Below are 451,391 nucleotides of genomic sequence, written 5' to 3' on the forward strand. Positions count from 1 at the left end.
AGGGGGTCATGGCACTGTCGGGCCAAGCGTTCATGTGCGGCCCGTTGTCCGTCGTGTAGAGCACGATGGTGTTGTCGGTGATTCCGAGGTCGTCGAGTTTCTTGAGCAGCAACCCGATGTGACCGTCGTGCTCGACCATGCCGTCCGCGTATTCGGTCCGGGCGGTCAAGCCGGGTGGGCTGCGGTGCTCCTCACGCACATGCGTTCGGAAATGCATGCGGGTGCTGTTGAACCAGCAGAAGAAGGGCTTGTTTGCCTTGACCTGCCGGTCGATGAAATCCATCGCCGCGGCCGAGGTCTCGTCGTCGATCGTCTCCATCCGCTTCTTTGTGAGCGGGCCGGTGTCCTCGATCTTGCCGTCGGCGGATGCCTTGAGCACGCCGCGCGGACCAAACCGCTTGCGGAATTCGGGGTCCCGCGGGTAGGTGCGCTGTTCCGGTTCCTCTTCCGCGTTCAGGTGGTAGAGATTGCCGAAGAACTCATCGAAGCCGTGGTTGGTCGGCAGAAATTCGTCGCGGTCCCCCAGATGGTTCTTCCCGAATTGGCCGGTCGCGTAGCCGAGGGGCTTGAGCAGTTCGGCGAGGGTGGCGTCCTCCTTCTGCAGGCCCACCGTGGCTCCTGGCACGCCGACCTTGGACAGGCCGGTGCGCAGCGTCGATTGCCCGGTGATGAAGGACGACCGCCCCGCGGTGCAGCTCTGCTCCGCATAGTAGTCGGTGAACATCATGCCTTCGCGGGCGATGCGGTCGATGTTCGGAGTCCGGTAGCCCATCAGGCCGAAGGTGTAGGCGCTGATGTTTGATTGCCCGACATCGTCGCCGAAGATCACCAGAATGTTGGGATGGGCGCCGGACGGCTGGGCTTGCGGCTGCCCCGGCTGTGGTTGGGGCTGGGCTTGCTGAGCTTTGGCGGAACCGATCAGGGCCGCGGGGTCGAGGGCGGATGCCGCGGCGAGGGTCGTCCCCGTCAGCAGCATGTTGCGGCGGCTGAGGACCCTTGGTTTGGGCTGCTCATCATCGTGGTTTGCGGAACCGCTCACATTTCCCTCCCTTTTCGGATGATGCACCGGAACCCGATGTGGGACATGGCGCTGTCGATCATCTGCGGCTGACGGGCCGCGGGCCGGTACCGCTCGCAATAGCTAGGGGCGCACAGGAACGAGCCCCCTTTCACCACCTTGCGCGGAATGCGGATGTTGGGCTGGGCCGGGTCGAGGCTGCTCTCCCGCGGGGCGCCGCGTGGGTTGCTCGGAATGCAGCAGGGCTTGCCCGCGTCGGCCGGATGCCGGGCGCTGTACCAGTCGCAAGTCCATTCCCACACATTGCCCGCCATGTCGAACAGGCCGTAGCCGTTGGCGGGATAGGAACCGACCGGAGCGGTGCGCTCGAACCCGTCGGACACCTGATTTTGCCAAGGAAACTGCCCTTGCCACGTGTTGGCCATGTAACGGCCGCCCGGAGTGAACTCGTCGCCCCAGCAATAGATCGTGCCGTCCAGGCCGCCACGCGCCGCGAACTCCCATTCGGCCTCCGTGGGCAGCGTCTTCCCGGCCCAGCGGGCATAGGCCTCGGCATCATCGTACGCGACGTGGACGACCGGATGGTCCAAGCGGTCGTCGATGCCGCTGCCCGGCCCTTCCGGATTGCGCCAGTTCGCCCCTGGCACATACGACCACCAGTTGGCGAGGTTCCGGAGGTCGACGGGGCGGCTCGCCTTGTGGAACACCAGGGCTCCGGGTTGCAGCATGCCGGGCAAGGCGCCCGGATAATCCGCCGGGTCGAGCGGGCGCTCGGCGACCGTGACATAACACGTGGCCGCGACGAAGCGCCGGAACTGTTCGTTGGTCACGGCAACGGCGTCCATCCAGAAGCCATCGACGGCGACGCGGTGGGTGGGGCTTTCTTCCCGGTAATGCCGATCGGACCCCATCCGAAAGGTGCCTCCGGGAATCCAGACCATTCCCTGGTCCTGAAGGTGATCCTGGCCCTGGTCCAGGGGAGCGGCTGGCTTCGGGCAGCACGCTGGCGCATCGGTGCTCATGGCTGACGTGTCATCCTCGTTCAAGGAATGGCGTTCGCAGGTCGACGCAACGGAAGCTGCAAAGCACCGGTCTCGCTGGCCCCCGACAACCGCGCCGATCGAGGCGTGGGCGGCTTCGCCAGAAGCGTGGTGCGGTGGTTGTGTTGCGGCAATCCTCGGCGGGGTAACTTACACGTAACGTTGAAGGGCATTGCGAGCCCCGCTCACCCCCGCAACCTGGTCGGCTCTCGCGTGTGCGGCTGCGGCTTGCTGCATTCCAGCATCGGTGGAGCGTCATCGAGGAGTGACCGGCATCCATCCATCGGATGGATCGTAGGCCCAGATGGACTGCGCAACCGCCACCGTGTCATTCCCCAGATCCTTTTGCAGAACATGGCCGTCCGGGCCGACCTGGAAACTCATGATGCCGTTTTCTCCGTAGTCGGATGGCCAAGCCAGGATGGCGAACCCCTTCTCAAGACGGTCGTCGACCAGATAGCTCATCGCCCCGCCCGGAGCGCCCGGCCCCTGCGCCGTCAGAATGCGGAACCAGTACCCACGGTACGGATCGCCGGGCCGCCGGCCCTCCAGAAAGGCACGCTGCCTTTCGACAAAGGCCGACAACGGGCTCGCGTGCGTGGCCTCGGTTCCGTTTCCAGCGGCTTTGCTATGGCCGGCTTGCGCGGGCCACCACAGCCCATCGGTGCTGCCCGGCGTGCTCTGGATGTAGCGCGCATAGGCGGCTGGGCGGCCTCCCGCTTTCGACCGCTCCATGTAATCCCGCTGAGCCTGGACGAAGGCGTGCAAAGCCGCGATGGCGTCCAGTTCGTCGGCGCCGATCCGGCGCACGAATATCTCTTCTTCGCCGGCGGGCGTGTCGAAGAACCACCGCTGGCCGATGCGCACGAGCGGTATCGGGAAGGGCCAGTTCTGATGCCCAAGAAGAATGCCGGCGACATCGCCTTCTTCCTGCAGGCGCATCCCCTCCTTCGCGGCGCGCGCCGCGCGTTGCCGATCCACGCGGGCACTTGCCGGGTCGGGGCCTTCCACAAGGTCGGCATTGCCTGGGCCGAACATCGCCAACAGGCTTCGTGTGTCGTCCGCGGCAAGGGCGGCCACAAAGGCGTCCGCGGCTTCCCGAGCCGTTGCGAAGCTGCGCTGATCGGCGGACGGTGCAGGTGCTCCCATGGCGGGCGGCGTGGTCTGCGACTGGGCGAAGGCCGCCGCAATGGTGAACATAGCCACGATTGGCGCCAGGATGCCGGCCAGAATTGTTCGTCTCAGGCGGTGCGCTCCAGTCATCGTGATCCTCCGGATGCCGTCGTCGCGAACCGTTCAGCGTCTGTGGAAGCCGCCGTGAAAGCCTCCACCATGGAAACCGCCGCCATGGAATCCCCCAAATCCTCCCGCCCCCTGGAACCCACCCGCTCCCCCAAGGCTCTGGAGACCGCGCAGACTCTGATGCTCCGCAAGCGATCCATGTTCGATGGTGGAGAAGGCGTTGTGTCCGCCGGGATTGAAATGCTCCCCAGCCCCGGCAATGCCGCGGTTGGCCAGCGAGGCGGGCGCCCGGTCCAGACCCGCCGCCCCCTGTGGGCGCTGAGAGAATGCCCGGCGTTCCGGCGTTGCGTTGGCCAGCCCGCGGCGAACCTGCTCGGCGTTCAACGGCGCAACCGCGCGTCCTGCACCGCCCATCCGGTTCACATGGGCCTGCCGTCCCAGCTCGGTGTTGGCCGAATGCCAGCGATTTTCGCGATTTTGCGAAATGCCGTCGATCCGTGCGCGGACATTCTGCGTGTTGATGTTGACGTTGCGGTTGATGTTCACATCGCCATGGTAGATGTCGTGATTGTCCCATGACAGGGCGAAGCCCAAGGCCGTACCGAACACCGCCCCGGTGAAGAAAGCCGCCGCAGGGTCGTAGTAATACGGATAAGGCGGTGACCAATAGTAAGGAGGCGGGGCGGCGGGCGGCGTTACATAAACGACCGTCGCGGGGTTGTAGGTCGGCACGTAAATCACCGTGGGGTCAGCCGAGTGCACCACGATGCTTTCCTTCTGCTTGGTCACCGTCTGCTTGTCGTTGGACACCAGATTGCCAGCCGCGTAGGCCTTCTGACGAAAGCTTTGGATCGCATCCATGACTTCGCTCTGCTGTCGCACCACGGCTTCGCCCAACTGCTGGGTCCAATCGAGGTCGTCGTTCATCACCTTGAGAGCATCCGGGTAATTGAGAAGCGCGACGACGCTCGGGTCCCAGCTCTTGGGAGGGCTGACCTTCGGATTGCCGCGGCGCTGCTCAAAGAGCCGTTGTGCTTCGACGACTTGAAGGGGTTGGGTGGAGGCGGGAAGCACGATCGCCAGAAGGTCGTCTGGGTATAGGGCCACCCGGCTCACCAGCGTCTGAAGCTGTGCGCTGCTCAGTTTGGCCGGCTCACTCGGCGGCGATTGTGCCTTGGCGGAAAAAGTGAAGAGAAGCATAAGCATCAGCGATGCGGTGACAACAATCAACTGGCCGCCGCTGGTCAGCCGGTGCAGCCAGGTCCAGGCATTCAATGATGCTCCTCCGTACGCATCGGATGAGCGCACGACGGATAAAGGTACGGGAACCATGGCGCTCTCCTTTTCCGGTCCCAGCCCGCTACAGCGGGCACATGGCGACGCGACGCGCGAGCGCTCACCTGGGAGAGCGGACCTGCGTGGCAGCGGAGCGAAGTAGGCAACCTTTGATGGGTAAGCCGTAACAGAGATGGACCGGACCGTCTTCTCCGAAACAGGTTAGTTACCGTTTCAATCGGGTGGGTGCTGTTTCAGCGTACGGCAAACACGTACAGCAACGGCAATGGAACTTTGCTCGTCATCAGGGCTGCCCCCAGACCACGCATCGCAATGCGCAAACCTACCGAGCCTGCCGGCTCCCACAAACGTTCGCCCCCTCCTGTGCCGACGGGGCCTCTCATAGGTAATAAACGCTCGGCGTTACGGTAAAATGCTTTCTCGTTCAGAAAATTATGCCAGACACCAACCTGAGATGGCGATGCATCAAATTCTCAGTCGGATAGCTATTCCAGAAATCAAAAAATTGTCAGAGAAAATGTAGATTGTTCTAGCGGTGCACATTGACCAAGCTGTGTCTCCGTTAATGGGCTATGTTTACATTAATGGTATGAATTATTGCCCTGAGTTAGCCAAGCTTTTTAGTGAGGTGTGGGCAAAAGGTGAACGGGCCTTAAAGGGCCGTTGCGTGATGCCAATCGGTCAATGCAAGGGGTGGCTCCCTTGTCAGGAGAAGTCAATGGATGACACGTCTCGCGGTTCGCTCGGAAGAGTGAGCAGCGTCTTTGTGGTCTTTGCTGCGTATGCCGCTCTCGCATCGACCTCGACGGCACAGGAGGCTGCAAAGCAGCCCAATGCGCCGAACAGCGGACAGAATGAGGCCAACAACCCATTGACTCCCAAGATCACTTTCAATCTTCAGGATTATTACATTCCCTCTTTCATCAGGGGGCCGGATCAGGACGCCAACCAGCTTCTGTTGCGTGGGTTGGTACCGTCCGACCTGTTCGGCGCTCCACAACTTTTCCGGTTCACGTTGCCCATCGCGACCGCTCCGACGCTTCCCGATGGCTCGGAAACGGGCTTGGGTGACTTGACGCTGATGGATCTTTTCATGTTTCCGGGAAAGGACGTTTCATTCGGCCTCGGTCCGATGCTGGTCGCGCCGACCGCCAGCAGCCGGGTGCTTGGCGCTGGAAAATGGCAAGCGGGGGCGGCAGGCGTTGCGGTCGCACCACAGTCGTGGGGGCTGGTCGGCGGTCTGTTGACCTATCAACAATCCTTCGCAGGCGACGACGATCGGGAAGCGGTCAAGTTGCTGACCGTCCAGCCCATACTCTTCTACAATTTGCCGGACGGGTATTATTTGCGGTCCTCCGCCATCTGGAACTTCGATATCGAGAACGACACACGCTATGCCCCCTTGGGGTTCGGCGTGGGCAAGGTCTGGCAAGTCAGCCGGACCGCATCGGTGAACGCCTATATCGAGCCCCAATACACAGTCCTGCACCATGGGGCGGGCATTCCCCGCTGGCAGGTCTTCGCAGGCCTCAATCTTCAGTTCAGCCTGGGGCAATGAAGGAACAACGGGGTAGGCCACCACCGGATAGGCCATCGGAACAGCCTGACAAAAGGGGCCGCCGGATAAGATCTCGAACCAGAACAGGATGGTGCCATGCCTTTCGACGTTGGCGCAGTCGGACCCGATCCGTGTGGCGATGTGCGGATGGTCCGCCAGCAGATCTCGCTCGGGCTTTCCTTGGGAACGTGGCTGTGCGGAGTCTGGGCCGCTGCGATCGGATGCGGCCTTCCGGTGCAGGAGGCACGCGCGGCCGAGAATGGGACCGGATTCTATCTGCTTGGATCACGCGGGCCGTTGGCCGCGGCCGTTCCGCCGCAAGGCGTCTTCTTCCAGAACGACCTCTACGTCTTCCACGCGGACCGAAGCAGTTCGCGGACGCTTCCGGTGCACGGCAATCTCGCCACGGATTTCCGCTCAAGCGCGTACATTGACCTGCCTACATTCCTGTGGTCGACGCCCTTGACAGTGGGCGGTGCCCGGCTCGCCTTTTCCGCGACCATCCCGTTCGGAGGGCCGGACGTATCGGCGAGCGCGGTGGTCGGTCCCTACAGCAGTTCCACCAGCGACAGCGCCTTCACCATCGGCGACCCGGTGTTTTCCGGCATGCTCGGCTGGGAGTCCGGGCGGTTTCGCGCCACGGGCATCGTGTCGGTCAACACGCCCGTCGGCGACTACCGCAAGGGCGCGCTCGCCAACATCTCCTTCAATCGCTGGGCGACCGACGTCAGCGGCGCGGTCACCTGGCTCGACACGGAGCGGGGGCTCGACCTGTCCGGGGTTATCGGCGTGACGTTCAACGGCGAGAACCCGGCGACCGACTACCGGAGCGGCACGGAGCTGCATCTGGAATGGGCGGCGTCCCAGTATCTGTCGAAGGACTTCTCGATCGGGATCGTCGGCTACCATTACCAGCAGATCAGCGGCGACAGCGGCTCCGGCGCCGTGCTGGGCGACTTCAAAGGGCGCGTGACCGCGCTTGGCGGCACCGCGGGGTACAATTTCCAGATCGGTAAGGCGCCGGTCTCCACCCGCATCAAGGTCTACCGCGAGTTCGCCGTGGAAAACCGCGTCCCCGGCGGGACGACCGGGTTTCTCACCGTCTCCTTGCCGCTGTGGGTGCCTCAACCATCCTCGACACCGCACTGAGCGGCCATGCCGTTTCGGTTGAACAACAGGGGTGCGACCATGCCGTTGTCGTGTTGCCGGATGCCCTGGGTCCGATTGGCCGCTGCCCGATGGGTTGCCATGGCCTGCATCCTGGCGTTGGCCTCCGGCATCCTCGCCGGATCGGGCGGATCGGGCGGAGCGGCGGAGCGCGATCCGCTGCCTTCGTGGAACGACGGCGCGGCCAAGGCCGCGATCATGGCGTTCGTCGCGCGGGTGACGACCGAGGGCGGTGCGGACTTCGTTCCAACCGAGCAGCGCATCGCCACCTTCGACAACGACGGCACGCTGTGGGCGGAACAACCCGGCTACGTCCAGGCCGCCTTCCTGATGGACCGCCTGAAGGACATGGCGCCGCAGCATCCGGAATGGCGCACCGAACAGCCCTACAAGGCAGCACTGGAAGGCGACCAGAAAGCCGTCGCCGCGGGTGGCATGCGGGCCATCGATAGTCTGGTCATGGCCACGCACGCGGGCATGACCTCGGAGGAGTTCACGGAGGCCGTCCGGTCCTGGATCACGACGGCCCGGCACCCGCGCTTCGACCGTCCCTACACCGACTTGGCCTACCAGCCGATGATCGAGCTGGTGACCTACCTGAAGGACCAGCGTTTCAAGGTCTACATCGTGTCCGGCGGCGGGGTCGAATTCATGCGCCCGTGGACGGAGGCCATCTACGGCATTCCGCCGGAGCAGGTCGTCGGCTCCAGCATCAAGCTCCGCTACGAGCTGACCGGGGACAGCCCGGCGCTGCGCCGGCTGCCGGAGATCGACTTCATCGACGACGGCCCCGGCAAGCCGGTCGGAATCGCCAAGGCCATCGGGCGCCGGCCGATCTTCGCGGCGGGCAACTCGGACGGCGACCTGCAGATGCTGCAATGGACCACCCTGGCGCCGGGACCGCGCTTCGCCCTGCTCGTCCATCACACGGACGCCGAGCGGGAATGGGCCTACGACCGCAATTCGGCGGTCGGAAAGCTGGACAAGGCGCTGGACGAGGCGCCGAGGCGCGGCTGGCTCGTCGTTAACATGAAGGCGGATTGGAAGGCCGTCTTTCCCTTTCAGCGGTGAACGTACACCGTGAACAATGGGCGGGGAGCGCCGACATGACGGCACGCGAGTCCATCCAGGAGCTTCAGCGACGAGTTCAACCGGTCCATCATCGGACAGGCACGCGTCGTCGAGCGGCTTGTCATTGCGCTTCTCGCGGACGGCAACGTGCTGATGGAGGGCCTGCCCGGCCTTGCCAAGACCCGCGCGATCAAGAGCCTGTCGAAAAGCCTGGAATCCGACTTCAGCCGCATCCAGTTCACCCCGGACCTGCTCCCCTCCGACATCACGGGTGGCGAGATCTACCGCAGCGACGGTGTGGGCGATGCGGCCTTCAGCTTTCGCCAGGGCCCGATCTTCGGGAACCTGATCCTCGCCGACGAGATCAACCGGGCGCCGGCCAAGGTGCAGTCCGCCCTGCTGGAGGCGATGGAGGAGCGGCAGGTGACCGTTGCCGGCAAGCGGTACCCGCTGCCCGGCCTGTTCATGGTGCTGGCGACGCAGAATCCCATCGAACAGGAAGGCACTTACCCGCTCCCCGAGGCGCAGATGGACCGCTTTCTCATGCATGTCCGGATCGATTATCCGAGCGATGCCGACGAGGTGGAGGTGCTGCGGCTGGTGCGCCGGGAGCAGGCGGTAGCCCCCGAAGCGGACCGTGCGCCGCAAGAGGAGCGCATCGCCCAACGCTGTGTTTTCGACGCGCGGGCGGAGATCGCCGAGGTGACGACCGCCGAGGCGATCGAGAGCTATATCGTGGCCCTGATCGCGGCGACCCGGCGGCCCGAGGAGTATGGCGACACGCTCAAGGCCTGGATCGCGGTGGGCGCCAGTCCGCGCGGCTCGCTGGCGCTCGACCGTTGTTCGCGCACCCATGCGTGGCTGCAGGGGCGGACCTACGTGGTGCCCGAGGACGTGCAGGCCGTCGCCCATGACTGTCTGCGCCACCGCGTGTCCCTGACCTACGACGCCATCGCCGACGGCGTGACCAGCAATGGGGTGATCCGACGAGATCCTGCGGCAGGTTGCCGTCGCGGCCTGAACCGGCGTGCGGAGGACGACGAATGGCGATGGATGAACCGAAGCGTTGGCAACGCAAGGCGCCGTCCGACGGCGCGGCGCGGGCCTATGTCACGCTCGACGCCCTGCAGCGCCTCCGGCATCGGGCGCGCGGCTTCAGCTTCCTGCCGCGGCAGCCGGTCCACAGCATCCTGACCGGACGCCACGCCTCACGGCTGCGCGGGCGCGGGCTGAACTTCGAGGAACTGCGCCGCTACGTCGAAGGCGACGACATCCGGACCATCGACTGGCCCGCCACCGCCCGGCTCGGCAGCCCCTACGTGCGCGTCTACACGGAGGAGCGGGACCGGAGCGTGCTGCTGCTGGTGGACCAGCGCCTGTCCATGTTCTTCGGCAGCCGGCGGGCCATGAAGTCGGTCGCCGCCGCGGAGGTCGCGGCACTGTCGGCCTGGCGCGTCACATCGCTCGGCGACCGCGTCGGAGCCATCGTCTTTTCCGAGAGTGAGGTGACTGAAATCAGGCCGCAGGCCCGGAACGGGGCGGTCCCCCGCATCCTGGAAACTGTGGTCCGTCAGAACCGGGCATTGCGCGCCGGCGGCGAAACCCTGGCCGATCCGGTCCTCTTCAACGATGCCCTGCGGCGGACCATCCGCCTGCTCCCGCATGACGGCCTGCTGTGCCTCATCACCGACTCCTTCGGCGCCGACGACGAGACTGTCCGGCTCGTCACGCGGATCGCCGCGCACAACGACGTGCTGACGGTGTTCATTCACGACCCGATGGAAGCGGCCTTGCCGGATATGGGCCGGGTGGTGGTCGCGGAGGGACCGGGTCAGATCGAGGTCGACACGGCGGCGCGCGGCCTGCGCGACCGCTTCGCCGCCGGCTTTGCCGAGCGTCGGGCGCGCATCGCCGGCTTCGCACGCGAGCACGCCATTCCGGTCCTGCCCATCGCCACCGACCACGATGTGGTCGATCAGCTCCGCGACTTGCTTGGGCACCGCGTGGCACTTTCGGCGGCGGAGCGGAGAGGAGCGCGCGTATGAGCGACGATCCGGCGAGCTTGTCCAACCTTCGCGACCTTGCGCTCCCCAACCCGGTTCCCTGGTGGCCCCCAGCGCCGGGCTGGTGGATTCTGGCCGCGGGACTTCTGTTGGCCGGTCTCCTGTTGGCCGTCCGTGCCATCGCCCGTTACCGCGCCAACGCTTACCGCCGGGAGGCCCTGCGAGTCCTCGACGCGCTGGAAGGTGACATCGGCAAAGCCGATGCGGCCTTGCTCGCCCAACGCATGGCCTCGCTGTTGAAGCGGGCGGCGCTCGCCGCCTATCCCCGGTCGGAGGTCGCCGGCCTCGACGGAGCCTCGTGGCTCGCCTTTCTCGACCGAACCGCGGGAACCGACCGTTTCACAACGGGGCCGGCGCGGCGTCTTCCCGACCTCGTCTACGGGGCCGCCGAGGGCGGCACGGACGCCCTGCGGGAGATCGCTGCCACGGCCCGCCTGTGGCTCCGGACCCACCGCGCTCCGGCATCAAGACGGAGCGGCTGGCCATGCTGACGTTGGCCTATCCGTGGCTGCTGCTCCTGTTGCCCCTGCCGTGGATCGTCCACCGGATGGTGCCGCCGCGCATCGAACGGCGACCGGCTGTGCGCGTGCCCTTCTTCGCCACCCTGGTCGCGCTCACCGGAGCGGTACCCCAGGGGGGAACCGCCGTTGCCCGGCGGGGCATCTGGCGGACCGCCGTGCTGATCCTGTGCTGGTGCCTGTCGGTCGGCGCCCTGGCGCGTCCACAATGGATCGAGCCGCCGCTGCACCGGGACCAGCCGGCGCGGGACCTCCTGCTGCTGGTCGATCTGTCCGGTTCCATGGAGACGCGCGATTTCACCGACGCCAGCGGAGCGACGGTGGACCGGCTGACGGCGGTGAAGCAGGTGCTCGACGATTTCCTGTCGCGCCGCGACGGCGACCGGGTCGGCGTGGTGGTCTTCGGCAACGCGCCCTTCACGCTGGTGCCCTTCACCGCCGATCTTGGGCTCTGCCGCCGTCTCGTCCAGGAGATGCAGGTCGGCATGGCCGGTCCACGCACCGTGTTCGGCGACGCCATCGGATTGGGCATCACGCTGTTCGAGCGCTCGACGGTGCCGGCCAAGACGATCATCGCCCTGACCGACGGCAACGACACGGCGAGCCGCGTCCCGCCGGCGGAGGCCGCCCGCGTCGCCAAGGACAAGGCGATCACCATCCACACCATCGCTATCGGCGATCCGACCGCGGTCGGCGAGGACGCGCTCGACGAGAAGGCCCTGCGGGACGTGGCGGACGCAACCGGCGGCGGCTTCTTCCGCGCGCTTGATCGGACCCAGCTCGCTGAGGTTTACCAACGGCTCGACGCCATCGAAACCCGGAAGGTGGACACCATGTCCGTCCGGCCGAGGACCGACCTGTTCTGGGTGCCGCTGGCGGCGCTCACCATCCTGAGCATGGCGGCCCAGACACTCGGCCTGCTGCCGAGGCTGCGCCGCGGCTCCCCGTCCGGGCGCGCCGATGGCCATTCAGCCGCGACGCCGGGAGTGCGCCCATGACCGATCCGTTGTCCGAGCTGCATGTGCTGCGTCCCTGGTGGTTGCTGCTGCTGATCCCCGCGGTGGCCTTGTGGTGGCTCGACCGCCGGACGGGCGATCCGCTGCAGCCCTGGCGGGCCGCCATGGCTCCGGAGCTGCTGGCCCATCTGACCGTTGGCGGCGGAGCCAACCGGCGTTTCGCGCCCGGCACGCTGCTGCTGCTCGGGTGGTTCGTGGGGATCGTGGCAATGGCCGGACCGACGTGGCGGCGGGAGCCCTCCCTGTTCGCCGACGCTGCCCCGCCCGCCATGATCGTCCTGCGCGTGACCCCGACCATGACGGCGCCCGACCTGCCGCCGACCCGGCTGGAACGGGCCCGGCAGAAAATCTCCGACCTCCTGGACCAGCGGGAGGGGGCGGCCACCGGCCTCGTCGCCTACAGCGGCTCGGCGCATCTGGTCCTGCCGCCGACGACGGACAAGGAGGTGGTGCTGACCATGGCCCGCGCCCTCTCTCCGGAGATCATGCCGCGCGAAGGCGATCAGCTTGCCCAGGCGGTGACCCTGGCGGCGCGGGTGCTGGCGGAGGGCAAGCGCGGCGGTTCGCTGGTCGTGCTGGCCGATGCGGTGGCGCCCGATCAGGCCAACGCGTTGCGGGGCACGGGCCAGAGCGCCGAACGGCCGCCAACCGTCCTATGGGTCATGCTGCCCCCGGACCACGTCGCCCAGGACACGGCTTTGCAGAACGCTGCCACCGTCTTGGACGCCCGCGTGGTGGAAGTGACCCCCGATCCCACCGACGCCGCATCCGTCGCCCGTCGCCTGGACTCCGCGACCGCCCCGGCGGCCACCGCCCAAGGGGATGAGGCTCGTTGGCAGGATGCGGGCTACTGGCTGACCCCCTTGATCGCCGCGCTGGTGCTCGGGTGGTTCCGGCGCGGCTGGAGGCTGGCGGCATGAGGAACGCCATGGTTGGCATTCTCGCCATCGTTCTCCTATCGCTGGCCGGCGCCACGCTGCTCCTCGGCTGGAAAGACCTGTGGACGACGCCCGACCAGCGTGGTCGCTGGCTTATGGAACGGGGGCGGTACGCCGAAGCCGCCGACGCCTTCATCGATCCGATGTGGCGCGGCGTGGCGCTGATGAAGGCCGGTAACTTCAAGGACGCGGCGTCGCAGTTCGCCGGCATCGACACCGCGGACGCCGCCTACGATCAGGGCAACGCCTTGGTGATGCGGGGAAAATACGACGATGCGGTCGCCCGCTACGACCGGGCGCTCGCCCTCAGGCCCGGCTGGGCGGATGCCGAGGCCAACCGGACGCTCGCCCGTCTGCGCGCCGACCGCGTCCGGGCAAAAGGCGGCGACGACGGCGACACCGAGGATGACCCGGACGACGTCGTCTATGACCGGACCAAGAAGGATGGCGGCAAGGACACGGAGACCGCCGGCGGTGCCCCGATGAGCGACGAGGCGATCCGCGCCCTGTGGCTCAAGCGGGTGCAGACACAACCGGCCGACTTCCTGCGGGCGCGCTTCGCCTACCAGCTTCAGGCAGCGCCCGAACCCGGCACTGCTCCGGGAGGTGTGCCATGAGCCTGGCTCGCAAGCCGCAGCGGTGCGGTTGGATGGCGGTCTGGCTGGCAATGGTGCTGTCCATCGGCGGCATGGCCACCGGTTCGGCGCGCGCGGAGGAGGGAACGGACACGCCCCCGGTCGTGGTTCGCATGTCGAGCCGCCCGGACCAGACCGCCATCATCGGGCAGCATGTGCGCGTGTTCGTTGACGTCCTGTTTCTGGACGGGATGATCTACCCGCCGCGTGTCACGTTGCCGGCCATGGACGCCGCGCAGATCTTCCGCTTCGAGACCCAGGCGACCTCGCTGAGCGACGGCATCCGGGGGCAGGCCTATGTCGGCCAACGCTTCGAATTCGCCCTGTACGCACGGCGCGGTGGCACTCTGACCATCCCGGCAGCCAATGTCGTGCTTCTCGACCGCAACGAACATGAAACCGGCGTGGTGTCCGGCACCGCGCTGACGCTGTCCGTCACCGTGCCCCCGGGGGTCGACCCGTCGCAGGCGGTGACCGCGTCCACACGGCTGAGCGCGCACGAGAGCTGGGCGCCGGAACCGGACACGGTGTTCAAGGCCGGTGACGCCCTGGTCCGCACCATCACGCGGGAGGTTGCCGATGTTCCGGGCAGCGCGCTTCCGGACATCCGCTTTTCGGCGCCGGACGGGGTGCGCGTCTATGGGGAGCCAGCCCGGATCGACGACCGGATCGAGCGCGGCGATCTGACCGGGGAGCGCACGGACCGGACAACCTACGTCTTCGAGACGGCAGGGCGCTTCGACCTGCCGGCCGTGTCGCAGACATGGTGGGACCTGGAGTCCGACCGTCTGCGCACCGTCACTTTCCCGGCGGTTCGCGTAACCGTTGCCGCTCCACCGCCATTGGTCATGCCGCCGGGCGGCTCGCCGGATGCTGGTCCAGGACGGATCTGGATGCTGGCGGTGGTTTTCGGTGGGATTATCCTGCTGACCGTCCTCGCCGTTTTGGCAAGGGACCGTCTTGCTCAAGCATGGAAAGCGTGGCGCCTTCGGCGGCAGCAATCGGAACGCAGCATGTTCAATACACTGCTGCAAGCTTGCCGGGGGAACGACCCACGCGCCATCTACACGACCTTCACCCGATGGCGTGATCGGTTGGCCGGACGGTGCCGGCTGGAGGATCACCCGGAAGGGGCAGCCCTCATGCTTGCCACAAAGGACTTGGAGCGTGTCCTGTTTTGTGGTGGGGGTTCGCCGCAGATGTGGTCGGTGGAACAAAGCCGGAGTTTGGCGAAAGCCTTGCGGACCCTCCGCCCGGATGTCCTGCAAAGGCTAACCTCGGCAAACACCCGCAACCTTCCACCACTCAATCCTGCCCGCCTCTCGTCCATCCGGCCTCGGCTGCTGACAGCCCGTTTCAAAAGCTTGGTGAAGGAAGCCGCTTGCGGTTCGGGTGAGCGGGACGGTGCAGCATGATCCTGATGGCGGTGACGGTGATCATGGCCTCGGCGACGCCGGTGCGCTCCTCGTAATCCTTGGACAAGCGCCTCCACCGTCCGAGCCATCCGAAGGATCGTTCGACGACCCAACGACGCGGAACGAGGATGAAGCCGCCACCGGCGATGCGGCGGACGATGATCAGCGTCAGCCCGAGCAGGAAGCAGGCAAGGATGACCGGCATCCGGTTGTAGATGCTGTCGGCGAAGACGGCCCGCAGCCAGCAGTAGAGCTGCTTGATCCGGGTTAGCAACGCTCCGGCGCTGTCGGCGTCCTGGATGTCGGTGGCGTGGACGAGGACACCGAGCAGGAAGCCCGAGGTGCCGACGGCGATGTGACGCTTGCGGCCCTTGACCTTCCTGGCCGCGTCGAAGCCACGCGCGCCCCCTTTCCCGTGGTTTTAACGCTCTGGGTGTCGAGAATGGCGGCCGAGGGGGTCGGATCGCGGCCCTCCTGCTCGCGCAGCATCACCACCAGATGGTGGCGCAAGGTCTCCCACACGCCGGCTTCCAGGAAGGCGCGGAAGTAGCGGTAGACCGTGGACCAGGGCGGGAAGGCTGGCGGGGGCGGCAGGGGGCGCCATTGGCAGCCGGTCCGCACCACGTAGAACAAAGGCAGCCGGCGCATGTCCGTGCTGCGGGGGGCGTCCGCCGGGCTTGGGCGACGGGATCAGGGGTTCGATCAACCGGTACTGGTCATCGCTCAGCGCTTGGCTGGTGCCGTAATCGCCAACCAACCGGCGTTCCTCGGGCGTCCACATCGGCGGCCTCCGGCAGTGGGGTTCAGCGCGCCATTATCAAAGCCAAAGCCGCCGCTCAACTTGCGATGTGCATCGCCAAGGATGAGCCATCGTTCGGAAGGGTTGGGGTGGATTATTTTGAGAATGAAGAAGCAACAGTAAAGTTACGTTTATGTATTTTAACCAAACAAGCATATCTTCATAGTTAACAAATATTCACCGCCTCCATAGCTAATCGTCGATTGAATGCAGCGCATTGTTGACTCTCGGTATTTATAGGTTATGTTTGCGCGGAGTTTGGGTTTTCAACTCATAATCCGTCACCCGCAAAGATTGTTGTTCGAGCCCATCAGAATGATTCGGAAAGCGCCATTTGCCTCAATGTCCTTGCAGCGGCAGTTCATGGCCCTGATCGGGATCGGCCTGTCGTTGCTGTCGGCTGTCTGCCTGTTTGGCGTCGCCTGGCTCCAGACGGACCAGATGGAGCACAACATGGAAGAGTTTAGCCGCAATGAGTTGGACTCGCTGCACGCGCTCATCGTGAGCGTGATGGCCAAACGCCCGACCGACGCCGAGGATGTCGGGATCGGGGTGTTCAACGACTGGTTCCGCCAGCGCAACACCGACTATCCCGGTCAGATCTGGAGCGCCTGGTCGCCGTCGGTCGCCAGCCACATGGCCGAGGGCTCCCCGAGCACCCCGCCCAAGGAACCGCGCGACGACATCGACCGGGAAGCGCTCCGTTCGGGCAAACCGGTCGGCCGGTATGTGCGCGACGCCTACCGGATGACGCTGCCCATTGTTCTGGGTGAGACGCCGGGTGCCGACCAGGAGGTCTGCTTCACGTGCCACAGTGCGATGGGACTGCGGAAGGGCGACGTCATCGCCGTGCTGTCCAGCCAGCTCGACGTCGGTGCGGAGCAAAGCCGCCTGCGCGACATTCTGCTGAAATTGCTCGGCTGCGGCGTGCTGCTGACCGTGACCAGCATGCTGGTGGTCCGCTGGACCTTGGTGAAGCGCGTCACCGGCCCGGTCGCCACCATCACCCGCTCGATGGAGCGCATGGCCGCCGGGGATTGGGTGGTCGATATCGCGGGCGCGGAACGCCGCGACGAGGTCGGCGCCATGGCCCGCGCCCTAGCGGTGTTCCGCGGCAATGCGGAGAAGCGGGCCGAACTCGAAGCCGGTCAAGCGGCCCAGACAGCGGAACGGGAGCGGCGCATGCGTCACATCGAAGAGTTGGTCCACCATTTCGAAGGCACGATCGCCCAGGTCCTGGGCAACCTCTCCTCGTCCACCGAACAATTGGTCGGTACGGCGCGCAGCATGACCGAAACGGCCGATGCCGCCACGCACACGTCCGAGCGGACCGCGGAGGCGGCCGGGACGGCGTGCGGCAGCGTGCAATCGGTCTTCGCGGCCGCGGATCAGTTGGCAAGCTCCATCCACGCCATCGGCGACGAGGTGTCGCGCTCCACCCGGGTGTCGAAGGACGCCGTCGCTTCAGTGGTGCGTTCGACAGAACGGGTCCGCGCGTTGGAGGAAACGGCGCGGCAGGTCGCCGGCATCGTCGATCTCATCTCCAGCATCGCCGGGCAGACCAACCTTCTCGCCCTCAATGCGACCATCGAGGCGTCGCGGGCCGGTGCCGCCGGGCGCGGGTTCGCGGTGGTGGCCTCCGAGGTCAAGGCGCTCGCCGCGCAGACCATGGGGGCGACGCGCGAGATCATGGAGCGCGTCGGCGCCATCACCGAAAGCACCGCCGAAGCCGTTCAGGCGGTGCGGACGGTTGCGGCCACCATCGATTCCATCGACGGCGCTCTGGTGACGATCGCGGAGTCCGTGGAGCAGCAGGACGCCGCCACGCGCGAGATTGCAGCCAACAGCCGGCAAGCTGCGGAAGGCACCGAGACCGTGACGGACAACATCCGCATCGTCGGCTCAAGCATCCATAAGGTCGAAGAGGTCGGCCATACCCTTCAGGCCGTTGTCGATGATCTCGACCGGCAGGCAAAAGTCCTCCGCGAGGAGGTCGATCTCTTCCTTTCCGGTATTCGCACCGCATAAGGCCCTTCTTCTCGTTTCGGGACCCAACCCATGCTGAACGTCATTCGAAAAACCCGCCTCGCCAGCCGGATCACGGCAACCACCATATTTGGTCTTCTGCTCATGTCGGGGACGCTCATTCTGCTGGTGGGCAACGATCTGAACGCCCACCTGTCCAAGCAGGCGAACCAGCGCCTGGACGAAAACGTCTCTGCGATGCGGGAACTGGTGCTGTCGCATGGAGGCGCGTTTCGATCCGAGGAAGGGACCCTCTGGGTCGGTGCCCGCAAGCTCGACGGGCAGAACGCGCTGCTGGACCGATTTGCCGGCGCTGTCGGTGGCGTCGCGACGATCTTTCATGGGGATGTCCGGGTGGCGACGACCATCGTGACGGACGGCAAGCGTGCGACCGGCACCCGACTGGCGCCGGGACCGGCCTACGAGGCGGTGCTCACGCACGGTCGGTCGTATCGTGGCGAGAACACGATTCTCGGCAGGCACTACATGACGGCCTATGATCCGATCCGCGACGATTCCGGCCGCGTCATCGGCATCCTGTTCGTCGGCGTGGAGAAGAGCCAGTTCTACGCAGCCATCGACGCGCTGATCCGGCGGGTGACGCTGGCCGCCTTGCTGGTGACGGCCATCGTCGCGGTCGCCGTGTTCGTTGCGATGCGGGTCACCTTCCGCCCCTTCGACGCGCTCCGCCGGGTCATGCTCGACCTTTCGGAAGGCCGCAAGGTGGCGTCCATCCCCGGACTCGGCCGTGGGGACGAGCTTGGCGACATGGCGCGCACCTTGGAGGGCTTCCGCGAGAACCTTCTTCGGGTGGAGCGGCTGCGGGCCGAGCAGGAGGAGCATGAGCAGCAGGTCGTCATCGAGCGGAAGCGCTCGATGCTCGCGATGGCCGACACCATGGAGCAGCGGGTCAAGGGCATGATCGCCGCCATCGGCCGGCAGATCGAAAGCCTGCACACGGCGTCCGGCGCCATGTCCGCCGAGGCGCAGCAGACCAGCGCCCAGAGCGCGGCCGTTTCCAGCGCCTCGCAGCAGGCCTCGGCCAATGTGCAGACCGTCGCCTCGGCCACCGAAGAAGCTGAATGCGGCCAGCCAGGAAATCAGCCAACAGATCGAGCGGTCGACCGATGTCGCCCGTCTGGCGGCGGACCGCTCCCGCCGCACCGATCAGATCGTCCAGGGGCTGGCGCACGCCGCCGGGCGGATCGGCGAGGTGGTGGACATCATCCGTCAGATCGCCAGCCAGACGAACCTGCTGGCGTTGAACGCCACCATCGAGGCCGCCCGCGCCGGCGAGGCCGGCAAGGGCTTCGCCGTGGTGGCGCACGAGGTGAAGAACCTGTCCAGCCAGACCGCCCGTTCCACCGACGAGATCGCCCAGCAGATTGCGGTGGTGCAGGACGCGACCGAAAAGGCCGTAGCGGCCATCGAGAACATCGTCGGCACCATCCAGGAGGTCCACGAGACCTCCTCGTCCATCGCCGCGGCCATCCATGAGCAGCACGCCGCCATTGCGGAGATCAGCCGCAACGTCCAGCAGACCGCGGCCGGAACCGCGGACATCAACAGGCACATCGCCGACGTCTCCGCGGGCGCACAGGGAACGTTGCAAGCCGCCCACATCGTCACCCTGGCGGCGGACGAGCTGGTCCGGCAGTCCGAAGCCCTGGAACAGCAGGTCGAGGACTTCCTGAGCGAGGTTCGCCAGTCGAACCGCCTGAGCGAGGCAGCGTGAGCAAGGGCACAGCAAGCAAGGATATGGCCCGATGGCAAACAGGCATCACCCGCTGACCGGGTTTGAACGCACCTTCGATCCCGGAGAGCTGATCGTCACGAAAACCGATCTGAAGGGCCGGATCACTTACGCAAACCGGGTTTTCCTGCGCATCTCCGGGTATGACGAACATGAAGTGATCGGAGCGCCGCACAACATCCTGCGCCACCCGGACATGCCGGCCTGCGTGTTCAAGCTTTTGTGGGACACCATCGGTGCCGGCCGGGAAATCTTCGCCTATGTCGACAACCGTGCGAAGACCGGCGACCATTACTGGGTGTTCGCCCACGTGACGCCGAGCTTCGACGAAAACGGCACAGCCATCGGCTATCACTCGAACCGGCGCGTTCCTCGCCGTGACGCCGTCGAAACGATCCAGCCACTGTACGCGCAACTCCTGGCCGAGGAGCGACGCCACGCAAACCCCAAGGCCGCCATGGTCGCCTCCACCGCTCTGTTGAGCGACCTCCTCAAGCGGAATGGCACAACCTATGATAAATTTATCTTCGCTTTATAGGTCGGGTATCCTCACCGCCGGCTCGACCGCCCTGCTGTTGGGGTCGGCCCTGTGGGAAACCGCGACGGGCGGAGCGGCGCTGCCGATGGCCGTGGTCACGCTGCCGGCGGGGGCGGCCACGCTCGCGGCCTTCTTCTTCCAATGGCGGGTGGGCGAGGCGATCAAGAGGGCGACCGAGGTGTGCCGCCAGGGGGCCTCCGGACGGTTCGAGGCCCGCCTCGTCCGCATGCGCGAGAGCGGAGAGGTCGGGGCCTTGTTCGATGCCATCAACGACCTCCTCGACCCGGTAGACGCGTTCGTCCGTGAGGCGACCGCGTCCCTGGACGCCATCGCCAGGGGCGAGTTCAGCCGTTGTCTGGTCGAAACCGGCCTGCACGGCGCCTTCGCGCGGGCGGCCGGGGCGATCAACCGCTCCTCCGCGCACATGGCCGCCCGGATGGCCGATCTGGAGCGCAGGACCGCCGATTTCGAGAACCGCACGCTCGCCATCGCCACGACGATGGCCGACGCGGCGGCGTCGCTGCGCGCGGACGCAGCCATTCTGGCGGAAAGCTCCGAAGGGACCGTAGCGATCGTGTCGGACGTCGGCGCTGCCGGCCGGGCCACGTCCGATGTGGTTCGCCGGGCGCTGGAAACCCTGTCCGCCTTCGCCGAACGGGTGACGGAGGTCGAGCGCCATTCCGCCGTGTCCGCGGCGCAGATCGTGCGGACGGTCGCGCAGGCTCGCGAAACGGATGAGCGCATGAACACGCTGGCGACGGCGGCCCACCGCATCGACGACGTCATCGTCGTCATCGAGACGGTGGCCAAGCAGACCAACCTGCTGGCGCTGAACGCCACCATCGAGGCGGCCCGCGCCGGCGAGGCCGGAAAAGGCTTCGCGGTCGTTGCCGGCGAGGTCAAGCACCTCGCCAACCGGACGGCCGAGGCGACCGGTGAGATCACCAGGGAAGTCGCGCACATGCAGCAAGCCACGGCCGCCGCCGTCACAGCCATCCAGGGCATCATCGCGATGGTCGGGAGCCTGGACGGGCTGGCCAAGTCCACGGCGACCGAGATGCGGACCCAGAAGGAAGGCCTGAGCCATGTGTCCACAATGCTGGCGGACGCGGTCTCCACCGCGGACACGGCCGTGTCGCAGGTGTCCGGGATCGCGATGGCCGCCAGCGACACGGAACGCAAAGCCGGCGCGGTGCTCGACGCGGCGGATCGCATGCGCACCGAAGCCTGCGCCTTGCGCAGGGAAGTCGACGCTTTCCTGACCGCGGTGCGCTCCACATGATTCCGAGGACGGCGACGACAACCGGTGGCGCCCGCGGCGCCGCCTGCGATCCCGCGGCGGGTGTCCGCTTCAGCGGTTGAAGGGCATGACCATGGCAGACCAAACTCAGAAACCATCCGACGCCCAGACCGTGCTCGGCCGCGACCGCTTCGTGGCCTTTGCCTTCGCGTCGGCCCATCTCCTGTTGGAGACCGATAATGACGGCCGCATCGTCTTTGCGGCGGGCGCGCGATGCGGACTGACGGACCGGCGCGCCGAGGACTTGGTCGGCTGTTCCCTGTTCGACCTTTTGCCGCCTGGGGAGCACACCTTCTTCCGCATGCTGCTGACGCGGCTGATCGACTCCGGAAAGCTCGACCCCACCCATGTCTTCCTAAAGACCGTCGCCGGGCAACCCTTTGCGATGCTGATGGGCGGATGCCGCCTGCCGAATTATGCGGACCGCTGCTTTCTGGGATTCTCCATTGCCGCACGGGTGTCGGGGCGGACCGTCGGCCGCTGCCTGTCCGACCTGAAATCCTTCGCCGAGAGCTTGGAAAGCCGCCTGTGCGCGGCGGGCGCGACCGAGCGGGGCCAGCGGTTGTCCCTGCTGGACATCGTCGGGCTTGCCGATCGGGACAACGCTCCTGAAATGCGCAACTCCCTGGAGGCTTATCTGCTTTCCGTTTCGACGGACGGGGACGCGGCGGTCCGCCTCAACGACGAGCGCTACGCCGTTCTCCACCGCGACGACGTGACGCGCGAGGAGATCATTCTCGACATCGGCCGCCTGCTGGCCCGGCACGGTGCGGACGAGCTGCGCGACGCCCTGCATGTCTGGCAAATCCCGGTGCAGGGCGGCGAAATGCCGATGTCTGATGTCGCGCGGGCGCTGTCCTACACCCTGCATAAGTTCGCCGCCGAGGAACCCGGGGCTTTCGGCATCGCCGACATCAACGGGGCGGTGGTGGACATGCTCCACAACACGGTCGGCCGGGTTGCCCAGGTCCGGCGCATCCTGGAACAGCGTGACTTCCATCTGGCGTTCCAGCCCATCGTGAGCCTGGCGACAGGGAAGCTGCACCATGTCGAAGCCCTGATCCGGGTCGGCGATTGCGGCTCTCCCGCCGAGTTCATCGCCTTCGCCGAACGGATCGGGCTGATCTGCGATCTGGACCTTCTGGTCTGCCAAGCCGCCCTCGACGTGCTGAAGCAGGCGGAAGACCAGGGGCGTGCCGTACCGGACATCGCCATCAACCTTTCGGCCGTGTCCCTGGCCAGCCCGCTGATCATCGAGCAACTTCAGGCGCTGCTCCGGCCACACCAGGGGCTCACCCGCAAGCTGCTGGTCGAGGTGACCGAGACGGCCACGGTCAACGACTTCCAAGGTTTGAACCGGGTTCTGGGGCACCTGCGCAAGCTCGGCCTGCGGATCTGCCTGGACGATGTCGGCAGCGGCACGACATCGTTCATGTCGCTCAACGAGCTGCGCGTGGATTACGTCAAGCTGGACGGCCGGATCGTGCAAGGGGCGCTGACCAACGGCCGTGATCTGACCATTCTGCGGTCCATCGTCGAGATTGCCCGCCATCTCGGTACCGACCTCGTTGCGGAGCAGATCGAAACCGAGGAGCAGCTTCGATACCTGCGCAAGCTCGGGGTCCGCTACGGACAGGGCTACTTGTTCGGGAAGCCGTCGCCCGTCCTGCCCGGCTTTGTCCTCGCAACCCCCAGTCGGCCGTCGCGGAGAACCGGAGAGCGCGTGTCCTGGGAGTGAGGGAATGAGCGCCTGTCGTTCGGATGCGGCATGTCCTTCAGCGTACGTGGGAGGGGAGCCCATGGTCAGGATCGAGCTTCATATCGGGTCGTTTTCGGAGGATTGTTTTTACGCCATGGGGGAAATGCCGTTTTTGGACATGAAGGAACCGCTGGGACACCAAGGCGGCCTCTCCCATGCCGTCGCTCGGTTCAGCTTTGAAACATGGGAACATTTTTTTGGCGAACTGAAGAAGGTGGCCCCAACGTTTGCTGCGGAACTCCGGTCCATGCGGGAGGCGGAGCGTAGGGCTTTCTTTGACAATCCCTCAGGGAAGGCTGTCTTGCGCATTCTCTGGAGGCACACGGATTTCGGCATGAGTTGCCGCGGCTGATGGGTCAATCATGTATTATGGTGAATATTGAATATTTCTTCTATTCATGGACTGTTTTGCCATACATGGAAAGTCTATATTGATAGTATCAAATATTATTTTATTTGTTCTGTCTAAATGTGGGGTGGGCAATGGAATTGCGGCAATTGCGTTATTTAAATATTCTGGCTGAAGCTGGCAGCTTTCATCGTGCTGCGCATTGGCTCGGCCTACGCCAACCAGCGCTCAGCCAGTCGATCCGAGCATTGGAAATGGATATTGGTGTGCAACTGGTGACACGTACCAGTTCAGGCAGCCGCTTGACGGCCGCCGGCAGTGCCTTCTTGAGCGAAGCACAACGCATTCTTGCTGCTTTGGATGCGGCGGCCGTCATTGCTCGGACCACAGTAAGCAGAGGAAGCGCACCGATGTGTCTTGGTATAGCCGCTGACGCTGCAACAGGATGGATGGCAAAGACACTTCAAGCATTCCTACATGGAAATCCGGAATATGGTGTGGTTGTCTATGGTGGCTCCCTCCAAAATCTTCTGGCGATGCTCGATAACGGGCATTTAGATTTATGTCTACTTCCGTTTATAGATCCTATTGGCAATGCAACGACTGAGCCGTTATGGCGAGAAGATGTTCATCTTGCATTGCCGGCTACTCATCCATTGGCGGCGGAGCCTTCCGTCGATGTTCGTCGCCTGGCTGACGAACTTCTACTCGTCGGATCCGTGGAGTACGATAGTATGGCAGCCAGATTGCTGCTTGATGCTTGCTATTCAGTAGGTGTCAAGCCGCGCATCACCACAGCTCTTCCCCACCAGGAAGTTCGGCTGGCGTTGGTGGCGGCTGGCTTTGGCATCGCTGTGCTGCCTGCTTCCAACCAATCCCTTGTAACTGCGATCGGAATCACCAGTCGTCCGTTGACGCCACCGCTGGTTATGACTATCGCCGCTGTTTGGCCGGCAACTGGTCTGGTTCCATCTGCTCAACATTTTATCAAGGTCGCACGTTCGTTCGAAACAGGTCCTAGGATTGATGGGGGTGCAGGGTTGTGAATGAGGGCGCTTTATTCTCATGATGGTGCTCAGGATTGACTGATTCAATCAGCTTTGATGTGTGGCCTTTCTGAGAGGGTGGGCGAGGGCGCTTGCGATAGCATCCGCTACTTTGTCGGCTGCAGCTTTGATCGGATCGGTCTTCAGGTGAGCATACCGGGCGGTCGTCTGAACCTGGGTATGTCCCAGCAGGCGGCCGATCATCGGCAGGTCCTCGCCGAGTTGTAGCGCGTCGGAGGCGAAGGAATGCCGCAGGTCGTGGATGCGCACATCCTCCAGCTTGGCGCGCTTGCGCAGCCGGCGCCAGGGACGCTGCATATCGGTCAGATACTGGCCTTCTATTCGGCCGGTGATGACATAGGGGTTGTCTGTCACCTTGGGGATGTCCTTGAGCACCTCGACGGCGGCTTTCCCGATCGTCACCAGTTTTGCCCCGGTCTTGGAGTCAGGCAATCGGAGCACACCGGCGTTGAGATCGACGTAGTCCCATTTGAGCGTCTGGATCTCGCTGAGGCGGCAGCCTGTCAGAAGGAGAAGGTGGATGCAGTTGACCGCTTCCGGTTCGGAAGTGGATTCGCGCAGCACCTTGCCAAGGCGGGCGAGTTCATCCGGTGTGAGGTAGCGTTCGCGCTTGACCTCCTTGTAGCGCTTCACCTTCCAGCACGGATTGACGCCATCGGTCCGGACGCTCCAGGTGTGGGCAACGGTGAACATGACGGAGAGAACGCCCAGGGTGCGGTTGGCCTGATAAGGGGTAGCTTTCAGGGATTGGTGAAGCTCGACCACCTCGGCGCGGCTCACATCGATGATGCGGTGGCTGCCGAGCTTGGGGTTGATGAACAGTTCGATGGAGCGTTTGTATTCGGCCCGGGTCGTCGGCTTGCAGTGGGAGGCGACGTGGTCCTCCAGGAAGCGCTTGCCGAATTCCTTCATGGTGGGGGAATACCTTGCGTCGGTCGCGCTCGGACGCTGGGTCGCTGCCGCGCCGCACATCGGACAGGTGCTTCATGGCCTCGGTCCGGGCGACGTCGGGCGTCAGGACGCCGTGGGGGCCGATGTTGACGCGGCGCAGGCGGCCGCCGGCCCGAAACTGGGCCAGATACATCTTCCGGCCGGAGGGATAGATGCGCAGTCCGAAGCCCTTCAGCTCTTCGTCCCAAAGGAAGAATTCCTGCTCGCCGGGGACGGCGGCATCGACGGACCGTTTCGTGATCTTGGTCATGGAGCACCCCACAAGCGCCGGAATTTCCGGAATCAAATCGGAATCACTTGGGAGGAAAAGAGAGCGCTTCCGACGAAGCTGTAGCGTAGTTTGCCTTCCAAAAAAAACGTCAATAGTAACAGAGTATTATAGCGCAATCGGATGTTCTGGCGTGGTGCCGGAAATGTGTGAGGAGGGGCTTGAAAACGAACTCATAACCTGAAGGTCGCAGGTTCAAATCCTGCCCCCGCAACCACCGACAGTCGACAGCCCGCCTCCAACGAGGCGGGCTGTCGGCGTTTTGGGTCCGTTTCGGCGCACGCCTGTGAATCGGCATGGAATAAGGACCCCGTAGAGAGGGTGATCGGCATCGAAACGGGACCCTCGCCGCTTTGGGTCCACACTGGCCGCCATGGAGGACATGGAGGCCTATCGAGGGATGCTGATTGTGGAAACGATCGCGAAGATCCGTCGTGCCTACTTCGTGCAGCAGAAGCCGATCAAGGTGATCTGCCGGGAGTTCGGGCTGTCCCGGAAGGTCGTGCGAAAGGTGATCCGGTCGGAGGCCACGGAGTTCCGCTACACGCGCACGAATCAGCCCTTGCCGAAGATCGGCCCCTGGCGTGAAGAACTCGACGCTCTGCTGCTGGCCAACGAGGGCAAGGCTCTGCGCGAGCGCCTGACGCTGGTCTGCCTGTTCGAGATGCTACGATCCCGCGGCTATGAGGGCGGCTACGACGCGGTCCGCCGCTACGCCCGGGTTTGGCGGCGGGAGCAGGGGCCCTCCATCGCCCAAGCCTACGTGCCGTTGAGCTTCGCCCCGGGCGAGGGAGGCCTACCAGTTCGACTGGAGCCATGAGGTCGTCCTGATCAACGGAACGACCGTCACGGTGAAGGTGGCCCATGTCCGGCTGTGCCACAGCCGGATGCTGTTCGTGCGGGCCTACCCGCGCGAAAGCCAGGAGATGGTGTTCGACGCCCACGACCGGGCTTTCGCCTTCTTCAAGGGAGCCTGCACGTGGGGCATCTACGACAACATGAAGACGGCGGTCGATACGATCTTCGCCGGCAAGGAGCGCGTCTACAACCGGCGCTTCCTGCAGATGTGCAGCCACTATCTGGTCGATCCGGTCGCCTGCACCCCGGCTTCGGGTTGGAAAAAGGGGCAGGTCGAGAATCAGGTCGGGTTGGTCCGCGAGCGCTTCTTCACACCCCGGCTGCGGGTGAAGAGCTACGACGAACTCAACGGCTTGCTCCTGGACCGCTGCGTCGCCTACACCAAGGCGCATCGCCATCCCGAATTACGGGAGCGGACGGTCTGGGAGATGTTCGAGGCGGAGCGGCCGAGCCTGGTTCCCTATGCCGGGCGGTTCGACGGCTTCCATGCGGTGCCGGCCTCGGTGTCCAAGACCTGCCTGGTGCGCTTCGACAACAACAAATACTCGGTCGCGGCCGGCGCGGTGGGCCGTCCGGTGGAAATCCGCGCCTATGCCGAGCGGATCGAACTGCGCCAGGATGGGCGGGTCGTCGGCGAGCACGCCCGCTGCTTCGGCCGCGACCGGACGGTGTTCGATCCCTGGCACTATGTCCCGGTCCTGGCGCGCAAGCCGGGGGCTTTGCGCAACGGCGCACCGTTCAAGGACTGGGTCCTGCCGGCCGGTCTGGAGCGCGTCCGGCGCAAGCTCGCCGCCGTCGAGGACGGCGACCGGCAGATGGTGGGCATTCTCGGCGCCGTGCTGAGCGACGGGCTGCCGGCCGTCGAGGCGGCCTGTACCGAGGCCTTGCGCGAGGGCGTCCATTCCGCCGCCGTCATTCTCAACATCCTGGCCCGGCGCCGGGAACCGGCGGCGGCGATCACGATCATGACCTGCGACGCCCTGCGGCTTCGGCACGAGCCGGCCGCCGATTGCGCCCGTTACGGCAGCCTGAGGAGACCCCTGTGATGGAGCGTGCCGAGATCCTGGCCACCATGAGCGAACTCAAGCTCTACGGCATGAAGGCCGCCTACGACGAACTCATCGCCACCGCCGTCAAGCGCCAGCACGAGCCGCAGCGGGTCGTCGGCGACCTGCTCGCCGCCGAGATCTCCGAGAAGCAGGCGCGCTCGATCAAGTACCAGATCACCATCGCCAAGCTGCCGCTCGCCAGGGACGTCGACGATTTCGTCTTCGACGACACGCCGGTCAACGAGACCCTGGTGCGCGATCTCGCCGGCGGCGCCTTCTTGGCCCAGCAGCGCAACGCCGTCCTGGTCGGCGGTACCGGGACCGGCAAGACCCATCTCGCCGTCGCGATCGCCCGGGCCTGCATCCGGGCCGGCTCCCGGGGGCGCTTCTTCAACGTCGTCGACCTCGTCAACCGGCTGGAAGCCGAAACCCGGGCCGGCCGGCAGGGCCGCTTGGCCGACCACCTCGCACGCATGGATTTCATCGTCCTCGACGAACTCGGCTACCTGCCGTTCGCCCAATCCGGCGGCCAGCTGCTGTTCCACCTGATCAGCCGGCTGTACGAGCGCAGCTCCGTGATCGTCACCACCAACTTGGCGTTCGGGGAATGGCCGTCGGTCTTCGGCGACGCCAAGATGACCACCGCCTTGCTCGACCGGCTCACCCATCACTGCGAGATCCTCGAGACCGGCAACGAAAGCTGGCGCTTCAAAAACCGCGCCTGACCTCGGCCGCCGGGTCGTCCAGGTCGCCCACAGCGCCTCCCCACGCGTGCCGCTCCGTCGCAGATGAGGGCACTGCGCGGCACGCGCGGGTCCCCTCCATGGACGACCTGGACGACAAGTCCTCACCAGCTCAACGGGGTCCCTTTTCCGCGCCGATCCAGGGTCCCAATCTCAAGCCGATTGACACTGTGGACGTGACCAAGCTGGCCCGCTCACAAAAAGCGCACTTATCTTCCCCGTAGCCCTTCTTCGAGCAAGGCCTCCAGTCTGGCGGGATCGATTGGCTTGTGCAGCATGCGAATGCCGGTCCGCCCGGCCTCGGCCAGCCGTTCAGCCGAGGTGTCGCCGGTCACCAGAACCGTGACCGGCGTGCCGCGTCGGCGGGCTTCGCTGATGATGACCACGCCGGTCTCTCCCGCACCCAGGGAGTGATCGGCGATCAGGATGTCCGGTGGAGTCTCAAACTCATTCAGCATGGTCCGGGCCTGCGCCAGCGTGCGGGCGGTGTGCACGGACACGCCCCAGCTCCCCAGTGTGACCTCCAACGCTTTCAGCACCATTGGTTCATCGTCCACCACCAGGGCCGTCCGGCCCCGCAACGTCCCGCAGAGCGCCTCCCCTCCAGCAGCGGGCATCTGCGCTTCGTCCTTTGCCAACGGAAGCGTCAGGCTGAAGGTGGACCCTTTACCGGGTTGGGAGCGGACCGACACCCGGGCCGCCAGCAGATCGGCGACCCGCTGCACGGTGGCGAGGCCGATGCCGAAGCCGCGCGCATGCTCACGGGTCGCGTTTCCGATCTGGTAGTAGGGATCGAAGATACGCTCCATCTCTTCCGGGGCGATGCCCCGCCCGGTATCGGTCACGTCGATCGCCAGCCGGTCCTTCTCGACCCGCGTCTCCACCGTGACGCCGCCCTGTTCGGTGTATTTGACGGCGTTGGAAATCAGGTTGCGCAGCACCAGTTCCACCAGCAGGGGGTCGGACCGGACCGATCCGGCCGCCGGTGGGATGTGCAACCACAGTTTCGCCTCGCGCGCCGGTCCCTGGAACTCGCCGTAAAGACGCTTCAGCAACTCGTCGAGGTCGAAGACCCGCTCCTGCGCCGTGAGCAGGCCGGCGTCGAGCCGCGCCACCTCCAGCAGCCCGCTCAGCATGCCCGTCAGGCTGGTCATGCTGTCCGACAGCGGCTTCAGGAGTTCGCGCGCCTTCGCGTCGAGTGGTTGCCGCCGCAGAAGCTCGAGAAACAGGTTGGCAGCCTGCACCGGCTGGCGCAGATCATGGCTGACCGAAGCGAGAAAGTTCGACTTCTCCCGGCTCGCCGCCTCAGCCGTGTCGCGTGCCTGCTGCAGCAGGGCTTCAGCGTGCTTGTGGTCGTGGATGTCGGTCGAGGTGCCGAACCAGCGGGTGATCGCGCCGCTGTGTGGGTCGCGGTAAGGCAGACCCCGGACCAGGAACCAACGGTACTCCCCCGTCTTCGAACGGAGACGATGCTCGACGAGGAAGAGGCTGCCCGCCCGCTGCGCCTCTTGAAAGCGGTCCGCTGTCAGCGCCGCATCGTCCGGATGGGTGAAGTTGGCGATGACGTCCGATACCGTGGTTGGTGCCGTCCGGGGTTCGTAAGCGACACCCGTATAGTCGGTCCACTGGCGGTTGAAGAATTCCACCTGTCCCTCAGCGTCGGTGATCCAGACGATCTGCGGCACGGCGTCCGCCATCAGCCGAAACCGCGCCTCGCTCTCGCGCAGGGCCTCGTCGGTTCTCCGGCGGGAGGTGATGTTGCTGGCGGTGCCAAACCACTCGCAGACCTCACCATCCGCATCCAGGATCGGCACCGCTCGCGAATGCGTCCATCCCAGTGATCCGTCGGCCTGCCGGACCCGGTGCTCCAGATCAAAGGCGCTCTTGGTCCGGATGGCTTCCCGTACGGCGTCAAGAAGCTGGGGTTGATCGTCCGGATGGATGTACTCCTCGAGCCACGCCTTGTTGCCGTCCGTCGTGTCGGTGAGGAAGCCATGCCCGTCGAGCTGCCGCAGTTCCGTCCAGTCGACGTTCATGCGGTAGATGGCGTAGGAGGAGGCCTCCACCAGGGCGCGGAAGCGGCTCTCGCTGTCGCGCAAGGCGAGTTCGGTCCGCTTGCGGCTGGTCACCTCATGCACCGTCACCAGGACGCCCGCGATGGTTCCGGCATCGTTGCGGACCGGACTGTAGGTGAGGTCGAACCAGGTTTCCTCCGGGGCTCCGTTGCGCTCGAGGATCAGTTTCTGGTCGTCGAACCCACGGGATTCACCGCGGAGCACGGCCTCGTAGATCGGCCCGTTGAAGTCCCAAACCTCGGGCCAACACTCGCGGGTGGGTTGGCCGAGGGCGCGGGGATGCTTGCCGGCGGTGATTTCGGCGTAGCAATCGTTGTAGATCTGGATGAGGTCGGGTCCCCAGAGAACAATCATGCCAAGTGGGGAGGCGAGAATCAGGTCGACGACAACCCGCAAGGACAGCGGCCAGTTCGCCTTTGGTCCGAGGGGCGTCGCGGCCCAGTCATGGGCACGGATCAGCGCTCCCATGGCCCCGCCTCCACTGGGCCAATCCAGCTCCGAACCGGTGGCGTCAGGGATCATGGCCGCTGCTTGGGGCAGGAGGCTGGGCAAGCGACGACGGCGGCAGCGCAACACGCTCCTGAAGCAGGCGCAACCCGTCCCGCACCACCTCGCTGGCCGTCTGGTAACGGCCGGACGCCACCAGAGTCTGGACGAAGCGGTCGAGTTCCGGGGTGAGGGAGATGCTCTGGCTGATGCGCCTGGACATGGGACCATCGCAACGGAAGGGAAGCGGTGCCACAGAGTACGACACCGGGTCAGAGCCTGGAAGTCGACCGAAAGGCATGATTGCCTCCGGTCATAAATTCCGAACGGCAGGTGGTGCGGTGGCAATGCAGAACACAATGCAGCGGCCGCATCCGGGCGGTGGGCCGGGCCGGATTGTCTTGGATCGACGGCATTGATTTGCGAGTGCTGAGCGGCATGAAACAACCATAAAGCGCTTAATGAAAACTTTCGATTGCCGACTTGGCCGCTCCGCCTGCGAAGGGGGCATGAATGGCACCGCCACCTTGCCGGTTATTTGACGGTCGTGAAACGGTCAGCCCATCAGGCCGCCATGGGCGCGGCAACGCTGGACATGCGGGTTTTTGCTAAAGGCACTTCACGGGGCCGGGTGGGCCTACGGCGGCGCAAAATATCGTGCCGTTGGGGTTACGGGACGTGCCCCGCCTGCTGGTGACGCCGGAAAAGCGGTTGTGGGTTTGGACGTGGGGGCCGTCGCTCGTGAAAAAATGGGACAGCTTCCGCCCGATGTCGTGATGAGCAAGTTCCGGTTCGCCATTTGGAGGACTGGGCTGCACGCTTCGAGTTCGCACAGGGCTTCGGCAACGCGGTCCTGTCATCGAAAACCACGAGCGGTCATTGGCCTTCCGCCTTGCCGTCACCGTGCGCCGAACTGATGACAAGCAGCAGGTCTCCGGGCTGGATGATATGGCGGTGACGCTCCGTGAAGGGAATGGCGCGGCCATTGCTGTGGATCTGCACAACCACGCCGGCGGTCGCCATTGCCATGGTCTTGCCGATTTCGTCCTGGGCCGCCGGGCGCTCCGTCAGCACCATTTGGCCACCCACCGACATGAGGTCGCACAGGAATGGCGTGTCATGGCTGGTTTCCACGGCATCGGCCATGAGATAGCCACCGATCCTGGGCGGCGACACCACCAAGTCGGCGCCGCTCAGCTTGGCCAGTTTGATGTTCTCCTCCTGCTTGATGTTGCCCACGATTTTGGTGCCGGCGGACAGATGGCGGACGGTCAGGATCACCAGAATGGTGGTGTCGTCCCGGCCCGAGCTGACGATCACCGCCTTGGCGCTTCCCACGCAGGCCCGGGTCAGTATCTCTTCGCTGGTGGCGTCGCCGAGCAACCCGATGAACCCCGCCTCGGCCGCCAGCCGGATGCGTTCCTCCGATTGGTCGATTGTGGGGAGGTAACCGGAATGGCACGCTTCAGGGGGTATCAAAAATTGGCCCAGAGCGTTGATTTATTTGATGGTTTTGTGGTCTGGGCCGCGGTTGCCGATTTGGCACAAAATGGGTAGAAGCGAGCGAAATCGCCGGGGATTTTGGCACACTTTTACCGCTTTATGCTCACTTCCCGTGTCTGCCTGAGAACGCCCAGGCCAAAGCAATTACCCACCCGATGAACGTCCATCCTAAGAACAGATTTATGACCACAATGCCGCCTTTGCTCACATGTGAGCGATTGAAGGCGACAATGGATGGAGCAAAATAAACAAACAAGCTTAGCAACCAGAACACAAAAACCGGACCGGAAGCGTCCATCTTATATCTCCTAACAGATCATGAAGTTTTTTGTTGTATCATCATTTTACTCAACGGCGTCGCTGAGATTTTCCGAGATTATCCTGCCAATCTGTGAGAAATGCCTCGGCCTTGGCGAACATTTCTTTGGGGATGAGACGATAGCTCGGAACAAGGCGATGCCCGCCGCCAAGGTGCCTGAACAGCTCACCATAGACGCTGCCAAATGAGCGCCGTCCGCGACCAGCGATGATTCCTACCAGCTCCTGAATACGGCCAGCTTGGGCATCGGTGATGTGGTCATTGCCTGGACGAACCACCACTTCCATCCGCTCGACGATCTTTTTGCCCTGAATAATCGTCACATTGCTGTGGCTACCCGTTCTTACATTGACGGACCGATCAACCGAAGTTGCCCCGTTGGCCTGCGGCGCGGCGGGAGCATTCTTGAGCATGTTGAACACCCGTTCCACGCGATCATCCTTGCCACTGCCCACCGACATCATGAAACCTCGTTATCCCGTCATAAGGCGGAGGATGCGTCCAACTTTCTTTGGATCAGACGTTGCTTCCCCCTCGTTACAATCTTCCATTGCCATTTCATAAAGTTCTGTAAATACAGCGGACTTTTGGTGCGGAGGAAGCACGCGGCCGTTGTTCTCCAGCCATTCCTCCACCTGAGCTATCACCTGCTCCAACAGGTTGCGGTTCAACGCCGAGGCGGTTTCCTTCCATGGGGTAATTGGAAAAGGCACAACGCCACTGCCGGGCTCGTCAGCGCGTACTGCCCCCTCGCCCGTTAAGAGCCATTCCAATCGAACACCAGCTACACGGGCTATTTTAACGGCATCAGATGCACGAGGCTCTGATTTGCCGTCCGTATAGTTAGCCATTGTCCGTTGGGGCATATCGCAAGCCCTGGCTAAAGCAGCGGTGCCGCCCGCGGATTGAGCCAAAATTTTCAGCCTGTCGGCTAGGGCTGCGTGGTCAGAGTTCATTGCCGGAACTCTGACCACGGGCCGCGATGAACAGTGACCGGTCAAACTTCGCCCAACTCATTGAAAAGCTAGGCAAATCAGAAAATTTTGGCAAATAGCGGCGCCTGCCGAACTTTGACGGCAGATTTTGGCTTGATGACAAAGCCGAAATAGGCTTAACTCGGTTCATGGAACTTTACCCGTCAAGCTCAGACATCCCGAAAAAAGCCCGCGTACGCGGGCCATGGATCGTGTTCCGGCTGCGTGTAGCCGGTTCCAGTCTGACGGCCATCGCCGCCGAACTGGAGGTGACGAAAGCCGCAGTCAGCGACGCCATCGTAAGCGGATCGTCCGAGCGTCTGGAGAGGGCGGTTGCCGAGAAGCTCCACCTGCCCGTCCAGAACCTCTTTCCCGAGCGCTATGACGCCGCCGGCTGCCGCCAGCGTCCCAAGCGCAAACGTACCACGCCCCCCTCAGCCCGCAATGGCAAAGGTCAGGAGGCCGTGCAGACATGAGCCGCCGCCGTCCCACTCCCACCAGCCCACACCCAGCGCAGTTCAGCATGCTCCCGGACGCCTACTCCCCGCTTCCCCGAACGCCCGCCGCTCTGCCGGGTAGCCTGGGCTGCGCGACCCGCGTGGCCGGTTTGGTTGCCTACGGCCTGGATCAGGCGCGGTTGGAACGGGGGCGCAGCCGGGATGACGTTGCAACCCGTATGTCGGAGCTGACCGGGGAACGGATCAGCAAGGACATGCTGAACGCTATGACGGCCGAGAGCCACCAAGGCCACCGCTTTCCCCTTCAATGGCTGCCGGCCTTCACGGAAGCCACTGGTTGCTATGACCTCTACACGCAGATGGCCGAGTTGATTGGTGCCATGGTGCTGATCGGTCAGGACGTGATCGCCGCGAAGATGGCCGAACAGGACCGGATCGCGGCCCAAGCTCAAGCCACAAAGCGCCGCCTCGCGCGGATGGTGGGTCGCTATGCGTGATGCTCTCACCGCCGCCGAAATAGCCGGCCTCGGCGGAGTGTTGCCTGTTCCTGCTGAAAGTGTGTCCGGCACGATCCGGCGCCTCAAGCGCGAAGGCTGGCCGTCCCGGCCCCGCGAAGGGCGGGGTGGAGGCCGGGAGTATCCCATTGCGTCATGGCCCGAACCGCTACGGAAGGCGCTGTTGGATGCGATCAAACGGCGCGTCCCACAGATTTGCGAGGTGCTCGAAATTGCTGATGAGCCCACCGCATCCTTGCCCATTCCTGCGGAAACGGTTCCCCTCCCTTCCCTTATCTCCACCCCCGATCCGACCCAGATTGCCGATTGGCAGCGTCGCACCCGCGACGCCCGCGCCGCCCTCCTTCAGGAGGTGGACCGGCTCCAGGCGCTTGCCGGGCATCGGGCACCGGGTCGAGCCATCGACCTGATCGTGGAAGGCGCCCGCACCGGCGACCTTGCCCCGACGCTCCGGTCCCTGGTGCCGGTTGCGAACGGCAAGGCCGGTAAGAACGGCGCCCGCACCCTGTCGCGCCGGACCCTCTACCGCTGGTATGGGGACCGGGCTGAAAGCGGCATTGCCGGGCTTGTCCCCAGAGACCCTAACAGGCCGGCGCCCGTGCCCGCATGGCTGGCGCCGCTGCTCAAGCTGACCCAGACGCCGACGAAGCGCTCCCTTCAGGCTGTCCTGGAGGATCTGCCGAAACACCTCCCTCCCGGCGTCTCGGCACCCAACGCCTCCACGGCACGCCGCTGGCTGGACAAGGTGGCGCCCCAGGTGCGGCACAAAGGACGGCTCGGCCCGCGTGCACTGTTGGCACTGAAGGCGTTCCGCCGCCGTGACACCTCGTGCCTGGAACCGCTCGATGTGGCGGTGGCTGACGGCCACACCTTCCGAGCCAAGGTCGCTCACCCCATCACGGGCAAGCCGATGCAGCCCGAGGTGATGGCGGTGATCGACGCCGCCACCCGCTACGCCTTCGGCTGGTCAGCCGGCCGGGCGGAAAGCACGGACGTGGTGATGGATGCCCTCCGCCACGGCGTCAGCGCCCTCGGCCTGTTCGCCATCCTCTACACCGACAACGGCAGCGGCTTCGTCAACGACGTCGTGTCGGACGAACTGACCGGCTACTACGCCCGCCTGGGCTGCCTGCACGAAAAGGCGGAACCGGGGCGCGCCCAGGCGCGTGGCTTGATCGAGCGCTCCAACCAATCACTGTGGCGGCGGTCGGCGAAGAAGCTGCCGACCTACACCGGTCGCGACATGGACCGCGAGGCGGCCAAGCGCATCGAAAAGCTGATCGAGCGCGACATCAAGGAGGCTGGCGCGTCCCGCTACCTGATGTCCTGGCAGGACTTTCATACCTTCCTGACGGAAGAGGTCGCGGCGTACAACAACCGCCCCCACCGCGCCCTGCCGAAGATCCGGGATCCGCAAAAGGGCACCCTCCGCCACATGAGCCCGGCGGAATGCCTCCAGTCCTGGCGAGACAAGGGTTGGCAGCCGATGACGGTATCGGCTGCCGAGGCGGACGATCTGTTCCGGCCGTACGAGCGCCACCGGACGTGGCGTGCCGAAGTGCAGCTTCCTTGGGGGCGCTACTTCCACAAGGATCTGGAGCCCTTCCACGGCGACAGCGTGCTGGTCGGCTACGACATCCACGACGGTTCGAAGGTCTGGGTGCGGACACTGGAAGGCCGCCTGATCTGCGTCGCACAGCGCGACGGCAACCTCACGCCCTACATGCCCGCCTCCAAGGTGGAGCATGCCCGCCAAAAGCGGGCGGACGGCCAGATCAAGCGCAAACAGCGGCAGATCGACGACATCCGCGTTGAAGCCGCCGGCTCCGGCTCCGTTCTCGACCTCACCGCCGAAACGGTCCTCACTCCCGACGAGATCGCGGCGGCCGAAACGTTCTACGCCGCCATCGAGCCGCCGCCCCCAACGGTTCCGGCCCCGCCTTCGGACGAACGCCCCCGCTTCGCCGATGACCAGTCCTGGGCACGTTGGCTCGTCGCCCACCCGGAGGCGGCCACCGCCGACGACCGCAAGCATCTGGCGGACCAACTCCGCCGGAACTCCTTCCGCATGCTGATGGAGGCCGAAGGCGTGGACATCGCCGCGCTGGCCGCCATCGCCGCCACCCCGAAACGGATCACGACCGATGCGTAACCTCTACGTCAAGACCTCCAACACCACCCGCTTCCTGGCGAAGTTCGCCGCCTTGCAGGACCGCGGCGCCGAGGAAGCCTGCCTGATGGTGGTGGACGGCTCGCCCGGCCTGGGCAAGACGGAAACCGTTCAGTGGTGGGCCACCCAGCAAGGCATGGCCTTCCTGCGGGCCAAACAGGGCTGGACCCCGTCCTGGATGCTGCGCGAATTGCTGGGCGAACTCTCGGTCGCACCGCTGCGCACCTTCGAACAGATGTACCGGCAATCCCTGGAGGCGCTGGCTGCCCGGTCCCGGCTGGCGACGCAGGAGGGCGCCCTGTTCGCCGTGGTGGTGGACGAGATCGACCACATCGCCCGCCGCACCGACGCGCTGGAGACGCTGCGCGACCTCTCCGACATGCTGGAAATCCCCTTCGTTCTGGTCGGCATGGACCGGGTGCGCTCCAGCCTGACGCGCTACCGTCAGATCGGCTCCCGCGTCGGCCAGTTCTGCGAATTCCGCCCGCTCTCCCCCGATGACACCGCCGCCCTGGTGAGCGGCTTGGCCGAGGTCCCCGTGGCCGACTGCATGCTGGACTTCCTCCACCGCTCCTGCGGCGGGTACGTCCGCGAACTCAAGGAGGGCATCAAGGCCATTGAGCGCTGCGGGCGGCGCAACGCCGGACCGGTGATCTGACCCGGTCCGTGCGCGTCCATTGGTACCTCAACCCCATGGGCGCGCTGACCTTTGCCCGCGGTGGCCGCCCGACGGACGAACCGCCATCGGCCATGCTGCGGGCTGGTGTCGATTTCATCACGACGGTGACGGAAGACCGCGTGTCTGGCATTCCGCCGCGCACCGTGCGCGTCCGCTACGCCCGCAACGACAAGGTGCTGTCCGCAAACGACATGGTGACGGAGGTGTCACCGGAGGATCGCGCGGCCCTGATGGCCGAGTGGCTGGAAGAGGTGTCGCCGGACGATCCGGACCTCGTGGCGGCGTGCCCGATCCCGCGGGAAGAGCCGGTTGACACCCGGCTGTCAACCAGCGCGGCGGCGGCGGCCGAAGCCGTCGAGCGCAGGAACGATGGGTGGGACCCGCCCGCCCGGCACAAGTTGCCGCTGAAGCGGCTGCCGACCGAACACATCGGCCAAATCGTCACCGTGATCGACGCGGAGCATCCCGACGTTGGGGCGGCTGGGCGGCTGGGCCGCATCGCCGAGGTGAAGGTGGATCTGAGCGGCGAGGACAACGCGGTGTGGGTGATCCTGGGGGGGGCCGCCTGATGGCGCACGAGGCGATGATCGCTGGGAAGAACGCCGCGCTGAAGGCCACGCTCGACCCAGCCGGATGGATGCCTGCCGCCTCGGTGGACCTGATCCGCGAGCCAGATGGGGTGAGGGCACGGTCGGCTGCGCCGGGGGTGGAGGGGGCACCAGTGCCGCTGCGTGGGACCTGGAACGATCCGGAGTTAGTCAGCTTCGCGGCGCTGTATGACACGAACCTCGATCAGGTGGACACGCACGAGCTGCGCTTCTACGCCGATACGGCGCGCAGCGAGCTGCTGTGGACCTCTGGACGGGTGCCGGTGATCCAGCCGCCGCTCGATCCCGCGGATCTGGAGTTCGAGGATGAGCGCAAGTTCGCGGGCGGCCTGTATCCCGACGACTGGCTGGCATGGCCGGCCAATGTCTACCTGTTTCCGCCGGGCATCTACGCGCAGTCCCGCTACAACAATGGACGCTATCACCCGGAGACAAACCCTTACGGGCATACCGGCAAGGGCGGGACGTTGGCAAACTGGGTGCGGTCCGGAAAGGATGGCGTGACGATCTGGAACGCCATGGCCGCGCTCTTCAACAGCATCAACTTCGTGACCGAGCGGTCCGCCGTCGCCGAGATCTACCGGCGCTGCCAGGACTTGGTGGCGCAGATCACCGCTGGCAGCACGTCTGCGCTCGCCTTCCCGGCGGTTGACAAGTCGCTCGTGACCGGGCCGGACATCGTGGATCTCATTGTCTACGATACCCGCCTGGACGACCGCTTGCCGGACGGTAGCCGGTGGAACGAGCCCGGCCGCTGCTCCGCGCTGTCCTACTGGGGCGAGGCGCAGGGGTCTTACCGCGGCGTGAAGCGAGACTTCCCGATGGTCGCAGGCATCATCGCGCTCCAGACCCGCATCCTCATTTTCGATCTGCTGGATCTGGACCCGGTGACCGGCGCGCCTCGCCTGTGGGCAAGCACGAATGCAGCCGGAAATGGGCTGATCTCCTGCGGCTCCACCCTTCCAATCACCTCCATCACAGCCCGCAACGGCTATATTTACGTCGGCACCGGCATGGGACTGCACATCATTAGCCTGACCGGCGACTGGTGCGAGCGGTACGACAATGGTGGTCGCAGGCGGAGGCTCGGCACCATCGCCCAGCGCAACGCCGTGCTGAGCGAGGGTCCGGTCAATGCCGCTGCCGCGCTGCCCGCAACGGGCATTAACTGCGTGCGCGCTCACGTCTATCCCGGCGCTCCTTTGGATACCGCCGGAATGCCGATCCCCACCGTCGCGGTGACGACCTCGGGCAGCGTGTCGGTGATCCACCCAACCGGGATGGTGGTGAGCATTACTGGCGGGGCTTACACGGGGGCCGCCTTTTTTGGCGCGGGCCGTCTCTGCGCGTTTCTTGCGGGCTCCGACCAGCGTTTCGAGGTTGGGCCTTTGCCGTACGCCAGCGTGGACCGCGCTGCGTGGCGGCAGGGCTACTACAACAACGGTGCCGGCCCGCGGCTGCTAGCGCACATTGGCGGCACGGCGACAGCGGTCGCGCCCGGCGCTCTGGGTACGAGTACGGGCGTTTCCCTGCTTGCGGAAGACGAAGCCAATCCGGCCAACGGGATGGTCGCCAACATCTCAACCGTCTCAAACACCGGCTGGATGCAGGGCGACGTGCGGTTGGCTGCGCTCTGCGACTTCATGACGGGAAGCGTCACCGGCCTGGATATGATCATTAACGGCGGCTTCGACCTCGGCATCGCAAATTGGGCGCAAGGGACCGCTGCCTCCATATCGGTTGTCGCGGGCAAAATGCGCGTCGCCTCCGCGAGCGACGCCTGGGTGATCGCCGAGCAAAACCTCCCTGCGGTGGTGGGACAGACCTACGCGGTGGCCGCTAACGCTAACAAGGGGACGGCGGGGTCCGGAGTGGTCCGGTGCTGGGGCGTTGAGGGGGCGCCGGTAGACCGCACGGCAACCTCTACCATCGATTTTGCCCAGAGCTGGCAGGTCACGGCGGCGGCGGCGGTGACCACCGTACAGCTTCAAGTCCGGCCGGTTGCCGGCAGCGCGGGCCAGTATGCCGAGTTTGACAACATCTCGGTTCGACCCTGCTCCGCCGACCGCTCTTACAACGCGGTGCCGCTTACGGTGATGGGCACCACGCCGCTGATGCGCACAGCCGTAGCGGCGGGCGGCATGGTGGAGTGGAGCGGCTGGTCAACGACGGCTTGGCTGGAGCAGCCGTTCAGCGCACGCCTTAATGTGGGCTCTGGGCCGCTGTCCATGCCTATCGTCTTTCGCGCGGGTGAGGGGGCCGGTGCCGAAACGCTGGTCTCCCGCGATAGCACGCCCTCGGGCGCCCGCTGGCGGCTGTTGCTGACGGCCGGCGGCTCACTCCAACTGGTCGCATCCGATGGCACCAACACCGCCACAGCCATCACGTCTGCGACCTATCGTGACGGCACCCGCCGCGAAGTTGTCCCGGTGATCAGCCGGTCACTGGCCCGGCTGGAAATCTGGGTGGACGGCGAACTGGCCGCCACGGCGGCGCTCGGCTCTCTGGGCTCCCTGGACAACGCGGCTGCCACCCTCCGCGTCGGCCTGGACCAACAGGGCGCCAACCCGGCGACGAGCTGCGCTATCTCCATGCTGCGGGTCAGCGCATCGGAAATGTCTCCCGCGCAAATCCGGCGCTCCGCCGCCGACATGCGCCCGGTGCTGGCCGGCATGCCGATCTTCCTGGCCGGCGCCGCCGGCATCACGGCGTTGTCCCGCTGCCCCCTCTCCGACCGACTGTTGGCCTGCACGGCGGCGGGGAGCAACGTCTTCCGTGGATTTGCGCGGACCGCCTTCCATTCGTCGGCGAACATCACCAGCACCACCAGCAACTCCCACAAGGCGGGCTCACTCGGTGGCGGCATGCTGCTGCTCGGGACAGCGGCGCAGTCGGCCGCGCTGATCGACGCGCTGGGCGGCAAGGAGGCGCTTCTGGCCGGCGGCCCGCGGCCGGTTGCGCGGCCATGGACGGTCGTTGGGCGGACGATTGATGCCACTCCAACTATGATCGGCCCGCGCATTTTCGTTGGCGAACGGGAGACTGGCACCGCCATCATTCTGATGAAGGGGCGCAGTTCTGGCGCCTCCGCATCGGACGACCTGACATATCATCGGCGTGTGGACTGGTACCGCGACGCCGGAGGTGACGTCACCTTCCGTGGTTCAGTCTTGCCAGTTTCCCCCGACAGCGAGACCACCTCTTCGTGCGATTGCACCTTTGTCTCTGACAGCGCCAGCCAGACCATTGGGGTTCGCGTCATTGGCAAGGCTGCGGCCACCATTGCTTGGGAAGGTGCCGTTACCGTTTATCGTGGACCGGCGGAGGCCACCTATGCGCAGTGACGATATGATCGATACCTACGGAGCCGGCCGGTATCTGCTCCGTTGGCAGCTCGTGGACGGACAGCCCCGGTGCCTGGATGATGCCTTTCCGGTGGCGTCCACGCCGGCCGCCATGCTGGACCAGCAGCGGGACCGCAACGCCCACCTTCGGGCACGCCTCGCCGCCGTGGAGGCATTCGAGGCGTCTACGGCTCTTCTTGCCCGCACCGGGAATGCCGACGACTTCGACCCTGAGCGGGAAGCGGCCATTGTCACTGTGCGGGATGCCTCTGACTTGACCCGCGCCTACGCGCTCGTCCGGCTGGGCTGCCCGCAGGAACCCACGCTGGGCGATGAGCCGTCCGCCGAGTGGCTGGCCTATCAGCAGGCGGTGGGAATCATCACAGAGGAAGGGTAAGCGGAACTACTTCCGTGTCAAATCAGGTGCCGTTTTGTGCCAAATCGCACGGCGCGCTACACGATCACGACGATCCGTTCGCACGGATGTCCCTTGGCGACCGTCTCCTGCGCGGCGATGAAGCCACTGTGCCCGAAGCCGCACAGCACGATATGCCCCTGCAGATGCTTCTGAATTCGGCTCATTCGGAAATCCTCGATGATCCGCTGCACGACGAATTCGTAGGCGGTGCCCAGGAAGATGAACCAGATGAAGATGCGGATGGGCGTGACCGCGAAGGCATCGATCAGCCGCGCGGTGTGGCTGACCGGAACGATGTCGCCGTAACCGACGGTGGTGACGGTGATCATCGCGAAGTAGAGGATGTCAGGAAAGCTGACATGGCCGTCGATCTGGTCCTTCAGTCCATCGCGGTCGAACCAGAACACCGCAATGACCAGGGCGATCAGGACGATGACAAGCCCGACACGAAGGGCGAGCGTCTGTTCCGCCGACATTCCGGAGCGGACATGAAGAACCCGGCCTTGCCGGGGCTTAGATTTGATCCGCCACATCTCGTTGTCATTCCGCTCGCCAAGCTTCGGCATGGGCCATCCATCGAATGACACTCCCGGCCATCATAACGGGGATCGCCGCGTGTCGCTCCACAATGTGGCCATGTGGAGCGACTGTCCGGTCAGGCCGTGCCGACAGGCGGAAGCTGATCGAGCACGGTGCGCGCGTTGTTCAGGATATCCAACGGTCCTTCGGCGCTCAGCGCAAAGACGAGGCGGTCGTCTGTCCGACGCACCTGTCCGGTCCACAGACGCTCCAGCGCCGCTTCGCGCACGGCCCGGCAGCGTGTGTCGTTCAGGGTCAGCGAAACGCCAGAGGGTCCGGCGGCCAAGGCGGCGACGCCCAGCCGTCGGCAGCGCGCGCGGAGCGCGGCGGTTGCCAGCAACAGCTCGACCTCCTCCGGCAATGGCCCGAAGCGGTCCTCGATCTCTTCGCGCAACGGCTCGGCCGCCGTTTCGTCGCGCAGACGCGAGAGGCGGCGGTGCAGGCCGATGCGCAAGTCCTCCTCCGGAAGGTAAGTGGCGGGAATGGTCTGCGGCACGCCCAGGCGCAGTTCGGGGGCATCGTCCATCTCGGAGCCGGCCAGCGCGCGGGCCAGCAGATGCTGGTACAGCTCGGTTCCGACCAAGCGCAGATGGCCGCTCTGATCGGTTCCCAGCAGGTCGCCCGCCCCGCGCTGGTCGAGATCGAGCAAACTGAGGGCGAAGCCACCGCCCAGGCTTTCGATCGCCTCAAGCGAGCCCAGCCGCCGCTCGGTTCGCTCGCCGAGCGGAGTGTCCGGATCGGTCAGCAGATAGGCGTAGGCCTGCGCTCCCCCGCGCCCGACCCGGCCGCGGAGCTGATGGAGCTGCCCGAGCCCGAACAGGTCGGGGCGGCGGATCACGATGGTGTTGGCACGGGGAATGTCGATGCCGGTCTCGATGATGGGGGTTGAAACCAGCACGTCGATCGTTCCTTCCGCCACATCGACCATGACCTGATTGAGTTCGGCAACGGGGAGGCGGCCGTGAGCGACGGCGATCGACAGACCGGGGACGAGCGCGCGCACCTCGGCCTCCAGCGCCGGCAGGTCGGCGATCCGCGGGGCGACGCAGAAGCTCTGTCCGCCCCGCGCCTTTTCGCGCATCAAGGCGGACCGGAGAACCGAAGGGTCATAGGGGGCGACCCGCGTGCGCACCGGGCGCCGCCGCACCGGAGGGGTATCGATGACGCTGACTCCGCGCAGTCCCGCCAGCGCCCCCTGCAGCGTCCGCGGAACCGGCGTGGCGCTGAGCGCCAGACAGTGGACGCCGGCCGAAAGCCGGGCCAATGCCCGCTTCTGCACGGTGCCGAAGCGCTGCTCCTCGTCGACCACGACCAACGCCAAGTCGGCGAAGCGCACCGTCTTCGACAAGAGGGCATGGGTGCCGACCGCGATCGCCACCGATCCGTCGGCGAGGCCTTCGCGCACGGTTTTTGCGGCCGACGCCGCCATGCCGCCGGTCAACGGCTCGATGCGCAGGCCCAAGCCGGCCAGCCGCCGTCGGAACACCTCCAGGTGCTGGCGGGCGAGCACGCTGGTCGGAGCAAGAACGGCAACCTGCCGGCCGGTGAAGGCGACCGCCGCCGCGGCGCGCAACGCCACTTCGGTCTTGCCGTAGCCGACGTCGGCGCAGACCAGATGGTCCATGGGGCGCCCGCTGGCGAGTTCGTCCATCACGGCGCTGATGGCGCGCCGCTGGCCTGCGGTCTCCTCGTAGGGGAAGCGGGCGGCCATGCGCCGCATCGGTCCGGCCGGCGGTGCGATCACGGGGGCTTTCGTGCGAGCCCGGCGCTTGGCCTGGCGCACAAGGCTTTTCGCGGTTCGGCCGATCTCGCGCTCCAACTCCGCACGGCGGGCGATCCAATTTCCACCCTTGAGCCCATCGAGCGCCACCCTGGCGTCGCTGCTGCCGTAGCGCCACACGCGGTCGAGGTCGGCCGCCGGCACCAGGAGCCGATTCTCGCGGGCATACTCCATCACCAGAACGTCTTCCGGCTGGCCTCCGGCCTCAACCGTGTCGAGCCCGCGCACCGCTCCGATCCCATAGTCGAGATGGACCGCAAGATCGTCGCACGACAGGTCGGCGGGTGCCAGCGGGGCGGCCGGGCCGGTTCCGCCTTCCGGGCGGGGGCGTTGGGCGAGCACCGTCACGCCGTCGAACGTGAAGCCCGCCGCGACCCGAAGCACCAGGGCTGCCGGCGTCACGGGGGGGCCATCCACCGGCCACCGGTCGAGCACCGGCACCGGCCGGCCGGTCGTCGCCGCCACCCGCTCCGCCATCCTGACCGCGTCGGCGGGGTTCGCGGCGGCAATGATTACGGATTCACCCGCGGCAATCCGCTCTCCGGCGAGGCGGGGGAGGGTGCGTTCGGACACCGCCGGCGCCTCGCCGGACGAGGCTTGCCCGTCGGGCTCCAGGGTCAGAACCACGCGCTCCCGCAACTCTGTCTCCCACGCGTCACGGTCGAGGTGCATGGCGGATGCGTCGGCGTCCTCCAACTCGTCGAACCACGCCTCCAGCCGGTCGCCAACGCCCTCGTCCATGACGACCGGACTGTTGGCGAGAAGCTCAAGCACACTCGGCAAGCGATCGTAGGCCAGGGGGAGCAGGCGCTCGAAGGCGTAGGGGCGTCGTCCGGCGGCGAGTTCCTCCGCGAGCCCTGCGGCCATCGGGTCCCTGCGACCCTCCAGCCCTTGGATCAACCGTGCGACGATCTCCGGTGCCGCCGGGATTTCGGTCACCGGATGAACGGTGATCCGGTCGCAATCGCCCGTCGAGCGCTGGCTTGCCGGATCGAAGGTCCGTATCCGTGCGACCCGGCCATCGACGATGTCGCAGCGGACGGGGCGGTCGGCGTCCCCCGGAAAGATCTCCACGACGGAACCGCGGAACGCGGCCTCCCCGGTTCGTCGATCCGTTCGTCGAGGATGTAGCCGCCGGCAATCAGGCGCTTCCGCCAAGCTTCCTCGTCATAGAGGGTGTCCGTCGCGATGAACAGCGCGACGTCGGGCCAGGCATCGGGGGGCGGAATACGTTGCAGCGCCGCCTCGGCGGTCGCGAGAACCAGCCGCCCGGCGCCTTTGGCCGGTCGGGACAAGGCGGCGATGGCGGCGGCGCGTTGCCCGAGCACAGCCCGCGATGGCTGGTCCCACTCGCCAAGGGGGACGTCCCAACCTGGAATAAGCACGACGTCCAGGTCCGGCGCGGCGTCCCGGATCACCCTGGCGAGCCGGACAGCCCGGGTGTCGCTGCGGGTTACGACCAATGGCGCCGCCTGTGAACAGGCGGCGCATCTGGCAAGCTCAATTGCCAGGGCACCTTCGGCCGGCGCGACGCAGGTCATTGACCGGTCCAACCGAAAAGCGGCGCGGTCGAATTGCATCAAGGACGCGGAATCAGGCATGGCACATTGCGTCAGGGGAAACGGGAACGGTTGGCTCTTAACAGCCGGACGCCCATTCATTCCCAACGGAGCGGACAAATTCGTTGGACGCTCCGTACGCGCTGCGTCCCTGTGGTCGGTCCGTGTGCGGAACAAGGGGCGGCGACGGCCGCCCCTTGATCTTTGTGAGGTGCCTACTGTGAGCGTTACCGCTCGATGTCGTCCCGGCGCCCGGTGTTCTCCACCCCAGTGCGCGACGGTCCGGTTCGGCCGTCCTCAACCTCAACCTCGGTGCGGCGAACCGTATCCGACACGGTCTGGGCGCGTTCCTCGACATCCTTGCGGATGACCACCTCTTCCTTGACCACCGCGCGCTTCTGGACCACCGCCTCTTCGTCGGTTTCGCTCACTTCGATGGTGCGTTCACGGAACGCGTCGGCCGGAACGTCTCCAACCTCGCGCATGATGGGACGGCGTTCAACCGAGACCGTCTCGTCGCGCAGACGAACCTGCTCCTCGACCGGTGTTTCGATCACATAGGTGCGCACGCGCACGACCCCGCGCTCCACGGCGCGCTTGCCGATGGACAACTCCTCTTCGGTGACCGGAACCACCTCTTCGCGACCGCTGCCAACCCCGGTGTTCATCGTGGCATCCGCCGTGGTGTCGGTCGTGTTCACGTTGCGGAATGCTTCGGCCGCGTTGCCGAGCTGGGCATTGCTTCCCGCCCCGCCAACTGCATAGCGTGCCCGCTCCTCGGCGGCCGACGCTTCGTCATATGGCGCGGCCGTCTCGTCGTAACCCGTCCATCCGCTCGAGCGGTACGCCTCGCCCCGGTGTTCGATATCGACAACGGTACCGCGCTCCAGAACCGCGATGGCCCGATCCACGTCCTCATCGTCCAACCGCAGCTTCAGAAGCGTGCCGCCACGCCGCATCCCCTCGGCATAGACGTGAGCATCGGTGTCCGGGACGTTCCAATTGCTCAGGCGGGACAGGAAGCCACCGCCGCCACCGGCGTCGCTGTGCGAGACGATCTCACCGACGCTGCGGTCGAAGCCTTCGGCTTCGAGATCCTGCAGGGCGGCTTCGGCGTCGGCGCGCGTATCGTAAAGGGCAATGATGGTCTTGTTCATGAGCCTAGTCCTCGTTGGGTTGGTCGGTCCTGGCATCCCGCACCCCAGGTTCGTCAATGAATTCGACGATGGCTTCTTCCGAACGGAGAGTGATCGGCTGCTCGGCTTGGACGGTGCTCGTGGTCTTGCGCAGATGGATCTCTTCCCGCAAAACCAGCCGACGTTCGACCACCAGCATCTCCTCGACCACCGGGATGATGGTTGTGGTGCCATCCTGGCGGATGTCCGGACGGGCATCGATGGCACGGTTCACCGGGACCCGAACGATCTCGACATCCTCGCGCTTCAGCGCCTGCCGGACGAGTTCCTCATGCTCGGTGACTTTGGTGGTCACCCGCACACGACCGCGCTCGACCTGGCGTTTGCCAACCGAGGCGGTTTCCTCATGAAGCGGAACGACCTCTTCGCGGTCGCTGGCCATGACGCACCCTAGCGCAAGAAAAAGTACAGGAGGATCGCGATCACGATCAGCCCGACGATGATCCACGTCCAATTGAGACCACCTGCGCTTGCAGCTTCATAAACACCAAACTTTTTGGGACCTTGATCGTTCGCCATGACGTCATCTCCGGCTGGGCCACTGGGGTCTTAACAGCAGCTCCTCTTCACCGTTCCGGTAAGGAAAGGAGAGATGAAAACAGGGCATTGTCTTTTGGCCTGGATGGGCTGGGAGCCCAGCCGTTGTGGCGCTCCGGCCGGCGCAACGATGTGCAAAGACCAGATAAAAAAAGGCCCGACTGCACGTCCGACATCGTTGGTGGAAGAGGTCGGGATTTCCCCGTTTTCCGCCATTGCGAAAACGCTGCGACAGAGCCGACAGCACTGAAGCGGACGGCATCGGTCCCCTGGTGAACCAGCCCGACTTCACCTGCGGCCTGCTGGAACAGGATACCGCCTAACCAGGGATGAGGGAGGCCAAAGAATTTTCAGCCGTCGCGCAGCATTGCATTCACCTGGGCGAGGAACTGGTCAATGGCAATGGGCTTGCTCAAAAGTCGTGTGTGTGGCGCCAGCAGTTCCTTGTCCAGCACGGCATTGCAGGTGTAGCCAGTCAAAAACATGACTTTCAGGTCCGGCCGCAATGACCGGGCTGTTTCCGCAACCCGTTGTCCGGTGATTCCTGGCAAGCCGACATCCGTTACCAGAAGGTCGATCCCCACCGGGGAGTTGAGGATGGCCAAGGCTTCGTTTCCATCCTCGGCCTCCCAGACCGTCGCCCCCTGCTCCCGGAGCGCTTCCACAAGCAGCATGCGGACAATCGGTTCGTCCTCCACCACCAGCACGGTTCCCGGCGCCGGCTGCTGCGGCTGATCGGGGGCCTTCACAGGGGCGGATGCGAGAGTTTCCGCTTCGTGAGAGCGAGGCAGGTACAGTTTCACGGAGGTTCCATGTCCCACTTCGCTGTCGATCCGGACATACCCACTCGACTGACGGGCAAAGCCATAGATCTGGCTCAACCCCAGCCCTGTTCCCTGACCAAGCGGCTTCGTCGTGAAGAATGGTTCGAAGGCACGGTCGAGAACGTCCGGCGGCATACCGGTTCCCGTGTCGGCCACCTCAAGCAATGTGTAGTCGCCGGGCCGCACTCCGGTCTCCAAAGCCGCCGCGGTTGCATCCAGATGGATGTTGACGCCCTGGATGGTGAGTTGTCCGCCATGGGGCATTGCATCGCGGGCGTTGATGGCCAAGTTCAGCAGCGCAGCCTCGACCTGGTTGGCGTCCGCCCAGATTGGCCACAACTCGGGAGCCAGCCGCGTCTCGACCCGGATCGCCTCGCCGACCGAACGTTCGATCAGGTCCCGCAGGCCAGCCACGAGCGTCTTGAGGTCGGTGCGCTCGGGTTGAAGCGGTTGTCGGCGGGAAAAGGCGAGCAGCCTTTGTGTCAGAGTCTTCGCCCGATCAACCGAGGTTCTGGCGGCGGTCACATACGCCTCGATGTCGCCATGCCCCGTCATGAGCCGCCGTTCGATGACCTCCAGACTGCCGCCAATGGCCTGAAGCAAATTGTTGAAGTCGTGCGCGATGCCGCCGGTCAGCTGGCCCACGGCTTCCATCTTCTGCGCCTGGAAGAGTGCCGCGCGGGTTTCTTCCAACGCTTCCTGCGCCAGCTTGCGTTCGGTGATGTCGCGGGTGACTTTGGCAAAACCGACGAGGCGCCCGTTGTCATCCCGGATCGCGTCAATGACGACGCTGGCCCAGAAGCGGGTGCCATCCTTACGGAGCCGCCAGCCTTCGGTTTCGAATTTTCCGGTTTGCTCAGCGGTGCGCAACCCTTGCAGCGGGATACCGGCGGCACGATCCTCAGCGGTGTAGAAGCGGGAAAAATGCTCTCCGATGATCTCCTCGGCAGCGTAGCCCTTCATTCGTTGGGCACCGGAATTCCAGTTCGTGACATGCCCGGTCGCATCGAGCATGAAGATCGCGTAGTCGACCACTCCCTGGACGAGCAGGCGAAAGCGTGCCTCGCTCTGTTGCAGAGCCTCCTGCGCCTGCTTGCGCTCGGTGACGTCGCGCGTGATCTTGGCAAAGCCAATCAGCTTCCCGGCGTCGTCACGGATGGGATCAATGATGACATGGGCCCAAAAGCGCGTGCCGTCCTTGCGGACCCGCCAACCTTCCGCCTCGAATTTTCCTTCGATCGAGGCGATGGAGAGCGCCCGCTGCGGCACTCCGGCACGCTGATCGTCATCGGTGTAAAAGCGCGAGAAATGCTGGCCGATGATTTCCGCGGCTGTGTACCCCTTGAACCGCTGGACACCCGGATTCCAGCTGGTCACGATCCCTTGCGGGTCGAGCATGTAGATGGCGTAATCGTGCACGCTGTTGACGAGCAGTTCGAATCGCCGCTCGCCCGACAGCGGCTCCCCGCCAACGCCGGTCGGCAACTCACTCTCCACCAAGAACTTCTCCGCAGCACGTCGAACGATGATGGCTACATTATCGCTGTTGCCGACGTCACTCAACGACACCGCATTTTGGGAAACCCAGGGTTGCTCGCACCTCGTACCAAGCCGGCAAGAGCGCACACCGCCTGGGCATCGACCGACCTGCGGCGCCGGGTGCAATCAGCCCACCCGCTCCGGCTTGGCGATGCCGGCGATGCGGATGATGGCCAGATCGCCGCGCTGATCGAGGGCTGCACAGTGCGTACGAAACGGAACAGGACGACCGGAGGGAAGTGAACCGCCTGTACGGCGGCATGAGCAGGGGAACGGGGCGAGCGGCCGAGAAGCTTCTCGCGCCCTTGTCGCATCAGTAACGGCCCGTGCCGTTTCCCCTCAACCAAAAGGGGAAACGGCACGCCGGGAACGAGGACTGCGATGAGGAAGGGGAACGACGTGCTTCGGCTCCGATACGGTCTCGCCATGAGCCACAACCAGATCCGGCGCAGCTCTCGGCCACGGTGAGGGAACCTCCGCAGCCGGCCACCGCACCGGCAAGGATGGGCTCGCGGCGGCGGCCCGCCCGCTTCAGATCAGAAGGCCGCGCGGAACAGCTCCTGGAAATCCGCCTCGCTGGTGTGGCGCGGATTCCAGCGGTTGTAATCGGCCACATAGCTGCGCCGGGCCATTTCGTCCAGCCGATCCTCGGTCACGCCCACATCGCGCAGGCGCGGCGGGATGCCGAGATCGGCGCACAGCGTCCGCAGGCCGTCCACGGCGGCCGCCGCGGCCTGGTCCGGGGGCAGACCGGCGGTGTCCACCCCCAGGATCTCGGCGACCCGGGCCAGACGCTCCGGCTTGGCCGGCACGTTGAAGGCCGCGGCGTAGGGCAGGCAGACCGCGTTGGCCAGGCCGTGCGGGACGGGGAACAGGGCGCCGACCGACATCGCCATGCAATGCACGTTGCCGAGGCCGGTGACGCCGAAGGACATCGCCGCCAGCGCCGACCCGCACAGCATGTCCAGCGCCGCCGGAACGTTGGTCCGGTCGGCGACGAAGGGGTGGATGCTGCCGGCGATCAGCGTCATCGCGTGCAGGTTCACAGCGTCGGAAAAGACCGTCGCCCGCTTGGACAGGTAGGATTCGAAGGCGTGCACGAAGGCGTCGACCCCGGCGTGCGCGGCGACATGGGCCGGCATCGAGCCGACCGCGAGGGGATCGAGGATGGCGACCTGCGCCGGGCTGAAGGCCGCGTGGCGGATGGCCATCTTGGTCTTGCGGGCGGTGTCGGTGATGACGCAGGCCCCCGACACCTCCGACCCGGTGCCGGCGGTCGTGGGCACGGCGATCAATGGCAGCGGACGGATCGCGAACTTTTCGATCCCCTCATAATCGGCGATCCGGCCGCCGTTGGTCATCAGGATGCCCACCGCCTTCGCCACGTCGATGGTGCTCCCCCCGCCGATGGCCAGCAGCGCCTGGGCGTCCTGCTCGCGGCAGCGTTCGTAGGCGGCCTGCACCGTCCAGTCGCCCGGCTCCGGTTCGATGCCGGTGAAGACGGACAGGGCGACGCCGCTGCCGGTCAGAAGCGCCTCGATCCGACGGAAGATGACGCTGTCGGCCAGGGCCGGGTCCAGCAGGACGAACAGGCGCACGGCGTTCCATTCGCGCAGGACGTCGGGAAGCTGCTCGTGCGCCCCGACGCCGAAGAGGATCTTCGTCGGGCAGGAGAAGGAGGAAACGGGGAAGGCGGACATGGCGGGGGCCTCGTGGTGCGGAAGGGCTCAGGAGCGGCGGGGCAGGGCGATGCGGGTGCAGATGTTCTTGACCTGCGTGTAGGACAGCAGTGCGTCGAGACCCTTTTCACGCCCGAAGCCGGACTTGCGGTACCCGCCGAAGGGAAGCTCCACGCCGCCACCGGCGCCGTAGCAGTTGATGAAGATCTGCCCCGCCTTGACGGTGCGGGCCAGCCAGTTGGTCGCGCCGACGTCGCGGCCCCAGATGCCGGCGACCAGCCCGTAGTCGGTCGCGTTGGCGAGCGCCGCCGCCTCTTCGACCTCGTCGAAGGGGAGGATGGTCAGGACCGGGCCGAAGATTTCCTCCCGATGGACGCGCATCTCCGGGCGCGCGCCGTCCAGCAGCGTCGGCGACACGAAGTTTCCGTGGCTGAGGTCGGCGCCGGGCAGGGGCGTCCCGCCGGTGATGACCTCCGCTCCCTCGTCGCGGGCGATGCCGATGTAATCCAGCACCTTGCCTTGCTGGGCGCGGCTGACCAGCGGGCCGATGTCGGGGTTTTGCAGGCCGGGGCCGACCTTCAGGCTGCGGCAGAGCGCCGCCAGCCGGTCGACCAGTTCACGGTGCCGGGCGCGCTGCACCAGGACGCGCGACCCGGCCGAGCAGGTCTGGCCCGAGTTGGGAAAGGCCGCCTTCAGGAGCACCGGCAGCGCGTCGTCGAGGTCGGCGTCGGCCAGCACGATGTTCGGCGACTTGCCGCCCAGCTCCAGCAGCACCGGGACGATGTTGTCCGCCGCGGTGCGCATCACCTGGGCGCCGGTCGCGACCGACCCCGTGAAGACGACCAGATTGACGCCGGGGTGCGCGGCGAGGGCGTAACCCGCCTCCTGCCCCAGACCCGGAACGACGTTCAGCACGCCGGGCGGCAGCCCCTCCTCGTGGCAGATGCGGGTCAGCTCCAGCACGCTGAGGCAGGCCAGCTCGGCGGGCTTCAGGACCACCGTGTTGCCGGTCGCCAGCGCCGGCGCCAGCCCGCGGGAGGCGATCTGCAACGGGTAGTTCCAGGGGACGATCTGCGCCGTCACGCCCAGCGGCTCGCGCACCGTGAAGTCGGCATAGTCGGGGCCGAGCGGGATGGAGCTGCCCAGCACTTTGTCGGCGACGCCGGCGTAATACTCGAAGAAGCGCGCCGCGGCGACCGCGTCGGCCTGGGCCTGGGCCAGCGGCTTGCCGGTGTCCTGGCTTTCGATGCGGGCGAGGCGGTCCTGCTCCTCCAGGATGCGGCGGGCGATGGCGTGAAGGACGCGGCCGCGCTGCACCGGTACGCAATCGGCCCAGCCCGGCAGCGCCGCCTGCGCGGCCCGCACGGCCTCGTCGATGTCCGACGCGCCGCCGCGGGCGATGCGCGCGAGGACGGCGCCGTCGGCGGGATCGAGGATCTCCAGCGTCTGGCGCGAATGGGCCGGGCGCCATTGGCCGTCGATGAAGCAATCATAGGAAGGCAGGGGCATGGTGGGCATCCGAATTTTGAGTGTGGCAGGGCCGCCGATCGGCGGCCGATTGGGATAAGCGCCGCCGGTCAGGCCGCGTGATGGGCGAAGTCGCCGCCGAGATAGGCTTCGCGGATGCGGGGATCGCGGCGCAGCGCGGCGGCGGCGCCCTCCAGCACGATCGACCCGCCTTCCAGCACATAGGCGCGGTCGGCGATGGCCAGCGCCTGGTTGGCCATCTGCTCGACGAGCAGGATGGTCATGCCGTCCCGGCGCAGACCGACGAGCGTCCTGAAGATGTCGGCGGTGATGATGGGCGCGAGCCCAAGCGAGGGCTCGTCGAGAATCAACAGCTTGGGTTCCGTCATCAGGGCGCGGGCGATAGCGAGCATCTGCTGCTCGCCGCCGCTCAGCGTGCCGGCGATCTGGTCGCGCCGTTCCAACAGCCGGGGGAACAGCGCGTAGAAGCGGTCGATGTTGGCGGCGATGCGCTGCGGCCGGCCGCGCAGCAGATGCCCGCCGAGCAGCAGATTCTCGTGAACCGTCTGGTCGGTGAAGATCTGCCGCCCCTCCGGGGCCATGGCGACGCCCAGCGCGACGCGCTGCGGGGTGTTCAGCCCGTCGATCGGTCGGCCGTCGAAGGTCACCCGCCCCGCCGCCGGGATGAGGCCGGTGATGCCGCGCAGCAGGCTGCTCTTTCCGGCGCCGTTGGCGCCGATCAGGGCGACGATCTCGCCGGCCCCGACCCGGATGGACACCCCGCGCAAGGCGCGGATCGGCCCGTAGGAGACGCTCAGGTCGGTGACGGTCAGCATGGGCGCTCCTCCTTGTCCAGTTCCGGCCCGTCCGGAGCCGGGCTGTCCTCGCGGCCCAGATAGGCCTCGATGACGCGGGGGTTGGTCTGGATGTCGCGGGGCGCGCCTTCGGCGATCACCACGCCCCGATCGAGGACGACGATCTCGTCGGAGATCCTCATCACCAAGCCCATGTCGTGCTCCACCATCAGCACCGCGACGCCGAGCTGGCCGATGCGCTTGATGAGTTGCCCAAGCTCGGCGGTCTCCCGCGGGTTCAGGCCGGCGGCGGGCTCGTCCAGCAGCAGCAGGACCGGGTCTCCGGCCAGCGCGCGGGCCAGCTCGACGCGGCGTTGCAGGCCGTAGGGCAGGCTGCCGGCCAGCGCCCCGGCGTGCTCGCCCAGGCCCACGAAGTCCAGGACGGCCTTCGCCTTGGCGACGGCATCCTCCTCCCGCCCGGTCACGCCGATCCGCGCATGGGCGCCGATCAGCACGTTGTCCAGCACCGTCATGGAGCCGAACAGACGCAGGTTCTGGAAGGTGCGGGCGATGCCGCGGGCGGCGCGGGCGTGGGCCGTGCCGCGGGTGATGTCCTGACCGGCCAGCCGGATCGTCCCGGAATCCGCGGAGATGACGCCGGTCAGGATGTTGATGAGGGTGCTCTTGCCGGCGCCGTTGGGACCGATCAGGGCGTGAATCCGGTGGGCGTGCAGCCGCAGCCCGACCTTGTCGGCGGTCACCACGCCGCCGAACGCCTTGCTGACGTCGGTCACCTCCAGCAGGGGGCCGGCGGACGGCTCCGCCCGGCCGCGCTCCATCGCGGTCAGCGGGGGAGTCTCCACCCCATCCAGGACGGCCATCCGGCGGGGCAGGACGCGCGCGATTGCGCCGGCGACGCCCGTCGGCATCAGGTAGAGCGCGAACAGCAGCATCGCCCCGTAGATGAAGTGCTGCACCGACGGCCATTGCGCCAGGAACACTTCGGTCAACGTGAGGATCGCCGCACCCGCGATGGGTCCGTAGATGTTGCCCGCCCCGCCCAGCAGCACCAGCAGAAGGATGAAGACCGACAGGTGGAAGGTCACGAAGTCGGAATTGAAATACTGGTTCTGCTGCGCCACCAGCGCGCCGCCCAGCCCGCACAGCGCGGCGGCCAGCACGAAGGCGAGCGTCTTGTAGCGGTAGACCGAGATGCCCGCGCACTCCGCGGCGATCTCGTCGCTTTGCAGCGCCAGCAGCGCCCGGCCGAAACGCCCGTTCAGCAGATGCGAAAGGACGAGATGGACCGCCACGCCCAGCACGATCACCAGGACCACCCAGTGCTTGAGCGCGAAGGGCTCGTCGCCCAGCGCCAGCGGGGCGATGCCGTAGATCCCCTGGGCGCCGCCGAACAGGTCGGTCCATTCGGTCACCAGCTTCTCCACCACCAGCCCGAAGGCCAGCGTGACCAGGGCGAGGCTGGGTCCCTTCACCCGCAGCGACGGCAGGGCGATCAGCACGCCGACCGCGGCGGCCACCAGCGGGGCGGCGGCCAGCGCCAGCGCCGGCGGGACCTCCAGCCGGGTCGTCAGCAGGGCCACCGTGTAGGCCCCCGCCGCGAACAGCCCCGCCTGCCCGAGCGACTTCTGCCCGGCATAGCCGGCCAGCACGTTCATGCCGGAGGCGCAGATGTAGTAAACGCCGGCCATGAAGGCGACGTAGAGGTAGAAATCGTTGCTGAGCGTCAGGGCGAGCGCCACCAGCGCCGCGCCGATGCCCAGGGCCGGAGCCGCCCGCAGCAGGGCGAAGCGGCGGGCCGCCGGCCGGAGTACGGAGGCCTCCATCATACCTTTTCCACCAGCTTCCGGCCGAACAGGCCGTTGGGCGCCATGGCCAGCACCAGGATGACCAGGAGAAAGACCATGATTTCCCGCCATTGCGCGCTCCACAGGGCCGTGAGGGACTCCACCAGACCGATCAGCAGGCCGCCGGCCATGCAGCCGCGCGGGTTGGTCAGGCCGCCGATGATCGCCGCGGAGAAGCCCTTCAGGGCGATGATGACCCCCATGAAGAGGGAGGCCGACAGGATCGGCGCGACCAGCACGCCGCTCAGCCCGGCCAGCGCCGAACTGGCGAGGAAGGCCATCGCCATGACGCGGGGCACGTCGATGCCCATCAGCGCCGCGGCGTCGCGGTTCAGCGCCACCGCCCTCATGCAGCGGCCAATGGCCGTGCGGCGCATGGCGACGTCGAACGCCCCCAGGATCGCGAAGGCGAGGACCAGCACCACCAGTTCCTGCGAGCGGAAGCCGGCCTCGCCGACGCGGAACACCTCGTCGCCGAAGGGGGCGGGCAGCATCCGCGCTCCCAGCCCCCACACCGACAGGGCGGCGCTTTGCAGGACGATGCCGAAGCCGATCGTGCTGACCACCCAGGACATGCCCGGCTTGCCGGCGAAGGGCCGGATCGCCGCCAGATACAGCGGCAGCCCCAGCACCCCCATCGCCAGCGCCGCGGCGACCGCCGCCAGCGCGTAGAGCCAGACATAGCCGACCGCGTCGGCGCCGAGCGCCGCGGTGAGCACCCCCACCGTTCCCAGCCCGACGAAGGCGCCGACCGAAACGAAGTCGCCCTGCGCGAAGTTCAGCGTCCGCGTGGTGGTGTAGGTCAGGTTGAAGCCGAGGGCGATCAGGGCGTAGACGCTGCCCAGCGTCAGCCCGCCGATGATGGCTTGCAGCATGGGGTCACCCTCCGTGACGGTTGGCAGGCCGCGTCACTTCTTGAAGTCCGCCGGTTGCAGCCCGGCCAGCACCGGGTCGTTGAAATCGACGACCTTGCCGTCCTTCCAGCGCGACCAGTGATAATCCGCCGCCGTCAGCCCCTCGTGCTGGGTGGTGGAGAAGGGCTTGTCGTAGGTCTTGACCATGCCGGCGACCGGCTTGTTCAGGGACTCCAGTGCGGCGCGCACCGCCTCGCCCTTGGTGTCGCCGGCCTGCTCGGCCGCCGCGGCCCACAGCAGGACCGTGTCGTAGGCCTGCGACGCCGCCCAGAACATCGACGGATTGGCCAGCTTCGGGCCGATCCGCGCGAACAGCGAGTCCGCTTCCGCCGACTTGCGCTCGCTGGAGGTGGTCAGGAAGACCGGCCATTCCATCAGCTTCGGCCCGGCGACCTCGGGAAAGCCGCTGAAGGACGCCGCCCAGGTGGTGAAGACCTTCGGGAAATAGTCCAGCTTCTCCATGCTGCGCACGAGATGCCCGAGCGGCGCCGCCTGCGCCCAGACAACCAGCGTGTCCGCACCCGCCGCCTTGGCCTTGGACAGCTGCGAGGTCATGTCGGTGTCGCGGGCGTCGAATTTCTCGATGGAGACCGGCTTCATGCCGTGCAGCGCCGCGATCTGCTCCAGATCCTTCAGCCCCGCCTGTCCGTAGCCGGTCGTCTCGACGAAGAAGCCGACCGCCTTCGCCTCGGGGTTCTTCTTCACGTAGGCCAGCAGGGCGGCGGCCTGCTCGCGGTCCACCATGGACACGCGGAACAGGTAGTTGCCGCTGGACGGCCCCTCGGTGATGGCCGTGCTCGACGCGCTGGAGACCAGCACCGGCATGCGCTTCTGGTTGGCGATGTGTTTCCAGGCCAGGGCGTTGCCGGAATTGGTCGGGCCGAAGACGACCGAGACCTTCTCGCGGTCGATCAGGTCGGTCATGTTCTGGATCGCCTTGGGCGGCTGGCCCAGGTCGTCGCGGACCAGGAATTCGAGGGGGCGGCCCAAAACGCCGCCGCGCTTGTTGATGTCCTCGACCGCGGCGCCGATGCCGAGCACGCCGATCTGCCCCGATTCCGCCGACGGCGAGCCGGAAATGTCGCCGTTGTAGGCGATCTTGATCGGATCTGCGGCCTGGGCCTGGACCGCGGCGGACATGAGGACGGCGGCGGCGGCGCCCAGGAGTGCCGTCAGGCGCGGGCGCGCGGGCGCCGTATTCGTGGACGCTGTCTTCTTCTTGGTCATGGGCGTTCCCCTCCATATTGGTTGTTGTTCTGCCGGTTGCGGTTCGGCAGTTCGAGATCGAGCAGGGCGGAACTCAGCGCCTTGCCGTGGGCGTCCAGGGCGAGCGAGCGGGTGACCCCGCCGCCGAGCGCCCCGGTCAGCACGAAGTTGAGCGCCCCCAGGGTCGGCAGCTCGTAGCGGGTCACCGTTCCGGTCACGATTCCCTGGAAATGCGTGGCGACGCTCTGGGCCGTCAGATGCTCCGCCAGGAACGGGTAGTCGGTCTCGTCCAGCGCGATGACCGAGATGTTGGAGATGTTGCCCTTGTCGCCGGAGCGGGCGTGCGCGATGTCCCGGAGTTTCATGGCTTACGCCTCCAGCAGGGTGACCGAGGTGCGCACGGCGCTTTCCGGCAGCAGGGCGGAGGCGACGGCGACGATCTCGCGCGCCGATTTCCAGGCGCCGCCGCCGCCCGCCGGGCCGTTGGTGTAGAGGGTTTCGACCTCGTTCCCGATCCGGGCCGCCTCCTCCAGCGTGGCCGTCCGGCCGGCCACCCGCAGGCGGACCTCGTAGGGCGTGTGGCCGCGCGACAACCGGTCGCCGTGCAGCGCGTCGAGGCCGATCAGGTCGAACTGCAATTCCTGGGTCCGCACGCCGGTCAGGGCCAGCCGCTCGCGCACGATGTCCAGCGCGAGCCGCCCACGCTCGACCGCTCCCGGTCCGGCGTAGGAGATCTGCCCCTCGCCGATGCAACTGTCGATGTAGCCGATCGACAGCTTCAAAAGCCCGGTCCGCGCGGCGCCGCGCCCGCCATGGACGCGCACCCGGTCCGGCCCGTCGCCTTCGACGCGGGCGGCGGAGAAGTCGGCGACGACGTCCGGCTGGTAATAGCGGGCGGGATCATGGATTTCGTAGAGAAGCTGTTCCTTCACCGTCGCCGGCGTGACGCAGCCTCCGGTTCCCGGCAGCTTGGTCAGCGCGAGCGTGCCGTCCGCGTGGATCTCGCCGATGGGAAAGCCCAGTCGGGCCAGTTCCGGCACGTCCTTGACGCCAGGGTCCGCGAAATAGCCGCCGGTTACCTGCCCGGCGCACTCCAGCAGATGCCCGGCCATGGTTCCGCGCCCCAGCGCGTCCCAATCGTCCATCCGCCAGCCGAATTCATGGATCATCGGAGCGAGGAACAGCGCCGGGTCGGCGGCCCGTCCGGTGATGACCACGTCGGCCCCGGCGGCCAGCGCCTCGACGATGGGGGCGGCTCCGATGTAGGCGTTGGCCGAAATCACGCGGTCGCCGAGCCCGCGCAGGGTGCCGCCGTCCTCCAGGGCGACGTCAAACTCCCGCGCGACCGCCAGCACGTCGTCCCCGGTCACGGCGGCGATCCGCAGCCCATCCAGCCCCAGCGAGCGAGCGACGGCCCTTGTCGCCTCGGCGGCGCCGAGCGGGTTGGCCGCTCCCATGTTGGTGATCAGCCGCACCCCGTTGCGCCGGCAGGCGCCGAGCACGGCGGACATGCGGACCGTCAGCAGCGGGTCGTAGCCCCCGGCGGGGTCGCGCTGCCGCGCCTGCTGGGCCAGGGCGATGGTCCGCTCGGCAAGGCATTCGAAGACGAGGTAGTCGAGGCCGCCCCGTTCGGCGAGATCGATGGCCGGTTCGATGCGGTCGCCGGAATAGCCGGCGCCGGACCCGATCCTGATGCGGTGCATCGACGGTCCTCAGCGCGGCGAAGGGACGGCGCGGGACGCGGCGGCGCCCATGGCGGCTTGGGCGCCGCCGGTGATCGAGGCTGGCATGGTCTCCCCCCTGCATTCTTGTTCGTTCCGGTTCGGCCGCTCCGGCGCGCCGCACCGGCGGGCGGCTGAATTCCGCTGTATGCAAACCATCCTTGCCGAGATTGTTCGCACGAACAATTGAATTGATTCAATGTCAGTAATAGAGTTGAGCTATGGATCTCAGCCTCCGCCAGATACGCGCCTTTCTCGCCGCCGCGCAGACCCGCAGCTTCACGCGGGCGGCGGAGTCGCTGCACGTCGCCCAGCCGACCCTGACCGTGCAGATCCGGCGGCTGGAGGAGGCCCTGGCGGTCAAGCTGTTCGATCGCAACACCCGCTCCGTCGAGTTGACGCGCATCGGCAGCGAACTGCTTCCGGTGTTCCAGCGCATGGTCCACGACCTGGACGCCGTGGTGGTCGACACGCATGAGATCGCCGCCATGCGGCGCGGGGTGGTGCGCGTGGCGGCGCTGCCGACCATTGCGGCGGGGGTGCTGCCCGACGCCATCCAGTCCTTCCGTGAACGTCATCCCGGCGTGACCTTCGTTCTGAAGGACGTCATCGCCAGCCGCGTGCTCGGGCTCGTCCGGTCGGAGGAGGTTGATCTTGGAATCACGGGGGGCGAGGCGAAGGGGCAGGACATCGACACGGTGCTGGAGGTGCGCGACCGGATGCACATCGTCTTCCCGCAGGGCCACGCCGTCGGCGATCTTCCGCGGGTGACCATCGAGACGCTGGCCGAGGTGCCGCTGGTGCTGATGGACCCGGCGACCAGCGTCCGCGAAATCGTCGACGAGGCGTTCCTGTCCGCCGGACGGATCGCCAAGCCGGTTTGCGAGGCGACCTACATGATGACAGCCATAGCCATGGTGCGGGCGGGGTTGGGCTTGACGATCCTGCCGGGCTCCGCGCGCGAGATCGCCGCGGAGCCGGCGCTGCGCTCGCGTCCCATCGATATGTTCGGCTTTTCCCGTCCCGTCAGGGTCATCCGCAAGACGGGGCGGTCCCTCCCGCCGCTGGCCGAAGCGTTCCTCGATCACCTCTGCTGTGTGCTGAACGATTGCAGGACGTTTCATCGGGAGGGGTGAACGGCGCTTACCCCCGGAGCATGGCTTCCGTCGGTCCGGAACCGGCGCGGCGCCGCGAGCGGCGGATGAGTTGCGATCAGGAGGGCATTGTCAACTCGCTGGCAGGCGGACGGAGCGAGTGCCCAATTCGCTCCGGGGACGGCTGATGGTCCACCTCGTCCTCGCCGCCGCCGATCGGCATCTCCCCCCGCAATCGTCATGGAACGGCCCTGTCAGGGGGCGTGAACCGCAGCGCGGAGAGCCCCTGGGAGCCCTCCGCGCGTGGTCACGATGAGGAGCCGCCGCGGATGCGTCACGTCAGGACGGGGCGCGCCCTGGCTGCGTCCACGAGCTTCAAGACGCCCGCCAGCGCCCAGGAGCCGAGGGTCACCACCGCGAGGGCGATGGCGAGCGGGCGGTCGAAGAACACGGACACCTCTCCGCCGCTCTTCAGCATGGACGTCATGAAGGTCTGCTCGATCACCGGCCCGAGAATCAGGCCGAGCACCGCCGGAGCCATGGGGATGTCGTTGGCTTCCATGAAATAGCCGAGCAAACCGACAATGGCGATGATCCCGACCGCGAACAGCGTGTTCTCGACCGAGAAGGCCCCGACGATGCAGAAGAGCAGGATGATCGGGGTCAGATAGGCCGTCGGGACCTTCAGGATCAGGCCGAAGGTGCGGATGCACAGGATGCCCAGCGGAATCATCAGGATGTTCGCGACGAAGAAGATCGCGAAGATCGAGTAGATCGCCGTCGGGTTGTTGAGGAAGATGGTCGGGCCGGGGTTGAGGCCCTTCAGGAACATGACGCTGATCACGATGGCGGTGATCGCGTCGCCTGGGATTCCGAACACGGTCGCCGGGATGTAGGCTCCCCCCAGGGCGGCGTTGTTCGCCGCGCCGGCGGAGACGAGGCGTTCGACCTTCTGGTCGAGGGCGTTGGGGTCCTTGCCCTTTTGCGACCGGCGGGTGACCGCGTAGGAGATCCATGCGGCGATGTCCGCGCCGGCCCCCGGCAGAGCGCCGACGAGCGTTCCCAGCGTGCTTCCGCGCAGAACCTCGCGGCGGTGTCGCCACATCAGGCGGCCCATGCCGGCGCTGACCGAGCCGACCGCCGGCTGCGCCCGCCGTTCGCCGGTTGCCGGAAGCGTCACGGTGCGCAGCAGCTCGGAGACCGCGAACACGCCGATGAGCAGCGGAATCAGGCCGAGGCCGCCGAGCAGATTGGTGACGCCGAAGGTGAAGCGGGGAGTTCCGGAGACGGGGTCCATGCCGATGGTCGACAGCCCCAGCCCGAACAGCAGGGCCGCCACCCCCTTGAGAAGCGACGAGCCGCCGACGAACGTCGCGCAGCTGAGGCCCAGGACCGCGAGCCAGAAATATTCCACGCTGCTGAACTGAAGCGCCAGCTCGGCGAGGTTCGGAGCCGCCAGGGTCAGAACCACGGCGCTCAGCAGGCCCCCCAGGACCGAGGAGAACAGGCCGGCTCCGAGGGACAGCCCGGCCTTGCCTTCGTGCGTCAGGCTGTAGGCGTCGTCGGTGTAGGCCGCCGACGCCGGCGTGCCCGGCATGCGCATGAGCGCACCCGGAATGTCGCCGGCAAAGATGGCCATGGCGGAGGAGGTGATGATGGCCGCGATCGCCGGCACCGGTTCCATGAACATGACGACCGGCACCAGCAGGGCCGTGGCCATCAGCGCGGTAAGGCCGGGGATCGCGCCCAGCACCAGCCCGTAGATGGCCGAAGCGACGATCACCAGCAGCAGGTGGACGTCGAGCAGGACGCCGAGAACGTCCGTTAGGATCACCATAGCAGCCACCCCGAAATGTTCTGAAGCGGTCCCCATGGCAGGGGTACGTGGAGCACGGAGGCGAAGATCGCCGTCAGCACGACGGCGGTGACGGCTCCCGCCGGCACGCTGCGGCGCAGGGGCTCACCGGATACGGCCAGCACGAGGACCATCACCAGGACGGCGGTGAGCAGGAAGCCAGCCGCGTCGACGATCAGCACGTAGAGGGCGACCGCGGCGGGGATGGAGCAGAACCGCACCCAGCCCTGCCTGGTCCGCGACCATTCCGGCCGGTGCCAGAGGGGTTCGGTGCGCAAGGTGCGGAGGCCGAGCAGCGCGATGAGCCCTCCGACGAGGATCAGCCCCGAGCCGATGAGCAGCGGGAAGAATCCAGGGCCGAACTTGAGGTGGCGCGGCGGCTTCAGGTCGGCCGCGTACTCGATCATCAGGACGCCGATCACGATGAAGAACAGGCCGACGAGGATGTCTTGAACTTTCATGGCGGATAGCCTCCACCGTCAGAAGGAATGCATGGTTTGCCCGGCCTCCCGCCGATCACTTGCCGTAACCGAGGGCGTCCATGACGCGGGCGGTGTCCTTCTCGTGCCGCAGCATCAGTTCCTCAAGCTGCTTGCCGTTCAGGTACTTGACCCCGAAGTTCGCCTTCGCCATGGCTTCCTTGTACGCCGTGCTCTGCGTCGCCTTGGCGACCGCGGCGTCCAGCTTCGCGACCACATCGGCCGGCATTCCGGCCGGACCGCCGAGGGCCCGCCAGGTTCCGCCGTCGACGGCGGTGCCGATGGACTGCTTGGTGGTGGGCGCGTTGGGGAATCCAGGCATCGGCTCGGGGCTCAGAACGGCCAGGGGACGCACGCGGCCGGCCGACATCAGGGCGGACGCCTCGGGCAGGGAGGCGGTCTGGAAATCCACGCCGCCCGCCGCGAGTTCGATGAGGCCGGGGGCGGCGCCCTGGCCCGGCACCCATTTGATCGCGGCAACGTCGATCCCATAGTCGAGCATCATGCCGGCCACCGGGATGTCCCACACGCTGCCGCAACCGCCGCTGCAATGAACCTTGAAGGAGCCCGGGGCGGCCTTGACCGCCTCCAGAGCCGTCTTCAGGTCCTTGAAGCGGGAGCCGGAACCGACCAGAAGGGAGGAGGAATCGCCGTTGAAGTTGGCGATCGGCGTGAAGTCCCTGGCCGAGAAGTCGGCTTGTCCTGTCGCCTTGTACCCGGCGTACGGGAAGAGCAACCCGACGGTGTAGCCGTCGGGCGTGGCGTTCTTGATCGCGGTCAGGCCGACCACGCCGCCCCCCTGGCCCTGGTTGACGATGGTGATCGGCTGCCCAAGGATGTCCTTCAGTTCCCGCGCCAGGATGCGGGTCGTCGTGTCGCCGCCGCCGCCGGCCGCCGCCGGAACGATGATGGTGACCGGGCGCTCGGGGTATTCGGCCTGCGCCGTGCCGGCCAGTCCGGCGAAAGCCATCAGAACGGATGCAAGAACGCTGAAACGCATGGATTTTCCTCCCATTGCCGTCCGACGCGCGCACGCCATCGGATCGATGTCTACTTGTTGTACCCGACGGCGTTGATCGCGCGTGCGGTCTCCTGCTCGTGCTGCTCCATGAAGGCCTTCAGCTCGGTCCGCCCAAGCCAGGCCGCCCCGAACCGGCGCGCCTTCATCTCGTGCTGGAAGCGGTCGCTGTCGAACGCGTCCTTGACCGCGGATTCGATCCGCGCCACGAGCGCGGGGTCCATGCCAGGGGGGCCGGCCAGACCGCGCCAGGTGCCGCCGCTGTACGGCTTCCCGACCTGTTCGCCGACGGTGGCGACGTCCGGGTAGCCCTCGACGCGCGTCTCGCTCATCACCGCGATGCTGCGGACCCGGCCCGCGTCGCGCAGCGCGTCGACCTCGGGAAGCGAGCACAGGACGACATCGACGCCGCCGGAGGCCAGTTCCTGCAGTCCGGCCGCCGACCCGGCGGCGGGAATCAGATTGAGCCGTTTGGCATCGACACCCTGGTCGAGAAGCAGGGAGATGAAGGGAATGTCCCAACTGGCGTTGCACGTGCCGCCGCACGAGATGCGGAGCGAGCCGGGGTCCGCCTTCAGCTTGGCCACGATGTCCGCCACGCTCTTCAGCGGGGAATTCTGCGCAACGTGCACCGCCGCGGGATCGGCGTTGAACTGGGCGATCGGGGTGTAGCTCGCCGACGTGAAATCGGCCTGTCCCAGCAGCCTGTACTGGGCGAACGGGGCGATCTGGCCAAGCGTGTAGCCGTCGGGCTTGGCCGTCGTATAGGTCGTCATCCCGACGACGCCCGACGCCTGAGGCTGGTTCACGACGTTGAAGGGCCGGCCGAGCTTGGCTTCGAGCTCCCTGGCGAGCAGGCGCATCGTGTAGTCGCTGCCGCCTCCGGCCCCGGCAATGACGATCAGCGTCACCGGCCGCTCGGGCCATTCGGCAAGAGCCGGCGCGGCCCCCGCAAGACACGTCAGCATGGCAAGGGTGGCCGCCGTCCCGCGGCCGAGCCTGCCTGTGGCCAGTCCCATCATGAGCGTCTCCTCCAAGACATGCCGCAGGGCGGTTCGGTGCCCTGCCTTTTCTGCCGTATCCCACAATACGGGATGTTCGTCAAGCGAACATCTTGTGTCGTGGCAGATTAAACAAGCTTGTTCCGCGTTGACAGGCGATGGGTGCTGAAGGTAAATACCGCATTGTGGGATAAGCAAAGAGGAAACGTCCAAATGTCAACTTCGCTGAGCGGCATCATCCCCCCCCTGGTCACACCGTTCACGGCCGATGGGGAGATCGATGAGGCGGCGTTCCGCGCCCAGGTCCGGTTCATGCTGCAAAAGGGCGTCCACGGCGTCTGCGTCGGAGGAAGCACCGGCGAGGGGCACACCCTCTCGACGGAGGAGCTGACGCGTCTCGTCGCCATTTCCTGCGAGGAGGTCGACGGCGCCGTCCCCGTCGTGGCGGGCATCATCGTCAACAGCACCCGCGACGCCATCGCCAAGGCCAGGGCCATGGCGCACCTGCCGGTGGCGGCCTTGCAGGTGACGCCCGTCCACTACGTCTTCAAACCCGACGAGGACGCGACGCTGGCGCATTTCCGCACGCTCGCGGGCGAGACTCAGGTGCCGATCGTCATCTACAACGTGGTGCCGTGGAACTACCTGTCGCCGTCGCTCCTGGTCCGCATCATGAAGGAGATCGACAGCGTCATCGGCGTCAAGCAGAGCGCGGGCGACCTCAAGCTGATGGCCGATCTGCTGAACGAGCAGGTACCGGGCAAGCTCGTCTTCACGGCGGTCGACGCGCTTCTCTACCCGTCCTTCGCGCTGGGAGCCCATGGCACGATCGCGGCGAACCCGGCCGCGGTGCCCGGCGTGACCGTCGCGCTGTGGAACGCCGTGCAGGCCGGCGACCATCCGCGCGCGCTGGAAATCCACCGGAGCCTGCTGACCTTCTGGAACACGATCAACGGCGACAACCTGCCTGGGTGCGTCAAGCATTCGCTCAGCCGGCAGGGGTGCGAGGTCGGCGTCCCGCGCCAGCCGATGCCCGCCGCCACCGAGGCGCAGAAGGCGCGTATCGATGCCGCCCTGCGCGAGGTGCTTCGTTACGAGGCCTCGCCGACAACGGTCGCGGCGGAATAGCGGCGTCAGCCGAAGCCACGGGATGCCGGCCACCCTCGCAGGCGCGCTTGCGGGGGTGGCATCCCCAGGGAGGGACGATGAGCGCGTCGACACGACTTGACCCCGGAGGGCCGGTTGGCCGATCTTTGCTCCGCCCTGCGCCTGAAGCGGGCGGAACCGGGCTCCACGACCAAGCCCGATACGCCTGTCCGGCAGGGGAGCAGAAGGAACAGGCATTCTTGAAGACGAACAACATCAAGTCAGCTGGAAAGATGCTCAGCGTCCTTGAATGTTTTTCCACCGTCGACCGCAGGCTGTCGCTTGCCGATGTGGCGCGCCGGACCAAGCTTCCGCGCAGCACGGCACACCGCCTCATCCTTACGCTCAAAGAAATCGGGTTTCTGGAACAGGACCACAGCCGCGACGAGTACCGGCTCGGCATCAAGCTCTTCGAGTTGGGATCGATCGTTCTGGCCAACATGGACGTGCACCGCGTGGCGAAGCCGTACGTGGATGCGCTCAGCACCCTGTCGCGGGAGACCGTCCACCTGTGCGTCTTCGACGGCATGAAGATGGTCTTCATCGAGCGGGGCGCAGGGGGCCGATCCGGCCCGAACAACGCGACGACTACGATGGAGGCGTCGCCCTGCCATTGCACCGGTGTCGGCAAGGCGACCCTGGCCTTCCAATCGGATCTGGTCATCGACCGCGTCCTTGGGATGGGGCTCCCGGCCTACACACGCAACACCCTCACCGACCCCGACCGGCTGAGGGAGGACTTGGCATCGATCCGCCAGCGCGGATACGCCATCGACGACGGTGAGATCGACATCGGCGTGCGCTGCGTCGCCGCGCCGATCCGCAACACCAGCGGGCATGTCTTCGCCGCGGTGAGCGTGAGCGGCCCCGCCACGCGCATGACGCACGAACGGGTGCAGAGCCTCGCCCCGGTCGTCATGAGCCACGCGGAGTCGATTTCGCTCCAGCTGGGCTACAGCAACGGTGACGGCGCCGCGGCGCCCGCACCCAACGCACCCATCACGTAACGGGCGGGGCCGGCCCTCGGCGTCCGGCCCCAAGCCCCACAAGCCTGCATCCGACCATCGAACCCTTCCAGTGACCGACGCGCCGGAGCGCTGCGGGCGGAGGGCTGCCATGGCGCGCGGACGCGGCGCAACGGGAGGAATCCATCGTGAAGAAGCTGATCAACGATCCCGCGCACTATGTGGACGAGATGCTCGACGGGCTGTGCGCCGCCCACCCGTCGCTCATGCGCGATGGACCGGCGGGGCGGGTGATCCGCCGCGCCGAAGGCGCCCGGGTGGGCAAGGTCGGCATCGTGACCGGCGGCGGATCCGGACACCTGCCCCTGTTCACCGGCTATGTCGGTCCGGGCCTCGTCGACGCCTGCTCGATCGGCAACGTCTTCGAAGGCCCCACCGTGGATTCCTGCATGGCCGCGATCAAGGCGGCGGATGGGGGGCGCGGTGTCCTGCGCCTGTACGGGAACTACGGTGGTGACCGCATGAACTTCGACATGGCGGGGGAGTTCCTGGAGGACGAGGGGCTGGAACTGAGCACGGTGCTCGGCACCGACGACATCGCCAGCGCTGCCCCCGCGGAACGGAGCAAGAGGCGCGGCGTCGCCGGCATCGTCTACGCCTACAAGATCGCCGGCGCCCGTGCCGACGAGGGCGCCTCGCTGGCCGAGGTGACCGCGGCGGCGGCGAAGGCCGTGGAGCGGACGCGGACCATCGGCTGCGCCCTCTCGTCCTGCCAGATCCCCGGTGCGGCGGAACCGTCGTTCCGCATCGCCCCAAGCGAAATGGAAATGGGCATCGGCATCCACGGCGAGCCCGGCATCTGGCGCGACACGCTCAAGCCCGCGGACGCCGTCGCGGACGAGATGGTCGACCGTCTCCTGGCGGAACGGCCCGAGGGACGTGGAAACCGCGTGTCGGTCCTGGTCAACAGCCTCGGCGCCACCCCCCTGGAAGAGCTTTTCATCCTGTACCGGCGCGTCGCGGAACGGCTGGACAAGGCTGGGCTGGTGGTCGTCCAGCCGCTGGTCGGGCCATACGTGACCTCGATGGAAATGGCCGGCGTGTCGCTCAGCCTTTGCTTCCTCGACGACGAGCTGGAACGGCTTCTCGCCGCTCCGGCGTCCTGCCCCTTCTGGAAGGTTGGTTGACCATGGGCCTGACCGTCACGCACATTGCCGCCGGTGTCGCCCTCGCGCACGCGCGCATGGCAACCCTTGAACAGGAACTCAACGCGGCCGACTCCCGGCTCGGCGACGGCGACACTGGCGGCATGTTGCGCCGGGTGCTGGATCTCATGGCCGCGCAGCGGATGGATGGGATTGACGATGTCGGGGTGAGCCTCGGCATCCTTGCCAAGGCCGCGGCGGCCGCCACGGGATCGAGCCTCGGCACCTTGCTCGCGACCGGACTCCTGACGATGTCGAAGAAGACGAAGGGACGGGCCGAAATCCCCTGGAGCGAACTGGCTCCTCTTCTCGAACAGGCGCGCGATGCCGTTATGGCGCGAGGCGGCGCGAAGCTTGGGGACAAGACCGTGGTCGATGCGCTCGACGCGGTTTCCTCGGCCGTGGCCGGTGCCGGGGATCAGGCCGCGATCCGCGCAAGAGCGGTCGCAGCCTGTGACGAGGCGCTCGTCCGCTTCCGGAACGAACCCTGCCGCATGGGACGGGCCCGCATGTATGCCGACAAGAGCATCGGCATGGATGATCCCGGCATGCTCGCCTTCGCGCGCCTCATCGAGAGCATCTGTCGGCGTGGTGCGTGAGGCACGGTCGGCCTGCTGGACCCGACAGTAAGGCAGGGCATGTCTCGACCACGGATGCGTGCCGGTTCGCTCGGTCAGGCATCCAATGGCGCGCCAGGGACCTCGGCCCAGGCCGCCAGGGGCGCGGCGCGGGGCCTGGATGATTGATCGGCGGCAACGCCGGAATCAATCGCACACGACGACGTCGGCGGACGAGAGGCGATGCAGCAGGTGTTCGCGGCGGCGTTTGTCGGGCGGCAGCAGCTCGTAAAGAAAGGTCTCGATCGACCTCCAGACCGAGTCCCAACCAAGGATGACGAAGCTCTCCTGCAAAATCCGGGTCATCGGACGAGCCGGAAAATTGTTGGAGATCTGCCAGGCAAGGAAAAGGCAGATGGACAGCACGACAAAGCCGATCATGGCCGCTTGACGCCACGTTCGGATCGACTCGCGATTCCTTTTCGCCTCGCCGATGGCACGGGCGGCGAAATGGCCGGTCAGTGCGGCGGCGGCATCGAACGGCGGACACCGCGTCATCTCTTCGGCGGGAAGATGGATCACGATGCGAACCGGCTGATTGGCCGACCTTCTTGGTGGCCATGTCTTCACCGCCTTCCAGGGTGTTCAGGGGGACCGGTCGTTGGGCAGCGGGTGTCCGGACGCTTCGCCGGACGCTTCATGCGCCAGGGTTTCCTCGATCCGCCCCAGCAGGTAGGGGAAGAAGGGGTTGGACGACATGCGGAGCAGGGCATCCATGCTCACGACCAGCGCTCCGCGCTCTCCCCGGGCGGCCACCGCGCCCAGATGGATGCCGAAATCCTCGTTGGGATCGGGGTGCAGGCCGTAAAGGGAATCGCTCGTCGGAAACGGAAGGGCGACGTGCGAGAGCGAATAGACGTCGAAGGGATAGACCAGGCCCAATTCCTGCTCCTGTTCCGTCTCGGTGCCGGCCTCCATCGTGCGCGCGACCACGTCGGGGCGCTCCGCATCGGCGTTGGTGATGATCGCGGTCCTGAACCGGCGGGGCGGATCGGGCAGGATGCGCGCCAGCATGGTGTCGGACGACGAACTCAGGAGCGGGCCGAACTTGGTGTTGCGGTTCACGTCGAACAGCACGAGTTCGCTGCCGTTGGCGGGCAGGTGGGCGTACAACCCGGACAGGATCGCGCGCGTACTGACGGTAAAATCCATCACGGACTGGAAGGTGAGGATCGGCGGAAGGCCGTCCAGCCGGCCATGGCCCGCAAGGTTTGCGATTCTGCCTTGAAGAGCCGCGGTCAGCAGATACGACTGCCGCGCGCCATTGACCGGAAACGAGTTGTACTTGAAGGGGTTGAATTCCGGCACCACGCCGAGCCAAGCGGCTTTCGCGAACGCGGGGAAGATCGCGGGCAAGCCGGCCAGCCCGGCGAAGCGTGCGAATGCGGTGATCCCGATCATGGGCGAGATCAGGACGATGCGGTCGGGGCGCTTCAGCCGGGCATCGTCGAGGGCGTCGAGCGCATACATCATCGCAAGCGCGCCGCCGTTCGAAAACCCGACGACGTGAAACGGTTGGTCCGGGGCGATGCGCCGCTGCGCTTCCCGCGCCGCCAGCCGGGTGGCCGCCAACCAATCCTCCCATTCGATGTCCGTCAGACCGGCAGGAACCGTGCCGTGTCCGGGCAGGCGGATGGCGATGGCGACGAAGCCGTACGCTTGATAAAGGCGGGCGATGTGACGAAGGCTGTAAGGGGAGTCGGTCAAACCGTGAAGGAACAGAACCGCTCCTTTGACCGGACCGTCGGGCTCGAGCACATAGGAACGGTTCCAGTCCCGCGAGAACCGCCCAGGGTAGATCGGGCTTCCGTCGAAGTACCGGTTGACTGGGACGCGCTCCCCTGGGGGCAGTTTCTGGGTGACTTCCGCCCGCACGCTGTCGAAAATGGCAGCCTCCGCCTTCATGTATTCGGTCCAGCCGCTGCTCTCCAGATCTTTTCTGTGCAGTTCCTGCGGAACGAAGGTGTGCCAAATCTCCAGCGGCAGGCCACGTTGCGAGTCATAGGCGCGCACAAGAAGAAGAACGACAGCACTCACGGCGAGCAGCACGATCATTCTTTTTACGATTTTGCGTACCCACAGCCTCATGAAGATATGGCTTTCGATTTCAGAGGATTCGCTTAGCCACCGCAAACCAGGGCAACCAGTTCGAACGCGCCCGGATTCATGGAAACCGAGGCGAGGCCGAACACGCCCAAGGCGATGGCCGTCTCGAGAGGCTCCCGTACACCGCCAGGAGCATCGCTTATTGCAAGCGGTCGTATGGGAATGTTGGCGTAATAATCATGCCGGAACGCGACTGGATATACCCATATTATGCAAATGGCATTGTCGACAAAAGACTTCCATAATGACTAATCTGGTCATTCATTATGAGTTATGGCGCTACACTCAATTTATGGCGGGGATTGCGGCAAAAATGCTTGATAAGAACGGAAATGCTGCTTGGCTAATGATGTTCAATGTATGAATAATTGACCTCTGAACAGATCACGGGCGGCCGCCGGACTCGGGGCGGAGAATGCGGGCTCGGGCTCCGGCCTGTTCATCATAAGGCGCAACCCGCTTGTTCGCCGGTCAGGCGGTCAGGGCAAAGCTGGGCGCCTCGCACCAGCTTGTGAAGGCGCGAGCGCGGGCGGCGCGATATTCAGTTGCGGAGATGCGGCGAAACACCCGCCGGATGTCGCTACCGCGGATAGCCGGCGAACTTGTTGACGGAGACGGAGGTCGCCGCCACCTGCACATGCCGCGCGAGTTCCTGCTCGGCCGTCTCCGGCGTCCAGCGCGTGGTGGGAACGGAAATGTTCAGGCCGGCGACCGCGTGCCCATGCTCGTCGGTGATGGCGGCGGCGACCGAGATGTCGCCCATCACCGTCTCGTTGGTCACCACGGCATAGCCTTTTTCCGCCGCCTCCTGAACGCGGGCGCGCAGGCGGCCGGGGTCGTTCACGGTGAAGGGGGTGAGCGGGCGAAGATCGGTGCGGGCCAGGATCTCCTCCTGCTCCTCCTCCGACAGGCGCGACAGGATGGCGGTGCCCGACGCGGTGAAGTAGGCGGGCAGCCGGCTGCCGACCATGATGTCGATGTTCACCAGATGCCGGCCGGGGAAGCGGGCGACGAAGACAATCTCGTGGCCGTCCAGCTCCTGCAGATTGGCGGTCTCGCCGACGCTCCGGCTGATCTCCAGCAGGTAGGGCGACGCCTTCTCGATCAGCTCGTTCGCCCGCAGGTAATTGTAGGAGAACTGGAGCAGCTTCGGGCTGAGCGCGTAGTTGCGCGTGCCGTGGACGCGCCGCAGATAGCCCAGCGTCTCCAGGGTGTAGACCAGCCGCTGGGCGGCGCTGCGGTCCAGCCCGGCCGCCTTGGCGATCTCGGACAACGGCATCTGCCGGTGCGGACCGTCGAAGGCGTGCAGGATCTGGAAGGTCTTCTCGGTCGAGCCGACGAACAGCGAGGACTCGCGCGGGTCGGCCTTCGGCTTCACGGTCGGCGCGGCATCGGCCTGTCGGGCGTCGCCGCCCGCCACGCCGTCCGCCATGCCGCCCGTTTTGGTGGTCTTTCCGGCCTTCATCGGTGCTCGTCCTCGCGTCGTCGGCATGGTTCGCCTACGCATAGCATCCGGCGGGCCGGATGCCACGCGCAAGCGTTGCCACCGGTCAGGCCACCGCGGCCGCCGGCAGCCCTTCATAGGTGGTCAGAAGGCGCGACAGCTCGCTTTTCAGCGCCTCGCGCAGCTCCGGCCGCGGCTCGCGCAGCGGCGGCAGCATGGCCGGGGCGTTCACGCCGATCAGGCCCATCACCGACTTCATCGGACCGGGGTTGGTCTCGGCGAAGGCAAGGTTCATCATCGGGATGAGGGTGCGGTGGACCTCCAGCGCCTCGGCGGTCTTGCCGGACGAGGCGAGGTCGAAGACCAGGCGCCAAGCGCGCGGCAGGAGGTTGGCCGTGACCACGATGCCGCCCTTGGCCCCGGCGGCCACATGCAGCGGGAACAGCGTGTCCTCGCCGCTCAGCATGGCGAAGGACGGGTCCAGCCCGGCCATCGTGCGCAGGAAATGGTACATGTCGGTGTTGCAGGCCTTCATGCCGACGATCCGCTCGTGGCGCGACAGCTCGTGCAGCACCTCCGGATCGACGGCGATGCGGGTGCGGTAGGGGATCTCGTAGATCAGGATCGGCACCGGCGACTCGTCGGCGTAGCGCAGGAAGTAGTCGCGGATGCCGGCCTGGGTCGGGTTGGTGTAGTAGGGCGTCAGGACCAGCAGGCCGTCCACGCCGGCCGCCGCGAAATCGCGGCCCGCGGCCAGGGCGTCGTGATAGCCGGTGTCGAGAACGCCGGCGATGACCGGCTTCTTGCCCGCCATCGCCTCGACCGTCAGCGCGGCGAAGCGGTTGCGCTCGGCTCGCGCCAGCGCGCCGTACTCGCCGGTGCCGCCCAGCGGAACCACACCGTCGATCCCCTGGCGGTTCAGCCAGGAGAACAGCGCCTTCGACGCCGCGACGTCGATGGTGCCGTCGGCGGTCACCGGCGTCGGGGTGGCGGGCAGAATGCCGCGGAGTTTGGTGGCGTCGAGCATGATGTATCCTTGGAAGTGCGAAGAGGTGGAGCGTCGGTTCCGGTGCGGATCAGGAGGCCAGGCTGCGCCGGCGCAGCCGGTCCGCGGCGTAGATCAGCACCGCGACGAAGACGAGCAGTCCGGTCGACACCGCCGCGATGACGGGGGAGACCTGCAGCGTCACCTCGTCCCAGAACTGCTTGGGCAGGGTGGCGCTGAGACCGCCCGACGAGAACAGCGAGATGGTCAGCTCGTCGAAGGAGGTGGCGAAGGCGAACAGGAAGGACGACAGCATGCCGGCCCCCAGGATCGGGAAGGTGACGTGGCGCAGTGCGGCCAGCGGACGGGCGCCCAGGCTCTGCGCCGCGAGGTCGAGCCGGGTGTCGTAGTTGCGCAGAACCGCCGTCATCGTCATCACCACATAGGGGACGGCAACGACCGTGTGGCCGATCACCAGACCCAGGATGGTGCCGACCAGCCCCATCTGGGCGAACAGGTAGAACATGCCAACGGCGATGATCATGCGCGGCACGATCACCGGCGACAGGATGAAGGCCAGCATCGCGCCCTTGCCCCGCATCCGGCTGCGCACCATCAGGAAGGCCGCCGGCACGCCGATCGCCATCGACAAGAGGCCGGTGCCGAAGGCCACCACCAGCGAGCGGGTCAGCGCCTGCATCCACAGCGGCGACTGGAACAGCTGCTCGTACCATTGCAGCGAGAAGCCGGTGGGCGGCCAGGCCAGACCGGCCTCGCCGAAGGACAGCGGAACCATCAGGAAGGCCGGCAGGCTGATCAGCACCAGCATCGTCCAGACCAGCGTCCGCAGGCCGGCGGACGGCATCTCGCCGGTGCCGCGCGGGCGGCGGCGCGGGAACAGGCCGATGAGCGCGTCGCTCGCGGCGCCGAGAAGCCCGAGCACCCGGCCGCCCAGCCGCCGCATGGCGGTGTCGCGGTTGTGCGCGGCCCCCGCGGTCTCGCCGGTCAGCGTCGCGAAGCCGAAAACGCGGTCGTAGAGCACGAACACCGCCAGCACCACCGTCAGCAGCAGCACCGAGATGGCGCCGGCGAGGCCCCAGTTCAGCGTCTGCTGGATCTGGTCGATGATGAGCTGGGTGATCATCGTCTCGCGCCGCCCGCCGAGCAGGGCCGGCACGATGAAGAAGCCGATGGCCGTCACGAAGACCATGATCGCCGCGGCGGCGACGCCGGGCAGCGACAGCGGGAAATAGACGGTCCAGAAGGCGGTGCCGGGGCGTGCGCCGAGCGTGCTGGCGGCGCGGGGCAGGGTGCGGTCGATGTTCTCCATCACCGCCAGCATGGTCATCACCGCCAGCGGCAGCATGGCGTGCACCATGCCGACCAGCACGGAGCCGAAGCCGTAGAGCAGGTCGATGGGCTGGTCGATGATGCCCATCGACATCAGCGTGCCGTTGATGACGCCGTTGCGGCCGAGGATGATGACCCAGGCGAAGGCGCGCACCAGGAAGCTGGTCCAGAAGGCCAGCAGCACCCAGAAGATCAGACGGCTCTTCGCCGGCCCCTTGGTGACGGAGATCAGGTAGGCGATGGGGTAGGCCCCGGCCACCGCGACCAACGTCGTCGCCAGCGAGATCTTCAGCGTGATCCACAGCACGGTGACGTAGAGGCTGGACGAGAAGAGCTGCTGGTAGGGCGCCAGCGTGAAGCCCTGGCCGTTGTAGACGCTGAGCGCCAGGAGCTGGCCGACCGGGAAGACCAGGAAGACGGTGAGAAGCAGGACGATGGGGGCGCCCATCAGCACCGGTTTGCGCCAGGCCGGTGGGGCGCCGCGCCGTGGGGCGGCGTGGGACATGGTCATGATCTGGTCGCTCATGTCAGGCCGCCTTGGCCGTGGTTGCGGGCATGGCCGCCGGGCCGCGGTCCGCGATCACCACGGCGTCGCGGCTGTCCCAGGACAGCGCCAGCACGTCGTCGATGCGGATCGCCTCGGCCTCGTTGCGGGTGGCGAAGGCCGCGACCAGCGGCGGCAGGGCGTCGTCGAGCGGCTGCATATAGACCTTGGTCAGGCTGCCGGTGACCATCACGTCGGACACCCGGCCCATCACGGCCGGCTCGTCGCCGGAAGGACGGGCGATGGTCAGGTTCTGCGGCCGGACCATCACCCGGACCGGGGAGCCCGGCGGCAGGTCTTGGCCGTTGGCCAGCGCGCGGCCCGGAAGGCCGGTGCTGCCCAGCCGGATTTCCGCCTCGTCGCCCATCCGCGGCCCCAGCGAGGCCGGCAGCAGGTTGGATTCGCCAAGGAAGTCGGCGACGAACAGCGTGCGCGGACGGAAATAGAGGTCGGCCGGCGTGCCCAGCTGCTCGATGCGGCCGGAATTCATCAGGCAGATGCGATCGGACATCGTCATCGCCTCTTCCTGATCGTGGGTGACGTAGACGACCGTGGTGCCCAGCTCGCGGTGCAGATGCTTGATCTCGAGCTGCATGTGCTCGCGCAGCTTCTTGTCCAGGGCGCCCAGCGGCTCGTCCATCAAGATGATCGACGGCTTGTAGACCATGCAGCGGGCCAGGGCGACGCGCTGCTGCTGGCCGCCCGACAGCTCGCGCGGGTAGCGTCCGGCGATGTGCGGCAGGTGGACCATCTCCAGCGCCTCGCGCGCGCGCTTCTTCGCCTCGGCCTCCGGGATCTTCCGCATCTTCAGCGGGAAGGCGATGTTCTCGGCGATCGTCATGTGCGGGAACAGGGCGTAGTTCTGGAACACCACGCCGATGTCGCGCTCGTAGGGCGGGGCGTAGGTCACGTCCTGCGCGCCGATGCGCACGATTCCTTCGTCGGGCGGAACCAGCCCGGCGAGCAGACTGAGCAACGTCGTCTTGCCCGAGCCCGACGGGCCGAGCAGGGTCAGGAATTCACCGTCGGCGACCACGAGATCCGTGGGGGCGAGCGCCACGAAATCGCCATAGCGCTTGGCGAGGCCCTGGACGGTTAGGCTGGACGACGACATGGCAGGTCTCCTCGCGTCGAAAAGAAAGTGGGGAAAAATGCGGGAGTCCCGCAACCGGCCCCGTCCTGCGGGCGGGTCCAGTTGCGGGTCCTCAGTCGGGACGGAGCGTCCCGGCGCCTCAGCTCAGCAGCCAGGCGTTGTAGCGCTCGAGCGCCTTCTGCTGGTTGTCCAGCCAGAACTGCGCGTTGATCTTGACGCCCTTCTCGATGTTGGCCGGGAAGGTCGGGCAGTTGGGGGCGATCGCCGCGTCGATGTGCTTGAAGGCGTCGGGCAGGGTGACGCCGGCCGGGAAGTACTTCACCAGCTCGGCCTGGCGCTTGGCATCGCAGGTGAACTTGATGAACTGGCGGCAGGCGTCGGCGTTGGGCGTGCCGGCCAGGATGGCCCAGCTGTCGAGGCCCCAGATGTTCTGGTCCCAGACGATGCCGACCGGAGCGCCGGCGGCGATCGCCGCCTGCGGACGCGACACCCAGGTCGGGACGAGATCGACCTCGCCGGAGATCAGCATCTGCTCGACCTGCGCGCCGCTGGTCCAGAAGATCGGGATGTCCTTCTTGATGCGGTCCAGCGCCTTGAAGGCGCGGTCGAAGTCGCAGGGATAGACCTCGCCGGTGGGCACGCCGTCGGCCATCAGCGCCTGCTCGATGGTGTCGAAGGGATGCTTGCGCAGCGCGCGGCGGCCGGGGACGCCCGCGATGTCGTAGAAGTCCTTCCAGGAGGTCGGCGCCTTGCGGTCCTTGAAGGCGTTGGTGCGGTAGGCCAGCACGGTGGTGTAGACGTTGGTGCCGACGCCGTATTCCGACATGTACTGCTTGGGAATGGCGGCGACCGCCGGATCGTTCTCCAGCCCGTGCTTCTCCAGCATCGGCTTGTCGCCGGCGGTCAGCATCAGGATGGCCGGTTCGCTGATCTTGGCCATGTCCCAGGTGTAGGACTTCGCCTCGACCATCGAGCGGATCTGCGCGGTCGGCTCGGCGTTGGCCTGGACGCCGACGACCTCGATGCCGGTGGCCGCGGTGAAGGGCTTGTAGAAGACCTCGCCATAGGCCTTGGTGTAGATGCCGCCGTCGTCGCGCACGACGATGCGCTTGTTCTGCGCGCGGGCCGGGCTCCAGATCGCCGGCATGGCGAGCGCCGCGGTGCCGGCGGCGCCGGCTTTCAGCAGGGTGCGGCGGGACCAGCCGGATTGGCGTGTGCTCATGTCGGAACTCCTCGTGATGGGCCGGGGCGGCGGATGGGGGCGGAAACGCGGAGATGATCAGCCGGGCGGCAGAAGCCGTCCGGGATTGAAGATGTTCTGCGGGTCGAGCGCCTGCTTGACGGCGCGCATCAGCGCCAACTCCGCCGACGGCTTGTAGCGGGCCATCTCGGCGAGCTGGACGCGGCCGACCCCGTGTTCGGCGCTGAAGGTGCCCTTGAGCCGGGCGGCCTCGTCGTTGACGGCGTGGCGCAGCGCCGCGGCGAGCACGTCGCGGTCGCCCGATGCGGCGGCCTCCCAGGCGTCGAAACCGAAGAAGGGAATGAAGTGGACGTTGCCGTCGCCGAGATGGGCGACGACGATCACCGGCAGGTCGGGCACCAGCGCGCGCACCGCCGCGGTGGCCGCCGCGATGAAGGCCGGCACCGCCGACAGCGGCACCGCGCAGTCGGTGGTCAGGCCGACACCGGCCTTCTTGTTGGCCTCCGACACGCTGTGGCGGATCTCCCACATGGCGTGGCGCTGCGCTTCGCTGGACGCCAGCGCCGCGTCGCTCAGCAGGTTGTCGGCGAAGGCGTCCTCCAGGATCGCCTGCAATTCGTCGTCGAGCGCCTCGCCGGAGCCGTTGTCCGACAGCTCGATCAGCACATGCCAGTCGGCCTCGCTCTCGATCGGGCTGCGGCGGCCGGGGACATGGCCGACCACCAGATCGAGCTGCAGGCGGTTGATCATCTCGAAGGCGGACAGCCGGGCCGCGCTGCGCTCCTGCACGCGGGTCAGCAGGGTCAGCGCGTCCTCCGGCGACGCCATCCCGACCCAGGCCACCGCGTGGCGCGTCGGCAGCGGGTGCAGCTTCAGCGTCGCCGCCGTAATGATGCCGAGCGTGCCTTCCGAGCCGATGAACAGATGCTTCAGATCGTAGCCGGTGTTGTTCTTGCGCAGGCCGTACAGGCCAGACCAGATGGTGCCGTCGGCCAGCACGACCTCCAGCCCCAGCACGTTCTCGCGCGTGTTGCCGTAGCGCAGGACCGAGGTGCCGCCGGCGTTGGTGGCGATGGTGCCGCCGATCTGGCAGGAGCCCTCGGCGCCCAGGCTGACCGGATAGAGCCGCCCGGCGGCGGCCTCCTGCACGGTGGCGAGGACGCAGCCGGCCTCGACCTCCATCGTGTTGTTCACCGGGTCGATGGCGCGGACCGCGCGCATGCGCGTCAGGCTGAGGATGACCGGGGCGGGTCCCGTTTCCGACGGAACGGCGCCGCCGCACAGGCTGGTGTTCCCGCCCTGCGGCAGGACCGGCACGCCGTGTCTGGCGCAGCAGCGCACCACGTCTGCCACCTGTCCGGCGTTGGCGGGACGCGCGAGGCAGAGCGCCGGTCCGCGATAGCGCCCACGCCAGTCCTCGGTGACGGCATCCAGGTCGGACGGGGCGGTCAGGACGGCGTCGGCGCCGATCAGGCTCGTCAGTTCAGCGATCACGTCCACGCGCGATCTCCTTGATCAATCCGGTGTTTAATCGATATACGATTACATCAACTGAAATATGATAGCTTGAGATTTGTTCGCCAACAAACCTCTTTTTGCGGAGAAGGCGAATTTTCGGTGGGCGGAAGGGTCGGCAAGGCCACCCCGCGTGGCCCGCACCGAGCAACCGTCCACCGCGACGTCCCATGCGGTGGCATCGGGGCCGGAGCGCGCCATGCGGACGAGGACGCCATGGACACGGCGCAGCAACGCCGTCTTGTGCCACTCGTCCAGGCCGCATTGGGCGCCCAGCCTGCTTGGCGGGGCGCGTTACCTGAGCAGAGCTGATTCCCAATAACAGCTTGCCAGCTCGACTGTCGGCGCGTTAATGACTGACGGTCAGTCATATTTGGGGCGCATGTTATGCCACGCACCAGCAAACCGGCCGATGTCCGATCCGCCGAAATCCTGAACGCAGCCGCCGGACTGTTCCGCCAGCATGGCGTCGGCGCGGTGTCGATCGACCAGATCGCTCGTGAGGCCGGTATCGCAAAGGGCACCTTCTATCTTCACTTCCAGTCCATGCGAGACCTGTTGGCGCGCATGGCGGAGGCGACGGTGACCGCCATGGCTGAGAATGTGGAGCGGGTCATCGCAACGTCCGAAAGCTCGCCGTACGAAACGTTGGTCCTCGCCTTGGCCGCGCTGAAAGCGGTGGAAGCGGATCATGCACCGCTGGCGCAGGCGCTCGATCACCCGGACAATGTCGACCTGCAGGAGCGGGCCAACATCGCGCTGGTCCTCAAGGTCGGCCCTTTGCTCGCCAGTGTGATCGAACGCGGCTGCAAAACCGGGGACTTCGCCGTCGAGGACCCGCTGTCGACCATTCAGTTCATTCTCGCTGGACAGGCTTTTCTGCTCGGAAACCCGCGCTTTGGCTGGTCGCAGGATGAGCACGGCGTGCGGCTGATGGCGACGCTGCGCCTGACCGAACGCGCGCTCGGCGCCCGCCCGGGCAGTCTCGTCTCGGCATTTCTGGCCGTTCTGGCCGGTGCGGCACCGGGTTCCGCCGAAGCGGGAAGCCTGCAATCATGACCGAAGATCAGATCATTCAACGCTACGACCGCCCTTGGACTTTCTATACCCTTGCGACGCTGGGCTCATGGACGGCCTGGGGAGGCGCGGTGTGGCTGAGCCATCGGGACGGAATCGGGCCTGCCAGCCTGACGGTCGTGGCCGCGCTTTTGTTGCTGGGGCTGCTATTTCCGTTCCTCACCGCTTGGCGGTTGACGCGAGGCGACCCGGTTCTGCGCGACGACCTGCGCCGCCGTCTGACCCGGCCCGACCGGCGGCAGTTGCGCTTTGCGACGCTGGGCGCGGGCATCATGCTCGGCAGCATCCTTCTGGCCCAGGCCCTGTCCCTGCTGCTCGGCTACAGCACCGAACAATTCCGCTTTGCGGCCCATGCCTCTTTTTCCGCAGGCATCCTACCGGGCTGGTTCCCGTTGGTTCTGGCGCCGATCATCGAGGAATTGAGCTGGCATTCCTATGGGACCGACTGCCTTAGGCGCAAGATGGCGCTGTTCTGGACTTCGATCGTCTTCGCCCTCTATTGGGCGGTTTGGCATGCACCGCTCGGCATGGTCGCTCATTATTATCAGGCGCAAGTCGCTGAAAGCGGCTGGTTGCACACACTGAACTTCGTATTGAGCCTGTTCCCCTTCGTGCTGATCATGAACTGGCTCTATTACCGTTCCAACCGCAGCATTCTTGTCGCCATCATATTCCACCTCAGCGCAGGTCTGTTCAACGAGCTGTTCCAGACCCACCCGGACACCAAGGTAATCCAGACGGGACTTCTCTTCGCGTTGACTGTGGCTATCATCATAGCCGATCCAAGCTTCTTTTTTGGCAAGACGGTCCGTGGCTTGCCGTCTGGGAAGTGGCTCACCGCGAAGTAGACTTTGAGCTTTTCCGGAAAAGCCCAGGTCAAAACCAAGCGTCTTCTGGCGGGCGATGAGGGTGGGGCAGACCGCGATGGCGATGACTTCGCCTTCTGCCGCCAGCAGCATCTGCGCGGAGCGTGACCTGACCTCGCTGATCCTCCTGTGCTTGGCCAAGCGGGTGCCGCTGCGGCATGAAGCGCCGGAGCGGCTCGCCGATTGGCGGAACCACGACAGAGGGTCCTGACGATCAATTAAACAATTTTGATTTGTTATATAAAAAACCAAAACACTATCTTTACAGTAGGAAAGAAGGATGATTATGCTCCGCTCGTGAGGTGATTACGGATCACCGCGAACGATCCGAATGAGGAGACATCAGGCATGCCGTTCCGTCCGTTGCACGACCGCGTCGTCGTCCGCCGTGTGGCGCAGGAGGAGAAGTCGAAGGGCGGGATCATCATCCCCGACACGGCCAAGGAAAAACCGCAGGAGGCCGAGGTGATCGCCGTCGGTCCCGGCGCGCGCGACGACCAGGGCCGTGTCCATCCGCTCGGCGTGAAGGTCGGCGACCGCGTGATCTTCGGCAAATGGTCGGGCACCGAGATCAAGGTGCAGGGCGAGGATCTGCTGGTCATCAAGGAAGCCGACATCGTCGGCGTGATCGAGCCCGCCTGACGACGGGCCGTCCGACCGCTTCCGCTCGAATCCATCCGAAAAAGACTTCGACAATAGGGACATCACCATGGCCGCCAAGGACGTCAAGTTTTCCGCCGAGGCCCGCGACCGCATCCTGCGCGGCGTCGACACCCTCGCCAACGCCGTGAAGGTGACGCTGGGTCCCAAGGGCCGCAACGTCGTGATCGAGAAGTCGTTCGGCGCGCCCCGCATCACCAAGGACGGAGTCTCGGTCGCCAAGGAGATCGAACTGGCCGACCGGTTCGAGAATCTCGGCGCCCAGCTGGTGCGCGAGGTCGCGTCGAAGACCGCCGATCTGGCCGGCGACGGCACCACCACCGCCACCGTGCTCGCCCAGGCCATCGTCCGCGAAGGCGCCAAGGCCGTCGCCGCCGGGCTGAACCCGCTGGACCTCAAGCGCGGCATCGATCGCGCGGTCGCCGCGGTGATCGCCGACATCGGGGCGCGGGCCAAGACCATCTCCACCAACGACGAGGTGGCGCAGGTCGGCACCATCTCCGCCAACGGCGAACGCGCGATCGGCGCCATCATCGCCGAGGCGGTGGCCAAGGTCGGCAACGACGGCGTCATCACCGTGGAGGAGGCCAAGAGCCTCGAAACCGAACTGAACGTGGTCGAAGGGCTGCAGTTCGACCGCGGCTATCTCTCGCCCTACTTCGTCACCAACGCCGAAAAGCTGGTGGCCGATCTCGACAACCCCTTCATCCTGATTCACGACAAGAAGCTGTCCAGCCTGCAGCCCCTGCTGCCGGTTCTGGAGGCCGTCGTCCAGTCCTCCCGCCCGCTGCTGATCATCGCGGAGGATGTCGAGGGCGAGGCGCTGGCGACCCTGGTGGTCAACAAGCTGCGCGGCGGCCTGAAGATCGCGGCGGTCAAGGCGCCGGGCTTCGGCGACCGCCGCAAGGCGATCCTGGAGGACATCGCCATCCTCACCAACGGCCAGGTGATCAGCGAGGATCTCGGCATCAAGCTGGAGAGCGTTTCGCTGGCCGATCTCGGCACCGCCAAGCGGGTGGTGATCGCCAAGGACGAGACGACGGTCATCGACGGCGCCGGCGGCCGCGCGGCGATCGACGCCCGCATCGTGCAGATCCGTGCCCAGATCGACGAGACCACGTCCGACTACGACCGCGAGAAACTGCAGGAACGCCTCGCCAAGCTGTCGGGCGGCGTCGCGGTGATCCGTGTCGGCGGCTCGACCGAGGTCGAGGTGAAGGAGCGCAAGGACCGCGTTGACGATGCCGTCCACGCCACCCGCGCCGCCATCGCCGAGGGCATCGTTCCCGGCGGTGGCGTGACCCTGCTTTACGCCGGCCGGGCCATCGACGCGGTGGTGCCGGTCAACGACGACGAGCGTGTTGGCATCGACATCGTCCGCCGCGCCTTGCAGGCTCCGGTGCGCCAGATCGCCGAGAACGCCGGCGCCGACGGGTCGGTCATCGTCGGCAAGCTGCTGGAGGGCAACGACACCGCCTTCGGCTACGACGCGCAGACCGGCGTCTTCACCGACCTCCTGAAGGCGGGCATCATCGATCCGGCCAAGGTCGTGCGCATCGCCTTGCAGGACGCGGCATCGGTCGCCGGCCTGCTGATCACCACGGAGGCGCTGATCGTCGAGCGTCCGGAACCGAAGTCTCCGGCGGCACCCGCCGGGGCCGGCGGCGGTTACGATTTCTGATCGGAACCGTCAGGGGACCGGCGGGCGCGGCGCTCCGCCCGCCGGCGCCCGTCCTCCCATGCCTGAAACCACCGCCTGCCGCCGGGTCCACGCCCCGACGGCAGGCGGCGGTCCTTTTTACGACGCTCCCCGTCAGATCGTGTATTCGGGTTCGGGCAGGCTCATGTCCATTTCCACCGCCGGGGCCTGACCGGAGGTGGACCAGCCGACGACGCGGGCGGGAACGCCGGCCACCGTCGCGCCGGGCGGCACCGGCTTCAGAACGACGCTGCCGGCGCCGACCTTGGCGTGGCGGCCCACCTCGATGTTGCCCAGCACCTTGGCCCCGGCGGCCAGGAGCACGCCGTCGCGCACCTTGGGATGGCGGTCGCCATGCTCCTTGCCGGTGCCGCCCAGCGTGACGCCCTGGAGGATCGACACATCGTCGCCGACCACGGCGGTCTCGCCGATCACCACCCCCGTCCCGTGGTCGATCAGCACGCCGCGCCCGATGGAAACGGCCGGATGGATGTCCACCGCGAACACCTCCGACACCCGGCTTTGCAGGAAATGGGCGAGGTCGCGGCGCCCCTGCGCCCACAGCCAGTGGGCGACGCGGTGCCATTGCAGCGCGTGGAAACCCTTGAAGTAGAGGAAGGGCGTCAGAAGGCCGTCCGCGGCCGGATCGCGGGTCACGATGGCCGTCAGGTCGGCGACCGCCGCCGCGACGATGCCGGGATCGCCGGCATGGGCCTGCTCGGTGATGTCGGCCAGACGCTCGGCGGGGATGTACCAGTCGCCCAGCTTGCGCGCCAGATGCCCGCCGAGCGCGGAGGCGAAACCGTCGTGCGACAGCACGGCGATGTGGATGAAGCTGCGCAGCAGCGGATCGCCGTCCGCCGCGGCCTCCGCCTCGGTGCGCAGACGCGCCCACAGGGCCGCCCGCTCCCGGTCGGAGTCCGTCTCGAATCCAGCGTGGTTGGCGGGGGGCTGGGCGAAGCGGGCGGGGGTGACGATGCGGCCCATGGGGCGTTTCCTTCCGGTCAGTGGCCGCGCCGGGCGAGCGTGTGGCGGATGCGGTGCAGGGCGGCGGTCAGCGCGTCCAGATCCTCGCAGGTGTTGTAGAAGGCCAGCGACGGACGCACCGTGCTCTCCACCCCGAAGCGCCGCAGGATCGGCTGCGCGCAGTGATGGCCGGAGCGCACCGCGATGCCCTCCCGGTCCAGCGCCCGCCCCACCTCCTCCGTCCGGCAGCCGTCGAGAACGAAGGAGAGGACGCCGGCCTTCTCGCGCGCCGTGCCGATCAGCCGCAGGCCGGGAACGGTCGACAGGCCGGCTGTGGCGTACTCCAGCAGGGAATGCTCGTAGGCGGCGATGACCGGCATGCCGATGCGCTCGAGATAGTCGATGGCGGCCCCCAGCCCCACGGCGTCGGCGATGTTGCCAGTCCCGGCCTCGAACCGCATGGGGGCGGGCTGGTAGACGGTCTTCTCGAAGGTCACGTCGGCGATCATGTTGCCGCCGCCCTGCCAGGGCTGCATGCCCTCCAGCACCTCCCGCCGGCCGTAGAGCAGGCCGATGCCGGTCGGGCCAAACATCTTGTGGCCGGACAGCACGAAGAAGTCGCAGCCCAGGGCCTGCATGTTCACCGGCATGTGCGACACCGCCTGCGCGCCGTCCACCAGCGTGACCGCCCCGGCGGAGCGCGCCATCGCCACCATCTCCGCCGCCGGGGTCACCGTGCCGAGCGCGTTGGACACCAGCGTCAGCGACACCAGACGGGTGCGCGGGTTCAGCAGCCGGGCGTATTCGTCCAGCCGGATCTGACCGTCCTCGTCCACCGGAACCACCCGCAGCCGCGCCCCGGTCTCGGCGCAGAGCTGCTGCCAGGGCACGATGTTGGCGTGATGCTCCAGCCAAGTGACGACGATCTCGTCGCCCTCGCGGATGTGCTGGCGGCCCCACGCCTTGGCGACGAGGTTGATCGCCTCGGTCGCGCCGCGGACGAAGACGATCTCGCCCGTGTCGGCGGCCCCGACGAAGCGGCGGGCCTTCTCGCGGGCCTCCTCATAGGCGTCGGTGGCGCGGGCGGCCAGCGCGTGGGCGGCGCGGTGAATGTTGGAATTCTCCTCCGCGTAGAAGCGGGCGAGCCGGTCGATCACCGCCTGCGGCTTCTGCGTGGTGGCGGCGTTGTCCAGCCAGATCAGCGGCTTGCCGTGCACCGTCTGGTTCAGGATCGGGAAGTCGCGGCGCGTGGCGCGCGGGTCGAAGGCCGGGCTGGCGGGCAGTGGCAGATCCGGCACCTGCTCGGCGCGGAGCTGCACCGACAGGGCGCCGACCTCCACCAGAAGGCCGGGGGCGGAGGGTACGGTGGCAGAGGGCGCTGTGGCGCCGCGACCGGCCGCCGCGTCGCGCCCGCCGTCGAGGAAATAGGGCGCGCCGGAGGGCAGGGGCGGAGCGCCCGCGACCGGCGTGGAGGGAACCGTGGCAGCACCCGGCAGTGGCGGGACCAGCGACAAGGCACCGCCCAGCGAATGCAGGATCGACCCCAGCCCGCCGTCACCGGTCGCCGATGGCACGGCGGGCGCCGTGGGTCGGAGTGAGGGGGCGGGGGAGATGGACGGGTTGGCCACCGGACCCGGCTGCGGCGCCGCGGGCAGCGGTCCCGGCGCCTGCGCCGCCGACAGCCCGGACGGCGAGGCCACGGCGGGCGCCGGGCCGGAGGGAAGTGCCTGGAAGAACTGGTTCGCGAGACGCCCGATCAGAGCGATGTCCGGCAATCCCGCCTCCGGCCCGCCGAACCCCGCCGCCGGTGGCGGCGGGGTCAGGGCGGCGGCGTCAGGCGTAGTCATAGTAGTTGCCGACATGGACATCCTCCAGCACGCCGATGGCATCCTCGGTCAGGATCGCGGCCGAGCAGTAGAGCGAGATCAGGTACGAGGCGATGGCCTTGCGGTTGATCCCCATGAAGCGGACCGACAGGCTGGGCGCCACCTCGCCGGGGACGCCGGGTTGGAACAGGCCGATCACGCCCTGCTTCGCCTCGCCGGTGCGCAGCAGGAGGATGCTGGTGCGGCCTTCGGGCGTGACGTGCAGCTTGTCGCTGGGGATCAGCGGCAAACCGCGCCAAGTCAGGAAGGGCGAGCCGTGCAGAGTGACCGTGGGCGGCGGAACGCCGCGGCGGGTGCATTCGCGCCCGAAGGCGGCGATGGCGCGCGGGTGGGCCAGGAAGAAGGCCGGCTCCTTCCACACCTTGGCGATCAGCTCGTCCAGATCGTCGGGTGTGGGCTGGCCCTTGCGCGTCTTGATGCGCTGGCCGGGGGGGGCGTTGGTCAGCAGGCCGTATTCGGCGTTGTTGATCAGCTCGCTCTCCTGGCGCTCCTTCACCTTTTCAATCAGCAGGCGCAGCTGCTCCTGAATCTGGTCGATCGGGTGGCTGTAGAGGTCGGAGACGCGGGTCTGCACGTCGAGAACGGTGGTGACCGCGTTTAGCGAATATTCCCGCGGGTTCTCGTCGTAGGGGACGAAGGTTTCCGGTAGATCGGCGTCGTTGCGCGGGCTGCACTCCACCTCGGTCCGCACCTGCCCCTGGGGATCGACGACCCGGTTCAGGCGGTAGATGCCGGCCTCCACCGGGGTCCAGGGCAGGAAGGACACCAGCCAGCGCGGCGTTATGCCCGACCACTGCGCCCGTGTCTTCGTGGCGTTGGCGAGCTGGCGGGCCGCCTGCTCGTTCAATGTTCGGCGCAGCTCGGTGTCTTCGGACATAAAATCGGCTCCTTTGGAAAGGCGGCGGGAGGAAAACGGCAGCCGGCGCCATGCACCGACTCCGGGGAATTGGCGGTTTGCGGACGCGGGAATGAAAGGTCGATGGGCGGGAGCGGAAAACCCGGCTCGGCGAAACGGCCTATGGGATGGCGCCGGCCCGCCGAAGGTGGATATGACCATGCATGGCTTTCGCCGCAGCCTCAAGCATTGGTAGCGGCGCGGCTGTCGATTGGTCCGCTATAACAGACAAGCCTCCGTTCGATTGGGCGAAGACGCGACGAAAGGAGTTTCGACGGATCACAGGGCGGTCTGGATGTTAATTTCCTATTTTGTAAATAGATAATGCGGGCGACCGTCATCGTTTTCGCCTGCGGACCGCCCTGTTATCTCCGTGAGTTTTTTGGGCAATTGGCTGGAACCCTCATACGACCTGCAAGATTTCCACGAACCGCAATTCACAGATGGGGCATTCGCTCCGTGGTAAGCACGAATGGGTTCTGTTGTATATGAGGGCGGCGCGGTCAGATGTTGTTAAATCTATTTAATTAGTAGGTAATCCGCGTTATTCTCCCTTTTCCGCAGGGACTATCCTGCGCAATGAGGGAACGAGCCGTGAGCGCCGCGAACGACGACTGCGCGTCCAGCACACCGGAATCGGCGATCCCCGCCGCTCTCGGCCGCAATCTGAGACGGTTGCGCACGCGCCAGGGCCTGTCTCTGGAGCGGTTGGCCCGACTGTCCGGCGTCAGCCGGGCGATGCTCGGACAGATCGAACTGGGACGAAGCGCCCCCACCATCACCGTGCTGTGGAAGATCGCCCGTGCCCTGGACGTGACGCTGACGGCGCTGACCCGGCTGGACGGGCGGAGCGATGTGCTTCTGATGCGGGAGGATCAGGCGCGCAGCTTCATCTCGCCGGATGGGTTGGTGCGATCGCGGTCCCTCGCGCCGCCGGGGGAGGGGCGGGGGACCGACTTCCTTGAAATCCGCCTGCGGCCGGGGGGCTGCGAAACCGGCGGTGGCGTCTCCTCCGGCGCCAGCATCAATCTGGTGGTGGCGGAGGGGGCCGTGGAACTGTGCGTCGGCAAGGGATCGCACCGTCTCGCGGCCGGCGACGCCGTCCTGTTCGAGGCGGAACGGACCTACCAGTGCCGCAACGCCGACGATGTGGAGGCCCGGCTGTTTCTGGTCCTTTCGCACGGAGAAGGCTAAGGGCGGAGCCCAGGCCGTGGAACCCGCTCGCCCATATTTTACATATTCATGGGCGGGTTAATGGATTTTTCCCAAAAATCTTCTGGAAATGCATATGCGGGTGTGAATAAACTCAACTTACCTAGTATGGAAATAGATAATCAAGGCACGGACATCCCATGGCACTACCGAGTTCGCCCTCGGACGCCGCTGCACCCGATGCAGAGCGGCTCCTGGGGCTGTACGCCACGATGCAGCGGATTCGCGTCTTCGAAACGCTGGCCGACGAGGCCCACAAGGCCGGGCAGGTGGCGGGCTACATCCATCTGTCCATCGGGCAGGAGGCCATCGCCGCCGCCGTCGGGGCGAATCTGCGTGCCGACGACGTGCTGACCAGCACGCACCGCGGCCACGGCCACACCATCGCCAAGGGCGCCGACCCGCTGGCCATGTTCCGCGAGCTGTGCGGGCGCGCGGGAGGCACCTGCGGCGGCAAGGGCGGATCGATGCACATCGCCGACTTCGCGGTCGGCATGCTGGGCGCCAACGGCGTCGTGGCCGCCGGGCTGCCCATTGCGGTCGGCGCCGCCCACGCCATCGCGCTGAAGGGCGAGGATCGGATCGCCGTCTGCTTCTTCGGCGACGGCGCCACCAACCGCGGCCCCTTCCTGGAGGCGTTGAACTGGGCCGCCGCCTTCCGGCTGCCGGTGCTGTTCGTCTGCGAGGACAACGGCTATGGCGCCACCACCCGCACCGGCAGCGTGTCGGCGGGCGGCGGTCCCGGCGCGCGGGCGGAAAGCCTGGGCATCCCGGTCACCGTGGTGGACGGCAACGAACTGGCGGCGGTGGACGCGGCGGCGGCGGCCCTCGTCCGCGCCGTGCGCGAGGGCGGCGGGCCGCGGTTCCTGCACGCCCGCACCTACCGTTTCCGCGGCCACACCTCCAGCGACCCGGCCACCTACCGCGACGCGGCGGAGGTGCAGGCGCAGCTCGCCGGCAACGACCCGATCCGCCGCGCCGCCGCCACGCTGGCCGAACTCGGCGTGACGCCGGACGCGCTGGAGCGTGTCGAGCGTCATGAGCGCGAGGCGCTGGCCGCCGCCCTTGCCACGGCTCTGGACAGCCCCTGGCCGGATCTCCGCACCGCCTTCACCGACGTACAGGACATCGGAGCGCCGCAATGAGCCGCCTGACCTACCGCGAGGCGGCGCGCCTCGCCCTCGCCCACGAGCTGGCCGCCGATCCCGCCGTCTGGACGCTCGGCGAGGACATCGGCCGGGGCGGCGTGTTCGGCCAATATCAAGGACTCCAGGCCGAATTCGGGCCGAACCGCGTCGTCGACACACCGATCTCCGAGGCCGCCATCATGGGCGGTGCGGTCGGGGCCGCCCTGCTCGGCACCCGTCCGGTGGTGGAGATGCGCTTCTCCGACTTCGCGCTCTGCGCGGTGGACGAGCTGGTCAACCAGGCGGCCAAGGCGCGCTACATGTTCGGTGGGCAGGCCCGCGTGCCGCTGGTGGTGCGCCAGCCGGTCGGGCTGTGGAGCAACTCCGCCGCCCAGCATTCGCAGTCGCTGGAGTCCTGGTACATCCACATCCCAGGCCTCGTCGTGCTGGCCCCGGCGACGCCCGCCGACAATTACGGGCTGCTGCGCGCCGCCATCCGCTCCGACGACCCGGTGGTCCATCTGGAGCACAAGGATCTGTGGCCCGCGGAGGGCGAGGTGCCGCTGGATGGCGACTGGGAGGTGCCGGTCGGCGTCGCCCGTCGCGTGCGCGAGGGCCGCGACGTCACCATCGTCACTTGGTCCGGCGGCGTCCGCATCGCCGAGGAGGCCGCCGCGCTGGCCGAGGCGCAGGGCGTGTCGCTCGACATCCTCGACCTGCGCAGCCTGTGGCCTTGGGACCGCGGCGCGGTTCTGGATTCGGTCGCCCGCACTGGGCGGCTTCTGGTGGTGCACGAGGCGGTTGAGGTGGCCGGCTTCGGCGCGGAGATTGCCGCGACCGTCGCCGACGCGCTGTTCGGCGCGCTGAAGGCGCCAGTGCGCCGGCTGGGCGCCCCGCGCATCCCCGTCCCCTATTCCCCGGCGCTGGAGCCGGCGAGCCGGATCACCGCCCCGGCGGTCGCCGCCGCGGCCGCCGGTCTGGTCTCCTGGCGCTCCTGACCCCATTCCCCTCTTCGGAGTTCCTCTTCATGCTGACGAGAACGCGCCCCCTGCTGGCCGCCGCGCTGACCCTGTTCGGCGCGCTGGCCGTCCTCTCCGCGCCCGCTGACGCCGCCGAGTACAAGAGCGAATACAAGCTGTCGGTGGTCGGCAGCCGCCCCATCCCCATCGCGGAGGGGGCCTACCGCTGGGCCGATCTGGTCACCGAGAAGACCAAGGGCCGCATCACCGTGAAGGTCTATCCCGGCTCCAGCCTCGTCGGCGGCGACAACACGCGGGAGTTCACCGGGCTGCGCCAGGGCTCCATCGACCTGCTGGTGAACTCCACCATCAACCTGTCGCCGACGGTGAAGGAGGCCAACCTCTTCTCGCTGCCCTTCCTGTTCCCGGACAGCAGGGCGTTCGACGCGGTGGCCCAGGGCGAGCCGGGCAAGGCGCTGTTCGGCATCCTGGAATCCAAGCAGGTCGTGCCGCTGGCCGTGGGTGAGAATGGGTTCCGCGCCCTGTCCAATTCGAAAAAACCGGTGCGCACGCCGGACGACCTGAAGGGGCTGAAGGTCCGCGTTGTCGGGTCGCCCATCTTCAACGACATCTTCACCGCGCTGGGCGCCAACCCGACCCAGATGACCTTCGCCGACCTGCAACCCGCCCTGTCCACCGGCGCCGTGGACGGGCAGGAGAATCCGGTCAGCCTGTTCCTCGCCGCCAAGCTCTACGGCCTGAACCAGAAGCATCTGACGCTGTGGAACTACATCGCCGACGCCGGGCTGTTCATCGCCAACAAGGAGGTGTGGGAGAGCTGGACGCCGGAGGACCGCGCCCTCGTCCGCGAAGCGGCGGTGCAGGCCGCCGCCGAATTCACCGCTTTGTCGCGCCAGGGGCTGACCGCCGAGGACCGCTCCGCCCTGACCGCTCTGGCCGCCCACGGGGTGCAGGTGGTGACGACGGAGCAGACCGATGTGGAGGCCTTCCGCAAGGCGACCCGCCCGGTCTACGAGAAATGGACGCAGACGGTTGGCGCCGACCTCGTGCGCAAGGCCGAAGAGGCCGTGGCGAAGAGCCGCTGAGACCCGCCATGGCCGAACCCAACGCCGATTCTAGTCCGGATAAGCCCCGCGTCCCTCTTGCGATCGAAGAGGCGCTGGCCGCTGCCGCCATCGCGGTGATGGGGCTGATCACCTTCGCCAACGTGGTAACGCGCTACACCACCAACGTCTCGCTGGCCTTCACGGAGGAATACGCCATCGTCCTGATGGTGGTGATGACCCTGCTGGGTGCCTCGGTGGCGGTGGCGCGCGACCATCACATCCGCATCGGTTTCCTGATCGACCGGTTCGGGCCGCGCGGGCGGTTGCGGGCGGAACTGCTGGCGCTGGGCGTCACGGCCCTGGTGTTCGGGGCGCTGGTCGTGCTGGGCACGCTGATGACCATCGACGAGTACCGGTTCGAGATTTCCTCGCCCGGTCTCGGCGTGCCGCAATGGCTCTACACGCTGTGGCTTCCGCTGCTGTCGGCGGTGGTCGCGCTGCGGGCGCTCGGGCGGGCGGTGCGGGTGATCCGACGGCCGGACATCCTGCGGGCGGGGGCCGGCGAGCCATGATCCCACTGCTGCTGTTCGCCGGCTTCTTCCTGCTGCTGTTTCTCGGCGTGCCCATCGGGGCGGGGCTGGCGCTCGCCGGGGCGGTTGCGATCGCGCTGGAGGGGTCGGGCTTCCTGTCGCTGTCCACCACGGTCTACACCGGGGTGGCGAAGTACCCGCTTCTCGCCATTCCGATGTTCGTCCTGACCGGGCTGATCTTCGAACGGTCGGGGGTGGCGGCGCGGCTGGTCGCCTTCGCGCTGGCGGTGGTCGGCAAGCGACAGGGGGCACTGCCGGCGGTCGCCATCGTCGTCGCGATGTTCATGGGCGGCATCTCCGGCTCCGGCCCGGCGACCTCCGCCGCGGTCGGTGCGGTGATGACCGCGGCCATGCTGAAGGAGGGCTATCCCCGCGCCTTCACGGCCAGCGTCATCGGCGCCGCGGCGGCGACCGACATCCTGATCCCGCCGTCCATCGCCTTCATCGTCTACAGCATCCTGGTGCCGCAGGCGTCGGTTCCAGCCCTGTTCGCCGCCGGGATCGTCCCGGGCATCCTGGCCGGTCTGGCGCTGATCGTTCCGGCGGTCTGGCTGTCGCGCCGCCACGGCTTCGGCGAGGTCGCGCGGGACGGTGAGACGCGCCCACCGCTCTGGCCCGCCTTCCGCGAGGCGGTGTGGGGGCTGATGGCCCCGGTGGTCATCCTCGGCGGGCTGCGCGGCGGGCTGTTCACCCCGACCGAGGCGGCGGTGGTGGCCGCTGCCTACGGCCTGTTCGTCGGATTCTTCGTCTACCGCACCCTGACCCTGGGCGACCTCTACGGCCTGCTGGTCGAGGCGGCGGAGGTGTCTGGGGTGATCCTGACGGTGGTGGCGCTGGCCGGCGTCTTCGCCTGGGCGACCGCGACGCTCGGCATCATCGACCCGGTGGCGCGGGGCATCCTGGCGCTGGGGATCGGCGAGTACGGCGTGCTGGCGCTGCTGATTGCGGTGCTGGTGGTGATCGGGATGTTCCTGGACGGGGTGTCCACCTTCCTGATCCTGCTGCCGATCCTGGTGCCCATCGCCAACCACTTCCAGTGGGATCTGGTGTGGTTCGGCGTGATCCTGACGATGAAGCTGGCCATCGGTCAGTTCACGCCGCCGATGGCCGTAAACCTGATGGTCACCTGCAAGATCGCTGGCACCACCATGGAAGCGACGGTGCGCTGGGTCGGCTGGCTGATCCTGGCGATGTTCGTGGCGCTGGCCCTGGTCGCCGCCCTGCCGCAGCTCGCCCTGTGGATTCCCCACACGCTGGGCTACGAGTGAGACGCGCATCATGAGCGAAGCGAAGGCCGGGTGTCTGGCCGGCAAGGTGGCGCTGGTGTTTGGGGCCGGGGTGTTTGGGGCCGGGGTGTTCGGCGCGGGTTCCTCCGCCCCCGGCTGAGGCAACGGCAAGGCGACGGCGGTCACCTATGCCCGGGAGGGCGCCCGCGCGCTCCCGGGTTTGCCAAACCGTGACCGATAGCCACACAAGTTTTTCGTTCTTTCCAGGTCGGGCAAGCCGGGACTCCGCTCAGAACGCCGTGTCCTCGCCGAAGGTGACCCGGTGGAGCAGGCGGTACTCGGTGTAGTCGGTCACCGCGTAATGGACGGTGGCGCGGTTGTCCCAGATCGCCACGTCACCGTTCCGCCAGCGCCAGCGCGCCTGGGCTTCGGGCTTCTCGAACAGCCCGAACAGGAAGGTCAGCAGCGCGTCGCTCTGCTGGCGCGACAGACCGCGGATGCGCAGGGTGAAGTTCGGGCTGACATAGACCAGCTTGCGGCCCGTGACCGGATGGGTCTGGACGACCTTGTGCACCACCGGCAGATGCTCGGCGCGGGCCTGACGGTACAGCTCTTCGCCGTTGGGCTGGGTGCGGAACCACTCGGGCCAGCCGCTGTGCTCGATGCTGTGCACCGCCTCCAGCGTTTCCAGATAGGCGCGCAAGGCCGGATCGAGGCGATCGTAGACATAGGTTCCGCTGGCCCAGGCGGTGTCGCCGCCGACGGACGGCACGTCGCGCGCGTGCAGGACCGTGCCGGTGGGCGGGTTGGCGGAAAAGGTGATGTCGGAGTGCCATTGATCGGTGCCGTACCCCGGCTGCCCCGGCTTGAACTCGATCAGTTCGACGAGCCGGTTCGAGTCGTGGCGCTTGAAATAGGCTTTGGCCTTGTCGGGATCGCCGAAAATCCGGGCGACATCGACCTGCCGCTCCGGGCTCAGCGTCTGGCCGCGGAAGAACAGCACGCCATACTCGGCCAGTGCCCGGCGCAGGTCGGCACGAACCTCCTCACCGGTGGTCTCCCTGAGGTCGATTCCGTCAACCACGGCACCGATGAAGGGGTTGTAGGGCGTCAGCGTAAAGCGGCGGAAGCCATCGGCATGAGGGGATTTCGTCGTCATTGGATCGTCCTTCGGCCAAGGCAGCGGAGCGGAGTGCCCACCGTGAATAATCCATAATTCAAGTAGGCAAATAAGCTTTGCTCGTTGATATAGATCAATCAACAAGAAAATTTGATCCTAGTCGGAAAAAATTACACAAAAACTCCGCGTCGGTATCAGGGTGGCTTGACACCAATGTGTGTTAAATGAAATAGGAACAACCACAATATGAATAGGGAAAACAGGGGATCCTGGTAGCGGCGATGCGCGACCCGGCCAGCGAACCCCGATCCCAAACCCGAGCATGAAGCGAGGTATCGACCATGGCCGTTTCCAGATTTGTCGCCTTGGCCGTCGCGGCCGCCATCGGCCTCGGGCTGGCCGGAACCGCCACCACCTCCGCCGCTGCCGACGATCTGCGCATCGCCGCGCAGCCCTTTCCCCTCTATGCGCCCCTGTTCGTCGCCAAGCAGAAGAAGTGGCTGGACGAGGAGCTGGCCAAGGTGGCGCCGAACGCCGCCGTCAAATGGTCGCTCTTCCCCGCCGGTCCGCCGATCAACGAATCCTTCGCCGCCGGGCAGCAGGATGTGGGCTTCGTCGGCGACACCCCGGCGTTGGTCGGCAAGGCGGCGGGGCTGGACACCAGCGCCATCGCCCTGACCTCGGACGGTCCGAAGAGCTTGGCGGTCATCGTCGGCGGCGACTCCCCCATCGCCTCGCCCAAGGAGCTGAAGGGCAGGAAGGTGGCGGTGACCAAGGGGTCCTACGCCCACCATCTGCTGGCGCTGGTGCTGGAGCAGGGCGGCCTGACGCTCAGCGACGTCGAGCTGATCAACCTGCCGGTGGCGGAGATCCCGCCGGCCATCGTCGCCGGCACCATCGACGCCGGCGCGGTGTGGGAGCCGATCCTGACCCGCTTCGAATCGCAGAAGGCGGTCCGCGTGCTGGCAGACGGCACTGGCATCAAGAAGGGGCTGCTGCTGATCGTCGCCGACAACGGCTTCCTCAAGAACCGGCCCGAGCAGGCGAAGGCGCTGTTGACGGCTTACAAGCGCGCGTCGGAGTTCATCACCGCCAATCCCAAGGAGGCCGCCGAACTCATCAGCGGCGACGTCAATCTGGCCCCCGACCTGCTGGTCCAGGTCCTGCAACGGATGAACTACGACCCGGCCATCCACGACGACGACGTGGCCGAGGTCAAGAAGACCGAGCAGTTCATGCGCGCCCACGGCCTGATCAAGACGGCGGTGGACGTGGACGCCTTCTTCAACCGCAAGCCGGCGGACGAGGCGGGGCTGAAATGAGCGCCGGACTGGCTTCCGATGCGCCTTCCGCGCAACGGGCCGGGCTGACGGCGGGGGCCGCGCGCTCCCGCCTGGGTGCCCTGGCCGGCGTCCTGCCGGGGGTGCTGGGGCGGGCGGCGCTGTATGTGGCGCTTCCCGTGGCGCTGCTGGCGGCGTGGCAGGCCGCGTTCGAGCTGGGCTACATCCGCCCCATCCTGCTGCCGCCGCCGACCAGGGTGGGCAAGGCCTTCGTCGATCTGGCAGCCAGCGGCGACCTGTTCCGCCACCTGGGCGTCAGCCTGCTGCGCGTGCTGGAGGGGTTCGCTATCGCCGCTCTGGTCGGCCTGCCGCTGGGCATCGGGATCGGCCTGTCGCGGACGCTGGACCGGCTGACCGACCTGATCATCCAGTTGACCAAGCCGATCCCGCCGATCGCCTGGATTCCGCTGGCCATCCTGTGGTTCGGCATCGGCGAGGCGGGGAAGGTCTACATCATCTTCCTCGGCGCCATCTTTCCCATCCTCGTCAACACCATCGACGGCATCCGCCAGACCGACCACCGCCATGTCGAACTGGCGCGCGTGCTGGAGGTCTCACGCCGCCGCTTCATTCTCCAGGTCGTCCTGCCGGGGGCGCTGCCGAACATCATGACCGGCCTGCGCGTCGGGCTGATGGTGGCCTGGATCTGCGTGGTCGCCGCCGAGCTGATCGCCGCCTCGTCGGGCCTCGGCTACCTCATCATGGACGCCCGGCAGATGAGCCAGACCGATCAGGTTCTGGTCGGCATGATCACCATCGGCGCCATGGGCAAGCTGCTCGACGTCGTGCTGCGCGCCGCCGAACGCCGCCTGATCACCTGGAAATCCACCTTCTCGGGGAGCTGACCGCCATGGTTGCCACCGCTGCCCGCAAGGCGGGCGCCGATCGGGCCGCCGACCGGGCCGCCAGCCTGCGCATCGGCCCGCTGTCCAAGACCTTCACGCTGAAGACCGGCCCGCTCAGGACCGAAACGGTCCAGGCGCTCAGCGACATCCGGCTCGACGTTCCGGGCGGGAGCTTCGTCAGCATCGTCGGCAGTTCCGGCTGCGGCAAGAGCACGCTTCTGCGCATCATCGCCGGTCTGGAGACCAGCTATGACGGGTCCGTCACGCTCGACGGACGGCCCATCGGCGGTCCCGGCCTCGACCGCGGGGTGATCTTCCAGGAGCACCGCCTGCTGCCCTGGCTGACGGTCGAGCAGAACATCGCCTTCGGGCTGAAGAACCTGCCCAGGGCGGAGGTCGCCCGGCGGGTGCGGGAGCATCTGGAGCTGGTCGGGCTGGAGGGCTTCGCCAAGGCCCACCCGCACCAGCTCTCGGGCGGCATGGCCCAGCGCGTCGCCATCGCCCGCGCGCTCGTCAACCAGCCGCGGGTGCTGCTGCTGGACGAACCGTTCGGCGCGCTGGACGCCCTGACCCGGATCCAGATGCAGCAGGAGATCCTGCGCATCTGGGAGGCGCAGCGCACGACCATGATCCTGGTCACCCACGACATCGACGAGGCCGTCTTCCTGGGCGACGAGGTGGTGGTCATGTCGTCGCGTCCCGGCACCATCCGCAAGAGGCTGCCGGTCCGACTGCCGCGCCCGCGCGACCGGTCGAGCCCCGACTTCATCGCTCTGCGCAAGGAAATCCACCGCGAGTTCTTCACCGCGGCGGAGCTTCCGTTCGCCTATGAAATCTGAGAGGAGAATCATGAGCTTCTATCGCGACTTCCACGATAAGACCGCCATCGCCGACTGGAACCGCCGCGAACGGCCGAGCTACGACAGCATCGCGGTGCGCCCGCTGTCGCCCATCCTGGGCGCCGAGGTCGAGGGCGTGGACCTGTCCAAACCGCTGAGCGACGCGCAGTTGGCCGACATCCGCAAGGCCATCGCCGACCATCTGGTGCTGGTGTTCCGCGACCAGGAGATCACCGCGGAGGACCACAAGCGCTTCGCCCGCCACTTTGGCACGCTGCACCGCCATGTGCTGGGGGGCGCCCGGCAACTGTCGTCGAACGACCACGATCCGGAGATCCTGGCCTGGCGCACCGGCCCCGAAGCCCGCTACACCGCCGGCGACGCGTGGCATGCCGACGTGACCTGCGATCCCGAACCCATCTGGGGCTCCTTCCTGCGGGTCACCCGGCAGCCGGAGATCGGCGGCGACACCGCCTTCGCCAACATGTATCTCGCCTACGACTCGCTGTCGGAGAAGGTCAAGGCGCTGCTCGACGGCCTGACCGCCGTCCATGACGGCGGCAAGGCCTGGACGGCGGGCTATGGCGCCACGCCGCAGCCGGGCCAGACCTTTCCGTCCACCGAGCACCCGGTGGTGGCGCGCCATCATCTGACCGGGCGCAAGTACCTGTTCGTCAACGAGGCCTTCACCAGCCACATCGTCCAGCTGACGCGCACCGAGAGCGACGCCGTCCTGGGCCTGCTGTTCCGCCACATCGAAAAGAACCTGGCCTTCCAGACGCGCATCCACTGGCGCCCCAATTCCCTGGTCTTCTGGGACAACTGGGCCACCCAGCACCATGCCGTCTGGGACTACTACCCGCATGAGCGGTGGGGCGAGCGCGCCTCGGCCTTCATCGGCTCGGCACCGCAGCCCTGACTTCCCTGACTCCAGGGGCGCGCCCGTACCACCCGCCGGTCATTCCGCGAACACGCGCTCGCGGCTCCGGCGGACGGTGGGGAGGATGATGGCGGCCAGCAGCACGCCGGTGAGAACCAGCAGCGCGAGGCTGATCGGCTCGCGCAGGAAGACGGTCGGATCGCCGCGCGACAGGATCATGGCGCGCCGCAGATTCTCCTCCATCATCGGCCCCAGCACGAATCCCAGGAGCAGCGGCGCCGGCTCGAAGCGCAGGGCCTGCAGGACCCAGCCGAGAAGCCCGAAGACGGCCGTCGTCACGAGGTCGAAGGCGCTGTTCGACACGCCATAGACGCCGACGCAGCTGACCAGCACGATGGTCGGGTAGAGGAAGCGGTAGGGCACGCGCAGCAGCCGCACCCACAGCCCGACCAGCGGCAGGTTCAGCACGATCAGCATGGCGTTGCCGATCCACATGCTGGCGACCACGCCCCAGAACAGGTCCGGCTCGGCCTGCATGATGCGGGGGCCGGGGGTGATGCCGTGCAGCATCAGTGCGCCGATCATCAGCGCCATGACCGCGTTGGACGGCAGCCCGAGGGTGAGCAGCGGAATGAAGGAGGTCTGCGCCGCCGCGTTGTTGGCCGATTCCGGCCCCGCCACCCCCTCGATGGCGCCGCGCCCGAAGCGCGAGGGGTCGCGCGCCAGCTTCTTTTCCACGGTGTAGGAGGCGAAGGCGGCCAGCGCCGCGCCGCCGCCGGGCAGCAGCCCCAGCGCCGATCCGATCACCGATCCCCGCGCGATGGCGCCGGAGGAATCGCGCAGATCCTGCCGGCTCGGCATCAGCGAGCCGTGCGGGATGACCTGCCCGCCGTCGCGCTCCTGCCCGATCAGGATGCGGATGATCTCGCCGATGCCGAAGACGCCCAGCGCCACCGGGACGAAGCCGATGCCGTCGGCCAGGGCCTGGATGCCGAAGGTCAGGCGCTGCTCCCCGCTGTTGACGTCGGTTCCGACGAGGCCGAAGAGCAGCCCGAGGACGATCATCGCCAGCGCCTTGACGAAGGACCCCTGCGCCAGAACGATGGCCCCGACCAGCCCGAGGACCATCAGCGAGAAATAGTCGGCCGGACCGAAGCGGATGGCGACGCCGGCCAGGACCGGCGCGAAGAAGGCGACGATCCCGGTCGACAGCGTGCCCGCGATGAAGGAGCCGATGGCGGCGACCGCCAGGGCCGGACCGCCGCGCCCCTGGCGCGCCATGGCATGCCCGTCGATGCAGGTCACCACCGACGAGGTCTCTCCCGGCATGTTGAGCAGGATCGACGTGGTCGACCCGCCATACTGGGCGCCGTAATAGATGCCGGCCAGCATGATCAGCGCGCCGGTCGGCTCCAGCGAGAAGGTGAAGGGCAGCAGGAGCGCGATGGTCAGCAGCGGCCCCACCCCGGGCAGGACGCCCACGAAGGTGCCGAGCAGCGCCCCGGCGAAGCAATACAGCAGGTTGGCGGGAGAGGCCGCGATCGACAGCCCGTGCGCGATCCCCCCGAGCGAATCCATCATGACGCCGGTCGATCCTCTCTCATTGCAGCGTCGGCCAGATCTTCAGCGGCATGCCGAGAATCCCGACGAACAGGGCCGGCACCGCGACGGCGAGAACCGCCGCCAGCGCAGCGATCTCCCGCTTGCGCGTCCGTCGGCTGGCCAGCGCCGAGCCGACCACCGCGATGGCGCTGGCCGGCACGACGCCCAGCCAATCCACCAGCCCGCCGAACAGCAGGATGGCCCCCAGGATCAGCCCGGCGGGCCGCAGCGCGGCGCGCGGGTCGATCCCCCCGTCCTGGCCCTGTTCCCACAGGCCCCGGATGGCGATGACGCCGCCCAGCAGGACGAGGATCAGCGCCACCAGGGCGGGCATCGCCCCCGGCCCGAGCTGGCGCGCCGTGCCCAGAGGGTAGCTGGCGACGATGAAGGCGCCGGCCGCCGCGCCCAAGGCGGCCAGCGCGAGGCCGGACGCCAGTTCCTCAATTCTGCGGATGTTCGATGCCATGCGGCCGCTCCGTGAAAGGCCGGCGCCCGAGCGCCTCGTCGAAAAGCGTCACCGCGTCGGACAGGGATGCGGGCGGCACCCCGCCCAGGCGTTCCTTGAGACCGAGGCCGGCGAGCTGCGACAGGCGGGCCGCCACCGCGCGACTCATCGCCGGCTCCAGCCCGACCGCGGCGACGGTGTCCGCCGACTGCGCGGCCTCCAGCGCGCGGCGCCCGGAATGGACCGTGTCGGAGCGCACCAGGAATTCGACGAAGTCGAGCGCGGGGCACCGCTCGAACAACTCCAGGAAGCCGCCCAGAACCTCCGCTTCCACATCGTGGCGCCGCGCGGCGGTCAGCGCCTCGACCAGCAGGGTTTCCAGCCCTTTGGTGAGGATGCTGCGCAGGATCTTCACCGCCGCCGCCCGGCCCGGCTCCGGCCCGACGACGCGGATTGCGGTCCCGAAGGGGGCCAGCCTCGCGGCCAGTTCCTCCGCCCTCCCGCCTGCCGCCAGAAGCGGCACGCGGTGCAGGTCGGACGCCGGCGCGCCCATGATCGCCACGTCCACGAAGCGCCCTGGGGCGAAGCGTCCGGGAACGGCGTCCAGCCGCCTGCCGACCGCGGCCTTCACCTCCGGCGACAGTGAATTCACGTCGGCGTAGATCGCGTCCGCCGCGACGTGCGGAGCCACCGTGGAGGCGGCGTTGTCCGCCGCGTCCTGCGTCACGCTGGAGATGAGGATGTCCCGGTCGGCGAGCGCCGCCGGATCGAAGGCGAGGGCGAGTTCCAATTCGTCCGCCCGGCGCAGGGCGAGGCGGCGCTCGGTCGGGCCGGGCGGCGCGTCGTAGGCGACGATGTCGCCCGCCCCGGCGGCGATCAGGCCCCGCGCGAAGCTCGACCCCACCTCGCCGAAGCCGATGATCCCGATGCGGGGGATGCCGGTGTGGGAGATGGGAGTGGGATTGACCATGCCGCTCACCATTTGCTGGGGTGCAGGATCGCCGCGGCCTCGCGCGCCGATCCGCCGGAGGAGAGGGCGCCGAGAAGCGCGCTTTCCTGGCTGGCCGCCGCCTCCGCCCGTTCGATGACCTCCAGGATCAGCGCGGCGGGCACGAAGAGCAGCCCGTCGTCGTCGCCCAGCACCAGATCGCCGGGATGAACCTGGACGCCGGCGATGGTGACCGGCCCGTTGAACTCCGCCAGCTCCAGCCGGTGCTTGCCGGTGCGCGGCGTGACGCCCGCCGACCAGACGGCGAGGCCGCCCGCCTTGATGCTGGCGCTGTCGCGCACCGCGCCGTCGACGACGATGCCGGCCAGACCTGCGGCGATCGACGCCGTGGCCAGGATGCCGCCGAAGCTCGACGCCTCGGCCACCCCGCCGGCGTCGATGACGAAGACGTCGCCGCGCCGGGTCAGGGTGATCTGGTCGATGCCGCCGCCCTTCGGCCGGTGGCCGGAGGCGATGGAGAATCCTGGCGCGCGCGCCGCCGGAATCTGCCGCGCCGTGACGGCGGGACCCGCCACGCGCCGTCCCCCCTCCAGCGGCGGCAGGCGCCGCCGGGGAACCGCGCTGTCGTAGCCCAGCCCGTCGAGGATGTCGGCGACCTGGGAGGTCAGGTCGGGCAAGGCGAGATAGCGCTCGATGACCGCGGCGTCGGGCCGGTCGATGGCGACGCGGCGGACGATGGCGGGGTCGAGCAGGCCGAGCAGCCGGTCGGAATAGGCGGCCAGCTCCTCGGCGATTTTCGGATCGGTCATCGCTCCCCTCAACTCGGCTTGATGCCGGCGGTCTGGATCACCTGCTTCCACTGCGCGTAGCCGGCGGCGATCTCCGCGTCGAAGGCCGCGGGGCCTTCGTTGACCAGGGCCATCCCCGCCTTTTCGGTGATGGCGACATAGTCCTTGTCCTTGGAGAAGCCCACGATGTCGGCGTGCAGCCGGTCCACGACCGCCGTCGGCGTCGCCGCCGGTGCCAGCAGGCCGAGCCAGGAGCGGGCGGCGAAGTCCTTCAGCCCGGCTTCGCCGAAGGTCGGGATCTCCGGCGCGAAGGGGCTGCGCTCCGGCAGCGCCACGGCCAGGGGCCGGATCTGGCCAGAACGGAAGTAGGGCAGGGCGGTGGACAGCACCAGGAATCCGGCCTGGATGCGCTTGCCCAGCAGTTCCGAGATGATTTCCCCCTGGCCCTTCAGCGGCACATGGACGATGTCGATTCCGGTGAGCTGCTGGAGGAAGGCGGTGCTGAGATGCTGGCCCGACCCGATGCCCGCCGTGCCGTAATTGTATTTGCCGGGGTTGGCCTTGATGTGGGCGAGGACTTCGGCGGTGTCCTTGCCGGGCAGCTCCGGATCGACGGCGAGCACGCTGGCCTGATCGGCGACCAGCACCACCGATTTGAAGTCCTTGAAGATGTCGTAGCGCACCGCCGTGGACAGAGCCGGCACCGTCACATGGTTCGACGAGGCGAACAGGAAGGTGTGGCCGTCGGTGGACTTGGCGACGTAGTCGGTGCCGACCGCCGCCCCGGCGCCGGGCCGGTTCTCGACCACGAAGGGCTGCGGATAAAGCTTCGACAGCCGGTCGGCCAGCGCGCGGGCCAGCAGATCGGTGCCACCGCCGGGCGGGAAGGGAACGACCAGCCGCACCGGCTGCGTCGGCCAGGACGTGGGTGCCGCGGCCCGGGCCGCCGGGGCGGCGACCCCGGCCAGGGTGGTCGCGGCGGCGCCGGCCAGGGCAGCGGTCAGGAAGGAGCGCCGGTCAAGCGCGGGAAACCGATCTCGGGACATGGCCGTCCTTCGTCTTTCGTCAGCGGTTGGCGTCGAACGGTTCGGGATTGGGATGGACGCCCAGCGCGCTGTTCACCCGGTTGGAGAAGTTGAAGTAGGCGGCGATGGCCGCGGCCTCCAAAATCTCCCGCTCCGACAGGCCCGCCGCGCGCAGCCCGTCGAGGTCCGCCGGTTCGATGGTCCAGGGACGCTCGGTGATCAGCACCGCGTAGTCGACGATGGCCCGCTCGCGCGGCGTCAGGTCGGCGCGGCGGTAGTTCACCTCGACCAGCCCGACGAAGCGGGGATCGCCGGTGATCTCGCGCAGCTTGCCGGCGTGCCCCCAGACGCAAGGCTCGCAATGGTTCTGCACGCTGACGGCGAGCGCGATCAGCTCGCGCTCGCGGCCCGTCAGCCCGTCGGTGAAATCGACGGTCACCGACCGGCTGAGCGCTTCTTGCGCCAGGACCAGCGCCGGGATGTGCGCCAGCACCGACTGGGTGTTGCGGATGTAGCCGCGGACGGACACCGAGTGTTCGAACAGGGCGTCGGTGCGGTCGTCCTGGGGCGGCGCGGGCAGGCGCAGCCAGGACACGCTCTCGGCGGCGGGGGCGGCAGCCGTCGTCTTCTTCACAGGCATCGTTCTGCTCCTCCCGTTCAGGCTTGCAGGCTCTGGCCGGTCTGGGCCAGGAGCGCGTCATAATTGCCGATGTCCCAGGTGGTCTTGCCGGACTGGAGGTCGGCGCGCAGCCGCTCCTCCTTCTCCAGCCGGGCTCGGGACGCGGCCAGGACGGCCTCGACCTCGTCCAGCGGAACGACGACGAGGCCGTCGTCGTCGCCGACGATCAGGTCGCCCGGATGGACCGTGACGCCGCCCACGACGATGGGCTGGGCGATCGGCCCCAGCGTCGCCTTCACCGTGCCCTTGATGGAGATGGCGCGGGAGAAGATCGGGAAGCCGATGTCGCGGATCGCCGCGGCGTCGCGGACGCCGCCGTTGGTCACCAGACCGGCGAGGCCCAGCGACTGGGCGGAGGTCGCCATCACGTCGCCGAACGAGCCCTGCTCAGGGTAGTCGCCGGCGTCCACCACGAGGACGTCGCCCGGACGGGCCAGCTTCATCGCGGCGTGGAGGGTCAGGTTGTCCCCCGGCTGGGTCTTCAGCGGAAAGGCGGCCCCGACGATGCGCAGGCCCGGCCAGATCGGCTTGATCGCCGAATCGACGGCGCCGCGGCGGCCCAGCGCCTCATGGACGGTGGCGGCGCCGATCGTCGCGAAGGCCGCGACCTGTTCGGGGGTGGGGCGGGGGAAATCGGTGCGGATGCTGGTCATGTCGGAATGGCTCCCAAGCCCGCGTCACGCGGTCGCGGCGATTTTGAAGGTGGAGGGGGGACCGCGGCGGGGGAACTCGTCGCGGTGGTCGCGCAGCCCTTTGCCCGACAGCGGTTGATAGGGGTGCCGGCGCAGCACCTCGACGTCGAGATCGACGCCCAGGCCCGGCGTGTCGGGGATGTCGACGTAGCCGTCGGCGATGGTCAGCCCCTGAAGGGCCAGCTCCCGCGTCGGCTCGACGAGGTTCACGAACAGCTCGGCGATGGTGAAGTTGGTGACCAGCGCCGACAGGTGGACCGTCGCGGCCAGACCGACGATGGGGCTGTTGAAGTTGTGCGGGCTGACCGCGATGGAATGCGGCTGCGCCAATGCTGCGATGTCGAGCATGGCGAGGATGCCGCCGACGGCGCTGATGTCCGGGTTGATGATGTCGGCGGCGCGCTTCTCGAACAGCGGCAGATATTGCTCCTTGGTGTAGAGCGCTTCGCCCGACACGATGGGGACGTTGGTCGTGCGCCGCACCTCCGCCGTCAGGTCGAGGTTTTCCGGCGGGCAGGGCTCCTCGTACCAGGCGATGCCGAATTCGCGCAGGCGCTCGATCAGGCGGATCGCGTGGTTCGGCGACAGGCGGCGGTGGCCGTCGATGAGCAGTTCCACGTTCGGGCCGACCGCCTCGCGCACCGCGCGGACGTTCTCCACGGCGTGGTCGAGGTCCTTCGGATCGACGTAGTTGCGCCACGGGCCGGGGATCGGGTCCCATTTCAGCGCGTCGTAGCCCTGCGCCACCACCGCGGCGGCGCGGTTCGCGGTGTCGTCGATGGAGGACGCGCCGAACCACCAGCCGTTGGCGTAGACCCGGATCTTCTCGCGGACGGCGCCGCCCAGCAGCTTGTGCACCGGCAGGCCGGCGCGCTTGCCGACGATGTCCCAGGACGCGATCTCGACCGCGCTCAGCGCGCACAGGAAGTCGACGGAGGTCCGGCGGATCGAGAAATCGTCGAGCAGTGTCTGGGCGAGCTGGCGGATGTTCCAGATCTCGCGCCCGATCAGAAGCGGTGCGATAGCGTCCACATAGGCGGCGACGACTTTTTCCTTGCCCGCGGTGACGTAGCCCTCGCCCCAGCCGTAAATCCCGCTCTCCGTTTCGATGCGAACGAAAAGAAGATTCTTGGCGCGGCCAGGATTAAAGAAAAAGCTCTCAACCCTCGCGATCTTCATGAGAACTCCCAGGGTATAAAGCGCCGCCGTCGAAGTAACGGCCACGCGCAGTCAATGAGGTGACTTCGACCGCCAGCGGGCGCTGTCGGACTTTTTCTGAAAAGGCGGTGGGTTTTCTCTGGACGAGGAAACAACAAGCTCGCCCTGTACCGCGAACAGACTATTGCCTATAGACAGAGTAGGAATCAAGAGGTAAATTACAAATCAAGCGATGATCGCTTCGTCCGATTTTCCAATCGTTGAAATGTGCAAAAGCACCCCAGAGCTGCAACCATGACGTTATTCGCTTTCACAGCGCGGCGGACGCTCGCGGCCGCGCCGATGGTCGTCGTCATGATCGTCGTGAACTTCCTGCTGCTGAAGGCGGTCCCCGGCGATCTGGTCGATGTGATGGCCGGTGAAAGCGGGATCGCCACGGCGGAGCAGATGGCCGACCTGCGCGCGCGGTTCGGGCTCGACCGCTCGGCGCTCGACCAGTTCCAGGCCTATCTGTCCCAGCTCCTGCGGTTCGATCTGGGCTTCTCCTTCCGCTACAACCGGCCCATCGCCGACCTTGTGCTGGAGCGGTTGCCGGCGACGGCGCTGCTCGTCACCGTGGCGGTTCTGGCGGCGGTGGCCGTCGGCGTGGCGGCGGGGGTCCTGGCCGGGCGCCGTCAGGGGGGCCGCTTCGACCGGGCGGTGTCCGTCCTGTCCGCCCTGATCTTCGCCGTGCCGTCCTTCTGGATCGGGCTTGTCGGGATCGTGCTGTTCGCCGTCCAGCTGCGCTGGCTCCCCATTGGTGGCTACGCCACGGTGGGCGCGCCGGGCGCCGGCTGGCCGCACGCGGTGGACGTCGCCGCCCATCTCGTGCTTCCCGCCGCCACGCTGGGGCTGGGCTACGCCGCCCTCTACGCGCGGGTCACGCGGGCCGCGGTGATCGAGACGAGCCGGCTGGACTTCGTGCGCACCGCGCGGGCCAAGGGCATTTCCGAAACGCGGGTGACCCTGCGGCACATCCTGCGCAACGCGCTGCTTCCCGTGGTGACTCTGAGCGGCCTGAAGCTCGGCTCGATGCTGGGCGGGGCGGTGGTGGTGGAGACGGTGTTCTCCTGGCCCGGCCTGGGCCGCCTTGCCTTCGAGGCGGTGGCCGACCGCGACGTGAACCTGCTGCTCAGCCTCTTCCTCTGCAATTCGCTTCTGGTGATCGTCATGGGCATCCTCGTCGACGTCTCCTACGCCGCGCTCGACCCACGGATCGAGGTGACGGCGTGAGCGCACGGTTCTCCTTTTCCACGCCTCCCACGCTGCGGCTGGGGGTGCTCTGCGTGGGGTCGCTCGCCCTGCTGGCGGTTGCGGCCGGCCTGCTGCGGCCGGGCGATCCCATGGCGATGGTCGGGCCGCGCGGCCTGTGGCCGCTGACCGACGCCGCCTTCCCGCTCGGCACCGACCAGCTCGGGCGGGACGTGGCGGCGCAGCTCCTGTTCGGGGCGCGGGTGTCGCTGGCGGTCGGCGTCGGGGCCGCCGCGGTGGCGACGCTGATCGGCGTCGGGCTGGGCGCCGTGGCGGGCTATTTCGGCGGGCTGGCGGACCATTTGCTGTCGCGGCTGTGCGACTATGTCCAGACGCTGCCGTCCTTCCTGCTGTCAATGGTGCTGGTCGCCGTGCTGGCGCCGTCCATCGGCAGCGTGATGCTCGCCATCGGCCTGACCTCCTGGCCGGAGATCGCCCGGCTGACGCGGGCGGAGGTGCTGCGGATACGGAACGCCGACTGGGTGCTGGCGGCGCGGACGATGGGGCTGGGACACGGCCACATCCTGCTGAAACATGTGCTGCCCAACGGCATCGCCCCCGTGGTGGCGATGATCGCCGCGGTGGTCGCCCACGCCGTGCTGGTCGAGGCGGCGCTGGCCTTCCTCGGCCTCGGCGACCCGAACCTCGTGTCCTGGGGGGCGATGATCGGCAACGCGCGGCCTCTGCTGCGCACGCTGTGGTACCTGATGGCGCTGCCCGGCCTCGCCATCTTCGCCACGGTGATGGCCTTCACCCTGCTGGGCAACGGCCTGTCGGAGCGGCTCGACCCGCGGGAGGCCGCGCGATGACGGTTATCGAGCCGTTGGCGGCCGAACCGCTGATCGCGGTGCGCGACCTGTCGATCGCCTTTGCGGGCACCAGGGCGGTGGACGGCCTCTCCTTCACCGTGAAGGCGGGCGAGGTGACGGCGCTGGTTGGTGAAAGCGGCAGCGGCAAGACGGTCACCGGCCTGTCCATCGCCGGGCTGGCCCCGCCGGAGGCGCGGATCACCGGCCGCGTGACCCTGGCCGGCGCGGACATCCTCGGCCGGACGCCCCGTGAGAGGCGCCTGGCCGGGCATCCCGCGGTGTCGATGGTCTTCCAGGACCCGCAGGCGGCGCTCAACCCCGTCCTGACCATCGGCGACCAGATCGTCGAGGCCGTGCGCGCCGACGGGCGGACCGGCGCCCGCGCCGCCGCCGCCCGTGCGCTGGAGCTGCTCGATCTGGTGCGCATCCCCGAACCGGGGCGCCGCTTCTCCGAGTATCCGCACCGCCTGTCGGGCGGGATGCGCCAGCGGGTGGTGATCGCCCTGGCGCTCGCCGCGTCGCCGGTCGCGCTGGTCGCCGACGAGCCGACGACGGCGCTCGACGTCACCATCCAGGCGCAGATCCTCCAGCTTCTCATCCGCCTGAAGGACGAGCTTGGCATGGCGCTTCTGCTCATCACCCACGACCTGGGCGTGGTGGCCGAGGCGGCGGACCGCGTCCTGCTGATGCGCGACGGACGCCTGCTGGAAGACCGCGGCGTCCGCGATTTCTTCGACGGTCCCCGCCACCCCTATGGCCGTGCCCTGCTGGCCGCGCGGCCGGGACGCCGGACGCGCGGGGGACCCCGGCCGCGCCTCGCCGACACCTCGGTGCCTTTTGTGATTTCCGGGGAAGGGGGCGGCGCGTGCTGACCATCGAAAAGCTCCGCGTCACCCACCGGACGCGGAACGGCACCGTCCACGCGGTGGACGGGGTGGACCTCACCCTGCGGCGCGGCGAGACGCTGGGGCTGGTCGGGGAGTCCGGCTGCGGGAAATCCACGCTGGCGCGGGCGGTGATGCGCCTGACCGCCCCGGCGTCGGGCCGCATCCTCCTCGACGGGACCGACGTGACGCGGCTGACGGGGAGGGCGGCGGCGCCCTTCACCGCCAGGGTCCAGATGGTCTTCCAGGACCCCGCCGCCTCGCTCGATCCGCGCTACACGGTGGCGCGGGCCATCGCCGAACCGCTGCTGCCCACCGTCCGCGACGCGGCGGAGCGGGCGCGGCGGGTGGTGGCGCTGATGGACGACGTGGGGTTGGCCCGCGCGCTGGCCGACCGCTTCCCGCACCAGCTCTCCGGTGGGCAGAGGCAACGCGTGGCCATCGCCCGCGCCATCGCGCCCCGGCCCGATTTCGTCGTCCTCGACGAGCCGGTCTCGGCGCTCGACGTGTCCTTGCAGGCCCAGGTGCTCAACCTGCTGGTCGATCTCCAGGAGCGGCACGGGCTGGCCTACCTGTTCATCGGCCACGACATCGGCGTCGTCCGCCACATGGCCGACCGGGTGGCCGTGATGTATCTCGGCCGGGTGGTGGAGATCGGCGACTGGTCCGACGTGGTGGACGGGCCCGCCCACCCCTACACCCGCGCGCTGATGGCCGCGGCTCCCGCCGCCCACCCGGACGCGGGCCGCGCCGCGACCAGGACCGTCCTGGCGGGTGAGCTGCCCAGCCCCTTCGCCCCGCCGCCGGGCTGCGCCTTCCACACCCGCTGCCCACTCGCCGTCGAGCGCTGCCGGCGCGAGGCGCCCGCCCTGCGCGACGCCGCCGACGGCCGCCGCGTTGCCTGCCATCTGGCCCCGGCGCAATCGGCCGAACCGAATCCGACCGAAGCCAACACCCTTCGTCCCCTGAGGAGACTTCCGTGATCCCCATCGAACGCCGTTCCTTCCTCGCCCTGACCCTTGGGGCCTCCGTCCTCGTCGCCGGGGTGGGGCGTGCCTTAGCCGCGGCTGGGCCGGTGAAGGGTGGGACGCTGATCGCGGTCATCAACCCGGAACCCCCGATCCTCACCAACACCGTCAACAACCACTTCAGCGTCAACGTGGTGTCGCCCAATATCTACGACGGGCTGCTGAGCTACGATTCGCAGATGAACCCGATCCCCGCGCTGGCGGAGCGGTTCGAGGTGTCGTCCGACAAGCTCTCGATCACCTTCCACCTGCGCAAGGGTGTCACTTGGCACGACGGCACGCCCTTCACCTCCCGGGACGTGGCCTACAGCGTGCTGGAGCTGTGGAAGAAGCACCACCCGCGCGGCCGCACCACCTTCGGCGACGTGACGGCGGTGGAGACGCCGGACGCTTCGACGGCGGTCCTGCGCCTGTCCCGCCCCTCGGCGATCATCCTGAACGCGCTGTCCGCCGCGGAATCGCAGGTGCTTCCCGCCCACCTCTACGAGAACACCGACGCCCGGACCAACCCGCGCAACATCAACCCGGTCGGCACCGGCCCCTTCCGCTTCGTGGAGTGGAAGCGCGGCGAATACATCGCCTTCGAGCGCAATCCCACCTACTGGGACGTCGGCAAGCCTTATGTGGACCGTCTGATCTTCCGCATCATCCCCGACGCCGCGTCGCGCGCCGCCGCCTTCGAGACCGGGGAGGTGGTCTACGGTCCCTTCGACCCGATCCCGCTGGCCGACGCGGCCCGCCTGCGCGCCAACCCCGAGCTGGCGCTGACCACCGCCGGCTACCAGTGGCTGTCGCCCTTCTTCACCTTCGAATTCAACGTCAAATCCAAGATCACCGGCGATGTGCGGGTCCGCCGGGCCATCGCCCACGCCATCGACCGCAAGGGGCTGATCGAGGCCGCGTGGTACGGTTTCGGCACCCCGGCGACCGGCCCGATCCCGCATTACCAGAAAGCTTACACCAAGGATGTGGCCGGCTATCCCTTCGACCCCGCGGCGGCGGAACGGCTGCTCGACGAGGCGGGATACAGGCGCGGCGCCGACGGCGTCCGCTTCGCGCTGTGGCACGACTATTCCAACGACACCGAATCCCAGCAGAACACCGCGGAGTTCCTGCGCCAGAACCTGAAGGCGGTGGGCATCGACCTGAAGCTGCGCGCCGCCGACCTGCCGACCTATTACAAGCGGGTCTACACCAACTACGACTACGACACCCGCTCCGGCCAGTTCTCGGCGATGATCGACCCGTCGCTGGGGCTGTACCGGCTCTACGCCACCAGCTCCATCGCGCCGGGCGTGCCGAACACCAACGGCGCCCAGTATTCCAATCCCGAACTGGACGCGGTGATCGAGACGGCGCTGCGCGAATCCGATCCGGCCAAGCGGACGGAGGCGTTCCACGCCTGGCAGCGCATCGCCATGACCGACCTGCCGAACATCCCGCTGTTCGAGCTGGAGCGCGTCACGCTGCACAGCCGCCGGGTCAAGGGTCTGGAGGACCGGCCCGACGCCGCCTTCTCCTCGCTGAAGAACCTGTGGCTGGAGGGCGGGGCGTGACGGCGACCGTCCCGCCACGTCCCCGCATCGCCGTGCTGGGAGCCGGCGCGGTCGGCGGCTACATCGGCGCCCGCCTGTTCGCCGAGGGCGAGGACGCGACGCTGGTCGATGGCTGGGCGGAGCATGTCGCGGCGGTCGCCCGCTCCGGCCTCGCCATCACCGGCGCGCGGCCGGAGGAGGACGAGACCGTGCGCGTCCCGATCCTGTCGGAGGGTCGGCTGACCGACCTCGGCCCCATCGACGTCGCCGTCGTCGCCGTCAAGTCCTGGGACACCCGGCGGGTGGCGGAGCTGCTCCGCCCCCGGCTGGCCCCCGGCGGCTTCGTCGTCTCGGCCCAGAACGGCCTGAACGAGCCGGTGATCGCGGAGGCCGTCGGCGGGGACCGCGTCGTCGGGCTGATCGCCGCGCGCATCGGGGTCGAACTCGACGGCGCCGGGCGCATCCTGCGGCGGGTGTCCCGCGGCAGTCCGGGCATTCCGGTCTTCCGGATCGGCGAGCCCGACGGGCGGACGACGCCGCGCATCGAAGCGCTGCGCGCTCTCGTCGCCAAGGTGGATTCCGTGACGGTGACCGGCAACCTGACCGGCGAGCGCTGGTCGAAGCTGGCGGCCAACGCCATGCGCAACGGCCTGTCCGCGGCAACCGGCCTGTCGATCGACGCGATGGACCGCGACCCGCTGCTGCGCCGCTTCGGCATCCGGCTGGCCGGGGAGGCTATCCTGATCGGCGAGCGTCTCGGCCTGCGGCTGGAAGGGATCGGCGGCACGCCCGCCGCCCTGTTCGCCCGTGCGGCGGAAGGCGATCGCGCGGCGCTGGCCGAGGTGGAGAGCGCGCTGACGGCCTCCGCCGTCTCCGGCAAGGCCGCCGGGCAGCGCCCCTCCATGGGTCAGGACATCCTCAAGGGGCGGCGGACCGAGGTCGAGGAGATTTACGGACCGGTCCTAGCCCGCGCTGAGGACACCGGCGTCGACGCCTGGGCGAACCGGCGGGTGCGCGACGCCGTGCGCCGCATCGAGAGCGGGGCGGCGCGTCCGGACCCCGCCTTTTTCCAACTGGACCCCTTCGGCGCCACCACGACCGAAGGCGATGATTGAGAGGGACCGACAGAGCATGACCAGCCGACCCGACTTCGACTTTCCCCGCCCCACCCCGGTCCAGATCGCCGCCTTCCAAGGGGTGACCGCCGCCACCGCGCACGAGGCGCAAGGCCGGCGCGGCGCTCTCGATTCCGTCATCAAGCCGCTGCGGCCCGGCTTCCGCATCCTGGGGCCGGCCTTCCCCGCGCAGGGGCAGCCGGGCGACAACCTGACCGCCCATGCGGCCATCTCCTTTGCCCGCCCCGGCGACGTGATCGTCTATTCCGCGGGCGGCTTCGTCGACGGCGCCTCCTTCGGCGACACCATGGCCACGGCGGCGCTCGCCCGCGGCCTGGGCGGCGTGGTGATCGACGGTGCCGTCCGCGACGCCGCGGAGCTGCGCAAGCTGGACCTTCCGGTCTTCGCGCGCGGAGTCAGCCTGCGGTCGCGCGGCGACAAGGCGCGGCTCGGCCCGCTCGCCCAGGCGGTCGAGGTGGGGGAATCCGGGTCGAACCCGGTGACCTGATCATCGGCGACGACGACGGCGTGGTGGTGATCCCGCTGGCCGATCTCGACGAGGTCGCCCGCGTCTCGCGCGAAAAGGAGGCGAAGGAGGAGGAGTTCCGCAGCCGGTTCCGTGCCGGGGGCGCCACGACCTGGGACCTGTTCGGCGCCGGTATTCTGGCGAAGAGCGGCTACCGGCTGGCCTTCACAGAAAGCGGGGCCGACATCGTTCCGGTGTGAGGACGGGCAGGGAGCGAGATGGCGAAAGGACGTTGCGCGTCGGAACGGGGCCTGCCCGCCCTGTCCGGCGCGCCGCGATTCCTGCCCCCGACGCCTGCATGCGCATGTTCATCGGAGCACAAACGCTGTTCAATTTTGGACGATTGCGTGAACTCAACAAGCAAATAGGATGAATAAAAATGATTTAGCGAAATAATCTGGTGATTGGGCGCCACCGGTGGTCCCGTCACCCCTGCCGTGGAGAGACTCATGGATCGCCGTACCTTCCTGGGTGCGATGGCCGGGCTGGTGCCCGCCGCCGCCTTCACCCGCACCGCCGCCTTCGCCCAGAGCAACCCCGCGGCCTCCTCCGGCTCCCGCCCGCTCTCCATCGGGGCGATCTCGGCCCCGAACTCGCTGGACCCCCATTTCTACCAGTCGCCGACCAACAACCAGACGCTGCGGCAGATCTTCGACCCGCTGGTGACGGAGGACGCGACGGGAACGCTGCGCCCCCTTCTGGCCGAATCCTGGCGGGCGCTGGACGAGACCACCTGGGAATTCAAACTGCGCCCGGGAATCCGCTTCCACGACGGCACGCCGCTGACGCCGGACGACATCGCCTACACCATCGAGCGGGTGCCCAACGTCCCGAACAGCCCGGGCTCCTTCGTGCCCTACGTGCGCAACGTCGCGGCGGTGGAGGTGATCGACGACCGCAGCTTCCGCATCCGCAGCAAGACGCCGAACCCCTTCCTCGACCGCGACTTCACGAACCTCTACATCCTGTCGCGCAAGATCCACGCGGGCGCCGAGACGGCAGACTTCACGTCGGGCAAGCGGGCCGTCGGCACCGGGGCCTTCCGCTACGCCGGCTTCACCGTCGGCCAGCAGATCGAGCTGGAGCCCAACCCCGCCTATTGGGGCCGGACGCCGGGCTGGAGCCGCATCCGCACCCGCTTCATCCCCGACGCCGGAGCGCGCGTCGCCGGGCTGCTGTCGGGCGACCTCGACCTGATCGACGGCGTGCCGGTGCAGGACGTGGCTCACCTGACCGCCGACAAAAAGGTGGAGATCTTCAGCGTCGCCAGCGCCACCAGCGCCTATCTGTTCCCCGACGCCAGCCGCGACCAGGCGCCTTTCGTCACCGACCGCGCCGGCCGGCCGCTGGACCGCAACCCGCTGAAGGACGTGCGGGTGCGTCAGGCGCTGTCGCTGGCCATCGACCGCAAGGGCATCGTGGAACGGTTGCTGCTCGGCCAGGGCACGCCCGCCGACCAGTTCGCCCCGCCGCCCGCCCCGGACCGGCTGCCCAACCGCGCACCCATCGCCGTGGACGTCGCCCGCGCCAAACGGCTGCTGACGGAGGCCGGCTACCCCGAGGGCTTCGGGCTGACCATCCACGGGCCGAGCGGTTTCTTCACCGGCGACGTCGCGGTGCTCCAGGCCATCGCCCAGGGCTTCTCGCGCATCGGTGTGGAGACCAAGGTGGAGACGCTGCCCATCGCCACCTTCTTCTCCCGCGCCACCAACCGGGAATTCGCCCTGTTCCTGACCACCTACGCCACCACCAACAGCGCGGAGCTGCTGCGGCAGGTGGTGCTGACCAAGGACCAGGAGACCGGGGCCGGTCCCTTCAACCGCCAGCGCTATTCGAACCCCAAGCTGGACGCGCCGCTGCTGGCCGCGTTGGGCGACTTCGACGCCGACCGGCGGGTCGCCCGCATCCGCGACGCGCTGGCCGCGCTGGAGGAGGACGTGGGGGTCATCCCGGTCTTCTACCCGCGCTTCAACTGGGCGGGGCGCAAGGGCTACGTGCGCTTCGTTCCCGGCAACGCCTTCGGCCACACCAACGCCGTCTTCGCCGAGCCGGTCTGAGGAATCCCGCCATGTCCCTGTTTTCCGATTATCAGGCCCACGACGCGGTGGGCCTCGCCGCTCTCGTCCGGCGCCGCGAAGTGTCCCCCGTCGAGTTGCTGGAGTCCGCCCTGGCCCGGCTGGAGGCGGTCAACCCGCTGATCAACGCCGTCGTCGACCAGTTTGCCGAGGAAGCCTTCGCCCAGGCCCGGAGCCTCACGGGGGAGGAGCCGCTGGCCGGCGTGCCCTTCCTGCTGAAGGATCTGAACATCCAGGTGCTCGGGCAGCGCACCAGCAACGGCAGCCGCCTGTGGCGCGACCACCGGGCGGTCAAGGATTCCACCGTCACGGCGCGCTACCGCGCCGCCGGTCTGCTGCTGTTCGGCTTCACCAACACGGCGGAACTCGGGCTGGCCTGCGAGACGGCGCCGGCCCTGTTCGGCCCCACCCGCAACCCGTGGAATGTGGAGCGCAGCGTCGGCGGCTCCTCCGGCGGCGCGGCGGCGGCGGTGGCGGCGGGCATCGTTCCGGCGGCCCACGCCACCGATGGCGGCGGCTCCATCCGCATTCCGTCCTCCAACACCGGCACCTTCGGGCTGAAGCCGACGCGCGGGCGCAACCCCTTCGGCCCCGACCTGGGGGAGGGTTGGAACGGCCTGTCGGTGCACCACGCGATCACCCGGTCGGTGCGCGACAGCGCCGCCCTGCTCGACGCCACCCACGGGCCGGAGCCGGGCGACCCCTACGCCGCGCCGCGCTTCGACGGGCGCTACCTCGACCTCGTGGAGCGCGATCCCGCGCCGCTGCGCATCGCCTTCCAGACCGTGGACCATGAGGGGCGCGCCGTCGATCCCGCCGCCGCCAAGGCGGTCACCGACGCGGCGGCGCTCCTGGAATCGCTCGGCCACCGGGTGGAGGAGGCCAGCCCCGGCGTGGACGGCGCCGCGCTGAAGCGGGCGACGCGCATCATCGTCGCCTCCAACATCGCCAACGTTCTGCGCGCCCGCGAAGAGGCGCTGGGGCGGCCCATCGAGCCGGACGAGCTGGAGCCGATCACCCGCCTGTGGGCCGGGGAGTCCACCCGCTACAGCGGCGCCGACCTCGCCCGCTCCATCTGGACGATCCACGGCCTGTCGCGCCTGTTCGGGCGCTTCTTCCAGCGTTACGACGCGCTGCTGACCCCGACCTTCGCCGCCCCGCCGCTGCCCATCGGCACGGTGGACATGCAGAGCACGGATCTCGACGGCTATTACGAGACGCTGCGCCGCTACAGCGCCTTCACCTCCGTCTACAACAGCGCCGGCATCCCGGCGGCCAGCGTGCCCTTCGCGCTCGCGGACGGGCTTCCGGTCGGCGTGCAGATCGCCGCCCCGCTGGGCGAGGACGGGCGGGTGCTCCAGCTCGCCGCGCAGATCGAGCGCGCCCGGCCTTGGGCCGGCCTGTACCCGCCGCTTCCGGCGTAGGCGCCCGATGACCGGAACGATGGTGGGGTGGCTGGTGCGGCGGTCGGCGCAGGCCGCCCTGGTGGTGCTGGCGATGACGGTGCTCGTCTTCGTCGGCCTTCATGTCGCGGGCAACCCGGTGGACATCCTGGTCCCGCCCGAGGCCGACGCGGCCGAGCGGGCGCGCATCGCCGCGTCCTTCGGCTTGGACCAGCCGCTGTGGCGGCAGTATCTGCTGTTCGTTGGGCGCGCGCTCCAGGGTGATCTGGGGCGCAGCTTCATCTACAACCAGCCGGCCCTGGCGCTGGTCGCCGAGCGGCTGCCGGCGACTCTGGAGCTGTCGCTGGCCGCCCTGGTCCTGGCCGCCGGCTTGGGAATCGGTCTCGGCCTCTACGCCGGGCTGCGCCCGCGCGCGGCGGCGGCGCGGCTGATCATGGCGGGCAGCGTGGTCGGGCTGAGCCTGCCCGGCTTCTGGGTCGGGCTGATGCTGGTGATCGGCTTCTCGGTGCCGCTCGGCTGGCTGCCCAGTTCGGGGCGGGGGGAGACGGTGGCGGTGCTGGGGGTGGGCTGGTCCTTCCTGACCGCCGACGGGCTGGCCCATCTGATCCTGCCCGCCGCCAACCTCGCCTTGTTCAAGCTGGCGCTGATCCTGCGGCTGACCCGCGCCGGGGTGCGGGAGGTGGTGCATCTCGATTACGTCCGCTTCGCCCGCGCGCGGGGGCTGGCCCCGTCGCGGGTGGTCGGGGTGCACATCCTGCGCACCATCCTGATTCCCATCGTCACGGTGATCGGGCTGGAGTTCTGCTCCACCGTCGCCTTCTCCATGGTGACGGAGAGCATCTTCGCCTGGCCCGGCATGGGGCGGCTGATGGTGGAGAGCATCCATGTCCTCGACCGCCCGGTGATCGTCGCCTATCTGGTCGCGGTGGTCCTGCTGTTCGTCGCGGTGAACCTGCTAGCCGACATCCTCTACCGGCTGCTCGACCCGCGCGTCGGCACCGCCGGTGCGGGGAGCGGAGCATGAGCAGCCTCACCGAAGACGGTCCACCGTCCGCCCCGTCGCCGTCCTTATCACCCTTGCGTGTCCTGTGGCGGGACTTTGCCGCCTCGCGGGTGGCGCTGGGCAGCCTCGCCGTCTTCCTGCTGCTGGTGGCCGCCGCCGTGTTGGCGCCCTGGATCGCGCCGCAGAATCCCTTCGACCTGACCCAGCTCGACCTGCTCGACGGGCGGTTGCCGCCGGGGGCGGAAGGGGCGCTGGTCGGCACCTACTGGCTGGGCACCGACGACCAGGGGCGCGACATGTTGTCGGCCATCCTGTTCGGGCTGCGGCTGAGCCTGCTGGTCGGCATCGGTTCGGCGGTGGTCGCCGGCGCGCTCGGCACGCTGGTCGGGCTGGTCGCCGCCCAGTCCAGAGCCCAGGCGGGCGGGCACGCCGACGCGGCGCTGATGCGGCTGGCCGACCTGCAGCTGTCCTGCCCCTCCATTCTGATCGCGCTGATGGTGATCGCCTTCCTCGGGCGCGGCACCGGCAACGTGCTGCTGGCGCTGGTGCTGGTGGAGTGGGCCTATTACGCCCGCGCCGCCCGGTCGGCGGCGCTGGTGGAGCTGAAGGCGGAGTATGTGGAGGCGGCGCGCGGACTCGTCCTGCCCTCCTGGTGGATTCTGCTGCGCCACGTCCTGCCGAACTGCCTGCCGTCGCTGGTGGTGATCGCCACGACCCAGGTCGCCCGCGCCATCGCGCTGGAGGCGACGTTGAGCTTCCTCGGCCTCGGCGTGCCGGTGACCGAGCCGTCGCTCGGCCTGCTGATCGCCAACGGGCGGCAGTATGTGCTGTCCGGGGAGACCTGGATCAGCCTCTACCCCGGCGTGGCCCTGCTGCTGATGATGGCCGCGATCAATCTGGCCGGTGACCGTTTCCGCGACGCCCTCAATCCAAGGCTCGGCCAATGACCGCCACCCTTCCGTTGCTGGAGGTGCGCGGCCTGCGCACCGAGTTGCCCGCGCGCCAGGGCGCCCTGAACGTGCCCCTGAACGTTCTGGACGGGGTGAGTTTCTCCCTCGGCCGTGGGCGCATCCTGGGGCTGGTCGGCGAGTCCGGGTCGGGCAAGTCGGCCACCGCCTTCTCCATCATGGGGCTGCTCGACCCGCCGGCGCGGGTGGCCGGCGGCTCGATCCGCTTCGCCGGGCGGGAACTGGCCGGGTTGCCGGAGTGGGAGCTGCGCCGCCTGCGCGGCAACCGCATCGCCATGATCTTCCAGGACCCGATGATGACGCTGAATCCCGTGCTGACCATCGGCGCCCAGATCGTCGAGACCGTGCTGGCCCACGCCCGCGTCGGCCGTGCCGAGGCGCGGCAGCGGGCGCGCGACGCGCTGGGCAGGGTCGGCGTGCCGGGACCGGAGGAGCGGCTGGACGCCCACCCGCACGAGCTGTCCGGCGGCCTGCGCCAGCGGGTGGCGATCGCCATCGCGCTGCTGCACGAGCCGGACCTGATCATCGCCGACGAGCCGACCACCGCGCTCGACGCCACCATCCAGGCGCAGATTCTACGGGAGATCCGCGGCCTTGCCGGCGGAGCGTTCGGTGGGGGCGGGCGGACGGCGGTGCTGTGGATCACCCACGACCTCTCGGTGGCCGAACAGCTTTCCGACGAGATCGCCGTGATGTATGCGGGCCGCATCGTCGAGCAGGCTCCGGCGGCGGAGTTGCTGTCCCGCCCGGCGCACCCCTACACCGCCGGTCTGCTCGCCAGCCTGCCGCGGGGACCGCGGGGCAGCCGGCTGACGCCGATCCCTGGCCTTCCGCCGACGCTGGCCGGACGCCCGGCGGGCTGCGCCTTCCGCCCGCGCTGCGCTGCCGCCGTGCCGGCCTGCGCCGCCGACCCACCCTGGCAGGGGCGGGCGGACGGGCGGGGCGGTGTGCGCTGCCTGAATCCCGGTCCGGAGGGGTCGCGATGAACGCGCCTTTGGCCGAGCTGCGCGGCGTCTCGCGGCTGTTCCCCATTCCGGGGCGGCGGGGCGCCGTCCTGCGCGCCGTGGACGGGGTGGATCTGGCGGTGCGGCGCGGGGAACTCGTCGGGCTGGTCGGGGAATCGGGCTGCGGTAAATCGACCGTGGCGCGGATCGCCGCCGGGCTCCTGCCGCCCAGCGCCGGCCACGTGCTGATCGACGGGCAGGACCTTGCCGCACGGCCCGCCGCCGAGGCGCGGGCCGCCCGGCTGCGCGTGCAGATGATCTTCCAGAACCCCCACGCCAGCCTGAACCCGCGCTTCACCGTCGAGGAGATCGTCGGGGAGGCGGTGCGCTACCATCGGCTGGTGCCGCGCGATGCGCTGGCCGAGCATGTGGCGGCGCAGCTTCTGCGCGTCGGCCTCGACCCGGCGCTTTGCCGCCACCATCCCCACCGTTTCAGCGGCGGGCAGCGCCAGCGCATCGGCATCGCCCGCGCGCTGGCCGTGCGGCCCGACCTGCTGGTCTGCGACGAGCCGGTGACCGCACTCGACGTCTCGGTGCGCGCCGGCATCCTCAATCTGTTCCTTGACTTGCGCGACCGGAACGGTCTGGCGATCCTGTTCATCAGCCACGACCTGTCGGTGGTCGGCCACATCTGTGACCGGGTGGTGGTCATGTATCTCGGCCGCGTGGTCGAGGAGGGGCCGGTCGACGCCCTGTTCGAGCGCCCGCGCCATCCCTACACCCAGGCCCTGCTGGCCGACTCCCGAAGCGCCCTGCCGGAGGGAACCGTGCCGGTGCGCGGCGAGGCGCCGTCCCTGGCGGAGCGGCCCGCCGGCTGCCCCTTCCACCCGCGCTGCCCCATGGCGCGGCCCGATTGCCGGCGGGAGGTTCCGGCGTTGCGCGGGGTGGGGGAGGGGCATCGGGTGGCCTGTCTGCTGGCGGGGTGAGCGGTTCGAGCGGGTGGAGTGGTTGCCCCCACCCTTCCCACGGCTTCGCCGCGGGCCCCTTCCCTCCCCCGCTTCGCAGGAGAGGGAGCCTCAATTCCCTCCCCTGCGTCAGCGGGGGAGGGTTAGGGAGGGGGCAAGGACTTACCGCCCCCCGGCACCGACCGGAACCGGCGTCAGCGCGCCGCCGCCAACCGCCCGCTCCGCCCGGCGGAAGCGGAAGAGACCGCGGCTGTTCAGGTTGTTGACGATCAGCGCGCCGATGGTCAGGCCGGCGCCGGCCAGTTCGACGTCCCCGAACGCGCGGCCCTGGGCCAGCCCGATGGCGAAGGCGGTGATCGGCACGAGGTTGATGAACAGCACCCCGTTCACCGGCCCCAGCAGCTTGATCCCGATGTTCCAGCTGAACACCGCCAGAACCGCCGCGATCAGCACCAGATAGGCGATCTCCGCCCGCACCGACCATACCGTCTCCAGCGACGGCACGGCGACGATCCCCGCCGCGGTGGCCAGCGCCGTCACGGCGGCGATGGTGACGGTGCCCAGCGCCGCGCTGACCGTCGTGTAGCGCAGCGGCGACCAGCCCGGCACCGTGGCCGCGCCCAGCGTGTAGACGACCCAGCTCGCCGCCCCGCCCAGGATCAGCAGGTCGGGCAGCAGCGCGCCGCCGTCCAGCGCCGACAGGCTGCCGCGCGTCACCACCAGCGCCACCCCGGCCAGCGCCGCGGCGATGCATAGGAAGGTCACCCGATTCGGGCGCACCCCCTTGATGGCCCAGGTCAGCAGCGCCGTGATCAGCGGCATCAGCGCCATGATGATCGCGCCATGCTCCGCCTTGGAATGCGCCAGACCGACGAAGGCCAGGATGCTGAAACCGGCGAAGCCCATGGAGCCGTAGAAGAACAGCTTGCCGCCGTGGCCCTCCGTCGCCAGTGCCCGCCAGCCCTCCACCCGGACCAGGATGCCGATCAGGATCAGCGAGGCGAAGCCGTAGCGCAGCAGAGTCAGGTAGAAGCCGTCGATACTCCCCAGGGCCGCCTTGGCCACCGGAAACATGCCGCCCCAGGAGATGGCGGTCAGCGCCAGCAGCGCGATGCCCAGCAGCACGCCGTCCACCGTGCCGCCGGTCCGCGCCTTCGCCGCGGGCTTGCCGGCCACCGGCTTGGCGGCCTCCTCCCCGGCGCGGCCGATGGCCTCCTCCAGCGCCGCCGCGCGGACCTTGCCGGACGGGCTGTAGGGAATCTGGTCGAGCGGTTCGAAGCGCGCCATGGCGATCCGCTCGCGCCGCAGGATCTCGGCGGCGCGGGCCCGCACCTCCTCGGCGGCTCCGGGGCTGGCGGATGCCTTCAGCACCACCGCGCAATCCACGGCCACCGGCCCGGCCCCGGCCCGGCGCAGCAGCGCCACGTCCTCCACCCCGCGGATGTGGCGGATGGCGTTCTCCAGCGCGTAGAGGTTCACGCTGTCCGCCCCCTGCGACCGGTTGAGCAGGTAGAGCCGCCCGTCCTCGTCGAGATAGCCGGCCTCCGACGTGATCAGGTAGCGCTCCCCGTCGATCTGCACCCGGTTGGCCGGGGCGCCGAGATAGGTGTCCATGTTCATGTAGCTGGCGATGGCCACCGACCCGACGATTCCCGCCGGCACCGGCTTGCGCTCCGGGTCGAGGATCAGGATGCGGTTGCCGTCATAGACGCGCCCGACGCTGGCCGGGTGGGTCAGCAGGTCCGCCGGCTCGGCGATGGTGTTCACGCCGGTCTCGGTGGTGCCGTAATACTCGTAGACGACCGGCCCCAGCACCTGCAGCGCCTCCTGCTTGGCCGGGGCGGGGAAATGCTTGCCGCCGACCAGAACGAAGCGGAGCTGGTTGGGCGTGACGCGCGCCCGGCCGCGGGCGACCTCGCGCAGCACCCCCGACAGGATCGGCGGCGTCATGGTGCTGGAGGTGATCCACTCCCGGCGGATCAGCTCGGCGGTTTCCAGCGGATCGTCGGGCGGGGCCAGCACCAGCGTCGCGCCGAGCTGGAGGAACAGCCGCGCCCAGCCGCCGCCCGCCGCGTGGTAGAGCGGGATGGTGGCGAGGTGCCGGTCGGCGGAGGAGAAGCCGTAGCGCGCCGTGAAGTAGGCGAAGCGCCGCGCGTCGAAGGAGGCGGTGCGGATCACCGGCTTCGGCGTGCCGGACGTGCCGGAGGTGAAGGAGATGGCGCGGAAGGGCCGGGCCGGGGCGTTCGGCGCGCGCCGCTCGGCGGCCAGCCCGGTGAAGGCGGCGTAGGGTGTGGCGCCGGGCAGGCGGTTGTCGAGATCGACCACCGCGCGGCCAGCCGCCAGCGTGCGGACGTTGATGCCGCGGTCGGCCAGGAAGCCGGAGGAGACGATCAGCAGGTCGGCCTCGATGCGCTCCAGCAGGTCCGTCAGGGCGGCCGGCGACAGGGAGTAGTCGAGCCCGCACAGCGTCGTCTTCAGCGTGGCGGCGGCGGACGCGGCAACCACCAGCTCCGCGCGGTTGTGCGACAGGAAGGCGACGGTGCGCAGCTCGTCCAGCGCGACAGTGCCGGCCAGCCCTTCCGCCGCGTCGCGCACGGCCTCGGCGTACTGCTGCCAGCTCAGGGTCTCATGGCCGGCGACGATGGCCGCCAGATCGGCGCGCGAGGCGGCGATTTCCTCGATTCGGGACAGGGGAATCATGGTCGTCTCTCAGCGTGGGCGGTGTTCGATGGTGTAGATGCGGGCGCCGGCGGATCGGAACGCTTCGATCCGGCGCAGCGTGTCGCCGCCGATCTCCTCGCCGGGGACGATGATCGGCACGCCCGGCGGGTAGGGGATGATGAAGGAGGTGGACACCCGCCGTTCCCCGGCCTGTTCGTCGGGCCGCTCCACGGCGGGCGACAGCTCGCGCTGGATCGCGCGCAGGGCGTCGAGCAGGGCCGCCACCTCCTCGTCGCCGATGCCGATGTGCAGGTTCAGCAGCAGCGAGGTTCGGGTGCAGCGGTTCACGTAGAGGCCGTGCCGGCTGTACAGCCGCTCGCGCAGTTCCGGCGCCTCGATGGGCAGGCCGGAAACCCTCAGCGACAGCTTCGTCGGGTCGATGGCGGCGTGGCCGGCGAAGGCGTCCGGCACCGCCGGGGCGTTGACCGAGAAGGCGCTCAGCGCCGGATCGCCGGCCACCGTCTCGCTCACCCGCCGGGCGAGCCGCAGGGAACGTTCGACCAGGTCCCGCCCCTCCAGCTCCATCTGCGCGCGGGCGAGATCGAGCGAGGCGAGGATCGGGTAGCTGGGCGAGGTGGTGTGATGGCGGTAGCGGCCGAGCCGCAGCCGTTCCGCCAGCTCCGGATCGCCGCTGAAATGGATCAGCGACCCCTGGCGCAGCGCGCTCAGCGACTTGTGGGCGGAGTGGGTGGCGACGACGGTGAAGCGTTCCAGCGCCCGGTCGGCGGCGCGGGCGTGCAGGGCGGTGCGCCCGCGCGTCGCCTCGTGGAAATAGCTCCAGGCGCCCCAGGCTTCGTCCACGAAGACGGTGGTCAGCGACGGGCTGGCCTCCGCCAGCGCGGTGAGGATGGCCCGGATGTCGTAGACGACGCCGTCGTAGGACTGGCCGTTCAGCACCAGGAGTTCGTAGGGCGTGCCCGCGCGCTCCGCCGCCGCCGCCTGCTCCAGAAGGGCGGGCAGGGACAGGGCGGCGCGTTCCGAATGCTCGCAGAAGACCCGCGGCTCGATGTAGTCGACCGCCGCGTGTTTGTCGGACAGGGCGAAATGGATCGACTGGTGGGTGCCCTTGTCGGCCAGCACCCGGACGTCGGGGCGGGTGATCAGGGCTTCCAGCGCGATCAGGTTGGCGGTCGTCGTCCCGGCGGTGACGAACAGCGTGCCGGTCGCCCCGAAGGCGAGCGCCGCCAACTCCTCCGCGCGGGCCAGCGAGCGGTGTGGGAAGAAGAAGCTGTCCAGCGGCGGCGCGGTGATCGTCGCCTCGCTGAACAGGCCGCGCCCGAACAGCGCGTCATAGGCATCGGCGAAGGCCGATTCCCGGATGGAGCCGCGCCGGCTGACCGGCAGCGCGTGGAAGGACGCCCGGGTGCTCCCGGCCGCCGCCAGCAGGGCGTCGGCGAGCGGTGTTTCCGGAATGGCCGGAGGCCCGGAGGAATTCCGGGCGGAAGAATTCCGGGTTGACGGGCGTTGGTCGGCAGGGTCTGGCATTGGGAACTCGCTCGTGGTGGCGGCCTCCGCTGGGGAGGCGTCCGTTTGAAACACCGATCCTGCATGTTGTTTGAATTTATTTACGCAGTGATCTAATAGAGAAATCAGTCGAAGGCCCGATCCCTGTCCAATAAATAATTTCGAGCCCCAATATCGGCGAAATTGATGGGTGGGCCGATCCACACGAATGTATTTTCAAATAATTGTAAAAATGAATTAGCGTTCATGGACTGAACAAATACTTTGTATGTTTGATTGATTGACTGTTGGCGGCGAGCGTAAAATATTATTAACACGACGATGCGATTGAATTTTGTGCAATGGTACTTGCAGTGTCGTATGATGCGTGTCCCGGCGACCGTGCCGGGAGAGGGCAAGCCGGACGGCGGAGCGCTCATGGAACTGCATCATCTGAAGACCTTCGCGACCGTGGCGCGCGAGGGCAGCCTGACCCGAAGCGCGCAGATCCTGCTGCTCAGCCAGCCGGCGGTCAGCGGCCATATCAAGCTGCTGGAGGAGGAGCTTGGCACCGTGCTGTTCGAACGCACGGCCAAGGGCATGCAGTTGACCCGCGAGGGACTGATCCTGCTGGAGGAGGCGGAGCGCACGCTCGACGCCGCCAAGGCGCTGGTCAACCGCGCCCGCGGCCTGCAGGGTGACGCCGCCGGGCCGCTCGCTCTGGGCATCGCCAGCGATCCGGCAGCGTTGCGGCTGGGAACGCTGCTGTCCACGCTGCTGTCCACGCACCCCCGGCTGCGCTTGCGGGTGTCGCATCACCTGTCCGCCGACGTGGTGGATCAGGTGCAGGACGGGCGCCTGGACGCCGGCTTCGTTCTGGAGGAGCGGCCCGACCGGGCGCTGCGTCATCTGCCGGTGGCGCCGGTGCGGCTGCGCGTCGTCGGGCCGGCGGCTTGGCGGGACCGGCTGGCCGGGGCGGGTTGGAGCGATCTGGCCGCTCTGCCCTGGGTCGGCACACCGCCGCGCTGCAGTTTCCACCTGATCGCCGCGCGGGCCTTCGCCCGGAACGGCGTCGCCCCCGGCACGATCATCGAGGTCGACCAGGAAAGCGCCCTGAAGGGGCTGGTGACCGAAGGGCTGGGCCTCGCCCTGCTGCGCGAGGAGCAGGCGCTGGCGGCCGCGGCGGCGGGGGAGGTGGCGCTGTGGCCCGGCGAGGCCCTGCGCAGCCACCTCCATCTGATCCTGCCGCTGGACAAGGAGGGGGAGCCGGCGCTCCAGGCGCTGCGGGCGGCGGTGCGGGCCGTATGGCAGGACCCGCCATGACCCGCGCCCGCTGCCCGATGCTCTTATCCCCAGGCGCGGCTGTCCTTGACGACCACGGCGAAGCGGTCGGCCAGGGCGGCGAGGTTGGCGCGGTGCAGCGCCTCGGCCGGGATCACGCCGCCGGCCCCGTCGGGGAGGTCGCGGGTGGCGCTGGCCGCATCCACCACCGTGGTCCGCCAGCCGAGGTCGAGGGCGGCGCGGACCGTGCTGCTGACGCACATGTGGGTCTGGAAGCCGGCGACGATCAGCTCCTTGCGCCCGGTGGCGCGGATGAGGGCGTCCAGCTCCGTCCCGGCGAAGGCGTTGGGCAGGTGCTTCACCACCACCGTCTCGCCGTCCAGCGGGATCAACGGCGCGACGATGCCGGACAGCGGGCCTTCCGGGTTGAACAGGGCGCCGCCGGGCTTGCCGTGGTGGACGATGTGGAAGACCGGAGTGCCGGCCTTGCGCGCCCGTTCCAGCAGACGCGCGGCCTCGGCCACCGCGGCCTCCACCCCGACCAGGGGAAGGGCGCCCTCGGTGTATTCGCGCTGGGCGTCGATCAGCAGCAGCGCCGCGGTGTCGAGGGGACTCGGCGTGGCGGGGGCTCCGGCGAGGGCGAGCAGGGTCTTCGGTGTGGCGCTCATGGCGGTTGCGGCTCCGGAAAAGGGAAGGGTCGGGGCGCAGTGTGCCCTGTGTGCTTTTGGCCGGACATTCGATAGGTTTGCGCAATGACTGTTCATAAACAGACAGGCACCCCGAAACAGACGGGCACCCTGAACTGGGACGATCTGCGGATCTTCCTGGAACTGGCCCGCACCGGCAGCCTGTCGGCGGCGGCGCGCGCGCTGCGGATCAGCCACGCGACGGTCGGGCGCCGGGTCGCCGCGCTGGAGGAGGGGCTGGGCCGCAGTCTGGTGGATCGGCGGGCCGACGGTTACAGCCTCACCGCCGACGGCGAGGCGGTCTTGGCGCTGGCCGACGGGATGGACGAGCGGGCGCTGGCCATCCTGCGCCAGGTGTCGAGCCAGGGCGGGCGGGGGGCCGGATTGACCGGCACCGTCCGGCTGACCACCACCCAGGCTTTGGCCGACCGCTTCCTGATGCCGCGGCTGGGGCCGTTTCGCGCCCGCCATCCGGGAATCGACCTGGAGGTGACGGTGGACAACCGCTCGCTCAGCCTCGCGCGGCGGGAGGCCGACATCGCCATCCGGCTTGCCCGGCCGCAGCGCGGCGACCTGATCGCGCGGCGGCTCGCCACCATGGGCTATGGCCTGTTCGCCGCCGCCGGGGCGCCCGACACGGTGATCGGCTACGACGAGGCGCTGGCCGAGCTGCCGGAGGCGGTCTGGCTGGCCCGCCACATGGCCGGCCGCCGCGTCGCCTTCCGCTCCAACAGCCTTCAGACCCAACTCGCGGCGGCGAAAGCGGGATTCGGGGTGGCGCTGCTGCCCTTCTGGCTGGCGGCGGAGGAGCCGGACCTGCTGCCGGTGCTCTGCGATGCCCCGCCGCTGGAGCGCGAGGCGTGGCTGGTGCTGCACCCGGACCTGCGCGACGTGCCGCGGGTGCGGGCTGTGATCGAGCATCTTGTTGCGCTGTTCACGGCGGAATTTGCCGCGGAGTTCGCCACCGGACCCGCGGCGGCCGGTTGAAGGGACGGTTACTTCCGCGGCGCGAAGAAGTCGGACAGTTCGACGGGGAAGCTGTCGAGGATCTTCTTCAGCGACGCGACGGACGGGCTGGTCTTCTCCTTCTCGATCAACGAGATCAGGGCGTTGCTGATGCCGGCCCGGCGCGCCAGGGCGCGCTGCGACAGGCCGTGCGCTTCACGCAGATCCTGCAACTTTCTTCCGATGTCGAGCATGCTGGCTACACCCGGCTGGCGATGGGAACGGAAGGCTCTGCCGCAAGGATAGGCGATCCCACTCTCCTCTTCCACAAAAAGTGTGATTTTCAGATAATCAACGATATTATTTTGTTTAAACTGCCCGGCAATCAGGGCAATCAGGGAATGCAGCCGGAATCGGCGCCCACGATGCGGCGGACCGGGAAGCGTTCGGACACCAACCCGGTGGCGGCCACCCGCAGGGACACGACAACTCCGCACATCTGCCAAGGCGTCTCACCCTCCAGCCCCATTGCCTTCGTGCATCGACACCTCAACCGGTTGCGTCCCGCTTCTTGAACACATCCTTGTGCAGCGCGCTGAGTTCGTTCTTTAAAATCTTTCCCATGGCGTTCCGGGGCAGGGCATCCTGGACGATCACGGCCTTGGGCAGCTTGTATCCGGCGAGTTCGCGCGCCGCCCGTGCGAGAATGGCGGCCGGATCGAGCGGCTCGCCGCCCGGTTGGCGCTCGACGGCGGCCACCACGCCCTCGCCGAAATCGGGGTGGGGAACGCCGAAGACGGCGGTCTCGCTCACCCCCTCGATGCCATTGAGCACGATCTCGACCTCGCGCGGATAAACGTTGTAGCCGCCGGAAATGATGAGCTCCTTCGCGCGGCTGACCAGCGTGAGACGGCCGTCCGGGGCGGCGCGCGCCAGATCCCCCGTCATGAAGAAGCCGTCCGGCCGGAATTCCGCCGCCGTTTTCTCCGGCATCCGCCAATAGCCCTTGAACACACTCGGACCGCGCAGTTCGAGGCCGCCGACCGTGCCCGCAGGCTGCGGCTGTCCGGCGGCGTCCACAACCCGGACCTCCAGCCCCGGCAGCGGGTAGCCGACCGTGCCGGGCAGGCGCTCGCCGTCGAGGGGGTTGGAGGCGATGATCGTGGTTTCGGTCATGCCGTAGCGTTCGAGAATCCGATGCCCGGTGCGGGCCTCGAACGCCTCGAAGATTTCCCGTGACAGAGGAGCCGAGCCGCAGGTGAACAGGCGCATGGTTCCGCAGCGCTCCCTGGCGAGCCGCGGGTCGGCCAGGAGGCGCGTGTAGAGCGTCGGGACTCCCATGAACACGGTGCTGTGCGGCAAATGCTCGATCACGGCGTCAGCCGTGAATTTGGGAAGGAAGACGCAGGATCCGCCCGCATACAGCATCGAGTTCAAGGCGATGAACAGGCCGTGTGCGTGGAAGATGGGCAGTGCATGCAACAGCACATCGGCGTCGGAGATGCCCCAAAGCGCGTTCAGCGTGCGGGTGCCAAAGGCCAGATTGCCGTGGGAGATCATGGCGCCCTTGGGGCGCCCCGTCGTTCCGGAGGTGTAGAGGATCGCCGCCACATCGTCGGGGCCGACCTCGGCGACACGCTCCCAGGGCGGCCGTCCGCGGCACGCCGCCGTCACGGTTCCTTCGCCGTCCGGATCGAGCGTGAAGGTTCGGCACCCGGCCGGCGGCACCAGATCGCCGACGACCAGAGTCTGTCCGACGAACACCGTGGGTTCCGCATCGTCGAGAAAGTAGCGCAGTTCGGCCAGCGTGTAGGCCGTGTTGAGCGGCAGGTAGACCGCCCCGAGTTGCAGGACGGCGAGATAAAGGCACACCGCCTCCGGCGACTTCGCCACCTGCACGGCGACCCGGTTTCCCGGGCCGACGCCGGCCTCGTGAAGGACGTGCGCCATGCGTCCGGCGGTCCGCCACAGGTCCGCGTATGTCCAGGTTCGCCCGGTATCGGTTCGCCCGGTATCGATTTTCAGGGCCACCCGCGCATCGGACGGCGCTCCGGGTTTCAAAAGCAGGCTGTAAAGATTGTGCGTCATTCCGGTGTTCCTGTCGCCGCGATGCGGGCCATGTGATTCCGAGGCGGAGGACGATTCGCTTCAGGGAATGAGCACGATCGATCCCGTCGTGCGGCGGGCTTCCAGGTCGCGGTGCACCGATGCGGCGTCGGTGAGCGGCGCCCGGTGGGCGATGCCGACCTGGACCCGGCCCGAGGCCAGGGCCTCGAACAGCCCGCCGGCCAGGGTCTCGATGTCGTCGCGGCTGCGGGTGACCGTGGCCAGCGTCGGCTTGGCGAGGAAGATCGAGCCCTTTTGCGCCAGCATGCTGATATCCAAGGGCGGCACCGGGCCGCTCGCCTGCCCGAAGCTGACCATCAGGCCGAAGGGCTTCAGACAGTCCAGCGACGCCATGAAGGTGTCCTGCCCGACGGAATCATAGACCACGTCGACACCGCGACCGTCGGTGATGTCGCGGACGTGCGCGGCGAAATCCTCCTCGCGGTAGAGGATGACGTGATCGCAGCCGGCGCCCCGGGCGACGGCCGCCTTTTCCGGCGAGCCGACCGTGCCGATCACCGTCGCTCCCAAAGCGTGCGCCCACTGGCACAGCATCTGGCCGACGCCGCCCGCCGCGGCGTGCACGAGAAGGGTTTCCCCCGCCTTGACCGGGTGAACGCGATGCAGCAGATACTGCGCCGTCGTCCCCTTGACCATCGCGGCGGCGGCCACCTCGTCCGACACCGTGTCCGGCAGTTTCACCAGGCGGTGCGTGGGAACGATGCGCCGCTCGGCGTAGGCGCCGAGCAGCATCCAATAGGCGACGCGGTCGCCGGGCGCCACATCGGTGACGCCGGGGCCGACCGCCTCGACCACGCCGGCGCCCTCGACGCCCAGCACGGCCGGGCGTGGGATCGCGTACTGCCCGGAGAGGGCCGAGCGGTGATAGGTGTCGATGAGGTTGACGCCGATCGCCGTGTGGCGGACCAGGGCCTCCCCCGGACCGGGCGGCGGCACGGCCACCTCCTCCCAGACCAGGGCTTCGGGACCACCGGGCTGGTGGACGCGGATCGCATGACCCATGATCGGTTTTCCTTTCATTCAATCAAGCGCAAAGCCTGACACATCAGGCTCTGCGCTTGCCCTCGGACGGCGGGCGCGGCCGTCCGGCCGCTTGCCTTCGCAGGCACGAGCCTGCGGGGGCGCCGTCGCGGCCCTTACCGTCGAGGGTAAGTCAGGACTTGCTCTCGACGGCATCACGCCGATGTCAGCCGTCCGGTAATCAGGGCGAAGACGGCGCTGAAATCCTTGTTTCCGTGACCGTGCTCCACAAGCATCTGGTAGAGCGCGGCGGCGCTGCCGGCGAGCGGCGTGGCGGCGCCGCTGGTCGCGGCCGCGTTCTGGGACAGGCGCATGTCCTTCAGCATCATCGCCGCCGCGAAGCCCGGCTGGTAATCGCGGTTGGCCGGCGATGCCGGCACCGGCCCCGGAACCGGGCAATAGCTCTGCAAGGCCCAGCAATTGCCCGAGGACACGGTCATGACGTCGTAGACCGTCTGGTGGTCGAGCCCGAGCTTCTCGGCCAGGGCGAACACCTCGCTGATGGCGACCATGCTCATGCCCGCCATCATGTTGTTGCAGATCTTCAGGGCCACGCCGTTCCCGGATGCCCCGACATGGAAGATTTTGGGACCCATAGCGGCCAGCACCGGGCGGGCGCGCTCGAAGCCCTCGGCGGTGCCGCCGACCATGAAGGTCAGGGTCCCGGCCTGCGCCGCTGGGACCGCGCCGGAAACCGGGGCGTCCACCATGACGAAGCCGGCATCGGCCGCCGCTTTGCTGACCGCCCGCGCGCTCTCCACGTCGATGGTGGAGCAGTCGATCAGCATCGTGCCCGGACGGGCGTGCGTCAGCACGCCCCCCTCATCCTCGTAGGCGGCCCGCACATGCTTTCCCGTCGGGATCATGCTGATGACGGTGTCGGCATCGGCCAGCGTCTCGGCCAACGTGGCCGCCACGCGGCCACCGGCGGCGGCGTAGGCGTCGCGCGCCGCGGCCACCACGTCGTACCCAATGACGTCGTGCCCGGCCCTGGTGAGGTTGTCGCACATGGGACGGCCCATGTTGCCGAGTCCGATGAAAGCAATCCGCGCCATGATTTTCCTCCGGAAGGGTCTCTCAGTGGGTCACTTCTTGACCAGGGAGCACTTGCTTTCGCTCAAGGGGATCGCCGCTTGGTCGCCGGGGATGGTGCGCTGAACCTTGTAGTAATCCCAGGGGCCCTTGGACTCGGCCGGTGTCTTGACCTCGATCAGGTACATGTCACGAATGACCCGGCCGTCCTCGCGGACCTTGCCGCCCTTGGTGATGAGATCGTCGACGGGAAGTTCCCGCATCTTGGCGGCGACCACGGTGCCGTCGTCGGTGCCGGCCGCCTGCATCGCCTTCAGGTAATGCGTCACCGCCGAGTACACGCCGGCCTGGACCATGTTGGGTTTGCGCTTCATGCGCGCCTCGAAGCGCTCGCCCAGCTTGCGGCTGCCCTCGTCGCGATCCCAGTAGTAGGCCGTGGTCGCGATCAGCCCCTTGGCGTTTTCAAGGCCGAGCGCGTGCACGTCGCTGATCAGGACGGCCAACCCGACCAGCTTCTGGCCGCTGCTGGTGATGCCGAACTCCGCCGCCTGCTTGACCGCGTTGGTGGTGTCCGTCCCGCCGTTGGCGAGCCCGATGATCGCGGCCTTGGACGCCTGCGCCTGGAGAAGGAAGGATGAGAAATCGGCGTTGCCGAGCGGGTGCCTGACCTGCCCCAGCACCTTGCCGCCGTTCTCCTTGACCGTCTTGTCGATGTCGGCGGCCATCTGATGACCGAAGGCATAGTCGGCGGTCAGCATGAACCAATCCTTGCCGCCGTCCTGGACCACGGCACGGGCGGTTCCGACCGCCTGGGAATAGGTGTCCCACATCCAGTGGAAGCCGTTGGGCGAGCAGTCTTCGTTGGTGAGGCGCGTCGTCCCCGGACCGGTGGCCAGGGTGATCTTTCCGCGTTCGCGGGCGAGGTTCTGGACCCCGATGGCGATGGCCGAATTGGTCAGGTCGGCGATGGCATGGACGCCCTGGGTGTCGAACCATTCGCGGGCCTTCGCCAGCCCGATGTCGGGCTTGTTCTGGTGGTCCGCTGACAGGACCTCGATCTTCTTGCCCAGGATCTGGCCGCCGAAATCCTCGACGGCCAGTTTCGCCGCCTCGACCGAACCGGCGCCGCCGAATTCGCTGTACAGGCCCGACTGGTCGTTCAGAACGCCGATCCGGATGACGTCGGCGGCCTGGGCCGCTCCGGCCGCCAACGCCGTCGTGGCGAGAAGGGCGGCGATAAAGGACGTACGCATTCTTGTTTCCTCCCTTTTTTGGTGAACTCTTGATCAGTCCATGTTGATGATGACCGTCTTCTTGTGCGTGAAGTGATCGAGCATCGCTTCGAGGGATGCTTCCTTTCCAAGGCCGGACTGCTTGAAGCCGCCGTAGGACAGGCCCGGCTGCACCACGAGGTTCTGGTTGACCTGCACGAAGCCGGCCTGGAGCCGCCGGGTCGCGTCGAGGGCGGTGCGGAGGTCGCGCGTCCAGATGGTCGCGGCGAGGCCGAAATCGCTGTCGTTGGCCATGGCCAACGCGTCCTCGTAGTCGCGGAAGGCGATCACGCAGGTGACCGGTCCAAAGATTTCCTCGCGGGCCAGCCGGTGATCGTTGGCAAGGCCGGTGAAGAGGACGGGCTGCACGAACAGGCCGCGGGCCAACCGCTCGTCCGTCGGCAGGGCCGAGCACCGGTGCGCCACCGCGCCCGCCGTCGCCTCGCCGAGCGCGATGTAGGACTGCACCCGCTCGAATTGCTGCGGCGAGATGATGGTGCCGATGTCCGTCGCCTCGTCCAGCGGGTCGCCCATGGTCATGGCGTCGACCTTCGCCTTCAGCTTGTCGACGAAGGCGTCGTGCAGGCTCTCGTGGACGAAGATGCGCGATGAGGCGGTGCAGCTCTGGCCTTGCCGCGTGAAGCGCATGCCCGCCACGGCGCCGTCGATGGCCTTGTCGAGATCGGCGTCGCCCATTACGATCATCGGGCTTTTGCCGCCCAGTTCGAGGGTGACGGGGATCAGCTTGTCGGCCGCCAGATGCGAGATGATCTTCCCCGTCTCCACCGAACCGGTGAAGGTGACCTTGCCGACCCCCGGATGGGTGACCAGAGGCGCGCCGCATCCGGGGCCGTCACCCGACAGGATGTTGAGGACACCCGGCGGCAGCAGCTGGTTCATGACCTGGATGACGCGCAGGGCCGCCAGCGGCGCCTCCTCGGCGGATTTGACGATGACCGCGTTTCCGGCGACCAGCGCCGGCGCGATCTTGAGCGCCATCAGGTACAGCGGCACGTTCCACGGAATGATGGCGCCGACGACGCCGATCGGCTCGCGCTGGGTGAAGGTCAGCATCTTCGGGTGGAAGGGAACGGTTTCGCCCTTCAGCTCGGACGCGAGCCCGCCATAGAAGGTTAGGGTGTCCGCCACCAGCGACGCCTCGACCCGGCTTTCGGTGCGAATGGCCTTGCCCGTCTCCAGGGCGAGCAGGCGCCCGATCTCCTCGGCATGGCCGACCAGACGGCGCCCGCATTCGACCAGCAGCCGGCCCCGCTCGCGCGCCGAGAGGCGAGCCCAGGCGCCTTGCGCCGCGACCGCCGCGCGGACGGCGGCATCGACGTCCCGCTCGCCGCCGTCCGCCGCCGTGGCGATCACGTCACCCGTCGCGGGGTTCACGACATCGAAGGTCCTCCCCGTGGCCGCCGGCCGGAGTTCGCCGCCGATCAGCAGCAAACCCGACAACTCGCGCGCGAGGGCATGGGGGGTCGTGTTCAGAACCAGGTTCTGGTTGGTCATGGACGGTCTCTTTTTGAATAGGGCCGGTTTTGAATAGGACTGGCCGAATGCGGCTGGTGTGCCGATCCCGCGCGTGCCGGGGAACGGAGGCGGTCAGGACGCCCGGCGCTGCGACCAGACCTTCAGGGCGTTGGCGAACTCGTCCGACCGCAGGCTCGCGGCGAAGGCCGCTTCCGCCGCCCGATCGTCCAGTTCGCCGCGGGCGATCTCGTTGAGCGCGCGTTTCATGCCGGCGATGGCCTGCGGCGCGCAGGCGGTGATGCGTCCGGCCAGTTCGTCCACAGCAGCCGGAAGGTCGTCGGGAGCGACAATCCGGTCCAGAAAGCCGATGCTCAGCAGGTCGTCGCCGGCGATCGTTTCCGCCGTGAGGAACAAGCGCTTGGCCGCGTTGAGGCCAAGCCGCGACACATAGCGGCGAAGGCCGCCGGGGTAGAAGTGTATGCCAAGCTGCCCGGCCGGCATGCGCATGCGCATCCCGGTCACGCCGATGCGGAAGTCGCAGGCGAGCGCCAGATCGGTGGAACCGCCATAGACGCTGCCGTTGAGGGCGCAGATCGTCGGGACGCGGACCGCTTCGACGCGATCGCACAACCGTGCAAAGGCGTTCTCCCCGTCCTGGCCGTCCGACACGCCGCGCTGGGACGACTGGGCCGCGGTCAGGTCGTAGCCGGACGAGAAGCTCGGCCCCGTCGCGGTCAGCACCAGCACGCGAACGGACGGGTTCGCTTCGGCTGCCGCGATTTTGTCCTCCAGAATGGCGATGTCCGCCACGTCGATCCGATTGTGCTGGAGCGGGCGGTTGAGCCGGATGGTGCCCACCGCGTCGTTCACGGTCAGTTGGGGGGCTGTCGCCGGCCCGTCCGATTGACCCCGTGGCGTCCCGTTCATCGTTTCCTCCCAGGTGCCGTCATTGGCGACGGCGCGGCCCTATGGATACCGCCTTTGTTTTTCTAAAGAACCATGAGCGAGTTCATGCATACCAGAGAGTGATAATGGGATGCAACATGGAAAGTTTGGCACGCCTATGGTTGACGGCGCGCGCAATGAGTGGCGGCGGTTTCCTTGGGAGCCTTTACGCCTTGGGAAAAGCCAAAGCCCTCCGCTGGATGAGGGGGCGCTATGCTCCGCCACAGCCTGATTTCTCCGCTGGCTGCGGTTGTTCGGTCGACCAAAACCGAGTTTTGGCATACCATGACATTGACGCCGCCCAGCGGACGCGATACCGTTGACCAATCCCGATTTGCCAATGGATCATGCCATGCAGGCGGAAAAGCCAAGCCGCGTAACGGAAATGCGGCAGGTGCTCGAACAGGAAATTCTGGGCGGGATCATCGCGCCCGGCGAGCGCCTGGACGAACGAGCTTTGGCCGAACGGTTCGGCGTGTCACGGACGCCGGTGCGCGAGGTGCTGTCCCAGCTTGGCTCGAGCGGACTGGTCACGATAAAGCCGGGAGCCGGCGCCTCCGTATTGCGGATGTCCGCCAAGCAGCTCGTCGGCATGATGGAGGTTCTGGTCGAACTGGAATCCCTGGCCGCCAGCCTTGCCGCCCGCCGCATGGGAATCGCCGGGCGCAAGCGTCTTCTGGAAGTGCACGAGGCGAGCCGCGCCGCCGCCGAGGCCAGCGACATTGAGGCCTACGACAATCTCAACCGCGAACTGCATGAGTTGATCTACGCCGGAAGCCGGAACGAGCATCTGGAGCATCAGGCGAAACTCATTCGCAGCCGCTTGCGCATCTACCGCCAGTATCCGTTCCAGCACACCGCGCGCCCTTTGAAGTCCTACACGGAGCACGACCGTTTCGTGAAAGCGATCCTGGAAGGGGACGGCGAGGCCGCGCGCCGGCACATGCACGACCACATGACCACGGGCGGAAGCATTTGGGTCGATATGGTGGTCTCCATGCCGCCGGTCGGTGACCATGAGTAGCGGCGCTGTTTTCTGAACATATTTATCTGCGCGAATTGGCGAGGCGGCGGAATCCACTGCGGGGCGGCGGTGATCCGGCGAGCCTGGATGCCGGACGGGTGGGCCTGTTCCTGTGGGCTGGCGCTGGGCGATCCCGACGCCGCCATCCAAGGGGGGTTGAGGGAGCGCGTCCGCGGTTCGTTTTGCGCATCAGCGTCCGAACAGCGCCAGCAGGCCGTCACCCAGCGCGCCGCGCCAAGCGAACCGGTCGTGCCCGGCGGCATAGTCGCGGTAGGTGACCTCGTAGCCCTTGGCCTCCAGAACGTCCCGCAGGTGGCGGGAGCTTTCAAGGATGCCGATCTCACCGTCGCTTCCGCTCTCGAACAGGCCGGCGCTGAGGAAAAAACGCACCGGACGGCGATCACGAGACGCCACCAGGCCAGCCATATGCTCCGGACGGTCCGGCGGCGCATCGGCCGGATGCCACCAGAAGGAGCCGGACATGGAAAGCGCGTTCCCGAACCGGTCCGGGTGCGCGAGCGCCGCGGACACCGCCGCCAGCCCGCCGTAGCTGGACCCGGCCAGCACGGTGCGGTCGGGCCGGGACCGGATGCCCATCCGCTCGCTCAACCAGGGAAGAAGCTCGTCGGCGAGCATCGCGGCGAAAGCGGGATTGGCCGGCAATTCGCGCTCCCGCGCCTCGGTGCCGGGGTTGGCGATGAAGACGGCGACGGTCGGCGGCAGGCGGCCATTGCCGGTCAGCCGGTCAAGCATGGTCGGAACCGGCGCGTGCCGGTCGAGATAGTCCGGCCCGTCGAACAGCAGCAGGAGCACGGTGTCCTTGCCCGCCGGATCGACGCCGGGCGGTGCGTAGACCGTGACGTCGCGCGTGTTGCCCAGGATGCGGCTGGTGAAGCGTTCCGCGATGAGCCGTCCCGCCGGTTCGGCCCAGCCGCCTTCCAGGCCGGGCTGGAGCGGGGCGCCAGACAGCTCCACCAGGGAAACCTGATTGTAGCGATCGGGGGCGTCGGGCGGCCAGGGACGGTGATTCAGCGGATCGGCCTGAAGCTGCGCCAGGATCGCCATCCGGCATTCGCGGCAGGTACCGGGAAAATCTGGCACGTCGGGCGCGATCTGGTAGGACAGGCGGGTGGAGGCGGGGACGATGAAGCTCTTGAACCAGACGTCGCTCCGGCCCAGCCGTTCGAGATTTTCATGGTTGGAGGTCGGTCCCCCGAGCAGGCGCACGTTGTGGCGGGCGCCCCGCGCCAGGAAGGTCATTGCGACGCGGTCCGATCCGGGCGCGTCCTTCAGCGCGTCCTTCAATGGCTCCACCAAAGGCGTGCCGCGCCGGGCGATGTCCTGCCAGAAGTCCTCGGTCCCGCCGCCGCGCTTCACCGTTTCGGCCAAGGCGGCGATGGTCGGGCTCAGGTGCCCCTGAAGGACGGGACGCTGGTCGGCCACGGCGATGCGCCGGGTCAGCGCCAGTCGATAGCCGCCAACCCCGCGCAGCGTGACCCGCAGCGCCGCCATGCCGGGTTCGGCGACGAAACGGAAGACCTCCCGGCCCGCCGTGCCGTTCAACAGCAGCCGGACAGGGCGTCCTTCCCGGTCGATCAGCCGCAGCTCCGCCGCGTCGGTTCCCGAATCGAGCACGCCTTCCACATAATCGCCGTCGTCGAGGTCCAAGGGATGGACGGCGCTGCGCTCCGTGCCGGACACGGGAACGTCGAGAATCAACGGGGAGCCGTCCGGCACCCCCGCGCAGGCGTTCAGAACCATCATCACCATTCCCACGCGTGTCAAACGCTTCAATCGCCCTTCCTTTCTCATCCGCCGGCCGCGGCCCGGACCGGCTCTGCGTCGGCCGTCGCCGATCCCACTCCCACCGCCGAGATCACCCGGTCGAGCAGAGGGCCGACGATCCGCAGGGACGCCGGGGCGATGATGTCCTCGTGCGAGCAGTGGGACAGGCGGTGGACGGACAGGCGCCCCACGCGGCCCGTCCAGCTTCCTTCGGGGTCGATTTCCGGGGGGATCGACTTCTCCGCCACGAACAGCGTCAGTTCGCCGTCGTAAGCGGGGGTGCGGGCCTTCGAGAGAACCCGGACGGCGTCCTTGTAGTTGCCGAAGATGTGGCCGAACATCTCCACCTTCTCCCGCCGCAGATCCTCGTCCATCACGTCGGCCAGGGCGTCGCCCAGGAACTGTTCCTGCTCCCGTTCCGCCGCTTGGTCGGCGTCGGTGCGGCCGAGTCCGCTCCAGTCGTGCGCCTCCGCCGGATAGGTGTCGAGCAGGCCGAGGAAGTCCACCCGCTCCCCCATCCGCCGCAGCCGCACCGCCAAGCCGTAGGCGACCGTGCCGCCCAGCGAATAGCCCAGCAGATGGTAGGGGCCCTGCGGCTGCACCTCGCGCAGGATGGCGAGCTGGCGGTCGCACAGCTCGTCGAGGTCGGCGCTGAGCGCCAGCGGGCCGTTGGGGCGCGGCGATTGCAGCCCGACGATGGGCCGGTCGCCGCTCACGTAACGCGACAGGACGCTGTACTGCCAGGACAGGCCGGACCCCGGATAGAGGCAGATCAGAGGCGGCCCCGAGCCGTCGCGCAGGCGGATCACCGGCGCGAAACCGAGATTCTCCGGCTCGTCCCGCCCGCCCGCTTCGGCCAACAGGGCGGCCAGCCGGGCGACGGTGGGGGCGACCATGATCTGGCTGACCGCCACCGGCTGGCCCAAGTCGCGGCGGATGCGCGCCGCCAGCCGCATCGCCAGCAGCGAATGGCCGCCGATGGCGAAGAAATCGTCGTCCGCGCCGATCCGCTCCAGCTCCAGCAGTTCGGCGAAGATGGCGGCCAGACGGCTTTCCAGCCCCGGCGCCGGTGGTAGGCCCGACGAAGCCGCCTCAGCGCCCATTGTGGGCAGGGGCAGCGCCTTGCGGTCCAGCTTGCCGTTCGGCGACAGGGGCAGGGCGGCAAGCGTCACATAGGCGGCGGGCAGCATGTGCGGGGGCAGCGTGTCCCGCAGGGCGGCGCGGATGGCGGCCTCGTCCAGCGCATGGTCCACCGCCGGGACGAGATGGGCGACGAGTTGCCGCCGGTCCATGCCCGGCTCGGACCCGCCGTCGCCCAGCACCACGGCGGACACCACCGCCTGGGCCACGCCGGGCAGGTCGGCCAGCGCGCTCTCGATCTCGCCCAGCTCGATGCGCTGACCACGGATCTTCACCTGATGATCGGTGCGGCCCAGATACTCGACCGCGCCGTCCGGCAGCCAGCGGGCGAGGTCGCCCGTGCGGTACATGCGCCGTCCATGGTCGAAGGGATCGGCGACGAAGCGCGACGCGGTCAGTCCGGGGCGACCGAGATAGCCGATGGCGAGCTGGTCGCCGCACAGGTGCAGCTCCCCCACCGCGCCGGGCGGCACCGGGCGCAGGGCGTGGTCGAGGATGCGGAGCTGCGTGTTCCACACCGGCCGGCCGATGGGAACGCCGCCGTCCCCCGCGATCCAGCCGCCGGACGCCGGGCAATAGGTGACGTCCACCGCCGCCTCGGTCGGGCCGTAGAGGTTGTGCAGCGCCGCGCCGAAGCGGCCGGCGAAGGCGCGCGACAGGCCCCGCCCCAGCGCCTCGCCGCTGCAGAAGACGCGGGTCAGGCTGGTGCAGACCGCGGCATCGGTGCCGTAGCTTTCGATCACGCTGGCGGTGAAGAGGGCGAGCATCGACGGCACGAAGTGGATCGTGGTGACGCGGTGATCCTCGATCAGCCGGACCAGCGCCGCCGGGTCGCGGTGGGCCTCGGGCGGCGCCATGACCAGCCGTGCCCCGACCAGGAAGGACCAGAAGAACTCCCACACCGACACGTCGAAGCCGCAGGGTGTCTTCTGCAGAATCGCGTCGTCCGGCCCCAGGGGATACTCGTTCTGCATCCACAGGATGCGGTTGACGATGGCGCCGTGCGACACCGCCACGCCCTTGGGCCGTCCCGTGGTGCCGCTGGTGTAGATGACGTAGGCCGGGTGTTCCGGCGTCAGCTCGTCCGCAAGGACAGGCGCTTCATCCACCACGCGGGCCACCGCGACGGTGTCCTCATCGACGAACAGCACCGGCACCGCGTCGCCGAACAGCGGGCGCGAGGCAGCGTCGGTCATCAGCACCCGCGGGCGGGCGTCGGACAGCATGAAGGCCAGCCGCTCCGCCGGGTAGCCGAGGTCGAGCGGCAGATAGGCCGCCCCCGCCTCGATGACCGCCAGGATCGACAGGCTGAGGGACGCGGAGCGCGGCACGCCCACCGCCACCACGTCGCCAGGACGCACCCCCAGGGCGCGCAGTCGCCCGGCCAGGGCGGTCACCCGCCGCCGCATCGCGCGGAAGGTCAGGCTCTCCCGCTCATCGACCAGGGCGAGGGCGTCCGGCGTGCGCGCCGCCTGCGCGACGAGGAGGTCGCGCAGCGTGGTCCGGGGCACCGCTCGCGTGGTGGCGTTCACCGCGGCGAGGTGCCGCCGCTCCTCCTCCGTCAAGGTCGGCAGGGCGGCCACAGGCGTCTTGGGATGGCGGACCAGCGTGGTCAGCAAGCCGCGGACCCGCTCCGCCAGCGCCGCCGCGTCGGGCACCGCGCCGCGGTTCTCCACCAGCAGGGTCAGTTCCCGGCCCGGCAGCACCAGCAGGGCCAGCGGGTAGTGGCTGTAGCCGCGGTTGTGGACGCCGGAGACGCGGACGCCGCCAAGGTCGAGGGCCTCGTATCCGCTGTCCGGGTAGTTCTCCACGACCAGCAGCGTGTCGAACAGCGCGGCGCCGCCGGCCATCGACTGAAGCTCCGACAGGCCCAGTCCATCATGCTCCATCAGCGCGATGTGGCGCTCTTGGACGGCCGGAAGCTGCTCCCACAGCGACCGCGCCGGGTCCAGCGCCACCCGCACCGGCAGGGTGTTCAGGAACAGCCCCACCTGCTGCTCGACGCCCGGAACGGCGGCGGAGCGTCCGGAGACCGGCGTGCCGAACAGCACATCGTCGCGCCCCGCCAGATTGCTCAGCACAAGTCCCCACACCGCCTGCATCAGGGCGTTCAGGGTCAGCCCTTCCGCCCGCAGCCGGGAGAGGAGGGCGTCGGTCAGCTCCGCCGGCAGGGCCAGCTCCGCCTCCTCCATCGGCGCGTCGCCGCCGGACCGGGCCGGATCGAACAGGACGGTCGGGGTGGCCCCGGCCAGCGCCGCGCCCCAGGCGTCCCGGCTCGCGGACAAGTCGCGGGCCAGCAGGCCGTTGACCACCGCCGGATAGCCGATGGCCAGGGGCGTCAGCGTGTCGGGACCCTGTCCGTAGGCGGTCAGCAGGTCGCGCAGCAGCAGCGGCGTGGACCAGCCGTCGACCACCAGATGATGCACGGCGATCAGCAGACGATGACGGTCGGGCGCGGTGCGGACGAGGATGGCCTTCACCAGACCCAGGAAACGGTCGGTCGGGTTCGCGCGCTCCGCCGCCGCGGCCTCGATGCGGGCCAGTTCCGCGGCGCGGACCTCCGGCGCTTCGTCCGACAGGTCGTGGTGCTCGAAGGGCCACAGCCCGGCGCCGCCGTCCGGCAGTGCGGGGATGACCAGCAGCGGGTCGCCGCTGCCGTCATGGTCGAACAGCCCGGCAAGCTGCGGGTGACGGCGCAGCACCGCGTCGAAGGCCCGCTCCAGCCGCTCCGCGTCCAGCGGCCCGTCGAGGTCGAGCGCGGTGAAGGCGTTGTAGGCGCTGGCCTTTCCGCCGAGCTGGCTCTGGAACAGCATGCCCTTCTGCAAGGGCAGCAACGGCACCGCCGCCGCGACCGGGCTGTGACGGGCCTCCAGCGCCGTGGGATCGATGGCCGGCGCCGCCGCGAGGGTTCGGCTTTCCGGAACCAGCGCCTTCAGGGCGAGCGCCATGCGCCGCGGGTCGCGCCCGGCGAAGACGTCGCGCGGGCGCAGCTCGAACCCGTGGGCGCGCAGCGCGCTGCCCAGCGCGATGGCGCTGATGCTGTCGCCGCCGAGTGCGAAGAAATCGGCGTCGGCGCCCACCGAAGGCAACTGCAGAACCGTCGCCATGGCGCGGCAGAGCAGCGCCTCCACCGGGGTGGCGGGGGCCGCGCCACCGGTCTCCGCCGCCGGTGCGGGCAGACGGGCGCGGTCCACCTTTCCGTTGACGGTCAGCGGGAAGGCGTCCAGCACCACCAGCGCCGAGGGCACCATGTAGTCGGGCAGCCGCTCACGCAATCCATGCAGCAGGTCGCGGGACGTCCGATCCACCCCTTCGGCCAGGGTGCAGTAGGCGATCAGCCGGTGACTGCCGTTCACCGCCTCCGCTGCCACCAGCGCTCCCGACACCCCGGGCAGGCGGTGCAGGGCGGCCTCCACCTCCGGGATCTCGATGCGGTAGCCGCGGACCTTGATCTGGTGGTCGGCGCGTCCGATGAAGTCGATTTGCCCGTCACCGGTCCAGCGCACCAGATCGCCGGTTCGGTAAAGCCGTCCGCCCGATCCAAAGGGATCGGCGACGAAGCGCTGGGCGGTCAGTCCCGGACGGCCCACATAGCCCGCGGCCAGACCGGCGCCGCCGATGTACAGCTCGCCGACGGCACCGACCGGCACCGGGCGCAGCCGGGTGTCCAGAACGAGGACCTGCACATTGCCGACCGGGCGCCCGACCACCGGCCGCTCCGCCACCGTGACGGGCGCGCGCAGCGTGTCCACCGTGTTCTCGGTCGGGCCGTAGAGGTTCACCGCCATCAGATCGGCATGGCTGCGGAGGTCCGTCCACAGGGCGGGGGAGGCCGCCTCGCCGCCGATCAGGATCAGCGTCGGGTGGTGATGGCCCGGCTCCATCAGGCCGCAGGCCAGCATCTGCGCGCAGAAGGAGGGCGGCAGGTCCATGGCGTCGATGCGCCGGCCCCGCACCTCCTGCACCAGCGCGTGGGCGTCGCGCCGCATCTCCTCGTCGAAGACGTGAAGCTCCTGCCCCAGCAGCATCCAGAAGATTTGCAGCCAGGAGGAATCGAAGGCGAAGGAATGGGTGTGCGCGGCCCTGAGGACGCGCGACTCATGGCGGCGCCGGACGGCCTCCAGCGCCGGACCGTAGACCGTCGCCGTGTGCGACAGCAGCAGGTTCAGCAGCGCGCCGTGGGTGTTCATCACCCCCTTCGGGCGCCCGGTGGAGCCGGAGGTGAAGATGATGGTGGCGACGTGGGCCGGCGTCAGGGGCGCCTTGCGTTCCGCCGCGGCGACAGGGCCACCGGGCAGGGCGGCGCAGGCGGCCAACAGGTCGGCGTCGTCCAGGCACAGCGCCTCCAGCCCGGCGGGCAGCCGCCCGGCCACCGAGGCCCAGGTCAGCGCGCAGCGCGGCCCGGCGTCCTCGCACATCATCGCCAGCCGCTCGGTGGGGTAGTCGAGGTCCAGTGGCAGGTGGGTGGCGCCGCTCGCCAGAACCGCCAGCATGGCGACCACCGCGTCGGCGGAGCGCGGCACCGCCACCGCCACCACGTAGCCGGGACCGACGCCACGCGCGATCAGCAACCGGGCCAGCCGCGACACCGCCCCCGACAGCTCCGCGAAGGTGATGCGGGTGTCGCCGAACACCAGCGCCGTGGCCTCCGGCGTCTCGGCGGACTGGCGGTCCAGGACCTCCACCAGGGTCGCCGGGCGCTCCGGCGCGGCGAAGACGGGACCGCTGGACCAAGCGGCGATGGCCGCTTCCTCGTCGGCGTCCATCACCGGCAGGCTGTCCAGGGGAGCGCCGGTCACCGCAGCGTCGAGCACCCGGACCAGGCGCCGGGCGTGGCGGGCCAGTTCGGCGGCGTCGTAGCGGGTGCGGTCGGCGCGCAGTTCCAGCGCTATGCCGCCACCGCGGGTCATCAGCCCGAATTCGAAGTCGTCCACCGGTCCCGTCGCCAGATGGTGGGTGATCGCCTCCACACCGGCGAAGTCGAGGTCGTAATCGAACAGGCGGTAATTGACCACCGGGCCGTAGAGCGCCTTGCCCGACCCGACCTGCCCCAGGTCGCGGGGGATGCGCTCCGCGTCGTAGCGCTGGTGCCGGCGCGCCTCCCGCAGCGCGGCCCGCACCCGTCCGGCGGCCTCGGCCAGCGTGCCGGCCCCGGTCAGGTCGATGCGCACCGGCAGCACGTTGACCACCGGAGCCACCGCATGGACGGCGGCGGACCCCATGCGCCGCATGAAGGGCACGCCCACCACCGGGCGGGGATCGCCGGACAGCCGGTGCAGATAGACGGCGATGCCGGCCATCGCCAGATCGGCGACCGACACACCACATTTTTCCGCCAGCCCGGCGAGCGCGCGGGCTAGAGGGTCGGGGAGGGCGGCAGTGTGGGCCACCACTTCCGACGTCGCCTGCTGCTCGGTCGGCTTGGCGCCCTGGACGGAGAGGGTCAGCGGCGCCGGAAAATCCCGGCACAGCCCGCTCCAGTACGCGCGGTCACGGGGCAGAGCGTCGGATGCGAGATAGGCCGCTTCCTCCTCCGCCACCGTGGCGACGGAGACGAAGGGGCCGGGGGCCGGCGCCCGCCCTTGCACGGATGCGCCGTACAAATCCGCGATGCGGCGGGTCAGCGCGTTGAAGCTGTAACCGTCCAGCATGATGTGGTGATAGCGCTGGTACCAGATCCAGCGCGGCGCCCCATCCGCCACGGTGACGTCGAACAGGATCTGGCGGCACAGCAGGCGCTCGCCGTCGGCGGGCAGGTCGCCGGCCAGATCGTCGGCCATGACGGCGCGTGCCGCTGCTTCCGGGTCGGCGGCGGTGGTCAGGTCCAGACGCTCCGGCTCGGCCACCGCATCGCCGCCCAGAATCTGGACGACGCGGCCGTCCCGCTCGGCGAAGCGCGCGGTCACCGTGTCGGCCTCCGCCAGCCCATCGCGGATGGCATCCGACAGTCGCGCGGCGTCGATGGCGCCGTTCAGCTCGATGGCGTGGGCGATGACATAGGCGTTCTTCCGGGCCGCGACCTGATCCGCCAGCCAGATGCCCAGTTGCGTGCCCAGCAGGGGAATGATGCGCATGGCCCTGTCCTCATAAGTACTTTGAAAAGCCGTCAGGCGGCGGCGGGGGTGAGGTCGGTCCAGGCGGCCTCGATATGGTCGAGGCAGGCGGCGCGTCCGGCGGGGCCGGAGACCGCAGTCCAGCCTTCCGGCACCGCGGCGAAGCACGGCCACAGGCTGAACTGGCCGGCGTCGTTCGCCAGCGCCAGGAAGTCGTGACGCTCGTCGTCGAAGGGGTTCACATACTGGTCGTTGGTCATCGGGTACATCCCTGAAATGAAAAGGCTAGCGCCCGAGCGTCGCCCCGCCGTCCACCAGCAGGTCGGCGAGCGTGATGTGGCCGGCGGCGGGGGAGGCGAGGAAGACCACCGTCTCCGCCACGTCCCGCGGCGTGGCGAGCTTGCCGAGCGGGATGCCGAGCTTGTGCTGGCCGGGATTGCCCTGGATGGTCTTCGCCGCGCCGTCCGGTCCGCTCCACAGTGCGCGCTGCATCGGCGTGTCGGTGGAGCCGGGGGAAACGACGTTGCAGCGCACGCCGTAGGGCGCCAATTCCAGCCCCACCGTCATGGTCAGGCTGGTCAGCGCGGCCTTCGACGCTCCATAGGCGGCCATGCCGATCCGTGGCACATGGGCGGCGTTGGACGACACGCTGACGATGGCGCCGCCGCTCCCACCGCTTTTGAAGGCCGGGATCACCGCCCGCATCATGTGGAAGGGACCGGCCACGTTGACGGCGAAGGTGTCGCTCCAGTCGGCGTTGGTCATCGCCTCCACCGGTCCCATGCGCAGGATGCCCGCAACGTTGGCCAGGACATCGATCCGCGTGCCCTCGGCGAACAACGCCTCGCAGGTTCCGGCGACCGCGCCGGCGTCGGCGATGTCCAGCGTCACGGCGCGGTAGGGCCGCTCCCCGCTGTCGTGCCAGTGGCGGTCGAAGGCGACGACGATGGCGCCGCGGGCGTGGAAGAGGTCGGCCACGGCCCGCCCGATCCCTTGCCCGGCGCCGGTCACCCAGGCGGTCCGGCCCGCGAAGTCCGTCATGCCGCCACGCGCCCGGAAGCGGCCAGCCGGGGCTCGATCAGCGCCCACCAGCCGTTGATGCTCGGCTGTGCGGCCAGTTCGGCGAAGCCGACCTCGACTCCCGCGGCCTTCCAACGGTCCACCACCTGCATCACCGCGATGGAATCGAGGCCGAAATCCATCAGGTTGTCGTCGTCCCCCGGCACCTCGTCGAGCGAGGCGAGCAGGATGCGCCGCAGCCCGTCCTTGCTCAGCACCGCCGCGGGGGCGGCCAGCACACTGTCGGAATGGATCGTCCGCCCGGCGTTGCGCGCGACGTAGCGCAGCGCCATCATGTGATCCTCGCGCGAGAAGTCGGCGATGGCGTCGGCGATCAGGAAGGGCTTGATGCCGCGCATGAAGGCGTCCAGCGCCGTCTGCATCACGCCGATGTGCGCGTAGATCCCGCAGATCAGGAGCTGGTCGCGCCCCGCCTCCGCCATCATCTCGGCCAGCGGAGCGCGGAAGAAGGCGCTGTAGCGCCATTTCGTCAGCACCCGGTCGTCGGCGTCCGGGGCCAGCGGGGCGACGATGCCGGCGAGGTCCGGCTTGGCCGTCAGTCCCGGACCCCACAGGTCGTTCAGCAGGGCGCGGTCGGCGTCGGACTGCACCGCCGGCTGGGCCGTGTAGACGACGGGCACGCCCAGCGCGTTCAGATGGCGCTTCAGCCGGGCGATCCGGTCGATGCAGCTGACGATGGCCGGGTTCCCCGCGCCGTAGAAGCCGACGAAATAGTCCTGCATGTCGTGGATCAGCAGGACCGCGCGGGCGGGGTCGAGGTTCCAGGATACCTTGTCCTGCGGCAGGTCCGCCGCGGTGGGCAGGGCGTAGGGGGCGATGGATCGGATGGTCATGATGCGGTCGTTTCCATAAGAGCGTTGTCTTGGCGCGCCCGCTCGCGCAGGGTCTGCTTGTCGACCTTGCCGACGGCGGTCTTGGGCAGGTCCGGGACGAAGACGAAGCGGTCGGGCAGCTTGAAGTCGGCGAGCCCCTGGCCGCGCAGGAAGCGGCGCAGCTCCGACGCCTTGGTGCCGGGCGAGGCGATCACGAAGGCACAGGCCCGCTCGCCCATCAGCGCGTCGGGCATGGCGACGACGGCAGCGTGGCTCACCGCGGGGTGGGCGGCCAGCAGGTCTTCGACCTCCTGCGCGTCGATCTTCTCGCCGCCGCGGTTGATCTGGTCCTTGTTGCGCCCGCAGACGACGAGGTTGCCGCCCGGCGCCAGGCTGACCAGATCGCCGCTGCAATAGAAACCCTCGGCGTCGAAGACGCGGGCGTTGTGCGCGTCGGCTTTGTAATAGCCGCGGAAGGTGTAGGGGCCGCGGGTCCACAGCTCCCCCACCGCGCCGGGCGGGACCGGGTGGCCGGCGGCGTCGAGGATGCGGATCTCGTCGTCGGGGCTCATCGGGCGGCCCTGGGTGTTGACCACCGTCCAGGGATCGTCGTCGAGCCGCGTGTAGTTCACCAGCCCTTCCGCCATGCCGAAGACCTGCTGGAGACGGCAGCCCAACCGCTCCGGCACCCGCTCGGCGACGGCGGGGCTGAGCTTGGCGCCGCCCACCTGGACGACCTCCAGGCTCGACAGGTCCTCGCCGCCGCCGGCGGCCTCCAGCCAGACCGACAGCATCGGCGGGACCAGCGCCGCCCAGGTGACGCGGTGGCGGGCGATCAGCGGGAAGCAGGTGGCGGGGCTGGGGTCGCCGGCCATCACCACCGTGCCGCCGGCGTGGAACACGCCGAGCGCGCCGGGCGAGCTGAGCGTGAAGTTGTGCGGTGCCGGCAGGGCGCAGAGGAAGCGGCAGGTTTCGTCCAGCCCGCAGATCTCGACGCTGCGGCGGACGCTGTAGAGATAGTCGTCGTGGGTGCGCGGGATCAGCTTCGGCGTGCCGGTGCTGCCGCCGGACAGCTGGAAGAAGGCCACGCCGGACGGGTCGGCGGCCAAGTCGGCGGACGGGTCCGGCCCGGCGGCATCCTCCGCCAGGGCATCGCCGTCGGCCCAGACGAAGCCGCCGATCCCATCGCTGGACGGAGCGCCGAGCAGGAGCAGCCGCTCCGCCCCGACGGTCTGCGTCATCAGGGTGACCAAAGCCTGGTCCGCCGCCGGCAGGACGACCAGTGCCGGTTCGATCTGGCGCGCGTAGGCGGTCAGCTCGTAGACGCCGTGGCTGTTCAGCGCGTTGACCGGCACCACCCCGCAGCGCAGCAGGGCGAAGAAGACCAGATAGAATTCCGCGCGGTTGGGCAGCCGCACCAACGCCGTGTCGCCGGGCCGCAGGCCGCGGGCGCGGAAGGCCGCCGTCAGACGGAGCGACAGTACCTGCAGGTCGGCGTAGCGGAACCGGCGTTCCCCGCAGAGGATCGCGGTGGCCTCCGCCGCCGCACCCCGGTGACGGTCGATCACGTCGGTCAGCGGATCGCCGGTCCAGTAGCCCTTGGCGCGGTAGCGCTCCGCGAACGCGGCGGGACAGGGCGTGAAGGGAATGGTCACGACGCCAGCTCCACCGGAAGGTCGGTGTTGGAGGGTTGAGCGGACGCGACGCCGAACAGGTTCAGCATGGTGGTCAGCTTCGCCGCCGTCTCCTCCCACTCGGCCGCCGGGTCGGAATCCGCGACGACGCCGGCCCCGGCGTAGAGGCGCAGATGCCGGCCCTGGACCAGCCCGCAGCGGATGGACAGCGCCCATTCGCCGTTGCCCCGGCTGTCCATCCAGCCGACCATGCCGCCGTACCAGTTGCGGGCGTAGCCCTCCAGCCGGTCGATGGCGTCGCGGGCGAGGCCGGTCGGCGTGCCGCAGATCGCCGGCGTCGGGTGCAGCGCGTGGGCGAGCCGCAACGACGACACCGCGGGATCGGCCAATTCACCGGTCAGTTCGGTGGACAGGTGCAGCATGGTCGGGGTGCGGATCACGCTGGGGGCGTCCGGAACGGACAACGGGTTGCAATGGCCGGCAAGCGCCGCGCGCACGGCATCGACGACGTATCGGTGCTCCGTCCGGTCCTTCGTGGAGGCGAGCAGGGCGGCGGTGCGCTGGCGCTCCACCTCGGCGGACGGGCTGCGCGGGGCGGAGCCGGCCAGCGGATTGCTGACCACGGTCCGCCCGGTCTTACGGATCAGCAGTTCCGGGCTTGCCCCCACCAGGGTCTGTCCGTAGGCGACCGGGGCCGCGAAGACATGAGCGCCGGGATTCTGCCGCAGCAGGGCGCGCAGCAGGCGGCCCGGCGCGAAGGCCTCGCGTGCTTCCACGTCGAGCGGGCGCGACAGCACGACCTTTTTCAAAGCGGTGTCGCGGAACAGGTCGATGGCCTGGGCCACCGCCGCCTCGAAGGCGTTGCGCCCCACCGTCTCCTCGATGGCGTTCAGCGCGACGGGGTCGGGGTCGGCGGCCATCCGGCCGGCGTCCTCGTAATCGCAATGCTCGGGAATGAACAGGCGGGCGTGCTGGCGTCCGTCGAAGGGGACGGCGCCGACCAGAATTGGATTCTCGACACCCTGGGCCTTGCGGCGGCGGAAGGCGCGGTCCAGCGCCTCCTCCCACCGGCCATCGGCGAAGCTGCGGTCGTCGAGGGCCACGTCCAGCCGCTCATCCACGCCGTAGGCTTTCAGGACGCGGCCACGCGAGGCGAAGGCGAAATCCGGGTCGGAACGGCCGCCGAGCGGCCGCTCCCCGGCGGGCAGGGGTAGAACGTCCATGGAAACACGAGCCTCCACTGTCCATCCGCCAGGGCGGACGACGTTGACATGTTCGGAAAAAAGGCGCGCCGCTACCGGTCCGTGTGGGCGCGGGAATCACCACCGGCGTTCTGCCGGGGCCGTGAGCGGCGTCCGCATACATAGAAATGCGAATGATTCTCATTCGCAATATAGGGATATGTCCATTCCCACGCAAGTGCTTTCTGCAACCGACGCGGGATTTTTCGCTCTCGGAATTAATCGCCCGCTTCCGCCACCCTCCGGTCGTGCGTTCTGGCGCCCAAGCGGTCGGACAGGCGGAAGACCAGGGACAGCACGACGGGCAGGACCGTCACCGTCACCAGACTGGAGATCAGCAGGCCGCACAGCACGACCAGCCCCAGCCCGCGGTACAGCTCCGTTCCGGCGCTGGACACCGCGACCATCGGGATCAGGCCGGCGGCGGTCGTCACGGTGGTGATCAGGATGGGGCGCAGTCGACTCTGCAAGGCGTCGGCAATGGCCTCCGCCCCGGACATGCCGTGCGTCCGTCGGTTCACGGCGGCCTGTTCGACGATCAGGATGGGGTTATTCACCACCGTCCCGACCAGCACCAGGAAGCCCATCATGGTCAGCACGTCGAAGGGCTGCGGCGGGCCGAAGCCTCCGGGCAGGCCGGTGGCGAGGTTGTAGAGCCACAACCCGACCAGCCCGCCGCCGATCCCCGTGGGCACCACCGCCATGATGATCAGCGGATAGCCCCAGTGCGAGAAGACGGCGACCAGAACCAGATAGGTGATGGCGAGCGCCAGCAGGAACCCGCCGGTCAGGGCGGAGCGCAACTCGTCCAGCGATCCGCCGGCCCCGGTGATGCGGGTGCTCATCCCGTCGGGAATCACGCCCTCGGCGCGCAGCCGGTCCACCAGATCGCTCCGCACCGCGGCGATGCCGGATTCCAGCGCCACCGACCGTGGCGGGATGATGGTCAGGGTGACCGTCCGGAACCCGTCGATCCGCGCGATGCTGGAGGAGCCCACGGTTTCCCGAAGCTCGGCGAGGCTGGACAGCGGCACCGGGGCGCCGCGGCCGGTGTGGAGCACCAGATCGGCGAAGCTCTGGCGGTCGCGGCCCAGGCCCCCGGCCACCCGCAGATAGATGTCCAGCGTCTCGTCGTTCAGCAGATACTCGTCGGCGAAGGCGCCGTCCGAATAGGCGCGCAGCGTGTAGCCCAGCTCGGCCAGCCCGATTCCCATCTCGCCCGCGCGCTCCCAGTTCGGGTGCAGCTCCAGGAAGGGCTGCGACATGGCCAGCGTGGGCGGGGAGGGGTCGCTGTTGACCTGCCCGTCGGGGAAAAGGTCGCCCGCGCGGTCGAGCACCGTCAGCGCCGTGGCGTAGAGCGCGGTCAGGTCGCCGCCGCTCAGTTCCAGCCGGATGGCGCGGGCGCCGCCGCTGTTGCCGGAAAAGATCGACCCGCGCGCGGCGAAGCCGCGCATTCCGGGAATCGCCCGCATCCGCTTGGTGACGTTGGCGATCAGCGCGTCGGTGTCGGCGGGGTTGATCGGCTCCGTCACGAAGCGGATGAAGCCGGGGCGGATGAAGCTCAGATTGACGCGCAGCGGCGGAATGCCGGTCTCGGCGTCGGTGTCCGCAGCACCCACCTGACGGCTCAGCAGCGGGTCGATCTGCCGCCAGACCTCCTGCATCGAGTCCATGCTGTAACCGGGTGGGGCGGCCATGAAGCTGAAGACGGTGGCCTCCTCGCCCTCCGGCAGATATTCGGCGGGCGGCACCATGGTGAGCATGACGGCGACCATGGCCGCGGCGGAGACGGCGAGGATCGCCAGCTCGCGCCGGGCGCTGCGCAGCATCCAGCGCACCGCCACACCCAGCGCACCCTCCTTATCCGGAGCGTTTCCTGCCGGGGACGCCACCGACCAACGCCCAGCGACCACCGGGACCAGGACGAGGGCGGCGAACATCGACATGATGACGGCGCCGGTGATGGCGATGGCGATGTCGGAATAGAGCTGTCCGGCCTCCGCCGTGATGAACAGCACGGGCAGGAAGACCAGGACGGTGGTGAGGGTGGAGGACAGGATCGCCGGCCAGACCTCGGCGATGCCGTCCTCGGTCGCGGCGGCCTTCGACTTGCCCATGCGCAGGTGCCGGGCGATGGCGTCCAGCGCGACCACACTGTTGTCCAGCGTCATGCCGATGGCGAAGGCGACGCCGGACAGCGAGATCACGTTGATGCTGCGCCCCGCCGCCGCCAGGACCAGCAGGGTCGCCAGCGTGCAGACCGGCATGCTCGCCGCCGCCGCGGCGGTCGCCGGGATGGAGCGCAGGAACAGCAGGAGCACCACCGCGGCCAGCACGCTGCCGGCGATCAGGTTGCTCAGCACGTTGTCGATGGACCGTTCCATGTAGCGCACGTCCTCCGACAGCAGCCGCATGGACAGCCCGCGCTCCTTCAGGGCGTGGCGGTTCAGCTCCTCCACCGCGTCGGTCACCGCCTCCTTGACGGCGATGACGTTGGCGCCGGCCCGCTTGCCGATGGTGACGAGCAGGGTGGGGCGCCCGTCGGCGAAGGCGACGCTGCGCGCCTCCTGGGTCGCCATGGTCACCGAGCCGACGTCGCGCAGGCGGATCGCCGTGCCGTTCTCGCGCGCGACGATCAGGTCGGCCAGATCCTCCAGATCGGCGAAGCGCCCGATGGTGCGCAGGAAATAGCGGCGCTTGCCGAAGTCGCGGTCGCCGCCGGAGACGTCGCGGTTGCGCGCCCGCACGGCGTCGCGCACCGTCCCCACATTCAGGTTGCGGGCGGACAGCTTCAGCGGGTCGAGCAGGATGTGGATTTCCTGCGCGGCCCCGCCGATCACCTCGGCCTTCGCCACGCCGGCCACACGCTCCAGCCGCGGGCGCAGGACGTTCTCGATCCAATTGGTCTCGCGCTGGATGGATTCTGCGTCGGTGGCACCGTCCAGCCGCTCGACGCCGAAGAACAGGAAGGGCTCGGCCGTCGCGGATTCGGCGACGATGCGCGGGCGGTCCACCGTTTCCGGATAGTCGGTGACCTGCGACAGCGCGTTGTCGATGTGGATCAGCGCCTCGTCGACGGATGTGCCGGAGGGGAATTCCAGCTCCACCTGACCGCCGCCAAACTCGGCGCTGGAGGACAGGCGGACGAGGCCGGGGATGGCGCGCAGGTATTTCTCCTGCTCGATCAGGATTTCCTGTTCGACGTCCTGCGGGGTGGCGCCGGGCCAGTTGGTTTCCACCATGATCCGGCGCGGGCTGATGTCGGGGATCATCTGCACCGGAATGCGGAAGACCGACACCGCGCCCAGCAGGCACAGGATCAGGACCGACACCAAGGCGGCCAGCGGGTTGCGCAGGATCAGGCGGGTCATCGTGACTCCGGATAGGAAACTTGCGGTTTTCCCTCTCCCCTCTGGGGAGAGGGTTAGGGTGAGGGGGTTGCGCTTTTGCCGGACGTACCGCCGAGCGCAACCCCCTCACCGCCCGCTTCGCGGGCACCCTCTCCCCAGAGGGGAGAGGGCTGAACTCTTCACCCCACCATGTCCGGGACGACCGGCTGGTCGGGGCGCAGGCCCTCGTTGCCCTGGACGACCACCAGATCGTCGGGGCGAAGCTCGGAACTGAGGACCTCCACATGGTCGCCGGAATGGCGGCCCGTGCGCACCGCCACCGGCCGGGCCACCGCCCCGTCGCCACCGCGCTGCACCACCCAAACGCGGGCGCTGCCGTCGGGATGGCGCTGCACCGCGTCCGCCGGGACCTGGAGCGCGACCTCCGCCATTCCCGGCGCCGGGCTGAGCGCGACGCCGACGCGCGCCGACATGCCGGGCATCAGCCGCCCCTCGGGGTTGGGAAGCGCGATGTGGACGCGGAAGCTGCGGCTGACCGGATCGGCGGCGGGCACCACCCGCTCGACCGCTGCGGCGATGCCGGCCCCCTCCGCCGCGTCGGCGACCAGAACGGTGACCGGCGTGCCGGCTTCGATGCGCCCGTGCTGGCGCTCCGGCACATCGACGACGACGCGCAACGGGTCGGTGACGGTGAGTTGAAGCACCGAGCCGCCGGCCCCCACCCATTGCCCGCGTTCGGTGCGCCGTTCGGTCACCACCCCGGCGAAGGGCGCGGTCAGCCCGTGGCGCGCCACCTGCTCGCGCTGGATGGCGACGGCGGCGCGGAGTTGGCGGACCTTGGCCTCCTCAATGGCGGCCTGGGCGAGCTGCGTGCGGAAGCGGGACTGCGATACGCTCTGCACGCCGGCCAGGGCCTCGGCCTCGCGGGCCAGCCGCAGGGCGTCGCGTTGCAGGTGTTCGGCCTCGGCCAGGGAATGCTCCAGCCGCTCCAGTTCCAACCGGGCGACGATGTCGTCCAGCCGCAGCAGGGGCTGCCCGGCCTCCACCCGGTCGCCGGCCTCGACCAGCAGGGAGTCCACCCGGCCCTCGACCTGGGCCGACAGGGCGCTGCTCTGCGGCGACACCAGCGTGCCGGGGAGGTGCAGCGTCTGGCGGACGGGGGCGGCGACCACCGCCGTTACCTTCACCCGCGTCTGGGCGGCGGCAGGAAGCGCCGCGGCGAGCAAAGCGGCGGTCAGCAGGATCGGCATGGCGCGGGTCATCATCCGGTTCCCTCCAGGGCAGGGTCGCTCATTGGCGCTTCGCGCATCGTGGTGGCGGTGGCGGTCACGGCGGCGGCGAGCGCCAAGGCGCCCAGGCCAAGCGCCAGGATTCCCACGGCGGGGCTCAGCATCGTCGCCAGCAGGCCCATGCCGATGGTGCCGGCGCTGTCGCCGAACACGTCCTGCGCGGTCCACAGGCTGTTGACACGACCGAGCAAGTGGTCGGGCGTGTGGCCCTGGACCATGCTGTATTCCAGAAGCGAGGCGATGGAGGTGGCGTAGCCGAACAGCACCAGCACGGGCAGCGCCACATAAAGGCTCCCGGCGGCCCCGATCGCGGCGACGCAGGCGAAGGCGCCCATGCAGACGCCGCCCATCGCCAGACCCGGTCGCTCCAGCCGCGCGGCCCAGCCGCTGAGCGCGGCGCCCAGCGTCGCCCCGATGGGAACGGCGCTGTACATCAGCCCGGTCTCGAAGGCGCCGCCGCCGAACACCTCCTCGACCAGAGCCGGGAAGAGGATTCGGATGGAGGTGGCGATCGTGGTCAGGCAACCGAGCGCGACCACGCTCACGATCACCTTGTGGCCGGCGAGGAAGGCGAAGGCCTGCGCCATGGCGCGCAGCGGATTCTCCCCGGCCTCGCCCTGCGGCATCATCCGGGGCAGGCCGAGCAGCGTCAGAACGGTCAGCCCGGTGCCCAGCGCCGTCAGCAGATAGACCCAGCCGACGCCCAGCCCGGCGATCAGCAGGCCGCCCAGCGCCGGCGACAGGATGGTGGCGACGCGCATCGACAACATGCCCAGCGCGCGGGCCTGTACCAGATTGGCGCGCCCGACGAGATGGGGCATCGCCGCCAGCAGGGCGTTGACGCCGATTGCTCCGAAGAAGCCGTCCCAGAAGGACAGGGCGTAGATCGCCGGAAGGGACGGGGAGGGCAGCGCCGCGTTGGCCGCCAGCCCGAGGAAGCCCAGGCCGCAGACGCTGCGGGCGACCAGGATCAGCCGGCGGCGGTCCATCCGGTCGGCCAGCACGCCGCCCAGCAGCAGCCCCAGGAACATGCCGACGCCGTCGCAGGCGGCGGCCATCCCGACCTGAAGGCTCGACCCGGTGAGGGCGTAGACCTGGAGCGGCACCGCCACCGCCAGCAGGCCGAGCGCCATCAGCGAAATCGTCCGGGCGATCAGCACGCGGCGGAAATCGGGGTTGGTCTTCAGGAGGCTGACATCGACGAAAAGGTTCGACAGGATCATGGGCGGGCCTTTCCGGCACCGGCGCCCGCGGCCACGGGACCGAAGGCGTCTTTGAAAAGCGGGCGCGCCCGCCCCCGGAGCAGGCCGGGAACGGGCGGCGGCGGATCAGAAGCGGTAGTTGGCGGAGACGTAGTAGTTGCGTCCCACCTCCACCGATGTGAAGTTGACGTTCTTCTCGCTGAGGATGACGTCGGTGATGTTCTTGACGCCGGCCCCGACGGTCAGCGCCTCGGTGACGTCGGCGCTGACGCCCCAGTTCAGCAGGGTGTAGCCGGGCATCTTGCTGGTGCCCTGCAATTGCGGGCCGGTGTAGCTGGTCGACACCGACGTGCTGATGTTGTCGAGCGCCTGCCACGTCAGGGAGGCGTTGACCTTGTGGCGCGGACGGTAGTCCAGTTCCGCACCGTTGCTCTGCTCGGTGTAGAGGTAGGTGTAGTTGCCTGACAGCAGCAGCTTCGGAGTCAGGCTGACGGAGCCGGTTACCTCGACGCCCGAGATGTCCACATTGTTGATGTTGCTCCAATTGCGGGCGACGGCCACCGGATCGTAGACTGCCTGGATCATGTCCTTGACCTTGTTGTGGAACAGCACGACGCTGCCGTCCCAGCGGTCATAGCGGGTTTCCAGGCCGATCTCGTAGTTGGTGCTGGTCTCCGGTTCGAGGTCCGGGTTGCCCGACAGGAAGCAGCGGCCGCCACAGCTCACGATCCGGTATTCGCGGCTGAGCTGGTAGGCGTCCGGCGCCTTGTAGCCCTGGCTGACGCCGGCCTTCAGCGACAGCGCGTCGGTCAGCGCGTAGACGACGTTGGCGCGGCTGGTGAACTCGCCGCCGAAGATCTCGTGGTGGTCGTAACGGGTGCCGACCGTCAGGGTCAGCCCGTCGATCAGCCCGATCTGGTCCTGGAGATAGACGGCCTTCTGCCCGATTTCCGATTTGCCGGACTGCAGGAAGGTGTTGGGGTCCTCCACCGTCTGCTTGCGGTATTCCGCACCCGCGGTCAGCCGATTGAAGCCGAGCCGGAAGTTGCTGCGGCCGTGCAGGAACAGGTTCTTCTCCTTCAGATGGCGCTGCTGCGGCGCGTTGAAGGACGAGTTGTAGTCGTCGATGCGGCCGTCTTCGTAGTTGGCCTCCACCAGCGTGTCGCCCCAGCCCCAGTTGCCGCGGTGGGCGGCACCGAAGGTGTTGCGGACGATCTCCTGCTTCTGGGAGGAGAGCCAGCGGTCGTAATAGCCGCGGGGCCGGTTGTCGCGGTTCAGGCCGTAGTTGGCCTCCAGCGTCTGGTTCTCCGTCACGTCGAAGGCCAGTGTGGTCAGCAGGTTCGCCAGATTCTTCTTTTCAAGCACCGGAACGACGCCGTTGTAGCGGGAGTTGTCGTACCAAGCCTGCCGGTTGAAATACTCGGCGGAGACCGAAGCCGACACCTTGTCCACGATCGGGCCGGCGGCGTAGAGGCCGGTGCGGTACTGGGTGCCGCCGCGGCCCGGCTCGACGACGCGGTAGTCGCCGTTGATCTCGCCCGACCATGTGTCGGTCGGCTTCTTGGTGATGATGTTGACCACACCGCCGATGGCGTCCGATCCGTAGAGCGACGACAAGGGGCCGCGCACCACCTCCACCCGCTCGATGGCCGACATCGGGATCGAGTGGTAGTCGAAGTCGCCGCCGCGCCACAGCGCGTCGGAGGTGGACACCCGGCGGCCGTTCACCAGCACCAGCGAGTAGTTGGCGCCCATGCCGCGGATCACCACCTCGTCACGGCCGGTGGCGTCGGTGCGGTCGTTCACGCCCACCGAACGGCCCAGGATCTCCGGCAGGCCGGAGGAGGCGACGCCCTCCTTCTTCAGGTCTTCCGACGTGATGACGGTGGTGAAGGCGGGAGCGGTCAGCGTGCTTTCCGGCGTGCCGGTCGCGGTGACCGTCACCGGACCCAAAGTCTGGGCCCCGGCGGTCGTCCCTTCCGTGGCGGCCTGCTGGGCCAGCGCCGGCGTTCCCCCCGCCAGCGCGACCGCCAGAACCGCACCCACCATGGTTGCGGATTTCCCCGCAGCCACCGGACGGCCCGCTGCCGTCCCTTCCTGTGCACACGCCCCCGCTGTGCGAATGGTCATGCTCATATCCCCTGATTAGGCAAATCCGTAATTGCTAATGCGACTCATTCTCAATTACGCCGTTCGATTGTTAGTGCATATCCCTTATCGCCGCAAGGGATATGACTCGGCTCGGTTGTTTTTCGGGTGCTTCCAATCACTCAGCCGGGTGGGCCAGCGGCTGCATGCCCATCTCAGATTTCGGGCGCTCGCCAGCGGCCGCCCAAACGCTGTCCCGCGGGCCGCCGAGGGCGCGCCGCTCCGCGCTGCGGGCCATCGCGGCGAAGGCCAGGGCGCCGGCCAACGCCACCAGATCGACACCGATCAGCCCATCCGACAGCCATAGGCCCGGCATGACGAGTCCGAGCAGCGAGGTCGCCGGGATGGCAACGGTGGCCGCCGCGCTGGCCCACAGAAGCTCCACACCGGCGCGGGACGCCCCGCGCAGGAAGGCCCAGGCGCAGGCGCCCAGGAAGGTTGCGTAGTAGACGCCCCAATGCCAGGCGTGCAGGTCGTCCACCAGCCCGCTCAGCCATTTCCCGGCGGCGATGGTCAGCGACAGGCCGGCCACACAGCCCAGGCAGACCCCGACCGTCCCGGCGGCCAGCAGGCGGGTGGCGCGGCTCTGCTCGACCGGGCCGACGACCGGCCGGCCTTTCGCCTGCCGCTCCGACCGCCGCCGCGATTCGATCCACAGCAGGTTGCCGGTGTAGAACAGCGCCGCCCCGGCCAGCCCGAGCAGGAAATAGGACCAGCGCACGATGCCGCCGCCGAAGCTGCCGAAATGCAGCGCGAAGAAGGCGGAGACGGTGGCCGACCAGCCATTCTGGTGCCCCGGCATGTATTCGGTGTCGATGATCCGGCCGTCCACCGCCCCCATCAGCACGAAGCCCTCCCGCCGCACCAGATAGCGCAGGTCATGGCCCCAGACGCGCACGGTGGCGGCCCCGGTGCCGGCGTCGTGATACTCCAGGCTGACCGGCTGGAAGCCGGGGGCGAGGCTGTGGACGCGCGCCAGGAACTCCTTGGGCGGCAGCATCCCCGCCGGACTCATGTCCTTCGAAACGGTGCGGAAGGGGCTGCTGGCCGCCGCCACGGCGCGCATCTGCCCGCCGTAGACCACGCGGTCCAGCGTGTCGTAGATGTGGTCGTGCAGCCCGAACACCACCGCCGACAGGGCGATGACGAGGTGGAAGGGCAGGCTGATCAGCCCCAGCACGTTGTGGGCGTCCAGCCACAGGCGCTTCACGTTCCGGGTGACGCGCAGGATCAGGAAATCCTTGACCAGCGATGGCAGCAGGATGATCGCCCCCGACACCAGCGCTACCACATAGAGCGCGCTGGCGATGCCGGTCACCGTCGTGCCGATGTCGAGATCGCCCGGAATGCCCACGGTGCGGTGCAGGAAGTCCACCAGCAGCCCGATGCCCGACGGGTTGAGCTGCTCCACCGCCACGCTGCCGTCCGGCGCCAGGGTGGCGGCCCAGGGGGCGGGGTCGAAGCGTTCCTCCGTCCAGGTCAGGCGCAGCGGCGCCTCTCCGGCCAGGGCCGGCTCGACCGCCAGGGTGAAGTCCCGCACCTCCGGCCGCAGGGCGCGCGTGGCGGCGACCAGTTCCTCCGCCCGGTCGAGCGTCGCCGGGGTCACCGCCGCCGGCGGCGTGATCCAGCGTTCCAGCGGTTCCTTGAACATGGTGAGGGCGCCGGCATAGAAGCAGACGAACAGGATCAGTCCGGTCAGGATGCCGGTCCAGGTGTGGACCTGACGGTAGAGGCGCACGACGTCGGTGCGGATGGCCATGGCTCGGCTCGCGGCTGTGAGGGCGGGACAGGTGGCAAAGGGTCAGTGCAGCAGCGGGCTGCGCGCGGCGAGCAGCGCCGTGTGGGCCAGGATGTTGGCGCAGCCCAGCCACATCCAGGCCTGTCGCCCGCTGCGGAACAGGAAGCAGACGCTGGCCACCCCCAGCCAGATTGGAACGACGAGCCACATGATGAATTGCAGCTTGTTCACCGCCGCCGGCCCGCCGGGGCCGATCCAGGCGAACAGCCCCGCCATTGCGATGGCCAGCGAGAATCCCAGGACCACGCCGGCCACACCCTTGCTCCACCAGTCAGGACGGATCGGAGCCTGCGTGTTGCGGGCGGAGGATGCGTCGGCCATCGCTCAGCCCTCCCGGCGCGCGAGCATGGCTCCGCGGGCGGCGGCGGCGAAGGGCAGGATGGTGAGGAGCAGCATCGCGACGGTGAGGCTGGTGAACAGCGCGGTCACCGGATGCATCACCACCGACCACAGCAGCCACCCTTCCAGCAGGGCAAGCGTCCCAATGATGCGGCTGCGCCGGCCGGCCAGCGGGCGGGTCAGCCATTGCTGGCGCGGTGCCGAAAGGTAGAATGCGGCGATTCCGACCGAGGTCGCGGCCAAGGCCAGCCCGTGAAAGGCGGCTTCTGCCATCGGTGCGTTTCCAATCATGGCGCGCCAATCCGATTTGGTGGAGAGAGGCCATGTTTTGCCAATCAGGAATTGAAATTGCAAGTGATTCCTATTTGCAACAAAAGTTGCCACCGCGATCGGCGGGCGGGCGCACGCTCCATCGTTTCCAAAGGGTCCCAAAGGCGGCCTGAAGGTCGGACGGCTGGCCGATTACGGCCCCAGCGAGGACGCCGTATGCCGACCAATTTTGCAACGGCGTCCGATGGCATGCCCTCTTGATCGGTTCGTCAGCGCGCCTATTTACCATCTCACTGGATGGTGAGAGGATGGTATAGGGATGTCAACAGACGCACGCGAACCGAAGCCGAAGGCTGGGGACAGCGAGAAGATCACGATCAACCTCGGCTATGTCGACCTCGGTCACATCGATCTCCTGGTGCAGGAGGGATTCTACGCGAACCGCACGGACCTCATCCGCACCGCCATCCGCAACCAGATCGACCGCCATAGCGACGCCCTGCGACAGGCCGTGACGCGCAAAAGCGTCGACCTCGGCCTGCGCCACTACAGCCGCGAGGATCTCGAAGCGGCGCGGGATGCCGGACAGATGCTCCACATCCGTGTCCTTGGGCTGGCCACCATCGCCCAGGACGTCACCCCCGAACTCGCCCGCGCCACCATCGCCTCGGTCGCCGTGCTCGGGGCGCTGCACGCCAGCAGCGCCGTCAAGGCGGCTCTTGCGGACCGCATGCGTTAGAAGCGCCGGCCGCATCTCTGAAAGACGACGGACCGGGACTTCTCAACCGGGCTTTCCCACCGGCCCCCTGTCCGAACACAGAAAGTTCCTGACATGACCAACCGCGTCCCCACCGGAATGGGTGAGGTGTTGCGCCTCACCAAAGCCGGCGATCTCGCCGGGGCGACCGCCCTCATCCATCGCCTGATGAGGAATCAGGCTCCGGTGCCACCCGGCGCCCCTCCAACCATCATCCCAACCATCATCGATGCCGAACCGCTCACGGTGAACGCTCCGCCGGACATGCCGGAGACAGCGCCGCCGCGCCGCGGAACGGCGTTCAGGCCCACCGGCGCGTTTGCCGGCCGGCTCCATCCCGGACCGCGGGCCGGTCTGGGCGAGACCCTGCGCGGCCTTGCAGCCCGCGCCATGCCGGCTGGTGTCGGCTTCGGGGTGGACGGCACCGTCCGTCCCACCGCCGAGCCGCTGCCGGACGGCGCCTCATTCACGACGGAGTCCTACGGAAACGCGGCCGGCACGCGCTCCTACAAGCTCTATGTTCCCGCCAATCGCCGTGACGGGCAGCCACGACCCCTCGTGGTGATGCTGCACGGCTGCACCCAGTCGCCGGACGACTTCGCCGCCGGCACCCGCATGAATCGGCTGGCGGAGGAGTATGGCTGCCTGATCGTCTACCCGGCACAACCCTCCTCGGCCAATGCCCAGAAGTGCTGGAACTGGTTCAACCCGGCCGACCAGCGGCGCGGCGACGGAGAGCCGTCGCTGATCGCGGGAATCACCAGGCAGGTGATGCGCGACCACGCCGTCGACGCGGACCGCGTCTTTGTCGCAGGCCTCTCGGCCGGCGGGGCGGCGGCGGTCATCATGGGAGCCGCGTATCCCGATCTCTACGCCGCCGTCGGGGTGCATTCCGGTCTTCCCCAAGGCGCCGCCTGGGATATTCCCTCCGCCTTCGCCGCCATGCGCCAGGGAGGGAAACTGGCGGAACCGCGATCCGGCACCCCTGTGCCGACGATCGTCTTTCACGGCGACCGTGACACCACGGTTCATCCGCGCAACGGTGATGACGTCGCTGCGCAATCCATGGCGGGAGCGGCGGGAGCGCGGGCCGCGGTGGAACACGGCCAAGTGCCGGGCGGGCATGGTTACAGCCGCCAACTTCACACGGATGCCTCCGGCCATGTGCTGTGCGAACGGTGGACGATCCAAGGCGCCGGGCACGCCTGGGCGGGAGGCAGTCCGGCCGGCTCCTACACCGACCCGCGCGGACCGGACGCCTCACGGGAAATGCTGCGCTTCTTCCTCGCGAATCCGCGGCGACGGCCATCCGTGCCGTAAGACGCTGGTGCGTAAATCGGAGGCGCGCCACCGTGTCGAGAACGCAGCGGCCTGCGATGCGGTGCGGTGTGGAACCGCTCTCAGCGCTTGCGCTTGCGCCAGGACCAGACCGCGGTGAGCACGGGGACCGACAATGCAACCCAGGACACGGCGTCCACGACGCCGTCATCCAGCAGAGCAGCGATCAGCCCGACGGTGGTGACGAGCCCGATCACCATGGGAATGCCGAAGATCGCCAGCGGTCGGAGGGGAGCACGCGGCGTCATTCCGCAGCCTCTCCGGCGACGGCGCGCAGACCGGAGCCTGCGGCGGCATGATCCTGGACACGGCCCTGGGCATGGCGGCGGCGGGCGATCCACAAATACAGGCCGCTGCCGAGGATGACGATGGTCAGCAGGTCCAGCACCGCCCACAGGATCTTCATCGGCAGCCCGCCATAGTCGCCGAAATGCAGCGGCTGCGACAACCGCAGCGCCAGCATGTACCAGGGCATGGAGCGCATGTCGGTGAAGGCCCCCGTCTCGGCGTCGATCAGGGCGGGGGTCAGGATCCGGTTGGTGGCCGGCGTGGCTCCCTTCAGCCACACCGCGTAATGGTGGTTGCTGGAAAAGCGCACGCCGGGGAAGGCGACGAATTGCGGCCGCATGCCGGGAGCGGCCTCCATGGCGGTGCGGACGGCCGCGTCGACCGAGGCGAAGCGCTCCGGAACCGGCTTGCCCTCATAGGGGGCGATCATCGCCGCAAGCTCGTTGGCGCGCCAATAGGCGACCAGCGGCACGGACAGGGTGTTGATGACGCCGGTCAATCCGACCACCACCACCCACATCAGCGTGACGATGCCCAGCATGTTGTGCAGGTCGAGCCATTTCAGCCGCCGGCCGCGCCCGGCCCGCACCGTGCCGAAGGACAGCTTGCGCATGAAGGGGGCGTAGATCACGACCCCCGACAGGGTGGCCAGGAACAGCAGGAAGCCCATGAACCCAAGGAACAGCTCGCCGGGCAGCCCGGCGAACAGGTCCACATGCAGGCGCAGCATCACATGCATGAAACCGTCGTCGTCGTTCAGGTCGGCCAGGATCCGCGTGGTGCGCAGGTCGATGGCGGAGATGTGCATCTGCGACACCGGAGGGCGGGCCCCCGGACCGGTGGTGACGTTCACCACCGGTCGGTCCACGTCGAAGCTGAGGAACAGCGGACGCTCGCCGGGATAGGTCGCCAGCGCCGAGGCCACCGCCTCGTCCAGCGACTTCAAGGGCGTGTCGGCCGGCATGGGCGGAAGCGTGTCCTCCGCCGTCAGCGCCTCGATCTCGTCATGGAAGATCAGCGGCAGGCCGGTCAGGCACAGCAGCAGCATGAAGATCGTGCAGATCAGGCTGGTCCATTTGTGGATCACAGTCCAAATCCGGATGGTTCGGTTGGTCATCGCGCGCCCCTCATGCCCCCCTGATGCCGGCGTCATGCCTTCGCCGGGTCGGACATCCACCTTCAGAAATCCACCGACACCGAAAGCTTGGCCGTCAGCGGGTTGCCCTGGCTGAGGTAGCCGCCGGAGGCCGATGCCCAGTAGGCCTTGTCGGTCACGTTCTCGACCGCCGCCCGGATGGTGACCGGACGGTTCTGCACGTCGGCGATCATCCGCGCGCCGACGTCGAAGCGGGTCCAGCTGGGAATCTTCAGCGTGTTGGCGGTGTTGAGATATTGCGATCCGGTGTGGATCATGCGCCCGGTCACCGTCACTGTGGGGAAGGACGCGGGGAGGAAGGGCAGGTCCCATTCGACGTTGGCGTTGAACTGGTGGCGCGGCACGCCGACGGCGTCCTTGCCCTCGGTCGCGGCGCTGCCGGTGTCGCTCAGCTCCGGATCGATGAAGGTGGCGCCGCCGAGCAGCCGGACGCCCTGCACCGGTTCGCCGTACAGCATCAGTTCGATGCCGCGGTTGCGCTGTTCGCCGGACACGCTGTAGACGCGGGTGAACGGGTCGGTGACGCCGCTGGGCTGCGTGGTCTGGAACAGCGACAGCGAGCCGCCGAAGCTGCCGAAGTCCAGCTTGCCGCCGACCTCGTACTGGACCGACCGGTAGGGCTCGAAGATCTCGCCGGAATTGACCGCCGTGGACGGGGCGGTCGGCCCCTGCGCCAGCCCCTCGATCCGGTTGGCGTAGAGCGACAGCGTCTCGACCGGCTTCACCACCAGCCCGACCACCGGCGTCAGCGCCGACTGGTCGTAGTCGGAGGTGCGGGCGCCGTTGGCCCGGTTGTAGCCGCGAACCTGGATGTTCTGCTGGCGCAGGCCGGCGGTGACCATAACCCGGTCGTTCAGGATCGACACCGTGTCCGACGCGTAGACGCTGCGCAGCACCGACTCGCTGACCTTCGGCAGATCGCCGACCATGCCGCTGGCCGAGGTCGTTGCCGGGCGCGGAAAGCCGACCATGTTGTAGAGGTTGATGGTGGAGGTCGTGCCGAATTCGAAGCCGTTGTTGTTGGTCGTCCGCAGCGCGGAGGCTCCGGCGTTCAGCTGGTGCCTGAGCGGGCCGGTCTGGAGATCGGCCCGGACGCCGCCCTGGCCGGTGACGGTGTCGTCCTCGCGCGGGACGGTCAGACGCCGGACCGTCCCGGTGCCGTCGGGTTGCGTGATGGTGGGGGAGGCATAGTCGCCGTCCTCGCGCATGCTGCGCAGGCCGAAGGCCCCGTAGGCGGTCAGGTTGGGCAGGATATCGTATTCGGCGCGGATTTGGCCGAAGGTGTCGCGCATCCGCGAATAGCTCCAGGGCTGCGCGTAATTCTGCGAGGCCGACGGCACCGCCGGGACGAAGCTGCCGACATAAACCACGGGGCGGCCCTGCTCCACCCGCTGGGTCTGGGTGCCGACGTCGAGCGTCACGCGGGCGCGCTCGCCGCGGTAGTCCAGCGCCAGGGAGCCGAGCTTCAGCGTCCGCTCCTCGTCGTTGATGGCGGTGTCGCCGCCGCGGACCGCGGCGTTGGCGCGCACGCCGAACTGGTTGGCGTCGCCGAACCGGCGGCCGACATCCGCGGACAGGCCGAGCCGGCTGTCCATGGCGTAGCTGGCGGTCAGCCGGGTCAGCGGGTCGTCCTCCGCCCGCTTGGGCACGAGATTCACGCCGCCGCCGATGCCGGACCCGCTGGGGGCCGCGCCGTTGAGGAAGGCGTTGGCGCCCTTCAGCACCTCCACCCGTTCGAACATGTTGGTGGCGACGATCTGGCGCGGAGCGGTGCCGTAGAGGCCGTCGACCGACAGGTCCTCCCCCGCCAGCTGGAAGCCGCGGATGACGAAGCTCTCGGCGAAATTGCCGTAGCCGAGGCTGCTGCGCACCGCCGGGTCGTTGGCCAGCACGTCGGCGATGGTGTCCGCCTGCTGGTTGCGGATGGTTTCGGCGGTGTAGCTGGTGATGGAGAAGGGAACGTCCATCGCGTCCTGGTTGCCCAGCGCGCCGATGCGCCCGCCGCGCGCCACCTGACCGCCGGCGTAGGCCGGGGGCAGGGCGCCGGGGCCGGTGGCGCCCCGGCTTCCTTCGACCTGCACCGGATCGAGCAGGACGGCGTCGCCGGCGGCCACGTGCTCGACCGTCACGGTCTCGGCGTTGAGGAAGCGGGCGGCCAGCCCGGTGCCGGACAGCAGACGGTTCAGCCCCTCGCGCGCGGTCATCGATCCGTTGACGCCGGGAGACGTGACGCCCTGGGTCACCGCACCGGGGGTCAGCACCTGGATGCGCGTGGCGGTGGAGAAGGCGGCAAGCGCCCCGTCCACCGACTGTGGCGCAATGGCGAAGGTTACCGGGCCAGCCTGGATCGACTCCTGGACCGACTGCGCCGTGGCCGCGGGGGCGCCGGACAGCAGAAGGCTCGGCACGATCAGCATCGTCGTCGCCAGGAGCCGCCCCGTAAGCGCGCGCCCCAACCGGCCACCCTGGACGCGGTCCCGGCGTCCGTTCGTCACACCCGTCGCTTCACACTTCACCGATGTCATCGCTCGCCTCTGTCGTCCGGTGAGAGAGCGCGCCGCTTTCTGCGATTGCGTCTCATTCTCTCCTTTCCCGAACATGACGACGGGCGCGCGGAGAACCCTGGGAAGTTTTTTTCAGGTCCCGCCGATTTTTTTCAGCGGAGCAGGGTCAGGTAGGGGGTGACGCGGGTGGCGCGCACGCCGAGGCCGCGCTCCAGCGCATCGATCACGGCGTCCGGCCGGTCGAGCGCGAAGACGCCGGATACGACTCGCTCCGCCGCCTCGTCGTTCAGCAGGACCACCCGGCCCGGCCATTGCCGGTTCAGAGCCGTGATGACGGAGGCGAGCGACTGCTGGCGGAAGACGATCTGGCCCTGGCGCCATGCGAAGGCGACGGCGGGGTCCGCCGCCCGTGGCCCGGTCAGACCGCTGGCGTCGGCCTCCGCGCTCTCGCCGGGGCGCAGGCGGACGCTGTCAGGCCAGGGGGCGTTGCCATCGGCGTTCCGGTGGGCGGCGACCTCCACCAGCCCTTCGCCCACGGTGACCGTCGTGCGGTCGCTCTCGCGCCGGACGCTGAACTGGGTTCCCAGCACACGGGCCGCTCCCGCCCCGCCATCGACAACGAAGGGATGGTCGGGGTCGCGCGTGACCTGGAACCATGCCTCGCCCCGCAGAATCCGGACGCGCCGTTCGCCATCTCGGTAATCGAGCGCCAGCGCGGTGTCGCCGTTCATGTCGACCATGGAGCCATCCGGCAGCGTCAGGGTCCGGCGCTGTCCGGTCGAAGTCACCTGATCCGCGACGGCGTTCTGGTACAGCGTCGGTCCGTGCCAGCGGCCGAGGCCGCCGACCACCAGCAGGACCGTCATCGCCGCGGCAAGGCGCCGGATGCCGGCCGACGCGGGGCGGCGGGGAAGGGCGCTGCGGGACTCGGCATAGGCGGCGCGGGCGGGTTCCTTCAGGTCGTGAAGGAGGGTCTGGAGGCCGGCCCAGGCGTGGGAGTGAGCCGGACTGCGGGCCAGCCATTCGGCAAAGGCGGCGCGTTCCGCCGGCCGGACGTCGTCGGATTGCAAGCGGAAGTGCCACGCGTTGGCTTCCGAGAACAGCCGGTCCTCGTCCGGTCTGCCGTCCACCGGTCCGCCGTCCTCCGGCCTGCCTTCCACCGGTCCGCCTTCCGCCGGCTCGCTGCGCTGTCCGTCCTGATGATCCATCGCGTCCCGCTGAGCGCTCCTGTTGTCTCGTGTTTGGATAGACGGTCGAGGACGGCCGATCCCTCAAAGAAAATGACCCGCCGGGACCTCGGCCCGGCCCATCATCGCAGCGGACGCCGCTTCATGTGCGCGCGGCATTGCTCCAGCGCCGTGCGCAGATGGTACTCGACCGTGCGGGGGGAGATGCCAAGCCGCTCGCCGATGGCGCGGTAAGACAAGCCCTCGACATGGTAGAGAAGGAAGACGTCGCGGGTTTTGGGCGGCAGGGAGTCGATGGCGCCGCGCAGCCGGGCCATGGTCTGGTTCCGCTCCACCACCGCATCGGCCGCGGGGCCGGAGGAGGGCAACGCCTCGTCGGGCGGACCGGCCTCACGCAGGCGCTGGCGCTTCGCGGCCCGGCAATGGTCGAGCGCCACGCGGTCGGCCACCACATACAGCAGGCCGGCCGGATTCTGGATCGCCTCGCCATCGGGCAGACGGGCCAGCCGCAGGAAGGCGTCCTGCGCCAGATCGCCCGCCGTCTGCGGGTCCCCGGTCCGCCGCGCGATCGCACGCTCCACGCGCAGTCGATGCGCATCGAACAACTCCGCGATCTTGCGCGCCCAGGTGCCCACGGGGCCCGTCATTGGGCGTTCCAGGACTGAGGGGCGTCGGGCAGAGGAGGGCGGAGGGAGTCGGTCACAGATGCGCGGAATGGCGGATGCAATGAAACCGGCACCCGCGGGGCCATCGCCTGGGATGCCGGTCACACCGGTATAGCCGCATCGAACCTGCAATGCGAACTATTCTTATTATCAAAAAACAGCGTCGGTTTCTGAACCCGTGCCGCCGCTATCCAGCGGCCGCGGCGGAAGGATCGGGCCGGGGAACGACCAGCACCTTGTCGATCCGGCGGCCGTCCATGTCCACGACCTCCACCCGGACGCCGTTCCATTCGAACGCTTCGCCGGCCACCGGAACGTGGCCCAGGTGATGAAGCACCAACCCGGCCACCGTGTGGAAGTCACCGGTGCCGCGCACCCCGCGCAGCCCGAGGGTGTCCTCGAACTCGTCCACCGGCATCCAGCCTTCCACCAGCCAGGACCCGTCCTCCCGACGCACCGCCGCGGTTTCCATGGCCTCGCCGACGTCCGGGAGATCGCCGGCGATGGTTTCCAGGATGTCGGTCAGCGTGACGATGCCCTCGATGCTGCCATACTCGTCGACGACCACCGCCAAGTGATGGCCGGAGGTCTTCATCAACTCCAGCAGTTTCAGGATCGGCGTGCCGTCATGCACGACCAGGGGCCGGGCAACCTGGGCCTCCAGCTCGAACGGCCGGCCCTCGACGAGGGCGTCGACCAGATCGCGGGTGTGGATGACGCCGACCAGTTCGTCGAGTTCACCGCGGCACACCGGATAGCGGGAATGGCTCCCGGCGCGGATCGCCGCCAGCTGTTCGGCCTGCGTCTTGCCCAGATCAAGCCACGCGACGTCTGGGCGCGGGATCATGATGGTGCGCACCGTCCGGTCGGCCAGCCGCAACACGCCGTCGATCATCTCCTTCTCGGCCGGAGCGAACACACCGGCCTGCGTGCCTTCGGAGATCATCGAGCGGACCTCCTCCTCGGTGACCGATTCCTCCCGAGCCCCCTGCAGGCCGAGCAGGCGCAGCAGCAGGTCGGTCGACGCCCCGAGCAGCCAGACGAAGGGAGCGGCGATGCGGGACAGCAGGCGCATCGGCGGGGCGATGAGCGAGGCCACGCGCTCCGGGCTCTTCAGCGCGATCCGCTTGGGAATCAGCTCGCCCAGGACGATCGACAAATAGGTGATGACCACCAGCACGCCGCCGACGCCGAGGAGTTCGCCTCGTCCGGCCAGGGCGGGAAAGCTGTCGAGCCATCGGCCGAGCCGGTCGCCCAGCGTCGCGCCGCCGTACGCGCCGGCGACGACGCCGACCAGCGTGATGCCGATCTGCACCGTGCTGAGGAAGCGGCTCGGGTCATCGATCAGCCGCAGCGCCATCTGGGCGCCGCCGTTGCCCTGATCGGCCATGCTTTGCAGCCGGGCCTTCCGCGACGAGACGACGGCCAGCTCGGACATGGCGAACACCCCGTTCAACAGGGTCAGCGCGACGATGATAGCGATTTCAAAAGACAGCATGACGGGCGATTCCAGGCGTGAGGGCAGACGGCGGGCTCCAACGGCTCAGGGGCGGTTGGGCTGCTGACCACGGGCGTGAGCCGGGCGGGGCGAGGGGCGCCCTGGCCTGGTCCCAGCACCGGCTCGACGTCCGGCTTGGCTGCCAGGGCGTGTCGGGCCGCGGGTCTGCGTCTTGGGAATCGCCCGAATCGGGCTGCGGGGGAACGCCGCAGGACATCCGGTCGGGCCGGGTACCCTGCGGCCCACAAGGGCCGCTTGAAACGTTCATGGTGTCCCCGGCCGGTCGCCGGGGGCGCTCCGTCTTTGTTGCACCTGCCCCGATCATGTGGTTTCGGCACGCCTTCGCGCAACCGTGAAGTCGGGGTGGTAGCCCGAAACCGTTTGTGGCACCCATGAACGGCCGGGGCGCGCGCGCCCCGTTCCGCTTGGGGAAGCCGTCAGATCCGGATCTGTCCCTCCACGGGCTTTTCCGCCGGCTTCTCTGCCGGCGCCGGCTGGGCGACGCCGTCCAGAGCCCGCTTCAGCGCCTCCAGGCCGGCCGCCGTCGATCCCTTCGCCGATTCGACCGCCCCGGTGATCGCCATGCACAAATCCAGACGCTGCTGCGGATCATGCCGGCTGGATTCGAGCAGGCGGCCGATGGCGCCGGTTCCGTCCTCGGTGCCGGACTGCAACTCCGTCGGATCGATGCCGAGCAACGGCAGGATGTACTCCCGTCCCTTCTCCCTCGCCAGGGCGACGGCGCGGTCGCCGAACTTGCCGGCGGCCTGCAGCCCCATGTCCCAGCTGGTGAGGGCGGCGGACACCGTAGGCGAGCAGAGCGGCCCGGTGCCGGCCGCCGGGTCGGCCGCGGCGGCGGGAGTGGCAACGCACAGACCGGCGGCGATGACGAAGGCTGCGGAGCGCGCGATGATCGGCATGGATTCAGGGTTCCCCAAGTGACGCCCGCCTATTTGGGGGCACGACCATCGCGCGTCCAGTCAGGTCTTGTGCGTCTTGTGGTGAGGCCGGGCCGTGGACGCGACCGGTGTCCATGACGGGAATTTTGTGCGTTGCAGCGGACCATCTTGGAAACCGGAAGCGCGGGGCCACATGCGGGGCATGCGCAATCACGATCCCCCGCCGGCCGCCGTTTCCCTGCCCGAACGCCGCACGAGCGTTCACCGATCCGCTCCCTGCTTCCAACGACCGCCGTCGACGCGAACCGCGCAAGGGGCGATCCGGCGCGTGGGGGTGGAGATCGAGTTTCTGGGCATCAGCGCCCGGACCGCCGCCCAGGCGCTGGCGCGCGCGTTCGGCGGGACCTGCGTCGAGGAGGACCCCCACGCCTTTCATGTTCCGGACACCGCGATCGGGCGCCTGAGCGTCGAACTCGACGTGCGCCATGCCCACCCGCGGCGGGCGGCGGCGGTTCAGCGCGTGCGCCTGAACCCGGCGGTGGCCGCCTGGCTCGGCACGGCTTTGGAGGGCGTCGTGCCGCGTGAACTGATCACCGCGCCGCTCCCGTTCGACGAGCTGCACCGTGTGGACGACGCCGTGCGCGCGCTGCGCGACGCGGGCGCCCGGGGCGCCGGGACGACGTGGCTCGGGTCGCTGGGGCTGCATTTCAACATCGACCCGCCCAGCCTCGACGCCGACACGATCACCGCCGTGCTGAAGGCGTTCCTTATGCGGAACGCCCAGCTGCGCTACGGGACGACCGGGCAAGGCCTGGCCCCGGCCTTCCTGCCAGCACCCTATCCCGACGACTATGTCCGCCGCGTCGTTACCCCGGATTACTGGCCGGACCTGCCGACCTTGGCGGAGGACTATCTTGCCGCCAACCCGACGCGGAACCGCGACCTCGATCTGCTGCCCTTGTTCCTCCACCTCTTCCCGGCTCGGGTGAGGGCGGCGCTCCCCCATGAGAAGATCGGAAGCCGGGCCGTCTTCCATTACCGTCTGCCGCAGGCCCATGTCAGCGATCCGGCCTGGAGCATCGCGGGCGCCTGGAACGGCTGGGCCGGCGTGGAAGCGCTGGCCGCCGATCGCGACGAACTCGTGCGGCTTTGGCGGTCCCTGCATGAACGGGCGGCGTGATGTCAGCGAGGACGACGTGAGGCTGCTGCTGGTGGAGGATCATCAGGCCCTGTCGGAGATGGTCGCCGGCCATCTGGCGAGGGTCGGCTTCGTGGTGGATTCCGTCGGTTCCGCCGAGGATGCGATCACGGCGCTCGGGATCATGCGATACGACGGCATCGTGCTCGACCTCGGCCTGCCGGGAGCGAGCGGCATGGCCGTTCTGGAGCATGTCCGGCAGCGGGCATCGCAGGCGGTGCCGGTGCTGATCCTCACGGCCCGCGACTCTCTGGAAAGCCGTCTCGCGGGGTTGAACGCCGGGGCCGACGATTATCTGGTCAAGCCCTTCGATCTCAGGGAACTCGAGGCGCGGCTGCGGGCCATCCTTCGCCGACCGGGGCCGCGCCAGACGGAGTCCTTCGCACTCGGCAACCTCACCTTCGACATCTCATCCTGGGACGCGCGGGTGGATGCGCGGTCGCTCGACCTCGGGCGCAAGGAGTTCGCGCTGCTGGAGGAACTGATGCGGTCGGCGCCGCGCATCGTCATCAAGGACCAGTTGGAGGACAGGCTGTACGCCATCCACGAGGCCGTCACGCCGAACGCGATCGAGGCGATCGTCTCCCGTCTGCGCAAGAAGCTTCAGGCGGCTGGCGCCCGCGTCCAGATCGCGACGGTCCGCGGCGTCGGCTACAAGATGACGGTGGAGGCGCAGGCGCTTGCGGATGAATAGCCTGCGCTCCCGCCTGCTCCTGGTCATGGCGCTCGTCTTCGCGCTGGGGGCGGGCAACGTCGTGATCTATCTGCTCGATCTGGACGAGGACATCCGCGCGCACGTCCTGAACGAGCAGGTCGACACCCTCCTCGCCACGGTGACGCCCGCCCCGGACGGCTCGAACCTCGGCGCGCTTCCCGTGCAGTTCTCCGCCTCGGACTGGCGCTACGCGCTCTACACGCGCTCCGCCGAACTCATCGCGAGCGCGCCGGAGGGGGCCGCACCGCTGCCGTTCCGCAGTCCGGAGGCCCTTCCGGAGACCACGCGCGCCGCCATCACGGCGCGCCTGATCGGTGACGACCGCGTCCTCGTCGCGAGCCGCAACGATTGGGAGGATTGCGAGGAGCTGTGCCAGCTGTTCCGCGAGCGCATGGCCGGGTCGTCCGTCGTCATCGCGATCCTGGCCGCTATCTCGCTGGTGTCGATCATCTTCCTGGCGCGCTGGATGCTGGGCTCGGTCCGCCGCGCGGCCGACCTCGCCTCGACCATCGGCGTCGCCCACCCCGACCGTCGCATTCCGCTCCGTGAACTGCCGGAAGAAATCGTCCCGCTGGCGATCTCCGCCAACCAAGCGCTGGATCGCCTGTCGTCGGCGTACGAAATCGAACGGCGATTCACCGCCGATGCCGCCCATGAGCTGAGGACGCCGCTCGCGGTGCTCGATCTGCGGCTGCAAAAGGCGCGTGCGGAGCACAGCCCCGATTGGAGCGCCATTGCGCGGGACATGGAGCAGATGCGCCACCTCATCGAGCAGCTTCTGGCCCTGGCCCGCGCCGATCAGGGTGGCGAGCGGCGCTCCCACGGGCCGGAGGCCCGCGTCGGGCTCGCGAGGATCGTCCGGGAGGCCGTTGTCGACATGCTTCCGGCCTATGAGGCGGACTCACGCACGATCGACGTCGCCGTCGCCGAGGGTCTGGTCGTCGAGGACGCGCACCGGCAGCTTCGCCAAGCCCTGAGGAACCTTCTCGACAACGCCTTTCGCCACGGGCAGGGGCGGGTCTCGGTGTCCCTCACGAGCCGGGACGAGCGCACGGCGATCCTGCGCGTGTCCGACGAAGGGCCGGCGGTCCCGCGGGATGTCGGCGACGTGCTGTTCGAGCGCTTTCACAAGGGCGTGCAGAACTCTCCGGGGTCCGGGCTCGGTCTGGCCATCGTCCGTCGCATCCTGCGCAATCTGGGTGGAGACGCCCGCATCGGAGTCGGCCCCACCTTCGCCATCGAGCTGATCGTGCCACTCGCCGTGACTGAGGCCGACGCCGTCAGGGCGTGATCACGCCGAGTTGCAACAGTGCCAGCAGCGCGATCCCCAACACCGTCCGGTAGATCACGAACGGCATGAAGGAGGCCCGCGACACGATTTTCAGGAACGCGACGATCACGATGTACCCGACCAGGAAGGCGACGGCGGTTGCCACGATCGTCGGGGCGAGGGCGACGTGCTGCGGCTCCCCCCAGGATTTGGCGAGTTGGTAGAAGCCCGAGCCGAACACCGCCGGAACGGCGAGGAGGAAGGAGTAGCGCGCCGCCGCCTCCCGCGTGAAGCCCAGCATCAAGGCCGCTGTGATGGTGCCTCCCGACCGGGACACCCCGGGGATGAGCGCCATCGCCTGGGCGAAGCCGAGCAGAAGGCCGTCGCGCCACGACAGCTCGGCGAGCGGCTTGCGCCGGCGGCCGTACCGGTCTGCGAGGCCGAGAATGATGCCGAACACCACGAGCGTGGTGGCGACGATGTAGAGGCTTCGCAAGCTCGTTTCGATGGCTCCGCTGAACAGCAGGCCGAGGACGACGATGGGCACGCTGCCGACCACGATGAGCCATCCCATGCGTGCGTCCTCCGGGACGTGCCCGCCGATACCCGATGTCTGGCGGATCATCGCCGTCGCGATCCGCATCAGGTCCTCCCGGAAATAGATGAGGACGGCCAGTTCCGTGCCGATCTGCGTGATGGCCGTGAAGGCCGCGCCGGGATCGGCGCCGGATGGCAGGAACTCACCCGCGATCCTGAGGTGCGCGCTCGACGAGATTGGCAGGAACTCGGTCAGGCCCTGCAAAAGCCCCAGCACCGCCGCTTCCCATATCTGCATCGTCCCGTCTCCGGTTCTTCTTGGTGTGGTGTATGGCGGCAGCCTGCCGTACTGAGCTGACACGCACCTGATGCGGACAGGCGATTCCGCCGCGGGGGCCGGAAGCCGTCAGGATCATGTCAGCCGCCACGGCTATGCCGTCTCTCCGCTCCCCTGAAACGGTCAAAGGTGGATCACATCATGGACGCAGCCGTCGAGATGGCCATGCATTTCCTGGAACGCCATCATGACTGGGCCGGCCCGGTCGTGGCGGTCCTGGCGTTTTGCGAATCGGTGGTCCTGGTCGGCCTCGCCGTGCCGGCGACGGCCCTCATGATCATGTTCGGCACGCTTCTGGGGCTGGGCATCATCGACCCGGTCCCGGTGGTCGCCGGGGCGGTCCTGGGAGCCATCGCGGGCGACGCCGTGTCCTACAGCCTGGGGCGCTGGCTGGGACCGGCGGTGGTGTACCGGCGGCCCTTGTCCCGGTACCGGGGGGAGGTGGCCAAATCGCGCCTGTTCTTCCGCCGGTACGGCTTCGCCGCTGTGTTCATCGGGCGGTTTCTTGGTCCCCTGCGGTCGATCGTCCCGCTCGTCGCCGGGATGATGAAGATGAACGGCCGCCGGTTCCAGTTCGCCAATGTCGCATCGGCCGCCGTGTGGGCGCCCGCCATGCTCGCGCCGGGATGGTTGGCATCGGCGGGCGTCGGCAGCATCGCCTCCGACGCGACCGGCTTCGGCGGGGTGATGATGGCCGCCTTCATCGGCAGCGTCGCGCTGACGGTCCTGATCGCCGGGGTCCTCGGATCGCGGCGGCGACCGGGCCGAGGCCGTCAACGGTCGTCCTGAGGAGTGACGGCAGCCGATGACGCGCCCGCGGGCTTTTTCTTTACCTGCCATGTAATAATAAGCAATTGATCTGTAAGCGAAAAACTTTCTGTTTGTCATCATTTGGCTTTTCGCCAATTTTCCAACTTTGTTATCGCTGCCGTTGCCCTGCGGAGCTGGTCGCTCTCCTTAGTGTAGTGCTCAATCATAGAAAGAGCAGAGTGGCCGGTGATGGCTGCTATTTCATGGATGCTGCATCCAGCCTCAGCTAGCCGGGAGGCAGCGACCTTGCGAAGCCCGTGGAAGACGTACCCTGTGAACTCAGGGCGAAGCGGGCGCCCATGTTTGTCGGCATGGAGGATGAACCCCCGGAAGCTCGATGAGAAATGATCCCCGTTGGGCCACGGCAATCCGTTACGGCGAACCAGAATGGTGGTGGCGGTCGACTCTCCTCGCGTAGCCTTCCACGCGTCCATCTCGTCTCGCAGGGCGCTGTGGCATGGAACTAACAGCTTCTTCCCTGTCTTCTGCTGGGCCACGGAGATCGTAGATCCATCGTAATCAGACCACTGCATGCGAATGCAATCGCCAAGCCTTTGTCCAGTGTAGACGGCCAGTGCCACAGCTCTGCGAAAGTGCTCCGGGAGGACGCCGGGAGTCAACGCGTGCTCAACCAGAGCGTCCGGCCAGCGTGAATGTTCGCCACCTTTCAGTTTTCTGATACGCAGGGCCGGATGAAACTGGATGTACTCGCGATCAAGCGCGAAAGTTAGCAAGACTGTCCAAACCTTGTGAACCTCGTTCGCGATGCCTGGAGTGCCAGCTAAAGCATCGCGTTGGGCCAAGACATGCCGGCGCTTGATCTTGGCTATCTCAACCTCACCATACTCGGTGACGATCTCGTTCAGGCATCTGTCGTAAAGGGTTTGCGAAGACCGCTTCATTCCCCTGTATTGATGACTTGCGGTGTATTCCCTGACGATAGCCGCGACGGTTCTCGCGCGCGGCTCCTTGCTGGCGCGTTCGTAGCTGTATGTCTTAATTGTTCCGTCTGCGAGAGTGCGCTTTACGGTTTTGCGGGCCATCGCGGAGAAGCCTCGAAGAAATTTCGTCGGGATCGGTGGTGCGGGGCGCGGTTCCGACCGCTTGCTCCATTCCAGTTCGGACGGCTATGCGCAGGCTGTCAACATGCCATCTCTTGGCGCCTCCGATCATAAGCGGCTTTGGGAGGACGCCTTTTTCCACCCACCGGCGGACGGTGGACGCGCTCGTGTCGAAGAACTCGGCAACGGACGTCTCTGACAGGTACTCAGTTGCCATGCCTACACCTCTCCCTGCGCTGCGCCGGCCGCGGGCGCGTTGGCAAACTCCAGCAAGACATCGCCATGGCAGGGCATGCCCTCCTTGCAGAAGCACGCGAGGTGCTTCCCGCGCAGATCCGGAAGCCGTCTCAGGATCTCGGCGCGGCGCCTGTCGCTCTCCGGCCCTTGCCACCAGTCGCGGCCATGGCGACCGCCGGCCAGCCAATCGCCGAAGCACTCCACCACGAAGGCGACGGCCTCTTCCTCGGTCTGGACATATCCGCTCTCCAGGGCCAGGGCGATGGTGAACGGGTTTCCGAATGGTCCGGGCCGGCAGACGCTCACGGTGTTCTCCGGCATGCGCCACCCCTTCGTGCGCTTGCGCTGGATGCGCTTCGGCTCACTCATTCCCGCCTCCCTGCGCTTCCCGGTGATGGGAGAGGGCGGCAGACAGCCAGTCTCGGACAGCCTTCTTGGCATCGGCCTTGCGCTGGAACGTCCTCTCGTCCAGCAATTCCCAGAGAGCGCTATCGGCCTCCTCGCTCAGCGGCGGAACATGTTCGCCCTTGTCGATCAGACCAAGGTCGCCCTGCGTGTCGCTCTTGCCCGACACCCGATATCCCCAATCGGTCAGGTAAATCGTGAAGGTGTAGGGCGCACGGCGCAGCGTTTCGTCACCCATTGCTCCCCTCCTCGGTCAGGAGGCCGGCGCATAGAGCTGGCTCCCCAGCGTATTGAGCGCGATCCCACTCAGCCCGGCGCCGGTCAACGCCCTCCTGCATCTCGTCCACCACGGCGCGCCCGGCTGGCGTCAGGTCGTGACGATAGCCCCCGGCGTTGATGTGGTCGTCCTGGTGGCTGGTGATGAGCCCGCGGTTCCGACAGGTCTTCAGGCCACGGTGACTGTTGCCGGCCCCGCGGGTCCAGACCGAGTTGACTTCGAACGCCTTGCCGTTCTGGCTGCCAGCCAGATATCCGCGCATCCATGAGCGCATGGCGTCACTGATCTTCATGGCGAACCTCCGTCTCGGTGGTCAGGAGGCCGACGCTGCGGACGAGATGCGACGTGTAGCTCCCCGGCACATACATCGTGATCGAGAAGACGGCACCGCAGCCGCATTCCAGTTCGCCACGCGTCAGCCCGTCCTTGTCGCTGAGGCAATGGTGCCAGTCGTCGTGCTCGTCCCAACCGCATGACGGGCAGATCGGGTGCGAGCCGTGCCGGTCGTCAACGGTCTGGGGCACCATCTCCCGCGCGATGTCCGCGCTCTGCGCCGGCTGGGCGGGAGACAGGGCGGCGTTGACCTTGTGTTCGGTCGCGTCCCATTCCTCGTCGTAGATGAAGTTCGGCGCCCAATTGCCGATCCACGTCATGACATCGGTCAGCGCCTCCCGCAGTCCGGCCTCTCGCGCCTGGGATGCGGCGGCCATCTCGACGGCCACCAGGATTTCGTCGCTGCCACAGGGCACGCCCAGCGTCTCAGCGACGGCGGCCAGCACCTTGTCCAGGTCGGAATTTGCTGCTTTCAACTCCGCATAAGCCCGCACCACTCCACCGTATGCCTGGGCATCGGCGCCATGGAGCATCGTGGCGACGACGGAGACGGCGGCGGCGTGGCTCTCGGCTCCGGTCAGGCGGCACAGGTCGAATAGCAGGGCCTCCGCCTGGGTGGCGCGGGCCTGCCAATCGCTCACGCTCTCGGGGTCGAAGTCGTCTTCCGCGCTCAGCGGGGCGGTGGTGCCGGTCATGGTCATTCCCCCGGCGTCTCGGTGATGGCGAGCGCGAGGACGAGCGCGGCGGACTCCAGCATCTCGGTGGCGTAGTCCTCGAAGCGCTTCTCCTCCAGGGCGGCGTCGGCGGCGCTCAATGCCTCATCGAGACGCCCGCAGAGGTCGGGAGGCGGGTCCATATGGGTAAGGCGATCCACGCGCGCGGCCACGCTGTTGGTGATGTCGAGCAGGCGCGGATCAAGGCGGCTGGTGTCGGTGGTCATGGGGTCAGTCCTCCGGGGAGGTGGCGGCGAGCGACGGCAGGCCGTGCCGCGCCATGGCGATCAGCGGCAGGCTCAGCAGGATCATTTCGGCCTTGCCGATGATCTGGCCGGCGAGGTGGTCCAGCGACCCGTAGGCCAGCCAGAGGAACAGGGTGCTGTCCACCAGAAGACCCACGGCGCCGGAGGCGGCCACGGCCAACACCAGCCCGCGGCGCTGTAGCGGCGTGTAAACCGCGGTGTCGGCCAACTCAGAGAAGAGGAAGGCGGCGGCCGACGCCGTGACCAGAGCCGGAGGGGCGATCAGCGCGGCCAGAAGTGTCCCGACCAGGACGGCAGCCAGCGACCAGCGCAAGCCAAGGGCGCGCTGCACCACATCCCGCAGGACGAGCGCGGCGCCGACGAGAAGGACGCCGCTGGGCGTGAGGATGCCGGGGGCGACCGGGATCAGGCACGGCCCCTGCGGGACGCAGACGGTGCCGACGATCTGAATGAGCCAGTTGGAGGCGGGGATGGTGGCAGTGTAGGCGGCAAGCGCCGAGAAACCGGTCAGGCTACGCATGTGGTCTTAACTCCCGAATGAAAGCCGACAGTCTTCACCTCAGCGCCAATGGCGCGGGCCAGTTCGACAGTGAATTGCTCTTGGTATTGCTCGACAGGCTCCAGCCTTGCCAAAGCGGCGATGATGTCTTCGACCGGGATCACGCGGCGCGTTGTGATCGTCACATCGTACAAATCTGGCTTATGGTCTTTCGGACAACTGCACTTGGCTACGAGTTCGTGCGTGATGATCATGCGGCAAATTCCAATCCGGATTGAATGGGGCGCGGCGTCCAGCTGATAGGGCACTGCCGCGCGTCGATTTCCTGCGCCATGGCCGCTGGACACTTGGCCGGGGCCTTGGCGCTGCCCGCGTGGTTGCGGGCGATGTTCGTGCTGTCTGCGGAGCTGAGCGGCCAGCGGTTGCCGCCCTGGCCGAGCATGCGCAAGCCGTGGGTCCACGGCAGGGTGACGCGGTGACGGGCGAGGTGATTGAACGCCTCGTCCATGCGCCGTTCCCACTTCGGCGTGCCGATCTGCCAATAGGCGCCGGCAGAGCCAAAGCACAGGCCGGGCCATGCGTCTGCCAACTCCAGCAGGTAGTCGAGAGGCTTGTCCAGATGCCACACCGGCCAGGACAGCTCGCGCGGGAACGGCCACCGGGCGGCCATCGCGCGCTGCTCGTCAACATCGCCGCCGATGCGGTCCAGCACCACGGCGCGGTGCGGATGCCCAAGGCGCGGCTCCAGCCACGCATACAGGGCCGCCTCTTCCACCGGCTTCCCCTTGGTGTGCAGGCTGAACGCGCCGTTGTCCCACAGCACCATCTGCCCGATCTTCATGCAGATGTCCGCGTCGCGCGGCTCCGCGAAGGACACGCAGAAGCTACGACCGGCCAGGAGGTGCAGCTTTTCGCGCGGGGTGATTGGAGTGCCGTGAAGGTGGAGCATCCGTCACGCCTCCCCTGCGGAGGTGGAGGCGGGAGCGGAGGGCTTGCCGCCCGAGACCATCGCCCGGTACAGCGCGTCGATTGCCTCATCCCCGCCGAACGTCTCGAAGTCCAGACCGAAGTCGATGGCGCGGCTTTCGGCGCGGGCACGGATCGCGGTGTTCGCCTCGGCGGGGACGATCACCCCCTCCGGCACCGGAGCGCGGGCGGCGGAGAGACAGACTTCCCGATCCACCGGGTTGAGGGACCGCCACAAGCTTTCCTGGTCATCGTGGCACCCGTATTGAAAGCGGCGACGCAGTTCCCACGCGATCCGCTTCGCCGTCTCGGTCAGGTCGGCTTCAGCCGGGGCGGCCTCCTGAGCAGCGGCTTCGTTGATGGCCGCAACCGTCAGCGCGACGATCCTGGTAACGGTCGCCTCGCCACCTTCGGCGTTGACCTTTTCCTCGACGCAAGAAGCCAGGGCGAGAAGCTTTCCCATCGGCGGGACAGCCGGGGCGGCCTCCTGCACGGAGGTGGTGAGCACTAGCACTGTGCCCCGCTCAGGGCAGAGGGCGACGGCTTTCAGGATCGCATAGTCAAGGCCGGCGGCATTGTTGATCCGCACACCCTCGGCCATCTCGCGGCCATTGACGAAGCGGCGGAACTCATAAGGCGGCCCAGCAGGCGCAGAGCGCGAGTTCGGGTTGGTCTTGTCGGTCATGGGTTTCTCCTCAGGCCGCGGGCGTGGCGGTGGACGCGAGGTGCTTTTCCCAGCGCAGGCGCCCCACGTTGGTCAGGCGGTACGCGCGGTAATGGCCGTCGTCGCGCGTCTGGTCGGCGTAGTTGTCGCGCTCGAACAGCACCTTCGGGTGCCGTTCGGCCTCCGCATTCTCCCGGCTGAAGAACTGGAAGTGAGCGAGCCCCTTCGCGTCGAAGAGGCTCATTATCCGGACCTCTTCGGCGGTCAGCGGTTCGGCATCCTCGAAATACCGGCAAGCCTTCTGCCGGGCGGTGGCGTCGTAGAACCGGCAGAAATCGTTCATGAAGTCCTGTGCAGCATCACCGCTCCGCGTCCTGCCGTCGCGGCGGCGCTCCTCCTTCTTGCCGCAGAAGTGGTCCTGCCGGTCGATGTCGCCCCAATAGTGCCCGCCGATGTGGCGGCAGAAAGCGCACGTCTTCGCGTTCATGGTGTCGGTCTCCTGTGCGCGCGCTCAGCGCGGCGCGGGGGTGGGGATGTGGGGGTCAGATCTTCATGGCGCGGAAGTTCGCCTGCTGCGTCCGCCATGCTTCGATCTTGAGTTCAGCGGCGACACGGAGAGCCCTGTTGCGCTCGTCGTCGTAGACGGCGGTCTTCAGCTTCTCCAAGTGCACGAGGTACCGTTCGTCGGCGTAGGCTTCGCGCTCCTGCGCCCCCAATGGGATGTTCGGGTGCTGCTTCATCAGCACGGCCTTGAGCGTCTTCCGGTACTCCTCGCAGAACACCCGTTCCGACTTGGCGCGGGCCGCGTCGTCCGCGTTGTCCCGCAGCCAGTCCAGGGCCTTTTCAAGGTCTCGGTCGGAGACGCCGCCGCTGTTGTGGCCTACGGCGCTCATGCCACGTCTCGCCCGCGTAGCCGGGCGTCCTGCTGCGCCCTGAGAACCGCCCGCTGCATCGCTCCGGCGTCAGGGCTGACGCTCCACAGGGCATCGGCAAGGGCGCGGGCATCGACTCCATAGCGCTCCATGAGGACGGCTTCGGGGTCCCCGTGCGGGGTGATTTCCGTGTGGTGGGTGCGGCACAGCGGGATCGTGTAGCGCCCCGCTGCGGTCATGCTGGTGCCGCGCTCAACACCACGCATCAGGTGGTGCGGATCGTTCGGCGCGGGCTTGCCGCAGGCGCAGCACGGGAGCGTCTTGACCAGCTTGACGTGCCACAGGGCTTCGCGCTGCTTCTTGGCATCAGCCTTCGCGGCGGAGCGCTGCGGGGCGGCGCGGGGGATGCGGGGCGGTAGCGGCATCACGCGGCCTTCCTGTCGGCGCCGACCATGCGCTTGATCTCGGCCAGAAGTCCGGCGATGCCCGGCACCTTCTCGGCGAGCTTGGCGGCCAGTTCCTCGGCGGTCGGGCCGTTCTGCTTCCAGAAGAAGCGATCCCGGCGCACCAGTTCGTCCAGGGCGACGAAGTAGGCTTCCGCCCCCTTCACAGTTCGTGGGAACTCCTGCACCTCGCCTTCGGCCAGGAAGAGGGTGATCGGCTCGGCGGGAGGCTTGGCCGGGTCGCTTCTGGTCTGCGCCCGGTTGTCGGCGGCCTTGGCCTCCTGCCGCTTCTCGGCGAACTCCCGGCCCACCTCTTCCCGGTACTTGCTGTCGTCGAACTGCTTCAGGAAGACGTCGGCGGAGACGCCGATGGCCTTCATGGCGTTGCCCAGCGCGTCCGTGTAGGCCTTCTTCTGGGCCTCGTCGTCCACGAAGGCTTGCCCGTTGGCGCGCTTGCCGGACACGACGTCGCCGCCTACGCCCCAGATCGTTTCGGACTTCTGGTCGCCGTCGCGGTACCAGATGCCGACGCGGCAGTAGACGACGCGCCCGGCATCCTCCTGCACCATGTCGAAGTGCGGCTCGGTCATGCCCCAGCCGATCCCGACCGGCCCGAAGCGCTCCGTCATCCGCTTGATACGCCATGTCGGATTGATGTCGGTGCCGCGGAAGCCGCCGACGCGCGTGAACGCCTTGGTGAATGCCGGGTCGGTCTTGGAAAGCTCGTCCCAATGGCGAAGGTTGTCGGTCATTTCAGGGCTCTCGGGTCTTGTGCGTTTCGGATGGCCTTAGCAGCGGCTTCCAGACGACGCAGGCCGGCGGACAGAGCTTCCATGGTCTCCAGGGACAGGTGCTTGTCGGCGAGCGTGAGGAAGTCCCAGATGGACCCCTCAATCTCCAGGACCACGTCGGAGGAAAGCTCCACGGGGTGCGGGCCTTTGTCGTAGGCCATGGTCAGACGGCCCGCTTCTCTTCGTGAATGACCACGCCGGGAAGCGCATCGCCGCGCGCTCCGCCGTCCACCAGCCGCTTTGCCTGGGCAGACAGGAACTCGTTCATGACGTCCCGGTGAGCGGTCCAGAGGAAGCGGGCGAACGCCGTGGCGTTGGTGATCTCGGGCCGGTAGCTGGTGCGCAGCGCAATGGCGCGACCGAACACGCTGCTGCCGGCCTTGGCCCCGTCGTTCTCCGCCTTGGTGGCGGCGCGCTCCGCCTTCTTGGCGTCCTTCAGGAGGGCTTCGGCGGCAGCGGCCTGTTCGAGGTTGGCGGCGTCACGGGCGCGGATGGCCTCTTCCGCGGCCTTCATCTTCGCTTCCGCCTCCAGACGGGCGGCCTTCGCGGCGGCTTCCTTCTCGGCTTCCAGCTTTTCCAGCCACGGTTGGAGAGCCTTCTTGCACGCCTCGGATGCCAGAACGGTCTTGCCCTTCACGGACTTGGTGTTGCCGATCAGGGCATTGTACCGGGCCTGGATTTCGGCCTTCGCATCGTCGTGCGGGCGGGCCTCGTCCTTGCGCGCCTCGTCTGCTTCCTTCTCGGCGGCCCTGATCAGGTTCAGCAAGTTGCCGATGTCATCGGCCATGCCCTGCGAGTTGACCGGCTCGCCGTCCAGATACAGGGCGGCTTCGTCGTAGAGCTTGCCGATCTTGTCGCGGACGACTTCGAACGGCGTCGGATCGGTCGGCGCTCCGTTGCTGCCGATCACGGCGCGCGGGTTCTCGGCGGCTTCGTCGGTGATGATGCGGGTGATGGCGTTCATTGGGGGCCTCTGGTGGAGGGTGATGCGGAGGATGCGGCATGCGCAAAGCCTCCAAAATAGCGAAGAGATGCGGCTTGGTAGGCATCGGCTGCATCGTCAATATTGGCAAAAAGCCCCAAGTGCTTGGTACTACCGTTTACACCGATTTGCGCCTGCCACTTCCCGGCCTTCTTGTGCCATGTCACGCCTTTGATGCCAGACGTGTTGTTGCTGCTTATTGAACTATTGCCGTTGTTCTGGCTCTGTGTCGCTTCGCGTAGGTTGGTCCAGCGATTGTCATATCGGATGCGGTTGGTGTGATCCACGTCCCCGTCTGGGAATTTTCCAGTCATCCAGAGGAACGCCAGCCTATGGGCCTTGTATGGCTTCCCATCGATATTGAATTTCACGTATCCCCAGCCGTTTATCGAGCCGGCAAACGTTCCAGCTTTGGAGCCTCCCAGCGAAACGCGCCTAGTGAACAGGCCGGTCAGTGGGTCGTAATCGAACAGCTCGCGCAAACGGCTTTGCGTCAGCGGGATCATGACCTGAAACTCATCGGCTCGGAGGCGTTGAAGATGCCGGCGACGTCGCGCCCTGCGTCGAGAAGGCTGTTGTCCACCCACTCCAGGCCGTCGACCTTGGAGGACATGAGATCCTTGGTGATGGCGTGAGCGCGGACGATCAGGCGGTGGAGTTCGGCGAGCTGTTCGCGGCACTCCGGGTCGGTCGTGCGGGTGACGAGCATGGGCCTTACTCCGCGGCGATGGAGGAGGTGGCGGCGCGCTCGGCGGCGAACCAGTCAGCAGCAGCCAGGGCGCCGGAGAGGTTGCCCATGTACAGCGTCTCGTTCTTGTCGAAGGCGTTCGGATCGGGCCGGTACCAGCGCGTGACGTGGCACGGGAACTCCTCGAACAGGCCGCCGATGTAGATCACGATCCGGCCAGTCTGCCCGCTGCGCCGCAGCGCGCGATCCCATGCGGATTTCAGTTCGTGGACCGTGATCGATGCCTCTGTGGAAACTGGCGTGGCGAGATGTGTCATGGCGATCACCTCACAGGGCGAAGAAGAAGGAGACGATGAGGAGCAGCGCGGCCAGCTCGGTCAGGAATTGCCGGGCGGTCATGGCGTGTCCCTCACGACGGTAGGAGGAAGGCGAGAACACCCGCCCAAATCGCGATGGTGAAAGCGGAGAAGGCGACGGCGCCTGCGATCTTGATGTCCGTGGCAAGCTCGGATCGGGAGCGTTCAGCATCGGCCAAGGGACCGCTCACAGCGGGGTCTTCGAGGGCGGAGCGCATCACGCGGCCTCCTGAGACGGGATGGCGTCGATGTTCGAGCGGATGACGCGGAAGGTCAGGGCGACCACCCAGGGGTTGGCGGCCCATGCGTCGGCGCCGTTGATGGAGTTCCAGAGGCATTCGAACGAGGTTCGATGGCTCGGGTTTCCGCCGCTATCCGGGTCGGTGGCGCTTGGCCGCCAGAACGGGTCTTCGTCGGCGGTCACGCCTTCGGCCTTGGCGTCTTTCTCGCTGATGTCTTGGAGCCGCTCGACCCGCACCTGCTCGACCACCAGCGTGAGCCGGCTGGCCCAGCGGGGCATGTGGATGGAGGGGCGCGACCGTTCGTCATCGTGGCCGACCGCATCGCCCAGGTAGGTGACGGCCCCGTCGGCGGAGTAGCGGAAGCCGCAGCTGATCCACTCGTCCCGAGGCTCCCGAGGATGAGGATTGGACGCGGCGCGCAACTCGCGTCCACTCTCCCGCACCCACAGCCGATCTCTGGGTTGGAAACGCGGCGTGATGTCGAAGCTGCCGCACAGGTGACCAGTAGGCCGGTTCTGGAAGAGGGGTCCGGTCCAGGCCTCGAAGGCTCGGCGCACCGGGGTCCGCTTCTCAATCGGCAGCCACGACTCTTCGCCGAGCATGTAGTTGATCCCGCACTCGGCCGGCGGCTGCGGAACAAGGCGGCGCGTCTGCGTCTTCCGGCCGTCCAGCAGAGCGCGGACCATCGGCGCGCTGAAGATGATGGGGATGTCACGCATCACGCGGCCTCCTGCGACTTGGCCATGCCCTGAGCGCGGCGGCCCGCAGCGGCAGTGAGCAGGATGTTCCACGGGTTCTTGTCGCCGTCGTACGGGCAGAGGCGCCCATCGTCGGTTATGCCGTGCTGCAAGGGTTCGTCGTAGCAGACGTGGATGCGCCGATCACAGCACCGGCACCGCATCAAGTCGCCGTCCTGCTCGTAGACGATGGTCAGGGCGCACAGAGCGTTGCTGAAATCGCCGTTCTCCAACAGATCGGCGGCCATGTTCTTGTGGTCGGGAGCCTGCTTAATCAGGCGACGGACTTCGGCTTTCATAGGGTCTATCTCCCTGTGTTCGGCTATCGCCAGAGCCCCCGAGTGGATGGAGGCGCTTGCGGTAGCCGGCGGCGTGGGTGGCCGCCGGTCCGTTGATGAGGTTCCGGGATGACGCTCCCGGAGGGCGGGTGGTGTAGCTGCCAGCTTGCCACCGTCTTTCTCGGTGTCTGGCTTCCGACTTCATGGCCTTTTGAAAGGCTCCATCGGTAAGCGGTCCTGAGTGGCTTGGCGGGGTAGCCAACGGTTGGGCGATTGCGAGCCCGGTCGAATGGTTTGGTGCCGGCGTTATGGGATCAGGCGGTGCGCTTCATGATGGCCTCCATCGTTCGTTGATCTCCGCTAAAGTCGCGGCCCCGTCCGAATGGCAGCGGGGTTCTTGCACCTCGAAAGCCCCACCCGCTTGTCATGGCGGGTAAGGGGCTGGGACGGTGTGGCGGCGTGCCTGCCGCCGGGGTGGGGGTCAGGCGGCGCGCTTGCGGATGCTGTCGGCGTTGCGGCGCAGCTCGCGCGACAGGGTGATGAGTTTGACATCGGCCATCGCACAAGCCGGCCTGCTCAGCGGCGCGCCTCATGTCATCGCGGTAATTGCTGCTCATGGTTCCCCCCTAGGTCCCCTCCCCGCGCTTGAAGCGCTGAGGAATGGGGAGGCGTGTGTGGTTCAGGCGGCAGCCTGTTCGTCGGCCTTCGGCGTCTCGGCCCCGCGCCCGTCAGCAGCGGCCATCGCCATCAGCGGGGCCTTCCACGTCGCCCAGAAGCGCAGGGCGGATTTCCCGCCCATCTCGGCGATGCTCCGGTCATCAAAGCCGCGCCATTCGGCGATGCTGTGCAGTTGGCAGCCAATCGCCATGTGCTCGTCCCAGATCGTGACGCGGTACGGCAGGCCGGAAATTTGGATCGGCGCGCGGTTGACCGTGATGTCTTCGGCGATCTTGGCGTCCGACAGGTTGGCGTCCGACAGGTTGGCGCCCGACAGGTTGGCGCCCGACAGGTTGGCGCGCGACAGGTTGGCGCGCGACAGGTTGGCGTCCGACAGGTTGGCGCCCGACAGGTTGGCGCGCGACAGGTTGGCGTCCGACAGGTAGGCGTCCGACAGGTAGGCGTCCGACAGGTAGGCGCCCGACAGGTTGGCGCCCGACAGGTTGGCGCGCGACAGGTTGGCGTCCGACAGGTTGGCGTCCGACAGGTAGGCGTCCGACAGGTAGGCGCCCGACAGGTTGGCGCGCGACAGGTAGGCGCCCGACAGGTTGGCGTCCGACAGGTAGGCGTCCGACAGGTTGGCGCGCGACAGGTTGGCGTCCGACAGGTAGGCGCCCGACAGGTTGGCGCGCGACAGGTAGGCGCCCGACAGGTTGGCGTCCGACAGGTTGGCGTCCGACAGGTTGGCGTCCGACAGGTAGGCGCCCGACAGGTTGGCGCGCGATCCGCCATCTTCGTCCCGGCGCCACTTGCCGTGCAGGTCGATGACGATGCGCAGGGCGGCGTTGAGCTTGGTGCGCTCGTCGGCGCTGTCGTACTCGGCAGAAAGCTCGACCTCGACCAGAGCGGCGCCGGTCCAGCGGTTTTTGATGGCGAATTTCATCGGTTCCCCCTCGTTGAAATCCCCTCCCCAACTTTCCGGATCTGCGAGGACCGCGCTCCGGATGGGAGGGTGTTGGTGTGGTTCAGGCGTTGCAGACGGCGCCGAGGCCGAAGCGGAGAGCGGCAGCGGCGGAGTGATAGGTGTCTTCCAGAGGCCCGCGCTCGTCGGAGGTCAGCGTCCAGGCCATGGCCGTCACGCCGTCGCGAACCTCTTGCTCCGACCGACACAGCGTCCACCACTGGCCGCGACCGTTGATCCGGAAGGCCGAGGTGCATCCCTCTGCTTCGTGCGGGAAGGCTGCGAGCCGGTTGCCACGACCATCCTTGAAGTTCTGCACGCCCTTGGAGCGAGAGTTGATCGTCAGGGCTTCGTTGGTGCGGCTCATGGTGACCCCTCCGGTAAATCCCGCCTCCCAGAAGGCCCCGGCGGCAGCGAGTGCCGCGCCGCCGGGAAGTCTGATGGGAGGACAACCCGCCACCCCAACCGCGGTATCGGTGATCCCTAAGAGGGGGTGGCGTGAGAGGAATGATCGCGGAATTCCGTGAGAGCGTCAATAGGAAAATTCGCGGAAATCCGCGAAAGCCGAACATGGCGCACAGTCGGTATACTCGTGACGGTGGCGCTCGACCGCGGGCGCTCATGCGGGGGTGTGTAACCGATGGCGCTCGTTGCGCAGATGGCTGGCGGCCTCATGCCAACCTTCATCATCAGGGCTTTGATGCTGTGGCTCCTGAAGAGATGGGATGGCGGCGCCAGGAAGCTGGTGCTGGCGAACGCGGTGTCGCTGCTGATCGCCGCCCTGGTCGGCGGGATGGGGTTCGCTGATGAAGGGGCGTTCGCCCCGCTCAAGGCGGTGAGCGTCTACGCCATCCCGCAGGCCCTATGGCTGGCCTTTGATCTGCTGCGGCTCAGGGGAAAGCGCCACGAGTTGGCGCCGGGCCGCTAAGCCCGCGTGGTTGAGGTGAGGGAGGGGGTAGAGTGGACAATAATGATCACCAGGGGCGCCCGAAGATTGTGACCTCTGGAAAGGTGATAGAGTATATGACATTGGCTGGCGTTAGCTTTCCGCCATGCCCAATGTGTAAATGCGAAGAATTTTCTTGGACTACTGTTTATGTGGATGACAATGTCCTGACATTTAGGAAGATTTATCAATACGACAGATCCGGGAATATCAGAGAGGCCACCAGCCCAACAGTTATGGCGGCATGCAATAACTGTGGGTATGTCATAGAGTTTGACGCTTCTCGAATGATTATGTGGTTAAACGAGGACGGGAGGGGGAGGAATGACTAACGTCCAACGCTTCCCTAATCGGACCCGGCGTGCCGGGGGTGATCTGGGGGGAGGTATTGACGGCAGCAACGGCGGCCCCCATGATCCTGATATGGAAGAGCTGCGCCGTCGTATGGACAGGATGGAGTCGGTCTTGGAGCGCCTTGAGCCCAAGATCACGGAGATCCATTCGGTTATGACCTCGACCATTCCGCACCTCGCGACCAAGGCTGAGATGACGTCAATCGAGGTGAAGTTGGCCGATACCGACAGGCGCCTGTCGGAACAGGTCAGCCGTGACTTTAGCGCCCTTTCCGACAAGCTGCACGCTCGCCCTACGACAGCCACCATTCTTGCTATAGCTGGAGTGGCAGTGGCATTGGCGGCGCTGCCGCAATGGGTGTCGTGGCTCCAATCTCTGGGATTGGCAAGCCGATAGTCACCTCCCAACCGTCACCAGGGCGCCTTCGGGCGCCCTTCACGTTTCCGGGGGCGGTGCTTCAGCAGCGTGCCTGACGCCTGCCCTGGGGTGGAGGTGCCGTCCGGAAATAGGACAGCACATAGACCCGCACAGCGCTGGAAAGGCTGCCAGATGAGAGGGGGTCCAATTCGTCGGCGAGGCGGGTGCAGAGCGCGCTCACCGTTACCTCTTCCCGCCGGGCGATCTCAGTAAGCCCGTCCCAGAAAGCAGCCTCCAGCCGCATGCTGGTGCGCCGGCCGGCGACAACCACGCCCCTGGACTTCTGATGCATTTTCGGCCCCGTGGACGTTTGCGCACCTATGTTTGCATCGCCATGGGGGCAAGGCATGTGATGGACTTCACATGGAAACGCTATGTCATTTTTGGCCTAACGCATGCGTCAGACTGACGCACTCCTATCGCATACATACGCAACCCGCTGATTATTGGAGGCTTTCGTGAGGCCCGGCCCCGCAAAGCATACTTAAGTATGCACGTTACAATGGCGAAATATTGTGCAGACTTGCCCGAGGGTTACTCATTATCATAGGATGTACCCGCTGCCCCCTTAGGGGGATGTCAGCCTCCCCCCGGCAGTGCTGGTAACACGCCAGGGGGATGCGCCGGGAGCCCATCCCCATTGCAGGCACGCCTCACGCGCCGACCGCCAGTCCCCCTGGGCTAGGGTGACATACAATGATATGCGCGTGAGGTGTGCCTATGGGAAGAGTAAACATCCAATCCGCCACGAGTCTTGTTCGCCTTTGTGGCGAAGGCTCAACTATTCCTTTCCCAAAGATTAATGCAGTGCAAAATGCATCGCTCTTCGCAATGTATCCGGCTTTTCTTTTGTGGTCTTTAGCGCCGGTTCTGGATGCACTTTCGTTGCATTATCAACCTAAGCTCATCGCCGGTCGCTGAGTCACAGCGGTTTGGGTGAGCCTTGACAGTGTTCCTGTTTTGTTCCAGCTTTGGGTGAGTGGAGGAGGCGGCAACGATGGCGTGCACTGAGGATTGGCGGATGATAGATGAGGGCCGCGCGGAATTCGAGACGGTCGTTCGCGCGTTATCCCCAGAACGGCGCCTCAGTCTCCTTTTGGCTGCTCGGACGCTCGCTGGCCAGCCAGGAGGTCGAGAGCATTCGCCTTCAGTCGAGAGCGCCTCTCGGGGTCCAGGTCATCAAAGATCTTCATGAGTTCGGCAACGTCCCCTTCAGCCTCAGTGGTTTGAGGTTCGGGTTCGCCCTTCAAGCGAGCAACTGACCAGCCGACCGGAGTGGCCAGCTTGGCGTAAGTCCGGTCGGACATCAGTTGCGTCTCGCCGATCAGGAAGTCGTTCACCGTGCTCCAGCCGACGCGCGCCTTCTTGCACCAATCGTTCAGGCTGTCGATGACGCCATTAGCGATGAGATGCTGAAGCGCTGCCTCGAAGGCCGCCAAACGGTGAGTTCTGAGGTCGTCTGCCATATCGGCATTTTGACGTGCCCACGGAATTCCGCCATCGCGGGGTTCCGCGAAAATGCCATCTTGACGGTTCGCGGAATTCCGTGAATAGTAGCCGGCATGCAAACCGACGTTGATACGCTCTTGGAGCGCGTGCGCAGCTACCGCCGTCATCGGGGGTGGTCCATCAACAAGTTGGCGGAGGAAGCCAAGGTCCCATGGTCCGTGCTGCAAAACATCGACACGGACGAGTGGAGCCCTTCGCTGAAAACGCTGAGGGCTCTCCTCAAGGTCATCCCTGAGGAGTTTGGTGGATCTCCGTCTCGGCGCCGCAAGGTCGCGCCGTCGCACGAAGTCCGAGCATAAGAGGCCCCGCCATGGCTGACCACGCCTGCCTCCTGGCCGCGCAAATCGCCGCTTCTGCGCCGCGGACAGACTCCCAGCCTTCGAAGCACTGTCAATCCTACGAAATCGCTGGAAGTGCCGTCACGCGCGCATGGGGACGGGTGGCGTCCTCCTGCCGGGGGATGGCCTACCGCTTTGTCGCTCGGATGCGTGGGTGGGTTCTGGACGGCCTGCTGATGCTGGCGATCTGGGCGGCGCTGATGCTGGTTGTCGCCGCTCCGGTCTATCTGGTGGTGGCCGTTGGTCGTCTGGCTCACGCGATTAGCGGGGTGCCGTGACATGGCTGCCGCGGAACGCCCTTTGCTCCAGCGCAGCGGCACCGGCCAGGAGTTCGGCGCGGACCTGGGGCGCGTCTTCTTCGGCTGCGGCGAGGCGCAGGGCTGCGGCATCGGCCAGGAGGTCGATGGGGCTCTTGAAGCTCATGACGGGTTCTTCTCCGTTCTCGGCGCGCAACTCAATCTGGATGGCCGTCGCCATGAGGCGCACCCACCAGTAGCCGCCAACGCTGTGGAACCCGGCCTGACTGCGGAACCAAGCCGCTCGCTCAAGGCCGGACGGCACGCGGTCGGCGCGCACCTATTCGCTTTCCTTCGGGGCGGATCGCTCCGGGAAGAACTCTTCGTCCAGTTGCATCCGAATGTGTTCGCAGAACGCCGCCCGATGCGGCGAGCGGTCCGCGATCACGTTCAGAAGCTGCTGAACTGTCTCGCAAATTCGGCGGTCTGTGGGGTCGGGGGCTCTGTGTTCCATGACCGCCATTTTCCTATCGGGGGTTGAAAATGGAAACCATTCAAACCGGAAAGACCTTTCCTGAAACCGGAAACATCTTTCATGAGAAGAAGCGCAAGCCGCTGAGGGACGTCCTCGGCGACGCGCTGGACAAGGCTCTTCACTGCCGGTTCGCGCCGTGGCGCGGTGGCAGCAAGGCGCTAGCGGCCACGACGGAACGGGCTGAGAAGACGGCCTACAACTACCTGTCCCGCCGCACGATCATGAGCGCGGTTGACCTCCTGATGATCGTGGTCCGGCACCCGCCGTTCTTGGACGCTCTGATGGCCGAGGTGCGCCGCCGTCTCGCTCACAACGGGCAGGAAGGCAAGGCGAAGAAGCTCGTCTCTCGCTTGACCAAGGCCGTTGGAGACCGCCGCCGCGCCATGGGTTCTGCTCTCGGCGCCGCCATCCGCCCGCGCTTCCGCCGTCACAAGGAGGCCGTGTAATGGCCGCTCACAGCTACGCCACCCGCACCGATGACCTGAACCAACAGGTCGCCGCCCTCTATCACAAGGGCCTGAACAGCCAGGAGATCGGCCTTCAAATCGGCCTCTCGGTCGGATCGGTCGCCAACCGCATCAACAACATGGGCCTGCCGCCGCGCCCGGCGAAGCGGATACGGACGGAGAAGAAGCCGGAGTTCATGCCGAAGGAAATCGCGGCGCCCGTTCTCTTGAAGCCGTCGCGCCCGGTGACGATCCCGTCCTATCGCCAGATGACGGCGACGGAGCGGGTGAACATGCAGCGTCGCCGCAAGTCGCTCATCCTGGATATGGGCAGCAACCCGACCGACGAGCAGCGCTTTGAACTGGCCTCCATCGTCCATGCCCTGGACGTGGACGACTGCGCCCGCCAAGCCCAGCGGGCGGCTGCCTGACCATGACGACACTCGCGCTCGATCTTGCCACCAGCACCGGCTGGGCCTGCTCTGACGGGGCCTCTGGCGTCGTGTCGTGGCGCGAGTACGTCTACGACTACGGCCAGCTCGACCGGGCTTTCCGCGACTGGCTGGCCGACCTGATCATCACCCACAGCGTGACGGACGTGGTTGTCGAGCCGCCCATTCTCCGCGGCTCCGCCTCGATCCTTCTCGTGGGCCTGTATTGGTCCGCCCAATCCGTCGCCTGCCGGCGCGAGTGCCGCCGCCGGGACGGAGACAGCAACAAGGTGCGCAAGTGGCTTTTCGGCCCTGACCGGCTGAAGGAACTCAAGCGCGCCCCGAACAAATACGCCGCCCGCAAGCAACTGAAGGCCGCCGTGATCGAGGCCATGAAGGAGCGCGGGCATTCCCCAGCCAATGACGATGAAGCCGACGCCCTGGCGATGCTGGCGTGGGCTAAGGAGGCAGCGTGACCGAAACCGCATCCCTTATCCGCGCGCACGCTCAGCGCCGGTCAAACCTCATGGAAGCCAAGAAGGAAATCGAGGCGGACCTGAAGGAACTGGACCTTGAGTCCAAGGCCAAGGGCCTGAACCCCGCCGAGATCAACAAGTGGGTCGCGGCGCAGATGTCCGACAAGACGGAGAAGCGCCGCAGCCAGATCGCCGACGCCGTCCTCTACGGCGAAGTGCTTGGCGTCGAGTTCGGCTTTGATGAGCGGGAAATTGGAACCGTTCAAAAGAGCGAAGCGCAGACATCCAAGTTTGGAACCGTTCAAACGGAGGCCGTCCATGCTTGATCCGAAGTATCGCGCCATCCTGGAAGCCGCCCTTCGTGACGCGGGCATTGACCCGTCCCACCGGGCGCCGTTCATCCCCACGAAGAAATACGCTGAGCCCGTGATCGTCACGCCCGAGCCCGAGCCGGAGCGCTCAGTGGTCGCCGATGGGCGTCGGCGCGGCGGCAGGGCGAACCCGGTCTCCGAAGACGATCTGCGCCGGACTGCCGATCTGTACCGCGAGCATGGCTCTTCCGTAGCCGTGGCGAAGATCCTCGACATGCACCCGACCGGCGTGCTGGCCCGCCTGCGCAAGGCTGGCGTCAAGGTCGGGAAGCCGGGCCGTCGCAAGGTGGCGAAACCCGGAACGGTGATGCGCTGCGGCGCCTACGAGCGACCCGTCTGGTCCCCGTCCGACATCATGGCTGCGGCGGAGTGAACGACCATGACCCGTGACGAACGCCTGCTCATCACCGCCGTCCGCCGGAACACGGCCATCATGCCGACCATCCGCGCCATGGTCCCGGCCTTCCTGTTGGTGCGCCCGCTGCGGCTGATCGCCGACCACCCGGAGAGCACCGAGAACGAGAAGTCCTGGGGGCTGCCGGCGCTGGACAAGCTCCGGGAGGCTTGCAACGCGCCGTTGGAGCCTTTCAACACCAAGGGCCGGAAACTCATCCAAGGGCTTGTCGAGGACATCTGCCGGCACGCCATGCAGGAGGCGACGGAGCGCCGGGCGCGCAAGGCGATGTGGGCTTACCTCGCCGTCCTCTACTGGACCGAACAGGCCATCAGCAACAACCCCGAACTCCTTCCCGAGAACGGCCCGCTGCATCACGCCATGTACGCGCTGTGGGAGGCGCATCAGCGGCATCTGGACGTGGCCGCCGATGTGGACCGTAGCGCCCGCGGCGGAGCAAAGCGCCTCGCCGTAGCCTTTGACGCCATCGAGCTTTTCCCGCTCGGGAAGGCCGTGATCGTCGCGGAGGCCGCGTAATGGACCACCGCACCAACATCAGGCCGCACCTCTGGGGCATGGAGTGCCGAGAGAACCGGCGATCCACACGCAAAGGCGACGAGGAAACAACGGTCATCCGGGCTTGGTGGGCCACCGAGAAGCAGCCCTTGGGCGCCATGTCCAAGCACATGCCCGCCGAGTGGTGGACGGGTGACAAGCTGTTCGGGAGGGACGCCGCATGAGCCAGAACCGCAGCCATGCCGTCATGGCGCAGCGGGTGGAGCCCAGCGACTCCCTCGACTTCTTCCCGACGCCGCCCTGGGCTACTCGGGCGCTGTGCGAACACGTCATCGGCATGTTCGGCCATGTCGCTTGGGACCCTGCATGTGGGCGCGGCGACATGGTTCGTCCGCTCAAGGAATACGCCTTGGCCGTGGCTGGATCGGACGTCCACGACTACGGCGCCGGGTTCGTCCAGCACGACTTCCTGATGCCTTTTCTCCCGGATGGCATCGGGTGCACGGACTGGATCATCACCAATCCGCCCTTCCGTCTGGGGGAGCAGTTTGCGCGCCGAGCCATCCAGTTGATGGACGAGGCCGTGGAGAAGGGGGTGGCGCTCCTTGTCCGCACATCGTTCCTGGAGAGCATCGAGCGCTATCGGCTCTTCAAGGACCACCCGCCGTCCGTCGTGGCGCAGTTCTCCGAGCGCGTGCCGATGGTGAAGGGGCGTCTCGACCGCTCCGCCAGCACGGCCACCAGCTACGCATGGATTGTCTGGGGGCGCGGCTGCCACGACACCCGCATGCGCTGGATACCGCCGTGCCGGAAGGCGCTTGACCGGGATAGCGACTGGCCCGTCTCGCCGGCCATCCAGACAGCAGCGGAGTAGGGCGCATGACCTACCGCCGCGACGCCGCGCAAGACATCGCCCTTGAGCACTGCCTATGGGCCAAGTGCCAGGGCCTTTCGCCCCGCACCGTGATCCGCTCTGTCGGCGCCCCCGTGATGACCCGAGAGGTTCCACAGTGGGACGACGCGCTCAGTAGCGTCCGGGCGGCCTTATTCCTGATTACCCATGATCGGAGAGCCGCGACATGAAGGAAAAGAGCGGCGGAGAAATCGAGGCGCTGTTCGTGCAGAGAGCGACGTCATTCGTCAGGTCCATAGGCGTGGCCGCTGATGTCGATTTGGCAAGCGCACTTCCGAACCTCTGCCAGAGCGACATTGAGCGACGCATGCTTGTGGAACTGTCGTATTCGCCGCCATGGCATGACATGAAGCGCATGGGCGAAGTGACGATCCATGACCACACGATGGGCGGAAACCCTGATCGACAAGTGGTGATGGCGCCACAGTTCCCTGTCGGTCGGTATCGGGTGGACATCGCCATCATTGTCACCGGCTACGACGGAGATCGTCTTCTGATCGCCGTGGAGTGCGACGGACACGACTTCCACGAAAAGACCAAGGAGCAGGCTAGCAGAGACAAGCGCCGCGACCGGGCTTTTCAGAAGATCGGCTGGATGGTCTTTCGCTTCACGGGTTCTGACATCTTCCGCAAGGGCGAAGAGTGCGCCGAGGAGGTGGCGACCTTCGTTGCGGAATGGCTGGACGCTTCCCTCGAAGCACACCTCAAAAAGCTGGGGGTGTGATGAGCGGATATTACCTGATGCACAGAGGCTGGATGGAAAATCCAGTCTTTAACAACGAGCCGTTCAGCCGGCGCGATGCTTGGGTGTGGATAATCGAGCGTGCGCTTGTCGCGCCTGGGCCGGCGGGGATCGACGGGAAGACTGTCGATCTTGCGCGCGGTCAGTTCTTCATCTCAATACGAAAGCTAGCCGCCGCTTGGAAATGGGATGCTTCGCGGGTTCAGAGATTTTTGGACCGATTGCGTGATGATGGGATGATCGACACCGCTTCCGGTCGCGGCGGCTCAGTTATCACGATCCTTCATTACGACGATCACGTTCCCCCTGAGAAGCACGAAGCTCCAGTTGCATTGGTTGCCCATGAAATGGCTCCCGCTGTGAAAAGGAGGGCGGTGCGGACGCTGGATGATGATCTGTTCGCCGAGTGGTGGAATTTCGTTCCGCGGAAGGTCGGAAGAGGGCAGGCGGCTAAGGCGTATGCTGCGGCGCTGCGCATCGCAACTCCTCTGGAATTGATGGCCGGCATCAAGCGGTACTCAGCCGAGGTGTGCGGGAAGGACCCCAGGTACATCAAGCACCCGACTACATGGCTCAACGGCCAATGCTGGCTTGATGAGCCGCTAATGTTCTCGGCCGGGAGGCGCTGATGACCGGCTACTATCTGATGCACCGCGGTTGGCGACACAACCCGATCTTTAAGGACGAGCCGTACACCGAGCGCGAGGCTTGGGAGTATCTGATCGAAGAGGCCGCCTATCAGGATCGGCGGAAGCGCGTCGCTGGCGTCATCGTCAGTGTCAAGCGCGGGCAAGTTGCTGCATCCACCCGCTTTTTGGCGGAGGCTTGGGGATGGGCTCATTCCAAGGCCAGACGCTTTCTGGAGCGGTTGGAAAAAGAGGCCATGATCGGCACTGCTTCCGGCACGGGTATAACGGTCATAAGCATCTGTAACTACGAGAAATATCAGGCTCCCGACATTGATTGCGGCACACTTTCCGGCACAGTACCGGCACAGGACCGGCACAGGACCGGCACAAACGAGAAAGAAGGAAATAAAGAACTTACCCTAGAGGCTGACGCCTCTAGGGATGCCGCCAGCGATGAGACGATCAAGCTGCCCAAGCCGGATAGCATCTCCACCGACACCCTGAAGGCCATGGCCGTGATCTGGCGTGAGGTGTGCGGCGACGTTCTGCCGGTGCCGCGAGCTCTGGATAAGGCCCGGCAGCGGGCTCTCCGCCTGCGGTTCGTTGACACCTTTGGCCGCGACATCGACCAGTGGCGAAAGTTCTGCGAGCGGGTGCGCGGCTCCCCCTTCCTGACCGGAGAGAACTCCAGCGGTTGGCGCGCCGACCTCGATTTCATGCTCAAGCCCAAGAACGCGAACAAGCTCCTCGAAGGAGGGTACGATGACCGAAAGCCTCGACAATCTGCCTCCCAGCAACGTCGTCCCGCTGCCCGCTCGTTCGAATTCGACGCTGAGTCCGGTCTCGGTGGCATCCTCGACGCAGTGGCTCCAGAGCTGGACGCCTGCGGAGCCGGTTCCGGATGGAGAGCGCATTAAGCTCCCGGCTCTGATCGCCGCTGCCGAACAGCACGCCGCACCGGCCAGCCCGGAAGCCTTCGCCATCGCCATGAAGCCGCTTGTCGAGTGGGTGCAGCGGTTCGGCATCGTGCCGCTGGAGCCGACCGAACAGCAGGGCGGACAGCCGGGCGTGCGCCGTGCCCAGGTGGCGGAGATCGTGCGCGGCTACCGGGATGCTCTGTCTGGCATCCCCGGCGACATTCTGGCCGATGCCGTCAAGGCCACGGTCGACCGGCACGCCTACCGGAACCTCCCGACGCCCGGCGACATCCGCGTCCGCGCCGAAACCGAGATGCGCGAGCGCTGCGACCGCCTGCGCCGATTGCGCACGGCCAAGATGTTCGCCGACATGCAGGCCAAGACCCGCGCCGCCGAGCCCTCCGACGCTCCCCGCGAGCGCACACCGGAAGAACTGTCCGCCGTTGCCGCCGCGAAGGAAGCCGCCCTACAGGCCCTCTCCGAAGGGCCGGTGAAGGCCATTCCCGCCGAGCGTGACGACCTCCGCCCGGTGCGAGACGACAGCGTTGCCGCCGCCCGCCGCCGTGTCGCCGAAGGGCTGGCTGGCTTCAAGCGGATCGACCGCAACGCCCAGCCGTGGGGAGCCTGACTATGAGAGCACCTGAAAAGATCGCGGAAGAAATGGCTGCGCGCATGCGCGAAAGCTTCGGCTTCGACCTGCGCGAGACGGCTGCTCAGCTATGGCTGTCCAACTGCATCGTCGAGATCATCGAGGATGCTGAGAAGGAATTCTCCATCACCTCCCCGGATGGCCTCCATCCAGACACGGGAAAGCTGGTGCGCGACTTCGCCGGAGCATTGGCTGAAAAGCTGAGGGCGGCGGAGGTCAAGTACGGCTATCTCGACGCTTGGAAACTCGACCACTGGCGGGACGGGTGCGCGGAGGCGTTACTCGCCCACGTCCACAAGGGCGACCCACGCGACGTGGCGGCCTACTGCGCCTTCGCGTGGTTCCATGGATGGTCTGTTACCCCGCCGAGCCCAAGCGAGATTGACGAGCGTCCCAGCGACATCGAAAGCAGCATGATCGCCGCTTCCTTGGGGCATCGGTTGTCGAGAAAACAAGCGGCGGCGCTTCATGATGACATCGTGGCACTGAGCGAAGAAATCAGGCGCCGTGAAGATGACTTGCTGGTCGCCGTAACGGTCAACAACGAGCTTCGTTCATCTCTCGATCGCATCGTCAACATGGAGAAGCCGCCCGGCGGCTATTCTCAGATGGTCGGTCTCATGAAACAAATCGCCCGAGATACTTTGGAGGCGTGACCATGACTGGCAAAGTCCAATGTGCATACTGCAAGTGGTTTGTCATGGAAGGTGATGGCGCGGGCCGCTGCACGATCACGCTCCCGCGCTGGGTTCCCGCTAGTCTCGACAATCGCGTAACCAGCGACCAAGACGGCTGTGATCTTGGCGTCTGCGTCAGGACTTTCCCGCTGCGCTTTTATCCGGAGGCCGTCAATGGATAATCTCGACCTGATGGTCCGAACGGGCGTGGAATTTCAACACGCGGCTCCTGCGCCTGCTGTGGGGCATCTTCGCCCTTCTGGTCCTGACCGACGCCGGCTGGATTGGCCTGCTGTTCTACGTCGCCTCGCGGAATGGGGAGGGCTGACAGCATGACCGTCCGCACCGAGATCCTGTCCGCCGCCTCCTCTCTCATCACCGGGGACCGGCAGCAGCACTACGGGCCGCCCGATGAGAACTTCTCGCGCATCGCCACCGGCTGGTCGGTGATCCTCCGCACCGACGTCACTCCGGAGCAAGTCGCCCGGTGCATGGCGTGGCTGAAGCTGGCCCGCCTCTGCGAAGGTCCGCATCTGGACAGCTACGTCGACGCCGCCGGCTACATCGCACTGGCTGCCGAGCTGTCTGGCGTGGCGCGGCAGACCGAGGACGAGCGCATCGAAGCTCTCGCCATCGAGTGGGCCAGCACCCAAGGGGCAGCAATCGACGCTGCTCTTGAGCGGTCACAGGCCGCGTGTGAAGAGGGGGTGGCCCGTGCTGCTGTGTGACACCCAAATCTCCCTGTCAGAGATCATCGAGCCGTTCCACCCGGAACAGGTCAAACTCGCCGGAACCAGCTACGGGCTTTCCAGCTACGGCTACGACGTGCGGCTCGGGAACGAGTTCGTGACCTTCCTCCCGTCTGACAAGCCGCTGTCCCCGGAGACCATCAGCGAGCGTGACGTCGTGCGGGAGCGCGCCGACAAGTTCGTTCTGCAACCCGGCGCTTTCGTCCTGGCGGTCACCGTCGAGTACATGCGGATGCCGCCGGACGTGACGGGCTTGGTCTGCGACAAGTCCAGTTGGGCGCGCTGCGGCCTGTCCGTCCAGAACACGGTACTGGAACCGGGCTGGCACGGGGAAGTGACGCTGGAGCTGCACAACCAGTCTCCCCGCCCCCTGCAGCTCACCGCCGGTCAGGGTATCGCCCAAGTGCTGTTCGTCCGTGGGGAGCCGTGCCGCACGACCTACGCCGACCGCGGCGGCCGGTACCAGGGGCAGAGGGGCGTCACACTGCCGAGGAGGGCCGCGCCATGACCAGGGTTCTTGTGTGCGGTGGCCGGGACTACCAGGACCACAAACGCGTGTTCGCCGAACTGGACCGCATCCACGCTTCGCGAGAAATCAGCGTCGTCATCCACGGCGCCTGCATTCAGCGTGGGATGCTGTCCGGCGCCGACCGGTGGGCGGAAGCATGGGGCATTGCTCGGGAGGTCCCGTACTGGGGCTTCCCGGCCCGCTGGAACACCGGCAAGGAGGACCGCAAGGAGAAGGAAGGCCCGGCTCGCAACCGCCTGATGCTGGAGAAGGCCAAGCCGCACATCGTGGTCGGCTTCCCCGGCGGACGCGGCACGAACGGCATGCTGCGGATTGCTCGGGAGGCTGGCGTGATGGTGATCGACGCCGTTACGCCGACGAATGTCGCCGGATAGCGTTTCCCGCCGCTTCCGTGAGCGCTGGATAGCATCTGCGCAAAAGGATGCTTCACGATGGCCGAGGTAGCCAGAACGCACTCAGCGGCCTCCTAATCGAGATATTCAATCCGACATGGGATGCTTTCCGGTTGCTGATGCTTCCCGCTGCCGTTCTCGATACCTCCGCTGCCTCTCCGCTGCGGTTTTCTGCCCGCCGCTGGGGCCGGATGGGCCAGAGGGGCCGGAAGGTCCGCTCTCAGGAGGAAGGCCAGCCGCCTTGCGCGCCGCTCGCCTCTCCGCGGATGCCCGGCGCTGCTGCTCACGGCGCCGGGCGGCCTTGTTGTCGTCGGTCATTCGGCGATCCGTGCTTGGGCGGGGAAGCGCAGGGCGTAGACGGTGCCGTTGCCTTCGTGGCCGATCATGGCGACGCAATCGCGCTTGGCGATCTCAGCGAGGGTAACGACGAACTGGTCCAGGTCGTAGCCGCCAGCGGAGCGGAACAGGCTGACGATTTCGCTGACGGTCTCGACCGAAAGTACGTCATCGCCGACGCTGACGTACTCACCAGCGATGCGGACTTCTTCCTCGTCGTCCATCTCGCGATGAGCCCAAACAGTGACGGCAGACACAACGTCGCCGGACAGGGTGGACAGGTCGCCGAAATCGATCTCAAGGGCGCTGGTGAACTCGATGACGCAGCGGCGTGTCTCGCCGAAGTACGAGGCGTGCTCTTCGTCGGTGGTGAACCAGCAAGCGCCAGCGGTGCCGGCCTGGAACTCGGTGAACGCTTCGTTGGTGCCGTGGAAAACGTTGACCGTGTTCATTGCCGTCTCCGTCGTCTTGATGTCCTGATTATGTCCGTAACGCGCGCGCGCGTCAACATCAAAAGCGCGAGCTTCGCATTTTCTCGAAGCGCCCCGCGTCCATTCTCGCCTTGCCGCGGAAGTGGCAAAGGATATACTTTTGCGCGCGCGCGAGCGGGTGTATGGTGTGTTCACGTAGGTGGACCCACTAGATACGGGGGTGCGTGATGCAGGCAGCGAACCAGAGCCTTACCCCGGCGGAGTCGTCCGTGCTCCGCCACCTGTGCGGCGGGGGATCGCCGAGCAACAAGGTCATTGCCGGCCGGATCGGCTGTTCAGCGCGCACGGTGGAGGCCCACATCCGCGCCATCTCGCACAAGCTGGGGGTTGATGGCCGTGTCGGGCTGGCCGTGTGGGCTGTGCGCAACCTGCCTGCTGAGCAGGTGGCCGCATGACCAAGGCGCAGAAAGCGATTGTCGAGAGGCTGAGGGGCGGCGGAGTGCTCTGCGCTATGGACTTTGAGGGAAGCCCTTCATGCCCGTTTTGGGATGGAACGAGGGAGTTCCCTGCCACGCGCTCCGTCAAATCCCTGTACCACTCTGGTGCGGTGAAATGGGCCGGAGAGCCGCCGCAGTATCCGGTTTTCGGGCGCCTCGTCCTGAAGGTCGCCGCATGAGCCGCCGATCCAAGCGCCCCAAGGCGCAGCGCACCGGCTGCCCCATCGCCGACTTACGGTCGATGCGCCCGACCGACAAGGAGCGTCCTGCGCTTGCTGCCAAGGTAGTCGGGATGATGCGGTCAGGCGTCTACGGCCATGAGGACGGCGTGCCGGTCCTGCTCACCCAGGCGCAGCGGATCGCCGCTTCGGATGCCCTGACCCCGGCGGACTGGCGAGCCTACCAGCCGAGCGCCGAAGCTGCTGAGCGATGGACGGACGGTCGCCCCAACACGGTGACGGCCCGCCCTACGGTCTGCCGTGAGGTGCTGAACATCCGTCGCACTGCGACCCTCGACAACAAGGGGTGGGTGTGGAACGCGGATACCGTCCGTGTCCACCTTCGGGCCGCCATGGACACGCTACAGCGGATGCGTTTCCCTTCCGGCGAAGTCCCATCAACCCGCGTCGCCGCCAGCATCGAGTTCGCCCGCACATTCGCCGAACTGATGGAGCTTCTGCGGGATGGAGAGGGCGACATCAAGGCGATGATCGCAGCTCCGTCGCCCGCCGAGTTGCGCGCCCTGGACGACACCCTGCCGTGGTTGTTCGCCGTGCCTGATTGGCGTCATCGCATGGTCGCATCCCTCCGATCATCCGGAACATCATGGCGCAAGGTGGCAGAGTTGGTAAGCGAAGAGATCGACAGGCGCGAGGGCGGGCGCGGTATCAGCCACGTCACCGCAAAGGCGTGGGAAGAGAAGGCGGTCAGCCAGATCGTCAAGGCGCTGAACTCGAAACACGCCGATGCCGCATAGGTGAAATCACCTAAGGGATTTTTTCACTTAACAACTTAGGCCTGTTTACGGCATAAAGTTAGGTATGCTTTCGCGACACGCCCGCACGGAGAAATCCGGAGCGGGCGTGTCTGCATCCGGAAACATCTTTCCGAAACACCGAAACACCGAAACACCGAAACGCCGAGATACCGCAGGCGGCGCAGTCGGCCCCCCGCCGAGATGTCCCCCCATGGCGCTTGCCTGCGGTACCCTACAGGGCCACCGGCCCCACGCTGGAGGCCACCATGCACGATGACAGCGACTTACGCGGAGCTGCCGCGCCGTCTCCGGTGGCGTGACGTGCCCGGAGAAGTGAGCATGGTCCCCGCGCCGCCCCCCAAGCTGACGGAGACTACCGAGACCACGGATAACCGGTGGTTCGCGCCGGAAAAGCTGCACCCGGTAAACCAGGGCATTGGCATCGTCGCCATTACCGTGGTGCTGGTGGTCGCCATCCTGAATTCCGGCAAGCTCAAGCCGCTGGTCATGGCTTACTTGGGGCGAGCGCCACGGGACGGGACAGCAGATGTCCCCGAAAAGCCCTTCGTTCCGCCGACCGAGCCCACTGAAGCCGATAGGCGCATGGACCAGCTCCTAGCAGTTACGCAGGACATGGCCCGCAAACTCCAGCGCGTCGACCAGAACGTCCACAATGTGGTTGCTGAAGTCCGCCTCTTGGAGAGCGGCGTAGGCGACCTGAAACGGCGGATCGGCGACATCGAGGGCCGCTTAACCACGGCGGTGACCCGCGAAGAGATGCGGATAGCCTTGGATTTAGTCAGCGAGCTTGCCAAGGCCCGGTGATCGCAACCGATTTCCAACCGCCCACAGCCACGGGCACACCGCAGACCCCGACCTCCTCGTGCTGGTGACCGCTCAGCGGTTGCCCAGCGGTGGGTGCGTGGCTGCACCAGCATGAGGAGAGCCGCATGAACGTCTATGAAGGTCAGAACGCCGATGCCCGCCAGTCCGAAGCGCCGGCCGTGAAGTCGGAGCACAGCCTGTTCCGCAAGCGCTATCGTCAGCTTTCGGCGGATGAGGTCGCGCTTCACGACGCCATCAAGGACAAGGCGGACGAACTGGCGGCGCTGGTCGCCAGCATCAAAACCATCCCGGCCAAGTGCCCGCTCCCGCCGAACAGCGGGACTCCGGAAGCGGTACTGGCACAGGTTGGCAACAACCCCGGCGCCAACGTGACGCTGTCCCTGCGCCATCTGGAGGACGCCGTCTATCGGGCCGTGAAAGCGCTGACGGCTTAACGGAGGGCTGACGCCATGACCGGACGCTGTGCCGATCCCGCCGCATCCGCCAGCCTGTGGCTGCATCGGCTGTCGATGGTGATGATCATGCCGTGGATGCCGATCCTCGCTGTTCTGGCCGTCGCGACCTTCGCCATCGGCGGCGCGGTCGGCGCTGTTCTCGACGGCGTGCCGGGTGTGTGGAGGCACGGCGTGCAATCCTGGAAGCTTGGCTGGCGCGGAGAGTGACATGCCCTGCAATCGTGACTGCTCATTCGGCGGTGACTGCACCTGCCGCCCCTCTGCCCACGACGCCGAGCTTGCCCGTGTCGATGCGATGGGCCGGGCGCGCCGCGCTGCTGCGATCCTGACCGACACGGTGTCGGACGAGGAAGCGCACGACTTCCCGCTCCGCGACCCTCTGGACGAGGAGTATATCCGGCTCGCCGAGCGCACACGGGGGATGCTGTCATGAAGCCGCTTAGCCAATCCCTCGCCGACGCTGCGGAGATCATCGGCAACCTTCACCCGCCGGGGCGTGGTGCAACGGCCTTCTCGGACAGCCCTTGGTCAGTCTCCCGGCTCATCCCCGCCAACTGGACGGGCATGGTGCTGGACGATCCTGATCGGGACGACGAGCCCACTGTCCACCCCTCCCGCTGGCCCGGTGGGATAGGCGAAGAGCCAGTGTTCGGAGAGCCGGCGTGAGCGGCGCCCCAAGCGACAAAGCCTTCCTGTAAATTAGCAATAAGTAGCGATCACTACACAATTCGAGGCCGAGATGTCCGACCGTACGCTGTTCTTTCTTGAGAACGGGCGCGCTGTGGCGCGTGGGTTCACGCAGTCCGCAGACGGTCAGTGGGTCTCGACGCAGGAGGTCGATGCCGTCTACAGCTACATGCTGGATTGGGCTGGCTGGCTGGATGGAGACACGATCTCGGACGCCATCCCGACCGGGGACGGCGTGACGGTCCAAAACTTCGGCTTCGACGATACCGCGGCGACGTTCAACGTGGCGTCACCGTCAGCCGCCGCCACTCTGTGCGTGCAAATCGTCAGCAGCTCGGGTCGCGTCGATGTGAAGTCTCTCCGCTTCACTGGCGGCTCGTCTACGGTTAAGGGCACCGTGACTCTGCTGGATACGCCCGTCATCCCGGCGACGGAGTGGGCGCCGGCCACCAAGTACGACACGAGTGACGTGGTGTGGGTTGAGTCGACGCGCGTCTACCGGGCGCGGCGCAAGCACACCTCTGGCGCCGTGTTTGCGGACGATCTGGAGGCCGGGAAGTGGACGCTCGTCGCCGACTTCTCCCCGCTCACGGAGCAATTCTCCGACGATCTGGACGCGCTCGACGCGATCAAGCTGGACAAGACGGGCGACGGCTCGGCGGCAACGGTCACCGCTCTCGGCTCCACCACGCCGCGCACCTTGGCGCAGCGGGCTGGGGACACCGTCAACGCCCTCGATTTTGGCGCAAAGGGCGATGGCGCGACCGTTAACACCGCTGCACTGCAGGCAGCAATTGACGAGGCTGTCACCAAAAGAAAGGCTCTTCACATCCCTGCCGGAAGCTACCGCACCGAAAAGCTGACGGTGTCCGGCCCCTTGATGATCACTGGCGACGGCTTCGATCAGACGATCCTCTATCAACACGCTGTTGCGGAAACTGTTCTAGAAGTCGCTTCCGGGAACTTCCAGATCAAGCTGGTTGATCTGCAAGTTAATGGCAATACACGCGCAACGTGGACTGTCAAGTTCCTTGATTATGAGGGGATTGGCTTCCCCTATTACAAGTCTCTCCAGATGGTGCGCGTGAAGCTGTTCGGCGGCACGCAAAACCAGCTTTACCTTGGGTCGCAACGGTTTCTGGCCTACGTGCAGGACAGCGAGATCATCGGAGGCGCAGTCCCGCTCTATGCAAAGAACGGCGCCGATCACCGCTTCGTCAACACGGATATCGCGGCGGGAACCACCACGAACGTGTCGCTCGTCAGCCAGCGGGCCTGCACCTTCACCGCCTGCCACTTCTACGCCAGCGGCGGGGCGGGGGTCACGATGGACGCCGCCAGCTATCGAAACATCTTCCTTGGCGGATCGGTGGACAGCAATCAAGGCCACGGGATCGACATGCAGGGCGGCGCCCAGCACTCGATCACCGGGGTCAAATTCGCCGGGAACGCGCAGGGAGACGCCACGAAGGCGGACCTGAACATCAACGCCGCCAACGTGGCCTTGACCGGCGCCGCGTTCGCCAAGGGAAGCGGGGTTTCTGTCTTCCCAAACAACTGCGTCGTGTTCGGGGCGAGCGGATCGGCCATCGGATCAGCGCTCGCAGTTGGCGACGGCACGACGAGTCCGTTTGGCACTGCATTCGTCGACACACCGTCAAAGCTGGTCATCGACAGCGTGGCGACGAACTGGAGTGACAGGAATGGGGTGTTGGTCGGCCGCGTGTCGGGCACGGATGTCGTAGCCATTACCGGCACCGCATTTGGTGTTGGCGCCACGTCACCGGGGTATCTCGGTCACTTTGTGCGGTCGCAAAACGGCGCGACGGCGGTGGCGGTCGGGAACACAAACACAGGCGCGAGCGCTGCGGCCGGGTTCCGTGGCGATGTCGATGCGGGTGGTTTCCAGTTGCAGGCGTTCGGTTCCGGCGGTGGGACATACGTGCAGCTGCGATCTTTCGGGACATCCACTGGTGGTATGCGGGTCGGAACGGGCGGCGCGAACCCGTTGCAATTTCTGACGAATGACGTGGAGCGATTGCGCATTGACAGCGCGGGGAACGTCACCCACCGCAACAACGCGACCACTATCGTGGATGCCAACAGCCACCTCGGTTTGCGCTCCTACACCGTCGCCACGCTTCCCAGCGCGGCGGCGGCCGATCGTCTCATCTCCGTCTCCAACGGGTCCAGCAACAGGCGCCTCGCCACCAGCGACGGCACCAACTGGCGCTGGGCCGACGGCACAATCGTCTCTTGAGGAACCAACCATGCAGACCACCAAGACCCCCTACGAGCTGCTGGTTCGCTGGGACCAGTCCGGAGCCCTGCAAGGCGCTCACGTGCAGCACCGCTACGTCATCCGCGACGGCGAGGCCGTAATCGGCGAGACGCTCGGTCCGGCCGAGCCGCTGACGCTGGAGACCGCCGAGGACTTCCCGCTGGGCGACCTCCTGTCCCAAGTCCAGATCGACGCCATGGACGCTTTGGCCGCCGCTCACGCCCGCGTGGCAGAGATGGAAGCGATCCTGGCGGGTGGCGCCAATCAGCAGGCAAGCGCGTCCGGAGCGTAGAGGAAAGACATGCCCAGAGGATCTAAGCCCGGAGAGCGCCGCGGAGGGCGGCAAAAGGGCGTGCCGAACAAGAAGAGCGCCGAACGCATCGCCCTAGCAGAGGCTTCGGGGATGCTGCCGCACGAGTTCCTGCTGTCCGTGGCGCGTGGCGAGCCTATCGGGGATCACATCCCGACGTTTGACCAGCGCGTGGATGCGGCGAAGGCGGCGGCTCCTTACTACGCGCCGAGGTTGGCCGCCGTCGATGCCCAGCACAGCGGGCCGGATGGTGGGCCGATCCCGGTGAGCCTGGAGGTGTCCTTTGTCGAGCCAGAGGACGAAAGTTGAGTTCCCGGCCAAGCTCCGCTGCCTGTTCCGCCCGAAGCGCTACAAGGTGCTTTACGGCGGGCGCGGCGGGGCGAAGTCCTGGGGCATCGCTCGGGCGCTGCTGATCCAGGGGGCAAGCCGGACACTCCGCGTCCTGTGTGCCCGCGAGATCCAGAAGTCCATGAAGGACTCGGTGCACAAGCTGCTGAAGGATCAGATCGCGGCGCTTGGCCTGTCCGGCTTCTACGAGGTGCAAGAGACCGTCATCAAGGGCCGTAACGGCACGGAGATCACCTTCGCCGGCCTCGCCCACAACGTGGACAACATCAAGTCCAAAGAGGGCATCGACATCGTGTGGGTTGAAGAGGCCCAAGGCGTGTCGAAGAAGTCCTGGGACACGCTGATCCCGACCATCCGCAAGGAGGGGTCGGAAATCTGGATCAGCTTCAACCCTGACCTAGAGGACGACGAGACCTACAAGCGCTTCGTGAAGGACCCGCCCACTGATGCTGTAGTGGTAAAGGTCAATTGGTCTGATAACCCTTGGTTCCCAAAGACGTTGCTGCGCGAACTTCTGGACCTCAAGGCGAAAGACGAGGACGCTTATCTCACAGTCTGGGAAGGTAACTGCAAACAGGTTCTCGACGGCGCGATCTACGCCAAGGAAATCCGCAAGGCCACAGCGGATGGGCGGTTCACGAAGGTTCAGTACGAGCCGAAGTGCCCGGTTCACACGATTTGGGACCTTGGTCGCGCGGACATGACGTCGATCTGGTTCATCCAGGTCGTTGGCGGCGAATACCGCGTGATTGACTTCTACCAGAGCCGCGGAGAGGCGCTAGGGCACTATCTCGGCGTGTTGAAGGACAGGGCGAAGGAGCGCGGATATGTCTACGGAGACGACTGGCTTCCGCACGACGCCACGCATGAACTTCTCGCCTCGCAGCGGACAATTGAGCAGCAGGTGAGGGCGGCCGGGCGACGCCCGCGCATCGTTCCGAAGATCGGCGTGGCCGAGGGCATCAACGCCGCTCGCACGCTCTTTGACCGGTGCTGGTTCGATGCCGAACGGTGCGCAGACGGCATCCAATGCCTGCGCCGGTACCGCTACGACGTTGACCCAGACACCGGTCAGTACAGCCGGAACCCGCTGCACGACGATGCCTCGCACGCGGCCGATGCCTTCCGATACGCCGCCGTGGCGTTGGTGACGCCGGCCAAGCCGGATCGGAAAGAAACGCCACCGCGAGACCGCTGGGACCGCCGGTTCCGCGACGAAGACGACAACGAATGGAAGACGCTATGATGCAGCAGCCTGACCAGAGCGGAGCCGAGACGGAGCAGGCCCCGTCCGTGGACGTGGCTGTTCTCATTCGCTACTTCGACGAAGCGGAAGACGCGACCCAGGACGCCCGCAAACAGGCGGAGAGGGATCGCGACTATTACGACGGGAAGCAGTGGACCCCGGCGGAGGTGGCGGCGCTGAAGAGGCGCGGTCAGGCTCCTATCGTGGTCAACAGAACTCACCGTAAGATCGACTTCCTCCGCGGCGTCGAGACGCAGCAGCGCAGCGATCCCAAAGCCTTCCCGCGGAACCCGCAGGATGAAGACGCTGCCCGCGCTGCGACGGATGCCCTGCGCTACGTGGCGGACAAGTGCCGCTATCCCCAGACCAGATCGGCGGTGTGGGAGAACCTGCTGATTGAGGGCTTCGGCGGCTGTGAGGTCGTGGTGGAGGCCAAAGCCCCGCCGCGGTCGGCGCTGATGGGCAGCACGGCCATGGCGCCGCAGCAGCCCACGTACGAAATCGTGATCCGCCACCTGCCGTGGGACCGCATCGGCTACGACCCGCACAGCCGCCAGCCGGATTTCTCGGATGCCCGGTATCTGTTCCAGGTCGTGTGGATGGACTTCGACGCCGCCAAGGCGATGTACCCGAACGGGGCCGACGCGCTGACCACGACGATGAACGAAGGCGCGTCCAAGTCGCTGTCGGACACCTACGAAGACCGGCCTCGCTGGTCCTATTGGGTCGACGCACAGCGCCGCCGGGTTCGCATCGTCAAGATGTGGCACAAGGACGGGGCAGGGGCGTGGGCCTGCACGACGTTCACGATGTCAGGCGCCCTTGATCACGTCCCGTCGCCCTACCAGGATGAGGACGGCCAGTCCTGCCACGACATGGTACTGCAGTCCGCCTATGTGGACCGCGACAACAACCGATACGGCGCTGTCCGTGAGCTGATCAGCCTGCAGGACGAGATCAACCACCGCCGATCAAAGGCGCTCCATCTGCTGAGCGTGCGCCAGACGTTCGGAAACGACCGGGCTATTCAGGACGTCGACGCCGCCCGCCGGCAGCTTGCACGACCTGACGGTCATGTGAAGATCGTGGACGGCGAGTTCGGGCGCGACTTCGGCGTCCTCCCCACGGGGGACATGGCGAGCGGCCAGTTTGAGTTGCTTCGCCACGCGACGGAGGAGTTCGAGGTTGCTGGCCCGAATGCCGCGATGTCCGGGAAAAGCGGCTCCAGCCAATCGGGACGGGCGATCCTAGCGCAGCAGCAGGGCGGATACATCGAGCTTGGCCCGCTGACGGATCGGCTCCGGGACTTCGACCTTCGCGTCTACCGGGCCGTCTGGAACCGGGTGCGCCAGTTCTGGACGGAAGAGCGGTGGGTCCGCGTCACGGACGACGAGCGCAACGTCCGTTTCGTCGGGATGAACCGCCCTGTGACAGCCGGAGAGGCGTTCGCCAAACAGCTTGAGCAGCAGGGCATTCCGCCGGAGCAGATCAAGGCCGAGATGCAGGCCATGGCGAACGACCCACGGCTTTCCCAGCGACTGTCCCAGGTCGTCGGTTATGAGAACGTCCCGGCCGAAATGGACATGGACGTGATCATCGAGGCGGCCCCGGACACGGTGACGGCGCAGCAGGAGGCCTACGCCGACCTTCTCGACCTTGCCCGCTCCGGGACGGTCCAGATCCCGCCCGAAGTCATCATCGAGGCCAGCCCGTTCCGCAACAAGGGCAAGCTTCTGGAGATGCTTCGCAAGCCGCAGGAGGACCCGCAGGCACAGCAAATGCAGGCCATGGGGCAAGAGCTTCAGCTTCGAGGTGTGGCGGCGCAGGTTCGCGCTACGGAGGCCAAGGCCGCCAAGGACGAAGCGGACGCCGCGGCGAAGGTCGCGGAGATCCAGCGTGGTCCGGAAGCCCCGCAGGCTCCGTCCACGCTCGATCAAGCGCAGAAGGTGGCGGATATTCGCCACAAGGACGCGCAGACGGCGAAGATCGAAGCCGAGGCCGTGGCCCGCATGATCGAGGCAACTCAGCCGGTGCCGACCGTCTGGAAGGCCGGATAATCGAACACACACGAGACACGAGAAGGGCCGTCCTCTGGGGCGGCCTTTTTCTTTGGGTGCCGCCGACCCATGACGGGCGATCCCCTGACGCCGAGGGTTCCGGGCGATGGAGTACAGAGCAGTGAGCACACCGTTGGACGAGATTTTCGGACAAGCCTCCGCCCAAGCTGAAGCCGCGCCGCCCGTCGATACCGCCCCCGTGGTGGAGCAGACGGCCCCGGTTGCCGCTGAGCCTGTGACGGAGACCAAGGGCGAAACGGCCATCCCCGGCCAGCCGCGCGACGAGCACGGGCGCTTTGCCCCGAACGCCACCGCGCCGGCCGAACCGGTGAAGACCGACGCGGCGCCGCCTGCCGCAAAGCCGGAACCGTCACACATCCCGATCACTGCGCTGCTAGACGAACGGGAAAAGCGACAGGCCGCACAGAAGCAGTTGGACGAACTGCTCCGCTGGAAGGCGGAACAGGAAGCCAAGGCCGCTCAGCCTGCCGAACAGCCGAAGGCCCCGGACCTCTACCAAGACCCGGAAGCCTTCACGAAGCACTTCGAACAGCAGGTGGAGCAGAGGCTAACTCAACAGCGCCTCACGCTGTCCGAAAGCTGGGCCAAGCGAAACCACGCCGACTACGACGACACCATGAGGGTGTTCGAGGGTATGGCGCAGGCCAACCCGGCCATGGTGAAGCAGATGCTCGCCGAAGCCGATCCGGCAGAATGGGCCTACCAGCAAGCCGCGCAGCACAAGCGCATGCAGGAGATCGGGACAGACCCCGACGCATGGGCGAAGCGCCGCGCCTTGGAATTGCTGGAGCAGGACGAAGCGCTTCGGGCCGAGATCGTCGGCAAGTACGCGCCTCAGCCGGCACCAACCCACGCCACCCCTCCCGTTCAGCTTCCACCCTCCCTGGCAACGGTCACAAGCCCCGCAGCGCGCGCCGCTGCCGCTTGGCAAGGACCGACGCCGCTCGAAACTCTTTTCCCCAGGAGATAACAAATGGCGAACACTACCGCCGCGACCGGACTTACTCCCCAGCAGTGGGACGACAAGTTCTTCGTCGAGTACGTCAAGCAGTCCATCTTCAAGCCCTATATGGGCATGGACGAGTCCTCCGTTATCCAGGTCAAGGAAGACCTGGAGAAGAAGAACGGCGACAGCGTGACTTTCGCTCTTGTCCACAAGCTGCGGGGCGGTGGCGTCACCGGCTCCAACACGCTGGAGGGCAACGAAGAGCGCCTGGACACCCGTTCCCAGCGCGTGATCGTGGACCAGATCCGCAACGGCGTGATCGTCCCGATGCTCGAAGAGCAGTACAGCGCCATCAACCTGCGCAACGCCGGCCGCTCGGTGCTGAAGACCTGGATCATGGAGAGGACCCGCGACGACATCATCCAGGCGATGATGTCTATCAACGGCAAGCTCTATGCCGCCGCGACCGAGGCGCAGAAAGACGCGTGGCTGGCCGACAACGCCGACCGCGTGCTGTTCGGCTCCTCGGTCGGCAACAACAGCGGGAACGACCATTCCGCGTCGCTGGCGAACATCGACAACACGGCCGACAAGCTGACGGCATCGGCTGTGTCCCTTCTGAAGCGCCGGGCGAAGCTGTGCTCTCCGAAGATCCGGCCCATCCGAGTGGAGGACGACAAGGAGTACTTCGTCCTGTTCGCGAACTCGCTGGCCTTCCGCGACCTGAAGAACGACACGGCCATCACCCAGGCACAGCGTGAAGCTCTGGAGCGCGGCCCGAGCAACACGATCTTCACGGGCGGCGACCTCTATTGGGACGGCGTCGTCGTCAAGGAACTGGAGGACATCCCCTCCTTGGGAGGTGTCGGTGCCGGCGGCATCAACGTTGCCCCGGTGTTCCTGTGCGGCGCTCAGTCCGTGGGCGTGGCGTGGGCGCAGAAGACGAAGAGCGCCGAGGACACCCGCGACTATGGCGACAAGCGCGGTATCGCCATCGGCGAGGTTCGTGGCATCGAGAAGCTGCGCTTCGGAACCGGCTCCGGCGACACGGACACCCCGAAGGACTCTGGCATCGTGACCGGGTACTTCGCGGCCGTCGCCGACGCCTGATCCTGACCGACCAACACCACTGACCCAGCGATAAGGCGCCCTCTGCGGCGCCTTTCGCTATTCTGGGAGACAAGACATGGCTTCGACTTTCACCGCGGACGCCGCCAAGACGACCGCCCCCGCCTACTACGGGGGCGGCAAGATGGCCTGCGTGGCTTACGGAACCTACGAAATCAGTGCGGCCCTCGTGGTCAACGACGTGATCCAGATGGTTCGCCTTCCCAAGGGCGCGGTCATCACGGGCGTCACGCTGGGCACTGACGACCTCGATACCGGCGGCTCTCCGGCCATCGTTCTCGACGTCGGCGACGGCGGCGACGCCGACCGCTACATCGACGGCGCCACGGTCGGGCAGGCCGGCGGCGTCACCTCCTCCATGATGATGACCGGCTTCGGCTACGCCCTGACCGCCGAAGACACCATCGACGTGCTGGTGCAGGTCGCTCCGGCCACGGGCGCCACGACCGGGACGGTTTCCCTGGCCGTCACCTACTACACGCCGTGATGAGCGCCTTTCGCTTCATCGGTGACCCGCGGGGAGAGCCCCCGCGGGACATCACCGCTTTCGGCATCTCCTTCCCGGCTGGTGAAGCGGTGGAGGTGCTGGACGAGCACGTGGCGGCCAAGCTGCGCGGCAACAGCCACTTCGCGGAAGATGGGCCGGTGAAGCGTGTGGCCGGTCCGAACTTCGACGGCATGGACAAGGAGGCCCTGGAGGCTTTCGCCCGCGAGCGCTTCGGCGTCGACATCGACAAGCGCAAGGGCGTCGACCGTCTGCGCGCTGAACTGAAGGCCATGCACTATGGCGATCACGAAGGCTGACCTTCGGACGGCCGTGCTTCGCCGTCTCGGCATCATCGCGGCGGGGGAAACCCCGTCCGTTGAAGACGCCGAGACGGTCGAAGCGACCATCTCGCGCGTGCACGCGGAGCTGCAGGCGGATGGCATCGCCTACTGGTCGGTAAACGCGACCCCTGATGGCGTCGCTGAGCCGCTTATCTATCTGATCGCGGCCTATATCGCCCCGGAATTCGGCATCCCCGCTGGCGATCCCTCTCCCTTCATGCGCCGGCTGCGCTCGCTCACCAGCATGCAGTCCGACGCGACGCAGGTTATCAGCGCGGAGAACTTCTAATGGCACGCGTCCCCATCGGCCTCGGTCTCCAGAGCTACCAGAACAGCAGCCTTCCCGTATCGGCGCAGCGCTGCGTGAACTGGTTTGCAGAGCAGGCCCCGGCGGGGGCGTCAACCCAGGTCGCGCTAGTGCCAACGCCGGGTCTTTCCCTGTTCGCCACGTGCGGGGACGGCCCGGTGCGCGGCCTCCACGCGGCCAAGGGCGTGCTCTACGCTGTGAGCGGAAAGAAGCTCTACACCGTGGCGTCTGATGGGACCGTAACGGAGCGCGGGGCGATCCCGGAGTATGGCCGGGTCTCCATGGCGGACAACGGCACACAGGTGGTGATCGTCACAGACGACGGCGCCGGCTACGTCTACGACATCGCCGCGGCGACGGTGAACAAGATCACCGATCCGGATTGGCGGCCGGCGGGCGCCTGTGCGTTTTTGGACCAATACGTCATCTTCAGCGAGTTGAGCAGCGGACGGTTCTTCATCTCGGCCTTGGGCGATGCGACGAGCTACGACGCCTTGGACTTCGCCACCGCGGAGAGCGCGCCGGACGACACGGTGACGCTGACCGTAGACCACCGCGAGCTTTGGCTGTTTGGAACCAACACCATCGAGATTTGGACAGACACAGGTGCCGCGGCGTTCCCATTTGAGCGCATTTCGACCGGCATCATTGAGCGTGGGTGCGGCGCTGCCGGCAGCGTCGCGAAACTCGACAACAGCGTCTTTTGGCTCGGCGAGGATGGGGCAGTCTATCGGGCTGAGGGCTACACGCCGCTGCGGATCAGCACCCACGCCATCGAGGACGCGATTGTCCGGTACGGGACCTTCGCCGACGCGGAGGCATTTGCCCACAACGACCGCGGGCACCCCTTCTACGTGATCACCTTCCCAGGCGCCGGGGTGACGTGGGTCTACGACGTGGCGACGGGTTTCTGGCACGAGCGCCACAGCGGAACCGATCCGGACTGCCGGGGCCGGTGGCGGGCCTCCTGCTACGCCAGGGCCTACGGGAAGCACATCGTCGGCGACTTCGAGAACGGCAAGCTCTACCGCATGGACCCGGATGGCTACACAGAGGATGGCGAAGCGGTGCGGCGCGTCTCCGACACCCCATACGTCGAGGACGATGGCAAGCGCCTCATGGTGCACGGCTTCGAACTGATGATGGATGCCGGAACTGCCCTTCCCACCGGCCAGGGCAGCGACCCGCAGGTGATGTTGCAGTGGTCCGACGACGGCGGGCGGACGTGGGGCGCTGAGCTGTGGCGCCCCCTAGGCCGCATCGGTGCCTATGAGGCGCGCACCCGCTGGCACCGGCTCGGACAGACCCGCAAGCGCATTTTCCGCGTGGCCGTGGCCGATCCGGTCAAGGCGGTGGTCCTGAAGGCATTCGCCGAAATCTCGCAGGGGATGACCTGATGGCGATCCCTCTTCCAGGCCGCGCCGCGATTGTCGATCTGAAGTCCGGACGCCTGACGGCGGAAGGGCAGCGGTGGGTATCGGATCTGTCATCGGTAATCCAGCCAACTGCGCCGCTGGAAGCGGCCATAGTCTCCCTAACCGCGACGGTCAACAGCCAAGGGGCCACGCTGACGGCGCTCAGCGGGACGGTCTCGACGCTGAGCGGGACGGTTACTGCCCAAGGCGTCACGATTGCCACTCACACAGCCGATATCGCGACGCTTCAGCAGCGTGCCGCAGACCTTGAGACGATGGAGGCGTTGACCCGATGGCTGTGATCCCCAAGAGACTCCACCAGGGTCAACCCGGCTTGACGGCGGCTCTGCTCTACACGACCCCCAGCGGGCGGGCGGCGACCGTCCACCGCGCCATCGTCTGCAACCCTACGGCTGGGGCGGTGACGCTAACCCTTCACGCTCTGTCGGAAACGCAGGACGAAACCGATGCGGACGCCACCAACGAAATCGTGCACGAGCGGAGCATTGCCGCCGGAGCGACCGAGATCCTAGCCGAAGTGACCGGAGCGGTGTTCGAGGCGGGCCATTCCCTGTGCGGCCTAGCCGATACGGCCGGAAGCCTGACACTGACGGTATGGGGGAGCGAGATCGCATGACCGACGCTCCTCCCTTCGTCATTTTCGGCCTGCCTCGGTCCCGCACGGCGTGGCTGGCGCGCTTCCTGTCCTACGGCGGCTGGCACTGTGGTCACGAGGAACTGCGCCACGCCCGCAGCCTGGATGATGTGCGCTCCTGGCTCGCTCAGCCCTGCACGGGCACGGCTGAGACCGCGGCGGCGCCGTGGTGGAGACTGGCCCGGCATCTCCGGCCCGATCTGCGGGTGGTGGTTGTGCGGCGCGATGTTGGGGACGCGACTGACAGCCTCATGCGGCTTGGTCTGTTCGATGACCGTGCGGCGGTGGAACGGCTCATGGTCCGCTTGGACCGCAAGCTAGAGCAGATCAGCCGGCGGGTTCCGGGCGCGCTGTCGGTGCGTTTCGAGGATCTGGAGAGGGAAGAGACCTGCGCCGCGGTCTTTGAACACTGTCTCGGCCTTTCGCACGATCCGGCATGGTGGCGGCATTGGTCGCCGATCAATGTCCAGTGCGACATGCGGGCCATCGTCCGGTACTGTCACGCCTTCGCGCCGCAACTGGATAAGCTGTCCAAGGTCGCCAAGCACCAATCGCTGGCGCTGATGTCGAGCGGAGAACCCGTCGAAATGGACGGCGTGACAATCCAGGCGGAGCCTTTCGACATATGGCTCCGCGATGCGGAGAAGCTCTTTGACACGCATCTGGTTTCGGTCGGAGAGGCCCCTGGCGACTGGCGCGGGAAGAACATCCCTCTGCTGCGGGCGCTTGAAGGTCTTGGCTGCATGCAGATCATGACCGCCCGGTGCAATGGGCGGATGGCCGGCTACCTCATGGCGGTGATTTCGCCATCGCTGGAGGCCCCGGACACTACTTTGGCGCAACACCTCACCTTCTACGCCGACCCGGCCTTTCGTGGGGTCGGCATCCGCTTGCAGCGCGCGTCTATTGAGGCCCTGCGCCAGCGAGGTGTGGACGAAGTGTTCTTGCGGGCCGGAACGCGTGGCGACGGCCCTCGCATGGCCCCGCTGTACCGCCGGCTGGGTGGCGAAGATTTTGGACAGCTTTTCCGCATTGGCTTGACCGATCTGAAGGAGATGTAACATGGGCATGGCAGCAGCGATGGGCGTTGCGGCGGCGGCCACGGTCGGTAGCGCGGCGGTCTCAGCCTCCTCGGCAAGCCGGGCGGCCAAAGCCCAGAAGAATGCCGCTGGGGCGGCGATGGGGGCGGCCGAGGACATCGCACAGCAGGATTTGGATCTACAGAAAGAGCTCTACGATCAGATAACGCAAAACTACGAGCGTCAGCGTGTTGATACAGAGAAAAGTACGTCTCAGGCAGCGCAACACCTACTGACCGGTGACGCCGTTGCGTCTGAACACATCGCATCGGCTGGCGGGCAAGCGCTAGCGAACCTGACTGCCGGGTACGACCGTGCGAGGAGTGACCTCCAGCCGTACGCGGATACCGGCAAGAGCGCTCTGGAGCGGCTGTACTCCACCTACATCACCGGAGAGACGCCATATCAGGCCAGCGACCCCGGCTACGCATGGCGCCTGCAGCAGGGGCAGCAGGCTTTGGAGCGCAGCGCGGCAGCCCGCGGCGGGCTGTACTCCGGCGCCACGGGGAAGGCCCTGACCGACTATGCCCAGGGCGCGGCGAGCCAAGAGTTCCAGGCCGGGTACAGCCGGCTGGCGCCGCTGGCGCAGATGGGCGTGAACGTGGCCGGCACGCTCGCCGGCCTCAGCGCCGACCAAGGCAAGGGTCTGTCCGACGTCAATCTGAAGGTCGGCTCCGGCCTTGCTGACCTCGCAGCCAATGCCGGTCGCGGTCTGGCGGATATCACCACATGGGGCGGCGGTCAGATCAACAACGTGGCGCAGAACCAGAACGCGCAAATCGCCAACTACGGAGCGCGGACGTCGTCCATCCTGCAGAACCTATCGCAGTCCTTGCAGAGCGGGAACTACGCCCGCGGGCAGGCCAGCGGTGCCGGCATCCTCGGGACAGGCGGCTCCATCGCAAACGGCATCGGCACGTTGGGGAGCATCTTCTCCATGGGGATGGGCGGCGGCGGAACGAACCTGGGGCGCATCGGGTACAGCTCGGGCATTGTGAACAGCGGCACGGGCCGCATGATCGGAGGCGTGTGATGTCCCTGAATGACCTGATCGCGACCACGGGCGCTCGCGTCGAAGACCAGGGGCGATCCATCCTGCAGGGATTGGCCTATGCGCAGCAGCGGGATCGGCAGAACCAGTTGTCCGGCCTCGCCTCGAAGGCGGCCGGCGGCGACCGAGAGGCGCTGAACCAAGTAGCCGGTCTCGACCCGCAGTCATATAAGCAGATTTCCGCCGGTCTGGCGACGATGGATGAGCAGCAGCGCGCGAAGTTCAAGGACACCATCGACCAGTTCGGAAAGATCGCGCTGTGGGCGGACACGCCCGAGAAGTGGGACTATGCCGTTGGCATGCTGTCGAAGCAGTACCCTGACGTGGCGCAGTACAAGGGCCAGTTCGGAGCGCGTGAGCCGTTCATCGCGCAGGCCCGCACCATCAAGGAGACGTTGGACAGCGGGACGATCTTCTCCGGCGGCCGGGTGCAGAACATCCCCGGCGCCGTAGAGGCTGGCGCGGCGAAGGTCGGAGCGGAGACTGCGGCGAAGGAGGCGAACAGCTACCAGAGCTTCGCGCCGGGAAACATGGTGATCCCCCCGCAGGGCGGGCAGGGGAGCGCGCTCGCCGGGCTTGGTCGACTGGCCGGCAACCCCACCATCATGGCGGAGAGCGGCGGGCGCTTGGACGCCAAGAACCCGAACAGCAGCGCCACCGGCCCCGGCCAGTTCCTCAATGGGACGTGGCTGGAGGTTGTCAAGAAGTTCGCTCCGGAGGTGGCTCAGGGCCGCAGCGATGAAGAAATCCTGGCACTCCGCACAGACCCGAAGATCGGCCCTGCGCTGAACGAACGCATGGTCAACGCCTATGGGGACGCCAACACGCGCTTCCTGAATGAGAACGGTGTGGAAAACGTGGGCGCTGGGGAACGATACCTAGCCCACTTCGCAGGCCCGGCCGGAGCCCTCAGCGTGCTCCAGGCTGACCCTTCCACTCCGGTCTCATCCATCCTGTCCCCGGAAGCCGTCCAGGCCAACTCATTCCTCCGCGGCATGACGGCTGGTGGCTTGCGGAATTGGGCCGCCGCCAAGATGGCGAGAGAGGGTGGAGAGACCCAAGGCGCGCAGCCGCAGCGCGTTCAGGTCGCGGACGCCTCGGGCGGCATGCCGGCGGGCGCGTTCGTCGTTCCAAAGGCGCAGGAGGCGACAGCCGAGCAGCGGGACTACAACCTCGCCAAGGAACAGGGGTTCCAGGGGTCCTTCATGGACTACCAGACGCAGTTGAAGCGGGCCGGCAGGGCGGAAACCAACATCGACCTGAAGGGGGAGGGCGAGGAGTCGAAGACGGTTGGGAAGTTCTACGGCGAGCAGTTCGGCGAAATCCAGAAATCCGGGATCGTCGCTCAGAACAGCCTCAACAACCTCGACCGACTGTCCAACCTGCTGGAGCAGGTGAACACCGGCAAGGGGGCCGCCACGACGCTGGAGGTGAAGCGCTTGGCGAAGGGTGCCGGCGTTGACCTGGAGAAATACGGCATTCGGGATGACGTCGCCCCGGCGGAAGCGGCTCAGGCGCTCTCGGGCGAAATTGCGCTCCAGCTTCGAAACCCGGCTGGCGGCGCGGGCATGCCGGGGGCGATGTCGGACGCTGATCGCGAGTTCCTGCGCTCCATGACGCCGGGCATCGAAACGACGCCGGAAGGCCGCCGCCTGATGGTGGAGACGAGCCGGCGCGTTAACCAGCGCCATATCGAGGTGGCGCGGATGGCGCGGGAGTACCGTGCCAAAAGCGGGAAGCTGGATGAAGGCTTCTTCGACCAGCTCCAGCGGAACAGCGAAGAGAACCCCCTCTTCCGCGACCTCGTGCAGAGCATGCCGGACCCGTCGAAGTGGCAGGCCGTGCCGATCCCGAATGACCTCCGCCCCCCCAGCGCAGGGGGGCAGCCGGGGGCGGCGCAGCCGGGCAATCCGTACAGCGGCATGAACGAAGATCAGCTTCGAAATGAACTCAGAGCACGGGGGCTTCTGAAATGAGCGATGATCTGCTGATCCAAGAGGCGCGGCGGCGGGGCATTCTCCCCGCCGAGCCGGCCCCGGTCCAACCCGCCGCGACGGGCGACATGGGGGATGACGACATGCTGCTGGCCGAAGCCCGGCGGCGCGGGATCATCCCGGCGGAAGAGCCAAGCCCCGTCCGGCGGCTTCTGTCCGCCGCTGGCGACGTGGCGTCGAGCGCCTACCAAGGCGCCAAGGATTTCGTGACCGGCGACGACCGGCGCGAGTTCGATATCCCGGAAGTGCCCGGCCAACTTGTCCCCGGCTTTGGCGAGATCAAGTCGAAGATGGCGCTTGGCCAGTCCCCGGAAGCCCAGGCCGACATCTTCCGCGAGGCGTTCCCGAAAGCCCCCGTCCGGCAGGACAAGTTCGGGAACTACATGGCCAACCTGGACGGCAAGGACTACTACCTCAACCGCCCCGGCTTGTCGGGGCAGGACGTGGACGACTTCACCACGCAGGCCATCATGATGGCGCCGTTCGTCGGCGGCGGGGCCAGGATCGGCGCGGCAGTCGGCGGGGTCATAGGGCGTATTGCCGGCGCGGGCGCGGGCGGGGGCGCGGCGTCCATTGTGCAGGACCATGCGGCCCGCGAAGCGGGTTCAGAGCAGCCCGTCAGCCTGCCGCGGGCAGCAGGCAACGCCCTTACGGCGGGGATATTCGAAGGCGGCGCTCCGTTGGTGTCTGCTATCTTCCGCCGGATGTTTCCGAACCCGGCGCTCGTAGACCAGGCGACGGGCGTACTCACCGATGCGGGCAAGGCTGTCCTGGTGAAGGCCGGCATAGACCCGGCGGCGGTCACGGACGACTTCGCCCGCGAGTTCGCCAAGCTGGCCAAGGGCGCGGCGCGACCGAGCGACGCGGCGGTGGCGGCGTCGGGCCAGAGCCTTCCTGTGCCGGTGCCGATGACGCGGGGCGACGTTTCGCGCATGGCCAGTGACCAGATGTTCGAGAACCTTGCCGAGAAGGGCACCTACGGCAGGGTGCCGGAAACCGTCATGCGCAGCACCCGAGACGCTCAGCAGGACGCACTTCGGGCCAACATCCCGGCCATTCAATCCCGCCTCGCCGGTGGCCAGCCGAACATCACCGCGCCGGGTGAGGCTGGGGCAATCCTCCAAAGCTCCCTGGACGATATGGCCAGGGCAGGGAAGGCGGAGGTGAATGCGGCCTATGACGCTGCCCGTGCCGCGCCCGCGGGGCTGCCTCAGCAGGAGGTGCAGGGGCTTCGCTACTTCGTTGGGGCCGGCGACGTGGCGGAGCGCTTGCCCTTCGCGCCGAAGGCCCAGGCGCGGCTTGACGCGCTGGACAAGATCACCGAAGGGGCCGAAGGCTCCGTTCTCGTCCGCAACCTGTTCGACTGGCGCCGGACCACCACGACGTTGGCCAGGGAGTCCGCCGATCCGACCGAAGGCGCGGCGCTGCGGGAGATGGTGAAGCGTTTCGATGAAGCGGTTCCGGAGATGGTGAAGCGGGGCCTGATGGACGGCGATCAGCAGGCGGTGGACCTGTGGACGACCGCGATCAAGGCCCGAAAGGAATGGGCGTCGAAGTTCCAGGGGGACGACCTGATCGAGGGGCTTCTTGAGCGCGAACCACGCTCCGGACGGCTTCAACTGAAGGTGTCTCCGGAGCAGGCGTCCAACTTCGTTTTCGGCCTGTCTGACACCGGGTTCGTGAACAAGGGCAACCTGTTCCGGGATCTGCGGCGGGTGCGGGAGCTGGTGGGGGAGGGCAGCCCCGAATGGAACGCGCTCCGGGAGGAGGCATTCCTTCGCCTCGCCAAGGCGGCGGAAGGGCCGTATTCACGCAGCGTGGACACGCGCGAGTTCTCGGGGGCCAAGTTCGCATCGGCTCTGGACGTGGCCATGAAACGGAACCCGGAACTGATGCGGTCTCTGTTTAGCACCGAAGAGTTGGCTCTGCTCCAGCAGTTCAAGAACGTGGCGCTGCGCACCACCACCGTCACGCGTGGCGGCGACAACTTCTCGAACACGACGCCGGCGGCAGCCAACATCGTGCAGAAGATGGCCGGGGCCGGGTTCGTCGGGGACAAGGCAAAGGCAGCGCTGCTGGCCGTGATCCCTGGAGCCTCGAACCTGATCTACGGGGTCAAGGCGGTCGGCGCGGCGGGCGGCGGCGTGGCCAAGCGGCAGGTTCCGCCGGGGCTGGTCGGAGCGGTCGGGGCTGCCGGGTACGGAGCTATCACGAACTAGCGGTAGTCGAGCCAGTAGCCATAGGTTAGGCGGTGCCAAAGCAGGACGCAGAAAACCCCGCAGAGGAACCCGACTCCAAACTCCCATGGGAGCAGCTTGGCAGCTACACCGAGGCCAACCAGCAAGAGCAGAAAAACAATCACGGCCAGAACCTTGCGCCACACCGGCGTCGGCTTCACCGCCTTAAGCTCCAACTCCGGACCCATCGCATTCCTCCGCCAACGGCGTATGGAGGCTACCACGCCCTATCGGAGGATGGCGAGCCTGAGTCGCATCAAAAGGGCAGGCCGGTGATGCCCGCCACATGCGCCATGAGCTTCCCAATGAGAAACCACATGATGGCGTATGGGATGAGGAGGCCGGAAAGCAAAGCGAGGTTAATAGCCAACATAGCTGCCGCGCGCCACCCGCTAGCTTGGCGCACTTCTATGCAGCATTCGGCGGCAAAGTAGAACGGGTAGAACATAAACACAAATATCCCCCGCGCAATAGGTGCTGGGTTCTTCCAAATATACAGAAAAACACGCTTGAGCCATCCGATCAGCTCGGCGGTCGCCTGAAATACTTCCGCCGAAACCTTCGCAAGCACGTAGAAGATGAGCCATAAAATAGCCAAGCCAATGGCGATGCCAACCGCCCATTGAATTGCTCCGATGACCGCCGCCGCCCCGAACCAGAGCGTCATCAGGATAAGGAAAAGCAGGATATTCATAGGGCCCCCCTCAACCCCCGGCAGCGTACCTGAAGCGCTGCCGGGAGTCGATGGGATGGAAGGCCGCCCTTCATCCACGCAACTGAGGCCGCTCCATCCGGGGCGGCTTTCTTCTTTATGGGAGCACGGAATGCCCAGGTTCACGATGCCGTTCGCGACGGCGTTTGATGGCAACGGCCGACCGATGGCCGGGGCCAAGCTCTTCTTCTACGAGGCCGGCACGACCACGCCGCTGAGCACCTATGCCGACGCAGCTCTCACCGTGGCGAACACGAACCCGGTGGTGGCGGATGCCGCGGGCCGGTGGCCGGCGATCTGGCTGGGGAACGAGGCGTACAAGGCGGTGCTGAAGACGGCTGGCGACGCCACGGTGTGGACCGCCGATGACGTGCGCGTTGCCGATCCCGAGATAGCCGCGTCGGAGGAGGTGGCAGGCCTCGCGTCCATTGCCACGCAGTACGAGGTTGAGGCAGGTAGCGATGACGCCAAGATCGTCACCCCGAAGAAGCTGCGGTTCGGCTTCTCGATCAGCCTTGGCGCCAACGGGCACATAGCGTTCCCGAGTTGGCTCGGCGGCCTGATCCTGCAATGGGGGCAGGGGGAAAGCGCCGCGGGAGCCAACACGGTGGTGACCTTCCAACTCCCCTTCCCCAACGACTGCTACCAAGTCGTCGCATCCGGAGCACAGGGGGCGGCTGGCGTGCAGTCGTACGTAACAATCAACGCAACAAGCAAAACGGATTTTACCTGCAACTGCTTCCGCGCAGGTTCGGGATCGGCTCCTGTTCTGGACCCAACAGCAGGCGGGACGTTCGTGTCATACATTGCCGTGGGGAACTGAGCCAGAGACCGCGACAAAACTCCACCCCCCATCCCACAGGCCCGCCCCTCCGGCGGGCCTTTCGCATTTCTGGAGGACCCCATGACCAACGTGCCTTCCGGCGCGACGGTGACGCTTGCCCTGTTGCAGCGCCTGTTCCCTACTGGCCGGGATCTTCCGGTCTTTGCCGCGGCCATGGCCGAACGCCTGCCGCCTGCCGGGATCAACACACCGCAGCGGGTGGCGGCCTTCCTGTCCCAGGTGGGGCATGAGAGCGGCGGCCTGCGTGTGTGGAGAGAGAACCTAAACTACTCGGCGGACGGGCTGCGCAAGACGTGGCCCCAGCGCTTCCGAGATGCGGCGACGGCACAAGCCTATGCCCGCCAGCCGGAGCGCATCGCCAACCGGGTCTACGCTGACCGCATGGGTAACGGGCCGGAGGCGAGCGGCGACGGCTGGCGGTTCCGGGGCAGGGGGCTGATCCAGCTTACCGGGCGGGACAACTACCAGCGCTGCGCCACGTGGGCAGGGAAGCCTCTAGAGGCCATGCCGTCGTGGCTGGAGACGCCAGACGGTGCCGTGGCCTCCGCCGTGTGGTTCTGGACCGTGAACGGCCTCAACCGGCTGGCCGATGCTGGAGACCTGGAAGCGATCACCCGGCGCATCAACGGAGGCCTGAACGGGCAGGATGACCGCGCGTTCCGGTATGCCTTCGCGGCAGAAGAACTGGGGGTTTCTCTCACTTCTGTCGCATAGACAGTGACGCGACTTACTCATGGTGGTATAGTGGTGCCGGTCGGGTGTGCGACCACCCGGCCGCTAGACCAACCGAAGGAGACGCTTCGATGACCAGCACCAAGAGCAATCATACCACCAGCGATGAGCGTATCCAACCGTCCGACGCGGAAGTCCTGGAGATCATCAACACGCTGGTCAAAGACGCCATTGCCGTAGGATCGCTGTCGGCGCACGTTGCGGCAGCAGTTTTGCACCGCGTGGCGGTTTGGCATGGGGCGCCGCGTTCGGCGGAGGGCTGACCCATGACCGGCAAGCAAACACTGCCGGAACAGGCCGCCAGCGTGGAAGCTGGAACTAAGCCAGACGCTCGGGCGGCAGCTATCGAGATCGCCAAGTTCCTTCAACCCGGCAGGCTCTACACCGCCGAACAGATGGCCGAAGGCATCAACGCGGCCGGTCGCGCTCTCGCGGCAAAGGAGGGGTGAGAGATGGACGATTTGAGAGACGCCATTCTTAGGCTAGTGAGAGATACGAATGAGCAACCTCATGACCCAAAGGTTCTTATCTTAGGGAAAGAGGAATTCGACAACAAAGAACTTCTAAGCTTAGCGAGGCGTATGCATCCGGGAGTTACGATCATCCGAGAGAAGCCAATTCCGACACGCTGAACGAAATGTTCACCACCACCCCAGCCCGCCCGGCACCCCGCCCGGCGGGCTTTCTTTTTGCCGAAAGGACCCGCCATGACCTTCCGCATGTCATCCATCATCCCGGCTCGCAAGGTGTGGGCCGGTGGTCTTGCCGGCGTCGCCGCAGCGGTGATTGCCTCGCTCCTGCGCCAGTATGCCGACGTGGACATTCCCGCCGACGTGATCGGCTACATCATCGCTGGGATCGTGCCGAGCGTCGCCTACCTCGTGCCGCCCGCCGCCCGCGACGTGATCGTGAAAGCGGATGAGGTGGCGAGGCAGGTGGGGCAGGGCGCCCCGTGAGACGGGTGGGGCCGCCCCGGTCAGGAAGCGGCCCCGCCTGACGATGACTGCGCTTCTCACCCGGTGTGCCCATCACCTATCGGCAGCAGGCGGAGTCGAACCCTGTTATCTGCGCAGCCAACCTGAACCGACCCGGCATCACCACTCGCTTCCCATCCTGGCTTGGCTCTGGCTTCGGTGGTACTCGCGCTGTCCGGCGCTCCCACTCCCTGCCATCACCTCACAGGCCGTAGCCTTGTCCGTGTGCCGGGTCGATCTGTATGCGACGGCCGGGCGGGACTCGAACCCGCACTTCCGTAGCTTCGTCAGCCTGCCGGCGGTCGATCCAATCGAACCTGCCGGCCGTCGCAATTCATGCAGCGTGCCGGGCTTGATACCGGCTGGGGGCCGTCCCTCCGACCGTTGCTCCGAGAACCCCGCGATCCGACAAGCGTCGTAGCCAGAACTCGGCGGTCAACTCACCCAACGCCCCCGTGTGAGTCCTCTCCTGCGTGTCCTTCCACGCCGACGCCGCAACTCTGTGCCCCATGCGAGGCGAATAGGCGGCGGGATACGAGCCTCCCGCCAAGGCGTCTCTCGGGTCCCGCGGCAAGAGGTCCAGGACATTCCGCGTCGCCAAGATATTCGATGCCCCGAAGGGCGAAACTGGAGCGGTCCGCGGGGATCGAACCCGCCTCATGAGCTTGGAAGGCTCAGGCCCAGCCACTAGACCAGGACCGCGTTTGCCAGCTTCCCACGGCCTCAGCCGACCCGTGGACCACGCTCACCAGTCTGGTGAGGATGCTGGCGTGGCGCGGAACGGGGACCGAAGTCCCCGCCCGGAATGGCCCGGCATTCAGCCCCTTGTATGGGGGGCTTACTTCCCGGTTTCGTCTGCCTCTGCCGCGCTTCCCTCAGAAGCCTTTCGGTCCCGTCCACACCGGCAGTCCGCTTGGCTGTGTCTCGGACCACGGAACCCGCCAAGCGATCCCGTGGAACTCCCCCAGTATACAGCCTCTCAGACTCGGTGTCACGACCCAGACGCATCGGGGACGCAAACAAAGCGAATTGATGAGTTGATTTTCTTCGCTTCGGCTCCGGCATTTTCACAAGCAATTCGGTCACGGAAAGCCGCCGTAGTCATTGGCTGATGACCGTACATGCTGATGAGGATGAGTATCCAAGTCACTTCTCCCCCTCCTTCTGCGCCAGGGCGGCGCGGCCCGCTGGTGTCATGATATCAGGGCCCGGATGTCGCGTGCCGCATCAGCGCAGCCGTACCGGTCGGCGATCTGCGCGGCCTTCTCGAAGGCGTCGTTGCGCCACGGCTTCGCATCTTCGCGTTCCCGGCGCAGGCGGAGCGTGCGTTGGTAATTCGCCTCGTCGTCAGGGGTCCACTCGCGTCTCATCATCCTTCCTCCTCTTCCCCCGCTGCCCGGATGGCGGATGCGATAGCTTTCCAGTTCGGCAGTACGCTGCGCCCGATGGGCTCGAAGTGATCCGCGAGGGTGGAATACAGCGCCTTGTCCGCAGCGCTCACCTTAGCAGCCGGCATGTGAAGGAGCACTTCCAGTCGCTCGAACAAGCCGGCCAAGCGCCCCCTCTCTGCCAGCCTTCCGCGCTCCTCTGCGGCCAGTTCGGCGGAGCGGATGGCGGCGGTGATGGCTTCCCGCATCTCCACCGAGGGGGACTCATGGAACACGTCCGGCGGCAGGATTTCCTCTGCCCTCTGCTCAGGCGTAAGGTCAGCCATTGGCGGCCTCCAAAACAGTCTGCGGCGTGAACTTGCGATTTCCGAAACCCGTGCGGATGCCGCGGCGAAGGCAGCCTCGCGCCGCCGAACGCCATTCCCGCTTCACCTCTTCACGGATCATGGTCCAGCGCCAGCCGCCGCGCTCGCTGTACATCTGAGCCGCCGTCCCTTCGACCAGCAAGGCCCATGGCAGGTTCACCGGGGAGCAAGGGCGAGGTTCAGCCATTGGCGGCCTCCACCTCAGCGACAAGCGCGCGGAGCATGGCGCGGAAGTCGTCAGCAGACGGCGCATATTCCTCCCGCCACGCGACCGCCGCCAGCATCCCCGGTGTCGGGTCGGTGGTGAGTATGGCGGTCATCGGCTGGACTCCGTTGGTATGGCGGCATTGTAAGCCTCGCGAGCGGCCTTGAAATCCGAAGGGCCGAACCAATCGACGATCCGCTCCCGCATGACGCTGAAGACTTCTTCGGCCAGCAATTCAGCCGGCCCACCAACGGCGAACGGCTTCAGCGCCTCTTGCTGCTTCTCGACCAGGGACAGCAGGGCGGACACGTCGGCGTAGAACTGCGACTTGTCGAGGCGAGCTTCCGGATACGGCGTGCCATCGCCGAACAGCCCTTCGGCTCTCCAGCGGGTCAGGCGCTCCAGAGCTTCACGGTGGGTGGTCATCGTGTGGTGTCTCCTGTAAGCCGCTGGTGTCCGCTGGGGGCCAGCCGTGGAGGGGGAGGAGGTCAGGCGGCGGCTTCGCTCTTGCGCCGGGCGACGACTTCCGCATCGTAATCCCGCGGGGCATCGCCACCTTCGACGGGCGGTGCGCCGTTTCGCGCGCGCACCTCGTTCAGCGTCGGCGGCGTGTAGCCGGTGATCCGGGCCGAAACGACCATCTTGCGGATGCGCTCATCCCAATCGTAGCCGTCGGCGTGATCGTCCACGGTCAGCTCCTCGCCGTCCGGAGAGGTCAGGATGACGGAGCCGTTCATGGCGATTTCGTCGGCGATCTGGTTGATAGCGGTGTCGATCACCTCCCAGCCGATGCAGTTGCCGCCGACTTCCTTGTTGAAGACCTTCCGGTTGTCCCAGAGTTGAAGCACCACTTCGACGTGATGCTTGCCCCACGCCCTGTTGGGGCCGTTGATGTCGATGATTTCGGCCATGTGTCTGTCTCCGGGTTAGCCGCTGGGGGATCGGGGTTCCAGCCGCAACGTTGTCTTGAAGAGGGGCGGTCAGGCGGCTTCCCTGAGCTTTTCCAGATGGCTCGCCACCTCGCCCGGTTCGGCCATGCGCCACGCCTCCACGCCGAACCCGCGCGCCAGACGGCGGAACTTCTCGGCGGTTGCGACGCGAAGATTGCCTTTCCCGAACTGCCGACCATCCGGCGTGACCCACTGGCGGGTGAAGAACACGCGCGTCGGGAAGCGGCCCGGCTTGTGGACGCTGACGACGGTCAGGATCATTTCGCCCATCGCGTCGGCAACCTCGTCCACGTCGGGAACCTCGAAGGCCGGGACGTAGACGGCGCGTAGGCCCGGTTTCCACGTCAGCGACTTCCCGATGCCGTCCTCGTCCATGAAGCTGTGCAGGTCCCGGACGAACGGGTAGGCGACGCGGAAAGTCTGCCCTTCGGCCAGGGCGCTCGCTTCGGTGTGCGTGGTGTCGGTCATAGAGCGCAGTCCTTCAGGTCGAAGACAAGGCCGATGCAGTAGACCTCTCCATCCTCGCGGATGGTGAAAACCTCATGCGGGAGATCGGTCTTCATGATCCAAGAAGTCTGCGTCCAATCCGGACACCAAACCGCCTCGACCTTGCTGGCCTTGGCCTGGAGCTTGGCGAAGTAGGGGCAGGCGCCATCCTCGCATTCGTTCTCCAGCAAGCCGTCCTTGGTGAAGTAAGCCTCGCCACCGTCGTAGGCGCCAACCTCATCAAGAACCGCGCCGCGAAACTCCATCAGGTCATCGCTCGCGCCGAACACGGCGACCAGCCCGGCGGCCTTCATCCGGGCGAAAAGCTCCTTGCTGCCTTCCTTGCCGTACTCGTTTCCGTCCAGAGCGGCGGCGGCTTCCTGCATCGTGATCATGGGTGTGGTGTCCATTGGGGGGGCCTCGTGGGGGTTTAGGCGAACCGTCAATGATCGTTTGACGGTTCAGCAGCGGGCGGCGAGTGCAGCGACGCGCTTCCCGAAGGACGGCGTGGCGCGCTTCTTCACGACCACGGCGGCGCGCTCCTGGTAAGCCTGCTGAGAGGCCAGGGCGACGCGGACAGCGCGGTCGGCGTCCACGTAGCGCGCCTTCACCTTCCAAGCCTTCTCGTTCGCCTTCAGTCGCTCGGGGCTGTTGGGGAGCTTGTCCGCGATACCGGCCAGCCGGACGAACTCCGCAAGCAACTCATCAGCTTTGCTTTCAAGTTCGGCGATCTGCGCGGGCATCGCGTCCACGATCCGCTGCGCCACTTCCGGCTTCACCGTGCGGGCATTACGGCGGGCGGCTTCCAGGGCACTCGGGCAGGCGGTGCGGTCTTCGATCATGGTTTGCTCTGTCGTAACCGATATCGCATTGCCTTTGTAAGCGATATCGGTTACCTTGTCAATAAGCGATATCGCTTTGGAGGCGAGGTTGACGAGGTTTCCGATATCGGCAACAAAGGCGCCCATGGGGCGACCGAAGATGGATGTGAAGCCCACGGTGGTTCGGCTCCCGGACGGGATTGCCGAGCGCATTGATGAGGTGGCTGGAAAGAACCGACGCGCGGAGTTCATCCGCGAGGCGGTGGAAGAAAAGCTCGCGCGCGTCGAGCGAAGATCCAAAAGAACGGCCGCCTCCTCCCCGGACACACCGAAAGGAGGGGAGTGATGGAAACCAGATGCCTTCCGGGTTGGTGCAGCGGAAAGCCCGAAGAGCCGGGCCTGTACGTCGGCTTCTCCGACCTGTGCGAGCGCAGCGACGAAGCCAGCCTCTACGAGTGGGACGGGAAGCTCTGGCAGCACTGTTGGACCGGCCTCTACGATGGAGCCGTGACGCACTGGATGCCGACTAACTTTCCCTACAAGGAAACGGTCTCCACGGTCTCGGGAGGGGAGAATGGGAATGGCTAAGCTGGTGGTCGGGCAGAAGCTCTTGCTCGAATGGTACGGGCGAGACATCGACGTGACCGTGGAGAAGGTCGGCAGGAAGTACGCGACCATCGTGAACCCGGAAGCCCTCTACGAACCGCTGCGTCTCGATATGTCGGATATGTACGCGACGTGGACAAATGGGAGAGGGGGCTGGAGGTGCTACCTGAACTCCGATGATCGCGACGCCGTGAAGGAGGCGAACCGGCGGCGCATGATCGACTTTGATGCGTGGGATAAGTTCCGGAGAGCGTTTCCGCATAGCAAGCCAGAAGCCGCCACCGCTGATCGCATCTACGAGGCCGCTGCCCTTCTCGGCATCTCCATGCCTGAGCGGTCGGGCGCCCCGGACAAGGGAGGGGAGAATGCGCGCTGACGAGATCGTTGCGGGGCGTGTCTACAAGGACCGGGACGAGATCGGCGTCTACGTCGTGTCGGTCACTCCAGCCGAAGGCCGGAAGATGCCCCGCGTGACGTGGCGTCGACCCGGCGGGTTTGCCACCGATCTGGTCACGGACACGATGACGAAGTTCCTTGCTCGCGGCATCCGGGCGACGAAGGACCAGAGCGTGCGGAAAGCGCCGCACCTGCCCAACAGCGGCATGGCTGCGGGCGCCCCGGACAGCAAGGGAGACGGCAATGGCTGACAAGCCCCTACAGGTCGGCGACCGAGTGAAGCTGGACCCGGCCCATGCTGAAGGGTGGCTCCAGCCGCTCCGGAAGTTCGCGGAAGAGGGACGGATGGGGACGGTGACGACAACCACCGTTCTCGGATTGAGAGGCGGTGGATACCAGCCGTTCGTCGAGTTCGACGTGAAGCGAAAGGGAGCAATGCCGGTGCGTCAGCGCTTTGATGGCGACCGGCGGATCATCCTCGTAGAGCGTCCAGCGGGGCCCCTGAAGGAAGGGACGGAGTAGCCATGGTCGCATTTTCCGCCATCAAGCCCGGCGACGTCCTCTACGACGTGAAGCGCCAGAAGATGGGCAACACCACCATGAGCCGCGCGGTGGTCTATGAGGTCCGCGTGATTGCCGTCCTCCCGGACACGGCCACCATCTCGTGGAACGGCAACCCGCCTCGTTCCGCTGGCCCTCGCACCATCGCCCGCCTGCGCCGCTCGAAGCCCGACATGTCCTGACCCTACTTCCCTCCCTCTCTCAAGAGGGGGAGGCTAGACCGCCTTCCGCTCCGACCCCATGCTGGCTATCAGCGTGGCGCGCGCTTCCATTACCGACGCTTCGTCGCCCGGCCCAGCTCTCCGGCCATGCCGAATTTCCCATCCGAGTATCGCATTGACCGTCAGGCTGGTTTCCTCACCGCCAGCCCTGACGGCATCGATCACGGGCGGCGTGCATCCGCCCGGCTCTCGGCGCCCGGCGTTGATCGCCTGGATAAGCTCTGCGTAGGTCATTCGCTCAAAGGCCCCTTGAAGCTCCCGCCGTGCCCTGGAGCGGGCTTTCCAGCGAACACGGTGTAGCCTGACTCGCGCAAATGCTCCACCAACTTCATGGCGAGCATGGTGACAGCGACGTCATCCGGCTTCCGGCTCGTCAGCATGCCGCGGTTCTGCTTCAGCACGAACTCCAAGGTCCACTGCACGTCAGGCCACGGGATCGCTCCGCCGCCCATCAGGGCAGGGGCAGCCCGCTCGGCCCAGCCGATGTACTGGCGCTTTATCTCCGGCCCGAGTTCGTTCCAAAGCTCCGAGCCGCCGGCCATTGCGACAGCGGCGTCCCAGATCGCGCGAGGGGGGTGTTCGTGCTTCATGGGGGAGATGGTGGCATGAGAACGGACGCGGAACAAGAGTGATCGCCCGTCCGCCCGTTCATTTGGCACGCATCAGGAACGCCATGTCACGCCATGGCGGAAAACATGAAGCGATACCCATTTAAAATCAAAGCCATGACTTTACCTGCCATGTAATCGCGCACTGTTTGCGGAACGACGATGCTGCGGATGTCCGGTCGAACCGGACCATCACGACGGCGGGTGCGCGGCGCACCGGATGCCCCGCCCCGCAGCGTTCCGCACACAGGAGCACCGGCCATGAGCATGACTCCGGCATCCCCCGCCGCCCCGAACCAGCCCGGCTTCCTCCAGACGGATGACGGCGTGCGGCTCTTCTACCGGGATTGGGGGGAGGGGAGGCCTGTTGTCTTCCTGTCCAGCTGGTCGCTGAACTCCGACTCCTGGGCCTACCAGATGCTGGCGCTGGCGGAGCGTGAGTGCCGCTGCGTGGCTTACGACCGCCGCGGCCATGGACGGTCGAGCGATCCGGGACGCGGCTTCGACTTCGACCGGCTGGCCGACGACCTCGCCGCCCTGCTCGACCGGCTGGACCTACGCGGCGTCACCTTGGTCGGCCATTCCATGTCCTGCGGCGAAATCATCCGCTATCTGAGCCGGCACGGCAGCGATCGTGTGTCCCGCGCCGTCCTGGTCGGCACGGTGACTCCGACCCTTGGGCGCACCGACGACGATCCGGACGGAATCGATCCCGCGGTCTTCGAGGCTTTCCGCTCGGAATGCCTGATGCGGGACTTCCCGAAATGGCTGGAGGACAACATTCGTCCCTTCCTGGCGGCGGACAGTTCGGCGGGCATGATGGAGTGGGTGAAGGCGATGGCCTTGCAGGCGTCGATGAAGGCGCTGCTGGACTGCCATCGGGCGACGACGTCCACCGACTTCCGGCGGGAGCTTCCGGGCATCGCCGTGCCGACCCTGCTGGTCCATGGCGACCTGGACGTCTCCAGCCCGCTCGGCATCACCGGGAGGAAGACCGCCGCGTTGATGCCGAACGCGACGCTGGCCGTCTACGAGGGGGCCCCGCACGGCCTGTTCCTGACGCACATGGACCGCTTCAACCGCGATCTCCTGGCTTTCCTGGATGCCCGGTAGGCGGCGCTGATACCATGGGTCTGCACAACAACGCGAACGCCGAGAGGAGTTTGAACCCATGACGCAGGCGGCGACCCGGCACCGTGCGCCCTCCCGGACCGTGCCGCGCCAGCCGGTCGGCGAGTTGCTGCGCGCATGGCGCAAGCGGCGCGGTTTCAGCCAGCTCGATCTCGCCTGCGAGGCCGACGTCTCGACCCGGCATGTCAGCTTCCTGGAAACGGGGCGGTCGCAGCCCAGCCGGACCATGCTGCTCCATCTGGCGGAACGGATGGACATTCCGCTCCGCGACCGCAACGCGCTGCTCGCTGCCGCGGGCTTCGCGCCGGTTTTTTCCGAACACCGGCTGGACGACCCGGAGATGCAGGCCGCCCGCCGGGCCGTCGACCTCGTGCTGACCGGGCACGAGCCTCACCCGGCGCTGGCCGTGGACCGGCATTGGACGCTGGTCGCGGCCAACCGGGCAATCGCCCCGCTGCTTGCCGGCGCCGCGCCGGATCTTCTCCAGCCGCCGGTCAATGTGCTGCGCCTCAGCCTCCACCCGTCCGGGCTGGCCCCGCGGATCGAGAACCTCGCCCAGTGGCGGGCCCACATCCTGCACCGTTTGACCCGCCAGATCGACGTCAGCGCCGATCCCGTGCTGACCGCGCTGCTCGACGAGCTGAAGGGTTACCCGGCGTCCGACGGACCCGCCTTCAACGCGTCGAACGGCCGGAGCGAACCGCTGCCGTCGCACGACGGCGTGGTGGTTCCCCTGCGGCTGCGGACGGAGGCCGGGACGCTCAGTTTCTTCAGCACCACGACGGTGTTCGGAACGGCGGTGGACGTCACCTTGTCCGAACTGGCCATCGAGGCCTTCTTCCCGACCGACAGCGCCACGGCGGACGTCATGCGGCAGGCGCTTGCCCGGTCTCGACCGTCGCTTGACCACGCGAAACATCCGTGATCATGCGGACGGCATCGTCCAACTGCCCGCAGGGGATTGTGATCCGGAGCAGGACGCCGTCGGGCGTGAAGCCGTTGGTCTCGGCAAGCGCCGCGGGGAAGGCGCCAAGCCCGGCCCTGATCCTGGCCTCGTCGGCGAAGGCGCAGGCGACGAACAGGGTGGCGAAGGCGATGATCGGCTGGCGTTCGGCGGCCTGGAGACAGGCCGCCGCGGTGCCGCCATAGGCGCGCATCAACCCGCCCGCACCGAGAAGAATGCCGCCGAACCAGCGGCTGACCACCACCGCCACCCGATCCAGGCTCTGGCCGTCTATGGCCTGGAGGATCGGGCGCCCCGCCGTTCCCCCGGGCTCGCCGTCATCGTTGGACCGGTAGAGGTCGCCGATCCGGAAGGCCCAGCAATTGTGACCGGCATCCCGCTGGCTGAGCGCGGCGATGAACTCTCGCGCCTCCTCCTCGCTGTTGACCGGACCCGCCGCGGCCAGGAAGCGGCTTTTCTTGATGTCCTGCTCGAACCGCTCGTTCTTCTTAAGGGTGAACATTGCCTTTTGCCGCCATCATTCCCGCACGGTACGGAGGCCGACGCTTCCATGTGCCGATGGAACGTAGTCGTGCGATGGGGAAATTGCGACAACGTCACAGCGATACCGGCAACGACACGCGCAATGGAAAATGGCTCAGCCGTAGCGCCGCTCCAGCCAGCTGACCGCGAATGCGGTGATGGTGGTCGCCTCGACCATCGTGCTGGGCGCCTCCCCAACGGTTCCCCGCAGGCCGTGCCCGGTCGCGAGGAAGTCCGTGACGACGGTGGCAAAATAGGCCTCATCCGGGCCGGGAACGACCGGAAGCAATGTTTCAAACTCTTCAACCATCCGCCACCGGGTGCCCGATGCCGTGGCGAACGGCACCTCGCAGCGGCGGATGCGCTTTCGCGGAACATGGGCGAGATGCTCGGCGTGGTGGAGCAGGGTCATGGTGTCGAGCGGCGCCCCCACCATCAGGACCTTGCCCCCCGCGTCCACCAGCTTGGCCAGCGGCGAGCCGGGGCCGTAACCATAGTCCAGCGGATGGTCGGCCGTCAGCCAGTCCGCCCTCGCGCCGATCGCGGCCATGGACGCACCCGGATTGCCGCTCCGTCGGGCGCCTGGCCAAGTGCGGATGAATTCGGCCAGCACGCCGTTTTCCCGTGCCGCCCGTGACGCGGTTGGATGGAAGGGCGGCACATGGGCCCGCCATTCCTCGGCAACACGGCCGTTCCCATCCAGAAGCCCGTCGTAGCGGGCGTCCCAATCCGTGTAGGCGAGGATCGTGCCGTCCGGGCTCGAAGCATCGAGCAGGGCTCCGATCAAGGCATCCGGCCCGTTCAGAAGCGCTCCAACCCGGCTCATCGCCGCGTGGACCATGACGATGTCTCCCGGGCCGACGCCCAGACGTTCGACATCCTCGCGCAACGAGGCCCGCGTGTGAAAGGAGGGGTGGTTCGACATGTCGTACCCGCATTTGCACTGCCCGATCGGCTTGCGGCCACGCCGCCGTCTATGCGCGCTCCTGTGCCTCCATGGCCTTCAACGTGCGGTCGCGGGTGGCGATCAGGTGGTCGCGCATCGCCGCGGCGGCTCCCTCGGCGTCCCGGGCGCGCATCGCCTTGCAGATGGCGACATGCTCCTCCAGCGAGGGGTCGAAGGCGTTCGGCACCTTCTCGATCACCGCGTTCCGGCACCAGGCCACCGAATCCCGCAGCGTCGCCATGATGCGGGCCAGCCGCTGGTTGGGGCAGTGGGCGAGGACGAAGTCGTGGATGACCTCGTCCACTTCCTGAAGGCGGGCCTGCCGCTCCTCCTCCGGGGCGGGGCGGCCGGCGGCGATGTAGGCCTCGGTCATCGCCTCCACCTCCGCCGCCGGGGCGTGGGGGGTGGCCAGCTCCGTCACCAGCGGCTCCAGGGCGATGCGGAGCTGGAACACCTCCATCAGGGCGTTGCGGTCGATCTCCGCCACGAAGATGCCGCGCCGCGGGTAGATGTGGACCAGCCCATCCGCCTCCAGCCGCTTGGCGGCGTCGCGCAGCGGCGTGATGCTGATGTTCCACAACGCCTTGTACTGGTCCAGCATCAGCCGCGACCCCGGCGCCAGCCGGCCGGAGATGATCTCGCTCCGCAGCCGCTCGGTGACCTGCTCGCCGATGGAGGCCGTGTCGAGGGGACCGTTGCCGTCGAGCATGGAAGACCGTTCCTCAGTGAATCGCCGCAGACGGAGGCGCCGCGTCAGGTCCGACATTTTAACACCGCGCCTCCCCCGCCTTCAAATCCGCCTTCACGTCCGTGGAGCATCGGGGACCGTCACCGCGCCGTGAACCAGGCCAGCGGCGCCATCACCAGTTCCGGGAACAGCACCAGAAGGAACAGCACGGCGGTCTGCGCCAGCAGGAAGGGGCCGACGCCCTTCATCAGGTTCGACATCGACATGCGCCCGACGCCGCAGACCACGTTCAGCACCGTGCCGACCGGCGGGGTGATGAGGCCGATGGCGTTGTTCATGATGAAGAGGACACCGAAATAGACCGGGTCGATGCCGGCCTGCTTGATGATCGGCATCAGCACCGGGACCATCAGCAGGATGGTCGGCGCGAAGTCCAGCGCCGTGCCGACGATCAGAACGATGACCATCAGCGCGAGCATCAGCAGAAGCCGGTTGTCCATCACCGGGGCCAGCAGATCGGCGAGCTGGGCCGGGATGTTGGACGCGGTGATCAGCCAGGCGGAGATGCCCGCCGCCGCCACCAGGAACATCACCACCGCCGTCGTCTTCGCCGCCGACAGCATCAGCCCGTACAGGTCGGCGATCTTCAGCTCGCGGTAGATGACCAGCCCGACGAACATGGCGTAGACCGCGGCGACCACCGCCGCTTCGGTCGGCGTGAAGACGCCGGTCTTCAGCCCGCCGATGATAACCACCGGAAGCAGCATCGCCCAGAAGGCCTCGGCGGTGAGCCGGAGCCGCTCGCGCAGCGGCACCTTGGGCGGCGTGGTCAGGATCTCGCGGCGGGCCAGCCACCACCAGGTGATCAGAAGCGCCACGCCCATCATGATTCCCGGCACGATGCCGGCCAGGAACAGCTTGGTGATGGAGACCTGCCCGGCGACGCCGTACAGGATCATGCCGATCGACGGCGGGATGACCGGCGCGATGATGCCGCCCGCCGCGATCAGCCCGCCAGAGCGGTGGATGTCGTAGCCCGCCTGCCGCATCATCGGCAGCAGGATGGAGGCGAGCGCCGCCGTGTCCGCCACCGCCGAGCCGGAGAGCGAGGCCATCAGGATCGCCGCGAACACCGCGACGAACCCCAGCCCGCCGCGCAGGTGGCCAACCCAGGCCATCGCCATGGCGATGATACGCCGCGACATGCCGCCGGCGTTCATGAACTCGCCGGCCAGCATGAAGAAGGGCACGGCGAGCAGCGGGAAGCTGTTGGCGCCGTCCCACATGCTCTGCACGACGATCTGAGGGTCGAGCATCCCCATGAAGGCCATCAGGGCGAGGCCGGAGACGATCAGCGCGAAGGCGATGGGAAGCCCCAGCGCCATCGCGCCCAGCAGGCTGCCGACGAAGATGAAGATGGTCACGGCGCCGTTTCCTTCAGCGTGTGCGGGCCTTTCAGCCGGTTCGGGTCCACCTCGCCCATGCCCTCCTCCTCGACCTGGATCAGCTCGTCGTCGCCGACCTTGCCGAGCGCCAGCCGGACGAGGTTCAGGATGCACATCAGCCCGATCACCCCGCCGGTCAGGTAGGTGACGCCAAAGACCCAGATCATCGACAGGCCGGTCACCGGGGCGTGGTTCGTCGCGTTCAGATCGTGCTGGAGCAGCGTGCCCTGGACGATGACCACGCAGCAGACCAGCATGATGACCTGATTGATCGCCCAGCAGACCTTCTTGCCGGCGCGCGGCAGCAGGCGGACCAGGGCATCCACGCCGAAATGTGCCCCTTCACGGAAGCCGATCACGGCGCCGATGAAGGTCATCCACACGAACAGGAAGCGCGGAAGCTCCTCCGACACGTCGATGCCGCTGTTGAAGACGGCGCGCAGCACGACGTTGCCGAACACCATGACCAGCATCGCGGCGATGCACACCACCAGGATGCCGTCGAGGATTCTGAAGAAGAGGGTGCCGTTCCACATCACGGATCTCCGGCGGGACGTCTCCAACCCGGTCACGCGCTGCGCGACCGCACGGTGTAGCGGGCGAGCTGGTCGGGATCGACCTCCACACCCAGGCCCGGCCCGCCGGGCACGGCGAGGCACCCGTCCACCAGCGTGAAATTGTCGACCAGCAGGTCGTCGCGCAGCGGGTTGTGGGTGCGGTCGAATTCCACCATCGGCTCGTTCTGCAACGGCACGCCGAGCGCCGTGTAGGGAACCAGCGGCGCCGTCGCCAGCGCCTGGAGCGCCGCGGCGAGCGCGATGCCGGACCCCCAGATGTGCGGGACGGTCATCACGCCGTGGGCGGTGGTCAGCGCCAGGATCTTCTGCCATTCGGTGAAGCCGCCGGCGCAGCACAGGTCCGGCTGGGCGATGTCGATGCAGCCCCCGGCCAGCAGCTCGCGGAAGCCGAAGCGGGTGTATTCGCACTCGCCGCCCGCGATGGGCACGTCGATGGAATCGCGCACGCGGCGGTAGCCCTGGCGGTCCTCCGGCGGCACCGGCTCCTCGAACCAGCGGACGTCGAACCGCTCCAGCGCCCGCCCGATCCGGATGGCGCCCGCCGTGTTGTAGGCGTGGTTGGCGTCGACCATGATCAGGGTGTCCGGCCCCAGCACGTCGCGGACCAGCGCCACCCGCTCGATGTCCTGGGCGATCGGCAGCAGGCCGATCTTGATCTTGATCGCCGGCAGCCCGGCCTCGCGGTAGCGCTGCGCCTCCTCGGCCAGCGCCGCCATCATGCGCGGCGTGTCGCGGAAACAGTCCGGGTAGTAGCAGCCGGTGCCGTAGGCCGCGACCTTGTCGCGGAAGGCGCCGCCCATCAGCGCGTGCACCGGCCGGTTCAGCGACTTGCCCCACAAGTCCCACAGCGCGATGTCGATGGCGCTCAGCGCCTCGATGTAGGTGCCCTTCTGGCCGAAGTCGCGGCAGAAGGAATAGAGATCCTCGAAGACCCGCACCGGCTGGTCGGCGCGGCGGCCGATCAGCCGGGGGGCCAGCACGTCGATGATGCAGCTTTCCGGCGGTTCCGCCGGTCCGTACTGCCCGCCCTCTCCCCAGCCGACCAGACCGTCGTCGGTAGTGATGCGGACCAGCAGGCTGTTGCGCTCCGGGAAAGCCGCCTGGGAGGAATAGAAGGTCTTCGCGTTCAGCGGAGTCTTCAGGACGAAGGTGTCGATCTTTTTGATGAGCATCGGGGTTCCCACGGGGAGATCGGGCGTCGGGCGGGCGCACGGCCCCACGGGCGGACTCGCGGCCCGCCCGTGGGGGACGGGACGTGCGTTACGGGTTGGCCTTGCGCAGCTGGGCGAGTTCGGATTGCAGCAGGGTCATCGTCTCGGCACCGATGGCCGCGGCGTGCTTCTCATAGACCGGCGCCACCTTCTGGAGCATCCGCTTGCGCTCCTCGGCGGACAGCTCGTTCACCTGCATGCCGAGGTCCTTCAGGCGGGCCAGCGACTTCTCCGACTGCTCGCGGTTCACCCGGCGCTCCTCGGCGCGGGCCACCGCGGCGCAGGACTGGAGCACGTCCCGCTCGGCCGACGACAGGCCGTCCCAGATCTTCTTGGAGTAGAGGATCACCGCCGGCGTGTAGGCGTGATTGGTGACCGACAGGTACTTCTGCGCCTCGTAGAACTTGCCGGTCTCGATGTTGGCGTAGGGGTTCTCCTGCCCGTCGACCGCGCGGGTTTCCAGCGCCGTGAACAGCTCGCTGAAGGCCATCGGGACGGCGTTGGCGCCCAGCGTGGAGAAGGTGTCCATGAACACCGGATTCTGCATCACGCGGATCTTGGTGCCGCCCAAATCCTCCCATTTCTGGATGGGCCGGCGGGAGTTGGTGAGGTTGCGGAACCCGTTCTCCCAATAGGCGAGATTGACCAGCCCGACGCCCTGGAGCTTTTCGGACAGCTGTTGGCCGACGGCGCCGTCGAGGATGCGGTCGGCCTCCTTCTCGTTCTCGAACAGGAAGGGCAGGTCGAAGACGCCCATGGCCGGCACCAGCGAGGCGAGCGGCGAGGTGGAGGCCACCACCATGTCCAGCGAGCCGCCGCGCACGAGCTGCACGGCTTGCATGTCGCTGCCCAGCGCGGCGTTCCAGAAGCTCTGGATCTTCATCTTGCCGGCGGACTTGTCGGCCGCGCAGGCGGTCAGCGCCGAAACCCCGGCGGCGAAGGGATGGTCCTGCGCGACGGCGGCCGAAAGGCGCATGGTGCGCTCCGCGGTCTGCGCCGTGGCCGGGACGGCGGCGAACAGTGCCGCCACGGCGACCGTCAGGACGATGGGCAGCTTATCGACGTTCATAGGGGCGCTCCTCCGATCCGCATTGTTCAGGGAGCCGGTTCTGTGCCGGTCCCGAAAGGTTGGTGACGCGCACAATGCCTGATGCATCAGGCATTATCAAGATCATTCGCGTGCGAAACCAATCTGTCGCGTCGCGGACGGGTGAGCCGCCGGAGGCGGGCATCGAAGGAGGGGCGCCCTTGGGCTTTGCGGAGTCCGGGCCGTCCGACGCCGTTCAAAGCCGATGCGGCGCGTCGGCGTCGGAAGGCGGATTGGAATCACGACGGCGCGTCGGCCGTCGACAGACGCGCGGATCGCTCAACGTCCGACAAGGACGAACATGGCGCGTGTGGACGGTGCTCTTGACCCGGTTCCCAGTTTGGAAAAGATGTCGATGCGGAGGGTGCTGCCCGACCGATCGCAATCGCCAGCCGGGGGCCCGGCTGCAAAGCAGCCTGTGCCTGATCCCCGAATTCTTGCGGTTTGCACCCCGCTCCCGCGCCTGTCCGCAGTGGCCGCGCCGGACACGGGAGCGCCGCCCACCGAAATCCTAGAAGGTGGGCGGAGAGTTGAGCCACAGGACCGCGGCCGGAACGGTCCCCGGATTGGCGTAGCCGTGAGGGATCTCGGACGCGAAGAACGCGGCATCCCCCGCGCTCATCCGGGTGGTCTCGTCGCCCAGGATCAGGTCGATCTCACCCGACAGCACATAGACGAACTCTTCGCCCGGATGGGTGATGCAGCCGTCGGAACGTCCCCCGACGGCCACATGATGGATGTTCACCTGAAAGGAACTGCCCGGGGCGAGCACGGACAGCGCTTCGAGCTGCACACCGTCCCGCCCGCGCAGCAAGCCGTCGGACAGGATGGGGCGATCCCCGTTGCGAACGATGATTGCCGGCTGGGCCCGCTCGGTCGGCAGCAGGTTTCCGATGTTGGTGTCGAGCGCCGTGGCGATCCTGTGCAGCGTGTTGAGCGACGGACGGGCCTTGCCCTTCTCGATCTTCGACAGCAGCGCCACCGAGCAGTCGCAGCTTTTCGCCAGGCTCGACAGGGTCATCTTGCGCGCCACGCGCAGCTCATGGAGCCGTCTGCCAAAATTTTCGGACAGAAATTCGTCCTGCATCATCCCCCGACTTTCACGCTCCGCGCAGTTTTTCCCGAAAACCGTGCCGAAACACTCCGGCGCCGTCTTCGAAGGCCGTCATCCTATCGTCCCGGACCAACCTCCGCCACAGTGATGGGGTGCCGGGAGGGTCCGTTCACAGGCTCTCGGCGCAGGCGAAAACGGCCTGCGCGAGCACATGGGCGCCCAGAACGATGTCGTCCGCCCGCGTGTCCTCCACCGGCGTGTGGCTCCGCCCGCCGATGCTCGGCACGAACAGCATCGCGGTGGGGACGCTCCGCGCCAGCACCATCGCGTCGTGGATCGCCCCGCTCGGCAATGGCATCGACCCGGCGCCGCGCGCGTCGGCGGCGTCGGCAATCAACCCCTGAAGCGTGGCGTCCAGCGACACCGGCGCCAGACGCCCGGCCTCCTCCAGCGAAACCCGCACTCCCTCCTGGCCGTCGAACTCGCCGACCAGCGCCGCCAGAGCGGCGCTCAAGCCGTCCAGCGCCACCGGGTCGAGGTCGCGGAATTCGAGCAGAAGCTCTCCCCGCTCGACGACGACGTTCACGGCGCCGGGCTGGAGCGACACCTTGCCCAGGTTCCACACGCTGTCCGCCGAACCGGTCTGGCGGAAACGGTGATGGCAGGCGTCGGCGAAGCGGTAAAGCAGGCGGGCGGCGTCGCGGCGCAGCGCGATCGGCGTCGTGCCCGCGTGGTCGGCGCGGCCGTCGAACCGCACGGCGTAGCGGCGCATGCCGAAGATCCCGGTGACCACGCCGATGGGGAGGCCGGCGGCCTCCAGCCGCGGACCCTGCTCGATGTGGGCCTCGAAGAAGGCGCGGTGCCGTTGCGGATCGAGGCGGATCGGCGGGGTGGCGTCCAGACCGGCGCTGGCCGCCTCCTCGGCGAATCCGGCCGGCAGGCCGGGGAGGTCGCCGCAGAAGGAGCGGCTGCCCAGGCAGCTCAGGAACCGGCCCTCCTCGTCGGAGAAGTCGATCAGGTCGATGCCGACCGGCGCGCCGGGGTGGGCCTCCATCCAGGCGCGGGCGATCTCCAGCCCGTAGGCGAGGCCGAGCGTGCCGTCCAGCCAGCCGCCGGTCGGCACGCTGTCGGAATGGGAACCGATCAGCACCGAACGGCCGGCGCCGGGGGCCGCGCCATACAGGTTGCCCAGCGCGTCGATGGTCGCCCCGAGACCGATCTTTTCCATTTCGCCAGCCAGCCAGCGGCGGGCCGCCAAGTCCGCCGGTGAGAGCGCGGGTCGGCAGACGCCGGACCCCACCGCGCCGAATCCCGCCAGGGTCCGCAGGGTCGCCAGAACGGCGTCGCCATTGACGTTGAGCATCGATCGGTATTCCCAGCGCCTCCGCCGCCGACGGACGGGACGCTTCACAAAGTTCGGAAGAGGGGAAACGGTGGAGAAGGGGCGGGGAGCGTGCAGGCACCGGGGCACCGGCGCCGCTCCCCGCCGCCGGTTTCGTCAGGTCCCGGTCTGGCCGGCCTTGCGCATGGCGAGGCCCGCCAGGAAATAGGTCACCGCGTAGACGATGACCCGGTACATGATCGCCGAACCGGGCGGGATGCACAGGAAGGACAGCCCGTCGCAGCCGCGCTTGCCGACCTCGTGCGCGATGCGGATCGACTCGTAGTCGGTCATGCCGATCGGTTCGGCCAGTTCGCCCAGGATGTCGCCCTCGGTCGGGCCGGCGCCGCCCAGAACGTCCATGTCGAAATGGGCGTAGACGCCGGCGGTGCCGTCGTAGGCGTGGCGCAGGTTGTCGATCACGCCCTGGATGCCCAGCTCCGTCCGGATCTTCCACATCGGCATGAAGCAGGCGCCGTTGCGCAGGTAGTGGCGGACAATCTCCGGATTCTCCAGCATGCCGCGCTCGCCGATCTCCACCAGATTGCGGATGGCGTAGCTCGGGCAGTCGCGGAACAGCTTGTCCTTCCAGTTGGTCGAACCGGCGACGTGGTCGTTCATGGTGGCCCAGTCGTAGGGCCAGCAGTCCCAGTGGGTGTCGAGGCTGATCATGCCGACCGGCCCCTTCACATGCTCGGCCACCGGCCGGCCGATCGCGTAGGAGGCGCAGGGAGAGTTCTGGCCGATGACGATCGGCACGGCGCCAGCGGCCAGCGCCGCCTTGACCTTGCGCTCGACGCCCTCCTGGGCTTCCAGGATGCGTTCGACCGTGCCCTCGTAGCTGGCTTCGAGGGGGATGTCGACGTCGCCGTAATCGACGACCTTCAGATGCTCGAAGATGTCGAGGTCGAAGTCCTGCACATAGCCGCCGCGGTAGCGGATCGACTGCTGGCGGACGCGGACGGTGGCGGCCAGCCATTCGGCCTTGTCGACGCCGCTGTACTTGGTTCCCCAGCCGGCGGCGAAGGGTGCGCCGATGATGACGGCGTCGGCGCCGGCCAGGTCCTCGTCCCGGATGGCGTAGGGGACGCCGAGGAAGGTCGGCATGTCCGCCTTGATGCGGGGAAAGTGGGTCGTGCGCCAGGTTTTGCCGGCCAGGGTATCCTGCCAGCTCGGGTAATGCGGCATGGACGCAGATGTCCTCTTCGGGGGGCTTCGGGCGACCGCGGCGGGGGAGGGGCGGCCGCGGCGGTTGCGCGGGGGCGGAGGGCCGGACGGACGGGGCCATCCGGCCGCGGGGATCACGGGGCCTGCTTGGGGAATTCGCGCAGGGCGGGCTCGTTCACGTAGCGGCCGCCGGTGATGTACTTGGCGGCGATCACGTCCCACTGGCCGGAGGTCAGCAGGTTGTCGAGCCCGACGTTGAGGACCGACTGCAGCTCGCTGTTGCCCTTGCGGACGGTCCAGGCGATTGGCAGGAAGTTCACCGGCCGGTCGTTGAACAGCATCTTCACGCCCGGCTGCTGCTCGGTGAAGCGGGTGGCGGTGAACAGATCCTCGAAGCTGGCGTCGGCGCGGCCGGCCGCCACCTCCATGAAGCCCGCGGTCAGGTTGCCGCCGGCCAGCGAGGTCATCTTGGCGTTGGGGATGGTGCGGCGCACGAAATCCTCGGCGGCCGTGCCCTGGACCACGGCGATCCGCACGTCCGGCTTGTTCATGTCGGCCAGCGACGCGAAGCGCGCCTCGTCGTTCTTCACCACGGCGACGCTGCCGAGATAGAAGATCGGCTTGGTGAAGTCGACGACGGTGGCGCGCTTGACGGTGGCGAAGGTCGCGCCGATGGACATGTCGAACTGGCCGGCCTGCAGCCCGGCGACGAAGTTCGCCCAGGTCGTCTCGATGAAGACCGGGCGGACGCCCATCTGCTCGGCGATGGCGCGCGCCGCGTCCACGTAGAAACCGGTCAGCTCGCCCGTCTTGGGGTCCTTGGCGGTTCCGGGCGGGGAGGGGATGTAGCCGATCTTCAGCTCGCCCTGCCGGACGATCTTCTCGACCTCGCCGGCGGCCTGGGCCTTGACGGCGCCGAAGGTCACCAGGGCGCCAACCACCAGCGACGAGATCAGCGTGCGGAATGCGGACATGTTCAGCCTCTTCAATGCAGGACGCGGGCAAGGAACGCGCGGGTCCTCGCGTTGTCCGGGTTGGTGAAAATCTTGCCTGGTGGTCCCTCTTCGACGATTCGGCCGCCTTCCATGAAGACGACCCGGCTCGCGACGTCGCGCGCGAAGCTCATTTCGTGGGTGACGATCACCATGGTCATGCCTTCGGCGGCGAGTTCGCGCATGGCGGTCAGCACCTCGCCGACCAGTTCGGGGTCGAGCGCCGAGGTCGGCTCGTCGAACAGCATCAGGCGCGGGCGCATCGCCAGGGCGCGGGCAATCGCGGCGCGCTGCTGCTGCCCGCCCGACAGCTTGGTCGGACGGACGTCGCGCTTGTCGGCCAGCCCGACCTTGGCGAGAAGCTGCTCGGCGTGGCGGACCGCTTCGTCGCGCGCGACGCCCTTGACCTGGATCGGCCCCTCAATGACGTTCTGGAGCGTCGTCATGTGGGGGAACAGGTTGAAGTTCTGGAAGACCATGCCCATTTCGGCGCGCAGCCGGTTGGTCTGGCGCTCGGTGGCCAGCCGCCTCTGGCCGTTGGCCTCGACGTAGCCGACAAGCTCGTCGCCGAAGCGGACCTCGCCTTCGTCGTAGCGTTCCAGAAAGTTGATGCATTTCAAAAGCGTGCTCTTGCCGGAGCCGCTGGGTCCGATGATCGCCACGACGTCGTGGGGCTGCACGTCGAGATCGATGCCGCTCAGGACGCGCGCGCTGCCGTAGCTCTTCCCGAGGTTGGTGATGCGCAGCATAGGGGAAACTCCACCGGAGGATCGTGCGAGGATCGGTCAGGCCCGCATCTTCAGGCGCCGTTCCAGGCGCTGCGACAACCAGATCCAGGGGTAGGTGATGATGAAGAAGAAGATCGCCAGGAACGTGTAGACCTCGAGCGGACGGTAGGTCGTGGCGATGAGGTTGTTCGATTCCTGGAGAAGTTCGTAGACAGCGATCATCGAGCCGAGCGTCGTCAGCTTCATCAGATTGGCGAATTCATTGATCAGCGGCGGGATCATCTTCTGCCCGGCCTGGGGCAGGATAATGCGGCGGAGCGCCGTGAAGTGATTCATGCCGATGGATTTGGCGGCGAGAAACTGGCCAGTGTCCACCGCGTTGATGCCGGCCCGCACGATCTCCGACACATAGGCTCCGGAATGGATGCCGAGGGCGATGATGATCGAGGTCATCGCGCTGAGCTGGTAGCCGAAGATGATCGGGAAGCAGTAGTAGAGCCAGACAATCTGCACGAGCGCCGGAGTCGCGCGAATCATCTCGACATAGATGGATGTGACGGATCTTATAAAGATGCCGGACGATTCTCGGCTCACACCGACCAAGAGACCGATGAACAAACCGATGGCGGACGACAGTAACGTTATCTGGAGTGTCGTGATGGCGCCGCGTGCAAAAATCGGCCAATACTCAAGTATTATGGCAAACTGCCATTCGTACCCCATCGCCGATGCCCCTGTTCATGGTCTGGCTTTGTCGCCGACCTAATTTTGAATGGCATTCAAAATGCTCGATTGATTTGGCACTGTCAATGGGGTTTCGCGATGCGCGGGGCATCGGTTCCGGGCTTTTGAAGCGCTCAATCAGAGGTGGTAAAATGGGCCAAGGATTTCTCTTGATGCCTTGGTGCGTGGAGGCGCCGCCCGAGCAATACGGGAGGGCCCGGTGCTCGGGACGGTTGCTCCCGTCGCGTTGGCGACCCGTTCAGGCCGTGCGGTGGCGGCGGGCGTTGGTAAGGATGTCGGTCCCCAGCGCCACCGCCAGGGCGACGGCGCCGCACAGGAAAACCGCGGCGTAGCTCCCCCCGCTGTGGGCGAAGAGGTAGGAGTAGCCGTAGCCGCTCAGCGCCTGGAACAGGGCGAAGGCGGTGGTCGCCCGGCTCCAGGCGGCACGCTGCTCCGACGGGCTGCGCGGCAGCAATTCATGGATGCGGCCGAGCACCAGGGGAACCACGCCCGGCGTCAGGGCGCCGAGGACGACCGTCGCGGCCCCGACCACCAGCGGCTGGCCGCTGACCGCCAGGGCGGCCACGGCGACCGCCTGGAGCAGCAGCGCGATGCGGTAGGCCGCCGCGTAGCCGATCCGGTCGGCCAGCGATCCGACGGCCACCGGCCCGGCCACCGATGCCGCACCGTAGAGGACCCAGCAGAGGGCGCCGACGTCCGGGCCATGGTTCAGGCCACGGGCGACATAATCGACCAGCAGCAGCATGACCGGCACCAGCCCCAGCGCGTTCAGCGCGTATTCGGCGTAGAGCGAGCGGAGGACGCGCCCCTCATGCCGCGGGGCATGCTCCACCGGCGGAGCGGCAACCGCCTGTGGTGGGGCCGACGCCGGCCAGCCGAACCAGGACAGGGCGGTCAGCAGCATCGACAGACCGCCGAGCCCCAGCCAGGTCTCGTGCAACCCCAGCCGCATCAGGGCCGGCACGGCGGTGCCCGAGGCGGCGATTCCCAGCCCGATGCCGAGGAAGATCATGCCGCTGACGAAGCCGCGCCGCGCCGCCGGGATGTGGGGCAGGATGCTGGTCGCGACCAGGACCATGATGGCGCCTCCGGCCAGACCCGAGACGAAGCGCCAGCCGAAGAACCAGCCGAGCGAGAGCGGATAGGCGCAGGCGATGAAGGCGAGGGAGGCCGTCAGCATCAGCACCCGCAGCAGGGCCCGGTTCGGCAACAGGCTGGCCAGCGGCCGGCCGAGCAGGGCGCCCGCCAGATAGCCGGCGAAGTTCGCCGCACCCAGCGTCACCGCGTCGGCGGCGGAGAACCAATGGGCCTCGATCAGCGACGGGACCAGCGGCGTGTAGGCGAAGCGCGCCAGCCCGACGGCGACGAGGCTTCCCGCCATGCCGGCGAGGGTCGCCATCCAGGCGGCGCCGTCGAGGCGGTCCATGGCCGCGGTTGCGGATGTCCTGTTCATGGGCGTGCGTCCCTGTTGCGGCTCCGCCGCGGCGGGCCGCCCGTTGACCGGGAGGAATGGGAAGGGGGGAGCCGGTGCGGCGGTCAGGAGTCCGGCATCGGCGGCAGTCCCAGGCTGGCCAGGGCGCCGCGCGCCGCCCCTTCCAGCAGGTCGCGCTCGGGGCGGATGCGGGCCAGGACGCGGATGCCCAGCAGGGTGGAGAAGAGCAGGCGCGCCGCGTCGTCGTCGGGGATGCCGGCCGGGATCGCGCCGCTCTGCCGCCCCTTGACGATGCAGCGGCGGAAGAAGTCCTCGATGGTCGTCAGTTCCGCGTTCAGGAAGTCGCGCAGGTCGGGGTTGTCCGGCCCGACCTCCAGCGCGGAGTTCACCAGCAGGCAGCCGCGCCGGCACCCGTCGCCGAGCGATCGCTCGATGCTTTCGCGCAGGAAGCCGGCGATGGCGGCGGCCGGCGATACCGTCGCCTCGTGCCGGGCGATACGGGCGCGCAGCGAACCGTCCAGGTAATGCTCCAGGGCGCGGCGGAACAGCGCCCGCTTGTCGCCGAAGGCGTTGTGCATGCTGGCGAGCGTCATGCGCATGCTGTCCGCCAGCTCGCGGGTGGAAGTCGCTTCGTACCCCTGGGTCCAGAAGCGGTCCACCGCCGCGTCCAGCACCGCCGTCTCATCGAACTTCCGCGGCCGAGCCATGGGTCCCGCCTTCCGAACCGGTGTTTTAGATCATGTGATCCAAAATACGCCGGGCGGGGTGGCGGTCAAGGGCTTTGCCATCGTGCGAACGCGGGACTGCCCTGCGCCGCCGTCGGGTCGCGACGTGCGGCGGGAGGGCAGACGCTTGGCCGCTCATGCGACGGCCATGGCGCATTGGACCGCCATTGCTCCCGAAGATTTCCATGATCAATAAGTTGATGATGTCGACGCATCAGCTTCTTGTCTTGTGGAAATTGCTCCATGCAAGACTTCGTACAGTATACGTCAAGCGGATCCAGCGTGGCGCAGCCCAATTGGTTGGCTACCATGGCATTGCGTGCCGTCGCCACTCTCGGGCGGCCGCTTTGCGCGCGTCGTCCTCCAGCGCTTGCCGGAGGTCGCGAGCCTGTCGGTCCTCTTGAAACATCAGACAGTTTGCGAAACCGTCGGTGCCACGCATGAAACCGAAGCCAAGGCATTTTGCCTCGGTCGGCGTTGGCCGTTTTTCCAACTCTGTTCGCGCATAGTCAGGGTAGGCCTCCGAGACAAAGTAGCGCAGTTCCGCATCGGAGAACTGAATGCTCGGGAGAGCGTCCTGAAGCAGTTTGTACTCGGCTGATTTTTCCCCTTTTTCTGTTACGTAAGCAATGGTTTTGGGGAGAAGCCGATTGATTGCGACCCCATCTTTCAGCTTATCAATGGAACGCACGAATATAATGCGCTCCATTTCGGCCGTGTTCATTCCCAATACAGAACGAAATTCATCATCGAGGTCCCAGCGGACGCGAGAGTTCCAATTCGAGGCTTTTGCGGCCTGTGCTACCGTCGCTTCAAGAATCTTCTGATTTTCCGGTGTTAGAGCGCCGTCCTGCTTAAGGTTAGCCACTCCCTGAGACGCAGTTACAAATTGGAACGCTTGGTCATATCCTGCGGTATGTTTTCGAAAAGTCTCGATGAGTGCGAGCTGCATCGGTAGATCGGTTCGCAGATTTTTTGCTCTTTCTTTAGAGTATTTGCGAAAATAGACCCAATCGTACCAAACGTCTCCGTCAGGCTCGCGGTTCTGATCTTTCAAGGCGCTTTCACTGTTCACATAGTACAGACTACGGTACTCGCCGGAGGTGTAGCCCTTGCCGGGTACGGTTTCCACGCACCCGGTCAAGACGAGCAAGATGAAAGCCATCAGGGCAGGGGATTGCATAAGCGTGCGCAAGTTGACCCTCCTGGCGATTGGCCGAGCGACTGCAAAATCACGCGATCTTTTTATCACGTTGCTTTTGCAAAAAAAGTGATCGTGCGCGCCACTTTACCGGGAGATGCATTGAGCAAGAAGCGCATTCCGTTGTCGCAATCCGCCGTGGCCGATAAAGCCCCCCGGCAAAAGCGCTGACTCACTGAGGGAGTGACCAAAACGCGCGAGCCATGACGAGATTTCCCATCCATGACGGGGAGGAGCGAGTACCGGCAGCGTTGCCGATCCGGCAAAGCCTGATCAGCCCTACGCAAGACCCTTTGGCGACAGGGCCTTAGCCCAATGGCGTCAGTTCGCCCAGCAGGGTCGGCAGCAGTTCGGCCACCGTGGGGTGGATGTGGACGGCGCGTTGCAGGGTGGGGTAGGGCGCCTTGGCGTACATCAGGTCGAGCACGGCGTGGATGGCCTCGTCGCCGCCGGGACCGAGGATGGCGGCACCCAGGATTTCCTGACTGTCGGCGTCGACGACGATCCGCATGAAGCCCTGCGTCTCGCCCTTCTCGACCGCGCGCCCGACGCGCGTCATCGGCCGCATGCCGACCAGCGCGCGCCGGCCGGAGCGGCGGACCGCCTCGTCGGTCATGCCGACGCGGGCGAGCGGCGGGTCGGTGTAGAGTGCGTAGGCCTGGATGCGGTCGTCCACGCTGCGCCGATCCCCATCGAGCAGGTTCGCCGCGACGATCTCGAAGTCGTTATAGGCGGTGTGGGTGAAGGCGCCGCGTCCGTTGCAGTCGCCCATCGCCCAAATCCCCGGCACGTTGGTGCGCAGCGTGTCGTCCACCGTGATGGTGCCGCGGGCGTCGGTCGCCACCCCAGCCCGGTCGAGCCCGAGGTCGTCGGTGTTGGGCACGCGCCCCACCGCCAGCAACGCGTGGCTTCCCACCACCGATGGCGCGCCGGAGGCGCAGGCCACGCCCACCTCCACGCCATCGGCGTGCGGGGCGAAGCGGATGCAGTCGGCCGACAGGCGGACCGTCACCCCCTCCGCCTCCAGCAGGTCGCGGATCGCGGCGGAAACGTCGGGGTCCTCGCGCGGGATCAGCCGGTCGCCCTTCTCCACGACGGTCACCTCGGCGCCGAAACGGCGGTACATCTGCGCGAATTCCAGGCCGATGTAGCTGCCGCCGACCACCACCAGATGCCGCGGCACCCGGTCGAGGTCGAGGATCGTGCCGCTGGTCAGGATGCCGACGTCGCGCACCCCCGGCATGTCCGGCACCGCGGCGCGGGCGCCGACGTTGATGAAGATGCGCTCCGCCGTCAAAACCTCGTCGCCGACGCGCACGCTGTTGGGGGATTCGAAGCGGGCGTGGCCCTGCAGCACCCGGCAGCCGGGCATGTCGCGCAGCCAGCCTTCGACGTTCTGGCGCGACCGGCCCGAGATGGCGTCCTTGCGCGCCTTGACCTTGGCCATGTCGACGCGCACCGGGCCGTCCAGCATCACGCCGTATTCGGCGGCGCGCTGCGCCATCCGCGCCACGCGGGCGCTGGCGACCAGCGTCTTGGTCGGGGTGCAGCCGGTGTTGACGCAGGTGCCGCCGAACAGCTTGCGTTCGACGACCGCCACGGTCATGCCGGCGGCGGTGAGGCGCCCGGCGAGCGGTGGCCCGGCTTGGCCGGCTCCAATGATGATGGCGTCGACCATGGCGTGCTCCTGCAGCCGGACCTGGGTGTCGGGAACCGTCGCCGGCTGGATGCCGGCGCCGGTCGGGCCGCAAGCAAAGCTAAGTGTGGCCGGTGGCCGGTCAAGGCCGGCCAAACGGGCGGCAGGGTCCGAGTCGCCGCCCGTTTGGCCGCCGGAGGCATCCATGCGTACGCCCGCAATCGGCGGGGTGGTTCGGAAGCGGACCCGGTGTCCAACCGCAGCCCGCGATGGGGCCGGCTTCGCGGCGGGCGAGCGGCCGGATTTGTTCTTGTTTCATACTAATCCGGTGAGCGGTTTCCGCCTTTTTGGAAACCACTGGTTTTGAGTTCAATCGAGCGGCGACATCCTTCCGTGTGTCCTATCCTAATGCAGCCGATGTATGCGTGTTCTCGCGGCATGCAAGAAACTATTGGAAAAATAAGGATTCACACGGGCATATGCCGGCGATGTCAATGAGTATCGCGTCACATAATCAGCGTATACACCAATAATTAGCTCTTAATAGTGTATCGATGCAGCCTGGACCGGTGTGCGTGCCGGCCGCGTGACGTGAGGGCTGAAAGACCGTGGCGAATCCAACCTTCACTATGATCGGCACCAACGGTTTCGGCCTTTCCGACATCGGAAGCGAGGCCGCCCCAGTGTTGTCGGACATCGATGGTGATGGCGATCTCGATCTCCTGGTCGGCAACGCGGACGGAAACACGCTTTTCTTCCGGAACACCGGAACGACTCTGTCGCCGACCTTCACGCTGGACAGCACCAATCCCTTCGGGATCAGCAACGTCAGCGCGGGCGGTGCGCTTCCCGGTCTGGTGGACATCGACGGCGACGGCGATCTCGACCTGTTCATCGGCAACCACGCCGGCACCACCCTGTTCTACCGCAACAATGGAACCTCAGCGCAGACGCCAACCTTCTCGCTGGAAGGCACCAACCTGTTCGGCATCCAGAGCGCCGGCAGTTACGGGGCGCTGAGCTTCGCCGATCTGGATGGCGACAACGATTTCGACCTCCTGATCGGCGGCGCCGATGGGAATATTTTCTTTTACCGCAACAACGGCTCCACGCAAGCGCCGACCTTCTCTCTGGAAGGGACCAATCCCTTCAACCTTCCCCCCGACCTCGACGGCTACGCGTCGCCCGCGCTGGCGGACATCAACGGGGACGGTCTCGTCGACCTCATCACCAAGAGCACCGTCTACGTCAATGTCGGCACGGCGGCCGCGCCGACCTTTTCGCTGTTCGCCACGAACCCCTATGGGAATACCGGTCCCGGAGCGTACCCGCGGCCGGCGCTGGGCGATCTCGATGGCGACGGCGACATTGATATGGTGGTCGGCGTGGACGGCGGCGATGTGGAGTATTTCCGCAACCTCGCCCCGGTGGTCGTGACGCTGGGCGATGGCGGAAACACGATCGCGCTGTCGCAGATCAACACGCTGACCGGCGGCACCGGCGTCGACGTGGTGTCGCTGGTCGAGATCGGGGCGACCTACACCGTCTCCGGGGTCGAGACGCTGACCGGCAGCTCCGCCACCGACGTCGTGATCCTGGGCGGTGCCGGCAACACGATTCTGGTGAGCGGCGTCGAGACGCTGACCGGCGGTGCGGGCACCGACGTGGTGACGCTGGGCTCCCTGGGCAAAACAATGCTGGTGGGCGGCGTCGAGACGCTGACCGGTGGCATCGGCACCGATGTGGTGATTCTGGGCAGCAGCGGCAACACGATGCTGGTTGAGGGCATCGAGACGCTGACGGGCGGCATCGGCACCGACGTGGTGACGCTGGGCGACAGCGCGGGCAACACGCTGACCGTGTCGAAGCTGGAAACGCTGACGGGCGGCGTCGGAAACGACGTCGTGACGCTGGGCAGCGGCGGCAACACGGTGCTGGTGACCGGCATCGAGACGCTGACCGGCGGCACCGGCACCGACGTGGCGATGTTGAACAGCCTCGGCAACACGGTGCTGGTCCGGCTGATCGAGCAGGTGCTCGGCGGCACCGGCACGGACAACGTGACGTTGGGCACCGGTGGCAATTCGTTGCTGATACGGGGCGTCGAAACGCTGACGGGTGGAACCGGCACCGATGTGGTGACGCTGAGCAGCGGCGGCAACACGGTGGCTGTGAGTCTCGTCGAAACGCTGATCGGTGGCACCGGCGTCGACATCGTGAGCCTCGACAGCAACGGCAACACGCTGTTGGTCCGGTTGACCGAGACGCTGATCGGTGGGGCCGGCGCCGATTTCGTGACGTTGGGCACCGGTGGCAACACGGTGGCGGTGAGTTCTGGTCGAAACGCTGATCGGCGGCGGTGGCGCCGACACCGTGAACCTGGACAGCAACGGCAGCACGCTGACGATCCGGTTGATGGAGACGGTGATCGGCGGGGCCGGCACCGACATCGTGACCGTGGGCACCGGCGGCGCCACGATGCGGGTGAGCGGCGTCGAGACCTTGACCGGCGGTTCTGGCACCGACGTGGCGACGCTGCTCACGGGTGGGAACACACTGACGGTGTCCCTTCTGGAATCGTTGATCGGCGCCTCCGGCGTCGACGTTGTGACGCTGGGCGGAGCCGGCAGCACCATGCTGGTGAACGCTCTGGAAACGTTGATCGGTGGCACCGGCACCGACGTGGTGACGGTCTCCGCCTCCGGGATGACCACGCTGGTCGGCGGCATCGAGACGCTGAACGGCAACTCCGGCCGGGATATCGTGACGCTCGTCGACGGCGGCAACACGATGTCGGTGTCACGGTTGGATTCCCTGATCGGCGGTTCCGGCACCGACGTGGTGTCCTTCGGCACGACGTGGGGCAACACCTTGATGGTCAGCGGCGTCGAGACGCTGACCGGCGGCACCGCGACCGACGTTGTGACGCTGGGCAGCGACGGCAACACCATCGAGGTGTCGGAGGTCGAGACGCTGTTTGGCGGCTCCGGCACAGATGTCGTGACGCTGGGCAGCGGCGGCAACACGCTGCTGGTCCGGTTGCTGGAGACGCTGACCGGCGGTTCCGGCACCGACGTCGTGACGTTCGGCACCGGCGGCAACGTGATGACGGCGAGTGGTGTCGAAACGATCAAGGGCGGCAGCGGCCTCGACATCGTGACGCTCGGCGACAGTGCCGGCAACACGCTCACAGTGTGGCGGATCGAGACGCTGATCGGCACGTCCGGCACCGACCTGGTGGAATTGGGCAGCGCCGGCAACACGCTGCTGGTGGACGGTGTCGAGACGGTGGTCGGCGGCATCGGCACCGACCTGGTGGAACTGGGCAGCTCCGGCAACACGCTGCTGGTGAGCGGCCTCGAGACGCTGACGGGCGGCATCGGCACCGATGTGGTGACGCTGGGCAGTTCCGGCAACACGCTGCTGGTGAGCGGTGTCGAAACGTTGACCGGCGGCGCCGGCACCGACGTGGTGACTCTCGGTGACAGCGTGGGCAACACGCTCACGGTGTCAGACGTGGAGACGCTGATCGGCGGCGTCGGCACCGACGTGGTCACCTTCTCCCCGGCCGGCAACCAGGGAACCCTCTTCGTCTCCGGTGTCGAGACCGTCTACACGCCGTTCCAGACGTTGACGCTCAGTGGCACCGACACGCTGATTACGATTTCGGCCAGCCCGTCCGCACCGGTGCTCACACCGGCGTCGGACAGCGGCGTGGCCGGTGATGCGGTGACGAACGCGTCGCAGCCCACGCTGAGCGGAACCGCCGACGCTGGCAGCGTCGTGCACCTCTACGCAAACGGTGTCGAGATCGGGACGGGGACGGCCAACGGCTCCGGCGACTGGTCGCTTGCTCCCGGCTCGGTGCTTGCGGATGGCGTTTGGACGCTAACGGCCAAGGTGATCACGTCTGGCGTCGAGAGCGGTGCGTCGAGTTCCCTCCTGGTGACCATCGACGCGAACGCTTCGGCACCGAGCGGTCTGACGCTTGAAGCCGGCTCGAACAGCGGTTCGACCGCGGACACGCTGACCAACGTGACGGCGCCGGTGATCACCGGCAGCGTTGCCGAAGCTGGTGTGGTCGTGCTGTACGAGGGTGCGACGGCTCTGGGCACGGTGACCGCTGCGGCGGCCGGCACCTGGACGATGACGGCGGCCTCGCTGAGCGACGGCTCGCACACGCTGACCGCCACGGTGACCGACGCGGCCGACAACACCTCGTCCGCCTCGTCCACGCTGACCGTGACCATTGATACCGGTGCCTCCTCGCCGATCGGGCTCGCTCTTGACTCCGGTTCGAACAGTGGCTCGTCCGCGGACACGCTGACCAACGTCACCACTCCCGTCGTTGTGGGCAGTGTTGCCGAAGCTGGCGTGGTCGTGCTGTACGAGGGCGCGGCGGCTCTGGGCACGGTGACCGCTGCGGCCGCCGGCACCTGGAGCATCACCGCGGCCTCGCTGAGCGATGGCGCGCACACGCTGACTGCCACGGTGACCGACGCGGCGGGCAACATCTCGCCCGTCTCGTCCGCGCTGACCGTCACCATCGACACGGATGCTGCGGCACCGAGCGCTCTGACGCTTGAGGCCGGCTCGAACAGTGGTTCGACCGCGGACACGCTGACCAACGTGACGGCGCCGGTGATCACCGGCAGCGTTGCCGAAGCTGGTGTGGTCGTGCTGTACGAGGGCGCGACGGCTCTGGGCACGGTGACCGCTGCGGCGGCCGGCACCTGGACGATGACGGCGGCCTCGCTGAGCGACGGCTCGCACACGCTGACCGCCACGGTGACCGACGCGGCCGACAACACCTCGTCCGCCTCGTCCACGCTGACCGTGACCATTGATACCGGTGCCTCCTCGCCGATCGGGCTCGCTCTTGACTCCGGTTCGAACAGTGGCTCGTCCGCGGACACGCTGACCAACGTCACCACTCCCGTCGTTGTGGGCAGTGTTGCCGAAGCTGGCGTGGTCGTGCTGTACGAGGGCGCGGCGGCTCTGGGCACGGTGACCGCTGCGGCCGCCGGCACCTGGAGCATCACCGCGGCCTCGCTGAGCGATGGCGCGCACACGCTGACTGCCACGGTGACCGACGCGGCGGGCAACATCTCGCCCGTCTCGTCCGCGCTGACCGTCACCATCGACACGGATGCTGCGGCACCGAGCGCTCTGACGCTTGAGGCCGGCTCGAACAGTGGTTCGACCGCGGACACGCTGACCAACGTGACGGCGCCGGTGATCACCGGCAGCGTTGCCGAAGCTGGTGTGGTCGTGCTGTACGAGGGCGCGACGGCTCTGGGCACGGTGACCGCTGCGGCGGCCGGCACCTGGACGATGACGGCGGCCTCGCTGAGCGACGGCTCGCACACGCTGACCGCCACGGTGACCGACGCGGCCGACAACACCTCGTCCGCCTCGTCCACGCTGACCGTGACCATTGATACCGGTGCCTCCTCGCCGATCGGGCTCGCTCTTGACTCCGGTTCGAACAGTGGCTCGTCCGCGGACACGCTGACCAACGTCACCACTCCCGTCGTTGTGGGCAGTGTTGCCGAAGCTGGCGTGGTCGTGCTGTACGAGGGCGCGGCGGCTCTGGGCACGGTGACCGCTGCGGCCGCCGGCACCTGGAGCATCACCGCGGCCTCGCTGAGCGATGGCGCGCACACGCTGACTGCCACGGTGACCGACGCGGCGGGCAACATCTCGCCCGTCTCGTCCGCGCTGACCGTCACCATCGACACGGATGCTGCGGCACCGAGCGCTCTGACGCTTGAGGCCGGCTCGAACAGTGGTTCGACCGCGGACACGCTGACCAACGTGACGGCGCCGGTGATCACCGGCAGCGTTGCCGAAGCTGGTGTGGTCGTGCTGTACGAGGGCGCGACGGCTCTGGGCACGGTGACCGCTGCGGCGGCCGGCACCTGGACGATGACGGCGGCCTCGCTGAGCGACGGCTCGCACACGCTGACCGCCACGGTGACCGACGCGGCCGACAACACCTCGTCCGCCTCGTCCACGCTGACCGTGACCATCGACACGAACGCTTCGGCACCGAGCGGTCTGACGCTGGAGGCCGGCTCGAACAGCGGTTCGACCGCGGACACGCTGACCAACGTGGCGACTCCCGTCGTTGTGGGCAGTGTTGCCGAAGCTGGCGTGGTCGTGCTGTACGAGGGCGCGGCGGCTCTGGGCACGGTGACCGCTGCGGCCGCCGGCACCTGGAGCATCACCGCGGCCTCGCTGAGCGATGGCGCGCACACGCTGACTGCCACGGTGACCGACGCGGCGGGCAACACCTCGCCCGTCTCGTCCGCGCTGACCGTCACCATCGACACGGATGCTGCGGCACCGAGCGCTCTGACGCTTGAGGCCGGCTCGAACAGTGGTTCGACCGCGGACACGCTGACCAACGTGACGGCGCCGGTGATCACCGGCAGCGTTGCCGAAGCTGGTGTGGTCGTGCTGTACGAGGGCGCGACGGCTCTGGGCACGGTGACCGCTGCGGCGGCCGGCACCTGGACGATGACGGCGGCCTCGCTGAGCGACGGCTCGCACACGCTGACCGCCACGGTGACCGACGCGGCCGACAACACCTCGTCCGCCTCGTCCACGCTGACCGTGACCATTGATACCGGTGCCTCCTCGCCGATCGGGCTCGCTCTTGACTCCGGTTCGAACAGTGGCTCGTCCGCGGACACGCTGACCAACGTCACCACTCCCGTCGTTGTGGGCAGTGTTGCCGAGGCTGGTGTGGTCGTGCTGTACGAGGGCGCGACGGCTCTGGGCACGGTGACCGCTGCGGCGGCCGGCACCTGGAGCATCACCGCGGCCTCGCTGAGCGACGGCGCGCACACGCTGACCGCCACGGTGACCGACGCGGCGGGCAACACCTCGTCCGTCTCGACCGCGCTGACCGTCACCATCGACACGGGGGCGCCGTCGGTTGCCGTCGCGTTGGACAAGACGACGCTCGGGGTGGGGGAGACGGCTACCGTCACCTTCACCTTCAGTGAGGCTCCGGTTGGCTTTTCCCTTTCGATGGTCAGCGCACAGAGCGGGACGCTGTCGGACCTGTCCGTTCTGCCCGGCAGCAACGGGTTGGTTTACACGGCCACGCTGACCCCAAGCGTGGAAACGGTCGCCTTTGACAGCCGCATCACCGTCGCCACGAGTTGGAGCGACGTTGCCGGAAACACGCCGGCGGCGGTGGGGACCTCGGCCGGCTACGCCATCGACACCCGGAGCCCACCCGGCAACACGGCTCCCCTCATTGACGGTGCCGTGGCCGGCCAAGCGGTCGACGATACTGCCAGCCGCCGGCCCTTCACCACCATGACGGTCTCCGACAACCAGACCGCCCAAGCCCAGACGGTCGTGGTGACGGTCCGCGATTCGGGCGGCACGGTCGGTGACGCCACCGGTACTTTCACAGCCGCCAGCCTCACCGCCAGCGGGTTTATCAGGTCGGCCGCCGGCATCTACAGCCTGACCGCCGGTTCCGCGGCCGCCGCCCAAGCTGCCCTGCGGCTGCTCGACTTTCAGCCGGTGTCCAATCGGACCGCTCCAGGCACCCAGGAGACCACGGCCTTCACCGTGACGGCCACCGACGCGGACGGCGCGTCGGCGACGAACACCACGACCAGCATCAACGCCCTGTCGATCAACGACGCCCCGGTGCGGGCCCAGGCGCTCGGCACCCGTAACCTGGACCAGGGGCAAGCCTTTTCCTACACGATTCCGGCGGGGATCTTCACCGACGCCGACACCGGAGACAGCCTCACCCTCAGCGCGGCCAGCGGCGATGGATCGGCGCTGGCCGCGTGGCTCAGCTTCGATGCGGCGACCGGGCGGTTCTCCGGCACGCCGGGCAACGCCGACGTCGGCACCCGGACGGTGCGCGTCACCGCGACCGATTCCTCCGGCGCCACGGTTTCGGACCTGCTGACCATCGAGGTCGCCAACGTCAACGACGCGCCGGTCGCGGCGAACGACACGGGCGACACCGACCGGCTCACGCCGGTCACAGTGGTCGCGTCGAGCGGCGTGCTTGCCAACGACACGGACCCCGATGTCGGTGACCGCCTGACCGTCAGCGCGGTGAACGGGGACGCCGCCAACGTCGGCCGGGCCATCACGCTGGCCGGCGGCGGCCGGCTGACGCTGAGCGCCGACGGTGGCTACAGCTTCGACCCGGCAGGCGGCTACGGCACGCTGCTGTTCGGCCAGACCCGGCAGGAGACGGTCAGCTACACCGTCACCGACCAGGCCGGGGCAACCTCCACCGCGACGCTGACCATTACGGTCCGGGGGGTCAACACCGCCCCGGCGGTGCAGGAGGCGAAGCACGTCGCCATCGACCAGAACTCCAGCCGCGTCGGCCTGTCGATCGACAAGCCGGTCGATCCTGAGGGCGACCCGCTGACCATCACGGTCACCGGTCTGCCGACGGTCGGGACGCTCCAGCGGTACGACGGCACGGCGCTCGCCATCGGCGACACGCTGACGCCGGACCAGCTCGCCGCGGTGATCTACACGCCGCCCTTCGGCGCCACAGGGGCCGTCGGGTCCTTCAGCTACGCCGTTTCCGACGGGACCCATCTGGTCGGCCGTGCGGTGACGATCAGCCTGACGCCGGTGCAATGGCTGAGCATCACCCCGTCCAGCCTGTCGATCGCGGAGGGCAACAGCGGGTCCACCGGCCTGACCTACACCATCACCCGGCGCGGTGACACCTCGGGCGCCACCACGGTCAAATGGCAGGTCGACACGACCGGCCTGAGCGGCAGCCTTGCCGATGCGGCCGATTTCGGCGGCACGCTGCCCAGCGGCACCATCACCTTCGCCGCGGGCGAGACCAGCAGGACCATCACCGTTCCAATCAGCGGCGACCGGCAGGTCGAGGCCAACGAGCGTTTCCGGGTCCTGCTCTTCTCCCCCTCGACCACGGTGGCCGACGCCAAGATCACGGTGGAGAACGCGACGGCGATCGGCACCATCCTCAACGACGACCATGCCGCTACGTTCACGGCGGTGACCGGCCCGGCCGCCGGCCGCTATCTGGCGGCGCGTGGCGACACACTGGACTTCACCGTCGCCTTCAGCGACGCGGTGAGCGTCTCCGGCACCGGCGCGCCGCGGCTGGCGCTGACCGTCGGAACCCAGACCCGCTACGCCACCTTCCTGCGCGTGGAGTCCGGAAAGCTGGTGTTCCGCTACGCCGTCGCTGCGGACGATCTGGACAGCGACGGCATCGTGGTCGCCGGGACCATCGACCTGAACGGCGCGCAGATCCGCGACAGCGCCGGCAACGCCGTCACCAACCTGTCCTTCGGCAGCGCGGCGCCGGCCACCGGCCATGTGCTGGTCAACGTCCGCGGCGGCCACGCCATCGACGGCTACATCGCCGGCGCCACGGTGTTCGCCGATGCCAACGCCAACGGCCAGCTCGACCCCGGAGAGGCGTTCGGGACCACCAACGCGGTGGGCAGCTGGTCGATCCCCGGCGGGTCCGGCCCCATCGTCATGATCGGCGGCACCGACATTTCGACCAACCTGCCCTTCACCGGCGTTTATGAGGCGCCGGGCTCGGCGTCCGTCATCACCCCGCTGACCACCATCATCATGGGCATGGCGGGGCTCGCCGGAACGGACAGCGCGATCGCCATGGCGGCGACCGAATTGAAGAGCAAGCTCGGCCTCGACGCCGGCCTCGATCTCCTCACCTACGACCCCATCGTCGCGGTGACCTCGACCGGGGCGGACGCCGCGGCCATCGCGACCGCGCTGAAGACGCAAGCGGCCGCGGCCAGCGTCGCCAACCTGATCGTCCAGGGCAGCGCCGTGCTTGCCGGAGTGGTGATCGGCACGCCGCGGGCCAGCGGCGTGATCGGGCGGGCGCTGGTCGGCGCAATCGCCGACGCGATCAAGGCCGTGCCGGCGGGCGGCACCATCGACCTCGCCGATCCGGTGGTTATCGCCGCCATCCTGGCCGCCGCCGGGGCGCGGATCGGGGCCGTGGACAGCGTGAAGCTGGCCGCGGTGACGGGCGGTGCCGCCAACGTTATCGCCGCGTCGAACGGCGCGGTGATCACCGCCGGCACGACCAACAGCGGCGGCATCGACGGGCTGACCCAGATGGCCCAGGCCCAGGTGGTGGCGCAGGGCACGGCGGCCGACGAGTTGCGCAGCGGCACCGCGGCGGGCGACGTGTCGGGGGCCGTCACCGCCTTCACCGGCACCAACCTCCAGCAGCAGATCAGCGCCGCCCAGGTGGCCGTGGTCATCCCGTCGCGCCTCGCCATCGCGGCGACCGACGCCGACAAGCGCGAGGGAGACAGCGCAACCACCGCCTTCACCTTTACGGTCACCCGCGCCGGCAACACGAGCGGCGTCCTGACGGTGGCTTGGACGGTGGCGGCCGGCGACGGACCCGGGGGCACCACGCTCGATGCCGCCGATTTCGGCGGGACCCTGCCGTCGGGCACAGTCTCCTTCGCCGACGGCGAAACGACAAAGACCATCACCATCCTGGTGTCGGGCGACACGGACATCGAGCCGGACGAAACCTTCACCGTCACCCTGTCCAACCCGTCCGTCACGGCGACGGCGATCGAGACCGCTTCGGCGTCGGGGACCATCCGCAACGAGGACCCGGTCGACCCGGTGCTGACCCTGCCCGGAGCGCAAACGGTGGTGGCGGGAACGGCCGCGGCCATCGCCGGCCTGTCGGTGATGGACGGCGACAGCGCCACGGTGACGGTGACCCTGACGCCCGGCAACGGCAGCCTCGTCCTCGCCGGTCCCGCCGCCATCAGCACGGCCGGCGACGGCACCGTGACGGTCAGCGGCAGCGTGGCCGACGTCAACACCACGCTCGCCTCGCTGGTCTTCACCGGCACCGGCGGACAGACGGCGGGGAGCATCGCGGTGACGGTGGCCGATGGCGATCCCTCGACGCCGGACGCTTCGGGCACGCTTGCCATCGCCATCCAGTCGCCACCGGCCAACGTGCTGCCGAGCAGCCCGACCCTGGTCGCCGGCCGCTCGACCGAGGTTCTGGGGCTGGAGATCACGGACGTCGACGGCGGCACCATGACCATCGTGCTGACACCGACCAACGGCACGCTCACCCTGCCGCTCCACGGCTCGGCCACGACGAGCGACCTCGGCAACGGCAAGATCCGGCTGACCGGCTCGCTGGAGGACGTGAACCGCACGCTGCAGCAGCTCGAATTCACCGCGTCGCGCAACGTCACCAGCGCGTCGATCCGGTTCGAATCCTCCGACGACCAGCCGCTGACCCCCGACGCCGACAGCCTGCTGGTCATCGGCGTGCTGTCCTCGCCGGAGCACACGGCGCCCACCGCCCTGTCGGTGATTTCCGGCGTGGCGACGGCGGTGACCGGCCTGTCGGTCAGCGACTATGACAGCCCGACCCTGCAGGTCACGCTGACCCCCACCAACGGCGTGCTGGCATTGACGGCGCAGGGTGGAGTGACCCTGACCCAGCCGTCCGCGGGCGTCTGGCGCCTGCTCGGCACCCAGGCCGACATCACGGCCACGCTGGCCACCCTGACCTTCACCGGCACGACGGGCGAGACCTCCGGAACGATCCGGGTGACGACCAGCGACCTCGGCACGCTGACGACCGACGCCGAGGCGACCATCGCGGTGACCATCGCCGATCCGGCGACCCTGGTCGCCCCGACGCTCACGCTGCCGCAGCCGATCACGCTGGACCAGGGCCTCGACACGGCGCTGACGGGCATCCAGGTCACCGATCCGGACAGCCCGTCGATCACGGTGACGCTGACGCCGTCCCAGGCGACCCTGGGGGCTACGGCGGCGGGGCAGGCGAGCGTCGCGACGGCGGGCGACGGAACGCTGACCATCAGCGGGTCGGTCGCCGACGTGAACGCGACCCTGGCCGCCCTGCGGATCACCGGCGCCACCGCCGCCACCGCGACGGTCGCGGTGACGGTCAGCGACGGCCTCACCACCCCGGCCACCGGCACGCTGACCTTGCCGATGGTCGACGTCACCCCGCCCGGCAGTCCGACCATCACCGCGGTGAGCACCGACTCCGCCGGCACGCTGCCGGTGACGGTCGCCAACACCAACCGCAACCGGCTCTTCGTCCGCGGCACGGCCGAAGCCGACAGCCAAGTTGTCCTGTCCGACGGCGGGACGGAGGTGGCGACGGTCACCGCCGACGCGCAAGGCGCCTGGGTCGTCGATCTCAGCGCGACGCCGCTCCCGGACGGCACCCACGCCTTCACCGCGCGGGCGACCGACGCGGCCGGCAATACCGGCTTGGCGTCCGGCGTCCTGTCGGTGACCATCGACACCATCGCCCCGCCGACGCCGTCGGTGGTCTTCAACGACGCGTCCATCGACCAGGCCAGGCAGGGCAACGTCGGATTCGCCCTGTCCGGCGGGGAAAGCGGGACGACCTACCGCTGGACGCTGTCCTCCTCGGGCGGCGGCGGTTCTCTGACGGGGACCGGAACGCTCACCGCGTCGGACGGCACGGTTGGCGGAATCGACGTGTCCGGTCTGCTCGACGGCACCCTATCCCTGTCGGTCACGCTGACCGACGCGGCGGGGAACGTCTCGGAGGCCGGGACGGCGACCGCGGCGAAGGCGGCGGGAGCGGTGGTGGACGGCACGCAGGTCCAGACGCTCTCGTCGCAGTCCAACGGACGGGCCGTCAGCACCGTTGTGGTCCAGGCCCCCGCCAACGGCCGCGTGGAAGACCCCAGCAGCCCGAATCCCGGGCTGGCCGACGTGCCGCTGGTCCGGGAGACGGTGACCGATCCCTCCACCGGACAGCCGGCCGTGATGACGACGCTGCAAGTCGGCCTGCCGACCAGGGTCGGGGTGACGGCGAGCGGCCCGGCGGCCCGCGAGGGCACGACCCTGGCGGAGGCCGACCTGATCCGCGCGATCGAGGAGCGGACGGTCGCGGGATCGGCCTCGCGCTCCGACCTCTCCAGCGGTGGCGCCCGTTTCCTGGGCACGCTGTCGCAGCAGACACCCGTGCTTCTGCGCACGCTCGCCTTCGCCGCGTCCGGCACGCCCGGGGGGGCGGTCCACGTCACCGGCGCCACCCAGGAGGCCGGCCTGCCGACGGCGCTGGTCATCGACACGACCGGGGTTGCGGGGCCGCTGACCATTCAGCTCGACCATGTGGCGTTCGCCGCGGTCATCGGGTCGGCGACGTTGACCGGGGGTGAGGGCAATCAGGTGGTCTATGGGGACTCCGGTGCCCAGTCGATGCTCCTCGGCCCTGGCGACGACTTTCTGTCGGGCGGCGGCGGCAACGACACGGTGGCCAGCACGTCCGGCAACGACACGCTCTATGGCGACGCCGGCAATGACCTGATGCACGGTGGCGACGGCGACGACCTGATGAACGGTGGGTCCGAGAACGACACGATGGGCGGCGGCACCGGGCGCGACACCATGGGTGGCGGCACGGGCAACGACATCCTGTTCGGGGAGAACGGCGACGACATCCTGTTCGGGGAGGAGGGCGACGACGTCCTGGTGCTCGGCACCGGCTCGGACATGGCCGACGGTGGGGCCGGGAACGACACGCTGTTCGGGGAGGACGGCGACGACACGCTGTTCGGTGGGAACGGTGACGACATCCTGTCGCTGGGGGCCGGGAACGACATGGCCGACGGCGGGGATGGCAACGACACGCTGTTCGGCGGAGCCGGCGACGACGTCATGGTCGGTGGTGGGGGGGATGACGTGCTGTTCCTCGACCAGGGCGCCGACACGGTGTGGGGCGGCGCCGGGGCGGACACCTTCGCGTTCGGCGGGGCTTCCGGCGGATCGATGGTGATGGACTTCACCGCAGGCACCGACCGGCTGGCGCTCTTCGATCCCTCGCTCGATCTTGGAAGAGTGATCGCGTCGGCACGGGTCGTGGGCGGCAACACCGTGCTCGACCTGCGTCCGGGGGTGAGCGTCACCATCGTCGGGCAAGCCGGTGACGTCGCCCGCTGGTTCGCCTGACCGGGAGGGCGGGCGGACACGCGCCCCCCTCCTTACGCGTTGTTGGCCGAGGAAACGGCGGTGCTATCGTTGGATATGGCTGCGCGTCTGCTGAGGCTTTTTCCGGGACCGCCCGAAGACGTCGCTTTGGCGGGGCTCTATCTGGCCGACGCGCTCCACACCCTGGGCAGCGCCGCGGCGCCCTTCGTCTATGCGAGCTTCGTCGGCAGCCTTGACGGGCGCATCGCGGTGTCGGATACCGTCACCGGAGCCAGTCACCTTCCGGTCGAGATCATCAGCGAGAACGACTTCCGCCTGTTTCTTGAATTGCAGGCCCAGGCCGATTGTCTGGTCACGCATGGCGGATACCTGCGCGACCTTGCCGCAGGACGGCTGGACGACGTGCTTCAGATCGGGACGCGCACCATGGACCACGACCTCGCGCGGTGGAGGCGCGAGAACGGCTTGTCCGCCCAGCCCGCCGTCGTGATCGCCAGCGCCAGCCTCGATTTTCCGATTCCGGACTCCGTCATCCGGCAGAAGCAGCGCGTTCTGGTCGCGACGGGCCGGCAGGCCCCGCCTGGGCGGGTCGATGCGCTGAGGGCGCGCGGCTTCCCGGTGATCGTGGCGGGTGAGGGAACATCGGTGGAGGGGGCGCCGCTGGTCCGCGAACTCGGCACGCTCGGCTTCCGCAGCGTGTATCTGCTGACCGGCCCCCGCATGCTGTCCACCATGCTGCGGGATGGGGCGCTGTCCCGGCTCTATCTCACCATCACCCACCGTGTGGTGGGCGGCGAGGATTTCCACACCATGGCGACGGGGCCACGGTTGGGAAGCGCCGGCCGTCTGCGCCTGTCGACCCTGCATTACGACGCTGCGGAGCCGGATGGCAAGGGCCAGTGGTTCGCCCGGTTCGAACCGATGCGCCCGGAGCGGCAGATTCAGGCGGGGCCTTGATCGGAGATTTTGCCAAAACAGACGAGCGGGCAGCGGAGACGAGGCTTGCCGCTGCCCGCCGTCAAGTCGGTGGTGGGCATGATGAGGCACACGGCTTCACCGTTACCGCGCCGTCAAAGCTGTGCGCAGGCGTAGGCGTTGATTTCGGTGCCGACGGCGATCACACGGATTTTCGGTTTGCGCCAAGTCTTCATGATGCGCTCCCTCGCTTTCCAATTGGATGGACGGACCATTCGTGGTCGAGTCCTCTTAAGGAAGCCTACTGACCCAATCCTGGCGCGGCCATTCTCCGAATGGATAGTGGGGTGGAAAATACGTATGGAGAATTTGCGGTGAAGGCAAGCCGAATTTATTAGGTTTCCGCGTTGAATGGCGGGTCAATCCCAAAGCGATCTCCGAATGCGTGCTTGAGACGGTGTGCTTGATCGCCACACCATGAGAATGCATTTCTTCGGACAGACCAGCATGGAACCGACCCGATGACGAGGAATGGTGTTCCGGTTGCGTTGCTTGCGCTTTTGATCGGCTGCGGCACGGCGCAGGCCGAGGACGGTTATCCCACCTACGCCCGCGTCGATTATGTCCTCGGCTGCATGCTGTCCAACGGCCAGGGGCCGGACGTCGTGCGCAAATGCTCCTGCAGCATCGACGAGATCGCCGCGCATTTCCCTTACGACAGCTACGTGGCGGTCGAGACCGCGCGGGGCATGCAGGAGGCCCCCGGCGAGCGCGCCGCGCTGATGCGCGACGTCGGGTGGATCAAGGACCTGCTGAACGAGTTCCGGCAGGCCCAGGTCGCCGCCGACCTGAAATGCTTCTGACGGGTCCGGCGGCGGCCCAGGCGACCTTCAGGAACCGGAATTGGCGCGGATCGGCCAGCTCTCCTGGAAAACCCGTCCGTTCGAATCCTCGGCGGTGACGTCCAGCGTTCCCTGTTCCTCCGGCACCAGGGAGAAGTGGATGCTGGGGTCTTCGCTCAACGAAATGTCCGATTGCACGTCGAGCACCGGCGCCCCGTTGTAGCGGATGGCGACGGTCTTCACGTAGTGGGCCGGGATGAAATAGTAATTGAGCTGGTCGTACTGCATGCCGGTGTAGTTGGGGTGGCTGATCAGCAATTGCGCGGTCAGCGGCTTTCCGGCGACGATGTTGTCGGGAAGGTTCAGCTTCATCTTGCCCATGCGGGCGACGGCGAGCTGGGCGTTCTTCAGGGCCGGGGCGGAGCATCCCCCGGACGCCTTGACGAATTGCGTGGTGCGGAGCAGCCGCCCGTCGTCGGTTTCCGCGACGGCGGTGATGTTGGTGTAGGCGTTGACCCGGACGCGGGTGTCCACCGCCTGAGGGCTGTCGCCGTGGGCGAAGCGGAAGGTCGCGGCCATCGGCACGGGATTCTCATCGACGATGAGGTAAACCGCGGTCACCTGGACGCCGCTTCCCGGCGCCGTCACGATCCGGATGGGCACGACCGCCGCGTCGTTGGCTCGCTTCGGTGCCTCCAGGCTGAGGAGCGACCCGGCATCCTCGACCGTGCGGCCGGAGAAATACATGTCGCGCAGCAGGTCCCAGCGTTCCTCCTGCGGCGAGGCCGCCAGAGCGCCCGCGCTGCCCAGGCACAGCCAGGCGGTGCCCGCCAGCGTGAAGCCCGACAGCGTGAAGCCCGACAGCGTGACGATGGTCCGGTGCGGTGTGGTCATGGTGTCATTCCCATTCCAGTTCGGCGAAGGCCGCCGTCACGTTGCGCGGGTTGTAGGACTCGAACAGGCGCCAGCGCGGCGCCTCGTCGGCGGCGACCGTTTCGACCGCCTGCTGGATCGTGCCGTGGGCGGCCTGGACCTTGCGGACCCCCTCGACGACCCGGCTCAGGTAGCGGCGCAGGTCCCCGGCCGCATCCGGCCAGGGGGACGAGGGCGGGCCGTGTCCGGGAACGACGCGCGCCGCCGGTACCGCGGCCAGGGCGTCGAGGGTGCGCAGCCAGCCGAGGACCGATCCGTCGATGGCCGGCGCCCGCTCCATGAACAGCAGGTCCCCGGCCCACAGCGTCTTCGTCTGCCGGTCGAGCACCGTCAGGTCGTTGTCGGTGTGGGCCGCCGGCCACGCGGCGAGGTCGAGCACGCGCCCGCCCAGATCGAGCTCCAGGCGGTCGGCGACCACAAGGGTCGGCGGGATGATCCGGACCTCCGCGGCGGCGGCGGAACCGACCGCGGCGTCGAACGCCTGCCGGTAATGCTCCCCGCGCGCCGCCAGAGCCGCCTGGAGGTTGCCATGGGCGACGAAATCGGGCCGGTCGGACAGGAAGGCCATGTTTCCCAGAATGTGGTCCGGGTGCATGTGGGTGTTGACGACGTAGCGGATGGGCCGGTCGGTGTGGACGCGGATCGCCTCACGCAAACGATGTCCCACAATCGGCGAGCCGCCGCTGTCGATCACGGCGACGGCGTCATCCCCGACGATGAACCCGCAGTTGGCGATGTCCCCGGCGTTGGTCGCGTCGGTTTCCTCGTGGCGGCCGGCGTGCACGAACACACCGGGGGCGACCTCGAACACGGGCAGGGGATCGGCCGTCGCCGGGGCCGCCGCCCCAAACAGCCAGACGGACAGCCAGACGCCGGCCAGCGCCGCGCGTGCGGACGGCCGGAGGAACGTGGCCGCAGCAGCCATCGTCCGGTCCTGCATTGTGTTCAATCAGGCAAGTATGAAACCGCGTCGGCGGGCCCGGCAACCGGGCAAAGGTGTTTGTGCGGCGCACCGTCAAAGGCCAGCCAGCCGACGCTGACGGCGGGGGCGAACCATCCCGTGCGTTCCCGCAAGGCCGGCGCCACCGGCAAATGCGCTTCGAAGTCCCGGTATGCCGACCCCCGGCGCTCGGCCAGACGCCGCACCAGGAAGCGGCCGACCCCGGCGCCGACGAGCGGCGGGGCGTCCGCCATCAAGCCCCGCGACAGCACCTGATCGAGCGCGTCCTCGATCCGGCGGAGCTGGCGTTCCGCGAGATGGCCGGCGAGGCGGCGGGCCTTCGGCAGGCCGTCCGGCTCCAGGTCGTCGCCGACCATCCGCAGCAGACGCCGCGCGCTGGCGGTGAGTCCATGGTCGCGCCCGTCCGCCGTCGGGTGCTGATCGGCGCCCTCCGGCAGCGTGCCGGTCAGGCGGTGAACGTCGGCCATGGTCGCGAACAGCTCCGCCATCAGCGCGCGCCGGCCTCCGCCATAGGGGACCGTGCGGGCGACCGCCATGACCGGAGTGCGCACGACGCCGGTGTAGACCAGTTCGCCGCTGTCCAGTCGCTCGGCGTCGGAATAGCCGGCATGGAGCGGGCCGCCGCCGACAAGCGGGACGATGTCGGTCGTCGTGCTTCCGACATCCAGCAGAATGCCGTCTCCGCCCGCCGCGGCCACCAAGGCGGTGGCGTACCAGTTGGCGGAGGCCACCATCTCCGCGCAGTCGGGCACGGCATCGACCGGCACCAGCCCGCGGGGACCGGCGAAGACGCTGAGCGTCGCGGCGGGCAGGGCGGACCGCATCGTGGCGGCGATGCGGCGCACGCCGTCGGCACGGTCGTCGAACAGGTCCGCCAACTCCCCGGTCGTCGTCGCGGCGACGTGGCATGGCTGGCCCCAGCGCGCGATCACCGCCGCGACGGCCTGCTCCAGCCGGTCGAGGCCCAACCAGAGCGGACAGGGCCACTGGTCGAGGTCGCGGAGCGTCCCCGCCTCATTGAACAGGGCGGCCTTCAGATGCGCTCCGCCGATGTCCAATCCGATCAACGCGCCGCCATCCATGGCTCACCCCTCAAGCGTCAGAAGGACCGGTTCGATGCGCGTCACCGGCTGCGGCGGGACCGGCGGATCGCGCGACAGGTCCAGCACGGCTGCGGCGACGTTCAGCCCCGTCGCGCGCCGCACACCCACGAAGGAGGTGGTGAGGCGCGGGTTGACCTCAATGATCGTCGGCCCGTCGGGACCGACGATGACATCGACGCCCACACAGCCGAACAGGCCGGGCAGCGCGGCCGCAACGCCCTGCGCGAGATCGGTAAGGGTGGGGGTCAGCGCCATCCCGCCGACGATGCCACCGCCGTAGGAGAAGCGTCCGCCGGACAGCGAAACGCTCTGGCGGTTGGCGGTCAACGGCCACGCTCGTCCATCGCGGCAGAGCATCGACAGGCTGGCCGGCGTGCCCGGTTGGAAGGGCTGCGCCACGAAACCGCTCCGGTCCGCCTCGGCCAGCCAGCCCCGCCAGTCGGCATGATCGCGAATCAGCCGGGTATCGATGCAGCCGGCCCCGTCGTCGGGTTTGACCACCCAGGGGTCGCCGCCCGGTGGGGCGTTCACACCGACCCGCCAGACCGGGACGACGGGCAGCCCGGCCGCTGACAGCATGGCCGCGGTCGTCGCTTTGCTGGACGCGATGGCCACTGCATCGGTGCGGCTGTTGAGCAGGCGGCGCCCGCTGGCTTCAACCATGCGGCTGAAGCGCTCCAGCGCGCCGTCCGTTTCCGGGGCGATCGGCCAGACGCCGTCCGCCTGCCGGGCGAGGTCCTCCCAAAGCGACCAGGACTCGCGCGGGTCGGTGATGGTTATGCTGCGCACGGGCGCCGTGAGCGGCGGAAGGCGTGCGTCGCGGGTGACCGTCACCTCCACCCCCGGCACCTCCAGCAGGTCGGCCAGCAGGGCGTGGAGCATCAGGTCGCCCTCGCTGGCGAGGCTGGCGGGGATGGCTGTCTCCGAGGGCATGCCGCCGCCGGTCACGAATTCACAGACCAGGATGTGCATTCTGTCCGCCGCCATGCAGCCGAGGGAGGGCGAAATGTTCCACGTCGTTCCGGTGATCGACCTGAGGGAAGGCGGCGTGGTGCACGCCCGCCGCGGCGACCGGGGCCGTTACCCGCCCCTGCGCTCCTCGCTGTGCGCCGGCAATGACCCGGTGGCGGTGGTCGGCGGCCTGCTCCGCCTGCATCCGTTCCCGGTGGTCTACGCCGCGGACCTCGACGCCATCCAGGGCACCGGCGACAACCGGCCAACGCTGGCGCGGCTGAAAGCGACTTTTCCCGATGTCGGATTCTGGGTCGATGCCGGGTTCCGCACCGCCGATGCGGTGCGCGGCTTCGTCGCGTCGGGGCTCGGCGACGCCGTGCTCGGCAGCGAGAGCCTGCACGATCTCGCGCCGCTGGCCGCGCTGAAGGGCGATCCGGCCTGGGAGCGGTTGATCCTCTCGCTCGATTTCCGCGACCGCTTCGTCGGGCCGCCGGACCTGCCGGACCGCCCCAATCAGTGGCCGCGTCGGATCATCGCCATGACCTTGGCCCGCGTCGGATCGGGCGAGGGGCCGGACTGGAACCGTCTCGCGGAGATTGGCCGGACCAAGCCGCAGGCCAGCCTGTTCGCTGCCGGCGGGGTGCGCAACGGCGACGACCTCCATGACCTTGCAGCCCGCGGCAGCGCCGGCGCCCTGGTGGCGACGGCGCTGCACGACGGCCGCATCGGCGGCGCGGAGCTGGCGGCCCTGTCCCGATAAGCCCATCACGCGGCGAAGGGGTGCTTCACCTTGTCCTTCTGGTTCATCAGGTCCTGCGCGCTCGGGAAGCTGGCGACGGCGCGTTCGATGGCTTCCTTGGTGGCGCGGTAGTTGTAGTCTTGGATCTTGGCGTTGTCCTTGGCCTCCCAATGGATGAAGACGCCGACGCAGATGAAGATGTTGTCGATCTCGTCCTGCGGGATGGTGCCTTCCGACACGCAGTCGGCCACAGCCTTGGCGACGGCGTGCTGGGCGGGGCCGAACATCTGCACCGCCTGTTCCGCGCCCTTGATGGTGACCTTGTTGAACAGGATCGTCGCCGGCTTGCACATCAGGTTGGGTGCGACGACCGCGAGAAGGGCGGTGAAGCCGTCCTTGTTGTTGGTCAGCGCGTTGCAGAAGGCCGTTTCCACGGCGCTGCCGCGCGGTCCCATGATCAGGTCGATGTGGGCGACCTCGTTCCCATCACCGACCAGCGACTCACCGACGAGCACGCGGTTGATCTTCGTGGACTGTCCTCCCCACATCGGCATGTCCTCTCTCCCTAGTGTTGCCGGCGTTCTTCGTGGAGCGCGTCTTTTCGAAGAACGTCCGTTATGACGGGCGGCTGCGGGGATTGCATGAGCCAGAACGCAAGGAGGCAACCCACGACAATATCCGCGGTCGTTCCCGGGTTGACGCCATTGTATTTGAGGTCCCGGTCCAGTTCCGCCAAGCGCGATCGCGTTAGCGTGAATGCACGATCCGAGGCCGTGTTTTCCCTCAATTCCGAAGCCCGTGCGCGTAACCATTCAGACCGCTCCCGCCCGTATTTTCGGATGACATGGCTGTCGGGCAGGGTGGCGAGGAATTCGACACAAATCATTTCCGTGGCCTGCTCGAAGCCCGCCCCGGCCGCCAACCATCGCCGCAGGCTCGGCACGCCGGTGTCGAAGATGTCCGCGAAGCCCGTCGCGTATTGCCGGGCGATGGTGTCGCGGTCCTGCGCCTCCCGCATGGCGTCAAGCAGGGTCACCCGCGCCGGGGCGTGCACGTCCGCCCCCTCCACGCGGCCCAGCCCGCCGGGTTTGGCCAGCGTGATCGCCTGGAACGCCAGATCGGCATCCGCCACCGTCAGGCTGGCGAGGACATGGTCCAGCCGCTCGCGCAAGGGGGCGTTTCCGGGCATCAGCGCGGCCTGGGCCAGCGGTGCGGCCAGCAGCAGGATGCCAAGGTTGGTGTTGCAGCCGACGGCGTCCCGCGTGGCGCAGACGGCGGCGTGCAGCCGCTCCCCGACGCTCAGCCCCGGCCGCGCGAGGATGGGCGCGGTCGCGTCGGCGCTGGCGAGGAATTGGGCGACGGTCATGCCGTGCCCTTCGGCATGGATGTGGACGTTTCCGGGCTTCAGCGCGCGCAGTTCCATATGGCAGGCGGCGCGGTAGGCGCTGGCCACGCCGGAGGCCGGGTCGGGGGGAATCGGTGCCCAATCAATCATGTGCCCGCCGATCATGCGCCGACCCGCTCCACAAAGTCGGCGGCCAGGGCGTCGGCAATATCCACCGCGCTGACCCGTTGCAGGCCCTGCCACGCCGGCATGCTGTTGACCTCCAGCACCAGCCAGCGATCCGCACGGTCCCGGATCAGGTCGACGCCGGCGTAGCTCGCGCCGACCGCCGCGGCCGCGCGGACGGCAAGCGCGGCAGCCTCATCGTCGGCGGGGGCGGCCTCGCACGTCGCCCCCTGATGGACGTTGGTGATCCAGCTCCGCCCATGCCGGGTCATCGCGGCGACCGCCCGCCCGCCTGTCACGAAGACACGGCGGTCCCGCCACGCACCTTCGGTCCGTGGCGGTATGAAGGGCTGGAGGTAGTAGACGCCGCCGACCGCTTCGGCGTCGGGCAGCGCGTCGGGTCTGTCCAGCCGTTGCAGGCCGCGACCCTGCGCGCCGAACAGCGGTTTCAGGACTTGGGTGGGCGCATCATCGAGGATGTATCGGGCCGGTTCGGCCTCCTGCGTGGCGAGGGCTGGCGGGGTCGGCAGGCCGGCGCGGAAGAGAAGGAAGCTCGTCATGCTCTTGTCCACGCAGCGCTCGATGGCCCGCGCGTCGTTGTGGACCGGCACCCCGAGGTCGCGCAGCGCGTGGAGCACGCCGAGGCGCAGCGTCACCTGCTCGAAGCTGCCCTGGCCCACCGCGCGGACGAAGACGCCTGCCGGCAGCGTGTCCTCGAAGCCGGGGATCAGCAGGCCCGTCGCCGTGTGGCCGACGGCGATCCCGCAGCGCCGCGGCGAGACGCAGCGGCAGGGCAGTCCGCGCGCCTCGATGGCCCGGACCAGCCGCGGCGTGTGCCAGTCTGGCCGTTCGGTGAGGATCAGGGCCACGCGCTCACCGGACATCGCGGAACGAGCGCTCCACAAGGTCCGGTGCCAGGGTGCCGCCGTGGAAGCTGCGCCCGCTGTCCAGCGCGGTGACGGTCACGCGCGCCGGGCTGAACAGCATGGAATCGATGGCGTAGAAGTCCCCCTTCGCCGCCGCGAAGATCTCCGCGAAGGGGCGTCCATGGTCGCGGGAGGCGGCGGAGGGCAGACGGTGTGCCAGATCCTCCGCCGCGTCGTCAGGGCCGGTGACGTGGAGATGGACCGTACCGCCGTAGAGGATCGCGTCGTTGGTCCGGCCCATGGCGGTGAGGAAGCCGCCGCTCGCCGGCGGCAACGGTGCCATGCCGATGCCGTCGACGACGCGGCCGAGCGGGAAGCCGAGCGCGTGCAGCTTGTGCAGGGCGACCTCCAGCACGCGGGCGACCACCTGGGTGGTGCCGGCGAGGCTCTGGGTCGGGGTGAGGACCAGGGTCAGCCGATCCGCGGCGATGCCGCAGGTGGCGGCGATGTGGGCGATCAGATCGGCGGGCGGCACCGCCGTCGCCTCCATGACGAAGGCCGCCGCGTCGGCGGCGTCGCGGTAGTCCAGCTCGTCGAACAGCGCCTCCTGCCGGGCCAGCGCGCGGCCGGGACCGGAGCCCAGCGCGAAGAAGGCGCCCTTGCCGCTGCCGTGGCTGAGGCTCCAGCCGGCGTATTGGCTGCCGAGGCAGGCGAGGACCGGCTGCGCGCTGTGGACGGTGACGCCGAATGGCCAGGATGGCGGGCCGGGGACCGGTCCAAACGCGACCCGGCCAAGGCCGCCCATGCACAGTTCGGCGATGCGCCGTCCGGCTTCCAGCCCGCCGGGATGGCCGATCCCGGCATCGACGACACAGGCCCCGCCGACCCTCTCGACGCCGAGGCGAAGCACCGGGGCATCCGCCACCAGCCGTTCGATCAGCGGCGCCGACAGCGCGGCGAGGCTGGGGCGTGGATCGGACGGCGTTTCCGTGGTCATCACTGCATCTCCATCGCGGTCAGGGCCGCCAGTTCGCGTTGCCGCCGCTCGGCGTGGCGCCGCGCCGCGGTGGCGCTGGGACCCTCCCCGAACACGGTGCAGACCGGCTCGCCGCGCCCGATGATGGTCGGTGCCGCCGGTCGGTCCGCGGTCCAGACCGGCCAACGCCGACCCGCCTCGATCCGGGTGGCGGCGTCGGCGTAGAGCACCAACGCTGCCCGACACTTCAACAGCTTGGGAAGTTGCTCGGGCAGACGCCCGGCGCAGGCGTCGAAGTGAAGGCCAAGCAAAGGTGGCATCGGTGGACGGTCGAAGACGTCCAGCGTCGCGCCCGGTCGCGGGTTGATCTCCAACAGATGAAAGTCCGGGCCGGTCACCAGGAAATCGGCGCTGTTCAGTCCGACCAACTCGAACGCCGCCGCGAGGCGGCCGATCATGGCGGGCAAAATCCGGGTCCAGCGCTCCGGACAGCGCCAGGGTCCGGCGGCACCGCCGTAGCGGTAGGGGCTTGCCGCGGTCGGCACGGTCCACTGCCGGCTCAAGCCGACGATGACCGCGCGGTCGCCGTCTGCAAGGAAGAGGACCGACAGGGCATGACCGGCAACGCGGCGCTGGATGTACCAGCCCAGATTGGCTTTACCGTCCGTTGCTGGGGTGATGTGCGCGCCGCCGCTGCCGCCGATCCGTTTCCGCAGATGGTCGCCGGGCGATCCGTCCCAGGCCGGCGCGACCGGAGGATGGGGGATGCCGAGCCGGTCCAGGGTCGCGGCGAAGCGGAACGGGTCCTTGACACGTGCCACCACCTCAGGCCGGTTGCCCATCAGGGGGCGATCCTCCGCGAGGCGCGCCAGCAGCGCCGGATCGTCTTCGAAGCCGGCACCGTAGACCAGCGGCACGCCTTGCAGCTCCGCCCGCGCCAGAGCCTCCCGAAGGGCTCCAAACTCCAGACGCAGACCTTCGGCGGGCAGACGCAGGCAGGGCTCGGCAAGCTGTCTGGTGTCGAGATCGGCGAACAGATCGATGGACGCCGGCCGCCGGCCGGCGCGGCGGGCGGCGGCGGCGAGCGCCCGCGCCGACAGGGCCGCGACGAGGATGTCCGGCCTCTCCACCACCGACTCAACTGGCGATCTGGCGGGCGGCGTCGTAGGCATCGCAGAAATCCAGATACACCGCCGTCTTTGCTGCGGCGAGGCGCGTCAGCAGGGCGTGCTGCACCCGGAACTTGACGGCGCCGACCGCCAGCGCGCCGACGCCGACACCGCGCCCGGTGGCAAGCGGCGTTCCGTTGTCCTTGGGGCCCACCCCTTCGATCCCGGACGGCGGAACCGCGTTGATGTCCGCCGCAACCAGCAGGCGGCCCGCCGCGGCGAGGTTGCGCGCGGAGAGGATCTGCACGCCGGCCCGCCCGCAACCGAACACCACCTCGGCATCGGCGAGCAGCGCCTCCCGCGCCGCGTCGTCGGGCGCGTCGGCGCAGGCCAGCTCCACCCCGAAGCGCCGCCGGAACTCGGCGGCCTTCGGCTCCACGCCCGACAGGCCACGGTGGCTGACCAGGGTGACGCGCGCGCCGGCGAGGGCCGCGATCACGGCGGCGATTCCGCCGACCACGCCGGTCGCGCCGAACACCTTGAGGGTCAGCCCCTTGATCCCGTCCGGGTGGCTGCGGCGCAGGGCGCGCTCGACGACGGCGACCATGGCGCCGGCCGTCGTGAAGGCGCCCGACGGATCGACCATGACCGAGATGGTGAAGGGCGCGAACATGGCCTTGCGGGCGGCGTCCATCATGTCGAGCGCCAGGACCGCGTCGCGCCCGCCGATGAACAGCCCGGTGCGCGCCGCGTTCGCCGGGTCGCGGGAGAACATCGCATCCTGGGTGATGCCGGTGACCTCCTCCAGCGCGACGCCGGTGTAGGGGAACAGCGGTCCCATGCCGGCGTCCGCCGCCATGTTGACGTCGAAGGCGCTGACGTGCTTCAGCGGCGTCAGCATGTGCAGAACATAGGGTGCGGCCATCGCGCGCCTCCCGCTTGGCTCGGGTGTGAGGGGTCAGGAGGCCCGCAGCACCACCCGGTCGGTGGTGGATTCCAGCGTCGCGCCGTCGTTGCGGCCACGGGCCAGATGGAAGTCCAGCGCGGACCCCGCCCAGCGTCGCCGCGCCTCCGCCAGCAGGGCCTCGGCCCGCCGGGCGTCGCCGACGATGGCGAAACCGGTCGGCCCCCAGGACGTCTGTCCCACGCCGGGAATGCCCTCGGCCTCCAGCCACGCCAGCGCCTCAGCCACCAGGGGGCTGGTGAAGCGCCCGCCTTGGACCGGGGCGAAATGGTCGCCCACGGTGCGTTGCAACTCGCCCACCGCCCGCCCGAAACGGTCGGCATCGCCCTCGATCAGCGCGGGAAGCGCCGCCATGACGATCAGGCGGCAGAGATGCCCGGCCCGCTCCGCCGGAAAGGGCGGCAGCGCCTTGAAGGCCTGCAACTCGGCGGTGCCGTGCAGCCCTTGGCCGTCGCGGTGCAGGATCAGCAGGACGCGCCACGTCTCTGGAAAGGGCAGGCGTGCGATGATGGGCGGCGGCGCGTCGTCCGGCCCCCGGCCCCCGTCGAGGATTACGCCGCCCCTCTCGAAGGCGCCGATCCCGATGCCGGAGCGGGCGCCGCGCTCCAGTTCCGCGGCGAGGCGGCGAACCGTCGAAGGACGCCCGTGCAGATGGGCGAGCGCGGTGCCGACCGCCAAGCCGAGTTGGGTGCCGGACCCCAGCCCGACATGCTCGGGAATCGCTTCCTCCACCGTCAGCTCGGCACGGGCCGGCCAGCGGAAGCGGTCGCAGACCGCCCGCGCGGCTTTCAGCGCGCGCTCCGCCGACGGGCCGCTCGCGCAGAGGCGGTCGGATGGGCGTGCCCGCAGCGTCGTCGCCATCCCGTCGAGCGTCAGGCCCAAACTGCCGAAGCGGCGGCCCAGACCGCCGTTCATGTCGAGAAACCCCAGATGCAACCGCGCGGGCGCCGTGACCCGCACCTCCCTGACTTCATCGACGCCGAGTGGCATGAGGACCTCACTCGCTTAAGGAAAGTTGCGTCGTTCTTTTAGTCATGATAATCTTTCGTTAAAGAAAGACCCCGATCCAATAGTATATACCTCTTCGGGGTGAGGACTGTTCGGTCACTTCGGGGAGGAAGACATGACCGCGGTTCAGGAAACCACCTATTCCGATACGGAAATCGTTGAGCGACTGCAGAAAATATTGCCGCGGTGGCGGTTCGAGGACGGCTGGATCCGGCGGAAGTACAAGACGAACAGTTGGAAGGGCACCCTGATGGTGATCAACACGGTCGGCCATCTGGCCGAGGCCGCGTGGCATCATCCGGACCTCACTGCCTCCTACGCCTGGGTCGAGGTGCGGCTGAAGACCCACTCGGCCAAGGGCATCACCGACAAGGATTTCGACCTCGCCCGCAAGATCGAGGAGGTCATCCAGTGGCAGCCCGCCCGCGACGGCGACGCCCTGGAGGGCACGCCCCGCGACGACCCGCGCTTCGCCTACATCAAGTACGACTGACGGCATGGCGAGCGAGCGGCCAACCCCTCCCGTCGCGCGACCCGTCGTCCATCGCGACGTCGTGTGCCCGTTCTGCGGCCTCGGCTGCGACGACCTGACCGTCGAGGAAGAACCGCCGTCGACGCTGGCGGTGCGCTCCACCGACTGCCCGGTGGCGCGCGAGCGCTTTTCCCGCACGCCGCCGGCAGAAGCGCCGCGCGTCGCGGGCGTCGCAGTGCCACTGGCGGAGGCGGTGGAGGCCGCGGCGGCGGTATTGGCGGCGGCGCAAGCGCCCCTGGTGGCCGGGCTCGGCACCGACGTCGATGGAGCGCGGGCCGCCCTGTCGCTCGCCGAACGGCTGGGGGCGGTGGTCGATCACGCGTTGTCCGACGGGCTGTACCGAAATCTGGCGGTGCTTCAGCGCACGGGCTGGATCGCGACGACCCTGGCCGAGCTGCGCAACCGCTGCGACCTGTTGCTGGTGGCCGGACCGGACCCGGCGGCGCTGCATCCCCGCCTCTTCGAGCGCTGGGTGGCGCCCGCGCCGGCCTTCCAAACACCGCCGTCACGGGAGGTGGTGTTCCTGTGCGGCGCGCCGCTGGACAGCACCCTGGCGGCACTTTCCAACCTTCCTGTCACCATTTTGCCTGGGGACCCGGCGCGGGTCGGGGACGTGGCGGCGGCGCTGGCCGCGGCCTTGGCCGAGCCGTCCCGAGCGGCGGGAGCCGCTGGTATCGCCGCGGAGGATATCGCCGCCCTGGCGGAGCGGCTGCGCAAGGCGCGCTACGCTGTCGTGGCATGGGCCGCCGCTGCTTTTGCAAGCCCGCACGCCGACCTGACGGTGGAACGGCTGGTCGGTCTTGTGCGCGACGCGAACCGGCACACCCGCTGCGCCGGTCTGCCGCTGGCCGGGTACGACAACGTGGTCGGGGTCAATCAGGTCTGCACGTGGCGCTTCGGCGTGCCGCTGCGCACGTCGCTGGCCGGAGGGGCGCCGCTGCACGATCCCCATCGCTTCGCCTGGGCGCGCTATGCGGCGGTGGCGGACGCCGTCGTCTGGGTGTCCGCCTTCCGGCCGGAGGTGCCCGCCTTTCCGGCGGAGCGGACCGTCATTGCGTTGGGCCCGCCGGGAACGGCCTTCACCGACGAGCCGGCGGTGTTCATCCCCGTCGGCACGCCGGGCATCGACCATGCGGCCCACGTCTTCCGCAGCGACACCGTGGTCGCCCTGCGCGCGCGGGGCCTCATCGACCGTGGTCTGCCGGACGCCGCGACCGTGCTGAAGGCCATCGCCGCCGCCCTGCCAGAGGAGGCCCCCGCATGCTGACGAAGCTCGCCGGGGGGCGCATTTACGACCCGGCCAACGGGCGCGACGGCGCGGCGGGCACCCTGTTCGTCCGGGACGGGCGGATCGTCGCCGACCCCGGACCCGGCGCCGCGCCGGACGAGGTCCACGACCTGTCCGGGCGGGTCGTGATGGCCGGTGCCATCGACATCCACAGCCACATCGCCGGCGGAAAGGTCAACATCGCGCGCCTGCTGATGGCGGAGGAGCATCGCGCGGCGGCGAATGAGCCCTGCGGTTGCGTCGGCGGCCTCGCCACCCCCTCCACCCACGTCACGGGCTGCCGCTACGCCCAGATGGGCTACACGGCGGCCTTCGAGCCGGCGATGCTGCCGAGCAACGCCCGCCACGCGCATCTGGAAATGGCGGACATTCCGCTGATCGACACCGGCGGCTATCTGGTGCTGGGCAACGACGACCTGCTGCTGGAGCTTCTCGCTTCCGGCGCCGGGGAGGCGGCAGTGGCCGATTACGTCGGCTTCATGCTGAACGCCACGCGCAGCCTCGCGGTCAAGGCGGTGAATCCCGGAGGCATCAACGCCTTCAAATACAACCAGCGCCGCCTCGACGTGGACGAGAACGGCCCCTTCCACGCCATCACGCCGCGCCGCATCCTCACCGCCCTGGCGGGGGCGGTGCAGCGGCTGGGCATCCCGCACCCGCTGCATCTGCACGGCTTCAACCTCGGCGTGCCGGGCAACGTCGAGGCGACGCTCGACAGCATTGCGGTGGTCGACGGTCTGCGGCTCCACCTCACCCACGTTCAGTTCCACGCCTACGGCGCGGAGGGCGACCGGAAATTCTCCTCCGCTGCCGCGCGGGTGGCCGAGGCGGTCAACCGACGGCCCAACATCTCGGTGGACGTCGGGCAGATCATGTTCGGCCAGACGGTTACGGCCTCGGCCGACACAATGGCGCAGATGAACAACGCCGGGCTCGCCCACCCGAAGAAATGGGTGATGATGGACATCGAATGCGACGCCGGCTGCGGCGTCGTGCCCTTCCGCTACCGCGACAAGGCCTTCGTCAACGCGCTGCAATGGGCGATCGGGCTGGAGCTGTTCCTGCTGATCGAGGACCCCTGGCGGATCTTCCTCACCACCGACCACCCCAATGGCGCGCCCTTCACCAGCTATCCCGAGCTGATCCGCCTGTTGATGGACCGCGATTACCGCCTCGCCCGAATGGCGGAACTGCACCCGGCGTTGCCGGAACACACCATCTTGGGGTCGCTGACGCGCGAGTATTCACTGGGCGAGATCGCCACCATGACCCGCGCCGCGCCGGCGCGCATCCTGGGCCTGACCGACCGCGGCCATCTCGGCCCGGGGGCAGTCGCCGACATCACCGTCTACACCGACCGGCCGGACCGCCGCGCCATGTTCGAGAAACCGGACTTCGTCTTCAAGGACGGCCGGCTGATCGTCCGCGACGGCGTGGTGGTGGCGTTCCTCCAGGGGCGCACCCATGTGGTCGAGCCCGCCTATGACCCGACAATCGAGTCCTGGATGGCGCGCCGCTTCGACGAGCGCATGGGCCAGCGGCTGAGGCACTTCCGCATCGCGGAGGAGGAAATCCGCGGCGGCAATGGCTTGGTCCGCCACGCGTGTCAGCCCGGATCATTTTGATGGGGGCGTTCTGATGCGGCTCAACGGCGTCCACATCGAGGACACCTTCGCCGAGGCCTTCCCCATGCTCGGCACGCGGCTGGTGATCACCGCCGACACGCCGGCCTGGGTGCAGGCGGCGGTGGTCAGCATGACGGGCTTCGCCACCTCGGTGATCGCCTGCGGCTGCGAGGCGGCGATGGAACGCGTGTTGCCATCCGATGAGACCCCGGACTCCCGGCCCGGCGCCGCGGTGCTGCTGTTCGCCATGTCGAAGGCGGAACTGGCGAAGCAGGTGGCGCGCCGCGTCGGGCAATGCGTCATGACCTGCCCCGGGACGGCCTGCTACGCGGGGCTGCGGGAGGGTTCTGCGATTCCGCTCGGCAACGCGCTGCGCTATTTCGGCGACGGCTGGCAGATCGCCAAGCGGGTCGGGTCCCGCCGTTATTGGCGCATCCCGGTCATGGACGGCGAATTCCTGTGCGAGGCGGCCACCGCGGCGGTCGACGGCGTCGGCGGCGGCAACTTCATCATCCTGGCGGCCGACCGCCGCGCCGGGCTGGCGGCGGCGCAGGCCGCGGTCCTGGCGATCCGCGAGCTGCCGGGGGCGATCCTGCCCTTTCCCGGCGGGGTGGTCCGCTCTGGCTCCAAGATCGGCGGCAAGTACAAGGGCATGATCGCCTCCACCAACACCGCTTTCTGCCCGACCCTGCGGGCGGCGGTGCCGGTTTCGCTGGTGCCGGAGGGAGTGGAATCCATCCTCGAACTGGTCATCGACGGGGTCAGCGAGGCGGCGGTCGCCGCCGCCATGCGCGCGGGCATCGCCGCCGTGGCGGACCTCGGCGCCGCGGGTGGGGTGGTGTCGGTCACCGCCGGCAATTACGGCGGCAAGCTCGGCCGCTACCAGTTCCGGCTGCATGAGGTGATGGCATGAGCGGCATCGTCCTCACCATTCGAGACCCTGCCGGTCCGCCCATCGACATGACCGGCGTCCTGCCTGAACGGCTGATTGAGGGCGGGCGGGAGGCGCTGGCCCGGCTGATGCTGGTCCGTGGACGGGGGCGTTACCGGTTGGACGCGCTGTTCACGCTGGAGGACGGCGGCCCTCCCGGTACCCTGGCCCTGCGGCCCGGTGGCGCGGTGCTCGACGGGGTGGGGACCGGCATGAGCATTGGAGAGATTCGGGTCGAGGGGGAGTGCGGCGCCTACGCCGGCAGCGCCATGCGCGGCGGCACGCTGACCGTCGCGGGGAACTGCGGCGCCTTCGCCGCCGCCGAAATGTCCGGCGGGCACTTGAGCGTCGCGGGCGATGCCGGCGATTTCCTGGGGGCGCCGCTGGCCGGCGGCACGCGCGGCATGAGCGGCGGCTCCGTCGTTGTTGCGGGCAACGCCGGGGACCGCGTCGGCGAGCGGATACGGCGGGGGCTGATCGCCGTCCACGGCCGGGTGGGGAGCCTGTGCGGCGCCCGGATGATCGCCGGGACCATCGTCGTCGGCGCGGGCTGTGGTCCCGATCCGGGGCAGGCCATGCGGCGCGGCTCCATCCTGCTGCCCCAAGCGCCGGATGCCGTTCCGTCCGGCTTCGTCGACGGCGGCATGAACGACTGGCTGTTTTTGGACCTGATGCGGAAGGAGCTGATTGATGGCGGGGCTTGGCCCAGTGGATTTCCAACCGCCGGAACCCGCGCCCGGCGCCTTATCGGCGACCGGTCGGCCGGGGGGATCGGAGAGGTGCTTATTCTTGCGGAGGCATAACGGGCGCGCTCCGGTGAGCCGGGCCTCCGCCCTTCTGACCATCGCCGCGGCGCTCCTGCTCGGGTCTCCGGCGTGGGGCGCCGATCCGCTGGTGGTCCGCATCGGCTATCTGACCCGCGCGGAGGAGCCGCGGATCCCCCAGACTTTCCTCGAACCGGTGTCGGAGGACGAGGGCGTCCAGGGCGCCCGCCTGGCCATCGTCGACAACAACACGACCGGGCGGTTTCTCAACCAGCGATTCGATCTGGTCAAGGTGACGGTGCCGGAGGACGGACGCGTCGAGGACGCCGTGCGCGACCTCGCCGGGCAGGGCGTGCGCCTGCTCGTCGCCGACCTGAAGGAGGACGCCCTGCTCGCCGCGGCGGCGGCGCCCGAGGCGGCCGACATGCTGATCTTCAACACCCGCGCCCCGGACGACGACCTGCGCAACGAGCGCTGCCGCGCCAACCTGCTGCACGTCACTCCCAGCCGGCGGATGCAGGCCGACGCGCTGGCCCAGTACCTCGCCTCGCGGAAATGGATGAACTGGCTGCTGGTGGTCGGGCGGACGCCGCAGGACGCCGCCTACGCCGACGCGATCCGCGCCGCCGCCAAACGCTACCGCGCCAAAATCGTCGAGGAAAAGCGCTGGACCTTTGAGGACGCGAACCGCCGCGTCGACACCGGGCATGTCACCGTCCAGTCGGAAATCCTCACCTTCACCCAGGGCACCGAGCACGACGTGCTGGTCGTCGCCGACGAGGCGGACGGGTTCGGCGAGTATCTGCTCTACCAGACGTGGCTGCCCCGCCCGGTCGTCGGCACCCATGGGCTCGTCCCGACCGCGTGGTCGCGCGTGCATGAGCAGTGGGGGGCGACGCAGATCCACAGCCGCTTCGAACGGCAGGCCGGGCGCTGGATGCGCCCGCGCGACTACACCGCCTGGATGGCCGTTCGCGCGGTGGGCGAGGCGGCGACGCGCACCAAGTCCGCCGACCCCGCGGCGCTGGCCGCCTTCGTGCGCGGCCCGGACTTCACCCTGCCGGCCTTCAAGGGGCAGGGGCTGACCTTCCGCGACTGGGACGGGCAGCTTCGGCAGCCGGTGCTGCTGGCCGGGCCGAGGGTGCTCGTCTCTGTGTCGCCGCAGCCGGGCTACCTGCACCAGTTCTCGGAACTCGACACGCTCGGCGACGATCGCCCGGAAAGCCGGTGCCGCAACCGCTGAGAAAAGCCCCGGCAGGGGGCAACCATGGGAGGGAACGTGATGTCGTTAACCGGAGGAGCCGCCCGGATCGGCGCTTTAGCGTTGCTGGGCTTCGCCGTCGCCCAGCCCGCGCAGGCGGACACGATCTTCGTGTCGAACGAGAAGAGCAACACCGTCTCGGTGGTGGACGGCGGCAAGCTTCAAGTGGTCGCCACGATCAAGGTCGGCCGCCGGCCGCGCGGCATCACCTTCAACGAGGACATGACGCAAATCTTCGTCTGTGTCGGCGACGACAACCGGATCGACGTCATCGACGTGGCGACCCAGAAGGTGGTCGACCGATTGCCGTCCGGCCCCGATCCGGAGCTGTTCGTTCTGGACCCGCAGGGGCACCGGCTCTACGTCGCCAATGAGGACGACAACATGGTCTCGGTGGTGGACATCGCCAGCAAGAAGATCATCGGCGAGATCCAGGTGGGGGTGGAGCCGGAGGGCATGGGCGTCAGCCGGGACGGCAAGATCCTGGTGAACACGTCCGAAACGACGAACATGGCCCATTTCATCGACACGGAGTCGCACAAGATCATCGACAACGTGCTGGTCGATGCGCGCCCGCGCGTCGCCCAGTTCACCGGGGACGGGCGGTTCGTCTGGGTGTCGTCGGAGGTCGGCGGGACGGTCAGCGTCATCGACGCGGCCTCGCGCAAGCTCGTCCACAAGATCAGCTTCGCGGTCCAGGGCGTGCCGCGCGAATCCATCCAGCCGGTCGGCATCCAACTGACCAGCGACGGGCAGCGGGCCTTCGTCGCCCTCGGCCCGGCCAACCGGGTCGCCGAGATCGACGCCAAGACCTACGAGGTGAAGCGCTATCACCTCGTCGGCCAGCGGGTGTGGAATCTGGCGCTGTCGCCGGACGAGAAGCGCCTCTACACGACGAATGGCGTCAGCAACGACATGTCGGTGATGGACCTGGAGCGCGGTCGGGTCGTGAAGTCGATTTCGGTCGGCGGCGCGCCCTGGGGCGTGATCGTCAAGCCGTGATGGGGGCTTTCCTTATCCCTTCTCCCCTCTGGGGAGAGGGTTAGGGTGAGGGGGTTGCGCTTTTGCCGGACATACCGCCATGGACATCCACCTCACCGGCCCTGCGGGCCACCCTCTCCCCGGAGGGGAGAGGGTTTGGACAGCGGCAGTGATGGGCGATGGAGACGACATGGATTGCTTCGAAACGGCGCCTTCCGACCCGCAAGCCCGTTCCGGCGCCGCCGCGGCGCCTCCGGTCCTGGCGGTCGAGGGGCTGAGCCACAGCTTCGGGGCGCGGGCGGCGCTGGACGGCGTGTCGTTCGGCGTCCCCGCGGGGCGGTTCACCGTGCTGCTGGGGCTCAACGGCGCCGGGAAGACGACGCTCTTCTCCCTGATCACGCGGCTCTACAACACCCGCCGGGGGAGCATCCGGGTCTTCGGCTTCGACATGCGCCGGCACCCCGCCCAGGCGCTGGCCCGCATCGGCGTGGTGTTCCAGCAGCCCACACTCGACCCGGACCTGACCGTCATCCAGAACCTGCGCTACCACGGCGGGCTTCATGGTCTGGCGCCTTCCGACATCGAGGCGCGGGCGGGCGAGGAACTGGCCCGCATCGGCTTGTCCGAGCGCGCGGACGAGCGGGTGCGCACCCTGTCCGGCGGGCAGCGGCGACGGGTGGAGATCGCCCGCGCGCTGCTGCATCGCCCGAGCCTGCTGCTGCTGGACGAGCCGACCGTCGGGCTCGACATCGAGCTGCGCCGGCAAGTCCTCGACCATGTGCACGATCTCTGCCGGGAGCGCGGGCTGGCCGTGCTCTGGGCAACCCACCTGATCGACGAGGCGCGCGACGGCGACGGCGTCGTGGTGCTGCACCGCGGGCGCGTGATGGCCACCGGGCTGGTGGAGGCGGTGCGCGCTACCACCGGCGCCGCGACCCTGGGCGACGCCTTCGCCCGGCTGACGGCGAAGGGGGTCCGGGAATGAACGCGACGCTCCACTGGCGTTGCCTGCGCGCGGTCATCGTCCGCGAGGGGTTGCGCTTCGTGCACCAGCGCGAGCGGTTCTTAGCCGCCCTGGTGCGGCCGCTGGTCTGGCTGGCCATCTTCGCAGTAGGGTTCCGCGCTGTGCTCGGCCTGTCGATCATCCCGCCCTACGAGACCTACATCCTCTACGAGGATTACGTGACGCCGGGGCTGGTGGCGATGATCCAGCTGTTCAACGGAATGCAGAGTTCGCTGTCCATGGTCTATGACCGGGAGATGGGCAGCATGAAGACCCTGCTGGTCAGCCCGCTGCCGCGCTGGTACCTGCTGGTCTGCAAGTTGCTGGCCGGCGTTCTGGTGTCCATCGCCCAGGTCTATGTCTTCCTCGCCATCGCCTGGTTCTGGGGCGTCCAGCCACCGGAACTCGGCTATCTCGCCGTTCTGCCGGCGCTGGTGCTGAGCGGGCTGATGCTGGGCGCGCTCGGTCTTCTGCTGTCCTCCTTCATCCGGCAGCTGGAGAATTTCGCGGGCGTGATGAACTTCGTCATTTTCCCGATGTTCTTCGCCTCCTCCGCGCTCTACCCGCTGTGGCGCATCCGCGAGGGCAGCCCGACGCTCGCCTGGATCGCCGGGATCAACCCCTTCACGCAGGCGGTCGAACTGATCCGCTTCGCTCTGTACCTGCAATTCAACGGCACGGCGTTCCTGGCCGTCACCGCGTGCCTCGCGCTGTTCCTGGGGGGAGCGATCCTCGCCTACGATCCCGGTCGGGGCTTTTGGGCCCGCCGCGGCGGGCCGGCGGAACAGGGGTGACACGACGGGCGGAACCGCGCCGGGCGACCTGCGGTTGATGGCACAGACGACCGTCCGGTCATCCCGCCGGGCGGGCTCGGGTGGAGGAAACGTCATGACGGGAAAATCCGACAAGCCTCAGGACCAGCCGCGCGGCGAGAAGAGCGTTCTCGGCAGCGAGCAGGAATTCAAAAAGGACGAACCGCAGGACGCCGGCCGGGACGAGCGGGCAAAGGAGGACATCGGCCGCATGGGCGAAGCGTCCCGCCAGAACCGCAGCACGAAGGACGCGGGTTAGCAGCGCCCGATCTTTCCCAGATTCGTCCAACATCATGCCGGAGGACAGGTCCATGAAACATCTGCACATCCTGGCCGGTGCGTCTCTGCTGGCCCTCGCGTCGGCCGCGGCGGCGGTTCCGGCGTCGGCCCAAACCACGGGCGGCGCGATGCCTCAAGGCTCGGGAAGCCAAAGCTCCAGCCCATCGACCGGCGCTCTGCCGGACAACTCCCTGGCCGGGCAGCGGCAGGGCACCGTCGGCGGCGGGGTCACTCAAGGCGGCGGACAAAGCGGCACGTCCGGCTCCACGACGCCCGATTCTTCGGCGTCCGGTGCGTCGGGCGGTTCCACGAGCGGCACCGGCGCTCTGCCGGACAACTCCCTGGCCGGACAGCGGCAGGGCACCATCGGCGGCGGCTCGGTGACGCAGGGTGGCAACGCCACCTCCCAACCGCCGAAGCAGGGGTCCGGGCAGTAGCGGGTCGCGCGTTCAACCGGTGAAGGGCTGTTTCGGGACGGCGTCGCGGACCGCGGCCAGCGCGGCCGGGTCCAACACGCCGCCCCGGTCGGCACCGGCGCACAGCGCGGTGCGGAAACCGAGATAATCGGGCACGAGCGGCAACAGCGTGGGAATGTCCTCCAGGCGCAGTGAACCGGCGAGTCCGGTCAGGAGGCCATGATCGCGCGCCTGTGCCAGGAAGCGCGCCAACTCGTCTTTCGTCTTGTGTCGCAGCAACCCGCCGGAGCCTTTCCCCGCGGTGTCGAGCATGGCTCCGGCGAAGCCGGCTCTCGCGATATCGGGAAGCAGAGTGTCAGGGTCGTTCCAAAGATCGGCGAACAGCACAGCGACGATACGGGCGCCCCGCCGCGTGTCGGGCGCCAGTGCCTTCACGCAGCCCGCCGGATCACCGGATGGGAACAGGCCGATCTTGACGTAATCGACGCCGCAGGCCCAGGTTTCGACCACCCGCCCCGCCACGATCGCGGGGGCCATCGGCAGGTCACCCACGGTGGCGCTCAGCGGCGCGCGGACGGGCCATTGGCGGGCCGTATCGACGGCGCGGACAATGCCGTCCAACGGCCACGCTCCGAGCGCACCCGTTTTCGGGTTCTTCAAATCCAGAATGTCCGCACCACCCCGTGCGGCGAGCGTCAGTTCCGCAAGGGACGCAACGCTGGCGAGCAGCCGGGTCACGGTGCTTTCCCCCCGCTTGCCCGGTGTTCGGCGATGCGGTCGAGCAACCAGCCCCACGCTTCCAGCTCCACGGGGCCGGCGGTCTTGCTGATGGCGATGGACAGATAGTCGATTTCGCGGTCGATCTTCTCGGGCGGCAGGAGATGCAGGCGGCTGACCAGGATCGCACCCTCCACCACGGCGGCCTGCGCCCGGTTGAATCCACGAAAGGGGCGATGGGTGACGCGATGCACCGGGCGGCAATCCAGACGCGGGCGCACGCCGTCGTCCTCCACCGCGGCCACGTCCAGTTCCTCATGCGCCAGCGCCCCGGCGAGCACCGCGCCGCGGATGCGTTCCGCCGGGACGGTCGGCCAGTCGCGTTGCCGCCCGGTGACGCAGCCGGCGAACACCCGGACGTCGTCGGTGAAGTTCACCACCGCGCAGCGCGTGGCGAGCAGGTTGTCGAGCGTGCGCGACGGGCGGAAGGGGGCCAGGACATAGCCGGTCTCCGTCACCGTGGCGCCCATCGGGGCGACGTGGACGGCGCCCGCCGCGTCGCAGCTCGTGATGATCGTTTCGCGGATGAAGGTCACGTCTCGCCCCCTCCGGTGTCGCCGGGCGCGTCCACCGCCACGCCCCATCGCAGTTCGTTGTCCTGGCTGTAGCGCTTGCCGAGCTGCCAGGCGATCTGCGCGCGGGCCAGTTCCGCCCCGAGATAGAAGGCGTGCCCCATATCGGTGCGGGGATCGATGTGCGGGAGCAGGGCGAAGGGATCGCCGGCCACATGGTGCCCATCGCGGTTGTAGAGATGGAGCCCCTGTTCGGTCACCTCGATCCGGTAGTTCGGGTCGCGGATGCGGGCGGCGAGGTCGGCCACCTGCTCCAGCGTGCTGGTGAAGGGCTTCCGGTCGCGCAGGCAGAGCAGGGCCTCGCCGAAATTGCGGGGCAGGGCACCGGCCTCCGCGGCGGCGAAGAACTGGCGCCGCGCCGCGTCGAACTCGCGGATGGTCCGGCGGCAATGGGGGCTGACCTGAACCGTCAGGATGTGGTCGATGCGCAGTTCGGAGACGATCCCCATCAGCAGCGCGGTCATTCCCGGCGTGTCGGCGTCGGTCAGTTCGGTGACGTTGCCGACCCCCATCAGGATTTCCAGGTCGGGATGGTGCACCCGGACCTCGCGGTAGCGCAGCAGGGAGTCGGTGAAGCCGTGATGGATCGGCTCCAGGATCGGGTCGGCGATGCAGCGGCGTCCCGCGCCGCGGACCGCGTCCAGCGCCCGGTCAAGCGACGGAAGATCCCCCGGCGTGGTGGGGATGACGATGGGCACCGCGTCGGTCTCGCGGGCGACCCAGGCGGTCTCCTCCGTCAGGCTGAGCAGGTAGGAGGCGCCCGCCGCGGCGCCGCGCAGCAGCTCCTTGGGGTCGAGGGAATCGACGCTGACCGTGTGGCCGGCCTCGCGCAGCGCCGTCACCGCTTCCTCCAGATGAGGAAAGGGATGGTCGGGCAGCCCGCCGAGGTCGATCACGTCGGCGCCGTCCGCCGCGAAGCGGGCGGCGCGGTCCAGGATCGCCGGCACGCCGAGCAGCGGCGCCTCGACGATCTCGGCGAAGATTTTTGTGCGGTAGCGGCTGAGATCGAGCGGGGCGGCCTGACGCCGGAAATGCTGGGGCAGATCATCCAGCTCGTCGGGACCGCGCTCGAAGGGCACGCCGAAATGGGCGGACAGCCGGTCGAGGTCGCCACGGAACCGCCCCGGCAGCAGAACGAGGTCGGCGCCCTCGGTCGAGGCGAGGCGGCGCAGCACGATCTCCGTCGTCGCCAGCGCCGCGACCTTGATGCCGAGATTGACCACGGTGGTCCGGAACTCCAGCGGTTCCAGCGCGGCGAGCACATGGCGCAGGCGCGGTTCGGCCAGCGCGCCGGTCAGGAACAGGACATGCTTGGGACGCTCAGCCATCGGCGTCCTGTTGATCGTCGGGCAGGGCAAGGTGGGTACCGCACGGGTTGCCCTGGTCAAGCGCCTTGGCGAAGCGCCGGTGCTCGTCCCGCGACACGCACCAGACGGCCCCGCCGTAGCGCGCCATGCGGTCCGGCAAGGCCGGATCGACGATGCCCTCCGTTACGAGCTGCGTCACGGAGGCGACGGCGTCCGGCAACGGAGCGGACTTGACGAGGACCGCGCAGCTGGCGCCGAGCGCACCGGCCAGCCAGACCGCCAGACTGTCGGACGTGACGTCCCAGCTCTCCGCCACGTCGGCGTTGTCCGCCAGGGGAAGCGGCATCCAGACGGTCGGGCTCGGCCGGCCGCGCAGATCGACGAGGCTACGGGCGGGGGTCAGCCGCGGCTCCAGGTCGGCGAGGGCGGTTCCATACTGCTCCATGGCGAGCAGGGCCATGCGGTGGGCGGCGCGGTCGCTGAAGCCGAGCGCCGGCTGGGCGTCGCGGACGGCGTCGGCGAAGGGACCGCCGCCGGGGACGATCACGACGCGCAGGCGCCGCGCCGCGGCCAGGATCTCCAGCCAGCGTCGCAATTCCGGGGCGCGCCACAGGCTGCCGCCCAGCTTCACGACCCACAACGGCGCGCTGCTCATGATGCCGTTCGCGCTCCCTCGGGACGGGAACGCTCGATAACGATGCCGACGCCGCCGGATTCCGGGACGACGTCCAGCTTCTCCACCTGCACCCGCGCGCGAGTCACCTCCGGGTTGGAGAAGCACAGCGTGAGAATCCGTTCGCCCAGCGTCTCGACGAGGTTCACGTGGGCGCCGTCGCGCAGGGCGCGGATGCCGTCGATCAGGAAGTCGTAGGACAGCACCTCGTCCAGGCTGTCGGTCATCGGCCGGTCGGGCCAGGGCAGCGTCAGCGAGACGTTGATCCGGACGCGCTGCGTGCGCTCCTTTTCCTCGTCCCAGACGCCGATCCGGAACTGGTCCACATAATCGCGCAGCGTGATGTCGTAGTACCGGACGCGGCTTGCCGCCGGGCGGTACGGCACATAGGAGAGCAAAGCGTCGTCGGCCAAGCGATCCTCCTACCCGTGTCGGACGAAGGTTGGCTCCCCCGCCTCGGATGTCGTCAGGGTCCGTCACCGGTCGGACGGCGGCGCGGCCAGCAGGCGGTGACGCAGCAGCCATTCAACGCCGCGCCGCCATGACCGCTCGTTGTCGCCGCGGATGTCCGCGTTCGCGACGGCGATGACGTCGCCGTCTCCGCCGCCATCTCCGGTGCGGCGCATTATAATCTGCATGTTGAGGATCAGCGTGCTGATCTTATGGATGAAACCCGTCACCACGATGTCCGCGCCGGCCCGGCGCCCGAGGTCGCGTTCGCAGCCGTTGCACCGATAGAGCGACGCCGGCACCTCCGCGGCGACGGCGCTGTCGCGAACGCCGGTCACCTCATAGCCGCCGTCCTTCAGCCCGTCGCGCAGCAGCGCCGTCACCCTTTCCAGCCGTCCGGCATGGTCCGGATTGGGAGGTTCCCGGCTGGTGTCCACCAGCTCCAGATCGAAGACCAGAACCTTGGCCGGCGCCTGCGCCGCCGCCGCGCCGCTCAGCAGCAGGAACAGGAGCGCCGTCGCGGCGAACTCCGTCGGCCTCATCCGAATGGGTGGATGGGCAAGGGCGCCCGATGTCCGGCAGAATCCCATCATGCGTCACCGCTCCGCTGTCCTTGCCGTCGCGTTGCTCACTCTGGCGTCTGTCCCAGCGGCGTCCGTCCCGGCGGGGGCGGCCGGGAGCGATCCGGATTGGCCCTGCGTCCAGATCCTCGTGCCGACCCTGTCGTCCGGCCAGATCTGGCCCGGCGACCCCATCGAGGGGAAGGAAGGCGACTGGCGCGACATTCCCGGTACCGAACCGGTCCTGAAGCAGCTCCTCGACCGCCGGCTCGATCCGGAGCAGGAGCAGGCGGCGATCGACCGCTTCGCCGACCAGCTGGAGGCCAACGGGGCGGCGGCGGACCGCAACGCCGCCCTCACCGCCCTGTTCGCCGGAGCCTTCGACGCGCTCAACCAGGAGCGCGGCCAAGCCATTTCAGCCATCAAGCGCTACGCCCACCAGCAGCGCGTCCTGCTCGACAGCATCGATGCGGCGCTGACCCGTCTCCAGACGCTTCCCGCCGACGCCCCCGAGGCGACTGCGTTGCGTGAGGAGATCGCGTGGCGGCGGCGCATCCTCGACGAGCGGCGGCGCAATCAGACGGCGCTGTGCGAACAGCCGGTCCAGTTCGAACAGAAGGCCGGCCGCATCGCTCGGGGCATCGCCGCCCGCCTGGACTGAGGCGAGCGGGTTCGGTCAGTTCGACGCGCCGCCGGCGAAGGGTTCGACGGTCTCCAGCCCGTATCCCGCCTCCTGCCAGCGCATGGCACCGTCGGAATACCAGTAGACATTGCCGTACCCCCACTCCACCGCGCGTTTCGCGGCGTTCCAGGACATCCAGCAATCCGGCTCGCAGAAGAAGACCAGCCGGGCGGCCCGATCCCCATGACTTACGGTCTCCAGCCCGGCGCGGAAATAGCGCTCCTGCTCGCCAGACAGGCTGCCGTAGCCGACATTGGGCAGCCAGACCGCTCCCGGCAGGCTGCGGCGGGGGGGCGGAACCCAGACGGCCGGCGCCGGTCGGCCGGCCGGGCGCGGCGGGGCCGGCATCACGTCGATCAGCCGCGTGTCGGGAAAATGCTCGATCAGCCGGCGCAACTCCGCCAGGGTCACGGTGGAGGCGCCGGACAGGCCGGCGGGAGTCGGGGCGCGGTACTGGTCCATCCGGTAGCCCGGCGGCTCGAATGTGGCGGCGGTCTTCAGCGCGCCGTCCGGGCCGATGAGCGGGACGTGGTAGCGCAGCAGGATGCGGTCGATGTCGTCCTGGCGGCGCTTGATGAAGTCGTTGAGCCAGTGCTTCCACTCCGGCTCGTCGGAGCGGATGCCCATGGAGATGTTGAATTGCAGCCGGGCGACCGCCGGTTCCTTGACCAGCGGAACGACGGTCAGCGGCTCCGTCTGCTGGGCGGCGAAGTAGCCGGCGATCGGCCCCCAGATCACCGCGGCATCGGTCTTGCCGGCGGCCACGTCCTCGATGGCGTCGCGGGCCGGGTTGTTGGCGCGCGTGTCGGTGTTGAGCTGGTAGGGCTCCGTCCGGGTGATGCCGTAGAGGCGCAGCAGGTTGACCGCGGGCGTCTTCTCGACGACCCCGATGCGGGCGTCCTTCAGGGACGGATCGCCCACGCTTTCCGCCTTGATGCCCGATTTGGTGCGGTAGACGAGGGAATAGACGGTCCGGTAGTAGGGATTGGTGTTCTGCATCAGCTCTTCGCCGGACGCCGTTCCCATCACGAGGTCGCACTGCCGCGCGCGCAGCGTGTTGCGGACGAAGCCGATGGTCTGCGGCCACCAGTAGTAAGTCACCGGTTTCTTTAGATCCTCGCCGATGAGCCGGGCGATCTCGTTCTCGAAGCCCTCCATTTTTTCGTTGGAGTAGGGCAGGAGGTTGCCGTCGGCGCAGACGCGCACGGTCTCGCGCTCCGTCACCTCGACGGCGTGGGCCGGCAGGGTGACGGACAGCAGAGCCGCGGCGATGGTGACGACGGTGAGCACAGAAGGAAATGCCATGAAGGGTCTCCCTCCGCCGGATCAGCCGCCGATGCGTTGCGGGCGTCCGCCGGGCAGCGCGCCGTCGGCCCGCGCCTTCAGGTAGCGGTAGATGTCGTCCAGATGATCCATGATGTTCGGGTCGAGGCCGAAGGAGGGCATCACCTTGTCGCCGGTGGCGCCCTGGTTCTGGCGGCCGTTGACCACGACCTCCTTGAACTCGTCGTAGCTGAGGCGTTTGAGCGAGTCCGCGAGGCTGGGGGCGAAGGACGACCCCGACGCGTCGAAGCCGTGGCAGGTGTGGCAGGTCGCGTGGAAGCGGCGGTAGCCGTTGTAGGTTCCCTTGTCCACCTGACCGTCCTTGACGATGTAGGTCGGTGTTCCGTCGGGGGTCGTCGGCGCGTCCTGCGCCAGGGCGGCGAAACAGGCGACGGTGCCCACCGTCAGCGCACCGGTCAGCAAGCCAAGTCTGCTTTGCGCAAATCTGCGTTTCATGGATGTCGAGATCCTCGCCCGGAATCCGGGTCCCAGTAAATGCCGAAGGCTCTGAAGCAAAACCCCCGGTGCGTTGCGGCACCGGGGGCAGGTCTGCCGATCACTTCTGGTCCGGAACGTGGAACACCGTCAGGACGCCACCGAGCTGGGTGTATTCGCCCAGCGACTGGTGGGCGCCAACCGCGCCGAGGCCGGCGGTCGCCACCCCTCCGCCTTCGGTGTGGCCGGGATGGACGGCGTTGTGCCACGCCTGCGCCCCGGCTTCCTGGGTCAGGCCCGCGGCGAGGCCGATGCCGGCCCAGCCGCCGACGCCCGACAGGACGGCCACATACTGCTTGCCGTTGTGGGTGTAGGTGTTGATGTTGCCGATGATGCCGGACGGGGTCTTGAACCGCCACAGCTCCTTGCCGTCCTTCATGTCGACGGCGACGAGGTAGCCTTCCAGCGTCCCGTAATAGGCGACGCCACCCTTGGTGGACAGGGCGCCGCTCCACACCGCGAAGCGCTCCGGCCGCGACCAGACGATCTTGCCGGCCGCCGCGTCCCAGGCGATGAAGTTGCCCATGCCGCCGTGCGAGTTCGGCGTCGGGTACATGGACACGGTCGAGCCGACATAGGCCTGCCCCGCCGTGTAGGAGACGGAGAACGGCTCGTAATCCATGCAGATGTGGTTGGTCGGGACGTAGAACAGGCCGGTGTCCGGCGAGAAGGAGGCCGGCTGCTGGTCCTTGCTGCCGAGTGCTGCCGGGCATACGGCGGCGGTGTTCTTGTCCTCGCCGTTGGCGAAGGTGCTGTATTTGTCGACGACGTTCGGCCGTCCGGTCTTCATGTCGACATCGGTCGCCCAGTTGACCGTCGGGTCGAACTTCTGCGCGACGAGCAGTTCGCCGGTCGCCCGGTCCAGGGTGTAGGCGAAGCCGTTGCGGTCGAAGTTGACGAGAACCTTGCGCTGCTGGCCGTTCATGTTGATGTCGGCCAGGATGTTCTCGTTGACGCCGTCGAAGTCCCATTCATCGAACGGCGTCTTCTGGTAGACCCACTTCGCCTCCCCGGTGTCGGGGTCGCGGGCGAAGATGGTCATCGACCATTTGTTGTCGCTCTTGGCCCGGTCCTTGTCGACGGCCCGCTGCGTCGGGTTCCAGGTGCCGGGGTTGCCGGTGCCGTAATAGATCAGGTTGAGCGCCGGATCGTAGGTGTACCAGCCCCAGGTGGTTCCGCCGCCGCGCTTCCATTCCTCGCCCGGCCATGTCGAGACGCCGAGGTCCTTCTGCCCGATCGGCTTGCCCATCATCATCGTCTTCGACGGGTCGATCTTCACGTCGGCGTCGGGGCCGGTCGAGAAGGCCCGCCACACCATCTTGCCGCTGTTCGTGTCGTAGGCCGTCAGATGCCCGCGCACGCCGAATTCGCCGCCGCTGATGCCGACGAAGACCTTGTCCTTGACCACCAGCGGGGCCGCTGTCAGGGTCTCGCCCTTGGTGTGGTCGCCGTTCTTGGCCTTCCACATCTCCTTGCCGGTCTTGGCGTCGAGTGCCACCAGCGTGTTGTCCGCCTGCGCCAGGAAGACCTTGCCGTCGGCGACCGCGACGCCGCGGTTGACGGTGTCGCAGCACATCACCGGGATGACGGTCGGGTCCTGGACCGATTCATATTTCCAGATGACCCGCCCCGGGTTGTTGAGGTCCAGCGCGAAGACCTTGTTGGGGAACGGCGTGTGAATGTACATCACGTCGCCGACGACGATCGGCCCGCCTTCATGGCCGCGCAGAACCCCGGTGGAGAACGACCATGCCACCTGAAGATTCTTGACGTTGTTGGTGGTGATCTGGTCGAGGGGGCTGTACCGCTGCCCGGCATAATTGCCGAGCTGGGACGCCCAGTTGTTGGGGTTCGCTTCATTCTTGAGAATACTGTCGTTCGCAGAAACCGAGCCGGCGGCGACGACAGCGACAGACGCCAGAAGCCAGCGAGACAATACCTTCATGACGATCCCTCCCGTGATGGCGCTTATTGTTTACCCAAAAACCAATGGGCTTCTTGCTTATGAGCGCAGCGCTGAGTGCAAAAGGGCGTTGTCGCGCGGATGTTGTCGCGCGGTATGTTCGGTTCTGAATTCAATATTCAGAAAAGCTGACGCCAAATTGGTACTTAATGCTATATTGGGACCATCTTCTCGTCAAGGCTCTGCCGAATAGAAAATCTCAAACAATCGGCTTGTGCCAGATTTATCCAGGACCGACCGCAAATTGGGAGTAAGAGATTAATCCTTCAAAACAAGATTTTGTAATTTATTTATTTGCAGTTTTGAACGCGAATTTTGTGCAGGGCAGCAATATTTGCTGCAAAGCAGCGCGGCCCGATCCGCGATTCCGGCTGTTGATGCATGTGTTCCGGCCTTCGTCCGTCTTGGCGGAAACGCCGAAGGCGCCGGCTTATCGAGCTTTCGCACAGGAAACGCGAACCATGTTTGAACTGGTTCTGGTGATTTGTCTGGCCGTGCGGCCGGACCACTGCGCCATCGAGCGTCCACTCTCCTTCGAACGGTACCCGACCGCGGTCGAATGCACGCACAACAGCTACGCCCACGTCGTGCATTGGCTCATGGAGCATCCCAACTGGAACGTCCGCCAATGGCGGTGCGAGCAGCCCGGGGCCTGACGCCAGCGCAGGTTGCTTCAAGGATACGAAAGACTTCACTCAACGTTCCGTTGACCTGCGGCGCGCCGACTCCAGACTTGCGCGAAGGCTGATCTGGACCTTGCGGCCCGTTCCGTTTCATCCGTTGCACCAACGGCTTTGCAAACTCCCAACCTTTAGGCATTGGTTAACCTTCGATGCCTAATGATTCGGCGCCCTGTGGTTCAGCTCATTTCCGAGCAGCCGGAATCGCGCAATCCTGTCCTCGTCCTGGGCATGGCATGCGGCTTGCTCTCGCTGATCCACACGATGTTGGCACAGCTGTGCCGTTGCGTTTTGGAGCGCCCGATGTTTGTTACCCTGTCGATGATCTTCTGCCTGGCGTCCGACCCGACCCAGTGCCGGACCATCAACCCGATGGTTCCCGACACCGAACCCCTGACCATGTCGAGCTGCCCGATCGCCGGTCAGATCGAGAGCGCCAAGTGGATCAACGATCACCCGAAGTACGAGCTTCAGCGCATCCAATGCACGGTGGGCAAGCGGTTCAAGCAGCAGGGTGCGTGAGGGTTTGACGGGGGACGGTTCGGTGTCGTCTCACGCCAGCGCCGCGGCCCGACGCAAGTCGGCCACGAACTCCGCCTGCGCCCGCCGCCGCTCCTCGTCTCCCGGAAGCCTCAGCAGGTAGGAGGGGTGGACGGTGACGAAGCCGTCCCACCCGTCGAAGGCCATCGGCCCGCGTTCGCGCAGCACCGAAACGGACCGGCCGGCCAGCGCCAGGGCCGCGGTGGCTCCCAGCGCGACGACGAGGCGGGGACGGACGAAGCCTAGCTCCGTCATCAGCCACCAGCGGTAATGCTTGACCTCGCCGGCGGTGGGGGACTGGTGGATGCGCCGCTTGCCGCGCTGGACGAATTTGAAATGCTTGACGGCGTTGGTCAGGTAAAGACCGCCGCGGTCGATGCCGGCTTCCTCCAGCGCGGCGGTCAGCAACTGGCCGGCGGGGCCGACGAAGGGCCGGCCCTCGCGGTCCTCCTGGTCGCCCGGCTGCTCGCCGACGATGGCGATGACCGCACCCTCCGGCCCTTCGCCCAGCACCGCCTGTGTCGCGCCCGGCACCAGCGGTTCGGAGCGTTGGATCAGGCGGTTCAAGTCGGCGAGGCTTTCCGGCGCCTGCCGGGCCATCGCCGCCACCGCCTTTTCGGGCATGCGGCGGCGCGGGATGGCGGCCTCCGCCTCCAGCATCGCCTGGACGCGGGCAGGGGCGGAGCGGACCATGGCCGGGATGGCCGCCGTCTCCGGCATGTTGGCCCAGTATTTCCGCGGCATCTCCGCCCGCATGGCCGTCGGGTTGACCCGAGCGGGATTGAAGGTGCTCTCGTAATAGCGCAGCCAGCCCTCGGCGAAGCGGTCGTCGGCCAGGGAGTCCGGACGCTCCGTGGGCGGGCCGGTCATCAGGCGTTGGCGGTCCCAGTGCAACGAGCCCTTCGGCGTCAGGATCGTCCACACCATGCTTTCGAAACGCTCGACGAAGAAGGGAGCGACCGCCTCGACGATGTGATGGTCGGGCTCGAACCACGCGACGTAACGCTCTCCGCCGTCCGGGTCCCGTAGGGCGCGGAAGCGCAGGAAAGCGTGCATCTTGTGGATGTCCCGGCGCACCGCTTTGTCGAGCCGCTCCAGCCGGTGCACCAGCGGGTCGGCGTGCTGGTCGAGCAGAGCCCGCTCACCGTTCAGCACCCGCCAGACCAGCCGGTAGAGCAGGGCGTAGCGTTCCGGATCGCCGTGGCAGACGACGGTTTCGATCAGTTGCCCGACCGCCTGGGGCAGGAAGACCGGGGCGCCGTTTTCGGAAGCGGGGGCTTCGTCGCCGAACAGCGACGGCGCGCCGACGCTCCACAGCACCTCGTCGGGCGCCGTCCGGGCGGCGGCGAGGCGGCGCACCGCCCGGCGGAAGCCGTCGAGGTCCGCCCCCTCCCGCAGGGTGATCGTGTGCATCGTCAGAACAGGCTCAACTGGCTGGATGGCGTGACCAAGCGCTGGCGCAGGTCCAGCCGGTCGGTCAGCCCGCCCACGGGGTGGTAATCGGCGGCGATCAGGAAGGGGCGCGCCCGCCTCAGCCCGCTCGACAGCCGCCCCAGATCCTCCATGCGCAGGCGGGTGTGGCGGCGCGCCGACAGAATCTTGTCGACGGCGCGCGCGCCCAGCCCCGGCACCCGCAGCAGCATCTCGCGGTCGGCGGTGTTGACGTCGACCGGGAAGCGCTCCCGGTTCTTCAGCGCCCAGGCCAGCTTGGGGTCGATGCCGAGGTCGAGCATCCCGCCCTCGCCGCCGGACGCGATCTCCTCCACCGTGAAGCCGTAGTAGCGCAGCAGCCAGTCGGCCTGATACAGCCGGTTCTCCCTTTGCAGCGGCGGCGGCTTGACCGGCAGCACCGAACTGGCCTCCGGGATCGGGCTGAAGGCGGAATAATAGACGCGGCGCAGCCCGTAGCGCTGGTAAAGCGTGCCGCTGGTCTCCAGGACCGAGCGGTCGGTGGCATCGTCAGCGCCGACGATCAGCTGGGTGCTCTGGCCGGCGGGGGAGAAGCGGCGGCGCTCCTCTTTGGCCTCGACGATGCGTTCGTTGACCTGTCCCATCACCGCCTTGATGGTGCCGCCGTTCTTCTCCGGCGCGAAGGCTTTCAGGCTGTGGTCGGTGGGCAGTTCGAGGTTGATCGACAGGCGGTCCGCCCACAGCCCGGCCTGCTCGATCAGCCAGGGGCTGGCCTCGGGAATGGTCTTCAGGTGGATGTAGCCGGCGAAGCCGTGGTCGCGCCGCAGCGTCCGCGCCACCAGCATCATCTGCTCCATCGTGTGGTCCGGCGAGCGGATGATGCCGGAGGACAGGAACAGCCCCTCGATGCAGTTGCGCTTGTAGAAGCCCAGGGTCAGTTCCACCACCTCCTCCACCGTGAAACGGGCGCGGCGGACGTTGGAGGAACGCCGGTTGATGCAGTACACGCAGTCGAACAGGCAGTGGTTGGTCAGCAGGATCTTCAGGAGCGAGACGCAGCGCCCGTCCGGCGTGTAGGCGTGGCAGATGCCGGCGCCGGTCGTCGAGCCCAGCCCCTCCTTGCCGCCGCTGCGCGGCTTGGCGCCGGACGAGGCGCAGGAGGCGTCGTATTTCGCCGCATCGGCCAGAATGCCGAGCTTCTCGATCAAGGCGTCGTCCATCGTCCCATCCCACGCTGCTTGTGTGTTCTTAATATGTTCTCATGGGGTGGGGAGGCAAGCGGCGTGTGTGGCGCTGGGTGGGACAAAGTCGGATCAGGGTCTCTGTGGCAATCTTGGATGGCAGCGAAGCGGGACCACATATCCGGGATGACCAACAATCCGCCGTTCCGGCTCGGCCGCCGCACCGTCCTCGCCGCCACCGCCGCCGTTGCTGCCGCGTCCCTTGGCTGCGCCTTGACCCGCCCGCTGCTTGCCGCTCAACCGGGGGCCGGGTTCGACCCGGCCTTGCTGGACGGCGCGATCAAACGGGCGGCGGAACTCGACCAGATCCACGCGCTGGTCATCGGGCGGAACGGCGCGGTGGTGTCGGCGGAGGCCTTCCGAGGGCCGGCGGTGAACCGCGCCGTCAACGTCAAGTCGGTGTCCAAAACCATCGCCGCCTCGCTCGCCGGCATCGCCATCGACCGCGGGGTCCTGCGCGGCGTCGATGTGCCGTTGGCCGAGGCGGCGCCGGGACTGGTTCCGGCGGGCGTCGATCCGCGGGTGCGCCGGATCACCATCGCCGACCTTCTGACCATGCAGGCCGGTCTGGAACCGACCTCCGGGCCGGGTTACGGCCGCTGGATCAACAGCCGCAACTGGGTCGTCGACGCGCTGCGCCGTCCCTTCGTCACCGAGCCGGGCGCACGGATGCTTTACTCGACCGGGAGCTACCACCTGCTGGGAGCGGCGCTGTCCAGCGCGTCGGGGCGCAGCCTGCTGTCCCTGGCGCGGGACTGGCTGGGCGAGCCGCTGGGCATCGACGTGCCGTCCTGGACGCGCGACCCGCAGGGCTTCTACCTCGGCGGCAACAACATGGCGCTGTCGCCGCTCGACCTCTTCCGCTTCGGTGAGCTGTGGCGGCAGGGCGGGCAGTGGAACGGACAACAGGTCATCAGCGCCGCCTGGGTGGAGGCGTCGTGGGTGCCGCGCACGCGCTCCCCCTTCTCCGGCGACGATTACGGGTACGGCTGGTTCCTCGCCACGGCGAAGGGGCACCGCATCGCCTACGCGCGGGGCTATGGCGGGCAGATGCTCTATCTGGTGCCCAGCCTGGGGCTGACCGTCGTCGTCACCTCCGACCCCGGCCGGCCGGCGCGGTCGGATGGCCATGTCGGGCTTCTTAACGCCCTGCTGACCGACGCGATCATCCCGGCGGCGGAAATGGCCTGACGGGCCGGCGGATCAGGCGGACAGGGTGTCGCTGCGCAGGCGCCGCATCACGTCCCTTCGCGGCAGCCAAACCACCAGCACGGCCCCGACCGCCGCCATCGCAGCGACGGTGCCGAGGAAGGCGGCTAGGGGAACAGCGCCTCCGGGGAGGGGCGCGCCGTCGGCAAGGCTGGCGACCACCGCCGCGCCGCCGGCCCAGCCGAGCGGCACCGCGATCGCGGCGACCGCGGCGCCCAGGAGGACGAATTCCAGCACCACCGCCTGGACCATGGACCACCGACCAACTCCAAGGGCGTGCAGGATCGCCATCTCCTGAAGCCGCCGCCGGGCGCTGCTGGCGATGGCGCCGAGAAGGACCACGGCCGCCGCGCCGAGGGCGACGGCGGACAGGCCGTCCAGAAGGCCGCGCACGGTCTGGACGGTCGAACCGAGCGTGTCCAGCACCTCCGCCACGCGGATCGTGGGGGCTTGCGGGACTGCCTGCGCCACCGCCGCCTCAACCGCCGGAACCGCTTCGGGCGAGGACCAGACGGCGGCGACGAGGCTGTGCGGCGGCGGGTCGGGGAAGGGGGAGAGGAGCACCGGGAAGTCCAGATCGAGCCGCGTCCAGTCGATGCGCCGGAGGTTGCCGACCGTCGCGGTCACCGGACCGCTCGCCAGGGCCAGCGTAAGGCTGTCCCCCACCGCCAGCCCCAGCCGGCGGGCCACCTGCGCGTCCAGCGAGGCGAGCGGCGGGCCGGTATAGCCCTCGGGCCACCAACTTCCGACCACGATCCGGTCGGTGGGGGCCGGGCGGTCGCGCCAGGACAGGCCGCGGTCGCCGCGCACCGCCCAGCCGACGGAGCGCGGGGCGTCCGCCTCGGTGATGGCGACGCCGTTGAGGCGGCTGATCCGGGCGTGCAGGAAGGGCGCCACCTCGACCCGCCCGACGCCGGGCAGGGAGGTCAGGCGCTCGCTCAAGCCGATGCCGCCCGGCGGGGGAACGTTCAGCGCGATGACGGAGGGCGTCTGCGCCGGCAGCGTCGCCGCGACATGGCCGGTGGCCGACCGTCCGACCACGCCGACCGCCACCAGCAGGGTCAGGCCGATGCCCAGCGCCACGGCCACCGGAACCGTCGGGGCGCCGGGCCGCCCGAGGTTGGCGACGGCCAACCGGACCACCGGTCGCCGTCCGCGCGCCAGCCGGCGGGCCACCCAGGCGAGCCCCCGTCCCAACAGCGCGAATGCGGCCCACACAAGTCCGGCGACGAGGAGAAAGCTGGCGACCGCGAGTGGCATGCCCGTCCAGGCGGCGAGAGCACTGGCGAGCGCCAGCCCCAGAAGCGCGACGGCGCCACGGGTCCGCCACCCCAACGGCTGGGACAGGCCATCCACCGCCCCCCGCCAGATCGCGGCGGGGCTGGTCCCGGCGGCGCGGACAAGCGGCGGCACGGCGCAGAGCAGCGCGGCCAGAAGCCCGACTGCCCCCGCCAGCAGCAAGGCCGCCGGATCAATGGCGCCGCCCGTCTCCGGCATCCAGTCGAGCGGCAGCGCGTTCACCGCCATGGCGGCCAGCACGGCGCCGGTCGTCACGCCGATCAGCAGCGCCACGCCGACCACCGCCAGCGTCTGCAGCAGGAAGGCGGTGAAGAGAAGGCGTGGCGAGCCACCCAGCGCCTTCAGCGTCGCCAGGACCGGCAACCGCCGGGTGAGGTGCGCCGACAGCGCCCGGCCGATGCCGACGCCGCCGATCAGCAGGATGGACAGCGACCCCAGAAGGAACAGCGCGCGGGCGAGCTGCATGGTGCGGTCCACGCCCGGAATGCCGTGCGAGGCATCGACGATCCGCCATCCGGCGTCGGGGAAACGGCTTTCCAGATCGCGCAGGACGGCGTCGGAGCGGGCCGGTTCCGGCAGGACGAGGCGATAGTACCAGTAGACGGGCATCCCCGGCTCCGCGAGGCCCGTCGCGTCCAGCGCTTGGCGATCGATGACGACGCGCGGGCCGAGGGAAAGGGCGCGGAAGGCCCGGTCTGGCTCATGCTCCAGCACGGCGCGGACCGTGACCTCGGCGGCCCCGAGCCGCAGCCGGTCGCCGACGTTCAGCGCCAGAGCGTCGAGCAGGTCGGCGGACACCGCCGCACCCCACCGCTCGTCCCGCCGGGCCAGCGCGTCGGCCAGGGACGGGGCGCCGGACACCGTCGCCGTGCCGACCAGCGGGTAGGTTCCTTCGACCGCCTTCAGTTCGACCAGGGCGCGGGCATTGCCGGTCACCGTCGAGGCGACGGGCCGCAGTTCCGCGGTCTCGCCGACCCTGCCCATCGTGTCGAGGACGGCCCTTTGCTCCGGCGTGGCCGGTGCGTGGAACAGGCGCAAGGAGAGGTCACCGCCGACCGCTTCGCGCGCGGTGGTCCGCATCCCCTCCAGCACGCCGCCGCTGAGCGAACCGACGGCGGTCATCATGGCCGTCCCCAGCGCCACCCCCAGGACGACGATCCAAAGTCCGGCGACGCCGCCCCGCAGGTCCCGCCAAGCCAGCCGCAACGCGATGCGCAGATAAGTCATGGCGGACATATCGTGAAGGTCCCGCCGGCCGGCAACCGTTTTGGCCACATTCGGCTTCCCTCTCCCGCCTCGGGAGAGGGAAGGGGCCCACGCGAAGCGTGGGAAGGGTGAGGGTGAAGCCGAGAATCAGCGCTCTGATCCTCGCACGACCCTCACCCGGCGCCTTCGGCGCCACCCTCTCCCGGGGCGGGAGAGGGATTGGGTGCCAGATGCAGCCGCCGCCGGTGGCGGGGCGGCAGGGGATGGGCGGATTGGACCGCCGCCAGGGCGCGCAGGCGCTCCGCCAGGGCGGGCGGGAAGGGCGTCACCTTGCGGGTGCCCAGATCGACGTGAATCGACAGTTGTTCCATGGTCGCGGCGACCGTTCCGTCGTCGGCCCGGCGGATCTCCAGCAGGCTCAGCAGCCGCTTGTCGTCGGCGTCGAGCAGCCGCAGGGCCACCTGTAGGGGCGTGCCGGCACGCAGTTCCCGCCGGTAATGCACCGCCACATCGACAACGAACAGGCCGAGCCCCTCGTCCCGCGTGTAGGTCTCGCCCAGCCCCCACCGCTCCATCAGGGCGTAGCCGACCTCGTCGAACAGGGCGACGTAGCGGACCATGTTCATGTGGCCGTAAAGGTCGATCCAGCTCTCGTCGACCGTGTGCACACCGGACAGAAGGATGTCGGACGGCAAGATGTCTGGCGGCAGGGCGTGGTCCTGGGTCATGGGTTGCCTTGGAGGGGGGAGGTCTGGTCCGGCGGGAACACGCCGCGCAGCCATTGCCGGATGGCCGAGATCACCGGCGTGTTCCAGCGGTGGGCCGGGGCGATGAAGTAGTAACCGCCGATGGTGACGTTGCTGTCCACCATCTCCACCAGCTTGCCGTTGGCCAGCGGTTCGGTCACCAGCAGGTCGCTGACCAGGGCGACTCCGCGCCCCAGCCGGGCCGCCTCGATGGTCAGGTGCGCCTGCCACAGTCGGGGACCGCGCAGCCGGGGGAGTTCGGCGATGCCGGCCTCTTCGAACCACGCTTCCCACATTCCGGTGGATTGCTCGTGGATCAGCGGCAGGCCGACAAGGTCGGCGGGTGTGCGCACGTCGGGGTAGCGCGCCTTGAACTCCGGGCTGGCGATGGCGAGGATGCGCGGCCGCGCGAACATCTCCGACCGCAGGCCCTCGGCGACGGAGTTGCCGTCCTCAAGATACATGATCTCGGCGTCGGCCTCCTCCCGGCTGAAGTCGGGGCGGGTCGAGGTCGGCTGCAGGATCACCTCCCGCCCGGTCAGCGCCTCTTCCAGCTCGGGCAGGCGGGCGAGCAGGCAGCGCGACGCCAGCCCCGCCAGACAGCAGATGTGCACCGCCTCCATCCCGCCGTTGCGCAGCTCGTTGCTCGCCTCGCCGATCAGGTCGAAGGCGCGGCGCAGCTGGGCGGCGTAGCGGATGCCTTCGCGGGTCAGGGACAGGCCGCGCCCCGACTTCGCCACCAACTTCACCCCCACCGCCTGTTCCAGATTCTGGATGTGGCGCGACACCACCGTGTGGGACACCGCCAGCTCGTCGGCGGCGGCCCGCACCGTGCCCTGACGGGCGAAGATGTCGAAGGCGCGGAGCGCGAGAAGGGGCGGAAGGCGGCGCGCCATGCGGACCTTTGGGCTGTGGACGGAAGCCGGTGCGAGGCTGGGAGCGATCCCGGCGGCAGTGATCTCGACAGCAGTATGAAACATTTCCGCCAGCACCGCACGCGCCCCTTCGCCGCCCGCCACCCGCCGCTCTCCCCCCGCGCCGCCGGCCATCACACCACCGCGTCGCGACGGAAGGCGCCGATCTCGTCGGGGCTGAAGCCGAGATCCGCCAGGATGGCGTCGGTGTGCTCGCCCAGCCGCGGCGCCGGGCTCTCCGCCGGCAGCGGGGCCTCCGGCATGGTGATCGGGACGGCGGCGAAGCGCTTGCCCGAACCCTCCGGCACCTCCACGACCATCTTGCGGTGGACCACCTGGGGATCGTTCAGCGCGTCCGGCACGCTGTTGATCGGGCTGGCCGGCACGTCGGCGTCCTCCATCGCGTCCAGCCACGCGTCGCGCCCGCGGGTAAGGAAGACCTCGCGGAGCAACGGTTCCAGCTCCGCATGGTTGGCGTTGCGGGCCGAGCCTGTGGGGAAGCGCGGGTCGGACAGCAGATGCTCCAGCCCCATGGCGCGGCACATCCGGTCCCACTGCTCGTTGGTGTCGACGCAGATGGCGATCGGCTTGTCGGCGGTGGGGAAGGCCTGGAAGGGGGCGATCAGCGGGTGGCGGCTGCCCAGCGCCCGCGGCGTCTCCCCGGCGTTCAGGAAGCGGGCGATGGCGTTCTCCATCAGGGCGAGCTGGCAATCCAGCATCGCCACGTCGATGAAGCTGCCCTCGCCACTGCTCGCCCGTTTCTGCAGGGCGGCGAGGATGCCGACGGCGGCGAACAGAACTCGACCCGATGTCGCCGATGGACGCGCCGACCCGGCAGGGATCGCCGCCCGGCTCGCCGGTGATGCTCATCATGCCGGACATCGCCTGGGCCACCACGTCGAAGCAAGGCCGGTGGCGGTAGGGGCCGTCCTGCCCGAAGCCGGAGATCGAGGCGTAGACCAGCCGCGGATTGACCGTCTTCAGATCGTTGTAGCCCAGCCCCAGCCGGTCCATCGCCCCGGCCCGGTTGTTCTCCACCAGCACGTCGCTGGTGGCGACAATTTTTTTGAAAATCTCCTTCCCCTTTTCCTCCTTCAAGTTGAGAGTCAGAACTCCGCTTGTTGCGGTTGACGCTGAGGAAGTAAATGCTTTCCTCCTCGCTGAAGGGAGCAATGATGCGGGTGAAATCGCCCTTGCCGGGACGCTCGATCTTGATGACCTCCGCCCCCAGCGCGCCGAGCAGCCACGTGCTGTAGGGGCCGGCCAACATGTGCGTGAGATCGACCACGCGCACGCCGGCCAAGGGGCCTTCGCGGCGTTGCGTATCGGTGTTGAGCATGCATGATCCTTCGGATGGCCGGACGCCGCGCAGGCGGTCCGGGCGGGGCCGCGCGCCCGGCTGGAAACCGGTCCGGTCCAGGGCGGCGGCGGGAATGCGATACCCAAAGGCTTGCGCCACGGCGGCCGGAAAACAATCGCTTAGTTTGGCCCAATCCGGTGCATGGAAGGCACCGTTCCGCGGATTTGCCCTGTGTGGTATTGGTGCGTTCCGTGCACCGGACCGCATCGTTTTTTCTGCTTGTGACACGAACTGTGTCCGGTAGTCTTGATCTTGCCGGGAGCGGATCGGCCTGATCGAAATCTCTGCCGGACATCGGAAAGTCTTCATGATTTCCGAGGCGGGCGGCCTCTTTACTCTCATCGCCTGTCCACTGAAGCCGCTCGGCGCGCGTCGCGGCAGCGATGCGCGGCCTTCCACAACCAGGAAAGGACAACCCGCGCGTGATCGATCTTTCGGGAAAGGCGGCCATTGCCGGCGTTTTTGAATCGCCCCGCCGGGATGCGCCGCGCGTCCACCCCTTCGCCCTTCAGATGGAGTGCATCCTCGGCGCGCTGGACGACGCCGGGCTGACGCTGAAGGACGTGGACGGGCTGTGCGCGGCCTCCGGCGACTGGGCCGAGGGCGGCAGCACCATGGATGTGGTCGAACTGGCCGAATACATCGGGATCGCGCCGACCTACGTGAACAGCACCGACGTCGGCGGCTGCTCCTACATCCTCCAGGCCGGGCAGGCGGCGGCGGCCATCGCCACCGGGCTGGCCGAGGTGGTGGTCATCAGCTACGCCGCCTGCCCGCGCTGGTGGCCGCTGAGCAGCCCATCCTTCGACCCCTTCGTCTTCCCCGCCGGCCCTGGCCAATACGAGATTCCCTACGCGCCGACGCTGATTTCGACCTACGGCCTGTTCGCCCGTCGCCATATGGACCTCTACGGCACCACGCCGGAACAGCTTGCCCAGGTGGCCGTGACCTTCCGCGAGCACGCCGCGCAGAACCCCGACGCCCGGCTGCGCAAGCCGATCACGGTGGACGACGTGCTGGCCTCGCCGATGATCGCGTCGCCGCTGCACCGGCTGGACTGCTGCGTGGTGACCGACGGCGGCGGCGCCGTGGTGATGACCAGTCGGGAGCGGGCGCGCGACCTGAAAAAGCCGCCGGTCCATCTGGTCGGTTACGGGGCCGCCGTGGCGCGCACCCAGAACAGCCAGATTCCCGACGACCTGACCACCCCGGCGGCGCTGTCCGGCCCGCGCGCCTTCGCCATGGCCGGGGTGACCCCCGGCGAGATCGACGTGGCGCAGATCTACGACGCCTTCACCATCACGCCGATGCTGGCGCTGGAGGATCTGGGCTTCTGCGGTCGCGGGGAGAGCGGCGCCTTTGTCGCGGACGGCAACCTGACGCTGGGCGGCAGCCTGCCCACCAACACCGACGGCGGCGGGCTGTCGTCCAATCATCCCGGCAAGCGCGGCATCTTCACCCTGATCGAGAGCGTCCGCCAACTCCGCGGCGAGGGGCCGGGCGTCCAGGTGCCCGACGCGCGCATCGCCCTGGCCCATGGGCTGGGCGGCACCTTCTGCTCCGCCGCCACCGCCATCCTTGCCCGGTAAGGTGCCTGATGACCAGCATGACCACCCCGCCCGTCCAGGACGAGACTTCCGCCCCCTTCTGGGAAGCGGCGCGCGAGGGGCGCTTCCTGATCCAGCGCTGCCCGGAGACCGGGCGTTTTCAGTGGTACCCGCGTGCGCACTCCATCCACGCTCCGCACGCCCGCCCGGAGTGGGTCGAGGCCAGCGGGCGCGGCGAACTGCTGACCTATTCGGTCGTCCATCGCGGCAACCAGCGCGTCGATCCCTACGTCTGCGCCCTGATCCGGCTGGAGGAGGGCGTCACCGTCTTCTCCCGCGTCGAGGGGGTGGCGGAGGCCGATCTGCGGGCCGGGCTGCCGCTCGCCGTGGCTTTCCACCAGCTCGACGAGACCACCAGCCTCCCCGTGTTCCGCCCGCGGACTCCCGACTGAGGGTGCCATAAGAATGACCGCCATCCATCTCGACGACATCAAGCCGGGCGACCGGACGCGCTCCTCGCGCGTCACCGTCACCGAGGCGCACATCGTCTGGTTCGCCGGCCTGACCGGCGACTTCAACCCGCTGCACATGGACGCCGAGGCCGCCAAGGCCAACGGCTTCGGGCGGACCATCGCCCACGGCATGCTGACCCACTCGCTCAGCACCGGCCTGCGCTCCGCCATCGACGACTGGGCGATCCTCGCCTTCCTGGAGACGCGCCGCCGCTTCGTCGGCCCGGTCTTCGCCGGCGACACCGTGCATTACGAGGCCGAGGTGGCGGAGGTCCGCCCCAGCGCCTCCAAGCCCGACCGCGGCATCGTCCGCGTCGCTATCACCGTGAAGAACCAGCGCGGCGAGACCGTGCAGGAGGGCGAGGACGTGCTCTCCATCGCCCGCAAGGAGGCGCAAGCATGAGTGCCGCTGTTGCTCACTCCAACCGCCTCACCGGCCGTGTCGCCTTCGTCACCGGCGGCGGCGGCGGCATCGGGCGCGCCGTCTGCGAGCGGCTGGCCGCGGAGGGGGCGGCGGTCGTCGTCGCCGACATCGGGGCCGAGGCCGCCGAGAGCGTCGCCGCCGCGCTGCGCACCGACGGGGCTCAGGCCCACGCCACCGCGCTGAACGTCGCCGACCGGGAAAGCTGGGGCGCCGCCGTGGCCGGCCTGCCCGAGGCATTCCGGGGCGTGGACATCATGGTCAACGTCGCCGGCATCGTCCGCGACCGCTCGCTGCCCAAGATGACCGACGCGGAATGGAGCGCCGTCATCGACGTGAACCTGCGCGGCACATGGCTGGGCTGCCAGACGGCCTTCCGTCTGGTCGGCGACCGCGGCTGGGGCCGCATCGTCAACATCGCCTCCACGGCGATCCTGGGAACCTTCGGGCAGGCCAACTACTCCGCCTCCAAGGCCGGTGTGGTCGGGCTGACCCGCACCGCCGCCCTGGAAGGGGCGCGCCGCGGCATCCTGGTCAACGCCGTCGCTCCGGGTGTCGTGGAGACCGCCATCGTCGAGGGCGTGCCCGACGCGGTGCGCGCGCAATGGCTGGAGAAGACGCCCATCGGGCGCCTGGGCAAGCCGGCGGAGATCGCCGCCGTCGTCGCCTTCCTGGCGTCCGATGACGCGGCCTACGTCACCGGCCAGACCATCGTCGCCGACGGTGGGGCGACCACCGGCGACTACTGATTTCCGACAAGCAACGAAGAACGACGCCGAAACGGCGATACCGCAACAACAAGACAGGGATTGGCAACATGATGGAATTCTCGCGCCGCCGCCTTCTCCAGACCGGCGGACTCGTCGGCACCGCCCTGGTGACCGGCGGGCTGGCCGGCACCGCCTTCTCGCGCATCGCGTCGGCGGCGGACGACCCGCTCTACGCCGCCGCGAAGAAGGAAGGCGCCCTGACCCTTTACTGGGGCTCCTACGAGCAGCAGACGATGGAGGCGATCCGCGACGCCTTCAAGGCGAAGTATCCGGGCATCGAGGTCAACCTGCTCCGCCAGGCCTCGCAGACCGTCTACACCCGCCTGCGCATGGAGTTGCAGAGCGGCGTCCACGAGTGCGACTCACTGGGCACCACCAACATGCTGCATTACACGGAGCTGAAGAAGATCGGTGCGCTGGCGCCCTTCGAGCCGGTGGACGGCGTGCACATTCCGGACGCCTTCCGCAACCTCGACCCGGACAAGATGTTCCATGTCGGCGCCATCAGCCTGACCAGCATCAACTACGCGCCGGGCAAGGTGCAGTCGCCGCCGCAGAGCTGGCAGGCGCTGCTGGAGGACCAGTGGCAGGGCAAGATCACCACTGGCAGCCCGGCCTTCTCCGGCGACGTGGCGAACTGGGTGGTCGCCATCCGCCGCAAGTACGGCGACGACTTCCTGCGCGCCTTCGGCAAGCAGAAGCCGAAGGTCGGTCAGTCCAACGTCGACACCGTGACCGACATCCTGGCCGGTGAGCGCGTCGTCGGCTCCGGCGCGCCCTTCAGCTACACGCTGACCCAGAAGGCCGCCGGCAACCCCATCGACGTGGTGGCGCCGTCCGACGACGCTATCCTGAACCTCGGCGTCACCGGCATCCTGGCGAAGGCCCCGCACCCGAACGCCGCCCGGCTGTTCACCAACTTCCTCTATTCCACGGAGGTGTCGATGATCCTCCAGAAGAACTACTGGCCGACGCTGCGCAAGGACGTGCCCTGGGCGGAGGGGCGGTCGCTGGACCAGTTGAAGTGGTACCGCAACACCGGCGACGACCTCGGCCCGGAGGTTGCGGAAGGCATCGCCAAGTGGAAGGAACTGGTGCGCTGATCTTAATTCCCTCTCCCCTCCGGGGAGAGGGTTAGGGTGAGGGGGTTGCACATGTCGGTACGTTCGGCAAAAGCGCACCCCCCTCACCCGCCCGCTCTGCGGGCACCCTCTCCCCGGAGGGGCGAGGGACAGTACGGACAATGGAGGCGGACCCTATGGGGGTCATTTCAACGGACAGCCCAGACAGCGCAGCCGCGGCAACCGCGCGCCCGGCGATGGCCCGCGTGCCGCTCGCCCGGACCGTGGTCTTCGGCGCCGTCGCCCTTCTTCTCTTCCTGCTGGTGGTCCTGCCCTTCGGCTGGGTTCTCAACAACAGCTTCCACGACGACCTGACCGGCGCCTGGACGCTCGGCAACTACGCGCGGATCTTCCAATCAGTGGACCTGCTGGAGCCGCTGTTCAACTCGCTGCTCCTGGCCGTGGCGACTGCGGTGATCGCCGTCGGCATCGGCGTGCCGCTGGCTTGGCTTGTGTCGCGGACCGACCTGCCGTTTCGCCGCACCATCCGCGTGCTGACGCTGACCGCCTTCGTCACCCCGTCCTTCATCGGGGCGACCGGCTGGATTCTGCTGGCGGCGCCCAACTCCGGCTGGCTGAACGCGCTGTGGCGCTCGCTCGCCGGGGCGGAGGCCGGGCCGTTGCTGAACATCTACTCGATGACCGGGGCGATCTTCATCTGCGGCATCTACACTGTCCCCTACAGCTTCACCATGGTGTCGAGCGCGCTCGACGAGATGGCCGTGGAGCTTGAGGACGCCGCCGCCACGCTGGGCTCCGGCACGCTGCGCACGATGCTCAGCATCACCATCCCGCTGGTCACCCCGGCGGTGATCGCCAGCTTCATCCTGTCCTTCATCCAGGGGCTGACGCTGTTCGGCGTCCCGGCCTTCCTGCTGACGCCGACCGGCATCCCGGTGGTGACGACCAAGCTGGCCGAGTTCTACCAGCTGTTCCCGCCGGAAATCTACATGGCGGCGGCCTACTGCATGCCGCTGCTGCTGGTCACCGCCATGCTGTTCTGGATGCGCCGCCGCATCCTGGGCCGCAAGCAGTTCGTCACCATCTCCGGCAAGAGCCGGGCGGGGCGGCGGATCGCGCTCGGCGCCGCCCGCTGGCCGGCCTTCGGCGCCGCCCTGCTGCTGCCGCTGGTCTCGGTGTTCCTGCCCTACGCGGCGCTGCTGCTGGTGTCGCTGACCCGCGCCTGGGGCCAGGGCCTGTCGTGGGAGAACCTGTCGCTGCACTGGTACTGGTGGGCGCTGTTCGGCAATTCGGAGACCCACACCGCCATCGTCAACTCGCTGGTGTTCTCGACGCTGGCGGCGACGCTGTGCGTGATGCTCGGCACCGTGGTCGCCTACATCGTGGAACGGCGGATGGTCTTCGGCGCCAGCCTGTTCGGCGCGGTGGCGACCGTCCCCATCATCATCCCCGGCATCGTCATGTCGGTCGGCTTCTTCGCCGCCTACACGCGGGCGCCGCTGAACCTCTACGGCACACCGCTTTTGCTGGTCGCGGCCTTCGCGGCGACCTTCCTGCCGATCGCCTATGCCCATGGCGGGTCGATCCTCAAGGGCATCGGGCCGGAGCTGGAGCGCGCCGCCCGCAGCCTGGGTGCGGGGGAGGGGCGGACCTTCCTGTCCATCACCATCCCGCTGATGGGCGGCGGGCTGCTGTCGGGCTGGTTCCTGGTCTTCATCCCGATCATCCGCGAGCTGTCGGTGGCGGTCTTCCTCATCACCCCCAAGACCAACGTGATGACCACCCTGATCTACAACGCCAAGGACGGCGGCAATTACGAGGCCGTCTGCGCCATGAGCGTCCTTCTCCTCCTCATCACGCTGGCGCTGGTGGCCGCCGCCGGTCCCCTGACGCGCCTGACCACCGTGCGCCGCACCTCTCGCAAATCCGGTCGTAAAACCGCCCCGGCGGAAGGAGTTCTCCTCACATGAGCGGGATCCGCATCAAGAACCTCCGCAAGTCCTTCGGCACCTACACCGCGCTGCACGGGATCGACCTGCAGGTCCCCAACAGCACGCTGCTGGCCCTGCTCGGCCCGTCGGGCTGCGGCAAGTCCACGACGCTCCAGCTCCTTGCCGGGTTCGAGGCGCCGACCGAGGGGGAGATCTGGGCCGACGACGTGCTGCTGTCCTCGGCGCGCGGGGTGCTGCCGCCGGAGAAGCGCGGCATCTCCCTGGTCTTCCAGAACTACGCGGTGTGGCCGCACAAGACCGTGGCGGAGAATGTCGCCTTCGGCCTCGCCATCCGCCGCCTGCCCAAGGCGGAGATCGCCGAGCGGCTGGACCGCACGCTGCGCACCGTCCGGCTGGAGGCGCTGCGCGACCGCTACCCGTCGGAGCTGTCGGGCGGCCAGCAGCAGCGCGTGGCGCTGGCCCGCGCTCTGGCGGTGGAGCCGCGTATTCTCCTGCTCGACGAGCCGCTGTCCAACCTCGACGCCCATCTGCGCGAGGAGATGCGGTTCGAGATCCGGCAGGTCCACGACCTGCTGGGGCTGACCACCGTCTATGTCACCCACGACCAGTCGGAGGCGCTGGTCACCGCCGACCGCATCGCCGTCATGAAGTCGGGTCATCTCCAGCAGCTCGGCTCGCCGGAGGACATCTTCGAGCGGCCGTCCAACGCCTTCGTCGCCACTTTCATCGGCGCCAACAACGAACTGGCCGGGACCAGCGAGGGCAACGGCGCCATCCGCGTCGGCGGTCATGTGCTGACCGCGCCCGACCGCAGCGGGGCGGCGCACGGCGGGACGGTGTCGCTGTGCGTTCGGCCCTCCCAGGTCCGGCTGTTCGGCGCCGAGGAGACGGGACTGCCCGCCGAGGGCTGCAACGTGCTGTCCGGCACGGTCCAGCGCTCCGCCTATCTGGGCGAGTACCGCGACGTGCTGGTGGATCTGGGGAGCGGCCGGACGCTGCGCGCCTTCATTCCGCCCGCGCAGAGCTTCGCTCCGGGCAGCGTGGTAACGGCGCTTCTTCCCATCGGCTCCTGCCAGATCCTCGGGCCGGCGGCTTAATCCGCCAGTCCAATCCAAGAGAGTTCCGAACGATGACCATCGCCACGACCGGCGAGGCCGACGCCTTGCCCGAAATCCTGACCGAGCGGCGCGGCGCCGTCCAGTGGGTGATCTTCAACCGGCCCAAGGCGCGCAACGCCATCACCCCGTGGATGGAGGACCGGCTGATCGAAATCTGCCGGGAGGTCGACGCGGACCCGGCGGTGAAGGCCCTGGTGCTGACCGGTGCCGCCGGCGACAAGCCCGCCTTCATGGCCGGCGCCGACCTCTCCTGCCTGCAGAGCGTCAAGACGCCGGAGGACTACACGATCCTGGAGGACCGCGCGGAAACCGCGGCGATGGCGCTGGAGGCGGTGCGCGTTCCGACCATCGCCGCCCTGGCCGGCGCCTGCGTGGGGGAGGGGGCTTTGCTCGCCGCCTGCTGCGACGTGCGCATCGCCACGCCGTCGGTGCGCTTCGGCTTTCCCATTGCCCGCACGGTCGGCAACTGCCTGAGCATCAAGAACCTCGCCCGGCTGGCCGCCATCCTCGGCACCGCGCGGACCAAGGAGATGATCTTCAGCGCCCGCCTGCTGACCGCCGACGAGTTGTCCGGCGCTGGCGCCCTGCGCGGCGTCGTTGCGGAGGATGACCTCACCGACCGCACCCAGGAGCTGGCCGAGGAACTGGCGAGCCTCGCCCCGCTGACCCTGTGGACGACCCGTGAGGCGCTGCGGCGCTGGCGCGACCATGGGCTGCCGGCGGATGGCGACGCCGACCTGCTGCGCCTCTGCTACCTCTCCGCCGACTATCAGGAGGGCATCGCGGCCTTCCTGGAGAAGCGCCGCCCGGTCTGGGTGGGGCGGTAGGGGCGCCCGCGGCGGCGTCAAACCCCTCTCCCGCCCCGGGAGAGGGTGGCCCGCAGGGCCGGGTGAGGGTCGTGCGAGGATCAAGGCACGGATTCTTGACGGCACCCTCACCCTTCCCTCTCCCGGGACGGGAGAGGGGATGTCCTTGCCGCCATCCATACCCTTCACTATTCTGGCGCCGCATCACGCGCCCATGCGGGCGTTCAGCCGCCATGGGACCCGCCTGTCATGCCGACCACGCCCGACGACCTTCCGAGCGGCGCCCCCGACGTTGCGGTGCTGGAGCGGCGGTTGCGGGCCGCTCCCGACAATCTCGCGGCGACACAGGAGCTGGCCGGGTTGCTGTTCCAGGCCGGTCGCGCGGTTGACGCCGAGCCTCACGCCCGCAACGCGGTCCGGCTGGCGCCGGAGGATGCGCGCTCCCATACGCTGATGGCGCTGGTGCTGGCCGATACCCACCGGCCCCAGGCCGCCGAGTTCCATTACCGCCGGGCGCTGGCCCTGGCGCCGCCGGACGCCGCGACGCTGGCCAATCTCGCCTGGAGTTCTGAACCGGCAAGGCCGGCTGGAAGAGGCGCGGCGGACCTACCGGCGGGCCGCGGCGCTGCATCCGTCCATCGCCCTGACCTGGCACGGCTGGGCACAGACCGAGGACGCCGCCCGCGATCTTCCCGCCGCGCAACGGCTGGTGGATCGCGCCCGGCGGCTCGACCCCGGCCACCGTGGCGCCGACACCTTCGCGGCGGCCCTGCTGGCCCGGCAGGGGAGCGGAGAGCGGGCGCTGGCCGTTCTGCGCGCCTCGGCCGCCCGCCATGGCGGCACCGACCCCGACGCGCTGCTGGAGACCGGGCGCATCCTCGACCGGCTAGGCCGCCATGACGAGGCCTTCGCCGCCTTCGCCGCCGGCAAGGCGCTGCTGCGGCAGGCCGGACGCCGCTACGGCGAGGAGGAGGCGGTGGACCTCATTGCGCGCCTCGCCACCTTCTTCGTGGCGCCGCGCCTGCGCCTGATGCCGCGGCCCGCCACGCCCGCCGCGGGGCCGCAGCCGGTCTTCATCGCCGGCGCCCCGCGCTCCGGCACCACGCTGGTCGAGCAGATCCTGTCCAGCCATCCCGCCATCGCCGCAGGGGACGAGCTGCCGTCGCTCGGTGCGGTGGTGCGGGCGTTGCCGCAGACGCTGGGCAGCCCGCTCGGCTATCCGGAAGCGCTGTCGGAGCTGTGGATAGGCGACCAGCGCGACGGGCTGGAGCGGTTGCGCGACGCCTACCTCCGCCACGCCCGCAAGCTGGTTCCGGCCAAGCCCGGCCACACGCTGTTCACCGACAAGATGCCCTTCAACGAGACGCATCTCGGTCTGATCGCGCTGATGTTCCCCTCGGCGCCGGTGGTCCATGTGCTGCGCCACCCGTTGGACGTCGTGCTGTCGATGATGGGCACCAACCTGACCCACGGCTTCCACTGCGCCAACGATGTCGAGACGGCGGCCCGCCACGTCCTGCGGGTGTTCGATCTGGTCGAGCATTACCGGCGGGAAATGCCGCTGCGCTACCTGCCGCTGCGCTACGAGGATCTGGTGCGGGAGCCGGAACCGGCGGTGCGGCGCTTGCTGGGCTTCCTCGGGCTGGGCTTCGACCGGCGCTGCCTGCGCTTCGAGGAGAACCGGCGCCACGCCCGCACGCCCAGCCACGCCCAGGTCGCGGAAAAACTCTACAGCCGCTCCGTCGGCCGCTACCGCGCCTACATGGAGCATCTGAAGCCGGCGGTTCCGATCCTGGAGCCGGTCATTCTCGGCCTGGGCTACAGCCTTTAGCCGCCGCCATGCCGTTCGCACCCTCCGACAGCGATCTGTGCGAAATCCGCCGCCGGGAAGGCCGGCTGGACGAGGCCGTCGCCTATGGCCGCCGCGCTGTTGTGCACGATCCCGGCGACCCGGCGGGCTGGTACAATCTGGGCTTGGCCCTCTACGATCAGCTGGAGATCGCGGCATCAATCACCTGCGAGCGGCGGGCCGTCCGCCTCCGCCCGGACTGGCCGGGGCCGCATTTCGAGCTGGCCGAGGGGCTGCTGCTCTCCGGGCAGTGGGAGGAGGGCTGGCGCGAGTATGAATGGCGCTGGCGCCTTCCCGGCGTGCCGCCGCCGGTCCCGCCCGCCATTTTGGAGCGGCATGTTCACACTGCCGCACGGTTGTGGGACGGCCGTGCCATGCCCAGTGGTACCCTGCTGCTGGTCGCCGACCAGGGCTTCGGCGACACCATCCAGTTCGCGCGCTACCTGCCGATGGCGGCGGCGCTCTGCCCGACTCTCGTGGTGGCGTGCAGCCCGGAGATTTTGCCGGTGATCCGCGCGCTTCCCGGCAGACACCGGATCGTCACCGATTGGGAGGAGGCTCCGCCCTTCGACGTCTACGCCGCGCTGTCCGGCCTGCCCAGGCTGTTCGGCACGGGGATCGACACGATTCCGGCGCTCCTCCCCGGCCTGCGGGCCGAGCCGGAGCGGGTGGAGCGCTGGACGGAGCGCTTGGACGGGCTGCTGCCCCGCGGCTACCGCCGCGTCGGGCTGGTCTGGGCGGGGCGCCCGACCCATGGCAACGACCGCAACCGCTCCCTGACGCTCGCGCGGCTCGCGCCATTCTTCGCTTTGGAAAAGACCGCGCTGGTGTCGCTTCAGAAGGGGCCGGCGCAGGCCGAGGCCGCCCGCTATTACGGGACGGCGCCGCTGGTCGATCTGGGGTCGGAACTGGAGAGCTTCGCCGACACCATGGCGGTGCTGGCGCTGCTCGACCATGTCGTCTGCGTGGACACGGCGGTCGCCCATCTGGCCGGGGCGATGGGGCGCCCGACCGCGGTCCTGCTGCCCTACGCGCCGGACTGGCGCTGGCTGCTCGGCCGCAGCGGCACGCCCTGGTACCCCACCGTCACGCTGCACCGGCAGCCGGCGCCGGGACGGTGGGATGAGGCCATCCGCGGCGCCGTCGCCGCGGTGACCGGAAGCAGCATCAGGGCTTCAGGGCGGCCAAGCCGTCGGTGATCCCCTTGGTGGAGAGCGGGAAGGCCACCGCCTGCGTCCCGCCATAGGGGCGGACGGTGATCTGCGCTCCCTTGGAGCGGCGCAGCGCCGTCAGCGTCGCCTCGTCCATCGGGGCGTTGGCGAGGCAGCCGTCCTGGATGCACTGCTGGTAGGTCAGCGCCAGCGGCTTGCCGTCGTCGATGGTCAGCGCCGCCCCGGCGCGCAGATCGACGCCCAGCGGCAGGATGACGACCATCACCCCCTTTCCGTCGGGGGCGAAATAGCCCACCGACGCCTTGAGGATGCGGGTCGCCTGCTTGGCCTCCTTGTTCTCCATCACGCGGGTCTGCGACAGGAAGCAGCGCGGCTTGCCGTCGGGCGGCGTCTCGCATTCGGTCTGCCAGTCGCCGAAGGTCTTGCCCGGCTCCACAGCCCCGGCGGGAGCTCCGCCCGCGAAGAGGAGGGGGAGCGCCGCCAGCGCTCCCGTGATGATGGCCTTGCGCATCGCCGTCATGCTCCTCACAGCTTCCACTTCAGGCCGGCGGTCGCCGACAGGGTGTTCTCGCGGGCGCGGATCGCGTCCTGAACGCCGATGGTGGCGGTCAGACGGTCATCCAGAGCCACGCCCAGCCCGGCGCCGATCACCAGGGCGTCGCGGCCCGGCTTGCTGGCGTCGGCGGTGAAGGCCATCCCGCCCAGACGGTTGGTGGTGGAGGCCGTGGCGTCGGCGAAGTCATGCTCCCAGGCCAGGGCGGCGTCGGGCAGCAGGCGCCAGCCGCCGACCGTCACGCTGGTGCCGGCGCGCACGCCGACGGCGCTGCGCAGGCTGGTCCAACCCGCCGCCTCGACGTCCAGCGCCACGCCGCCGCCGGACTCGCGGAAGGCTTCGCGGGTGATGCGATCGAAGCGCAGGGCGGCCCGCGGCTCGATCCAGGCATTGTCCGACCCGGCGAAGGCCATGCGGTGCCCGGCGGCGATCTCGGCGGAGAAATCATGGCCGTTCGCGCTGCCGCTGGCGCCCTGGCCCAGCGTGCCGAAGGCGATGCCGCGCGAGGCGTCGTAGTTGGCGTAGCCGTAGCCGATGGCGCCTTCGACGAAGGGGCTGTCGGCCGTGCCGCGCAGGCTCCAGGAGCCGTAGAGGGTCGCCTGATAGCTGTCCACGTCGGCCTTGCCCAGCCCGTCGCGCGAGGTGACGCGGTTGCGCAGGTAGCCGAGCGCCACACCGCCGCTCACGCCGTTCTCGTAGCTGTGGTCGGCGCCGAGCAGGAAGCCGCCGATCCGCTCGGTGGTGCCGGCGGCGTTGCCGTCCGAGCCGGTCCGGCTGTAGGCCGCCAGCGGCTGGCCCCACACGCCGCCCGACCCACGGGTCTCGCCCGTCTCGCCGACGGCGCGCGTGCCGTTGCCGCTGCCGGCCAGCCGGACGCCGGACGAGGACGCCGCGCCGCCGCGCAAGGCCGACAGGCGGCCCTCCACCGCGCTGCCGAACAGGCGGCGGCTGGTGCGGTCGGCGGCCAGCGTGTCGGCGTGCAGCTTGCCCGAGAGCTGGTCGAGCGCTCCGGCGATGCCGCTGCCCGGCAGGCCGTAGAGGCCGCTGAACAGCGGGGCGGCGACGCCTTCCAGCCGCACCCCGGCGGCCGGACGCAGCGCGTCCACCGCCGCGCCGGCGGCCTGCTGGTTGCGGGTGCCGCCGCGCACCGCGTAGTTGGTTGGCGTGACCACCAGCCGGACGGTGTTGGCGCCGTACAGCGTGTCGAAGCGGGTGCCGGCCGGCAGGCCCGCCGCCGGCTGGGTCACCGTGGCGAAGCTGCCGGACACCCCGCCGTCCGCCTGGACGATGGTGAAGCTCTGCCCCAGCGTGGCGGTGTAGGCATTGGTGGCGTCGCCGCTGATGCCGCGCAGCACCGGAGCCAGCGTGCCGCCGGCGGTGAAGGACGCGGTCTCGACCCGGATCTGGTCGTGGCGGCCGGCACCGTTGCCGGCGGTCGGGCCGTCGATCTCGGCGCGCAGCACGCTGGTTCCGGTCAGCGTCACCGCGGACTGGAAGGTCAGCACGCCGGGGGAGTTGCCGGGCGACAGGGTGCCGGACAGCACCGCCGGCCCGACGACCACGCCATGCCCGCCGAACGTCGACCCGGCGCTGGTGGTGAGCGACCCGGCGACGAAGCCGTCGACGGTGGCCGCGGCGCCGTTCCCCAGGGTGACCGCGCCGGTTGTGCCGGTGGCGGCCACGGTGATGGTGCCGTCGCCGACGGTGACCGGGGCCATGACGACGCCGGCCAGGGTGGCGGTGCCGCCGGCGGTGACGGTGACCGCCCCGTTGACCGCGCCGTTGGCGGCGACGGTCAGGGTGCCGCCCTGCACCGCCAGCGTGCCGCCGACACCGCCGCCCTCGATCACGGTCATGGCGCCGCCGCGGGCCACCGTCACCGGTACGGCGACCACGCCGCCGACCGTGGCGCTGCCGCCATTGTTCAGGGCGAGCGTGCCGCCCGCGACCACGCCGCCCTTGGCGACGGTCAGGGCCGCGCCGTCGCCGACCGACAGACCGCCGGCGTTGGCGAGCTGGCCGGAGACGACCACCGCGCCGGGGCCGGACGCGGCCAGCGCGCCGCTGCCGCTGACCGAGCCCGCCAGCGTGACGGTGCTGCCGTCCGGCGTGATGGTGCCGCCGCGGCTGGTCACGGTGACCGACTGGCCGATCGTCAGCGGTGAGTCCGGACGCAGCGTGCCGCCGTCGAACGTGACCGAACCGCCCTGGACCGCGCCGTCGCCGTTGGAGAAGCTGGGGCGGCTGGTGTCGATCACGCCGGTCGCCGGAGGCGTCGGAGTGGGGTCGGGATCGGGGTTCGGGGTCGGGTCGGGGTTGGGATTCGGATTGGGGTTCGGCTCGGGTTCGGGCTCCGGCTCGGGTTCCGGCTGTGGGACCACCTTGGTCAGGGTGAGCTGGATTCGGTTGTTCGCTGTGTCCAGGGTGGCCGTCGGGGTCAGCGTCGTGTCGCTGTTGGTGACGGAGGTGAAGCCGCCGGACACCCCCCCCGCCGCGGTCAGGATGGTGTAGGTCGTGCTGTCGCCGTAGCCGCCACCGGTGGAGGTGATGGCCAGCGCGCCGCCCATCGTGGCAGTGCCGGTGACGGCCAGCTTGCTGGCGGTGCTGGAGGTCGTCCGGATCGCCAGCGTGCTTCCGCTCTGCTGCGTGTAGTTTCCGGTGACGGTCAGCGTGCCGGGGGTGCCGGTGGCACCGGGGGTCAGGGTGGTGCCGGACGGGTTGGTCACGTTGCCGACGATCGTTCCCGTCCCGGTGAGCGCCGTGCCGCCGGCCAGCTGGAGCGCCGTGGTGAGGGTACCGTCGACGCGCAAGGTCCCGCTCTGGACGTCCGTCGTGTCGGCGGAACTCGCGCCGCCCAGTGTCCAGGCCGTTCCGTTCAGGGTCAAGGTGGTGATGCCGGACACCGGTCCCGCGATGGAGCCGCTTCCCTCCAGGTTCAGCGACTGGGTGCCGCTCAAGGCCGTGATGCCGCCGATCACCACGCTGGCGTCCTTCAGCGTGATCGTGCCGCTGCCTTGCCCCGCGAAGGTCCGGATCGCGCTGAAGCCGGAACCGGCCACGATCGTCCCGTGATTGACGATGGTCGTGGGGCCGTTGGTGGCAATCGCGTCGGTGGTCGAGATGATCGTGCCGTAATTGACGACCGAACTGGCGCTTATCGCGTTGATCCGGATGGCAGGATAATTGATCTGCTGGAATTCCGTCGCCGGCCGCACGCTCTTGATGAGCGCCGTGCTGTTGCTCGGCGAGCCGTTCGTGATGTCGGCGGAATGCTTGATCTCGATGGCGGACCAGTTGCCGATGATGGTCCCGGTGTTCTGGACGACGGATTTGATGCCGCCCGCCGAGTTCTCGATGAGGATGCCCATGAAGGTGTTGGGCACGCTGATCAGCCCGGAATTGATGATCGTGCCGTAGCTGTGCGCGTAGATGCCATCGGCCTGGCTGTAGTTCGTCGGCTCCGAGATCTTGATGGTGCCCTGGTTGGTCAGGGTCCATCCAGCGCTCGACTGAACCCAGACGCCGGTGGCCAGAGGATACTGGACCGATGGGCCGGTGTCGTCCACGCCGCCCGTGCTGGTGATCAGGATGTTGCCGGCGGTCGGGTAGAAGCTCTCGGTCGTCTTGACCGTCGATAGAGTCTCGATCGGTGCCGCGTTCGCGGCGAGCGACACGCCAAGCGCGAGGGGGGCGGCGACCATCGCCGGGAGGCGTCCGCCCGACATGAGGCTTCGGCGGATCGTCTCAAGGGGGGACATCGACGGCGGCATGGGCGACTCACCTTGCGAGCAGGGCGTAAGCGTTACGACCAATGGTTTACACCATCCGATCATAACGGGTATCTCGCATTGTCGCCAAGACAAAATATACAAACGTATGAGAATTTGAAATTTAATTTTTATCTAATCTTGCAAATTGCGCAGAAAAAGAGGCCATGAATTTATGGATACTTGCACAATGAACGGTGAAAGGGGGTCTTGTCCGTTGGGGGATGCGCAGGTTTAGCCAAACCGTGCGGAATGTTGACGTGTTCTCGATTAACGATTTTGAGAATGGGCTGATTTGAAAATGCAGAAAATTGTCAAAAGCCGTATTCACATCGGACCGCAGCCCCGTTTCGGCCGTGTCGATGCGGCAAATTACCACGTCGGAGGTTAATGGGCGAAGCGGTGCCGGCCCGGCAGCCGCTCCGTCCTTGCAGGCCGCCGGGCCGGACGCGATCACGCAAGCCGGGCGTTCAGGGTGATCTCCGTGCCGGTCAGCGCCTTGGACACCGGGCAGTTCTTCTTCGCACCCTCGGCCTGCTGGCGGAAGGTCTCGGCGTCGATGCCGGGAATCTCGGCCTCGCAGTCCAGTTCGATCTTCGTGATGGCGAATCCGTCGCCGGCCTTGTCGAGATGGACGCGGGCGGTGGTGTGCACGCGCGTCGGCGTGTGCCCGGCCTTCGACAGGCCGGCGGACAGCGCCATGGAGAAGCAGCCGGCGTGGGCGGCGGCGATCAGTTCCTCCGGGTTGGTGCCGGTGCCGTTCTCGAAGCGCGACGGGAAGGAGTAGGCGCCTTCGAACGCGCCGCTGCCCAGCCGCATGGTGCCCGAACCCTGGGCGAGGTTGCCGCGCCATTCCGCATCCGATTGCCGCACAGCCATGGTGATCTCCCGATCCTGTGATTGTTGGACGAACCGCCGCTCAAGTTAGAGCCGATCGGAGGAACGGCAATCGCCACAGGAGTTAAGCAAGAGGAGCGTTTGGCACCCGAAAAGCACCCGAGGCATACGGAAAAGCAGAGGAAGGCGCAGAACAATTAAGGTTTTGTGGCGTTGTCCCGGCACAGGGAAAGCCAGAGGTTGAATGGGGGTAGGAGGAATGAGCATGCGCCAACCGGATTGGCAGATCGCGGCTGGAACGGCGCCACGGGGCGGCGATGCCCAGGCGGTCAGTGCCGCCGACATCCGGGCGCTTCTGGCCGACAGCGGCTGGTTGGCCGTCGACGCTTCCGCCTTGTCCGACGAGGACGATCTCTACGCCGCCGGATTGACCTCCCATGGGTCCGTGAACCTGATGCTGGCGCTGGAGGAGCGCTACGGCGTCGAGTTCCCGGAACATCTGCTGCGCCGCCGCACCTTCGAGAGCATCGCGGCGATCCGGTCCGCGGTCGCCGGTCTGCTGGACGGCGCCCCGGGCGGGATGGGGGCCGGCGGGATGGGGGCCGGATGAAGGCGCCCGCGCCGGACAGCCTGCCCGCCATGGCCGCCGAGGCTGCCGCCGGAGCCGCGTCCGAGGCCGCCGCCATCGCCGGGCGCCATGCCGACAGCGTGGACCGTGAGGCCCGCTTTCCCACCGAAGCCTTCGCCGCCTTGCGCGAGGCACGGCTGCTCGGCCTGATGGTGCCGCGGGCCTTCGGTGGCGGCGGCGGCGGTCTGACCGACGCCGCGGCGGTCGCCCACGCGCTGGCCCAGGCATGCCCGTCCACCGGGCTGATCTATGCCATGCACCAGATCCAGGTCGCCTGCCTCGTGCGCCACGGGCAGGGCAGCGACTGGCACCGCGGCTTCCTGGAGCGGTTGGCCGAAGAGCAACTTCTTCTCGCCTCCGCGACGACCGAGGCCGGTATCGGCGGTGATGTGCGCTCCAGCGCCTGCGCGGTGACCGGCACGGTGGAGGGTGAGACGGGCGGCGCCTTCCGGCTCGAAAAGCAGGCGACGGTCATCTCCTACGGGGCGGAAGCCGATGCGATCCTGGTGACGGCGCGGCGCACGGCGAACTCGCCGCCCTCCGATCAGGTCATCGTGCCGGTGCTGCGTGGTCAAACCCGGTTGGAGGAGATCGGCGGCTGGGACACGCTGGGCATGCGCGGCACCCGCAGCGTCGGCTACCGGCTGGTGGCCGAGGCGGAGCGGGCGCAAATCCTGCCGCTGCCCTACGCCGACATCTCCGCCCGCACCATGCTGCCGGTGACCCACATCCTGTGGAGCAGCGTCTGGCTGGGCATCGCGACGGATGCGGTGGCGCGGGCCGCCGCCTTCATCCGGGCGGAGGCGCGCAAGCGTCCCGGCACCCCGCCGCCGGGCGCGCGGCGGCTGGCCGAGGCGACCGCCGGCCTTCAGTCCATGCGCGGCATGGTGCGCGGCTCGCTCGCCCGGTTCGAGGAGGCGGCGGACAATCCCGACCGTCTCACCTCCCTGGGCTTCGCGGTCGCCATGAACACGCTGAAGACCGAAGCGGCGGAGATGGTGGTGCGGATCGTGGGGCAGGCGATGCTGGCCGGCGGCCTGTCCGCCTACCGCAACGACAGCCCCCACAGCCTGGGCCGCCACCTGCGCGACGCCCATTCGGCGCCGCTGATGATCAACAACGACCGGATCCTGGGCAACACGGCGAACCTGCTGCTGGCGCACAGGGACAACGGTTCTCTCTTCGGCTGAGGCTTTCTCGGAACGGAATGCGGCGGATGGACATGCGGGCAGAGGGCACACCGGTGGAGAATGGGCAGGCGGCGTTCCGCGACGCGCTGATCGCGGCCGGGCTGCTGATCCCCACGGGGGTCGATGGGCTGTACGGCCGCAGCGGCGTCTTCGAGGATGTCGTGGAGCGCTTCAACGACCTGATCACCACCTGGGGCGGCGACGACGGGGCGGACGTCATGCGCTTTCCCCCAGGGGTGGCCCGCCATCAGTTCGAACAGAGCGGCTATCTGAAGAGCTTCCCGCATCTGGCCGGCACCGTTCATGCCTTCAAGGGCGACGAGCGCGCCCATCAATCCCTGCTGCGCCGGCTGGAGGAGGGGGAGGAGTGGACCGACGCCCAGTTGGCGACCAACGTCGTCCTGACCCCCGCCGCCTGCTACCCCGTCTACCCCACCATCGCGGAGCGCGGGCCGCTGCCCGCCGACGGCGCGCTGGTCGATGTCTATTCCTACTGCTTCCGCCATGAACCGTCGCTGGACCCGGCGCGGATGCAGATGTTCCGGATGCGCGAATATGTGCGCGTCGGCACGCCGGAGCAGGTCATGGAATTCCGGCAAAGCTGGGTGGAGCGCGGGCGGGCGCTGATGGAATCGCTGGCCCTGCCGGTCGCCGTCGATCTGGCGAACGACCCCTTCTTCGGGCGGGCCGGGCGGATGCTGGCGGCCAGCCAGCGCGACCAGGGCCTGAAATTCGAACTGCTGATCCCCATCGCGTCGGCGGAGCAGCCGACCGCCTGCCTCAGCTTCAACTACCACCAGGACCATTTCGGGCTGCTGTGGGATCTGCGGACCACGGATGGCGCGGTCGCCCACACGGCCTGCGTCGGCTTCGGGATGGAGCGGGTGGCGCTGGCGCTGTTCCGCCATCACGGCTTCGACGTGAAAGCGTGGCCCGCCGCCGTGCGCGCCGTCCTTTGGGGCTGAGCGGGCAGGGGAGGCCGGGCATGGCACATCCGCTCGACAGGCCGGACCGCGACTGGGCGGAGACCAACTGCTACACCGACCTGTGGCTCGGGCTGCTGCGGGCGCTGGGGATGGAGCCGATGGCGGCCCTGGGCTTCACCGTCGCACAGGATTTTGAAGGCGACCAGTTCACCTTCTTCAAGGTGCCGCCGGAGGACCTGCGCCGCCTCTACGGTCTGGAGGTGCAGGAACTCGCCCTCTACGACCGGGTGGAGACCCACGCGGCGGTGCAGGTGGCGCGCGGCCGTCCCGTGCTGGTCGAGGTGGACGGCTATCATCTGCCGGACACACGGGGGACGTCGTATCGCGCGCAGCACGTCAAGACGACCATCGCGATCCTCGGCATGGACGCGGGCGCACGGCGGCTCGACTACATCCACAACGCCGGACGCTTCACGCTGGAAGGGGAGGACTACGATGGCCTGTTCGCCCCCGCCCCCCTGTTCCCCTATGTGGAGTTCGTGAAGCGCAGCGGCCCGGCCTTGGAGGGAGAGGCTTTGATGGACGCCTCGCGTGGGCTCCTGTCCCACCATCTGCGCCGTCGCCCGGCGGGCAACCCCATCGCTGCCTTCCGCGCCGCGCTGCCGGAGCAACTGGAGATACTGGCCGCCCGGCCCATGGACTATTTTCATCTCTACGCCTTCAACACGCTGCGGCAGGTCGGAGCGAATTTCGAGCTTCTCGGGATGCATGTTCGCTGGATCGGCGGGCCGGCGGAGGCGGCGGAGGCTTGCGCCACCCTCTCCGCCACCGCCAAGGCGTTCCAGTTCCAACTCGCGCGCGGCGTGCACCGGCGGCGCTTCGGCGATTACGCGGAACCGCTGGAGGCGATGGAGCGAGCGTACGACCGCGCGCTCGGCGCGCTGCTCCGCCGCTACGGGTGACCGAGCATGGCGCGCCTTCACGCCGTGACCGGCCGCAGCGTGACGCCCCTGTCCGCGGGGTGGGAACTGTGCGTGACCGAGCCGGGGGCGACGCCCGGCGGGGACTGGCTGCCCGCCCCGGTGCCCGGCACCGTCGCTCAGGCGCTGCGCGAGGCCGGGCTCTACCGGCTGGGCGATCCGCTTCCCCTCCACGACCGCGACGTCTGGTACCGGGTGCGGCTGAGCGGTGACGGGCCTTGCACCCTGCGCTTCCATGGCCTCGCCACCATCGCGGAGGTCTGGCTGGACGGCAAGCGCATCCTGGCCAGCGACAGCATGTTCCAAAGCCACGACGTGCCCGTCACGCTGCGCGGCACGCACGCGCTGCGCATCGTCTTCCGGGCCCTGAATCCAGTGCTGAAGGCGCGGAAGGGGCGGGGCCGCTGGCCGGTCCGGCTGGCCGAGCCGGCAGGACTGCGAACAGTGCGGACCACGCTGCTGGGGCACATGCCCGGATGGTGCCCGCCCGTGCCGGCGGTCGGCCCCTGGCGCCCGGTGGAGCTGATCACCGAGGATGGCCCGCTGCGCGTCCGTTCGGCGGATCTGCGCGCCACGCTGGAGGGGCGGGACGGCCGCCTGTCCCTGACGTTGGCGGCGGCCTGGAACGGGTCCGCTTCCCCGCCGGGCTGGCTGGAGGTGGGGGAGGCGCGGGCTCCGCTGCGCTGGACCGGGCCGGGGGAACTGCGCGGTGACCTCCGCCTGCCGGAGATCGAGCCATGGTGGCCGCACAGCCACGGCAACCCGGCGCTCCACGCCGTGCGCGCGTCGGTGGGCGACGCGCGCATCGATCTCGGGAGCACCGGCTTCCGCCGCATCGAGCGCGAGCCCGGCGACGGCTTCGCCCTGCGCATCAACGGGGAGCGGGTTTTCTGCCGCGGCGCCTGCTGGAGCAGCCCGGATATCGTCGCCCTGCCGGGGACGCGGGACGCTTACGCCCCCTGGCTGGAGACGGCGCGGCAGACCGGCTTGACCATGCTGCGCGTGCCGGGCATCACCGCCTACGAGGCCGACGCCTTCTTCGACCTGTGCGACGCGATGGGGATCCTCGTCTGGCAGGATTTCATGTTCGCCAATTTCGACTATCCGGCCGACGAGCCGTTCTTCGACGGCGTGCGGCGGGAGGCGGCGCAATTTCTCGATCGGGTCCAGGCGTCGCCGTCGCTGGCCGTCCTGTGCGGCGGCAGCGAGGCGGAGCAGCAGGCGGCCATGCTCGGCCTGCCGCGCGAGCGCTGGAGCCAGCCGCTGTTCGACACCGTCCTGCGCGACGAGGCGGAACGGGCGCGGCCCGACGTCCCCTACGTGACCAATTCCCCGACCGGCGGGCCGCTGCCCTTCGCCGCCGACGCGGGGGTGACCCATTACTACGGCGTCGGGGCCTATCTCCGCCCGCTGGAGGACGCGCGCCGGGCGAGTGTCCGCTTCGCCTCCGAGTGCCTCGCCTTCGCCAACATGCCGGCCGCCGGGGCGCTGTCCGGCGTGCCAGCGGTCCACGACCCGCGCTGGAAGGCGCGTGTGCCGCGCGATCCCGGCGCCCCGTGGGATTTCGAGGATGTGCGGGACCATTACCTGCGGACGCTGTACGGCGGCGATCCCATGGTCCTGCGCTACGAGGACCCCGACCGCTACGCGCGGCTGTCCCGCGCCGTGACGGGGGAGGTCATGGAGGCCGTCTTCGCGGAGTGGCGGCGGGCCGGCTCCTCCTGCGCGGGTGGGCTGGTCTGGATGTTCCAGGACGTCTGGCCAGGGGCCGGCTGGGGCGTGGTCGACTCCGCGGGCGTGCCGAAGGCGGCGTGGCACGCCTTGCGCCGCGCCTTCCGGCCGGTGCAGGTCCTGCTGACCGACGAGGGGGTGAACGGGCTGGCGATCCATCTGCTCAACGAGACGGCGGAGCCGGTGGAGGCGGTGCTGACCCTGACCGCCCTGCGGCGGGGCGAGGTGCCGGTGCTGCGGGCCGAGCGGACGCTCACCCTGCCGCCGCGCAGCGCGCAGGCGGTTCCGGCGGCGTCTCTGCCCGACCGCTTCGTCGATCTGACCGGCGCCTATCGTTTCGGTCCGCCGGCGCACGATGCGGTGGTGGCGGCGCTGTCCGATCCGCGTTCCGGCGCGCTGCTGGCGGATGCCTTCCATTTTGTCCGGGGCGGCCGGATAGAGCGCGTGGAGCTGGGCTTGGGCGCCCGCGTGGAGCGGACGGACGAGGGGTGGTCGTTGGTTCTGTCCAGCCGGCGCCTTGCCCGCTCCGTCCACATCGAGGACGACATGTTCCGGGCGGCGGAGGAGTGGTTCCATCTGCCGCCGGGAGAAGAGCGGCGGGTGCGGCTGATCCCGCGCCACCCTAGTGCGGCGGTGCCCGATGGTGAGGTCCACGCGTTGAACGGGCTGGACCCGACCCGTTACCGGGGGGTGGCATGACGTCCGGCCCGTCCATGCCCGTTCTGTTCGACGGCTGCTTTGGCTGGTTGCACCCGGCGGGCGGGCGCCGTGGCGTCGTGCTGTGCGCGCCCTATGGCGGGGAGGCGCTGGCCACCCACCGGGCGTGGCGCCGCTTCGCCGAGAGCTTGGCCGCGGCCGGATTGCCGGTGCTGCGCTTCGACTATCCCGGCACCGGAGACAGCGCCGGCGAGGAGGGCGATCCGGCCCGTCTGGACGCATGGCTCGGCGGCATCCGCGCTGCGGCCGCCCATCTGCGGGCCATCGCGGGGGTGGAGGAGGTGGCGCTGGTGGGGTTGCGGCTGGGTGGGCTGCTCGCCGCGGCGGCGGCCCGCGAGGTGGGGGCGGACGCCCTGGTCCTGCTGTCCCCCTTCCCCTCGGGCCGGGCCTTCCTGCAGGAGTTGCGAGCGGTGGCTCTGCTCGCCGAACGGCCGGCGGACGCCCCGCCCGCGGTGGGGCCGGAGGGGATCGACAGCGCCGGATTCCGCCTGACTCCGGAGACGGCGGAGTCCCTGCGGGCGCTCGACCTCGCGCGCGTGGCGGAGGCCCCGGCGCGGCGCGTGCTGATCCTCGACCGCCCGGAGGGCCGCGCCGCCGCTCTGGCCGAGCGGTTCCGCGCGCTGGGGGCCGACGTCGAGGAGGCGCCCTTTCCCGACCACGCGCGGCTGATGAGCAGCGTCCAGCACGCGGCCCTGGACTGCTCGGCTTTCGTGCGGGCGGCGGCTTGGCTGGCGCAGGAATTGGCACCGGGCGTGGCGCCCGCCGGGCCGGGCCGAACGATGGAAGCGCCCTCTCCCCGTCTGCGGCTTCCCGGCGCGGTGGAGCGCCCGCTCCGCTTCGGTCCCGGCGCGGGTCTGTTCGGCATCCTGTGCGAACCTGTCGCCGCGGCCGCCGAGCGGCCCGCCGTTCTGCTGCTGAACAGCGGCGCCACGCCGCACAGCGGCACCGGGCGCATGTCGGTGCGGCTGGCCCGGCGGCTGGCGGCGCGGGGAATCGCCTCGCTGCGCCTGGACCTGGGCGGGCTGGGGGACAGCGCGTCGAAACCGGGGCGCCGCGACGGGCTGATCTATTGCCGGGACATGGTGGAGGACGCGCAGGCCGGGCTCGACGCGCTGGAGGCGGCGGGGCATGCCGCCGCGGTCGCCGTGGGGCTGTGTGCCGGGGCGGCGGTGGCGCTGCACGTGGCGCTGGCCGACCCGCGGACGATCGGGCTGGTGCTGGTCAATCCGGGCCGCTTCGTTCTGGGGGACGGGGTGACGCAGGAGGAGGCCATCGGCAGCGCGGTGAAGCCGGCCGCCGCCTATCTTCCGCGGCTGACCGAGCCGGCGGTGTGGCGGGCCATCCTGCGCCAGGACCGCAAGGCGTCGCGCGTCGCCCGTGGTCTGTCGGAGCGCGCGGCCCGCCGCCTGCGCATCGGGGCCGGGCGGCTGCGCGCCGGGCTGACGGGGCGGGGCTACGCCCGCGACGACGTGCTCCACGCCTTCCAGGCGTTGACCGACCGCGGAGTCCGCACGCTGATGGTCCACAGCGCGGGCGACGTGACGCTGGGCGAGTTGGAGGCGCAAGCCGGAGCGGACGGCGGGCGGCTGCGCCGGATGGGCGGGCTGTGGATGGAGCGCCTCGCCGGGGCCGATCACAGCCTGATGGAGCGCGCCGCGCGGGAGCGCTTCGCCGGCCTGCTGGATGACCTGCTGGACCGCATCGGCACGGGCGCGACGGGCGCCGTGCGCGGGAAAGGCCCCGGCCCACCGGAAGGGACCGGGGCCCTCCGCGTCAATCACGCGACGGGAAATAGCCCAGCATGAAGATGAAGAAGAACAGCGACTGGTAAGGCTGCAGGTTGTTGAAGGGGGTCGGGCCGGCGACGCCGCCCCCCGCGCTCACGGCGATGCTGGCGCCCGTGGGCCCCCCGCTGACCGTGCCCTGGGTGGAGAGCGCGCCGGTCAGCGAGCTTCCGCTGGGCGGCGTCGGCAGGCTCGAGGCCGGGATGTAGGGCCCGTTGAGGGTCACGTCGGTGCTCGGATCGATGAACTGTCCGCCCAGCACCACCGGGTTGCCGGACGGGCTGTTGCTGTTGCCGACGCCAGGGTTCAGCGGGACCGTGACCGTCGCGGTGAACGGCACGCTGCCGCCCGCGCTGCCGCCCTGGAAGGCCGCGCTGTGGGTGTGCACCGGCAGGTTGGCGCCGCTGACCGTCGTGTACTGCGTGCCGCCCGAATTGCCGGGGTTGAGCGTGCTGCTGGTGTAGGGGCTGATCCCCGGCCCCACCATCACGCGGCCGCGCAGGTCGGGCAGGTTGAACGTCGAACTGGCCTGCCCGCCGCCGAAGGCGCCGGCTGTGACCGCCCACAAGGCTTGGTACTGCTGGGAATTGACGGTCTGTCCCAGACATTGCTGGGTGTTCACCGGGGCGAAGTTGCCGGCGAATGGAAAGATGGTGCCAATGTAGAAGTCCATGGCGAGATCTCCGGTGAATTCGATGCGCTGGGGCGGACGGTGTGCGGTGATGCCGCGAAAGGGAACGTGGCGGCCGGACTCAGTTCAGGATCAGTTCGAAACAGCCCCGGTCGTGGGCGCGTGGGATGACGCGCACGATGTAGAACGGACCCATCAGTCCCATCGTCGGATGGTCGATGTGGTAATTGCCGTTCCACAGCTGGCTGGGGCCGTAGGTTTCGAACAGAGCCGAAAAGGACGTGCGCTTCGCCCAGCGCGGCGTGCATTCCGGACGCGCCGTCAGCTTCGTCAACTCGACGTCCGTGATCACGGACCCGTCCTCCGGGGCCAGGAAACGGAACGTCTGGCCGAGATGCGGGGCGAACATCTCGTGAGACAGGGTGGCGATGTCGATGGTCATCTCAAAGGTCCGGGCTCAAGTTCTGAAGGTCCGGCGGTCGTTTCGGGCATAGGAAGCCGACGCGCCGCATCCGTCCATCCGCCGTTCGGCGATCAGGGGAACCTTGATCAGTCGCGCATCGGGTAGATGCCACTGGTGACGATCAGCATGGTCAGCGCCAGATAAGGCTGCATGTTGTTCAGCGCCGTCGGGCTGGAGACGCCGCCGCCGGCCGAAACGCTCACCGTGCCCGTCAACCCGCCCATCGTGACGGTGCCGGAGGCCGAACCGATCAGCGCGGAGCCGCTCGAGGCGGTGCCGGAGCTGTAGGGGCCGTCCATGGTGATGCCGACGCCCGGATCGCTGAGCTGGAACGCGCCAAGATAGTTGTTGCCGCCCGCCGGGGTGGCGCTGGAGCCGACGCTGGTGCTCACGGGGATGGCCGCGGCGGCGGTGACGGTCGCGTTGGTGCTGCTGCCCGACGGCGTGAAGGATGCGGCGTGGGTGTGCAGGGGCAGGTTCTGGGCGGTGATGAGATTGTTCGCGACGCCGCCGTTGTTCCCCGGATTGAGCGTCTGGTTGTTCAGGTAGGGGCTGGTGCCCGACCCGATCATGACGCGGCCGCGCAGATCCGGCAGGTTGAAGTTGGTGGTGCCGTTGCCGCCGTACATCGCGCCGGTGATAGCGAACAGGGCCTGGTTCTGGCTGACCTGCATCTGCTGCCCCAGACACTGGGCGGTGAACTGCGGAGCGTAGGCGCCGGCGAACGGGATGACCAAGCCGAGGTAAACTTCCATGGCGAAACCTCCTGTGTATGAAACCGGTTGCGGCGGCCTGTGGCCAGCGTCTCCCTAAGGACGCGCCACGCCGCCGAATGTGATAGAAAGCATACCGACATATTCTCCTGACCGTCTAGGGCCCGAGCAACAGACGATACAAAAAGTTACTTTTTTCGATTGTTATCTTTGCATTACAATCCTGTGGTTGCATATTCGCGTATGTATTTGGCCGCCGCCGGATTGTGGGCAATGCGTCCGCTCGGTCGCAGGCGGTGTCGGGCGGTCCTCGGTTAGGGTCGCTCCGCACCGGGCCGGCGCCGAGGCGGACGACTCAAACGGCACTCGCCGCGGCGAAGGTCCGCAGCGGCGATTCTTGCGTCAGGTCCGCATCTTCGGCTATTCAGGGCGCACGCTTGTGCTACCGGAAGGGGTGAGGCCGATGGCCGTTCTGAATGGGTCGCTGCCGCTGCTCGGCGGGTTGACGGTGCGCTTCCCCCGCCCATCGGACGACGACTTCCTGATGGGCCTGTTCATGGATGCGCGCCCCTGGCTGGCCAAGGCGCACCACGACCGCGACTTCATCCGGACGCTCTACGAACAGCAGTACGGCGCGCGGCGGATGGGGCAGGAAAGCCGTTATCCGGAACACCTGGATTTCGTCGTCGAGAAGACGGGCCAGCCGGTGGGGCGGATCGTCATGGATCTGGGGCGCTACGACTGGCGGGTGTCGGAGGTGGAGATCCATCGTCTGGCCCGTGGCAAGGGCATCGGCACCGATCTGCTGCGCAGCTTCCAGGGGACCGCGGCGCAAATGCGCATTCCGATCACCTTGTCGGTGGCCGAGGTGGATACGCGAGTCCATTGGTTTTATCATCGCTTGGGCTTCGATCTGCTGGCAAAGACATCGCCGTCCCTTGAGCTGATCTGGCTGCCGCCCGGTCATCCGGGAATCCAGCACCTGCCCCCGCAAATTCTGCCGGCGCAGATGCAGCAGGGCGGCGCCTCCTGACGCCGCTCTTCTTGGAGACGCGACCGGGCGGTCCGCGTCTTCCGGGTTGAATTCCAGCGCGGTCATGGCATGCGGGGCCTGTGACATCGGTGTGCGCGCTTTGCACGCAAATGTTTGCATCCGCCACGCCCTGCCCTCTCACACGGCGAAATGCCGGCGCGAAAATCATACCAACATATGCGCTCGTTTCAGCAATGAAATACAGAGCGCTTCGCAGAAACAAATGCATCAAATTATGACGCGCTGTTCTCCTCGATGATGCGAATCGACGCAAATCGGGTGCCTCCTTTGCCGCTTTTATAAACTCATGCGCTGTCAACCACTGTGAAAAGGTGGTACTCTCGCGCAGGCTGTTCACTTTTTGGTGACCGCTTTCGGCTTAAGGTCGGGCGGTGCTGCGTATGGCGGGAGACGGATGATGGCGCGCAAGCGTGGTTCGAACGGCAACAACGTGAACGGGCGTTCCGACAAGACGCACAAGCCGTCCTCGTCGATGTTCGCGATGGCTCTCGAACCGCGCTTCATGTTCGACGCGGCGGGCGCCGTCACGGTTGCCGAGGTCCATCAGCAGCCCGATCAGCCCGCGCCGGGCGATCAGGGCGCCGCCAAGACGGCCGAGGCCGACAAGCTCGCCGATTGGGCCGCCAAGGAGGCGAACGTTCCTGTGGCGGCACCCCCGGCCGCCTCCGCTCCGCCGCATGCCGAACCTGCGGCGGTGACGGCGCAACCCGCCCAGGTTCAGGGGACGGTCCGGTCGGTGGTGTTCGTCGACACCAGCGTGAACGACTACCAGACGCTGATCAAGGACATCGCCCCCGACGCCAAGGTCGTCCTGCTCGACTCCCAGCAGGAGGCGCTTGGCCAGATGGCGAATGCGCTCTCCGGGATGTCCGGCCTGGATTCCATCCATGTCGTCAGCCACGGCAACGAAGGCCACCTTTATATTGCCGGTCGCGCCTATTGGGCGGACGGACTGGCGAACCGCGGGCAGGATCTCCAGGCGATCGGCGCTGCGCTGAAGCCCGGTGGCGACCTTCTTTTCTACGCCTGCAACGTCGGCGCCGGACAGGCGGGGCAGGAGTTCGTTCAGACGGTCCACCGGCTCACCGGAGCCGACGTGGCGGTGTCCAACGATCAGACCGGCAGCGCCCCAGGGCAGAACTGGACGCTGGAGGTCCAAAGCGGGTCCATCGAGGCCGCGATTCCCTTTGCCCTATCGTCCATGGAGACCTTCAGCGGCCGGTTGGGAACCGTGGTCGTCACTTCGGCGACCGGAACGGCGGCGGGATCGTTGAACCACGCGATCGCGAACGCGGCCGCCGGGGACGTGATCGAGTTCAGTTCGGCGCTGATCTCCAGCAAGATTTCCCTGGGCGTCACGACAACCGTCCTGACGGCGCCGAATCAGAGCTTCACGATCAACGGCGACGTGAACGGCGACGGTATCGCCGACATCACGATCTCCGGCGCTTCCAGCGGCAACGTGCCCACGACGACGGACTACCGGGGCATTCTCTTCAATTCGTCCGGCAATACGCTGACGGTCAAGAACGTCATCATGGAGCGCTTTTATTCGGCATCCGCTCTGCAGGGCGCGCTGACGCTGCAGAACGGGTCGCTCGTAGTGGATGGCGTGACCTTCAAGGACAACCTGAACAACGCCATCGCCACGACCACCGCGGCCACATCCCTGACGATCAGGAACTCGGTTTTCCGTGACAATGCCAGTGTGGTGACCGGTACGGCTGGCTTCGCGGTCGTTCGAGCGCAGGTGACCGGAACGCTGACGATCGAGAACAGTCTGTTTGCAGACAACAACTACGTCATGAACATGGGCTCGAGTTCGGCTCTCTACCCGGGCTCCATTATTGTGCAATACCACAACACGGCTGCCTTCACGGTAAACATACGCAACGTCACCATTGTCAACAACAGCTACATCAACAATGATGCCGCCGCCGTCAGTGTCAAGACGGCGGGCATCGGCGTCTATTCCGGTGGTTCGGCGGGCACGGGGACGCTGAACGTTTACAACACGATCATCGCGGGGAACTCCGGCAATCTTGGCGGGACGAGTTTTGCCGACCCGAACGCCATCATTTACAACAGTGCCGGCGTCACCCTGAATCAAGGCAACAATTATCAGGGGGCCATAACCGGCAACGCGACCTTCGTCGACTCCACCAACGCCGATCACAGTCTGCGCGACTATCGTCCGGCATCGACCGCGACGACGTTCATCAACGCCGGCGACAGCAGCAACGCGAACCGCTACGGCGGCAGCTACGACATCCGCGGCATCGACCGCATCCGTGACGGTGCCCTCGACATCGGCGCCTACGAAGTGCATTGGAACGCGGGCGAGCCGTCGGTCGATCTGAACGGGGCCGGCGGCGGAAGCGACGAGTCCGTCAGCAGCGGCACTCCCAGTTCCGGCGTGCTCATCGCGCCCAACGCCACCCTGGCGCAGACGGACACCGACACGCGCCTGCTCGGCGCCACCATTACCTTGAGCGGCGTGGTCGACACCGGAAACGAAACGCTGACCCTCTCCACGGCGGATATCAGCACCGCCAGGATGTTCGGCATCGCGGTACTCGCCAACGACGGCGCCAGGATCACCCTGAGCGGTGCGGCTTCCGTGGCGAACTACCAGGCGGTGATCCGCCTGATCCAATACAAGAACTCCGCCGGCAGCTTCACCGCGGGTGCGCGCACCGCCACGGTCGTCGTCAACGATGGCGAAACGACCAGCACCGCGCGGACCAGCACCATCACCCTCGGCACCGTCGTCGACACCACGCCGCCGACCATCTCCAGCATCGCGGTGTCCGGTACGCCGGCGGCCAACGCATCCTCGGTCACCTACACGGTGACCTTCAGCGAAGGCGTGTCCGGCGTCGACTCCTCCGACTTCACGCTGGCGACGACCGGTACGGCCTCCGGCACGATCGGCACCGTCACCCAGGTATCGGCCAGCGTCTACACGGTTTCGATCACCGGCATCTCCGGCGCCGGAACGCTGGGGCTGAACTTGAAGGGCACCGGCACCGGCATCAAGGACACAGCGAACAACGACATCGCCGCGGGCTTCACCGGCGACACCCACACGGTGGATCAAGTGGCGCCGACCTTCGACGTCGCTGCCGCCACGTCCAGCATCACCGACACCGGCTTCACCCTGTCCGCCAGCCTCGACGAAGCGGGGACAGTCTATTACGTCCTCGTCGCCCACAACGCGACCGCTCCGACCGCCGCGGAAGTCGAGGCGGGCACGGCTTCCGGTGGCGGAGCGGCGCTGAAGTCCGGCAACCTCAGCGCGTCGTCGTCCCCGTTCGACGGCAGCGGATCGATCACCGGACTAACCGCCGGCACCGACTACGACCTTTATGTCGTGGCGAAGGACAGCGCCGGGAACCTCATGAGTGCGCCGGTCAAGGTCAGCGTCTCGACGACGGGTGGGGCCTCCAACGGCGCGCCGGTGAACAGCGTTGTGCCGAACGTGACGGGCACGGCGACGGTGGGCAACGCGCTGAGCGGCGGAACCGGCACCTGGAGTGATCCGGACGGTGACTCGCTGAGCTACACCTACCAGTGGTACCGGGCCGACGATGTCAACGGCACCAACGCCGCCTCGATCAGCGGGGCGACCAGCTCCAACTACATGCTGACCAGCTCCGACGCGCACAAATACCTGCGTGTGGCGGTGATCGCCAACGACGGCAACTCCAACACGACGACCGCCTATTCCGCTTACACGGCCATCCTGAACAGCGCGCCGGTGAACAGCGTGGCACCGAACGTGACGGGCACGGCGACGGTGGGCAACGCGCTGTCCACGACCAACGGCACCTGGAGCGACCCGGACGGCGACGGCCGGAGCTACAGCTACCAGTGGTACCGGGCTGACGACGTCAACGGCACCAACGCCGCCTCGATCAGCGGGGCGACCAGCTCCAACTACACGCTGGTGGCGGGCGATCTGAACAAGTACCTGCGGGTGGTGGTGACCGCCAACGATGGCAAGGGCGGCACGCAGACAGCAAGTTCGGGGTACTCGTCGCAGGTGGTGGCGGCGGGCAACGGCGCGCCGGTGAACAGCGTTGTGCCGAACGTGACGGGCACGGCGACGGTGGGCAACGCGCTGAGCGGCGGAACCGGCACCTGGAGTGATCCGGACGGTGACTCGCTGAGCTACACCTACCAGTGGTACCGGGCCGACGATGTCAACGGCACCAACGCCGCCTCGATCAGCGGGGCGACCAGCTCCAACTACATGCTGACCAGCTCCGACGCGCACAAATACCTGCGTGTGGCGGTGATCGCCAACGACGGCAACTCCAACACGACGACCGCCTATTCCGCTTACACGGCCATCCTGAACAGCGCGCCGGTGAACAGCGTGGCACCGAACGTGACGGGCACGGCGACGGTGGGCAACGCGCTGTCCACGACCAACGGCACCTGGAGCGACCCGGACGGCGACGGCCGGAGCTACAGCTACCAGTGGTACCGGGCTGACGACGTCAACGGCACCAACGCCGCCTCGATCAGCGGGGCGACCAGCTCCAACTACACGCTGGTGGCGGGCGATCTGAACAAGTACCTGCGGGTGGTGGTGACCGCCAACGATGGCAAGGGCGGCACGCAGACAGCAAGTTCGGGGTACTCGTCGCAGGTGGTGGCGGCGGGCAACGGCGCGCCGGTGAACAGCGTTGTGCCGAACGTGACGGGCACGGCGACGGTGGGCAACGCGCTGAGCGGCGGAACCGGCACCTGGAGTGATCCGGACGGTGACTCGCTGAGCTACACCTACCAGTGGTACCGGGCCGACGATGTCAACGGCACCAACGCCGCCTCGATCAGCGGGGCGACCAGCTCCAACTACACGCTGACCAGCTCCGACGCGCACAAGTACCTGCGCGTCGTGGTGACCGCTGACGATGGCAAGGGCGGCACGCAGACGGCGAGCTCGGGCTACACCGCCATCCTGAACAGCGCACCGGTGAACAGCGCGGTGCCGAACGTGACGGGCACGGCGACGGTGGGCAACGCGCTGTCCACGACCAACGGCACCTGGAGCGACCCGGACGGCGACGGCCGGAGCTACACCTACCAGTGGTACCGGGCCGACGACGTCAACGGCACCAACGCCGCCTCGATCAGCGGGGCGACCAGTTCCAACTACACGCTGACCAGCTCCGACGCGCACAAGTACCTGCGCGTCGTGGTGACCGCTGACGATGGCAAGGGCGGCACGCAGACGGCGAGCTCGGGCTACACCGCCATCCTGAACAGCGCACCGGTGAACAGCGCGGTGCCGAACGTGACGGGCACGGCGACGGTGGGCAACGCGCTGTCCACGACCAACGGCACCTGGAGCGACCCGGACGGCGACGGCCGGAGCTACACCTACCAGTGGTACCGGGCCGACGATGTCAACGGCACCAACGCCGCCTCGATCAGCGGGGCGACCAGCTCCAACTACACGCTGACCAGCTCCGACGCGCACAAGCACCTGCGCGTCGTGGTGACCGCTGACGATGGCAAGGGCGGCACGCAGACGGCGAGCTCGGGCTACACCGCCATCCTGAACAGCGCACCGGTGAACAGCGCGGTGCCGAACGTGACGGGCACGGCGACGGTGGGCAACGCGCTGTCCACGACCAACGGCACCTGGAGCGACCCGGACGGCGACGGCCGGAGCTACACCTACCAGTGGTACCGGGCCGACGATGTCAACGGCACCAACGCCGCCTCGATCAGCGGGGCGACCAGCTCCAACTACACGCTGACCAGCTCCGACGCGCACAAGCACCTGCGCGTCGTGGTGACCGCTGACGACGGCAAGGGCGGCACGCAGACGGCGAGCTCGGGCTACACCGCCATCCTGAACAGCGCACCGGTGAACAGCGCGGTGCCGAACGTGACGGGCACGGCGACGGTGGGCAACGCGCTGTCCACGACCAACGGCACCTGGAGCGACCCGGACGGCGACGGCCGGAGCTACACCTACCAGTGGTACCGGGCCGACGATGTCAACGGCACCAACGCCGCCTCGATCAGCGGGGCGACCAGCTCCAACTACACGCTGACCAGCTCCGACGCGCACAAGCACCTGCGCGTCGTGGTGACCGCTGACGATGGCAAGGGCGGCACGCAGACGGCGAGCTCGGGCTACACGGAAATCCTCAACCAGCGCTCCGGTGCTGAGCACGGACGAGCGCAGCCTGACCGCCATCGACGAAGACGCCACCGGCAACAACGGCGACACCGTGGCGGCCATACTGGCCTCCGCCGGCTCCGCCACCGATGTCGACGGCAACGCGCTGGGCATCGCGATCACCGGGACCGACACCAGCCACGGCACGTGGCAGTACAAGACCGGGGCCGGGAACTGGACCACCATCACCGGCGTCTCGGGCGCGTCGGCCTTGCTGCTCGCCAGCACCGACCGCGTGCGCTTCGTGCCGAACGCTGACTACAACGGATCGGTCACCGGCGGCGTCACTTTCAAGGCGTGGGATCAAACCTCCGGCACGGCGGGCACCACGGTCGGCAACGACACCACCGCGAACGGCGGGCAGGGAAGCGACCGTCAGTTCAGCGTCGCCAGCGCGACGGCGGGAATCGCCGTGACCGCGGTGAACGACGCCCCGGTGCTGACCGACACCGTCCTTACCCTGCCCAGCGTCGCCCAGGCCGCGGGTGCGCCCAGCGGTGCCGTCGGTGCCGCCGTATCGTCGCTGGTGGCGCTCGGCACCAACGTGTCCGATGTGGACAGCGGCGCCGTAACCGGCATCGCGCTGGTCGGCGTGGACACGTCGGAAGGCGGCACCTGGTACTACAGCACCAACGGCGGTGCCACCTGGACCGCGGTCGGCACGGTGAACGACAGCGGAAACGCGCTGCTGCTGCGCACGACGGATCGGCTCTACTACCAACCGACGGGCGCCAACGCGGGCATTCTCAACGCGGCGATCACTTTCCGCGCCTGGGACCAGACCAGCGGCACCGCCGGAACCAAGGTGGCGACCGCGGGCGGCGGTGGAATCTCCGCCTTCTCCGCAGGCATGGACACCGCCAGCCTCTCGATCACCCCGGCCACTCTGGCCAGCACCGTGACTCTCGCGGCCGCGTCGGACACGGGCAGCAGCAACTCGGACAACATCACCAAGGCGACCAGCGTCACCTTCGATGGCAGCGGCGCCAACGCCAACGCCAACACGACGGTGCGGCTCTACGCCAACGGCACGCTGGTGGCGACGACCACCGCCGACGCATCGGGCGCCTACAGCTTCACCGGCGTCGACGTGTCCGGCCTCAGCGGCGCGGTCGACTTCACCGTCCGTCAGGTCATCGCCGGGATGGAGAGCGCCAACTCCGCCGTCCGGACCGTCACCTTCGACCGCACGGCGCCGACCGTTGCCATCACCACGGTGACGGGCGACAACGTGCTGAACGCGGCGGAAAGCGCCGTGGCCCAGACGGTGGCCGGCACCACGACGGGCGTCGAGGATGGCCAGACGGTCACGGTGACGCTGAACGGCAAGACCTACAGCACGACGGTGACCAACAACGCCTGGAGCCTGTCCATCCCCTCCGGCGACCTGCTGGCGTTGACGGACGGCGGCACCTACACCGTCACCGCCGATCTGGCGGATGTGGCGGGCAACGCCGCGGTCCAGGCAACGCGCAGCGTCTCGGTCGACCGCACGCCGCCGACCCTGGCCATCGCGACGGTGGCGGGCGACAATGTGCTGAACGCGGCAGACAGCGCCGTGGGGCAGACGGTGTCGGGCGTGACGAACGGTGTCGAGAACGGCCAGACGGTCACGGTGACGCTGAACGGCAAGACCTACAGCACGACGGTGACCAACAACACCTGGAGCCTGACCGTCCCGTCCGGCGACCTGCTGGCGCTGACCGACGGCGCCAGCTACACCGTCACCGCCAGCCTCACCGACGCGGCGGGCAACCCCAGCCAGGCGACCCGCAGCCTGTCGGTGGACCGCACGCCGCCGTCGGTGGTCAGCGTCACGCCTCCTCCGGCGCGGACCTATCTGCCGGGCGAGACGGTCAGCTTCTTCGTCCAGCTCAGCGAGACGGTCGTCGTCAATGGCGGCAATCCGATCCTGGAACTCGCGGTCGGAAGCGACATCCGGAACGCCACCTACAACGCGGCTGGCAGCACTGGCACGCTGTTGCGCTTCGACTACGTCGTTCCGGTCGGCGACCGGGCGCCGCAGGGCATTTCCGTCCTCGGGCTGGCGCTGAACGGGTCGATCGTCACGGACCTCGCCCAGGGGCCGTTGCTGACCGCGCTGGCGGGCATCGGCGACACCAGCCAGGTGCGCATCGACACCCCGATCCCGGCGAAGCCGGTCGGGACGGCGCTGAGCGGCCTGTCCGACTCCGGCGTGTCGGCGACGGACCGGCTGACCAACGTGACGAGGCCGACCCTGTCCGGCACCGCCGAGGCGAACGCCACGGTGACCGTGCTGGTGGACGGCATCGCGGTGGGAACCACCGTGGCCGACGAGAACGGCTTCTGGGTCCATCGCCTCCAGACGCCTCTGACCGACGGGACGCACAACATCACCACCACGGCGACCAACCGGTTCGGCATCGTCAGCGATCCGTCGGATGCGCTGGCCGTGGTGATCGACACCGCGGTGCCGGTGGCGCCCGCCCCGTCGGTGACCAGCGCCACCGTCGCCGGTGTGGCGGCGGGCGAGCGGATTTCCGGCATCGCCAAGCCGTCCCTCGCCGGAACGACGGAAGCCGGCAGCACGGTCAACGTGCTGGTCGACGGCAGGGTCGCCGGAACGGCGGTCGCCGACACCAACGGCGCCTGGACCTTCCAGTTCACGGCGGCGCTGGCCGACGGCACGCACAGCGTCCAGGTGCAGGCCACCGACCGGGCTGGCAATGCCAGCAGCCTGTCGGCGGTCACCACCCTGACCATCGACACCACGCCTCCGGCCGCTCCGACCGTGGCGCTGAACACCACCGCCGGCAGCACGCCGGCCGTGCAGGGCACCGCCGAGGCAAACAGCCTGGTCACCGTGACGATCAACGGGCAGACGATCGGCACGGCGCGCGCCAGCGCGACCGGAACGTGGCAATTGGCCCTGGCCTCCGACCTGAGCGTCGGCAGCTATGTGATCGCGGCCAAGGCGAGCGATGCCGTCGGCAACACCGGCAACGCCAGCACGACCACCTATTCGGTGGCTCCGCCGCCGCCACCACCGGCCGTAGCGGCCTCCACCGGCAACACGACGACGGCGGCCTCCTCGTCCAACGTCACGGCCGCGACGTCCAGCGGGATCGGGACGACGCAGACGGTCGGCCCGACGCTGGGCACCGCGCCGACCCTGCCCGGCCTGCAGACGAGCAGCGACGCGGGCCGGGTCATCACCAGCTCGTCGATCGGCAGCGGAAACGGGGCCGGCAACGGGAACAGCAGCACGGACGCCGGGCGCTCGATCACCATCGGCAACATCGGCAACTCGACCAGCAGCGACGCCGGGCGTTCGATCACGATCTCCGCCATGGGCGGGGCTCCCTCCAGCGGCGGCACCGGCGGCTCGGCCGGCTCCGGAGTGAGCGGCGTCGTCAGCAGCGGTGGCGGCCTTGGCAGTGGTGGCCTGGGTGGTGGCCTGGGTGGCGGTGTCGGGGGTGGCGGCATCGGGGCCGGTTCGGGCTTGGGCGGCTCCGCTTCCGGGGGGCTCGGTGCCGGTGCCGGAATTGGCGGCGGTGCGTTCGGCGGAGCCTCGACGGGCGGCGGTCCGGGTGCTGGCCTCGGCACGGGCGGACCGGCAGCCGGCGCGACCGCGACGGGCGTCGGCACCGGCAATGGCAGCCCGAACGGCGCCGCCGGCGGCGCGCCGGGCGGCAGCATGGCCCCAGGTGGCTCCAGCAGCGCAACCGGCGGGCTTGGCAGCGCACCGGGCAATCGGGGCGGCGGCCAGACGGGACCCGGCTCCACGATCGAGAACGCGCCGGCCAACCGGCCGGGCGGCCAGGGTGGACCGCAAGGCCAGCCCCAGGGGCCAGCGCCGGGCCGAGGGCAGTCACCGGCCGGCGACGCGCCGGCGGGCGATCCGGGCATCGCTCCGGCCGGACCGGACGGGCAGGGGCAAGACCCCGGCCCGCGCGCCGACCTCGACGGGACTTCGCCGGCCCGCCCGGCCTTCTCCCGGCAGGTGGCTCAGATCCACGGCGCCGCCGATGCCCAGACCGCGGCGCTGCTCGCCGCCCTTACCTCGCACGTCCCTCCGGGAAGCCGGGCGGCCTAGCGCCGCCCGAGCCTCCCCCCGTCTTCCCCGCTTGAGCTTTTCTTTCCAAATGGATTGCCGACGAGAATGACCCGGTTCGCTTCCTCCCTCCGGCCGCGGGGTAACAAGGCCCGCGCGTCCTTCGCCCTGGCCGCCGCCGCGCTGCTCGCCAGCGGATGTTCCATCAGCCCGAAGCCTCTGACCGACGATGAGAACGTGTCCCGCCTGCGCCAGGACATGTCGGTGATCATGGCGCCGCAGGAGCCGATCACCGGTCCGGTGTCGATGCACGAGGCGATGGCACGGGCCATCAAGTACAACCTCGACGAACGCGTGAAGCTGATGGAGATGGCGGTCGCCAACCAGCAGCTCGACCTGTCGCGGTTCGACATGCTGCCGCGTCTCGTGGCGGGGGCCGGCTATACCGGGCGCAACAACGAATCCGGGTCGGAAAGCCTCAACCTCGCCACTGGCCGCCGCACCGGCGAGAGCACCACGGCCACGGACCGATACCGCCGGACCGCCGACCTGGGCTTCACCTGGAACATTCTCGATTTCGGCGTCAGCTACCTGCGTGCCCGCCAAAACTCCAACCTCGTCCTGATCGCCGACGAGCGCCGCCGCCGCGTCGTCCAGGGCATTTTGCAGGACGTGCGCACCTCCTATTGGCGGGCGGTCGCGGCAGAGCGGCTGCTGAAGCGGATCGAGCCGCTGGAAAAGCGCATCGAGGCGGCGCGCAAGAACGCGAACGCCCTGGAGGCCCAGCGTGTCCAGTCCCCGCTGCAGACCCTGTCCTACCAGCGCGCTCTGGTCGACACGCTGCGCCAGCTCCAGACCCTGCGGCGCGAGCTGGTCGCCGCCAAGTCGCAGCTCGGCGCGCTGATGGGCCTGCCGCCGGGTGAGAGCTTCACCCTGCAGATGCCGCCGGACGTCACCGGCAAGGACGTCCCGGCGATCACGGCGTCGGTGGAATCCCTGGAGACCTATGCGCTCCTCAACCGCCCGGAGCTGCTGGAGGAGTCCTACAACGCCCGCATCACCGCCGACGAAACCCGCCGCGCCCTGCTGAAGCTGCTGCCGGGAATCGACCTGAACGCTGGCCTGCATTACGACAGCAACAGCTTCCTGCTGAACCAGCGCTGGGCCGATTACGGGGCGCGGGTGTCGTGGAACATCCTGTCGCTGGCCTCGGCCCCGGACACCCACGCCTTCTCCAAGGCGCAGGAGGAACTGGTCTCCTTCCGCCGTCAGGCCCTCAGCGTGGCGGTGCTGAGCCAGGTGCGCGTGGCGGTGGTGCAGTTCCGCGAACTGTCGCAGGAATTCTCGCTCAACGCCGATCAGGCGGCGATCGACCGCCGCATCCGGCAGCAGTATGTCAACAGCAGCACGGTCGGCCAGCAGGGCGACATGAGCGTGATCCAGGCCGAGGTATCGGAACTCGTCTCCGACCTGCGGCGCGATCTCGTCTACGCCGACCTGCAGAACGCCTACGCTCGCGTCATGGTGTCGGCGGGCGTCGATCCGATGCCGGAGGCCGTCCCGTCCCAGGATCTCGCGACCCTGCGTCAGGCGGTGTCCGACGGGCTGGGCGCCTGGCAGCAGAAGGCCGGCGGCACGGCGCGCCTCCAGGATCTGCTGGTCCCCTCCGCCGCGACCTCCGAAAAGGCTCCGGCGGACAAGGCTCCCGTCGAGAAGGCGGCCGAACCGACGACCGAACCAAAAGCCGCCCCGATGGCCGCGCGCAGCGAGGAACCGGTGGACCGCAAGGCGGCCGTGCCGGACCGCGTGACGGTGGCCGAGCTGCCGCAGCAACCGGCCGCCTCGATGACCGCTCCGATGACGATGTCCTACAGCCCGTCCACCCGGTCGGAGCCAGTCAGGATCTACGCGGTGCCGCTGGGCGCGCTGGCCCCGATGGGGCGTGCCTCCGCGCGTTGACGCCTTGGGGGCGGCGCGCCGTCGCCGTCCCCTTTCGGCTGTGCCGGTGCCCCGGCGCTGAAACAAATAAGCGTACCGGACCGCTTGCCGATCCTGGATCGTTGCGCTTCCGGAGCAAAGGGTGCAGAAAATCTCTGCCATGATGTGCCGCTTTCGCCCCTCACGCTTCCTCGCCGCGCTGTCTATCGCGCTGCTTCCTCTGCCGCTTGCCGCGGCCGACCCGGCGCCAGCCCCCGAAGGAGGTGTGCGCGCGCTGATCGAGGCGCGGCAGCACGCCGTGCTGTCCAGCGAGATCGCCGGACGCATCGGGCGGATGACCGTGGAGGCGGGGCAGTCCTTCAAGGCGGGACAGACGCTCGTCGCCTTCGATTGCAGCCTGTATCAGGCGACAGTCGATGCCGCCCGCGCCAACCTCCGCGCCGCCGAGGTGACGGTGCGGCAGAACCGCCGGCTGGAGCAGCTGAAGTCCATCGGCGGGGCCGAAGTCGAAATGGCCGAGGTCAAGGCCGAGGCCGCCCGCGCCGATCTGCGCAAGGCGGAGATCGAGGTCCGCCGCTGCGACGTGAAGGCGCCCTTCGACGGCAAGGTGGTGGAGCAGCGGATTCGCGAGCATGAGTCGGTCCCCGCCGGCACGGCTCTGCTGGAGATCCTGTCCGACCGCGATCTGCGGGTGGATCTGATCGTTCCGTCCTCCTGGCTGGTCTGGCTGAAACCCGGCCAGCGCTTCGAACTGCGCATCGACGAGACCGGCGAGGCCCTGGACGGTGAGGTCACCCTGACCGGCGCCCGCGTCGATCCGGTCAGCCAGTCGCTGAAGGTGACGGGCAAGCTGCAGGCCGACAAGCAGGGCAACGCCCCGAACCTCGTCGCCGGCATGAGCGGAACCGCCCGCTTCACCCCGTCGGAGGAGGCCAAAGGTGCCCGATGACGTCACATCCGTCCGGACGGAGGCGATCAACCCGCTGAACGGCCTCCTGCTTCTGCTGAACCTGCAGCAGGAGGCCCGGCAGGCGCAGAATCCGGAGGCGCTGCGCTTCTTCCTGGTGAACCAGACGCGGCGCTTGATCGCCTATCAGCAGGCGGTCTTCCTGACAGTCGCGGCATCGGGCAAGGCGCGGCTCGAAGCCGTGTCCAACATCGCCGTTCCGGAGCGCGACGCCCCTTTCACCCGCTGGCTGGAGGCCTCGGCCTCGGCCATCGCCGCGGGGGCGGAGGCGCGCAACCTGCACAGCGTCGCTCCCACGGAGGTGCCGCCCGCGCTGGCGCGTGACTGGGGCCAGTGGGGACCGGCGCAGGCGCTCTGGGTACCCCTGCCGGCGCCGGACGGCACCGTCACGGCGGTGTTGTGGCTCGTCCGCGACACCGCGTGGGCGGAGGGGGAGAAGATTCTCCTCGGCCAGCTGTCCGGCGGGTACGGGCACGCCTGGTGGGCGCTGACCCAAGCCGGACGCCGCTCCGGGCTGCGGGCGCGCAAGGGGCTGTGGGCGGTGGCGGTGGCGGCGGTCCTGGCGGGGGTTCTCGCCATCCCGGTGCCGCAATCGACGCTGGCCCCGGCGGAGGTGGCGCCGCGCGACCCGCTGATCGTCAGCGCGCCGCTGGAAGGCGTGATCGAACGCTTCCACGTCCAGCCGAACGAGCCGGTGACCACCGGCCAGCCTCTGTTCAGCTTCGAATCGTCGATTCTGAGGAGCCGCCTGGAGGTGGCGCGCAAGGCGCTGGCCTCGGCGGAAGCGGAACTGCTGACCGCCTCCCAGGGAGCCTTCGCCGACCCGCAGAGCAAGGCGCGCATCGCCCAGTTGAAGGCCCAGGTGGAACTGCGCCGGGCGGAGATGGACTTCGCACGCGACCTGATGGAGCGCGTCACCGTGAAGGCGGAGCGGATCGGCATCGCGGTCTTCGCCGATGCCAACGACTGGCTGGGCAAGCCGGTGGCGGTGGGTGAGCGCATCCTGACCCTGGCCGATCCGCAGGCCGCGGAGGTGGACGTGCACGTCCCTGTCAACGACGCGATCGTGCTCCAGGAGGGGGCGGAGGTCAGCCTCTATCTGAACGTCGATCCCCTGCGGCCACTGCGCGCCACGGTGTCCCACGCCAGCTACGAACCGGGGCTGACCCCGGGCGGGGTCCTGGCCTACCGCGTCCGCGCCGATCTGGCGCCGGACCAGCCGACGCCGCGCATCGGGCTGCGCGGGACCGCCAAGATCCAGGGGGAGCGGGTGCCGCTGGCCTTCTACCTGTTCCGCCGCCCGCTGGCGGCGTTGCGTCAGACCGTGGGGCTCTAAACCATGGGCGCCGCCATCGGCATGACGACGGGTCCAGCGGCCGTCACGCCGGTGGATCCAATGGACAGCGTGCGGCTGCCGCCGCTGCGCGAGGAGCTTCATCTGCTCCCCGCCCCGCCGGCGGTGGACGGCTCGCCCTGCTGGACGATTCACGATCCGGTGCGCAACCGCTATTTCCGCATCGGCCACGGCGCCTTCGAGGTCATCGCCCGCTGGCATCACGGATCGCCCCGCGCCATCGCCGCCGCTGTGGCCGCCGAAACGGTCCTGCAGCCGGAGGCGGAGGATGTGATCGCCCTCTACAAGTTCCTCGCCGCCAACAACCTGACCCAGGGCGCCGACGTCGATTTCCTGGCGAAGCAGACGGCGGCGCGCCGCACGTCCTGGTGGATGTGGCTGCTGCACAACTACCTGTTCTTCCGCATCCCGCTGGTCCGGCCCGACGCCTTTTTGGACGCCACGGTGCGCTATGTGGCGCCCTTCTACAGCCGCGGCTGGCTGTGGACGGTGATCGGCGCGGGGGTTCTCGGCCTCATCCTGGCGATGCGCCAGTGGGACAGCTTCGCCCACACCTTCCTGCATTTCTTCACGCTGGAGGGCATGGCGCTGTACGGCCTGACCCTGCTGGTGACGAAGACGCTGCACGAGCTGGGGCACGCCTACACCGCGAAACGCTTCGGCTGCCGGGTGCCGACCATGGGAGCGGCCTTCCTGGTGATGTGGCCGGTGCTCTACACCGACACCAGCGACGCGTGGCGGCTCGTCTCGCGCCGCGCCCGGCTGCACATCGCCGCGGCGGGCATGCTGACCGAGTTGGCGCTGGCCGCCTTCGCCACGCTGGCGTGGAGCTTCCTGCCCGACGGGCCGCTGCGCAGCGCCGCCTTCCTGGTGGCGACGGTGAGCTGGGTGACGACCCTGACCATCAACCTCAGCCCCTTCATGCGCTTCGACGGCTACTACCTGCTGGCCGACGCGCTGGACGTGCCGAATCTTCAGGACCGCGCCTTCGCGCTGGCCCGCTGGCGGTTGCGCGAGTGGCTGTTCGGCCTGGGCGAGGAGGTGCCGGAGCGGTTCGATCCGTGGATGCACCGGGTGCTGCTGGCGTACGCCTTCGCCACCTGGGTCTACCGGCTGGTGCTGTTCATCGGCATCGCGCTCCTGGTCTATCACTTCTTCATCAAGGCGCTGGGAATCGTGCTGTTCGCGGTCGAAGTCGGCTGGTTCATCCTGCGCCCCCTCTGCAACGAGGTGGCGGCCTGGTGGGAGCGGCGGGGCAGCCTGCGCCCCAACCGGAACCTTCTGATGACCCTGGGCGGCCTGACCGCGCTGGTCTGGCTGGCCTTCGTGCCGGTCACCGGAACCATCGCCGTACCGTCGGTGTGGCGGGCGGAGGGCTTCTCGACCCTGTTCGCTCCGGCCCCGTCCCGAATCGTGGAGGTGCTGGTCCAGCCCGGCCAGCGCGTGGCGGCGGGCGACCTGCTGTTCCGCCTGGAGGCGCCGGAACTGACCAGCAGGCTGCAGCAGTCGGAGCTGCGCATTGCGCTGGCCCAGGACCGCATCGACCGCATGCTGGCCGCCCGCGACGGGCTGGACCGGGTGCGCGTGATGGAGGAGGATCTGGCCGCTGGGCTGGCCGACCGGCAGGGCCTGCTGGACAGCTTGGCGCGGCTGGAGATCCGCGCGCCCATCGCCGGCAAAGTGGTGGATGTGGCCGACTCGCTGCGCCCCGGCCGCTGGGTGGGACCGTCCCTGGCGCTGGGCCAGATCGTCGTCGACGGTGGCGGGGAACTGGTCGGCTATGTGGCCGAGAACGACCTCATCCGCGTCGCAGTGGGGGCAGGAGCGGTGTTCCACGCCGACGATCCGTTGCGCCCCCGCATGGAAGCGCGGGTGACGGCGGTGGACCGGGTCAGTGTGAAGGGGCTGGACATTCCTGCCCTGGCCTCGACCCACGGCGGTCCGATCGCGGTGGAGAGCCAAGCCGGACCATCGATGGGGCGTACGAACGCCGAAGCCGCGCGTGCCAACCTGAAGCCGATGGAAGCGGTGTACCGGGTGACCCTGGCGCCGCTGGACCGGACGCAGGCGGGACCCGCCCACCAGATGCGCGGCGTGGCCCGTGTGGACGGCGAGGCGCGCAGTCTGGCCGACCGCTTCTGGCGCACCGCGCTGGCCGTGCTGATCCGCGAAACCGGGTTCTGACGAGACGATTGCCCATCAGGGAGCGATTGCCCATCGCCCGTTGGCCATTTTGCAAAAGGTCAGTCTGTAGGGCTGGACGGTTCGCCGGATGAAATTGGCTTGAACGTCTCCGCAGGGCGCGCCGTCGCGCTCGTGGATCTTCTCCACGACCACATCGCCGCGCACCCCGGTCTTCGGATTGTTCCATTCGGTGCGTCGCCCCGCTTCCATCGGGGTCAGGGCGTCGCTGAGCGCCTTGCGGAACAGGTCCCAATCCTCGTCCGTCAAATCCACCCCGCCGCGTCCGCCAAGGAAAAGGCCGAACTGCGCCTGCGCCGGGGTGGCGACGCCCAGCGTCGCGACCAGCGCGGCGGCGTAAAGCCCGAAGGCAAGGGACGGGATGGGCAACAGGCGCATGCGGCGGCTCCTTATGACCGTTATGACCGTTTTCGAATCCGGGCATTTTAGGAATGATTGATGATGGCCGCATGTGAAGACAGGTCACGAACCGGGGTGTTACGGTAACATACGCTTCACCCATCGACGGGCGGCGGCCTCCGGCCGTTTTCATGCTCTGTTCCATGCTCCGGCCATGCTCCGGCCATGCTCCAAAGTCAGGTTCACGGTGCGCGTTCCGTCGCGGGGCCGTCCGATAGGCAACGGTAACGTACTGGCTTCTTGATCGAGGGGCAGACGAGCGTTTCCCATTGTCGGTCCCCGTCATCGGCGCGGACTTTTCCGCCCGATGGGCACCGCTCCGTCGCTCTCCGGCAGGATGGCCCCTATGAACGAAGATTCGGGGACGCGCCGCAGGTTGGCCCGGTGGTCAGCCCTTGCCCTGTTTGCCGTCCTGCTGTTTGCCGCCTCGCCGTCCGGATGGGCCGTGGCGCAGACGCCCGATGCCCACGCGCCTGCGGCCGGCGGGCCGGCGACGGCGCTGGAGGTGTATGCCGAGCGGCTGGAGGCGGTCGCCGCCACCTATCCACAGCTTCCCACCATCCTGTCGGACGCCTTCGCCCGCCCCAACGGGCGGGAGGCGGCGGTGAACCCGCTGCGCCTGCTGCGCGGCCTGCTCATCCTCTTCGCGGCGGGGACGGCGGCGCTGCTGCTGACGCGCCGGGTCCTGGCGGGGCCGGTCCGCAAGCTGGAGGTGGACGATGGGGCGCCGCTGCTGACCGGTGCGCTGCGCTTCGTGCTGGGGTTGGTGCCGGTGGGCGCCTTCGCGCTCGGGGTGCTGGTCGTCTACGCGATCTTGCGGCCGCCGCATCCCGCGGCCCCGGCCGTCCTTCTGGCGGTGCTCCAGGCGGCGCTGACCGTTCTGCTGACCGACCGCCTGATCCGCTTCCTGTGCGCGCCGGACCATCCAGAGCAACGCTTGATCCCGTTGGAGGATACCGACGCGCGCACCCTTCACCGCACGGGCGTAGTCACCGTGACGTTGGCCGCGACGGTGCTCGGGCTGATCGATCTTCTGCTGGCGCTGGGGGTCGGCGGGAACGCCATCGTTGCCATCGGCCTGCCGCTGAGCACCGTGCCCTTCCTGTATCTGCTTTACCGCGTGTGGCGCGGGCGCGTGGCGGTGGCGCGGGCCATTGCCCGTCCGCTGGGCATGGCGGCGCAGGACCACCCCACGCTGGGTCTATGGGCGGTAGTGGCCTCGGTCTATCTCGTCGCCTTGTGGCTGGTCGTCGCGGCGGCGGCGGTGCGGCTGGAGCCGGCGACGGGGCCGCGGATGCTCGCCAGCCTGCTGGTGGCGCTGGCCGTGCCGGCCATCGCCCTGATGGCCCAGCGCCCGCTCGCCCGCTTCTACCGGGGGGAGGAGACGGAGGCGGGGAAGGCCGCGGTGGCGCGGGTGATGCGGGCGCTGTGGTTGGCCCTGTTCGTCGTCGGCGTCTTCGCCACCGCGGCCATCTGGGGATTCCGGGTGGAGCAGGCGACCGGAGCGACCGGCATCGCCCTGCGGTTGCTGTTCAACGTGACGGTCGTGATTCTGCTCGGCTACGTCGCCTGGACGATGGTGGTGCGCGCAATCGACCGGACGCTGGAGGAGGCCCGGCACGGCGGGACGTCGTCGCGCGGGCAGCGGCTGGCGACGCTGCTGCCACTGCTGCGCAAGTTCCTTCAGGTCGTGCTGGTCGCCATCGTCGTCATGATCGTCCTGTCCTCCCTGGGCATCGAGATCGGGCCGCTGCTCGCCGGGGCGGGAGTGGTCGGCATCGCCATCGGACTGGGCGCGCAATCGACCATCGCCGACATCCTGGCCGGCGTCTTCTTCCTGCTGGAGGACGCGTTCCACATGGGCGACTATGTGGAGGTCGGCAACCTGCGCGGCACGGTGGAAGGCATCTCCCTGCGCTCCTTGAAGCTGCGCCACCACCGCGGCGCGGTGCACACGCTGCCCTTCGGCCAGATCAAGGCGCTGACCAACTACAGCCGCGACTGGGCGCTGATGCGTCTGGAGTTCCGCGTTCCACCCGAGACCGACATGGGGCTGGTGAAGAAGCTGGTGAAGGAGGTCGGCAAGGAGCTGTCCGCCGACCCGGAGATGGGGCCGAGCTTCATCGAACCGCTGAAGTCCCAGGGCGTGCGGCGGGTGGAGGACGACGCGGCGATCATCGGCGTCAAGTTCATCACCAAGCCCAACGAGCAGTTCGTCATCCGGCGCGAGGCGTACCATCGCCTGATCCGCGCCTTCCAGGACCATGGCATCCATCTGGTCGGGCGCGGCGTGGTGGTGCGGGTGGACGATCCGGACGCCGCCAACCGGATCATCGGCTTCGCCGCCGCCCAGGCCATGAACGGCACCGGCAAGGAGAGCGGAGCCGCGGAGTGACGTCCGTCACGCCGCCGGCTTAACCGACAGCCACGCCGCGATGACGAAGGCGGGCAGGCGGCCGAGCGCCGCGTCGTCGCGCCCGGTCTCCTCCTGCCACGCCCGGTGGCGGTCCAGCGCGGTCCGCAGGGCGGTCGCGCGCTCCGCCACCGGGACGGCGGACAGGGCGGTGTCCAGGCTGGTCAGATAGGGCGGGAACTCGGCGTTGGGGCCGGCGAGGCCGCGCTCCGTCCCCTCGGGATCGAACCACACCTCGGCGGCGGCGGTGTCGGCGCTGGGCGGGACAACCATGCCGCCGACATAGCCGGTGGGCTGAACCACCTTCCATCCCTTGCGGCTCGGCCCGGTGGTCCAGCCGAGCGCGCGGGCGACCTCCATCGTCGCGGCGCGGGTCGGCGCCTGCCGGGTGATGCGGTCCAGAAGGTCGGTCAGGTCAGCGGCGGGCATCGGTGCGCTCCTTGGATAACCATCCGGCGATGAACCGATTGGATGGTCCTCAACGTACAACATCGGTGGCGGGCAGGGCGATGACAGCCTATCTGGGAAACGGCCCATCAGGCGAGAGGGAGCGGTGCGGAAAAGAATGACGGCCACCATCCTGGTGATTTTGATGACGCTGGTCCTGCTGCTGGCCGGTCCGGCCTTCGTGATCGCGTCGGGAACGGCGACGCTGGGGGTGGACTGGAGCCGGGCGGACCGCGCGTCCGTCGGCCTCGCCCCCGATCCCGCCACGACGCAAGAGGCGGTGGTGCAGGTCTACGCCGCCCGCGCCCTGTCCTGGCGCGGCGCCTTCGGCACGCACCCGTGGTTCGCGGTGAAGCCGGCGGGGGCGTCGGCCTACACCGTCTATGAGGTGATCGGCTGGCGGGTCTACCGCGGTCTGCCGGCGGTGGCGGTCAGCAACCGCGATCCGGACGGGCGCTGGTTCGGCTCCGCCCCCGCCGTGCTGGCCGAGTTGCGCGGCCCCGCCGCCGAGGCCGCCATCCCCAAGATCGCCGACGCCGCCCAGAGCTACCCCTACGCCGGGGAGTACCGCATCTGGCCCGGCCCCAACAGCAACACCTTTGCCGCCTGGGTAGGACGGGCGGTGCCGGAGCTGCGGCTCGACCTGCCCTCCACGGCGCTGGGCAAGGATTATCTGGGCACCGGCATGATCGCGCGGGCGCCCAGCGGCACGGGCTGGCAGGTCAGCCTGTTCGGCCTCGCCGGCCTGCTCCTGGCCAAGGAGGAAGGGTTCGAGGTGAACCTGCTCGGCATGACCTTCGGGGTCGATCCCTTCGACCTCGCGGTCAAGATCCCGGGCGTCGGGCGGTTGGCGCTGAACGCTCCCGCCCCGACGGCCCCGGCCGCCGAAAGCCCGCCGCCGGGCTGAGCCTCAGTTCTCCTCGGACGCCGACATGCCGGTGCCGGCGGGGCCGAGCGGCGGGTTGCCGCGCTTGAGGCCGAGCCGGGTCATGCAGTCCCACGCCTCCTCCGCCGTGTCGGCGATGTCGAACAGTTCCAGATCGCCGGCGCTGATCATGCCGTGATCGGCCAGGGCGCGGAAGTTCACCACCTCGTTCCAATAGTCGCGCCCGACGAAGACGATGGGCAGGCGGGACGCCTTGTTGGTGTTGCGCAGGTTCAGGATCTCGAAGGCTTCATCGAAGGTGCCGAAACCGCCGGGGAAGATCGCCAGCCCGTTGGCGCGCATCGCCAGATGCATTTTCCGGATGGCGAAATAATGGAAGCGGAAGGTCAGCTCCGGCGTGCTGTAGGGGTTGGGGTGCGGCTCCTGCGGCAGGCTGATGTTGAAGCCGATGCTCGGCGCCCCGGCCTCCTGCGCGCCGCGGTTGGCGGCCTCCATCAGGCCGGGACCGCCGCCGGTCGCGATGACGTTGTCGCGCTGGCCATCCTCGGTGGGCGCCAGGGCGCCGCCACGCTCCGACACGATGCGCCCGAAGGTCCGGGCCTCCTCGTACCAGGCCGCCTGCTTGGCCCGCCGCTCGGCCAGTTGCCGCTCCTCCGGCGTCCGGGCGTCGCGGAGAAGCTGTTCCGCCCGCTCGGGCGAGGGCACCCGCGCGCTGCCGTAGACCACGATGGTGGAGCGGATGCCCCAGGCCTTCAGCTCCGATTCCGGCTTGGCGTATTCGAGCATGAAGCGCACCCCGCGCATCGGCTCGCTCAACAGGAAATCGCGGTCCTCGAAGGCGATGCGGTAGGCGGCGGATTCGTGGTTCGGCTTGCTGTCCTTCATGCTGTGCTCCGGGTGGGGACGGGGAACGGCTTCTGGTCATGTGGGGTCGCGGGCGGTTCATTGCCCGGACTCAAAGGATTTGCATTCAAAGCAATTGTGCCGCAGACCGAAGGAAGGCGGAAGGGAAAGCGGTTGCGCGTCTTTCCATAAGCCTTGGCACTGCCCACATCATGGTTCAGGCGCGTCTGCGTCCAACCATCAGCGTCTTATCCGCGTCTGTTCGTAAGGGGTGACGTTGAGCAGCATCGAGCCGCCATGGCCATCGGATGAGCGCGCCCGGCTCGACCGGCTGAAGAGCTATGGTGTGCTGGACACGCCGCCGGAGGCGTCCTTCGACCGGCTGGTCCGGCTGGGCGCCCGCCATTTCCGCATGCCCATCGTGATGGTCAATCTGGTGGACGAGACGCGGCAATGGTCCAAGGCCGGCTATGGGCTGGATACGATGGTCCTTGAGCGCCGGATGTCCTTTTGCGCCCACACCATTCTCGACGATGCGGTGCTGGTCGTGTGCGACACGCGGGAGGACGAGCGCTTCGCCGACCATGAGCTGGTGGCCGGGCCTCCGCACCTGCGCTTCTATGCCGGGGCGCCGCTGATCGCGCCGGATGGGCTGCGCATCGGAACCTTCTCCCTGCTCGATCACAAGCCCCATCCGGAGTTCAGCGCGGAGGACGGGCGGGACCTGGAGGAGTTCGCCCGTCTCGCCATGCACGAGATGGAAACCCAGGCCGCCCACCGCGCCGCCCAGGCGGCCGAGGCGCTGCTGCGGGACAAGAACGCCCTGTTGGAAAGCCTTCTGGAGAGCGTTACCGACCCGATCTTCGCCAAGGACCGCGAGCGTCGGTTCACCCTGGTCAACTCCGCGACCACGCGCCTGTTGGGACGGACGCGGGAGGAGTTGGCGGGCCTGACCGACGAGGATCTGTTCCCACCGGAGGACGCTGCACGGCTCGACGACCTGTGCGGGCGGGTGATCGCCACCGGGCGAGAGGAGACGGTGGAGGAGGAGTTGCCCTTCCCGACGGAGGAGGGCAAACGCGTCCTGATGATCAGCGTGATGCCCCTGCGCGACGCCTGGGGGGCGGCCATCGGCGTCGTCGGGGTGGCCCGCGACATCACCGCCCGCAAGCGGGCGGAGGAGGCGCTGCGGTCGAGCGAGGCACGGTTCCGCACGCTGGTGGACAACACGCCGCTGCTCATGTGGATCAACCGCTCGGACGGCACCCCTGAATACTACAATGAGGAATTGCGCGCCTACACCGGCCAGGACCCGGACGTCATGTCCGCCTGGCAGGGGTTCCATCCGGACGACCGCCCCGCCTATCTGGAACTGAGGACGCGCTCGATCGCCGCGGGTTCGCCTTATCAGAGCAACATCCGGATGCGGCGCGCCGACGGGGCATGGCGTTGGCACCAGTGCCGCGTGGTGCCGGTGCGGGAAAGGGGCGCCATCGTCTCCTGGATCGGCACCGCGGTGGACATCCACGACATCCGGCGCGCCCAACAGGCGGCGGAGGAGGCCGACCGCTCCAAAGGCCGCTTCCTGGCAGCGGCCAGCCACGACCTGCGCCAGCCCATGCAATCGATCCTGCTGTTCGCCGGCGCGCTGGGGGCCCATGTCACCGGCGACGCCGGGCAGCGGGCGCTGGACCGGCTCCAGCAGGGGCTGGACACGCTGAAGGATCTGCTGGACAGCCTGCTCGACGTGTCGCGCCTCGACGCCGGGGTGGTGGCGCCGCAGATCGAGGAGTTTCCGGTCGCCGACCTGCTCGACCCGCTGTCCGCCGCCTATGCCCCGCTGGCCGAGGCCAAGGGGCTGGACTGGCGGATCGTGCCCTGCACTGGCACGGTGCGCAGCGATCGGGTTCTTCTGGGGCGGATGCTGCGCAATCTGGTCGACAACGCCATCCGCTACACCGACCGGGGCCGTGTGATGGTCGATTGCCGGCCCCAGGGAACGCGCCTGTGCGTCGAGGTGCACGACACCGGCCTGGGCATCCCGCCCGACCAGCGGGAGCGCATCTTCGAGGAGTTCCATCAGATCGGCAACCCGGAGCGCGACCGCGACCAGGGACTTGGCCTGGGGCTCGCCATCGTGCGACGGCTGTCGCGGCTGCTCGACCATCCGGTGGATCTGGTGTCGCGTCCGGAGCGCGGCTCGATCTTCTCGGTCAGCGTGCCGCTGGTCCGCCATGATGCGCCGCGTCCCACGCCTCCCGCCGCCCGGACAGCGCGGGCCGATGCCATGACGGCGACCGGGGGTGGGCGGCTGGCCGTGGTCGTGGAGGACGACGCCATCGTTCTGATGGGGCTGGCGGTGATGCTCGGCGAATGGGGGTTCGAGGTTCTGTGCGCCGGGAGCACCGGCGAAGCGCTGGAGCGCCTGCGCAGCGGCGGGCGGAGGCCCGACATCGTGCTGGCCGATTACCGGCTGCGCCAGGGCCGGGTCGGCACCGAGGCCATCCTGCGCATCCGCGACCTGTTCGGCGTCGACGTGCCGGGCCTCATCGTCACCGGGGAGATCGGACCGGAACCGCAGCGCGACGCAGCGCGGCACGGTCTCGGCCTGATGCACAAGCCGGTGACTCCGCGTCTTCTCGAAGCCGCGTTGGCCCGTCATCTTGGAGCCATCGGGCCGGCTTGAGCGTTGCTATCACCAGCGGCGCCGATGGCGCCGCGCCGTGCGAGGGTTATGGAGGAGACAACAGAGTGCCATCCCTGTCGAAAGGCCTTGCCATGGTCGCCGTCGCGGCGGCGCTCGCCGGGTGCCAGTTCCCCGGCTTCCAATCGCCGCAGCAGACGGCCACCCTGCCGCCCCCCACCGTGCCGAAGCCGCCGCCCGAGGAGCGCGGAATCTGGATCGTCGGCAGCCCGTCCATGCGGGGGGCGGTCGGCACCGCGGCCAGCCGCTTCAACAGCACGCCCGACACCCAGCCGCGCCTCGTCGCCGAGGGCACCAACAGCGGATTCCGCAGCTTCTGCGCCGGGGTGGGGCTGGAGCATCCCGACATGGTGGTCTCCGATCGCCGCATCGGGGCCGAGGAACAGAAGCGCTGCCGGGCCAAGGGCATCACAATGACCGAGTACGAGCTTGGTCCCAAGCAGTTCGTTTATGTCAAGGACGCCCACATGATGACCATACCCGGCGTGCGCGACTTCACGGACAGTTGGGGCGTGAAGGGCAAGCCGGTACGCGGGGCCTGATCAGCGGGCAGCGCCAGCGTCGGCCGCGGCCTGCTTGCGGAAGAAATCCACCCCCATCTGGATGCTGCGCCCGATGTTGGCGGCGCGATCCTCGAAGAAGGCGGCGGCCTCGGGCGTGCAGACCTCGGCCGTCGTCTCGCGGAACAGCTCCAGCCAGCGCTCGAAATGCGCCGGCCCGATGTCGAAGCGGACATGGGCGGGCAGGGGCCGCCCGTCGTAACGGTGGGTCAGCAGGGCGACCGAGGACCAGAAGTCGATCATCTTCAGAAGATGCGGCTCCCAGTCGGTGATCGCCGCGCCGAACACCGGGCCGAGCAGGGCGTCGTCGCGAATCTTGCCGTAGAAGGTGCGGACGAGGGCTTCGATCATCGCCTCGTCGATGCCGGTCTTGGCGACCCGCTCGGCGATGGTGGCGGACTGGGGGGTGGGAACAGTGGTCTGGTCCAAGGCGGTGGGGTCCTGAAAAAAACATGAGGCGAACAAGACCCGGCACTATACCCGTCCCGGCGGCACACCGCCACCCGTGCGACGCGATTGACAGAGATGATGACGTCTGCTCTTGAACCCCTCTCCCGGGGCGGGAGAGGGGATCGCTCTCCGCACTATTACCGGACGATAACCACCACCAGCCGCTTCGGCCCGTGGACGCCGTAGGCCAGCGTCTGCTCGATGTCCGCGGTCTTCGACGGGCCGGAGATCAGCAGGGCGTTGGTCGGCATGCCGTCGGCCCAGCGATTCTCGGTCATCGCCTGCCAGAAGGTGTCGTACAGCGCGTCGGCGCGCAGCAGCGCCAAGTGCATGTGCGGCACCAACGACATCAGCCGCGGCTCCTCCGGCGTCGGCCAGACGATCAGGCTGCCGGTGTCGGCGATGGCCCCCAGCGTCGTGGTGATGCCGGCGTCGATGCCGTCGAACAGCCGTTCCTTGAAGGTCTCGACCCGGTCGGCGTAGGGGATCAGCTCCGGACCGCCCGCCATCCCGGACGCCGCCCATTCGGCGGACAGGCGCGCCCCGGCCTCGGTCGACGGACCGAACAGCAGGTTGCGGGTGCCCTGCGCCGTGAGGAAGGCCTGGACGTCGGCGGGCCAGTCGGCCTCCGTCGTTTCCAGGAATTCCGTGTGGACGGCCTCCATCATGCGCTTGATGCGCTCCAGCCGCTCCGCGCCGTCCCAGCGCTTGTTGCGCAGGACGGCGAAGTCGGACTCCGGCGGGGTCAGCGGGTGGGCGTCGCGCCCGGCGCGCAGCTTGCCCAGGATCGCGTTTCTGGACTCAGACATCGGGAATCCCCTTTTCGCGGGCGAGGGCGTGGAGCGTGCGGTTGGCGAAGCGCGGCTTGGCCCGCACGTTCGTCCACTCCTTCAGCAGCGGCAGGCTGGCAGGGGCGGCGTTGCCCAGCTTCGCCAGCAGCGCCGTCGCGAACTGGTAGGCGAGCGGCGAGGCGTAGGTCATCGACCAGCCCTTCCACACCATCGCCTCCGCCTTGCTGGCGTGCGATCCGGCGCCCCGCACCGCGTCGCCGGGATGAACGGCCTCCGACCGCAGGCGGCCCATGATCTCCACGATGGGGATCTTGACCGGGCAGATCTCGACGCAGGCGTTGCACATGGTGCAGGCGTGCGGCAGCTCGCCCCGCTTCTCCAGCCCTTCCACCTGCGGCATCAGGATCGAGCCGATCGGGCCGGGGTAGGGCGCCTGATAGGCGTGGCCGCCAACCTTGGTGTAGACCGGGCAATGGTTCATGCAGGCGCCGCAGCGGATGCAGCGCAGCGTGTTGCGCAGCTCCTCGTCGGCGTAGATGCCCGACCGCCCGTTGTCGAGGATCACCAGATGGATCTCGTTCGGGCCGTCCTTCTCGCCCTCCTTGCGGGGGCTGGAGATCATGTTGACATAGGTGGTGATCGGCTGGGCGGTGGCGGAGCGGGTCAGCAGGCTGATGACCGGCGGCACGTCCTCCAGCTTCTCCACGACCTTTTCCAGGCCCATGACGGCGATGTGGACGGGCGGCACCGTGGTGCTCATGCGCCCGTTGCCCTCGTTCTCCACCAGGCAGAGCGTGCCCGTCTCCGCCACCGCCATGTTGACGCCGGAGATGCCGACGTCGGCGGTCGCGAACTTCTTGCGCAGGACGCGTCGGGCGAGGTCCGTCAGCTGGGCCACGTCCTCGGTGTATTCCGCTTCCTTGATCTTCTGCTTGAACAGATGGGCGATCTGCTTGGTGTTCATGTGAATCGCCGGCATGATGATGTGCGAGGGCATCGCTTCATCAAGCTGGACGATGTATTCACCGAGGTCGCTTTCCAGGCTCTCGATGCCGTGCTTTTCCAGGAAGGCGTTGAGGTGCATCTCCTCCGACACCATCGACTTGCCCTTGACCACCAGCTTGGCGTTCACGCGCTGCATGATGGAGAGGACGATGGCGTTGGCCTCGTCGGTGGTGGAAGCCCAATGGACCTGGATGCCGTTCTTCGTGCAGTTGGCTTCCAGCGTCTCCAGCAGTTCCGGCAGCTTGGACAGGGCGCGCAGGCGGACCGAGGCGCCGAGCGTCCGCACCCCGTTCCACTCGGCGGTGTCGGCGAACTGCACGGCGCGCTTGGACATCAGCCCGTCCATGGCACGGCGGAAGTTGCCGCGGAGCTGCTGGTCCTGGAGCGCCGCGCTGGAGGCCTTCGCAAAATTGATGCTGGTCTCACCCATGGGTGCGCTCCTTCAGGAACTGGGCGATGTGGACGCCGCGGACCGGCTTCTTGCCGCCCTCCAGCGCGCCGGAGATGTTCATCAGGCAGCCGCAGTCACCGGACACCACGGCCTTCGCCCCGGTGTTCTCGATGTCCGCCACCTTGTCGCCGACCATGGCGGCCGAAATCTCGGGATGGCGCACGGCGAAGGTGCCGCCGAAGCCGCAGCATTCCTTCTCCCGCTGCAACTCGACCAGCTCGACGTTGGCGAGCTGGCGCAGCAGGGCCTTTGGCTCGTCGGTCACGCCCATTTCGCGCTGGGCGTGGCAGGAGGCGTGCCACGTGATCTTCACCGGTGGCCCCTGGTCCTCGAATTTAACCTTGAGGACCTGGACGAGGAACTGGGTCAGCTCCCACACGCGGGACGCCACCTGACGGGCGCGGACCTCGTCCGGCTCGCCTTTGAACAGGTCGGGCCAGTGCTTGCTCATCATGCCGGCGCAGGAGCCCGACGGCACGACGATGGGCCAGTCGCCGGGGAAGTAGTCCAACTGCGCGCGGGCGACCTTCAGCGCCTCCTCCCGGTAGCCGGAATTGTAGGCGGGCTGGCCGCAGCAGCTCTGCCCCTGCGGGAAGACGACGCGGATGCCCTGCGCCTTCAGCAGCTCCATGCCGGCCATGCCGGCTTCCGGATAGAACAGGTCGACCAGACAGGTGCCGAAGAAGTAAACGCTTTCGGGCCGCTCGATGTCGGGGCGGCTCGTGGTGCCGTCGTGGCTCATGGTTTTCCTCCCTCCCGCCTCAGAACGCGGGTTCCGACGCGCGCGTGGAAGCCGTGGCGGGAGCCTTCGGCGTCGAGCAGGCATCGACCAGATAGACGATGGAACGGTACGGCAAGCCGGAGTGGTCGGACAGGCCGATCTCGCAGGTCCGGCTGTTCGAATAGCCGGCCTTGGCCCCGGCGGGGATGTCCTTGGACAGGTGGCGCAGGGCGTGGGCGTTCAGCTCCGGCGTGGTGAAGCCCTTGTCGCCGGCGAAGCCGCAGCAGCCGACATCCTCCGGCACCACCACCTGGGTGGCGCAGGCGGCGGCCACCGCCTTCATCTTGGCATCCAGCCCCATGCGGCGGGTGGAGCAGGTCAGGTGCAGCACCACCGGCTCCGTCTGCTTGGTGAAATTCAGCCGCTCCAGCAGATGGTCGTGGATGAACTCCACCAGATCCAGGACCTGGAGCCCGGCGTCCTTCAGGTGCTTCTTCAGCCGGAAGGAGCAGGGGCTGGTGTCGAGGACCACCGGGGCCGTGCCGTTGGCGCTGGCCGCCCAGATGGCGCGGACCATCTCCTCCGCCTTGGCGTCGGCCTGGGCGGCAAGGCCCTTGCTCTCCAGCGGCATGCCGCAGCACAGCGAGGACAGCTGCTCCGGATAGGCGACGCGGTAGCCGGCCTTCTGGAACAGCGCCTCCACCTTCACCGGCAGCGGGGTCTTCTCCGGATCGTTGGCGGCGGGACCCATGCTGCGGCTGGTGCAGCTCGGCACATAGACGACGGTCGGCGCGTCGGCGGACGCCTTGGCCTGGGGCAGCGGCGTGAAGTTGGTCGGGGTGGGCAGGGCGCGCGGCAGATGCGGCAGGCGCTGGCCGGTGACAGTGCGCAGCCCTTCGAACAATGAATTGGCCGTGCCGTCGCCGAGCGTCCGCTTGGCCAGATCGGCGAGCTTCAGACCGGCGCGGGCGACGCTCAGCGCCCCGGCGGTGTGGCCGGCGACGTAGGTGCCGAACCCCTGGGCCACCGCCCCGCGGCGGTCGCCGCGCAGCGCCTTGATGAGCAGTCCCGTCTCGATCCCCACCGGACAGGCGGTGGAACAGAGGCCGCAGGCCGCGCAGGTGTCGATGCCCTGGTAGTCGTAGGCCTCGTGCAGCGCGCCGAGCCGCGTCGCATCGGCACCGGTGGCCTCAAGACGCGAAATCTCGCGCCAGCCGACGATGCGCTGGCGGGGGGAGAGCGTCATCTTGTGCGACGGGCAGGTCGGCTCGCAGAAACCGCACTCGATGCAGGTGTCCACCAGCGGGTGGGCGGCGGGCATCGCCTTCAGATTCTTGAGGTGCGCCTCCGGGTCGTCGTTCAGGATGACGCCGGGGTTCAGCAGGCCCTGCGGGTCGAGCAGCGCCTTGATCTCCTTCATCAGGCCATAGGCCTGCGGACCCCACTCCATCTCGACGAAGGGGGCCATGTTGCGGCCCGTGCCGTGCTCCGCCTTCAGCGAGCCGTCGTACTTGCGCACCACCTGATCGCACACCGCGTCCATGAAGCGGCGATAGCGGTCGACCTCCTCGTCGGTGTCGAAGGCCTGGGTGAAGACGAAGTGCAGGTTCCCTTCCAGCGCGTGGCCGAAGATGATCGCCTCGGTGTAGCCGAATTTCAGGAACATGGCCTGAAGCTCGACCGTCGCCTCGGCCAGTCGGTCGAGCGGGTAGGCCACGTCCTCGATGATGACCGTGGTGCCGACCTTGCGCATGGCGCCGACCGCCGGGAACAGGCCCTTGCGGATCTTCCAGTAGCTTTCGCCCAGCTTGGCGTCGGTGGTGAAGGTGGGCGGGAACAGGGTCTGGGTCTGGGCGATCACCGCGCTGACCGCGGCAATGTTGGCGTCCAGCGCCGCCGCATCCTCGCCGCGGATCTCCACGAGCAGGGCGGAGGCGTCCGGCCCCAGCCCGCCGATGAAGTCCGGCATGCCCGGCTTGTCCTCGACCGAGCGCAGCGAGGCGCGGTCCATCAGCTCCACCGCCGAGACCGGCGTCGGCTTCATCAGCGCGACGGCGCGGCAGGCCTCGCCAATGTCGGGGTACATCAGCAACGCGTTCGCCTTATGGGCGTGTTCCGGCACCGTGTTGTAGGTGATCTCGGACAGGAAGCCGAGCGTGCCCTCCGACCCGATCATCAGGTGCTGGAGGATCTCGACGGGCTCCTCGAAGTCCACCAGGGCGTTCAGGCTGTAGCCGGTGGTGTTCTTGATGCGGAACTTGTTGCGGATGCGCTCCGCCAGTTTCTCGTCGGCGCGGGTGCGGGCGGCCAGATCGGACAGGCCGGACAGCAGGGCGCCGTGGCTGACGGCGAAGGCGGCGCGGCTGGCGGCGTCCCCGGTGTCGAGCAGCGTGCCGTCGGCCAGCACCAGCCGCATGGAGGCCAGCGTGCGGTAGCTGTTCTGGGCGGTGCCGCAGCACATGCCGCTGGCGTTGTTGGCCGCGATGCCGCCGATCTTGGCGGTGGCGATGGAGGCCGGGTCCGGACCGATCTTGCGGCCGAAGGGAGCCAGCTTGCGGTTCGCCTCCGCCCCGATGACGCCGGGCTGGAGGGTCACCGTCGCCGCACCCGGCGGGATGGTGCAGCCGCGCCAGCTGTCGCCCAGCAGGACCAGGACGGAATCGGTGACCGCCTGGCCCGACAGGCTGGTGCCGGCGGCGCGGAAGGTCACCGGGGTCTTCAGCTCCCGGCAGAGGTTGAGCAGCCGCACCACCTCGCCCTCGGCCTCGACGATGGCGACGATCTTCGGGATCAGGCGGTAGAAGCTGCCGTCGGTCCCATAGGCCAGCGTGCGCAGCGGGTCGGTGACGAGGCGTTCGTCCGGCATGAACTCCCGGAGGGCCGCGTGCAGGCGGTCATAGGGCGCGGGCAGCATCGGTTCTCGGGGCCTCCGGATCTGGGACCGCGCGACGACTCCTCCGTGATCGCCGGTCCGGGTTGCGGGTGCTGGGGCGACGTTTGTTTCCGCCCGTCGGACGGACGGCTTGTTGTGTGCCACAGTCAGTCAGTCGGATAATCGATTTGCTTGGTGGCCGCAATGGTAAAATGAATTGACCAAACGCCGCGCTGTGATGCTGCAACGCATAAAAAATACGGCGGACAAAGAAAGCGGCGCCTTCCGACCGGATGGAAGGCCGAGCGGCGCCGTAGGGAATAAAGCTCGGCAGTGGATGACGCCCCTTCTCCTCGGGGGGAGGAGAAGGGGGTTCGGAGGTCGACGCTTAGGGGATCATCCAGGGCAGGATGTAGGCCTGGATCATGGTGATGACGCCGATGATCGCGACGAAGAACAGGCTGTGCTTCACGGTGAAGCGGAACAGCTCGGACTCGCGGCCGACCAGACCCACCGCGGCGCAGGCCACGGCGATCGACTGCGGGGAGATCATCTTGCCGGTGACGCCGCCGGTCGTGTTGGCCGCGACCATCAGCACATCGGACACGCCCACCTGCTGCGCCGTGGTGGCCTGCAGGCCGCAGAACAGCGCGTTGCTCGACGTGTCGGACCCGGTCAGGAACACGCCCAGCCAGCCCAGGATCGGCGAGAAGAACGGGAACAGGAAGCCCGTGCCGGCCAGCAGCAGCGCCAGGGTCGAGGACAGGCCCGAGTAGTTGGCGATGAAGGCGAAGGCCAGGACCATGCCGATCGAGTAGATCGGGCGCTTCAGCTCGCTGACCGTCTCGACGAAGGTCTTCACGCCGTCGGCCGGGCGCATCTTCAGCATGACCATTGTGATGATCGCGGAGATCAGGATGGCCGTGCCGGTGGCCGCCAGCAGGTCGAGCTTGTAGACGGCGTCGATGGGCTTCGGCGAGGCGACGATCGGGGCGGCCTTCAGGACCAGCTTGTCCAGACCGGCGATCGGGAAGTACAGCACCGTGTCGGCCAGCGCGCCGCCCTTGGCGAACAGGGCCTTGAAGGGCTTCAGGCTCCAGATCGTGACGATCACGGTCAGGATCAGGAAGGGCGACCAGGCCTTGGCGATCTCACCGGCGCTGTAGCTGCGCTGGGCGTTGAACTCGCTCGACGCCATGGCGCCGACCGACTGCGGCACCGGACCCGACGCCAGCGGGGAGTTGGCGAAGCGGAAGATCGCCTTCGGCTTCCAGAACTTCAGGAAGACGGTGATGCTGACGAGGCTGACCAGGGCGGAGGTGATGTCCGGCAGCTCCGGCCCGATGAAGTTGGCGGTGAAGTACTGGGTGACGGCGAAGGTGCCGCCGGCGACCAGGATGGCGGGCCAAGTCTCGCGCACACCCTTCCAGCCATCCATGATCATGATGATCCAGAAGGGCACGAAGACGGACAGCAGCGGAAGCTGGCGGCCGGCCATGGCGCCGATCTTGAACGGGTCGAGCGAGGTGACCTGACCGGCGACGATGATCGGAATGCCCATGGCGCCGAAGGCCACCGGGGCGGTGTTGGCGATCAGGCAGAGACCGGCGGCGTAGAGCGGGTTGAAGCCCAGCCCGACCAACAGCGCCGCGGTGATGGCGACCGGCGCGCCGAAGCCTGCAGCCCCTTCCAGGAAGGCGCCGAAGGAGAAGCCGACCATCAGCATCTGAAGCCGCTGGTCCTCGGTGATCGACACCACCGACGAGCGGATGATCTCGAACTGACCGGTCTTGACCGTGATCTTGTAGAGGAACACGGCGGCCACGATGATCCAGGCGATGGGCCACAGGCCATAGAGGAAGCCGTATCCGGCGGACGCCAGCGCCATGCCGACCGGCATCTTGTAGAACAGGATGGCGACGGCCAGCGAAATGGCGACGGTGATGGTGCCCGCGATGTGACCCTTCATGCGCAGAACGGTCAGCGCGATGAAGAAGAAGATGATCGGCAACGCGGCCACAAGTGCCGAAAGCCAAAGGTTACCCGCGGGATCGTAGACTTGTGTCCAGGGCTGCATGTTTCCTACCTATGCCGCAGATTCTCGGTTCTGCGCTTTGGCCAGCGACCATGAGTGGAGCCCGGATCCGCGCGTCTTATCCGGACGCGCGCCGCCTGTCATTCCACGGCCGATCGGTCGTGGAGATCAGTTTTTTTCTTGGGTTGGGCTCCGGTCAAAACTTATGACCAAAGGCTCAGAACGGATACATTGGGTCGCAATGGTTGGCAATAGGGAAAATTCAATTTACCGTCAGCGTCGCGAGAGACTTTTTCTTGCCCGTGGTATTACCACCTGACCCCTCCGATGGCGGCGCGGTCGGGAAACGGTGCCACGGGGCTCGCTGGGGCTGGACGTGCGAAAGCCGTGACGATATCTAACCTTCTGGATCGGGCGGGATTTCTGCGGATGCAGGGCAAGGGGCAAGGCAAGGGAATGATAAAGCCGGCCAAGTTGGCGGACGCCATCGCGGACCATCTGGAGACGCTGATCCGGGAGGGCGTGCTGCGTCCGGGGGAGAAGCTGCTGCCGGAACGGGATCTGGCGCTCAAGCTGGACGTCTCGCGCCCGTCGCTGCGCGACGCCCTGGAGAAGCTGGAGGAGCGCGGGCTGCTCGTCTCCGGGCGAAACGGCACGCACATCGCGCAGTTTCTGGCGCCCATCGCGGCGCCGCTGGCGGCGCTGCTGCAATCCGATCCGGACGCGCCCTTCCATTACCTGGAGTTCCGCAGTTCCATCGAGGCGTCCGCCGCCAAGCTGGCCGCGCAACGGGCGACCGACCTCGACCGCGAGGCGATCCGCGCCCTGGCCCAGCGCATGCGCGACGCCCATGGGAAGGACGACCCGTCGGAAGAGGCCGACGTGGACGCCCAGCTTCACCTCGCCTTCTACGAGGCGGCGCACAACACGGTGATGCTGCACATCATGGGCGCGCTGTCGGAAATGCTGCGCAACGACGTGTTCTACAACCGCGACCGGCTCTACACCCGGCCCGCCGTGCGCGACTTGCTGTTGAATCAGCACTTGGCCATTGCCGATGCGGTTCTGGCCGGCGATGCCGAGGCCGCCCAGGCGGCGGCGGAGGCGCACGTGATGTTCACGCTGCACACTTTGCGCGAAATCCGCGAGGACGACACGCGGCTGGAGGCCTCCCTGCGCCGCATCGGGCGCACCGACCTGATCGAAACTGCCGAACGGGCCTGAGCCCCGTTCGGTCGTCCATCATTCGGGAACCCGAGGGCCATTCTCGGTTTTACACGGCTGTAGGCCAAGGGAGGTCCAGCCGTGCCCACCGCAACGCCACTTGCCGAAACGCTGCCGTCCATCATTCCCTATTGCGGCGCCCCGCCGGTGCCGGACGGGTTCTGGAGCGCCTGGAACGGCGATCCGGTCCTGCTCGGCGTCTTCGCCCTGGCCGCAGTGGGATACACGGCGGTGGTGCGGCGGCACGGATTGGCGATGGCTCGTCACCAGCCCTGGTGCTTTGCCGCCGGCTGGCTGGTTCTGTTCGCCGCCTTCGTGTCGCCGCTGTGCAACCTGACCTCCGCCCTGTTCTCGGCGCGGGTGGTCCAGCATCTCCTGACCATCCAGGTGGCGGCGCCCCTGCTGGTCCTGTCCTGGCCGATGGGCGCGCTCCGCTGGCCCAACTGGGCGCGGATCCTGGCGTCACCTTTGGCCGTTCCGGAAATCGCCTGGGGTCTGTTCGGGCTGTTCCTCTGGGTGTGGCACCTGCCGGGACCCTACATGGCGGCGCTGCGCTTCGACGCGGTTCTGTGGGTCATGCACGCCAGTCTCCTCGTCGGCGCGGTCGCCGCGTGGCGGACGGTGCTGGCCCCTGACGATGCGGCGATGCGGGGGAGGGGGCTGCTGTCGGCCTTCGGCACCTCGGTCCATCTCGCCATCCTCGCGGCGCTGCTGATCTTCGCCCCGCAGCCGCTGTTCGTCTACCATCTGGACACGACGGCGCCCTGGGGCCTGTCTGCGCTCGCCGACCAGCAGCTCGGCGGCCTCATCATGGGGGTGGTCGGGGCGGCGGTCTATGTGATGGTCAACCTCTACGCCTTGGCGCGCTGGCTGATGGTGCCCGAGCGGCAGCGGTCGTAAGGCGGTCAGCGCGCCTCCAATCCGAGGAAGCTCCAGGACACATCGCCGCGGCCGAGCATATCCTCCCGGTCATTCCGATGGATGCAGCGAAGGCCGACGGACGCGGCAAGCTCGATGGTTTCAGCGGCTGAAACGTCGTACATGGTCCGCCCCGCCGGCACCGGGCCATGCCGCAAGGACATGACGATCCGGCCGTTCGGGTTCAGAAGGGCCGCGATGTGCGGCATCGCGATGGCTCGCTGGGCTTTGTCGAGATGCATCCACACAGCGGTGAGCAGGACGACGTCGTAGCGCCCGCCGTCGCTCCGCACCGCCGTCAGCTCCGGCAGGCTGTCGTCGATCCAGCGGATCGGCGTCGCGGCGTGAATGCGCACACCCGCGTTGCGAAGCTCCACCGTCGGTTCGACGGCCGTCACGTCGTGACCGAGCCGCGAGAGGGCGGCCGCGTCCCGTCCGGTGCCGGCGCCGATGTCCAGGATGCGGCTCGGCCGGGAGGGAAAAAGGTGGAGCACATCGCGATGCACATCGGCGAACGCCACGCTCTCGTACTGTTCCGTGAGCGCCGTCGCGTTTTCACCGTATCCGCTCAATCCGCTCATTCCCCGGCCCTCCGCATGGCGCGCCGATGACGGCGCGACCGTCCCTCCTGCATACCACAGAGCGGCGGACATCACCGATGCGTTGGGGAGACGCGCGCAGCGAAAAACCCCGGCCCTTGCGGGCCGGGGTTCTCGTGTCGCGTCATGCTCAGTGGACGGCGGCGCTGCTCCGTCCGCCGCTGCCGGTCAGAGCGAAGCCCAGCGGCGGGCGTTCCGGGGCCTTGAAGCCGGTGGCGCGGTCCTCCTCGACCGGCACCCCGTCCAAGGTCAGGCGACCGTCCCGCGCCGACAGGTGCAGGGTCGAGCGTTCGTCCACCTCGCCGTCGAGCAAGCGCTCGGCGATCGGGTCCTCCACCAGATTCTGCACCGCCCGCTTCAACGGACGGGCGCCGAAGGCCGGGTCCCAGCCAAGGTCGGCGAGACGGGCGCGGGCCGCGTCGTCGGCGGTCAGGGACAGGCCGCGCTCGGCCAGACGGTCGGCGACGCGGGCAAGCTGGATGTCCACGATGTGGGCCATCTGCTCGCGTCCCAGCCGGCGGAAGATCAGCACGTCGTCCAGCCGGTTCAGGAACTCCGGCCGGAAGGCGCGGCGCACCGCGTCCATGACCTCGATCCGAGCGCCCTCCAGGCTGTCGTCCTCGCCGAGTGCGGTCAGGGCGTCCGCCCCCAGGTTCGACGTCATGATCAGGATCGCGTGGCGGAAGTCCGCCGTGCGGCCCTGCCCATCGGTCAGCCGCCCGTCGTCGAGCGCCTGGAGCAGCACGTTCAGCACATCCGGATGGGCCTTCTCCACCTCGTCCAGCAGGACGACCTGATAGGGCCGGCGCCGGATCTTCTCGGCCAGCGTGCCGCCGTCGTCATAGCCGACATAGCCCGGGGGCGAGCCGATCATGCGGGCGACGGAGTGCTTCTCCATATACTCCGACATGTCGACGCGGGTGACAGCGGTCTCGTCGTCGAACAGGAAGGCGGCGAGCGCCTTGGCCAGTTCCGTCTTGCCGACGCCGGTCGGGCCGAGGAACAGGAAGGAGCCGGTGGGACGGTTCGGGTCCTTCAACCCGGCCCGCGCCCGGCGCACCGCCTTGGACACGGCGCGCACCGCCTCCGCCTGACCGACGACGCGCTCGGCCAGCCGGTCCTCCATGCCCTTCAGCCGCTGCCGCTCGCTGTCCAGCATGCGGTCCACCGGGATGCCGGTCCAGCGGGTGACCACGGCGGCGATGTCCTTCGCCGTGACCTCCTCCCGCTCCGCGTTGGCGCGGGATTCCGCCTCGGCCAGACGCTTCTCCAGGTCGGGAACGACGCCGTAGGCCAGCTCGCCGGCCTTCGCCCAGTCGCCATCGCGCTGCGCGTGCTCCAGCTTGGTGCGGGCCTGGTCCAGCTCCTCCTTCAGGCGGCGGCCCTCGGTGCGGCGGGACTGGCCGACGCGCCATTCCTCTTCCATGGCGGTCAGCTTCGCCTCGTCCACTGCGAGTTCGGATTCCAGCTTGTGCAGCCGTTCCTGGGACGCGGCATCGGGCTCCGACTTCAGGGCCTCGCGCTCGATCTTCAACTGGGCGACACGGCGACCGACGGCGTCCAGCGCCTCCGGCTTGCTGTCGATGGCCATGCGCAGGCGGCTGGCCGCCTCGTCGACGAGGTCGATGGCCTTGTCGGGCAGTCGGCGGTCGGCGATGTAGCGGGCGGAGAGCTGCACCGCCGCGACCACCGCGGCGTCGGCGATGCGCACGCCATGGTGCACCTCGTACTTGCCCTTGATGCCGCGCAGGATCGACACGGCGTCCTCGTCGGACGGCTCGTCCACGTTCACCGGCTGGAAGCGGCGGGCGAGCGCCGCGTCCTTCTCGATGTACTTGCGGTACTCGTCCGGTGTGGTGGCGCCGACGCAACGCAGCTCGCCGCGCGCCAGCGCGGGCTTCAGCATGTTGGCGGCGTCCATCGCGCCGTCCGTGCGGCCGGCGCCGATCAGCGAGTGCAGCTCGTCGATGAACAGGATGATGCGGCCCGCCGCCTGCTGCACTTCCGACAGGACGGCCTTCAGCCGCTCCTCGAAGTCGCCGCGGAACTTGGCGCCGGCCAGCAGGGCGGTGAGGTCGAGCGCGAGCACGCGCCGGTCCTTCAGCCCCTCCGGCACGTCGCCGGAGGCCAGCCGCTGGGCCAGCCCTTCCACCACGGCGGTCTTGCCGACGCCGGGCTCGCCGATCAGCACGGGGTTGTTCTTGGTGCGCCGGGCCAGGACCTGGATGGTCCGCCGGATCTCATCGTCGCGCCCGATCACCGGGTCGAGACGGCCCTGCCGGGCTTCTTCCGTCAGGTCGCGGGCGTATTTGGCGAGCGCCTCGCCCATCTGCGAATCCTCCTGCCGGTCGGCGGGGCGGTTCTTGCTCAGCGACTCGACGCCCTCGACCAACACCGCGGGATCGACACCGGCGCGGTGGAACAGCGCGCGGGTGCTGCCGCCCTGGGCGGCCAGCGATTCCAGAAGCCGTTCGGGGGAGACGAACTTGTCCCCGGCACCCCGCGCCGTTTCGACGGCATTCTGGAGCACGCCGGCGAGCGCCGGGGACATGAAGATCGGGTGCGGCCCTTCGCCATCCACACGGGTCTGGCGGTTGAGGGTTTCCTCGGCGGCGGTCTTCAGAAGCTCGGGGTCGCCGCCGGCATCGCGGATCAGCTTGGCGGGCACGCCGTCGGCGTCCTCGACCAGGGCCTTCACGAGATGTTCGGGGACGAGCTGTTGGTGGCGTCCGGCGAGAGCCGCCAGTTGCGCAGCCTGGATGACGCCGCGCGCACGGTCGGTGAACAGACCGAAGTCCATCAGGCACTCCGTTCGTTATGGTTCCCGCCCTTTGCGAAGGCGCGGGAAGACGGCCTGTGTGGCCCGCACCATGCGCGGCCCCGGTCGCCTCAAGGGAACAGATGGGCAGGGGTGCCGCCCCGATCAAGACGGCCGCCCAGACCGCGGGGCAAGGCTGTCTTGCACCTACGATGTCTCACTATATGGACGACTATTTATTTATTTGACACACTCCATACACCTTCATAAAGTGGTGGAAACTGATATGCCAGATATCGGACAACAACGCGGGAGGGAGGATATGGCCGGCATCGGAGCAAATCCGCTCGATGCACAAGCGTCGCCGGAGAAGCCGCAGGCGTCCGGAACCCAGACGCTGATGCGCGGCCTCGCCCTCCTGGAATGCGTTGCGGCGGGCATCGGTGACGTGAAGGGCATCGCCGCCCGGCTGGGCACGCCGCGCAGCACCACGCACCGGATGCTCAACAGCCTGACCCAGGACGGCTATCTGCATCACGTGCCCTACAAGGGCTATCTGCTGGGGCCGAAGCTGATCGCGCTCGGCATGCGCGCGCTGGAGCAGCGCCCGCTGGTCGCCATCGCCCGCCCGCACATCGAGGAGCTGGCCCGCCAGACCGGCGACACCGTCCATCTCGGCGTCGTCGAAGGGGCGGAGGTCTTCTACCTCGACAAGATTCCGAACACGCGCGGGCTGGAGATGCGGTCGCGCATCGGCCTGCGCATGCCGCTGGCCTCCACGGGGCTGGGCAAGGCGCTTCTCCTCGGCCTGCCGCGCGAACGCTGGTCCGAGCTGTACGAACACGCGCTCCGCCTGACCGCGGCGGCGCCGGAACGGCCCCCGCTGGCGCCCTGGCCGGAGTTCGAATCCCGGCTGGCCGCCTATGTGGATCGCGGCTGGTCCTTCGACCTTGAAGAAAACGAAATCGGCATCCGCTGCGTCGGCGCGCCGATCCGTGACGTCCGCAACCAGGTCGTCGCCGCCATCAGCGTGGCGAGCGCCGTGCCGTACATGCCGGACGAACGGATGGAGGAGCTTGGACCCGTGGTCCGGGCGGTCGCCGACGCGATTTCAAAGGATTTGGGATGGAAACGGGACGAACGGGCGTCGGGGCATCGCTGATCGCCCTCGACTGGGGAACGTCGAGCCTGCGCGGCTTCCTGATGGGCGGCGACGGGCGGGTGCTGGACCAGCGCGCCAACGCGCACGGCATCCAGAACCTGCCGATGCCGGGCATCGCCGGCTTCGAGCAGGCCTTCGCCGACCTGTGCGGCGACTGGATGGCCGCCCATCCGGGGTTGCCGGTGGTGGCCGGCGGCATGGTCGGCAGCGCCCAGGGCTGGCGTGAGGCCCCCTATGTCCGCTGCCCCGCCGACACGACCACCCTGGCCTCGCAGGCCATCCCGGTGGAGAGCGCGTCGGGCTCCCGCATCCTGATCGCGCCGGGCGTCCTCTACGACCCGCCGAGCGGCCCGCCGGACATCCTGCGCGGCGAGGAGATCCAGATCGCCGGCGTGCTGGCCGACCGTCCCGACTGGGGCCGCGACGCCTGCATGGTGCTGCCCGGCACTCATTCCAAATGGGTGGAGATCGTCGGCGGGCGCATGATCCGCTTCTCCACCTACATGACCGGCGAGACCTTCGCCGTGCTGTGCAAGCACTCGATCCTCGGCCGGCTGATGCCGGCGGACGCCGCCACCGCGGAGGCCGAGTCCGACGCCGCCTTCGCCGAGGGCGTGCGGGCGGCGCAGGCCAGCGGGCCGGGCGACTTCACGCACCAGATCTTCGCCGCGCGCACGCTCGGCATCACCCGCCGCATGCCGGCGGAGCTTCTGAAGGATTACCTGTCCGGCCTGCTGATCGGCCACGAGCTGGTCTCCGGCCTCGGCCACATGCGCAACGAGCTGCATGAGGGCCGTCCGCTTCTGCTGATCGGCGAGGGCGCGCTCTGCCGCCGCTACGTGCGCGGCCTGGAGCTGCTGGGCGTCGAGCCCACCGACCGGCTTGAGAACACCGCCCCGCGTGGGCTTTTCCAGTTTGCCGTTGCCGCCGGCCTGATCGCGCCGGCGGGGGAGTGACGAACATGTCGGATGATTCCCTGAAGGCCCGCTTCGACGCCGCCTTTTCCGCCCTGCCGCTGGTCGCCATCCTGCGCGGCCTGACCCCCGCGGAGGCGGAGGGCGTCGCGCAGACGCTTTACGACAGCGGTTTCCGCATGATCGAGGTGCCGCTGAACTCGCCCGATCCGTTCACGAGCATCGCCGCCGTCCGCCGGCTGCTGCCGCGCGACGCGCTGGTCGGCGCCGGCACGGTCCTGGCGGTGGAGCAGGTGGCCCGGCTCAAGGAAATCGGCGCCGATCTGGTCGTCATGCCGCACGCCGACACGGCGGTGATCCGCGCCGCCAAGGCCGCGGGGTTGGTCAGCCTGCCCGGAATCGCCACTCCGACGGAAGCTTTCGCAGCGCTGTCAGCCGGGGCCGACGCCCTGAAGATCTTCCCGGCGGAGCTGGTCGGCCCGCGCATCATCAAGGCGATGCGCGCCATCCTGCCCGCCGGTACCCGCCTGCTGCCCGTGGGCGGCATCGCCCCGGACACCATGGCGTCGTTCCTGGAGGCCGGCGTGGCCGGCTTCGGGCTGGGGTCCGCGCTGTATGCGCCGGGCCTGTCTGCCGCCGAGGTCGGCGTCCGGGCGGACGCCTTCGTCGCCGCGTGGCGGCGCCTCAACCCGCGCTGACCGAGCCACGGTACCAGCGGACCATCCCGCGGCCGGTCGCAGAACGCGCCGCGGGCTTTCTCCTCCCCCCTCCTCACCACAAGCAAAGTTCCAGGGAGAACGCTCATGAAGGGCTATCGTTTCCTCACCGGCGCCGTCGTCGGCGCGCTGACCTCCGCCACGATGATGGTGGCCGCGCAGGCCGCCGGCTATCCGACCAAGCCGATCGAGCTGACCGTCCCCTACGCGGCCGGCGGCGGCACCGATCTGGTGGCCCGCGCCTACGCCGACGCGGCCAAGAAGCACCTGCCCCAGTCGATGGGCGTGGTCAACAAGACCGGTGGCGCCGGCGCCGTCGGCCTGACCGAGATCATGGCCGCCCGCGCGGACGGCTACCGCATCGGCATGGGCACGGTGGAACTCACCATGCTGCCGCACATGGGCATCGCCCGCTTCACCGCGGACGACTTCACCCCGATCGCCCGCCTGAACGCCGAGCCGAGCGCCATCACGGTGAACGTCGACTCGCCGTTCAAGACCTTCGAGGACTTCCTGGCCAACGCCAAGGCCAACCCGGGCAAGGTGCGCATCGGCAACTCCGGCACGGGCGCCATCTGGCACCTCGCCGCGGCGGCGCTCCAGGAGAAGACGGGTGCCAGCTTCAGCCACATCCCTTATGACGGCGCCAACCCGGCGGTGACCGCCCTGCTCGGCAACCACATCGAGGCGGTGAGCGTCAGCCCGGCCGAGGTCGTGAACCACGTCGCCGCCGGCAAGCTGCGCATTCTCGCCGTTATGGGCGACGAGCGTTCGGCGGCCTTCCCGGAAGTCCCGACCGTGAAGGAAAAGGGCATCGACCTGTCGGTCTACACCTGGCGCGGCATCGTCGTTCCGAAGAAGACCCCGCAGGCCGTCGTCGATACGCTGCGCGAGGCGTCCAAGGCGACCGCCAACGAGCCGGCCTTCAAGGAGACCCTCACCAAGATGAACCTGACCCTGGCCTATGCCGACGGTCCCGAGTTCGGTGAGATGATCAAGAAGGACAACGCCTTCTTCAAGGACCTGATGACCAAGCTCGGAATGGCGAAGTAATCAGGAAAGACAGGGGCGCGGGCGTCCACCGCCCGTGCCCCGTGCGTGGAGACGTCCAATGAGCCATTCCTCTGGTGGAACTCCGGGGTCGGGAACGCCGCGTTCGGCCGACCTCTTCGCCGGCGCCGTGGTCGCCGCCGTCGCCGTCGCGGCCATCGTCGTGTCGGGCGGTTTTCCGACGATGGCCGGCCTCGACACCGATGTCGGACCGGCCCGTTTTCCGATCATTTACGCGGGTGCGCTGCTCGTTCTGAGCGCGATCCTGGTCATCGGCCGGCTGATGCCCAAGCGCGGCGCCCAGGCCGCACCCGCCGAGCCGCAAGCCCCGGCCGAGGCGTTCCGGTTCCACCGGGTGGCCATCGGCGTGGTCGCGACCGCCGTCTACATCTACATGCTGTCCCTGATCGGCTACCTGCCCACGACGGTGGTGTTCCTCATCGGCATGATGCGGCTCATGGGCATGCGCAGCTGGGTCCGCGCCCCGATCATCGCGGTGGCGGTCACGGCCTTCCTCTATCTGGTGTTCCTGTACGCCCTGCAGATCCCGCTGCCGGACGGAAGCCTGTTCGAAACGGGCGAGTTCTAGTCAGCGAGGAGATGGAAGATGTATGAAATCGACATGCTCCTTCAGGGCTTCGCCAACCTTGCCAGCGAACCCCTGCCGCTTCTGCTCGCCCTGATCGGCGTCACGCTGGGCATCATCATCGGCGTGCTGCCCGGCCTGACGGCCACCATGGGCGTCGCGATCCTGCTGCCCTTCACCTTCGGCATGGACCCGGTCTCGGCCATCCTGATGCTGTGCGGCGTGTTCTTCGGCGGCATCTTCGGCGGCTCGATCACCGCGATCCTGCTCAAGATCCCCGGCACCCCGGCCGCCGCCGCGACTGCCATGGACGGCTACGCGCTGAGCCAGAAGGGCCAGGCCGGCCTCGCGCTCGGCACGGCGACGCTGTCCTCCTGCTTCGGCGGTTTCCTCAGCGTCTTCATGCTGATCTTCCTGGCGCCGCTGCTGGCCGGCATCGCGCTGGAATTCTCCGCCGCCGAATCCTTCGCGCTCGCGGTGTTCGGCCTGTCGATCATCACCAGCGTGTCGGGCGACTCCCTGGTCAAGGGGCTGATCGCCGGCTTCCTCGGGCTTCTGCTGTCCACCGTCGGCCTCGACCCGATGGCCGGCTTCCCGCGCTTCACCGGCGGTTTCAACGAGCTGCTGAACGTTCCCTTCATCCCGGTGATGATCGGCCTGTTCGCGGCGTCGGAAGCCTTCAAGTCGCTGGGCCAGCCAGAGACGCGGGCCGAGGTCAAGGTCTACATCGGCCGGATCATTCCGCCCTGGAGCGTCTTCAAGGGCCTGATCTTCACCATTCTCCGCTCGTCGGGTCTGGGCATCATCGTCGGCATCATCCCCGGCGCCGGTGCGGACATCGCGTCCTTCGTCGCCTACAACGAGGCCAAGCGCTTCTCCAAGAATCCGGAGAATTTCGGCAAGGGCGAGATCAAGGGCGTCGCGGCCGCCGAGTCCGGTGCCAACGCCTGCACCGGCGGCGACCTGCTGCCGATGATGACGCTCGGCATTCCCGGCGACGCGGTGACCGCGGTCATGCTGGGCGCGCTGACCATGCAGGGTCTCCAGCCCGGTCCGCTGCTGTTCAAGGACCACGCCGGTCTGGTGTTCACGCTGTTCGCCGGCATGCTGTTCTGCTACGCGGCCCTGCTGATCATCGGCCTGTCGTCGCTGCGCCTGATGGGCAAGGTGCTGGAGATGCCGCGCGCCATCCTGACGCCGCTCATCCTGGCGCTCTGCGTCGTCGGCGCCTACGCCATCAACAACAGCATGTTCGACGTGGGCATCATGCTGGCGGTCGGCGTGGTCGGCTTCTTCATGCAGCGTTGGGACTATCCGGCGTCGCCGGTCGTCCTGGCCCTGATCATGGGTCCGATGGCCGAGGCGAGCTTCCGCCGCGCCCTGTCCCTGTCGGGCGGCAGCCTGGACTTCCTCTACACCCGTCCGATCACGCTCGGCCTGCTGACCGTCGCGGTCATCACTCTGGCGCTGCCGCTGCTGCGCTACTTCCGGGGCAACGGCGGCAACGGCCCGACCGCGGACGGCGCGGCCGCCGGCACCGTAGGGTCCGCGAAATGACGACCGTGACGAGCGTTGGCCTGGAAGCCGTCTTCGATCCCGAACTGCGCAACGGCACCGGCGAGAACCCGGTCTGGGACGCCGAGCAAGGCTCGTGGACCTGGATCGACATCCCGGCGCGGACCATCCACCGGCTCGACCCCTCCAGCGGCGCCCACCGCCGCTGGACCCTGCCGGAGATGATCGGCAGCCTCGTCCTGCGTCCGGACGGCGGCGCGGTCTGCGCCTGCGAGACCGGCGTCTTCGACGTCGATCTGCCGGGCGAAGGCGGGGAGGCGGTGGTCACCGCCCTCGCCACCCACCGCTTCCCCAAGGAGGGCATGCGCTTCAACGACGGGCGCTGCGACCGGCAGGGGCGGTTCTGGCTGTCCAGCATGGTCATGGACATCAGCAAGGGCGACTCCTCCGGCCTGTGGCACCGCTTCACGCGGGCCGACGGGCTGACGGACACCGGAACCGGCGGCTACATCATCCCCAACGGCTCCGCCTTCAGCCCGGACGGGCGCACCCTCTACGCATCCGACAGCCACCGCGACGTGCGGATGGTCTGGGCTTGGGACTACGACACGGACACCGGCACCGCTGCCAACCGCCGCCCCTTCGTCGACATGCGGGCGATGGTCGGGCGTCCCGACGGCGCCGCGGTGGACGTCGACGGCTGCTACTGGATCTGCTGCCTGGACGAGGGCTGCATCAAGCGCTTCACCCCGAACGGCGCGTTGGACCGGCGGATCGAAGTGCCGATGCGCAAGCCGACCATGTGCGCCTTCGGCGGGCCGGACCTGCGGACGATGCTGGTCACCTCGCTCAGCCGCGGGCCGGCGGACCTCGCCGAGGACCCGCATGGCGGGCGCGTCCTGATGTTCGATCCCGGCGCCCAGGGCTTGCCGGAACCCCGCCTGGCTGTTTGAACCCTCTCCCCTCTGGGGAGAGGGTGGCCCGAAGGGCCGGTGAGGGGGATGTGCGTGGCGGTGCGTTCGGCACAAGCGGAACCCCCTCACCCTAACCCTCTCCCCAGAGGGGAGAGGGAACTTAAAGACCAAGACACGAGAGGCAAGGAATGTTTGACGATCTGAAGGGCAAGCGCGTTCTGATCACCGGCTCCACGCAGGGCATCGGCCTCGCGGCGGTGGAGGCGTTCGCCCGCGCCGGCGCGAAGGTCGCCATGAATGGCCGCCGCACCCCGGCGGACCTGGAGGCCACGCTGGCCCGTCTGAACGGGCTGGGCGGCGAGGTCGTCTTCCTCCAGGCCGACGTGTCGGACAGCGCGGCGTGCGGCACCCTCGTCGAGGCCTTCGTCGAGCGCTTCGGCGGCATCGACGTGCTCATCAACAACGCGGGCGGTCTGGTCGCGCGCAAGCCGCTGCCGGAGATCGACGACGAATTCTTCGACGCGGTGACCGACCTGAACTCCCGCTCCGCACTGATGGTGACCAAGCACGCGCTGCCGCACCTGAAGGCCGCGGCGGCGCAAAACGGCACCACCTCTTCGGTGATCTCGGTCGGTTCGGTCGCCGGCTACACCGGCGGCGGTCCGGGCGCCGGCCTGTACGGCGCGGCCAAGGCGTGGCTGCACAACATCCAGAAGAACTGGGTGGCCTTCCACACCAAGGACGGCATCCGCTTCAACATGGTCTCGCCGGGCACCTTCGACACAGCCTTCCACGCCGACAAGGACGAGGACACCAAGGCCCGCATCGGCTCCGGTTTCCCGATGGGCCGCTTCGGCCGTCCGGAAGAGTGCGCCCCGACCTTCCTGTTCTTCGCGTCGCACGCCTGCAGCGGCTACATCACCGGGCAGGTTCTCGACGTCAACGGCGGCCAGTACATGCCGTAATGATCGGCTGTCCCGTCCGTGTCCGCCCGGTCAGAGCGGACGCGGCGGGATGGCGGCTGTGAAGGCCGCCGTTTTGGCGGCGATGGCCGGCAGGCTGGGGAAGGGCACGCCGTCCTCGCACCGCAGTTGCCGGGCCACGGCGTGCAGGGTGCCGTGATGGCGGCGGCAGAGGATGCCGTCGGCGTCGCGGTCGTAGAGCCGGACGAACTGGACGGGCGCCGCCCCGTTCTCCGCATGGACCTCCACCTCCACCAGATGGGTGCAGAAGGAGCAGGCGGTCAGCGGGTCCGTCGAATCGAAGGCCACGCCGGCCTCCAGGCAGCGCCGCGCGAAGGCTTCCAGAAGCACCGACGCGCTGTCCACCGTTTCCAGCCCGCGCAGGGCGCGCACGACATCGCGCATATGGGCGACTTCCGGCAGGATCAGCCCGGCAGCGGAATGGCGGTCGTGGATCACCAGCTTCATCATGATGCGCAGGCCGTCTCGAACCGGGCGTCCCAGTGGTTGGGCGTGCCGCTCGCGGCGTAGCCGGGCCGGTTCGACCACACCCGCTGGCGGATGCGGATCTGCGTCCGGCAGTCCGCCGAGCAGTAGAGCGGGGCGGGGCCGCGGCCGGAACTGCGGGTGAATGGACGCCCGCAGCAGGCGCAATGCAGTTTGGGCGTGGGAGTAATCTGGGGCGTACGGGCGTGTGTCGGTGTCGTCATGGCTGGATTCACGAGGCATTTCCAAAGTTGGACGGACTATACGAGCGGTCTGTGACAGTTTGACGGGTGGGGGCGGGCTACCACTTTTTCGCGCCCTGGCCGCCGCTCGCGGACACGGAAACGCCCTTGGGCGCCGGCCGGTTCCCCGGTAAGGCGCAGTGTTTGGTAAATTCGGACAATGCATAAAATTAAGTTGTTTTTTCGACAGAAAATGAGCGGTCGAGAGAGTTGTTCCGCTGTTAAGCACCGATAAATTGTCTTTGACGATAAAAAATCGCGTTGTAAGGTCCCTTCTGGCGGACGAGGGTGTTTCGGCAGGCCGGTGATGCGCTGGTTGTGGCTGGCGCCCCAAACCGGGGGAGCACCGGATCGTCTTGTCCGCCGCAAGAGGAAGGGGCGGATATGGGAGCACCGACGAAGGCGACGATTCTCATCGTGGATGACACCGCCGACAACCTGTCGCTGCTGAGCAGCCACCTGAAATCCATTTATACGGTCAAGACCGTGAACAACGGCGATGCCGCGCTGCGCATCGCCTTCTCCGACCATCCGCCGGATCTGATCCTGCTCGACGTCATGATGCCGAGCATGGACGGCTACGAGGTGTGCCGCCGCCTGAAGGCCGATCCGCGGACTTGCGATGTTCCGGTGATCTTCCTCACCGCCCGCACCTCGGTGGAGGATGAGAAGTTCGGGCTGGACCTGGGCGCCGTCGATTACATCAGCAAGCCGATCAGTCCCCCCATCGTCCTGGCGCGGGTGAAGAATCACCTGTCGCTGAAGGCCACCGCCGACTCGTTGCGGGCTACCGTCGAGGAAGTGCGCGCCGCCCACAGCCGGCTGGAGGAGACGCAGCAGCATCTGATCCAGACGGAGAAGATGGCGGCGCTGGGGCTGCTGGTGTCCGGCGTCGCGCATGAGATCAACACGCCGATCGGTGTGGCCCTGACCGCGGTGTCGCATCTCTCGGGCCTGGTCGAATCGCTCGCCTCGCAATTCCAGGGCGGGGCGATCCGCAAGTCCGACCTCGCCCGCTTCCTGGAGAACGCCCGGGAAGGGACGCTGCTGGTCACCACCAACATCGTGCGCACCGCCAACCTGATCCAGAGCTTCAAGCAGGTGGTGGTGGACCGCGCCGGATCGGAACGGCGGGTCTTCGACCTCAAGGACTATCTCTCCGACGCGCTGTTCGGGCTGGACCCGCATCTGCGGGAGGCCGGGCACAGCCTCACCGTGTCCTGCCCCGCCGGCCTGTCCATCGACAGTCATCCCGGCCCGCTGTCGGAGGTGCTGTCCATCCTGATCCGCAACGCGGTTGCCCACGCCTTCCGGCCCGGACAGAACGGGCGCGTCGTCCTGTCGGTCACACCGCGGGAGGAGGATTGGGTGGAGCTGCGCCTGTCCGACGACGGCAAGGGGATCGACCCGGAGCATCTGCCCAAGCTGTTCGATCCCTTCTTCACCACCCGCCGGGGCATCGAATATCCGGGGCTGGGGCTCTACATCGCCTTCAACCTCGTCCATCAGGTGCTTCAGGGTACCATCGAGGTCGAAAGCCAGCCCGCCGGCGGTGCCAGCTTCGTCGTCCGTATGCCGCGGCGCGTGTCCGCTCTGGCCGACGCGCCGGCCTGAGGCCGGCTCGCAGGGACGGCTGCGGTCAGCAGGCTGGAATGCGCGCGGCAACACGTTCCAGCACCGCCGTGGGATCGACTGGCTTCGCGATGTAATCCACCGCCCCCATGGCGAAGCCGCGTTCCCGGTCGGCCTCGTCGGCCCGTCCTGTCAGGAAGATCACGGGGATGTTGCGAGTTCCCGGCGCCTCCTTCAAGGCGGCGCAGACCTCGTAGCCGTCCATCTCCGGCATGACCACGTCCAGCAGGATCAGGTCGGGCGGCGGAAACGCGGCGGCGATCTCCAGTGCCTTGCGCCCGTTGTTGGCGACCTTGACCCTGTAGCTGTCCTTCAGCAGGCTGCTGAGCAGCTTCAGGTTGTCCGGCGTGTCGTCCACGATGAGGATCGTGGCCTTCCCGGCCGGAACCGATGCGGGCGGTGCGATGTCCATGGAAATGTTCCGAATTGGGAGCCGGCGGGCCGGCGTCGGTCAGGATTGGGCGGTCAGGATTGGGCGGTCACGCCGCGGTCGATCGAGGCTGCGTCCAGGGTGGCAGCGGCCTCGTCGAAGTCGAAATTGCGGATCTGCCCGGCGATGGTCTCGAACCGGTCGGGAAAGGCCGCTTGCAGAAGGTCGGCGTTCGCCGTCAGCACCTCCTCGGCGTCGGGGTCGCTGTCGAGCAGAAGCTGGCGGAGCCGGCCGCACAGGGCGCGAAGTGCGGCCGCATCCACCGCGGCGGGCGGGGCCACGGACGGCGCGGTGTCGCCGTTGGACGCCAGCGCCGCGTCCAGATGGGCGAGAAGGGCGCCCAGCGGTGGCTCCAGCGCGGCCAGCCGCGCGTCGATCTCCGGGTGTGGTCGGGCGTCGCGGATCACCGCTTCCAGCTGTTCGGCAGCGTCCTGGACGGGGTGGGCGCCGATGTTGCCGGCGGTTCCCTTCAGCGTGTGGGCGTACCGCTCCGCCGCGGCGAGGTCGCCGGCGTCCAGCGCCGTGCGGATGGCGGTGACCACTCCGCGCTGCCCGGCTGTGAACTTGCGCAGCAGGTCGAGGTAGAGGCGCTTCTTGCCCAGCACCCGCGACAGCCCAATGGCGGTGTCCAGCCCGGGAACGCCGGTGGGCAAATCGCCCGGTTCCTCCACGGCCGGCGCGGGGAGAGGAGCCGGAGCCTCGGCGCCCAATCCCGGCCGCGGCGTGACCCAGACCAGCAGGGTCGCCCACAACGCGTCCGGGTCGATGGGCTTGGCCAGATAATCGTTCATGCCCGCGTCGAGGCAACGCTCGCGGTCGGCCTGCATGGCGTTGGCCGTCATCGCGACGATGGGCAGACCGGTGAAGTCCAGCCGGCGGATTTCCCGGGTCGCGGCGATGCCGTCCATGACCGGCATCTGCATGTCCATCAACACGAGGTCGTAGTGGGCCGCCTGCACCATGTCCACGGCGATGGCGCCATTCTCGGCGATCTCCACCGTCAGCCCGGCATCGCCCAGCAGTTCGCAGGCCACCTGTTGGTTGAGGTCGTTGTCCTCGGCCAACAGGATGCGGGCACCGCGCAGGCGCGACAGGTCGGCGATTGGAGCGGCGGCTGGCACCGGGTGGATGTCCGCGGCCTGCTCGTCGGCGCCCAGAACCCGCATGATGCCGTCGAACAGGGCGGATGGGTTGACCGGCTTGAACAGCACCTCTTCGATGGCCGTGTTTTCGGCGCCCCTCAGCACCTCTTCCCGGCCATAGGAGGTGACCATGATGTGGTGGGGGGCTTGGTCCAGCTCCAGCGCGGCGAGGCCGGCGGAGGTTTCCAACCCGTCCATGCCCGGCATCTGCCAATCCAGAAGGACGACGCGGAAGGGTCGGCCCTCACGCGCCGCGAACCGCGCCGCCTGGATGGCGGCGGGGCCGGACTCCACGGCCTCGGCGGTGAAGGACATGGCCGACAGCATGTCGGTCAGCACGACGCGGGCGTTCTCGTTGTCGTCCACCACCAGACAGCGCAGGCCGCGCAGGTCGGGCCGCGGCAGCAGCACGCGGCGTGGCTTGTCACGGCCCAGCCGGGCGGTGAACCAGAAGCAGGAGCCCTGGCCCGGCACGCTGTCCACCCCGACCGAACCGCCCATCAGCTCGGCCAGCCGCTTGGAGATCGCCAGCCCCAGGCCGGTGCCGCCGTACTTTCGGGTGGTCGAGGCGTCGGCCTGCTGGAAGCTCTGGAAAAGCTGATTTTTCTGGTCATCGTTCAAGCCGATGCCGGTGTCGCGCACCTCGAAGCGGACCAGCAGGTCGCTCCCGACCTCTTCCTCCAGCCGGACGATGATGGCGATCTCGCCACGCTCGGTGAATTTGACCGCGTTGTTGGCGTAGTTAACCAGGATCTGCCCGATGCGCAGCGGATCGCCGATCAGGTCGCTGGGCACGTTCTGGGCGACGTCGAAGATCAGCTCCAACCCCTTGGCCGCGGCTTTCTCAGCGATCAGGTCGGCCAGAGTGCCGAGCACCTTGTCGAGATGGAAGCCGGTGCGCTCGACGCTCAGCTTCCCGGCCTCGATCTTGGAGAAATCCAGAATGTCGTTGATGATGCCCAGCAGATGCTGGCCGGACTGGCTGATCTTGAGGACGTAGTCGCGCTGACGCGGCGTCAGGTCGGTCTTCAGAGCCAGATGCGACAGGCCGATCACCGCGTTCATCGGGGTGCGGATCTCGTGGCTCATGTTGGCGAGGAAACTGGCCTTCGCCTGGGACGCCGCCTCCGCCCGGTCGCGGGTCAGGCGCAGTTCCTCGGCCTGGGTGCCCAGCCGGACGACGGCGTTCAGGATGCTGTCCAGTTCCTGCGTGCGGGCGCCGGGAAGCCGGATGTCGCGCTCGCCCTCGCCGATGCGGCGCAGGCCGTCGGCGGCGAAGAGCAGGGGCCGCACCACATGGCGGCGGATCAGCAGCCCCGCAGCGATGAAGATCGCCAGCACCGCGACGAAGGCGAACTGGATGACCCGCGACACCAGACGGGTGCGCTCCTGGATCTGGCCCAGGCGGCCCGCCGTCAACTCGGTCACGTCGACGAGCAGCCGGTCGCCGACCGTGTTCAGCTCAACGAGCGTCTGCGCCCATGTCTCGGCGAGGCGCTCCTCCTCGGCGGGCACGGGCGCATCGCCGGCGGCGGCGCTCTCCAACCGATGCGCCTTCGCCGAGGAGACCTGCCGTATGACCGAATAGGCGTCGGTCACCTGCCGTTTCAGCGCGGGATCGAACTGGAAGGTCGGGTGGAAGGCCAGCGCCTGGGCGGCCAGCAGGGCCTCGCGGCGGCGGCGCGGGTCATCGGCGGACAGGACGATCGCCCCCGACTGCTTCAGCCGTTCCAGATTCACGACGGCGCGCTGGCGCTCCAGGATCAGCGGCACCATGCGGTCCTGGCTGTCGGCGGCCAGCCGTTCCATCTTGCCCTGCTCCGCGACGATGCCGAGGAACAGCAGGCCGATCAGCGCCAGCAGGATCGCGCCACCGGTGAGAATCGCCGGCTGCAGCCGTACGCGGGGATGCCTGCGGTCGCGGGCGGACGCCATGGCCGGTTCCGGTTCAGTAGATGTCGAAGGGGAAGTATTGGCGGTTGATGCGCTGGTAGGTGCCGTCGTTGCGCAAGGCCGTCAGGGCCCGGTCCACCGACGCCTTCAGCTCGTGCTGGCCGGGAGGAAAGACGATGTGCACGGTGCCGCCCAGCCCATCCTCCGACATCGGGGTGCCGATGGTCTCGAATCCGTCCCCGGCGTCGGACAGCAGGAAATGCACCACGTTCAGCGTCGGACCGATGGCCAAGTCGCTTTCGCCGTTGCGCATGGCGCTCCACAAATCGTCGAGCGTGGAAACGGGCACAAGATTGGCGTGCAGCGCCGGAGCGGCGTCGGCCAGACGGACCAGGGCCGCGTGCTGCCGCGAGCCGCGGATGGTGGCGATGCGCCGGCTGCGGATCGCCTCATCCAGGCTCAGTTCCGGCATGCCTCGGCGCCCGACCAAGCTGGTGCTCGACCGCCAATAGGGAACGGAGAACAGAAGCCGCTGCTCGCGGTCCGGCGTGCGCAGAACGTTGCCGAAGCCGATGTCGAAGCGGCCCGCGGCGACGTCTTCGATGATCTGCTTGAAGGGGGCCGCGTCGAAGCTGCACACCGCGCCCAGCGAGCGGCACAACTCGCGCCCGAAATCGATGTTGAAGCCGACCAGCAACCCGTCGGCGTCGCGATCGCTGAAGGGTGGGGAGTGATCGATGACCACCACGCGCAGAAACGGCCGGCCGGTCGGCGGCGCGTCCGCCCGGACCGGCTGCGGCAGGGCAAGGCCGGTCAGCAGGAGCACGGCGCTCAACACCGCGGTCAAGACAGCGTGTGCGGCGGGGATGCGCATGCGGAAACCCATCGGTGCCTCAGTACATCCGGAAGGGCAGGAATCGCGAACTGATGGCGTCGTACCGACCGTCCGCCAGGATGGCGCGCAGGGCCATGTTGACGCGGTCGCGCAGCTCCTCGCGCCCCAGCGGCAGAGCGATGGCGGATTCGCCGCCCAGTCCACTCTCGGTCAATGGATCGCCCACCACCTCCAGCGCCTCTCCCTCCGCGCTGGTCAGGAGGTGAACGGTGACGGCGGTCGGGGCCAGCGCCAGATCGACCCGCCCGTCGAGAACGGCGCGCAGCGCCTCCGCCTGATCGTCGTAAATCGCGATCGTGCAGCCGACATTCTTCGCGGTCAGATAGTCGTATTGCTTCGATCCGCGGGTGACCGAAACGCGCTTGCCAGCCAGATCCGGCGCCACGCCCGAGGCCCATTCGCCGGCCCGGCCGATGTAGCTGGAACTGGACCGCTTGTGGCGGTCGGTGAAGAGGTATTTCTTCATCCGCTCCGGCGTCTTCAGGATGCTGGCGACGGCGAAGTCGGCGGCGTTGCGGTCGAGCAGGTCCAGGACCTCCGGAAACTGCAGCGCGGTGATCTCGCAGCGGATGCCCATGGTGTCGCACAGCGCGCGGGCGATCTCCACCTCGAAGCCGGTCAGCTTGCCCTGCTCGTCCACCATCGCGTAGGGCGCCATCCTCCAGGTCAGCACCCGGTAGACTTCGTCCGCATGGGCGGACGATGCCACCGGAACGCAAAGCAGGAGGGCCATCCACAAGGTCGCGACGGTGCGAAACGGCATCAGGCGGTGCATGAATTGCCTCGGCAAAGCGGCAAGATGGCGCGCATCACACGCTCGGCGTTTCCTTGCCGCATGCTCAAAGCGCACCGATTGAATTTCAGTGCTTTCGCCGGATGATTTTCCGGCTTCGACGAGACAATACCACCACAAAAAGACCGGTCAAGCTTGGTATTAATCCCTTAAGTTGTTTCATTTCTGGAACATGACGAGGCACTGGCATGGACGGATTTGCCATCGCCGGTGTCACGTCTGGGTTTTGTCCGGTCCGGCGGCCATCAGGCCGCCAAGGTGTGCGACAGCGCCTTGACCTTTCCGGTCGCCACCGCAGCGTCTTCAGTGGCGCGGGCGATGCCGGCCATGTTGTCGCTGATGGTCGTGATGGCGTCGGCGGTGACCTGCATATGGGCCGAGATGTCGCGGACGACGGCGCTCTGCTCCTCGGTGGCGGATGCGATGGCGGCGGAGATGCCGTTCAACTTGCGGATCGTCCCGCCGATCGAGGTGATGGCGCGGGCGGCGGAATCGGTGGCCCCCTGGACCTGGGCGATCTGCGAGGTGATCTGCTCCGTCGCCTTGGCCGCCTGGGTCGCCAGCGCCTTCACCTCGGACGCGACGACCGCGAAGCCTTTGCCGTTCTCCCCGGCCCGCGCGGCCTCGATGGTCGCGTTCAACGCCAGAAGGTTCGTCTGGTTGGCGATGTCCGAGATCATCTTGACCACCATGCCGATCCGCTTGGCGGCCTCCACCAGTTCCTCGACGGTCGCGCCGATCCGCTCGGCCTCGCCGACCGCTTCGTTCGAGATGACCGAGGCGGTGGCCGTCTGCTGGCTGATCTCGTTGACGGAGGCGACGAGTTCCTCGGCGCCGGCGGCGACGGATTGCACGGTGTGGCTGGTCTGGGCGGCGGCGTTCGCCGCGGCGGCGGCCTGGCGATTGGCGTCGGCGATGGCCTGGGTGATGTGGCCGAGGTCGCCGTCCACCGTGCGTCCGATGTCGGAGCGGTTCAGCCGCTCCCTCACCCGCTCCGTGATGTCGGTGGCGAACTTCACGACCTTGACCAGACGGCCTTGCGGGTCGAAGACGGGGTTGTAGCTGGCCTGAATCCAGACGTCGCCGCCGTCCTTGCGCAGCCGCCGGAACTCGGTCGTCTGATGCTCTCCACGACGGAGCGCGTCCCAGAAGCGGCGGTAACAGTCGCTGTCGCGCTCTTCCGGTGCCACGAATATGGCGTGATGCCGTCCGACGATCTCGTCCAGCCGGTAGCCCATGGCGGCCAGAAAATTGGCGTTGGCCGTCAGGACATTCCCGTTGATGTCGAACTCGATGACCGCCTGCGATTTGTTGACCGCCGCGATCTGCCCCTCCTGATCGGCGGACCGGCGCTTGCCGGCGGTGATGTCCAGGATGTAGGCCGCGATCGTGACGGTCCGCCCCCCGCGGTCCCGGATCGGCGTGAAGATCGCCTGAGCCCACGACTCCCGCCCCGTCTTGCCAAGAAGAAGGCATTCCACGGTCCGCGGCTCACCGCGCCGCAGCGCATCCCACAAGGTCTGCGGGTTGCTGCTTCCCTCACTTTGCAGGGAAAGAACCGATGACCAATGCCGGCCTTGGATCTCGTCCGGACCGCAGCCGAGCGCCGCGGCGAAATTATTGTTTGCGGAAAGAACCATCCCGTCCGGCGAAAGTTCGATGATGGCCTGCGCGGCATCCAATGCCGCGAGCTTGGCCTTTAACTCTGCGCGTCCCGCTGACATGAATTTGAACATGGAATCACCAGAGGCATGTGGAGGTGGCTGGCAGATCGTATCCGGAATTGATTTAGATGCCACTAATCATGGATTTCAAATTAATTTGTCACAAGGCGCAGTTTCAAATAGTCATACCCTCATCGTTTATCGCATTGGTGATATACAGAAGAGGTGAACTCTGTTCGATTCGGCCTGGATTGAACGGATCGCCCCCGATCCGCTTAATTTATGCAACGTCTCAGGAATGGAAATTACCGGGCAGACCTCCGATCTCCTGCCTTCTCCGCGTTTCAACTTTGAAACACGTCATCCCGTCTGCCGGGGGAGTCTTTGCGAGAAAAAGCAGCTTCATCGGGATATCCAGGCACCGATCCAGTCAGTTGACTAGGAAACTTCTTGGGTATAGTTTCCAAGGAAACTCAAGGAGAGCCCGATGACGGATTCGAGCATCAGCCCGCTCGACGCGCATCTCGGCTATTGGCTGCGCTTCGTGTCGAACCATGTGTCCCATGCCTTTGCCGCGACGCTGGCGGGGCAGGGGGTAACCGTCGCCGAGTGGGTGGTGCTGCGCGACCTCTACGACCGCGACGGCGTGGCGCCCAGCCTGCTCGCCGACCGGCTGGGCATGACGCGGGGAGCGATTTCGAAACTGGCCGACCGTCTCACCGCCAAGGGGCTGCTCACCCAGACCACCGACCCGGACGACCGGCGTTACCAGAACTCTGGCGCTCACCGCGGAGGGCCGGGCGCTGGTGCCGGATCTGTCCGCTCTGGCCGACCGCAACGACGCCGACTTCTTCGGCCACCTCGACCCCGCCGAGCGGGCGCGGATCGAGGACACGCTGAAGGGCATCGTCCGCCGGATGGGGCTGCGCTCCATTCCCATCGATTGACCGCGACGCGCACGGGGCACCGAGGAAACGTCATGGATTCCAAAATCACGGCCATCCTGCGGGAGTGCAGCCGCGCCTCGGACGAGGAGCGCATCACCTTCCCCGAAGTCGTCGCGGCGCTGGCCGTCGCGGGGGTGGAGCGCTACCACACCGATCTCGTGCGCGCGGAAACGACCTATTACCTCCCGGACGGAACGACGGAGCGGGTGGAGGCCCGGCCTTCCCCTCTGCCGCCGGCCATGGAGTTCTCGGCGGAGGGTGTGGAATCCGCCGTCCGCGCCATCCAGGCCGGAACGATCCGCTACGGCGGCTTCTGCGAGCGGGTGCTGCGGGCCGGCTGCGCCGGCTGGATGGTCAGCATCCTGGGCCGGCGGGTCGTCTATTACGGCCGCAGCGGCGACAGCCACACCGAGTGGTTCCCCGGTACACACTGACGCCGCCGCTCCTCCGTCACCAGCCCAGGCGGCGGGACAGCACGGGGCCGAGGTCGCCGCGCCACTCCTTCAACTCGGCCTCCGCGCGCTCGACCGCCCGCTGGTCGCGGTAACGTTTGAGCGCGCGGTTCGCGTCGCCGCGCGCCTCCATGGCGGCCAACCGCTTCGCCACCTCCGGCTCCGACGCCACGGCCTGGCGCCAGCGCTCCAGCCGCACCTCAGCCACCGCGTCCACGATGGGTTGCAGCGCCGGCATGCGGCCCAGCTTCTTCACGCCGGGCGCCAGCCGCGCCGCGGCGGCGGCGGCGGCCTCCTTGGGAATGCGCGGGAAGGCCCGTTGCACCGCCTTGGTCAGTGCGTCCTTGATGTCGTCGCCGCGCTGCTTCGCCTCGGCGCCCCGGCTCACCCGCGCGGCGGCGCGCGCCTGTTTTTTGGCGTGCCAGGACAGGATGCCGTCCGCGATCTCCCGCGCGTCGGCGTCGAGCCAGACGACGCCCCCCGCGCCGTCCGCGAGCAGGGTCTTCGCCTCGTCGGGAAGCTCCGGGTCGTCCGCCGAGGCCGCTCCGGCGAGGCCCAGCGCCTTCAGCGACCGCAGCGAGCGCGCCCGCCCCTCGTCACCGGCCAGCAGAACCAACTCCGCCAGCGTCCCGCCGTCCAACAGGCCGTGCAGAAGCTCCAAGTCGCCGTGCGTCCAGCGGCGGGCGGCGGTCAGCCGTTCAACCCGCAGGCGCAGCAGGTCGCGCACCGCCGGGCGGGGGGCGGCCGGAACACAGCGTTCCACGCGCCACGCGCCGCCCTCGAACCGGGCGACGGCCCATTGCGCGCCGTTCTCGACGGGCTGGTCGGTGGGGAAGGCGCCGTCCAGATTCCATCGGTCGCTGACCCGCAGACAGCCCTCCGGCGGCGCCAGCCACGGTGTTCCCGGCTTGGAATAGAAGCTGGGGGCCACCGGGCTGCGCAGGATGAAGCGCCAGCCCGCGACGTCCGCAGCGAGGCTGTCGGGCATGGCGGCCGGGCGGGGCGCGTCGCCCAGCTTCAGAAGAGGTTCGGGGGCATTCTGGCTGGGCTGAGAGGCTTCGGGCGACGGGTGTTCTGACGGCATGACGGCTCCTTCCGGCGGCACTGTAGCACAGGGCGGACCGGTGCCTCGCAACTTTAGCCGTGTGTCAGCCTGTCGTTTTGAAAAGCCCCTTGGAAATTTTCCAAAAGCAAATCCGCAATACCTGTCGCTAAAACTTGAACTTTTCTCAGATCACGTTCGCACCAGAGCGTTTGCAGGTCCTTTGACCAAAATCAAGGAAAGGCATCATCACCTGGATATGAGTCGATGAATGCTATCCGTTTTCGAGGGCAAATCCATGCGATTATTCTCCATCAAAGTCATTCTACCGGTGATTGTCGGCGGGCTTGCCCTTCTGGGAATTTTCATGGCGGGCGACGCGGCGTTCACGGCCCTTCGCGGCGTGGAGGCAGCTTCGGCCTACCGGAACGTCAATCAGGTGGCCGGTGGCTTGGTCGTCGTCGCCGGTGAGTTCGCCCTCGAACGGGGCGCGACCAACGGAGCGCTGAACGGCTCGACCCCGATTCCTTCCGAACGGCGCTCTCGGCTGCAACAGCGCCGCGATGCCGCCGACGCTGCGTTGCGCGCCGCGCTGGATGCACTGCCCGCCCTTCCCGAAATGGCGTCGCATGCTCAGCGCCTGGGTGAGGTGGAGACATCCTTGGGCCGATTCCGGGATTACCGGCGTGGGGTGGACGAGGCGTTGGCCCGCGACGCCGGCCAGCGGTCGCCGGACGTGGTATCGGGCTTCGGCGGCACGATCACCGCTCATATCGAACGGATCGGCGCCTTGCGCCTGTTGCTGGAGGCGGTCGCTCCGCCGCCGAAACCGGCAACGCTGCAACTTGTCCAACTGCGTAGCTACGCGGCGGACATGGCCGAACACGCCGGGCGCGAGCGCGGTCTGTTCAGCGCCCTCGTCGCCAGCAGCCGGCCCATCGCTCCCGGACAGGCCGAAGCCCTGGCGAAGTCCCGCGGGCGGTTGGAGCAGGCCTGGGACGGCATCCGCGCGCTGCGCACCCGGCCGGATATCACGCCTGACCTCGCGCGGGCCATCGATGGGGTCGAGGCCGCGTATTTCCAAGCGTTCGCCGAGACCCGGCAGGCGGTGCTGAAGGGCGGCGCCGATGGCCGCTACCCGCTGACCTCCGACGAATGGATGGTCCGGGCGACGGTGGGCATCGATTCCATCCTCGCATTGGCCGGCACGGTGGGCACGGCCATCGACGCGGCGGTCGCGGGAACCGCGGAGGAGGCGCGATCCGACCTGCTCGTCAGCCTCGCCGTCTTCACGCTCAGCCTGCTTCTGGGCGTCGGGGGCTCGCTGCTGGTGATCCGGCGGGTCGTCCACCCGCTGACCGCGATGACCGGGGCCATGCGGCAGCTGGCCGACGGCGATCTGGCGGTGGCCATTCCCGGTGCCGGACGCCGCGACGAGATCGGCGCCATGGCGCAGGCCGTCCAGGTTCTCCAGGAACACGCCGTGGCTCGCGAACGGCTGGAGGCGGAGCAGCGGCGCGAGCAGGAGGCGCGCGAGCGGCGGGCCGTCGCGCTGGACCGGCTGACCCACGGCTTCGAAGCCAAGGTGAGCGGGCTGGTCGGCACGCTGTCCTCCGCCGCGACGGAGATGGAGGCGACCGCCGGCTCCATGTCCACGGCGGCCCAGCAGACCAACCAGCAGTCCTTCGCCGTGGCCGCCGCGTCGGAACAGGCCTCCACGAACGTGCAGACCGTGGCGGCGGCGACCGAACAGCTCACCGCCTCCATCCGGGAGATCGGCAACCGCGCCGCCCAGTCGCAGGCGATCACGACGCGGGCCGTCGCGGACGCCCGCCGGACGGACGAGACGGTGCGGCTGATGGCGGGTTGCGCCCAACGCATCGGCGAGGTGGTCGGGCTGATCCAGGCGATCTCCAGCCAGACCAACCTGCTGGCGCTCAACGCCACCATCGAGGCCGCTCGCGCCGGCGACGCCGGCAAGGGCTTCGCCGTCGTGGCGCATGAGGTGAAGACGCTGGCGAGCCAGACCGCCCAGGCGACCGACGACATCGCGGCGCAGATCGTCCAGGTGCAGACCGTCACGCGCGACGCCGTCGCGGCGATCCAGGGCATCGCCGCCGTGATCGGCGAGGTTAACGAGATCGCCACGGCCATCGCCGCCGCGGTGGAGGAGCAGGGCGCCGCCACCCAGGAGATCACCCGCAACGTCCAGCAGGCAGCCGCCGGCACGCAGGAGGTCGCGTCCAACATCGCCGGCGTCCAACAGGCGGCCAACGACACCGGGACGGCGGCGACCCATGTGCTGAGCGCCGCGCAGGAGCTGTCGCAGCAGGCGGAGCGGTTGACCGGCGAGGTCGGCGACTTCCTCGCCGGTGTCCGCGGCGCCTGACCGCGCCGAATGTCCTGGCGCTGCTCAGTGGTGGGCGGACTCCTCCCCGGCGCCGTCCTGGCCGAAGCTGTGCAGGATGCGGGCGAAGCTGGTGGCGCCGGCGCTGCGCATGGGAACGAAGGGCTTGCCCATGCGGCGGCACAGCCCCTTCACCCGCAGGCAGGCGTCGTGGCTGACGCAATCGACGGGGCAGACCACCACGTCGGCGCGCTCGACCAGCCCTTCCAGGCAGCGGGTCGTCTGCTCGAACCCGCCGTCATGGTGCAACAGGCAGCCGTTGCGCGTCTCCACCGCTGCCCGCAGGTGGGGCAGGCTCTTGGTCCGCCCGCCCACATAGAGGATGGCCCGCCCGCCGAGGTCGGTCGGGGCGTTCGTCTCGGCGGCGGCGGTGCGGCGGAGTTGCGCGGCCGGCGGGTCGAGCAGGCGGCGCAGCCGCTCCACCTCGGCCTCGGCGTGGCGAGCGCGCATGCGCTCGCTGGCGACACGGCGATGCAGGGCGTCCATGGTGCGCAGCAGCCGTGCCTGTCCCGGCGCCCGGACCGACGGGGCTTTCGGCACGTTGGGCGTTTCCGGAACCGCGGGCGCGGCCCGCTGGGTGGCGAGCTGTGCTTCCAGCTCCCGGATGCGGGCGTCCTTCTCGGCGACGCGTTCGGTGGCGGCGCGTTCCTGCTTCGCCAGCCGGGCGGTCAGCTCCTCGCAGCGCCGGGACAAATCGCGGTTCTCCCGCAATTGGCGCCGGTTCTCGCCACCCATGATGTGGGAGAGCATGTGCACGTCGGCGAAGGCGCGGACCCGCACCGCGTCGGGCATGGCGCCATGGCTCAGCACGCCCCAGTAGGCGGCGGCCACGTCGCCCGAGGCCACCGCGGCGGTCCACAGCGCCATCCAGCCCTCTTCGGTCGTCTCGCGGGCGAAGCGCTTCACCGCGACGGCGAAGGTCTCGTCCAGCCGCTTGTGCATCAGCCGGGCTTCCGGCCCGTCCTCAGCGGCCTTCTCCACGAAATAGCGGTGGATATCGTAGGGGCGGGCGTCCGCCGTGGGGACCAGCTTCAGCCGCCGGCACAGCCACGCCACGTCCTCCGACGACAGGCAGGTGCCCACGATCGAGCAATGATACTCCGTGGGAATCGTCCACAGCTTCCGGCGTTTGGCCTGTCCCAGTACGCAGGATGGCACGGTCTTCCGACAACGCTCACACATCGTCTCCGCCCCCGATTGGCTTCGGCTGTTGGGTGTCCGGTTCCGTCCGGAGCCAAGCGGGGCCGTGGAGCGGAACATGCTCTACTAATAATGCGATTCATTCGCATTTGCAAATGAAGAGCGACACAAGTCCACTCCCGGAGAGGCGGTTCAGGCCGGGAGAATGCGCTCGATCATCAGCCGGCGTGTGATTCCGTCCGCGTCGCTGTACGGCATGTGGGCCCCCTCCCGGAGACCGAGCAGGGCCACCCCCAGCGGCGAGGCGACGGTGATCTGGTCGTCCTTGGGCAATTGGTCCGGGTAGACCAGTTCCCCCCATTCGGGCGGCATGCCGTCGTCGCGGCGAAACAGCACCCGGCTGCCCATGCGCACGATCGTCCGGGGGAGGTCGCCTTCCGGGCGGACGATCGCCCGCTCCAACTCCCGCGACAGGAACGCCGAGACCTCCGGGGCCTGCACGGCCAGCCGGTCCATCGCCCGCAGCAGGCGGCCGTAATCCATGCGTCCGATCCAGATCAGCGGCCGATCGGTTCCCTCGATCATCAATGCGTCCTCGACTGCGTGACGGCGGTGATTCAAGCCCGGATGAACTCTCGCCCACGGGCATTGTCCGCGACCATCCGTATGATTACGGAGCGCAAGGCGCAAATCGGTCTGTAAAAAATTTATCACTGTTTTTCAATATGTTACCATATTTCCGTAGTAATACGGATATTTTGATCCGGGTTATTCCCCAGTAGAAAAGGCCGTCATATGCCTAAGGGGAAGTGAGCAGAACCTTCCGGGAAGGAGATGCGGCCAACCTTCGGTGCGCCTGACCGAAACCATGGGGAAAAGGAATGGACGATCTGCTTTCGGGGGCGCTGAGCCGCCTGGATGAAGCCGCCAAGCACGTCGAGGTGGATTCCGAGGTTCTCGAGAAACTGAAATACGCCAAGGAGACGTTGAGCGTCCGCCTGTCCGTGCGCATGGACGACGGTTCGCGACGCTCCTTCCCGGCGTGGCGGTGCCGCTACGACGACACGCGCGGCCCGACCAAGGGCGGCATCCGCTTCCACCCGAGTTCCAACGTGGAGGAGGTGACCACGCTGGCCTTCTGGATGACCTTCAAGTGCGCGGTGATGAACCTGCCCTATGGCGGGGGCAAGGGCGCGGTGAAGGTCGATCCGCACAGCCTGTCCAAGTCGGAGCTGGAGCGTCTGTCGCGGGCCTATGTCCAGGCCTTCGCCGGCATGATCGGACCCGACCGCGACATCCCGGCGCCGGACGTCTACACCAACTCCATGATCATGGGGTGGATGGCCGACGAGTACAGCTCTATCGTCCGCCAGCCGAGCCCGGCGGTCATCACCGGCAAGCCGCTGCCGCTCGGCGGTTCGCTCGGGCGTGACGACGCGACCGCGCGCGGCGGCTACTACCTCATCAAGCATCTGGAAGAGGATCTGCGCCTGTCCGGATCGGCCCGCCGGGTGGTGATCCAGGGCTACGGCAACGCCGGCTTCCACATCGCCCGCCTGCTGCACGCGGACGGCTACCGCATCGTCGGCCTGTCCGATTCCCGCGGAGCCATCGTCTGCGAGGACGGGCTGGACCCGCAGGCCGTGCAGACGGCCAAGGAGCGGGGCGGCTCGGTGACCGCCTACACCGGGAATGGCGCCCGTGCGGTGACCGGCGACGAGCTGCTGGGCACCGCGTGCGAGATCCTGGTCCCCGCGGCGCTGGAGGATCAGATCCACAAGGGCAACGCCGGGCTCATCAAGGCGCGCGTCGTCCTGGAACTCGCCAACGGCCCGGTCACGCCGGACGCCGACCGCATCCTGAACGAGGCCGGCGTCATCGTCCTGCCCGACATCCTGGCGAACGCCGGCGGCGTGACGGTGTCCTACTTCGAGTGGGTGCAGAACCGCCAGGGCTACTATTGGGGCCTCGACGAGATTCACGAGCGCCTGCGCGTGATCATGGAGACCGAGGGCCGCCGGGTCTGGGACATGGGCACGGGCAAGGACATTCCGATGCGCACGGCGGCCTACGCCCACGCGCTGGAACGGCTGTCGAAAGCCATCGCCGCGCATGGAACGCAGCCGTTCTTCGTCGGCTGATCCGTGCGTCGCGGGGACGGGAGCCCGCCGGGCTCCCCGCCCATCGCAGAGGCGCCCATCGCATAGGCGAACACCCCGGGTGGACGTATAGTCCGTGCCTCGTCCACCCGTGCCGTTGCGCCCGTGCAGCCTGAAAGACCGTTTTGAGATGCCTTTTCCGCCCGCCAGCCGTGCGACGGGAGCGCCTGCCATCCTGACCGGCCGGGACATGGTCGTGCTGTCGCTCGCCTTCCTGGCGGCCTATCTGCCCATCGACTGGCTGACCTTCATCCACCCCCGCCCGAGCCTCAACATCACGCCGTGGAATCCGCCGGCGGGGCTCTACATGGCCCTTCTGCTGTGGACCGGCGCGCGCGGCCTGCCGATGGTCTACGCCACGCTGATCCTGGCCGATCTGGTGGTGCGGGGGCATCCGGCCTCGGTCTCCTCGCTGCTGCTCTCGAATCTCGCCATCGTCGCCGGGTACGGGGCGGCGGCCCATGTGCTGCGTCACCGGGTGGCGATCGGTCTGGCGTTGAACCGGGTGCGCGACGTCGGCTGGCTGGTTGGCGTCACCTTCCTGAGCGCCGCCGTCGTGGCGCCCGTCTTCGTCGGCGTGTTCGTCCTCGACGGGGCCTTGTCCGCGGCCGACCTGCCGACGCTGGCGTTCCAATACTGGCTGGGCGACGCCATCGGCATCGCCGTGGTCACGCCCTTCGTCCTCCTGCTGCACCGGCCGGACAAGACGCCCGCCTGGAGCGTGCCGAAGACGCCCACCGCCGCCCAGACGGCGGCCATCGCCGCGGCCCTGCTGCTGGTCTTCCTGCCCATCGGCGACGGCCAGTTCAACCTGTTCTACCTCCTGTTCCTGCCCCTCGTCTGGGTGGCCGTGTCGCACGGCCTGCCGGGCGCGGTGCTGGCGGCCCTGGCCATCCAGAGCGGCCTGATCGCCGGGCTGCAGGCGATCGGCCTTCCCCTGGGCGCGGTCATCTATCACCAGACGCTGATGCTGGCCCTGGCCATCACGGCCCTGTTCCTCGGCGCACTGGTCAGCGAGCGGCGCGAGGTCGAGGTCCGGCTGCGCGAACACCAGACCGAGCTGGCCCATCTCTCCCGCCTCACGGTGACCGGGGAGATGGCGTCCGCCCTGGCCCACGAGCTGAATCAGCCGCTGCTGGCCGCCATCAGCTACGCGCGCGCCGCCCAGCGTCTTCTGGAAGGCGACGACACGCCGCCGCGCGCCCACGAACTCATCGACAAGGCGGTGATCCAGGCGGAGCGCGCGGGCGAGGTCATCCGCGGGCTGCGCACCTTCCTGAGCAAGGGATCGCTGCAACTGGCGCCGGAATCGGCCAGCGAGATCCTGCGCGAGACGCTGACGCTGGTGCGGGGGGACGCGGCCTACAACCGGGTCCAGCTGCGGGTGGACATGGCCGAGCCGCTTCCCCTCGTGCTGTGCGACCGCATCCAGATCGAACAGGTCCTCCTCAACCTCGTGCACAACAGCATCGAGGCCATCGCCGCGGCCGACAGCCCGGTGCGCGAGGTTGTCCTGCGTGTCCGGGCGACGCCGCCGGATGGCCTGACCTTCGAGGTCGAGGACAGCGGCCCCGGCGTGTCGGCGGGCATGGTCGACCATCTGTACTCGCCCTTCGCCACCACGAAGCCGGCGGGCATGGGACTCGGCCTGCCCATCTGCCGGTCGATCGTCGAAAGCCACGGCGGCAGGCTGTGGCTCGGCCGCACCGGTTCGACCGGCTCCGTTTTCCAGGTCTTTCTGCCCGCAGCCCGTTCGGACACCCGGCCATCCCATGACCCAGACCGATAAAACCTCCACCGGCGAACCGACCGTCTTCATCATCGATGACGACGAGGCGGTCCGCGACGCGCTCTCCGTTCTGGTCGAGGTGGCCGGCCTGTCCGTGCGCACCTTCGTCAACGCGCTGGAATTCCTGCACCGCTACAGTCCGGAGCAGCCGGGTTGCGTGGTGGCCGACCTCCGCATGCCCTTCATGGATGGGCTGGAGCTTCAGGAGGAACTGTCCCGGCGCGGCTGCGGCCTGCCGGTGATCATCATCACCGCCCATGGCGAGGTGAGTTCCGCCGTCACCGCCTTCCGGTCCGGAGCGGTCGATTTCCTGGAAAAGCCGTTCGACGACGGCGTCTTCCTGCGCCGCATCCACGAGGCCTTGCAGCGCGACGCCCACCAGCGCCGGGACCGCTCCGCCGCGGAGTCCGCCCTGGCAAAGCTGGCCCTTCTCAGCCCCCGCGAACGGGACGTCGCGGCGCTGATGGTGGAGGGCTGCGCCAACAAGGCCATTGCGATCCGCCTCGGGATCGGCGTCCGCACGGTGGAGACCCACCGGGCGAACATTCTCAGCAAACTCGACATCCGGACGGTTCCGGAACTCATGCGCCTGTGGATGCACATACCGTGATGCGCATCCACGTCATCGGCGCGTGAGCGGTCGAATTCAGCGCAGGAAGTATTGCACCGGCACCACCAGCTCCATGCGGTCCTGCGCCACGTCCGGCGGAGGGGCCGGGAGCGGGGAGGCGCGTTCGACCAGAGCGATCGTCTCCTCGTCCAGCGCCTCGAAGCCGGAGCCCTTGTGCAGCCGCACCGCCAGCACCCGGCCTTGCCGGTCGAGCGTGATGTGGACCTGCGGAACGCCTTGCTGGCGCCGCATCTGAGCGATGCGGGGGTAACGCTTGTAGCGCTCCAGATGGCCGAGCACAGCACCGTGCCACGTGGGCAGCGCGTTGCTGTTGCGCGGAACCGGCGCCGCCTGGGCCGGCGCGCCCGCGGGCGGTGCGGCGGCAGGAGCGGCGTTGGCCGGGGCTTCCGTCACCGGCTTGGGCTGTGCCTGCGGCTGCGGGCGGGGCTTCGGCGGTTCGGCCTTGGGCTTCGGCTTGGGCTCTTCCTTGGGCTTGGGCTTCGGCTTGGGCGGCGGTTCCGGCAGGGCGACCTCCGCCGGCACGGGCGGCGGCGGCTCCGGGGCGATCTCGGGGATGGGCTCGGGCTCCGGTTCCGGCTCGATCACCGGCTCGGGCGGCAGCTCCGGTTCGGGGAGCATCGATTCCAGCGTCGGCGTCGGCTCCGCGGCCGGCGCTTGCGGCATCGGCGGCAGGTCGAGCATCACCGCGGGCGCCATGGCCGGCGCCTCTTCCATCGCGACGTGCCAGGACAGCGCGGCGAGCGCCAGAAGGGCGTGGGCGCCCAGCACGATCACCAGACTGCCGCCCCACCGCGCCAGGGTGGGCGCGGTGCGCTCCTCGCCGTCCGGAAGGTCGTTGGGATCGAAGGTCGCCACGCTCATTTCGCGGCCGCGCCTTCCAGCCCGACCAGGGCGATCTTCAGGTAGCCGGCGGCGCGCAACGCGTTCATCACCTCGGTCAGCGCGCCGTAATCCACGCTACGGTCGGCGCGCAGGAAGACGCGGGCGCCCTTGTCGCCGTTCGTCACCCCGTCCAGCGCCGCCGCCAGGGACTCCCGCGCCACCGGGGTGTCGCCCACCGACAGGCTTTTGTCGGCCTGGATGGTCAGGAACAGGGGCTTGTCAGGCCGCGGCTGCGGCTGGGCGGTCGAGGCCGGCAGGTCCACCGGCACGTCCACCGTCGCCAGCGGGGCCGCCACCATGAAGATGATGAGCAGCACGAGCATCACGTCGATGAAGGGCGTGACGTTGATGTCGTGCAACTCGGTGAGATCGTCGCCGTCGTCCAGACGCGCCGCCATGGTCTTACTCCGCCGCCTTGGACACGGCGCGCGGCAAGGCGCGACGATCCATGTCGCGGCTCAGCAGCCGCAGCACCGCCGCCGACGAATCGCCGAGCTGGGCGCGGTAACCGCCGATCGAGCGGGCGAAGCCGTTGTAGATCACCACCGCCGGAATGGCCGCGACGAGGCCGATGGCCGTCGCCAGCAACGCTTCGGCGATGCCCGGCGCCACCACGGCGAGGTTGGTCGTCTGCGACTTGGCGATGCCGATGAAGCTGACCATGATGCCCCACACCGTGCCGAACAGCCCGACGAAGGGGGCCGTGGAGCCGATGCTGGCGAGGATGCCGGTGCCGCGCATCATGCGCCGCCCCTCCGCCGCCTCGATCCGCTCCAGGCGGGAGGCCGCGCGCTCCTTCAGACCCTCCTGCGAGGGGGCGTCGGCGGACTGGTGGGCCTCGGCGATCACGGCGCGCAGGAAGGCGGTGGCCGGGGTCTTCTCGAAGCCGATGCTCTCGGCCGCCTGAGTCAGCGAACGCGCCTGCTCCAGCGCCGCCAGGGAGGCCCGCGCCTTGCGCTTGGCCTTCGACAACTCCACCGATTTTGCGAGGAAGATGGTCCAGGTCGCCACCGAGGCCAGCGCCAGCCCGATCATCACCGCCTGCACCACCGGGCTCGCCGCCATGAACATGCCCCAGGGGGACAGGTCGTGCGGCAGGATCGCCGTCGCGGCGGTCATGTGGTCCAGCCCGGCGGCCGCTCCCGCCGCAGCGTCCGGCGCGGCCAGCGGGGCCGCCAGCGCGTCGGCGGCGGGCGCCGTCACGGGAGGCGCCATCGGGGCCGGGACCGGTGCCGCGGGAGCGCCGCCGTTGGTTGCGGGGACGCCCTGCGCCCAGCCAAGCCCACTCGACAGGAAGGTGCCGGCGGCGGCCATCGCGGCGATGGAACGGGTGTGAAGCGCTGTGAACATTGGCGGTTCAAACTTCTTTGCGGCTGACTTCCTTCCTGTATAGTGCGAACGACTCTCATTTGCACCCATAAAGTGCTATATTGCTGCTATGCGACAAATGGGCATCGCAGCGGTTGTTCACGGCGTGGACCATGAACCGCCAGGGAGAAGTGCGATGCCCAACGTCCGGACCGTATCGGAACATGGCAGCTTCCGGCTCGTCGAGCGGGACGGCCGCTATGCCGTGATCGAAGCGCGCGACGGCCAAGTCTACGGTCTCCACGGGGAGTCGGGCAACCGTCCCAGCGCGCCGGATCGCCCGGACGCCACCGAAGCCGTCGTCGCCCCCGGCGACTGGAACGCCGAGGATGTGGCCCGCCGCCGCTTCGAGGAACTCACCGCCCGCGGCGAGGAGCTCGCCCGCAAAATCTGGTGATCCGCATCGGGTGACCCGCTCGGTTCAGAACGCCTGGATCGCCTGCGACGAGACCGTCCGCCACCGCGCGTCAGCTTCCTTCAGCATGGTCTGGATATGACCGATGTGCACCTGACCGTAGAGGATCAGGATGTTGCGGTCCGGTTCGGCCTTGATGGCCGCCACCACCTTGTCCTCGCGCAGGGTGGTCAACGCGGGCGGCAGGGCGTCGCGCACCATGGAGCCTGACGCGGTGGTCGCCAGCATGATGCGGATGGCGGCCTGGACGCGCCTCTGCACCCAGCCCGGCAGCGTGTCGTACTCGTCCCGGAGTTGCGCCAGATCGATGGTTTCCGGATCGGCGTCGTCCGGGTCGTCGGGGGGCAGGGCAGCCAGCAGCTGCGACAGGGTGACGTCGACGTTGCGGGCGTCCGGCCCCGGTGGGCCGATCAGGGCGCGGTTGTCCTGAAGCACCAGCCCGTCACCGAGCAGGCTCGCCATCATCTCGTAGGGATGCTGCTTGCTGTCCGGATTCCAGTCCGCCCCCAGCCGGCGCAGCACGTCGGCCACCCCGGCGGGGTTGGAGGCGTCGTCGGGACGGACCTCCTCGTAGAAGACCAGCCAGCCTTCCTGGCGCCGCTGCGCGATGTGCTGGGCGATGCCGCTGTAGAAATCCGGCTTGGCGACATGGACCATGCCCTGCATCTCCACCTGCCGCCGCCCGTCGCTCATCACGACTCGGGAGAGTTCGAGCGGAATGTGGTCGGCGATCACCGGCAGGGCGGCGACCACCCCCACGGTCAGGGTGACGAGGCCGCCGGCGAGGATGCCGACGGCGATCAGGGCGGTTCGGAGCGCACGCTTCATGCCTCGACGCTGGCACGAAAAAGGGGCGGGGGCAACCGCTCCGGACTCAACAGGCCGAACCTCAGCCCCCCGATCTCAGACGCCGACCTCCACCGCGGCGTTGACGATGTAGATCATCTCGTTGCGGTCGTTCTTGTCGGCCAGGAAGATGCCGCTGGGCGCCAGCATGCCGCCGGACACCACGTTGAAGGACACCTGTCCATAGGGGAAGACGGCCCGGACGGCCTCCAGGTCCAGCCGGTCGGCGTCCGCCGGAACAGCGAGATGGACGCGGACCTGCATCCGGCTGGTGTCGCCATCGACGAGCGCCCGCATGCCCGGCATGGAGTTGCGCTCGATGGCGTTGCGCACGGCCCGCACGGCGGCCTTGGTCACGTCCTGCCCATGCAGATCGGCACCCATGCCGAGTTCGACGAACATCACCTGCTTCATGATCGCGAGTTCCTCCTTGTCCCTGGGGCGTCGGTTCCGCACAGAATGCGCGAGAGTGGCGCCGCCGCCGCCCCTGGGCCACCGCTTTTTCAAACTGCGGAAACCGGTCAGGCGATCCGAAAGGCAAGGTAGCCGTCCGTCCCGATCTGTCCGGGCGTGGCGGCCAGTCCGCCCGGCGCCAGTCCGCCGAAGGTCAGGAAGAGATCGGTGCCGCCGTTGCCGTCGAAGTCGATCTGCGCGGTCACCCCCTGATGGCCGGCCGCCCCCGCCAGATCCTCCCAGGTCAGATGTGAGACGGCGTCCGTCCAGCCCCAGACGATGGCCCATTCCTCCGGCTGCAGATCGGCGACGGTGGACCATGTGAGGCCCTGGCCCCGTCCGTCGATGAAGAAGGTGTCCACGCCGTCGCCGCCGCTCAGGAAATTGGAGCCCGTGCTGCCGTCCAGAAAATCGTCACCGGCCCCGCCGGCGAGCGTATCGTCACCCGCCCCGCCCCCCAGCGTATCGGCGAAGGCGGAGCCGGTCAGCCGGTCGCCCGCCGATCCCCCGATGACGGATTCGATGCGGGTGCCGTGGCCGATGAAGAACTGGTTCGGGGCCAGGATCGAAGACGCCTGCGCCGAGAACCATCCCCAACCGCCGGTCAGGTCGATGGTGACGGGAAGGTCCGCGCCCGCCGCGGAGAGGGTGTCGTTTCCCCCGCCGTCCCAGAGGTAGCGCCCCGGCGCGTCCGGTGTCAGGACATACAGGTCGTCGCCCGCGCGCACGGCGGGGTTGGGACCGTAGAGGTTCTGGATCGCGGCGACGTCGTAGATGCCCAACCCTCCGAGCCAAGCCCCGTGATAGGACATCACCGTGTTGATCCGGTTGTCCTCGGACGGGGGAAGGAAGGGCGGGGCCCCGCTGCCGCCGCCGTTGTAGTCGCCGGGATGCTTCAGGCCCAGCGTATGCCCGATCTCGTGCACATAGGTCCGGTAGCCCGCCGATTCGGGATCGAGGTAGATGAAGGAGCCCGCCGGGTTGGGATAATAGGCCATGCCAGCGGCACCGTAGGAGTCCAACTGGCTCATGTGGAACTGGAGGTTGGCGGTCATCGGCGCAGCCGACTCCACGAACGCGATGTTGGCGACCGCGCTCCACTCCCCCATGGCCCGCAACGCCATGGCCTTTTCGACTTCGTTGAGGGGGCGGAAACCGGGCGCAAAGCGAGAGCCGGCGTCCACCACCCAGCCGTAGGTGAGCGTGTAGGGTGCCGCTGCGGCGCCGTTCAGCGGTGTGCCCCAGCGGTACCCGCTGTCGAGGGCACGGATGAACAGCGGGTTGTCGGTTCCGCCCGTCGACCAATCGGCTGTCTCCATCGCCGGGGCCGGGAAGTCATCATCGAAGGTTGACCGGCCGTCGCCGATTCCGTCCCCGCTTTCGCCAACGCCGGGAATCCGAAACTCGCTCATGTCCGCGCGCTCCGTCTGGGTGGACCAGTGTTTCGCTAAATTCGTTCCGAATTTCGATGAAGTTTGGCGAAAACAGTCGGCGTTCGTCTTCCAATCAGACAGTATTTATGACGAAGGGGGAGGTGCCGTTCAATGGATCAGAGGGCATTCACAAATCCGGAAGGGTGAATTTTCTCCACATATTTTCAGTGTCTTGCGGGTATCCCGAGAATATCCCTCCGCATCTTCGCGGGGTGGCGATGGCATCCGGGTCTGCGCCTGGGATGATTGGGAGGATTTCAGGATCAGGTACGATGACAGTCGTTATAAATAAAAATCAGGACTCACTCCGTGACAGGCACGACAAACATAAAATAAAATCGTTAAATAATATTAAGACGCAATCCTGTCACAGGATAAGCGTGGATTCGCGGATTGACAGGATGGAGAGATTCCGCAACCGTTGCCGCAGAACAACAACGGGGGAGAAAAAGAGTGCGGTATGGCTGTGTTGCGCTCGCCATCTGTGCTGTTTCTGTTGGGGCATGCTCGACCGGTGCACAGATCGCCTCCGTCCCGCCAGTGCCGCAGGACCCGGTGCCACAGGAGATCGAGTTCGAAGAGGCACCCGACGTTCCGGACATCGAACCAGTCTATGTTCACAAGGGGAAGGCGTCCTACTACGCCGATTTCTTCCACGGCCGGACCACGGCGTCGGGGGAGCGATTCAGCCAGAACCGGCTGACCGCCGCGTCCCGGCGGCTTCCGCTGGGCAGCCGGGTGACGGTGACCAACGCCGACAACGGGCGCAGCGTCGAAGTCGTGATCAACGACCGCGGCCCTTACGTGAAGGGGCGGGTGATCGACCTTTCCCGGAAGGCCGCCAGCGAACTGGGCATGATCGAGGACGGCGTGGTGAACGTCCGCGTCGAGGCCCGGCCCTCCGACCAGCCGAACCGCTCCCTCCGGCACCGGCTGGAGCGCATGGTCGCCGCCCTGTACCCCGACCGCAAACCGGCGTCCGAACCGCCTGTGACGGTCGCCGAACGGCCCGAACCGGATCTGACCGGCACGGACTTGACCGGTACGGACCTGGGCGCCGCCGAATAACGGAACCGCGTCACGCCCGACGCTTCCCACCCGAACACACAACGCACAGACTTCCGCCCAAGGGACGCGGCGCCGCGAAGGCCGCCGATGCGCCCCCGCGGGTGACGGGGCCGTGCGCACAGAGGAGGTTCCAACCCATGCTGAAACTCGTGATCCGCGACACGCATCACGCCGCCGGCCTGTTCCTGGAGCAGGTGGACAACGTCCGCCAGCTCATCGCCGAATTGAAGGCGCTGAAGCGCGTTCCGTCCGCCTCGCTCTATCTGGAAGGGCTGGCCGAGCGCTGCCTGCGGCGCGGCTGGACGGTGATCCCCGCCGATCCGCTGGTCCGTGGCTGCACGTCGCGCACCCACATCGTCGAACTGCATCTCGACCCCAACCAGCCGGGCGCCCCCTTCGTCGGCATCTACGAGCCGGGCGAGGACGGCACCCCCTGCCGCCGCCTGCACAACTCCCTGGAGGGGCTGGCGAGCCGCCTGCGCCTGCCGCCAGCCAACAGCGGCACCATGCCTGCAACGGTGCGGCAGGCCCCCGCGCTGGCCGCATAGAGCCATCGCAGCGGTCCAGGGACTCCGGCCACATCCATTGATTGGAATCATACCGTGGCAGGACGGGCGGGGGTAGCCTGCGGGCCGGCAATCCCGCCGTCCGCCACCCGCCGTCCGCCCCCATGACCGTCGAGCATCTCAGCCTCGTCTTCCTGCTGCTCCAGCAGATGTGCGTGTATCTGGTCATCGCGTACATGCTGAGCCGGACGCCGCTGTTCCTGCCGGTGATGCACCTCACCGTGCGCTGGCCGCACAAGCTGGCCTGCTACGTCATCTTCTCCATGTTCTGCATCATGGGGACCTATTTCGGGTTGCAGATCGACGATTCCATCGCCAACACCCGCGCCATCGGGGCCGTGCTGAGCGGCATCCTGGGCGGGCCGTCGGTAGGGCTGGCGGTCGGCTTCACGGGCGGGCTGCACCGCTACTCGCTGGGCGGCATGTCGGCGGTGGCCTGCGCCATCTCCACCGTGACGGAGGGGCTGATCGGCGGTCTGGTGCACCGCCACTTCGTCAATCAGGGCCGCATCGAGCCGCTGTTCGACCCGCTGCGCGTCGGCGCCGTCACCCTCGTGGCGGAAATCGCCCAGATGCTGATCATCCTGCTGGTGGCCAAGCCCTTCCCCGCGGCGGTCCATCTGGTCGAGGTGGTGGCCCTGCCGATGATCGTCGCCAACACGCTGGGGGCGGGGCTGTTCATGCGCATCCTGATGGACCGCCGTGCCCTGATCGACAAGCAGTCGAGCGCCTTCTCCGCCAAGGCGCTGAAGATCGCCGCGCGGGCCGACGGCGTGCTGCGCCAGGGCTTCAACGAAGAGAACAGCATGCGGGTCGCCCGCATCATCTACGAGGAGACGGGCGTCGGCGCCGTCGCCATCACCGACCGTGAGAAACTGCTCGCCTTCATCGGCGTCGGCGACGACCACCATCTGCCGGGCACACCGATCACCTCGCCCCAGACCTACCAGGCCATCGCCAACAACCAGGTGCTTTACGCCGACGGCAATCTGGTCTCCTACAAATGCTCGATCCACCCGAACTGCCGGCTGGGCGCCTCGCTGGTGATCCCGCTGGTCGGGGAGGACGACCGGGTGATCGGCACCGTGAAGCTGTACGAGCCGAAGACCAAGCTGTTCTCCACCATCAACCGCACGCTGGGGGAGGGCATCGCCCGGCTACTGTCCAGCCAGATCCTCGCCGGGCGCTACGAGCAGCAGAAGGCGCTGCTCGCCAAGTCGGAGATCAAGCTGCTGCACGCCCAGGTGAACCCGCATTTCCTGTTCAACGCGCTGAACACCATCTCCGCGGTCATCCGCAACGATCCGGAGCGGGCGCGCCAGCTCGTGCAGAGCCTGTCGGTCTTCTTCCGCAAGAACCTGAAGCGCCCCAGCCAGGAGGCCACGGTCGCCGACGAGGTGGAGCATGTCAGCGCCTATCTCCAGATCGAGCTGGCGCGCTTCACCGGGCGCCTGTCGGTGGAGATCGACGTGCCCGACGCGCTGCGCCACGCCCGGCTGCCGGCCTTCCTGCTCCAGCCGCTGGTGGAGAACGCCATCAAGCACGGCACCTCGCAGCTTCTCGGCCCCGGCCACGTCCGCATCGCGGCCCAGCGGGAGGGCGGCGACCTGCTGCTGGCGGTGGAGGACAACGCCGGCCTCTACGAGGAGAAGCCGGGCGGTGACGGGCTCGGCATGTCCATCGTGGACCGCCGCGTCCGCAACCGCTTCGGCGACGGCTACGGGGTGGATGTCGCCTGCGAGGCCGACGTCTTCACCCGCATCACCCTGCGCCTTCCCCTGGACATCCCTGCCGTTGCGGAGACCGCGCCATGATGACCGTCCTGATCGTGGACGACGAGCCGCTGGCCCGCGAGGAGCTGCGGCGCCTTCTGGAGGAGTTCCCCGACCTCCAGGTCGCCGGGGAATGCGCCAACGCCATCGAGGCCATCGGCGCCATCAACCGCCAGCCGCCCGACGTGGTCTTCCTCGACATCCAGATGCCGCGCGTCAGCGGGCTGGAGATGCTGAGCATGCTCGATCCGGAGCGGATGCCCCGCATCGTCTTCCTGACCGCCCACGACGAATACGCCGTCCAGGCCTTCGAGGAGCACGCCTTCGACTATCTGCTGAAGCCGGCGGACCCGGCCCGGCTGGCCAAGACGCTGCAACGGCTGCGCCGCGAGCGGGCGCCGCAGGACCTCGCCGTGCTGAAGGACGCCGCCCCGCTGCGGCTGATCCCCTGCACCGGCCACAACCGCATCTCCCTGCTGAAGCTCGACGAGGTGGAATGCGTGGCCTCCAAGGCGAGCGGCGTCTTCGTCGTCGGCGCCGATGGGGAAGAGCGCTTCACCGAGTTGACCCTGCTGACCTTGCAGGAGCGCACGCCGCTGGTGCGCTGCCATCGGCAATATCTGGTCAACCCCGACCGCATCCGGGAAATCCGCCTGATCGACAATGGATTGGCGGAAATCCAGACGCTCGGCGGCCAGAGCATTCCGGTCAGCCGCCGCTTCCTCGGCCCGCTGAAGGAGCGGCTGGGCATCGGGTGAATATCCTTGTTGTTTCCTCTCCCCTCTGGGGAGAGGGTTAGGGTGAGGGGGTTGCGCTTGTGCCGGACGCACCGACATGCAAGTCCCCCTCACCGGCCCTTCGGGCCACCCTCTCCCCGGAGGGGAGAGGGTTAGGAAGCCCCCCACCGCTCACCCCCGCATTCCGACCGCTCGCCACGCCATGGCGCCGCTCCGGGGAGTGCACCACACGGAGGATGAAACCCGGCCTACCGTGACGGCAGTTCCTTCCAAGGAGAGCTGTCATGGATCACGCCCTAACATTTGTGATCGCGACACTCTGCATCCTCGCCCTCTGCTACCGCTTCTACGGCGTGTTCTTTGTGCGCAAGGTGCTCCGTGCCGATGATTCCGAGGTGACGCCGTCCCACATCCTGGCCGACGGGCGAAACTATGTTCCCACCAAGAAGTGGGTGAACGCCGGCCAGCATTTCGCGGCGATCGCCGCCGCCGGCCCGCTGGTCGGCCCCGTGCTGGCCGCGCAGTTCGGCTATCTGCCGAGCTTCCTGTGGCTGCTGATCGGCTGCGTCATCGGCGGCGCGGTGCACGACACGGTCGTGCTGTTCGCCTCGATGAAGCACAAGGGCCAGTCCCTGTCGGAGGTCGCCAAGGCCGAGCTCGGCCCGGTCGCCGGCTGGTGCACCGGTCTGGCGATGCTGTTCATCATCACCATCACCATGGCCGGCCTGTCGATGGTCGTCGTCCATGCGCTGGAACGCAACGCCTGGGGCGCCTTCGCGGTCTTCATGACGATCCCGATCGCCGTGGCGCTCGGCCTCTACGAGAAGATCACCGGCTCGTCCAAGGGCGCCACCCAGGTCGGCATCGCCGCCATCGCCGCCTCCGTCTTCGCCGGCCCCTACATCCAGGGCACGGTGCTGGGCAGCTGGCTGACGCTGCACGCCGAGACGGTCGCGCTGATCCTGCCGATCTACGCCTTCTTCGCCACGGCGCTGCCGGTGTGGATGCTGCTGACCCCGCGCGGCTACCTGTCGAGCTTCATGAAGATCGGCGTGTTCGGCGCGCTCGTCGTCGGCGTCGTCTTCATCAACCCGGAAATCCGCTTCCCCGCGCTCACCGACTTCATCCATGGCGGCGGCCCGGTGCTGGCCGGCCCGGTGTGGCCGTTCATCTCGATCACCATCGCCTGCGGCGCCATCTCCGGCTTCCACGCCTTCATCGGCTCGGGCACCACGCCGAAGCTGATCGACAAATGGAGCGACATCCGCACCGTGGCCTTCGGCGGCATGCTGGCGGAATGCGTGGTCGGCGTCATGGCGCTGATCGCCGCCACCTCCCTGCACCCGGCCGACTATTTCGCCATCAACTCCTCCCCCGCCGCCTTCCAGGCCCTGAACATGCAGGTCGTCGATCTGCCGCGGCTCAGCCAGGAAATCGGTCTCGACCTCTACGGCCGCACCGGCGGTGCGGTGACCCTGGCCGTCGGCATGACGGAAATCTTCACCCGCATCCCGTGGTTCGGCACGCTGGCCTCCTACTTCTTCCAGTTCGTCGTGATGTTCGAGGCGGTGTTCATCCTGACCGCCGTTGACAGCGGCACCCGCGTGGCCCGCTATCTGATCCAGGACCTGGGTGGCGACCTCTATGCCCCGCTGAAGCGTCTCGACTGGGTCCCCGGTTCGATCGCCGCGAGCGTGCTGGCCTGCGTGGCCTGGGGCTACCTGCTGACGTCGGGCGACATCAACTCGGTGTGGGCGCTGTTCGGGGTGTCGAACCAGCTCATGGCCTCGGTCGGCCTGATCATCGGCGCCACGATCATCCTGCGCCTCGGCCAGAAACGGGTCTACATGCTGACCTGCCTCGTCCCGCTGGCCTACCTGTTCGTGACGGTGAACTACGCTGGCTACTGGATGATCACCAACGTCTATCTGAACCCGCTGGCCAAGGGCTACAACGTCTTCAACGCCGGCATCTCGATCATCATGCTGTCGCTGGGCTTCGTGATCCTGATTGCCGCCCTCAAGAAGTGGAAGGAACTCCTGCGCATCCGCAAGGACACCCTGCCTGAGACGCTGATCGCCACCCCGGCGGAATAGCCGGACACCGGGCAAGCCGCCCGGAGACGACCAAGCGCTCAACCGGAAGAGGTATCGCTGCTCCCCCAGCGGTACCTCTTCTGCATTTCTGTGGAATGGCTGGGACGGCCCCGATTCCACGAATTACAAGGGTTGATTCGCCATCCGGCGGGTGCCATCCAAGGGCCGGCGCCGTGGCCTCCGGGCTGCGGCGCCGGTTTTTCGTGGATGGAACGGGTGGTCGGACACATGCCGCAGGTTGCACGGTCGGTACTTTCGCTCCTGCTCGGGGTCGCATTCCTGATGCTGGGCAACGGCGCGCTCAGCACGCTCATCGGCCTGCGGCTGGCCGGCACGGAATCCGGAGCGGTCGCGGTCGGCCTGATCACCGCCGCCTTCTACACCGGACTGACCGGCGGCTCCCTGTTCGCCCACCGCGTTATCACGCGGGTCGGCCACATCCGCGCCTTCGCCGCCTTCGCCTCCGTCCTGTCGGCGGCGGCGCTGTCGCACGCCCTGTTCGCCGCGGTGCCGCTGTGGACCGTGCTGCGGCTGGCCGAGGGCTTCTGCATGGCCGGCCTCTACATCTGCATCGAAAGCTGGCTGAACGGCACCGCCAACAACGAGACGCGCGGGCAGATCCTGTCGTTCTACATGGTCACGCTCTACGCCGCCTCGGCGGTGGGCCAACAGCTGTTGCAGCTGGACGACGAGGCGGGCGTTCGCATCTTCATGCTGATCGCCATCCTGCTGACGCTCGCCCTGGTGCCGGTGGCGCTGACCCGGACCACGCCGCCGACCCTGCCCAACGTGGAATCCTACGGCCTGCGGCGGCTGTACGAGGCGTCGCCGCTGGGCGTGGTCGGCGTCTTCATCAGCGGGACGGTCACCGGCTCCATCTACGGCCTCGCCCCGGTGTTCGGCGCGGCCTCCGGCTTCGGGGTGTCGGGGACGGCGCTGTTCATGAGCACCCTGATCCTGGGCGGGGTGGCGCTGCAATGGCCGCTGGGACGGTTGTCCGACCGCTTCGACCGGCGCGCTGTCATCATCGGCCTGTCGGCGGCGCTGGCGCTGGTCAGCGTCGGCATGATCCTGGCGGACGGCAGCGGGCGGCAGGAGACTCTGCTGCTGGTGGCGCCGCTGTTCGGCGGGCTGGCCTTCACGCTCTACCCGGTCTGCGCCGCCCACACCAACGACCATGCCGGCCCGGACAACGTGGTGTCGGTCAGCGGCGGGTTGATCCTTGCCAACTCGGTGGGAGCGATCATCGGGCCGCCGCTGGCCTCTGCCGCCATGGGCTTCGCGGGGCCGGAAGCGCTGTTCGGCTTCATCGCGGCGGGGGCGGGCTCGGCGACGCTCTATGGCCTGTGGCGCACGCGAATGCGCCCGCCGCCGCCCGCCGAGGCGCAGGCGAGCTTCCGCCCGCTGCCCCAGACGACGCCGACCGTCACCCCGCTCGACCCGCTGGGTCCGCCCCGGCCGGAGTTGGCGGCTGGGGATTGAGGGAATTTGCGGCAGAGGCCCTCTCCCGCCCCGGGAGAGGGAAGGGGCCCGCACAAAGTGCGGGAAGGGTGAGGGTACTGCCGGGAATCAGCGTCTTGATCCTTGGATTTACCCTCACCCGGCGCCTACGGCGCCACCCTCTCCCGGGGCGGGAGAGGGCCTATTCCTCCGTAACCTTCGCCGGTGCCGTGGGCTGCCAGGGGAAGGCGCCCATCGGGCCCATGCCGACGCGGTCGCGCGGGATTGCCACGTCGCTCTGCATGTAGAGCGCGATCAACTCGGCCAGCGAGCGCAGCGAGTCCGCGTGGATGCGCTCGTAGCCGTGGGAGCTGTCGATGCCGAAGCAGACCAGCGCCGTGCGGATGTCGTTGCCGGCCTCGATGGCGGCGGCGCTGTCGCAGCGGTAATAGCGGAAGACGTCGCGCTGGTGCTCGATATTGTGCTGCTGGCACAGCGACAGCAGCTTGTGCGTCAGGTGATAGTCGAAGGGGCCGGTGCTGTCGGCCATGGCGACGGTCACGCCGAACTCGCGGCTGTTCTGCCCCATGGCGGTGGTGCCGTTGTCGATGGTCACCATCTCCGCCACGTCCTTGTGCAACACCGACGAGGCGCCGGACCCGACCTCCTCGGAGATGGTCAGCAGCAGATGGCAGTCCACCGGCAGCGGCAGCTTGGCGTCCAGCACGGCCTTGGCGGCGGCGAAGATCACCGCCACCCCGGCCTTGTCGTCGAGATGGCGGGAGTTGATGAAGCCGCTGGCGTCGAATTCCGCCTGCGGGTCGATGGCCACGAAGTCGCCGACGTTGAATCCGTGGACCTGCAATTCCGCCAGAGTCTCGCAACGGGCGTCCACCCGGATCTCCAGGTTGGTCCAGGCCACCGGCTGGGTGTCGATCTCCTCGTTGAAGGTGTGGCCGGACGCCTTCAGCGGCAGAATGGTGCCGCGGTAGCTGCCCTTGTCGGTGTAGACGGTGCAGCGCGCCCCCTCGGCGAAGCGCGCCGACCAAGTGCCGATGGGCACGACCTCCAGCCGGCCGTTCGGCTTCAGCATCTTTACCTGGGCGCCCAGCGTGTCGAGATGGGCGACCACGGCGCGGTCGGGGCTGTACTGGCGCCCCGCCAGATCGGCGCGGATGGCGCCGCGCCGGGTCAGTTCGAAGGGGATGCCCAACCGGTGCAGCTCGTCGCCGCAGAAATGGACGATCTGGTCGGTGTATCCGGTCGGGCTCGGGATCTCCAGCAGGCGGCGGAGAAGGCCCGTCAGATAGTCCATGTCGATGACCGGCCGGACGATTCCGGTCCGCGTCAAGGCTGCCTGCTCCATACCACCTCCTGAACGGTCACGCCCGCGGATCGACCGCGGAGTAGGGGAAGAGAAGATCAAGGAAGCGTTCGGCGGTCGGCTGCGGTTCGTGGTTGGCAAGACCGGGCCGCTCGTTCGCCTCGATGATCGCGTAGTCGGACCCCAGCAGGTCGGGGATCAGCAGATCCAGGCCGACCACCGGAATGTCGAGAGCGCGCGCCGCTTCCACCGCCGCCTCCACCACGCGGTGGTGCAGACGGTCGGTGATGTCGTGCAGCGTGCCGCCCGTGTGCAGGTTGGCCGTCTTGCGCACGGCCAGCGTCTGCCCCTCCGGAAGGACCGAGTCCATGGAGAAACCGGCGTCCCGCACGCAACGTTCCGTCTCCTCGTCCATCGGGATGCGGCTTTCCCCGCCGGTGGCGGCGGCGCGGCGGCGGCTCTGCGCCTCGATCAGCTGTGAAATCGTCCGCTCGCCGGTGCCGACGATTTCCGCCGGACGGCGCACCGCGGCGGCGACCACACGGTAGTCGATGACCAGGATGCGCACGTCCTGGCCCTGCACGAACTGCTCCAGCAGCACCGTGTCGCAGATTTTCTTCGCCTTGGACACCGCCCAGGCCAGCGTCTCCGCGTCGCGCACGTCCACGGTGATGCCCTGGCCCTGCTCGCCGCGGGCGGGCTTCACCACGACGCTGCCGTGGCGCTCCAGGAAGGCGGCGTTGTCATCCATGCCGTCCGCGGTCATCTGGTCCGGCACCGACAGGCCGGCGCGCAGCAGCGTGCGCCGGGTCACCGCCTTGTCGTCGCAACGGAACAGCGCCACCGCCGAGGTCAGCTCGCTGAGGCTTTCGCGGCACAGGATGCTGCGCCCGCCGAAGCTGAGGCGGAACAGGTTGGACTCCGCGTCCACCACCTCCACCCCGATGCCGCGGCGCCGGGCCTCGTTGATGATGATCATGGCGTAGGGGTTGAGGCTGGCCTCCACCGCCGGGCCGGCGAACAGCTTCTCGTTGATCGGGTTCTTGGTTTTCAGCGCGAAGACAGGCACCCGCCGGAAGCCCAGCTTTTCATAGAGCGCGATGGCGTTGGCGTTGTCGTGCAGGACCGACAGGTCCATGAAGCTGCGCCCGCGGTCCTTGAAATGCTCGGCCAGCGCGCGGACCAGCGCTTCGCCGATGCCGGGATAGGCCGCTTGCGGATCGACCGCCAGACACCACAGGGAGGAACCGTTCTGCGGGTCCTTGAAGGCGCGGACATGGTCCACCCCGGTGACCGAACCGATGACCGCCCCGCTGACCGGATCGGTGGCGATCAGGTGGGTCAGCACGCGGCTGTCGCGCTCCGACCAGCAGAATTCCGGGTCCATGGTGACCATGCCGCGGGCGCCGTAGATGCGGTTCACGGCATCGACATCCTGGCGGCCGCGCAGCTTTTCGATGGCGAAGCCCCGCGTCTCGCCACCCGGCCGGAAGCCGGCCAGCCGCAGGCGGTAGGTGTGGGAGGGGTCGAGGAACAGCTCGGTCGGCGCCTGGGACAGCGCCACGTGGGGGTCCTCCAGATACAGCGCGATGTCGCGCCGCCCCGGCCCCTCCTGGCGCATCGCCGCGATCAGTTCGCCGACGTCGGGAAAGGTGTTGGCGAACAGCAGGCGGCCCCAGCCGCAATTCACCACCGCGCGCGGCGTCGGCCCCTTTTCCGCTCCGGGATGCCCCGCCCCCGTCCGGCGGTTCGGGCGCGGCGAGTCCTCGTCCATCAGGGCGGAGACCAGGGCGCGTTCGATCCGGAAAGGCGTCTGGGTGCGATTCTGCATCGTCATCATGCGGTGTTCAGATCCCGTGGGTTTGCAGCCAGAACTCCAGCAGGGCGGCCTGCCAGAGCTTCGAACCGCGAAGCGGCGTGATGTGGGTTTCCGGATCGCTGAACAGCCGGTCGAGATATGCCGGCTGGAACAGCGCACGCTCCCGCGCGGCGGGCTGGTTCAGCACGTCGCGCACCAGCTCCAGATAGGGACCGCGCAGGTACTTCAGCGCCGGAACGGGGAAATAGCCTTTGGGCCGGTCGATGACCTCGGAGGGGACGACCTTGCGCGCCGCCTCCTTCAGCACGTATTTGCCGCCGTCGCGCACCTTCAACTCCGGCGGGACGCGGGCGGCCAGCTCGACCAGATCGTGATCGAGGAAGGGCACGCGCCCCTCCAGCCCCCAGGCCATGGTCATGTTGTCGACCCGCTTCACCGGGTCGTCGACCAGCATGACCGTGGTGTCGAGGCGCAGCGCCTTGTCCACCGGACGGTCGGCGCCGGGCCGGGCGAAATGGGCGGCGACGAAGGCGCTCGCCGCGTCCTCGTCGGCCAGATACTGCGGGTTCAGCGCCTCGGCCATCTCCGCGCGGTTGCGGTCGAAGAAGACCTTGGCGTAGGTGGACAGCGGGTCCGCCGTCTCCATCATCGGCGGGTACCAGTGGTAGCCCGCGAAGATCTCGTCGGCGCCCTGGCCGCTCTGCACCACCTTCACATGCTTGGCGACCTCCTGCGACAGCAGGAAGAAGCCGATGGCGTCGTGGCTGACCATCGGTTCCGACATCGCCCGCACGCAGTCCTGAAGGGCGGGCAGGGCGCGGTTGCTGTCAATGAACAGCTTGTGGTGGTCGGTCTGGAAGCGCTGGGCGATCAGGTCGGAATACTGGAACTCGTCGCCCTTCTCCTGGCCCACCGTCTCGAAGCCGATGGAGAAGGTCTGCAGGCCGGTCTGCCCGGCCTCCGCCAGCAGGGCGACGATGACCGAGCTGTCCAACCCGCCCGACAACAGCACGCCGACCGGCACGTCGGCGACCAGACGCCGTTCCACCGCCTTGCGCAGCGTGGACAGCACGGCGTCCTGCCAGTCGCCCTCCGACATCCGCTCATCGCCGGGCTGCGGGCCGAAGACCGGCTCCCAATAGGTTTCCTCAATGCGGCGCCCGTCCGGCTCCAGCGTCAGCAGGGTGGCCGGCGGCAGCTTGCGCACGCCCTTCAGGATGGTCCCCGGCGCCGGGACGACGGCGTGGAAGCTCATGTACTGGTAGAGCCCCACCGGGTCGATGGCGGTGTCGATGTCGCCGCCGGCCAGCAGGGCGGGCAGGGTGGAGGCGAAGCGCAGCCGCCCCGCCGTTTCGGACAGGTAGAGCGGCTTGATGCCCAGCCGGTCGCGGCCCAGTGTGACGCGCCCGCTGTCGCGCTCCCAGATGGCGAAGGCGAACATGCCGTAGAGCCGCTCGACGAAGCGGCGGCCCCAGGCGTGATAGGCTTTCAGCAGAACTTCGGTGTCGCCGTGCGAGAAGAAGCGGTAGCCCTTGGCCTCCAGCTCCGCCCGCAGTTCCGGGTAATTGTAGATGCAGCCGTTGAAGACGATGCCGAGGCCCAGTTCCGGGTCGGTCATCGGCTGCTGCGCCGCCTCGGACAGGTCGATAATGCTCAGCCGCCGGTGACCGAAGGCCATCCGGCCATGGGCGAAGACGCCTTGCCCGTCGGGGCCGCGCAACGCCAGGGCTTCGGTCATCGAGCCGACCGCGGACGCGGAGGCCGGGCAAGAATCGAAGCGGATTTCCCCGCTGATGCCGCACATTGTAAGAAATATCTCCGTATTCGAATGGACTGGACGCCGGCAAAAAACGCAGCGAAACGGCGAAGGACCGGCGCCACCTCTCAACAGGCGTGCAGCTTGATCGTCGCAAGGTTGGGGCCTGCCTTGCAGGGGTTATCCGGGGTAGGGGGCAACGAACGGCCGGGCAGGGCGCTCCGCGATCGGGCCCAATTGGGCTACCGCTTCTGGCGCCATCCGCCCCATGGCCCGGAAAAACACAGTGCGCGGCGGGCGAGAACGATTCGGAGGTGGGAGTGTATTTGAGGCTACCCCGAACGCCTCTTTATTCGCCTGATGTGCGAAGCCAAACAGGAAAAGCGGGCGTGGAAGTCAGGAAACGCAACTTACGGGCAGGCGGTGCAGGAGGCCCACCATCCGTTCGATGTCGACCTCGAAGGAGGCCGCGTTTTCCGCCCCATCCTCACGATGGGGAACGGTTTCGACATGGCTGGCGTAGGACAATCCGCACACACCGCTGAGATGGTAGAAGCAGGGGTTGAGGTAGTTGCTGCTTCGGATCTCCACCATCCAGGTCCCCGGCGCGCAGAATCCGCCGTTGACCAAGCCCGCCCCATGGGCGCCGACCACCAGTTCGGCCTCCTTGAACAGACGAATTTGTTCGAGGAAGGACCGCTCACCGAGCACCACCGTCTCGATTCCGAGCCGCTCCAGCGTCACCGCCAGCGCCGCCTCGTTGGTGATGCGCGGGCAATCGCTGTCGCGCCGGCTGATGAAAATCTGGCGGCGCGCCTGCGGGTCGTGGGCGACGCGGCCGCGCAGGGTCGCGAACAGATCGGTCACGGTTCCGTCCGGGAAAAGCCCGACCCCGCCAAGCTGCGATGGCACGATCAGACGGCGGCACCGGACGAGATCGGATGATGGATCGGCTTCCTCGGCGGGCGTCGCGTAGGTCACCTCACCCATCAGGAGCCGGAGGGAGTCCGCCTGCCAGGACGCCAAGGGCGGGGTGAGCAGCGGCGGTGGCGGACCGAGGAGGCGGGCGCAGGCATGCACCCCCGCCAGGATGTCCATGACCCAGTGAAAGTAGTTCCGGTTCAGCGCGGTGGAGGCCAGCAGCACCGGCCTCTCGATGAGCGGGACGTCGAGATCGCCGCGCTCCAGCCGTTCCAAATCCTCCCGGATGCGCCGGCTGTCGGACAGGTAACAGGAATCCTGCCACACGCCGTGGCCGGGAACATAGACGGCGCCGGTGGAGCGGCGGACATGGACGTCGGTCAGAAAGGACAGGGCCGGCGGGTGCGTGACGATCTCCGCGTGGGGGAAGCCGGACAGGACTGTGCCGTCGGCGTCCCGGCAGAGCCGCCAAACGCGCCGGATCGGCCCCTCCGGAAACAGGATCGCGGGAACGGGGGAGGTCCAGGCTTCGGCCTCCACGATGTCGGCGGGAACCGCCATCACATCCTGGGCGCGGCAAACGGAATAGCCGGCCTGAGGATGGCGTGACGCGGCACCGAACGTCCGCACCGTGACCGGCAGGCCGCATCGAACGGTCGTGCCGTCCTGGACGAACGTGAATGTCAGTTGGACGCGATGCGCCCGGCCGTCGCGCAAATAGGCCGGAACCCGGTATGAGAAATTCAGGCAGCAATGGCCGTTGTGATGCTCGCCGATGAACGGGACGAACTCATCGGCGCGGATCGACGCCCGGTGCTGCCCGTCGATCTCCACCTGACACCAGACGGGGGCATAAGGGCCGGCGCTGCTGACCACCCAGCCGGCAAAACCCTCGTCATCATAATCGACCCGCACCTCGGCGTTCGGCGCTGGGGCGGCGGGGGCGGTTGTGGGCGTGTTCAGCACGTCGGTGTCGTCCGGACTGGCTCATGCGCTTTTCGTCGACCGCGCCTTGCAGAGCGGCCGCTGAACCATACCACCACGCGATTCGGGATCGCAGCGTCCATCGGCAATCCATGCCCGACGACGGACACGGAAGGTGAGTGCGATTCCCATTAGACGTCTAATCGCATTCGGGGACGGTTATCGCCAGAATCCTGCCCAACTCGCTTGCGGCGTGGCGCAGGGCGCCCGGCTCGTGGCCGGTGAAGCCCAGCATCAGCGCCTGCAACGGCGGAGCGGCGATGTGCATCGGGCTGACCGGGCGGACGGCAATGCCACGCCGGGCCGCCACCGCCTCCACGTCGCGGTCCGACAGGCCGGGGCGCAGCCGGGCGATCAGCTTCATGCCCTGCTCCGGCACCTCCGCCTCCATCCAGGGGGAGAGATGGGCGCTGATGGCGTCGGCCAGCGCGTCCCGCGCAGCCGTGTAGCGGCGGCGCATGCGGCGCAGATGCGGGCCGAAATGACCGTCGTTCAGGAAATCCGTCACCACGCCGGTGTAGAGCGTCGCCGGGTGCCAGTCGGTCAAGCGGCGCATCGTGAGCACGGGGTCCAACAGCTCGGGCGGCAGGACGGCGTAGCCGAGCCGCAGGCCGGGAAACAGGACCTTGCTGAAGGTGCCCACATAGATCACCCGCCCACCGCCGTCGATCCCCTGGAGCGAGGCGAGCGGACGGCCTGCGTAGCGGAACTCGCTGTCGTAATCGTCCTCCAGCACCCAGGCACCGGCCGTGCGCGCCCAGGCCAGAAGCTCCATCCGCCGCGCCATCGACAGCACCACGCCCAGCGGGTAGTGGGAGGACGGAGTGACATAGGCCAGCCGGGCGTCCGGCGCCGTGGCGACGCCCGCCGCCACCGCCATGCCCTGCCCATCGACGGGCACCGGCACGACGCGCGCCCGTGCCGCCTCCAGCGCGGCGCGCACCGCGGGGTAGCAGGGGTCTTCCAGCCACACCGGATCGCCGGGCCGCAGCAGCACCCGCAGCACAAGGTCGATGGCCTGCTGGGCGCCGGCCGTGATCACCACCTGCTCGGGCTCGCAGCGCACCGCCCGCGCGCTCTGGAGATAACGGGCGATGGCCTCCCGCAGCGCCGCCGGCCCGCCGGGCTCGCCATAGCCGAGCATCTCCGGGTCGGGCCGTTGCAGATGCCGCAGGGTCAGGCTGCGCCAGATCCGCAAGCTGCGCTCGTCCAGCGCGCAACGCCCCGTGCTGAAGGGGAGGGTGCCGAAGGGGCTGGCCGATGGCGGCGGGGAAGGGACGCGGCGCGACGGCTCCGGTGGCGGAATCTCCAGCCCGTCCGGCAGATCGCGGGACACGAAGCTGCCCGCCCCGACGCGCCCCTCGATGAACCCCTCGGCCAGAAGCTGCTCATAGGCGACGACCACCGTGTTGCGGGCGACGCCGAGCCGTTCGGCCAGGGCGCGCGTCGGCGGCAGCTTTCCGCCGGGCGGCAGGGCGCCGGACAGGATGGCCCGGCGCAGCGCGCCGTAGACCTGCCGCAGCAGCGGTTCCCCGCCCGTCCGGTCGATGGGGAGAAGCATCAGGTCGGACAGATCGGCGGGCATCGGATTGGTCCAGTCGACAAGGTCGGAATTGGCTCTCACGCCGGACCAATGGCTAGGCTCTAATGGCGCCGTTGTCCACCGCCGCGAAGAGAGTTCCGCGATGTCCGAGGCCGTTCCGTCCGACCGCTATCCCGTCACCGACCGCAACCGCGTGAAGCGCCTGCACGAGCGGGGCCGCTACGACCGCGAATCGGTTCACGCCATCCTCGACGGCGCGATGATCGCGCACATCGCCTACGTGATCGACGGGCAGCCCTACTGCACGCCCACGGCCTTCTGGCGGGAGGGGGAGCATCTTTATTGGCACGGGTCCTCGGCCAGCCGGATGCTGCGGGCGCAGCGCGACGGCCTGCCGGTCTGCCTGACCGTCACGCATCTCGACAGCCTCGTGCTCGCCCGCAGCGGGTTCAACCATTCGGCAGACTACCGGTCCGCCATGTGCTTCGGCACCGCGCGCATCGTCGAGGAGCCGGAGGCCAAGGCCCGCGCGCTCGACGCCATGGTCGACCGCTTCTATCCGGGGCGCAGCGCCGACCTGCGGGTCAGCACGGCGCAGGAGATCAAGGCGACTATGGTCGTCGGCATGGAAATCGAGGAGGCGAGCGCCAAGGTCCGGGGCAAGGGCCTGTCCGATGAGGGGGAGGACATGGACCTGCCCATCTACACGGCCCGCTACCCGGTGGTTCAGGTGATCGGCGCCGCCGAGCTTTGCCCGCGGCTTCCCGCCGATACGCCGGTCCCGCCGGGGCTGGCGGGTTTTACCGCCGGCCGCCGGCTGGACGAGCTGATGCTGGAAAACCACCGCATCAGGTTCGGCGGGGAGTAACGCGCCCCTTCTCCGCGTCCGGGGTCACCGCGTCCGGCGCCACTCGCCGTCGATGGTGTAGGGCGCCGAGCGGCGGCGACGGTGCGTCCGATCGCCCTGTGGGGGCTGGCCGTCCAGATGCTCGGCCAGGATCGCCATATTCTTGCGGTTGGCCTTCCAGAACACGTCGGCGATGTTGCCGGCGACCGGAACGGCGCTGATCAGGCTGTCCATCGCCACGTTGCCGACCATGCGCAGCAGCTTGCCGCGCGGCACGCCGAGCCTCCAGGCCTCGCGAATGAGATAGCCGGAGACCGCCGTGGTGGCGAGGTTGCCGAAGCCGGGCACGAGACCCAATACCGCGTCGGCGCCGAAGGTGATGTTGGTGCCCGGCACGCGGACGGCGCTGTCCATCATCCGCGCCAGCCATTCCAGCCGCTGGCGCGCCGCGAAATGCGCAGTCTCGCCGTAGGCGGAACCGTAACGGAACGAAGAAAAAGAGGTAGCGGTCATACGGACCCTCCAGAAGGGGACGGCTGCGCCGTCCGCTCAAGTGAAGGGCTCCGACATCGCGGTCCGTACCAAGTGGACCGCCAGAGGGGCCCGGAGCCAGTCCCGCACAGATGGCCCGGTCGTCCCGCCCACGCAAGACCCACCCGGTATATTTTTGTATGAGTACGGTGGATTCATCCCCGGTTTTTGCAGACCGGTCACAAAAGCATCAGGAAGGCCGGCAGACCGCCCAGAACCGCCCCCTGGGCCCCGCCCCACAGGACATCCCCCTGCTCCACCGACCGGCGCAGCGCGGGGTTGGTGCCGCGCAACTGGCACAGGGCGAAGATGGCCGCGTTCATCGGGCCGGCCAGGGCAAACCACAGGATCCAGGACGGCATGCCGCCGAGCCACACGGCGGGGGCGAGCATGAGGGCGGTGCGCCCGGTCCAGGACAGGCAGCGGAACAGCAGCGCCTCCCATGACCAGACCCCGCGCGCGCCGACCGGGCCGAAGGGCAGGAGATGCTGCCCGATGAGCGTTGCCCCGGCGGTGGCGACCCCGACGACCAGCGCCTCGTTCGCGGGCATGGCGAGCGACCACAGGGCGGTGCTGAGCAGGGTCGCCGGAACGCCCCACAGCAGCAGGCGGGACAGCGCCCCCGTCTGGCGGCTGAGCGCGCTTAGAAAGAAACTGCCGAGCAGGGAACAGGTGACGGTGAGCAGGACGGCGGCGAACAGCAGATAGTCGATGACGAACTGTTCGGTCAGCATCACCATGGCCGCGCTCCCCCACCGGTTCTTTGTTCGTATTCCCCTCAATTACGGTGGGGCGCGACCGGGCCGGCGTCAATGGAAATCACCCCGATTTTTGGGGCCCGCCCACCCCCTTCGTTCCCGCCCCCTCCATTCCTGTTCGTCTCAGAAGGTCGAGAAACCGCTCCAGCACCAGGTTGGCCTGCGTGCCCGTCTTGGTGACCGCCTGGAATTCCTGGGCGTAATGGAAGCGCTCCGGCAGAAGCGCGCGCATCGCCCCGCGCTCGACCCATTGTCGCGCGTAATGGGCGGGCAGGAAGCCGACGTAGCAGCCGGTCAGGATGAGGAAGGCCACGCCCTCGCGGTCGGTCGCGGTTGCGGTGGCGGTCAGCGCCCGCTGCACCCCCGCCGCCTCCGGCACCTGCTGCGCCTCGGTCGGGGCGATGGCGTCGGCGGCCTCCACGGCCGCGTCGGGCACCGTCTCCGCATCGAACAGCGGATGGCCGCGCCCGCAGTAAAGGTGTGATTCCTCCTGGTACAGCGGCAGGCGGTCCAGGCCGGGCAGGGCGCGTCGTGCCGGCACGACACCGACGTGCAAGCGCCCGTCCAGAACGCCGCGCTCGATCTCGTTGGGCGGAATCATGCGGATGTTCACCCGCACCTCCGGTCCCTGCTGCTTGAGGCCGCGCAGGGCGTCGGTCACCCGCATCTTCGGCATGGTGACGAGGTTGTCGGTGATGCCGATGTTCAATTCGCCGCGCAACCGCCCGTGCGCGGCGTTGATCTCGCTGCGGAAGCTCTCCAGCCCGGCGAACAGGCGCAGCGCCGCCTCGTAGGCCATGCGCCCCTCGTCGGTGAGCAGGAAGCCCGCCCGCCCGCGCCGGCACAGACGCAACCCCAGCCGCCGTTCCAGATCGGCCATGTGCAGGCTGATAGCGGCGCGGCTGATGTTCAGTTCCACCTCCGCGGCGGAAAAGCCGCCGCACTCCACCACCGTCTTGAAGACGCGCAGCAGGCGCAGGTCGGCGTCGTTGAGGCCGCTCAGGGGGCGGGCGGGCTTGGTCATGGATAGGTAAGCGGATGCTTGCGTAAAGTTTGAATGGTTTGGATTTAACCGCAACCATGCCTCCGCGCACACTGTTTTCCGAGACGATCCCCCGACGCCCCCCAGCCAGCAGGAGTGCCGCCCGATGCCGCCGTTGGACGAGAGCCAGAAAGCCGGAGCCGCCCCGACCGCCGGGCTGACGCGCGAGGAGCTGGACGCCCACTGGATGCCCTTCACGGCGAACCGCGAATTCAAGGCGAATCCGCGCCTGATCGCCCGCGCCGAAGGCGCCTGGTACTGGGACGCCGAGGGGCGGAAAATCTACGACAGCCTGTCCGGCCTGTGGTGCTGCGGCGCCGGGCACAGCCGCCGCGAAATCAGCGAGGCGGTGGCCCGCCAGATCGCCGAACTGGACTACAGCCCGGCCTTCCAGTTCGGCCACCCCGCCGCTTTCAAGCTGGCGCACAAGCTGGCCTCGATGACGCCGGCCGGGCTGGACCATGTGTTCTTCGTCAATTCGGGGTCGGAGGCCACCGACACGTCGCTGAAGATGGCGCGGGCCTATTGGCGGCTGAAGGGCCAGCCGACCAAGACCAAGCTGATCGGCCGGTCCAAGGGCTACCACGGCGTCAATTTCGGCGGCATCAGCCTGGGCGGCATCGGCGGCAACCGCAAGCTGTTCGGCTCGGGTGTCGAGGCCGACCACCTGCCGCACACGCTGCTGCCGCAGAACGCCTTCACCAAGGGCCTGCCGGAGCAGGGCGCCGAACTGGCCGACGCGCTGGAGGAGCTGGTCGCCCTGCACGACGCCTCCAACATCGCCGCGGTGATCGTCGAGCCGCTGGCCGGCTCCGCCGGCGTGCTGCCGCCGCCCAAGGGCTATCTGAAGCGGCTGCGGGAACTGTGCGACAAGCACAACATCCTGCTGATCTTCGACGAGGTCATCACCGGCTTCGGCCGCATGGGGGCCGCCTTCGGCGCCGACGCCTTCGGCGTGGTCCCCGACATCATGAACGTTGCCAAGGGCCTGACCAACGGCGCGGTGCCGATGGGCGCGGTGGTCGCCAGCCGTGAGATCTACCAAACCTTCATGGACAACGGCGGCGCCGACTATATGGTCGAGTTCCCGCACGGCTACACCTACTCCGCCCACCCCGTCGCCTGCGCCGCCGGCCTCGCCGCGCTGGAGTTGTTCGAGCGGGACAAGCTGGCCGAAAAGGCGGCGGCGCTGGCCCCGCATTTCGAGACGGTGCTGCACGGGCTGAAGGGGCTGAAGCACATCACCGACATCCGCAACTACGGGCTGTGCGGCGCGGTGCAGATCGCGGCCCTGCCGGGCGAGCCGGCCCGCCGCCCCTACGAGATCGCCATGAAGTGCTGGAAAGCGGGCTTCTACGTCCGCTTCGGCGGCGACACGCTGCAGTTCGGCCCGCATTTCATCAGCGAGCGCGAGGACCTCGACCGGCTGATGAACGCCGTTGCCGACGCCATCCAGGCGACCGCTTGAGGAGGATGGAATAGGCATGACCCTCGTTCCGCACCTCATCGGCGGCACGGCCGACGCCCCCGCCGACAGCCGCAGCGCCGACATCGTGAACCCAGCGACGGGCGAGACCGTCGGCCGCGTCCCGCTCGCCGGTCGCGCCACCTTGGAATCGGCCATCGCCGCCGCAGAGGCCGCCTTCCCGACGTGGCGGGCGACGCCGCCAGCCAAGCGGGCGCGGGTGATGTTCCGCTTCCGCCAATTGCTGGAGGACAACGCCGACCGCGTCTGCGCGGCGATCACGCGGGAGCACGGCAAGACGTTGGAGGACGCCCGCGGCGAACTGACCCGCGGCATCGAGAACGTCGAGTACGCCTGCGGCATCGCCGACCTGCTGAAGGGCGAGCATTCCAAGAATGTCGGGCCGGGCATCGACAGCTGGTCGGAGTTCCAGCCGCTGGGCGTCGTGGCGGGCATCACGCCCTTCAACTTCCCGGCCATGGTTCCGCTGTGGATGTTCCCGGTCGCCGTGGCCTGCGGCAACGCCTTCATCCTGAAACCGTCGGAGCGCGACCCCAGCGCCTCCCTGCTCGTCGCGCAGCTGGCCCAGGAGGCGGGGCTGCCGCCGGGTGTGCTGAACGTCGTCCACGGCGACAAGGAGGCGGTGGACACGCTGCTGACCGACCCGCGCGTCCAGGCGGTCAGCTTCGTCGGCTCCACGCCGGTCGCCGAATACGTCTACGCCACCGGCACCGCCCATGGGAAACGGGTGCAGGCGCTGGGCGGGGCGAAGAACCACGCCATCGTCATGCCCGACGCCGACCTCGACAACGCGGTCAGCGCGATCATGGGGGCGGCCTACGGCTCCTGCGGGGAGCGCTGCATGGCGATCTCCGTGGTCGTCGCGGTGGGCGACGCGACCGCCGACCGCGTGGTGGCGATGCTGGCGGAGCAGGTGCGCGCCCTGAAGGTGGGGGCAGGGACCGGCACCGGCTGCGACATGGGGCCTCTGGTCACCCGCGCCCATTTCGAGAAGGTGAAGGGGTACGTGGACCAGGGTGTCGCCGAAGGGGCGGACTTGGTGGTCGATGGCCGCGGGCTGGTGGTGCCGGGGCACGAGGGCGGCTTCTTCCTCGGCGGCTGCCTGTTCGACCGGGTGACGCCGGACATGAGCGTCTACCGGGAGGAGATCTTCGGCCCGGTCCTCTGCGTCGTGCGCGTACAGACGATGCAGGAAGGCATGGACCTGATCGACGCCCACGAGTACGGCAACGGCACCTGCCTGTTCACCCGCGACGGCGAGGCCGCGCGCTACTTCACCGACGCGATCAAGGTCGGCATGGTCGGCGTCAACGTGCCGCTGCCGGTGCCGGTGTCCTACCACAGCTTCGGCGGCTGGAAACGGTCGCTGTTCGGCGATCTGGCGGCCTACGGGCCGGACGGCGTGCGTTTCTACACCCGGCGCAAGACGATCACCCAGCGCTGGCCGGCCGGCGGCGTGCGCGAAGGGGCGCAGTTCTCCTTCCCGTCGATGAAGTGAACGGAGAGGGTTAGGGTGAGGGGGTTGCGCATGGCGCCACGTCCAGTACAAGCGCAACCCCCTCACCGGCCCTTCGGGCCACCCTCTCCCCAGAGGGGAGAGGGCTAAGAGGCTACATCAGCGGCAGGCCGTCCTTGAACGCGGCCTTCACGTCGGCGCCCCGCATCTCGGCAAGCCGCAGCCAGTCGAGAAAATCACCGTGCCGCTCGACATGGGCGGCCAGACCCAGCGTGTGTTCGCGCGCCAGACGCTCGGCCAGTTCGCCGTCACGCCGCTCCAGCGCCCGGATGATGTCGCGGTGCTCGTGCATCGACTGTTCGGCCCGGTTGTCCTGCCGGATCGACAGCTTGCGGATGGCGCGCATGTGGATGAACAGGTTGTCGGTCAGCGTCTCAAGGATGCGCGCCCGGCTGAGGCGGATGATCGCCTTGTGGAACTCGATGTTGGCGTCGGAATATTCCTGGATGTTGTCGGAGGGCGCCTGCTCCTCGAAGCTGCGGAAGATGTTCCACAGCGTGCCGATGTCCTCCTCGGTGGCGCGCTCGGCGGCGAGGCGGGTCGCCATGCTTTCCAGCGCCGCCCAGGCGATGATCATCTCGATGATCTCGGTCTTGGTCTTGCGGACGATGTAGATTCCCCGCCGCGGCTCCAGCCGCACCAGACCTTCCTGCTCCAGCAGGGTCAGGGCTTCGCGGATCGGGGTCCGGCTGACGCCCAGCAGGCCGCTGAGCTGGCGTTCGTCCAGCCGGACGTCGCCGGGGTGGTCGTAGATGTCCATCTGGATGATGGCCTGCTTCAGCCGTCGGTAGACCTGGTTGCGGAAGGTCGCTCCAGAGTCCAGCGGTTGGACGGACAGTTCGGGTGGCGGCATCGGGCTGCTCCTTCGATGGGGCGGACGGCCGGGGATCACCCGACGAAGCGGTTCCGGTTCAGATGCTCCTCCACGCGCTTGACGCCGCTCACACCGCTCGCCGCGGTGTGCAGGGCGCGGCGCTGCTCCTCGCTGTCGACCATGCCCCAGAGCTGCACGACCCCGTCGTTGACGACGATGTTGATCCGATCGAGGTCCACCCAGGACTGCCCGTCCAACGCCTCCAGCAGAGCGGCGCGGATCGCCTCGTCGCCGGACGCGCCGAAGCCGGTGGCGCCACGCCGGTTGCGGAGCAGACCGTGCAGCAGGTTGGCGCGGCTGATGATGCCGACCGGACGCCCGTCGATCAGGACGGGGGCGCGCTTGATCCGCTTGTCCTCCATCAGGTCGGCGATCTCGGCGATCTCCGTGTCGGGCGAGACGGCCTGGACCGGGCGCGACATGACGTCGCGTGCGCAGCGCCCATGGGTCTTCAGGAAGTCGGCGGCCTGCACGTTGCGGCCCACCAGCATCTCCAACCAGCGGGCGCGCGGGCGGTCGGTCCCCGTCTCCACCCGGCGCAAGAGGTCCCCCTCGCTGATGATGCCGACCGCGCGGCCGTCCTGGTCCACCACCGGCAAGCCGCTGATCCGATGGGTCAAAAGCAGTTCGGCGATGTCCGGCACGGGGGTGTCCAGCGCCACCGTGATGACCGGCGATGTCATGACGTCCTTCGCTTGCATCTCGACGTTCCTCCCTGAACTGGCGGTGCGGAGCCTGTGTCCGGCTCCTGCTGCGTATCTGGTATACGAAGTGCTGTGTTTCTTGTCCCTTGCTCCTCAACGGACTTTGCGGCATCTCTGCTGCAACGCAGCATGAGTGTGGTCAGAGTCCGGAGTTCCCGATGTTGGAGAGTCTTGCCGTCGTGTTCGCCCTTGCCGGGTTGGCTGCCGTGGTGACGGAGATTTTGCGGAACGATCCGGGCCTCATCTCCGAGATCACCAGCGACGTGCGCGCCATGGCCCTGCCGAGCCGTTTCCGGGCGGTGCGGGGAAACCGCTGCCGCGAGCCCCGTCGCCCTTCTTCCTTCTGAGACATCAGGCCGGATCGGTTTCCACCACGGCGCGGCGGCGGTTGATGCTGCGGGCCATCAGGAAACCGGCGGTCATCACCCCCAGCGCCGCGACGAAGGGCGCCGTCCCGGTCAGCACCGGCAGGCTCTCCGTGACGTGGGAATGGATGCTCGGGTCGGTGAGGATAACCTCCGCCGCGATGTAGCCGAGCAGCCCGGCGCCGGCATAGACCAGGGCCGGCAGCCGTTCGATGGCCTTCAGGATCAGCGTGCTGCCGAAGACGATCAGCGGAATGCTGATGGCCAGCCCCAGGATCAGCAGGACCGTGTTGCCGTGCGAGGCGGCGGCGATGGCGATGACGTTGTCCAGGCTCATCACCGCGTCGGCGATCACGATGGTGCGGACCACCCCCCACAGTCCGGCGGAAGTGCCGTCATGCTCCGCCTGCGCCTCCTCCTCGGTGGGCAGCATCAGCTTGATGGCGATCCAGAACAGCAGCGCCCCGCCGATGATCTTCAGGTACGGGATGGCCAGCAGGTAGGCGATGATGACGGCGAACAGCACGCGCAGCACGATGGCCGCCCCGGTGCCGAGGAAAACGCCGATCTTCTGTTGCTTCGGCGGCAGCGAGCGACAGGCCAGTGCGATGACGAGCGCGTTGTCGCCGCTCAGCAGGATGTCGATCCAGATGATCTGGAGCAGAGCGATCATGAAATCGGACGTGTCCATCGTCCCGAACCCCCCGATGTGAGAAGAAATCCCCCCGCCGGTCGTCCCGTCCCGGAGGCCGGCGGGGGAGTGGGTGGAGCTGGTTCACCGGGATGATTTATTTGACCGGGATGACCTGGGTCCCACCATCCTGCCGGGCCTGGCGCTTGCGCAGCAGGGCGGAGATCACCGGCCAGAACAGCATGACCAGCGCCAGGGTGACGATGCTGCCGACCAGCGGGTTGGACCAGAAGATCGCCAGATCGCCCTGCGACACCAGCATGGCCTGCCGGAAGGAGCTTTCCGCCATGTCGCCCAGCACCAGGGCGAGCACCAGCGGGGCCAGCGGGTAGGACAGCTTCTTGAAGACGTAGCCGACGACGCCGAACACCAGCATCATGACGATGTCGAGGAAGGCGTTGTGCACGGTGTAGGCGCCGACCGCGCAGATCACCACGATGACCGGCGCGATGATGCTGAAGGGGATGCGCAGGATCGAGGCGAAGACCGGAACCGTGGTCAGCACGACGATCAGCCCGGCGATGTTGCCCAGATACATGCTCGCGATCAGGCCCCAAACGAACTCCTTCTGCTCGACGAACAGCAGCGGGCCGGGCTGGAGGCCCCAGATCAGCAGGCCGCCCAGCAGCACCGCCGCGGTGGGCGAACCGGGGATGCCCAGGGTCAGCATGGGCAGCAGCGCGCTGGTGCCGGCGGCGTGGGCCGCGGTTTCCGGGGCGACCACGCCCTCCACCTCGCCGTTGCCGAAATTCTGGCGGTTCTTGGAGAAGCGCTTGGCGAGGCCGTAGCTCATGAAGGAGGCGGGGGTGGCGCCGCCGGGCGTGATGCCCATCCAGCAGCCGACGATGGAGCCGCGGATGGCGGTCACCCAATAGCGGGGCAGGCTCTTCCAGGTCTCCCACACAACCTTGGCGTTGATTTTCGCGCTTTTGCCCTTGAAGGCCAGACCCTCCTCCATGGTCAGGAGGATCTCGCCGATGCCGAACAGGCCGATGACCGCGATCAGGAAGTCGAAGCCGCGCAGCAGTTCCACCGAGCCGAAGGTCATCCGCAGCTCGCCGGTCACGCTATCGAGCCCGACCGCGGCCAGCGCGAAGCCCAGCATCATGGCGCACAGCACCTTGAAGGGGGACTCGCTGCCCATGCCGACGAAACTGCAGAATGTCAGGAGTTGGACCGCGAAGAACTCCGCCGGGCCGAAGCGCAGGGCGAAGCCGGCGATCACCGGGGCCAGGAAGGTGATGAGCAGGACCGCCACGAACGCCCCGAAGAAGGACGAGGTGAAGGCCGCCGTCAGTGCCTCGCCCGCGTGGCCCTTCTGCGCCATGGGGTGGCCGTCGAAGGTGGTCGCCACCGACCAGGGTTCGCCCGGTATGTTGAACAGGACCGAGGTGATGGCCCCGCCGAACAACGCCCCCCAATAGATGCAGGAGAGCATGATGATGGCGGAGGTCGGCGACATGCTGAAGGTCAAAGGCAGCAGGATCGCCACCCCGTTCGCCCCGCCCAGCCCCGGCAGCACGCCGATCAGGACGCCCAGCGTGATGCCGATGAACATGTAGGCGATGTTCATGGGGTCGGCGAGCACGCCGAACCCGTGTATGAGTGACCCGAGCGCTTCCAAGTTTCCCTCCCTTTCCGGCACCCGCGCCCGTTCCGTTTGGAAGCGTCGCGTCTTGAGCGCGCAGGACGGGGTTCGTCCCCGCCGCATGGGCTGGTTCGTCGCGGATGCCTGCCGCTGCTTCGGTGTGCGCGGCCGTTCCCGCGGCCGCCCCGGCTTTAAAAAACTGAACTCGTCAGAACCCGAACATCGTTTCGACCGGCCCCTTGGGAAGCGGTACCAGGAACCAGATCTCGAACATCACGAAGAGGCCCGCAGGCACGAGGATGGAGACGGGCAGGATCGTCTTGAGCGGATACTTGCCCACCCAATGCATGAAGAAGGCGATGAACAGCACCGCCGACAGATAGATGCCCAGGAAGGCGGTCAGGGCCACGAAGACCGCGCTGGGGACCAGAACCTGGAGAACCAGGGCGAGCTGGTGCTTCTCGACGAAGGCTGTGCGTTCGCCGCTGTGGCGCCAGAGGTTGACGGCCAGCGTGGCCAGACTGCTGACCAGCATGATCAGGCCGACATAGAAGGGAAAGTAGCCGGCCTTCGGCCCGTCGGACCCCCAGCCGTTGCCGACGCGGATGCTGTCGGCCATCACCACGAGGGCGACGAGAGCGAACAGCCCGGCGACGACGATTTCCATGGTCCGGTTCGAGACGACCGGATCACTGTTCTGTGTTCCATGCTCCATGGCTCACTCCCGCAAAAACCCGAAAGGCAGGGGAGGGCGCCCGGGGCGCGATGCCCCGGGGGCCGCGCGTCGGACGAGAGGGGCTATTGTTTGGTGAAGCCCGCCTTGTCCATCAGGGTCTTGTGCTGGGTTTCCGCCGCGGTCAGCCAGGTCTTGAACTCGTCGCCGGTCTTGAAGCTGACGTTGAAGGCCCCCTTCGCCATGAAGTCCTTCCACTCCTCCGTCTCGCGGACCTTCTTGAAGAGGTCCACATAGTAGGCGATCTGGTCCGGCGTGACGCCCGGCCCCATGAAGATGCCGCGCAGCATGGTGTATTCCACGTCCAGCCCGGATTCCTTGCAGGTCGGGATGCTGTTCCACGACTTGCCGTCGGCCACCGGCTCCTTCAGCGGGATGCGCTCCTTGTCGAAGACGCAGAGAGGCCGCAGCGCCCCGGCCCGCCATTGCGACACCGCCTCGATCGGGTTGTTGACGCTGGCGTTGATGTGGTTGCCGACGAGCTGGGCCGCAACGTCGCCGCCGCCCTTGTAGGGAACGTAGGTGAAGGTGACGCCCGCCGACTGCTCGATGGCGGCGGTGATGATCTGGTCTTCCTGCTTGGAGCCGGTGCCGCCCATCTTGAAGCGGTTGGCGCCGCCCTCTTTGGCGGCCTCGACGAACTCCTTGGGCGATTTCTGCGCGGCCTCGCTGTTCACCCACAGGACGAAGTTGTCCAGGGCCAGCATCGCCACCGGCGTCATGTCCTTCCAGGAGAAGGGAACGCCGGTCGCCAAGGGCGTGGTGAACAGGTTGGACAGGGTGATGATGATCTTGTGCGGGTTGCGGTTCGACGATTTGACGTCGAGGAAGCCTTCCGCACCGGCGCCGCCCGACTTGTTGATGACGACGATGGGCTGACCCATCAGGTTGTTCTTCTGAATGATGCCCTGGATCATCCGCGCCATCTGGTCGGCGCCGCCACCGGTTCCCGCCGGGACGACGAATTCGACCGATTTGGTCGGCTCCCAGGCGGCCTGGGCCGCGGCCGGGATCAGCAGAAGGCCGAGCGCGCCGGCCAGGGCCGTTCCGCCGGCGAGCGTTCTTCTGTGGGGTCTTTTAAAAGCGAAGGAGTCAAAAGGGGTCTTCCGCGCGCAGCGCGGGCGCTGTACGTCCTTCATGCCTCATTCCTTCCCTTTTGGGTGGCCGGGCTTCCGTCGGCACGGCTCATCATTTTTGGATTGTCTGGCGAGACGGATTGTTTGTTATGCAAACTGTCCGTGTGGCGTATGGTATGTGGCATCCCAGCTTTCTTCAACAGGAATGTCACAAGACGACCGAGCCCAATCATTGGGTGCAGCGCAAGGATCCATCGAAAATCGGCAGCTAAATTCTTGTAGTTCGCTGCAATTTCAAGAATTTTACGAAAGAGTTACCCCGTTCGTGCTAGCGCTTAAATTCGAGGAACTACCTCTTTCGTTAGAAGAATTCCTGTGACGGATTTGGCGCGCTTCAAAAACTAATTATCCTAAAATCGAACCATTTAAGGCCACACGGTGCTGGCTAGGCTCCGGTCCTGTCGAAAACGATTGAGCACACAGCAAGCGGGACGGCGCGATCCGCGCACATTCCCGCCCACCGCCACAAACGTGGCGCTGTAAAAAGGAAAGAGTGAAAGACCATGGAACATATGGCCATTGAGCTTGATCATCAGAACCACGCCGACACGACCGGTTTTGTCGGTGATTCTGCTGCCGATCCGTTCCAGGCTGTTGTCGACAGCGTCACCCCGGTGACCGCCGACAGCGCCGCAACGCCGGACTCAATTCTCCATCTCCAGGCACTCCAGACCACCGCACAGCCTCTGGCGCTGGCCGACGCCACGGCCGCTGCCGCCTCCACCGCCAAAATCGTCGTGAACGCCTCCGGCACCACCGCGGGCGGCGTCTCGCCCCATTTCAAACTGCTGGTGGACGGCGCCGTTGTCGGCGAAGGCACCGCGGGCGGCGACGCCAAGGATTTCTCCTTCGACGCCAACGTGACCGCCGATCAGGCGCACAAGATTCAGATCCAGTACGACAACGACGGCGCCGCCGATGGGCAGGACCGCAATCTGACGGTCAACGCCATCTCCATCAACGGCCACAAGGTCGCCCCGACCGATCCGTCCGTCACCTATGACAAGGGCGCGCTCGACGGCAAGGACGTCGTCCCGGGTCAGGCCAACATGTGGTGGAATGGCACGCTGGCCGTCGCCGCGCCGAAGGAGTTCTTCGCGACGACCGCCGCCGCGGCCCCGGCCGCCCCCACGGCGCCGACCTCCGGCACGTCGGACTACCCGTCCACCCCGGCCTCGCAGATCTACTACGTCGACGCGACCAACGGCAGCGACAGCAACTCCGGCCATGATGCGAACCAGGCCTGGAAGTCGCTGGACAAGGTGAACTCTACCAACTTCGCCCCCGGCTCGCTGGTCCTGTTCGAGCGCGGCGAGACCTGGCACGACAGCCTGCTGGCCTCCACCTCCGGCACCTCCGACAAGCCGATCATCTACGGCGCCTACGGCACCGGCGCCAACCCGGTGATCGAGGCGGCCAGCGGCTCCAGCTACGCCGTCAGCCTGAACAACAAGGACAACATCACCTTCGACAGCCTGACCATGAAGGGTTCGGGCGACGCCGGCCTGCTGCTCAACGGCGGCGCCGACAACGTGAAGGTCACCAACTCGCAGATCGTCGACAACCACGGTTCGGGCGTCGTCATCAGCGGCACCTCGCACGGGCTGCGGATCGATCACTCGACGATCGACGGCAACGGCGCCTACGGCATCGTGCATTATTCCGCCGACAACGCCGACCAGTACTTCACCAACAACACCATCAGCGACAACGGCTGGCGGACCGACGGTGTGTATTCGGGCTGGAACGGCCGCATCCTGAGCGGCGAAATCGCCGGCAACACGATCTTCAACAACGGCGCCGGCGGCGGCGACGGCCGCTCGCACGGGCTGTACCACGATCACAGCCAAGCCAACAGCACGCTGAAGATCCACGACAACACGATCTACGACAACCCGCGCGGCGCCGGCATCCTCGCCAAGTCGAGCACCGAGATCTACGACAACACGATCTACGGCAACTCGAACGTCGGCATCTCGGTCGGCCAGAACCAGGGCACCAGCGTCACCTACAAGATCTACGGCAACGAGATCTTCAACAACAATGGCGGCATCATGGAGCACCTGAAGGGCGCCGGGTCGATCTCGCTCGACGTGCACGACAACATCTTCAACAACAACAACGGCCGCTCGGCGGTGTCCATCGCCGACAGCATCAGCCAGAACGTCGTCAACAACACCATCTCCTCGGCCAACAAGGCCAGCCCGACCGCCTAAGGACGGGTTCTCTCTCCAAATTTTCGGCGACGACCGCGCCCGGCCATTCCTTGGCCGGGCGTCGGTGCGTTCGGATGCCGGCGATCACCAGTGCAGGAAGACGCCGACATCGCCCGGCATGCCGCCGGGATAGCTCAGAATCTAGGCGCGCAGCTTGTAGCCGGCTGGGCGCAGATACCGGTCGTAATTGTCGTAGACCTCCCGCGCGAAGCCCGTGAGGCTGTCCGGCCAGTCGGGTTCGAAATTGTTGATCGCCCGGCCGCCGTCGCTGCAGTAGCTGCTGGGAAAACGCACGATCTCGATTTCGGTCTCCCCGCGTTCCGCCGCCGTGCGCACGGCGCGGGTGAAGCGCTCCTTGGCGTCGGGGCGGATGTGCTGGTGCATGAAGGCGTCGTGAATCGCGGTCTGTTCCTCCTGCTGCTTCTTTGCGAGATCCTGCGCCTCCTTCAGGCGCGCCATCTCCTGCGCTTCGGTGATCGCGTGGAGTTCCCTGGGCGTGATGAGGCCGCTGCCATGCGGGGAATTCGGAGGGGTGGAGGGACCGTCTGCGGGCATGTCGCATGTCTCCCGGTTAAGGCCTTTGGCCTTGTCGGTTCGGAATGCGGTTCGTTTCAAGGACGTCCTGAACGCCGCATCGCGGCCCGCAAAATCCCGGCGGGACGCGCGTCACGCAGGGTGGCATGTGGAATGGCGGCGCGTCCACCTCCGGCGCACGGAAAAGCCGCCGCCGGAATCGGCGGCGGCTGAAGCGCCCGGGAATGATGAAACGGAGTGTTGGAGCAGGAACCCGAAGGCCGGCAGGTCGCCGTTACCCGAAGATCGCCAGCCCGATCACCGTCGCGGAGAAGGCCCCCACGCCCGAGGCCAGGGCGGCGATGATGGTAGGGGCGTGCGACTTAGCTGACTTCACCTTCAGCGCATCGTCGAAGCCGCGCAGCGTCGTGTCCATGCGGACGAGGAAGACCTCCAGCCCGGCCACCCGCTCCTGAAGGCTGTGCAGCGCGTCCGACAGGGCGGCCTGCTGCGCCGCGGCGGCACCGGCTCCGGCCTGCCCGGCAGCGATGCGCTCCTGCGTCTCGCGCAGCAGCCGGGCGATGCCCTGCTGGCCGGCGGCGATCTGCTGGTGGTCGCGGCGGGCGGCGTCCAGCCCGGCGCCGATGCGCACCAGATGCGGAGCGAGCGTGCGCTCCAGCAGCTTTTCCTCGGCGCTCGGCTGGGCGAAGGTGGCGATGGTGCCGGTGCTCGGGGCGACGACCACAGCGACGACGCGCGTGGGGTCGAGCCCGGCCGGAATTTCAAGGTCGGCCTCGAAGGCGTGATGCCCGTCGCCGAAGTTGCCGCCCACCAGATCCTCGCGCGGGCGGTCGGCCAGCGCGCGCCCCAGCACGACGCTGCGGCCGTCCGGCATCTCGGCGCGGAACTCCACCGTCAGGCGGTCGGTGGGGTACGAGCGGTCCCAGGCCCAGCCGTAGATCCGTCCGGCCTGGACGGCGTCCACCCGGCCTTCGATGACGGACGCCGCAGGCTCCGCCGCGACGGGGGTGGAGGACAGGGTGTCGGGCGTGGCGACGTCGGGCATGGCGGGCACTCGCGGAATGGTTGAATTCCCTCTCCCCTCTGGGGAGAGGGTTTAGGGTGAGGGGGTTGCGCCTGTGCTGGACGTGCCGCCAAGCACAACCCCCTCACCGGCCCTTCGGGCCACCCTCTCCCCAGAGGGGAGAGGGCTAAGACGGCAACCGCCGTCAGGCCGCCTTGCGCTGCGGGGTCTTGCGCGCGGTCGGGCTGGGCATGCGGTGCGGGATGTAGTTCTCGTCCAGGAACTCCCGCATGTCGCGGTAGCGCTGGTAGAAGGTGCGGTTGAACTTCTCAAACAGGCTCTGGTCCCAGTATTCCTCCAGGACGAAGGGCTTGTCGGAATAGACGTCGTAGCAGGGGATCGCGAAGGTCTCCGCGAACTCCGCCGTGCGGCTGTCGTAGCTGAAATAGACCGATGGCGTGCCGTTCGACAGCGCCATCAGGTTGCCGTGCAGGCGGTAGCCCAGCACGAGGTCCTTCGAGCGCACGATGTTCTCATAGTCGGCGACGACGTCCGAGTACCACAGGCGCGAGCGGTACAGCTCGTCCAGCTCCTCGTCGAAGTACCAGCTCTTCAGCCAGTTGTTGTTGTGCAGTTCATCCCAGGCCTCGGCCTTCTGCTCGTCGGTGCCCCAGAGCAGCTTCTTCTCCTCGACCTCGCCCTGCATCATCAGGACGGTGTCGAAGCGGCGGCTCATGTCCTTGACGAAGTCGCGGTGGCGGGTGAGGTAGGTCTTCACGTCCGGCGAATAGTGGCTGGACACCTCGCGGCGCATGGTGATGCCGACGTTGCGCACGCTGTCCAGGGCGGGCAGGTCGATGCGCAGCTCCGGATCGCGGTTGCGGAAGGCGGTCGGGCAGCCGACGATGCGCACGTTCTTGATGCCGAGGTCCCACAGCACTTCGGCGGTGTAGGTGCCGCGCACGCCCAGCGTCGTGGACTTGTCGGCGAACATCTGCCAAATGCGCTTGCTCTCATCCGACAGCGTCAGCTTGCCGGTGGCCGGGGCCTGGGCGCCGACGCCGAAGGCGATGACCGGGATGCGCAGCTTGGACAGCACCTGCTCGGTGCCCTCCGGCCAGGTCATGTGGTCGTGGATGTAGTTCGACCCGCGCAGGAACACGTAATCGTACTCGGCGTTGGCCCGATCCACCACCTCCTGCTTGAACTCGCGGATCTCGACGACGTCGAGACGGTCGAAGGTCAGCAGCTTCAGCGAGGAATCATAGACGAAGGCGTCGCCGATGTTGTGGTAATGATTGATGCTACGCTGAATGTTCTGGTAGCTGTACCACCGCACGCAGTCATGGTCATAGACTTCGCCGGAGGGAATCATGACTAGGATGTTAGCCAATTTAATTCTCCTGGGGTCGGGGTGGTGGAGGGTTGCAGGGTTCGGGTTTTATCTTGATGAATTCTAGCCACTTTGGGACGGATCAACCCGGATCATTATTCGGACCAGATCGCGATCCCTGGTTGGCTTGCAATTTTTCTGGGCAAGCCGGGTCAGGTAGAGCCAGGCGTTTCCATCCGTGTCCTCGAAATTCCGGCTTCTGGCGTCCGGATCGAGAATGGCCGGGTAGTAGAAGGTCTCGTCCACGGCGCAAGTCTTGTCGGTGAGCAGCGGTGCCGCCCAGGCGAGGCGGGGGGCGGACCAGCCGATCAGGTCGGCGGAGGTCGACACCCACACGCCGGACACCGGCTCCGCCCCTTTGCGCTCCGCGCGCCGTCCCGCCATCACCGCGACGTAGAGGCCGCTCGGCGCGTGGCGGACGAGGCTGGTGACGGTGAAGGGCAGGCGGTCGGGCGGCAGCGGCGCGCAGACCGACGTTTCAGGATCGGCCTCGCCCTCGGTGTAGGGATCGCGGAAGCGAACGGTGAAGTCCCGCCCGTCCCACGCCCGCCAGGAGGCCGGATCGGCGAGGTCGCGGGTGCGCATCAGGCAGACGCCGCGCTTCTGCGCGCCGATGGCCTCGGCGAAGGCCATCGCGTAGTACCAGCCGTCGCGCTCGACGATGTTGCTCGGTGCGAACAGCCCGGCCCGCTTCCCCAGGTCGCCGCGGAAGCGGTAGGGCACCCCGGCGACATAGCGCGCCGGTCCGAAGCTCTGCCCGCCGTCGTGCGAGACGGTGAGGGTCAGCGCGTTCCACCAACAGGCCATGTAGTCGCCGGTCGGGCAGAGGTCGCGGCGCTTGTGGCCGTGATACTCGTTGTGGACCAGCCCGTAGACGGTCGTACCGTCCAGCGTGTAGGGCGAGGTCAGCCAGCCCATGTCGTCGAACCGCGCAGGGTCGTCGCGCTTGGCCGACTGGAAGACAATGCGGCAGGCGTGATGCAGTTCGTTCAGCGACGGGCCGCTGAGGATGCGGGCGCGGGTGTGTGCGGCGAGCAGCCGGACGCTGCCGTCCGCCGCCTTCCAAGCTCGCGCCGGGGCGTCCGGCACGTCCCAGTCCTCGCAGGCCTGGGTGCGGTGGTCGTAGACGGTCTCCAGCGCGGCACCCGCGGGGACGCTGACGCGGAGGTCCGCGGCGTGCGAGGGGGTGGCGAGGAGGAAGGTGCAGGCGATCAGGGCCAGGGTGCATTGCCCCCTCCCTAACCCTCCCCCGCCTTTGGCGGTGGAGGGAACTGCCGCCGCTCTGCCCCTGCTCCCTCTCCCGCGCAGCGGGGGAGGGTTGGGGAGGGGGCCACGGTTGTCCTGCACGAACATCCCCATCACGGCTTCTGCGCCACCGCCCGCTCCGGCATCGACACCGCGCCACCACCCGCGTTCGCGATCAGCGCGTCAAACACGTCGGCGTGGCGGCGGGCGCATTCCGCGCGGTCGATGGGGCGGCGGATGCGCATGCGCAGGCGGTCCCACAGGTCCGGCGTGGTCAGCGCCTCGGTCAGGCGGTCCACCAGATCCTCGACGCTGGCGTTGCGGAAATGCAGGCCGTCCACACCGTGGGTGACTTTCTCGCCCATGCCGCCGATGTTGCTGGAGATGATCGGGCGGCCGTGCAGGAAGGCCTCCTGGATCACCACCGGGGAGTTCTCCCACCAGATGGACGGCATCACCACCCAGTCCACGTCCTTCATCAGGCCGGGCAGTTCGGCGGAGCGGTAGCTGCCGTAGAAGCGCACGCGGTCGCCGGCACGCTCCACAGCCTCGTTGAACTTCTTCTGGTAGGCTTCGGGCTGGCGCTCCAAGTTGCCGCCGAAGATCATCAGCGCGCCGTCCTCGCCCCACGCCTTTTCGGAGACGCGGCCGATCGCCTCAACCAGCACATGGGCGCCCTTGAACTCGGTCAACTGGCCGAAGAAGGCGAAGCGGTTGCGCTTGCCGCCGCGGGCCAGCGGCCGGGGCGGGGCGATGCCCTCGACGGTCAGGCCGTTCTCGATCATGCGGAACTTCTCGCGGGGCAGGCCCCAGTCGACGTAGCGGTCGATCAGGAAGTTCGACGGGCTGACGTAGAAGTCCGCCTGCTCCAGGAAGGTCTTCAGGAACAGCTCGCGCTTGAAGAACTGGGCCTCGCCGATGTGCGGGAAGCAGCCGGCGCAGTCGGCCGGGCTGGCGCGGTAGCACAGCGTGTTGCGGCTGGTCTTCACCATCTGGCCATGGTGGTGGCAGATGGACAGATACTCGTGGAAGGTCACCACGATCGGCACGCGCGGCAGCGCCTGCCGGATCGCCTGGATCGTCTCGATGCCAAGACCCAGGAAATGATGGAAGTTCACCACGTCCGGCTGGAGGTCGCGGACGTAGCGGACGAAGTCCTTCTCCAGCCCCGGCAGGTTGCGATTCGACAGCCGGAAATGGTCGTAGTCGTTGGCGTAGTAGAGAACCTCCCGCTCCTTCTGGCGCAGCGCCATCAGGGCGGAGCTGCCGTGCGGCGTGACCGGCGGGGAGGTGCGGGCCAGATAATGGCTCTCCCAGCCGGGCAGGTCGTGCAGCCCCTGGTGCAGGTTGTAGGAGGCCACCTCCGCGCCGCCCAGCGAGAAGGCGGGATGGCCGTGGCTGATGATCAGGACGCGCTTGTTGCTCATGGTCGGGCCGATCTCGAATAGGGCTTGCGGGACGTGCGGGCTCAGGCGGCGGCGCGGGCGGACCAGATGTCCTCGAAGCTCCAGCGGTCCACCATGGCGCCGGCGCGGCGCCAGCGGTCGGCGTGCGCGTCGCGCGGCTGCTCGTCCAACGCCACCAGAGTGACGCGGGGCAGCCAGACGCAGGCCCCGCCCAGCGCGCGCAGGCGCAGACAGAGGTCCAGCCCCTTGTGGTCGGCCCCCATGTAGGAGCCCATGGTCGCCAACGCCCGGACCAGCGCGTCCTTGGGCAGCAGCGCGCATTCCGGCGCGGCGGCGTCCACCGTCGCCGCGTCCTGCTCCTTCAGCCAGTCGCGCGGGTAGCCGGCGAAGCGGCGCTCGAAGGTCTTGGCGCCGTCCGAACCCTCGACCGCCATGATGCCGGCGAAGCGGATCGAATGGTCCTCGTAGAGCAGCGTCGGGCTGACCATCACCGGCCCGCCAGACTTGCGCGACACCCGCTCCAGCGCCGCCAGCCAGCCCTTTTCGGTCGGCAGGACGGAGGGGGAGAGCGTCAGCACCCGCTCGCCGCGGGCGTGGGGCAGGGCGGCGGCCATCGCCTCGAAGGCGTCGGTGGCGTCGGGAGCGGCGACGAAGGTGACGGCCATGCGATAGAAGGCGGCGGCCTGACGGACCGCACCGCCCAGCCGCTCGTGCGTGCCGGCGGCGGCGACCACCAGCAGTTCGGTCTCGGCGAAGTCCGGATCGATGGCGAGGCGGGCGATGTTGAGGTCCACGTCCTCCCGCCCGTCGGTCACCGGCAGGATCACCGAGACGCGCGGCGCCTTGACCGGACGGCCCATCGGGTGCACGCCCGCCGACGGTGCGGCACCGGAGCGGGCGCGGGCGGTGCGCAGCATCGGCCCGACATGGCGGGCGATCAGCGTGTCGATGGACGGGCTGTCGAGATTGACCAACGACAGCATGCGGCGCAACGCTTCCGGAGCCGGGGGCAGGCAGCTCAGCGGCAGGAAGGCGAAACGGTCGTCGGCCAGTTCCAGTTCCAGATGGAACTCGGCGCCCGGGGGCAGGCCCGACGGCTCGGCGGCGAAAGCGGTGAAGCCGTGCTGGTCCTGGCCGGGGATCATGCGCCCGGCGAACAGACCGTCATGCTGGAAGGCTTCCGTCACGTCGCGGCGGGCCAGCCGCGACCAGCCCTCGTCGAGCCGGACGGCGACGCCGGGCCCCTTCAGCGTGACGGCGCGGACCTGCCGCGTCGGGTCGAGCAGCCAGCCGGCGACGAACAGCCCGGCCCCCGGCACGCGCAGCGCCATGTCCAGCCCGGTCCGCACCGGGATGTCGAGCCGCGACACCGTTTCCGCACCGTCGTAGCGCGACGCGGCGATGCGCGTCATCCGCTGGCGCGTTTCGGCGTCCTGGATGTTGCCCAGCATGTCGCGCACATGGGCGGAGGCCACGCCGTCGGGCAGGATGGTGCGGTGCTCGAAGATCTCCAGATGGCGCCAGCCCTCGGCGGCGCGGTAGTGGATGCGGCGGATGGCGGTGGGAAGCGGGGTCTGGTCGGTCAGAACCGCCATCACGCCCGACGCCTCCGGCGGCAGGTCCGGGCGGGCGAAGGCCCCGGCGGTGGCGCGGTAGGCGGCGGTCTCCTCGGCCTCGATCAGGATCTTCTGGGCGCCGTTGCGGAAGCTGCGCGCCCAGCCCTGGAGCATCAGGCTGCCGTCGCGGAAGCGACCGAACACCTCGGCGAAGCCGTCCGGCTGCGACACCTCTTGGGCGAGGCCCGAGAGCAGGCGCCCGATGCGGTCGGAGTCACTGTCCGAAGACGCGGCGAGTTGGATCGTGAAATCCAGCGCCACGGCCAGCGCGCCGGGCTGGAAGCCCTTCAGCGCCGAGACGAGGTGCGACGGGTTGGTGCGGACGTTGGACAGGCGCGGCAGGACGAGGCGTTCCCCCTTCTCGTCCGCCAGCTCGACGCGCGACGGGCGCATCTGCGCCAGCCCCGGCACGCGGATGCCGCCGAGGAACCAGCGCTCGCCCTCCGCGTCGGCCCAGGAGCGTCCGGCGTAGCGGCCCTCCACCGACCCGTCGAGATGCACGGCGCCCTGCGCGGGCAGCGCCCGGTCGATGGCGCCGAACAGGACGAGCGTGTCGTCGTCAAGAAGAATGGCCGCCGTGATGTCGGCCTTGGTGATCGGTTCCTTCATCCCGCGATGCTCCCCGCAATCGAGCCCTGCCCATGCGATCCCCCCGGACCATTCATTATGTCGTCATAGAGAATGACGTGTTTTTCGGCGGACTCCTCCGTCGTCGGGACCGCCGGCATGTTGGAGACGAGCCGGTCCCAAAGCCCCGGTTCGGTCATGGCGCGCGTCATCACGCGGGCTAGATCCGCGGCGTCCCCCGCCCGGAAATGCAGCCCGTCCACCCCGTCGGTCACCGATTCCGCCATGCCGCCGATGCCGCTGCAGATGACCGGGCGGCGGTGCTGGAAGGCTTCGCGGATGACCAGCGGAGCGTTCTCCCACCAGATCGACGGCATCACCACCCAATCGGCGGCGGCCATCAGCTCGGGCATCTCCTCGCGCCGGTAGGGGCCATGGCGGACGGCGGTGCCGCGGGCGCCCTTGAAGCCCTGCTCGACCTTGTCCTTGAAGGCGTCGGTCTGGAACGGCGCGCCGCCATGGACGGCCAGCGTCAGATCCTGCCCCTGCTTCTCCAGCCGGGCGGCGGCGTCCAGCGCGACGGTGATCCCCTTGAAGGGGTTCAGGTTGCCGAAATAGGCGAAGGCGTTGCGCGGTGCGCCCGCGGGCAGCGGCCGGTGCGGCGCCGGACGGACCGCCGGGCGCCCGTTCTCCATGACGGAGATGCTGTCCGGGTCGATGCCCCAGGCGATGTAGCGGTCGCGCAGGAAGGCGCTGGGCGCCAGGAAATGGTCGACCAGCCCGAACATCGCCTTGATGTGCTTCTCGCGCAGCACGAACTGGTCGGCCGGCCGGTCGGGGAAGCAGCGGTGGCAGGCGTCGGGCGAGGCCATGCGGCACAGCGCGTGGCCGTTGGTCGTCACCATCTGCCCGTCGTTGGCGCAGATCGGGTAGTAGTCGTGCAGCGTGTAGACGATGCGCGCCCGCGGGCAGACGCGGCGGATCAGGAACAGCATCTCCACGCCCAGCAGCAGCGTGTGGTGGATGTGCACGATGTCCGGCTGGAAGGCGCGCAGCAGGTTCGACAGGTCCGGCACGATGCCGTGCAGGTCGATCTGGCTCTGGAAGAAGTGATCGAAATGCCCGGCCCACAGCACCACCTCGTCGGCGCTGCGGCCCAGCGTCTGGAGGTTGGTGCCGGGCTTGCGGTCGCGGTGGACGCCGTTGGTGCAGGCGAGGAACAGGGCCTCCGCCCCTTTGGCCTTCAGGCTGCCGAACAGCTCGTGCGCGAAGATTTCCGTGCCGCCGGGATGCAGGCTGGGGTGGTTGTGGGCGACGACGAGGACGCGGGGCAGGCTCATCGCGCGCCCTCCTTTTCCAGAACCAGGAGATCCTGGAAATTCTCGGCGTTGCGCTGCCCGCTCCAGTGGCCGCGCAGGACCGGGCGCGCCGGACGCAGCCCCTGTTCCGCGAAGGTGTCCAGCAGGAAGGACTCGCCGTAGGCAACGGCGGCGTTCGGATTGGCCTCGTCGGCGATGAACTCCGGCCCGGCGGCCTCAAGGAAGGCCGGGCGGGCGGTCTTCTTCGCGATGCCGTCCCGCGCGCGGGCATCGACCAGGAACAGGCTGAGGAAGCAGCGCCCGCCCGGCTTCAGCACGCGGGCGATCTCCGCCGCGTAGCGCACCGTCTCCGCCGTCCGCAGATGGGTGATGACCGAGGTCAGGATCACGAAGTCGTGCCCGCCGTCCGGGAAGGGCAGGCGGGTCTGCGCCGCGTCCTCCGCCCCGTCGGGGTTGTAGAGGGCGTTCGCCACGTCGAGCGTCCGGAAGCGGAACTCCGGATAGGCCGGGGTGATCGTCTCGGTGCACCAGTGGATGCCGTCCTCGACGATGTCCACGCCGTCGTAGCTGGAGTCCAGATACTGGGTCAGCGGCACGGCCATGCGCCCGATGCCGCAGCCGATCTCCAGCACGCGGTGCTTCGGCTTCAGCCCGCCGACGCGCACGAAATGGCGCAGGAACTCCGCCCCGATGGCCCGGAAATCGCCGTCGCCGATGAACACGCGGTCCGGCGGCGGCACGGGCAGGAAGCGGTTGCGAGCGATCTGCGCGCACAGCCATTCCAGCCGCGGGTCGGTGTTGCGGCGCAGGACGGCGAGACGGCGCCCGGTGAGGATCTCGTTCATCAGGTCAGCTCCGGTTCCGGTTCGCACGCCCGAACAGGCGGGATTTGCCCGGAACGGCAACGGGAAGGGCGGTGGGAAGGGCGGTGGGAAGGGCGGTGTCCGTGGGGGCGCCCGCCGACAGGGGGCGCATCAGGCTGTCCTCCAGAGCGGGCGGCGGCGCCAACGCGCTCCAGTCGCGGGCGGCCAGTTCCTCCATCATCGCGGCCCAGCGGCGGGCGTGGAGCCAGCCGTTGTATTCGGAGGCGACACCGCGGGTGTAGCCCTGGTGCCGGCTGATCGAGCGGCGCTCCAGATGGTACAGCTCGACCGAGGGGACGTAGCGGATGTCCAGCCCGGCCTTGCGGATGCGCAGGCAGAGGTCGGAATCCTCATAGTCGCCGATGACGTAGTCCTCGCAGAAGCCGCCCACGGCGTCGAAGGTCTCGCGGGTCATCATCAGGCAGGCGCCGGTCACGCCGGGCACGCTGCGCTCGCGCCGGGCGGGCAGGAAGTCGCGCGGCAGACCCTTGAAGAAGTGATGGTTGTACCAGCGCCCGCGGACGTCGCGGTCGAAGTAGAGGCCGGCGTGCTGCAGGCTGTCGTCGTCGAACAACAGCTTCGGCCCGACCGCCCCAATCCCCAGCGCGCGCTCCAGCGCGGCGAGCAGAACAGGCAGCCAGCCGGGCTGGTCGGGGATCACGTCGGAATTCAGGAACAGCAGGGTCCGCCCGGTGGAGGCCGCGACCCCGGCGTTGTTGGCCGCCGAGTAGCCGTAGTTGGCCGGCTGCACCAGCACCCGCATCGGCAGGCCGTAGAGCGCGTGGAAGCCGTGCAGCATGTGCACCAGCTCGTCGCGCTGCTCCGGGCTGTCGAGCACGAAGATCAGCTCGGCCCCGGCCATGCCGGGATCGGTGGCGAAGCTGGAGAGCTGGAAGCGCAGGAACTCCAGCGCCTTGTACAGCGGGATGACGACCGAGACGGCGGGCGTCTCCGGACCGCGCCCGAAGGTGACGGTTTCCGGCTCGCCGCGGCTGGCCATGTGGGCGGCGTGGAGCGGTGCCACGGCCGGGGCGATCACGGTTTCCAGAACCAGCGGGGTCGCGTGCTGCGGCGGCAGGCTGCCAAGCACCGCGGCGCGGGCGTCGGCGGGCGACAGCGGGCGCAGCGGCGGCACCAGCCGGATCGACCCGCCGGAGCCGAGGCGAAGCTCCGCATGGACCTGAAGCGCCGCGGCGGGCTCGGGCGCGCCGGGCAGGTAGGCGACGAATCCGCTGCGGTCGGTGGACGGGGCGGTGCCGAACAGCTTCGCCACGTCCTCGCGCGGGAAGCGGTGCTCCAGTATCTCCAGCCGGCGCTCGCCGCCGAAGGGCGTGTGCACGGTGAGGCCGCCGGACAGGCCGTGCGGGTCGTGCACCCAACCGGCCAGGAACAGCCCGCCGTCGCCGGTCGGAACGGCGAGGTCGAGGGCGGCGCCGATCGAGCGCTTCGCGTCGGCGACCTGCCGCTTGGGCAGCGGGGCGAGCACCTGAAGCTCGCGCACCGCCGCCGCGGCCGTAGCGTCCGACCGTCCGCGCCGGGCGAGCGCGTTCAGAATGTACTGGCGCAGCTCCAGCGGCGTGTCGCGGCGCGTGGACAGCCGCTCGGTCAGGCTGGGCAGGTTGGGCGCCACGGCCGAGAAGGCGCGGCAGGCCAGCCCGTTGCGGCCGAGCACCACCAGCAGGTTGCCCGGCGCGCACAGCGCCTTGTCCACCAGCAGCGACATGGCGGCGCGCCCGCGCCGGTCCAGCGCGGAGCCGATGCAGACCTCGAAGGGGGAGGGGCCGACGGCGCCCGCGGTGATGATGACTGCCCCCGTCACCTCGCCGAATCCCGACGACAGCGACCCGCCGCAGAGCAGAAGCTCGTCGGTCGCCAGGGCGCGGGCGACGAGCGGGGAGGGGGTGGGCGACAGCTCCAGCACCATGCGGCGGCAGACCGCGGCGAAGCCGGCGTCGCTGCGCAGCGCCGGGGTGGAGCGCGCGAAATCGAAGAGGAAACGCACCACGCGCAGCCGCGACGGCGCGTCGAGGCTGCCGAGCAGGAAGGCGGGGTCGGGATCGGGAACCTGCGGTTCGGCCAGGACCTCCGCGACGACGCGGCTCTGGGCCACGAAACGGACGGGCGCACCGGAGGTCCGGGGCGCCCGCAGGATCGACAGCACCCGCTGCCCACCCCAGCTCGTCCGCACGGACAAGGTGGTGTAGGGGGGCCGGACCTCCTCGCCGTCGAGGGTGGGAACGACGCGGCCGGAAGGCTCCGGTCCGTCGCTCTCCCACGAGGCGAGCACGAAGTCGTCGCCGAGCGCATGGAGCTGGGCGGACGCGATGGAGGCGGAGGCCGGCAGGACGGCGAGCACGGTCATGCGTTCCTTAGCCGGACCCATCGGCGGCGTGTGGAATACACGCCGCCGGTCCGGTCCCTGGGTGGGTTACGTCTTTAGTGAATGACGAAGAAGTCGTTCGGATTGTTGTGAACTTCGTCGGCCGAAACGCCCTTCAGCATGATGCTGTCGCCGTTGCCGAGATCGATGACGGCGTTGCCGCCCATGTCGGTGACGCGGGCCGCCAGATCGGAGGCGTCGTTGATGTCCAGACCGTTGATGTTGCGCTCGATCTGCAGGACGTCCTCGCCGGCGCGGAAGTCGAGAACGACGTCCTGGCCGCCGCCGCCCGAGAAGACGAAGATGTCGTTCCCGGCGCCGCCGACGAGGATATCGTTGCCAGCACCGCCTTCCAGGATGTCGTTGCCCGCACCGCCATCCAGGTAGTCGTCGCCCTCACCACCCTTGAGGATGTCGTCGCCGGTGCCGCCCATCAGGATGTCGTTGCCCGCGCCGCCATCCAGGTAGTCGTTGTGGCCGCCGCCCATCAGGACGTCGTCGCCGTTCCCGCCGCGCAGAATGTCGGCGCCGTCG

At 68.1% G+C, this 451,391-nt stretch carries 420 protein-coding genes, 2 tRNA genes and 12 pseudogenes (2 of these 434 cut by a window edge); 203 read left to right on the plus strand and 231 right to left on the minus strand.

Annotation, left to right across the window (positions count from 1 at the left end):
* The 4 genes from ACWPN7_RS28660 to ACWPN7_RS28675 form a co-directional block, all read right to left on the minus strand.
* A protein-coding gene (locus tag ACWPN7_RS28660) for an arylsulfatase (protein WP_040133955.1) crosses the window boundary here: on the minus strand, nt 1–1,039 show its 5' portion. The gene continues 632 nt to the left of window position 1, outside the view; the window shows 1,039 of its 1,671 coding nt (coding positions 1–1,039); its start codon is at nt 1,037–1,039; the stop codon falls past the left edge of the window.
* Entirely contained in the window at nt 1,036–2,040 is a 1,005-nt protein-coding gene (locus ACWPN7_RS28665) for a formylglycine-generating enzyme family protein (RefSeq protein WP_459198082.1), read from the minus strand. Before ACWPN7_RS28665 ends, ACWPN7_RS28660 begins: the two co-directional genes overlap by 4 nt.
* A gap of 273 nt (nt 2,041–2,313) precedes the next feature.
* On the minus strand, nt 2,314–3,321 hold the full coding sequence (locus ACWPN7_RS28670; protein ID WP_407825382.1) for a DUF2950 domain-containing protein: 1,008 nt from the start codon (nt 3,319–3,321) through the stop codon (nt 2,314–2,316).
* Nucleotides 3,322–3,354: 33 nt separating this feature from the next.
* Nucleotides 3,355–4,632: a DUF3300 domain-containing protein gene (locus tag ACWPN7_RS28675; RefSeq protein ID WP_459198083.1), complete on the minus strand. Its 1,278-nt coding sequence runs from the start codon at nt 4,630–4,632 to the stop codon at nt 3,355–3,357.
* Nucleotides 4,633–5,314: 682 nt separating this feature from the next.
* Here ACWPN7_RS28675 and ACWPN7_RS28680 point away from each other — a divergent pair.
* The 10 genes and pseudogenes from ACWPN7_RS28680 (at nt 5,315) to ACWPN7_RS28725 (ending at nt 14,977) form a co-directional block, all read left to right on the plus strand.
* Complete coding sequence (locus ACWPN7_RS28680) at nt 5,315–6,154, plus strand: hypothetical protein (protein WP_040133956.1); 840 nt, start codon at nt 5,315–5,317, stop codon at nt 6,152–6,154.
* A gap of 96 nt (nt 6,155–6,250) precedes the next feature.
* Nucleotides 6,251–7,303: a SphA family protein gene (locus ACWPN7_RS28685; RefSeq protein ID WP_492273539.1), complete on the plus strand. Its 1,053-nt coding sequence runs from the start codon at nt 6,251–6,253 to the stop codon at nt 7,301–7,303.
* 99 nt (nt 7,304–7,402) lie between these two features.
* A complete protein-coding gene (locus ACWPN7_RS28690; protein WP_459198084.1) occupies nt 7,403–8,392 on the plus strand; it encodes an HAD family hydrolase in 990 nt (329 codons plus the stop codon).
* A gap of 123 nt (nt 8,393–8,515) precedes the next feature.
* Nucleotides 8,516–9,316, plus strand: a pseudogene (locus ACWPN7_RS28695) (AAA family ATPase); the annotation flags it as partial.
* Nucleotides 9,317–9,441: 125 nt separating this feature from the next.
* Nucleotides 9,442–10,437, plus strand: coding sequence for a DUF58 domain-containing protein (locus ACWPN7_RS28700; RefSeq protein ID WP_492273540.1), 996 nt, complete (start codon nt 9,442–9,444; stop codon nt 10,435–10,437).
* Nucleotides 10,434–10,946, plus strand: a complete 513-nt coding sequence (locus tag ACWPN7_RS28705) for a DUF4381 domain-containing protein (protein ID WP_149651447.1) — start codon at nt 10,434–10,436, stop codon at nt 10,944–10,946. Before ACWPN7_RS28700 ends, ACWPN7_RS28705 begins: the two co-directional genes overlap by 4 nt.
* On the plus strand, nt 10,940–11,971 hold the full coding sequence (locus tag ACWPN7_RS28710) for a VWA domain-containing protein (protein ID WP_459198087.1): 1,032 nt from the start codon (nt 10,940–10,942) through the stop codon (nt 11,969–11,971). The genes ACWPN7_RS28705 and ACWPN7_RS28710 overlap by 7 nt, the downstream gene beginning before the upstream one ends.
* Nucleotides 11,968–12,909 (plus strand): VWA domain-containing protein, encoded by a 942-nt coding sequence (locus ACWPN7_RS28715; RefSeq protein ID WP_456531429.1) that lies wholly within the window; start codon nt 11,968–11,970, stop codon nt 12,907–12,909. The genes ACWPN7_RS28710 and ACWPN7_RS28715 overlap by 4 nt, the downstream gene beginning before the upstream one ends.
* Entirely contained in the window at nt 12,906–13,544 is a 639-nt protein-coding gene (locus tag ACWPN7_RS28720; RefSeq protein WP_459198088.1) for a tetratricopeptide repeat protein, read from the plus strand. Before ACWPN7_RS28715 ends, ACWPN7_RS28720 begins: the two co-directional genes overlap by 4 nt.
* Complete coding sequence (locus tag ACWPN7_RS28725; protein ID WP_459198089.1) at nt 13,541–14,977, plus strand: hypothetical protein; 1,437 nt, start codon at nt 13,541–13,543, stop codon at nt 14,975–14,977. The genes ACWPN7_RS28720 and ACWPN7_RS28725 overlap by 4 nt, the downstream gene beginning before the upstream one ends.
* On the opposite strand, the pseudogene ACWPN7_RS28730 reads toward ACWPN7_RS28725, so the two are convergent.
* Nucleotides 14,919–15,380: pseudogene (locus ACWPN7_RS28730) on the minus strand (transposase); the annotation flags it as partial. The gene ACWPN7_RS28725 and the pseudogene ACWPN7_RS28730 overlap by 59 nt on opposite strands.
* A 116-nt stretch (nt 15,381–15,496) precedes the next feature.
* Nucleotides 15,497–15,631, minus strand: a pseudogene (locus ACWPN7_RS28735) (transposase); the annotation flags it as partial.
* Nucleotides 15,632–16,139: 508 nt separating this feature from the next.
* On the opposite strand from ACWPN7_RS28735, the gene ACWPN7_RS28740 reads away from it, so the two are divergent.
* The 7 genes and pseudogenes from ACWPN7_RS28740 (at nt 16,140) to ACWPN7_RS28770 (ending at nt 24,546) form a co-directional block, all read left to right on the plus strand.
* Complete coding sequence (locus ACWPN7_RS28740) at nt 16,140–17,804, plus strand: methyl-accepting chemotaxis protein (protein WP_247881701.1); 1,665 nt, start codon at nt 16,140–16,142, stop codon at nt 17,802–17,804.
* A 30-nt stretch (nt 17,805–17,834) separates the two neighbouring features.
* Nucleotides 17,835–19,536 (plus strand): annotated as a pseudogene (locus ACWPN7_RS28745) (methyl-accepting chemotaxis protein).
* A 31-nt stretch (nt 19,537–19,567) separates the two neighbouring features.
* Nucleotides 19,568–20,092, plus strand: a complete 525-nt coding sequence (locus ACWPN7_RS28750) for a PAS domain-containing protein (protein ID WP_137106359.1) — start codon at nt 19,568–19,570, stop codon at nt 20,090–20,092.
* A complete protein-coding gene (locus ACWPN7_RS28755; protein ID WP_459198091.1) occupies nt 20,067–21,374 on the plus strand; it encodes a methyl-accepting chemotaxis protein in 1,308 nt (435 codons plus the stop codon). Before ACWPN7_RS28750 ends, ACWPN7_RS28755 begins: the two co-directional genes overlap by 26 nt.
* Before the next feature lie 91 nt (nt 21,375–21,465).
* Nucleotides 21,466–23,130: a sensor domain-containing phosphodiesterase gene (locus ACWPN7_RS28760; protein ID WP_492273541.1), complete on the plus strand. Its 1,665-nt coding sequence runs from the start codon at nt 21,466–21,468 to the stop codon at nt 23,128–23,130.
* 61 nt (nt 23,131–23,191) lie between these two features.
* Entirely contained in the window at nt 23,192–23,503 is a 312-nt protein-coding gene (locus ACWPN7_RS28765) for a hypothetical protein (RefSeq protein WP_175429839.1), read from the plus strand.
* A gap of 131 nt (nt 23,504–23,634) precedes the next feature.
* Nucleotides 23,635–24,546 carry a LysR family transcriptional regulator gene (locus ACWPN7_RS28770; protein WP_459198093.1) on the plus strand — a complete coding sequence of 304 codons (912 nt, stop codon included), beginning with the start codon at nt 23,635–23,637 and terminating at the stop codon, nt 24,544–24,546.
* Nucleotides 24,547–24,594: 48 nt separating this feature from the next.
* Here the strand turns inward: ACWPN7_RS28770 and ACWPN7_RS28775 are convergent, their stop codons facing one another.
* On the minus strand, nt 24,595–25,479 hold the full coding sequence (locus ACWPN7_RS28775; RefSeq protein WP_459198094.1) for a tyrosine-type recombinase/integrase: 885 nt from the start codon (nt 25,477–25,479) through the stop codon (nt 24,595–24,597).
* Between the two features lie 79 nt (nt 25,480–25,558).
* Nucleotides 25,559–25,768 (minus strand): annotated as a pseudogene (locus ACWPN7_RS28780) (Arm DNA-binding domain-containing protein); the annotation flags it as partial.
* Between the two features lie 418 nt (nt 25,769–26,186).
* On the opposite strand from ACWPN7_RS28780, the pseudogene istA reads away from it, so the two are divergent.
* Nucleotides 26,187–27,681 (plus strand): annotated as a pseudogene (istA, locus tag ACWPN7_RS28785) (IS21 family transposase); the annotation flags it as partial.
* A gap of 8 nt (nt 27,682–27,689) precedes the next feature.
* Nucleotides 27,690–28,418, plus strand: coding sequence for an IS21-like element helper ATPase IstB (istB, locus tag ACWPN7_RS28790; RefSeq protein ID WP_349622040.1), 729 nt, complete (start codon nt 27,690–27,692; stop codon nt 28,416–28,418).
* A 227-nt stretch (nt 28,419–28,645) separates the two neighbouring features.
* Here the strand turns inward: istB and ACWPN7_RS28795 are convergent, their stop codons facing one another.
* The 6 genes from ACWPN7_RS28795 to ACWPN7_RS28820 form a co-directional block, all read right to left on the minus strand.
* Entirely contained in the window at nt 28,646–30,979 is a 2,334-nt protein-coding gene (locus tag ACWPN7_RS28795) for a PAS domain-containing protein (protein WP_149650730.1), read from the minus strand.
* A 43-nt stretch (nt 30,980–31,022) separates the two neighbouring features.
* Nucleotides 31,023–31,220: a type II toxin-antitoxin system ParD family antitoxin gene (locus ACWPN7_RS28800; protein ID WP_200476037.1), complete on the minus strand. Its 198-nt coding sequence runs from the start codon at nt 31,218–31,220 to the stop codon at nt 31,023–31,025.
* A gap of 653 nt (nt 31,221–31,873) precedes the next feature.
* Nucleotides 31,874–32,476, minus strand: a complete 603-nt coding sequence (locus ACWPN7_RS28805) for a potassium channel family protein (RefSeq protein WP_459197443.1) — start codon at nt 32,474–32,476, stop codon at nt 31,874–31,876.
* 127 nt (nt 32,477–32,603) lie between these two features.
* The gene (locus ACWPN7_RS28810) at nt 32,604–32,798 is read right to left on the minus strand and encodes a superinfection immunity protein (protein ID WP_201041775.1); all 195 of its coding nucleotides are present in this window, start codon (nt 32,796–32,798) and stop codon (nt 32,604–32,606) included.
* A gap of 50 nt (nt 32,799–32,848) precedes the next feature.
* A complete protein-coding gene (locus ACWPN7_RS28815; RefSeq protein ID WP_201041776.1) occupies nt 32,849–33,283 on the minus strand; it encodes a hypothetical protein in 435 nt (144 codons plus the stop codon).
* 9 nt (nt 33,284–33,292) lie between these two features.
* Nucleotides 33,293–33,775: a helix-turn-helix domain-containing protein gene (locus tag ACWPN7_RS28820; protein ID WP_201041777.1), complete on the minus strand. Its 483-nt coding sequence runs from the start codon at nt 33,773–33,775 to the stop codon at nt 33,293–33,295.
* A gap of 167 nt (nt 33,776–33,942) precedes the next feature.
* On the opposite strand from ACWPN7_RS28820, the gene ACWPN7_RS28825 reads away from it, so the two are divergent.
* Genes ACWPN7_RS28825 through ACWPN7_RS28855 form a run of 7 tightly spaced genes read left to right on the plus strand, consistent with a single transcriptional unit; the run spans nt 33,943 to nt 41,964 of the window.
* Nucleotides 33,943–34,269, plus strand: a complete 327-nt coding sequence (locus ACWPN7_RS28825; RefSeq protein ID WP_459197442.1) for a helix-turn-helix domain-containing protein — start codon at nt 33,943–33,945, stop codon at nt 34,267–34,269.
* Complete coding sequence (locus ACWPN7_RS28830) at nt 34,266–34,748, plus strand: hypothetical protein (protein WP_407825465.1); 483 nt, start codon at nt 34,266–34,268, stop codon at nt 34,746–34,748. The genes ACWPN7_RS28825 and ACWPN7_RS28830 overlap by 4 nt, the downstream gene beginning before the upstream one ends.
* The gene (locus tag ACWPN7_RS28835; RefSeq protein WP_407825464.1) at nt 34,741–36,918 is read left to right on the plus strand and encodes a Mu transposase C-terminal domain-containing protein; all 2,178 of its coding nucleotides are present in this window, start codon (nt 34,741–34,743) and stop codon (nt 36,916–36,918) included. The genes ACWPN7_RS28830 and ACWPN7_RS28835 overlap by 8 nt, the downstream gene beginning before the upstream one ends.
* The gene (locus ACWPN7_RS28840; RefSeq protein ID WP_459197441.1) at nt 36,911–37,594 is read left to right on the plus strand and encodes an AAA family ATPase; all 684 of its coding nucleotides are present in this window, start codon (nt 36,911–36,913) and stop codon (nt 37,592–37,594) included. Before ACWPN7_RS28835 ends, ACWPN7_RS28840 begins: the two co-directional genes overlap by 8 nt.
* An 8-nt stretch (nt 37,595–37,602) precedes the next feature.
* Nucleotides 37,603–38,184 (plus strand): hypothetical protein, encoded by a 582-nt coding sequence (locus tag ACWPN7_RS28845; RefSeq protein ID WP_459197440.1) that lies wholly within the window; start codon nt 37,603–37,605, stop codon nt 38,182–38,184.
* Nucleotides 38,184–41,567 carry a hypothetical protein gene (locus ACWPN7_RS28850; RefSeq protein WP_492273542.1) on the plus strand — a complete coding sequence of 1,128 codons (3,384 nt, stop codon included), beginning with the start codon at nt 38,184–38,186 and terminating at the stop codon, nt 41,565–41,567. The genes ACWPN7_RS28845 and ACWPN7_RS28850 overlap by 1 nt, the downstream gene beginning before the upstream one ends.
* Nucleotides 41,557–41,964 (plus strand): hypothetical protein, encoded by a 408-nt coding sequence (locus ACWPN7_RS28855; protein ID WP_201041862.1) that lies wholly within the window; start codon nt 41,557–41,559, stop codon nt 41,962–41,964. Before ACWPN7_RS28850 ends, ACWPN7_RS28855 begins: the two co-directional genes overlap by 11 nt.
* A 56-nt stretch (nt 41,965–42,020) precedes the next feature.
* On the opposite strand, the gene ACWPN7_RS28860 is transcribed toward ACWPN7_RS28855, so the two are convergent.
* The 15 genes and pseudogenes from ACWPN7_RS28860 to ACWPN7_RS28930 all read right to left on the minus strand — a co-directional run bounded on the left by ACWPN7_RS28860 (nt 42,021) and on the right by ACWPN7_RS28930 (nt 59,627).
* A complete protein-coding gene (locus ACWPN7_RS28860) occupies nt 42,021–42,551 on the minus strand; it encodes an ion channel (protein ID WP_459197438.1) in 531 nt (176 codons plus the stop codon).
* An 89-nt stretch (nt 42,552–42,640) separates the two neighbouring features.
* Nucleotides 42,641–45,211, minus strand: coding sequence for a DEAD/DEAH box helicase (locus ACWPN7_RS28865; RefSeq protein WP_492273740.1), 2,571 nt, complete (start codon nt 45,209–45,211; stop codon nt 42,641–42,643).
* A 123-nt stretch (nt 45,212–45,334) separates the two neighbouring features.
* A pseudogene (locus tag ACWPN7_RS28870) lies at nt 45,335–45,418 on the minus strand (hypothetical protein); the annotation flags it as partial.
* A 712-nt stretch (nt 45,419–46,130) separates the two neighbouring features.
* Nucleotides 46,131–47,060 carry a YsnF/AvaK domain-containing protein gene (locus ACWPN7_RS28875; protein WP_459197436.1) on the minus strand — a complete coding sequence of 310 codons (930 nt, stop codon included), beginning with the start codon at nt 47,058–47,060 and terminating at the stop codon, nt 46,131–46,133.
* Nucleotides 47,061–47,064: 4 nt separating this feature from the next.
* On the minus strand, nt 47,065–47,481 hold the full coding sequence (locus ACWPN7_RS28880) for a YsnF/AvaK domain-containing protein (RefSeq protein ID WP_103039891.1): 417 nt from the start codon (nt 47,479–47,481) through the stop codon (nt 47,065–47,067).
* A gap of 8 nt (nt 47,482–47,489) precedes the next feature.
* Nucleotides 47,490–47,618 (minus strand): hypothetical protein, encoded by a 129-nt coding sequence (locus ACWPN7_RS28885; RefSeq protein WP_257722226.1) that lies wholly within the window; start codon nt 47,616–47,618, stop codon nt 47,490–47,492.
* A gap of 368 nt (nt 47,619–47,986) precedes the next feature.
* A complete protein-coding gene (locus tag ACWPN7_RS28890) occupies nt 47,987–50,023 on the minus strand; it encodes a hybrid sensor histidine kinase/response regulator (protein ID WP_492273543.1) in 2,037 nt (678 codons plus the stop codon).
* A 512-nt stretch (nt 50,024–50,535) separates the two neighbouring features.
* A complete protein-coding gene (locus tag ACWPN7_RS28895) occupies nt 50,536–51,699 on the minus strand; it encodes an iron-containing alcohol dehydrogenase (protein WP_459197434.1) in 1,164 nt (387 codons plus the stop codon).
* Nucleotides 51,700–51,726: 27 nt separating this feature from the next.
* The gene (locus tag ACWPN7_RS28900) at nt 51,727–53,187 is read right to left on the minus strand and encodes an aldehyde dehydrogenase family protein (RefSeq protein ID WP_456531828.1); all 1,461 of its coding nucleotides are present in this window, start codon (nt 53,185–53,187) and stop codon (nt 51,727–51,729) included.
* Between the two features lie 68 nt (nt 53,188–53,255).
* Nucleotides 53,256–53,981: an ABC transporter ATP-binding protein gene (locus ACWPN7_RS28905; protein WP_459197433.1), complete on the minus strand. Its 726-nt coding sequence runs from the start codon at nt 53,979–53,981 to the stop codon at nt 53,256–53,258.
* Nucleotides 53,975–55,786: a branched-chain amino acid ABC transporter ATP-binding protein/permease gene (locus tag ACWPN7_RS28910; RefSeq protein WP_459197432.1), complete on the minus strand. Its 1,812-nt coding sequence runs from the start codon at nt 55,784–55,786 to the stop codon at nt 53,975–53,977. Before ACWPN7_RS28910 ends, ACWPN7_RS28905 begins: the two co-directional genes overlap by 7 nt.
* On the minus strand, nt 55,783–56,679 hold the full coding sequence (locus ACWPN7_RS28915; RefSeq protein WP_137117434.1) for a branched-chain amino acid ABC transporter permease: 897 nt from the start codon (nt 56,677–56,679) through the stop codon (nt 55,783–55,785). Before ACWPN7_RS28915 ends, ACWPN7_RS28910 begins: the two co-directional genes overlap by 4 nt.
* Nucleotides 56,680–56,712: 33 nt before the next feature.
* Nucleotides 56,713–57,945, minus strand: coding sequence for an ABC transporter substrate-binding protein (locus ACWPN7_RS28920; protein WP_459197431.1), 1,233 nt, complete (start codon nt 57,943–57,945; stop codon nt 56,713–56,715).
* Nucleotides 57,942–58,289, minus strand: coding sequence for an AtuA-related protein (locus ACWPN7_RS28925; RefSeq protein ID WP_174437671.1), 348 nt, complete (start codon nt 58,287–58,289; stop codon nt 57,942–57,944). Before ACWPN7_RS28925 ends, ACWPN7_RS28920 begins: the two co-directional genes overlap by 4 nt.
* A gap of 3 nt (nt 58,290–58,292) precedes the next feature.
* On the minus strand, nt 58,293–59,627 hold the full coding sequence (locus ACWPN7_RS28930; protein WP_459197430.1) for an acyclic terpene utilization AtuA family protein: 1,335 nt from the start codon (nt 59,625–59,627) through the stop codon (nt 58,293–58,295).
* Nucleotides 59,628–59,866: 239 nt separating this feature from the next.
* On the opposite strand from ACWPN7_RS28930, the gene ACWPN7_RS28935 reads away from it, so the two are divergent.
* Nucleotides 59,867–60,781 (plus strand): LysR family transcriptional regulator, encoded by a 915-nt coding sequence (locus ACWPN7_RS28935; RefSeq protein WP_149650720.1) that lies wholly within the window; start codon nt 59,867–59,869, stop codon nt 60,779–60,781.
* Nucleotides 60,782–61,073: 292 nt separating this feature from the next.
* Here ACWPN7_RS28935 and ACWPN7_RS28940 read toward each other — a convergent pair whose 3' ends face one another.
* The 4 genes from ACWPN7_RS28940 to ACWPN7_RS28955 are packed head-to-tail and all read right to left on the minus strand — an operon-like array spanning nt 61,074 to nt 65,113.
* Nucleotides 61,074–62,576: a tripartite tricarboxylate transporter permease gene (locus tag ACWPN7_RS28940; RefSeq protein ID WP_459197429.1), complete on the minus strand. Its 1,503-nt coding sequence runs from the start codon at nt 62,574–62,576 to the stop codon at nt 61,074–61,076.
* A complete protein-coding gene (locus tag ACWPN7_RS28945; protein ID WP_103039884.1) occupies nt 62,570–63,055 on the minus strand; it encodes a tripartite tricarboxylate transporter TctB family protein in 486 nt (161 codons plus the stop codon). The genes ACWPN7_RS28940 and ACWPN7_RS28945 overlap by 7 nt, the downstream gene beginning before the upstream one ends.
* 55 nt (nt 63,056–63,110) lie before the next feature.
* Complete coding sequence (locus ACWPN7_RS28950) at nt 63,111–64,073, minus strand: tripartite tricarboxylate transporter substrate binding protein (RefSeq protein ID WP_459197428.1); 963 nt, start codon at nt 64,071–64,073, stop codon at nt 63,111–63,113.
* A 50-nt stretch (nt 64,074–64,123) separates the two neighbouring features.
* Entirely contained in the window at nt 64,124–65,113 is a 990-nt protein-coding gene (locus ACWPN7_RS28955; protein WP_459197427.1) for a Bug family tripartite tricarboxylate transporter substrate binding protein, read from the minus strand.
* Between the two features lie 192 nt (nt 65,114–65,305).
* On the opposite strand from ACWPN7_RS28955, the gene ACWPN7_RS28960 reads away from it, so the two are divergent.
* From ACWPN7_RS28960 to ACWPN7_RS28975, 4 genes are all read left to right on the plus strand, one after another.
* Nucleotides 65,306–66,220 (plus strand): dihydrodipicolinate synthase family protein, encoded by a 915-nt coding sequence (locus tag ACWPN7_RS28960; RefSeq protein ID WP_040136820.1) that lies wholly within the window; start codon nt 65,306–65,308, stop codon nt 66,218–66,220.
* Between the two features lie 218 nt (nt 66,221–66,438).
* A complete protein-coding gene (locus ACWPN7_RS28965) occupies nt 66,439–67,245 on the plus strand; it encodes an IclR family transcriptional regulator (RefSeq protein ID WP_040136818.1) in 807 nt (268 codons plus the stop codon).
* A 146-nt stretch (nt 67,246–67,391) separates the two neighbouring features.
* Nucleotides 67,392–68,390, plus strand: coding sequence for a dihydroxyacetone kinase subunit DhaK (locus ACWPN7_RS28970; RefSeq protein WP_459197426.1), 999 nt, complete (start codon nt 67,392–67,394; stop codon nt 68,388–68,390).
* 2 nt (nt 68,391–68,392) lie between these two features.
* Nucleotides 68,393–69,007 carry a DAK2 domain-containing protein gene (locus ACWPN7_RS28975; protein WP_137106312.1) on the plus strand — a complete coding sequence of 205 codons (615 nt, stop codon included), beginning with the start codon at nt 68,393–68,395 and terminating at the stop codon, nt 69,005–69,007.
* A gap of 165 nt (nt 69,008–69,172) precedes the next feature.
* Here the strand turns inward: ACWPN7_RS28975 and ACWPN7_RS28980 are convergent, their stop codons facing one another.
* The 8 genes from ACWPN7_RS28980 to ACWPN7_RS29015 form a co-directional block, all read right to left on the minus strand.
* Nucleotides 69,173–69,547: a hypothetical protein gene (locus ACWPN7_RS28980; protein ID WP_349620199.1), complete on the minus strand. Its 375-nt coding sequence runs from the start codon at nt 69,545–69,547 to the stop codon at nt 69,173–69,175.
* 63 nt (nt 69,548–69,610) lie between these two features.
* A complete protein-coding gene (locus ACWPN7_RS28985; protein WP_349620198.1) occupies nt 69,611–71,080 on the minus strand; it encodes an alpha/beta hydrolase in 1,470 nt (489 codons plus the stop codon).
* A 631-nt stretch (nt 71,081–71,711) separates the two neighbouring features.
* Nucleotides 71,712–72,596, minus strand: coding sequence for an IclR family transcriptional regulator (locus tag ACWPN7_RS28990; RefSeq protein ID WP_459197425.1), 885 nt, complete (start codon nt 72,594–72,596; stop codon nt 71,712–71,714).
* An 85-nt stretch (nt 72,597–72,681) separates the two neighbouring features.
* Complete coding sequence (locus tag ACWPN7_RS28995) at nt 72,682–73,602, minus strand: dihydrodipicolinate synthase family protein (protein ID WP_040136810.1); 921 nt, start codon at nt 73,600–73,602, stop codon at nt 72,682–72,684.
* A 49-nt stretch (nt 73,603–73,651) separates the two neighbouring features.
* Nucleotides 73,652–75,436, minus strand: coding sequence for an ABC transporter permease subunit (locus ACWPN7_RS29000; RefSeq protein ID WP_451995270.1), 1,785 nt, complete (start codon nt 75,434–75,436; stop codon nt 73,652–73,654).
* A gap of 1 nt (nt 75,437) precedes the next feature.
* Nucleotides 75,438–76,568: an ABC transporter ATP-binding protein gene (locus tag ACWPN7_RS29005; RefSeq protein WP_174451907.1), complete on the minus strand. Its 1,131-nt coding sequence runs from the start codon at nt 76,566–76,568 to the stop codon at nt 75,438–75,440.
* A 118-nt stretch (nt 76,569–76,686) separates the two neighbouring features.
* Nucleotides 76,687–77,769: an ABC transporter substrate-binding protein gene (locus tag ACWPN7_RS29010; RefSeq protein ID WP_040136805.1), complete on the minus strand. Its 1,083-nt coding sequence runs from the start codon at nt 77,767–77,769 to the stop codon at nt 76,687–76,689.
* Nucleotides 77,770–77,826: 57 nt separating this feature from the next.
* A complete protein-coding gene (locus ACWPN7_RS29015) occupies nt 77,827–79,248 on the minus strand; it encodes an FAD-binding oxidoreductase (RefSeq protein ID WP_492273544.1) in 1,422 nt (473 codons plus the stop codon).
* Nucleotides 79,249–79,650: 402 nt separating this feature from the next.
* On the opposite strand from ACWPN7_RS29015, the gene ACWPN7_RS29020 reads away from it, so the two are divergent.
* The 5 genes from ACWPN7_RS29020 to groL all read left to right on the plus strand — a co-directional run bounded on the left by ACWPN7_RS29020 (nt 79,651) and on the right by groL (nt 83,547).
* Nucleotides 79,651–80,322 (plus strand): TetR/AcrR family transcriptional regulator, encoded by a 672-nt coding sequence (locus ACWPN7_RS29020; protein ID WP_051658532.1) that lies wholly within the window; start codon nt 79,651–79,653, stop codon nt 80,320–80,322.
* On the plus strand, nt 80,319–81,188 hold the full coding sequence (locus ACWPN7_RS29025) for a CPBP family intramembrane glutamic endopeptidase (RefSeq protein ID WP_103039877.1): 870 nt from the start codon (nt 80,319–80,321) through the stop codon (nt 81,186–81,188). The genes ACWPN7_RS29020 and ACWPN7_RS29025 overlap by 4 nt, the downstream gene beginning before the upstream one ends.
* Nucleotides 81,189–81,270: 82 nt before the next feature.
* The gene (locus ACWPN7_RS29030; protein ID WP_160174859.1) at nt 81,271–81,417 is read left to right on the plus strand and encodes a hypothetical protein; all 147 of its coding nucleotides are present in this window, start codon (nt 81,271–81,273) and stop codon (nt 81,415–81,417) included.
* Between the two features lie 137 nt (nt 81,418–81,554).
* On the plus strand, nt 81,555–81,848 hold the full coding sequence (locus ACWPN7_RS29035; protein ID WP_040136799.1) for a co-chaperone GroES: 294 nt from the start codon (nt 81,555–81,557) through the stop codon (nt 81,846–81,848).
* A 67-nt stretch (nt 81,849–81,915) separates the two neighbouring features.
* The gene (groL, locus tag ACWPN7_RS29040) at nt 81,916–83,547 is read left to right on the plus strand and encodes a chaperonin GroEL (protein ID WP_451995276.1); all 1,632 of its coding nucleotides are present in this window, start codon (nt 81,916–81,918) and stop codon (nt 83,545–83,547) included.
* Between the two features lie 132 nt (nt 83,548–83,679).
* Here groL and cysE read toward each other — a convergent pair whose 3' ends face one another.
* Genes cysE through ACWPN7_RS29055 form a run of 3 tightly spaced genes read right to left on the minus strand, consistent with a single transcriptional unit; the run spans nt 83,680 to nt 87,294 of the window.
* Complete coding sequence (cysE, locus tag ACWPN7_RS29045) at nt 83,680–84,552, minus strand: serine O-acetyltransferase (protein WP_040136794.1); 873 nt, start codon at nt 84,550–84,552, stop codon at nt 83,680–83,682.
* 17 nt (nt 84,553–84,569) lie between these two features.
* Nucleotides 84,570–86,378 (minus strand): family 2A encapsulin nanocompartment cargo protein cysteine desulfurase, encoded by a 1,809-nt coding sequence (locus ACWPN7_RS29050; RefSeq protein WP_459197424.1) that lies wholly within the window; start codon nt 86,376–86,378, stop codon nt 84,570–84,572.
* Entirely contained in the window at nt 86,365–87,294 is a 930-nt protein-coding gene (locus ACWPN7_RS29055; protein ID WP_459197423.1) for a family 2A encapsulin nanocompartment shell protein, read from the minus strand. The genes ACWPN7_RS29050 and ACWPN7_RS29055 overlap by 14 nt, the downstream gene beginning before the upstream one ends.
* A 612-nt stretch (nt 87,295–87,906) precedes the next feature.
* On the opposite strand from ACWPN7_RS29055, the gene ACWPN7_RS29060 reads away from it, so the two are divergent.
* From ACWPN7_RS29060 to ACWPN7_RS29085, 6 genes are all read left to right on the plus strand, one after another.
* A complete protein-coding gene (locus tag ACWPN7_RS29060; RefSeq protein WP_051658531.1) occupies nt 87,907–88,506 on the plus strand; it encodes a helix-turn-helix domain-containing protein in 600 nt (199 codons plus the stop codon).
* A gap of 158 nt (nt 88,507–88,664) precedes the next feature.
* A complete protein-coding gene (locus ACWPN7_RS29065; RefSeq protein WP_201041881.1) occupies nt 88,665–89,669 on the plus strand; it encodes a thiamine pyrophosphate-dependent dehydrogenase E1 component subunit alpha in 1,005 nt (334 codons plus the stop codon).
* Nucleotides 89,666–90,649, plus strand: coding sequence for an alpha-ketoacid dehydrogenase subunit beta (locus tag ACWPN7_RS29070; protein WP_459197422.1), 984 nt, complete (start codon nt 89,666–89,668; stop codon nt 90,647–90,649). Before ACWPN7_RS29065 ends, ACWPN7_RS29070 begins: the two co-directional genes overlap by 4 nt.
* Nucleotides 90,650–90,678: 29 nt before the next feature.
* Nucleotides 90,679–91,716, plus strand: coding sequence for a DctP family TRAP transporter solute-binding subunit (locus tag ACWPN7_RS29075; protein WP_200475727.1), 1,038 nt, complete (start codon nt 90,679–90,681; stop codon nt 91,714–91,716).
* Nucleotides 91,717–91,724: 8 nt separating this feature from the next.
* Complete coding sequence (locus tag ACWPN7_RS29080) at nt 91,725–92,249, plus strand: TRAP transporter small permease (RefSeq protein ID WP_040136784.1); 525 nt, start codon at nt 91,725–91,727, stop codon at nt 92,247–92,249.
* Nucleotides 92,246–93,535, plus strand: a complete 1,290-nt coding sequence (locus ACWPN7_RS29085) for a TRAP transporter large permease (RefSeq protein ID WP_407824603.1) — start codon at nt 92,246–92,248, stop codon at nt 93,533–93,535. Before ACWPN7_RS29080 ends, ACWPN7_RS29085 begins: the two co-directional genes overlap by 4 nt.
* Before the next feature lie 247 nt (nt 93,536–93,782).
* On the opposite strand, the gene ACWPN7_RS29090 is transcribed toward ACWPN7_RS29085, so the two are convergent.
* On the minus strand, nt 93,783–94,652 hold the full coding sequence (locus tag ACWPN7_RS29090) for a TauD/TfdA dioxygenase family protein (protein WP_051658529.1): 870 nt from the start codon (nt 94,650–94,652) through the stop codon (nt 93,783–93,785).
* A 302-nt stretch (nt 94,653–94,954) separates the two neighbouring features.
* Between ACWPN7_RS29090 and ACWPN7_RS29095 the strand changes: the two genes are divergently transcribed.
* Genes ACWPN7_RS29095 through ACWPN7_RS29110 form a run of 4 tightly spaced genes read left to right on the plus strand, consistent with a single transcriptional unit; the run spans nt 94,955 to nt 98,556 of the window.
* On the plus strand, nt 94,955–95,935 hold the full coding sequence (locus ACWPN7_RS29095; RefSeq protein ID WP_459197421.1) for an aliphatic sulfonate ABC transporter substrate-binding protein: 981 nt from the start codon (nt 94,955–94,957) through the stop codon (nt 95,933–95,935).
* Entirely contained in the window at nt 95,932–96,798 is an 867-nt protein-coding gene (locus ACWPN7_RS29100) for an ABC transporter permease (RefSeq protein ID WP_456522908.1), read from the plus strand. Before ACWPN7_RS29095 ends, ACWPN7_RS29100 begins: the two co-directional genes overlap by 4 nt.
* A 5-nt stretch (nt 96,799–96,803) precedes the next feature.
* Nucleotides 96,804–97,637 (plus strand): ABC transporter ATP-binding protein, encoded by an 834-nt coding sequence (locus tag ACWPN7_RS29105; RefSeq protein WP_456522909.1) that lies wholly within the window; start codon nt 96,804–96,806, stop codon nt 97,635–97,637.
* Nucleotides 97,638–97,647: 10 nt separating this feature from the next.
* The gene (locus tag ACWPN7_RS29110; protein WP_459197420.1) at nt 97,648–98,556 is read left to right on the plus strand and encodes a TauD/TfdA dioxygenase family protein; all 909 of its coding nucleotides are present in this window, start codon (nt 97,648–97,650) and stop codon (nt 98,554–98,556) included.
* A gap of 39 nt (nt 98,557–98,595) precedes the next feature.
* On the opposite strand, the gene ACWPN7_RS29115 is transcribed toward ACWPN7_RS29110, so the two are convergent.
* Genes ACWPN7_RS29115 through ACWPN7_RS29150 form a run of 8 tightly spaced genes read right to left on the minus strand, consistent with a single transcriptional unit; the run spans nt 98,596 to nt 105,876 of the window.
* On the minus strand, nt 98,596–100,098 hold the full coding sequence (locus ACWPN7_RS29115) for a tripartite tricarboxylate transporter permease (RefSeq protein ID WP_014242385.1): 1,503 nt from the start codon (nt 100,096–100,098) through the stop codon (nt 98,596–98,598).
* A 19-nt stretch (nt 100,099–100,117) separates the two neighbouring features.
* Nucleotides 100,118–100,585 (minus strand): tripartite tricarboxylate transporter TctB family protein, encoded by a 468-nt coding sequence (locus ACWPN7_RS29120; protein ID WP_456529612.1) that lies wholly within the window; start codon nt 100,583–100,585, stop codon nt 100,118–100,120.
* Entirely contained in the window at nt 100,560–101,534 is a 975-nt protein-coding gene (locus ACWPN7_RS29125) for a DUF1932 domain-containing protein (protein ID WP_492273545.1), read from the minus strand. The genes ACWPN7_RS29120 and ACWPN7_RS29125 overlap by 26 nt, the downstream gene beginning before the upstream one ends.
* Before the next feature lie 5 nt (nt 101,535–101,539).
* Entirely contained in the window at nt 101,540–102,322 is a 783-nt protein-coding gene (locus tag ACWPN7_RS29130; RefSeq protein WP_149650700.1) for an RraA family protein, read from the minus strand.
* An 8-nt stretch (nt 102,323–102,330) separates the two neighbouring features.
* On the minus strand, nt 102,331–103,347 hold the full coding sequence (locus tag ACWPN7_RS29135; RefSeq protein ID WP_459197418.1) for a Bug family tripartite tricarboxylate transporter substrate binding protein: 1,017 nt from the start codon (nt 103,345–103,347) through the stop codon (nt 102,331–102,333).
* 19 nt (nt 103,348–103,366) lie between these two features.
* Entirely contained in the window at nt 103,367–103,966 is a 600-nt protein-coding gene (locus ACWPN7_RS29140) for a peroxidase-related enzyme (RefSeq protein ID WP_459197417.1), read from the minus strand.
* Between the two features lie 17 nt (nt 103,967–103,983).
* Complete coding sequence (locus ACWPN7_RS29145; protein WP_114859218.1) at nt 103,984–104,658, minus strand: 4-carboxy-4-hydroxy-2-oxoadipate aldolase/oxaloacetate decarboxylase; 675 nt, start codon at nt 104,656–104,658, stop codon at nt 103,984–103,986.
* A gap of 24 nt (nt 104,659–104,682) precedes the next feature.
* Entirely contained in the window at nt 104,683–105,876 is a 1,194-nt protein-coding gene (locus ACWPN7_RS29150) for a mandelate racemase/muconate lactonizing enzyme family protein (RefSeq protein ID WP_014242392.1), read from the minus strand.
* 273 nt (nt 105,877–106,149) lie between these two features.
* Here ACWPN7_RS29150 and ACWPN7_RS29155 point away from each other — a divergent pair, with 273 nt between their 5' ends.
* The 14 genes from ACWPN7_RS29155 to ACWPN7_RS29220 all read left to right on the plus strand — a co-directional run bounded on the left by ACWPN7_RS29155 (nt 106,150) and on the right by ACWPN7_RS29220 (nt 120,421).
* Complete coding sequence (locus ACWPN7_RS29155; RefSeq protein ID WP_459197416.1) at nt 106,150–107,127, plus strand: ABC transporter permease; 978 nt, start codon at nt 106,150–106,152, stop codon at nt 107,125–107,127.
* A complete protein-coding gene (locus ACWPN7_RS29160; protein WP_459197415.1) occupies nt 107,124–107,954 on the plus strand; it encodes an ABC transporter permease in 831 nt (276 codons plus the stop codon). The genes ACWPN7_RS29155 and ACWPN7_RS29160 overlap by 4 nt, the downstream gene beginning before the upstream one ends.
* Nucleotides 107,951–108,826: an ABC transporter ATP-binding protein gene (locus ACWPN7_RS29165; RefSeq protein ID WP_459197414.1), complete on the plus strand. Its 876-nt coding sequence runs from the start codon at nt 107,951–107,953 to the stop codon at nt 108,824–108,826. Before ACWPN7_RS29160 ends, ACWPN7_RS29165 begins: the two co-directional genes overlap by 4 nt.
* On the plus strand, nt 108,820–109,821 hold the full coding sequence (locus tag ACWPN7_RS29170) for an ABC transporter ATP-binding protein (protein WP_459197413.1): 1,002 nt from the start codon (nt 108,820–108,822) through the stop codon (nt 109,819–109,821). Before ACWPN7_RS29165 ends, ACWPN7_RS29170 begins: the two co-directional genes overlap by 7 nt.
* The gene (locus ACWPN7_RS29175; protein ID WP_407824595.1) at nt 109,818–111,422 is read left to right on the plus strand and encodes an ABC transporter substrate-binding protein; all 1,605 of its coding nucleotides are present in this window, start codon (nt 109,818–109,820) and stop codon (nt 111,420–111,422) included. Before ACWPN7_RS29170 ends, ACWPN7_RS29175 begins: the two co-directional genes overlap by 4 nt.
* On the plus strand, nt 111,419–112,516 hold the full coding sequence (locus ACWPN7_RS29180; protein ID WP_459197412.1) for a ketopantoate reductase family protein: 1,098 nt from the start codon (nt 111,419–111,421) through the stop codon (nt 112,514–112,516). Before ACWPN7_RS29175 ends, ACWPN7_RS29180 begins: the two co-directional genes overlap by 4 nt.
* Nucleotides 112,517–112,532: 16 nt before the next feature.
* Complete coding sequence (locus ACWPN7_RS29185) at nt 112,533–113,024, plus strand: RraA family protein (RefSeq protein WP_492273546.1); 492 nt, start codon at nt 112,533–112,535, stop codon at nt 113,022–113,024.
* 20 nt (nt 113,025–113,044) lie between these two features.
* Nucleotides 113,045–113,242: a hypothetical protein gene (locus ACWPN7_RS29190; protein WP_492273547.1), complete on the plus strand. Its 198-nt coding sequence runs from the start codon at nt 113,045–113,047 to the stop codon at nt 113,240–113,242.
* A gap of 249 nt (nt 113,243–113,491) precedes the next feature.
* Nucleotides 113,492–115,099, plus strand: a complete 1,608-nt coding sequence (locus ACWPN7_RS29195) for an ABC transporter substrate-binding protein (protein ID WP_349620177.1) — start codon at nt 113,492–113,494, stop codon at nt 115,097–115,099.
* 11 nt (nt 115,100–115,110) lie between these two features.
* Nucleotides 115,111–116,541, plus strand: a complete 1,431-nt coding sequence (locus ACWPN7_RS29200; RefSeq protein ID WP_459197411.1) for an amidase — start codon at nt 115,111–115,113, stop codon at nt 116,539–116,541.
* 7 nt (nt 116,542–116,548) lie between these two features.
* Nucleotides 116,549–117,544 carry an ABC transporter permease gene (locus ACWPN7_RS29205; RefSeq protein ID WP_459197410.1) on the plus strand — a complete coding sequence of 332 codons (996 nt, stop codon included), beginning with the start codon at nt 116,549–116,551 and terminating at the stop codon, nt 117,542–117,544.
* A complete protein-coding gene (locus ACWPN7_RS29210) occupies nt 117,541–118,470 on the plus strand; it encodes an ABC transporter permease (RefSeq protein WP_459197409.1) in 930 nt (309 codons plus the stop codon). Before ACWPN7_RS29205 ends, ACWPN7_RS29210 begins: the two co-directional genes overlap by 4 nt.
* Nucleotides 118,467–119,477 (plus strand): ABC transporter ATP-binding protein, encoded by a 1,011-nt coding sequence (locus ACWPN7_RS29215; RefSeq protein ID WP_451995315.1) that lies wholly within the window; start codon nt 118,467–118,469, stop codon nt 119,475–119,477. Before ACWPN7_RS29210 ends, ACWPN7_RS29215 begins: the two co-directional genes overlap by 4 nt.
* Complete coding sequence (locus ACWPN7_RS29220; RefSeq protein ID WP_459197408.1) at nt 119,474–120,421, plus strand: ABC transporter ATP-binding protein; 948 nt, start codon at nt 119,474–119,476, stop codon at nt 120,419–120,421. Before ACWPN7_RS29215 ends, ACWPN7_RS29220 begins: the two co-directional genes overlap by 4 nt.
* Nucleotides 120,422–120,562: 141 nt before the next feature.
* Here ACWPN7_RS29220 and ACWPN7_RS29225 read toward each other — a convergent pair whose 3' ends face one another.
* Nucleotides 120,563–123,100, minus strand: coding sequence for an AMP-binding protein (locus ACWPN7_RS29225; protein ID WP_459197407.1), 2,538 nt, complete (start codon nt 123,098–123,100; stop codon nt 120,563–120,565).
* Between the two features lie 9 nt (nt 123,101–123,109).
* A complete protein-coding gene (locus ACWPN7_RS29230) occupies nt 123,110–124,606 on the minus strand; it encodes an aminotransferase class I/II-fold pyridoxal phosphate-dependent enzyme (protein WP_459197406.1) in 1,497 nt (498 codons plus the stop codon).
* A gap of 339 nt (nt 124,607–124,945) precedes the next feature.
* Between ACWPN7_RS29230 and ACWPN7_RS29235 the strand changes: the two genes are divergently transcribed.
* Complete coding sequence (locus ACWPN7_RS29235; RefSeq protein WP_247881745.1) at nt 124,946–125,887, plus strand: LysR family transcriptional regulator; 942 nt, start codon at nt 124,946–124,948, stop codon at nt 125,885–125,887.
* 23 nt (nt 125,888–125,910) lie between these two features.
* Here ACWPN7_RS29235 and ACWPN7_RS29240 read toward each other — a convergent pair whose 3' ends face one another.
* Nucleotides 125,911–126,513 carry a cysteine hydrolase family protein gene (locus ACWPN7_RS29240; RefSeq protein WP_040136746.1) on the minus strand — a complete coding sequence of 201 codons (603 nt, stop codon included), beginning with the start codon at nt 126,511–126,513 and terminating at the stop codon, nt 125,911–125,913.
* An 84-nt stretch (nt 126,514–126,597) separates the two neighbouring features.
* Between ACWPN7_RS29240 and ACWPN7_RS29245 the strand changes: the two genes are divergently transcribed.
* Entirely contained in the window at nt 126,598–127,518 is a 921-nt protein-coding gene (locus ACWPN7_RS29245) for a LysR family transcriptional regulator (protein WP_051658523.1), read from the plus strand.
* Nucleotides 127,519–127,526: 8 nt separating this feature from the next.
* Here ACWPN7_RS29245 and ACWPN7_RS29250 read toward each other — a convergent pair whose 3' ends face one another.
* Complete coding sequence (locus tag ACWPN7_RS29250) at nt 127,527–127,709, minus strand: helix-turn-helix domain-containing protein (protein ID WP_040136744.1); 183 nt, start codon at nt 127,707–127,709, stop codon at nt 127,527–127,529.
* Here ACWPN7_RS29250 and ACWPN7_RS29255 point away from each other — a divergent pair.
* On the plus strand, nt 127,686–128,051 hold the full coding sequence (locus ACWPN7_RS29255; RefSeq protein ID WP_162473416.1) for a hypothetical protein: 366 nt from the start codon (nt 127,686–127,688) through the stop codon (nt 128,049–128,051). The two genes, ACWPN7_RS29250 and ACWPN7_RS29255, sit on opposite strands and share 24 nt — an antisense overlap.
* Here the strand turns inward: ACWPN7_RS29255 and ACWPN7_RS29260 are convergent.
* From ACWPN7_RS29260 to ACWPN7_RS29285, 6 genes are all read right to left on the minus strand, one after another.
* Complete coding sequence (locus ACWPN7_RS29260) at nt 128,026–129,564, minus strand: AMP-binding protein (RefSeq protein ID WP_492273548.1); 1,539 nt, start codon at nt 129,562–129,564, stop codon at nt 128,026–128,028. The genes ACWPN7_RS29255 and ACWPN7_RS29260 overlap by 26 nt on opposite strands.
* A 60-nt stretch (nt 129,565–129,624) precedes the next feature.
* Entirely contained in the window at nt 129,625–130,605 is a 981-nt protein-coding gene (locus ACWPN7_RS29265) for a quinone oxidoreductase family protein (protein WP_349620166.1), read from the minus strand.
* A 173-nt stretch (nt 130,606–130,778) separates the two neighbouring features.
* Nucleotides 130,779–131,678: a 3-hydroxyisobutyrate dehydrogenase gene (gene mmsB / locus ACWPN7_RS29270; protein WP_349620165.1), complete on the minus strand. Its 900-nt coding sequence runs from the start codon at nt 131,676–131,678 to the stop codon at nt 130,779–130,781.
* Between the two features lie 30 nt (nt 131,679–131,708).
* Complete coding sequence (locus ACWPN7_RS29275) at nt 131,709–132,908, minus strand: ABC transporter substrate-binding protein (RefSeq protein WP_407824585.1); 1,200 nt, start codon at nt 132,906–132,908, stop codon at nt 131,709–131,711.
* A 33-nt stretch (nt 132,909–132,941) separates the two neighbouring features.
* Nucleotides 132,942–134,441: an aldehyde dehydrogenase family protein gene (locus ACWPN7_RS29280; RefSeq protein ID WP_459197404.1), complete on the minus strand. Its 1,500-nt coding sequence runs from the start codon at nt 134,439–134,441 to the stop codon at nt 132,942–132,944.
* A 93-nt stretch (nt 134,442–134,534) separates the two neighbouring features.
* The gene (locus tag ACWPN7_RS29285; protein ID WP_200774984.1) at nt 134,535–135,329 is read right to left on the minus strand and encodes an enoyl-CoA hydratase/isomerase family protein; all 795 of its coding nucleotides are present in this window, start codon (nt 135,327–135,329) and stop codon (nt 134,535–134,537) included.
* 337 nt (nt 135,330–135,666) lie between these two features.
* Between ACWPN7_RS29285 and ACWPN7_RS29290 the strand changes: the two genes are divergently transcribed.
* Nucleotides 135,667–136,371 (plus strand): GntR family transcriptional regulator, encoded by a 705-nt coding sequence (locus ACWPN7_RS29290; protein ID WP_456522925.1) that lies wholly within the window; start codon nt 135,667–135,669, stop codon nt 136,369–136,371.
* Between the two features lie 189 nt (nt 136,372–136,560).
* Here ACWPN7_RS29290 and ACWPN7_RS29295 read toward each other — a convergent pair whose 3' ends face one another.
* The 14 genes from ACWPN7_RS29295 to ACWPN7_RS29360 all read right to left on the minus strand — a co-directional run bounded on the left by ACWPN7_RS29295 (nt 136,561) and on the right by ACWPN7_RS29360 (nt 160,515).
* Complete coding sequence (locus ACWPN7_RS29295; protein WP_407824583.1) at nt 136,561–138,135, minus strand: alpha/beta hydrolase-fold protein; 1,575 nt, start codon at nt 138,133–138,135, stop codon at nt 136,561–136,563.
* Between the two features lie 44 nt (nt 138,136–138,179).
* The gene (locus ACWPN7_RS29300; RefSeq protein WP_459197402.1) at nt 138,180–145,370 is read right to left on the minus strand and encodes a non-ribosomal peptide synthetase; all 7,191 of its coding nucleotides are present in this window, start codon (nt 145,368–145,370) and stop codon (nt 138,180–138,182) included.
* Nucleotides 145,371–145,402: 32 nt separating this feature from the next.
* Nucleotides 145,403–145,609: an MbtH family protein gene (locus ACWPN7_RS29305; RefSeq protein ID WP_459197401.1), complete on the minus strand. Its 207-nt coding sequence runs from the start codon at nt 145,607–145,609 to the stop codon at nt 145,403–145,405.
* Between the two features lie 25 nt (nt 145,610–145,634).
* Complete coding sequence (gene dhbA, locus ACWPN7_RS29310; protein WP_451995340.1) at nt 145,635–146,390, minus strand: 2,3-dihydro-2,3-dihydroxybenzoate dehydrogenase; 756 nt, start codon at nt 146,388–146,390, stop codon at nt 145,635–145,637.
* Nucleotides 146,387–147,262 carry an isochorismatase family protein gene (locus tag ACWPN7_RS29315; protein WP_456526078.1) on the minus strand — a complete coding sequence of 292 codons (876 nt, stop codon included), beginning with the start codon at nt 147,260–147,262 and terminating at the stop codon, nt 146,387–146,389. Before ACWPN7_RS29315 ends, dhbA begins: the two co-directional genes overlap by 4 nt.
* Nucleotides 147,259–148,896 carry a (2,3-dihydroxybenzoyl)adenylate synthase gene (locus ACWPN7_RS29320; protein ID WP_349620159.1) on the minus strand — a complete coding sequence of 546 codons (1,638 nt, stop codon included), beginning with the start codon at nt 148,894–148,896 and terminating at the stop codon, nt 147,259–147,261. The genes ACWPN7_RS29315 and ACWPN7_RS29320 overlap by 4 nt, the downstream gene beginning before the upstream one ends.
* Entirely contained in the window at nt 148,893–150,098 is a 1,206-nt protein-coding gene (locus tag ACWPN7_RS29325; protein ID WP_349620158.1) for an isochorismate synthase, read from the minus strand. Before ACWPN7_RS29325 ends, ACWPN7_RS29320 begins: the two co-directional genes overlap by 4 nt.
* A gap of 236 nt (nt 150,099–150,334) precedes the next feature.
* Entirely contained in the window at nt 150,335–153,487 is a 3,153-nt protein-coding gene (locus ACWPN7_RS29330; protein ID WP_459197400.1) for an efflux RND transporter permease subunit, read from the minus strand.
* 158 nt (nt 153,488–153,645) lie between these two features.
* Complete coding sequence (locus ACWPN7_RS29335) at nt 153,646–154,731, minus strand: efflux RND transporter periplasmic adaptor subunit (RefSeq protein ID WP_103039851.1); 1,086 nt, start codon at nt 154,729–154,731, stop codon at nt 153,646–153,648.
* Entirely contained in the window at nt 154,728–155,978 is a 1,251-nt protein-coding gene (entS, locus tag ACWPN7_RS29340) for an enterobactin transporter EntS (protein ID WP_459197399.1), read from the minus strand. Before entS ends, ACWPN7_RS29335 begins: the two co-directional genes overlap by 4 nt.
* A 105-nt stretch (nt 155,979–156,083) precedes the next feature.
* Nucleotides 156,084–158,006: a TonB-dependent receptor domain-containing protein gene (locus tag ACWPN7_RS29345; protein WP_492273549.1), complete on the minus strand. Its 1,923-nt coding sequence runs from the start codon at nt 158,004–158,006 to the stop codon at nt 156,084–156,086.
* Nucleotides 158,007–158,223: 217 nt separating this feature from the next.
* Nucleotides 158,224–159,864: a PepSY-associated TM helix domain-containing protein gene (locus ACWPN7_RS29350; protein WP_459197398.1), complete on the minus strand. Its 1,641-nt coding sequence runs from the start codon at nt 159,862–159,864 to the stop codon at nt 158,224–158,226.
* A gap of 42 nt (nt 159,865–159,906) precedes the next feature.
* Nucleotides 159,907–160,224, minus strand: coding sequence for a hypothetical protein (locus tag ACWPN7_RS29355; RefSeq protein WP_407825324.1), 318 nt, complete (start codon nt 160,222–160,224; stop codon nt 159,907–159,909).
* A gap of 3 nt (nt 160,225–160,227) precedes the next feature.
* Nucleotides 160,228–160,515, minus strand: a complete 288-nt coding sequence (locus tag ACWPN7_RS29360) for a hypothetical protein (protein WP_051658518.1) — start codon at nt 160,513–160,515, stop codon at nt 160,228–160,230.
* A gap of 316 nt (nt 160,516–160,831) precedes the next feature.
* Between ACWPN7_RS29360 and ACWPN7_RS29365 the strand changes: the two genes are divergently transcribed.
* Both ACWPN7_RS29365 and ACWPN7_RS29370 read left to right on the plus strand, forming a co-directional pair.
* On the plus strand, nt 160,832–161,251 hold the full coding sequence (locus ACWPN7_RS29365) for a CopG family transcriptional regulator (protein WP_349620151.1): 420 nt from the start codon (nt 160,832–160,834) through the stop codon (nt 161,249–161,251).
* Nucleotides 161,252–161,344: 93 nt separating this feature from the next.
* Entirely contained in the window at nt 161,345–162,589 is a 1,245-nt protein-coding gene (locus ACWPN7_RS29370; protein WP_451995355.1) for an extracellular catalytic domain type 1 short-chain-length polyhydroxyalkanoate depolymerase, read from the plus strand.
* 80 nt (nt 162,590–162,669) lie between these two features.
* Here the strand turns inward: ACWPN7_RS29370 and ACWPN7_RS29375 are convergent, their stop codons facing one another.
* From ACWPN7_RS29375 to ACWPN7_RS29405, 7 genes are all read right to left on the minus strand, one after another.
* Nucleotides 162,670–162,855: a hypothetical protein gene (locus ACWPN7_RS29375; RefSeq protein WP_040136701.1), complete on the minus strand. Its 186-nt coding sequence runs from the start codon at nt 162,853–162,855 to the stop codon at nt 162,670–162,672.
* Nucleotides 162,852–164,012 carry a PepSY-associated TM helix domain-containing protein gene (locus ACWPN7_RS29380; protein WP_451995357.1) on the minus strand — a complete coding sequence of 387 codons (1,161 nt, stop codon included), beginning with the start codon at nt 164,010–164,012 and terminating at the stop codon, nt 162,852–162,854. The genes ACWPN7_RS29375 and ACWPN7_RS29380 overlap by 4 nt, the downstream gene beginning before the upstream one ends.
* A 62-nt stretch (nt 164,013–164,074) precedes the next feature.
* Nucleotides 164,075–166,546, minus strand: a complete 2,472-nt coding sequence (locus tag ACWPN7_RS29385) for a TonB-dependent siderophore receptor (RefSeq protein WP_492273550.1) — start codon at nt 166,544–166,546, stop codon at nt 164,075–164,077.
* A gap of 161 nt (nt 166,547–166,707) precedes the next feature.
* The gene (locus tag ACWPN7_RS29390; RefSeq protein ID WP_459197396.1) at nt 166,708–167,763 is read right to left on the minus strand and encodes a FecR family protein; all 1,056 of its coding nucleotides are present in this window, start codon (nt 167,761–167,763) and stop codon (nt 166,708–166,710) included.
* Nucleotides 167,764–167,864: 101 nt separating this feature from the next.
* Nucleotides 167,865–168,389, minus strand: coding sequence for an RNA polymerase sigma factor (locus ACWPN7_RS29395; RefSeq protein WP_201043290.1), 525 nt, complete (start codon nt 168,387–168,389; stop codon nt 167,865–167,867).
* Nucleotides 168,390–168,594: 205 nt separating this feature from the next.
* The gene (locus ACWPN7_RS29400) at nt 168,595–169,905 is read right to left on the minus strand and encodes a hemolysin family protein (protein ID WP_407825320.1); all 1,311 of its coding nucleotides are present in this window, start codon (nt 169,903–169,905) and stop codon (nt 168,595–168,597) included.
* Between the two features lie 437 nt (nt 169,906–170,342).
* Nucleotides 170,343–170,825, minus strand: coding sequence for a hypothetical protein (locus tag ACWPN7_RS29405; RefSeq protein ID WP_492273551.1), 483 nt, complete (start codon nt 170,823–170,825; stop codon nt 170,343–170,345).
* Between the two features lie 181 nt (nt 170,826–171,006).
* Between ACWPN7_RS29405 and ACWPN7_RS29410 the strand changes: the two genes are divergently transcribed.
* The 3 genes from ACWPN7_RS29410 to ACWPN7_RS29420 are packed head-to-tail and all read left to right on the plus strand — an operon-like array spanning nt 171,007 to nt 174,008.
* The gene (locus ACWPN7_RS29410) at nt 171,007–171,984 is read left to right on the plus strand and encodes an amidoligase family protein (RefSeq protein WP_492273741.1); all 978 of its coding nucleotides are present in this window, start codon (nt 171,007–171,009) and stop codon (nt 171,982–171,984) included.
* The gene (locus ACWPN7_RS29415) at nt 171,968–172,696 is read left to right on the plus strand and encodes a response regulator transcription factor (RefSeq protein ID WP_200475908.1); all 729 of its coding nucleotides are present in this window, start codon (nt 171,968–171,970) and stop codon (nt 172,694–172,696) included. The genes ACWPN7_RS29410 and ACWPN7_RS29415 overlap by 17 nt, the downstream gene beginning before the upstream one ends.
* Nucleotides 172,689–174,008 carry a sensor histidine kinase gene (locus tag ACWPN7_RS29420; RefSeq protein ID WP_459197393.1) on the plus strand — a complete coding sequence of 440 codons (1,320 nt, stop codon included), beginning with the start codon at nt 172,689–172,691 and terminating at the stop codon, nt 174,006–174,008. The genes ACWPN7_RS29415 and ACWPN7_RS29420 overlap by 8 nt, the downstream gene beginning before the upstream one ends.
* Here the strand turns inward: ACWPN7_RS29420 and ACWPN7_RS29425 are convergent.
* On the minus strand, nt 173,998–174,822 hold the full coding sequence (locus ACWPN7_RS29425) for an undecaprenyl-diphosphate phosphatase (protein WP_040136693.1): 825 nt from the start codon (nt 174,820–174,822) through the stop codon (nt 173,998–174,000). The genes ACWPN7_RS29420 and ACWPN7_RS29425 overlap by 11 nt on opposite strands.
* Nucleotides 174,823–175,002: 180 nt before the next feature.
* Here ACWPN7_RS29425 and ACWPN7_RS29430 point away from each other — a divergent pair, with 180 nt between their 5' ends.
* Nucleotides 175,003–175,650, plus strand: coding sequence for a DedA family protein (locus ACWPN7_RS29430; RefSeq protein ID WP_407825316.1), 648 nt, complete (start codon nt 175,003–175,005; stop codon nt 175,648–175,650).
* Nucleotides 175,651–175,748: 98 nt separating this feature from the next.
* Here ACWPN7_RS29430 and ACWPN7_RS29435 read toward each other — a convergent pair whose 3' ends face one another.
* The 23 genes from ACWPN7_RS29435 to ACWPN7_RS29545 form a co-directional block, all read right to left on the minus strand.
* Nucleotides 175,749–176,714 carry a site-specific integrase gene (locus ACWPN7_RS29435; protein WP_492273552.1) on the minus strand — a complete coding sequence of 322 codons (966 nt, stop codon included), beginning with the start codon at nt 176,712–176,714 and terminating at the stop codon, nt 175,749–175,751.
* Nucleotides 176,715–176,951: 237 nt separating this feature from the next.
* Entirely contained in the window at nt 176,952–177,338 is a 387-nt protein-coding gene (locus tag ACWPN7_RS29440; protein ID WP_492273553.1) for a DUF4326 domain-containing protein, read from the minus strand.
* Entirely contained in the window at nt 177,331–177,612 is a 282-nt protein-coding gene (locus ACWPN7_RS29445; protein WP_492273554.1) for a hypothetical protein, read from the minus strand. The genes ACWPN7_RS29440 and ACWPN7_RS29445 overlap by 8 nt, the downstream gene beginning before the upstream one ends.
* Complete coding sequence (locus ACWPN7_RS29450; RefSeq protein ID WP_492273555.1) at nt 177,605–177,943, minus strand: hypothetical protein; 339 nt, start codon at nt 177,941–177,943, stop codon at nt 177,605–177,607. Before ACWPN7_RS29450 ends, ACWPN7_RS29445 begins: the two co-directional genes overlap by 8 nt.
* A complete protein-coding gene (locus ACWPN7_RS29455; RefSeq protein ID WP_492273556.1) occupies nt 177,930–178,679 on the minus strand; it encodes a hypothetical protein in 750 nt (249 codons plus the stop codon). The genes ACWPN7_RS29450 and ACWPN7_RS29455 overlap by 14 nt, the downstream gene beginning before the upstream one ends.
* A 2-nt stretch (nt 178,680–178,681) precedes the next feature.
* Entirely contained in the window at nt 178,682–178,924 is a 243-nt protein-coding gene (locus ACWPN7_RS29460; RefSeq protein WP_492273557.1) for a hypothetical protein, read from the minus strand.
* A 4-nt stretch (nt 178,925–178,928) separates the two neighbouring features.
* Nucleotides 178,929–179,483 (minus strand): VUT family protein, encoded by a 555-nt coding sequence (locus ACWPN7_RS29465; protein ID WP_492273558.1) that lies wholly within the window; start codon nt 179,481–179,483, stop codon nt 178,929–178,931.
* Nucleotides 179,471–179,716, minus strand: coding sequence for a hypothetical protein (locus tag ACWPN7_RS29470; protein WP_492273559.1), 246 nt, complete (start codon nt 179,714–179,716; stop codon nt 179,471–179,473). Before ACWPN7_RS29470 ends, ACWPN7_RS29465 begins: the two co-directional genes overlap by 13 nt.
* Entirely contained in the window at nt 179,713–180,411 is a 699-nt protein-coding gene (locus ACWPN7_RS29475) for a hypothetical protein (protein ID WP_492273560.1), read from the minus strand. The genes ACWPN7_RS29470 and ACWPN7_RS29475 overlap by 4 nt, the downstream gene beginning before the upstream one ends.
* A gap of 3 nt (nt 180,412–180,414) precedes the next feature.
* Nucleotides 180,415–181,113: a hypothetical protein gene (locus ACWPN7_RS29480; protein ID WP_492273561.1), complete on the minus strand. Its 699-nt coding sequence runs from the start codon at nt 181,111–181,113 to the stop codon at nt 180,415–180,417.
* Between the two features lie 10 nt (nt 181,114–181,123).
* The gene (locus ACWPN7_RS29485; RefSeq protein WP_492273562.1) at nt 181,124–181,579 is read right to left on the minus strand and encodes a hypothetical protein; all 456 of its coding nucleotides are present in this window, start codon (nt 181,577–181,579) and stop codon (nt 181,124–181,126) included.
* Between the two features lie 55 nt (nt 181,580–181,634).
* Nucleotides 181,635–181,985: a hypothetical protein gene (locus tag ACWPN7_RS29490; protein WP_492273563.1), complete on the minus strand. Its 351-nt coding sequence runs from the start codon at nt 181,983–181,985 to the stop codon at nt 181,635–181,637.
* Entirely contained in the window at nt 181,982–182,389 is a 408-nt protein-coding gene (locus ACWPN7_RS29495; RefSeq protein WP_492273564.1) for a DUF968 domain-containing protein, read from the minus strand. Before ACWPN7_RS29495 ends, ACWPN7_RS29490 begins: the two co-directional genes overlap by 4 nt.
* Entirely contained in the window at nt 182,389–183,159 is a 771-nt protein-coding gene (locus ACWPN7_RS29500; RefSeq protein ID WP_492273565.1) for a hypothetical protein, read from the minus strand. The genes ACWPN7_RS29495 and ACWPN7_RS29500 overlap by 1 nt, the downstream gene beginning before the upstream one ends.
* Entirely contained in the window at nt 183,156–183,359 is a 204-nt protein-coding gene (locus tag ACWPN7_RS29505) for a hypothetical protein (RefSeq protein ID WP_492273566.1), read from the minus strand. The genes ACWPN7_RS29500 and ACWPN7_RS29505 overlap by 4 nt, the downstream gene beginning before the upstream one ends.
* A 2-nt stretch (nt 183,360–183,361) precedes the next feature.
* Nucleotides 183,362–184,162, minus strand: a complete 801-nt coding sequence (locus tag ACWPN7_RS29510; RefSeq protein WP_492273567.1) for a hypothetical protein — start codon at nt 184,160–184,162, stop codon at nt 183,362–183,364.
* Nucleotides 184,159–184,686 (minus strand): HNH endonuclease, encoded by a 528-nt coding sequence (locus tag ACWPN7_RS29515; protein WP_492273568.1) that lies wholly within the window; start codon nt 184,684–184,686, stop codon nt 184,159–184,161. The genes ACWPN7_RS29510 and ACWPN7_RS29515 overlap by 4 nt, the downstream gene beginning before the upstream one ends.
* Complete coding sequence (locus ACWPN7_RS29520; RefSeq protein ID WP_492273569.1) at nt 184,683–184,889, minus strand: hypothetical protein; 207 nt, start codon at nt 184,887–184,889, stop codon at nt 184,683–184,685. The genes ACWPN7_RS29515 and ACWPN7_RS29520 overlap by 4 nt, the downstream gene beginning before the upstream one ends.
* A gap of 5 nt (nt 184,890–184,894) precedes the next feature.
* Complete coding sequence (locus ACWPN7_RS29525; protein ID WP_492273570.1) at nt 184,895–185,185, minus strand: hypothetical protein; 291 nt, start codon at nt 185,183–185,185, stop codon at nt 184,895–184,897.
* A gap of 256 nt (nt 185,186–185,441) precedes the next feature.
* Nucleotides 185,442–186,185, minus strand: a complete 744-nt coding sequence (locus ACWPN7_RS29530; RefSeq protein WP_492273571.1) for a hypothetical protein — start codon at nt 186,183–186,185, stop codon at nt 185,442–185,444.
* Nucleotides 186,185–186,502, minus strand: coding sequence for a hypothetical protein (locus ACWPN7_RS29535; protein WP_492273572.1), 318 nt, complete (start codon nt 186,500–186,502; stop codon nt 186,185–186,187). Before ACWPN7_RS29535 ends, ACWPN7_RS29530 begins: the two co-directional genes overlap by 1 nt.
* 658 nt (nt 186,503–187,160) lie before the next feature.
* Nucleotides 187,161–188,081 carry a pentapeptide repeat-containing protein gene (locus ACWPN7_RS29540; protein WP_492273573.1) on the minus strand — a complete coding sequence of 307 codons (921 nt, stop codon included), beginning with the start codon at nt 188,079–188,081 and terminating at the stop codon, nt 187,161–187,163.
* A gap of 82 nt (nt 188,082–188,163) precedes the next feature.
* On the minus strand, nt 188,164–188,466 hold the full coding sequence (locus ACWPN7_RS29545; RefSeq protein ID WP_492273574.1) for a hypothetical protein: 303 nt from the start codon (nt 188,464–188,466) through the stop codon (nt 188,164–188,166).
* Nucleotides 188,467–188,739: 273 nt separating this feature from the next.
* Between ACWPN7_RS29545 and ACWPN7_RS29550 the strand changes: the two genes are divergently transcribed.
* Both ACWPN7_RS29550 and ACWPN7_RS29555 read left to right on the plus strand, forming a co-directional pair.
* Nucleotides 188,740–189,027: a hypothetical protein gene (locus ACWPN7_RS29550; protein WP_492273575.1), complete on the plus strand. Its 288-nt coding sequence runs from the start codon at nt 188,740–188,742 to the stop codon at nt 189,025–189,027.
* Between the two features lie 342 nt (nt 189,028–189,369).
* Nucleotides 189,370–189,795: a hypothetical protein gene (locus tag ACWPN7_RS29555; protein WP_492273576.1), complete on the plus strand. Its 426-nt coding sequence runs from the start codon at nt 189,370–189,372 to the stop codon at nt 189,793–189,795.
* 61 nt (nt 189,796–189,856) lie between these two features.
* Here ACWPN7_RS29555 and ACWPN7_RS29560 read toward each other — a convergent pair whose 3' ends face one another.
* Nucleotides 189,857–190,165 (minus strand): ribbon-helix-helix domain-containing protein, encoded by a 309-nt coding sequence (locus tag ACWPN7_RS29560; RefSeq protein ID WP_492273577.1) that lies wholly within the window; start codon nt 190,163–190,165, stop codon nt 189,857–189,859.
* 736 nt (nt 190,166–190,901) lie between these two features.
* Nucleotides 190,902–191,432 (minus strand): hypothetical protein, encoded by a 531-nt coding sequence (locus ACWPN7_RS29565; protein ID WP_492273578.1) that lies wholly within the window; start codon nt 191,430–191,432, stop codon nt 190,902–190,904.
* 377 nt (nt 191,433–191,809) lie between these two features.
* Between ACWPN7_RS29565 and ACWPN7_RS29570 the strand changes: the two genes are divergently transcribed.
* Nucleotides 191,810–191,941: a hypothetical protein gene (locus tag ACWPN7_RS29570; protein ID WP_492273579.1), complete on the plus strand. Its 132-nt coding sequence runs from the start codon at nt 191,810–191,812 to the stop codon at nt 191,939–191,941.
* Here the strand turns inward: ACWPN7_RS29570 and ACWPN7_RS29575 are convergent.
* Entirely contained in the window at nt 191,925–192,239 is a 315-nt protein-coding gene (locus ACWPN7_RS29575) for a hypothetical protein (RefSeq protein ID WP_492273580.1), read from the minus strand. The two genes, ACWPN7_RS29570 and ACWPN7_RS29575, sit on opposite strands and share 17 nt — an antisense overlap.
* Nucleotides 192,240–192,436: 197 nt before the next feature.
* Here ACWPN7_RS29575 and ACWPN7_RS29580 point away from each other — a divergent pair, with 197 nt between their 5' ends.
* The 16 genes from ACWPN7_RS29580 (at nt 192,437) to ACWPN7_RS29655 (ending at nt 201,247) form a co-directional block, all read left to right on the plus strand.
* Nucleotides 192,437–192,880, plus strand: a complete 444-nt coding sequence (locus ACWPN7_RS29580; protein WP_492273581.1) for a hypothetical protein — start codon at nt 192,437–192,439, stop codon at nt 192,878–192,880.
* Nucleotides 192,880–193,311, plus strand: a complete 432-nt coding sequence (locus ACWPN7_RS29585) for a hypothetical protein (RefSeq protein ID WP_492273582.1) — start codon at nt 192,880–192,882, stop codon at nt 193,309–193,311. The genes ACWPN7_RS29580 and ACWPN7_RS29585 overlap by 1 nt, the downstream gene beginning before the upstream one ends.
* Nucleotides 193,312–193,313: 2 nt before the next feature.
* Complete coding sequence (locus ACWPN7_RS29590; protein WP_492273583.1) at nt 193,314–193,787, plus strand: hypothetical protein; 474 nt, start codon at nt 193,314–193,316, stop codon at nt 193,785–193,787.
* Nucleotides 193,784–194,113 (plus strand): hypothetical protein, encoded by a 330-nt coding sequence (locus tag ACWPN7_RS29595; protein ID WP_492273584.1) that lies wholly within the window; start codon nt 193,784–193,786, stop codon nt 194,111–194,113. The genes ACWPN7_RS29590 and ACWPN7_RS29595 overlap by 4 nt, the downstream gene beginning before the upstream one ends.
* A complete protein-coding gene (locus ACWPN7_RS29600) occupies nt 194,106–194,531 on the plus strand; it encodes a hypothetical protein (protein WP_492273585.1) in 426 nt (141 codons plus the stop codon). Before ACWPN7_RS29595 ends, ACWPN7_RS29600 begins: the two co-directional genes overlap by 8 nt.
* A 6-nt stretch (nt 194,532–194,537) precedes the next feature.
* On the plus strand, nt 194,538–195,089 hold the full coding sequence (locus ACWPN7_RS29605) for a hypothetical protein (protein ID WP_492273586.1): 552 nt from the start codon (nt 194,538–194,540) through the stop codon (nt 195,087–195,089).
* Nucleotides 195,089–195,292, plus strand: coding sequence for a hypothetical protein (locus tag ACWPN7_RS29610; protein WP_492273587.1), 204 nt, complete (start codon nt 195,089–195,091; stop codon nt 195,290–195,292). Before ACWPN7_RS29605 ends, ACWPN7_RS29610 begins: the two co-directional genes overlap by 1 nt.
* The gene (locus tag ACWPN7_RS29615; RefSeq protein WP_492273588.1) at nt 195,289–195,942 is read left to right on the plus strand and encodes an SAM-dependent DNA methyltransferase; all 654 of its coding nucleotides are present in this window, start codon (nt 195,289–195,291) and stop codon (nt 195,940–195,942) included. Before ACWPN7_RS29610 ends, ACWPN7_RS29615 begins: the two co-directional genes overlap by 4 nt.
* 205 nt (nt 195,943–196,147) lie before the next feature.
* Nucleotides 196,148–196,705: an endonuclease domain-containing protein gene (locus tag ACWPN7_RS29620; RefSeq protein WP_492273589.1), complete on the plus strand. Its 558-nt coding sequence runs from the start codon at nt 196,148–196,150 to the stop codon at nt 196,703–196,705.
* The gene (locus ACWPN7_RS29625) at nt 196,705–197,352 is read left to right on the plus strand and encodes an LvrA C-terminal domain-related protein (RefSeq protein ID WP_492273590.1); all 648 of its coding nucleotides are present in this window, start codon (nt 196,705–196,707) and stop codon (nt 197,350–197,352) included. Before ACWPN7_RS29620 ends, ACWPN7_RS29625 begins: the two co-directional genes overlap by 1 nt.
* Nucleotides 197,352–198,269, plus strand: a complete 918-nt coding sequence (locus ACWPN7_RS29630; RefSeq protein WP_492273591.1) for a hypothetical protein — start codon at nt 197,352–197,354, stop codon at nt 198,267–198,269. Before ACWPN7_RS29625 ends, ACWPN7_RS29630 begins: the two co-directional genes overlap by 1 nt.
* A 70-nt stretch (nt 198,270–198,339) precedes the next feature.
* A complete protein-coding gene (locus ACWPN7_RS29635; RefSeq protein ID WP_492273592.1) occupies nt 198,340–198,897 on the plus strand; it encodes a hypothetical protein in 558 nt (185 codons plus the stop codon).
* A gap of 2 nt (nt 198,898–198,899) precedes the next feature.
* Nucleotides 198,900–199,574: a hypothetical protein gene (locus ACWPN7_RS29640; protein WP_492273593.1), complete on the plus strand. Its 675-nt coding sequence runs from the start codon at nt 198,900–198,902 to the stop codon at nt 199,572–199,574.
* A gap of 353 nt (nt 199,575–199,927) precedes the next feature.
* Nucleotides 199,928–200,323, plus strand: a complete 396-nt coding sequence (locus ACWPN7_RS29645) for a DUF6378 domain-containing protein (protein ID WP_492273594.1) — start codon at nt 199,928–199,930, stop codon at nt 200,321–200,323.
* Nucleotides 200,310–200,852: a dCTP deaminase gene (dcd, locus tag ACWPN7_RS29650; protein WP_492273595.1), complete on the plus strand. Its 543-nt coding sequence runs from the start codon at nt 200,310–200,312 to the stop codon at nt 200,850–200,852. Before ACWPN7_RS29645 ends, dcd begins: the two co-directional genes overlap by 14 nt.
* Nucleotides 200,849–201,247 carry a DUF2493 domain-containing protein gene (locus ACWPN7_RS29655; protein WP_492273596.1) on the plus strand — a complete coding sequence of 133 codons (399 nt, stop codon included), beginning with the start codon at nt 200,849–200,851 and terminating at the stop codon, nt 201,245–201,247. The genes dcd and ACWPN7_RS29655 overlap by 4 nt, the downstream gene beginning before the upstream one ends.
* Nucleotides 201,248–201,579: 332 nt before the next feature.
* On the opposite strand, the gene ACWPN7_RS29660 is transcribed toward ACWPN7_RS29655, so the two are convergent.
* Nucleotides 201,580–202,053 carry a hypothetical protein gene (locus ACWPN7_RS29660; RefSeq protein WP_492273597.1) on the minus strand — a complete coding sequence of 158 codons (474 nt, stop codon included), beginning with the start codon at nt 202,051–202,053 and terminating at the stop codon, nt 201,580–201,582.
* Nucleotides 202,054–202,259: 206 nt separating this feature from the next.
* Here ACWPN7_RS29660 and ACWPN7_RS29665 point away from each other — a divergent pair, with 206 nt between their 5' ends.
* From ACWPN7_RS29665 to ACWPN7_RS29775, 23 genes are all read left to right on the plus strand, one after another.
* Entirely contained in the window at nt 202,260–202,487 is a 228-nt protein-coding gene (locus tag ACWPN7_RS29665; protein ID WP_492273598.1) for a response regulator transcription factor, read from the plus strand.
* A gap of 217 nt (nt 202,488–202,704) precedes the next feature.
* Nucleotides 202,705–203,505 carry a hypothetical protein gene (locus tag ACWPN7_RS29670; RefSeq protein WP_492273599.1) on the plus strand — a complete coding sequence of 267 codons (801 nt, stop codon included), beginning with the start codon at nt 202,705–202,707 and terminating at the stop codon, nt 203,503–203,505.
* A gap of 339 nt (nt 203,506–203,844) precedes the next feature.
* On the plus strand, nt 203,845–204,330 hold the full coding sequence (locus ACWPN7_RS29675) for a hypothetical protein (protein WP_492273600.1): 486 nt from the start codon (nt 203,845–203,847) through the stop codon (nt 204,328–204,330).
* A gap of 125 nt (nt 204,331–204,455) precedes the next feature.
* Nucleotides 204,456–204,785, plus strand: coding sequence for an Acb2/Tad1 domain-containing protein (locus ACWPN7_RS29680; RefSeq protein WP_492273601.1), 330 nt, complete (start codon nt 204,456–204,458; stop codon nt 204,783–204,785).
* Nucleotides 204,786–204,800: 15 nt separating this feature from the next.
* On the plus strand, nt 204,801–205,013 hold the full coding sequence (locus ACWPN7_RS29685) for a hypothetical protein (RefSeq protein WP_492273602.1): 213 nt from the start codon (nt 204,801–204,803) through the stop codon (nt 205,011–205,013).
* Nucleotide 205,014: 1 nt separating this feature from the next.
* The gene (locus ACWPN7_RS29690) at nt 205,015–205,239 is read left to right on the plus strand and encodes a hypothetical protein (protein ID WP_492273603.1); all 225 of its coding nucleotides are present in this window, start codon (nt 205,015–205,017) and stop codon (nt 205,237–205,239) included.
* 306 nt (nt 205,240–205,545) lie between these two features.
* Nucleotides 205,546–207,753: a glycosyl hydrolase family 28-related protein gene (locus tag ACWPN7_RS29695; protein ID WP_492273604.1), complete on the plus strand. Its 2,208-nt coding sequence runs from the start codon at nt 205,546–205,548 to the stop codon at nt 207,751–207,753.
* 10 nt (nt 207,754–207,763) lie between these two features.
* Nucleotides 207,764–208,066, plus strand: a complete 303-nt coding sequence (locus ACWPN7_RS29700) for a hypothetical protein (protein WP_492273605.1) — start codon at nt 207,764–207,766, stop codon at nt 208,064–208,066.
* A 60-nt stretch (nt 208,067–208,126) separates the two neighbouring features.
* Nucleotides 208,127–208,393, plus strand: coding sequence for a hypothetical protein (locus ACWPN7_RS29705; RefSeq protein WP_492273606.1), 267 nt, complete (start codon nt 208,127–208,129; stop codon nt 208,391–208,393).
* Nucleotides 208,368–209,678, plus strand: a complete 1,311-nt coding sequence (locus ACWPN7_RS29710; protein WP_492273607.1) for a PBSX family phage terminase large subunit — start codon at nt 208,368–208,370, stop codon at nt 209,676–209,678. The genes ACWPN7_RS29705 and ACWPN7_RS29710 overlap by 26 nt, the downstream gene beginning before the upstream one ends.
* On the plus strand, nt 209,675–211,735 hold the full coding sequence (locus tag ACWPN7_RS29715; RefSeq protein ID WP_492273608.1) for a portal protein: 2,061 nt from the start codon (nt 209,675–209,677) through the stop codon (nt 211,733–211,735). The genes ACWPN7_RS29710 and ACWPN7_RS29715 overlap by 4 nt, the downstream gene beginning before the upstream one ends.
* A 133-nt stretch (nt 211,736–211,868) precedes the next feature.
* Nucleotides 211,869–212,726 (plus strand): hypothetical protein, encoded by an 858-nt coding sequence (locus ACWPN7_RS29720; RefSeq protein WP_492273609.1) that lies wholly within the window; start codon nt 211,869–211,871, stop codon nt 212,724–212,726.
* 3 nt (nt 212,727–212,729) lie between these two features.
* The gene (locus ACWPN7_RS29725; protein WP_492273610.1) at nt 212,730–213,812 is read left to right on the plus strand and encodes a N4-gp56 family major capsid protein; all 1,083 of its coding nucleotides are present in this window, start codon (nt 212,730–212,732) and stop codon (nt 213,810–213,812) included.
* Nucleotides 213,813–213,888: 76 nt separating this feature from the next.
* The gene (locus ACWPN7_RS29730; RefSeq protein ID WP_492273611.1) at nt 213,889–214,317 is read left to right on the plus strand and encodes a hypothetical protein; all 429 of its coding nucleotides are present in this window, start codon (nt 213,889–213,891) and stop codon (nt 214,315–214,317) included.
* The gene (locus ACWPN7_RS29735; protein WP_492273612.1) at nt 214,317–214,634 is read left to right on the plus strand and encodes a hypothetical protein; all 318 of its coding nucleotides are present in this window, start codon (nt 214,317–214,319) and stop codon (nt 214,632–214,634) included. The genes ACWPN7_RS29730 and ACWPN7_RS29735 overlap by 1 nt, the downstream gene beginning before the upstream one ends.
* Nucleotides 214,615–214,947, plus strand: a complete 333-nt coding sequence (locus ACWPN7_RS29740; RefSeq protein ID WP_492273613.1) for a hypothetical protein — start codon at nt 214,615–214,617, stop codon at nt 214,945–214,947. Before ACWPN7_RS29735 ends, ACWPN7_RS29740 begins: the two co-directional genes overlap by 20 nt.
* A complete protein-coding gene (locus tag ACWPN7_RS29745; protein WP_492273614.1) occupies nt 214,947–216,362 on the plus strand; it encodes a packaged DNA stabilization protein in 1,416 nt (471 codons plus the stop codon). The genes ACWPN7_RS29740 and ACWPN7_RS29745 overlap by 1 nt, the downstream gene beginning before the upstream one ends.
* On the plus strand, nt 216,362–216,682 hold the full coding sequence (locus tag ACWPN7_RS29750) for a hypothetical protein (protein ID WP_492273615.1): 321 nt from the start codon (nt 216,362–216,364) through the stop codon (nt 216,680–216,682). Before ACWPN7_RS29745 ends, ACWPN7_RS29750 begins: the two co-directional genes overlap by 1 nt.
* Entirely contained in the window at nt 216,673–217,017 is a 345-nt protein-coding gene (locus ACWPN7_RS29755) for a hypothetical protein (protein WP_492273616.1), read from the plus strand. The genes ACWPN7_RS29750 and ACWPN7_RS29755 overlap by 10 nt, the downstream gene beginning before the upstream one ends.
* Nucleotides 217,014–218,096: a GNAT family N-acetyltransferase gene (locus tag ACWPN7_RS29760; protein WP_492273617.1), complete on the plus strand. Its 1,083-nt coding sequence runs from the start codon at nt 217,014–217,016 to the stop codon at nt 218,094–218,096. The genes ACWPN7_RS29755 and ACWPN7_RS29760 overlap by 4 nt, the downstream gene beginning before the upstream one ends.
* A 1-nt stretch (nt 218,097) precedes the next feature.
* A complete protein-coding gene (locus tag ACWPN7_RS29765) occupies nt 218,098–219,147 on the plus strand; it encodes a hypothetical protein (protein ID WP_492273618.1) in 1,050 nt (349 codons plus the stop codon).
* Entirely contained in the window at nt 219,147–221,141 is a 1,995-nt protein-coding gene (locus ACWPN7_RS29770) for a hypothetical protein (protein WP_492273619.1), read from the plus strand. Before ACWPN7_RS29765 ends, ACWPN7_RS29770 begins: the two co-directional genes overlap by 1 nt.
* The gene (locus ACWPN7_RS29775) at nt 221,138–223,378 is read left to right on the plus strand and encodes a hypothetical protein (protein WP_492273620.1); all 2,241 of its coding nucleotides are present in this window, start codon (nt 221,138–221,140) and stop codon (nt 223,376–223,378) included. Before ACWPN7_RS29770 ends, ACWPN7_RS29775 begins: the two co-directional genes overlap by 4 nt.
* Nucleotides 223,379–223,652: 274 nt before the next feature.
* On the opposite strand, the gene ACWPN7_RS29780 is transcribed toward ACWPN7_RS29775, so the two are convergent.
* The gene (locus tag ACWPN7_RS29780; RefSeq protein WP_492273621.1) at nt 223,653–224,090 is read right to left on the minus strand and encodes a hypothetical protein; all 438 of its coding nucleotides are present in this window, start codon (nt 224,088–224,090) and stop codon (nt 223,653–223,655) included.
* Nucleotides 224,091–224,220: 130 nt separating this feature from the next.
* On the opposite strand from ACWPN7_RS29780, the gene ACWPN7_RS29785 reads away from it, so the two are divergent.
* From ACWPN7_RS29785 to ACWPN7_RS29805, 5 genes are all read left to right on the plus strand, one after another.
* Nucleotides 224,221–224,931 (plus strand): gp53-like domain-containing protein, encoded by a 711-nt coding sequence (locus ACWPN7_RS29785; protein ID WP_492273622.1) that lies wholly within the window; start codon nt 224,221–224,223, stop codon nt 224,929–224,931.
* Between the two features lie 81 nt (nt 224,932–225,012).
* Complete coding sequence (locus ACWPN7_RS29790; RefSeq protein ID WP_492273623.1) at nt 225,013–225,666, plus strand: glycoside hydrolase family 19 protein; 654 nt, start codon at nt 225,013–225,015, stop codon at nt 225,664–225,666.
* A gap of 89 nt (nt 225,667–225,755) precedes the next feature.
* On the plus strand, nt 225,756–225,947 hold the full coding sequence (locus tag ACWPN7_RS29795) for a hypothetical protein (protein WP_492273624.1): 192 nt from the start codon (nt 225,756–225,758) through the stop codon (nt 225,945–225,947).
* Between the two features lie 3 nt (nt 225,948–225,950).
* The gene (locus tag ACWPN7_RS29800; protein WP_492273625.1) at nt 225,951–226,133 is read left to right on the plus strand and encodes a hypothetical protein; all 183 of its coding nucleotides are present in this window, start codon (nt 225,951–225,953) and stop codon (nt 226,131–226,133) included.
* Nucleotides 226,134–226,403: 270 nt separating this feature from the next.
* Nucleotides 226,404–226,640 (plus strand): hypothetical protein, encoded by a 237-nt coding sequence (locus ACWPN7_RS29805; protein ID WP_492273626.1) that lies wholly within the window; start codon nt 226,404–226,406, stop codon nt 226,638–226,640.
* 265 nt (nt 226,641–226,905) lie between these two features.
* Here the strand turns inward: ACWPN7_RS29805 and ACWPN7_RS29810 are convergent.
* The 11 genes from ACWPN7_RS29810 to ACWPN7_RS29860 form a co-directional block, all read right to left on the minus strand.
* Nucleotides 226,906–226,985 (minus strand) — tRNA-Arg (locus tag ACWPN7_RS29810).
* A gap of 301 nt (nt 226,986–227,286) precedes the next feature.
* Nucleotides 227,287–227,360, minus strand: a tRNA-Gly gene (locus ACWPN7_RS29815).
* Nucleotides 227,361–227,851: 491 nt separating this feature from the next.
* Nucleotides 227,852–228,031, minus strand: coding sequence for a hypothetical protein (locus tag ACWPN7_RS29820; RefSeq protein ID WP_492273627.1), 180 nt, complete (start codon nt 228,029–228,031; stop codon nt 227,852–227,854).
* Nucleotides 228,028–228,372: a hypothetical protein gene (locus ACWPN7_RS29825; protein WP_492273628.1), complete on the minus strand. Its 345-nt coding sequence runs from the start codon at nt 228,370–228,372 to the stop codon at nt 228,028–228,030. Before ACWPN7_RS29825 ends, ACWPN7_RS29820 begins: the two co-directional genes overlap by 4 nt.
* On the minus strand, nt 228,365–228,598 hold the full coding sequence (locus ACWPN7_RS29830) for a hypothetical protein (RefSeq protein WP_492273629.1): 234 nt from the start codon (nt 228,596–228,598) through the stop codon (nt 228,365–228,367). The genes ACWPN7_RS29825 and ACWPN7_RS29830 overlap by 8 nt, the downstream gene beginning before the upstream one ends.
* Entirely contained in the window at nt 228,591–228,731 is a 141-nt protein-coding gene (locus ACWPN7_RS29835) for a hypothetical protein (RefSeq protein ID WP_492273630.1), read from the minus strand. Before ACWPN7_RS29835 ends, ACWPN7_RS29830 begins: the two co-directional genes overlap by 8 nt.
* Nucleotides 228,728–229,042 (minus strand): hypothetical protein, encoded by a 315-nt coding sequence (locus ACWPN7_RS29840; RefSeq protein ID WP_492273631.1) that lies wholly within the window; start codon nt 229,040–229,042, stop codon nt 228,728–228,730. Before ACWPN7_RS29840 ends, ACWPN7_RS29835 begins: the two co-directional genes overlap by 4 nt.
* Nucleotides 229,043–229,104: 62 nt before the next feature.
* Nucleotides 229,105–229,527, minus strand: coding sequence for a DUF5406 family protein (locus ACWPN7_RS29845; protein ID WP_492273632.1), 423 nt, complete (start codon nt 229,525–229,527; stop codon nt 229,105–229,107).
* Nucleotides 229,528–229,596: 69 nt separating this feature from the next.
* Nucleotides 229,597–230,034: a hypothetical protein gene (locus ACWPN7_RS29850; protein WP_492273633.1), complete on the minus strand. Its 438-nt coding sequence runs from the start codon at nt 230,032–230,034 to the stop codon at nt 229,597–229,599.
* Nucleotides 230,031–230,447, minus strand: coding sequence for a hypothetical protein (locus tag ACWPN7_RS29855; RefSeq protein ID WP_492273634.1), 417 nt, complete (start codon nt 230,445–230,447; stop codon nt 230,031–230,033). Before ACWPN7_RS29855 ends, ACWPN7_RS29850 begins: the two co-directional genes overlap by 4 nt.
* A 66-nt stretch (nt 230,448–230,513) precedes the next feature.
* Entirely contained in the window at nt 230,514–231,050 is a 537-nt protein-coding gene (locus ACWPN7_RS29860; protein ID WP_492273635.1) for a hypothetical protein, read from the minus strand.
* Between ACWPN7_RS29860 and ACWPN7_RS29865 the strand changes: the two genes are divergently transcribed.
* The 6 genes from ACWPN7_RS29865 to ACWPN7_RS29890 are packed head-to-tail and all read left to right on the plus strand — an operon-like array spanning nt 231,034 to nt 232,618.
* Nucleotides 231,034–231,219, plus strand: coding sequence for a ribbon-helix-helix domain-containing protein (locus tag ACWPN7_RS29865; protein WP_492273636.1), 186 nt, complete (start codon nt 231,034–231,036; stop codon nt 231,217–231,219). The genes ACWPN7_RS29860 and ACWPN7_RS29865 overlap by 17 nt on opposite strands.
* Complete coding sequence (locus ACWPN7_RS29870; RefSeq protein WP_492273637.1) at nt 231,219–231,461, plus strand: hypothetical protein; 243 nt, start codon at nt 231,219–231,221, stop codon at nt 231,459–231,461. Before ACWPN7_RS29865 ends, ACWPN7_RS29870 begins: the two co-directional genes overlap by 1 nt.
* Nucleotides 231,454–231,855, plus strand: a complete 402-nt coding sequence (locus tag ACWPN7_RS29875; RefSeq protein ID WP_492273638.1) for a beta barrel domain-containing protein — start codon at nt 231,454–231,456, stop codon at nt 231,853–231,855. Before ACWPN7_RS29870 ends, ACWPN7_RS29875 begins: the two co-directional genes overlap by 8 nt.
* A complete protein-coding gene (locus ACWPN7_RS29880; RefSeq protein WP_492273639.1) occupies nt 231,845–232,126 on the plus strand; it encodes a hypothetical protein in 282 nt (93 codons plus the stop codon). The genes ACWPN7_RS29875 and ACWPN7_RS29880 overlap by 11 nt, the downstream gene beginning before the upstream one ends.
* Nucleotides 232,119–232,397, plus strand: a complete 279-nt coding sequence (locus ACWPN7_RS29885) for a hypothetical protein (RefSeq protein ID WP_492273640.1) — start codon at nt 232,119–232,121, stop codon at nt 232,395–232,397. Before ACWPN7_RS29880 ends, ACWPN7_RS29885 begins: the two co-directional genes overlap by 8 nt.
* Before the next feature lie 2 nt (nt 232,398–232,399).
* On the plus strand, nt 232,400–232,618 hold the full coding sequence (locus ACWPN7_RS29890) for a hypothetical protein (RefSeq protein WP_492273641.1): 219 nt from the start codon (nt 232,400–232,402) through the stop codon (nt 232,616–232,618).
* A gap of 33 nt (nt 232,619–232,651) precedes the next feature.
* Here ACWPN7_RS29890 and ACWPN7_RS29895 read toward each other — a convergent pair whose 3' ends face one another.
* The 3 genes from ACWPN7_RS29895 to ACWPN7_RS29905 all read right to left on the minus strand — a co-directional run bounded on the left by ACWPN7_RS29895 (nt 232,652) and on the right by ACWPN7_RS29905 (nt 233,534).
* Entirely contained in the window at nt 232,652–232,891 is a 240-nt protein-coding gene (locus tag ACWPN7_RS29895; protein WP_492273642.1) for a hypothetical protein, read from the minus strand.
* Nucleotides 232,888–233,247 (minus strand): hypothetical protein, encoded by a 360-nt coding sequence (locus ACWPN7_RS29900; RefSeq protein WP_492273643.1) that lies wholly within the window; start codon nt 233,245–233,247, stop codon nt 232,888–232,890. The genes ACWPN7_RS29895 and ACWPN7_RS29900 overlap by 4 nt, the downstream gene beginning before the upstream one ends.
* A gap of 86 nt (nt 233,248–233,333) precedes the next feature.
* Nucleotides 233,334–233,534, minus strand: coding sequence for a hypothetical protein (locus ACWPN7_RS29905; RefSeq protein ID WP_492273644.1), 201 nt, complete (start codon nt 233,532–233,534; stop codon nt 233,334–233,336).
* Here ACWPN7_RS29905 and ACWPN7_RS29910 point away from each other — a divergent pair.
* Both ACWPN7_RS29910 and ACWPN7_RS29915 read left to right on the plus strand, forming a co-directional pair.
* Nucleotides 233,527–234,378 (plus strand): alpha/beta fold hydrolase, encoded by an 852-nt coding sequence (locus tag ACWPN7_RS29910; protein ID WP_040136689.1) that lies wholly within the window; start codon nt 233,527–233,529, stop codon nt 234,376–234,378. The genes ACWPN7_RS29905 and ACWPN7_RS29910 overlap by 8 nt on opposite strands.
* 58 nt (nt 234,379–234,436) lie before the next feature.
* Nucleotides 234,437–235,321: a helix-turn-helix domain-containing protein gene (locus ACWPN7_RS29915; protein WP_459197392.1), complete on the plus strand. Its 885-nt coding sequence runs from the start codon at nt 234,437–234,439 to the stop codon at nt 235,319–235,321.
* Here ACWPN7_RS29915 and ACWPN7_RS29920 read toward each other — a convergent pair.
* From ACWPN7_RS29920 to ACWPN7_RS30005, 18 genes are all read right to left on the minus strand, one after another.
* Nucleotides 235,263–235,862 (minus strand): IMPACT family protein, encoded by a 600-nt coding sequence (locus ACWPN7_RS29920; protein WP_459197391.1) that lies wholly within the window; start codon nt 235,860–235,862, stop codon nt 235,263–235,265. The two genes, ACWPN7_RS29915 and ACWPN7_RS29920, sit on opposite strands and share 59 nt — an antisense overlap.
* A gap of 135 nt (nt 235,863–235,997) precedes the next feature.
* Entirely contained in the window at nt 235,998–236,807 is an 810-nt protein-coding gene (gene aac(3) / locus ACWPN7_RS29925; RefSeq protein WP_200776116.1) for an aminoglycoside 3-N-acetyltransferase, read from the minus strand.
* Nucleotides 236,808–236,856: 49 nt separating this feature from the next.
* Nucleotides 236,857–237,537 (minus strand): GntR family transcriptional regulator, encoded by a 681-nt coding sequence (locus ACWPN7_RS29930; protein WP_459197390.1) that lies wholly within the window; start codon nt 237,535–237,537, stop codon nt 236,857–236,859.
* 119 nt (nt 237,538–237,656) lie between these two features.
* Complete coding sequence (locus ACWPN7_RS29935) at nt 237,657–238,940, minus strand: TRAP transporter large permease (protein WP_456522939.1); 1,284 nt, start codon at nt 238,938–238,940, stop codon at nt 237,657–237,659.
* Nucleotides 238,937–239,497: a TRAP transporter small permease gene (locus tag ACWPN7_RS29940; protein WP_040136680.1), complete on the minus strand. Its 561-nt coding sequence runs from the start codon at nt 239,495–239,497 to the stop codon at nt 238,937–238,939. Before ACWPN7_RS29940 ends, ACWPN7_RS29935 begins: the two co-directional genes overlap by 4 nt.
* Nucleotides 239,498–239,529: 32 nt before the next feature.
* Nucleotides 239,530–240,711, minus strand: a complete 1,182-nt coding sequence (locus tag ACWPN7_RS29945) for a mandelate racemase/muconate lactonizing enzyme family protein (protein ID WP_040136678.1) — start codon at nt 240,709–240,711, stop codon at nt 239,530–239,532.
* 88 nt (nt 240,712–240,799) lie between these two features.
* Nucleotides 240,800–241,819, minus strand: a complete 1,020-nt coding sequence (locus tag ACWPN7_RS29950) for a TRAP transporter substrate-binding protein (protein ID WP_051658511.1) — start codon at nt 241,817–241,819, stop codon at nt 240,800–240,802.
* A gap of 529 nt (nt 241,820–242,348) precedes the next feature.
* On the minus strand, nt 242,349–242,927 hold the full coding sequence (locus ACWPN7_RS29955) for a helix-turn-helix domain-containing protein (protein WP_051658510.1): 579 nt from the start codon (nt 242,925–242,927) through the stop codon (nt 242,349–242,351).
* A 133-nt stretch (nt 242,928–243,060) separates the two neighbouring features.
* Entirely contained in the window at nt 243,061–244,254 is a 1,194-nt protein-coding gene (locus ACWPN7_RS29960) for a hydantoinase/carbamoylase family amidase (RefSeq protein WP_040136676.1), read from the minus strand.
* A gap of 135 nt (nt 244,255–244,389) precedes the next feature.
* Nucleotides 244,390–245,460 (minus strand): arginase family protein, encoded by a 1,071-nt coding sequence (locus ACWPN7_RS29965; RefSeq protein WP_459197389.1) that lies wholly within the window; start codon nt 245,458–245,460, stop codon nt 244,390–244,392.
* A gap of 113 nt (nt 245,461–245,573) precedes the next feature.
* Nucleotides 245,574–246,413, minus strand: coding sequence for a substrate-binding periplasmic protein (locus tag ACWPN7_RS29970; RefSeq protein WP_014199588.1), 840 nt, complete (start codon nt 246,411–246,413; stop codon nt 245,574–245,576).
* Between the two features lie 11 nt (nt 246,414–246,424).
* The gene (locus ACWPN7_RS29975) at nt 246,425–247,180 is read right to left on the minus strand and encodes an amino acid ABC transporter ATP-binding protein (protein ID WP_014199587.1); all 756 of its coding nucleotides are present in this window, start codon (nt 247,178–247,180) and stop codon (nt 246,425–246,427) included.
* Between the two features lie 36 nt (nt 247,181–247,216).
* Nucleotides 247,217–247,882 (minus strand): amino acid ABC transporter permease, encoded by a 666-nt coding sequence (locus ACWPN7_RS29980; RefSeq protein WP_040136671.1) that lies wholly within the window; start codon nt 247,880–247,882, stop codon nt 247,217–247,219.
* A 259-nt stretch (nt 247,883–248,141) separates the two neighbouring features.
* On the minus strand, nt 248,142–249,356 hold the full coding sequence (locus ACWPN7_RS29985; RefSeq protein ID WP_451995381.1) for a YbfB/YjiJ family MFS transporter: 1,215 nt from the start codon (nt 249,354–249,356) through the stop codon (nt 248,142–248,144).
* 83 nt (nt 249,357–249,439) lie between these two features.
* Nucleotides 249,440–250,042: a TetR/AcrR family transcriptional regulator gene (locus ACWPN7_RS29990; RefSeq protein ID WP_200776011.1), complete on the minus strand. Its 603-nt coding sequence runs from the start codon at nt 250,040–250,042 to the stop codon at nt 249,440–249,442.
* 322 nt (nt 250,043–250,364) lie between these two features.
* Nucleotides 250,365–251,255 (minus strand): hypothetical protein, encoded by an 891-nt coding sequence (locus ACWPN7_RS29995; RefSeq protein WP_456529577.1) that lies wholly within the window; start codon nt 251,253–251,255, stop codon nt 250,365–250,367.
* Nucleotides 251,256–251,568: 313 nt separating this feature from the next.
* Nucleotides 251,569–252,939, minus strand: a complete 1,371-nt coding sequence (locus ACWPN7_RS30000; protein WP_459197388.1) for an FAD-containing oxidoreductase — start codon at nt 252,937–252,939, stop codon at nt 251,569–251,571.
* Between the two features lie 491 nt (nt 252,940–253,430).
* Nucleotides 253,431–253,802, minus strand: coding sequence for a hypothetical protein (locus ACWPN7_RS30005; RefSeq protein ID WP_492273747.1), 372 nt, complete (start codon nt 253,800–253,802; stop codon nt 253,431–253,433).
* Here ACWPN7_RS30005 and ACWPN7_RS30010 point away from each other — a divergent pair.
* The 3 genes and pseudogenes from ACWPN7_RS30010 to ACWPN7_RS30020 form a co-directional block, all read left to right on the plus strand.
* Nucleotides 253,755–254,066, plus strand: a pseudogene (locus tag ACWPN7_RS30010) (FG-GAP-like repeat-containing protein); the annotation flags it as partial. The gene ACWPN7_RS30005 and the pseudogene ACWPN7_RS30010 sit on opposite strands and share 48 nt — an antisense overlap.
* Nucleotides 254,067–255,270: 1,204 nt before the next feature.
* Nucleotides 255,271–266,922, plus strand: a complete 11,652-nt coding sequence (locus tag ACWPN7_RS30015) for an Ig-like domain-containing protein (protein ID WP_492273645.1) — start codon at nt 255,271–255,273, stop codon at nt 266,920–266,922.
* Between the two features lie 75 nt (nt 266,923–266,997).
* A complete protein-coding gene (locus ACWPN7_RS30020; RefSeq protein WP_459197386.1) occupies nt 266,998–267,858 on the plus strand; it encodes a RibD family protein in 861 nt (286 codons plus the stop codon).
* A gap of 113 nt (nt 267,859–267,971) precedes the next feature.
* Here ACWPN7_RS30020 and pqqA read toward each other — a convergent pair whose 3' ends face one another.
* On the minus strand, nt 267,972–268,052 hold the full coding sequence (pqqA, locus tag ACWPN7_RS30025) for a pyrroloquinoline quinone precursor peptide PqqA (protein WP_014242213.1): 81 nt from the start codon (nt 268,050–268,052) through the stop codon (nt 267,972–267,974).
* Nucleotides 268,053–268,337: 285 nt separating this feature from the next.
* Between pqqA and ACWPN7_RS30030 the strand changes: the two genes are divergently transcribed.
* Nucleotides 268,338–268,679, plus strand: coding sequence for a hypothetical protein (locus tag ACWPN7_RS30030; RefSeq protein ID WP_137106223.1), 342 nt, complete (start codon nt 268,338–268,340; stop codon nt 268,677–268,679).
* Between the two features lie 27 nt (nt 268,680–268,706).
* Here the strand turns inward: ACWPN7_RS30030 and ACWPN7_RS30035 are convergent, their stop codons facing one another.
* Genes ACWPN7_RS30035 through ACWPN7_RS30050 form a run of 4 tightly spaced genes read right to left on the minus strand, consistent with a single transcriptional unit; the run spans nt 268,707 to nt 272,627 of the window.
* A complete protein-coding gene (locus ACWPN7_RS30035; RefSeq protein WP_459197385.1) occupies nt 268,707–269,552 on the minus strand; it encodes a quinoprotein dehydrogenase-associated SoxYZ-like carrier in 846 nt (281 codons plus the stop codon).
* Between the two features lie 4 nt (nt 269,553–269,556).
* Nucleotides 269,557–270,516: a quinoprotein relay system zinc metallohydrolase 2 gene (locus tag ACWPN7_RS30040; protein ID WP_247891685.1), complete on the minus strand. Its 960-nt coding sequence runs from the start codon at nt 270,514–270,516 to the stop codon at nt 269,557–269,559.
* Between the two features lie 20 nt (nt 270,517–270,536).
* The gene (locus tag ACWPN7_RS30045) at nt 270,537–271,619 is read right to left on the minus strand and encodes a hydantoinase/oxoprolinase family protein (RefSeq protein WP_349620131.1); all 1,083 of its coding nucleotides are present in this window, start codon (nt 271,617–271,619) and stop codon (nt 270,537–270,539) included.
* An 18-nt stretch (nt 271,620–271,637) separates the two neighbouring features.
* Complete coding sequence (locus ACWPN7_RS30050) at nt 271,638–272,627, minus strand: ATP-grasp domain-containing protein (protein WP_459197384.1); 990 nt, start codon at nt 272,625–272,627, stop codon at nt 271,638–271,640.
* Between the two features lie 34 nt (nt 272,628–272,661).
* Between ACWPN7_RS30050 and ACWPN7_RS30055 the strand changes: the two genes are divergently transcribed.
* Complete coding sequence (locus ACWPN7_RS30055; RefSeq protein ID WP_459197383.1) at nt 272,662–273,369, plus strand: HisA/HisF-related TIM barrel protein; 708 nt, start codon at nt 272,662–272,664, stop codon at nt 273,367–273,369.
* A 5-nt stretch (nt 273,370–273,374) separates the two neighbouring features.
* Here the strand turns inward: ACWPN7_RS30055 and fae are convergent, their stop codons facing one another.
* From fae to ACWPN7_RS30090, 7 genes are read right to left on the minus strand one after another with little or no spacing between them, the layout of a single operon-like run.
* The gene (fae, locus tag ACWPN7_RS30060; protein WP_275945596.1) at nt 273,375–273,902 is read right to left on the minus strand and encodes a formaldehyde-activating enzyme; all 528 of its coding nucleotides are present in this window, start codon (nt 273,900–273,902) and stop codon (nt 273,375–273,377) included.
* 11 nt (nt 273,903–273,913) lie between these two features.
* Nucleotides 273,914–274,858, minus strand: a complete 945-nt coding sequence (locus ACWPN7_RS30065; protein WP_459197382.1) for a triphosphoribosyl-dephospho-CoA synthase — start codon at nt 274,856–274,858, stop codon at nt 273,914–273,916.
* Complete coding sequence (locus ACWPN7_RS30070; protein WP_459197381.1) at nt 274,855–275,742, minus strand: RimK family alpha-L-glutamate ligase; 888 nt, start codon at nt 275,740–275,742, stop codon at nt 274,855–274,857. Before ACWPN7_RS30070 ends, ACWPN7_RS30065 begins: the two co-directional genes overlap by 4 nt.
* A complete protein-coding gene (gene mch, locus ACWPN7_RS30075; protein ID WP_459197380.1) occupies nt 275,732–276,721 on the minus strand; it encodes a methenyltetrahydromethanopterin cyclohydrolase in 990 nt (329 codons plus the stop codon). The genes ACWPN7_RS30070 and mch overlap by 11 nt, the downstream gene beginning before the upstream one ends.
* A complete protein-coding gene (locus ACWPN7_RS30080; protein ID WP_459197379.1) occupies nt 276,721–277,872 on the minus strand; it encodes an ATP-grasp domain-containing protein in 1,152 nt (383 codons plus the stop codon). Before ACWPN7_RS30080 ends, mch begins: the two co-directional genes overlap by 1 nt.
* Nucleotides 277,838–278,734 (minus strand): NAD(P)-dependent methylenetetrahydromethanopterin dehydrogenase, encoded by an 897-nt coding sequence (locus tag ACWPN7_RS30085; RefSeq protein ID WP_459197378.1) that lies wholly within the window; start codon nt 278,732–278,734, stop codon nt 277,838–277,840. The genes ACWPN7_RS30080 and ACWPN7_RS30085 overlap by 35 nt, the downstream gene beginning before the upstream one ends.
* Before the next feature lie 33 nt (nt 278,735–278,767).
* Nucleotides 278,768–279,763 carry a beta-ribofuranosylaminobenzene 5'-phosphate synthase family protein gene (locus tag ACWPN7_RS30090; protein WP_201043895.1) on the minus strand — a complete coding sequence of 332 codons (996 nt, stop codon included), beginning with the start codon at nt 279,761–279,763 and terminating at the stop codon, nt 278,768–278,770.
* A gap of 133 nt (nt 279,764–279,896) precedes the next feature.
* On the opposite strand from ACWPN7_RS30090, the gene ACWPN7_RS30095 reads away from it, so the two are divergent.
* The 11 genes from ACWPN7_RS30095 to ACWPN7_RS30145 all read left to right on the plus strand — a co-directional run bounded on the left by ACWPN7_RS30095 (nt 279,897) and on the right by ACWPN7_RS30145 (nt 289,694).
* Complete coding sequence (locus ACWPN7_RS30095) at nt 279,897–280,274, plus strand: 4a-hydroxytetrahydrobiopterin dehydratase (protein ID WP_459197377.1); 378 nt, start codon at nt 279,897–279,899, stop codon at nt 280,272–280,274.
* A 4-nt stretch (nt 280,275–280,278) separates the two neighbouring features.
* A complete protein-coding gene (locus ACWPN7_RS30100) occupies nt 280,279–281,580 on the plus strand; it encodes a formylmethanofuran dehydrogenase (protein WP_459197376.1) in 1,302 nt (433 codons plus the stop codon).
* Nucleotides 281,574–283,226 (plus strand): formylmethanofuran dehydrogenase subunit A, encoded by a 1,653-nt coding sequence (locus tag ACWPN7_RS30105; protein WP_459197375.1) that lies wholly within the window; start codon nt 281,574–281,576, stop codon nt 283,224–283,226. Before ACWPN7_RS30100 ends, ACWPN7_RS30105 begins: the two co-directional genes overlap by 7 nt.
* 13 nt (nt 283,227–283,239) lie before the next feature.
* The gene (gene fhcD, locus ACWPN7_RS30110; RefSeq protein ID WP_149649155.1) at nt 283,240–284,139 is read left to right on the plus strand and encodes a formylmethanofuran--tetrahydromethanopterin N-formyltransferase; all 900 of its coding nucleotides are present in this window, start codon (nt 283,240–283,242) and stop codon (nt 284,137–284,139) included.
* Nucleotides 284,136–284,960, plus strand: coding sequence for a formylmethanofuran dehydrogenase subunit C (locus ACWPN7_RS30115; protein WP_456522085.1), 825 nt, complete (start codon nt 284,136–284,138; stop codon nt 284,958–284,960). Before fhcD ends, ACWPN7_RS30115 begins: the two co-directional genes overlap by 4 nt.
* A gap of 13 nt (nt 284,961–284,973) precedes the next feature.
* On the plus strand, nt 284,974–286,164 hold the full coding sequence (locus ACWPN7_RS30120; protein ID WP_459197374.1) for an ABC transporter substrate-binding protein: 1,191 nt from the start codon (nt 284,974–284,976) through the stop codon (nt 286,162–286,164).
* A gap of 39 nt (nt 286,165–286,203) precedes the next feature.
* Nucleotides 286,204–287,184, plus strand: coding sequence for a PQQ-dependent catabolism-associated beta-propeller protein (locus ACWPN7_RS30125; protein ID WP_459197373.1), 981 nt, complete (start codon nt 286,204–286,206; stop codon nt 287,182–287,184).
* Between the two features lie 169 nt (nt 287,185–287,353).
* Complete coding sequence (locus tag ACWPN7_RS30130; protein ID WP_459197372.1) at nt 287,354–288,148, plus strand: ABC transporter ATP-binding protein; 795 nt, start codon at nt 287,354–287,356, stop codon at nt 288,146–288,148.
* Nucleotides 288,145–288,960, plus strand: a complete 816-nt coding sequence (locus ACWPN7_RS30135; RefSeq protein WP_040136627.1) for an ABC transporter permease — start codon at nt 288,145–288,147, stop codon at nt 288,958–288,960. The genes ACWPN7_RS30130 and ACWPN7_RS30135 overlap by 4 nt, the downstream gene beginning before the upstream one ends.
* Before the next feature lie 94 nt (nt 288,961–289,054).
* On the plus strand, nt 289,055–289,237 hold the full coding sequence (locus ACWPN7_RS30140) for a hypothetical protein (protein WP_014242235.1): 183 nt from the start codon (nt 289,055–289,057) through the stop codon (nt 289,235–289,237).
* 52 nt (nt 289,238–289,289) lie between these two features.
* A complete protein-coding gene (locus ACWPN7_RS30145; protein ID WP_014242236.1) occupies nt 289,290–289,694 on the plus strand; it encodes a hypothetical protein in 405 nt (134 codons plus the stop codon).
* Between the two features lie 12 nt (nt 289,695–289,706).
* On the opposite strand, the gene ACWPN7_RS30150 is transcribed toward ACWPN7_RS30145, so the two are convergent.
* The 6 genes from ACWPN7_RS30150 to ACWPN7_RS30175 all read right to left on the minus strand — a co-directional run bounded on the left by ACWPN7_RS30150 (nt 289,707) and on the right by ACWPN7_RS30175 (nt 294,045).
* On the minus strand, nt 289,707–290,411 hold the full coding sequence (locus ACWPN7_RS30150) for a (5-formylfuran-3-yl)methyl phosphate synthase (protein ID WP_149649148.1): 705 nt from the start codon (nt 290,409–290,411) through the stop codon (nt 289,707–289,709).
* Nucleotides 290,408–290,986 (minus strand): DUF447 domain-containing protein, encoded by a 579-nt coding sequence (locus tag ACWPN7_RS30155; RefSeq protein WP_211103662.1) that lies wholly within the window; start codon nt 290,984–290,986, stop codon nt 290,408–290,410. The genes ACWPN7_RS30150 and ACWPN7_RS30155 overlap by 4 nt, the downstream gene beginning before the upstream one ends.
* Nucleotides 290,983–292,350 carry a DUF6513 domain-containing protein gene (locus tag ACWPN7_RS30160; protein WP_459197371.1) on the minus strand — a complete coding sequence of 456 codons (1,368 nt, stop codon included), beginning with the start codon at nt 292,348–292,350 and terminating at the stop codon, nt 290,983–290,985. Before ACWPN7_RS30160 ends, ACWPN7_RS30155 begins: the two co-directional genes overlap by 4 nt.
* Nucleotides 292,343–292,984 (minus strand): amino acid kinase family protein, encoded by a 642-nt coding sequence (locus ACWPN7_RS30165; protein ID WP_459197370.1) that lies wholly within the window; start codon nt 292,982–292,984, stop codon nt 292,343–292,345. The genes ACWPN7_RS30160 and ACWPN7_RS30165 overlap by 8 nt, the downstream gene beginning before the upstream one ends.
* Nucleotides 292,981–293,415: a dihydroneopterin aldolase gene (locus tag ACWPN7_RS30170; RefSeq protein ID WP_200775079.1), complete on the minus strand. Its 435-nt coding sequence runs from the start codon at nt 293,413–293,415 to the stop codon at nt 292,981–292,983. Before ACWPN7_RS30170 ends, ACWPN7_RS30165 begins: the two co-directional genes overlap by 4 nt.
* A gap of 63 nt (nt 293,416–293,478) precedes the next feature.
* Nucleotides 293,479–294,045, minus strand: a complete 567-nt coding sequence (locus ACWPN7_RS30175; protein WP_247891671.1) for a DUF3280 domain-containing protein — start codon at nt 294,043–294,045, stop codon at nt 293,479–293,481.
* On the opposite strand from ACWPN7_RS30175, the gene ACWPN7_RS30180 reads away from it, so the two are divergent.
* The gene (locus ACWPN7_RS30180; protein ID WP_492273646.1) at nt 294,044–294,673 is read left to right on the plus strand and encodes a hypothetical protein; all 630 of its coding nucleotides are present in this window, start codon (nt 294,044–294,046) and stop codon (nt 294,671–294,673) included. The genes ACWPN7_RS30175 and ACWPN7_RS30180 overlap by 2 nt on opposite strands.
* 15 nt (nt 294,674–294,688) lie before the next feature.
* On the opposite strand, the gene ACWPN7_RS30185 is transcribed toward ACWPN7_RS30180, so the two are convergent.
* The 3 genes from ACWPN7_RS30185 to ACWPN7_RS30195 all read right to left on the minus strand — a co-directional run bounded on the left by ACWPN7_RS30185 (nt 294,689) and on the right by ACWPN7_RS30195 (nt 298,457).
* Nucleotides 294,689–295,999: a quinoprotein dehydrogenase-associated putative ABC transporter substrate-binding protein gene (locus ACWPN7_RS30185; protein ID WP_459197369.1), complete on the minus strand. Its 1,311-nt coding sequence runs from the start codon at nt 295,997–295,999 to the stop codon at nt 294,689–294,691.
* Nucleotides 296,000–296,020: 21 nt separating this feature from the next.
* A complete protein-coding gene (locus tag ACWPN7_RS30190; protein WP_103040932.1) occupies nt 296,021–296,473 on the minus strand; it encodes a c-type cytochrome in 453 nt (150 codons plus the stop codon).
* Nucleotides 296,474–296,573: 100 nt separating this feature from the next.
* Nucleotides 296,574–298,457, minus strand: coding sequence for a methanol/ethanol family PQQ-dependent dehydrogenase (locus ACWPN7_RS30195; protein ID WP_200775074.1), 1,884 nt, complete (start codon nt 298,455–298,457; stop codon nt 296,574–296,576).
* Between the two features lie 479 nt (nt 298,458–298,936).
* Between ACWPN7_RS30195 and ACWPN7_RS30200 the strand changes: the two genes are divergently transcribed.
* Both ACWPN7_RS30200 and ACWPN7_RS30205 read left to right on the plus strand, forming a co-directional pair.
* The gene (locus ACWPN7_RS30200; RefSeq protein ID WP_040136610.1) at nt 298,937–299,131 is read left to right on the plus strand and encodes a hypothetical protein; all 195 of its coding nucleotides are present in this window, start codon (nt 298,937–298,939) and stop codon (nt 299,129–299,131) included.
* A gap of 327 nt (nt 299,132–299,458) precedes the next feature.
* The gene (locus ACWPN7_RS30205) at nt 299,459–299,677 is read left to right on the plus strand and encodes a hypothetical protein (RefSeq protein WP_035680398.1); all 219 of its coding nucleotides are present in this window, start codon (nt 299,459–299,461) and stop codon (nt 299,675–299,677) included.
* A gap of 30 nt (nt 299,678–299,707) precedes the next feature.
* Here the strand turns inward: ACWPN7_RS30205 and ACWPN7_RS30210 are convergent, their stop codons facing one another.
* Together ACWPN7_RS30210 and ACWPN7_RS30215 are read right to left on the minus strand one after the other, a co-directional pair.
* Complete coding sequence (locus tag ACWPN7_RS30210) at nt 299,708–301,108, minus strand: UdgX family uracil-DNA binding protein (RefSeq protein ID WP_459197368.1); 1,401 nt, start codon at nt 301,106–301,108, stop codon at nt 299,708–299,710.
* 2 nt (nt 301,109–301,110) lie between these two features.
* Nucleotides 301,111–302,325, minus strand: a complete 1,215-nt coding sequence (locus ACWPN7_RS30215; protein ID WP_451995434.1) for a putative DNA modification/repair radical SAM protein — start codon at nt 302,323–302,325, stop codon at nt 301,111–301,113.
* Between the two features lie 147 nt (nt 302,326–302,472).
* Between ACWPN7_RS30215 and ACWPN7_RS30220 the strand changes: the two genes are divergently transcribed.
* A complete protein-coding gene (locus ACWPN7_RS30220; protein WP_459197367.1) occupies nt 302,473–303,537 on the plus strand; it encodes a serine hydrolase domain-containing protein in 1,065 nt (354 codons plus the stop codon).
* 12 nt (nt 303,538–303,549) lie between these two features.
* Here ACWPN7_RS30220 and ACWPN7_RS30225 read toward each other — a convergent pair whose 3' ends face one another.
* The 6 genes and pseudogenes from ACWPN7_RS30225 to ACWPN7_RS30250 all read right to left on the minus strand — a co-directional run.
* Nucleotides 303,550–306,090 carry an ABC transporter permease gene (locus tag ACWPN7_RS30225; protein WP_492273647.1) on the minus strand — a complete coding sequence of 847 codons (2,541 nt, stop codon included), beginning with the start codon at nt 306,088–306,090 and terminating at the stop codon, nt 303,550–303,552.
* A gap of 143 nt (nt 306,091–306,233) precedes the next feature.
* A complete protein-coding gene (locus ACWPN7_RS30230) occupies nt 306,234–306,788 on the minus strand; it encodes a thioesterase family protein (RefSeq protein ID WP_103040925.1) in 555 nt (184 codons plus the stop codon).
* Nucleotides 306,785–307,702 (minus strand): LysR substrate-binding domain-containing protein, encoded by a 918-nt coding sequence (locus ACWPN7_RS30235; RefSeq protein ID WP_103040924.1) that lies wholly within the window; start codon nt 307,700–307,702, stop codon nt 306,785–306,787. The genes ACWPN7_RS30230 and ACWPN7_RS30235 overlap by 4 nt, the downstream gene beginning before the upstream one ends.
* Before the next feature lie 152 nt (nt 307,703–307,854).
* Nucleotides 307,855–308,562: a CaiB/BaiF CoA transferase family protein gene (locus ACWPN7_RS30240; protein ID WP_492273742.1), complete on the minus strand. Its 708-nt coding sequence runs from the start codon at nt 308,560–308,562 to the stop codon at nt 307,855–307,857.
* Nucleotides 308,563–308,581: 19 nt separating this feature from the next.
* A pseudogene (locus ACWPN7_RS30245) lies at nt 308,582–308,893 on the minus strand (CoA transferase); the annotation flags it as partial.
* Nucleotides 308,892–309,422, minus strand: a pseudogene (locus ACWPN7_RS30250) (CoA transferase); the annotation flags it as partial. The pseudogenes ACWPN7_RS30245 and ACWPN7_RS30250, both read right to left, overlap by 2 nt.
* A gap of 80 nt (nt 309,423–309,502) precedes the next feature.
* Here ACWPN7_RS30250 and ACWPN7_RS30255 point away from each other — a divergent pair.
* The 11 genes and pseudogenes from ACWPN7_RS30255 (at nt 309,503) to ACWPN7_RS30305 (ending at nt 320,336) form a co-directional block, all read left to right on the plus strand.
* Nucleotides 309,503–310,669: an acetyl-CoA acetyltransferase gene (locus ACWPN7_RS30255; RefSeq protein WP_459197365.1), complete on the plus strand. Its 1,167-nt coding sequence runs from the start codon at nt 309,503–309,505 to the stop codon at nt 310,667–310,669.
* Nucleotides 310,670–310,677: 8 nt separating this feature from the next.
* On the plus strand, nt 310,678–311,079 hold the full coding sequence (locus tag ACWPN7_RS30260; RefSeq protein WP_040136595.1) for a Zn-ribbon domain-containing OB-fold protein: 402 nt from the start codon (nt 310,678–310,680) through the stop codon (nt 311,077–311,079).
* Between the two features lie 13 nt (nt 311,080–311,092).
* Entirely contained in the window at nt 311,093–311,542 is a 450-nt protein-coding gene (locus ACWPN7_RS30265; RefSeq protein ID WP_014242262.1) for a MaoC family dehydratase, read from the plus strand.
* On the plus strand, nt 311,539–312,309 hold the full coding sequence (fabG, locus tag ACWPN7_RS30270) for a 3-oxoacyl-ACP reductase FabG (RefSeq protein WP_149649134.1): 771 nt from the start codon (nt 311,539–311,541) through the stop codon (nt 312,307–312,309). Before ACWPN7_RS30265 ends, fabG begins: the two co-directional genes overlap by 4 nt.
* A 68-nt stretch (nt 312,310–312,377) precedes the next feature.
* Nucleotides 312,378–313,433 carry an ABC transporter substrate-binding protein gene (locus ACWPN7_RS30275; RefSeq protein ID WP_119507954.1) on the plus strand — a complete coding sequence of 352 codons (1,056 nt, stop codon included), beginning with the start codon at nt 312,378–312,380 and terminating at the stop codon, nt 313,431–313,433.
* 155 nt (nt 313,434–313,588) lie between these two features.
* Nucleotides 313,589–315,382 carry an ABC transporter permease gene (locus ACWPN7_RS30280; RefSeq protein WP_459197364.1) on the plus strand — a complete coding sequence of 598 codons (1,794 nt, stop codon included), beginning with the start codon at nt 313,589–313,591 and terminating at the stop codon, nt 315,380–315,382.
* Nucleotides 315,379–316,461 (plus strand): ABC transporter ATP-binding protein, encoded by a 1,083-nt coding sequence (locus tag ACWPN7_RS30285; protein WP_459197363.1) that lies wholly within the window; start codon nt 315,379–315,381, stop codon nt 316,459–316,461. The genes ACWPN7_RS30280 and ACWPN7_RS30285 overlap by 4 nt, the downstream gene beginning before the upstream one ends.
* A 32-nt stretch (nt 316,462–316,493) precedes the next feature.
* Nucleotides 316,494–317,309, plus strand: a complete 816-nt coding sequence (locus tag ACWPN7_RS30290) for an enoyl-CoA hydratase (RefSeq protein WP_459197362.1) — start codon at nt 316,494–316,496, stop codon at nt 317,307–317,309.
* A gap of 228 nt (nt 317,310–317,537) precedes the next feature.
* Nucleotides 317,538–317,795 (plus strand): annotated as a pseudogene (locus ACWPN7_RS30295) (tetratricopeptide repeat protein); the annotation flags it as partial.
* Nucleotides 317,796–317,997: 202 nt separating this feature from the next.
* Entirely contained in the window at nt 317,998–319,119 is a 1,122-nt protein-coding gene (locus ACWPN7_RS30300; protein ID WP_492273648.1) for a tetratricopeptide repeat-containing sulfotransferase family protein, read from the plus strand.
* Between the two features lie 8 nt (nt 319,120–319,127).
* A complete protein-coding gene (locus ACWPN7_RS30305) occupies nt 319,128–320,336 on the plus strand; it encodes a glycosyltransferase family 9 protein (RefSeq protein ID WP_459197360.1) in 1,209 nt (402 codons plus the stop codon).
* On the opposite strand, the gene ACWPN7_RS30310 is transcribed toward ACWPN7_RS30305, so the two are convergent.
* From ACWPN7_RS30310 to ACWPN7_RS30320, 3 genes are all read right to left on the minus strand, one after another.
* Complete coding sequence (locus tag ACWPN7_RS30310) at nt 320,305–320,820, minus strand: invasion associated locus B family protein (protein ID WP_492273649.1); 516 nt, start codon at nt 320,818–320,820, stop codon at nt 320,305–320,307. The genes ACWPN7_RS30305 and ACWPN7_RS30310 overlap by 32 nt on opposite strands.
* A 14-nt stretch (nt 320,821–320,834) precedes the next feature.
* Nucleotides 320,835–324,563, minus strand: coding sequence for an autotransporter domain-containing protein (locus ACWPN7_RS30315; RefSeq protein WP_459197358.1), 3,729 nt, complete (start codon nt 324,561–324,563; stop codon nt 320,835–320,837).
* 519 nt (nt 324,564–325,082) lie between these two features.
* Complete coding sequence (locus ACWPN7_RS30320; protein WP_014242273.1) at nt 325,083–325,508, minus strand: OsmC family protein; 426 nt, start codon at nt 325,506–325,508, stop codon at nt 325,083–325,085.
* Nucleotides 325,509–325,731: 223 nt separating this feature from the next.
* On the opposite strand from ACWPN7_RS30320, the gene ACWPN7_RS30325 reads away from it, so the two are divergent.
* Genes ACWPN7_RS30325 through ACWPN7_RS30350 form a run of 6 tightly spaced genes read left to right on the plus strand, consistent with a single transcriptional unit; the run spans nt 325,732 to nt 333,443 of the window.
* On the plus strand, nt 325,732–326,076 hold the full coding sequence (locus ACWPN7_RS30325) for an acyl carrier protein (RefSeq protein WP_103040951.1): 345 nt from the start codon (nt 325,732–325,734) through the stop codon (nt 326,074–326,076).
* Nucleotides 326,073–327,284 (plus strand): acyl-CoA dehydrogenase family protein, encoded by a 1,212-nt coding sequence (locus tag ACWPN7_RS30330; protein WP_492273650.1) that lies wholly within the window; start codon nt 326,073–326,075, stop codon nt 327,282–327,284. The genes ACWPN7_RS30325 and ACWPN7_RS30330 overlap by 4 nt, the downstream gene beginning before the upstream one ends.
* 26 nt (nt 327,285–327,310) lie before the next feature.
* Nucleotides 327,311–328,249 carry an amino acid--[acyl-carrier-protein] ligase gene (locus tag ACWPN7_RS30335; protein ID WP_456511129.1) on the plus strand — a complete coding sequence of 313 codons (939 nt, stop codon included), beginning with the start codon at nt 327,311–327,313 and terminating at the stop codon, nt 328,247–328,249.
* Nucleotides 328,250–328,269: 20 nt separating this feature from the next.
* A complete protein-coding gene (locus ACWPN7_RS30340; protein ID WP_459197357.1) occupies nt 328,270–329,172 on the plus strand; it encodes a DUF1839 family protein in 903 nt (300 codons plus the stop codon).
* Between the two features lie 6 nt (nt 329,173–329,178).
* Entirely contained in the window at nt 329,179–331,620 is a 2,442-nt protein-coding gene (locus tag ACWPN7_RS30345; RefSeq protein ID WP_492273651.1) for a glycosyl hydrolase 2 galactose-binding domain-containing protein, read from the plus strand.
* A complete protein-coding gene (locus tag ACWPN7_RS30350) occupies nt 331,617–333,443 on the plus strand; it encodes an alpha/beta fold hydrolase (protein ID WP_459197355.1) in 1,827 nt (608 codons plus the stop codon). Before ACWPN7_RS30345 ends, ACWPN7_RS30350 begins: the two co-directional genes overlap by 4 nt.
* Here ACWPN7_RS30350 and ACWPN7_RS30355 read toward each other — a convergent pair.
* The 3 genes from ACWPN7_RS30355 to ACWPN7_RS30365 form a co-directional block, all read right to left on the minus strand.
* Nucleotides 333,412–334,095, minus strand: coding sequence for a phage tail protein (locus tag ACWPN7_RS30355; RefSeq protein ID WP_040136575.1), 684 nt, complete (start codon nt 334,093–334,095; stop codon nt 333,412–333,414). The genes ACWPN7_RS30350 and ACWPN7_RS30355 overlap by 32 nt on opposite strands.
* A gap of 79 nt (nt 334,096–334,174) precedes the next feature.
* Nucleotides 334,175–334,495, minus strand: coding sequence for a DUF6916 family protein (locus ACWPN7_RS30360; RefSeq protein ID WP_040136573.1), 321 nt, complete (start codon nt 334,493–334,495; stop codon nt 334,175–334,177).
* 107 nt (nt 334,496–334,602) lie between these two features.
* The gene (locus tag ACWPN7_RS30365; RefSeq protein WP_051658500.1) at nt 334,603–335,271 is read right to left on the minus strand and encodes a phage tail protein; all 669 of its coding nucleotides are present in this window, start codon (nt 335,269–335,271) and stop codon (nt 334,603–334,605) included.
* 421 nt (nt 335,272–335,692) lie between these two features.
* Here ACWPN7_RS30365 and ACWPN7_RS30370 point away from each other — a divergent pair, with 421 nt between their 5' ends.
* From ACWPN7_RS30370 to ACWPN7_RS30400, 7 genes are all read left to right on the plus strand, one after another.
* A complete protein-coding gene (locus ACWPN7_RS30370; RefSeq protein WP_014242284.1) occupies nt 335,693–336,262 on the plus strand; it encodes a GNAT family N-acetyltransferase in 570 nt (189 codons plus the stop codon).
* A 418-nt stretch (nt 336,263–336,680) separates the two neighbouring features.
* Nucleotides 336,681–342,743: a DUF4347 domain-containing protein gene (locus ACWPN7_RS30375; RefSeq protein ID WP_492273652.1), complete on the plus strand. Its 6,063-nt coding sequence runs from the start codon at nt 336,681–336,683 to the stop codon at nt 342,741–342,743.
* A 592-nt stretch (nt 342,744–343,335) separates the two neighbouring features.
* Nucleotides 343,336–346,563: an Ig-like domain-containing protein gene (locus ACWPN7_RS30380; protein ID WP_492273743.1), complete on the plus strand. Its 3,228-nt coding sequence runs from the start codon at nt 343,336–343,338 to the stop codon at nt 346,561–346,563.
* A gap of 66 nt (nt 346,564–346,629) precedes the next feature.
* A complete protein-coding gene (locus ACWPN7_RS30385) occupies nt 346,630–348,480 on the plus strand; it encodes a TolC family protein (protein WP_459197131.1) in 1,851 nt (616 codons plus the stop codon).
* 139 nt (nt 348,481–348,619) lie between these two features.
* Nucleotides 348,620–349,408 (plus strand): efflux RND transporter periplasmic adaptor subunit, encoded by a 789-nt coding sequence (locus ACWPN7_RS30390; RefSeq protein ID WP_247874717.1) that lies wholly within the window; start codon nt 348,620–348,622, stop codon nt 349,406–349,408.
* Nucleotides 349,398–350,762, plus strand: coding sequence for an efflux RND transporter periplasmic adaptor subunit (locus ACWPN7_RS30395; protein ID WP_459197130.1), 1,365 nt, complete (start codon nt 349,398–349,400; stop codon nt 350,760–350,762). Before ACWPN7_RS30390 ends, ACWPN7_RS30395 begins: the two co-directional genes overlap by 11 nt.
* Before the next feature lie 3 nt (nt 350,763–350,765).
* Nucleotides 350,766–352,964 carry a site-2 protease family protein gene (locus ACWPN7_RS30400; RefSeq protein WP_492273653.1) on the plus strand — a complete coding sequence of 733 codons (2,199 nt, stop codon included), beginning with the start codon at nt 350,766–350,768 and terminating at the stop codon, nt 352,962–352,964.
* 15 nt (nt 352,965–352,979) lie between these two features.
* Here ACWPN7_RS30400 and ACWPN7_RS30405 read toward each other — a convergent pair whose 3' ends face one another.
* Nucleotides 352,980–353,360, minus strand: coding sequence for an RT0821/Lpp0805 family surface protein (locus ACWPN7_RS30405; protein ID WP_040136568.1), 381 nt, complete (start codon nt 353,358–353,360; stop codon nt 352,980–352,982).
* A 367-nt stretch (nt 353,361–353,727) separates the two neighbouring features.
* Between ACWPN7_RS30405 and ACWPN7_RS30410 the strand changes: the two genes are divergently transcribed.
* A complete protein-coding gene (locus ACWPN7_RS30410; RefSeq protein ID WP_459197128.1) occupies nt 353,728–355,776 on the plus strand; it encodes a mechanosensitive ion channel family protein in 2,049 nt (682 codons plus the stop codon).
* A gap of 6 nt (nt 355,777–355,782) precedes the next feature.
* Here the strand turns inward: ACWPN7_RS30410 and ACWPN7_RS30415 are convergent, their stop codons facing one another.
* Complete coding sequence (locus ACWPN7_RS30415) at nt 355,783–356,223, minus strand: hypothetical protein (protein ID WP_459197127.1); 441 nt, start codon at nt 356,221–356,223, stop codon at nt 355,783–355,785.
* 136 nt (nt 356,224–356,359) lie between these two features.
* Between ACWPN7_RS30415 and ACWPN7_RS30420 the strand changes: the two genes are divergently transcribed.
* A complete protein-coding gene (locus tag ACWPN7_RS30420) occupies nt 356,360–357,148 on the plus strand; it encodes a DUF3750 domain-containing protein (RefSeq protein WP_040136563.1) in 789 nt (262 codons plus the stop codon).
* A 3-nt stretch (nt 357,149–357,151) separates the two neighbouring features.
* On the opposite strand, the gene ACWPN7_RS30425 is transcribed toward ACWPN7_RS30420, so the two are convergent.
* Nucleotides 357,152–358,012: an LOG family protein gene (locus tag ACWPN7_RS30425; RefSeq protein WP_040136561.1), complete on the minus strand. Its 861-nt coding sequence runs from the start codon at nt 358,010–358,012 to the stop codon at nt 357,152–357,154.
* A gap of 229 nt (nt 358,013–358,241) precedes the next feature.
* Between ACWPN7_RS30425 and ACWPN7_RS30430 the strand changes: the two genes are divergently transcribed.
* Together ACWPN7_RS30430 and ACWPN7_RS30435 are read left to right on the plus strand one after the other, a co-directional pair.
* Nucleotides 358,242–360,656 (plus strand): hybrid sensor histidine kinase/response regulator, encoded by a 2,415-nt coding sequence (locus ACWPN7_RS30430; RefSeq protein WP_201042517.1) that lies wholly within the window; start codon nt 358,242–358,244, stop codon nt 360,654–360,656.
* Between the two features lie 65 nt (nt 360,657–360,721).
* Complete coding sequence (locus tag ACWPN7_RS30435; protein ID WP_175428833.1) at nt 360,722–361,216, plus strand: type 2 periplasmic-binding domain-containing protein; 495 nt, start codon at nt 360,722–360,724, stop codon at nt 361,214–361,216.
* On the opposite strand, the gene ACWPN7_RS30440 is transcribed toward ACWPN7_RS30435, so the two are convergent.
* The 6 genes from ACWPN7_RS30440 to lldP all read right to left on the minus strand — a co-directional run bounded on the left by ACWPN7_RS30440 (nt 361,217) and on the right by lldP (nt 369,601).
* Nucleotides 361,217–361,663, minus strand: coding sequence for a group III truncated hemoglobin (locus tag ACWPN7_RS30440; RefSeq protein WP_040137233.1), 447 nt, complete (start codon nt 361,661–361,663; stop codon nt 361,217–361,219).
* 158 nt (nt 361,664–361,821) lie between these two features.
* Nucleotides 361,822–362,493 (minus strand): LutC/YkgG family protein, encoded by a 672-nt coding sequence (locus tag ACWPN7_RS30445; protein ID WP_459197126.1) that lies wholly within the window; start codon nt 362,491–362,493, stop codon nt 361,822–361,824.
* Nucleotides 362,486–363,910: a LutB/LldF family L-lactate oxidation iron-sulfur protein gene (locus tag ACWPN7_RS30450; RefSeq protein WP_040136555.1), complete on the minus strand. Its 1,425-nt coding sequence runs from the start codon at nt 363,908–363,910 to the stop codon at nt 362,486–362,488. Before ACWPN7_RS30450 ends, ACWPN7_RS30445 begins: the two co-directional genes overlap by 8 nt.
* Nucleotides 363,903–364,673 carry a (Fe-S)-binding protein gene (locus ACWPN7_RS30455; protein WP_040136553.1) on the minus strand — a complete coding sequence of 257 codons (771 nt, stop codon included), beginning with the start codon at nt 364,671–364,673 and terminating at the stop codon, nt 363,903–363,905. The genes ACWPN7_RS30450 and ACWPN7_RS30455 overlap by 8 nt, the downstream gene beginning before the upstream one ends.
* A gap of 19 nt (nt 364,674–364,692) precedes the next feature.
* A complete protein-coding gene (locus ACWPN7_RS30460) occupies nt 364,693–367,566 on the minus strand; it encodes an FAD-binding and (Fe-S)-binding domain-containing protein (protein ID WP_459197125.1) in 2,874 nt (957 codons plus the stop codon).
* Between the two features lie 346 nt (nt 367,567–367,912).
* On the minus strand, nt 367,913–369,601 hold the full coding sequence (gene lldP, locus ACWPN7_RS30465; RefSeq protein ID WP_103040374.1) for an L-lactate permease: 1,689 nt from the start codon (nt 369,599–369,601) through the stop codon (nt 367,913–367,915).
* A gap of 414 nt (nt 369,602–370,015) precedes the next feature.
* Between lldP and ACWPN7_RS30470 the strand changes: the two genes are divergently transcribed.
* The gene (locus ACWPN7_RS30470; protein WP_040136547.1) at nt 370,016–370,783 is read left to right on the plus strand and encodes an FCD domain-containing protein; all 768 of its coding nucleotides are present in this window, start codon (nt 370,016–370,018) and stop codon (nt 370,781–370,783) included.
* A gap of 81 nt (nt 370,784–370,864) precedes the next feature.
* Nucleotides 370,865–371,683: a cytochrome c oxidase assembly protein gene (locus ACWPN7_RS30475; protein ID WP_451995486.1), complete on the plus strand. Its 819-nt coding sequence runs from the start codon at nt 370,865–370,867 to the stop codon at nt 371,681–371,683.
* Nucleotides 371,684–371,688: 5 nt separating this feature from the next.
* Here the strand turns inward: ACWPN7_RS30475 and ACWPN7_RS30480 are convergent, their stop codons facing one another.
* Nucleotides 371,689–372,282, minus strand: coding sequence for a class I SAM-dependent methyltransferase (locus ACWPN7_RS30480; RefSeq protein ID WP_040136545.1), 594 nt, complete (start codon nt 372,280–372,282; stop codon nt 371,689–371,691).
* 148 nt (nt 372,283–372,430) lie between these two features.
* The gene (gene clpB, locus ACWPN7_RS30485; protein ID WP_200475464.1) at nt 372,431–375,100 is read right to left on the minus strand and encodes an ATP-dependent chaperone ClpB; all 2,670 of its coding nucleotides are present in this window, start codon (nt 375,098–375,100) and stop codon (nt 372,431–372,433) included.
* A gap of 280 nt (nt 375,101–375,380) precedes the next feature.
* On the opposite strand from clpB, the gene ACWPN7_RS30490 reads away from it, so the two are divergent.
* The 8 genes from ACWPN7_RS30490 (at nt 375,381) to ACWPN7_RS30525 (ending at nt 382,880) form a co-directional block, all read left to right on the plus strand.
* Nucleotides 375,381–376,220, plus strand: a complete 840-nt coding sequence (locus ACWPN7_RS30490; protein ID WP_040136541.1) for an IclR family transcriptional regulator — start codon at nt 375,381–375,383, stop codon at nt 376,218–376,220.
* A complete protein-coding gene (locus tag ACWPN7_RS30495) occupies nt 376,184–377,176 on the plus strand; it encodes a 2-dehydro-3-deoxygalactonokinase (protein WP_456524753.1) in 993 nt (330 codons plus the stop codon). The genes ACWPN7_RS30490 and ACWPN7_RS30495 overlap by 37 nt, the downstream gene beginning before the upstream one ends.
* Before the next feature lie 5 nt (nt 377,177–377,181).
* Complete coding sequence (locus ACWPN7_RS30500; protein WP_149649115.1) at nt 377,182–377,832, plus strand: 2-dehydro-3-deoxy-6-phosphogalactonate aldolase; 651 nt, start codon at nt 377,182–377,184, stop codon at nt 377,830–377,832.
* Between the two features lie 105 nt (nt 377,833–377,937).
* A complete protein-coding gene (locus tag ACWPN7_RS30505) occupies nt 377,938–378,903 on the plus strand; it encodes a Bug family tripartite tricarboxylate transporter substrate binding protein (protein WP_040136534.1) in 966 nt (321 codons plus the stop codon).
* Nucleotides 378,904–378,961: 58 nt separating this feature from the next.
* Nucleotides 378,962–379,489, plus strand: coding sequence for a tripartite tricarboxylate transporter TctB family protein (locus ACWPN7_RS30510; protein ID WP_051658493.1), 528 nt, complete (start codon nt 378,962–378,964; stop codon nt 379,487–379,489).
* 18 nt (nt 379,490–379,507) lie between these two features.
* Nucleotides 379,508–381,043, plus strand: coding sequence for a tripartite tricarboxylate transporter permease (locus ACWPN7_RS30515; RefSeq protein ID WP_014241796.1), 1,536 nt, complete (start codon nt 379,508–379,510; stop codon nt 381,041–381,043).
* Nucleotides 381,044–381,048: 5 nt separating this feature from the next.
* The gene (locus ACWPN7_RS30520; protein ID WP_459197124.1) at nt 381,049–381,954 is read left to right on the plus strand and encodes an SMP-30/gluconolactonase/LRE family protein; all 906 of its coding nucleotides are present in this window, start codon (nt 381,049–381,051) and stop codon (nt 381,952–381,954) included.
* A gap of 149 nt (nt 381,955–382,103) precedes the next feature.
* On the plus strand, nt 382,104–382,880 hold the full coding sequence (locus ACWPN7_RS30525; protein WP_040136532.1) for an SDR family NAD(P)-dependent oxidoreductase: 777 nt from the start codon (nt 382,104–382,106) through the stop codon (nt 382,878–382,880).
* 30 nt (nt 382,881–382,910) lie between these two features.
* Here ACWPN7_RS30525 and ACWPN7_RS30530 read toward each other — a convergent pair whose 3' ends face one another.
* Both ACWPN7_RS30530 and ACWPN7_RS30535 read right to left on the minus strand, forming a co-directional pair.
* Nucleotides 382,911–383,348 carry a hypothetical protein gene (locus tag ACWPN7_RS30530; RefSeq protein WP_040136531.1) on the minus strand — a complete coding sequence of 146 codons (438 nt, stop codon included), beginning with the start codon at nt 383,346–383,348 and terminating at the stop codon, nt 382,911–382,913.
* Entirely contained in the window at nt 383,345–383,587 is a 243-nt protein-coding gene (locus ACWPN7_RS30535; protein ID WP_081863304.1) for a hypothetical protein, read from the minus strand. Before ACWPN7_RS30535 ends, ACWPN7_RS30530 begins: the two co-directional genes overlap by 4 nt.
* 402 nt (nt 383,588–383,989) lie before the next feature.
* Between ACWPN7_RS30535 and ACWPN7_RS30540 the strand changes: the two genes are divergently transcribed.
* Nucleotides 383,990–385,219 (plus strand): sensor histidine kinase, encoded by a 1,230-nt coding sequence (locus ACWPN7_RS30540; protein ID WP_103040367.1) that lies wholly within the window; start codon nt 383,990–383,992, stop codon nt 385,217–385,219.
* A gap of 25 nt (nt 385,220–385,244) precedes the next feature.
* Here the strand turns inward: ACWPN7_RS30540 and ACWPN7_RS30545 are convergent, their stop codons facing one another.
* The 5 genes from ACWPN7_RS30545 to ACWPN7_RS30565 form a co-directional block, all read right to left on the minus strand.
* On the minus strand, nt 385,245–385,649 hold the full coding sequence (locus ACWPN7_RS30545) for a response regulator (protein ID WP_040136529.1): 405 nt from the start codon (nt 385,647–385,649) through the stop codon (nt 385,245–385,247).
* A 53-nt stretch (nt 385,650–385,702) separates the two neighbouring features.
* The gene (locus ACWPN7_RS30550) at nt 385,703–388,744 is read right to left on the minus strand and encodes a hybrid sensor histidine kinase/response regulator (RefSeq protein ID WP_459197123.1); all 3,042 of its coding nucleotides are present in this window, start codon (nt 388,742–388,744) and stop codon (nt 385,703–385,705) included.
* A gap of 13 nt (nt 388,745–388,757) precedes the next feature.
* A complete protein-coding gene (locus ACWPN7_RS30555; RefSeq protein ID WP_349620211.1) occupies nt 388,758–389,540 on the minus strand; it encodes a substrate-binding periplasmic protein in 783 nt (260 codons plus the stop codon).
* Nucleotides 389,541–389,595: 55 nt separating this feature from the next.
* A complete protein-coding gene (locus ACWPN7_RS30560) occupies nt 389,596–390,330 on the minus strand; it encodes a substrate-binding periplasmic protein (protein ID WP_349620083.1) in 735 nt (244 codons plus the stop codon).
* A 305-nt stretch (nt 390,331–390,635) separates the two neighbouring features.
* Nucleotides 390,636–392,126, minus strand: coding sequence for a methyl-accepting chemotaxis protein (locus ACWPN7_RS30565; protein ID WP_492273654.1), 1,491 nt, complete (start codon nt 392,124–392,126; stop codon nt 390,636–390,638).
* 415 nt (nt 392,127–392,541) lie between these two features.
* Between ACWPN7_RS30565 and ACWPN7_RS30570 the strand changes: the two are divergent.
* The 3 genes and pseudogenes from ACWPN7_RS30570 to ACWPN7_RS30580 form a co-directional block, all read left to right on the plus strand.
* A pseudogene (locus tag ACWPN7_RS30570) lies at nt 392,542–392,763 on the plus strand (MarR family winged helix-turn-helix transcriptional regulator); the annotation flags it as partial.
* Nucleotides 392,764–392,860: 97 nt separating this feature from the next.
* Nucleotides 392,861–393,001: a hypothetical protein gene (locus ACWPN7_RS30575; RefSeq protein WP_492273748.1), complete on the plus strand. Its 141-nt coding sequence runs from the start codon at nt 392,861–392,863 to the stop codon at nt 392,999–393,001.
* Nucleotides 393,002–393,033: 32 nt separating this feature from the next.
* Nucleotides 393,034–393,435, plus strand: coding sequence for a DUF1398 domain-containing protein (locus ACWPN7_RS30580; RefSeq protein WP_459197121.1), 402 nt, complete (start codon nt 393,034–393,036; stop codon nt 393,433–393,435).
* Nucleotides 393,436–393,451: 16 nt separating this feature from the next.
* Here ACWPN7_RS30580 and ACWPN7_RS30585 read toward each other — a convergent pair whose 3' ends face one another.
* A complete protein-coding gene (locus ACWPN7_RS30585; RefSeq protein WP_492273655.1) occupies nt 393,452–394,537 on the minus strand; it encodes a hypothetical protein in 1,086 nt (361 codons plus the stop codon).
* A gap of 325 nt (nt 394,538–394,862) precedes the next feature.
* Here ACWPN7_RS30585 and ACWPN7_RS30590 point away from each other — a divergent pair, with 325 nt between their 5' ends.
* The gene (locus ACWPN7_RS30590; RefSeq protein WP_459197120.1) at nt 394,863–396,884 is read left to right on the plus strand and encodes a methyl-accepting chemotaxis protein; all 2,022 of its coding nucleotides are present in this window, start codon (nt 394,863–394,865) and stop codon (nt 396,882–396,884) included.
* Nucleotides 396,885–396,908: 24 nt separating this feature from the next.
* Here the strand turns inward: ACWPN7_RS30590 and ACWPN7_RS30595 are convergent, their stop codons facing one another.
* Both ACWPN7_RS30595 and ACWPN7_RS30600 read right to left on the minus strand, forming a co-directional pair.
* The gene (locus ACWPN7_RS30595; RefSeq protein ID WP_040136512.1) at nt 396,909–397,985 is read right to left on the minus strand and encodes a DUF2325 domain-containing protein; all 1,077 of its coding nucleotides are present in this window, start codon (nt 397,983–397,985) and stop codon (nt 396,909–396,911) included.
* A 249-nt stretch (nt 397,986–398,234) separates the two neighbouring features.
* Nucleotides 398,235–398,627: a GreA/GreB family elongation factor gene (locus ACWPN7_RS30600; protein WP_051658490.1), complete on the minus strand. Its 393-nt coding sequence runs from the start codon at nt 398,625–398,627 to the stop codon at nt 398,235–398,237.
* Between the two features lie 296 nt (nt 398,628–398,923).
* On the opposite strand from ACWPN7_RS30600, the gene ACWPN7_RS30605 reads away from it, so the two are divergent.
* From ACWPN7_RS30605 to ACWPN7_RS30615, 3 genes are all read left to right on the plus strand, one after another.
* Nucleotides 398,924–400,183 (plus strand): Glu/Leu/Phe/Val family dehydrogenase, encoded by a 1,260-nt coding sequence (locus ACWPN7_RS30605; RefSeq protein WP_040136510.1) that lies wholly within the window; start codon nt 398,924–398,926, stop codon nt 400,181–400,183.
* A 148-nt stretch (nt 400,184–400,331) separates the two neighbouring features.
* On the plus strand, nt 400,332–401,990 hold the full coding sequence (locus ACWPN7_RS30610) for an ATP-binding protein (protein WP_459197119.1): 1,659 nt from the start codon (nt 400,332–400,334) through the stop codon (nt 401,988–401,990).
* Nucleotides 401,974–402,600 (plus strand): response regulator transcription factor, encoded by a 627-nt coding sequence (locus ACWPN7_RS30615; protein WP_014241772.1) that lies wholly within the window; start codon nt 401,974–401,976, stop codon nt 402,598–402,600. Before ACWPN7_RS30610 ends, ACWPN7_RS30615 begins: the two co-directional genes overlap by 17 nt.
* Nucleotides 402,601–402,636: 36 nt before the next feature.
* On the opposite strand, the gene ACWPN7_RS30620 is transcribed toward ACWPN7_RS30615, so the two are convergent.
* The 3 genes from ACWPN7_RS30620 to exbB are packed head-to-tail and all read right to left on the minus strand — an operon-like array spanning nt 402,637 to nt 404,853.
* Nucleotides 402,637–403,482: an energy transducer TonB gene (locus ACWPN7_RS30620; RefSeq protein ID WP_459197118.1), complete on the minus strand. Its 846-nt coding sequence runs from the start codon at nt 403,480–403,482 to the stop codon at nt 402,637–402,639.
* The gene (exbD, locus tag ACWPN7_RS30625; RefSeq protein WP_492273656.1) at nt 403,479–403,901 is read right to left on the minus strand and encodes a TonB system transport protein ExbD; all 423 of its coding nucleotides are present in this window, start codon (nt 403,899–403,901) and stop codon (nt 403,479–403,481) included. The genes ACWPN7_RS30620 and exbD overlap by 4 nt, the downstream gene beginning before the upstream one ends.
* Nucleotides 403,902–403,905: 4 nt before the next feature.
* Nucleotides 403,906–404,853, minus strand: a complete 948-nt coding sequence (gene exbB / locus ACWPN7_RS30630) for a tonB-system energizer ExbB (RefSeq protein WP_456529526.1) — start codon at nt 404,851–404,853, stop codon at nt 403,906–403,908.
* Nucleotides 404,854–405,007: 154 nt separating this feature from the next.
* On the opposite strand from exbB, the gene ACWPN7_RS30635 reads away from it, so the two are divergent.
* Entirely contained in the window at nt 405,008–405,268 is a 261-nt protein-coding gene (locus ACWPN7_RS30635) for a hypothetical protein (RefSeq protein WP_451995518.1), read from the plus strand.
* A gap of 24 nt (nt 405,269–405,292) precedes the next feature.
* On the opposite strand, the gene ACWPN7_RS30640 is transcribed toward ACWPN7_RS30635, so the two are convergent.
* The 3 genes from ACWPN7_RS30640 to ACWPN7_RS30650 all read right to left on the minus strand — a co-directional run bounded on the left by ACWPN7_RS30640 (nt 405,293) and on the right by ACWPN7_RS30650 (nt 407,997).
* On the minus strand, nt 405,293–406,114 hold the full coding sequence (locus tag ACWPN7_RS30640) for a hypothetical protein (protein WP_459197117.1): 822 nt from the start codon (nt 406,112–406,114) through the stop codon (nt 405,293–405,295).
* A 75-nt stretch (nt 406,115–406,189) separates the two neighbouring features.
* Nucleotides 406,190–406,546 (minus strand): Lin0512 family protein, encoded by a 357-nt coding sequence (locus ACWPN7_RS30645; protein ID WP_014241764.1) that lies wholly within the window; start codon nt 406,544–406,546, stop codon nt 406,190–406,192.
* A 107-nt stretch (nt 406,547–406,653) separates the two neighbouring features.
* Nucleotides 406,654–407,997 carry a reprolysin-like metallopeptidase gene (locus tag ACWPN7_RS30650; protein ID WP_459197116.1) on the minus strand — a complete coding sequence of 448 codons (1,344 nt, stop codon included), beginning with the start codon at nt 407,995–407,997 and terminating at the stop codon, nt 406,654–406,656.
* A gap of 576 nt (nt 407,998–408,573) precedes the next feature.
* On the opposite strand from ACWPN7_RS30650, the gene ACWPN7_RS30655 reads away from it, so the two are divergent.
* The 6 genes from ACWPN7_RS30655 to ACWPN7_RS30680 all read left to right on the plus strand — a co-directional run bounded on the left by ACWPN7_RS30655 (nt 408,574) and on the right by ACWPN7_RS30680 (nt 415,739).
* A complete protein-coding gene (locus tag ACWPN7_RS30655) occupies nt 408,574–409,086 on the plus strand; it encodes a septal ring lytic transglycosylase RlpA family protein (protein WP_459197115.1) in 513 nt (170 codons plus the stop codon).
* Between the two features lie 137 nt (nt 409,087–409,223).
* Nucleotides 409,224–409,634 carry a hypothetical protein gene (locus tag ACWPN7_RS30660; RefSeq protein ID WP_492273657.1) on the plus strand — a complete coding sequence of 137 codons (411 nt, stop codon included), beginning with the start codon at nt 409,224–409,226 and terminating at the stop codon, nt 409,632–409,634.
* A gap of 122 nt (nt 409,635–409,756) precedes the next feature.
* Nucleotides 409,757–411,466 (plus strand): LytS/YhcK type 5TM receptor domain-containing protein, encoded by a 1,710-nt coding sequence (locus ACWPN7_RS30665; protein WP_459197114.1) that lies wholly within the window; start codon nt 409,757–409,759, stop codon nt 411,464–411,466.
* The gene (gene btsR, locus ACWPN7_RS30670; protein WP_014241759.1) at nt 411,463–412,182 is read left to right on the plus strand and encodes a two-component system response regulator BtsR; all 720 of its coding nucleotides are present in this window, start codon (nt 411,463–411,465) and stop codon (nt 412,180–412,182) included. Before ACWPN7_RS30665 ends, btsR begins: the two co-directional genes overlap by 4 nt.
* 263 nt (nt 412,183–412,445) lie before the next feature.
* Nucleotides 412,446–414,257 (plus strand): carbon starvation CstA family protein, encoded by a 1,812-nt coding sequence (locus tag ACWPN7_RS30675; RefSeq protein ID WP_035679491.1) that lies wholly within the window; start codon nt 412,446–412,448, stop codon nt 414,255–414,257.
* A 228-nt stretch (nt 414,258–414,485) separates the two neighbouring features.
* Nucleotides 414,486–415,739, plus strand: a complete 1,254-nt coding sequence (locus ACWPN7_RS30680; RefSeq protein WP_459197113.1) for an MFS transporter — start codon at nt 414,486–414,488, stop codon at nt 415,737–415,739.
* 160 nt (nt 415,740–415,899) lie between these two features.
* Here the strand turns inward: ACWPN7_RS30680 and ACWPN7_RS30685 are convergent, their stop codons facing one another.
* The 5 genes from ACWPN7_RS30685 to pdxR form a co-directional block, all read right to left on the minus strand.
* Nucleotides 415,900–417,048, minus strand: coding sequence for an osmoprotectant NAGGN system M42 family peptidase (locus ACWPN7_RS30685; protein ID WP_459197112.1), 1,149 nt, complete (start codon nt 417,046–417,048; stop codon nt 415,900–415,902).
* A 31-nt stretch (nt 417,049–417,079) separates the two neighbouring features.
* Nucleotides 417,080–418,861, minus strand: a complete 1,782-nt coding sequence (gene ngg, locus ACWPN7_RS30690) for an N-acetylglutaminylglutamine synthetase (protein WP_459197111.1) — start codon at nt 418,859–418,861, stop codon at nt 417,080–417,082.
* Between the two features lie 7 nt (nt 418,862–418,868).
* Nucleotides 418,869–420,644 carry an N-acetylglutaminylglutamine amidotransferase gene (locus ACWPN7_RS30695; RefSeq protein ID WP_459197110.1) on the minus strand — a complete coding sequence of 592 codons (1,776 nt, stop codon included), beginning with the start codon at nt 420,642–420,644 and terminating at the stop codon, nt 418,869–418,871.
* Between the two features lie 348 nt (nt 420,645–420,992).
* Nucleotides 420,993–422,483, minus strand: coding sequence for a glycosyltransferase family 61 protein (locus tag ACWPN7_RS30700; protein WP_459197109.1), 1,491 nt, complete (start codon nt 422,481–422,483; stop codon nt 420,993–420,995).
* A 157-nt stretch (nt 422,484–422,640) separates the two neighbouring features.
* Nucleotides 422,641–424,086 (minus strand): MocR-like pyridoxine biosynthesis transcription factor PdxR, encoded by a 1,446-nt coding sequence (gene pdxR, locus ACWPN7_RS30705; protein ID WP_456510844.1) that lies wholly within the window; start codon nt 424,084–424,086, stop codon nt 422,641–422,643.
* 100 nt (nt 424,087–424,186) lie between these two features.
* Here pdxR and ACWPN7_RS30710 point away from each other — a divergent pair, with 100 nt between their 5' ends.
* Nucleotides 424,187–424,912 (plus strand): pyridoxamine 5'-phosphate oxidase family protein, encoded by a 726-nt coding sequence (locus tag ACWPN7_RS30710; RefSeq protein WP_459197108.1) that lies wholly within the window; start codon nt 424,187–424,189, stop codon nt 424,910–424,912.
* 24 nt (nt 424,913–424,936) lie between these two features.
* On the opposite strand, the gene ACWPN7_RS30715 is transcribed toward ACWPN7_RS30710, so the two are convergent.
* From ACWPN7_RS30715 to ACWPN7_RS30725, 3 genes are all read right to left on the minus strand, one after another.
* Nucleotides 424,937–425,404 carry a DUF4112 domain-containing protein gene (locus tag ACWPN7_RS30715; RefSeq protein WP_103040354.1) on the minus strand — a complete coding sequence of 156 codons (468 nt, stop codon included), beginning with the start codon at nt 425,402–425,404 and terminating at the stop codon, nt 424,937–424,939.
* 197 nt (nt 425,405–425,601) lie between these two features.
* Nucleotides 425,602–426,162 (minus strand): hypothetical protein, encoded by a 561-nt coding sequence (locus ACWPN7_RS30720; RefSeq protein ID WP_349620064.1) that lies wholly within the window; start codon nt 426,160–426,162, stop codon nt 425,602–425,604.
* 79 nt (nt 426,163–426,241) lie between these two features.
* Nucleotides 426,242–427,204, minus strand: coding sequence for a LysR family transcriptional regulator (locus tag ACWPN7_RS30725; RefSeq protein WP_201042530.1), 963 nt, complete (start codon nt 427,202–427,204; stop codon nt 426,242–426,244).
* Nucleotides 427,205–427,328: 124 nt separating this feature from the next.
* Between ACWPN7_RS30725 and aptA the strand changes: the two genes are divergently transcribed.
* Together aptA and ACWPN7_RS30735 are read left to right on the plus strand one after the other, a co-directional pair.
* The gene (gene aptA, locus ACWPN7_RS30730) at nt 427,329–428,690 is read left to right on the plus strand and encodes an omega-aminotransferase AptA (RefSeq protein ID WP_459197107.1); all 1,362 of its coding nucleotides are present in this window, start codon (nt 427,329–427,331) and stop codon (nt 428,688–428,690) included.
* Nucleotides 428,691–428,706: 16 nt separating this feature from the next.
* Nucleotides 428,707–430,206 (plus strand): CoA-acylating methylmalonate-semialdehyde dehydrogenase, encoded by a 1,500-nt coding sequence (locus tag ACWPN7_RS30735; protein WP_459197106.1) that lies wholly within the window; start codon nt 428,707–428,709, stop codon nt 430,204–430,206.
* Between the two features lie 112 nt (nt 430,207–430,318).
* On the opposite strand, the gene ACWPN7_RS30740 is transcribed toward ACWPN7_RS30735, so the two are convergent.
* Both ACWPN7_RS30740 and ACWPN7_RS30745 read right to left on the minus strand, forming a co-directional pair.
* Nucleotides 430,319–431,077, minus strand: coding sequence for a GntR family transcriptional regulator (locus tag ACWPN7_RS30740; RefSeq protein WP_459197105.1), 759 nt, complete (start codon nt 431,075–431,077; stop codon nt 430,319–430,321).
* Nucleotides 431,078–431,112: 35 nt separating this feature from the next.
* Nucleotides 431,113–431,781, minus strand: a complete 669-nt coding sequence (locus tag ACWPN7_RS30745) for a CBS domain-containing protein (RefSeq protein WP_247887630.1) — start codon at nt 431,779–431,781, stop codon at nt 431,113–431,115.
* A gap of 179 nt (nt 431,782–431,960) precedes the next feature.
* Here ACWPN7_RS30745 and ACWPN7_RS30750 point away from each other — a divergent pair, with 179 nt between their 5' ends.
* Complete coding sequence (locus tag ACWPN7_RS30750; protein ID WP_200774842.1) at nt 431,961–432,149, plus strand: hypothetical protein; 189 nt, start codon at nt 431,961–431,963, stop codon at nt 432,147–432,149.
* A 4-nt stretch (nt 432,150–432,153) separates the two neighbouring features.
* Here the strand turns inward: ACWPN7_RS30750 and ACWPN7_RS30755 are convergent, their stop codons facing one another.
* From ACWPN7_RS30755 to ACWPN7_RS30770, 4 genes are all read right to left on the minus strand, one after another.
* Nucleotides 432,154–432,858, minus strand: a complete 705-nt coding sequence (locus ACWPN7_RS30755) for a TerC family protein (protein ID WP_040136474.1) — start codon at nt 432,856–432,858, stop codon at nt 432,154–432,156.
* 97 nt (nt 432,859–432,955) lie between these two features.
* Nucleotides 432,956–434,446, minus strand: a complete 1,491-nt coding sequence (locus ACWPN7_RS30760; protein WP_307832781.1) for a tripartite tricarboxylate transporter permease — start codon at nt 434,444–434,446, stop codon at nt 432,956–432,958.
* Nucleotides 434,447–434,654: 208 nt separating this feature from the next.
* Nucleotides 434,655–435,161, minus strand: coding sequence for a tripartite tricarboxylate transporter TctB family protein (locus ACWPN7_RS30765; protein ID WP_137106122.1), 507 nt, complete (start codon nt 435,159–435,161; stop codon nt 434,655–434,657).
* A gap of 83 nt (nt 435,162–435,244) precedes the next feature.
* Entirely contained in the window at nt 435,245–436,318 is a 1,074-nt protein-coding gene (locus ACWPN7_RS30770) for a Bug family tripartite tricarboxylate transporter substrate binding protein (protein WP_081863301.1), read from the minus strand.
* 509 nt (nt 436,319–436,827) lie between these two features.
* Between ACWPN7_RS30770 and ACWPN7_RS30775 the strand changes: the two genes are divergently transcribed.
* Nucleotides 436,828–438,531, plus strand: coding sequence for a right-handed parallel beta-helix repeat-containing protein (locus ACWPN7_RS30775; protein WP_456535715.1), 1,704 nt, complete (start codon nt 436,828–436,830; stop codon nt 438,529–438,531).
* A gap of 141 nt (nt 438,532–438,672) precedes the next feature.
* On the opposite strand, the gene ACWPN7_RS30780 is transcribed toward ACWPN7_RS30775, so the two are convergent.
* The 10 genes from ACWPN7_RS30780 to ACWPN7_RS30825 all read right to left on the minus strand — a co-directional run.
* Complete coding sequence (locus ACWPN7_RS30780; RefSeq protein ID WP_459197104.1) at nt 438,673–439,086, minus strand: hypothetical protein; 414 nt, start codon at nt 439,084–439,086, stop codon at nt 438,673–438,675.
* A gap of 253 nt (nt 439,087–439,339) precedes the next feature.
* Nucleotides 439,340–440,110: a hypothetical protein gene (locus ACWPN7_RS30785; protein WP_459197103.1), complete on the minus strand. Its 771-nt coding sequence runs from the start codon at nt 440,108–440,110 to the stop codon at nt 439,340–439,342.
* 163 nt (nt 440,111–440,273) lie between these two features.
* On the minus strand, nt 440,274–441,461 hold the full coding sequence (locus tag ACWPN7_RS30790; RefSeq protein ID WP_040136467.1) for a polysaccharide pyruvyl transferase family protein: 1,188 nt from the start codon (nt 441,459–441,461) through the stop codon (nt 440,274–440,276).
* Between the two features lie 63 nt (nt 441,462–441,524).
* Nucleotides 441,525–442,820, minus strand: a complete 1,296-nt coding sequence (locus ACWPN7_RS30795) for a hypothetical protein (RefSeq protein WP_459197102.1) — start codon at nt 442,818–442,820, stop codon at nt 441,525–441,527.
* Complete coding sequence (locus ACWPN7_RS30800; protein ID WP_014241733.1) at nt 442,820–444,133, minus strand: glycosyltransferase family 4 protein; 1,314 nt, start codon at nt 444,131–444,133, stop codon at nt 442,820–442,822. The genes ACWPN7_RS30795 and ACWPN7_RS30800 overlap by 1 nt, the downstream gene beginning before the upstream one ends.
* Nucleotides 444,134–444,174: 41 nt before the next feature.
* Nucleotides 444,175–446,337 (minus strand): hypothetical protein, encoded by a 2,163-nt coding sequence (locus ACWPN7_RS30805; RefSeq protein WP_456522047.1) that lies wholly within the window; start codon nt 446,335–446,337, stop codon nt 444,175–444,177.
* Complete coding sequence (locus ACWPN7_RS30810; protein ID WP_149649087.1) at nt 446,334–447,635, minus strand: glycosyltransferase family 4 protein; 1,302 nt, start codon at nt 447,633–447,635, stop codon at nt 446,334–446,336. Before ACWPN7_RS30810 ends, ACWPN7_RS30805 begins: the two co-directional genes overlap by 4 nt.
* The gene (locus tag ACWPN7_RS30815; RefSeq protein WP_149649086.1) at nt 447,632–448,459 is read right to left on the minus strand and encodes a class I SAM-dependent methyltransferase; all 828 of its coding nucleotides are present in this window, start codon (nt 448,457–448,459) and stop codon (nt 447,632–447,634) included. Before ACWPN7_RS30815 ends, ACWPN7_RS30810 begins: the two co-directional genes overlap by 4 nt.
* A gap of 4 nt (nt 448,460–448,463) precedes the next feature.
* Nucleotides 448,464–450,839, minus strand: a complete 2,376-nt coding sequence (locus tag ACWPN7_RS30820) for a glycosyltransferase family 2 protein (protein ID WP_459197101.1) — start codon at nt 450,837–450,839, stop codon at nt 448,464–448,466.
* A gap of 74 nt (nt 450,840–450,913) precedes the next feature.
* Nucleotides 450,914–451,391 carry the 3' portion of a calcium-binding protein gene (locus ACWPN7_RS30825; RefSeq protein ID WP_040136458.1) on the minus strand. 344 nt of this gene lie beyond the right edge of the window, so the window shows 478 of its 822 coding nt (coding positions 345–822); the start codon falls outside the window, past its right edge; the stop codon is at nt 450,914–450,916.

This window comes from Azospirillum sp. UENF 312511, from assembly GCF_058780635.1.

Coding starts and splice junctions, on each gene's coding strand:
- ACWPN7_RS28665 (WP_459198082.1), bottom strand. CDS start 2,040: ATGAGCACCGATGCGCCAGCGTGCTGCCCGAAGCCAGCCGCTCCCCTG.
- ACWPN7_RS28670 (WP_407825382.1), bottom strand. CDS start 3,321: ATGACTGGAGCGCACCGCCTGAGACGAACAATTCTGGCCGGCATCCTG.
- ACWPN7_RS28675 (WP_459198083.1), bottom strand. CDS start 4,632: ATGGTTCCCGTACCTTTATCCGTCGTGCGCTCATCCGATGCGTACGGA.
- ACWPN7_RS28680 (WP_040133956.1), top strand. CDS start 5,315: ATGGATGACACGTCTCGCGGTTCGCTCGGAAGAGTGAGCAGCGTCTTT.
- ACWPN7_RS28685 (WP_492273539.1), top strand. CDS start 6,251: ATGCCTTTCGACGTTGGCGCAGTCGGACCCGATCCGTGTGGCGATGTG.
- ACWPN7_RS28690 (WP_459198084.1), top strand. CDS start 7,403: ATGGCCTGCATCCTGGCGTTGGCCTCCGGCATCCTCGCCGGATCGGGC.
- ACWPN7_RS28700 (WP_492273540.1), top strand. CDS start 9,442: ATGGATGAACCGAAGCGTTGGCAACGCAAGGCGCCGTCCGACGGCGCG.
- ACWPN7_RS28705 (WP_149651447.1), top strand. CDS start 10,434: ATGAGCGACGATCCGGCGAGCTTGTCCAACCTTCGCGACCTTGCGCTC.
- ACWPN7_RS28710 (WP_459198087.1), top strand. CDS start 10,940: ATGCTGACGTTGGCCTATCCGTGGCTGCTGCTCCTGTTGCCCCTGCCG.
- ACWPN7_RS28715 (WP_456531429.1), top strand. CDS start 11,968: ATGACCGATCCGTTGTCCGAGCTGCATGTGCTGCGTCCCTGGTGGTTG.
- ACWPN7_RS28720 (WP_459198088.1), top strand. CDS start 12,906: ATGAGGAACGCCATGGTTGGCATTCTCGCCATCGTTCTCCTATCGCTG.
- ACWPN7_RS28725 (WP_459198089.1), top strand. CDS start 13,541: ATGAGCCTGGCTCGCAAGCCGCAGCGGTGCGGTTGGATGGCGGTCTGG.
- ACWPN7_RS28740 (WP_247881701.1), top strand. CDS start 16,140: ATGGCCCTGATCGGGATCGGCCTGTCGTTGCTGTCGGCTGTCTGCCTG.
- ACWPN7_RS28750 (WP_137106359.1), top strand. CDS start 19,568: ATGGCAAACAGGCATCACCCGCTGACCGGGTTTGAACGCACCTTCGAT.
- ACWPN7_RS28755 (WP_459198091.1), top strand. CDS start 20,067: ATGATAAATTTATCTTCGCTTTATAGGTCGGGTATCCTCACCGCCGGC.
- ACWPN7_RS28760 (WP_492273541.1), top strand. CDS start 21,466: ATGGCAGACCAAACTCAGAAACCATCCGACGCCCAGACCGTGCTCGGC.
- ACWPN7_RS28765 (WP_175429839.1), top strand. CDS start 23,192: ATGGTCAGGATCGAGCTTCATATCGGGTCGTTTTCGGAGGATTGTTTT.
- ACWPN7_RS28770 (WP_459198093.1), top strand. CDS start 23,635: ATGGAATTGCGGCAATTGCGTTATTTAAATATTCTGGCTGAAGCTGGC.
- ACWPN7_RS28775 (WP_459198094.1), bottom strand. CDS start 25,479: ATGAAGGAATTCGGCAAGCGCTTCCTGGAGGACCACGTCGCCTCCCAC.
- istB (WP_349622040.1), top strand. CDS start 27,690: ATGGAGCGTGCCGAGATCCTGGCCACCATGAGCGAACTCAAGCTCTAC.
- ACWPN7_RS28795 (WP_149650730.1), bottom strand. CDS start 30,979: ATGGGAGCGCTGATCCGTGCCCATGACTGGGCCGCGACGCCCCTCGGA.
- ACWPN7_RS28800 (WP_200476037.1), bottom strand. CDS start 31,220: ATGTCCAGGCGCATCAGCCAGAGCATCTCCCTCACCCCGGAACTCGAC.
- ACWPN7_RS28810 (WP_201041775.1), bottom strand. CDS start 32,798: ATGGACGCTTCCGGTCCGGTTTTTGTGTTCTGGTTGCTAAGCTTGTTT.
- ACWPN7_RS28815 (WP_201041776.1), bottom strand. CDS start 33,283: ATGATGTCGGTGGGCAGTGGCAAGGATGATCGCGTGGAACGGGTGTTC.
- ACWPN7_RS28820 (WP_201041777.1), bottom strand. CDS start 33,775: ATGAACTCTGACCACGCAGCCCTAGCCGACAGGCTGAAAATTTTGGCT.
- ACWPN7_RS28825 (WP_459197442.1), top strand. CDS start 33,943: ATGGAACTTTACCCGTCAAGCTCAGACATCCCGAAAAAAGCCCGCGTA.
- ACWPN7_RS28830 (WP_407825465.1), top strand. CDS start 34,266: ATGAGCCGCCGCCGTCCCACTCCCACCAGCCCACACCCAGCGCAGTTC.
- ACWPN7_RS28835 (WP_407825464.1), top strand. CDS start 34,741: ATGCGTGATGCTCTCACCGCCGCCGAAATAGCCGGCCTCGGCGGAGTG.
- ACWPN7_RS28840 (WP_459197441.1), top strand. CDS start 36,911: ATGCGTAACCTCTACGTCAAGACCTCCAACACCACCCGCTTCCTGGCG.
- ACWPN7_RS28850 (WP_492273542.1), top strand. CDS start 38,184: ATGGCGCACGAGGCGATGATCGCTGGGAAGAACGCCGCGCTGAAGGCC.
- ACWPN7_RS28855 (WP_201041862.1), top strand. CDS start 41,557: ATGCGCAGTGACGATATGATCGATACCTACGGAGCCGGCCGGTATCTG.
- ACWPN7_RS28860 (WP_459197438.1), bottom strand. CDS start 42,551: ATGCCGAAGCTTGGCGAGCGGAATGACAACGAGATGTGGCGGATCAAA.
- ACWPN7_RS28865 (WP_492273740.1), bottom strand. CDS start 45,211: ATGGCCGCAGGGCTCGCGGAGGAACTCGCCGCCGGACGACGCCCCTAC.
- ACWPN7_RS28875 (WP_459197436.1), bottom strand. CDS start 47,060: ATGAACAAGACCATCATTGCCCTTTACGATACGCGCGCCGACGCCGAA.
- ACWPN7_RS28880 (WP_103039891.1), bottom strand. CDS start 47,481: ATGGCCAGCGACCGCGAAGAGGTCGTTCCGCTTCATGAGGAAACCGCC.
- ACWPN7_RS28885 (WP_257722226.1), bottom strand. CDS start 47,618: ATGGCGAACGATCAAGGTCCCAAAAAGTTTGGTGTTTATGAAGCTGCA.
- ACWPN7_RS28895 (WP_459197434.1), bottom strand. CDS start 51,699: ATGTCCGCCTTCCCCGTTTCCTCCTTCTCCTGCCCGACGAAGATCCTC.
- ACWPN7_RS28900 (WP_456531828.1), bottom strand. CDS start 53,187: ATGCCCCTGCCTTCCTATGATTGCTTCATCGACGGCCAATGGCGCCCG.
- ACWPN7_RS28905 (WP_459197433.1), bottom strand. CDS start 53,981: ATGCTGACCGTCACCGACCTGAGCGTCTCCTACGGGCCGATCCGCGCC.
- ACWPN7_RS28910 (WP_459197432.1), bottom strand. CDS start 55,786: ATGATGGAGGCCTCCGTACTCCGGCCGGCGGCCCGCCGCTTCGCCCTG.
- ACWPN7_RS28915 (WP_137117434.1), bottom strand. CDS start 56,679: ATGCTGCAAGCCATCATCGGCGGGCTGACGCTGGGCAGCGTCTACGCC.
- ACWPN7_RS28920 (WP_459197431.1), bottom strand. CDS start 57,945: ATGACCAAGAAGAAGACAGCGTCCACGAATACGGCGCCCGCGCGCCCG.
- ACWPN7_RS28925 (WP_174437671.1), bottom strand. CDS start 58,289: ATGAAACTCCGGGACATCGCGCACGCCCGCTCCGGCGACAAGGGCAAC.
- ACWPN7_RS28930 (WP_459197430.1), bottom strand. CDS start 59,627: ATGCACCGCATCAGGATCGGGTCCGGCGCCGGCTATTCCGGCGACCGC.
- ACWPN7_RS28935 (WP_149650720.1), top strand. CDS start 59,867: ATGGATCTCAGCCTCCGCCAGATACGCGCCTTTCTCGCCGCCGCGCAG.
- ACWPN7_RS28940 (WP_459197429.1), bottom strand. CDS start 62,576: ATGGTGATCCTAACGGACGTTCTCGGCGTCCTGCTCGACGTCCACCTG.
- ACWPN7_RS28945 (WP_103039884.1), bottom strand. CDS start 63,055: ATGAAAGTTCAAGACATCCTCGTCGGCCTGTTCTTCATCGTGATCGGC.
- ACWPN7_RS28950 (WP_459197428.1), bottom strand. CDS start 64,073: ATGCGTTTCAGCGTTCTTGCATCCGTTCTGATGGCTTTCGCCGGACTG.
- ACWPN7_RS28955 (WP_459197427.1), bottom strand. CDS start 65,113: ATGATGGGACTGGCCACAGGCAGGCTCGGCCGCGGGACGGCGGCCACC.
- ACWPN7_RS28960 (WP_040136820.1), top strand. CDS start 65,306: ATGTCAACTTCGCTGAGCGGCATCATCCCCCCCCTGGTCACACCGTTC.
- ACWPN7_RS28975 (WP_137106312.1), top strand. CDS start 68,393: ATGGGCCTGACCGTCACGCACATTGCCGCCGGTGTCGCCCTCGCGCAC.
- ACWPN7_RS28985 (WP_349620198.1), bottom strand. CDS start 71,080: ATGATCGTGCTGCTCGCCGTGAGTGCTGTCGTTCTTCTTCTTGTGCGC.
- ACWPN7_RS28990 (WP_459197425.1), bottom strand. CDS start 72,596: ATGAAGGCCGGAAAGACCACCAAAACGGGCGGCATGGCGGACGGCGTG.
- ACWPN7_RS28995 (WP_040136810.1), bottom strand. CDS start 73,602: ATGCTCGACGCCACCAAACTCCGCGGCATTCTGCCCGCCACCCCGACG.
- ACWPN7_RS29000 (WP_451995270.1), bottom strand. CDS start 75,436: ATGAGCGACCAGATCATGACCATGTCCCACGCCGCCCCACGGCGCGGC.
- ACWPN7_RS29005 (WP_174451907.1), bottom strand. CDS start 76,568: ATGTCGTCGTCCAGCCTAACCGTCCAGGGCCTCGCCAAGCGCTATGGC.
- ACWPN7_RS29010 (WP_040136805.1), bottom strand. CDS start 77,769: ATGAGCACACGCCAATCCGGCTGGTCCCGCCGCACCCTGCTGAAAGCC.
- ACWPN7_RS29020 (WP_051658532.1), top strand. CDS start 79,651: ATGCCACGCACCAGCAAACCGGCCGATGTCCGATCCGCCGAAATCCTG.
- ACWPN7_RS29025 (WP_103039877.1), top strand. CDS start 80,319: ATGACCGAAGATCAGATCATTCAACGCTACGACCGCCCTTGGACTTTC.
- ACWPN7_RS29030 (WP_160174859.1), top strand. CDS start 81,271: ATGACTTCGCCTTCTGCCGCCAGCAGCATCTGCGCGGAGCGTGACCTG.
- ACWPN7_RS29035 (WP_040136799.1), top strand. CDS start 81,555: ATGCCGTTCCGTCCGTTGCACGACCGCGTCGTCGTCCGCCGTGTGGCG.
- groL (WP_451995276.1), top strand. CDS start 81,916: ATGGCCGCCAAGGACGTCAAGTTTTCCGCCGAGGCCCGCGACCGCATC.
- cysE (WP_040136794.1), bottom strand. CDS start 84,552: ATGGGCCGCATCGTCACCCCCGCCCGCTTCGCCCAGCCCCCCGCCAAC.
- ACWPN7_RS29050 (WP_459197424.1), bottom strand. CDS start 86,378: ATGACTACGCCTGACGCCGCCGCCCTGACCCCGCCGCCACCGGCGGCG.
- ACWPN7_RS29055 (WP_459197423.1), bottom strand. CDS start 87,294: ATGTCCGAAGACACCGAGCTGCGCCGAACATTGAACGAGCAGGCGGCC.
- ACWPN7_RS29065 (WP_201041881.1), top strand. CDS start 88,665: ATGGCACTACCGAGTTCGCCCTCGGACGCCGCTGCACCCGATGCAGAG.
- ACWPN7_RS29070 (WP_459197422.1), top strand. CDS start 89,666: ATGAGCCGCCTGACCTACCGCGAGGCGGCGCGCCTCGCCCTCGCCCAC.
- ACWPN7_RS29075 (WP_200475727.1), top strand. CDS start 90,679: ATGCTGACGAGAACGCGCCCCCTGCTGGCCGCCGCGCTGACCCTGTTC.
- ACWPN7_RS29080 (WP_040136784.1), top strand. CDS start 91,725: ATGGCCGAACCCAACGCCGATTCTAGTCCGGATAAGCCCCGCGTCCCT.
- ACWPN7_RS29085 (WP_407824603.1), top strand. CDS start 92,246: ATGATCCCACTGCTGCTGTTCGCCGGCTTCTTCCTGCTGCTGTTTCTC.
- ACWPN7_RS29090 (WP_051658529.1), bottom strand. CDS start 94,652: ATGACGACGAAATCCCCTCATGCCGATGGCTTCCGCCGCTTTACGCTG.
- ACWPN7_RS29095 (WP_459197421.1), top strand. CDS start 94,955: ATGGCCGTTTCCAGATTTGTCGCCTTGGCCGTCGCGGCCGCCATCGGC.
- ACWPN7_RS29100 (WP_456522908.1), top strand. CDS start 95,932: ATGAGCGCCGGACTGGCTTCCGATGCGCCTTCCGCGCAACGGGCCGGG.
- ACWPN7_RS29105 (WP_456522909.1), top strand. CDS start 96,804: ATGGTTGCCACCGCTGCCCGCAAGGCGGGCGCCGATCGGGCCGCCGAC.
- ACWPN7_RS29110 (WP_459197420.1), top strand. CDS start 97,648: ATGAGCTTCTATCGCGACTTCCACGATAAGACCGCCATCGCCGACTGG.
- ACWPN7_RS29115 (WP_014242385.1), bottom strand. CDS start 100,098: ATGATGGATTCGCTCGGGGGGATCGCGCACGGGCTGTCGATCGCGGCC.
- ACWPN7_RS29120 (WP_456529612.1), bottom strand. CDS start 100,585: ATGGCATCGAACATCCGCAGAATTGAGGAACTGGCGTCCGGCCTCGCG.
- ACWPN7_RS29125 (WP_492273545.1), bottom strand. CDS start 101,534: ATGGTCAATCCCACTCCCATCTCCCACACCGGCATCCCCCGCATCGGG.
- ACWPN7_RS29130 (WP_149650700.1), bottom strand. CDS start 102,322: ATGACCGATCCGAAAATCGCCGAGGAGCTGGCCGCCTATTCCGACCGG.
- ACWPN7_RS29135 (WP_459197418.1), bottom strand. CDS start 103,347: ATGTCCCGAGATCGGTTTCCCGCGCTTGACCGGCGCTCCTTCCTGACC.
- ACWPN7_RS29140 (WP_459197417.1), bottom strand. CDS start 103,966: ATGCCTGTGAAGAAGACGACGGCTGCCGCCCCCGCCGCCGAGAGCGTG.
- ACWPN7_RS29145 (WP_114859218.1), bottom strand. CDS start 104,658: ATGACCAGCATCCGCACCGATTTCCCCCGCCCCACCCCCGAACAGGTC.
- ACWPN7_RS29150 (WP_014242392.1), bottom strand. CDS start 105,876: ATGAAGATCGCGAGGGTTGAGAGCTTTTTCTTTAATCCTGGCCGCGCC.
- ACWPN7_RS29155 (WP_459197416.1), top strand. CDS start 106,150: ATGACGTTATTCGCTTTCACAGCGCGGCGGACGCTCGCGGCCGCGCCG.
- ACWPN7_RS29165 (WP_459197414.1), top strand. CDS start 107,951: ATGACGGTTATCGAGCCGTTGGCGGCCGAACCGCTGATCGCGGTGCGC.
- ACWPN7_RS29185 (WP_492273546.1), top strand. CDS start 112,533: ATGACCAGCCGACCCGACTTCGACTTTCCCCGCCCCACCCCGGTCCAG.
- ACWPN7_RS29195 (WP_349620177.1), top strand. CDS start 113,492: ATGGATCGCCGTACCTTCCTGGGTGCGATGGCCGGGCTGGTGCCCGCC.
- ACWPN7_RS29200 (WP_459197411.1), top strand. CDS start 115,111: ATGTCCCTGTTTTCCGATTATCAGGCCCACGACGCGGTGGGCCTCGCC.
- ACWPN7_RS29205 (WP_459197410.1), top strand. CDS start 116,549: ATGACCGGAACGATGGTGGGGTGGCTGGTGCGGCGGTCGGCGCAGGCC.
- ACWPN7_RS29210 (WP_459197409.1), top strand. CDS start 117,541: ATGAGCAGCCTCACCGAAGACGGTCCACCGTCCGCCCCGTCGCCGTCC.
- ACWPN7_RS29215 (WP_451995315.1), top strand. CDS start 118,467: ATGACCGCCACCCTTCCGTTGCTGGAGGTGCGCGGCCTGCGCACCGAG.
- ACWPN7_RS29220 (WP_459197408.1), top strand. CDS start 119,474: ATGAACGCGCCTTTGGCCGAGCTGCGCGGCGTCTCGCGGCTGTTCCCC.
- ACWPN7_RS29225 (WP_459197407.1), bottom strand. CDS start 123,100: ATGATTCCCCTGTCCCGAATCGAGGAAATCGCCGCCTCGCGCGCCGAT.
- ACWPN7_RS29230 (WP_459197406.1), bottom strand. CDS start 124,606: ATGCCAGACCCTGCCGACCAACGCCCGTCAACCCGGAATTCTTCCGCC.
- ACWPN7_RS29235 (WP_247881745.1), top strand. CDS start 124,946: ATGATGCGTGTCCCGGCGACCGTGCCGGGAGAGGGCAAGCCGGACGGC.
- ACWPN7_RS29240 (WP_040136746.1), bottom strand. CDS start 126,513: ATGAGCGCCACACCGAAGACCCTGCTCGCCCTCGCCGGAGCCCCCGCC.
- ACWPN7_RS29245 (WP_051658523.1), top strand. CDS start 126,598: ATGACTGTTCATAAACAGACAGGCACCCCGAAACAGACGGGCACCCTG.
- ACWPN7_RS29260 (WP_492273548.1), bottom strand. CDS start 129,564: ATGACGCACAATCTTTACAGCCTGCTTTTGAAACCCGGAGCGCCGTCC.
- ACWPN7_RS29265 (WP_349620166.1), bottom strand. CDS start 130,605: ATGGGTCATGCGATCCGCGTCCACCAGCCCGGTGGTCCCGAAGCCCTG.
- mmsB (WP_349620165.1), bottom strand. CDS start 131,678: ATGGCGCGGATTGCTTTCATCGGACTCGGCAACATGGGCCGTCCCATG.
- ACWPN7_RS29275 (WP_407824585.1), bottom strand. CDS start 132,908: ATGCGTACGTCCTTTATCGCCGCCCTTCTCGCCACGACGGCGTTGGCG.
- ACWPN7_RS29280 (WP_459197404.1), bottom strand. CDS start 134,441: ATGACCAACCAGAACCTGGTTCTGAACACGACCCCCCATGCCCTCGCG.
- ACWPN7_RS29285 (WP_200774984.1), bottom strand. CDS start 135,329: ATGAACGGGACGCCACGGGGTCAATCGGACGGGCCGGCGACAGCCCCC.
- ACWPN7_RS29295 (WP_407824583.1), bottom strand. CDS start 138,135: ATGATGGTTCTGAACGCCTGCGCGGGGGTGCCGGACGGCTCCCCGTTG.
- ACWPN7_RS29300 (WP_459197402.1), bottom strand. CDS start 145,370: ATGCGCATCATTCCCCTGCTGGGCACGCAACTGGGCATCTGGCTGGCG.
- ACWPN7_RS29305 (WP_459197401.1), bottom strand. CDS start 145,609: ATGACCAACGACCAGTATGTGAACCCCTTCGACGACGAGCGTCACGAC.
- dhbA (WP_451995340.1), bottom strand. CDS start 146,390: ATGACGGACTTCGCGGGCCGGACCGCCTGGGTGACCGGCGCCGGGCAA.
- ACWPN7_RS29315 (WP_456526078.1), bottom strand. CDS start 147,262: ATGACCATCCGATCCATCGCCCCCTACGCCCTGCCCACCGCGGCGGAC.
- ACWPN7_RS29325 (WP_349620158.1), bottom strand. CDS start 150,098: ATGGACGTTCTACCCCTGCCCGCCGGGGAGCGGCCGCTCGGCGGCCGT.
- ACWPN7_RS29330 (WP_459197400.1), bottom strand. CDS start 153,487: ATGACCCGCCTGATCCTGCGCAACCCGCTGGCCGCCTTGGTGTCGGTC.
- ACWPN7_RS29335 (WP_103039851.1), bottom strand. CDS start 154,731: ATGATGACCCGCGCCATGCCGATCCTGCTGACCGCCGCTTTGCTCGCC.
- entS (WP_459197399.1), bottom strand. CDS start 155,978: ATGATCCTGTCGAACCTTTTCGTCGATGTCAGCCTCCTGAAGACCAAC.
- ACWPN7_RS29345 (WP_492273549.1), bottom strand. CDS start 158,006: ATGGTGGGTGCGGTTCTGGCGGTCGCGCTGGCGGGGGGAACGCCGGCG.
- ACWPN7_RS29350 (WP_459197398.1), bottom strand. CDS start 159,864: ATGGCCATCCGCACCGACGTCGTGCGCCTCTACCGTCAGGTCCACACC.
- ACWPN7_RS29355 (WP_407825324.1), bottom strand. CDS start 160,224: ATGGCCGACGCATCCTCCGCCCGCAACACGCAGGCTCCGATCCGTCCT.
- ACWPN7_RS29360 (WP_051658518.1), bottom strand. CDS start 160,515: ATGGCAGAAGCCGCCTTTCACGGGCTGGCCTTGGCCGCGACCTCGGTC.
- ACWPN7_RS29365 (WP_349620151.1), top strand. CDS start 160,832: ATGTCAACAGACGCACGCGAACCGAAGCCGAAGGCTGGGGACAGCGAG.
- ACWPN7_RS29370 (WP_451995355.1), top strand. CDS start 161,345: ATGACCAACCGCGTCCCCACCGGAATGGGTGAGGTGTTGCGCCTCACC.
- ACWPN7_RS29375 (WP_040136701.1), bottom strand. CDS start 162,855: ATGACGCCGCGTGCTCCCCTCCGACCGCTGGCGATCTTCGGCATTCCC.
- ACWPN7_RS29380 (WP_451995357.1), bottom strand. CDS start 164,012: ATGACCAACCGAACCATCCGGATTTGGACTGTGATCCACAAATGGACC.
- ACWPN7_RS29390 (WP_459197396.1), bottom strand. CDS start 167,763: ATGGATCATCAGGACGGACAGCGCAGCGAGCCGGCGGAAGGCGGACCG.
- ACWPN7_RS29395 (WP_201043290.1), bottom strand. CDS start 168,389: ATGACGGGCCCCGTGGGCACCTGGGCGCGCAAGATCGCGGAGTTGTTC.
- ACWPN7_RS29400 (WP_407825320.1), bottom strand. CDS start 169,905: ATGCTGTCTTTTGAAATCGCTATCATCGTCGCGCTGACCCTGTTGAAC.
- ACWPN7_RS29405 (WP_492273551.1), bottom strand. CDS start 170,825: ATGCCGATCATCGCGCGCTCCGCAGCCTTCGTCATCGCCGCCGGTCTG.
- ACWPN7_RS29410 (WP_492273741.1), top strand. CDS start 171,007: ATGCGCAATCACGATCCCCCGCCGGCCGCCGTTTCCCTGCCCGAACGC.
- ACWPN7_RS29415 (WP_200475908.1), top strand. CDS start 171,968: ATGAACGGGCGGCGTGATGTCAGCGAGGACGACGTGAGGCTGCTGCTG.
- ACWPN7_RS29420 (WP_459197393.1), top strand. CDS start 172,689: ATGAATAGCCTGCGCTCCCGCCTGCTCCTGGTCATGGCGCTCGTCTTC.
- ACWPN7_RS29425 (WP_040136693.1), bottom strand. CDS start 174,822: ATGCAGATATGGGAAGCGGCGGTGCTGGGGCTTTTGCAGGGCCTGACC.
- ACWPN7_RS29430 (WP_407825316.1), top strand. CDS start 175,003: ATGGACGCAGCCGTCGAGATGGCCATGCATTTCCTGGAACGCCATCAT.
- ACWPN7_RS29435 (WP_492273552.1), bottom strand. CDS start 176,714: ATGGCCCGCAAAACCGTAAAGCGCACTCTCGCAGACGGAACAATTAAG.
- ACWPN7_RS29440 (WP_492273553.1), bottom strand. CDS start 177,338: ATGAGTGAGCCGAAGCGCATCCAGCGCAAGCGCACGAAGGGGTGGCGC.
- ACWPN7_RS29445 (WP_492273554.1), bottom strand. CDS start 177,612: ATGGGTGACGAAACGCTGCGCCGTGCGCCCTACACCTTCACGATTTAC.
- ACWPN7_RS29450 (WP_492273555.1), bottom strand. CDS start 177,943: ATGAAGATCAGTGACGCCATGCGCTCATGGATGCGCGGATATCTGGCT.
- ACWPN7_RS29455 (WP_492273556.1), bottom strand. CDS start 178,679: ATGACCGGCACCACCGCCCCGCTGAGCGCGGAAGACGACTTCGACCCC.
- ACWPN7_RS29460 (WP_492273557.1), bottom strand. CDS start 178,924: ATGACCACCGACACCAGCCGCCTTGATCCGCGCCTGCTCGACATCACC.
- ACWPN7_RS29465 (WP_492273558.1), bottom strand. CDS start 179,483: ATGCGTAGCCTGACCGGTTTCTCGGCGCTTGCCGCCTACACTGCCACC.
- ACWPN7_RS29470 (WP_492273559.1), bottom strand. CDS start 179,716: ATGATCATCACGCACGAACTCGTAGCCAAGTGCAGTTGTCCGAAAGAC.
- ACWPN7_RS29475 (WP_492273560.1), bottom strand. CDS start 180,411: ATGCTCCACCTTCACGGCACTCCAATCACCCCGCGCGAAAAGCTGCAC.
- ACWPN7_RS29480 (WP_492273561.1), bottom strand. CDS start 181,113: ATGACCGACAAGACCAACCCGAACTCGCGCTCTGCGCCTGCTGGGCCG.
- ACWPN7_RS29485 (WP_492273562.1), bottom strand. CDS start 181,579: ATGAACGCGAAGACGTGCGCTTTCTGCCGCCACATCGGCGGGCACTAT.
- ACWPN7_RS29490 (WP_492273563.1), bottom strand. CDS start 181,985: ATGAGCGCCGTAGGCCACAACAGCGGCGGCGTCTCCGACCGAGACCTT.
- ACWPN7_RS29495 (WP_492273564.1), bottom strand. CDS start 182,389: ATGCCGCTACCGCCCCGCATCCCCCGCGCCGCCCCGCAGCGCTCCGCC.
- ACWPN7_RS29500 (WP_492273565.1), bottom strand. CDS start 183,159: ATGACCGACAACCTTCGCCATTGGGACGAGCTTTCCAAGACCGACCCG.
- ACWPN7_RS29505 (WP_492273566.1), bottom strand. CDS start 183,359: ATGGCCTACGACAAAGGCCCGCACCCCGTGGAGCTTTCCTCCGACGTG.
- ACWPN7_RS29510 (WP_492273567.1), bottom strand. CDS start 184,162: ATGAACGCCATCACCCGCATCATCACCGACGAAGCCGCCGAGAACCCG.
- ACWPN7_RS29515 (WP_492273568.1), bottom strand. CDS start 184,686: ATGATCCCGCTGACGCAAAGCCGTTTGCGCGAGCTGTTCGATTACGAC.
- ACWPN7_RS29520 (WP_492273569.1), bottom strand. CDS start 184,889: ATGCTCGTCACCCGCACGACCGACCCGGAGTGCCGCGAACAGCTCGCC.
- ACWPN7_RS29525 (WP_492273570.1), bottom strand. CDS start 185,185: ATGACACATCTCGCCACGCCAGTTTCCACAGAGGCATCGATCACGGTC.
- ACWPN7_RS29530 (WP_492273571.1), bottom strand. CDS start 186,185: ATGCGTGACATCCCCATCATCTTCAGCGCGCCGATGGTCCGCGCTCTG.
- ACWPN7_RS29535 (WP_492273572.1), bottom strand. CDS start 186,502: ATGAAAGCCGAAGTCCGTCGCCTGATTAAGCAGGCTCCCGACCACAAG.
- ACWPN7_RS29540 (WP_492273573.1), bottom strand. CDS start 188,081: ATGAAATTCGCCATCAAAAACCGCTGGACCGGCGCCGCTCTGGTCGAG.
- ACWPN7_RS29545 (WP_492273574.1), bottom strand. CDS start 188,466: ATGAGCCGCACCAACGAAGCCCTGACGATCAACTCTCGCTCCAAGGGC.
- ACWPN7_RS29550 (WP_492273575.1), top strand. CDS start 188,740: ATGGCGCTCGTTGCGCAGATGGCTGGCGGCCTCATGCCAACCTTCATC.
- ACWPN7_RS29555 (WP_492273576.1), top strand. CDS start 189,370: ATGACTAACGTCCAACGCTTCCCTAATCGGACCCGGCGTGCCGGGGGT.
- ACWPN7_RS29560 (WP_492273577.1), bottom strand. CDS start 190,165: ATGCCTTGCCCCCATGGCGATGCAAACATAGGTGCGCAAACGTCCACG.
- ACWPN7_RS29565 (WP_492273578.1), bottom strand. CDS start 191,432: ATGACGGCGGTAGCTGCGCACGCGCTCCAAGAGCGTATCAACGTCGGT.
- ACWPN7_RS29570 (WP_492273579.1), top strand. CDS start 191,810: ATGCGTGGGTGGGTTCTGGACGGCCTGCTGATGCTGGCGATCTGGGCG.
- ACWPN7_RS29585 (WP_492273582.1), top strand. CDS start 192,880: ATGGCCGCTCACAGCTACGCCACCCGCACCGATGACCTGAACCAACAG.
- ACWPN7_RS29590 (WP_492273583.1), top strand. CDS start 193,314: ATGACGACACTCGCGCTCGATCTTGCCACCAGCACCGGCTGGGCCTGC.
- ACWPN7_RS29600 (WP_492273585.1), top strand. CDS start 194,106: ATGCTTGATCCGAAGTATCGCGCCATCCTGGAAGCCGCCCTTCGTGAC.
- ACWPN7_RS29605 (WP_492273586.1), top strand. CDS start 194,538: ATGACCCGTGACGAACGCCTGCTCATCACCGCCGTCCGCCGGAACACG.
- ACWPN7_RS29610 (WP_492273587.1), top strand. CDS start 195,089: ATGGACCACCGCACCAACATCAGGCCGCACCTCTGGGGCATGGAGTGC.
- ACWPN7_RS29615 (WP_492273588.1), top strand. CDS start 195,289: ATGAGCCAGAACCGCAGCCATGCCGTCATGGCGCAGCGGGTGGAGCCC.
- ACWPN7_RS29620 (WP_492273589.1), top strand. CDS start 196,148: ATGAAGGAAAAGAGCGGCGGAGAAATCGAGGCGCTGTTCGTGCAGAGA.
- ACWPN7_RS29625 (WP_492273590.1), top strand. CDS start 196,705: ATGAGCGGATATTACCTGATGCACAGAGGCTGGATGGAAAATCCAGTC.
- ACWPN7_RS29630 (WP_492273591.1), top strand. CDS start 197,352: ATGACCGGCTACTATCTGATGCACCGCGGTTGGCGACACAACCCGATC.
- ACWPN7_RS29635 (WP_492273592.1), top strand. CDS start 198,340: ATGAAGCCGCTTGTCGAGTGGGTGCAGCGGTTCGGCATCGTGCCGCTG.
- ACWPN7_RS29640 (WP_492273593.1), top strand. CDS start 198,900: ATGAGAGCACCTGAAAAGATCGCGGAAGAAATGGCTGCGCGCATGCGC.
- ACWPN7_RS29645 (WP_492273594.1), top strand. CDS start 199,928: ATGACCGTCCGCACCGAGATCCTGTCCGCCGCCTCCTCTCTCATCACC.
- ACWPN7_RS29655 (WP_492273596.1), top strand. CDS start 200,849: ATGACCAGGGTTCTTGTGTGCGGTGGCCGGGACTACCAGGACCACAAA.
- ACWPN7_RS29660 (WP_492273597.1), bottom strand. CDS start 202,053: ATGAACACGGTCAACGTTTTCCACGGCACCAACGAAGCGTTCACCGAG.
- ACWPN7_RS29665 (WP_492273598.1), top strand. CDS start 202,260: ATGCAGGCAGCGAACCAGAGCCTTACCCCGGCGGAGTCGTCCGTGCTC.
- ACWPN7_RS29670 (WP_492273599.1), top strand. CDS start 202,705: ATGAGCCGCCGATCCAAGCGCCCCAAGGCGCAGCGCACCGGCTGCCCC.
- ACWPN7_RS29675 (WP_492273600.1), top strand. CDS start 203,845: ATGGTCCCCGCGCCGCCCCCCAAGCTGACGGAGACTACCGAGACCACG.
- ACWPN7_RS29680 (WP_492273601.1), top strand. CDS start 204,456: ATGAACGTCTATGAAGGTCAGAACGCCGATGCCCGCCAGTCCGAAGCG.
- ACWPN7_RS29685 (WP_492273602.1), top strand. CDS start 204,801: ATGACCGGACGCTGTGCCGATCCCGCCGCATCCGCCAGCCTGTGGCTG.
- ACWPN7_RS29690 (WP_492273603.1), top strand. CDS start 205,015: ATGCCCTGCAATCGTGACTGCTCATTCGGCGGTGACTGCACCTGCCGC.
- ACWPN7_RS29695 (WP_492273604.1), top strand. CDS start 205,546: ATGTCCGACCGTACGCTGTTCTTTCTTGAGAACGGGCGCGCTGTGGCG.
- ACWPN7_RS29700 (WP_492273605.1), top strand. CDS start 207,764: ATGCAGACCACCAAGACCCCCTACGAGCTGCTGGTTCGCTGGGACCAG.
- ACWPN7_RS29715 (WP_492273608.1), top strand. CDS start 209,675: ATGATGCAGCAGCCTGACCAGAGCGGAGCCGAGACGGAGCAGGCCCCG.
- ACWPN7_RS29725 (WP_492273610.1), top strand. CDS start 212,730: ATGGCGAACACTACCGCCGCGACCGGACTTACTCCCCAGCAGTGGGAC.
- ACWPN7_RS29730 (WP_492273611.1), top strand. CDS start 213,889: ATGGCTTCGACTTTCACCGCGGACGCCGCCAAGACGACCGCCCCCGCC.
- ACWPN7_RS29735 (WP_492273612.1), top strand. CDS start 214,317: ATGAGCGCCTTTCGCTTCATCGGTGACCCGCGGGGAGAGCCCCCGCGG.
- ACWPN7_RS29740 (WP_492273613.1), top strand. CDS start 214,615: ATGGCGATCACGAAGGCTGACCTTCGGACGGCCGTGCTTCGCCGTCTC.
- ACWPN7_RS29745 (WP_492273614.1), top strand. CDS start 214,947: ATGGCACGCGTCCCCATCGGCCTCGGTCTCCAGAGCTACCAGAACAGC.
- ACWPN7_RS29750 (WP_492273615.1), top strand. CDS start 216,362: ATGGCGATCCCTCTTCCAGGCCGCGCCGCGATTGTCGATCTGAAGTCC.
- ACWPN7_RS29755 (WP_492273616.1), top strand. CDS start 216,673: ATGGCTGTGATCCCCAAGAGACTCCACCAGGGTCAACCCGGCTTGACG.
- ACWPN7_RS29760 (WP_492273617.1), top strand. CDS start 217,014: ATGACCGACGCTCCTCCCTTCGTCATTTTCGGCCTGCCTCGGTCCCGC.
- ACWPN7_RS29765 (WP_492273618.1), top strand. CDS start 218,098: ATGGGCATGGCAGCAGCGATGGGCGTTGCGGCGGCGGCCACGGTCGGT.
- ACWPN7_RS29770 (WP_492273619.1), top strand. CDS start 219,147: ATGTCCCTGAATGACCTGATCGCGACCACGGGCGCTCGCGTCGAAGAC.
- ACWPN7_RS29775 (WP_492273620.1), top strand. CDS start 221,138: ATGAGCGATGATCTGCTGATCCAAGAGGCGCGGCGGCGGGGCATTCTC.
- ACWPN7_RS29780 (WP_492273621.1), bottom strand. CDS start 224,090: ATGAATATCCTGCTTTTCCTTATCCTGATGACGCTCTGGTTCGGGGCG.
- ACWPN7_RS29785 (WP_492273622.1), top strand. CDS start 224,221: ATGCCCAGGTTCACGATGCCGTTCGCGACGGCGTTTGATGGCAACGGC.
- ACWPN7_RS29790 (WP_492273623.1), top strand. CDS start 225,013: ATGACCAACGTGCCTTCCGGCGCGACGGTGACGCTTGCCCTGTTGCAG.
- ACWPN7_RS29795 (WP_492273624.1), top strand. CDS start 225,756: ATGACCAGCACCAAGAGCAATCATACCACCAGCGATGAGCGTATCCAA.
- ACWPN7_RS29800 (WP_492273625.1), top strand. CDS start 225,951: ATGACCGGCAAGCAAACACTGCCGGAACAGGCCGCCAGCGTGGAAGCT.
- ACWPN7_RS29805 (WP_492273626.1), top strand. CDS start 226,404: ATGTCATCCATCATCCCGGCTCGCAAGGTGTGGGCCGGTGGTCTTGCC.
- ACWPN7_RS29820 (WP_492273627.1), bottom strand. CDS start 228,031: ATGATGAGACGCGAGTGGACCCCTGACGACGAGGCGAATTACCAACGC.
- ACWPN7_RS29825 (WP_492273628.1), bottom strand. CDS start 228,372: ATGGCTGACCTTACGCCTGAGCAGAGGGCAGAGGAAATCCTGCCGCCG.
- ACWPN7_RS29830 (WP_492273629.1), bottom strand. CDS start 228,598: ATGGCTGAACCTCGCCCTTGCTCCCCGGTGAACCTGCCATGGGCCTTG.
- ACWPN7_RS29835 (WP_492273630.1), bottom strand. CDS start 228,731: ATGACCGCCATACTCACCACCGACCCGACACCGGGGATGCTGGCGGCG.
- ACWPN7_RS29840 (WP_492273631.1), bottom strand. CDS start 229,042: ATGACCACCCACCGTGAAGCTCTGGAGCGCCTGACCCGCTGGAGAGCC.
- ACWPN7_RS29845 (WP_492273632.1), bottom strand. CDS start 229,527: ATGGCCGAAATCATCGACATCAACGGCCCCAACAGGGCGTGGGGCAAG.
- ACWPN7_RS29850 (WP_492273633.1), bottom strand. CDS start 230,034: ATGACCGACACCACGCACACCGAAGCGAGCGCCCTGGCCGAAGGGCAG.
- ACWPN7_RS29855 (WP_492273634.1), bottom strand. CDS start 230,447: ATGATCACGATGCAGGAAGCCGCCGCCGCTCTGGACGGAAACGAGTAC.
- ACWPN7_RS29865 (WP_492273636.1), top strand. CDS start 231,034: ATGGATGTGAAGCCCACGGTGGTTCGGCTCCCGGACGGGATTGCCGAG.
- ACWPN7_RS29870 (WP_492273637.1), top strand. CDS start 231,219: ATGGAAACCAGATGCCTTCCGGGTTGGTGCAGCGGAAAGCCCGAAGAG.
- ACWPN7_RS29875 (WP_492273638.1), top strand. CDS start 231,454: ATGGCTAAGCTGGTGGTCGGGCAGAAGCTCTTGCTCGAATGGTACGGG.
- ACWPN7_RS29880 (WP_492273639.1), top strand. CDS start 231,845: ATGCGCGCTGACGAGATCGTTGCGGGGCGTGTCTACAAGGACCGGGAC.
- ACWPN7_RS29885 (WP_492273640.1), top strand. CDS start 232,119: ATGGCTGACAAGCCCCTACAGGTCGGCGACCGAGTGAAGCTGGACCCG.
- ACWPN7_RS29890 (WP_492273641.1), top strand. CDS start 232,400: ATGGTCGCATTTTCCGCCATCAAGCCCGGCGACGTCCTCTACGACGTG.
- ACWPN7_RS29895 (WP_492273642.1), bottom strand. CDS start 232,891: ATGACCTACGCAGAGCTTATCCAGGCGATCAACGCCGGGCGCCGAGAG.
- ACWPN7_RS29900 (WP_492273643.1), bottom strand. CDS start 233,247: ATGAAGCACGAACACCCCCCTCGCGCGATCTGGGACGCCGCTGTCGCA.
- ACWPN7_RS29910 (WP_040136689.1), top strand. CDS start 233,527: ATGAGCATGACTCCGGCATCCCCCGCCGCCCCGAACCAGCCCGGCTTC.
- ACWPN7_RS29905 (WP_492273644.1), bottom strand. CDS start 233,534: ATGCTCATGGCCGGTGCTCCTGTGTGCGGAACGCTGCGGGGCGGGGCA.
- ACWPN7_RS29915 (WP_459197392.1), top strand. CDS start 234,437: ATGACGCAGGCGGCGACCCGGCACCGTGCGCCCTCCCGGACCGTGCCG.
- ACWPN7_RS29920 (WP_459197391.1), bottom strand. CDS start 235,862: ATGTTCACCCTTAAGAAGAACGAGCGGTTCGAGCAGGACATCAAGAAA.
- ACWPN7_RS29930 (WP_459197390.1), bottom strand. CDS start 237,537: ATGCTCGACGGCAACGGTCCCCTCGACACGGCCTCCATCGGCGAGCAG.
- ACWPN7_RS29940 (WP_040136680.1), bottom strand. CDS start 239,497: ATGTGGAACGGCACCCTCTTCTTCAGAATCCTCGACGGCATCCTGGTG.
- ACWPN7_RS29945 (WP_040136678.1), bottom strand. CDS start 240,711: ATGCTCATCAAAAAGATCGACACCTTCGTCCTGAAGACTCCGCTGAAC.
- ACWPN7_RS29950 (WP_051658511.1), bottom strand. CDS start 241,819: ATGAACGTCGATAAGCTGCCCATCGTCCTGACGGTCGCCGTGGCGGCA.
- ACWPN7_RS29955 (WP_051658510.1), bottom strand. CDS start 242,927: ATGATGCAGGACGAATTTCTGTCCGAAAATTTTGGCAGACGGCTCCAT.
- ACWPN7_RS29960 (WP_040136676.1), bottom strand. CDS start 244,254: ATGCTCAACGTCAATGGCGACGCCGTTCTGGCGACCCTGCGGACCCTG.
- ACWPN7_RS29965 (WP_459197389.1), bottom strand. CDS start 245,460: ATGCCGCATTACCCGAGCTGGCAGGATACCCTGGCCGGCAAAACCTGG.
- ACWPN7_RS29970 (WP_014199588.1), bottom strand. CDS start 246,413: ATGTCCGCATTCCGCACGCTGATCTCGTCGCTGGTGGTTGGCGCCCTG.
- ACWPN7_RS29975 (WP_014199587.1), bottom strand. CDS start 247,180: ATGCTGCGCATCACCAACCTCGGGAAGAGCTACGGCAGCGCGCGCGTC.
- ACWPN7_RS29980 (WP_040136671.1), bottom strand. CDS start 247,882: ATGGGGTACGAATGGCAGTTTGCCATAATACTTGAGTATTGGCCGATT.
- ACWPN7_RS29985 (WP_451995381.1), bottom strand. CDS start 249,356: ATGAACAGGACATCCGCAACCGCGGCCATGGACCGCCTCGACGGCGCC.
- ACWPN7_RS29990 (WP_200776011.1), bottom strand. CDS start 250,042: ATGGCTCGGCCGCGGAAGTTCGATGAGACGGCGGTGCTGGACGCGGCG.
- ACWPN7_RS30000 (WP_459197388.1), bottom strand. CDS start 252,939: ATGGTCGACGCCATCATCATTGGAGCCGGCCAAGCCGGGCCACCGCTC.
- ACWPN7_RS30020 (WP_459197386.1), top strand. CDS start 266,998: ATGGCTGCGCGTCTGCTGAGGCTTTTTCCGGGACCGCCCGAAGACGTC.
- pqqA (WP_014242213.1), bottom strand. CDS start 268,052: ATGAAGACTTGGCGCAAACCGAAAATCCGTGTGATCGCCGTCGGCACC.
- ACWPN7_RS30030 (WP_137106223.1), top strand. CDS start 268,338: ATGACGAGGAATGGTGTTCCGGTTGCGTTGCTTGCGCTTTTGATCGGC.
- ACWPN7_RS30035 (WP_459197385.1), bottom strand. CDS start 269,552: ATGACCACACCGCACCGGACCATCGTCACGCTGTCGGGCTTCACGCTG.
- ACWPN7_RS30040 (WP_247891685.1), bottom strand. CDS start 270,516: ATGGCTGCTGCGGCCACGTTCCTCCGGCCGTCCGCACGCGCGGCGCTG.
- ACWPN7_RS30050 (WP_459197384.1), bottom strand. CDS start 272,627: ATGCACATCCTGGTCTGTGAATTCGTGACCGGCGGCGGCATGCCCTCG.
- ACWPN7_RS30055 (WP_459197383.1), top strand. CDS start 272,662: ATGTTCCACGTCGTTCCGGTGATCGACCTGAGGGAAGGCGGCGTGGTG.
- fae (WP_275945596.1), bottom strand. CDS start 273,902: ATGCCGATGTGGGGAGGACAGTCCACGAAGATCAACCGCGTGCTCGTC.
- ACWPN7_RS30065 (WP_459197382.1), bottom strand. CDS start 274,858: ATGATCGGCGGGCACATGATTGATTGGGCACCGATTCCCCCCGACCCG.
- ACWPN7_RS30070 (WP_459197381.1), bottom strand. CDS start 275,742: ATGTCCGGTGAGCGCGTGGCCCTGATCCTCACCGAACGGCCAGACTGG.
- mch (WP_459197380.1), bottom strand. CDS start 276,721: ATGACCACGGAAACGCCGTCCGATCCACGCCCCAGCCTCGCCGCGCTG.
- ACWPN7_RS30080 (WP_459197379.1), bottom strand. CDS start 277,872: ATGCCTACGACGCCGCCCGCCAGATCGCCAGTTGAGTCGGTGGTGGAG.
- ACWPN7_RS30085 (WP_459197378.1), bottom strand. CDS start 278,734: ATGGCCGCACCCTATGTTCTGCACATGCTGACGCCGCTGAAGCACGTC.
- ACWPN7_RS30090 (WP_201043895.1), bottom strand. CDS start 279,763: ATGCCACTCGGCGTCGATGAAGTCAGGGAGGTGCGGGTCACGGCGCCC.
- ACWPN7_RS30095 (WP_459197377.1), top strand. CDS start 279,897: ATGACCGCGGTTCAGGAAACCACCTATTCCGATACGGAAATCGTTGAG.
- ACWPN7_RS30100 (WP_459197376.1), top strand. CDS start 280,279: ATGGCGAGCGAGCGGCCAACCCCTCCCGTCGCGCGACCCGTCGTCCAT.
- ACWPN7_RS30105 (WP_459197375.1), top strand. CDS start 281,574: ATGCTGACGAAGCTCGCCGGGGGGCGCATTTACGACCCGGCCAACGGG.
- fhcD (WP_149649155.1), top strand. CDS start 283,240: ATGCGGCTCAACGGCGTCCACATCGAGGACACCTTCGCCGAGGCCTTC.
- ACWPN7_RS30115 (WP_456522085.1), top strand. CDS start 284,136: ATGAGCGGCATCGTCCTCACCATTCGAGACCCTGCCGGTCCGCCCATC.
- ACWPN7_RS30125 (WP_459197373.1), top strand. CDS start 286,204: ATGTCGTTAACCGGAGGAGCCGCCCGGATCGGCGCTTTAGCGTTGCTG.
- ACWPN7_RS30130 (WP_459197372.1), top strand. CDS start 287,354: ATGGATTGCTTCGAAACGGCGCCTTCCGACCCGCAAGCCCGTTCCGGC.
- ACWPN7_RS30135 (WP_040136627.1), top strand. CDS start 288,145: ATGAACGCGACGCTCCACTGGCGTTGCCTGCGCGCGGTCATCGTCCGC.
- ACWPN7_RS30140 (WP_014242235.1), top strand. CDS start 289,055: ATGACGGGAAAATCCGACAAGCCTCAGGACCAGCCGCGCGGCGAGAAG.
- ACWPN7_RS30145 (WP_014242236.1), top strand. CDS start 289,290: ATGAAACATCTGCACATCCTGGCCGGTGCGTCTCTGCTGGCCCTCGCG.
- ACWPN7_RS30160 (WP_459197371.1), bottom strand. CDS start 292,350: ATGGCTGAGCGTCCCAAGCATGTCCTGTTCCTGACCGGCGCGCTGGCC.
- ACWPN7_RS30165 (WP_459197370.1), bottom strand. CDS start 292,984: ATGAGCAGCGCGCCGTTGTGGGTCGTGAAGCTGGGCGGCAGCCTGTGG.
- ACWPN7_RS30180 (WP_492273646.1), top strand. CDS start 294,044: ATGCGTCACCGCTCCGCTGTCCTTGCCGTCGCGTTGCTCACTCTGGCG.
- ACWPN7_RS30175 (WP_247891671.1), bottom strand. CDS start 294,045: ATGATGGGATTCTGCCGGACATCGGGCGCCCTTGCCCATCCACCCATT.
- ACWPN7_RS30185 (WP_459197369.1), bottom strand. CDS start 295,999: ATGGCATTTCCTTCTGTGCTCACCGTCGTCACCATCGCCGCGGCTCTG.
- ACWPN7_RS30190 (WP_103040932.1), bottom strand. CDS start 296,473: ATGAAACGCAGATTTGCGCAAAGCAGACTTGGCTTGCTGACCGGTGCG.
- ACWPN7_RS30195 (WP_200775074.1), bottom strand. CDS start 298,457: ATGAAGGTATTGTCTCGCTGGCTTCTGGCGTCTGTCGCTGTCGTCGCC.
- ACWPN7_RS30200 (WP_040136610.1), top strand. CDS start 298,937: ATGTTTGAACTGGTTCTGGTGATTTGTCTGGCCGTGCGGCCGGACCAC.
- ACWPN7_RS30205 (WP_035680398.1), top strand. CDS start 299,459: ATGTTTGTTACCCTGTCGATGATCTTCTGCCTGGCGTCCGACCCGACC.
- ACWPN7_RS30210 (WP_459197368.1), bottom strand. CDS start 301,108: ATGCACACGATCACCCTGCGGGAGGGGGCGGACCTCGACGGCTTCCGC.
- ACWPN7_RS30215 (WP_451995434.1), bottom strand. CDS start 302,325: ATGGACGACGCCTTGATCGAGAAGCTCGGCATTCTGGCCGATGCGGCG.
- ACWPN7_RS30220 (WP_459197367.1), top strand. CDS start 302,473: ATGACCAACAATCCGCCGTTCCGGCTCGGCCGCCGCACCGTCCTCGCC.
- ACWPN7_RS30225 (WP_492273647.1), bottom strand. CDS start 306,090: ATGTCCGCCATGACTTATCTGCGCATCGCGTTGCGGCTGGCTTGGCGG.
- ACWPN7_RS30230 (WP_103040925.1), bottom strand. CDS start 306,788: ATGACCCAGGACCACGCCCTGCCGCCAGACATCTTGCCGTCCGACATC.
- ACWPN7_RS30235 (WP_103040924.1), bottom strand. CDS start 307,702: ATGGCGCGCCGCCTTCCGCCCCTTCTCGCGCTCCGCGCCTTCGACATC.
- ACWPN7_RS30260 (WP_040136595.1), top strand. CDS start 310,678: ATGACCAGCATGACCACCCCGCCCGTCCAGGACGAGACTTCCGCCCCC.
- ACWPN7_RS30265 (WP_014242262.1), top strand. CDS start 311,093: ATGACCGCCATCCATCTCGACGACATCAAGCCGGGCGACCGGACGCGC.
- fabG (WP_149649134.1), top strand. CDS start 311,539: ATGAGTGCCGCTGTTGCTCACTCCAACCGCCTCACCGGCCGTGTCGCC.
- ACWPN7_RS30275 (WP_119507954.1), top strand. CDS start 312,378: ATGATGGAATTCTCGCGCCGCCGCCTTCTCCAGACCGGCGGACTCGTC.
- ACWPN7_RS30280 (WP_459197364.1), top strand. CDS start 313,589: ATGGGGGTCATTTCAACGGACAGCCCAGACAGCGCAGCCGCGGCAACC.
- ACWPN7_RS30285 (WP_459197363.1), top strand. CDS start 315,379: ATGAGCGGGATCCGCATCAAGAACCTCCGCAAGTCCTTCGGCACCTAC.
- ACWPN7_RS30290 (WP_459197362.1), top strand. CDS start 316,494: ATGACCATCGCCACGACCGGCGAGGCCGACGCCTTGCCCGAAATCCTG.
- ACWPN7_RS30305 (WP_459197360.1), top strand. CDS start 319,128: ATGCCGTTCGCACCCTCCGACAGCGATCTGTGCGAAATCCGCCGCCGG.
- ACWPN7_RS30310 (WP_492273649.1), bottom strand. CDS start 320,820: ATGCGCAAGGCCATCATCACGGGAGCGCTGGCGGCGCTCCCCCTCCTC.
- ACWPN7_RS30315 (WP_459197358.1), bottom strand. CDS start 324,563: ATGGTCGCCGCCCCCCTCGCGCTTGGCGTGTCGCTCGCCGCGAACGCG.
- ACWPN7_RS30320 (WP_014242273.1), bottom strand. CDS start 325,508: ATGGCTGTGCGGCAATCGGATGCGGAATGGCGCGGCAACCTCGCCCAG.
- ACWPN7_RS30325 (WP_103040951.1), top strand. CDS start 325,732: ATGCGCCAACCGGATTGGCAGATCGCGGCTGGAACGGCGCCACGGGGC.
- ACWPN7_RS30330 (WP_492273650.1), top strand. CDS start 326,073: ATGAAGGCGCCCGCGCCGGACAGCCTGCCCGCCATGGCCGCCGAGGCT.
- ACWPN7_RS30335 (WP_456511129.1), top strand. CDS start 327,311: ATGGACATGCGGGCAGAGGGCACACCGGTGGAGAATGGGCAGGCGGCG.
- ACWPN7_RS30340 (WP_459197357.1), top strand. CDS start 328,270: ATGGCACATCCGCTCGACAGGCCGGACCGCGACTGGGCGGAGACCAAC.
- ACWPN7_RS30345 (WP_492273651.1), top strand. CDS start 329,179: ATGGCGCGCCTTCACGCCGTGACCGGCCGCAGCGTGACGCCCCTGTCC.
- ACWPN7_RS30350 (WP_459197355.1), top strand. CDS start 331,617: ATGACGTCCGGCCCGTCCATGCCCGTTCTGTTCGACGGCTGCTTTGGC.
- ACWPN7_RS30355 (WP_040136575.1), bottom strand. CDS start 334,095: ATGGACTTCTACATTGGCACCATCTTTCCATTCGCCGGCAACTTCGCC.
- ACWPN7_RS30360 (WP_040136573.1), bottom strand. CDS start 334,495: ATGACCATCGACATCGCCACCCTGTCTCACGAGATGTTCGCCCCGCAT.
- ACWPN7_RS30365 (WP_051658500.1), bottom strand. CDS start 335,271: ATGGAAGTTTACCTCGGCTTGGTCATCCCGTTCGCCGGCGCCTACGCT.
- ACWPN7_RS30370 (WP_014242284.1), top strand. CDS start 335,693: ATGGCCGTTCTGAATGGGTCGCTGCCGCTGCTCGGCGGGTTGACGGTG.
- ACWPN7_RS30375 (WP_492273652.1), top strand. CDS start 336,681: ATGGCGCGCAAGCGTGGTTCGAACGGCAACAACGTGAACGGGCGTTCC.
- ACWPN7_RS30380 (WP_492273743.1), top strand. CDS start 343,336: ATGGACACCGCCAGCCTCTCGATCACCCCGGCCACTCTGGCCAGCACC.
- ACWPN7_RS30385 (WP_459197131.1), top strand. CDS start 346,630: ATGACCCGGTTCGCTTCCTCCCTCCGGCCGCGGGGTAACAAGGCCCGC.
- ACWPN7_RS30390 (WP_247874717.1), top strand. CDS start 348,620: ATGATGTGCCGCTTTCGCCCCTCACGCTTCCTCGCCGCGCTGTCTATC.
- ACWPN7_RS30400 (WP_492273653.1), top strand. CDS start 350,766: ATGGGCGCCGCCATCGGCATGACGACGGGTCCAGCGGCCGTCACGCCG.
- ACWPN7_RS30405 (WP_040136568.1), bottom strand. CDS start 353,360: ATGCGCCTGTTGCCCATCCCGTCCCTTGCCTTCGGGCTTTACGCCGCC.
- ACWPN7_RS30410 (WP_459197128.1), top strand. CDS start 353,728: ATGAACGAAGATTCGGGGACGCGCCGCAGGTTGGCCCGGTGGTCAGCC.
- ACWPN7_RS30415 (WP_459197127.1), bottom strand. CDS start 356,223: ATGCCCGCCGCTGACCTGACCGACCTTCTGGACCGCATCACCCGGCAG.
- ACWPN7_RS30420 (WP_040136563.1), top strand. CDS start 356,360: ATGACGGCCACCATCCTGGTGATTTTGATGACGCTGGTCCTGCTGCTG.
- ACWPN7_RS30425 (WP_040136561.1), bottom strand. CDS start 358,012: ATGAAGGACAGCAAGCCGAACCACGAATCCGCCGCCTACCGCATCGCC.
- ACWPN7_RS30445 (WP_459197126.1), bottom strand. CDS start 362,493: ATGTCTGAGTCCAGAAACGCGATCCTGGGCAAGCTGCGCGCCGGGCGC.
- ACWPN7_RS30450 (WP_040136555.1), bottom strand. CDS start 363,910: ATGGGTGAGACCAGCATCAATTTTGCGAAGGCCTCCAGCGCGGCGCTC.
- ACWPN7_RS30455 (WP_040136553.1), bottom strand. CDS start 364,673: ATGAGCCACGACGGCACCACGAGCCGCCCCGACATCGAGCGGCCCGAA.
- ACWPN7_RS30460 (WP_459197125.1), bottom strand. CDS start 367,566: ATGCTGCCCGCGCCCTATGACCGCCTGCACGCGGCCCTCCGGGAGTTC.
- lldP (WP_103040374.1), bottom strand. CDS start 369,601: ATGCAGCCCTGGACACAAGTCTACGATCCCGCGGGTAACCTTTGGCTT.
- ACWPN7_RS30470 (WP_040136547.1), top strand. CDS start 370,016: ATGATAAAGCCGGCCAAGTTGGCGGACGCCATCGCGGACCATCTGGAG.
- ACWPN7_RS30480 (WP_040136545.1), bottom strand. CDS start 372,282: ATGAGCGGATTGAGCGGATACGGTGAAAACGCGACGGCGCTCACGGAA.
- clpB (WP_200475464.1), bottom strand. CDS start 375,100: ATGGACTTCGGTCTGTTCACCGACCGTGCGCGCGGCGTCATCCAGGCT.
- ACWPN7_RS30490 (WP_040136541.1), top strand. CDS start 375,381: ATGGCCGGCATCGGAGCAAATCCGCTCGATGCACAAGCGTCGCCGGAG.
- ACWPN7_RS30495 (WP_456524753.1), top strand. CDS start 376,184: ATGGAAACGGGACGAACGGGCGTCGGGGCATCGCTGATCGCCCTCGAC.
- ACWPN7_RS30500 (WP_149649115.1), top strand. CDS start 377,182: ATGTCGGATGATTCCCTGAAGGCCCGCTTCGACGCCGCCTTTTCCGCC.
- ACWPN7_RS30505 (WP_040136534.1), top strand. CDS start 377,938: ATGAAGGGCTATCGTTTCCTCACCGGCGCCGTCGTCGGCGCGCTGACC.
- ACWPN7_RS30510 (WP_051658493.1), top strand. CDS start 378,962: ATGAGCCATTCCTCTGGTGGAACTCCGGGGTCGGGAACGCCGCGTTCG.
- ACWPN7_RS30515 (WP_014241796.1), top strand. CDS start 379,508: ATGTATGAAATCGACATGCTCCTTCAGGGCTTCGCCAACCTTGCCAGC.
- ACWPN7_RS30525 (WP_040136532.1), top strand. CDS start 382,104: ATGTTTGACGATCTGAAGGGCAAGCGCGTTCTGATCACCGGCTCCACG.
- ACWPN7_RS30530 (WP_040136531.1), bottom strand. CDS start 383,348: ATGATGAAGCTGGTGATCCACGACCGCCATTCCGCTGCCGGGCTGATC.
- ACWPN7_RS30535 (WP_081863304.1), bottom strand. CDS start 383,587: ATGACGACACCGACACACGCCCGTACGCCCCAGATTACTCCCACGCCC.
- ACWPN7_RS30540 (WP_103040367.1), top strand. CDS start 383,990: ATGGGAGCACCGACGAAGGCGACGATTCTCATCGTGGATGACACCGCC.
- ACWPN7_RS30545 (WP_040136529.1), bottom strand. CDS start 385,649: ATGGACATCGCACCGCCCGCATCGGTTCCGGCCGGGAAGGCCACGATC.
- ACWPN7_RS30550 (WP_459197123.1), bottom strand. CDS start 388,744: ATGGCGTCCGCCCGCGACCGCAGGCATCCCCGCGTACGGCTGCAGCCG.
- ACWPN7_RS30560 (WP_349620083.1), bottom strand. CDS start 390,330: ATGGCCCTCCTGCTTTGCGTTCCGGTGGCATCGTCCGCCCATGCGGAC.
- ACWPN7_RS30565 (WP_492273654.1), bottom strand. CDS start 392,126: ATGTTCAAATTCATGTCAGCGGGACGCGCAGAGTTAAAGGCCAAGCTC.
- ACWPN7_RS30580 (WP_459197121.1), top strand. CDS start 393,034: ATGGATTCCAAAATCACGGCCATCCTGCGGGAGTGCAGCCGCGCCTCG.
- ACWPN7_RS30585 (WP_492273655.1), bottom strand. CDS start 394,537: ATGCCGTCAGAACACCCGTCGCCCGAAGCCTCTCAGCCCAGCCAGAAT.
- ACWPN7_RS30590 (WP_459197120.1), top strand. CDS start 394,863: ATGGCGGGCGACGCGGCGTTCACGGCCCTTCGCGGCGTGGAGGCAGCT.
- ACWPN7_RS30600 (WP_051658490.1), bottom strand. CDS start 398,627: ATGATCGAGGGAACCGATCGGCCGCTGATCTGGATCGGACGCATGGAT.
- ACWPN7_RS30605 (WP_040136510.1), top strand. CDS start 398,924: ATGGACGATCTGCTTTCGGGGGCGCTGAGCCGCCTGGATGAAGCCGCC.
- ACWPN7_RS30610 (WP_459197119.1), top strand. CDS start 400,332: ATGCCTTTTCCGCCCGCCAGCCGTGCGACGGGAGCGCCTGCCATCCTG.
- ACWPN7_RS30615 (WP_014241772.1), top strand. CDS start 401,974: ATGACCCAGACCGATAAAACCTCCACCGGCGAACCGACCGTCTTCATC.
- ACWPN7_RS30620 (WP_459197118.1), bottom strand. CDS start 403,482: ATGAGCGTGGCGACCTTCGATCCCAACGACCTTCCGGACGGCGAGGAG.
- exbD (WP_492273656.1), bottom strand. CDS start 403,901: ATGGCGGCGCGTCTGGACGACGGCGACGATCTCACCGAGTTGCACGAC.
- exbB (WP_456529526.1), bottom strand. CDS start 404,853: ATGTTCACAGCGCTTCACACCCGTTCCATCGCCGCGATGGCCGCCGCC.
- ACWPN7_RS30635 (WP_451995518.1), top strand. CDS start 405,008: ATGCCCAACGTCCGGACCGTATCGGAACATGGCAGCTTCCGGCTCGTC.
- ACWPN7_RS30640 (WP_459197117.1), bottom strand. CDS start 406,114: ATGAAGCGTGCGCTCCGAACCGCCCTGATCGCCGTCGGCATCCTCGCC.
- ACWPN7_RS30645 (WP_014241764.1), bottom strand. CDS start 406,546: ATGAAGCAGGTGATGTTCGTCGAACTCGGCATGGGTGCCGATCTGCAT.
- ACWPN7_RS30650 (WP_459197116.1), bottom strand. CDS start 407,997: ATGAGCGAGTTTCGGATTCCCGGCGTTGGCGAAAGCGGGGACGGAATC.
- ACWPN7_RS30660 (WP_492273657.1), top strand. CDS start 409,224: ATGCTGAAACTCGTGATCCGCGACACGCATCACGCCGCCGGCCTGTTC.
- ACWPN7_RS30665 (WP_459197114.1), top strand. CDS start 409,757: ATGACCGTCGAGCATCTCAGCCTCGTCTTCCTGCTGCTCCAGCAGATG.
- btsR (WP_014241759.1), top strand. CDS start 411,463: ATGATGACCGTCCTGATCGTGGACGACGAGCCGCTGGCCCGCGAGGAG.
- ACWPN7_RS30675 (WP_035679491.1), top strand. CDS start 412,446: ATGGATCACGCCCTAACATTTGTGATCGCGACACTCTGCATCCTCGCC.
- ACWPN7_RS30680 (WP_459197113.1), top strand. CDS start 414,486: ATGCCGCAGGTTGCACGGTCGGTACTTTCGCTCCTGCTCGGGGTCGCA.
- ngg (WP_459197111.1), bottom strand. CDS start 418,861: ATGATGACGATGCAGAATCGCACCCAGACGCCTTTCCGGATCGAACGC.
- ACWPN7_RS30695 (WP_459197110.1), bottom strand. CDS start 420,644: ATGTGCGGCATCAGCGGGGAAATCCGCTTCGATTCTTGCCCGGCCTCC.
- pdxR (WP_456510844.1), bottom strand. CDS start 424,086: ATGCCCGCCGATCTGTCCGACCTGATGCTTCTCCCCATCGACCGGACG.
- ACWPN7_RS30710 (WP_459197108.1), top strand. CDS start 424,187: ATGTCCGAGGCCGTTCCGTCCGACCGCTATCCCGTCACCGACCGCAAC.
- ACWPN7_RS30715 (WP_103040354.1), bottom strand. CDS start 425,404: ATGACCGCTACCTCTTTTTCTTCGTTCCGTTACGGTTCCGCCTACGGC.
- ACWPN7_RS30720 (WP_349620064.1), bottom strand. CDS start 426,162: ATGGTGATGCTGACCGAACAGTTCGTCATCGACTATCTGCTGTTCGCC.
- ACWPN7_RS30725 (WP_201042530.1), bottom strand. CDS start 427,204: ATGACCAAGCCCGCCCGCCCCCTGAGCGGCCTCAACGACGCCGACCTG.
- aptA (WP_459197107.1), top strand. CDS start 427,329: ATGCCGCCGTTGGACGAGAGCCAGAAAGCCGGAGCCGCCCCGACCGCC.
- ACWPN7_RS30735 (WP_459197106.1), top strand. CDS start 428,707: ATGACCCTCGTTCCGCACCTCATCGGCGGCACGGCCGACGCCCCCGCC.
- ACWPN7_RS30740 (WP_459197105.1), bottom strand. CDS start 431,077: ATGCCGCCACCCGAACTGTCCGTCCAACCGCTGGACTCTGGAGCGACC.
- ACWPN7_RS30745 (WP_247887630.1), bottom strand. CDS start 431,781: ATGACATCGCCGGTCATCACGGTGGCGCTGGACACCCCCGTGCCGGAC.
- ACWPN7_RS30750 (WP_200774842.1), top strand. CDS start 431,961: ATGTTGGAGAGTCTTGCCGTCGTGTTCGCCCTTGCCGGGTTGGCTGCC.
- ACWPN7_RS30755 (WP_040136474.1), bottom strand. CDS start 432,858: ATGGACACGTCCGATTTCATGATCGCTCTGCTCCAGATCATCTGGATC.
- ACWPN7_RS30765 (WP_137106122.1), bottom strand. CDS start 435,161: ATGGAGCATGGAACACAGAACAGTGATCCGGTCGTCTCGAACCGGACC.
- ACWPN7_RS30770 (WP_081863301.1), bottom strand. CDS start 436,318: ATGAAGGACGTACAGCGCCCGCGCTGCGCGCGGAAGACCCCTTTTGAC.
- ACWPN7_RS30775 (WP_456535715.1), top strand. CDS start 436,828: ATGGCCATTGAGCTTGATCATCAGAACCACGCCGACACGACCGGTTTT.
- ACWPN7_RS30780 (WP_459197104.1), bottom strand. CDS start 439,086: ATGCCCGCAGACGGTCCCTCCACCCCTCCGAATTCCCCGCATGGCAGC.
- ACWPN7_RS30785 (WP_459197103.1), bottom strand. CDS start 440,110: ATGCCCGACGTCGCCACGCCCGACACCCTGTCCTCCACCCCCGTCGCG.
- ACWPN7_RS30795 (WP_459197102.1), bottom strand. CDS start 442,820: ATGGGGATGTTCGTGCAGGACAACCGTGGCCCCCTCCCCAACCCTCCC.
- ACWPN7_RS30800 (WP_014241733.1), bottom strand. CDS start 444,133: ATGAGCAACAAGCGCGTCCTGATCATCAGCCACGGCCATCCCGCCTTC.
- ACWPN7_RS30805 (WP_456522047.1), bottom strand. CDS start 446,337: ATGAAGGAACCGATCACCAAGGCCGACATCACGGCGGCCATTCTTCTT.
- ACWPN7_RS30810 (WP_149649087.1), bottom strand. CDS start 447,635: ATGAGCCTGCCCCGCGTCCTCGTCGTCGCCCACAACCACCCCAGCCTG.
- ACWPN7_RS30815 (WP_149649086.1), bottom strand. CDS start 448,459: ATGAACGAGATCCTCACCGGGCGCCGTCTCGCCGTCCTGCGCCGCAAC.
- ACWPN7_RS30820 (WP_459197101.1), bottom strand. CDS start 450,839: ATGACCGTGCTCGCCGTCCTGCCGGCCTCCGCCTCCATCGCGTCCGCC.